General features: G+C 70.1%; 377 protein-coding genes, 2 pseudogenes and 3 riboswitches (2 of these 382 cut by a window edge). Of the genes and pseudogenes, 200 read left to right on the top strand and 179 right to left on the bottom strand.

The window, feature by feature from the left end:
- Nucleotides 1-888, top strand: the 3' portion of a protein-coding gene (locus OV208_RS02360; protein WP_267572142.1) for an IS1182 family transposase. Its footprint begins 492 nt before the window's first position; only the last 888 of its 1,380 coding nucleotides appear in the window; the start codon falls outside the window, past its left edge; it ends in the stop codon at nucleotides 886-888.
- Between the two features lie 91 nt (nucleotides 889-979).
- Here the strand turns inward: OV208_RS02360 and OV208_RS02355 are convergent, their stop codons facing one another.
- From OV208_RS02355 to OV208_RS02340, 4 genes are all read right to left on the bottom strand, one after another.
- The gene (locus OV208_RS02355; RefSeq protein ID WP_324291331.1) at nucleotides 980-1,894 is read right to left on the bottom strand and encodes a type VI immunity family protein; all 915 of its coding nucleotides are present in this window, start codon (nucleotides 1,892-1,894) and stop codon (nucleotides 980-982) included.
- Nucleotides 1,891-2,691, bottom strand: coding sequence for a hypothetical protein (locus OV208_RS02350; RefSeq protein WP_267572140.1), 801 nt, complete (start codon nucleotides 2,689-2,691; stop codon nucleotides 1,891-1,893). The genes OV208_RS02355 and OV208_RS02350 overlap by 4 nt, the downstream gene beginning before the upstream one ends.
- Nucleotides 2,692-2,905: 214 nt before the next feature.
- The gene (locus OV208_RS02345; RefSeq protein ID WP_267572139.1) at nucleotides 2,906-3,769 is read right to left on the bottom strand and encodes a type VI immunity family protein; all 864 of its coding nucleotides are present in this window, start codon (nucleotides 3,767-3,769) and stop codon (nucleotides 2,906-2,908) included.
- 47 nt (nucleotides 3,770-3,816) lie between these two features.
- On the bottom strand, nucleotides 3,817-4,614 hold the full coding sequence (locus OV208_RS02340; RefSeq protein ID WP_267572138.1) for a hypothetical protein: 798 nt from the start codon (nucleotides 4,612-4,614) through the stop codon (nucleotides 3,817-3,819).
- A gap of 124 nt (nucleotides 4,615-4,738) precedes the next feature.
- Here OV208_RS02340 and OV208_RS02335 point away from each other — a divergent pair, with 124 nt between their 5' ends.
- The gene (locus tag OV208_RS02335; RefSeq protein WP_267572137.1) at nucleotides 4,739-6,385 is read left to right on the top strand and encodes a DUF4394 domain-containing protein; all 1,647 of its coding nucleotides are present in this window, start codon (nucleotides 4,739-4,741) and stop codon (nucleotides 6,383-6,385) included.
- A gap of 43 nt (nucleotides 6,386-6,428) precedes the next feature.
- Here the strand turns inward: OV208_RS02335 and OV208_RS02330 are convergent, their stop codons facing one another.
- The 3 genes from OV208_RS02330 to yedA form a co-directional block, all read right to left on the bottom strand.
- A complete protein-coding gene (locus OV208_RS02330; RefSeq protein WP_267572136.1) occupies nucleotides 6,429-7,343 on the bottom strand; it encodes a DUF3396 domain-containing protein in 915 nt (304 codons plus the stop codon).
- A complete protein-coding gene (locus OV208_RS02325; RefSeq protein WP_267572135.1) occupies nucleotides 7,340-8,047 on the bottom strand; it encodes a hypothetical protein in 708 nt (235 codons plus the stop codon). The genes OV208_RS02330 and OV208_RS02325 overlap by 4 nt, the downstream gene beginning before the upstream one ends.
- A 143-nt stretch (nucleotides 8,048-8,190) precedes the next feature.
- Complete coding sequence (yedA, locus tag OV208_RS02320; RefSeq protein WP_324291330.1) at nucleotides 8,191-9,126, bottom strand: drug/metabolite exporter YedA; 936 nt, start codon at nucleotides 9,124-9,126, stop codon at nucleotides 8,191-8,193.
- Nucleotides 9,127-9,331: 205 nt separating this feature from the next.
- On the opposite strand from yedA, the gene hrcA reads away from it, so the two are divergent.
- The gene (gene hrcA, locus OV208_RS02315; RefSeq protein WP_120541655.1) at nucleotides 9,332-10,363 is read left to right on the top strand and encodes a heat-inducible transcriptional repressor HrcA; all 1,032 of its coding nucleotides are present in this window, start codon (nucleotides 9,332-9,334) and stop codon (nucleotides 10,361-10,363) included.
- A 10-nt stretch (nucleotides 10,364-10,373) separates the two neighbouring features.
- Here hrcA and OV208_RS02310 read toward each other — a convergent pair whose 3' ends face one another.
- Nucleotides 10,374-11,285 (bottom strand): lipid kinase, encoded by a 912-nt coding sequence (locus OV208_RS02310; RefSeq protein ID WP_267572134.1) that lies wholly within the window; start codon nucleotides 11,283-11,285, stop codon nucleotides 10,374-10,376.
- A gap of 305 nt (nucleotides 11,286-11,590) precedes the next feature.
- Between OV208_RS02310 and OV208_RS02305 the strand changes: the two genes are divergently transcribed.
- The gene (locus OV208_RS02305; protein ID WP_267572133.1) at nucleotides 11,591-12,058 is read left to right on the top strand and encodes a transcriptional regulator; all 468 of its coding nucleotides are present in this window, start codon (nucleotides 11,591-11,593) and stop codon (nucleotides 12,056-12,058) included.
- 62 nt (nucleotides 12,059-12,120) lie between these two features.
- Here OV208_RS02305 and OV208_RS02300 read toward each other — a convergent pair whose 3' ends face one another.
- The 3 genes from OV208_RS02300 to OV208_RS02290 all read right to left on the bottom strand — a co-directional run bounded on the left by OV208_RS02300 (nucleotide 12,121) and on the right by OV208_RS02290 (nucleotide 14,127).
- Nucleotides 12,121-12,834, bottom strand: coding sequence for an HAD family hydrolase (locus tag OV208_RS02300; protein WP_267572132.1), 714 nt, complete (start codon nucleotides 12,832-12,834; stop codon nucleotides 12,121-12,123).
- A gap of 46 nt (nucleotides 12,835-12,880) precedes the next feature.
- Nucleotides 12,881-13,699 carry a hypothetical protein gene (locus OV208_RS02295; RefSeq protein ID WP_267572131.1) on the bottom strand — a complete coding sequence of 273 codons (819 nt, stop codon included), beginning with the start codon at nucleotides 13,697-13,699 and terminating at the stop codon, nucleotides 12,881-12,883.
- A gap of 80 nt (nucleotides 13,700-13,779) precedes the next feature.
- A complete protein-coding gene (locus tag OV208_RS02290; RefSeq protein WP_120541651.1) occupies nucleotides 13,780-14,127 on the bottom strand; it encodes a hypothetical protein in 348 nt (115 codons plus the stop codon).
- Nucleotides 14,128-14,342: 215 nt separating this feature from the next.
- Here OV208_RS02290 and OV208_RS02285 point away from each other — a divergent pair, with 215 nt between their 5' ends.
- From OV208_RS02285 to OV208_RS02275, 3 genes are all read left to right on the top strand, one after another.
- On the top strand, nucleotides 14,343-15,347 hold the full coding sequence (locus OV208_RS02285; protein WP_267572130.1) for a site-2 protease family protein: 1,005 nt from the start codon (nucleotides 14,343-14,345) through the stop codon (nucleotides 15,345-15,347).
- Nucleotides 15,344-16,132, top strand: a complete 789-nt coding sequence (locus OV208_RS02280; RefSeq protein ID WP_267572129.1) for a hypothetical protein — start codon at nucleotides 15,344-15,346, stop codon at nucleotides 16,130-16,132. Before OV208_RS02285 ends, OV208_RS02280 begins: the two co-directional genes overlap by 4 nt.
- A 184-nt stretch (nucleotides 16,133-16,316) precedes the next feature.
- Nucleotides 16,317-18,314 (top strand): ATP-dependent DNA helicase, encoded by a 1,998-nt coding sequence (locus OV208_RS02275; protein ID WP_267572128.1) that lies wholly within the window; start codon nucleotides 16,317-16,319, stop codon nucleotides 18,312-18,314.
- On the opposite strand, the gene OV208_RS02270 is transcribed toward OV208_RS02275, so the two are convergent.
- The 5 genes from OV208_RS02270 to OV208_RS02250 form a co-directional block, all read right to left on the bottom strand.
- Entirely contained in the window at nucleotides 18,268-20,313 is a 2,046-nt protein-coding gene (locus tag OV208_RS02270) for a TonB-dependent receptor plug domain-containing protein (RefSeq protein WP_267572127.1), read from the bottom strand. The genes OV208_RS02275 and OV208_RS02270 overlap by 47 nt on opposite strands.
- A gap of 400 nt (nucleotides 20,314-20,713) precedes the next feature.
- Nucleotides 20,714-21,133, bottom strand: coding sequence for a DUF5684 domain-containing protein (locus OV208_RS02265; RefSeq protein WP_267572126.1), 420 nt, complete (start codon nucleotides 21,131-21,133; stop codon nucleotides 20,714-20,716).
- Between the two features lie 151 nt (nucleotides 21,134-21,284).
- Nucleotides 21,285-22,391: a type IV pilus twitching motility protein PilT gene (locus OV208_RS02260; protein ID WP_267572125.1), complete on the bottom strand. Its 1,107-nt coding sequence runs from the start codon at nucleotides 22,389-22,391 to the stop codon at nucleotides 21,285-21,287.
- Between the two features lies 1 nt (nucleotide 22,392).
- Entirely contained in the window at nucleotides 22,393-24,204 is a 1,812-nt protein-coding gene (locus tag OV208_RS02255) for a type IV pilus twitching motility protein PilT (protein ID WP_267572124.1), read from the bottom strand.
- Nucleotides 24,205-24,383: 179 nt separating this feature from the next.
- Nucleotides 24,384-24,920, bottom strand: coding sequence for a GNAT family N-acetyltransferase (locus tag OV208_RS02250; RefSeq protein ID WP_267572123.1), 537 nt, complete (start codon nucleotides 24,918-24,920; stop codon nucleotides 24,384-24,386).
- A gap of 272 nt (nucleotides 24,921-25,192) precedes the next feature.
- Here OV208_RS02250 and OV208_RS02245 point away from each other — a divergent pair, with 272 nt between their 5' ends.
- A complete protein-coding gene (locus OV208_RS02245) occupies nucleotides 25,193-25,912 on the top strand; it encodes a GTP-binding protein (protein WP_267572122.1) in 720 nt (239 codons plus the stop codon).
- Nucleotides 25,909-27,411: an ATP-binding protein gene (locus OV208_RS02240; protein WP_267572121.1), complete on the top strand. Its 1,503-nt coding sequence runs from the start codon at nucleotides 25,909-25,911 to the stop codon at nucleotides 27,409-27,411. Before OV208_RS02245 ends, OV208_RS02240 begins: the two co-directional genes overlap by 4 nt.
- A 15-nt stretch (nucleotides 27,412-27,426) precedes the next feature.
- On the opposite strand, the gene OV208_RS02235 is transcribed toward OV208_RS02240, so the two are convergent.
- On the bottom strand, nucleotides 27,427-28,770 hold the full coding sequence (locus OV208_RS02235) for an MgtC/SapB family protein (protein WP_267572120.1): 1,344 nt from the start codon (nucleotides 28,768-28,770) through the stop codon (nucleotides 27,427-27,429).
- Between the two features lie 85 nt (nucleotides 28,771-28,855).
- The gene (locus OV208_RS02230) at nucleotides 28,856-29,989 is read right to left on the bottom strand and encodes an aquaporin (protein WP_267572119.1); all 1,134 of its coding nucleotides are present in this window, start codon (nucleotides 29,987-29,989) and stop codon (nucleotides 28,856-28,858) included.
- 150 nt (nucleotides 29,990-30,139) lie between these two features.
- Between OV208_RS02230 and thiL the strand changes: the two genes are divergently transcribed.
- The 8 genes from thiL (at nucleotide 30,140) to larC (ending at nucleotide 38,457) form a co-directional block, all read left to right on the top strand.
- Nucleotides 30,140-31,102, top strand: coding sequence for a thiamine-phosphate kinase (gene thiL / locus OV208_RS02225; protein ID WP_267572118.1), 963 nt, complete (start codon nucleotides 30,140-30,142; stop codon nucleotides 31,100-31,102).
- 65 nt (nucleotides 31,103-31,167) lie between these two features.
- A complete protein-coding gene (locus OV208_RS02220) occupies nucleotides 31,168-32,541 on the top strand; it encodes a methyl-accepting chemotaxis protein (RefSeq protein WP_120541639.1) in 1,374 nt (457 codons plus the stop codon).
- Between the two features lie 43 nt (nucleotides 32,542-32,584).
- Nucleotides 32,585-33,007, top strand: coding sequence for a chemotaxis protein CheW (locus OV208_RS02215; protein WP_120537920.1), 423 nt, complete (start codon nucleotides 32,585-32,587; stop codon nucleotides 33,005-33,007).
- A 71-nt stretch (nucleotides 33,008-33,078) separates the two neighbouring features.
- Complete coding sequence (locus tag OV208_RS02210) at nucleotides 33,079-33,447, top strand: response regulator (protein ID WP_014400067.1); 369 nt, start codon at nucleotides 33,079-33,081, stop codon at nucleotides 33,445-33,447.
- Between the two features lie 62 nt (nucleotides 33,448-33,509).
- Nucleotides 33,510-35,864, top strand: a complete 2,355-nt coding sequence (locus tag OV208_RS02205; protein ID WP_267572117.1) for a chemotaxis protein CheA — start codon at nucleotides 33,510-33,512, stop codon at nucleotides 35,862-35,864.
- Nucleotides 35,861-36,457, top strand: a complete 597-nt coding sequence (locus OV208_RS02200; protein ID WP_267572116.1) for a chemotaxis protein CheC — start codon at nucleotides 35,861-35,863, stop codon at nucleotides 36,455-36,457. The genes OV208_RS02205 and OV208_RS02200 overlap by 4 nt, the downstream gene beginning before the upstream one ends.
- 77 nt (nucleotides 36,458-36,534) lie before the next feature.
- The gene (gene larB / locus OV208_RS02195) at nucleotides 36,535-37,287 is read left to right on the top strand and encodes a nickel pincer cofactor biosynthesis protein LarB (protein ID WP_120545222.1); all 753 of its coding nucleotides are present in this window, start codon (nucleotides 36,535-36,537) and stop codon (nucleotides 37,285-37,287) included.
- Nucleotides 37,288-37,290: 3 nt separating this feature from the next.
- Nucleotides 37,291-38,457 carry a nickel pincer cofactor biosynthesis protein LarC gene (gene larC / locus OV208_RS02190; RefSeq protein ID WP_267572115.1) on the top strand — a complete coding sequence of 389 codons (1,167 nt, stop codon included), beginning with the start codon at nucleotides 37,291-37,293 and terminating at the stop codon, nucleotides 38,455-38,457.
- Between the two features lie 25 nt (nucleotides 38,458-38,482).
- On the opposite strand, the gene OV208_RS02185 is transcribed toward larC, so the two are convergent.
- The 6 genes from OV208_RS02185 to OV208_RS02160 form a co-directional block, all read right to left on the bottom strand.
- Nucleotides 38,483-39,265 (bottom strand): VOC family protein, encoded by a 783-nt coding sequence (locus tag OV208_RS02185; RefSeq protein WP_267572114.1) that lies wholly within the window; start codon nucleotides 39,263-39,265, stop codon nucleotides 38,483-38,485.
- Between the two features lie 102 nt (nucleotides 39,266-39,367).
- Nucleotides 39,368-41,062, bottom strand: a complete 1,695-nt coding sequence (locus tag OV208_RS02180) for a DUF6311 domain-containing protein (protein ID WP_267572113.1) — start codon at nucleotides 41,060-41,062, stop codon at nucleotides 39,368-39,370.
- A gap of 92 nt (nucleotides 41,063-41,154) precedes the next feature.
- Complete coding sequence (locus OV208_RS02175) at nucleotides 41,155-41,454, bottom strand: hypothetical protein (RefSeq protein ID WP_267572112.1); 300 nt, start codon at nucleotides 41,452-41,454, stop codon at nucleotides 41,155-41,157.
- 92 nt (nucleotides 41,455-41,546) lie between these two features.
- The gene (locus tag OV208_RS02170; protein ID WP_267572111.1) at nucleotides 41,547-43,274 is read right to left on the bottom strand and encodes a caspase family protein; all 1,728 of its coding nucleotides are present in this window, start codon (nucleotides 43,272-43,274) and stop codon (nucleotides 41,547-41,549) included.
- Nucleotides 43,271-44,059 carry a hypothetical protein gene (locus OV208_RS02165; protein WP_267572110.1) on the bottom strand — a complete coding sequence of 263 codons (789 nt, stop codon included), beginning with the start codon at nucleotides 44,057-44,059 and terminating at the stop codon, nucleotides 43,271-43,273. Before OV208_RS02165 ends, OV208_RS02170 begins: the two co-directional genes overlap by 4 nt.
- On the bottom strand, nucleotides 44,056-44,724 hold the full coding sequence (locus OV208_RS02160; protein ID WP_267572109.1) for an RNA polymerase sigma factor: 669 nt from the start codon (nucleotides 44,722-44,724) through the stop codon (nucleotides 44,056-44,058). Before OV208_RS02160 ends, OV208_RS02165 begins: the two co-directional genes overlap by 4 nt.
- A 504-nt stretch (nucleotides 44,725-45,228) precedes the next feature.
- On the opposite strand from OV208_RS02160, the gene OV208_RS02155 reads away from it, so the two are divergent.
- Complete coding sequence (locus tag OV208_RS02155; RefSeq protein ID WP_267572108.1) at nucleotides 45,229-45,834, top strand: ATP-binding protein; 606 nt, start codon at nucleotides 45,229-45,231, stop codon at nucleotides 45,832-45,834.
- A gap of 74 nt (nucleotides 45,835-45,908) precedes the next feature.
- Nucleotides 45,909-47,330, top strand: coding sequence for a B12-binding domain-containing radical SAM protein (locus tag OV208_RS02150; RefSeq protein ID WP_267572107.1), 1,422 nt, complete (start codon nucleotides 45,909-45,911; stop codon nucleotides 47,328-47,330).
- 204 nt (nucleotides 47,331-47,534) lie between these two features.
- On the opposite strand, the gene OV208_RS02145 is transcribed toward OV208_RS02150, so the two are convergent.
- The 3 genes from OV208_RS02145 to OV208_RS02135 form a co-directional block, all read right to left on the bottom strand.
- Nucleotides 47,535-49,406, bottom strand: coding sequence for a serine/threonine protein kinase (locus OV208_RS02145; protein WP_267572106.1), 1,872 nt, complete (start codon nucleotides 49,404-49,406; stop codon nucleotides 47,535-47,537).
- Nucleotides 49,407-49,511: 105 nt separating this feature from the next.
- A complete protein-coding gene (locus OV208_RS02140) occupies nucleotides 49,512-50,441 on the bottom strand; it encodes a DUF2381 family protein (protein ID WP_267572105.1) in 930 nt (309 codons plus the stop codon).
- 150 nt (nucleotides 50,442-50,591) lie between these two features.
- Nucleotides 50,592-51,959, bottom strand: coding sequence for a sigma 54-interacting transcriptional regulator (locus OV208_RS02135; protein ID WP_267572104.1), 1,368 nt, complete (start codon nucleotides 51,957-51,959; stop codon nucleotides 50,592-50,594).
- A 216-nt stretch (nucleotides 51,960-52,175) separates the two neighbouring features.
- Between OV208_RS02135 and OV208_RS02130 the strand changes: the two genes are divergently transcribed.
- Nucleotides 52,176-53,282, top strand: a complete 1,107-nt coding sequence (locus tag OV208_RS02130) for an ADYC domain-containing protein (protein WP_267572103.1) — start codon at nucleotides 52,176-52,178, stop codon at nucleotides 53,280-53,282.
- Here the strand turns inward: OV208_RS02130 and OV208_RS02125 are convergent.
- A complete protein-coding gene (locus OV208_RS02125) occupies nucleotides 53,271-56,489 on the bottom strand; it encodes a serine/threonine-protein kinase (RefSeq protein ID WP_267572102.1) in 3,219 nt (1,072 codons plus the stop codon). The genes OV208_RS02130 and OV208_RS02125 overlap by 12 nt on opposite strands.
- 271 nt (nucleotides 56,490-56,760) lie before the next feature.
- Between OV208_RS02125 and OV208_RS02120 the strand changes: the two genes are divergently transcribed.
- The gene (locus OV208_RS02120) at nucleotides 56,761-57,555 is read left to right on the top strand and encodes a hypothetical protein (RefSeq protein ID WP_267572101.1); all 795 of its coding nucleotides are present in this window, start codon (nucleotides 56,761-56,763) and stop codon (nucleotides 57,553-57,555) included.
- 75 nt (nucleotides 57,556-57,630) lie between these two features.
- On the opposite strand, the gene OV208_RS02115 is transcribed toward OV208_RS02120, so the two are convergent.
- Both OV208_RS02115 and OV208_RS02110 read right to left on the bottom strand, forming a co-directional pair.
- Nucleotides 57,631-58,317 (bottom strand): hypothetical protein, encoded by a 687-nt coding sequence (locus OV208_RS02115; RefSeq protein WP_267572100.1) that lies wholly within the window; start codon nucleotides 58,315-58,317, stop codon nucleotides 57,631-57,633.
- 13 nt (nucleotides 58,318-58,330) lie between these two features.
- Entirely contained in the window at nucleotides 58,331-58,777 is a 447-nt protein-coding gene (locus OV208_RS02110; RefSeq protein ID WP_267572099.1) for a hypothetical protein, read from the bottom strand.
- A gap of 377 nt (nucleotides 58,778-59,154) precedes the next feature.
- Here OV208_RS02110 and OV208_RS02105 point away from each other — a divergent pair, with 377 nt between their 5' ends.
- Nucleotides 59,155-59,805: an outer membrane beta-barrel protein gene (locus tag OV208_RS02105; RefSeq protein ID WP_267572098.1), complete on the top strand. Its 651-nt coding sequence runs from the start codon at nucleotides 59,155-59,157 to the stop codon at nucleotides 59,803-59,805.
- Nucleotides 59,806-59,822: 17 nt separating this feature from the next.
- On the opposite strand, the gene OV208_RS02100 is transcribed toward OV208_RS02105, so the two are convergent.
- The 5 genes from OV208_RS02100 to OV208_RS02080 are packed head-to-tail and all read right to left on the bottom strand — an operon-like array spanning nucleotide 59,823 to nucleotide 64,631.
- A complete protein-coding gene (locus OV208_RS02100; RefSeq protein ID WP_267572097.1) occupies nucleotides 59,823-60,392 on the bottom strand; it encodes a head protein in 570 nt (189 codons plus the stop codon).
- Entirely contained in the window at nucleotides 60,389-61,009 is a 621-nt protein-coding gene (locus OV208_RS02095) for a hypothetical protein (protein WP_267572096.1), read from the bottom strand. Before OV208_RS02095 ends, OV208_RS02100 begins: the two co-directional genes overlap by 4 nt.
- Nucleotides 60,999-61,607 (bottom strand): head protein, encoded by a 609-nt coding sequence (locus OV208_RS02090; RefSeq protein WP_267572095.1) that lies wholly within the window; start codon nucleotides 61,605-61,607, stop codon nucleotides 60,999-61,001. Before OV208_RS02090 ends, OV208_RS02095 begins: the two co-directional genes overlap by 11 nt.
- Entirely contained in the window at nucleotides 61,604-62,227 is a 624-nt protein-coding gene (locus OV208_RS02085; protein WP_267572094.1) for a hypothetical protein, read from the bottom strand. The genes OV208_RS02090 and OV208_RS02085 overlap by 4 nt, the downstream gene beginning before the upstream one ends.
- Nucleotides 62,228-62,276: 49 nt before the next feature.
- Entirely contained in the window at nucleotides 62,277-64,631 is a 2,355-nt protein-coding gene (locus OV208_RS02080; RefSeq protein ID WP_267572093.1) for a lamin tail domain-containing protein, read from the bottom strand.
- 247 nt (nucleotides 64,632-64,878) lie between these two features.
- Here OV208_RS02080 and OV208_RS02075 point away from each other — a divergent pair, with 247 nt between their 5' ends.
- The 5 genes from OV208_RS02075 to OV208_RS02055 all read left to right on the top strand — a co-directional run bounded on the left by OV208_RS02075 (nucleotide 64,879) and on the right by OV208_RS02055 (nucleotide 70,152).
- Nucleotides 64,879-65,394 (top strand): transcriptional regulator, encoded by a 516-nt coding sequence (locus OV208_RS02075; RefSeq protein WP_267572092.1) that lies wholly within the window; start codon nucleotides 64,879-64,881, stop codon nucleotides 65,392-65,394.
- 94 nt (nucleotides 65,395-65,488) lie between these two features.
- Nucleotides 65,489-66,346 carry a nucleotide exchange factor GrpE gene (gene grpE, locus OV208_RS02070; protein WP_420714970.1) on the top strand — a complete coding sequence of 286 codons (858 nt, stop codon included), beginning with the start codon at nucleotides 65,489-65,491 and terminating at the stop codon, nucleotides 66,344-66,346.
- Between the two features lie 2 nt (nucleotides 66,347-66,348).
- Nucleotides 66,349-68,178, top strand: a complete 1,830-nt coding sequence (gene dnaK / locus OV208_RS02065; protein WP_267572090.1) for a molecular chaperone DnaK — start codon at nucleotides 66,349-66,351, stop codon at nucleotides 68,176-68,178.
- A 114-nt stretch (nucleotides 68,179-68,292) separates the two neighbouring features.
- On the top strand, nucleotides 68,293-68,595 hold the full coding sequence (locus OV208_RS02060) for a hypothetical protein (protein ID WP_267572089.1): 303 nt from the start codon (nucleotides 68,293-68,295) through the stop codon (nucleotides 68,593-68,595).
- Between the two features lie 54 nt (nucleotides 68,596-68,649).
- On the top strand, nucleotides 68,650-70,152 hold the full coding sequence (locus OV208_RS02055) for a serine/threonine-protein kinase (RefSeq protein WP_267572088.1): 1,503 nt from the start codon (nucleotides 68,650-68,652) through the stop codon (nucleotides 70,150-70,152).
- A gap of 75 nt (nucleotides 70,153-70,227) precedes the next feature.
- On the opposite strand, the gene OV208_RS02050 is transcribed toward OV208_RS02055, so the two are convergent.
- On the bottom strand, nucleotides 70,228-71,049 hold the full coding sequence (locus OV208_RS02050; protein ID WP_267572087.1) for a YsnF/AvaK domain-containing protein: 822 nt from the start codon (nucleotides 71,047-71,049) through the stop codon (nucleotides 70,228-70,230).
- Nucleotides 71,050-71,405: 356 nt separating this feature from the next.
- On the opposite strand from OV208_RS02050, the gene OV208_RS02045 reads away from it, so the two are divergent.
- From OV208_RS02045 to OV208_RS02010, 8 genes are all read left to right on the top strand, one after another.
- A complete protein-coding gene (locus OV208_RS02045; RefSeq protein WP_267572086.1) occupies nucleotides 71,406-71,861 on the top strand; it encodes a hypothetical protein in 456 nt (151 codons plus the stop codon).
- A 156-nt stretch (nucleotides 71,862-72,017) separates the two neighbouring features.
- Nucleotides 72,018-73,226 carry an ABC transporter substrate-binding protein gene (locus tag OV208_RS02040; RefSeq protein WP_267572085.1) on the top strand — a complete coding sequence of 403 codons (1,209 nt, stop codon included), beginning with the start codon at nucleotides 72,018-72,020 and terminating at the stop codon, nucleotides 73,224-73,226.
- Nucleotides 73,227-73,244: 18 nt separating this feature from the next.
- Nucleotides 73,245-74,165, top strand: coding sequence for a branched-chain amino acid ABC transporter permease (locus OV208_RS02035; protein WP_267572084.1), 921 nt, complete (start codon nucleotides 73,245-73,247; stop codon nucleotides 74,163-74,165).
- Nucleotides 74,165-75,235, top strand: coding sequence for a branched-chain amino acid ABC transporter permease (locus OV208_RS02030; RefSeq protein WP_267572083.1), 1,071 nt, complete (start codon nucleotides 74,165-74,167; stop codon nucleotides 75,233-75,235). Before OV208_RS02035 ends, OV208_RS02030 begins: the two co-directional genes overlap by 1 nt.
- The gene (locus tag OV208_RS02025; protein WP_267572082.1) at nucleotides 75,232-76,101 is read left to right on the top strand and encodes an ABC transporter ATP-binding protein; all 870 of its coding nucleotides are present in this window, start codon (nucleotides 75,232-75,234) and stop codon (nucleotides 76,099-76,101) included. Before OV208_RS02030 ends, OV208_RS02025 begins: the two co-directional genes overlap by 4 nt.
- Nucleotides 76,098-76,850 (top strand): ABC transporter ATP-binding protein, encoded by a 753-nt coding sequence (locus OV208_RS02020; protein ID WP_267572081.1) that lies wholly within the window; start codon nucleotides 76,098-76,100, stop codon nucleotides 76,848-76,850. The genes OV208_RS02025 and OV208_RS02020 overlap by 4 nt, the downstream gene beginning before the upstream one ends.
- 180 nt (nucleotides 76,851-77,030) lie before the next feature.
- A complete protein-coding gene (locus OV208_RS02015; RefSeq protein WP_267572080.1) occupies nucleotides 77,031-77,780 on the top strand; it encodes a hypothetical protein in 750 nt (249 codons plus the stop codon).
- Nucleotides 77,781-77,950: 170 nt separating this feature from the next.
- Nucleotides 77,951-80,347 carry a WD40/YVTN/BNR-like repeat-containing protein gene (locus OV208_RS02010; protein ID WP_267572079.1) on the top strand — a complete coding sequence of 799 codons (2,397 nt, stop codon included), beginning with the start codon at nucleotides 77,951-77,953 and terminating at the stop codon, nucleotides 80,345-80,347.
- A gap of 48 nt (nucleotides 80,348-80,395) precedes the next feature.
- Here OV208_RS02010 and OV208_RS02005 read toward each other — a convergent pair whose 3' ends face one another.
- Both OV208_RS02005 and OV208_RS02000 read right to left on the bottom strand, forming a co-directional pair.
- The gene (locus OV208_RS02005; protein ID WP_267572078.1) at nucleotides 80,396-82,519 is read right to left on the bottom strand and encodes a MopE-related protein; all 2,124 of its coding nucleotides are present in this window, start codon (nucleotides 82,517-82,519) and stop codon (nucleotides 80,396-80,398) included.
- Between the two features lie 101 nt (nucleotides 82,520-82,620).
- The gene (locus OV208_RS02000) at nucleotides 82,621-83,280 is read right to left on the bottom strand and encodes a YiiX/YebB-like N1pC/P60 family cysteine hydrolase (protein WP_267572077.1); all 660 of its coding nucleotides are present in this window, start codon (nucleotides 83,278-83,280) and stop codon (nucleotides 82,621-82,623) included.
- 269 nt (nucleotides 83,281-83,549) lie between these two features.
- On the opposite strand from OV208_RS02000, the gene OV208_RS01995 reads away from it, so the two are divergent.
- The gene (locus OV208_RS01995; RefSeq protein ID WP_267572076.1) at nucleotides 83,550-85,751 is read left to right on the top strand and encodes a PhnD/SsuA/transferrin family substrate-binding protein; all 2,202 of its coding nucleotides are present in this window, start codon (nucleotides 83,550-83,552) and stop codon (nucleotides 85,749-85,751) included.
- A 13-nt stretch (nucleotides 85,752-85,764) separates the two neighbouring features.
- Here the strand turns inward: OV208_RS01995 and thpR are convergent, their stop codons facing one another.
- A complete protein-coding gene (gene thpR / locus OV208_RS01990; protein WP_267572075.1) occupies nucleotides 85,765-86,319 on the bottom strand; it encodes an RNA 2',3'-cyclic phosphodiesterase in 555 nt (184 codons plus the stop codon).
- Between the two features lie 31 nt (nucleotides 86,320-86,350).
- The gene (locus tag OV208_RS01985; protein ID WP_267572074.1) at nucleotides 86,351-86,875 is read right to left on the bottom strand and encodes a metal-dependent hydrolase; all 525 of its coding nucleotides are present in this window, start codon (nucleotides 86,873-86,875) and stop codon (nucleotides 86,351-86,353) included.
- A gap of 67 nt (nucleotides 86,876-86,942) precedes the next feature.
- On the opposite strand from OV208_RS01985, the gene OV208_RS01980 reads away from it, so the two are divergent.
- Nucleotides 86,943-88,184 carry an adenylate/guanylate cyclase domain-containing protein gene (locus OV208_RS01980; protein WP_267572073.1) on the top strand — a complete coding sequence of 414 codons (1,242 nt, stop codon included), beginning with the start codon at nucleotides 86,943-86,945 and terminating at the stop codon, nucleotides 88,182-88,184.
- Nucleotides 88,185-88,247: 63 nt separating this feature from the next.
- Here OV208_RS01980 and proS read toward each other — a convergent pair whose 3' ends face one another.
- Nucleotides 88,248-89,681 carry a proline--tRNA ligase gene (gene proS / locus OV208_RS01975; protein ID WP_267572072.1) on the bottom strand — a complete coding sequence of 478 codons (1,434 nt, stop codon included), beginning with the start codon at nucleotides 89,679-89,681 and terminating at the stop codon, nucleotides 88,248-88,250.
- A 105-nt stretch (nucleotides 89,682-89,786) separates the two neighbouring features.
- On the opposite strand from proS, the gene OV208_RS01970 reads away from it, so the two are divergent.
- The 3 genes from OV208_RS01970 (at nucleotide 89,787) to OV208_RS01960 (ending at nucleotide 92,294) form a co-directional block, all read left to right on the top strand.
- Complete coding sequence (locus OV208_RS01970; protein WP_267572071.1) at nucleotides 89,787-90,503, top strand: DUF4336 domain-containing protein; 717 nt, start codon at nucleotides 89,787-89,789, stop codon at nucleotides 90,501-90,503.
- A gap of 120 nt (nucleotides 90,504-90,623) precedes the next feature.
- A complete protein-coding gene (locus OV208_RS01965) occupies nucleotides 90,624-91,256 on the top strand; it encodes an MXAN_6652 family MXYO-CTERM-anchored protein (protein ID WP_267572070.1) in 633 nt (210 codons plus the stop codon).
- Between the two features lie 117 nt (nucleotides 91,257-91,373).
- A complete protein-coding gene (locus tag OV208_RS01960) occupies nucleotides 91,374-92,294 on the top strand; it encodes an endonuclease/exonuclease/phosphatase family protein (RefSeq protein WP_267572069.1) in 921 nt (306 codons plus the stop codon).
- 13 nt (nucleotides 92,295-92,307) lie between these two features.
- Here the strand turns inward: OV208_RS01960 and OV208_RS01955 are convergent, their stop codons facing one another.
- A complete protein-coding gene (locus tag OV208_RS01955; protein ID WP_267572068.1) occupies nucleotides 92,308-92,865 on the bottom strand; it encodes a hypothetical protein in 558 nt (185 codons plus the stop codon).
- Between the two features lie 247 nt (nucleotides 92,866-93,112).
- Here OV208_RS01955 and OV208_RS01950 point away from each other — a divergent pair, with 247 nt between their 5' ends.
- On the top strand, nucleotides 93,113-93,751 hold the full coding sequence (locus tag OV208_RS01950; RefSeq protein WP_267572067.1) for a YdcF family protein: 639 nt from the start codon (nucleotides 93,113-93,115) through the stop codon (nucleotides 93,749-93,751).
- A 1-nt stretch (nucleotide 93,752) separates the two neighbouring features.
- Here OV208_RS01950 and OV208_RS01945 read toward each other — a convergent pair whose 3' ends face one another.
- Complete coding sequence (locus tag OV208_RS01945; RefSeq protein ID WP_267572066.1) at nucleotides 93,753-94,247, bottom strand: MarR family winged helix-turn-helix transcriptional regulator; 495 nt, start codon at nucleotides 94,245-94,247, stop codon at nucleotides 93,753-93,755.
- Between the two features lie 108 nt (nucleotides 94,248-94,355).
- Here OV208_RS01945 and modA point away from each other — a divergent pair, with 108 nt between their 5' ends.
- From modA to modC, 3 genes are read left to right on the top strand one after another with little or no spacing between them, the layout of a single operon-like run.
- Nucleotides 94,356-95,222, top strand: a complete 867-nt coding sequence (modA, locus tag OV208_RS01940; RefSeq protein WP_267572065.1) for a molybdate ABC transporter substrate-binding protein — start codon at nucleotides 94,356-94,358, stop codon at nucleotides 95,220-95,222.
- Nucleotides 95,222-95,899, top strand: coding sequence for a molybdate ABC transporter permease subunit (gene modB / locus OV208_RS01935; protein ID WP_267572064.1), 678 nt, complete (start codon nucleotides 95,222-95,224; stop codon nucleotides 95,897-95,899). The genes modA and modB overlap by 1 nt, the downstream gene beginning before the upstream one ends.
- 22 nt (nucleotides 95,900-95,921) lie before the next feature.
- Nucleotides 95,922-96,992 (top strand): molybdenum ABC transporter ATP-binding protein, encoded by a 1,071-nt coding sequence (modC, locus tag OV208_RS01930; protein ID WP_267572063.1) that lies wholly within the window; start codon nucleotides 95,922-95,924, stop codon nucleotides 96,990-96,992.
- A gap of 582 nt (nucleotides 96,993-97,574) precedes the next feature.
- Here the strand turns inward: modC and OV208_RS01925 are convergent.
- The 3 genes from OV208_RS01925 to OV208_RS01915 all read right to left on the bottom strand — a co-directional run bounded on the left by OV208_RS01925 (nucleotide 97,575) and on the right by OV208_RS01915 (nucleotide 102,129).
- A complete protein-coding gene (locus tag OV208_RS01925) occupies nucleotides 97,575-98,249 on the bottom strand; it encodes a pentapeptide repeat-containing protein (protein ID WP_267572062.1) in 675 nt (224 codons plus the stop codon).
- Between the two features lie 95 nt (nucleotides 98,250-98,344).
- A complete protein-coding gene (locus OV208_RS01920) occupies nucleotides 98,345-99,553 on the bottom strand; it encodes an alpha/beta hydrolase family protein (protein WP_267572061.1) in 1,209 nt (402 codons plus the stop codon).
- 140 nt (nucleotides 99,554-99,693) lie between these two features.
- Nucleotides 99,694-102,129, bottom strand: coding sequence for an isoamylase (locus tag OV208_RS01915; RefSeq protein ID WP_267572060.1), 2,436 nt, complete (start codon nucleotides 102,127-102,129; stop codon nucleotides 99,694-99,696).
- 635 nt (nucleotides 102,130-102,764) lie between these two features.
- Here OV208_RS01915 and OV208_RS01910 point away from each other — a divergent pair.
- Nucleotides 102,765-106,418 (top strand): MopE-related protein, encoded by a 3,654-nt coding sequence (locus OV208_RS01910; protein WP_267572059.1) that lies wholly within the window; start codon nucleotides 102,765-102,767, stop codon nucleotides 106,416-106,418.
- A 107-nt stretch (nucleotides 106,419-106,525) separates the two neighbouring features.
- Here the strand turns inward: OV208_RS01910 and OV208_RS01905 are convergent, their stop codons facing one another.
- The 3 genes from OV208_RS01905 to OV208_RS01895 all read right to left on the bottom strand — a co-directional run bounded on the left by OV208_RS01905 (nucleotide 106,526) and on the right by OV208_RS01895 (nucleotide 109,467).
- On the bottom strand, nucleotides 106,526-107,734 hold the full coding sequence (locus OV208_RS01905; protein WP_267572058.1) for an FAD-dependent monooxygenase: 1,209 nt from the start codon (nucleotides 107,732-107,734) through the stop codon (nucleotides 106,526-106,528).
- 352 nt (nucleotides 107,735-108,086) lie between these two features.
- Complete coding sequence (locus OV208_RS01900) at nucleotides 108,087-109,118, bottom strand: hypothetical protein (RefSeq protein WP_267572057.1); 1,032 nt, start codon at nucleotides 109,116-109,118, stop codon at nucleotides 108,087-108,089.
- A gap of 202 nt (nucleotides 109,119-109,320) precedes the next feature.
- On the bottom strand, nucleotides 109,321-109,467 hold the full coding sequence (locus tag OV208_RS01895) for a hypothetical protein (protein ID WP_267572056.1): 147 nt from the start codon (nucleotides 109,465-109,467) through the stop codon (nucleotides 109,321-109,323).
- Between the two features lie 110 nt (nucleotides 109,468-109,577).
- On the opposite strand from OV208_RS01895, the gene OV208_RS01890 reads away from it, so the two are divergent.
- The gene (locus tag OV208_RS01890; protein ID WP_267572055.1) at nucleotides 109,578-110,573 is read left to right on the top strand and encodes a hypothetical protein; all 996 of its coding nucleotides are present in this window, start codon (nucleotides 109,578-109,580) and stop codon (nucleotides 110,571-110,573) included.
- Between the two features lie 78 nt (nucleotides 110,574-110,651).
- Here OV208_RS01890 and OV208_RS01885 read toward each other — a convergent pair whose 3' ends face one another.
- Nucleotides 110,652-112,406: an RCC1 domain-containing protein gene (locus OV208_RS01885; RefSeq protein WP_267572054.1), complete on the bottom strand. Its 1,755-nt coding sequence runs from the start codon at nucleotides 112,404-112,406 to the stop codon at nucleotides 110,652-110,654.
- 204 nt (nucleotides 112,407-112,610) lie between these two features.
- Here OV208_RS01885 and OV208_RS01880 point away from each other — a divergent pair, with 204 nt between their 5' ends.
- Nucleotides 112,611-113,132, top strand: a complete 522-nt coding sequence (locus OV208_RS01880) for a hypothetical protein (protein WP_267572053.1) — start codon at nucleotides 112,611-112,613, stop codon at nucleotides 113,130-113,132.
- Nucleotides 113,133-113,174: 42 nt separating this feature from the next.
- Here the strand turns inward: OV208_RS01880 and OV208_RS01875 are convergent, their stop codons facing one another.
- The 5 genes from OV208_RS01875 to OV208_RS01855 form a co-directional block, all read right to left on the bottom strand.
- Nucleotides 113,175-114,317 carry a hypothetical protein gene (locus tag OV208_RS01875; protein ID WP_267572052.1) on the bottom strand — a complete coding sequence of 381 codons (1,143 nt, stop codon included), beginning with the start codon at nucleotides 114,315-114,317 and terminating at the stop codon, nucleotides 113,175-113,177.
- A 287-nt stretch (nucleotides 114,318-114,604) separates the two neighbouring features.
- A complete protein-coding gene (locus OV208_RS01870; protein ID WP_267572051.1) occupies nucleotides 114,605-115,510 on the bottom strand; it encodes a sugar phosphate isomerase/epimerase family protein in 906 nt (301 codons plus the stop codon).
- Nucleotides 115,511-115,774: 264 nt separating this feature from the next.
- Entirely contained in the window at nucleotides 115,775-116,023 is a 249-nt protein-coding gene (locus OV208_RS01865) for a hypothetical protein (protein WP_267572050.1), read from the bottom strand.
- Between the two features lie 305 nt (nucleotides 116,024-116,328).
- Complete coding sequence (locus OV208_RS01860; protein ID WP_267572049.1) at nucleotides 116,329-117,600, bottom strand: SBBP repeat-containing protein; 1,272 nt, start codon at nucleotides 117,598-117,600, stop codon at nucleotides 116,329-116,331.
- A gap of 157 nt (nucleotides 117,601-117,757) precedes the next feature.
- A complete protein-coding gene (locus OV208_RS01855) occupies nucleotides 117,758-118,663 on the bottom strand; it encodes a LysR family transcriptional regulator (protein WP_267572048.1) in 906 nt (301 codons plus the stop codon).
- Between the two features lie 111 nt (nucleotides 118,664-118,774).
- On the opposite strand from OV208_RS01855, the gene OV208_RS01850 reads away from it, so the two are divergent.
- Nucleotides 118,775-119,233 (top strand): VOC family protein, encoded by a 459-nt coding sequence (locus OV208_RS01850; RefSeq protein WP_267572047.1) that lies wholly within the window; start codon nucleotides 118,775-118,777, stop codon nucleotides 119,231-119,233.
- A gap of 113 nt (nucleotides 119,234-119,346) precedes the next feature.
- On the opposite strand, the gene OV208_RS01845 is transcribed toward OV208_RS01850, so the two are convergent.
- Nucleotides 119,347-119,871 carry a hypothetical protein gene (locus tag OV208_RS01845; RefSeq protein ID WP_267572046.1) on the bottom strand — a complete coding sequence of 175 codons (525 nt, stop codon included), beginning with the start codon at nucleotides 119,869-119,871 and terminating at the stop codon, nucleotides 119,347-119,349.
- Between the two features lie 381 nt (nucleotides 119,872-120,252).
- On the opposite strand from OV208_RS01845, the gene OV208_RS01840 reads away from it, so the two are divergent.
- Both OV208_RS01840 and OV208_RS01835 read left to right on the top strand, forming a co-directional pair.
- A complete protein-coding gene (locus OV208_RS01840; protein WP_267572045.1) occupies nucleotides 120,253-121,104 on the top strand; it encodes an AraC family transcriptional regulator in 852 nt (283 codons plus the stop codon).
- Nucleotides 121,105-121,692: 588 nt separating this feature from the next.
- Entirely contained in the window at nucleotides 121,693-122,466 is a 774-nt protein-coding gene (locus tag OV208_RS01835; RefSeq protein WP_267572044.1) for a DNA/RNA non-specific endonuclease, read from the top strand.
- Between the two features lie 133 nt (nucleotides 122,467-122,599).
- On the opposite strand, the gene OV208_RS01830 is transcribed toward OV208_RS01835, so the two are convergent.
- Nucleotides 122,600-124,513 carry an AAA family ATPase gene (locus OV208_RS01830; RefSeq protein WP_267572043.1) on the bottom strand — a complete coding sequence of 638 codons (1,914 nt, stop codon included), beginning with the start codon at nucleotides 124,511-124,513 and terminating at the stop codon, nucleotides 122,600-122,602.
- A 398-nt stretch (nucleotides 124,514-124,911) separates the two neighbouring features.
- On the opposite strand from OV208_RS01830, the gene OV208_RS01825 reads away from it, so the two are divergent.
- The 8 genes from OV208_RS01825 (at nucleotide 124,912) to OV208_RS01790 (ending at nucleotide 132,844) form a co-directional block, all read left to right on the top strand.
- Entirely contained in the window at nucleotides 124,912-126,000 is a 1,089-nt protein-coding gene (locus OV208_RS01825) for a type III polyketide synthase (RefSeq protein WP_267572042.1), read from the top strand.
- Nucleotides 125,994-126,569, top strand: a complete 576-nt coding sequence (locus OV208_RS01820) for an isoprenylcysteine carboxyl methyltransferase family protein (protein ID WP_267572797.1) — start codon at nucleotides 125,994-125,996, stop codon at nucleotides 126,567-126,569. The genes OV208_RS01825 and OV208_RS01820 overlap by 7 nt, the downstream gene beginning before the upstream one ends.
- A complete protein-coding gene (locus OV208_RS01815; protein ID WP_267572041.1) occupies nucleotides 126,562-126,837 on the top strand; it encodes an acyl carrier protein in 276 nt (91 codons plus the stop codon). Before OV208_RS01820 ends, OV208_RS01815 begins: the two co-directional genes overlap by 8 nt.
- Nucleotides 126,834-128,588 carry a fatty acyl-AMP ligase gene (locus tag OV208_RS01810; RefSeq protein WP_267572040.1) on the top strand — a complete coding sequence of 585 codons (1,755 nt, stop codon included), beginning with the start codon at nucleotides 126,834-126,836 and terminating at the stop codon, nucleotides 128,586-128,588. Before OV208_RS01815 ends, OV208_RS01810 begins: the two co-directional genes overlap by 4 nt.
- A 13-nt stretch (nucleotides 128,589-128,601) precedes the next feature.
- Complete coding sequence (locus OV208_RS01805) at nucleotides 128,602-129,699, top strand: NAD(P)/FAD-dependent oxidoreductase (RefSeq protein ID WP_267572039.1); 1,098 nt, start codon at nucleotides 128,602-128,604, stop codon at nucleotides 129,697-129,699.
- A 64-nt stretch (nucleotides 129,700-129,763) separates the two neighbouring features.
- Nucleotides 129,764-130,531, top strand: a complete 768-nt coding sequence (locus OV208_RS01800; protein ID WP_267572038.1) for an ATP-grasp domain-containing protein — start codon at nucleotides 129,764-129,766, stop codon at nucleotides 130,529-130,531.
- Nucleotides 130,532-130,664: 133 nt separating this feature from the next.
- Nucleotides 130,665-131,225: a gamma-glutamylcyclotransferase family protein gene (locus tag OV208_RS01795; RefSeq protein ID WP_267572037.1), complete on the top strand. Its 561-nt coding sequence runs from the start codon at nucleotides 130,665-130,667 to the stop codon at nucleotides 131,223-131,225.
- Between the two features lie 146 nt (nucleotides 131,226-131,371).
- Nucleotides 131,372-132,844, top strand: coding sequence for a DNA/RNA non-specific endonuclease (locus OV208_RS01790; protein ID WP_267572036.1), 1,473 nt, complete (start codon nucleotides 131,372-131,374; stop codon nucleotides 132,842-132,844).
- A 705-nt stretch (nucleotides 132,845-133,549) separates the two neighbouring features.
- Here OV208_RS01790 and OV208_RS01785 read toward each other — a convergent pair.
- Together OV208_RS01785 and OV208_RS01780 are read right to left on the bottom strand one after the other, a co-directional pair.
- Entirely contained in the window at nucleotides 133,550-134,050 is a 501-nt protein-coding gene (locus OV208_RS01785; RefSeq protein ID WP_267572035.1) for a hypothetical protein, read from the bottom strand.
- 25 nt (nucleotides 134,051-134,075) lie between these two features.
- On the bottom strand, nucleotides 134,076-134,819 hold the full coding sequence (locus OV208_RS01780; RefSeq protein WP_267572034.1) for an NIPSNAP family protein: 744 nt from the start codon (nucleotides 134,817-134,819) through the stop codon (nucleotides 134,076-134,078).
- A gap of 90 nt (nucleotides 134,820-134,909) precedes the next feature.
- Here OV208_RS01780 and OV208_RS01775 point away from each other — a divergent pair, with 90 nt between their 5' ends.
- The 6 genes from OV208_RS01775 (at nucleotide 134,910) to OV208_RS01750 (ending at nucleotide 139,904) form a co-directional block, all read left to right on the top strand.
- Nucleotides 134,910-136,400 (top strand): PLP-dependent aminotransferase family protein, encoded by a 1,491-nt coding sequence (locus tag OV208_RS01775; RefSeq protein ID WP_267572033.1) that lies wholly within the window; start codon nucleotides 134,910-134,912, stop codon nucleotides 136,398-136,400.
- Between the two features lie 71 nt (nucleotides 136,401-136,471).
- A complete protein-coding gene (locus OV208_RS01770) occupies nucleotides 136,472-136,852 on the top strand; it encodes a metalloregulator ArsR/SmtB family transcription factor (RefSeq protein ID WP_324291329.1) in 381 nt (126 codons plus the stop codon).
- Nucleotides 136,849-137,316 (top strand): SRPBCC family protein, encoded by a 468-nt coding sequence (locus tag OV208_RS01765; protein WP_267572032.1) that lies wholly within the window; start codon nucleotides 136,849-136,851, stop codon nucleotides 137,314-137,316. The genes OV208_RS01770 and OV208_RS01765 overlap by 4 nt, the downstream gene beginning before the upstream one ends.
- Nucleotides 137,317-137,354: 38 nt before the next feature.
- A complete protein-coding gene (locus OV208_RS01760; RefSeq protein ID WP_267572031.1) occupies nucleotides 137,355-137,939 on the top strand; it encodes a hypothetical protein in 585 nt (194 codons plus the stop codon).
- Nucleotides 137,912-138,997 carry an MBL fold metallo-hydrolase gene (locus OV208_RS01755; protein ID WP_267572030.1) on the top strand — a complete coding sequence of 362 codons (1,086 nt, stop codon included), beginning with the start codon at nucleotides 137,912-137,914 and terminating at the stop codon, nucleotides 138,995-138,997. The genes OV208_RS01760 and OV208_RS01755 overlap by 28 nt, the downstream gene beginning before the upstream one ends.
- Nucleotides 138,984-139,904, top strand: a complete 921-nt coding sequence (locus tag OV208_RS01750) for a hypothetical protein (protein WP_267572029.1) — start codon at nucleotides 138,984-138,986, stop codon at nucleotides 139,902-139,904. Before OV208_RS01755 ends, OV208_RS01750 begins: the two co-directional genes overlap by 14 nt.
- 3 nt (nucleotides 139,905-139,907) lie before the next feature.
- Here the strand turns inward: OV208_RS01750 and OV208_RS01745 are convergent, their stop codons facing one another.
- The 3 genes from OV208_RS01745 to OV208_RS01735 are packed head-to-tail and all read right to left on the bottom strand — an operon-like array spanning nucleotide 139,908 to nucleotide 141,942.
- Nucleotides 139,908-140,486: a Uma2 family endonuclease gene (locus OV208_RS01745; RefSeq protein WP_267572028.1), complete on the bottom strand. Its 579-nt coding sequence runs from the start codon at nucleotides 140,484-140,486 to the stop codon at nucleotides 139,908-139,910.
- A gap of 51 nt (nucleotides 140,487-140,537) precedes the next feature.
- Nucleotides 140,538-141,578: a class I SAM-dependent methyltransferase gene (locus tag OV208_RS01740; protein WP_267572027.1), complete on the bottom strand. Its 1,041-nt coding sequence runs from the start codon at nucleotides 141,576-141,578 to the stop codon at nucleotides 140,538-140,540.
- A gap of 34 nt (nucleotides 141,579-141,612) precedes the next feature.
- Complete coding sequence (locus OV208_RS01735) at nucleotides 141,613-141,942, bottom strand: MXAN_6627.5 family MYXO-CTERM protein (RefSeq protein ID WP_267572026.1); 330 nt, start codon at nucleotides 141,940-141,942, stop codon at nucleotides 141,613-141,615.
- Between the two features lie 126 nt (nucleotides 141,943-142,068).
- Here OV208_RS01735 and OV208_RS01730 point away from each other — a divergent pair, with 126 nt between their 5' ends.
- The gene (locus OV208_RS01730) at nucleotides 142,069-143,388 is read left to right on the top strand and encodes a response regulator (RefSeq protein WP_120541131.1); all 1,320 of its coding nucleotides are present in this window, start codon (nucleotides 142,069-142,071) and stop codon (nucleotides 143,386-143,388) included.
- A 21-nt stretch (nucleotides 143,389-143,409) separates the two neighbouring features.
- Here OV208_RS01730 and OV208_RS01725 read toward each other — a convergent pair whose 3' ends face one another.
- Nucleotides 143,410-144,051 carry a hypothetical protein gene (locus OV208_RS01725; protein WP_267572025.1) on the bottom strand — a complete coding sequence of 214 codons (642 nt, stop codon included), beginning with the start codon at nucleotides 144,049-144,051 and terminating at the stop codon, nucleotides 143,410-143,412.
- A 57-nt stretch (nucleotides 144,052-144,108) separates the two neighbouring features.
- Between OV208_RS01725 and OV208_RS01720 the strand changes: the two genes are divergently transcribed.
- The 4 genes from OV208_RS01720 (at nucleotide 144,109) to OV208_RS01705 (ending at nucleotide 146,554) form a co-directional block, all read left to right on the top strand.
- Complete coding sequence (locus OV208_RS01720) at nucleotides 144,109-144,597, top strand: hypothetical protein (protein WP_267572024.1); 489 nt, start codon at nucleotides 144,109-144,111, stop codon at nucleotides 144,595-144,597.
- 50 nt (nucleotides 144,598-144,647) lie between these two features.
- Nucleotides 144,648-145,301 (top strand): thioredoxin-dependent thiol peroxidase, encoded by a 654-nt coding sequence (gene bcp / locus OV208_RS01715; RefSeq protein WP_267572023.1) that lies wholly within the window; start codon nucleotides 144,648-144,650, stop codon nucleotides 145,299-145,301.
- 237 nt (nucleotides 145,302-145,538) lie between these two features.
- The gene (locus OV208_RS01710; protein WP_267572022.1) at nucleotides 145,539-146,060 is read left to right on the top strand and encodes a hypothetical protein; all 522 of its coding nucleotides are present in this window, start codon (nucleotides 145,539-145,541) and stop codon (nucleotides 146,058-146,060) included.
- 140 nt (nucleotides 146,061-146,200) lie between these two features.
- Nucleotides 146,201-146,554, top strand: coding sequence for a hypothetical protein (locus tag OV208_RS01705; RefSeq protein WP_267572021.1), 354 nt, complete (start codon nucleotides 146,201-146,203; stop codon nucleotides 146,552-146,554).
- A gap of 60 nt (nucleotides 146,555-146,614) precedes the next feature.
- Here the strand turns inward: OV208_RS01705 and nagZ are convergent, their stop codons facing one another.
- From nagZ to OV208_RS01685, 4 genes are all read right to left on the bottom strand, one after another.
- A complete protein-coding gene (nagZ, locus tag OV208_RS01700) occupies nucleotides 146,615-147,679 on the bottom strand; it encodes a beta-N-acetylhexosaminidase (protein WP_370450800.1) in 1,065 nt (354 codons plus the stop codon).
- Between the two features lie 236 nt (nucleotides 147,680-147,915).
- A complete protein-coding gene (locus OV208_RS01695) occupies nucleotides 147,916-150,015 on the bottom strand; it encodes a BatA domain-containing protein (protein ID WP_267572020.1) in 2,100 nt (699 codons plus the stop codon).
- Nucleotides 150,012-150,893, bottom strand: a complete 882-nt coding sequence (locus OV208_RS01690; protein WP_120535286.1) for a DUF58 domain-containing protein — start codon at nucleotides 150,891-150,893, stop codon at nucleotides 150,012-150,014. Before OV208_RS01690 ends, OV208_RS01695 begins: the two co-directional genes overlap by 4 nt.
- Nucleotides 150,894-150,906: 13 nt before the next feature.
- A complete protein-coding gene (locus OV208_RS01685) occupies nucleotides 150,907-151,935 on the bottom strand; it encodes an AAA family ATPase (RefSeq protein ID WP_267572019.1) in 1,029 nt (342 codons plus the stop codon).
- A gap of 262 nt (nucleotides 151,936-152,197) precedes the next feature.
- Here OV208_RS01685 and OV208_RS01680 point away from each other — a divergent pair, with 262 nt between their 5' ends.
- On the top strand, nucleotides 152,198-153,592 hold the full coding sequence (locus OV208_RS01680; RefSeq protein WP_267572018.1) for a hypothetical protein: 1,395 nt from the start codon (nucleotides 152,198-152,200) through the stop codon (nucleotides 153,590-153,592).
- Between the two features lie 75 nt (nucleotides 153,593-153,667).
- Here OV208_RS01680 and OV208_RS01675 read toward each other — a convergent pair whose 3' ends face one another.
- The 3 genes from OV208_RS01675 to OV208_RS01665 all read right to left on the bottom strand — a co-directional run bounded on the left by OV208_RS01675 (nucleotide 153,668) and on the right by OV208_RS01665 (nucleotide 155,690).
- Nucleotides 153,668-154,084 carry a type II toxin-antitoxin system VapC family toxin gene (locus OV208_RS01675; protein ID WP_267572017.1) on the bottom strand — a complete coding sequence of 139 codons (417 nt, stop codon included), beginning with the start codon at nucleotides 154,082-154,084 and terminating at the stop codon, nucleotides 153,668-153,670.
- The gene (locus tag OV208_RS01670) at nucleotides 154,077-154,424 is read right to left on the bottom strand and encodes a hypothetical protein (protein ID WP_267572016.1); all 348 of its coding nucleotides are present in this window, start codon (nucleotides 154,422-154,424) and stop codon (nucleotides 154,077-154,079) included. The genes OV208_RS01675 and OV208_RS01670 overlap by 8 nt, the downstream gene beginning before the upstream one ends.
- A gap of 123 nt (nucleotides 154,425-154,547) precedes the next feature.
- Entirely contained in the window at nucleotides 154,548-155,690 is a 1,143-nt protein-coding gene (locus tag OV208_RS01665) for a hypothetical protein (protein ID WP_267572015.1), read from the bottom strand.
- A gap of 178 nt (nucleotides 155,691-155,868) precedes the next feature.
- On the opposite strand from OV208_RS01665, the gene OV208_RS01660 reads away from it, so the two are divergent.
- Nucleotides 155,869-159,765 carry a TIGR02266 family protein gene (locus OV208_RS01660; protein ID WP_267572014.1) on the top strand — a complete coding sequence of 1,299 codons (3,897 nt, stop codon included), beginning with the start codon at nucleotides 155,869-155,871 and terminating at the stop codon, nucleotides 159,763-159,765.
- A 10-nt stretch (nucleotides 159,766-159,775) separates the two neighbouring features.
- The gene (gene fliB, locus OV208_RS01655; RefSeq protein WP_267572013.1) at nucleotides 159,776-161,068 is read left to right on the top strand and encodes a flagellin lysine-N-methylase; all 1,293 of its coding nucleotides are present in this window, start codon (nucleotides 159,776-159,778) and stop codon (nucleotides 161,066-161,068) included.
- Nucleotides 161,069-161,075: 7 nt separating this feature from the next.
- Here fliB and OV208_RS01650 read toward each other — a convergent pair whose 3' ends face one another.
- Nucleotides 161,076-161,690 (bottom strand): DsbA family oxidoreductase, encoded by a 615-nt coding sequence (locus OV208_RS01650; RefSeq protein ID WP_267572012.1) that lies wholly within the window; start codon nucleotides 161,688-161,690, stop codon nucleotides 161,076-161,078.
- Nucleotides 161,691-161,813: 123 nt separating this feature from the next.
- On the opposite strand from OV208_RS01650, the gene OV208_RS01645 reads away from it, so the two are divergent.
- On the top strand, nucleotides 161,814-163,844 hold the full coding sequence (locus OV208_RS01645) for an alpha/beta hydrolase family protein (RefSeq protein ID WP_267572011.1): 2,031 nt from the start codon (nucleotides 161,814-161,816) through the stop codon (nucleotides 163,842-163,844).
- Nucleotides 163,845-163,894: 50 nt separating this feature from the next.
- On the opposite strand, the gene OV208_RS01640 is transcribed toward OV208_RS01645, so the two are convergent.
- The 10 genes from OV208_RS01640 to OV208_RS01595 all read right to left on the bottom strand — a co-directional run bounded on the left by OV208_RS01640 (nucleotide 163,895) and on the right by OV208_RS01595 (nucleotide 175,513).
- On the bottom strand, nucleotides 163,895-164,170 hold the full coding sequence (locus OV208_RS01640; protein ID WP_267572010.1) for a hypothetical protein: 276 nt from the start codon (nucleotides 164,168-164,170) through the stop codon (nucleotides 163,895-163,897).
- Nucleotides 164,171-164,280: 110 nt separating this feature from the next.
- Complete coding sequence (locus OV208_RS01635; protein ID WP_267572009.1) at nucleotides 164,281-164,988, bottom strand: DUF4142 domain-containing protein; 708 nt, start codon at nucleotides 164,986-164,988, stop codon at nucleotides 164,281-164,283.
- Nucleotides 164,989-165,367: 379 nt separating this feature from the next.
- A complete protein-coding gene (locus OV208_RS01630) occupies nucleotides 165,368-167,161 on the bottom strand; it encodes a peptidase MA family metallohydrolase (protein ID WP_420714946.1) in 1,794 nt (597 codons plus the stop codon).
- Nucleotides 167,158-170,301: a DUF4175 family protein gene (locus OV208_RS01625; protein ID WP_267572008.1), complete on the bottom strand. Its 3,144-nt coding sequence runs from the start codon at nucleotides 170,299-170,301 to the stop codon at nucleotides 167,158-167,160. The genes OV208_RS01630 and OV208_RS01625 overlap by 4 nt, the downstream gene beginning before the upstream one ends.
- A gap of 228 nt (nucleotides 170,302-170,529) precedes the next feature.
- Nucleotides 170,530-171,075 carry a MarR family winged helix-turn-helix transcriptional regulator gene (locus OV208_RS01620; protein WP_267572007.1) on the bottom strand — a complete coding sequence of 182 codons (546 nt, stop codon included), beginning with the start codon at nucleotides 171,073-171,075 and terminating at the stop codon, nucleotides 170,530-170,532.
- A 491-nt stretch (nucleotides 171,076-171,566) separates the two neighbouring features.
- Nucleotides 171,567-171,935, bottom strand: a complete 369-nt coding sequence (locus tag OV208_RS01615; protein WP_267572006.1) for a hypothetical protein — start codon at nucleotides 171,933-171,935, stop codon at nucleotides 171,567-171,569.
- Nucleotides 171,936-172,502: 567 nt separating this feature from the next.
- Nucleotides 172,503-172,817: a ComEA family DNA-binding protein gene (locus OV208_RS01610; RefSeq protein WP_244238659.1), complete on the bottom strand. Its 315-nt coding sequence runs from the start codon at nucleotides 172,815-172,817 to the stop codon at nucleotides 172,503-172,505.
- Between the two features lie 35 nt (nucleotides 172,818-172,852).
- The gene (locus OV208_RS01605) at nucleotides 172,853-173,095 is read right to left on the bottom strand and encodes a hypothetical protein (RefSeq protein WP_267572794.1); all 243 of its coding nucleotides are present in this window, start codon (nucleotides 173,093-173,095) and stop codon (nucleotides 172,853-172,855) included.
- Nucleotides 173,096-173,400: 305 nt separating this feature from the next.
- Nucleotides 173,401-174,111, bottom strand: coding sequence for a hypothetical protein (locus tag OV208_RS01600; protein ID WP_267572005.1), 711 nt, complete (start codon nucleotides 174,109-174,111; stop codon nucleotides 173,401-173,403).
- Nucleotides 174,112-174,325: 214 nt separating this feature from the next.
- Nucleotides 174,326-175,513 carry a hypothetical protein gene (locus OV208_RS01595; protein WP_267572004.1) on the bottom strand — a complete coding sequence of 396 codons (1,188 nt, stop codon included), beginning with the start codon at nucleotides 175,511-175,513 and terminating at the stop codon, nucleotides 174,326-174,328.
- 129 nt (nucleotides 175,514-175,642) lie between these two features.
- A riboswitch (cobalamin riboswitch) is annotated at nucleotides 175,643-175,884 on the top strand.
- Nucleotides 175,885-175,941: 57 nt separating this feature from the next.
- Here OV208_RS01595 and OV208_RS01590 point away from each other — a divergent pair.
- The 10 genes from OV208_RS01590 to OV208_RS01545 all read left to right on the top strand — a co-directional run bounded on the left by OV208_RS01590 (nucleotide 175,942) and on the right by OV208_RS01545 (nucleotide 191,076).
- A complete protein-coding gene (locus tag OV208_RS01590) occupies nucleotides 175,942-177,954 on the top strand; it encodes a TonB-dependent receptor plug domain-containing protein (RefSeq protein ID WP_267572003.1) in 2,013 nt (670 codons plus the stop codon).
- On the top strand, nucleotides 177,935-179,551 hold the full coding sequence (locus OV208_RS01585; protein WP_267572002.1) for an MXAN_6577-like cysteine-rich protein: 1,617 nt from the start codon (nucleotides 177,935-177,937) through the stop codon (nucleotides 179,549-179,551). The genes OV208_RS01590 and OV208_RS01585 overlap by 20 nt, the downstream gene beginning before the upstream one ends.
- Before the next feature lie 43 nt (nucleotides 179,552-179,594).
- Nucleotides 179,595-179,821: riboswitch (cobalamin riboswitch) on the top strand.
- A 157-nt stretch (nucleotides 179,822-179,978) separates the two neighbouring features.
- Nucleotides 179,979-181,400 (top strand): hypothetical protein, encoded by a 1,422-nt coding sequence (locus tag OV208_RS01580; RefSeq protein WP_267572001.1) that lies wholly within the window; start codon nucleotides 179,979-179,981, stop codon nucleotides 181,398-181,400.
- Complete coding sequence (locus OV208_RS01575) at nucleotides 181,400-182,077, top strand: cell surface protein (RefSeq protein WP_267572000.1); 678 nt, start codon at nucleotides 181,400-181,402, stop codon at nucleotides 182,075-182,077. Before OV208_RS01580 ends, OV208_RS01575 begins: the two co-directional genes overlap by 1 nt.
- 149 nt (nucleotides 182,078-182,226) lie before the next feature.
- Nucleotides 182,227-182,556, top strand: coding sequence for a hypothetical protein (locus OV208_RS01570; RefSeq protein WP_267571999.1), 330 nt, complete (start codon nucleotides 182,227-182,229; stop codon nucleotides 182,554-182,556).
- Nucleotides 182,557-182,575: 19 nt separating this feature from the next.
- Nucleotides 182,576-182,743: riboswitch (cobalamin riboswitch) on the top strand.
- A gap of 162 nt (nucleotides 182,744-182,905) precedes the next feature.
- On the top strand, nucleotides 182,906-184,231 hold the full coding sequence (locus OV208_RS01565) for a hypothetical protein (protein ID WP_267571998.1): 1,326 nt from the start codon (nucleotides 182,906-182,908) through the stop codon (nucleotides 184,229-184,231).
- Between the two features lie 2 nt (nucleotides 184,232-184,233).
- Complete coding sequence (locus OV208_RS01560; RefSeq protein ID WP_267571997.1) at nucleotides 184,234-184,995, top strand: cell surface protein; 762 nt, start codon at nucleotides 184,234-184,236, stop codon at nucleotides 184,993-184,995.
- Between the two features lie 74 nt (nucleotides 184,996-185,069).
- Nucleotides 185,070-185,582: a ubiquinol-cytochrome c reductase iron-sulfur subunit gene (locus OV208_RS01555; protein ID WP_267572793.1), complete on the top strand. Its 513-nt coding sequence runs from the start codon at nucleotides 185,070-185,072 to the stop codon at nucleotides 185,580-185,582.
- A gap of 156 nt (nucleotides 185,583-185,738) precedes the next feature.
- Nucleotides 185,739-187,433: an FHA domain-containing protein gene (locus OV208_RS01550; RefSeq protein ID WP_267572792.1), complete on the top strand. Its 1,695-nt coding sequence runs from the start codon at nucleotides 185,739-185,741 to the stop codon at nucleotides 187,431-187,433.
- Between the two features lie 85 nt (nucleotides 187,434-187,518).
- Nucleotides 187,519-191,076, top strand: a complete 3,558-nt coding sequence (locus OV208_RS01545) for a serine/threonine-protein kinase (protein WP_267571996.1) — start codon at nucleotides 187,519-187,521, stop codon at nucleotides 191,074-191,076.
- An 18-nt stretch (nucleotides 191,077-191,094) separates the two neighbouring features.
- Here OV208_RS01545 and OV208_RS01540 read toward each other — a convergent pair whose 3' ends face one another.
- Nucleotides 191,095-191,511, bottom strand: a complete 417-nt coding sequence (locus tag OV208_RS01540) for a hypothetical protein (RefSeq protein WP_267571995.1) — start codon at nucleotides 191,509-191,511, stop codon at nucleotides 191,095-191,097.
- A gap of 220 nt (nucleotides 191,512-191,731) precedes the next feature.
- On the opposite strand from OV208_RS01540, the gene OV208_RS01535 reads away from it, so the two are divergent.
- Nucleotides 191,732-193,969, top strand: a complete 2,238-nt coding sequence (locus tag OV208_RS01535; protein WP_267571994.1) for a ferrichrome ABC transporter permease — start codon at nucleotides 191,732-191,734, stop codon at nucleotides 193,967-193,969.
- An 18-nt stretch (nucleotides 193,970-193,987) separates the two neighbouring features.
- Here the strand turns inward: OV208_RS01535 and OV208_RS01530 are convergent, their stop codons facing one another.
- The 3 genes from OV208_RS01530 to OV208_RS01520 form a co-directional block, all read right to left on the bottom strand.
- Complete coding sequence (locus OV208_RS01530; RefSeq protein ID WP_267571993.1) at nucleotides 193,988-194,761, bottom strand: YoaK family protein; 774 nt, start codon at nucleotides 194,759-194,761, stop codon at nucleotides 193,988-193,990.
- A gap of 110 nt (nucleotides 194,762-194,871) precedes the next feature.
- Nucleotides 194,872-195,222 carry a histidine triad nucleotide-binding protein gene (locus OV208_RS01525; RefSeq protein WP_267571992.1) on the bottom strand — a complete coding sequence of 117 codons (351 nt, stop codon included), beginning with the start codon at nucleotides 195,220-195,222 and terminating at the stop codon, nucleotides 194,872-194,874.
- A gap of 71 nt (nucleotides 195,223-195,293) precedes the next feature.
- Nucleotides 195,294-196,817 carry a hypothetical protein gene (locus OV208_RS01520; RefSeq protein ID WP_267571991.1) on the bottom strand — a complete coding sequence of 508 codons (1,524 nt, stop codon included), beginning with the start codon at nucleotides 196,815-196,817 and terminating at the stop codon, nucleotides 195,294-195,296.
- Nucleotides 196,818-196,826: 9 nt separating this feature from the next.
- On the opposite strand from OV208_RS01520, the gene hprK reads away from it, so the two are divergent.
- Together hprK and rapZ are read left to right on the top strand one after the other, a co-directional pair.
- Entirely contained in the window at nucleotides 196,827-197,792 is a 966-nt protein-coding gene (hprK, locus tag OV208_RS01515) for an HPr(Ser) kinase/phosphatase (RefSeq protein WP_267571990.1), read from the top strand.
- Nucleotides 197,789-198,652 (top strand): RNase adapter RapZ, encoded by an 864-nt coding sequence (gene rapZ / locus OV208_RS01510; protein ID WP_267571989.1) that lies wholly within the window; start codon nucleotides 197,789-197,791, stop codon nucleotides 198,650-198,652. Before hprK ends, rapZ begins: the two co-directional genes overlap by 4 nt.
- 19 nt (nucleotides 198,653-198,671) lie before the next feature.
- Here the strand turns inward: rapZ and OV208_RS01505 are convergent, their stop codons facing one another.
- The gene (locus OV208_RS01505) at nucleotides 198,672-199,511 is read right to left on the bottom strand and encodes an imm11 family protein (RefSeq protein WP_267571988.1); all 840 of its coding nucleotides are present in this window, start codon (nucleotides 199,509-199,511) and stop codon (nucleotides 198,672-198,674) included.
- A 170-nt stretch (nucleotides 199,512-199,681) separates the two neighbouring features.
- Here OV208_RS01505 and OV208_RS01500 point away from each other — a divergent pair, with 170 nt between their 5' ends.
- Entirely contained in the window at nucleotides 199,682-200,968 is a 1,287-nt protein-coding gene (locus OV208_RS01500) for an ATPase, T2SS/T4P/T4SS family (protein WP_267571987.1), read from the top strand.
- A gap of 34 nt (nucleotides 200,969-201,002) precedes the next feature.
- Here the strand turns inward: OV208_RS01500 and OV208_RS01495 are convergent, their stop codons facing one another.
- Together OV208_RS01495 and OV208_RS01490 are read right to left on the bottom strand one after the other, a co-directional pair.
- Nucleotides 201,003-201,839, bottom strand: a complete 837-nt coding sequence (locus OV208_RS01495; protein ID WP_267571986.1) for a class I SAM-dependent methyltransferase — start codon at nucleotides 201,837-201,839, stop codon at nucleotides 201,003-201,005.
- A gap of 28 nt (nucleotides 201,840-201,867) precedes the next feature.
- Nucleotides 201,868-203,271, bottom strand: a complete 1,404-nt coding sequence (locus tag OV208_RS01490; RefSeq protein ID WP_267571985.1) for a general secretion pathway protein GspE — start codon at nucleotides 203,269-203,271, stop codon at nucleotides 201,868-201,870.
- A 152-nt stretch (nucleotides 203,272-203,423) separates the two neighbouring features.
- Between OV208_RS01490 and OV208_RS01485 the strand changes: the two genes are divergently transcribed.
- The 9 genes from OV208_RS01485 (at nucleotide 203,424) to OV208_RS01445 (ending at nucleotide 210,861) form a co-directional block, all read left to right on the top strand.
- Entirely contained in the window at nucleotides 203,424-204,491 is a 1,068-nt protein-coding gene (locus OV208_RS01485; protein WP_420714945.1) for an SPFH domain-containing protein, read from the top strand.
- Between the two features lie 26 nt (nucleotides 204,492-204,517).
- Entirely contained in the window at nucleotides 204,518-205,438 is a 921-nt protein-coding gene (locus OV208_RS01480) for an NAD+ kinase (protein ID WP_267571983.1), read from the top strand.
- A 414-nt stretch (nucleotides 205,439-205,852) separates the two neighbouring features.
- Nucleotides 205,853-206,275: a PTS sugar transporter subunit IIA gene (locus tag OV208_RS01475; protein ID WP_120534882.1), complete on the top strand. Its 423-nt coding sequence runs from the start codon at nucleotides 205,853-205,855 to the stop codon at nucleotides 206,273-206,275.
- 33 nt (nucleotides 206,276-206,308) lie between these two features.
- Nucleotides 206,309-206,794: a PTS sugar transporter subunit IIB gene (locus OV208_RS01470; protein ID WP_267571982.1), complete on the top strand. Its 486-nt coding sequence runs from the start codon at nucleotides 206,309-206,311 to the stop codon at nucleotides 206,792-206,794.
- Between the two features lie 4 nt (nucleotides 206,795-206,798).
- The gene (locus OV208_RS01465) at nucleotides 206,799-207,515 is read left to right on the top strand and encodes a PTS sugar transporter subunit IIC (protein ID WP_267571981.1); all 717 of its coding nucleotides are present in this window, start codon (nucleotides 206,799-206,801) and stop codon (nucleotides 207,513-207,515) included.
- The gene (locus OV208_RS01460) at nucleotides 207,512-208,294 is read left to right on the top strand and encodes a PTS system mannose/fructose/sorbose family transporter subunit IID (protein WP_267571980.1); all 783 of its coding nucleotides are present in this window, start codon (nucleotides 207,512-207,514) and stop codon (nucleotides 208,292-208,294) included. Before OV208_RS01465 ends, OV208_RS01460 begins: the two co-directional genes overlap by 4 nt.
- A 32-nt stretch (nucleotides 208,295-208,326) precedes the next feature.
- Nucleotides 208,327-208,605 carry an HPr family phosphocarrier protein gene (locus tag OV208_RS01455; RefSeq protein WP_120541220.1) on the top strand — a complete coding sequence of 93 codons (279 nt, stop codon included), beginning with the start codon at nucleotides 208,327-208,329 and terminating at the stop codon, nucleotides 208,603-208,605.
- Between the two features lie 40 nt (nucleotides 208,606-208,645).
- Nucleotides 208,646-210,454: a phosphoenolpyruvate--protein phosphotransferase gene (gene ptsP, locus OV208_RS01450; protein WP_267571979.1), complete on the top strand. Its 1,809-nt coding sequence runs from the start codon at nucleotides 208,646-208,648 to the stop codon at nucleotides 210,452-210,454.
- An 89-nt stretch (nucleotides 210,455-210,543) separates the two neighbouring features.
- The gene (locus tag OV208_RS01445) at nucleotides 210,544-210,861 is read left to right on the top strand and encodes a hypothetical protein (protein WP_267571978.1); all 318 of its coding nucleotides are present in this window, start codon (nucleotides 210,544-210,546) and stop codon (nucleotides 210,859-210,861) included.
- Nucleotides 210,862-210,921: 60 nt separating this feature from the next.
- Here OV208_RS01445 and OV208_RS01440 read toward each other — a convergent pair whose 3' ends face one another.
- The 6 genes from OV208_RS01440 to OV208_RS01415 form a co-directional block, all read right to left on the bottom strand.
- Nucleotides 210,922-211,320: a hypothetical protein gene (locus tag OV208_RS01440; RefSeq protein WP_267571977.1), complete on the bottom strand. Its 399-nt coding sequence runs from the start codon at nucleotides 211,318-211,320 to the stop codon at nucleotides 210,922-210,924.
- A gap of 31 nt (nucleotides 211,321-211,351) precedes the next feature.
- On the bottom strand, nucleotides 211,352-211,864 hold the full coding sequence (locus OV208_RS01435) for an MgtC/SapB family protein (protein WP_267571976.1): 513 nt from the start codon (nucleotides 211,862-211,864) through the stop codon (nucleotides 211,352-211,354).
- 12 nt (nucleotides 211,865-211,876) lie between these two features.
- Nucleotides 211,877-212,482, bottom strand: a complete 606-nt coding sequence (locus tag OV208_RS01430) for an MXAN_6521/LA_1396 family lipoprotein (RefSeq protein ID WP_267571975.1) — start codon at nucleotides 212,480-212,482, stop codon at nucleotides 211,877-211,879.
- A 97-nt stretch (nucleotides 212,483-212,579) separates the two neighbouring features.
- Entirely contained in the window at nucleotides 212,580-215,228 is a 2,649-nt protein-coding gene (locus tag OV208_RS01425) for an efflux RND transporter permease subunit (protein WP_267571974.1), read from the bottom strand.
- 133 nt (nucleotides 215,229-215,361) lie between these two features.
- Nucleotides 215,362-217,542, bottom strand: coding sequence for a site-specific recombinase (locus tag OV208_RS01420; RefSeq protein ID WP_267571973.1), 2,181 nt, complete (start codon nucleotides 217,540-217,542; stop codon nucleotides 215,362-215,364).
- A 117-nt stretch (nucleotides 217,543-217,659) separates the two neighbouring features.
- The gene (locus OV208_RS01415; protein WP_267572791.1) at nucleotides 217,660-218,253 is read right to left on the bottom strand and encodes an ABC transporter substrate-binding protein; all 594 of its coding nucleotides are present in this window, start codon (nucleotides 218,251-218,253) and stop codon (nucleotides 217,660-217,662) included.
- Nucleotides 218,254-218,491: 238 nt separating this feature from the next.
- On the opposite strand from OV208_RS01415, the gene metK reads away from it, so the two are divergent.
- Both metK and OV208_RS01405 read left to right on the top strand, forming a co-directional pair.
- Complete coding sequence (metK, locus tag OV208_RS01410; protein WP_267571972.1) at nucleotides 218,492-219,682, top strand: methionine adenosyltransferase; 1,191 nt, start codon at nucleotides 218,492-218,494, stop codon at nucleotides 219,680-219,682.
- Between the two features lie 134 nt (nucleotides 219,683-219,816).
- On the top strand, nucleotides 219,817-220,734 hold the full coding sequence (locus OV208_RS01405) for a methionyl-tRNA formyltransferase (RefSeq protein ID WP_267571971.1): 918 nt from the start codon (nucleotides 219,817-219,819) through the stop codon (nucleotides 220,732-220,734).
- A 578-nt stretch (nucleotides 220,735-221,312) separates the two neighbouring features.
- Here the strand turns inward: OV208_RS01405 and OV208_RS01400 are convergent.
- From OV208_RS01400 to OV208_RS01390, 3 genes are read right to left on the bottom strand one after another with little or no spacing between them, the layout of a single operon-like run.
- The gene (locus OV208_RS01400; protein ID WP_267571970.1) at nucleotides 221,313-222,782 is read right to left on the bottom strand and encodes a di-heme oxidoredictase family protein; all 1,470 of its coding nucleotides are present in this window, start codon (nucleotides 222,780-222,782) and stop codon (nucleotides 221,313-221,315) included.
- A gap of 8 nt (nucleotides 222,783-222,790) precedes the next feature.
- A complete protein-coding gene (locus OV208_RS01395) occupies nucleotides 222,791-224,206 on the bottom strand; it encodes a hypothetical protein (protein WP_267571969.1) in 1,416 nt (471 codons plus the stop codon).
- Complete coding sequence (locus OV208_RS01390) at nucleotides 224,203-226,098, bottom strand: Ig-like domain-containing protein (RefSeq protein ID WP_267571968.1); 1,896 nt, start codon at nucleotides 226,096-226,098, stop codon at nucleotides 224,203-224,205. The genes OV208_RS01395 and OV208_RS01390 overlap by 4 nt, the downstream gene beginning before the upstream one ends.
- 466 nt (nucleotides 226,099-226,564) lie before the next feature.
- On the opposite strand from OV208_RS01390, the gene OV208_RS01385 reads away from it, so the two are divergent.
- On the top strand, nucleotides 226,565-226,981 hold the full coding sequence (locus OV208_RS01385) for a type II secretion system protein GspG (RefSeq protein ID WP_267571967.1): 417 nt from the start codon (nucleotides 226,565-226,567) through the stop codon (nucleotides 226,979-226,981).
- The gene (locus OV208_RS01380) at nucleotides 226,978-227,454 is read left to right on the top strand and encodes a type II secretion system protein GspG (RefSeq protein WP_420714944.1); all 477 of its coding nucleotides are present in this window, start codon (nucleotides 226,978-226,980) and stop codon (nucleotides 227,452-227,454) included. The genes OV208_RS01385 and OV208_RS01380 overlap by 4 nt, the downstream gene beginning before the upstream one ends.
- Nucleotides 227,455-227,646: 192 nt before the next feature.
- On the opposite strand, the gene OV208_RS01375 is transcribed toward OV208_RS01380, so the two are convergent.
- Nucleotides 227,647-228,120 carry a YchJ family protein gene (locus OV208_RS01375; RefSeq protein ID WP_267571965.1) on the bottom strand — a complete coding sequence of 158 codons (474 nt, stop codon included), beginning with the start codon at nucleotides 228,118-228,120 and terminating at the stop codon, nucleotides 227,647-227,649.
- Between the two features lie 125 nt (nucleotides 228,121-228,245).
- Here OV208_RS01375 and OV208_RS01370 point away from each other — a divergent pair, with 125 nt between their 5' ends.
- The 6 genes from OV208_RS01370 to OV208_RS01345 all read left to right on the top strand — a co-directional run bounded on the left by OV208_RS01370 (nucleotide 228,246) and on the right by OV208_RS01345 (nucleotide 233,721).
- Nucleotides 228,246-229,139, top strand: coding sequence for an undecaprenyl-diphosphate phosphatase (locus OV208_RS01370; RefSeq protein ID WP_267571964.1), 894 nt, complete (start codon nucleotides 228,246-228,248; stop codon nucleotides 229,137-229,139).
- On the top strand, nucleotides 229,139-229,777 hold the full coding sequence (locus OV208_RS01365; RefSeq protein ID WP_420714943.1) for an NUDIX hydrolase: 639 nt from the start codon (nucleotides 229,139-229,141) through the stop codon (nucleotides 229,775-229,777). The genes OV208_RS01370 and OV208_RS01365 overlap by 1 nt, the downstream gene beginning before the upstream one ends.
- A gap of 198 nt (nucleotides 229,778-229,975) precedes the next feature.
- Nucleotides 229,976-230,563 carry a DUF488 family protein gene (locus OV208_RS01360; protein WP_267571963.1) on the top strand — a complete coding sequence of 196 codons (588 nt, stop codon included), beginning with the start codon at nucleotides 229,976-229,978 and terminating at the stop codon, nucleotides 230,561-230,563.
- Nucleotides 230,564-230,770: 207 nt separating this feature from the next.
- Entirely contained in the window at nucleotides 230,771-231,742 is a 972-nt protein-coding gene (locus OV208_RS01355) for a N5-glutamine methyltransferase family protein (protein ID WP_267571962.1), read from the top strand.
- A gap of 245 nt (nucleotides 231,743-231,987) precedes the next feature.
- Nucleotides 231,988-232,374: a hypothetical protein gene (locus tag OV208_RS01350; RefSeq protein WP_267571961.1), complete on the top strand. Its 387-nt coding sequence runs from the start codon at nucleotides 231,988-231,990 to the stop codon at nucleotides 232,372-232,374.
- A gap of 270 nt (nucleotides 232,375-232,644) precedes the next feature.
- The gene (locus OV208_RS01345; RefSeq protein WP_267571960.1) at nucleotides 232,645-233,721 is read left to right on the top strand and encodes a DUF4062 domain-containing protein; all 1,077 of its coding nucleotides are present in this window, start codon (nucleotides 232,645-232,647) and stop codon (nucleotides 233,719-233,721) included.
- A 51-nt stretch (nucleotides 233,722-233,772) separates the two neighbouring features.
- Here OV208_RS01345 and OV208_RS01340 read toward each other — a convergent pair whose 3' ends face one another.
- The 3 genes from OV208_RS01340 to OV208_RS01330 form a co-directional block, all read right to left on the bottom strand.
- Entirely contained in the window at nucleotides 233,773-234,255 is a 483-nt protein-coding gene (locus tag OV208_RS01340) for a hypothetical protein (protein ID WP_267571959.1), read from the bottom strand.
- A gap of 819 nt (nucleotides 234,256-235,074) precedes the next feature.
- Nucleotides 235,075-236,547, bottom strand: a complete 1,473-nt coding sequence (locus OV208_RS01335; protein ID WP_267571958.1) for an MBOAT family O-acyltransferase — start codon at nucleotides 236,545-236,547, stop codon at nucleotides 235,075-235,077.
- Nucleotides 236,548-236,550: 3 nt separating this feature from the next.
- Nucleotides 236,551-239,289 (bottom strand): GDSL-type esterase/lipase family protein, encoded by a 2,739-nt coding sequence (locus tag OV208_RS01330; protein WP_267571957.1) that lies wholly within the window; start codon nucleotides 239,287-239,289, stop codon nucleotides 236,551-236,553.
- A 178-nt stretch (nucleotides 239,290-239,467) separates the two neighbouring features.
- Between OV208_RS01330 and OV208_RS01325 the strand changes: the two genes are divergently transcribed.
- The 4 genes from OV208_RS01325 to OV208_RS01310 all read left to right on the top strand — a co-directional run bounded on the left by OV208_RS01325 (nucleotide 239,468) and on the right by OV208_RS01310 (nucleotide 245,629).
- Nucleotides 239,468-240,529: a mannose-1-phosphate guanylyltransferase gene (locus tag OV208_RS01325; protein WP_267571956.1), complete on the top strand. Its 1,062-nt coding sequence runs from the start codon at nucleotides 239,468-239,470 to the stop codon at nucleotides 240,527-240,529.
- A 225-nt stretch (nucleotides 240,530-240,754) separates the two neighbouring features.
- Nucleotides 240,755-243,109: a protein kinase domain-containing protein gene (locus OV208_RS01320; protein WP_267571955.1), complete on the top strand. Its 2,355-nt coding sequence runs from the start codon at nucleotides 240,755-240,757 to the stop codon at nucleotides 243,107-243,109.
- A gap of 158 nt (nucleotides 243,110-243,267) precedes the next feature.
- Nucleotides 243,268-244,638 (top strand): phosphomannomutase/phosphoglucomutase, encoded by a 1,371-nt coding sequence (locus tag OV208_RS01315; protein WP_267571954.1) that lies wholly within the window; start codon nucleotides 243,268-243,270, stop codon nucleotides 244,636-244,638.
- A gap of 55 nt (nucleotides 244,639-244,693) precedes the next feature.
- A complete protein-coding gene (locus OV208_RS01310; RefSeq protein ID WP_267571953.1) occupies nucleotides 244,694-245,629 on the top strand; it encodes an ROK family protein in 936 nt (311 codons plus the stop codon).
- A 37-nt stretch (nucleotides 245,630-245,666) separates the two neighbouring features.
- Here OV208_RS01310 and OV208_RS01305 read toward each other — a convergent pair whose 3' ends face one another.
- Nucleotides 245,667-246,746: a WD40/YVTN/BNR-like repeat-containing protein gene (locus OV208_RS01305; protein ID WP_267571952.1), complete on the bottom strand. Its 1,080-nt coding sequence runs from the start codon at nucleotides 246,744-246,746 to the stop codon at nucleotides 245,667-245,669.
- 47 nt (nucleotides 246,747-246,793) lie between these two features.
- A complete protein-coding gene (locus OV208_RS01300; RefSeq protein ID WP_267571951.1) occupies nucleotides 246,794-247,690 on the bottom strand; it encodes a DUF547 domain-containing protein in 897 nt (298 codons plus the stop codon).
- Between the two features lie 116 nt (nucleotides 247,691-247,806).
- Here OV208_RS01300 and OV208_RS01295 point away from each other — a divergent pair, with 116 nt between their 5' ends.
- On the top strand, nucleotides 247,807-248,847 hold the full coding sequence (locus tag OV208_RS01295) for a Rieske 2Fe-2S domain-containing protein (RefSeq protein WP_267571950.1): 1,041 nt from the start codon (nucleotides 247,807-247,809) through the stop codon (nucleotides 248,845-248,847).
- Between the two features lie 53 nt (nucleotides 248,848-248,900).
- On the opposite strand, the gene OV208_RS01290 is transcribed toward OV208_RS01295, so the two are convergent.
- Both OV208_RS01290 and OV208_RS01285 read right to left on the bottom strand, forming a co-directional pair.
- The gene (locus tag OV208_RS01290; RefSeq protein ID WP_267571949.1) at nucleotides 248,901-249,113 is read right to left on the bottom strand and encodes a hypothetical protein; all 213 of its coding nucleotides are present in this window, start codon (nucleotides 249,111-249,113) and stop codon (nucleotides 248,901-248,903) included.
- Between the two features lie 142 nt (nucleotides 249,114-249,255).
- A complete protein-coding gene (locus OV208_RS01285; protein ID WP_267571948.1) occupies nucleotides 249,256-250,644 on the bottom strand; it encodes a TolC family protein in 1,389 nt (462 codons plus the stop codon).
- A 203-nt stretch (nucleotides 250,645-250,847) separates the two neighbouring features.
- On the opposite strand from OV208_RS01285, the gene OV208_RS01280 reads away from it, so the two are divergent.
- Entirely contained in the window at nucleotides 250,848-251,339 is a 492-nt protein-coding gene (locus tag OV208_RS01280; protein ID WP_267571947.1) for a MarR family winged helix-turn-helix transcriptional regulator, read from the top strand.
- A 31-nt stretch (nucleotides 251,340-251,370) separates the two neighbouring features.
- On the opposite strand, the gene OV208_RS01275 is transcribed toward OV208_RS01280, so the two are convergent.
- The 4 genes from OV208_RS01275 to OV208_RS01260 all read right to left on the bottom strand — a co-directional run bounded on the left by OV208_RS01275 (nucleotide 251,371) and on the right by OV208_RS01260 (nucleotide 254,565).
- Nucleotides 251,371-252,165, bottom strand: coding sequence for an energy transducer TonB (locus tag OV208_RS01275; protein WP_267571946.1), 795 nt, complete (start codon nucleotides 252,163-252,165; stop codon nucleotides 251,371-251,373).
- A gap of 22 nt (nucleotides 252,166-252,187) precedes the next feature.
- Nucleotides 252,188-252,622, bottom strand: coding sequence for an ExbD/TolR family protein (locus OV208_RS01270; RefSeq protein ID WP_120541154.1), 435 nt, complete (start codon nucleotides 252,620-252,622; stop codon nucleotides 252,188-252,190).
- A gap of 3 nt (nucleotides 252,623-252,625) precedes the next feature.
- Nucleotides 252,626-253,318, bottom strand: coding sequence for a MotA/TolQ/ExbB proton channel family protein (locus tag OV208_RS01265; protein WP_120541155.1), 693 nt, complete (start codon nucleotides 253,316-253,318; stop codon nucleotides 252,626-252,628).
- A gap of 251 nt (nucleotides 253,319-253,569) precedes the next feature.
- A complete protein-coding gene (locus OV208_RS01260) occupies nucleotides 253,570-254,565 on the bottom strand; it encodes an aldo/keto reductase family protein (RefSeq protein ID WP_267571945.1) in 996 nt (331 codons plus the stop codon).
- Between the two features lie 154 nt (nucleotides 254,566-254,719).
- Between OV208_RS01260 and OV208_RS01255 the strand changes: the two genes are divergently transcribed.
- From OV208_RS01255 to OV208_RS01220, 8 genes are read left to right on the top strand one after another with little or no spacing between them, the layout of a single operon-like run.
- Nucleotides 254,720-256,285: a hypothetical protein gene (locus OV208_RS01255; RefSeq protein WP_267571944.1), complete on the top strand. Its 1,566-nt coding sequence runs from the start codon at nucleotides 254,720-254,722 to the stop codon at nucleotides 256,283-256,285.
- 19 nt (nucleotides 256,286-256,304) lie between these two features.
- Nucleotides 256,305-257,303 carry an AAA family ATPase gene (locus tag OV208_RS01250; RefSeq protein ID WP_267571943.1) on the top strand — a complete coding sequence of 333 codons (999 nt, stop codon included), beginning with the start codon at nucleotides 256,305-256,307 and terminating at the stop codon, nucleotides 257,301-257,303.
- Nucleotides 257,296-259,104: a hypothetical protein gene (locus OV208_RS01245; protein ID WP_267571942.1), complete on the top strand. Its 1,809-nt coding sequence runs from the start codon at nucleotides 257,296-257,298 to the stop codon at nucleotides 259,102-259,104. The genes OV208_RS01250 and OV208_RS01245 overlap by 8 nt, the downstream gene beginning before the upstream one ends.
- Nucleotides 259,101-260,084: an ABC transporter ATP-binding protein gene (locus OV208_RS01240; RefSeq protein ID WP_267571941.1), complete on the top strand. Its 984-nt coding sequence runs from the start codon at nucleotides 259,101-259,103 to the stop codon at nucleotides 260,082-260,084. Before OV208_RS01245 ends, OV208_RS01240 begins: the two co-directional genes overlap by 4 nt.
- Nucleotides 260,081-261,598 (top strand): ABC transporter permease, encoded by a 1,518-nt coding sequence (locus OV208_RS01235; RefSeq protein ID WP_267571940.1) that lies wholly within the window; start codon nucleotides 260,081-260,083, stop codon nucleotides 261,596-261,598. The genes OV208_RS01240 and OV208_RS01235 overlap by 4 nt, the downstream gene beginning before the upstream one ends.
- Nucleotides 261,595-262,455, top strand: coding sequence for a DUF58 domain-containing protein (locus OV208_RS01230; RefSeq protein WP_267571939.1), 861 nt, complete (start codon nucleotides 261,595-261,597; stop codon nucleotides 262,453-262,455). The genes OV208_RS01235 and OV208_RS01230 overlap by 4 nt, the downstream gene beginning before the upstream one ends.
- Entirely contained in the window at nucleotides 262,452-264,185 is a 1,734-nt protein-coding gene (locus tag OV208_RS01225; RefSeq protein WP_267571938.1) for a vWA domain-containing protein, read from the top strand. Before OV208_RS01230 ends, OV208_RS01225 begins: the two co-directional genes overlap by 4 nt.
- Complete coding sequence (locus OV208_RS01220) at nucleotides 264,182-266,932, top strand: VWA domain-containing protein (RefSeq protein ID WP_267571937.1); 2,751 nt, start codon at nucleotides 264,182-264,184, stop codon at nucleotides 266,930-266,932. Before OV208_RS01225 ends, OV208_RS01220 begins: the two co-directional genes overlap by 4 nt.
- A gap of 77 nt (nucleotides 266,933-267,009) precedes the next feature.
- Here the strand turns inward: OV208_RS01220 and OV208_RS01215 are convergent, their stop codons facing one another.
- The 8 genes from OV208_RS01215 to OV208_RS01180 form a co-directional block, all read right to left on the bottom strand.
- Nucleotides 267,010-268,209, bottom strand: coding sequence for a FadR/GntR family transcriptional regulator (locus OV208_RS01215; protein WP_324291328.1), 1,200 nt, complete (start codon nucleotides 268,207-268,209; stop codon nucleotides 267,010-267,012).
- 312 nt (nucleotides 268,210-268,521) lie between these two features.
- Nucleotides 268,522-269,808, bottom strand: a complete 1,287-nt coding sequence (locus OV208_RS01210; RefSeq protein ID WP_267571935.1) for a POTRA domain-containing protein — start codon at nucleotides 269,806-269,808, stop codon at nucleotides 268,522-268,524.
- A 21-nt stretch (nucleotides 269,809-269,829) separates the two neighbouring features.
- Nucleotides 269,830-271,239, bottom strand: coding sequence for a TolC family protein (locus OV208_RS01205; RefSeq protein ID WP_267571934.1), 1,410 nt, complete (start codon nucleotides 271,237-271,239; stop codon nucleotides 269,830-269,832).
- Between the two features lie 143 nt (nucleotides 271,240-271,382).
- A complete protein-coding gene (locus OV208_RS01200; protein WP_267571933.1) occupies nucleotides 271,383-274,505 on the bottom strand; it encodes an efflux RND transporter permease subunit in 3,123 nt (1,040 codons plus the stop codon).
- A 45-nt stretch (nucleotides 274,506-274,550) separates the two neighbouring features.
- Nucleotides 274,551-275,666, bottom strand: a complete 1,116-nt coding sequence (locus OV208_RS01195; protein ID WP_267571932.1) for an efflux RND transporter periplasmic adaptor subunit — start codon at nucleotides 275,664-275,666, stop codon at nucleotides 274,551-274,553.
- 131 nt (nucleotides 275,667-275,797) lie between these two features.
- A complete protein-coding gene (locus tag OV208_RS01190) occupies nucleotides 275,798-276,397 on the bottom strand; it encodes a TetR/AcrR family transcriptional regulator (RefSeq protein ID WP_267571931.1) in 600 nt (199 codons plus the stop codon).
- 106 nt (nucleotides 276,398-276,503) lie between these two features.
- Entirely contained in the window at nucleotides 276,504-277,031 is a 528-nt protein-coding gene (locus OV208_RS01185; RefSeq protein WP_267571930.1) for a DUF6232 family protein, read from the bottom strand.
- An 81-nt stretch (nucleotides 277,032-277,112) separates the two neighbouring features.
- Nucleotides 277,113-279,404, bottom strand: coding sequence for a patatin-like phospholipase family protein (locus tag OV208_RS01180; RefSeq protein ID WP_267571929.1), 2,292 nt, complete (start codon nucleotides 279,402-279,404; stop codon nucleotides 277,113-277,115).
- A 540-nt stretch (nucleotides 279,405-279,944) separates the two neighbouring features.
- Between OV208_RS01180 and OV208_RS01175 the strand changes: the two genes are divergently transcribed.
- The 3 genes from OV208_RS01175 to OV208_RS01165 all read left to right on the top strand — a co-directional run bounded on the left by OV208_RS01175 (nucleotide 279,945) and on the right by OV208_RS01165 (nucleotide 283,658).
- Nucleotides 279,945-281,636 (top strand): hypothetical protein, encoded by a 1,692-nt coding sequence (locus OV208_RS01175; protein ID WP_267571928.1) that lies wholly within the window; start codon nucleotides 279,945-279,947, stop codon nucleotides 281,634-281,636.
- 792 nt (nucleotides 281,637-282,428) lie between these two features.
- On the top strand, nucleotides 282,429-283,238 hold the full coding sequence (locus OV208_RS01170; protein WP_267571927.1) for a hypothetical protein: 810 nt from the start codon (nucleotides 282,429-282,431) through the stop codon (nucleotides 283,236-283,238).
- A gap of 18 nt (nucleotides 283,239-283,256) precedes the next feature.
- Nucleotides 283,257-283,658, top strand: coding sequence for a helix-turn-helix transcriptional regulator (locus tag OV208_RS01165; RefSeq protein ID WP_267571926.1), 402 nt, complete (start codon nucleotides 283,257-283,259; stop codon nucleotides 283,656-283,658).
- A gap of 65 nt (nucleotides 283,659-283,723) precedes the next feature.
- On the opposite strand, the gene OV208_RS01160 is transcribed toward OV208_RS01165, so the two are convergent.
- The 6 genes from OV208_RS01160 to OV208_RS01135 all read right to left on the bottom strand — a co-directional run bounded on the left by OV208_RS01160 (nucleotide 283,724) and on the right by OV208_RS01135 (nucleotide 291,595).
- The gene (locus OV208_RS01160; RefSeq protein ID WP_267571925.1) at nucleotides 283,724-284,704 is read right to left on the bottom strand and encodes a DUF4438 domain-containing protein; all 981 of its coding nucleotides are present in this window, start codon (nucleotides 284,702-284,704) and stop codon (nucleotides 283,724-283,726) included.
- A gap of 16 nt (nucleotides 284,705-284,720) precedes the next feature.
- On the bottom strand, nucleotides 284,721-285,833 hold the full coding sequence (locus tag OV208_RS01155; RefSeq protein ID WP_267571924.1) for a hypothetical protein: 1,113 nt from the start codon (nucleotides 285,831-285,833) through the stop codon (nucleotides 284,721-284,723).
- 77 nt (nucleotides 285,834-285,910) lie between these two features.
- Nucleotides 285,911-287,899, bottom strand: coding sequence for a hypothetical protein (locus tag OV208_RS01150; protein ID WP_267571923.1), 1,989 nt, complete (start codon nucleotides 287,897-287,899; stop codon nucleotides 285,911-285,913).
- 21 nt (nucleotides 287,900-287,920) lie between these two features.
- On the bottom strand, nucleotides 287,921-289,225 hold the full coding sequence (locus OV208_RS01145) for a hypothetical protein (protein ID WP_267571922.1): 1,305 nt from the start codon (nucleotides 289,223-289,225) through the stop codon (nucleotides 287,921-287,923).
- A 36-nt stretch (nucleotides 289,226-289,261) separates the two neighbouring features.
- A complete protein-coding gene (locus OV208_RS01140) occupies nucleotides 289,262-290,332 on the bottom strand; it encodes a hypothetical protein (protein ID WP_267571921.1) in 1,071 nt (356 codons plus the stop codon).
- Nucleotides 290,333-290,407: 75 nt separating this feature from the next.
- A complete protein-coding gene (locus OV208_RS01135; protein WP_267571920.1) occupies nucleotides 290,408-291,595 on the bottom strand; it encodes a hypothetical protein in 1,188 nt (395 codons plus the stop codon).
- Between the two features lie 141 nt (nucleotides 291,596-291,736).
- On the opposite strand from OV208_RS01135, the gene OV208_RS01130 reads away from it, so the two are divergent.
- Entirely contained in the window at nucleotides 291,737-292,606 is an 870-nt protein-coding gene (locus OV208_RS01130) for a DNA alkylation repair protein (protein ID WP_267571919.1), read from the top strand.
- A gap of 196 nt (nucleotides 292,607-292,802) precedes the next feature.
- Here the strand turns inward: OV208_RS01130 and OV208_RS01125 are convergent, their stop codons facing one another.
- Nucleotides 292,803-294,101 carry a hypothetical protein gene (locus tag OV208_RS01125; protein ID WP_267571918.1) on the bottom strand — a complete coding sequence of 433 codons (1,299 nt, stop codon included), beginning with the start codon at nucleotides 294,099-294,101 and terminating at the stop codon, nucleotides 292,803-292,805.
- Between the two features lie 171 nt (nucleotides 294,102-294,272).
- On the opposite strand from OV208_RS01125, the gene OV208_RS01120 reads away from it, so the two are divergent.
- Nucleotides 294,273-295,316 (top strand): hypothetical protein, encoded by a 1,044-nt coding sequence (locus OV208_RS01120; RefSeq protein ID WP_267571917.1) that lies wholly within the window; start codon nucleotides 294,273-294,275, stop codon nucleotides 295,314-295,316.
- A gap of 52 nt (nucleotides 295,317-295,368) precedes the next feature.
- Here the strand turns inward: OV208_RS01120 and OV208_RS01115 are convergent, their stop codons facing one another.
- Both OV208_RS01115 and OV208_RS01110 read right to left on the bottom strand, forming a co-directional pair.
- Nucleotides 295,369-300,102, bottom strand: a complete 4,734-nt coding sequence (locus OV208_RS01115; protein ID WP_267571916.1) for a translocation/assembly module TamB domain-containing protein — start codon at nucleotides 300,100-300,102, stop codon at nucleotides 295,369-295,371.
- On the bottom strand, nucleotides 300,099-302,249 hold the full coding sequence (locus OV208_RS01110; protein WP_267571915.1) for a BamA/TamA family outer membrane protein: 2,151 nt from the start codon (nucleotides 302,247-302,249) through the stop codon (nucleotides 300,099-300,101). Before OV208_RS01110 ends, OV208_RS01115 begins: the two co-directional genes overlap by 4 nt.
- A 202-nt stretch (nucleotides 302,250-302,451) precedes the next feature.
- On the opposite strand from OV208_RS01110, the gene OV208_RS01105 reads away from it, so the two are divergent.
- Nucleotides 302,452-302,754 (top strand): hypothetical protein, encoded by a 303-nt coding sequence (locus OV208_RS01105; protein WP_267571914.1) that lies wholly within the window; start codon nucleotides 302,452-302,454, stop codon nucleotides 302,752-302,754.
- A 90-nt stretch (nucleotides 302,755-302,844) separates the two neighbouring features.
- Here the strand turns inward: OV208_RS01105 and OV208_RS01100 are convergent, their stop codons facing one another.
- Nucleotides 302,845-304,398, bottom strand: coding sequence for a 4-alpha-glucanotransferase (locus tag OV208_RS01100; RefSeq protein ID WP_267571913.1), 1,554 nt, complete (start codon nucleotides 304,396-304,398; stop codon nucleotides 302,845-302,847).
- Nucleotides 304,399-304,572: 174 nt separating this feature from the next.
- Here OV208_RS01100 and OV208_RS01095 point away from each other — a divergent pair, with 174 nt between their 5' ends.
- The 6 genes from OV208_RS01095 (at nucleotide 304,573) to OV208_RS01070 (ending at nucleotide 310,326) form a co-directional block, all read left to right on the top strand.
- Complete coding sequence (locus tag OV208_RS01095; protein ID WP_267571912.1) at nucleotides 304,573-305,157, top strand: DNA-3-methyladenine glycosylase; 585 nt, start codon at nucleotides 304,573-304,575, stop codon at nucleotides 305,155-305,157.
- A 35-nt stretch (nucleotides 305,158-305,192) separates the two neighbouring features.
- On the top strand, nucleotides 305,193-305,822 hold the full coding sequence (locus OV208_RS01090) for an RNA polymerase sigma factor (protein WP_120539248.1): 630 nt from the start codon (nucleotides 305,193-305,195) through the stop codon (nucleotides 305,820-305,822).
- A 65-nt stretch (nucleotides 305,823-305,887) separates the two neighbouring features.
- A complete protein-coding gene (locus OV208_RS01085; RefSeq protein ID WP_120539249.1) occupies nucleotides 305,888-306,127 on the top strand; it encodes an anti-sigma factor family protein in 240 nt (79 codons plus the stop codon).
- Nucleotides 306,124-307,191 carry a radical SAM protein gene (locus tag OV208_RS01080; protein ID WP_120539250.1) on the top strand — a complete coding sequence of 356 codons (1,068 nt, stop codon included), beginning with the start codon at nucleotides 306,124-306,126 and terminating at the stop codon, nucleotides 307,189-307,191. Before OV208_RS01085 ends, OV208_RS01080 begins: the two co-directional genes overlap by 4 nt.
- 122 nt (nucleotides 307,192-307,313) lie before the next feature.
- Complete coding sequence (locus tag OV208_RS01075) at nucleotides 307,314-307,967, top strand: DedA family protein (RefSeq protein WP_267572789.1); 654 nt, start codon at nucleotides 307,314-307,316, stop codon at nucleotides 307,965-307,967.
- A 73-nt stretch (nucleotides 307,968-308,040) separates the two neighbouring features.
- On the top strand, nucleotides 308,041-310,326 hold the full coding sequence (locus tag OV208_RS01070) for a hypothetical protein (RefSeq protein ID WP_267571911.1): 2,286 nt from the start codon (nucleotides 308,041-308,043) through the stop codon (nucleotides 310,324-310,326).
- A 13-nt stretch (nucleotides 310,327-310,339) separates the two neighbouring features.
- On the opposite strand, the gene OV208_RS01065 is transcribed toward OV208_RS01070, so the two are convergent.
- Nucleotides 310,340-313,486 carry an ABC transporter substrate-binding protein gene (locus OV208_RS01065; RefSeq protein ID WP_267571910.1) on the bottom strand — a complete coding sequence of 1,049 codons (3,147 nt, stop codon included), beginning with the start codon at nucleotides 313,484-313,486 and terminating at the stop codon, nucleotides 310,340-310,342.
- A gap of 65 nt (nucleotides 313,487-313,551) precedes the next feature.
- Between OV208_RS01065 and OV208_RS01060 the strand changes: the two genes are divergently transcribed.
- Complete coding sequence (locus tag OV208_RS01060) at nucleotides 313,552-314,589, top strand: lasso peptide biosynthesis protein (protein WP_267571909.1); 1,038 nt, start codon at nucleotides 313,552-313,554, stop codon at nucleotides 314,587-314,589.
- Here OV208_RS01060 and OV208_RS01055 read toward each other — a convergent pair.
- A complete protein-coding gene (locus OV208_RS01055; protein ID WP_267571908.1) occupies nucleotides 314,573-315,598 on the bottom strand; it encodes an arginine N-succinyltransferase in 1,026 nt (341 codons plus the stop codon). The genes OV208_RS01060 and OV208_RS01055 overlap by 17 nt on opposite strands.
- 375 nt (nucleotides 315,599-315,973) lie before the next feature.
- Here OV208_RS01055 and OV208_RS01050 point away from each other — a divergent pair, with 375 nt between their 5' ends.
- The 3 genes from OV208_RS01050 (at nucleotide 315,974) to OV208_RS01040 (ending at nucleotide 318,797) form a co-directional block, all read left to right on the top strand.
- Entirely contained in the window at nucleotides 315,974-316,981 is a 1,008-nt protein-coding gene (locus OV208_RS01050) for a polysaccharide lyase (RefSeq protein WP_267572788.1), read from the top strand.
- A gap of 197 nt (nucleotides 316,982-317,178) precedes the next feature.
- The gene (locus OV208_RS01045) at nucleotides 317,179-317,883 is read left to right on the top strand and encodes a hypothetical protein (RefSeq protein WP_267571907.1); all 705 of its coding nucleotides are present in this window, start codon (nucleotides 317,179-317,181) and stop codon (nucleotides 317,881-317,883) included.
- On the top strand, nucleotides 317,880-318,797 hold the full coding sequence (locus OV208_RS01040) for a type VI immunity family protein (RefSeq protein WP_267571906.1): 918 nt from the start codon (nucleotides 317,880-317,882) through the stop codon (nucleotides 318,795-318,797). Before OV208_RS01045 ends, OV208_RS01040 begins: the two co-directional genes overlap by 4 nt.
- Before the next feature lie 3 nt (nucleotides 318,798-318,800).
- Here the strand turns inward: OV208_RS01040 and OV208_RS01035 are convergent, their stop codons facing one another.
- A complete protein-coding gene (locus tag OV208_RS01035) occupies nucleotides 318,801-319,859 on the bottom strand; it encodes an alkene reductase (RefSeq protein ID WP_267571905.1) in 1,059 nt (352 codons plus the stop codon).
- A 90-nt stretch (nucleotides 319,860-319,949) separates the two neighbouring features.
- Here OV208_RS01035 and OV208_RS01030 point away from each other — a divergent pair, with 90 nt between their 5' ends.
- The 4 genes and pseudogenes from OV208_RS01030 to OV208_RS01015 all read left to right on the top strand — a co-directional run bounded on the left by OV208_RS01030 (nucleotide 319,950) and on the right by OV208_RS01015 (nucleotide 321,969).
- Nucleotides 319,950-320,870: a LysR family transcriptional regulator gene (locus tag OV208_RS01030; RefSeq protein WP_267571904.1), complete on the top strand. Its 921-nt coding sequence runs from the start codon at nucleotides 319,950-319,952 to the stop codon at nucleotides 320,868-320,870.
- Nucleotides 320,871-321,059: 189 nt separating this feature from the next.
- Nucleotides 321,060-321,281: pseudogene (locus tag OV208_RS01025) on the top strand (TIGR04013 family B12-binding domain/radical SAM domain-containing protein); the annotation flags it as partial.
- A 24-nt stretch (nucleotides 321,282-321,305) separates the two neighbouring features.
- Complete coding sequence (locus tag OV208_RS01020) at nucleotides 321,306-321,644, top strand: hypothetical protein (RefSeq protein ID WP_267571903.1); 339 nt, start codon at nucleotides 321,306-321,308, stop codon at nucleotides 321,642-321,644.
- Between the two features lie 82 nt (nucleotides 321,645-321,726).
- Nucleotides 321,727-321,969, top strand: coding sequence for a hypothetical protein (locus OV208_RS01015; RefSeq protein ID WP_267571902.1), 243 nt, complete (start codon nucleotides 321,727-321,729; stop codon nucleotides 321,967-321,969).
- A 33-nt stretch (nucleotides 321,970-322,002) separates the two neighbouring features.
- Here OV208_RS01015 and OV208_RS01010 read toward each other — a convergent pair whose 3' ends face one another.
- The 3 genes from OV208_RS01010 to aceB form a co-directional block, all read right to left on the bottom strand.
- Entirely contained in the window at nucleotides 322,003-322,410 is a 408-nt protein-coding gene (locus tag OV208_RS01010) for a hypothetical protein (protein ID WP_267571901.1), read from the bottom strand.
- A 227-nt stretch (nucleotides 322,411-322,637) separates the two neighbouring features.
- The gene (aceA, locus tag OV208_RS01005; RefSeq protein WP_267571900.1) at nucleotides 322,638-323,924 is read right to left on the bottom strand and encodes an isocitrate lyase; all 1,287 of its coding nucleotides are present in this window, start codon (nucleotides 323,922-323,924) and stop codon (nucleotides 322,638-322,640) included.
- 63 nt (nucleotides 323,925-323,987) lie between these two features.
- The gene (gene aceB / locus OV208_RS01000) at nucleotides 323,988-325,610 is read right to left on the bottom strand and encodes a malate synthase A (protein WP_267571899.1); all 1,623 of its coding nucleotides are present in this window, start codon (nucleotides 325,608-325,610) and stop codon (nucleotides 323,988-323,990) included.
- Between the two features lie 271 nt (nucleotides 325,611-325,881).
- On the opposite strand from aceB, the gene OV208_RS00995 reads away from it, so the two are divergent.
- Nucleotides 325,882-326,241, top strand: coding sequence for a PspC domain-containing protein (locus OV208_RS00995; RefSeq protein ID WP_267571898.1), 360 nt, complete (start codon nucleotides 325,882-325,884; stop codon nucleotides 326,239-326,241).
- Nucleotides 326,242-326,272: 31 nt separating this feature from the next.
- Here the strand turns inward: OV208_RS00995 and OV208_RS00990 are convergent, their stop codons facing one another.
- Nucleotides 326,273-328,177, bottom strand: coding sequence for a methyl-accepting chemotaxis protein (locus OV208_RS00990; protein WP_267571897.1), 1,905 nt, complete (start codon nucleotides 328,175-328,177; stop codon nucleotides 326,273-326,275).
- Between the two features lie 22 nt (nucleotides 328,178-328,199).
- Complete coding sequence (locus tag OV208_RS00985) at nucleotides 328,200-328,751, bottom strand: PDC sensor domain-containing protein (RefSeq protein ID WP_267571896.1); 552 nt, start codon at nucleotides 328,749-328,751, stop codon at nucleotides 328,200-328,202.
- 254 nt (nucleotides 328,752-329,005) lie between these two features.
- Between OV208_RS00985 and OV208_RS00980 the strand changes: the two genes are divergently transcribed.
- Nucleotides 329,006-329,584 (top strand): Uma2 family endonuclease, encoded by a 579-nt coding sequence (locus OV208_RS00980; RefSeq protein ID WP_267571895.1) that lies wholly within the window; start codon nucleotides 329,006-329,008, stop codon nucleotides 329,582-329,584.
- Here OV208_RS00980 and OV208_RS00975 read toward each other — a convergent pair whose 3' ends face one another.
- On the bottom strand, nucleotides 329,585-330,064 hold the full coding sequence (locus OV208_RS00975) for an MOSC domain-containing protein (protein ID WP_267571894.1): 480 nt from the start codon (nucleotides 330,062-330,064) through the stop codon (nucleotides 329,585-329,587).
- 224 nt (nucleotides 330,065-330,288) lie between these two features.
- On the opposite strand from OV208_RS00975, the gene fumC reads away from it, so the two are divergent.
- The 3 genes from fumC to OV208_RS00960 all read left to right on the top strand — a co-directional run bounded on the left by fumC (nucleotide 330,289) and on the right by OV208_RS00960 (nucleotide 333,034).
- Nucleotides 330,289-331,686 carry a class II fumarate hydratase gene (fumC, locus tag OV208_RS00970; RefSeq protein ID WP_267571893.1) on the top strand — a complete coding sequence of 466 codons (1,398 nt, stop codon included), beginning with the start codon at nucleotides 330,289-330,291 and terminating at the stop codon, nucleotides 331,684-331,686.
- 221 nt (nucleotides 331,687-331,907) lie between these two features.
- Nucleotides 331,908-332,504, top strand: a complete 597-nt coding sequence (gene clpP / locus OV208_RS00965) for an ATP-dependent Clp endopeptidase proteolytic subunit ClpP (protein WP_120539272.1) — start codon at nucleotides 331,908-331,910, stop codon at nucleotides 332,502-332,504.
- Nucleotides 332,505-332,716: 212 nt separating this feature from the next.
- The gene (locus tag OV208_RS00960; RefSeq protein ID WP_267571892.1) at nucleotides 332,717-333,034 is read left to right on the top strand and encodes a hypothetical protein; all 318 of its coding nucleotides are present in this window, start codon (nucleotides 332,717-332,719) and stop codon (nucleotides 333,032-333,034) included.
- Between the two features lie 12 nt (nucleotides 333,035-333,046).
- Here the strand turns inward: OV208_RS00960 and OV208_RS00955 are convergent, their stop codons facing one another.
- The 5 genes from OV208_RS00955 to OV208_RS00935 all read right to left on the bottom strand — a co-directional run bounded on the left by OV208_RS00955 (nucleotide 333,047) and on the right by OV208_RS00935 (nucleotide 340,067).
- Entirely contained in the window at nucleotides 333,047-334,957 is a 1,911-nt protein-coding gene (locus OV208_RS00955) for a bifunctional metallophosphatase/5'-nucleotidase (protein ID WP_267571891.1), read from the bottom strand.
- Nucleotides 334,958-335,140: 183 nt separating this feature from the next.
- Nucleotides 335,141-335,557 (bottom strand): DUF3293 domain-containing protein, encoded by a 417-nt coding sequence (locus OV208_RS00950; RefSeq protein WP_267571890.1) that lies wholly within the window; start codon nucleotides 335,555-335,557, stop codon nucleotides 335,141-335,143.
- Nucleotides 335,558-335,581: 24 nt separating this feature from the next.
- Nucleotides 335,582-337,066: an MBL fold metallo-hydrolase gene (locus OV208_RS00945; RefSeq protein WP_267571889.1), complete on the bottom strand. Its 1,485-nt coding sequence runs from the start codon at nucleotides 337,064-337,066 to the stop codon at nucleotides 335,582-335,584.
- Nucleotides 337,067-337,149: 83 nt separating this feature from the next.
- Nucleotides 337,150-337,623: an ester cyclase gene (locus OV208_RS00940; protein ID WP_267572787.1), complete on the bottom strand. Its 474-nt coding sequence runs from the start codon at nucleotides 337,621-337,623 to the stop codon at nucleotides 337,150-337,152.
- A 38-nt stretch (nucleotides 337,624-337,661) separates the two neighbouring features.
- On the bottom strand, nucleotides 337,662-340,067 hold the full coding sequence (locus OV208_RS00935; RefSeq protein WP_267571888.1) for an acyl-CoA dehydrogenase: 2,406 nt from the start codon (nucleotides 340,065-340,067) through the stop codon (nucleotides 337,662-337,664).
- Nucleotides 340,068-340,212: 145 nt separating this feature from the next.
- Here OV208_RS00935 and OV208_RS00930 point away from each other — a divergent pair, with 145 nt between their 5' ends.
- Nucleotides 340,213-341,484, top strand: a complete 1,272-nt coding sequence (locus OV208_RS00930) for a phospholipase D-like domain-containing protein (RefSeq protein ID WP_267571887.1) — start codon at nucleotides 340,213-340,215, stop codon at nucleotides 341,482-341,484.
- A gap of 11 nt (nucleotides 341,485-341,495) precedes the next feature.
- Here OV208_RS00930 and OV208_RS00925 read toward each other — a convergent pair whose 3' ends face one another.
- On the bottom strand, nucleotides 341,496-342,242 hold the full coding sequence (locus OV208_RS00925) for an endonuclease III domain-containing protein (RefSeq protein ID WP_267571886.1): 747 nt from the start codon (nucleotides 342,240-342,242) through the stop codon (nucleotides 341,496-341,498).
- Between the two features lie 157 nt (nucleotides 342,243-342,399).
- Here OV208_RS00925 and OV208_RS00920 point away from each other — a divergent pair, with 157 nt between their 5' ends.
- Complete coding sequence (locus OV208_RS00920) at nucleotides 342,400-342,846, top strand: hypothetical protein (RefSeq protein ID WP_267571885.1); 447 nt, start codon at nucleotides 342,400-342,402, stop codon at nucleotides 342,844-342,846.
- Nucleotides 342,847-342,849: 3 nt separating this feature from the next.
- Here the strand turns inward: OV208_RS00920 and OV208_RS00915 are convergent, their stop codons facing one another.
- Entirely contained in the window at nucleotides 342,850-343,350 is a 501-nt protein-coding gene (locus OV208_RS00915; protein WP_267571884.1) for a GNAT family N-acetyltransferase, read from the bottom strand.
- Nucleotides 343,351-343,513: 163 nt separating this feature from the next.
- On the opposite strand from OV208_RS00915, the gene OV208_RS00910 reads away from it, so the two are divergent.
- The 3 genes from OV208_RS00910 to OV208_RS00900 all read left to right on the top strand — a co-directional run bounded on the left by OV208_RS00910 (nucleotide 343,514) and on the right by OV208_RS00900 (nucleotide 350,817).
- Nucleotides 343,514-349,375 (top strand): hypothetical protein, encoded by a 5,862-nt coding sequence (locus tag OV208_RS00910; protein ID WP_267571883.1) that lies wholly within the window; start codon nucleotides 343,514-343,516, stop codon nucleotides 349,373-349,375.
- A gap of 33 nt (nucleotides 349,376-349,408) precedes the next feature.
- The gene (locus tag OV208_RS00905) at nucleotides 349,409-350,332 is read left to right on the top strand and encodes a CHAP domain-containing protein (RefSeq protein ID WP_267571882.1); all 924 of its coding nucleotides are present in this window, start codon (nucleotides 349,409-349,411) and stop codon (nucleotides 350,330-350,332) included.
- Nucleotides 350,333-350,517: 185 nt separating this feature from the next.
- Complete coding sequence (locus OV208_RS00900; protein ID WP_267571881.1) at nucleotides 350,518-350,817, top strand: hypothetical protein; 300 nt, start codon at nucleotides 350,518-350,520, stop codon at nucleotides 350,815-350,817.
- A 12-nt stretch (nucleotides 350,818-350,829) separates the two neighbouring features.
- On the opposite strand, the gene bla is transcribed toward OV208_RS00900, so the two are convergent.
- Nucleotides 350,830-351,588: a subclass B1 metallo-beta-lactamase gene (bla, locus tag OV208_RS00895; protein WP_267571880.1), complete on the bottom strand. Its 759-nt coding sequence runs from the start codon at nucleotides 351,586-351,588 to the stop codon at nucleotides 350,830-350,832.
- Nucleotides 351,589-351,727: 139 nt separating this feature from the next.
- Complete coding sequence (locus OV208_RS00890; protein ID WP_267571879.1) at nucleotides 351,728-354,205, bottom strand: serine/threonine-protein kinase; 2,478 nt, start codon at nucleotides 354,203-354,205, stop codon at nucleotides 351,728-351,730.
- A gap of 169 nt (nucleotides 354,206-354,374) precedes the next feature.
- On the opposite strand from OV208_RS00890, the gene OV208_RS00885 reads away from it, so the two are divergent.
- The 14 genes from OV208_RS00885 to OV208_RS00820 all read left to right on the top strand — a co-directional run bounded on the left by OV208_RS00885 (nucleotide 354,375) and on the right by OV208_RS00820 (nucleotide 375,853).
- Nucleotides 354,375-363,917, top strand: coding sequence for a flagellar hook-length control protein FliK (locus OV208_RS00885; RefSeq protein ID WP_267571878.1), 9,543 nt, complete (start codon nucleotides 354,375-354,377; stop codon nucleotides 363,915-363,917).
- A 13-nt stretch (nucleotides 363,918-363,930) separates the two neighbouring features.
- On the top strand, nucleotides 363,931-364,539 hold the full coding sequence (locus OV208_RS00880) for a hypothetical protein (protein WP_267571877.1): 609 nt from the start codon (nucleotides 363,931-363,933) through the stop codon (nucleotides 364,537-364,539).
- A 57-nt stretch (nucleotides 364,540-364,596) separates the two neighbouring features.
- Nucleotides 364,597-365,292 carry a 7-cyano-7-deazaguanine synthase QueC gene (gene queC, locus OV208_RS00875; RefSeq protein ID WP_267571876.1) on the top strand — a complete coding sequence of 232 codons (696 nt, stop codon included), beginning with the start codon at nucleotides 364,597-364,599 and terminating at the stop codon, nucleotides 365,290-365,292.
- The gene (gene ddpX / locus OV208_RS00870) at nucleotides 365,292-365,951 is read left to right on the top strand and encodes a D-alanyl-D-alanine dipeptidase (protein ID WP_267571875.1); all 660 of its coding nucleotides are present in this window, start codon (nucleotides 365,292-365,294) and stop codon (nucleotides 365,949-365,951) included. Before queC ends, ddpX begins: the two co-directional genes overlap by 1 nt.
- 98 nt (nucleotides 365,952-366,049) lie before the next feature.
- Nucleotides 366,050-367,294 carry a serine/threonine-protein kinase gene (locus OV208_RS00865; protein ID WP_267571874.1) on the top strand — a complete coding sequence of 415 codons (1,245 nt, stop codon included), beginning with the start codon at nucleotides 366,050-366,052 and terminating at the stop codon, nucleotides 367,292-367,294.
- A 74-nt stretch (nucleotides 367,295-367,368) separates the two neighbouring features.
- Nucleotides 367,369-369,009, top strand: coding sequence for a DUF1800 domain-containing protein (locus OV208_RS00860; protein WP_267571873.1), 1,641 nt, complete (start codon nucleotides 367,369-367,371; stop codon nucleotides 369,007-369,009).
- Nucleotides 369,006-370,235: a DUF1501 domain-containing protein gene (locus tag OV208_RS00855; protein WP_267571872.1), complete on the top strand. Its 1,230-nt coding sequence runs from the start codon at nucleotides 369,006-369,008 to the stop codon at nucleotides 370,233-370,235. Before OV208_RS00860 ends, OV208_RS00855 begins: the two co-directional genes overlap by 4 nt.
- Nucleotides 370,236-370,374: 139 nt before the next feature.
- Complete coding sequence (locus OV208_RS00850) at nucleotides 370,375-371,187, top strand: alpha/beta hydrolase (RefSeq protein ID WP_324291327.1); 813 nt, start codon at nucleotides 370,375-370,377, stop codon at nucleotides 371,185-371,187.
- Nucleotides 371,188-371,305: 118 nt separating this feature from the next.
- The gene (locus tag OV208_RS00845; RefSeq protein ID WP_267571871.1) at nucleotides 371,306-371,935 is read left to right on the top strand and encodes a methylthioribulose 1-phosphate dehydratase; all 630 of its coding nucleotides are present in this window, start codon (nucleotides 371,306-371,308) and stop codon (nucleotides 371,933-371,935) included.
- Entirely contained in the window at nucleotides 371,932-372,477 is a 546-nt protein-coding gene (locus tag OV208_RS00840; protein ID WP_267571870.1) for a 1,2-dihydroxy-3-keto-5-methylthiopentene dioxygenase, read from the top strand. The genes OV208_RS00845 and OV208_RS00840 overlap by 4 nt, the downstream gene beginning before the upstream one ends.
- Nucleotides 372,474-373,175, top strand: coding sequence for an acireductone synthase (gene mtnC, locus OV208_RS00835; RefSeq protein WP_267571869.1), 702 nt, complete (start codon nucleotides 372,474-372,476; stop codon nucleotides 373,173-373,175). Before OV208_RS00840 ends, mtnC begins: the two co-directional genes overlap by 4 nt.
- A 42-nt stretch (nucleotides 373,176-373,217) precedes the next feature.
- Complete coding sequence (locus OV208_RS00830) at nucleotides 373,218-374,102, top strand: S-methyl-5'-thioadenosine phosphorylase (RefSeq protein WP_267571868.1); 885 nt, start codon at nucleotides 373,218-373,220, stop codon at nucleotides 374,100-374,102.
- Nucleotides 374,103-374,117: 15 nt separating this feature from the next.
- The gene (gene mtnA / locus OV208_RS00825; RefSeq protein ID WP_267571867.1) at nucleotides 374,118-375,221 is read left to right on the top strand and encodes an S-methyl-5-thioribose-1-phosphate isomerase; all 1,104 of its coding nucleotides are present in this window, start codon (nucleotides 374,118-374,120) and stop codon (nucleotides 375,219-375,221) included.
- The gene (locus OV208_RS00820; protein ID WP_267571866.1) at nucleotides 375,218-375,853 is read left to right on the top strand and encodes a class II aldolase/adducin family protein; all 636 of its coding nucleotides are present in this window, start codon (nucleotides 375,218-375,220) and stop codon (nucleotides 375,851-375,853) included. The genes mtnA and OV208_RS00820 overlap by 4 nt, the downstream gene beginning before the upstream one ends.
- A gap of 111 nt (nucleotides 375,854-375,964) precedes the next feature.
- Here the strand turns inward: OV208_RS00820 and OV208_RS00815 are convergent, their stop codons facing one another.
- Entirely contained in the window at nucleotides 375,965-377,053 is a 1,089-nt protein-coding gene (locus tag OV208_RS00815; protein ID WP_267571865.1) for a hypothetical protein, read from the bottom strand.
- Nucleotides 377,054-377,200: 147 nt separating this feature from the next.
- Nucleotides 377,201-378,373 carry a metallophosphoesterase gene (locus tag OV208_RS00810; protein WP_267571864.1) on the bottom strand — a complete coding sequence of 391 codons (1,173 nt, stop codon included), beginning with the start codon at nucleotides 378,371-378,373 and terminating at the stop codon, nucleotides 377,201-377,203.
- Between the two features lie 196 nt (nucleotides 378,374-378,569).
- On the opposite strand from OV208_RS00810, the pseudogene OV208_RS41315 reads away from it, so the two are divergent.
- Nucleotides 378,570-379,260, top strand: a pseudogene (locus OV208_RS41315) (TIGR02269 family lipoprotein).
- A 3-nt stretch (nucleotides 379,261-379,263) separates the two neighbouring features.
- The gene (locus tag OV208_RS00800; RefSeq protein WP_267571862.1) at nucleotides 379,264-379,983 is read left to right on the top strand and encodes a double-CXXCG motif protein; all 720 of its coding nucleotides are present in this window, start codon (nucleotides 379,264-379,266) and stop codon (nucleotides 379,981-379,983) included.
- 4 nt (nucleotides 379,984-379,987) lie between these two features.
- Here OV208_RS00800 and OV208_RS00795 read toward each other — a convergent pair whose 3' ends face one another.
- From OV208_RS00795 to OV208_RS00785, 3 genes are all read right to left on the bottom strand, one after another.
- Nucleotides 379,988-380,524 (bottom strand): FHA domain-containing protein, encoded by a 537-nt coding sequence (locus OV208_RS00795; RefSeq protein ID WP_267572785.1) that lies wholly within the window; start codon nucleotides 380,522-380,524, stop codon nucleotides 379,988-379,990.
- A 95-nt stretch (nucleotides 380,525-380,619) separates the two neighbouring features.
- Nucleotides 380,620-382,254, bottom strand: coding sequence for a long-chain fatty acid--CoA ligase (locus tag OV208_RS00790; protein ID WP_267571861.1), 1,635 nt, complete (start codon nucleotides 382,252-382,254; stop codon nucleotides 380,620-380,622).
- Nucleotides 382,255-382,365: 111 nt separating this feature from the next.
- On the bottom strand, nucleotides 382,366-383,403 hold the full coding sequence (locus tag OV208_RS00785) for a 6-phosphofructokinase (protein ID WP_267571860.1): 1,038 nt from the start codon (nucleotides 383,401-383,403) through the stop codon (nucleotides 382,366-382,368).
- Between the two features lie 207 nt (nucleotides 383,404-383,610).
- Between OV208_RS00785 and OV208_RS00780 the strand changes: the two genes are divergently transcribed.
- Complete coding sequence (locus tag OV208_RS00780) at nucleotides 383,611-384,378, top strand: glucosamine-6-phosphate deaminase (protein WP_267571859.1); 768 nt, start codon at nucleotides 383,611-383,613, stop codon at nucleotides 384,376-384,378.
- Nucleotides 384,379-384,468: 90 nt separating this feature from the next.
- Here the strand turns inward: OV208_RS00780 and OV208_RS00775 are convergent, their stop codons facing one another.
- A complete protein-coding gene (locus OV208_RS00775; RefSeq protein ID WP_267571858.1) occupies nucleotides 384,469-385,275 on the bottom strand; it encodes a lytic transglycosylase domain-containing protein in 807 nt (268 codons plus the stop codon).
- 791 nt (nucleotides 385,276-386,066) lie between these two features.
- On the opposite strand from OV208_RS00775, the gene OV208_RS00770 reads away from it, so the two are divergent.
- On the top strand, nucleotides 386,067-386,534 hold the full coding sequence (locus OV208_RS00770) for a hypothetical protein (RefSeq protein WP_267571857.1): 468 nt from the start codon (nucleotides 386,067-386,069) through the stop codon (nucleotides 386,532-386,534).
- A 21-nt stretch (nucleotides 386,535-386,555) separates the two neighbouring features.
- Here the strand turns inward: OV208_RS00770 and OV208_RS00765 are convergent, their stop codons facing one another.
- Both OV208_RS00765 and OV208_RS00760 read right to left on the bottom strand, forming a co-directional pair.
- The gene (locus tag OV208_RS00765) at nucleotides 386,556-387,107 is read right to left on the bottom strand and encodes a hypothetical protein (RefSeq protein WP_267571856.1); all 552 of its coding nucleotides are present in this window, start codon (nucleotides 387,105-387,107) and stop codon (nucleotides 386,556-386,558) included.
- A gap of 18 nt (nucleotides 387,108-387,125) precedes the next feature.
- Entirely contained in the window at nucleotides 387,126-387,728 is a 603-nt protein-coding gene (locus OV208_RS00760) for a hypothetical protein (RefSeq protein WP_267571855.1), read from the bottom strand.
- 352 nt (nucleotides 387,729-388,080) lie between these two features.
- On the opposite strand from OV208_RS00760, the gene OV208_RS00755 reads away from it, so the two are divergent.
- The 7 genes from OV208_RS00755 (at nucleotide 388,081) to OV208_RS00725 (ending at nucleotide 397,956) form a co-directional block, all read left to right on the top strand.
- Entirely contained in the window at nucleotides 388,081-388,737 is a 657-nt protein-coding gene (locus OV208_RS00755) for a carboxypeptidase-like regulatory domain-containing protein (protein ID WP_267571854.1), read from the top strand.
- The gene (locus tag OV208_RS00750; RefSeq protein ID WP_267571853.1) at nucleotides 388,734-389,552 is read left to right on the top strand and encodes a hypothetical protein; all 819 of its coding nucleotides are present in this window, start codon (nucleotides 388,734-388,736) and stop codon (nucleotides 389,550-389,552) included. The genes OV208_RS00755 and OV208_RS00750 overlap by 4 nt, the downstream gene beginning before the upstream one ends.
- Before the next feature lie 49 nt (nucleotides 389,553-389,601).
- Nucleotides 389,602-391,026 (top strand): hypothetical protein, encoded by a 1,425-nt coding sequence (locus tag OV208_RS00745; RefSeq protein ID WP_267571852.1) that lies wholly within the window; start codon nucleotides 389,602-389,604, stop codon nucleotides 391,024-391,026.
- 15 nt (nucleotides 391,027-391,041) lie between these two features.
- Nucleotides 391,042-392,475, top strand: a complete 1,434-nt coding sequence (locus tag OV208_RS00740; protein ID WP_267571851.1) for a hypothetical protein — start codon at nucleotides 391,042-391,044, stop codon at nucleotides 392,473-392,475.
- A 162-nt stretch (nucleotides 392,476-392,637) separates the two neighbouring features.
- Nucleotides 392,638-395,424, top strand: coding sequence for a hypothetical protein (locus OV208_RS00735; protein ID WP_267571850.1), 2,787 nt, complete (start codon nucleotides 392,638-392,640; stop codon nucleotides 395,422-395,424).
- A gap of 144 nt (nucleotides 395,425-395,568) precedes the next feature.
- Complete coding sequence (locus OV208_RS00730; protein ID WP_267571849.1) at nucleotides 395,569-396,444, top strand: alpha/beta fold hydrolase; 876 nt, start codon at nucleotides 395,569-395,571, stop codon at nucleotides 396,442-396,444.
- Between the two features lie 108 nt (nucleotides 396,445-396,552).
- Nucleotides 396,553-397,956 carry an FAD-binding oxidoreductase gene (locus OV208_RS00725; RefSeq protein ID WP_267571848.1) on the top strand — a complete coding sequence of 468 codons (1,404 nt, stop codon included), beginning with the start codon at nucleotides 396,553-396,555 and terminating at the stop codon, nucleotides 397,954-397,956.
- Here OV208_RS00725 and serA read toward each other — a convergent pair.
- From serA to OV208_RS00705, 4 genes are all read right to left on the bottom strand, one after another.
- Nucleotides 397,953-399,206, bottom strand: coding sequence for a phosphoglycerate dehydrogenase (serA, locus tag OV208_RS00720; protein WP_267571847.1), 1,254 nt, complete (start codon nucleotides 399,204-399,206; stop codon nucleotides 397,953-397,955). The genes OV208_RS00725 and serA overlap by 4 nt on opposite strands.
- An 11-nt stretch (nucleotides 399,207-399,217) precedes the next feature.
- Nucleotides 399,218-400,909, bottom strand: a complete 1,692-nt coding sequence (locus OV208_RS00715) for a sensor histidine kinase (protein WP_267571846.1) — start codon at nucleotides 400,907-400,909, stop codon at nucleotides 399,218-399,220.
- 206 nt (nucleotides 400,910-401,115) lie between these two features.
- Nucleotides 401,116-402,762 carry a serine protease gene (locus OV208_RS00710; RefSeq protein WP_267571845.1) on the bottom strand — a complete coding sequence of 549 codons (1,647 nt, stop codon included), beginning with the start codon at nucleotides 402,760-402,762 and terminating at the stop codon, nucleotides 401,116-401,118.
- A gap of 119 nt (nucleotides 402,763-402,881) precedes the next feature.
- Nucleotides 402,882-403,259, bottom strand: a complete 378-nt coding sequence (locus tag OV208_RS00705) for an STAS/SEC14 domain-containing protein (RefSeq protein ID WP_120542677.1) — start codon at nucleotides 403,257-403,259, stop codon at nucleotides 402,882-402,884.
- A gap of 197 nt (nucleotides 403,260-403,456) precedes the next feature.
- On the opposite strand from OV208_RS00705, the gene OV208_RS00700 reads away from it, so the two are divergent.
- From OV208_RS00700 to OV208_RS00685, 4 genes are all read left to right on the top strand, one after another.
- Nucleotides 403,457-403,861 (top strand): hypothetical protein, encoded by a 405-nt coding sequence (locus OV208_RS00700; protein WP_267571844.1) that lies wholly within the window; start codon nucleotides 403,457-403,459, stop codon nucleotides 403,859-403,861.
- 359 nt (nucleotides 403,862-404,220) lie between these two features.
- On the top strand, nucleotides 404,221-407,145 hold the full coding sequence (locus tag OV208_RS00695) for an ATP-binding protein (RefSeq protein WP_267571843.1): 2,925 nt from the start codon (nucleotides 404,221-404,223) through the stop codon (nucleotides 407,143-407,145).
- A gap of 243 nt (nucleotides 407,146-407,388) precedes the next feature.
- Nucleotides 407,389-407,928 carry a pilus assembly protein PilB gene (locus tag OV208_RS00690; protein ID WP_267571842.1) on the top strand — a complete coding sequence of 180 codons (540 nt, stop codon included), beginning with the start codon at nucleotides 407,389-407,391 and terminating at the stop codon, nucleotides 407,926-407,928.
- Between the two features lie 138 nt (nucleotides 407,929-408,066).
- Nucleotides 408,067-409,098: a class I SAM-dependent methyltransferase gene (locus tag OV208_RS00685; RefSeq protein WP_267571841.1), complete on the top strand. Its 1,032-nt coding sequence runs from the start codon at nucleotides 408,067-408,069 to the stop codon at nucleotides 409,096-409,098.
- 22 nt (nucleotides 409,099-409,120) lie between these two features.
- Here OV208_RS00685 and OV208_RS00680 read toward each other — a convergent pair whose 3' ends face one another.
- Nucleotides 409,121-414,079, bottom strand: coding sequence for an ATP-binding protein (locus OV208_RS00680; RefSeq protein ID WP_267571840.1), 4,959 nt, complete (start codon nucleotides 414,077-414,079; stop codon nucleotides 409,121-409,123).
- A 473-nt stretch (nucleotides 414,080-414,552) separates the two neighbouring features.
- Between OV208_RS00680 and OV208_RS00675 the strand changes: the two genes are divergently transcribed.
- The 3 genes from OV208_RS00675 to hppD are packed head-to-tail and all read left to right on the top strand — an operon-like array spanning nucleotide 414,553 to nucleotide 417,388.
- Nucleotides 414,553-415,533 (top strand): fumarylacetoacetate hydrolase family protein, encoded by a 981-nt coding sequence (locus tag OV208_RS00675; protein WP_267571839.1) that lies wholly within the window; start codon nucleotides 414,553-414,555, stop codon nucleotides 415,531-415,533.
- On the top strand, nucleotides 415,530-416,189 hold the full coding sequence (gene maiA / locus OV208_RS00670; RefSeq protein ID WP_267571838.1) for a maleylacetoacetate isomerase: 660 nt from the start codon (nucleotides 415,530-415,532) through the stop codon (nucleotides 416,187-416,189). Before OV208_RS00675 ends, maiA begins: the two co-directional genes overlap by 4 nt.
- 35 nt (nucleotides 416,190-416,224) lie before the next feature.
- The gene (gene hppD / locus OV208_RS00665) at nucleotides 416,225-417,388 is read left to right on the top strand and encodes a 4-hydroxyphenylpyruvate dioxygenase (protein ID WP_267571837.1); all 1,164 of its coding nucleotides are present in this window, start codon (nucleotides 416,225-416,227) and stop codon (nucleotides 417,386-417,388) included.
- 84 nt (nucleotides 417,389-417,472) lie between these two features.
- On the opposite strand, the gene OV208_RS00660 is transcribed toward hppD, so the two are convergent.
- Together OV208_RS00660 and OV208_RS00655 are read right to left on the bottom strand one after the other, a co-directional pair.
- Entirely contained in the window at nucleotides 417,473-417,967 is a 495-nt protein-coding gene (locus OV208_RS00660) for a tenascin-X (RefSeq protein ID WP_267571836.1), read from the bottom strand.
- A 636-nt stretch (nucleotides 417,968-418,603) separates the two neighbouring features.
- Nucleotides 418,604-419,038, bottom strand: a complete 435-nt coding sequence (locus OV208_RS00655; RefSeq protein ID WP_267571835.1) for a hypothetical protein — start codon at nucleotides 419,036-419,038, stop codon at nucleotides 418,604-418,606.
- Nucleotides 419,039-419,251: 213 nt separating this feature from the next.
- Between OV208_RS00655 and OV208_RS00650 the strand changes: the two genes are divergently transcribed.
- Nucleotides 419,252-419,560, top strand: a complete 309-nt coding sequence (locus tag OV208_RS00650; protein ID WP_267571834.1) for a hypothetical protein — start codon at nucleotides 419,252-419,254, stop codon at nucleotides 419,558-419,560.
- Between the two features lies 1 nt (nucleotide 419,561).
- Entirely contained in the window at nucleotides 419,562-419,801 is a 240-nt protein-coding gene (locus OV208_RS00645) for a hypothetical protein (RefSeq protein WP_267571833.1), read from the top strand.
- A 4-nt stretch (nucleotides 419,802-419,805) separates the two neighbouring features.
- Here the strand turns inward: OV208_RS00645 and OV208_RS00640 are convergent, their stop codons facing one another.
- The 3 genes from OV208_RS00640 to OV208_RS00630 all read right to left on the bottom strand — a co-directional run bounded on the left by OV208_RS00640 (nucleotide 419,806) and on the right by OV208_RS00630 (nucleotide 422,099).
- Nucleotides 419,806-420,390: a hypothetical protein gene (locus OV208_RS00640; protein ID WP_267571832.1), complete on the bottom strand. Its 585-nt coding sequence runs from the start codon at nucleotides 420,388-420,390 to the stop codon at nucleotides 419,806-419,808.
- 118 nt (nucleotides 420,391-420,508) lie between these two features.
- Nucleotides 420,509-420,967 (bottom strand): hypothetical protein, encoded by a 459-nt coding sequence (locus tag OV208_RS00635; protein WP_267571831.1) that lies wholly within the window; start codon nucleotides 420,965-420,967, stop codon nucleotides 420,509-420,511.
- 49 nt (nucleotides 420,968-421,016) lie between these two features.
- Nucleotides 421,017-422,099, bottom strand: a complete 1,083-nt coding sequence (locus OV208_RS00630) for a YgfZ/GcvT domain-containing protein (RefSeq protein WP_267571830.1) — start codon at nucleotides 422,097-422,099, stop codon at nucleotides 421,017-421,019.
- 38 nt (nucleotides 422,100-422,137) lie between these two features.
- On the opposite strand from OV208_RS00630, the gene OV208_RS00625 reads away from it, so the two are divergent.
- The 3 genes from OV208_RS00625 to OV208_RS00615 are packed head-to-tail and all read left to right on the top strand — an operon-like array spanning nucleotide 422,138 to nucleotide 424,251.
- Nucleotides 422,138-422,464 (top strand): cupin domain-containing protein, encoded by a 327-nt coding sequence (locus tag OV208_RS00625; protein WP_120542664.1) that lies wholly within the window; start codon nucleotides 422,138-422,140, stop codon nucleotides 422,462-422,464.
- On the top strand, nucleotides 422,461-423,855 hold the full coding sequence (locus OV208_RS00620) for a thioredoxin domain-containing protein (protein WP_267571829.1): 1,395 nt from the start codon (nucleotides 422,461-422,463) through the stop codon (nucleotides 423,853-423,855). Before OV208_RS00625 ends, OV208_RS00620 begins: the two co-directional genes overlap by 4 nt.
- Before the next feature lie 15 nt (nucleotides 423,856-423,870).
- On the top strand, nucleotides 423,871-424,251 hold the full coding sequence (locus tag OV208_RS00615) for a translation initiation factor (RefSeq protein ID WP_267571828.1): 381 nt from the start codon (nucleotides 423,871-423,873) through the stop codon (nucleotides 424,249-424,251).
- Nucleotides 424,252-424,302: 51 nt separating this feature from the next.
- On the opposite strand, the gene OV208_RS00610 is transcribed toward OV208_RS00615, so the two are convergent.
- Nucleotides 424,303-425,310: an isocitrate/isopropylmalate dehydrogenase family protein gene (locus OV208_RS00610; protein WP_120545682.1), complete on the bottom strand. Its 1,008-nt coding sequence runs from the start codon at nucleotides 425,308-425,310 to the stop codon at nucleotides 424,303-424,305.
- Nucleotides 425,311-425,490: 180 nt separating this feature from the next.
- Here OV208_RS00610 and OV208_RS00605 point away from each other — a divergent pair, with 180 nt between their 5' ends.
- On the top strand, nucleotides 425,491-426,096 hold the full coding sequence (locus tag OV208_RS00605; protein WP_267571827.1) for a hypothetical protein: 606 nt from the start codon (nucleotides 425,491-425,493) through the stop codon (nucleotides 426,094-426,096).
- Between the two features lie 99 nt (nucleotides 426,097-426,195).
- The gene (locus OV208_RS00600; protein ID WP_267571826.1) at nucleotides 426,196-427,029 is read left to right on the top strand and encodes an aldo/keto reductase; all 834 of its coding nucleotides are present in this window, start codon (nucleotides 426,196-426,198) and stop codon (nucleotides 427,027-427,029) included.
- A gap of 6 nt (nucleotides 427,030-427,035) precedes the next feature.
- Here OV208_RS00600 and OV208_RS00595 read toward each other — a convergent pair whose 3' ends face one another.
- The 3 genes from OV208_RS00595 to OV208_RS00585 form a co-directional block, all read right to left on the bottom strand.
- Nucleotides 427,036-427,455 carry a hypothetical protein gene (locus tag OV208_RS00595; protein WP_267571825.1) on the bottom strand — a complete coding sequence of 140 codons (420 nt, stop codon included), beginning with the start codon at nucleotides 427,453-427,455 and terminating at the stop codon, nucleotides 427,036-427,038.
- Between the two features lie 19 nt (nucleotides 427,456-427,474).
- Nucleotides 427,475-428,080 (bottom strand): hypothetical protein, encoded by a 606-nt coding sequence (locus OV208_RS00590; protein WP_267571824.1) that lies wholly within the window; start codon nucleotides 428,078-428,080, stop codon nucleotides 427,475-427,477.
- Nucleotides 428,081-428,188: 108 nt separating this feature from the next.
- Nucleotides 428,189-428,977 (bottom strand): DUF2270 domain-containing protein, encoded by a 789-nt coding sequence (locus OV208_RS00585; RefSeq protein WP_267571823.1) that lies wholly within the window; start codon nucleotides 428,975-428,977, stop codon nucleotides 428,189-428,191.
- A 174-nt stretch (nucleotides 428,978-429,151) separates the two neighbouring features.
- On the opposite strand from OV208_RS00585, the gene OV208_RS00580 reads away from it, so the two are divergent.
- Together OV208_RS00580 and OV208_RS00575 are read left to right on the top strand one after the other, a co-directional pair.
- Nucleotides 429,152-431,194: a hybrid sensor histidine kinase/response regulator gene (locus OV208_RS00580; RefSeq protein ID WP_267572784.1), complete on the top strand. Its 2,043-nt coding sequence runs from the start codon at nucleotides 429,152-429,154 to the stop codon at nucleotides 431,192-431,194.
- A 14-nt stretch (nucleotides 431,195-431,208) separates the two neighbouring features.
- Entirely contained in the window at nucleotides 431,209-432,462 is a 1,254-nt protein-coding gene (locus OV208_RS00575; RefSeq protein ID WP_267572783.1) for a tetratricopeptide repeat protein, read from the top strand.
- Nucleotides 432,463-432,524: 62 nt separating this feature from the next.
- On the opposite strand, the gene OV208_RS00570 is transcribed toward OV208_RS00575, so the two are convergent.
- Nucleotides 432,525-433,139: a DUF4230 domain-containing protein gene (locus tag OV208_RS00570; protein ID WP_267571822.1), complete on the bottom strand. Its 615-nt coding sequence runs from the start codon at nucleotides 433,137-433,139 to the stop codon at nucleotides 432,525-432,527.
- On the opposite strand from OV208_RS00570, the gene OV208_RS00565 reads away from it, so the two are divergent.
- Nucleotides 433,138-433,842 carry a 2OG-Fe(II) oxygenase gene (locus OV208_RS00565; protein WP_267571821.1) on the top strand — a complete coding sequence of 235 codons (705 nt, stop codon included), beginning with the start codon at nucleotides 433,138-433,140 and terminating at the stop codon, nucleotides 433,840-433,842. The two genes, OV208_RS00570 and OV208_RS00565, sit on opposite strands and share 2 nt — an antisense overlap.
- Here OV208_RS00565 and OV208_RS00560 read toward each other — a convergent pair.
- Nucleotides 433,824-434,345 carry a hypothetical protein gene (locus tag OV208_RS00560; RefSeq protein WP_267571820.1) on the bottom strand — a complete coding sequence of 174 codons (522 nt, stop codon included), beginning with the start codon at nucleotides 434,343-434,345 and terminating at the stop codon, nucleotides 433,824-433,826. The two genes, OV208_RS00565 and OV208_RS00560, sit on opposite strands and share 19 nt — an antisense overlap.
- Nucleotides 434,346-434,649: 304 nt before the next feature.
- Here OV208_RS00560 and OV208_RS00555 point away from each other — a divergent pair, with 304 nt between their 5' ends.
- Nucleotides 434,650-435,354, top strand: coding sequence for a hypothetical protein (locus OV208_RS00555; protein WP_267571819.1), 705 nt, complete (start codon nucleotides 434,650-434,652; stop codon nucleotides 435,352-435,354).
- 66 nt (nucleotides 435,355-435,420) lie between these two features.
- Here the strand turns inward: OV208_RS00555 and OV208_RS00550 are convergent, their stop codons facing one another.
- Nucleotides 435,421-436,956 (bottom strand): hypothetical protein, encoded by a 1,536-nt coding sequence (locus OV208_RS00550; RefSeq protein ID WP_267571818.1) that lies wholly within the window; start codon nucleotides 436,954-436,956, stop codon nucleotides 435,421-435,423.
- Nucleotides 436,957-437,131: 175 nt separating this feature from the next.
- Here OV208_RS00550 and OV208_RS00545 point away from each other — a divergent pair, with 175 nt between their 5' ends.
- Nucleotides 437,132-437,878: a hypothetical protein gene (locus tag OV208_RS00545; protein WP_267571817.1), complete on the top strand. Its 747-nt coding sequence runs from the start codon at nucleotides 437,132-437,134 to the stop codon at nucleotides 437,876-437,878.
- A 210-nt stretch (nucleotides 437,879-438,088) separates the two neighbouring features.
- Here OV208_RS00545 and OV208_RS00540 read toward each other — a convergent pair whose 3' ends face one another.
- Complete coding sequence (locus OV208_RS00540) at nucleotides 438,089-439,570, bottom strand: transposase (protein WP_267571816.1); 1,482 nt, start codon at nucleotides 439,568-439,570, stop codon at nucleotides 438,089-438,091.
- A gap of 184 nt (nucleotides 439,571-439,754) precedes the next feature.
- Between OV208_RS00540 and OV208_RS00535 the strand changes: the two genes are divergently transcribed.
- Nucleotides 439,755-440,987, top strand: coding sequence for a GntR family transcriptional regulator (locus OV208_RS00535; protein WP_267571815.1), 1,233 nt, complete (start codon nucleotides 439,755-439,757; stop codon nucleotides 440,985-440,987).
- Nucleotides 440,988-441,053: 66 nt separating this feature from the next.
- On the opposite strand, the gene OV208_RS00530 is transcribed toward OV208_RS00535, so the two are convergent.
- A complete protein-coding gene (locus OV208_RS00530) occupies nucleotides 441,054-441,611 on the bottom strand; it encodes a helix-turn-helix domain-containing protein (RefSeq protein WP_120545387.1) in 558 nt (185 codons plus the stop codon).
- 87 nt (nucleotides 441,612-441,698) lie between these two features.
- On the opposite strand from OV208_RS00530, the gene OV208_RS00525 reads away from it, so the two are divergent.
- Both OV208_RS00525 and OV208_RS00520 read left to right on the top strand, forming a co-directional pair.
- Complete coding sequence (locus tag OV208_RS00525) at nucleotides 441,699-442,421, top strand: SDR family NAD(P)-dependent oxidoreductase (RefSeq protein WP_267571814.1); 723 nt, start codon at nucleotides 441,699-441,701, stop codon at nucleotides 442,419-442,421.
- Complete coding sequence (locus OV208_RS00520) at nucleotides 442,418-443,443, top strand: S-adenosylmethionine:tRNA ribosyltransferase-isomerase (protein ID WP_267571813.1); 1,026 nt, start codon at nucleotides 442,418-442,420, stop codon at nucleotides 443,441-443,443. The genes OV208_RS00525 and OV208_RS00520 overlap by 4 nt, the downstream gene beginning before the upstream one ends.
- Nucleotides 443,444-443,447: 4 nt before the next feature.
- Here the strand turns inward: OV208_RS00520 and OV208_RS00515 are convergent, their stop codons facing one another.
- The 3 genes from OV208_RS00515 to OV208_RS00505 all read right to left on the bottom strand — a co-directional run bounded on the left by OV208_RS00515 (nucleotide 443,448) and on the right by OV208_RS00505 (nucleotide 447,077).
- The gene (locus OV208_RS00515; RefSeq protein ID WP_267571812.1) at nucleotides 443,448-444,671 is read right to left on the bottom strand and encodes a zinc-dependent alcohol dehydrogenase; all 1,224 of its coding nucleotides are present in this window, start codon (nucleotides 444,669-444,671) and stop codon (nucleotides 443,448-443,450) included.
- 157 nt (nucleotides 444,672-444,828) lie between these two features.
- Nucleotides 444,829-446,349, bottom strand: a complete 1,521-nt coding sequence (locus tag OV208_RS00510; RefSeq protein WP_267571811.1) for a Ppx/GppA phosphatase family protein — start codon at nucleotides 446,347-446,349, stop codon at nucleotides 444,829-444,831.
- A gap of 146 nt (nucleotides 446,350-446,495) precedes the next feature.
- Nucleotides 446,496-447,077 carry a hypothetical protein gene (locus OV208_RS00505; RefSeq protein WP_267571810.1) on the bottom strand — a complete coding sequence of 194 codons (582 nt, stop codon included), beginning with the start codon at nucleotides 447,075-447,077 and terminating at the stop codon, nucleotides 446,496-446,498.
- A gap of 396 nt (nucleotides 447,078-447,473) precedes the next feature.
- On the opposite strand from OV208_RS00505, the gene OV208_RS00500 reads away from it, so the two are divergent.
- Nucleotides 447,474-448,484 (top strand): serine/threonine-protein kinase, encoded by a 1,011-nt coding sequence (locus tag OV208_RS00500; RefSeq protein WP_420714969.1) that lies wholly within the window; start codon nucleotides 447,474-447,476, stop codon nucleotides 448,482-448,484.
- A gap of 24 nt (nucleotides 448,485-448,508) precedes the next feature.
- Here the strand turns inward: OV208_RS00500 and queF are convergent, their stop codons facing one another.
- Complete coding sequence (gene queF / locus OV208_RS00495) at nucleotides 448,509-448,868, bottom strand: preQ(1) synthase (RefSeq protein ID WP_267571808.1); 360 nt, start codon at nucleotides 448,866-448,868, stop codon at nucleotides 448,509-448,511.
- Nucleotides 448,869-449,062: 194 nt separating this feature from the next.
- Here queF and OV208_RS00490 point away from each other — a divergent pair, with 194 nt between their 5' ends.
- The gene (locus tag OV208_RS00490; protein WP_267571807.1) at nucleotides 449,063-450,961 is read left to right on the top strand and encodes an ATP-binding protein; all 1,899 of its coding nucleotides are present in this window, start codon (nucleotides 449,063-449,065) and stop codon (nucleotides 450,959-450,961) included.
- A 24-nt stretch (nucleotides 450,962-450,985) separates the two neighbouring features.
- On the opposite strand, the gene OV208_RS00485 is transcribed toward OV208_RS00490, so the two are convergent.
- Genes OV208_RS00485 through OV208_RS00475 form a run of 3 tightly spaced genes read right to left on the bottom strand, consistent with a single transcriptional unit; the run spans nucleotide 450,986 to nucleotide 454,990 of the window.
- Complete coding sequence (locus tag OV208_RS00485) at nucleotides 450,986-451,777, bottom strand: carbohydrate deacetylase (protein ID WP_267571806.1); 792 nt, start codon at nucleotides 451,775-451,777, stop codon at nucleotides 450,986-450,988.
- Entirely contained in the window at nucleotides 451,744-452,760 is a 1,017-nt protein-coding gene (locus OV208_RS00480; RefSeq protein ID WP_267571805.1) for an alpha/beta hydrolase family esterase, read from the bottom strand. The genes OV208_RS00485 and OV208_RS00480 overlap by 34 nt, the downstream gene beginning before the upstream one ends.
- A 10-nt stretch (nucleotides 452,761-452,770) precedes the next feature.
- Nucleotides 452,771-454,990 (bottom strand): protein kinase domain-containing protein, encoded by a 2,220-nt coding sequence (locus tag OV208_RS00475; protein WP_420714968.1) that lies wholly within the window; start codon nucleotides 454,988-454,990, stop codon nucleotides 452,771-452,773.
- Nucleotides 454,991-455,361: 371 nt separating this feature from the next.
- Between OV208_RS00475 and OV208_RS00470 the strand changes: the two genes are divergently transcribed.
- Nucleotides 455,362-455,791, top strand: the beginning of a protein-coding gene (locus OV208_RS00470; RefSeq protein ID WP_267572782.1) for an amidohydrolase family protein. 848 nt of this gene lie beyond the right edge of the window; only the first 430 of its 1,278 coding nucleotides appear in the window; it begins with the start codon at nucleotides 455,362-455,364; its stop codon lies off the right edge, out of view.

Genomic DNA, 455,791 nt, shown 5'->3' with positions numbered 1-455,791 from the left:
GAGAAGGAGCTGGCCGAGAAGGTCGCGGCGCTGCTCAAGGCGGCCGAGGCGGCGGACGCGGCCGAGGATAAGCTCTACGGCAAGAAGAAGCGCGGAGACGAGCTCCCCGAGGAGCTCAAGCGAGCCGAGACGCGGCTGGCGCGCATCCGCGCCGCCAAGGCGGAGCTGGAGGCCGAGGCGAAGGCAGCCAGGGCGGCGCGGCAGGCCGAGAAGCAGCAGGCCGAGAAGCAGCAGGACGGAGACGACGAGCCGCCGAGTGGCCCGACACCGCTACCGGGCCACCAGGTGCAGAGCGAAGCAGACGGCACGCCCAAACCCAAGGCGCAGCGCAACTTCACCGACCCGGAGAGCCGAATCCAGAAGACGCAGCATGGCTTCATCCAGGGTTTCAACGCGCAGGCCGCCGTGGACGAGGCGCACCAAATCATCGTGGCCCAGGCACTCACCAACCAGCCGCCGGACGTTGAGCACTTCTTGCCGCTGCTGGAGCAGGTGGTGGAGAACTGCGGCCAGGTGCCCCAGGTGACGACGGCGGACGCGGGCTATTTCTCCGAGGAGAACCTCACGCGCGCGGCAAGCATGGGCATCACCGCGTACGTGGCCGTCGGGCGGCAAAAGCACGGAGTGCAGCCGCCCGCGGTGCGAGGACGAATGCCGCGCGAGCTGAGCGTCAAGGATTGGATGGCGCGTCGACTGAGGACGAAGGCAGGACGACAGGCGTACGCCCGACGCAAAGCGGTGGCGGAACCGCCCTTCGGCCAAATCAAACAGGCGCGAGGCTTCCGCCAACTGCTGCTGCGTGGGCTCAAGAAGGCGCGCGGCGAGTGGGCGCTTATCTGCCTCACCCACAACCTGCTGAAACTCCATAGGGCACAGGCCACCGTGTAGTGGCGGTGCCGCCGGCCCCAGACGGGCGAGGCGGCACCGATGCAGCAAGGAGCCTGTTACCCAGCTCCTTGCCCGTTACCCCAACACACTCCTAGCGACAGAGGCGCCGGAGCCAGGTGTATTCGTAGCGAGGGGGAAGGCCGGCGCGCTCCTGGTAGAGGAAGGGCTCCAGGCGGAGCGCCAGCGCCCGGTACTGGGGGGGGATGCCGCCCTGTTGGATGTCGATGGCTTCCGGCCACTCGCTCAAGGAGATGAGCAGGCGTTGGCTGTCCAGGGGGAGGAGGGAGACCTCCGGGAAGGGGAGGGCGCCCCGCAGGCCCTCGATGCCGCCGAGCTGTCCGAGCAGGGGTTGGCCCAGGAAGGTGAGCCAGGAGGCGCTCCGCGCGTGGGTGCCAATGGTCGCACTCGTATTGCTTACGTGGTCAAGGTCGAGGCCCAGGTAACGCTCGCGGAGCGAGTCGAGGAGGTCCCAGTCGCCCGCGCCCCAGTATCCGTGGGGTGCGACGATGGCAAAGCTGGCGTAGCCGAAGCTGAAGGGTAACTCCCACGCGAGCTTGAAGGCCAGGGCGCGCAGATGGTCCGGGCCATGCTCCAGCAGGTACTCGGTGGGGAACGTGAAGGACACCGCAGTGGCGGGGTCTCCGCCGTAAAACCCAACGGGCGCATCGAGCTTCTTGCCGTAATACTCGAACTGGTAGCCACCAGCCTCGCTCGGGCTCTCCGACAACTCCACGATCCAGGCGAGTCCCCAGATGCGTTCAAGCATCTTCTTGCGGATGTGCTCCCAGCCCTTGTTGTCGAGAGGGTCCATGTCACCCTCTTCTGAGACGTACCAGTTCAGTGTCTTGGGCGGGATGGCATGAAGAAAGGTTTCCAACGCTCGCCAGATGGCGGGAGCTACCTCCTTGTGGTCGCGGTGGATGAAGAATGACAGGACAACGCCATCACGCGCCGCGAGCGCGCCGCTCCTGGAACGAAGCTGAATGTGGGGAAATGGGTCGCTCACGGAGGATTCACTCCTGTTCCTGGTGAAACGAGCAGTGCTTTCCCGCCCAGTGCTTTTTCGTAGACGTTGCCTTGTTTCAAGCTCGCGTAGGGACTGCTCTCTCCATATTCGGCCCACTGCGGCGTATTTGTATCAGGGCAGGGGAACTTGAAGTCCAGGGTGAGCGCGGCCTTCAGCAGGTTGCGATCCGCGTGGAGGACGAGGTCCGGCTTGATGGTTCCCCGGAGCTCCTCGGTGCAGCCTCGGGCGATGATGCTCGCCTCCTTCTCCGGGCTGATGGTCTCCACGAACCCGGCATTCAGGTAGAAGCGATAGCGTTGCTCGATGCTGTACGGCGCGGGCCAGAGTTCGTCCAGGACCTCCCTGGCGCACTCCAGGGCGAGCACGTGTTTCTGCTGCCCCAACCGCATCGCACGGGTGATGGGCCTGCCGCATTCGTCCCAATCCACTCTCTCTCGACACTCTTCCCGTGTCGGGGGCCGCTTCTTGAAGAAGAGGGCATTGCCCTGCTCCTCGGCATGGGCGGCGCATGCCGCGAGGCGCTCCTCGAGTTCCCCCACGGCGTTGTGACTCTGCATCAGGGCCATGACGGCCGGGACGTATCGGAGCAGCGTGGAGGCCGCGACCCGGGTCGCGGCGGATGCGGCGAGCTGCTGGGCCAGGATGGCTGCGTGGTGGACGTGCGCGGTGGTGTGCGTATCGAGGCGATAGTCCCCAGGACTTGATCGCTGGGGACCACTGGCACATGCCGCGAGCAGTGCACTGGCCACCCAGAGGGGCGCGAACTTCCTGCTCAAGGTCCGGCATGCAGGTACGGGATCCCGGTTCATCGACGGACGGTACAGCGCCGCTTCGCGGCCATGTGAATCCAGTTTGAAGTGCTGCCCCAGGGGCTGCCCCGCGCGGAGGTGGAGGAGGCTGCGCGGGCGACGCATGCGCTGCTCGGGCGGTACGAAGAGGAGAAGCTGTCGCCCTGGCCGAAGGCGCTCTGAAGTCCTGGCGCTGGCGCCTCTAGCGACAGAGGCGCCGGAGCCAGGTGTATTCGTAGCGAGGGGGAAGGCCGGCGCGCTCCTGGTAGAGGAAGGGCTCCAGGCGGAGCGCCAGCGCCCGGTACTGGGGGGGGATGCCGCCCTGTTGGATGTCGATGGCTTCGGGCCACTCGCTCAAGGAGATGAGCAGGCGTTGGCTGTCCAGGGGGAGGAGTGAGACCTCCGGGAAGGGGAGGGTGCCCCGCAGGCCCTCGATGCCGCCGAGCTGTCCGAGCAGGGGTTGGCCCAGGAAGGTGAGCCAGGAAGCGCTCCGGGCGCGGGTGCCGATGGCCAGGCCGGTATCACTCACATTGTAGAGGTCCAGGCCCAGGTAGCGATCGCGGAGCGTGTCGAGAAGGTCCCAATCCGACGAACTCCATCGCCCTTGAGGAGCGATGATGGCGAGGCTGGCGTAGCCGAAGCTGAAGGGCAGCTCCCATGCCAGTTTGAAGGCCAGGGCGCGCAGGTGGTCCGGGCCGTGCTCCAGCAGGTACTCGGTGGGGAGCGTGAAGGACACCACGGTGGCGGGGGCACTTGGGTAGATCCCGGCGGGCTCGTCGATTCTCCGGCCGTAGTACTCGAAATGGTAGCCACCGGATTCGCTGGGACTCTCCGACAATTCGATACGCCAGGCGCCATTCCAGGGGCACTCCAGCATCAGCTTTCGATGGTGCTCATACCCTTTGTCATCGAACTCGACCATGTCGCCATCGTCCGCCACGTACCAGTTCAAGGTATTGGCGGGGATGGCCTGGAGATAGATCTGCAAGGCGCGCCAGACAGAGGCAGTCACTTCCCGATGGTTGCGGTGGATGTAGAAGGAGATCACGACTCCATCTCGAGCCACGAGCCGGCCGCTCCTGGAGCGCATTCGGATAGCGGGAACAATCTCTCTCACCGGGTCACCCCTTCCTTTGGCGAGATGAGCATGGCTTCTCCTCCCAGAGCCTCGTGGTAGAGGTTGCCCTGGTTCTTGCCGAAGTGGACGCTGTTCTTTCCATAGGTTGTCCACTGTGGCGGGTTGTCTTCAGGGCAGGGGAACTTGAAGTCCAGGGTGAGCGCGGCCTTCAGCAGGTTGCGATCCGCGTGGAGGACGAGGTCCGGCTTGATGGTTCCCCGGAGCTCCTCGGTGCAGCCTCGGGCGATGATGCTCGCCTCCTTCTCCGGGCTGATGGTCTCCACGAACCCGGCATTCAGGTAGAAGCGATAGCGCTGCTCGATGCTGTACGGCGCGGGCCAGAGTTCGTCCAGGACCTCCCTGGCGCACTCCAGGGCGAGCACGTGCTTCTGCTGCCCCAGCCGCATCGCACGGGTGATGGGCCTGCCGCATTCGTCCCAATCCACTCTCTCTCGACACTCTTCCCGTGTCGGGGACCGCTTGTTGAAGAAGAGGGAATTGCCCTGCTCGTCGGCATGGGCTGCGCATGCCGCGAGGCGCTCCTCGAGTTCCCCCACGGCGTTGTGACTCTGCATCAGGGCCATGACGGCCGGGACGTATCGGAGCAGCGTGGAGGCCGCGACCCGGGTCGCGGCGGATGCGGCGATCTGCTGGGCCAGGATGGCTGCGTGGTGGACGTGCGCGGTGGTGTGCGTATCGAGGCGATAGTCCCCAGGACTTGATCGCTGGGGACCACTGGCACATGCCGCGAGCAGTGCACTGGCCACCCAGAGGGGCGCGAACTTCCTGCTCAAGGTACGGGACCCGGGTTCATTCGCTGACGGTACCTCGTGGCTTCGCGGCGGTGTGAATCCAGTTCCGACGTGGCCCTCGTAAGGGCTCACGAACGCCCATTCGGCATACCCATCCAGGAACTTCATGCCCCTCGCCAGAAAGCATTCCAAGGTCCTCGCCGCGATCGCCGCCCTGCTCCTCTCCGCATGTGGAGGCAATGACAATCCGAAGCCTCCGCCGGACCCGGATCCGGATCCGCCGCCTCCCCAGATGGTGGGCGACGTCGTGGCGCTGACCGCGTCGGGCAAGGTCGTGTCCTTCAACCGTGCGGCACCAGCAGTCCTGGTGGGCTCCGCGACGGTGACGGGTCTTCCCGCAGGCGAATTGCTGTTGGGCATCGACTACCGTCCCGCGGACTCGCAGCTCTATGGCCTCACCAGCGGCGGCAAGATCGTCACCCTCGCTCCGGAGACCGGGGTCGCCACCCTGAAGTCCACACTGGCCGCCATGTCCGGTGACGACAACCCGTTCACCGCCCTGGGCGGCACGGACTTCGCCGTGGACTTCAACCCGGTTGCCGACCGCCTGCGTGTGGTCAGCAACACCGGGCAGAACCTGCGCATCAACGTCGATACCGGGGCCACCATCACCGATGGCACCATCAACGGTGGCAACAGCGGTACGCAGATCTCCGGCGGGGCCTATACCAACTCCTTCGCGGAGACCGTCAGCACCCGGCTCTTCGTGCTGGATGCCGCGACGGACACCGTCTACCTCCAGGACCCTCCGAACAACGGCACGCTCTCCACTCCCGCCACGCTGGGCGTGGATGCCTCGGCGGTGAATGGCTATGACATCGATGCGCGCACCAACATCGGCTATGCCGCGCTGACGGTCGGCGGCACGACGCGGCTCTACCGCATTGCTCCAGCGAACCTGACGGCTGCCGCCACGGAGGTGTCGGCCATCGGTGTGGACGAGCCCCTCAAGGGTCTGGCCCTGAAGCAGGCGGCCGGGCCCGTGGTCGTGGGCCTCACCGTGGACAATCAGCTCGTTCGGTTCGCGGCCTTGGCGCCGAACACGCTCCTGGCGACCGTGACGGTGTCGGGCGTACCGGCAGGGGAGAAGCTGTTCGGCATCGATGTGCGGCCGGCGGACCGGCTGCTGTATGCCCTTTCCTCCGCAGGCAAGCTCTACACGGTGGACGCGCAGACAGGCGTCGCCATCGCGAAGTCCACCCTGACGGCGGACGCCGCCGACACCACGGAGCCCTTCACCGGGTTGGCGGGGACGCACTTCGTCATCGACTTCAACCCGGTCGCTGACCGCCTGCGTGTGGTGAGCGACACCGGGCAGAACCTGCGCATCAATGTCGACACGGGGGCGACGACCACGGACGGTGCCATCAACCGCGCGCCCGTTGCTCCGGAAGTCTTCGGCGCGGCCTACACGAATAGTGTCGCGGGGGCCACGGCGACGACGCTGTTCGACCTGGAGCGCAACAGCAAGGTACTGGCCCGGCAGGATCCACCCAACAGCGGAACGCTGGTGGACGTGGGCCCACTGGGGGTGACGTGGTTCGGCGCGGCGGGATTCGACATCGCTGGCGGTGACAACGGATTGCCGCTGGTGGCGGGGTGCCCTACCGGCAGGGGTCCCAACTCCCTGTACCAGGTCAACCTGCTGACGGGCGCGGCCACGTTCTTCCCCCGGACCGCGACCACCGCGGAACAGGCGGCCATCGGTGGCGCCTCCGGGCCGGAGCTTCAGGACATCGCCATCATCTTCTGAGCGGGAGCCCAAGGGCGGGCCCGGTGCTCCGTGCCCGTCTGCTTCACTGGCTGAGACGCCGGATCCAGTGATAGAGGTAGCTGGCAGGCCAGTCGGGCCGCTTTTCGTAGAGGAAGGGCTCCAGCTTGAGCGCCAGCGCGCGGTACTGGGGCGGGATGCCGCCCTGCTGGATGTCGATGGCCTCGGGCCACTCGCTCAAGGTGATGAGCAGGCGTTGGCTGTCCAAGGGGAGGAGAACGACCTCGGGGAAGGGAAGGGCCTGTCTCAGGCCCTCGATGCCGCCGAGCTGGCCGAGCAGGGGTTGGCCCAGGAAGGTGAGCCAGGAGGCGCTCCGCGCGTGGGTGCCAATGACAGAACCGGTGCTCCTCACATCGTAGAGGTCCAGGCCCAGGTAGCGATCGCGGAGTGCGTGGAGGAGGTCCCAATCCGACGTGCGCCAGTAACCGTAGGATGCGACGACGGCGAGGCTCGCGTAACCGAAGCTGAAAGGCAGTTCCCACGCGAGTCTGAAGGCCAGGGCTCGCAGGTGGTCCGGGCCGTGCTCCAGCAGGTACTCAGTGGGAAATGTGAAGGACACCGCGGTGGCGGGTTTTTTCCAAAAGGGATCATCGAGTCGGCGCCCGTAGTACTCGAATTGGTAGCCACCGGCGATTTCGCCTTCGCCAGCATCCTCGGACAATTCGACGCTACAGCCGAGGTTCCAAGGCCGCTCAAGCATCCTCTTGCGGATGACCTCCCACCCGTTGTCATCAAGTGCAAGGGTGTCTCCATCGTCCGCGTCGTACCAGTTCAGCGACTTCGGTGGGACGGCACGAAGGTAGGTTTGCATGGCGCGCCATACTGTGGCGAACACCTCTTCGTGGTTTCGATGCATGAAGAAGGTGAGAACGACACCGTCACGGGCCAGGGGGAAGTCGCCGTTCGACCGCAGTCGGATGACCGGAAGGGGCTTTCTCATGGCTGCACTACGATTTCTCGTGGCGAGATCATCATCGCTTGCCCACCCAAAGCCTCTTTGTAGACCTCCCCCTGATTCTTGCCTGAATGGGGGCTGCTGGCTCCATAGGGTGCCCACCGAGGCTGATTGGACTCAGGACAGGGGAACTTGAAGTCCGGGGTGAGAGCTGCTTTCAGCAGGTTGCGATCCGCATGGAGGACGATGTCTGGTTTGATGCTTCCCCAGAGTTGCTCGGTGCATCCCTGGGCGATGATGCTCGCCTCCTTCTCGGTACTGACGGTCTCCACGAACCCGGCATTCGGGTAGAAGCGATGGCGCTGCTCGATGCTGAACGGCGCGGGCCACAGCTCCTCCAGAACCTCCCGTGCGCACTCCAGGGCGAGCACGTGCTTCTGCTGTCCCAGCCGCATGGCCCGGGTGATGGGCCTGCCGCATTCGTCCTGGTCCAGTTCCTGGAGGCACTCCGCACGCGTCGGTGCGCGGTTGTTGAAGAAGAGGGCGTTGCCCCGGGCATCTGCCTGGACGGCGCACGCCTTGAGGCGCTCCTCGAGTTCCCCCGCCGCGTTGTGGTCCTGCATCAGGGCCAGCAGGACCGGTGCGTATTGGACGAGGATGGACGCCCCGGCCCGCGTGGCCCCCTGGGCGGCAATCCCCTGGGCCAGTGCGGTCGCGTGGCGGACGTTCCCGACGGTGTGCGTGTCCATGCGATAGGCGGAGCCGCTGGCGCAGGCGGTGAGCAGCAGTGCACATGCCGCCCCCAGGCACACGCGTTTCACGGGACTCGAGTCGGAAGGCACGGCGCGGACTCTATCCGGAGGCCACGCAACGGCCGGACCGAAAAGCCCCGTCAGCGCTTGCCGCGAGCCAGCAGTATCACCGAAAAGAGGATGGCTCCCATCGCGCCCCACGTCAGCGGGCCCAGCGTCTCTCCCGCGAACACCACGCCCAGCAACACCGCCACCGCTGGATTCACATACGCATAGCTGGTGGCCAACGCCGGCCTCGCGTGGCGCAACAGATACGCATACGCGCTGAACGCCACCAGCGAACCAAACAGCACCAGATACACGACCGACACCACCGCGCGCAGCGGCGGCGTGCCCACCATCCGCTCCCCCAACACGGCGCTCACGCCCAGCATCATCACGCCCGCGGTCAGCATCTGCGTCGCGGGCGTCATCAGCCCCGAAGGCATCGGCAGCCGCCGGCTCCACACCGAACCGAACGCCCAGCTCATCGGCGCCACCAGCAGCGCCACCGCCGCCGCGCCGCCCCCGCCCATGTCCCCGCCCAGGTTGAGCAGCGCCACGCCCGCGAAGCCCAGCACCAGCCCCGCCAGCTCCGCGCGCCCGGGCCGCTGTCCGAAGGCCGCGCCGAAGATGGCCGCCCACAACGGCATGCTGCCCACCACCAGCGCCGCCACGCCGGACGGCACCCCCAGGTTCTGCGCGAACACGATTCCGCCGTTGCCCATCACCAACAACAGGAAGCCCGTCGCCGCCCCCGCGCCCCACTGCCTTACCCCCGGCACCGGCTGGCCCCGCAGCCGCAACCCGACGAAGAGCAGCCCTCCCGCCACCAGGAACCGCAGGCCCGCCATCCGGAAGGGCGGAAAGCCCGTCAGCGCGAACCGCATCGCCAGGTAGGTGGACCCCCAGATGACGTAGAGCGCGAAGAGGCTGAACAGCAGCCAGCCCCGCTGGGGGGCCTGCTCAGGGGCTTCGGGCAGCGCGGCGGACGCCGGAGACGGCAGGCGCGACAGGGGGGCGGAGGAGGTGGACACGGCGGGGGCCTTCTAATGCCCGGCCCCACCCGGGGCGATGTGCGCTTTGCCGTACCTTCCAGGGCGGCCAGGGAACCAGCGCGACGCCTGCATGCCTGCGGAATGCGCCCCCTGGATTGAATGCCCCGAGCGTCCCTCTTAGAATTCTACAGGAAGCGCGGAGGCCGGAAGGTTCGGGCCGTCGACTACCGGAGTGTGAGCGGGAATGCCCGACGAGCTGGGTGAACGCGAGAAGGAAGTCCTCCGTGCCGTGGTGCAGGAGTACATCACCACGGGCGGCCCCGTCGGCAGTCAGCAACTGACGCGCCGCGGGGAGTTCGAGGTCTCCTCCGCCACGATGCGCAACGTCCTCGCCGACCTGGAGGCCCTGGGCTTCCTGGAGAAGCCCCACACCTCCGCCGGGCGCGTGCCCACCGACCGGGGCTACCGCTTCTACGTGGACACGCTGGTGAAGCTGCGCGACCCCGCGCCGCGCGACCGCGAGCTCATCCACGCGGGACTCGTGCACGAGTCCAACCTGGACGACATCCTGTCGGAGGCGAGCCGCGTGCTGCACTCGCTCACGCGCCACGCGGGCGTCGTCCTCACGCCCCGCCCCGATGCCGCCAGGTTCCAGCGCATCGAATTCCTGCGCCTGCGCGAGGACCGCGTCCTCGCCATCCTCGTCGGCCAGAACGGCCAGGTGCACAACAAGGCCCTCACCGTGGACTTCCCGGTGACCTCCGACGAGCTGGTCAAGGCCAGCAACTACCTGTCCGAACTGCTCCACCAGGTGCCGCTCGAAGAGGCGCGCGAGCGCATCCGCGCGGAGATGGATCAGGACCAGGCCCTCTACAACGCGCTGACCGCCAAGGCCCTCAAGCTGGGCGCGGCCGCCACCGACCTCCAGACGTCGGAGCGCGTGCTCATCGAAGGCACCGGGTCGTTCCTGGAGCAGCCGGAGTTCGCGGACGTGGAGCGCATCCGCGCGCTGTTCCGCGCCCTGGATGAGAAGCACAAGCTGCTCCACCTCCTGGACCGCGTGCAGCGCACCAAGGAGATGCACGTCTTCATCGGCGCGGAGAGCGAGTTCTCCGCCGCCGGTGACGTCACCGTCATCGCCAGCCCCTATGGGACGGCGGAAGCGGTGCTGGGCACGGTGGGCGTCATCGGGCCCACGCGCATGGACTACCGGCGCGTGATTCCCCTGGTGAACTTCACCGCGCAGGTGCTCTCCAGCGTGCTGGAGAAGGTGTAGCCCCAGGCGGTTACTCGGGCGCGGGCGCGTAGACGCGCAGCGCGGCCGAGGCCACTTCGAAGCGCATGGGCGTCATGCCCACGTTCTCGCCGTCCGCGTTCACCTCCATCGGAGGGTCCGTCTCCACGGTGAGGCGGGCGGTGTCCAGGTGCACGACGGACTCGTGCTCCAGGTGGCCGCCGCTGCGCATGCCCAGCGCCACGCGCGCCAGCGTGGCCACGTCCTGCAAATGGCCCAGGCCCGTGCGCTCGCCGCTGCCATCCGCCGCGGACGGCGCGGTGATGGCGTAGACGTGCAGCCGGCGGTCGTCCAGCGTCGCGTCCGGGGCCACCATGTTGCCCGCGCCGTGGTAGCGGCCGTTGCCCACCACGAGCTGGAGCGCGTCCAGCTCCAGCGTCCTGCCTTCCGCCTGGAGGCGGACGTGGAAGGGCTGCAACGTTCGCATCTCCGCGGCGGCGGCCATCGGGTACGCCAGCTTACCGGCGCGCTGCTTCAGCTCCTGCGTCAGCCGCTTCGCGATGGCGGTGGTGAGCCCCAGGCTGGCGGCGTTAAGGAAGGGGCGGCCGTTGACGAGCCCCACGTCCACGCGCGCCGTGTAGCCCCCCACGATGACGTCGCACGCGGCCTCGATGGTGTCCGGGATGCCCAGGGAGCGCGCGAAGTCGTTGCCGGTGCCCAGAGGCACCACGCCCAGCGTGACGTCGCGATTCATCAACACCTGCGCCGCGCAGCTGATGGTGCCGTCGCCTCCTCCCACGAGGATGCGCCGGGCACCCGAAGCGATGGCCTCCTCGAGCACCGAGCGCAGGCGCTTGGGCTTGGACAGGGCATGCGCGGCGACGAGGGGAATGCCCCGCGCGGTCAGCAGCGCCCGGGCCTCCTCGAAGGCCAGGAGCCCCGAACGGGAGCGCGTGTTGACCACCAGGACCGCGGGACCCTCGTCCAGGTGCCGGAGTCGGGGGGGCGCATTGAGTGCGGGTTCCAGGTGCGACCTCTGCTTTCTGTGCCGGCCACCAACCTGCGCACGACCGGACAGCTGCACCAGTCGTGCCCCAGAGAAAAGGGCAGTGCGCTGTCCATTCCCGATCCGCGCACGGCGGAAGGTTCCTGGGGTGGACAGGGGTAGGGGGCCGCCGGGTTCCCTGCCCGAACGGACATGGCCACCCTTGCCGCGACGCGGACTTCTCATCAGGGGCCGCGCCGGAACCGTTTCCAGGAGGGTGATGCATGGCACGTGGAAGCAAGGCGAAATACTCGGACAAACAGAAGCGCATGGCCGAACACATCGAAGAGGGCTACGAGGACAAGGGCGCCGGCGAGAAGACCTCCGAGGCCCGCGCGTGGGCCACCGTCAACAAGCTCACCGGCGGTGGGATGAAGGGCGGCTCCGGCAGCAAGGCGAAGGTGGCCCGCAGCCGTCCCGCAGCCCGCAAGAACGCGCGCAAGGCGGGGCGCATCGGTGGCAAGCGCCGCGCGGCGGCCGCGAAGAAGACCTCCACCTCCAGCCGTCGCAAGGCCACGCCCACGCGGGCGAAGCGCGTCACCACGGGTCGCAAGGCCACGCGCACGGGCACCGCCGGCAAGCGCTCCACGGCGCGCAAGAGCCCCGCGCGCAAGAGCACGGCCCGCAGGAGTCCTGCTCGCAAGAGCACGGTCCGTTCGCGCACGACGAAGCGCGGCGGCTCCCGCAAGTAGCGCGTCGGGCCGGTGCTTGCCGGTGGCCAGGAACGTGGCCACCGGATGCACGGGCTACCGCTTCAGCGCGACTCCTCGTCCTTGGAGGAGTCCCGCGACGGCGCGTCCCACGGCCAGCCCTCGGGGTCCTGCTCCAGGCGGCGCAGCAGCTCCGCGGGGTCCTTCACCAGCGTGCGGCACCCGGCCGTGAGCAGGTTGTCCTTGCCGAAGCCGCCGCACAGCATGCCCACCGTGCCCAGGCGCAGCTTGCTGGCCGCGATGGCGTCGTAGGGCGTGTCGCCCACCACCGCCACCGTGGCGGGGTCCGGCTTGCCCAGCTTCGACATGGCCACCTCGAAGATGTCCGGGTGGGGCTTGCTCTTGTCGGACTCGTCCGAGGTCGTCTTCGCCTCGAAGAGGCCGTCGATGCCGCACAGCTCCACGTAGCGCTTGAGCTCGTCGTCCTTCGCGCTGGAGGCCAGCGCCACCTTGCGGTCGCGCTTGCGCAGGAGCTGGAACAGCTCCTTCACGCGCGGGAAGGGGCGCACCTTGGGCAGGAACTCGCGCTTGTAGAGCGCGGAGCGGTACTCCTCCAGGTCCTTGCCGAAGCGCTCCAGCTCCTCGTCGTTGAAGAACACGGGCAGGAGCTGATCCGCGCCCTTGCCAATCTGGCTGCGGACGTGGGCGAAGGGGATGTCCCGACCGAATTCGATGAACGACCTGCGCCAGGCCTCGGCGTGCTCGTCCACCGAGTCCATCAGCGTTCCGTCCACGTCGAAGATGACGTTAGCGACCATGCGCAGCACCCTCCGCCCTCAAAGGTGGCGATGGATGGCGGGCCGGTCAACCGCCCGTGGGTGACTTCGGTCCACTCTCCTGCGTTGCGCTGTCCACGAGTGTCCGGGTCTGCACGCTGTAACCGTCCGGCGCGGCGGGGGTGAAGGCATCGTTGGGCAGCGGCGCCTTCAGGTCCACACGCGACAGCACCGTCTCCCCCACCTGCAGGCCGCCCGCGTGGCGCGTGAGCTTGCGCGGCACGCACAGGCCCAGCTCCGCGTCGCAGTGCTCCTCCTCCATCCGCACCTCGGCTTCCGTGCCGTCGGGCGCACGCGTGCGCTTCGCGAGGAAGTCCAGCGTGGGCCAACGCAACACGTAGGTCACCACCACGCCCCCTCCCGCGTCGCCCTCCAGCGACATGGACAGCTCCACCGCCTCCTTCGCCTTCGGATGGGACACCGCTCGGCGCGCCTTCGTGCTGCGCAGGAGCAGCGGCGCGCGGAAGCCGTCCGGCACGAAGGGCGTGAAGATCTCCGTCAGGAAGGCCGACAGCTTCTCCGCGGAGACCTCCGAGGTGAACGTCGTGAACTGCTTTGTCGCCTCCACCTGTTCGTACAGGTGCTTGCCGTCCCAGGACACCGTGCGCGCCGGCTGCGTCACCGTGCCGCGCATCTTTTGCGGCGCGCGGTACGCGAACGTGAAGCCCGCGGACAGGCTGTCGCCTTCCTTCTGCGTGCCTTCCAACTGGTAGTTCAGGAGCTTCGCGTCGCGGGCGGCCAGCTTCTCGCGCACCTGCGCCATCAGCTCCGCGCTGTCCCCGCTTCCGGAGGAGGACGAACGGCACGCGAGGAGGCTCAGCAGGGGCAGCAGGAGGAGGGCGCGCATGGGCAAGGCTCCAAAATGAAAGAGGCCCCACTGTCGCCAGGGGGCCTCTTGGGTCTGCCCCGGTGAAGGGGCAGCAGGGACTACTTCACCGCCACGCCGGTCGCGGAGGAGCTGGTGATGCCGATGATGGTGCCGAACAGCGCGAAGATGCCGTGACGCGGCGTGGTGCTCGCCGACTTCAGGTCGATCTTCGAGGCGCCCATGGCCTTCGCCTCGCTGATGAGGAGCTTGTTCACGACCGTGTCCAGGTCGCTCTGCACGATGTCGATGATGTGGAAGATCGCCGTCAGGCCCAGCGCGTTACCCTGGATCACGGCCACGGCCTCGCCGTTGGCGGCGATCTCGGAACCGGAGACAACGGCGGACTCAACGCTGGTGCAGCCCACGAGGGAGGCGGCGGCAACGGCGGACAGGATGAGCTTCTTCATGGTTTTCTCCCCAACAGATGGTTGCTTGCACGGTGGCGGACCGCCCTGGACGGGCGCCCCGCCGTTTGATGGAACCCCAAGCGGCGCGGTTCGTACCAGAAGTCAACTTCAAGTCAAGGACCCGGGTCGGGGTAATCCGAGTTGTGTTCTACACTTCAACCGCAGGGCGGCCGGGGACAGGTCGCCCCTTTGGCGGACGTGAGGCATCTTCGCGCATGCACCCGGTTTCCGTTCCGCGTCCCGCAACCCCGCCCCGCGTGTGGCTGCACCTCCTGCTGTTCGTGGTGACGCTGGGGACGACGTTCCTCGCGTACCTGCTGCTCTTCGGGCGCTCATTTCCCTTCAGCGAAGCGGGGCTCCTGCCGGAGGACCGGATGCAGGCGATGGCCTTCAGCGCGTCGCTGCTCGGCATCCTGGGCTCGCACGAGATGGGGCACTACCTGCTGGCGCGGTGGCACAAGGTGGACACGTCGCTGCCGTACTTCATCCCACTGCCGGTGCCCGGGAGTCTGGGCACGCTGGGCGCGGTCATCCGGCTCAGGGGGCGCATCCCCACGCGCAACGCCCTGGTGGACATTGGCGCGGCGGGGCCGCTGGCGGGCCTGGTGGTGGCGCTGCCGCTGCTCTACTGGGGCCTCTTGCACTCCACGGTGGTGGACTCGCCGCCGGTACCTTCGACGTTCCCGGGTGACTCGTCGCTGTGGGTGCTGGGACAGAACCTGCTGCATTGGGCGATGGAGCGACTGACGAACGCGCCGCCCGTGGTGGAGGCCGTCATCACCCAGCGGCAGACGCTGTTCGGCGACAACCTCATCATGAAGGCGCTGACGTGGCTGGCGCTGGGCCCGGTGCCCGAGGGCAAGGACGTGGTGGTGCACCCGGTGGTCATCGCCGCGTGGTTCGGCCTGCTGGTGACGCTGCTCAACCTGCTGCCCGTGGGTCAGTTGGACGGCGGGCACCTGACGTTCGCGGTGTTCGGGCCGCGCGCCCGCACGCTGGGCAAGGGCGTGGCGTGGGTGCTGCTGTTCCTCACGGTGTTCGTGACCGCCTCGTGGGGCCTGTGGCTGGTGGTGGCGAGCAAGGTCGTGGGTTTCGGTCACCCGGAGGTGGTGGAGCCGCAAGAGCCCCTGAGTCCGCTGCGCAAGGTCATCTGCGCGCTGTGCTTGCTGGCGCTCATCGGTTGCGCGATGCCCGTCCCCCTGCGAGAGGTGCTGTCATGAAGTACCTGTGCGAGGGCTGCGAGCGGCTGGGCCCGGTGGAGTCCTTCCACGTCGAGGCCGGCCAGTTGTCCGTGACGTGCCGGGTGTGTGGCGCCCGGACCCTCGCGGGCCCATCCCAGGCCGCGTCCCCGCGTGCGTCACCGGGCCATGACGCGCCCCGGCCGGACGACGCGGTCCGCGGTGGGAGCGAAGGCGTCGCGGTGGCCGTGCCCGTGGAGGCGTCCTTCGCGTCCGCGCCGCCGGTGTCCACCCGGCCCAGCGTCACCGCGCTGCGCGTGGTGCGCTCCGACGCTCCGTCCGCGAGGTCCGTCCTCCCGGAAGGGGATCCGTTCCAGGCGCCGCCGGGCCACTGTCCCAAGTGCGTGGCGCCCATTCCCGAGGACGCGGGGGCCTGCGCGCAGTGCGGGCTCGTCTACGCCAACTTCCTGCCGGAGGAGCACCAGCCCTCCGAAGTGCTGGCCACGGAATGGCACGCGCTCATGCGGGAGTGGAACGACTGGGCCCCGCATGACCGCCTGCTGACGATGGCGATGGGCCGAGGGGAGCTGGCCGTGGTCGGCCGGCTGTACCGCCTGCGGCTGGCGCGGACCCCGGACGACTCCATGGCCCTGCGCGGTCGGGACGAGGTGATGCGGCGGGTGACGTCCGCGGTGCCGCTCGCGTCGGACGGCCCGTCGCCGGAGTTCGCGCGCAAGGTGAAGAACGTCGTGATGGGCGCGGTGCTGGTGGTGGCCCTGGTGCTGGTACTGATGCTCCTCCAGATGGTGCGCAGGTCCTTCGCCTAGGCAGGGCCGGGTTGGCGGGCTCGCGGGCTCGCGGGCCCGGTCACGAAGCGCTGGCCGGCCCGCTTCCCGGGCGGGCGGGGGACGCGGTGTGGAAGCGGTGGTCGGGAACGCGCGGAGGGCCGAGGGCGCTGTTATCCTGCGGGGCCGTTCGCCTCCCGTCCCTCCTGCCCCGGTAGAACGCCGTATGTCCGCGCCCGCGCCCCGTCCTCCCTCTGTCGACAGCCTGCTGGGTCCTGGCGGCGCGCTGGAGCAGGCGCTGCCCGCGTACGAGCACCGCCCGGAGCAGCTCCAGATGGCGCGCGCCGTGGAGCGGGCCTTCTCCGAGGGCAGCTACCTGCTGGCGGAGGCCGGCACGGGCACGGGCAAGACGCTGGCCTACCTGGTGCCAGCGCTCCTGTCGGGCCGCAAGGTGGTGGTGTCCACCGCGACGAAGACGCTGCAGGACCAGGTGTTCTTCAAGGACCTGCCGCTGCTCAGCGAGAAGCTGGGGCTCCAGTTCGAGGCGGCCTACCTCAAGGGGCGGGGCAACTACCTCTGCCTGCACCGCTACGAGTCCTTCGAGAAGGATCCGCAGTTCGTCTCGCGCGAGGAGGCGAAGCAGTGGCCGCTGCTCAGGCGGTGGGTGACGGAGACGGAGACGGGGGACCGGGCGGAGCTGGACCTGCCGGAGTCCTTCGCCACGTGGTCGCGGCTGTCCACCACGTCGGAGACGTGCCTGGGTTCGCGCTGCGGGCAGTACGAGACGTGCTTCGTCACGAAGATGCGCAAGCGCGCGGAGGTCGCGAACCTGCTGGTGGTGAACCACCACCTGTTCTTCGCGGACCTGGCGCTCAGGAGCTCCGGCAAGCGCACCGAAGGCGTGCTGCCCTTCTACGAGGCCGTCGTCTTCGACGAGGCGCACGCGCTGGAGGACGTGGCCAGCGGCCACTTCGGCTACAGCGTCTCCAACTACCGGCTGGAGGAGCTGTCGCGCGACGCGGTGGCGGCCCTGCCGGTGAAGGATGAGCGGCACGCGACGCTCGCGGCGCTGGCCCAGCGGGTGCGCTCACACGCGGACGCGCTGTTCCTCCAGGCCCCGCGCGCGCTGGGGTTCTCCAGCCAGGAGTCCACCGTCGCGCTGCGCCCGGAGACCATGGGCAAGCTGTCCGGCGCGCTGGAGCAGGTGCGCGAAGGTTTGTCCGCGCTGGCGTCCTTCGTAGGCGGCGAGCGCGAGGCGGAGCTGGCCGCCATCCACCGCCGCGCCGAGGAGATGGTGGAGCAGCTCACCTTCCTGGAGAAGGCGGAGTCCTCCGAACACGTGTACTGGGCGGAGGCGCGCGGCAAGGGCATCTTCCTGCGCGCCAACCCCATCGACGTGGCGAAGGAGCTGCGCGACCGGCTCTACGGCGCGCTGGACACGGTGGTGTTCACCTCCGCGACGCTCGCGGCGGATGGCCGCTTCGACTTCTTCGCCAAGCGCATGGGCATGTACGACGAGGAGGGGCAGCCGGTGACGCGCGTGCGCACGCTCGCGGTGCCCAGCCCGTTCGACTTCCCGCGCCAGTCCGCGCTGTACCTGCCCACGCACCTGCCGGACCCCAGCGCCCCGGGCTTCATCGAAGCGGCGGCGGAGGAGATCATCCAGTTGTGCGAGGTGACGGGCGGGCGCGCCTTCGTGCTCTTCACGTCGCTGCGCAACATGGTGCGCGCGTATGAACTCACCGCCACGCGGCTGCCCTATCAGGCGCTGCTCCAGGGTGAGCGGCCCAAGGCGCAGCTCCTGGAGTCCTTCCGGCAGACGCCCAGCGTGCTCTTCGCCGCGCACAGCTTCTGGGAGGGCGTGGACGTGCCCGGGGATGCGCTGAGCCTGGTCATCATCGACCGGCTCCCGTTCGCGTCGCCGGGGGACCCGCTGGTGGCCGCGCGCATCCGGCAGATTCAGGCGCGCGGCGAGGAGCCCTTCGACCAGTACCAGTTGCCGCAGGCGGCGCTGGCCCTGCGCCAGGGCTTCGGGCGGCTCATCCGCACGCAGGCGGACCGGGGCATCGTGGCGATGCTGGACCGCCGCATCGTGACCAAGGGCTACGGCCGCGTGTTCCTCTCCAGCCTTCCGCCCGCGAAGCGGATGGAGGACACGACGGAGCTGAGCCGCTGGTTCAATGGACCGGTACGCCCCGTTCCGCCTCTGAGAACCGTGCGTTGACGCCGTCGCGCAGGCGCAAGCCCACGCGCGCCTGGAAGGGTGGGGCGAGCGTGTCCACGCCCGCGCGGCCCGCGAGGTAGGACCGGTCGAACAGGTTCTCCACCGCCGCGAAGGCGGACACGTACCAGAAGAGGTGGCGGCACATGAACAGGTCCACGATGGCGGCCCCGCCCATGCCGCGCGTGTTGAGGTCGTCCTCGTACTGCGGGCCCACGACACGAAGCTGCGCGGTGGCGGTGAGGAGCGACGGCTCATCGAAGGTGACGCTGAGCGAGCCGCGATGCCTGGGGTCCTGCGGGAGCTGGCGGCCCACGAGCTCCGGCTGGCCGGGCGCTTCGGTGACGACGGGGTTCACGAAGGTATAGGCGGCAAGGAGCGTCCACTGGCGGGCGGGGCGCCAGTCCGTGCCCAGCTCCACGCCGCGCACGCGCGCCTGTCCCAGGTTCTGGCGCTGGCGGGTGGTGCCGTCGGGCAGGGGCGTGGCCAGGGTGACGTTGGTGACGGGCGCGTCGAGCACGTTCCAGAAGCCGGTGACGCGGCCGGTGATGCCGCCGGGGCCCACGGTCTCCACGCCGGCTTCGGTGCCCCAGAGGCGTTCGGCGCCCAGGTCCGGGTTGGCGGCGGTGAGGACGGTGCCCACCTGGAAGGGGCGGTAGAGCTCGTTGAGGGTGGGCGCGCGGAAGGCCCGGTAGACGGAGGCGCGCAGGGTGAGCCAGTCCAGCGGGCGCAGGCGCGCGGCGAGGCGCGGGCTGAGCTGGCTGGCGGTGCGGGGCGCGAAGTCGGTGGCGGTGGTGTCGCCATCCGCGCGGCGCTCCTGTCGAGAGCCGTCCTGGTTGCGCCACAGGTCCCAGCGCAGCGTGCCGGCGAACTCCAGCGCGGGGGACACGGTGTAGAGGTCCTGCACGAAGAGTCCGCCGGAGAGCTGGGTCCCCCGCGTGGTGCGCGCGAGGAGCGCCGTGGGCGTGGACGTGGCGGGGAAGAGCTGCTCCTCCGCGGTGCCGGCGGCGCGGCGGGCGTCCACCCCGGCTGCCAGCACGTGCGTTCCGCTGAGCGTCAGGTCGGGTCCGGTCCACACGAGCGAGCCGCCCTGGTCGTTGGCGGGCACGTCCTGGTGCGCGGAGAGGGACTCGGTGTTCCGGTCCGCGCTGACGCGGGCGCGGTCCTGGGCGAAGTCCTGGGTGCGGCCGTAGAGGCCCAGCTCGAAGGTGCCGGTGTCCTCCGTGCGCAGGCGGGCGCTGCCGGTGAACCACGCGAGGTCCACGCGGGCGACGGTGTAGCGGGTGCCTCCGTTCTGCGTCTCGCGGAACAGGCCGGCGCGGGCGCTGAGGAAGAGGTCGTCGGTGGCCCGCACCTCCACGCGTGCCTGCCCGGTGAAGTGCTGGGACGGGGTGTCGCCGTCGATGGCGCCGCGCTGGCCCTCGGGGACGATGCGGTAGCCATCGCTGGTGAGGCCCTCGGCTTCCAGCGAGATGCCCACGCGCTTCCAGCGGTCCGCGATGCGCGCGCCGAAGAAGCCGGTGCCCTGGTTGCCCACCGACAGGTCCGCGTCGATGGCGCCCCGGATGGGCTGGGAGATGAGCTGCACGACGCCGCCCAGCGCGGCGCTGCCGTAGAGCGCGGAGCCTCCGGTGGGGACGACCTCGATGCGGTCCAGGCCCAGCCGGGGCAGGGCGCGCCAGAACACCCAGCCTCCATAGGGGTCATTCACCGGCAGGCCGTCCAGCAGCACGAGTCCCCGCGCGACGCCGGAGGGCGCGAGCCCGCGCAGGTTGAGTCCCTGGGCGGTGGGATCCGCGACGAGGGACGGCGTGCGGCGGAAGGTGGCCGCGGAGGGCAGCGTGCGCACGAGCGCGTCCTGCGTGAGCGTGGGGCTGCGCTGGATTTCGTCGCGGGGAATCACCACCGTGGTGGCGGGCACGTCGCGCAGCGGGCGCGGCAGGCGCGTCGCCGTGACGACGGTCCGTGTCCCGCCGGGAGCGCTGGGTTCGCTCGGGGACACGATGCTGAAGTCCTCGGTGTCGGCGGGTGTGTCTGCTGCGTCGCCGTCCTGGACTTGTCGCGGGGTGACGGGTGCTCCATCCCTGCTGCGAGAATGCGGCGCCGGTTGCGCCGCCGCGAGACCGGGGAGTAGCAGCGCCAGCGCGCTGGCCTGGAAGCAGAGCGCGCACCGTTGGAGCGGTATGACAAACGAATGAAAAGGGGCGCGCGGGCCGTTCATTCCGCCGCTCTATCGGAGATGCCGTCCTCGCGGAACGCGTTGTCCTCCGGGCCGGGCTCCACCGAACGCGGAGCGACACTTCGCGGGCGCTCCCCTGAAAACACGAACGGCGGTGAAGGGACCCGAGAAGGCCACTCCACCGCCGTCATTCCGGGACCGGGATGCAGGCCCCGCGCGGGAACTACGCCGCGGACGCGCCACCGCCGGCGGCGGCCGGGCCCTGGTACTTCGCGTCGCCGAAGCCGAGGATGGCGTAGAAGACGGGCGCGAGCAGCCCCAGACCGATGCCGAAGCCCGTGTCCTTGCCGAACGACTTCGCCATGTCGATGCCGAGGATGATGAGCGCGATGAAGTTCACGCAGGGGATCAGCGCCAGCACGATCCACCAGGCCGGACGGCCGACGATCTTCGTCATGACGTAGATGTTGTAGATGGGCACGATGGCCGCCCAGCCGGGCTCGCCCGCCTTGGCGAACGTCTTCCACATGCCCGCGATCATCGCGGCCATGATGGCCAGGTAGATGATGGTGACCACGATGCTGGGACCCGCGCTCTGCTGCTCCTGCATCTGCTGCATCATCTCAAGCTGCTCTTCATTCATGACGGACTTCCCCCTCGGAAGTGTAAGGACCCCGGCCCGAAGGCCGGTCGATGTCCCGGTTCAGTGCCGAACAATTCGCGAAGTAGGGGGAGGAATGCAAATTCCTTCACCCCCAGGCCGGCCTTGTCTCAAAACCTGAGACACCCGTGTTTCACGCCTTCAGCGTCTCCGGGACTTCCCAGTCCGGCTTCAGCCGCTGGATGACCTTCACGAAGTTCTCCTTGTCCTGGGCCTTCTCCAGCGCGGCGTCGGGGAGGATGACGTCGTCCTTCATCAGCCGCTCCAGGTGCATGTCCAGGGTCTGCATGCCCTGGCCCTGGCCGGCCTGCATCTTGGATGCGATCTGAAACACCTTGCCCTCGCGGATCATCGCCGCGATGGCGGCACTGCCCACGAGGATTTCGAGCGCGGCGACGCGGCCCTTGCCATCCGCGGTCTTCAGCAACTGCTGGGCGACGATGCCCGCCAGCGACTCCGCGAGCATGCCGCGCACCTGGCCCTGTTCGTCCGCGGGGAAGGTGTTGATGATGCGGTCGATGGTCGCGGGCGCGCTGTTGGTGTGGACCGTGGCGAACACCAGCACGCCGAAGCTCGCGAGCTGGAGCGCCAGCTTCATCGTCTCGCTGGTGCGCAACTCACCGATGAGGATGACGTTGGGGTCCTCGCGGCCGGCGGAGCGGATGGCGGTGGCGAAGCTGGACGCGTGCGGACCCACCTCGCGGTGGGTGACCTGGGCCTTGATGGAGTCGTGCACGAACTCCACCGGATCCTCGATGGTGAGCACGTGCGAGGCGCGCGTCTTGTTGATGTGGTTGATCATCCCCGCGAGCGTCGTTGACTTGCCGCTGCCCGTGGGGCCCGTCACCAGCACCAGCCCGCTGCGGCGGTCCGCCATCTTGCGCACCACCTCCGGCGTCTTCAGCTCCTCCAGCGACAGCACCTTGCTGGGAATGGTGCGGAAGACGGCCCCGATGCCGGTCATCCGGTAGAAGTAGTTCGCGCGGAAGCGGGCCTTCGTCCCGTAGCCGTAGGCGAAGTCCAGGTCCAGCTCCTCGGTGATCTGCCGCTTCTGTTCGGGCGAGCAGAGCTCGAAGAGCAGCGATTCCAGCTCCTCGGTGGTGAGGGGCTCGTCGCGCAGCGGCACCAGTTCGCCGCGGATGCGGCCCAGGGGCGGGTAGCCCACGGCCATGTGCAGGTCGCTGCCCTTCTTGTCGAGCAGCACGTCGAACCAGGTCGCGATGCGAGGCGTGTCCGTCATGTCAGGCGCCCTTCTTGCCAAGCAGTGAGCCCACCTTGGACAGCATCCGCGCGCCCTCCTGGGGCGTGGCGGGTGCCGGCACGGTGGCGGCGGCGCCGGGACGCTTGCCGGTCACCATGGCCTCGATTTCGTCCGGGTTCTCCGCGAAGCCCTTCACCGTCTCCAGCGTCGCCCTGCCCGACTTCGCCAGGTCCGCCAGCGAGTCCTCGAAGCGGATGATGCCCAGCGACTTGCCTCGCTGCTGGAGCGACGGAATCTGGAACGTCTTGTTGTCGCGGATGAGGTTGCCCAGGGCCATGGAGCCGGGGAGCACCTCGGCGGCGGCCACCATGCGCTTGCCGTCCGCGCTGGGCATCAGCCGCTGGCTGACGATGAGGCGCAGGCCGCTGGAGAGCGACAGCCGCACCTGCCCCTGGTCCGCCGGGGGAAAGAGGTCGATGAGCCGGTCGATAGTCTTCGCCGCGCTGGGCGTGTTCATGGTGCTGATGAGCAGGTGGCCCGTCTCGCTGGCCGCGAGCGCCATGCGCACCGTCTCCGTGTCGCGCAGCTCGCCCACGACGATGACGTCCGGATCCTCGCGGAGGCTGCCCTTGAGCGCGCTGGCGAAGGTGCGGGTGTTGCTGCCCACCTCGCGCTGGCTGATGAGGGCGCGTTTGCGCGGGTGCACGTACTCCACGGGGTCTTCCACGGTGAGCACGTGGTGCGTCGTTTCGCGGTTGATGATGTCCAGCAGCGCCGCGAGCGTGGCCGTCTTGCCGTGGCCTGACGGGCCGGTGAGCACGATGAGGCCCTGGTGGTGGTGCGTCGCCTTGGCGATGTCCGCCGGCAGGCCCAGCGACTCCAGCGTGGGAATCTCCCGGGGGATGACGCGGAAGACGCCCTTGAGGCCCGTGCGCTGGCGGTTCACGTTGACGCGGAATCGCCCGGTGTCCTCGGAGTCCAGCGCGAAGTCCACGCTGCCGTCCCTCTCCAGCACCGGCCGCAGGCGCTCCGGGATGATGGGCAGCAGCAGCCGCTCCACCGTCTCCGGCGACAGCGGCGTGTCCTGCGGCTGCAGCTCCCCCGCGAGCCGGAACAGCGGCGGCCGTCCCGCCACCACGTGCAGGTCGCTGGCGAGCATGCTGCGCGCCTGCTCCAACAGCACGGCCAGGTCGCGGCCCGGCGCGGAGGTCGCACGCGAGATGGGAATGGCACGCGCGGCGACTGGCGCGGCGTGCGCATGCGCGGTGGCGGAGGGCGCGGACGCCGGGGTCTGGGGGGCCGGCGCGGCGTGGGGGGCGCGGGCGGAGACCTCCGTCGGAGCCGTGACCGAGGGAGCCCTGGCAGGGGCCGCCACCGGGGCGGAGATTCGCGCGGCGGCCGGTGCCGGGCCACCCACCTGGGCGGTGCGCGCGACGGCCTCGGCGGGGGCCGACACCGCGGGCATGCCACCGTAGGGCGTCCGCGTGGGGGCCGGGGCCGCTGGAGCCGCAGCCGGGGCCTGCGCGGCCGGGGCTGCCTGCGCCGCGCCCTCGGTGCTCTTCGTGAGGCGCACGTTCATCAGCTCGCCCCGGCGCACGGCGGCGATGCTGAGCGCGCCCAGGCCGGTGGCGTTCACCGTCCATTGCACGGGCGTCTCCGACACCGTGGAGGCTCGCGCCATGCCCACCATGGCCTGGAGGGCCTTCACGAGTTCGTCGGTGGTGAGGGCGCCCGGGTCGACGGGCTCGTAGCCGGTGGCGTTTCGCACCATGGGCGGACGGCCACTGGCCAGGGCCAGCTCGGTGATTCCGGGACGCGACAGGTGACGCAGCAGCTCTGCGAGCGGTTTCATTCGGGGGCGGTGGCCCCACCGCTGCCGTGCGTCAGGCCCGGCGGGGTGGAACCCCCGCAGGATAGTCGACCGCCGCGCTCCAGAATACCCGGGGGGGTCCCCTGAAAAAGCACGACGGGAGCGGCCGTGTGAGGGCCCCTCCCGTCGGGTACAACCTGCCGCGTCGGATGCGCGGGAGACTACAGCTCGCGCGACATCAGGAGCCGCAGCTTGCCGGACTTCTTGGAGACCACCGTGGCCACCGTGGTGAAGCCTTCCTTGCGGTAGAAGCCGACCGCGGGCGCGTTCGCGGGGTCCACGCGCAGGGCGATGGTCTTGCGGTACATGTCGCGCGCCACGTCCAGCGCCTTGTTGAGCAGCTTCTGTCCCACGCCGTGGCGCCGCAGCTCCGGCTTCACCACGATGTTGCGCAGGTACGCCGCCCCGGGCACCGGACCGTCGCGCTCCACCGTCACGTAGCCCACGATCTGATTCTGGATGCGGGCCACATGGAGGAAGGGCTTGAGCTGCGTGAGGGCCTTGAGGCTGTCCTCCTGGCTCTCGCCGCGCCCCTTCCAGGGCTCGGAGTTGGCGCGCAAGGCCGACACCGCGGTCAGGTCCTCGTCGGTGGCCAGACCGAATTTGACCCCGTTCACGAGGTCATTGGGGAGGTTCGCCACGTCCATCACCGGCGTGGGGACCACCTCGACGCCTGGATCCACCTGCTTCATCGTCATCGCCTTGCTCCTCCGTCGCGTCCGCGATCCTAACCGGTCCCCCCGTACCCGTGCACGCGATCATTCCGCGCACAGTGTCCTCTTTTCCGTGTGGGGAGACGTCCTCCTCTTGGATCGAGGAGCGGGAATCTCTCGAAACGCCACTCGCGCGGACTCCATTCCGGGAGGATGCTTACCGCTCTGTCGTACGGCATGCGACCGGCCTTCCGCGCGAGGCGCGGGGCCATTATAAAAAGCGGGTACCGAATCCCCCTCGGTCCGAGTCCTCCCCCTTGCAACTGAACCACGCCCAGCGAGAGCTGACGCTCAAGATCGTCTATTACGGCCCCGGGCTCAGCGGGAAGACGACCAATCTGCGCAAGCTGCATGCCCGGGCGAGGCCCGATGTGCGAGGTCGCCTGCTGTCGGTGGACACGCACGACGACCGGACGCTCTTCTTCGACCTGCTGCCCGTCTTCTTCTCCACCTCGGCGGGCTTCAAGGTGAAGGTGAAGCTCTTCACCGTCCCCGGCCAGGTCATCCACAACGCGACGCGGCGTGTGGTGCTGCAGGGCACGGACGCGGTGGTCTTCATCGCGGACAGCCGGCGCAACGCGTCCCAGGAGAACAACGCCTACTGGCGCAACCTCCAGGAGAACCTGCGGGAGATGGAGCTGGACCCGCAGCAGGTGCCGGTGGTCATCCAGTTCAACAAGCGCGACCTGCCCGACAGCCTCACGGACGCTGAACTGGAGGAGATCCAGCGCAAGGGCTCGCAGCCGGTGGTGGGCTCGGTGGCGGTGCGGGGCGAGGGCGTGGTGGAGACCTTCCACGCCGTGGCGCAGGCGGCCTGGCGCTCGCTGGAGCTGCGGGCCCACCTGTCGCGCAACGTGGGGCTCACCGAGGACGAGTTCCTGGGGCAGATCTTCCGGCACGTGGACCTGTCCGGCACGGCCCTGGAGGGACGCTACGCACCCCAGCCCACCAGCCGGGCGAGCGGGAGTCCGCCATGAGCGGCCCGTCATCCGGAGGAGGCCCCTGGGACACGGTGGGCGTACCCCGCCGCGAATCCGCGCTCCAGCGTCGCCTGTCGCTGGGGGACCTGTTGGACCTGCCGTCCTTCTCCGAAGTGGTGAAGGGCTTCAGCGACCTGTACCGCGTGGGCATCAAGGTGCTGGACGTGCGCGGCACCAAGCTGGCGGACGTGAAGGTGGGCCACGGCGACTTCTGCGCCTACGTCTTCTCCTTCCCGGACGGCCGCCACGCGTGCACCGCGATGGTGGGCCGGGTGAAGGACGGCCCCGTCCTCCCGGAGTCCGGTGGGCGGGTGGCGGACGGAGGAGACGCCTCCGAGGCGTCGGGCCTCATCGCGCTCACGTGCTTCACCGGCCTGCGCTACGTGGTGATGCCCGTGCGCTGGGACGGCGACCTCTTGGGCCGGGTCATCCTGGGGCCCTTCACGCCCGAGGAGCTGACGGACTTCCCGGACACGCTCACCGGCATCCAGGGCCTGGACCTGGAGCGGGCGCACGAGCTGCTCGCGCGCGTGCGCCGCGTCCCGGAGCGCACCGCCGCGCAGGTGCTGGGCCACTTCGGCCTGGTGCTGGGCGCGCTCGTCGCCAGCGGACAGAAGTCGTACCTGGCCACGCACCTCCACCTGGAGTCCACGCTGGAGGTGCACCGCGAGCTGGAGGCGCAGAACGCGCGGCTCATCCAGGCGAACGCGCGGCTCAAGGAGTTGGACCGGCTGAAGTCGTCCTTCCTGGGCACGGTGAGCCACGAGCTGCGCACGCCGCTGGCGTCCATCCTCGGCTATTCGGAGATGATGGCGGAGGGGCTGGCGGGGCCGCTCAACCCGGAGCAGTTGCAGTACGTGCGCACCATCGTGGAGAAGGGCGAAACGCTCCTCTCGATGATCTCCTCGCTCCTGGACCTGAGCCAGATTGAAGCCGGCCGCCTGCGGCTGTCCATGGCGCCGGTGGACCCCGGGTACATCATCCAGACGGCGGTCTCCAGCGTGCTGCCGCAGGCGCAGCGCAAGGGCCTGGAGCTGGAGGTGCGGCTGCCGCACACGCCGCAGCCGAGGCTCGCGGGAGACCTGGACAAGCTTCGTCAGGTGGTGGTGAACCTGCTGGCCAACGCGGTGAAGTTCACGCCGTCGGGCGGCCGGGTGAAGGTGACGCTGTCGGACGCGGCGATGCAGCAGGAGCTGGGCGTGCCCGGCTACCGCATCAGCGTGGAGGACACCGGTGTGGGCATCCGCACCGAGGAGTTCGAGCGCATCTTCCAGAGCTTCTACCAGGTGGACGGCAGCTCCACGCGCGAGTTCGGCGGCGCGGGGCTGGGGCTGGCCATCGTGAAGAGCCTGGTGGAGGGGCACGGCGGACGCGTGCGCGTGGAGAGCGAGTTCGGCCACGGCTCGCGCTTCATCGTCCAGCTACCCCTGCACCCGCCGATGCAGGACCGGGGCCTGTCCGCCGCGCCGCCGCTGCCGGAGCCGGACCGCTTCTAGGCTTGAGGCCGCTTCCTACTGCGTCGGATCCGGCGCGGGGGGCGCATGCGGCGGCAGTCCCGGCGCTTCGGGCAGGGCGGGCATGAGCGTGGGCAGGCGCGTCTGGACGAAGGCCCCCGCGAGTCCCAGCAGCATGACGACGCCCAGGGCGCGGCCCAGCCTGAGGGTGAGCGAGCGCTGTTCGGACACGCGCGCCACCAGGACGAAGTTGATGGCGGCGCTGGCGAGCGACGCGATGATGGCGCCCACCCCGGCCGTCGTGGGGGAGATGGTTCCGTTGGCGCACAGCGACGCGGCGGACGCCACCGCGGACGCGCTGGACACGAGTCCTCCCAGGGCGCTCACCGCGTAGAAGCCCCAGCGGCCCAGCAGCGTCTGGCCCACCGTGCCCACCACCTGGAGCGCCAGGAAGATGAGGCCGAACTTCAGCGCGGATGGCAGCGAGAAGGGGGACTTGAGGGGCAGGGCGGGCGGTTCGGCGCCGGGTGGGGCTTCGGTGCGCGAGCGCATCAGCGCCAGGCCCGTGCTGGACAGCAGGATGAGGACCAGCGGGATGGCGGAGTTCACCAGCGCGCGGAAGGACAAAAGGCCCAGGAGCACGGCGTTGCGCAGCGCCATCGCGGCGGTGGCCAGCATCACGCCCCGGTAGGCCACGTCCAGCAGGCGCCCGGCGGACTCGCGCACGCGGTTGGCCAGCTCCGCCACGGTGACGGTGCTGTTGACCAGCCCGCCCAGGAAGCCCGTCACCTCCACGCCGTGCGCGCCGAACACCTTCCACAACAGGTAGTTCACGAAGCCGATGGCGGCGATGAGGATGACCGTCACCCACGCGGCGCGCGGCTCGATGAGGCCCCACGGGTCCACCGGCTGCGCGGGCAGCACCGGATAGATGGCGAAGGCGAGGATGGCCAGCAGGATGGCCGAGCGCAGCTCCTCGGCGGTGATTTTATGGCTGAAGGTGGCCAGCCGCTCCTTCCACGCGAGCAGGCCCGCCGTCGTCACGGCCACCGCCGCGGGCGTCACCGTGTGGCCCAGGCCGCAGAGCACGCCGGTGAAGCCCGTGACGAGCAGCGCGGCGGACGTGGTCAGCTCCGCGCCCCCGTTCGCGCGCAGGGACTGCCAGTTGAGGAAGCACAGGAGTACGCCCAGGAGCGCGAGGCTCATCAGCGCGAAGTTCGGACCCAGCAGGCCGCCCATGCCGCCCAGCAGCGCCGCGAAGCCGAAGGTGCGCAGGCCCGCTTCCTTGCCGCGCCACTCCCGCTCCAGCCCGACGAACAGGCCCACCGCGAGCGCGAGCGTCAGGCGCATCAATGTCTGCAGCGGCGGCCAGGAGACGACGGGGGGAAGACCTTCCATCATGCGCGGTTCCTCGGTGTCGAACTGTCATGCTCGCCCCTCGCGCCGACGTCAACGCCGCATCCCGTCATGCGCGCCACCGCGCCCCTCACGTCAGCGCGCGCGGGCCCTCGGGCGCGGGGCCGCTCACGACGTGCAGCCGCTCCCAGCCCCGTCGCGCGAGCAGTTGGAGGATCCGGGGACGCAGGGCCGCCTGCAACGCCCGCGCGCCGGCCTCGTCCGTCAACGACAGCGCGGGCAGTGACCAGCGCTCGCGCACGCGGGCGTCCATGCCCGGCGCCTGTCCCGCCACCTCGATGAGCACGTAGTGCGACGCGGGCACCCCCCGGTCCCTCAAGGGCGCGGGGCGCAGGTGCGAATCGCGCATCAGGGCTTCCACCGCCGGCGGGGGCTCCGAACCGCTCGCGACCGGCGGCGTCACCACCGCGCGGGCACGGTCCGGATGGGCCAGCGTGTTGAAGAGCGCGGCGGCCAGGTGCGCGGGCCCTGCGTCCGCGCACTCGAAGACGACGGTCTCCATCGCCGCGTCGGACGCAGGGGCGGGCTTCGACGCGCCTCCCAGCAGCCAGCGGAAGAGGAACACCGCCAGCGCCGCGCCCAGGAGCTGCGCCGCGACGAAGGACTCCACCTCCAGCGGGTTCATCACGCCCACGTGCGAACTGGCCGCGCGGGCCAGCACCAGCGCGGGGTTCGCCAGCGAGCGCGAATCCGTGAACCACACCGTCGCGGCCACATACCCCGCGATGGCCAGCGGCGTGGCCGACGGACGCGTGCGCACGCAGCCGCGCACCACCACCAGCAGGCCGAACGTCGCCACCATCTCCGTGAGGAACCGGGCCCCGTCGGCCGTGGGCGGGCTCGCGGTGAGCAGCAGCGGTTCGTTGCACATGCGGTGCGCGACGAGCCGCCCCATGAGGCTGCCGAAGAGCTGCGCCAGCACGTACAGCGGCACCTCGCGCCACGGCGTGCGGTCCCCCAGCGCGTCCGCGAACGTGAGCGCCGGGTTGAGGTGCGCGCCGGACAACGGCCGCAACACCCACAGCAGGCACGCCAGCACCGCGCCACACGACAGGGACATGAACAGCCGGCCCTCGGTGGCGCTCGCGCCCAGGTGCTCCGCGACGTGGTGTGAACCCTCCAGCGCCACCACCACCAGCCCGCAGCCCAGCGCTTCCGTCGCGAGACGGCGTCGCAGGTCCAGGGGCACGGGCGAGGAAGACACTCCACTTGCTATGCCTCGCGGGGCTGACACCGTCAACGCCGCGCGCCGCCCCCGCGCCCGCCGGTTCGCTTGAGGACGCTCCACGGTGGGAAGGCGTCCCGCGCGCGTCACCATTGCGTCCCATGGAGCGGCCATGGTCTGTGGCCTTCCATGCCCGGTGAGTTCGACCTCATCCAACGCTTCCTCGCCTGCTTTCCCAAAGCCCGCGTGCCCGTCGGTCCGGGGGACGATTGCGCTGTCCTCGCCCCGTCGAAGGGCGCGCTGTGCGTCACCACCGACGCCGTGGTGGAGGACGTGCACTTCACCCGCGCCACGTTTTCTCCCGGCGACATCGGCCACAAGGCGCTCGCGGTGAACCTGTCGGACCTGGCCGCCATGGGCGCCACGCCCCGCTGGTTCGTCTGCGCGCTCGCGCTGCCGAAGGACTTCCCCGCGCGGCACCTGTCCGCGCTCGGCCGGGGCATGGCCGCGCTCGCCACGGCGCACCGCATCGCGCTCGTGGGCGGCAACTTCACCTCCGCGCGCGAGCTGTCCGTCACCCTCACCGCCACCGGGGAGCTGTCCCACCCCCCCATCACCCGCGCGGGCGCCCGGCCCGGGGACCGGCTCTATGTCTCCGGCACCCTGGGCGACGCGCGCCTGGGCCTGAAGCAGCTCCAGGCGGGCCTCCGCCGGGGAAGCGCCGTGCGCCGCCAGCGCCGCCCCGAACCCCGCGTCGCCCTGGGCCGCCTCGCCGCCCGCTTCGCCTCCGCCGGCCTGGACGTGTCCGACGGCCTCGCCCAGGACCTGGGTCATCTATGCGCCGCGTCGAAGGTGGGGGTCGCGCTGGAGCTGGAGCGGCTGCCCCTGTCACCGGCGGTGCGCGCGGCGCTGGGCCCCGAAGGCGCCCTGAAGGGCGGCGAGGACTACGAGCTGCTCCTGGCCATCCCCCCTTCGAAGGCCCCGGCGTTCGAGCGGGCGTGCGCTCGCGCGGGCGAGCGGGTGACCGCCATAGGCGTGCTCACCCGGGAGCGCGAATGGGCCCTGAAGGACGGCTCCGGGCGCCTGCTGACCCCGCCCGGCGGTTTCGATCACTTCGCCCGTTCAAGCAGGCAGACCCTGGCGGATGATTGACCCGTACCGGACAGCAAGGCTAAACCCCTGGGCTGCTTCCTGCCCCTCCCAGCTGAAAGCACTCCGTGCGCCGCCCCCTTCGCGACGACCCCTCCTCAGGTCTCACCCCCCGGCGCGACCCCGTGCAGCGAATGCTGCGCGCCGTCGAGGGTCCCAAGGTCGTCCGCGAGCAGTCGCTGCACCGGAAGATCACCACCGGCTACATCGTCCTGGGCCTGCTGCTGGGCACGTGGCTGCTGGGCAGTGAGAGCATCTTCGACGCGTCCTGGGGCCGCTGGAGCTACGTCATCCGGGTGGGCGTGGGCGTGCTCATCACCTTCGGTGGCGCGGCGTACCTGCCCTCGCTGCTGGCGCGCGTCACCCGCGTGAAGGTGCTCAGCCGCTCCGCGTTTGAAATCTCCCAGGGTGATTTGTCCAAGCCCGTGGCCGCGGAAGTCCACAGCACGCGCGACGAAATCGACGAGCTGACGGGCGCCATCTCCCGCATGCAGGAGAACCTGCGCGAACTGGTCGGCAAGATTCAGGACACCGCCAAGAGCGTGGCGGACACGGCCATCGACCTGCAGCGCTCGGCGGAGAACGTCAACGGGTCCACCGAGGAGGTGGGCTCGTCGATGGAGAAGATCGCCAACGGCGCGGAGACCCAGTCGCAGCTCGTCTCCCAGGCCTCCAAGGTCATCACGGAGATGGCCGGCAGCATCCAGCGCACGGCGGCGAGCGCCCTGGACGCGGCCCGCACGTCCGCTGAGACGAGCAGCAGCGCGGAGGACGGCTCCAAGGCGGCGAAGCTCGCGGGCGACAAGGTGAAGAAGGTCTTCAACCGCATCGAATCCGCCAGCCAGCAGGTGTTCGCCTTCGGCGAGAAGACGCAGGAGATCTCCAAGATCGTCGACGCCATCACCCAGGTGGCCCAGCAGACGAACCTCCTGGCCCTCAACGCCACCATCGAAGCGGCGCGCGCCGGCGAGTACGGCCGCGGCTTCGCGGTGGTCGCCGACGAGGTGCGCAAGCTGGCGGAGAGCGCGGGCCGCTCCGCGGAACAGATTTCCCGCCTGGCGCGCGACATCTCCGGCCAGTCCACCTCCGTCGTGAGCGCCATGAAGGAAGGCATCGCGGAGCTGGCCGAAGGCCGCGAGGACCTCACCGACATCATGCGCTCCATGGGGGCCATCACCGACACCGCGCGCAAGGGCGCGGAGAAGGTGACGCTCATCTCCGACAGCACCCGCGAGCAGATGAAGGGCAGCGAGGAGATGGTGAAGGCCATCGAGGAGATCAAGCTCGTGGCGAAGAACAACGCCAGCTCCACGGAGGCCATCCAGGCCGTCATCCAGGAGCAGACGGCCGCGGTGTCGCGGATGACGTCGCTGGCGAGCGAGCTGACCAACCTCTCCGTGGAACTGCAGAGCGTGGTGCGCAGCTTCCGCCTGGGCCCCTAGGGCTCCGGACGGCCCCGCCGCCTCTGCTAAAGGGTCCTTCACCGTGCGGCACGTCATCTTCCGGGTAGAGAAGGAGCGCTACGGGCTGCCCTTGTCGGCGGTCCGGGAGGTCGTCGTGCCTCCGGAGCGCTACACCCGCGTACCCCGGGCCCCTTCCGCCATCACTGGAGTGATGAACCTGCGCGGTCGCGTGGTGACGGTGGTGGAGCTGCGGCAGCTCTTGCATCTGCCAGAAGGCCCCACACCGCTGTGCCGCGTGGTACTGCTGGACCGGGGGCGGCGCGATTTGGGCCTCCTGGTGACGGATGTGGACGGCATCGAGGCGGTGGAGCGCGTCAGCGCGGCCCCGGGCAAGGTCATGCCCGCGGTTCGTGGCGTTGCCCGCCTGGGCGGTCTGGGAGTGACCGTGTTGGATCCGGAAGGACTTGATGCGGCGGTCGTTGCCTTGTTCACTCCCTCCAAGTGAGTAGCCCCCTGGAAACGGCCGGTGATAGGGTGCGCTCCCTCTAGGCCTGAAACGGAGGCGGAGTTCTTCACATGGCTAAGCGGGTGCTGGTCGTCGACGACGCCATCTTCATGCGCAACATGATCAAGGACATCTTTGCGTCTGGAGGGTTCGAGGTCGTCGGTGAGGCGGCCAACGGCCTGGAAGCCGTGGAGAAGTTCAAGGAGTTGAAACCGGACCTCACGACGATGGACATCGTGATGCCGTTCAAGAGCGGAATCGAAGCGACGCGGGAAATCATCAAGGCCGACAGCAGCGCGGTGGTCATCATGTGCTCCGCGCTCGGGCAGGAGAGTCTGGTGATGGAGGCCATCGAGGCGGGCGCCTCGGACTTCATCGTCAAGCCCTTCCGGGCCGAGGACGTGCTGGCGGTCGTCAAGAAGGTGCTGGGCGAGGCCTGAGCTGACGCAGGGCCGCGCCCGCCCGGGTCGCGGTTCCGTCCGCCTGTGGGAGGTACCGGGTCATGACGATGGACATGTCCCGGTACCTGGGCCTCTTCATCTCCGAGGCCACCGAGCACCTGGAGGCGCTCGGGCGGGACCTCGTGGAGTTGGAACGGGAGGCCACCGCCAGCACCGTGGACTCCATGTTCCGCCACGCCCATTCGGTGAAGGGCATGGCGTCGTCCATGGGCTTCGAGCCCATCGCCATGCTGGCGCACCGGGTGGAAGACCTGGTGGACGCCGTGCGTGGGGACCGGAAGCTGCTCGACCGGGACCTGGTGGACCTGCTCCTGAGTGCCGCGGACACGCTGACGGCCCAGGTGCGCGCCGTCGCGTCCAGCCGTGAGCCGGAGCAGGCGGAATCCCTGCTGCAACAGCTGGGGGCGCGCGTTCGGGCGCTCACCGGGCATGCTCCTGGGGTGACGCGGGTGGCCCAGGTCACCGTGCTCAAGCCCGCGGATGCGTCCGCTGGGGCTGCTGCGGCCTCCGGGGATGACACCGCGCGGGCCGTGGGAGACGGTGCGGCGGGCGAGTCCTCGGCCGGCGGTGGCTCCGGGGCTTCTGTATCGGGTTCGGGCGGTGTGGCGTCAGACGCGACGGGCTCCGGCGCTTCGGGCGGTGCGTCCGGGACTTCGGGAGTGGACTCCGGGGCGAACCGGGAGGCTCCGGGCGCTTCAGGTGCGGTGGGGTCCTCGGCCCTGGCGGTCCTTCCTCCCGCCAGCCTGATGCCGCCGCGCGAGCTGAGCAGCCCGGAGGCCCTCTACGGTGCTCCCACCAGTCATTCCCTGGCGCGCGTGCCCCCGGAGGTCGACCCCTCCTCCTCCGTGTCGGCGCTGGTTGCGGGCCTCAAGGCCGCCGCCACCGTGGGCGTGGACGGCCGTGCCAGCGGGCCCCGCTGGTCCGTGCGGCTGCGCATCTCCCCCTCCTGCCAGGTGCCGGGCGTGCGCGCGTTCCTCGTGCACAAGCGGCTGTCCACCCTGGGCACGCTCGTGGACCTGCGGCCTCCGCTGGAGGAGCTCAAGGCCGGGCGCATCCCCGACGGCTACATCCAGGTGGACCTGGAGACCGCGGTGGGCGAGGCCGGCATCCAGACGGCCCTGCGCAACGTGGCCGAGGTGGAGGTCGTCTCCGTCTCCCAGGCCGTCCCCGAACCGCCCATCATCTCCGTCGCCCCGCCGACGTCGGACAGCGCGCGCGCCAGCGCCGACGCCGGCTCCCGCACGGTGCGCGTGCGCACGGAGCTGCTCGACTACTTCCTCGACACGGTGGGCGAGCTGATGCTCGCCACCGCCCGTCTGCGTGAGGTGGGCAAGGAGCTGCCGGAGAACACGCGCCCCGCGCTGGAAGAGGGCGTCTACCGGCTGCACACGCTGGTGAAGGACCTGCACGACAAGGTGATGAGCGCGCGCATGACGCCGCTGTCGCTCATCACCGACCGGCTGCCCCGCGCCGCGCGCGACCTGGCCCGCCGCAAGGAGCGCGAAGTCGAACTGGTCATCACCGGCGCGGAAATCGAACTGGACCGCGCCATCCTGGACGAGCTGGCCGACCCGCTCCTGCACCTCTTGCGCAACTGCATCGACCACGGCCTGGAGTCCCCGGAGGAACGGCTGGCCGCGAGGAAGTCCGTGCGTGGCCGCGTCCTGGTGACGGTGCGCCGCGCGCGCGACCGGGTCATCATCGATATCGAGGACGACGGCCGGGGCATGGACCCCGCGCGCCTCAAGGCCTCGGCGCTCAAGCGCGGGCTCATCACGGAAGAGGCCGCCGCGCGCATGGCGGACCGCGACGCCTACCTGCTGTCGTGCCTCCCTGGCGTCTCCACGGCCAAGGAGCTCACCGACATCTCCGGGCGCGGCGTGGGCATGGATGCCGTCAAGCGCGTGGTGGAGAGCGTGGGCGGCACGCTCGAAATCGACAGCGAGCGCGGCCGGGGCACCGTCTTCACCCTGCGGCTGCCGCTCACCGTGGCCGTGGTGCACCTGCTCCTGGTGCAGGTGGGGGAGGAGATCTTCGGCCTGCCCATCGCCAAGGTGGTGGGCGCCACGGAGGCGGATCCGGAGCTACTGAGCCGCAGCCGGGAGACGGCGCTCCTGCCCCACGGCAATGGCCTGTTGCCGGTGCATCCGCTGGAGGTGCTCCTGGGCGTGCCCGCGACGCCCCGGCCGGGCTTCCGGCCCTTCGTGGTGATGGAGGGCGAGGCTGGCACCGGCAAGGTGGCGCTGGCGGTGGATCGCCTCCTGGGGCAGGAGGAAGTCGTCCTCAAACCCCTGTCCCGACCCCTGGACTTGCTGCCAGGCCTGTCCGGGGTAACCATCCTGGGCAATGGCCGGCCCGTGTTCATCCTGGACGTTCCGAGGTTACTGACCGCGTGAGTCCGCCCCTGCCCAGCGACGCGCAGCTCGACGCCCTGCGCGAGGTGGCCAACATCGGCTGCGGCCACGGTGCCAACGCGCTGGCCCGCATGATGGGCGGCCGTGTGGACCTGTCCATCCCCGAGGTGCGGCTGACCAGCACCCAGGAAGGGCCGGCCCTCCTGGGCGACGACGGCCCCGCCATCGCCGTGCGCCTGGGCATGACGGGCGAACTGCGCGGCGCGCTGGTGCTGCTCCTGCCGCCCCACGACGGAGAAGCGCTGGAGTCCGTGCTGGTGCGAGGCCAGCCCGCGTCCCCCGAGGAGCGCGAGAGCGCCCTGGCGGAGGCGGCCAACATCATCGCCAGCGCGTGCCTGTCCGCCATTGGACGGCTGACGGGCTGGAGGCTGCTGCCCACGGTGCCCCGGCTGGAGCGCGGCCCGGTGCGGCCGGTGCTGGCGGACGTCCTGGGCGAGGTGGACTCAGGCCCGGGCCCGGTGGTGGTCCTGGCCGTGTACTTCACGGCCACGGCCCCCACGGCGCTGGGCGGGCGGATGCTGCTGGTGCTGGAGCGCGGCAGCACCCAGGCGCTGCTGGCCCGGCTGGGCCTGTAGGGGCTTCCAGGGCTGGGGGGAGACTCCTGCCGCCTCGCGCCTGGAGCACCGGGGGCGGGTGGGGTAGAGGGTCGCCCATGGACGAGAAGGCACTGCGGCAACTGCTGGGTCAGGTGAAGACGGGCAAGGTCACCCTGGACGCCGCGGTGGGCAAGCTCAAGGACCTGCCGTACGCGGAGCTGGGCTACGCGACGCTCGACACGCACCGCAACCTTCGCTTCGGCTTCCCGGAGGTGGTGCTGGGCGAGCCCAAGACGGTGGAGCAGTTGCTGGGCATCGTGGGCGCGCTCGTGGAGCGCAAGCAGACGGTGCTGGTGACGCGGCTGCAACCGGACAAGGCGGAGGCGCTGCTCGCGCGCTTCCCCAAGGCCGAATACCACCCGGTGGCGCGCATCTTCCACATGCGCCAGCGCAAGGTGAAGGCGGGGCTCGTCGCGGTGGTGACGGCCGGCACGAGCGACATCCCCGTGGCGGAAGAAGCGGCGCTCACCGCCGAGGCGATGGGCGCGGAGGTGCGGCGCGTCTACGACGTGGGCGTGGCGGGCATCCACCGGCTGTTGCGGAGGCGCGAGGAGATCCAGGAGTGCCACGTCGCGGTGGTGGTGGCGGGCATGGAGGGGGCGCTCGCGAGCGCGCTCGGTGGCCTCGTCGGCATCCCGGTGGTGGCGGTGCCCACGTCGGTGGGCTACGGCGCGAACCTGAAGGGCATCTCCGCGCTGCTCGCGATGGTGAACTCGTGCGCGGCGAACGTCGCGACGGTGAACATCGACAACGGGTTTGGCGGCGGCTTCTACGCGGCCCTCATCTCCCGCACGAAGGGACGGCGCTGAGCCATGCGACGCATCCTCTACCTGGAGCCCGTGGGCGGCATCGCCGGAGACATGTTCCTGGCGGCGGCCATCGACCTGGGCGTGTCACCCGACGCGCTCACCCAGGCGCTGAGTGGCCTCAACGTGCCCGGCTGGAAGCTGGCCGTGTCGCGCGCGGTGCGCCACGCCATCAGCGGCACGCACCTGGACGTGGTGCTGGACGCGAAGGAAGCGCACCCGCACCGCGCCTACGCGGACATCCGCCAGCTCATCGAAGCCGCCACCACGCTGCCGGAGCGCGCGAAGGCCCGCGCCCTGGCGGTGTTCCGCGCCATTGGCGAGGCGGAGGCGAAGGTGCACGGCGTGTCCATCGACGACATCCACTTCCATGAAGTGGGCGCGGTGGACTCCATCGTGGACATCTGTGGCGCGGCGGTGGTGCTGGAGCTGCTGGGAGACCCGGAGGTGCACGCCGCGCCGCCGCCCCTGGGCAGCGGCACCATCCGCGTGGCGCACGGGCAGATGCCCATCCCCGTGCCCGCCACGCTGGAGCTGCTGCGCGACGTGCCGGTGCGCTTCGAAGGCGTGGGCGAGCTGACGACGCCCACGGGCGCGGCGCTGCTCAAGGTGCTGACGAAGATTGGCCACCCGCCGGACTTCATCGTGGAGAAGGTGGGCTACGGCGTCGGCACCAAGGACTTCCGCGACCGGCCCAACGTGCTGCGCGCGTCGCTGGGCCGCATGGAAGCGCAGGCCACCGAAGGGCTGTGGGTGGTGGAGGCGAACCTGGACGACGCCACGCCGCAGCTCCTGGGCTACCTGGTGGAGCGGTTGCTGGAGGTGGGCGCGAAGGACGCGTGGGTGGCCCCGGTGGTGATGAAGAAGGGGCGGCCGGCGCACCTCTTGGGCGCGCTGGTGGAGGGCGGCCTGCGCGAAGCGGTGGTGGACACGGTGCTGCGCGAGTCCACGTCGCTGGGCGTGCGCTACCACCGGGTGGAGCGCCACGCGCTGGAGCGCGACTGGGTGGAGGTGGAGACGCCGTGGGGCAAGGTCCGCGTGAAGCGGGGCCTGCGCGACGGCCGGGTGCTCAACGCGCACCCGGAGTTCGACGACTGCGTCCGCGTGGCCCAGGCCGCCGGTGTTCCCGTGAAGCAGGTGATGGCCGCCGCGCTGGCGGCCCTCACGCCCTGAAGTTCAGTCGGGGCTCGGGCGAGGCTCAGGCCGCGCCCATCTCCGACAGCTTGATGATGCCGAAGCTCGCGCCACCGGGGTCGGCGACGATGCTGATGCGGCCGTAGGGCGAGTCGAACGGAGCGACGAGCACGGTGCCGCCCAGCCGGGTGACGGTCGCGGCGGATTCGTCGGTGTTCGCCACGGAGAAGGTGGTCACGGTGTGGGGCGGAGCGTCGGCGGGGTCCCTCGTGGTCATCTTCATCAGGCCGCCCACCTCCTTCCCATCCTTCTTCATGACCCAGTAGTCCATCTGGTCGGTCTGCATCTTGTCCGCCGTGAAGCCGAAGAGGCCCTTGTAGAAGTCGAGGGCCTTCGCGCCATCCCGCGTCTTCACCTCGTGCCACGTCATGGAGCCGGGCTCGTTGATCAGGCCGGCTCCCTGGAACTGGTTCGGCTGCCAGAGCCCGAACGGCACCCCGGTGGAGTCCTGACAGAAGGCCATGCGCCCCGACTCCATCACGTCCATGGGGGGCAGCAGCTCCCGGCCGCCCAGCTCCTTCACACGGGCCAGCGAGCGGTCCACGCTCTCCACGCTGAAGTACTGGTTCCACACCGGAGGGAACGGCGCGTCCTTCGCGCGCGGCATCAGCGCCGCCACCTCGCGGCCCTGCGACCGGGCCATCGTGTAGTAGTTCGTCTCCTGCGAGCCCGTCTCGAACGTCCAGCCGAACAGGCCCCCATAGAAGGTCTTGGCCTTCTCCAGGTCCCAGGCCATCAGGTCCACCCAGCACACCGTCCCGGCCTCATGCTTCGTCACCGCGGGCATCGCTCGCTCCTTCCGACGTGGGCCCGAAATCCCTTCGGGCTACCTGAAAGGTAATATCCCGTGCGGAGCGGGGACTGAAAGGATTTTCAGTGCCGCTTCGCGTCAGTGAAGTGGCTGACGTGCGAGCCCCTGCGCGAACGCATCTGTGTTGCCGGCCACCACGCACACCGCATGGCCTTCCACCTGTCCGCACCGCGCGCCCGCGTCGAGGAAGGGCCGCAGGTGTTCGGGCAGCACCACGTACGCGGTGGTCGCGTCCAGGCCGTCGCGGGGCAGCCGCGCGTGGCATTCGGCCTCCAGCGCCTGCGGCGTGCGCGACGCGTAGCCGCTGTTGAAGGTGAGCTTCAACCGGTACGCCTGATACGCCAGCGCGTTCACCAACGCTTCGTCGTAGCGGCACACCCACTGCGCATGCGGCGGGAAGAGGGCCAGGTGCTGGTAGGGGCCCTGGAGCGCGGCCCACTCGGGGGATTGCAGGCGCTGGAAGTGCACGGGCTTGAAGAGCGCGCTCTTGTCCTCGCGCAGGTCATACGCCTGCACCGCCAGCCCCATCGTCAGCGCCGCCACGGCCACGCCAGGGATATGGCGCCACAGGCGCACCAGGGTCAGCACCGCGCCAATGACAAACAGGTAGCTCAACGGCCAGACGAAGCGGCCAGAGGCGCGGAAGGCGTTCGTCGCCTTCTCCAGGGGGGCATACAGCGCGCCCAGGTCCGCCACCGGCTGGCCCAGCCACGTCACGCGCGAGGACAGGGCATACACGGCCATCAGCCCCACCACGACCGCCGCCGGCAGTACGCGACGCCAGTCCACCGTGCGCGCTTCACGCAGGCGCACGAGGACGCTCACCGCCGCCAGCCCGACGAGCAGCAGCGCGCCCGCGCCCAGGTAGCCGAAGCCTTCACCCTGACGGGGAGCGGCGGGCAGGTCCGGCAGCAGGCGCGACCAACCCATCGGATTCACCAGCGTGGCCAGGTCCGAGGAGAAGTCCCCGAAGCCCTCCGCGCCCAGCCCCTGTCCGCCGAAGTAGCCGAAGACGGAGAACAGCAGCACGTCCAACCCGATGATGCCCGCGACCGCGGCCGCGACGCGCGCGAGGCCGAGTTTCCGGCTCCAGAAGATTCGCACGCCCAACGCCAGCGTCAGCGGCATCAGCATGCCCACCCAGTACGGATGGGTGCCGGAGGCGATGGCGTTGAAGAGGGCCGCGAGACCCAGGCTCCGCGTCGCGGCGCGCGCATCCGGCAGGTCGCGCAGGTTGAGCCACAACAGGGCCACCAGCAGCCAGTGCGCGCACAGCGTGGGGTGACCGAAGCGCGCCGCCATCACCGGCGACAGCGCCAGCAGCGTGCCGCCCAGGGCCACGGGCACCGCGCGCGGGGACACCGTCTCCACCAGCCTCGCGCCGAAGTAGCCCATCAGCGCGTAGCACAGGCCCAGCCACGGGCCGGTGTACTGGAAGTCCACGGGCAGCAGCGCGTTGAAGGGCTTGAGCAGGACGGCCGCCCACGGGTTGCCGTCGGTGAGCGCCACCGACGTGCCGTAGGGGAAGAAGTGGTTGGGCGTCGCGCCCAGCGGCAGTTGCCAGTCCGCGTTGCGGAAGAAGAGCCAGCCGAAGATGTGCGCGGCCCAGTCCTCGCGCATCATCCAGTCGATGCGCGTGGGCGGAAGTACCGGCCCGCCTCCCAACCACAGGAACCAGCCCAGGCCTCCGAGCACCGCCACCGTTCGCGCCACGAGGAGGGCGCGGTGGGACGAGGCAGGAACGGAGACGGGAAGGGGGACGTTCGACGACATGGGCGGGGCTGTCTCTCGGGAGGGGCGGCGACTGTAGGCACCGGCTTCCGCACCCCGCAACCGCCGGCTCCGCTGCCCCCTTGCTCAAGGGACTACGGACGCCCCGTCCCCGCGTCATCGCCAGGACCGCCGTCCTGCTCCAGGCCCGCGTCCTCGGAGTCCGCCCTTGCGCCGCCATCGCCTGGCACGCCCGCGTCGGATCCACCCAGGCCTGCGTCGTAGCCATCAGGCGCCTCCACCACGACGACACAGACGCCCGCGTCGTCCACGTACGCGTAGCCCCGGTCCGGCGGGGAGAGGCCGGTGACGCAGAGGGGATCGCAGCCCGCCAGCAGTGCCGCGGACATGGCTGCGCTCGACAGCACGATGTGCAGGAGGAACGAACGGGACACGTTGGGGACCGTCAGGGGCTCGGGGTGTGGCGCGGCGTGCGCAGGCCGGCGCACGACACACGGACACGGCCGGGCCCGGTGGCCCGTGTCCGCTAGCGCCGGAGGGTGATTTCCAGGCCGTACTGCCGATCCACGCCGGTCCGCCCGTTGGCGGTGACGCGGTCCAGGCCCACCTGGGCCGACAATCGCAACTTCATGCCCGCGAGCCGCCCGGTGACGCCCGCGGCCACGTGGGTGGTCAACATCGTCGGGTCCGCCTGCCGGAAGCCCGGCGCCGTCAGGCCCAGCAGGCCCCAGCCCGCGCCCACCTCCGCGAACAACGGCGTGCGCGCCGGGTTCTGCAGGCCCACGAGCCCCTCCAGCGTGAAGCGGTGCAGCCGGATGCCGTCCCGGGCCGCGAGCGGCGTCACGCCGTAGGCCCCGCGCACGCCGTAGTACAGCAGGTGCATCGAGGTCGGATTGCGCCACGACAGGCTGGGCCCGGTGGCGAAGCTCGCCAGCCCCAGCGGTGAGCGCCCCGCGCTCAGGCCCAGCTCCCACGCCGAACCGAAGTCCGACGACGGCTCGGCCAGCCGGGGCATCAGCCCCCCGACGACGGGCGGGTGGAACATCTCCGTGAAGTCCACCGGCACCAGGCCCGCGGCGACCACGTACTCGTCATAGAACGACCGGTCCAACGGCACGGCGAACAGCCCTCGGCGCAGGGCCTCCTCGGCGGGGCCGCGCTCCTGCAACTCGCGGGGGCGCAGCTCCGGCGTCCCGGCGGACAGCTCCGCCAGCGTGACGCGCGCCTCCGCGTTCGGGGCGCGCACCCAGTACACGTCGCGCGGTGGCAGCAGGATTTGAGTCCACTGCTGCGGCGAACGCCGCACGTCCACCAGCCGCTGGCCGTCCGCGTCCTCCACGGAGAGGCGCGCGTATTCGAAGCCCGCGGGGAAGGTGACCCGGGGCCCTTCCGGCGCGGGGCCCACCAGCGGACGCCGAGGCGCGGCGGTGGGCGCGAAGGCATTCACCGACAGCCGCGCGGGCAGGCCCTTCACGCCGTGCAGCGACGCGGCCACGAAGGCGGCCAGCTCGCTGTACTCCACCTGTCCGTCGCCGTTGATGTCCGCGCCGCCCAGCAGGCCGGAGCGGGCCACGTGGCTGAAGACGCCGGCGCGGATGCGCGACCATTCGTGCGTCTCCCCGTCGTCGCTCTCCGCGAAGAGGGCGCCCACGTTGGGCCGCGACGCCAGTTGTTCGCGCGCGAGCACCCCGCGCAGCTCCGCCAGCACCGCCGCGTCCGGTTTTCCCCCCCGGCGGCCCACCACGCCCGAAGCGCGGCACGCGTCCGCGATGACGTGCACGTAGTCCGCGCCCAGCGGATCCACGAGCTCCGAATAGAGGCTGGTCCGGTCCAGGCGCGCGTCGGCGAGCGTGAAATAGGAACGCCCCGCGTCGTCCGTGTTGCCGTGCCCCACGTAGACGATGAGCACGTCCGTCTGGCGCCCCGCCGCGCGGTCCGCGAGCGACGACGCCTGGAGCTTCTTCACGGCCTGCTCCACCGCCGCGCGCGTGGGGGCCTGGGCGGACTTCAGCACCAGGCTGCCGGACAGCCGCGTGGGCTCGTCTGGATCCACCAGCAGCGTGGTCTCCACGCCCAGGCGCTTGAGCGTCTCCGCCCACAGCACGCCGTCGTCGTCCGCGTAGCGCAGGGGCGCCAGGGCCGGGTCGTCGCTGCCGTTGTGGGCGATGACGAGCGCCCGCCGCACCGTGTCCGCCAATGCCTCCGGAGCCGCCATCAGCAGGGCCGCACCCAGGAGCATTTCCAGCTTGTTCATGGTCCTCCCTCTACCCGGACCTCCTGCCTGAGCACCACCACCCCCTCCGTCGCCCCGCCACGCAGGGCCGCCAGGGTGGCGTCCGGGTGTTCGGAGAACGAGGCGGTGACTTCGGGCATATCGGACGTCGCGGGCAGGGCGACCGTCAGCTCCAGGGGGCGTTCCTCGCCGGCCTTGCCGCTCAAGGGGAACGGCCCGTGGATTTCATCCCTTCCGCCAATGCTCACCCGCACCGCGACGTGGGTGAAGGGCGGACGGGCCCCGGCGGCGAAGGCCAGCGTGGCCCCCGGCGCGCAGGCCGTCCCAGCCTTCAGCTCGCGCAGCGACTGGCCGGGGACGGCGCAGAAGATGCGCAGCACGGGCTGCGCCAGGGGCGGGGCGGGGTCGTGGACGACGCCCCGGGGGCTCCACTCGGGTTCGGTGGGCGCGACGGCGCCGGGGCCGGTGGCGGAGGGCGTCACCACCACGGCGAGGAACAGGGCCGCGAGCGTGGCGCCCAGCACGGCCAGGGTGGGCCAGCGGGCCGGGGCGGCGTCGGTGGGGGCGGAGGCGGTGAGGGCGGCCTCCAGGCCCGCGACGGTGAGCGTCTCCAGTTCGATGGAGGTGGGCGTGTCCGTGTGGCCGGATTCGAAGGCGCGGTGGGCGCGGGCCCACTTGTTGTAGCGGGTGCCGCAGCGGGTGCAGGCGTGGGCGTGGCGCAGCAGGCGCGAGGATTCGGGGGCGGACAGCTCCCCCAGGGACCAGCGCGTCAGGCCCGCGTCCACGTGGCGTTCGTACCACTTCATGGGAGGCTCCCGAATCGCATGGCGCACAGGGCCAGTGAGGCCAGCAGGGCGCCCAGTTCCAGGCGTCCCGGGGCGACGTCACCGTCCAACCAACCCGAGCCCTTCAGGTGTTCGGTGAACTGCACCCGCAACCTCCGTTCGCGCACGCGCACCTCGCCGCGCGTGAGCTTCAGCTCGTCGGCGGCGGACTCCTGGGACAGGCCGTCCATGAAGCGCAGTTGGGCCAGGGCGCGGTCTTCAGCGGGCAGGGCGTCCAGGAAGCGGCGCACCAGGGAGCGGACCTCGGAGCTCAGGGCTTCCTCTTCCGGGCTGCGGCCGTCGTCGGGGGCGTGCACCAGCTCCGGCGCGTCATCCAGGGGGATGGCCTCCCGGGCGACCCGGCCGGAGGCGCGCATCAGGTCAATGGCGGTGGAGCGGGCCACGGTGAGCAGGAAGCCCAGGTAGGGGCGCACCCCGTCGTAGGCCTGGCGCATGTGGGGGCGGAAGGCCCGCACGAAGGTCTCCTGGTGGGCCGCGTCCAGGTCCAGCGGCGTGAGCGCCACCGACCGCATGCCCGTCTCCGAGTGCACGGAGAAGCGGCGCGACAGGTAGCGCAGCACCTCTGGCGAATAGGCGCGGTAGACCTGGGTGAGGACGGGGGTATCTCCCCGGCGGAAGGCCTCCAAGACTGACCGCTCGTTTCCTGGCAGCACGCGGAAGCTCCGTGGCGTTGCGCGGGCCCCGGCCGGGCCCCGTGCCCGGCCCTCTTGGGCCTTCTGAAAAGGAGATACGCAATGACCCCGGGATCCGGGTCGTGCGGGGTGTGTTTTCGCGTCCCGGGGTGGGCTCACCCCGGGGGCAGGGTGCTTCGTTGGGGTGAGACACGCAGGTTGGCATCCCGGCACGAGCCCTGCTGACGCGTTCCGCTGACGAGTCAGCTCGCGTCCATTGGGCCGGGAAGCAGGCCCACCTACAGCAGGCAAAGGGGAATGGAGGCTGAATCCACGAGGCGTCCTAATCCCCCATGGGATTGCTGAGGAAGAACTCGAATGAGGGCATAGCTCCGCCGCGAGCCGGTGTCGGAAGCCGATGTCAGATGTTGCTGGTGCTGATCGTCAGTCCTTGCCTCGGCATTGCGAGGGTCTGCTCGCTGGTTACGTTGGCCTGCCGGGGACGGCGGGAGCCACCACATGAAGATTGCGCTCACGGGAGCGAGCAGTACTGGGAAGACGACGCTTGCCAAATCGCTCATGAAGGAGATCGATTTTCACCGACAGGTGGACGATTTCCTCACAACAAACGCCCGTGGGCTTCTTGAGCGCATGGGGCACAAGAGCATGGACTCGATGCAGCGTGACGAATTGCTCAAGTTCCAGCGTGAGTACTTGGCTCATAAGCAGCAGATGGAGGAGGGGCGGGACCGCTACCTGACTGATCGCTCCTTTGTGGACGTGGCGGCGTACTGGCTGCGGCGGGATGCCATTGAGCTGGACCCCGAGCAGCAGGCGGAGGTGGTGGACGTCTGCCGCGTGGCCGCGCGGAGGTATGACCTGCACGTCTACTGCCCCTTCGGGGTGGTGGAGTTCACGTCGGATGGGTACCGCTCAGAGGACCTTCGGCACCATCGGGAGATTGGCGAACAGATTGCCTCGTTTCTGTCGGAGTGGGGCGTCCGGTCCATCACGCTGGACACCGCTGACCACGAGGATCGGGTCGCGCGTGTCCTGGCAGAGGTCCGGGTTCTCTCGGCCGTGCAGGGGCTGTCGGATGCCGCCGATACACTGGTGCACCAATGAGGATCCTCTTTATCAACCTCCCCCCGGCTTCGACCAAGAAGTCGGGCAATAAGCTTTACTAGCTGCAGGCCAGCATGAACCTGGGGCTGCTCGCCGTGGCGTCTTCTGCCAGCCAAGCCGGGCACGACGTGGACGTCTACGACTGGCTGGGCGACCACCAGTATCGCTTGCTGGACGAGTTGCCTGGGGTGCTCACCCGCAATCCGCCGGACCTCGTCGGGTTGTCGATGCCGAGTGGCTACGGGGAGCAGTACTGCGGCCCCATTACGGAGCAGGTCAAGCGCTTGGTGCCGAGTGCTCGCATCGTGGCTGGTGGGCAGTACCATGCCGGCATGCGCCCTCGCGAGTTGCTGGCGCGCTTTCCATCGCTGGACGCGGTCGCTACGGGAGATGGAGAGCAACTCGATTGGGAGGCACTGCGCAGGTGCGCCCTGGCCGAGCCTCCAACAGGAGTTGTCACGCGAGAGTCCGCCGTGCTCCACGGTGTTCCCCCGGGGGTAAGTAAGAAGGAGCTTGCCCCTGAGTACCGTTTTAATCTCCTGCGCCTCGATCCGCGCTCCTATGCGCCGAGCATCGAAATCGCCCGTGGCTGCCCCTTCACCTGCTCCTTTTGCTCCTTGAGCGGGGCCCCGACGTCACTGGAGAGAGCTTCCAGTAAGACCATCCAGGACCAGCTCCAGTTCTGGATGGAAACTTGGCCGGAACTGGAGCGGGTTCCCATCTACTTCGAGTGCCCGGTCTTCTTTTGCAATCCCCGCAACGTGGAGACCTACGCCGAGTGCCTAGCTCCCTTCAGCCATCGTATCGAATGGCGGACCCAGTGCCGGGTAGACTCCGTAGAGCCAGACGTGCTGCCGAAGCTCCACCAACTTGGGCTGCGGATGCTGGATTTGGGGCTGGAGTCGGCTTCTCCGAGGATGCTCAACCTCATGAACAAGACGGAAGGCCCCACCGAGAAGTACCTTCAGCGTGCGCAGAGCCTGATTGACCGGGCCGCAGCGTGCGGTGTGGGGATCAAGATGAATATCCTCCTCTATGCCGGGGAGAACGAGCAGAGCGCTGGCGAAACACAGGACTTCATCATGCGCAACCGGGACAAGCTCGCCGGCATTGCCGCTGCGGCGGCAATTGAGTTTCCGGGCTCGGACCTAAGCAAACAGTTGGGCAAGCTGCATGTGCAGTTCGGCACTCAGCGGCGCGAAGATGCCCGAGTGTCGTCGGCGGGTATCTATCCGCTGGACCTGAGCCGCGAGTTCCCCCTGGAGCGGGCGCGCGAGTGGTGCCTTGAAATGACGCGCTCTGTCACGACTGCGGAGTCCTATTACCGGCTCAAACGTATCGGGTACTTCAGGCCTGACTTCTCCCTCTCGGAATTCATGCAGGTGGTGAGCGCCGCCGACCCGGACAGCTTGCCGTTCAAGCTGACTCCAGACGAGAATACCGCCTCCAAGATTCACGGCCCCTGGGATATGGCTCAGTGGGATCAGTTGCGCTAAGCGCATATTTAGGTAGGGAAGGCGCACCCAACCCGCCAACGTAACATGTACTGTTGCATGGCGGCGAGGGGCGCGAATACGAGGCTCTTCTGTGGTCGCGGATTCAATCAGGGGGCAAGTCGTATTCCAATGGCTCTTGTGGACTGCGCGCCTGGGGAACTGGCGCGCAGCGGTGGCCTGGGGCTCAATGCCGCCCTGAAGAAGTCAGGGAAAGGCATCCACGACGGTGTAGCCCACGGTGCGAGGCACGGTGGTGGCCCCGGGCTTGGAGCCGGGGTTCTTCCACCAGCCGCCGTCTTCCGGGTTCCCGAGGACGAAACAGACGGGGTAGGTGTGGCCGTCGGGCGTTTCCGCTCGGATGTAGTGGCCGACGACCCGCTCTCCGCCCGTCCACAGCCGTCCGTAGAGCAGGGTGCCTTCGGGAAGTCTGCCCGACCGCTCCTTCTGGACGCTGACGATGTCGCCATCGTTCACGGTGACGTCCTCGGCATCCATCCGCCAGGGGTAGCGGATGTCGAGCGTGATGCCTGCCTTGGCATCCCTGCGCAACCTCAACTCCTTCATCGCGTCGAGGGCCGCCTGGGGACAGCGCTGGGGTTCGGGACGCAGGGGAGTGCCCGCGCAGGCGACCAGGGTGGAGGCCGCGCCGACGGCCAGCGTGCAGTCTCGGGCCAGCGAACGGGAGCGGGAGGCGCGGTTCTTCTTCAAGGGGACTGCCATGGCGTTCTTCTCCAGTGGGCGCGGCACATGGGAAGAAGGGGCCGCCCCGGGCGCGGCAGCTTGGTCGGGCGTTGGTGTCCGCGCCATCGGTGGTGAAGCAGGCCGCGCGGCGGAGATGCCAACGGATGCGCCGGTCGGCTCGTGCTTCCGGAGGGCTCCCAGGCTCCAGGTCAGCCAGACCAGGGGCAGCAGGAGAAGGGTTCCCAGGACACCCCATCGCCACGCCTTCCGCAGTGCCTGACGGCGCCGTACCGGACTGGCGGCGAGGATGGCTCGCGCTTCCATGTGGGCCACGTGCGCGGGGACACGTCGTCGCCGTTCCCGGTCATCGCGCATCCCTTGCAGTCGGTCCCTGCGTTGGAGTCGCGCATGTTGGAGCGCCACTTCCTGACCAGGGGCGACCGGTCCCGCCGCACCCGCTTCCTCCTGCGTGGTGCGCGATTGGGGCGAGGGCGGGAAGGCCCAGTCGAACAGCGCCACGTCCCACTCCGCATCCGCGTGGGCCAGGGCGCTCCGGACTTCGGAAGACAAGGCGGAAGCGCTCGGAGGCCGCGCTTCGGGTTCGAAGGCGAGCAACCGGTCGATGAGGGATGCGAGCGCCTTGGGCACCCGCGGATTGAGCAGCGCGACAGAGGGCGTCGTGCTGTCCCCTCCCAGTCTCAAGCCCTCAGCGCCCAACGCTGACGTTGGATAGGTCTCCGTCAGCAGTCGGTAGAAGGACACTCCCAGGGCATACAGCTCATCCGCCACCGAATAGGTGGGTGACTCCCCCGCATGCGGAAGGTGCGCGGAGGCCCGCCAGTGGTGCAGTTGGGGGCTGTAGTAGTGCGCCGTGCCAGGAGGAAGCTGTCCTGTGCCCGTGAGAGGCGGTGCCTCCGGATGCCAGCCCGCGCCCCAGTCCAGGAGCTTGAGCCGTCCCCCGGGCTGGACCCGGACATTGTCGCCCTTGAAGTCGCGGTGGAGGACGCCGCGCTGGTGCGCGAAGGCCAGCACCGCCGCTGCTTGCGCGAGCAATGCGCCCACTTCGCGCGCCGTGGGATTGCGGGCGCTGGACCACGCATAGAGTGACTCGCCCTCCACGTGTTCCATCACCAGGAATGGATAGCTCCCGGCACCCGGCCGCCACGCATCGGCGGCCATCAGGCGGGGCACGCCCGGGTGCCGCAAGCGGGACAGGATTTCCGCCTCGCGTGAGAACCAGGGACTGTCGAAGTGGCGGGCCAGCTTCAGGGCATGAAGCCGGGTACGGGATCTGTCTGCCCTGTGCACGGCGTAGACGGTGCCATAGCCTCCCGCCGCCAGACGGTGCAGGATCTCCCAGCGGCCTACCCATGTGCCCGGAGGGAGTGCATCCACGGATAACACCTGCGGAGGGAACGCAGCCATCCGCGGCCGTGTTGCTTCTCCAGAAGAAGGCTCACCGCGCATGGGCCGCCTCCGCCGAAAGCCTGTCATGGCTGTTCATGGTGTCACCTGCTCCCACCGGACGCCGCGCTCGCCCGTCGTGTCCAGCAACTCCAGGGTGAAGGTCGTGCCAGGAGGGGCTTCGGGAGGGACGTACCACTCCACGACCACCGGGGCGCGAGTGCCGGGCTCCAGCCGCTTTTCACGCATGAGGAGGGGGTACTCGCGGACTGGCAACGCACCTCCATCCGAGTCCTGTGGTGTCACGCGCGCGACTCCTGGAACCCAGGTGCGTGCTTCGTGAGAATTGATCAGGGTTGTCTCCAGCGCGAGCGTGGCCCCGGAGCGGTAGAGCACATGCGGACCCTCTGCTTTCATTCCCAGGCTCGCGGTGGGTCCAGAAAGATAGTGCACGGCAACGCCGTACCGGGTGATGGCTCCCGTCAGCACCGCGCCCCCCAATCCACTGAGCGCGCACTGCGCACGCAGCGTCGCGAAGCCCGCCTCCGTGACGGCGCACCGGGCCCGCAGGTCCGCCAGCTCCTTCCCCAACTCCTGCGCCGTGCGCCCGTGCCGGAAGACCTCCACCTGCGAATCCACCTCCGCGTCCACGGTCGTGAGCACGAACCCCACCTGGGCAGGAGCCCCCTCACCAGCGAAGCGCACGGTAAGAACGGGCCCCCGTCCCTCCGGCAGGTCCACGGAGGCCTTGAGCACCAGCGCGTCCGCGTACACCCCGACGCGCGAGAAGAACGGCGCGAGCGCGGCCCGGTCCACGGAGTCCGGAACGATGGGCGCATCGAACGTGACGGTGGTGACCTCCCCGGCGGCGACGTGCAGCGCATGCAGCACCGGAGGCTCCTGTGCGCGCAGCGTGAGCTGCCGGGCCTTGCGCTCCCGGCCCGGTGGCGTCCCGGGCTGTGCCACCGCCGCCGAAGCCACCAGCACCACCAGCACCACGGGAATGACCGAAGAGGACAGCGACATCACGGGTCACCTCCATTCTTCAAACCTAACAGATAGGGGTGACACCCATGCGCATGCGTGGGTTCAGAAGGGAAATGGAATCCCAACCTACCTCAAGGGTGGCGGAGCGAAACCTCTACCTTGGACGCGCGAGCCCTCGCGCGATGCGCTTCAGGAACTCCCACCCTTCAGCGTGAGCCCATGGCGCTCCAGCAGGCGTCGCAACTGCGTCCGGTGCATCCCCAGGGCTCGCGCCGTGGCGGCGACGTTCCCTTCGTGCTGCCGCAGCGCCTCCACCACCCGGGCCCGCTCACCGTCGTCCAGGGGAGGGGCCCTGGACGTGGGAGAGGCAGAGACCTCTGGCGCGGGCTGCATCAGCGGCGCGGAGGGGGGCCCGAACGCGGTCCCCGCGCTCGGGCCCAGGTGGCTCACCTCGATGCGCGGCGCACCCCGGAGCAGGGCCTCCTGCGCCGCGGCGCGCGCCTCCACCCGCAGCTCGCGGACGTTGCCCGGCCACGGCCTGAGCAGACAGGCCTCCAGCAGCGTGACGTGCGCCGGCAGCCCGGGCGACAGCTCCCGCGCGGACCGCTCCACCAACAGGGGGATCTCCTCGGGGCGTTGGCGCAGCGGGGGCAGGGTGACCTCCGGCCTGCCCAGGCGGAAGTACAGGTCCTCGCGCAGCTTCCCGTTCGCCACCAGCGCGCGCAGGTCCCGGTTGCCCGCCGAGCACACCTGGAGCTCCACCTTCCGGGGCCGCGAACCTCCCAGGGGCAACACCTCCCGCGTCTCCAGCGCCCGCAGCAGCTTCGCCTGGACCCCCAGGTCCAGCTCCGCCACCTCGTCCAGGAACAACGTCCCGCCGTCGGCCGCCTGCAGGTAGCCCTCCGCGTCGTCGGCCCCGGAGAAGGCGCCCTTGCGCGCCCCGAACAGCAGCCGCTCCGCCAGCCCCTGCGGAATGGCCGCGCAGTTGACCGCCACGAACGGCCCCCGGGCCCCCGGGCCCCGCGCATGGAACGTCCGGGCCACGTCCTCCTTGCCGGTGCCGCTCTCCCCGTGGATGTGCAGCGAGAACCCGTGCCCCGCCGTGCGCGCCACCTGTTCGAGCAACTGCTGGAACGCGGGGCCCCGCACGAAGCCCTCCGCCACCCGCACGCCGTAGCGCATGAGCGGCCCCACGTCCGCGCTGGGAACGAAGAGCGAGTCCCCCAGCCGGATGACCCGCCGCGCTTCGATGGGCGTGCCCGCGACGACGGGCTCGCCGTCCACCCAGGTGCCGTTCTGGCTGCCCAGGTCCGTCACCCAGAACCGGCGCCCGTCATGGTGCACGCGGGCATGGCTGCGCGACATCCTCGGGTCCTGGGCCTGCCCCAGCTCCGGGGACGTGCGCCCCAGGGACAGCTCGCCCCTGAGCGGCAGCGCCTCCGCCATCACCGCCCCCCCGCAGGACAGGCGCAGCAGCCCCGGAACCGGGGGCGGCTCTGAGCCGGCGCTGGCCCGGGCGGATCCGCTGGGTTGCTGGGTGGTGGGGGCGTGTTCCATGTCGCGCCATCATACGCGGGCGTCGGTGGCACACGGCACCGTGCCATGCGCGGTGCCACCGGCCTGGAGGGTGTGCCGCTCCCGGTGCGCGTCCATCGCCCCGGCACTCCTGGACACGTCCTTCATCCGGCCCCGGGCGCGTGCTGGCATGGGGCTCGCAATGACAGTCCGGGTCCGGTGCCCTGGCATCGGTTCCACCTTCGAGGAGACACCTTCGTGAAGCCCCTTCGTGCATGGCTCGGATGTCTGGCATGGGTGATGGTGATGGGCGGATGCATTCTGCCCGCTTCGGGGCGTCCTCCCGCCGAGGCGAGACCGGATGGCGCTCCCGGCGGCGGCGGCTGTCCCACGGGGCAGTGCGACCCGGATCCGAACGGCCTGGGCATCTACATCACCGAAGGCCACAACTACTGTTTCGTCCATGAGAAGTCGGCGCCCCTCTGTCCGGAGGGCTTCGTCAACACGCCCGAAGGGGTCGTCATGAAGGTCCGCTCCCGGGCGAAGCCCCACACGGTGCTCGACATCCCCGTGGCGCTCTCCCCCCGGAAGCAGAGCGAGGGCAGGACGCTGGCGGGCATCCACGCGGCCCCCACGGGCTTCTTCGTCGCGGTCGCCGAACAGGGCAGTGAGCGCAAGGTGCAGGGGGAGGACCTGGAAGCGCTGCGCCTCACCTTCACGCTGCCCGTGGACGTCGTGGACGGGGACACCTTGAACCGCGCCTATGAGATGGGCTGGCAGTCCCTGGGCGGCAACCGGCTCCGGGTCCTCTACCGCCAGGTCGGCACCGAGCCCTGGCTGCGCCAGTGCGCGGCCCCGGAGTCCGCGGACGTCGCGTCCCTGCTCCTCCCCGCGCGGCGGGTGGATGGGCTCAGCGCCGCCGTCCAGGGGCTGGACACCGCGACCACGCTGGCCTGCGAGACGGGCGCCATCGGGGCCTGTCTGGGCTGGGGCTATCAGCCGTGGGACCCCACCACGCTCCAGGATGATCCGGACCGGGCCGTCGCCTACGGCGCCTGTCTCCAGGCCAAGCGCGCCGCGTACTTCGTCGGCCTTGGCGACCTCCAGACCTACACGGTGAGCGGCACCGACTTCCTGCGGCGCGACGCGCACGGGTTTGGCATCCGCTCCAGCGACCGGCTCGACGAACTCGAACACGTGGAGGCGCTCTGGAGCCCCCGGGGCGCGGAGTGCCTCAACCCGATGAACCGCCGCCGCGACCTCCCGCTGCCCAAGGGGCTCCAGCTCCCGCTCTGTGGCGGCTCGCCCCAGTGGAGCGCGACGGGCACGTTCGCGACGGGCGTGCCCCGGCCCCTAAAGTTCTGAGGCGTCCCGCGTGGCGCGCAGCGGCTCCGCGTACTCGCGCGCCAGCCGGGGCTCCAGCTCGACCGCGCGCAAGAGCGCGGCGCGAGCCTGCCGGACGGCCTCCGGCGCTTCGGGGCGCGCGCCGTGGGCCCGCGCCCCGGCCAGCAGCAGGGCGCCCCGGAGCGCATGGGCCTCCGCCAGCTCCGGGGCCTGCTGGAGCGCGCGCTCCACCTGCGTGAGCCCCTCCTGGACCCGCGCCTCCACGGAGGTCGGGGGTACCTCGCGCGCCAGCCGCCAGCACGCGCGCGCGAGGGCCAGGTGCGTCTCCGGATAGGGGTACGCCGCCACCGCTTGTCGTGCCTCGGAGAGGGCCTGCTGGAGAGGCGGCAGGCTCGCCCGTCCCTGGGCTCGCGCGTGCTCCGCCGCCGTCAGCTCCAGCGTGGAGCCCAGGACGCGGCAGTCGGCGCAGGTCGGAGCCACGCGGTAGGCCCCCGCCAGCGCTTGTCGCCCCCGCGCGAGCGCCGCCGTCGGGTCGCGTGCCTCCCGCATCGCCTGACGCGCCTCCAGCAGGTGCGCGCCCGCGCGATGGAGCAACGCGCGGTCCGACGTGGCGTTGAGCTCCAGGGCGCGCTCCACCTGCTGGAGCACCCGGCTGAGCGAAGGGCCCGGGAGGCTGCCGGCGTCGAACAGGAAGTGGGCGTACGTCAGCTCCGCTGCCGCCAGGTGGTCCAGCACGGCGTGGAAGCGGCCATCCAGGGCGAGCGCAGCCGCGCCGGACTCCCGCGCCCGTCGCAGCTCCTCCTCCGGCGACTGTCCCCGCGCCTGGCGGTAGGAGGCCATCGCGGCGTACAGCTCGGTCAGGTTCGAGTGGGCGAACAGGTACTTCGGATCCGCCCGCACCGCCTCGCGCAAGGACTGCTCCGCCCGCGCGTAGGCGGGCATCGGGTCCTGGCCATGTTCGCGCTGGTAGTTGCCCCGCCAGCGGTGGACGAGTCCCAGGTCGTTGAGCGCCCACGGGTAGCGCGGCTGGAGTTCGATGGCGCGGGACAGCCACCGGGAGGCCTCCTCCCACGAGGCTTCGGGCGCTTCCTGGTCGCGGGCCTGCCGGAGGCCCTGCATGAAGAAGGCGTACCCCAGCGAGTCGTGCGCGAGCACGTCGCGTGGATCCAACTCCACGGCCCGCCGGGCGGCGTGGAGCCACTGTGCGAGCAGGGTCTTCGCGTCGCGGGCATCGGGCTCCCGCTGGAAGTTCACGCGCCGGTACTGGTTCATCAGCACCTGCGCCTTGCGCGTGTGGACGGAGGCCCGGTCCGGATCCGCGACGCGCGCCTGATCCGCGGCGGCCTCGGCCCGTCCGAGGGACGCGCTCCGGGAGCGGCCCTCGCGCCGGTCCAGCTCCGACACCTGGAGCCAGGCCTCCGCGAGCGCCTCGTAACCTCGCGCGTCGCTGCGGCCCACCTCCACCGCCTGCTCATAGCGGCCGACCGCCTCCAGGAGTCCCGTCCGCGCCAGCGGGTAGTCGCCCCGCTCCAGCAGGTCCATGGCCCGCGCGTACGCGACGTCCCCCGCGAGCTTCCGCGCCTCGGGCAGCCAGGGCGCCTGGGCCACGGCCTCCAGCGCGGCCCGCTCCGCCGCCGCGAGGTCCTGGCGATAGAACGCGATGAGCCCCTCCAGGTAGCGCGGGGACTCCAGCGTCAGCCCCCGGCTGCGTTCGAGCGATTGCAGCGCGGGCCCGAGCCACGCCTGTTCGAGCCCCCGCTGTCGCTCCGCCACCCACGCCGCGCCGCCGCTGCGCCGCGCGTCCTCCAGGGCCAGGTGGTAGCGCTCGCCCAGCACCCGCCCCAGCGCGTAGTGCAGCCCCGGCGTATCGACGCCCGCGTCCCGTGCGCGCGTCAGCGCCTGATGGGCCTGTTCGAACTCGCGCATCGCCAACAGGCCGCGCCCGAGCGCCAGCTGCACGAGCCCGTCGCCCTGGACGCCCAGGTCATGGCGCTGGGCCGCGAGCGCCGCGAGGCGTTCGCGGACGCGCTGTTGTTCAGGGCGGGTGTCGTGCAGGGGCAGGGTCTGGAACGCGCGCACGAACCATTCGAACTCCTGCACCTGCTGCCCCAACTGCTCCGCCAGCCGGACGCGCGCGGCGGTCCGCGCCTGGAGCTCCCGCTCCGCCAGCCACGACCGCGCCCCGAAGCCCGCGAGCAGCAGCATGCCCACCAGCGACATGCTGGAGACGGCCACCAGCGCGCGGTGCCTGCGCGCCACCCGCTTCAGCCGGTTCGCGAGGCCGGGGCGCCGCCCGAGGATGGGCACTCCGTCCAGGTAGCGCCCCAGGTCCTCCGCCAGCGCCCGCGCGGAGGCGTAGCGCTGCCCGGGCTCCTTCGCGAGGCACTTGAGGCACAGCGTCTCCAGCTCGGCGTCCAGGTGCGGCACCCTGGCGCGCAGGGGCGCCGGCTCCTCGTGGAGCACCCTCCTCAACGTCTCCAGCGGCGTGGCGCCGGTGAAGGGAGGGGAGCCCGTGAGCAGCTCATGGAGCGTGGCCCCCAGGCTGTAGACGTCGCTGCGCCGGTCGATGGCGCGCAGGTCGCCCCGGGCCTGCTCGGGTGACATGTACGCGGGCGTGCCCATGACCTCGCCCGTGGCGGTGAGGCCGTGGCCCAGGCCTGCCTCGTACGCCAGCCCGAAGTCCAGGAGGATGGGGGTGCGGCGGCCGTCCGCGGCCTGGGTGACCAGGATGTTGGAGGGCTTGAGGTCGCGGTGGATGACGCCCAGCCGGTGGGCCTCATGCACCGCCTCGGCGGCCTCCTTCATCACGCGGATCTTCTCGGGGAGGGACAGGGCGCGGGCGGCGCGGTCCAGGTGTTCGCCCTCCACGAGCTGCATGGCGATGTAGGCCCGCGCGCCCAGCTCCCCGACCTCGAAGACCTTGCACACGTTCGGATGGTCGATGCGCGCCTGGGCCCGGGCCTCCTGGAGGAAGCGCATGGCCCGCTCGGGATCCGCGCCCTGGATGAACTTGAGCGCCACCACGCGCCCCAGGCGCCGGTCCCGTGCCCGGTGGACCTCGCCCATGCCGCCCCGGCCCAGCGGCTCGAGCAGCTCATAGCGCTCCCACGCGACGACGGAGGCCGCCTCCCGCGAGCCCCCGGTGTCGGGCCGCGCCGGGGTCTCATCCGCCAGGGTGGGCCGGTCCACCGGCGCCAGGAGCGGCTCGTCGCTGCCGGAAGGCACCATGGGCGCAGGCTACCAAACGCCCCGCGCCCCTCGCGACGTGGCACGGTGGCACGGGTCGCGCTGTGCCACGCACGCCCCTCTGGTGTGCCATGGGCGCGCCCTTCACGGGGCCTGGGGGCTCCCTCCCGAGTGAGCGCGCCGCCGTGCCCCCGTCCGCAAGGCACGGCACGCGCCTTGCTCAAGCACTCCCACGCCACGGAAGACACACGGTGGCCCCGGCCTCCGGGCGCTTCCAGGCTTCAATCCCAGCTCAACCCCAGGAAATACAATCATGTCCAAGCTCCGTCACCTCGTGTTCGCCCTTTCGATGCCCGCCGTGCTGTGGGGCTGTGGCCCGGAGGATCTGCCGTCCGAAATGCCCGTTCCGACCGCCGCGACCGTGGCGGAGGAGGCGCCCGCGATGCTGGACAGCCAGGCGCAGGAGCTGGCGGCGACCGCCGAGTACACCTGGTCGCAGAGCAGCAGCGGCTCGACGGCGCTGGGCGCCACCGCGGGCCGGGCCTGCTTCCTGACCCGCGTGGGCGGCGACTTCGAGGGCGGTGGCGAGCGGGTGGACATCTTCGAGAGCGGAGGCTCCTGGTATCTCGGGGGGGCCTCCTCGCAGTCGGGCATCAACGGGGCTTCGCGCTGCGTCTCCGTGGCTGGCTATTCCGCCCAGTACGAGTGGACTCAGGCGTCCAGCTATCCCGTCTACATGGGGTCGGCGACCAACCGCGTGTGCTACCTGACGGGGCTCGCGGGCAAGCTCAACGGGGGCGGCGAGTGGGTGCATGCCTATGTCAGCGGCGGCGACTGGTACCTGAGCGGCAACACCAACCAGACCACCCTGAAGGCCCGGGCGCGTTGCATCACCGTGGACTCCTACACCGACGAATCCACCTGGAGCCAGGGCGCGTCCGCGACGCTGCTGGGCGCGGTGACGAACCGTTCGTGCGCGCTGACGTACGTGAAGGGCAAGTTCGAGGGCGGCGGAGAGTACGTCCGCACCTACCAGAGCAACGGCTACTGGTACCTGGGCGGCAGCTCGGGCCAGGTCAGCGTGGCGGGCCGGTCGCGCTGCTTCTAGTCGACCCGGCGCAGGCGCTCCTCCGGGCGTAACGGGGCGCCGGGCCCACCGGGCTCGGCGCACCCTCCGGGAGGGCTACGAGCGCTGTCCCGTCTTCCGGACGAAGAACGCGCGGTTGAACGTCCCGTGGCCCCAGGCGAGCGGCTCCTCGGGCCGGTCTTCCTTGGCGAAGACCTCGTCGCTGCGTTCGGCGAGCCAGCGGATGAACTCATCCCGCGACGCGAACGTCGCCAATGCCTCCGAGTCCCCCTGCGGGTACCGCAGCCCATAGGCATACGTTCCACTGTCGGGCTTCCACAGCGTCCGGAGCAAGCCCTCCCGGGGATCGATGGTGACGGACAGCTCGCCCCCGGCATCCAGGATTTCCGCCACCCGCTGCGCCAGCGCGCGTCCGTAGGGTCGGGTGTCGAAGTGGGCCTCCGCCCGAGCCTGCTCCTGTTCGGCGTGCCGACGTTGCAGCTCGTCCGTCAACCGGATGCTCGGCGCGGAGGTGGCATCGCAGATGACGGTCAGCTCGATGTTCCCGCGCGCGGTCTCTTCGGCGTGGTGCTGACGCAGCAGGGCCTGGACCTGGGTGCGCTGGGCATCCGGAAGGGTGCCGAAGCTCAGCGCTCCATCCGGCGCGGTGAAGAGCAGCGTGTCGTCGTAGATTTCGCCCTGGTACTTCAGCGCGGCGGATAACTCGATGCGCGCCAGCCCCCGGTTCGCGCGTTCTTCGCGCAGCCAGCGGACGACGTCGGAGTTCTCGGTCAACTGTTCCATGTCGGCACGTGCCTCAGAGGTCGCCACAGGCCAGGACCGCGCCGCTGTCATCGGTGAAGTCCGTCACGAACAGGTGGATGGCGAACGCGTGCGAGCCCCTGTACTCATCCAGTTGATCCGCGTGGGAGTCGCGTCCCTCGACCGCGTAGTACTGCTGCCGCGCGTAGCTGTCCGCCTCGAAGCCCTCCGTGTGTTCGGACATGCCGAGCGCCGCGCACCGGCCCTCGTGCAGGAAACCCACCGTGGGCCTCGGAGCAGCCCCAGCGGCGATGGCCGTGTTGTCGATGGCGGTGAAGTTGAAGCGCGTCTCCCCCAGCCCCGACTTGCCCGGCGTCTCCGTCGCGAACAGCGTGCCGCTGACGCCCGAGCCGTTCACCTCCGCGAGCGCCACCTCCAGGCTCTCATCCTCACCACAGGCCGCCATCATCAGCAGCGCCATGCCCAGCCATCCACGTCGCATGTGAATCCTCCCCCGGGGCCCACGCCCCTGGAATTCGCAGGGACCCTCGCATGAAGCGGGCCAATCCGGGGAGGTCCTGTCAGGTGGGGGCCTCCATCCGTGGGACGCGCGGGGCCGCCTGGAAAGACTGACATGCCTGTCAGGTTCAGGGAGGCGACGAACCGCCCTCTTCCGGGTGCTGACATGCCTGTCATGACTTGCGGAAGGCCGGGACGCGGGGACCGGGTTCCCTGCGGGGGCGCGATTCCCCTCACGAGCGATGCGGAAGTACACGCCTGGGTGTAAGGCCCTGGACGCGAGTGGCCGTGCCCTTGCAGTGCGCGGGGGCGACGCATCCACCCGCTGTCCGACGACGACTTCTTTCTCCGGTGAACGACATGACTTCCCGATCCCTCATCCCCTCGCTGGTGGTGTCCCTCTCGTTGTTGGCGGTGCCCGCGGTGGCCCAGGAAGCCTCCTCGGGTTCTGGGCTGGCGCTGGGGGTGCGCGGCGCGTACGGCATTCCCGTGGGCGACGCGCTGGAGGACACCTCGCAGTCCGACTTGTTCGGCAACACGGTGGCGCCGCAGGTGGACCTCTCCTACTTCTTCAACCGGCACCTCTCGCTGGGCGGCTATTTCCAGTACGGCATCGCGAAGCCCAACGGCTGCGAGGAAGAGACGGAGTGCAAGGCGCGGGTGCTGCGGTTCGGCGTGGACCTGGACTACCACTTCGCGCCGGAAGGCTTCGTGGGGCCCTGGGTGGGAGTGGGCGTGGGCTATGAGATCGGCTCGCTGCAGGTGGGCTCGTCCAACACGCTCGCGAAGGTGGGTGTGCGCGGGTTCGACCTGGGGCACGCGCACTTTGGCGTGGACTTCCAGTTCACCCGCTCCATCGCGGTGGGGCCGTACATCTCGGCCTCGGTGGGGCAGTACTCGAACGCGAGCACCGAGCTCTTCGGAGAGTCGCAGGACATCGACGTCCCGAGCGACCAGAAGTCGCTCCACGTCTGGATCCAGCCCGGCGTGCGCCTGCAGATCCGTCTGTAGTCACCAGCCCCGGGCGCTCACGTCTCCGATGCAGGAGGCGTGGGCGTCGGGGGGGGCAGGGGATAGAGGACGCGGTAGTCGATGCGGTGATGGTAGGCGGCAAGGTACGGGGCGCCCGCGATGTCGATGACGACTTGCTGCGGGGGCGTGGGTTGCTGGTGGAGCCAGGCTTCCGCCTCTGCCTTTGAAGCGAAGGACAGGCCGGACGGCTTGAGCCCCTGATTGACGATGTCCGCGAGGTAGTACTCGGGTAGACCGCGTCGAATCAGATGGGTCCGGCCGTCCTTCGGGTTGTATATGACGGAGTAATAGTCATCTGCGATCAACACATCGGCTTGGTCGACGGGCGGACGGCGTGAATTCAGATTCGCTTCCGCTTCTTCTCGTGTCGCGAATCGGGCGATGACGAGGGGGGGCGCGTGAGCGTCCTGGCTCCGGATGTACGTCTCGAAGTCGAGAGACTGTCCGGTGTTCATGATGAAGTAGATGGCATCCATTGCGAAGTGGAAGGCCTCTTTCTCCTTGGCGGACTGGGTTTGCGCGCCATGCAGTCCCAGGACCTGCAGCTTGTCGAAGAAATGCATCATGGCGAGTTCCCTACGAAGTGTTCCGGACGCACGAATGACTCCGTCAGCAGCAGTGCGGGAGCGAGCACGATGACGCCCGCGCCTGCGGAGACGACGACGAACACCACTCCCGCGATCACCACCACGCTTCCCACCAGGATGGAGCGCTGGTTGCTCCGGGCCCAGTCTGATGCGGCCTCCAGGGACGAGAGTTCCTGAGGGCGAAGACTTTCGAGTGCAATGCAGTCCAGATACGGCTGCATGCAACGCCTTTCGCAGTGTTCCTTCTTGCCTCCACGTCCGCCTCTGCTCATGACGTGGTTGAAGTCGCTGGACAACGGACTGCTCATGCACTGATCGATGCACTCGCGATTCTCCGCGTCGCAGTCGCGAGCAGCGCGCGCGGTCCGCACGATGCGCCGGCCCTCATCCGCCTTCACGTAGCGGGCAAGCTCGGATGCCTCCGCCCGCCGCCACTCCTGGGTGAAGCTTCCGTCCGGAGCCTCCCGCAGCAACAGCACCAGGCGCGGAAGCTCCTCTGGAGCAGGCGCCGCCGCGACACGGGTCGTCCCACAGGCCGACATCAGCACGCACAGCACAGTGGCCGTGAAGCGCATCCACACAGGGTCAGCTCGCATCAGAGCCTTCGTCGGGAGTCGTCTCAAGGATGTTCGAAGAAGGAGGCGTGGGAGGGGGCAGGGGATAGAGGACGCGGTAGTCGATGCGGTGGTGGTAGGCGGCCAGGAACGGGGCGCCTGCGATGTCGATGACGACCTGCATGGGAGGCGAGGGTTGCTGGTGGAGCCAGGCTTCCGCCTCTGCCTTCGAAGCGAAGGACAAACCCGAAGGCTTGGGTCCGTTGTTCGCCATGTCCGCGAGGTAGTGCTCCAGGATGATGGGAAGCGAGACAAAATGGGTCTTCCCAGTGGAGGGGACGTACATGGCGGAGTGGTAGGTATCCGCGATCAGTACGAACGCGACCGCAGGAGGCCGTCTCCGAGCCTTCATCCCCGCTTCTGCCTCCTCCCGGGTGGCGAACCGGCCAATGGCGAGGGGGGGAGCGTACGCTTCGAGGCTCTGGACATAGTCCTCGAAGTCGTAGGTCTGCCCGGATGTTTCGATGAAGCGGATGGCGGTCGCGGCGACTTCAAGCGCTTCCGCGCTCCCAGGCGTGGCTGGAGCATCATCGAGTGCGATCTGCCCGAGCACCCCGATCTGGTCGAAGAGTCTGGTCATGGCAGCACCCCTGCAAGAGGACGTGAGAGGTCGTCTCCAGAGTCCGTCAAGAGCAGTGCGGGGGCCAGGACGACCAGACCCGCGCCCGCGGACACGATGACGAAGACAACACCCGCGATGACGACCACGCTACCGACAAGAAGCGATTCGCGGTGGCGGCTCACCCAGTCCGATATCTCCTCGATGGAGGACAATTTCTGAGACCGGAGCTTCTCCAATTCAGCGCAGTCCAGGTAGGGCTGACGACACCGTGTGTTGCAGTAGTCTGTCTTGCTGGCATGTCCGTACCCGCGAGGGAGCGGGCGGCTCATGCATTCCCGCATGCACTCCAGGTGCTCCGCATCGCAATCCCGCACGGAGCGAGCGGTCCGCACGATGCGCCGGCCCTCATCCGCCTTCACGTAGCGGGCAAGCTCGGACGCCTCGGCGGGCCGCCACTCCTGGGTGAAGCTCCCGTCCGGTGTCTCCCGCAGCACCAGCACCAGACGCGGAAGCTCCTCCGGAACTGGAGCCACCGCCCCCCGTGCCGTCCCACAGGCCGACAGCCACAGGCACAGCGCCACGGCCGTGAAGCGCAGCCAGACAGGAGCCGCGCTCAAGGCACGGGGACGCGAAGTCATGCTTCCACCCAAGCAGATCCACAGGTGGAAGTCGTGCCTCGCGGATCCGTCAGAACGCGGAGCCGTCCGCCCTGCGTCCGGGCGTCGCCACGTAGGGCCCCAGCTCGGAGCAGAGGCCCCAGGACCCCGTGGCACTCCTGTCCGGCTTCCGGTTGAACGAATAGCCCTGGTACACATCCATGGGCGGGCTCGCATACGAGTGGCTGTCCTGCACCGTGCCGTCCGCGCGCACCAGGTACACCGTATCGCCCGCGCCTTGCTGGTTCACGCCCCGGTCGAAGCGCAGACCCTGCCCGCCGTTGGACACCGTCGCGTACGTCGCCCCCTGCGGCAGCGCCGTGGCCCCCGAATACACCACGTACCCCTTGCCCGCCGGCAGCACCGTGCCCGCCGCGAACGTGTGTCGCGCCGCATCCGTGCCCGAATACGACTTCGCGTCGTGGATCTTCCAGCCGCTCAGGTCCACCGACCCCGGCCCCGCGTTGTAGAGCTCCACGAACTGCTGGTCGTAGTCCGGCGTTCCCGCAGGCCCGTTGACCGGCTGCGCCAGGTACTCGTTGATGAACACCGTCAGCGTCGGCCGCGTCAGCGTGAACGCCCCGTCGCTCAGGTCCGCCACGTCGGCGCGCGTCGCGTCCGCCACCCGCACCCGCGCCGTGGTGGAGGCCTCGCTCGGCACCGTCCACGTGTAGCGCCCGCTCGCCGCCGACAGGTTCGTCGCCACGTCGCGCCACACCGTGCCGTCCAACGAATACTGCACGTTCACCTGCGACACGTTGCTCGACGTCCAGGTGATGTCGAACGTGCTGCCCGCCGCCAGCGTTTCGCCGCCGTTGGGCGCCGTGACCTTCACGCTGCGCGGCTGCGCCAGCGTGCCGAAGTCGAAGCGGCTGAAGATGGGGTAGTGGTCCGACGTGCTGTTCCCGTAGTTGGCGATGCTCGGCCTGAGCACCGCCGTGGAGTCCGCCACGTGGTACGGCACCAACTCGTTCGTCACCAGTTGATGGTCGATGAACTGGCTGTTGCCCACCGTGGAGCGCGCCCCCGACTCCGACAGCGCCTGGGTGAGGAACTTGTAGCGCGCCGGATCGCTCACCAGGTTCTGGTACGGCGACGGGTTCGTCACGTAGATGGACGTGTCCACGTCATCGTTCCAGTCCCCCATCACCATCACGTTCTGCGTGGGCAGGGTCGTGTCCAGGTAGTCCTTGAGGCACGCCGACGCGCCCTGACGCCGGGCATACGCGTCCGCATCCGCGAACGCCTTCATGTGCAGCACCATCACCGTCAGGTCCACCTTCACGCTCCCGCGCGTCACGCGCAGGTCCACGCGCAGCGGCGGCCGGCCGGCGAAGTCGCTGATACAGGACGACAGCACGACGTTCGCGGCCAGCACCTGCACCACGTCCGACTTGAACAGCACGCCCACCTTCTGGTCCGCGGCGCCGTAGTAGTAGTACGCGCCGCCGACCCGCGTGGAATCACCGGCCAGGAAGCCGTCGTAGCCGGGCAGCCCCGCCTTCAGCGCGTTGAACTGGGTGTCGTTGACGATCTCCGCCACGCCCAGCACGTCCGGGCCCGCGTCCGCGATGACCGCCGTCGCGTTGGCCAACTGCAACGCTTCGTCGGTGGGCCCATAGCCCGGGTCCCCGAACCACTCGATGTTCCAGTTGCCCACCTTCAGGGGCGCTGACGTCGCCGGACCCGCGTCCGTCCCGCCATCCGTCTTCGTCCCCCCGTCCGTCGCCGTCCCGGCGTCTGTCACCGGACCGCCGTCCGGCAGGTCGCCGTTCGGGGTGCGCAGGGGCAGCCGCAGCACGGCGGTGGCCTGGACGCCGTTGGCATCCGTCACCTGCAGCGTGAACTCATACAGCGCGGGATTCTGCGGCGTGCCCGTCAGCACCCCGGCCGGCGACAGCTCCAGCCCCGGCGGCAGCGCACCACCCGCCTGCGACCAGGTCAGCGGGGGCGCCCCCCCGGTGGCCGTGAAGGTGAAGGTGTGGTCGATGCCCGCCGTGGCGGGCGGCAGTGGCGACACGGTGCTGATGACCGGGGCCGCCCAGGCGCGCAGGGCGTAGCTCCGCGTCTGCTGGGCGCCCTTCGCGTCGCGCACGCCCACCGTCAGCGTCCATTCGCCCTCTTCGGTGGCGGGCCCCACCAGTCGCCCGCTGTCTCCATAGAAGGAGAAGCCCGGGGGCAGCGTGCTCACCGAATAGGTGAGGGGCGGCGTGCCGCCGGTCGCGGTCAGCACCTGTTCAAAGGGCGCGCCCACCGTCGCCGCGTGCAGCGTGACCGCCGGCAACACCGGCCCCGCCGTCTCCGGGTCCTCGGAGCTACAGGCGGACAGCGACACGACGGTGGTGAGTAGGACGAGCGACCAGACCGCCCGGATGGACCGCGACATGATGGGAAGCTCCAGCACCGGTTCCGCGCGACGGCGGCTTTCCGGCAGAGGGCACGCACCTTAACGTGTCTGGCAGTGGACTGTCGCGCGGGCACCCGCTTGCCGCCGGACAGGGTGGCTGACGCAGCGTCACAAGGCAATCGATGGCGCATCCCGCCGTCTGCGTCTGGACAGGACGGAAGGCTTTGCGCTCCTGTCAGACGTGCAGTTGGATGGGTTCAGGCAGCCAGAGCGGAGGAGACGGGTCATGGCCGAGAAGTGGGACAGGCAGTTGATGGAGTTCCTCAAGCGCACCGGCGAGGACCTCAAGCGCACCACGGACGACCTCCGGGGTGAGGCCGAGCGGCTCCTCAAGGAAGTGAAGGACCCGGAGAAGCAGGCCAAGGTGAAGGAAGGCCTGGAACAGCTGCGCACCTGGGCCGCCGCCACCACCAAGACCGCCGCGGAGAAGATTGAAACCGCCGTGCGCCGCGTCGAGACCACCGTCGAGGAGGCCTTCAAGCCCGGCGCCGGCGCCACCGGCACCCCGTCCGGGGCCGGCTCGGAGCCTCCTGCCGAGGCCTCCCCGGCCGCCGCCGCCCCCCGCGCCTCGGCCCCCAAGGCGAAGAGCGCGGACAAGGCCAAGGCCTCCAAGGCCCCCAAGTCCATTGGCCGCAAGAAGACCGCCGCCGCCCCGGCTCCGGCCCCGAAAGGTGCCAAGGCCGCGAAGAAATCGGCTTCCAAGAAAACGTTGGGACGCAAGAAACCCGCGCCAGGAGCGTGAAGTTCCGTTGCGCATGGACCGCGCCTGCCCGCATGCAGGGCACGGCGTGGACCTCCCTCGGGTCCTGTTGGATCGCTCCCCGGCGCGTGAGATAGTGCGCGCCGTGTCGGGGACCAATGACAAGGGCAGCATCCAGACGGACATCGGGCAGGACGTGATCGACGAGGCGGTTGCCAGCGTCGAGCGTCGGATGGACGAAGGCGCGGACACCGCAGGTTCTGAAACGGAGGTGGAGGTGGAAGTCGCCGCCTCCGAATCCGAAGCGGCCGCCTCCACCCCCGAAGCCACTCCTTCCACCGAGGACGCGGCCGTGCTCCGGCAGGAGGTGGAGTCGCTGCGCGCGCAGTTGGACTTCAGCCAGGCCAAGGCTCGCGAGACGCTGGAGCGCTTGAAGGAAGCGCACGAGCGCGCCAAGGACTTCCAGGAGCGCGCCCTGCGCGCCGCCGCGGACCTGGAGAACTACCGCAAGCGCGCCCAGAAGGAGAAGGAGGACGTCCAGAAGTTCGGGGCGGAGAAGCTCCTCAAGGACCTGCTCCCGGTCATGGACAACATGGACCGCGCGCTCGACGCCGCCAGCAAGTCCACCGACTTCGACAGCTTCCAGAAGGGCGTGGCCATGACGCGCAAGTCCTTCGAGGACGCGCTCTCCCGCCACGGCGTGAAGGGCTTCAGCGCCAAGGGGCAGCCCTTCGACCCGCGCCTGCACGAAGCCATCCAGCAGGTGGAGACCGCCGACGTCGCCTCCGGCCACGTCGTCTATGAGGTGGCGCGAGGCTTCCACCTCAATGACCGGCTGGTGCGTCCCGCGATGGTCGTCGTCGCGCGCGCGCCCGAAGTCGTCGCCCCGCCGCCCGCCGCCGCCGCGCCTGTCGGCACCGATTCGCAGTCCAGCAGCAGCGAGGCGCCCCAGGCGCCCGCGGATTCCGAGAGTTCCTCCGGGGGGAGTCAGTAGTCATGGCGAAGGTGATTGGTATCGACCTGGGCACCACCAACTCCTGCGTCGCCGTGATGGAAGGCGGCGAGCCGGTGGTCATCCCCAACAGCGAAGGCAGCCGCACCACCCCGTCCATGGTGGGCTTCACCGACTCCGGTGAACGCCTGGTGGGGCAGATCGCCAAGCGGCAGGCCATCACCAACCCGGAGAACACGGTCTTCGCGGCCAAGCGCCTCATCGGCCGCAAGTACGACTCGCCGGAGGCGCGCAAGGCCATTGGCGTCAGCTCCTTCAAGGTGGCCGCCAGCCCCAACGGCGACGCGTGGGTGGAGATCCGCGGCAAGGGCTACAGCCCGCCGGAAGTCAGCGCCATCGTGCTGATGAAGATGAAGCAGACGGCGGAGGACTACCTGGGCGAGCCCGTCACCGAGGCCGTCATCACCGTCCCCGCCTACTTCAACGACAGCCAGCGCCAGGCCACCAAGGACGCGGGCCGCATCGCGGGCCTGAGCGTGCTGCGCATCATCAACGAGCCCACCGCCGCGGCGCTCGCGTACGGCCTGGACAAGGTGAAGGACAGCCCCACGGAGCGCATCGCCGTCTACGACCTGGGCGGCGGCACGTTCGATATCTCCATCCTCGAGCTCACCTCCGGTGTGTTCGAGGTGAAGAGCACCAACGGCGACACGTTCCTGGGCGGCGAGGACTTCGACCAGCGCCTCATCGACTACCTGGCCAAGCGCTTCGCCGAAGGCAACAACGGCCTGGACCTGCGCAAGGACCGCATGGCGCTCCAGCGCCTGAAGGAAGCCGCCGAGCGCGCCAAGCACGAGCTGTCCAGCGCCCCGGAGACGGAGGTCAACCTCCCGTTCATCACCGCGGACGCGTCCGGCCCCAAGCACCTCACGGAGACCATCGACCGGTCCACCTTCGAGGCGCTGGTCGCGGACCTCATCGACCGCTCCATCGAGCCGTGCCGCATCGCGCTCAAGGACGCGGGTGTCACCGCGCAGGCCATCAACCAGGTGCTCCTGGTGGGCGGCATGACGCGCATGCCCCGCGTGCAGCAGAAGGTGAAGGAGTTCTTCGGCAGGGAGCCCCACAAGGGCATCAACCCGGACGAGGTCGTCGCCGTGGGCGCCGCCATCCAGGGTGGCGTGCTCAAGGGCGAGGTGAAGGACGTCCTCCTGCTGGACGTCACGCCGCTGTCCCTGGGCGTGGAGACCGCGGGCGGCGTGTTCACGAAGATCATCGACAAGAACACCACCATCCCCTGCAAGAAGGGCCAGGTGTTCTCCACCGCCGTGGACAACCAGCCGCTCGTGTCCGTGCACGTCCTGCAGGGCGAGCGCGAGATGGCGGCGGACAACAAGACGCTCGCGCGCTTCGAACTGGTGGGCATCCCGCCCGCGCCCCGTGGCGTGCCGCAGATTGAAGTGTCCTTCGACATCGACGCGAACGGCATCGTGCACGTGAGCGCGCGCGACCTGGGCACCGGCAAGCAGCAGCAGGTGCGCGTGGTGGGCAACTCCGGCCTGTCGGAGGCGGAGATCCAGACGATGATCTCCGACGCGCAGTCGCACTCCGCGGACGACAAGAAGAAGAAGGAGCTGGCGGAGCTGCGCAACAACGCGGACGGGCTCATCTACACCACGGAGAAGAGCCTGGAGGAGTACGCCAGCCTCCTGTCGGAGAAGGACCGCGAGGAGATCAAGGTGGACCTGGAGCGGCTGCGCTCCATCCTCAACACCTCCGACGTGGGCGCCCTGCGCGAAGCCTTCCAGCGCCTGGAGGGCAGCGCCTACCGCATCGCCGACGCCATCTACAGCGACCAGGCCAAGTCCGGCTGACACTCCGCCGGGCCTCCGCTGTCCGGTCGGTGGGAAAACGCCGGGGCCTGCAATCGCCCGGCGCCCGCGTTCGTAGGCCCGGGGGTCCGCCTCTTTCTTCCCCGGAGCCCCCTCATGGAACTGACAGAAGCCGTGATGATCATCCTGGTCACCGGCATGACCGTCGGTGTGCCCCTGCTCGGCCTCACGCTGCGCTTCGCCCTCAAGCCCGTGGTGGAGACGTGGCTGCGCGTGCGCGAGGTCCAGGCCCGCGGGCAGGTGTCCGCCGGGGAGCTGGAGGGGCTGCGCGCCCGCGTGGCGCACCTGGAGCACATGTTGGATCGGCACGGCATGCTGGAGCACCCCGTCACCCGGGCCTCCCCGGAGCTGCCGGAGCGCCTGCCCTCGGCGGTGCGCCTGGACCGCGAGCGCGTCTGACGCCCCACCTCCCGGGCGCTTCTCTGCGCCGGCTTTTCGGGTATTGATGGGTGCGTGGAGTTCCATTCCCCCGAAGAAGAGCTCGCCTTCCTGCGCGGCCTGACGGCCGTGAACCGGATGGCCGACGACATCCTCGAGGACTGCCTGGAGCGGGGTCTGGACCTGGACACCGGTCTGGACGTCTTCCTCACGCAGTGCGCGCGGATGGTGCATGCCCGGGCGGGCTTCGTGTCGCTCCGGGGCACGCGCGGGCCGGTGCTGACGCGGGTGCTGGGGGAGCTGGGCGCGGACGTCTTCGAAGCGGCGCACTGGACGGGGCCGAAGCCGCTGCGCGATGGCCGCACGCTCTTCTGCGTGCAGCTCACGCTGGGGCGCATCAACCTGGGCGGGATGGGGCTGGTGGTGGACGGGGCCTTCGAGGATGGCGGCGCGCGGGTGATGGGGTTGGTGGAGGCGATTGGCGAACAGCTGGACTCGGCGGTGCTGTCCTTCCTGGCGCTGACGGACGGCCGGGGGCCGCTGGAGCGGCTGGACGAACTGGACGCGGAGGGCACGCCCGTGCAGCGCGGGCGCATTGGTCGCTATGAAATCGTGAAGCCGCTGGGCACGGGCGGCATGGCGCAGGTGCTGGTGGCCCGCACGCGGGGGCCAGAGGGCCTGGGCCGGCTGGTGGCGCTCAAGCGCATCCTTCCGCACCTGACGGCGCAGCAGGAGATGGTGCAGCAGTTCCTGGACGAGGCGCGAATCGGCCTGCGGCTGTCGCACCCCAACCTCGTGCACGTCTACGACTTCGGCGAGGCGCAGGGCGCGTACTACATCGCCATGGAGCTGGTGAACGGCATCGACCTGGACCGGCTGCTGCGCGCCAACAAGGGACCGCTGGAGCCGGGGGTGGCGTCCGCCGTGGTGTCGCAGGCCCTGCAGGGGCTGCATGCGGCGCACGCGCTCAAGGGCGAGGACGGCGCGTCACTGGAATTGGTGCACCGCGACCTGTCGCCGCACAACCTGATGATCGGCTTCGACGGCCAGGTGAAGGTGCTGGACTTCGGCGTGGCGAAGGTGCGCGCGCAGCGCACGGTGACGCTGCCGGGCATCGTGAAGGGCAAGCCGCTCTACATGTCCCCGGAGCAGGCGCTGGGGCTGAAGCTGGACGCGCGAAGCGACCTGTTCGCCATGGGCCTCATCCTCTACCAGGCGCTCACCGGCACGCGCGCCTTCGACCGCGACGACGAGCTGGCCACGATGAAGGCCATCTGCCAGGACAAGCTCCTGCGTCCCAAGGAGGTGCCGGTGCCCCTGTGGAACGTGCTGTCGGTGGCGCTGTCCAAGGCGCCCGAGTCGCGCTTCGACACCGCCCACGCCATGGCGGATCGGTTGGTGGCCGCGTGTCCGCCCGCGCGCGACACGGCGCTGGCGGCGCTCACGGCCCGGCTCTTTCCGGAGCGGCTGCGCGACTCGCAGCGGATGGAGACCTCCGTCAGTCCGGCCCGCGAGGCCCCGACGCGCGCGACGCCCATCGCTCGGCCTCCGCCGCGCCCGGGTGGCCGCGAGCGCTGAAGAAGCCCCCGCACGCCGGGGGAAGGCGGCATGCGGGGGCGTACACAAGGCCAGACGGACTTCGCACGGTGAGGACTAGCGGCGCTTGAGCGGATCCAGGTCGGCGTCCGCCTTGTAGCCGATGCGGCGCGTGTCTTCGGCCAGCTCCTCCTCGGTGCGCACCACCGTCACGCCCTCCACCTCCTCGTGGCGGACGCGGGCCTCCATGCTGCGGGTCTCCTCCATGGAGCGCTTGCGGATGTCGATGTCCTCATCCGCGTAGACCCGCTTCTGCAGCTCCGCGTCCTCCGCGCTCAGCGGGATGCGGATGGTCTCCTCGCGGAAGTCCGCCGTGTCGGGCGTGTTCGGCGCCACCGCCCGGCGCACCACCTCCACCTCCTCGTGGCGCAGCGGTACCTGCACGGTGCGCATCTCCTCCACGACGACCTTCCTCACCTGGGCCTCGCCCGCACGGTGCTGGTGCTTGATGGCCTCCAGCTCCTCATGGTGGGTGCGCAGCGTGACGTCCTCGTTCGCGATGCGCTCGGCGTCCTTCAGGTTGGCACGCGCCTCCAGACGGGTGTCCTTCATGCCCGTCCTCGGTACGTCGCCAATCTTCTGCGCACCCGTCTTCACGGTGCCCACCGCGCCGGTGGCCGCCGTGCCCAGGGCGCCGGCGTTGCTGGCATCGGCCAGGCTGCTCAAGGCCTCGCGACCGTGGTTGAGGTAGATCTCATCGCCTCGGATGTCGCTCACCTCCACGTAGCGGACCAGGTAGTCCTTCGGGAAGAACATCCCCTTCTCGATGTGGAACTCGCCTTCGCTGATGGCGAACACCTTGCCCAGCTTCTCGCCGTCGCTGCTGCGGACGACCATGCCTTCCTTGATGCCGCCTTTGATGTCTTTGCGATTGAACATGGACTGGCTCCTTGTGCCGTCACGTCGGGTCGGTTGTGGCCAGGCGGAGCGCCGGAGGTCGTCCGTCGCACTGGGCTGGAGCTCCTGGGGGGAGAGGACGCGAGGTGCCCGCCACGGCCATCAGCAGGAAGGTGGGTCCAATAACTGACAAGAAAACCCCTGGGCCCGTGTGATCCGGGGGCTCGTCACCCAGCCCGCCGTTGTCATGTTCCCTGAGGGCCTTCCCGCTTCTCCCGTCAGGACAGCGGGCATGCAGGGGCGAAGCGACCCGTCCCCCCCGCTGGCCGCGCTGCGCCTGACGCCCCACCCTTGGAGCGTGGGTCCGGGTGTCCCGGCCCGCGAACGAGGAGCCTTCCATGGGCGGCACGAGCCTGGGCCGGAGCTTGAAGTGGTGGAGCGGCATGCCGTGGAGCGGGAGCCCTTCCAGTTCTCGTCGCCCCGGCGCTCGCGACGCCAGGTTCCGGGCTTCACGTCCGGGACTCGCGTGGATGGCCGGCATGGTGGGGGCGCTGGTGGCCGGCGGGCTCGTGCGCCGCCGGAGCTCCATGGCCGCGTCGAAGGCGGTCCTTCCCGGGGCGCTTCTCCTCGCGAAGGCCCCCGCCGGAACGACGACGCTTGCCGGGCAGCCGCCTGCCCGACCGGTGGACGACGGGGCGTGGCACCCCTGCGCGGACGCACTGGCGCTCGCGCTGGGGGTGTCGGGGGACGAGGCGGAAGGGGACCCGGAAGTCTGGCCGGAGCCCCTGGTTCGACGCGGGCCGTCGGGCCGGGAGCATTTCTGGATGGAGCCAGGGACGCCTTCCAGAGGCTGAGTCTTGGGGGACGCCCGGAGGGGGACAGGGCGCACGACAGCGCTGTTCCGGGGTGTTCGCGGCAGTCCGGTTCCAAGCTGTGCGCTTGACCCATGGGGAGGGCTCCCCTAGAAAACCGGGGCTTTGCCGTCATCTCCCCCCGGAGGGAACCCCCACATGCGACGACTTGCCCCGATGCTCCTCGCCGCGCTCGCCGTCCTGGCGGTCGCCTGCGAGAAGAAGACGCAGCCCACGGGAGAGGGCGGCGGCCAGCCCGCGGCGCAGGTTCCGGCCGTGGCGCAGGGCGGCGGCACCCCGGCGGGTGACGACGTCATCGTCCTGGGCGAAGTGGGCGCGCTGACGGGCGGACAGGCCACCTTCGGTATCTCCAGCCGCAACGGCATCGCGCTGGCGCTGAAGGAGGCCAACGCGGCGGGCGGGGTGAAGGGCAAGAAGCTGGTAGTGCGCGTCTACGACGACCAGAGCAAGCCCGAGGAAGCGGCCCAGGCCGTTACCCGGTTGATCACCCAGGACAAGGTGGTGCTCATCCTGGGCGAGGTGGCTTCGTCCAGCTCGCTCGCCATGGCGGAGAAGGCGCAGGCGGCCGGCGTGCCGATGATTACGCCCTCGTCCACCAACCCCACGGTGACGGAGAAGGGCGACAACATCTTCCGCGTCTGCTTCATCGACCCGTTCCAGGGCTTCGTGATGGCCAAGTTCGCGCGGGAGAACCTCAAGCTCAACAAGGTCGCGGTGCTCCAGGACAACAAGAGCGCCTACTCCATTGGCCTCACGGAGGTGTTCCGCCAGAAGTTCGCGGAGCTGGGCGGCAAGATCACGGTCACGGAGAGCTACAGCCAGGGCGACACGGACTACCGCGCGCAGCTGACGGCCATCAAGAAGACGCAGCCGGAAGGCATCTACGTGCCGGGCTACTACAGCGAGGTGGGCGTCATCGCCCGTCAGGCGCGTGAGCTTGGCCTGAAGGTGCCGCTGATGGGCGGCGACGGCTGGGACTCCGAGAAGCTCTTCGAGCTGGGCGGCAGCGCCATCGACGGCAGCTACTTCTCCAATCACTACTCGCCGGACAACCCGGACGCGCTCGTGAAGAAGTTCATCGCGGACTACAAGGCGGACTACAACGGCGCGGTGCCGGACGCGCTCGCGGCGCTGGCGTATGACGCCGCGCGGGTCGCCATCGACGCGCTGAAGCGCGCCCCGAACACCAGCGGCCCGGCGCTGCGCGAGGCCATCGCGCAGACGAAGGACTTCCCGGGCGTGGCGGGCGTCATCACGCTGGACGCGAAGCGCAACGCGGTGAAGTCCGCCGTGGTGCTGAAGGTCGCGGACGGCAAGTCCACCTACGTCACCACCATCGCTCCGTAGTCAGGGCCCCCACCCGGCATGTCGCAGCTTCTCCAGCATCTCATCAACGGACTGGCTTCCGGCACCATCTACGCCCTGGTCGCACTGGGCTACACGATGGTGTACGGCGTCCTCAAGCTCATCAACTTCGCCCACGGCGACGTGATGATGGTCGGCGTCTACATGGGCTACGCGACCGCCTTCGCCCTCGGGCGCGAGGCGCAGCGTTCCCTCTGGGGCGTGGTCGTCATCTTCGCGGTGGCCATGGGCGGCTGCGCGCTGCTCGGCTTCCTCATCGAACGCTTCGCCTACCGGCCGCTGCGCGAGAAGCCGCGCCTCACCGCGCTCATCACCGCTATCGGCATCTCGTTCGCGCTGTCGTACGGCTTCCAGTTGGACATCGGCTTCCTGCCGGGCGCGTCCCCCCGGGCCTTCCCGGAGGTCATCGTCCCCACCGAGTGGTTCATCATCGGCGACCGCGACGTGGTGGTGTGGAACTGGCAGGTCATCAGCCTGCTCATCGCGGTGACGCTGATGGGCGCGCTCCAGTTCCTCGTGTACCGGACGCGCTTCGGCAAGGCGATGCGCGCGGTGTCGTGGGACCACCGCACCGCGGCGCTGATGGGCATCCCCACCGACCGCATCATCGCGCTGACGTTCATGCTCTCCAGCGCGCTGGCGGCGGGCGCGGGCCTGCTCTACGCCATCAAGGACACGTCGGTGAGTCCGCTGATGGGCTTGTACGTGGGCCTCAAGGCCTTCGTGGCGGCGGTCATCGGCGGCATCGGCAACGTCCCGGGCGCGGTGGTGGGCGCGCTGCTGCTGGGGCTCGTGGAGGAGTTCGTCGTGGGCTACGCGGCCAGCACCTGGCGTGACGCGGTGGCCTTCGCCTTCCTCATCCTGGTGTTGCTGGTGAAGCCGGGCGGCCTCTTCGGTCGGGTCGCGGCGGAGAAGGTCTGATGGCGACCCCTGGCGCGACGACCCTGCCCGACGACATGGCGGGCCCCATTCCTCCGGCGCTGCGGGGCCTGTTGCCCGTGCTCCTCGCGCTGCCGGTGCTGGCGCTGGCCGAGTGGATGCTGGGCGCTTCCCCCTTCGCCACGTATCTGCTGTCCGTCGTGGGGGTGAACATCATCCTCGCGGTGAGCCTCAACATCGTGAACGGCATGACGGGCCAGTTCTCCATCGGCCACGCGGGCTTCATGGCGGTGGGCGCGTACATCGCCGGCGTCACGTCGCTGTCGCTCAAGGAGGTGGCGCTCTCCTTCCTGCCGGTGGCCGCCAGCGACCAGGTGCTCTTCGTGGTGGCGCTGCTCGCGGGCGGCGTCTGCGCGGCGCTCTGCGGCTTCCTGGTGGGCCTGCCGTCGCTGCGACTGCGCGGGGACTACCTGGCCATCGTCACGCTGGGCTTTGGCGAAATCATCCGTGTCTTCGTGCAGAACACGGAGGCGTTCGGCCGCGCGCTGGGGCTGTCGGGCATCCCGCAGTACTCCAGCGTGGCCATGGTGTACTTCTGGGTCTTCCTGGTGGTGCTGGTGGCCCGCCGCATCGCGGGCTCCAGTCACGGCCGCAGCCTGTGGGCCATCCGCGAGGATGAGGTCGCCGCCGAAGCCATGGGCGTGGACACCACCGGCTACAAGGTCCGCGCGTTCGTCATCTCGTCGTTCTTCGCCGGCATCGCGGGCGGCCTGTTCGCCCACTTCGTGCCCATCATCAACCCGGGCTCGTTCACCTTCGTGAAGTCGATGGAGATCGTCGTCATGGTGGTGCTGGGCGGCCTGGGTTCCACGACGGGCGCCATCGTCGCGGCCATCTTCCTCACGCTGTTGCCGGAGGGCCTGCGCTCGCTGTTCGGCGCGCTGGGCGCGGAGGGCAGCCTGGCGCAGAAGGTCGACCAGATCCGCATGCCCGTGTACGGCGTCCTGCTGGTGGTGCTGATGCTGCTCCGGCCCCAGGGCCTGTTCGGCACGAAGGAACTCTGGGACATCCTGCCGCGCTGGCTTCCCCGCAAGAAGAAGGGGCTGTCATGAGCGTGGCCGCCACGTCACAGGACGCGATGCTCCAGGCGTCCGGGGTGAGCATCCGCTTCGGGGGCCTCAAGGCCCTCACGGACTTCAACCTCACCGTGCGCCAGGGGGACCTGCTGGGCCTCATCGGGCCCAACGGCGCGGGCAAGTCCACCGCGTTCAACGTGCTCACCGGCGTGTACCAGCCCACCGAGGGCGAGGTGCGCGTGGCCGGGCAGAAGGTGAACGGCTGGGTGCCGCATCAAATCAATCACCTGGGCCTCGCGCGCACCTTCCAGAACATCCGCCTGTTCCGCGCGCTCACCGCGCTGGACAACGTGAAGGTGGCCTGCCGCGCGCAGGGCGCCCTGCACCCGGTGAAGCTGGGCCCGGCCGCCAAGGTGGGCACGGCGCTGCGCAACTACCGCGACTGGTGGCGCGCGCTCATGCTCACCCCCGGCTTCCAGCGGGAGGAGCACGAGCTCACGCGACAGGCGGAGCACCTCCTGGAGGTGATGGGCCTGTCGCACCGCCGCGACGAGGAGGCGAAGAACCTGCCTTACGGAGAGCAGCGCCGGCTGGAGATCGCCCGCGCGCTGGGGACGCGGCCCAAGGTGCTGCTGCTGGATGAGCCCGCGGCCGGCATGAACACGCGGGAGAAGGCGGACCTGATGGTGCTCATCCGCCGGTTGCGCGACGAGTTCTCGCTGGGGGTGCTGGTCATCGAGCACGACATGAAGCTGGTGATGGGCATCTGCGAGACCATCACCGTGCTGGACCACGGAGAGACCATCGCGCGCGGCGCCCCGGCGGAAGTGCGAAGCGACCGCAAGGTCATCGAGGCGTACCTGGGCGACAGCTACCTGGAATCCCATGGAGGCGCGGCGTGAGCGAGCCAGTGAAGGTGCTGGGCGAGCGCCGTGCGTTCGGGCCGCTGCTCACGGTGGAGGGGCTCCAGGTGCGCTACGGCGCCATCCAGGCGCTCCGGGGCGTGTCCCTGCAGGTGGGCAAGGGCGAGATGGTGGCCCTCATCGGCGCCAACGGCGCGGGCAAGACGAGCACCCTGCGCGCGGTGAGCGGCATGCTCAAGCCGTCCGCGGGCCGCATCACCCTGGAGGGCCAGGACATCACGGGCCTCAAGGCGCACCAGCTGGTGCCTCGCGGCATGGCGCACGCGCCGGAGGGGCGGGGCATCTTCCCCAACCTCACCGTGCAGGAGAACCTGGAGCTGGGCGCGTACCTGCGCAAGGACACCGCCCAGGTTGAGCAGGACATGGAGAAGGGCTTCACGCTCTTCCCGGTGCTCAAGGAGCGCCGCCGCCAGTTGGCGGGCACGCTGTCCGGCGGCGAGCAGCAGATGCTGGCCATCGCCCGGGCCCTCTTGAGCAAGCCGCAGCTGTTGCTCCTGGACGAGCCGTCCCTGGGCCTGGCGCCGCAGGTGACGGAGACCATCTTCCGCACGCTGCGCGAGGTGAACGCCACCGGCGTCAGCGTGCTGCTGGTGGAGCAGAACGCGCACCTGGCCCTCAACGCCGCCCACTACGGCTACGTGCTGGAGACGGGCGAGGTGGTGATGGCCGGCGCCGGCAAGGCGCTGCTGGAGAGCGCAGAAATCCGGCGCGCGTACCTGGGCGAGTAGTTCCCAAAGCCGACCTTCCGGCCTGTGTACGCTGTCCTCCCCCCGACGCTTGAGGGGGAGGAGGCGCGGCCAGTTCCTGGCGGCGCGCTGAAACTCGGGTAGTCAGCGGCGGAGCACTTCGTCTAGCGTCTGACCAGACACCCCGTTTTCTTCCCTTCTTCCACATCAGGAAGCGTGCCCATGCCTCCGTTGTCCCGCCTCCTTCTTGCTTCGCTCACCACCCTCGCGCTCATCGCTGGCGCGTGCGCCAGCCAGCAGAAGACCGACGACAGCTCCGGTTCTTCTGGCGGCGACGGCCGGCAGGCCCAATCCACCATCGAGGACGTGCCCACCGAGGGCGGTCCCGCCGTCACGGGCCCGGAGTTCAAGGCCTACGACGCCCCGGAAGGCTTCAGCATCGGCATGCCCGCGGAGCCGCAGGTGGCCCGCAAGCAGGTCCCGCTGGGCTCCGGCACGGTGTCCACCGCCGCCTACTCCGCGCGCGCCATGGAAGTCCTCTACTCCGTCAGCATCGCGGACTACCCGGAGAAGCTCGTGGCGAGCCGTCCTCCCGAGGCCCTGCTGAACGAGGGTCGGGACGGTCTGGCCAAGGAAGTCCAGGGCACGCTGAAGGACGAGCAGGACATCACGCTGGAGGGTGGCTACCCGGGCAAGGCCTACACGGTCAGCTCCCCGACGGTGGGCGAGCTCAAGGCGCGCAACATCCTGGTGGGCGCGCGGATGTACACGCTGCTGGTGCTCTTCAACCCCAACAGCGGCACGCCGCCCGCGGACGCGTTCTTCGACTCGCTGAAGCTCGTCAACCCGCCGCCGCCGCTGGTCACCGCCGTGCCGGACGCGGGCGCGCTGGACGCGGGCACGCTGGACACGGGCCTCGACGCCGGCACGGGCACGCCGGACGCGGGCGCTCGCCGCCGCAAGACGAAGTAGTCCTGGCACTGCGCGTACGTGCTTCCGTGAACCGGGAAGCGCCGCGCGGTGGATGTGTGTCCACCACTCCGCTTCTGGAGGGGTGGACCCGCCACCCACAGCCTCCGCTGGATTGCTCCCCCGCCTCCCATCCCTAGCTTCGGGGTGGGTGTGGACGGGGGAGAATCGCGATGATGGCTTGGGTGGGGGCCCTGCTGACCACGGTGGTGGCGGCGGGAGGTGTGCCCATGGTGCCGGCGGGCGGGGGCAATGCCCTGACGCTGCCAGCGCATCGGCATGCGGTACGGATTGAAACAGGAAACGGGCATGCGCCCACGTGGCTCCTGGCCATCCAACAGCAGGGGGCTGGCGGGGAGGGGTTGAGCCTGTTCCGCTCCGAGGACGGGTTCCAGGGCATCGAAAAGCTCGCCTCCGTCCAGCCGGATGCCTCGCACCATGACCGGGCGGAGCTGGTCGCCGTGGGGCGGGACGTGGCGCTCGTGTATGCGTTCGAAGCGCCTTCGCTTTCGGCGTCGTCGCGGCACGACGTCTGGTTCCAGTGGTGGCGCTACCAGGAGGACGGGCACACCTGGGCGCCGGAGCCGGCGGTGCGCGTGTTCAACGCGGACGATTCGACGGCGTACTCGCGGGCACTCCTGGCCCGGGACTCGCGCGGGCGGCTGTGGATACAGGCGTTCCGCCTGGAGTCGGACGGAGGCTCCACGGCGGTGGTGGCGGTCTCCACCGACGGGGGCTCGAGCTTCCAGCGGCAGCCGGACCTGGGGCGGGTGCGCAAGCGCGGCGGGGGACGGATGCTGAGCGTGGGCTCGAAGCTCGTCTTCTTCTACGCCATGCACGACGGGTTCGAACCCACACGCCTGCGGGTGCGCGACGCGGCCGACCCCGTGGACACGTGGGGGCCTTCGCGGGAGGCGTTCTCCGACGGCATCTACCATGGCGCGGCGTTGAGCGCGGTGGAGGACGGCAAGGGCGGCATCCACCTGGTCTACAAGGACGAGACGGAGCGTCTGTATTACCGCCGCTTCGACGGGACGTCCTTCGGGCCGCGCACGCTGGTGGAGAACACGCCGGACTGGGCGTTGCAGCCCGCGGTCACCCGGGTAGGGAGCGCGCTGTATGTCTTCTACAATCACATGCAGTCGGCCGCGGATTACGAGCTCCGGGTCCGGGTGCTGCGCGATGGGACCTTCAGCGACCCGGTGACGCTGGACTCGCGCACCAGCTTCAAGGGCTACCTCTCCGCGCTGGACGTGCTGCCGGACAGCGTCACGGAGGTGCCGTGCTTCTACGGGGACTCGCCGGATGCGAACTCCAGCGCGAAGGTGATGCGCGTGGCGGTGCAGCGTCAGCCGGGCGGAGGCGGCTCCGGACAGGACGGAGGGACGCCGGATGGCGGGGGCACGTCGGATGGCGGCGCCGGGACGCCGGATGGCGGGAGCGCTCCGGATGCCGGCGCGGGGACGCCGGACGGTGGGAGCGCGCCGGATGGCGGTGTGGACGCGGGGACGGATGGCGGCCCGGTGCCTGGAGACGGTGGGGTGCCGGGGCCGGTGACGCTGGAGCCGGTGTTCACGAACACGACGCACGAGGTGCTGGCGGTGGACGGCGCGGGCACGGTGTACGCGTTGGCACTGGCCGACGCCCGTTCGCGGTTGTGGGCGAGCACGGACGGTGGGCGAACGTTCACCGCGCGAGGCCAGGGCGTGGGCGGGGCGTCATTCTGGGTGATGGCGGCGCTGAAGAACGGGACGCTGCTGGCGCAGATGAGCCGCGGCGGCAGCTACCACCTGGAGCGCTCCACGGACGGAGGGCGGACGTGGACGGACGCGGTGGCGCTGGGCACCTACCGCGCCGCGTCCCCGGCGAGCTTCGCGGAGCTGGGGAGCACGGTGTTCTTCCTGGAGTACCAGACGGTGACGTCCGGCAGCACGCCCGTGCGGCTGTGGGCCAGCACGGACGGCGGGACGACGTGGGCGGTGCGCTTCACGTTCCAGGCGTCGCGCCACGGGCTGGCGTTGTTCGCGGACCCAGTGCGCAGCGTGCTGTGGGCCACGTTCGGAAGCAGCGCTGCCCAGGCGGCGGTGATGCGCTCCACGGATGGAGGGCGCACCTGGGCGAAGGTGATGGGAGGCTACGGCGCCAACGCGCTGACGGGCTCGGTGTTGTCCGGAGGCGAGCTGCTGCTGGGGCAGTCCACGCTGTATGAGCCGGAGCACCCGAAGCTGCTGCGGGTGTTCGCCAATGCGCGGGTGGACGCGCTGCTGACGCTGCCGGGGCCGGCGTACTCCCTTCAAGGCTTGCCAGGAGGAGTGCAGGTGCTGGGGACGGGAAGGGCGAACGCGGGGGACGTGCAGAGCGATTCGGACGTGTACGCGCGGCTCTTCACCAGCACGGACGGGACGACGTGGCGCGAGGCGCGGCGCTACGAGAGGACCACGAGCACGGCCCTGGCCCGCGCGGACGTGTGGGGCGTGCTGGCCTCTGGCGACCTGGTGGTGCGGGCGGAGAACCTGAAGGGCTTCGGCGCGGACGGGAAGGGGTTCCAGGTCCTGCGGGTGACGCGCTGAGATGCGGACGTTCACGGTGGGGCACGAAGCCCCACCGTGAATCGGGCGCTACGGAGGCGCGGGCCAGGCCGGGTAATGGAAGGCCATGCCCTGCTCTCCGGCCGCCCAGAGGTCGTCGGGACGGGTGCCATTGACCGCGTTCAGGGGGACGTTCAGGGCATGCGGGTGCCATGTGTTGTCGTAATAGCGAAACAACGTGCCCGACCTGGACGACACGTAGATGGCGTTGCTGCCAAAGGCAATCACCCCCGTGAGATTCTCGTTGTTGGAGGGGCTCGGCGCCCCGGCCCAGTTCGACCCATCCCACTTGAGGAAGGTGCCGTTGTCGCCGACAGCGTAGGCGAGTTTCGGATGGACGACCCAGACAGCGTTGAGCGCGTTGGCGCCTGGGGGTTCAACCGGGGCCCCCCAGGAAGGTGGGTTGCCGGGCTGATAGCGGAGGATGCGTCCGTCCGCCGGCGGGGCCCTCTCCGCGCCCACCGCGAACAGCAGCGCGGGTGAGAGCCCATGGATGCCCTTGAGGGTGGTGCCGTTCAGGATGGGCGCTGACACATCCTGGTCTGCACCCGTCCAGAGGAAAGCCTGACCGTCGTTTCCATTTCCATGGGTGGCGACACCGAAGATCTGGGCGGTGCCCGGATCTCCGGCTTCAGGAAATCCAATCAGGCTGTAGATGGCTGTGTTGTTGTTGTTGGATGGATCGAGACGGGGATTGGGCTCGCAATTGTTGCTGGTGGACTCCTGGATGTACAGGTAACGCGCCAACCCGCCCAGGTAGGCTTTGCCGGTCGTGGGATTGACCCATGCCGCGAAGAGGGTGTTGCCAGCACAGGTCGTGGAGAGGAACGTGAAGCCTGCCTCACCCGGTCTTTTCACCCCACGGCCGCTGGCGCTGCCCGCAAGCCAGACGCCTCCGTCCGCGTACGGTGAGATTCCGTACCAGCTCCGGCTGTTGCTCCCGCCAACCTCCCGACCCGCCCATCCTGCCCCGGTGGGCCCGCAGACCAGGTTTTCATCCGGCAGGCCATCACAGTCGTTGTCCTGCTCGTCGCAAATTTCGGGAGCTGCTGCGTAGATGAACGGATTGCCGTCGTCACAGTCCCCGCCGTCCAGGGTGTACCCGGCGTCCGTCAGGGGAGCGCACGAAGGCGTGCCCGCGTCCGTGCGTCCCCGCCCATCCAGGTCGCTGTCGGGATACCAGGTAGGAATGGATCCGGTGGCGACGCACTCCCGGGCCCCGGAGGTGCCCTGGCACTGCCACATCCCGGTGCATTGAGGGCCCGGCATCGGGCAGCTCTCGGGCGGGATGTTGTTCAGGGTGCCATCGCAGTTGTCATCCACGTCGTTGCAGATCTCCGTGACGGAAGGATGGATGTTCGCGTTCGTGTCGTCGCAGTCGTCGTGGCGCGTGTTGAAGGACACGTAGCCCGCGTCGGGCACGGTGTTTGGCGTGCAGAACGGGGTGGCCTCCACGCCAGCCTTGCCCACCTTGTCGCCATCCGCGTCGACCCAGGCCAGCTCCGGCTCGGGGGCGTTGCACGCGGTGTCGACCCTGTTGAACGCGCACTCGAGCCTCCCCGTGCAACCTCCATCGTTCTGGCAAGCGACTCCCAGCCCGAAGTGCGTCTGGTCATCGTCGCCGTCGCAGTTGTCATCCTGGAAGTTGCACCGCTCGTCGACGCCCGGATGGACGGACCTTCCCAGCTCCAGCCTGTCATCACAGTCGGTGCCGCCCGTGCCGTCCTTGTTATCGAGGACATAGCCATCCCCATCCTCATCGCTGGCGCTCAGCGCCAGCGTGAGTCCCGGAGGATTGCCCTTCGCCGCTTCGCCTCTCACGACGGAGACCTGCCCGTCCCCGGACGTGACGACCTTGCCCGTGCAGTCCTCGCCCGGTGCGAAGGGCGTCTCGAACGCCTCGGCCTTGATGGAGAGCTGCGTACCCCAGCCCTCCGGCAGCACGACCCCCACCAGCACGCTGCCGCCGACGGAGGGCGCACCCTTGCCGGCCAGCGCCGTGGTCCGGGTCTCCTGGCTGGCCTCATCCCGGGCCGTCACCCGGAGGCAGCCCGGCACGAAGCCCGTGGAGGTGATCGTGACCTTCACCCCATCCTGGGGCTCCTTACAACCCGCGAGGGCGAACAAGGGCAGCAGCAGAAGAAGGTGGCGCATGAGGCCAACCCTACCGGTCCTTCACCCCGCGTGTGAGTCCCTGCCTGTCATTCAGGTTGGCAGGAAACGAACGGGGGCTTCCGCCGCCCTCGCGGCCTGGGTCAACGCGCCTTCGGAAAGTCCGAGTGCACCACCTCCAGCCGGGCATCGGCCGCCAGGCTCGCGGGCGTCACCAGCTCCAGGTCCACGGGTATCGGGCCCGGGTAGCGCTCGGAGATCTCCCGCTTGAGGCCCGCCACATCCAGCGTCCCCAGCTTCTCCATCTTCCCGTACTCCACCCCCGCGCCCGCCGCGTACGCCTTGCGCACCAGCTCCGAGCAGTACATCGCCTCGTCACCCCACCCGAAGAGCGTGTCGTACGGCTTGCCCAGGTGCCGCTTCGCCTCCGCCACCACGCGCTCCTTCGCCGCGGCCTCCACCCCCGTGGGTCGCAGCACCAGCAGCCGCCCCTTCACCCCGCGCGCCTTCCACTTCTCGAAGGGGGTGCGCTTCACCGGCTGCACCGCCTCCACCACGAAGACACCCTGCTGGGTCACCTCCACCAACCCGACGTGAGACAGCGGGCTGCGCGTCGCCACCTGGATGGCTTTCGACTGCCGCGAGCCCGACGTCTGGAACACCATGTCCCCCGTCCGCACCTTCGCCCCGACCCCGGTCCTGTCCGCCACGTGTGGCGCTGCTTCCACACCGCGGGCGCCCCACCACACCAGCACCGCCGCTCCCACGACGCCCGGCCACAGTGCCTTGCCTTTCAATGCCATCCTCCCAGTCCTTTCAGGCGGTTGCCTTCGCCTGTACGTCTGCTCTGCAGGCGCGGTGCCATCCCTCTCAGCATTGCCCGGCGCCTTCTGGTACCCCTGGTCTCTGACGACCCTGGGTCAAGATGTGGTAAACCGTGGGAGCCTGTTTATTTCAGTGATTCAGGAATAATGTGCAATGGCGTAAGGATTCAGGCAAGGTGGCGGAAGTCGTGAGCCGGAGGCCCGGAGCAGGGGCCGCCGGGAGAGGGGGGAAACCGGAGGATTCTGCCGTGACCGCGTCGAGTGCCCCCATCCGTTGCCTGCTCTACCCATCGTTGGGAGAGATAAGGGAGCACGTCCGCGTGGAGCTGTTCGCGCGGGCCTTGTCGGAGCGGCTGGGCCGGCCGGTGGTGATGGCCATGTCTCCGACCTATGAGGCGTTGGAGGCGGAGCTGGCGGCGGGCCGCGTGGACATGGCGTGGGGGACCGCCGAGCAGTGCAATGCCTTTGAGCCTCAGGCGCGGGCGGTGCTTCGCGCGGTGCGTTCAGGCAGTTGGCATTACCACTCCGCGCTGGTGTGTCGTTCGGACGCGCCGCTGACGCTGGAGACGCTCCAGGGCAAGCGCGTGGCCTGGGTGGCGCCGCGCTCCACCGGAGGCCACCTGCTGCCCGTGCGCCACCTGGAGTCATTGGGATTGCGCCCGGACACGCTCTTCTCCGAACAGCGCTTCCTGGGCACCTACCGCAAGGCGTTGGACGCGGTGCTGCGCGGCGAGTCGGATGTGGCCGCCATCTTCTCCAACCACACCGACGCGCACGTCATGCGCGCCACGCTGACGTCATACCTGGGAGCGGACGCGCCCCAGCTCACGCCCTTTCTCTTCACCATCTCCACGCTCGCCGACGGCCTCATCCTCACGAAGCGCCTGTCGGACGAGGACTCGGAGCTGCTGCTCTCCGTCCTCACCCGGATGAACACCGACGGCGCGGGCCTGGAGATGCTCATGGGCCCCTTCCGGGTGGAGGGCTTCGTGCGCTCTCCGGGCCCCGGCGCTCCCGTTTCCAGCCCCCGCCCTGCGCAGGGCGCGGAGTACGTGACGGGCGAACTGGACGCCGAAGGGCGCTTTCTGAACCTGTGGTCCCCGTCGGGCCGCGTCTTCGGCCGCGACGTGCGCGGCGCCGGGGGCCGCAAGCTGGACGAGGTCCTGGGCGCCGGGGCGAGCGAGCCGCTCATGTCCCTGGTCCGCGCCGTCCTCCGGGGCGGCTCCGACGGACGGCTGGAGTACCGGCTCACCGTGGACGGCGAAGAGCGCGTCTACGCGGCGGAGATCACCCCCTGCGCCCCCGCCCCCGGGGACACCGGCGTCCGCCTGGGTCTGCTGGCTCGCGACGTCACCGGGCTGCGCGCGCTGGAGGATCCGCTCTACCGGCTGGCGTCCTTCCCGCTGCTGCACCCGGAGCCGTTGCTGGAGCTGGGCATGGACGGGGAGCTGCGGTACGCGAACCCCGCCACCCACGTGGCGTTCCAGGACCTGGTGGAGCGCGGCCCGACGCATCCCCTGGTGCACGCGGCGCTCACCTGGGCCTGGCGCGGGGCGCCCCCGGGCGAGCCCGCGCCCACGGTGCACCTGGATGGCCGCTACTGGGAGCTCACCGTCGCGCAGCTCTGGGACCCGCCGGGCCTGCGCGTGTTCGTGCGCGACGTGACGCTGCGCAAGCAACTGGAGGCGAAGCTGTTCCAGGCGGACCGGCTGTCCGCGCTGGGGTCACTCGCGGCGGCGGTGGGCCACGAGATGAACAACCCGCTGGCCTTCATGCTGGCGAACCTCTCCTTCATCCGGGAGGAGATGGACCGGCTGAAGCAGCCGCTGCTCACCGGGCAGGCCGTCCCGCGCGCCGACGTGGACGACATCGTGGAGGCGCTGGGGGAGACGGTGGAGGGCGCCACCCGGCTCAAGCACATCGTGCAGGACCTGCGCACGCTGTCGCGCAAGCCTCCCGAACACCGCGCCCGCGTGGCCGTGCAGCCGGTGCTGGAGAACGCGCTGAAGCTCCTGCGCGGAGAGCTCCAGCACCGCGCGCGCCTGGAGCGGGACTTCCACGACCTGCCCACGGTGGACGCGGACGAGGCGCGCCTCACCCAGTTGTTCCTCAACCTGCTGCTCAACGCCGTGCAGGCCATGGAGCCGCAGGACGCCGAACGCAACGTGCTGCGCGTCGCGGCCTACACCAGCGAGGACGGCGAGGTGGTGGTGGAGGTGCAGGACTCCGGCAAGGGACTGCCTCCGGAGCTGCTCGCACGCATCTTCGAACCGTTCGCCACCGCGCGGCCCAGCAGCACCGGCCTGGGGCTGTCGGTGAGCCACACCATCGTCACCGACCTGGGCGGCACGCTGCGCGCGGAGAGCCGCGAGGGTCGGGGCACGCTGCTCACCGTCACGCTGCCCGCCGCGGTGCCGGTGGCGGATCCGCAGTCGATGCGCGCCGGCTAGCGCGCGGACCGCCTCAGGCCCCGCGTCCCAGCGGCAGCTCCCACCGGGACGCGTAGTGGCCGCCCGCGCTTTCGAACACGCTCAGCCGGTCCACGCGGCCCTCGCCCCAGGACTCCTGGTCGAGCAGGCGCGCGCACGCCGCCAGCGCCGCGTCCCCGTGCGGCTTCTTCGAACGGGCGAGGGTCAGGTGCGCGGTGTACTCCGGGTGCTCGGAGGCGAAGCCCAGGGGCGCCAGCGCGGAGGCCACATCCGCCTGGAGCGCCTTCAGCGCAACGATGTCCCCGCGCACGTCGGCCCAGAGCACGCTCGGGTGGTGCGGCGCGCCGAACGTCCCGCCCCCTCCCACCGACAACACGAACGGCGCGTGGCGCGGCCCCACCGGATCCAACGCTTCGTGGAAGAGGGACAGGCAGGAGGGGTCCACGTCCCCCAGGAACAGCAGCGTCAGGTGCACGCCCTCCGGCTTCACCCACTTCGCCTCCGGGGCATGGGCGCGCAGGCGCTCGATGCCCTGCTCGGCACGGGCGGTGAGGGTGTCTCCCAGCGTCACGGCGGTGAACAGGCGCATCGCGGTGGTCCTCCTTTCGACTGCGTCACCCTCAGGGCGAGCGCGCCTTCCGGGCCGGCCACAGCGCGTAGGCCCAGGCAGGCAGGAAGACGAGCAACTCCACGAGGCTCACGTACAGCCCCCGCGCGGAAAGCATCCCCGCGCCAATGGGGGACACCGGCAGCGGGCGCACCGGGGCGAAGACGCGCGCGTTGGAGAAGGGCCAGAAGAGCGCCGCGCCCAGCCCACCGTCGGTGAGCGCGTCCAGGATGCCGTGGCTGCCCACGGCGATGAGTGCCAGCAGACCCCAGCGCGTGCCGGACTCCCCCTTCAAACGGGCCAGCCCCGCCACCGCGAGCGCCACCAACCCCGCGAAGACGAAGGAGTGCGACGCGCCGCGATGTCCCCATGTCGCCGCGTAGGGAATGCGCAGCGCGAACGCCACCACGTCCGCGTCCGGCAGGAGGGCAAGCAGCGACAGGAATGCCATCACCGCCAACCGCCGCCGCCAGGGGGCCGCTCCTGCTTCGAAGCGCCCCAATGCCATGCCCACCGCCACGTGCCCGATGCTCGCCATGCGCCGGAACCCTAACGCAGGCCGGTGTCTGGAGGCAGAACCATCCGTGGAGTAGGTTTCGTGAAACATGCTGTCACTGCTCTACCGCTCCCATGTCGAAGCCGCCCTGAAGAGCCGCCTGGATGAGTGGCGCGCCGACGTGGGGGCCTGGCTCAATCTGATGCGCGTCGGCGCGACGGGCGCGTGGTTGCTCCTGGCCATCCTGGATGACTGGCGCGTGTCGCGCACGATGCTGGGTTGCTACATCGGGCTGGCGGCGGTGTTGTGGGCCGTCTCTCGCCGGGTGCCGGAGCTGCTGAAGCGGCCCGCGCTGGGCGTGGCGCTCATCGACATGCCGCTCATCTACTTCCTGCAGAGCCAGTCCATCCACGGCTCCGAGAACGGGGTGACGGCGGCCCTCCTGACCATGGGCGTCTACATGGTGCTGGTGGTCGTCGTGTCCATGGTGACGCTGTCGCGCATCGTCGTCATGGCCGCCACGCTGCTGGGCATCGCGGGGGCGGCGCTCCTGGCGCTGGCCGCGGGCCTGCACGCCTCGGAGTTCCTGCCCGGCATGGTGCTGGTGATGACGCTCGCGTCCGCGGTGGCCTTCTTCATCAGCCGCACGGTGCTGGGGCTGGTGACGGACGTGGTGCGCGAGGAGATGCAGCGCGAACGGCTGGGCCGCTTCTTCTCCCCGGAGGTCGCCCGGCGCATCTCCGAGAAGGGCACCGACGGCGAGGCCGGCGAGCACCGCGAGGTGACGCTGCTGTTCTCCGACATCCGAGGCTTCACCGCGCTGTCGGACCGGATGGACAGCCCGCAAGTGGTGACGCTGCTCAACGAATACCTGTCCCGCATGGTGGAGGTGGTGTTCCGCCACGGCGGCACGTTGGACAAGTTCCTGGGCGACGGCATCCTCGCGTACTTCGGCGCGCCCCTGGAGCAGCCCGGGCACCCGGCCGCCGCGGTGTCGTGCGCGCTGGCCATGCTGGAGGCGCTGGAGAAGCTCAACCAGGAGCGCGCCGCGCGGGGTGAAGCCATCCTCCACATCGGCGTGGGCGTGCACACCGGGCGCGTGGTGGTGGGAGCCGTGGGCAGCGAGCAGCGCCGCGAATACACCGTCATTGGCGACGCGGTGAACCTGGCCAGCCGCATCGAGGGGCTCACGAAGAAGGTGGGCGCCCCGGTGCTCGTCTCCAACGCCACGCGCGAGCGCTGCGGGGACGCCTTCGACTTCGAGGCCGCCGTGCCGCTGCCCGTGCAGGGCAAGCCGGAGCCGGTGGCCACCTTCCTGCCGAAGAAGCGCGCCCTGCTCGCCGCGAGCTGAAACGAAACAGGGGCCGGGAGCAACCGCTCCCAGCCCCCGCGGAATGTTTCCAGTCCGGAGGCTTCAGTACGCCTTGGCGAACACGATGCGGCCCGGGGACGGCTCACCGGTCATCACGCACTTGCCCGGCTCCTGCGGCAGGTTGAAGGGCCGGCAGCGGGTGGTGAGGCCCGTCTCCTCCTTGATGCGCGCCTCCACCTTCGCGTCGCCGTTCCAGTGCGCCAAGAGGAAGCCGTCGTCCGCGCGCGCCTTGAGCTCCTCCAGGGAGTTCACCTCGTGGGTGTTGGCGTCGCGGAAGGCCTTCGCCTTCTGGAACAGGTCCTTCTGCATCTGATCCAACATGGCCTGGGCCTTGGCCACGGCCTCGTCCAGCGGCACGAACTCCTTCTGCTTCAGGTCGCGGCGGACCATCACGCAGGAGTTCTTCGCCAGGTCCTTGGGGCCAATCTCGATGCGCACGCACGTGCCGATGAGCTCGTGCTCGTTGTACTTGAAGCCCGGGCCCTTGCTGTCGTCGTCGTCCACCACCACGCCCAGGCCCTGCTTGCGCAGGTCCGCGCCCAGCGCGTGCGCCTTCTCCAGCACCTGCGTCTTCTCCGCGTCCGTCGCCTTGCCGGCGATGGGGATGATGACCACGTGCGTGGCCGCGAGCTTCGGCGGCACGATGAGGCCCGAATCATCCGAGTGCGTGAGGATGAGCCCGCCGATGAGGCGCGTGGACACGCCCCAGGACGTCTGCCACACGAAGTGCTCGCGGCCGTCGCGGCCCTGGAACTTGGTCTCGAAGGCCTTGGCGAAGTTCTGGCCCAGGTTGTGGCTGGTGCCCGCCTGGAGCGCCTTCTTGTCCTGCATCATCGCCTCGATGCTGTACGTGCGCAGGGCGCCGGCGAACCGCTCCGACTCCGTCTTGCGCCCGGTCAGCACGGGCATCGCCATGTAGTCCTCGGCGAACTCGCGGTAGGCCTCCAGCATCTGGAGGGTCATCTTCTCCGCGTCGTCCTCCGTCTCATGACAGGTGTGGCCTTCCTGCCAGAGGAACTCCGTGGTGCGCAGGAACAGACGGGTGCGCATCTCCCAGCGCATCACGTTGGCCCACTGGTTGATGAGCAGCGGCAGGTCGCGGTAGCTCTGCACCCACTTCGCGAAGCTGCGGTTGATGATGGTCTCCGACGTGGGTCGGATGACGTAGGGCTCCTCCAGCTTCTGGCCGCCCGCGTGCGTGACGACGGCGAGCTGGGGGTTGAAGCCCTCGACGTGCTCCGCTTCCTTCTTGAGGTAGCTCTCCGGGATGAGGAGCGGGAAGTAGGCGTTCTTGACGCCCACCTGCTTGAACTTCGCGTCCAGCGTCCGCTGGATGTTCTCCCACAGCGCATAGCCGTTGGGACGGATGACCATGCAGCCCTTCACGTCCGAGTAGTCAGCGAGCTTCGCCTTCTGGACCAGATCGACGTACCACTCGGAAAAGCCCTTCTCGCGGGGCGTGAGCTTGTCGGCCATGTGCTGGGAACCTTGCTAGGGGATGTAGAGAGGGGGTTGCCTACGCTGGGATGTTCCGGAAATCAACGCCGGAGCTTGCCCGGACCCGTCCCGGAGACGCTGACCATGCTTGAAGCCAGACCCGCCATGCCCACGCCCCCTGACACCGGCCTCCGGAAGCTCGCTGACGATGTCCATGTGATGGACGCGCCGTTCAACTTCCTGGGCATCGAGGTGGGCGGGCGCATGACGGTCCTCCGCCTGCCGGACGGAGGACTGTGGGTGCACTCGCCCGTCGCCTTCACCCCGGAGCGCAGGGCCGCCGTGGAGGCCCTGGGGCCGGTGCGCTTCCTCGTCGCGCCCAACCTCTACCACCACCTGCACCTGCCAGACTGGTCCGCCGCCTTTCCGGACGCGCGCGTGGCGGCGCCCCCGGGGCTGCGCGCGAAGAAGCCCGCGCTGCGAATCGACCTGGAGCTGGGGGACACGCCGGACGCGGGCTGGGCCTCCGCGGTGGACCAGGTGCACGTGCGGGGCATGCCCAGACTGGGGGAGTTCCTCTTCTTCCACCGGCCCTCCCGCACGCTGCTCGCCACCGACCTCGTCTTCCACTACCAGCACGCGGACTCCTGGAAGCTGCGCCTGTACGCGCGGGTCGAACGCGTCTGGAAGCGGTTCGCGGCCCCCCTCCTCATCCGCGTGCTGACGAAGGACCGGCAGGCCGCGCGGGCCTCCCTCCAGCGCGCGCTCCAGTGGGACGTGGAGCGCGTGGTGGTGTGCCACGGCGAGGTCCTGGAGCACGGCGGCCAGAAGGCCCTGCACGACGCCTTCACCTGGCTGTAGGTCCTGGTACGCCCTGCCCCGGTGGGTGATGCAATTGTCGCCTGCTGCACTCCACGCCGCACTGCGCTAGAAGGGGACCTCCTCGTCTTCCCTGATTTCCCCCCTCAGGAGGTTCGTCCCATGCGGTCCATTCTTTCGTCTGTTGGCGCGGTCGTGGTGTGCCTTGTCGCGGGCTCCGCGTCCGCCAACTCCACCGGCATGCCCGGGCGCAGTGGCAAGCAGAGCGTGTCGTGCACGGCGTCCGGCTGCCACGGCGGCGGCGCCAGCGCCCCCACGGTGACGCTGGAGGGTCCGTCCGCGCTGACCGCGGGCCAGACGGGCAACTACTCGCTGGTCATCACCGGCGGCCCCGGCGTGAAGGCGGGCATGAACGTGGCGACGGATGGCGTGGCGGGCGCGACGCTGACCGCGGGCTCCGGCACGAAGCTGATGAACGGGGAGCTGACGCACTCCCTGCCCAAGGCCTTCACCGGCACCACCGCGCGCTTCGACTTCTCGCTGGTGGCGCCCGCGACCAACGGCACGCTCAAGGTGTTCGCGGCGGGCAACTCCGTGAACGGCGACACGCAGGCGACGGGGGACGCGCACGCCAACGCCACGCTGGACGTGGTCATCACGGGCGGCACCGATCCTGTCGTCCCGGACCCGGATGATCAGAAGGACGAGGGCGGCTGCTCCGCCACCGCCGGTGCGCCGCTGCTGGGCGCGGTGTTCGCGGTGCTGGCCGCGCGCCGTCGCCGTCGCGCGAGCTGAAGACGCGGTCAGCGTCGCGAAACATCGCACCTTGAACCTGGATGCCCGGCCGCTTCCCGGCCGAGCCCGGTGGGGTGGGGCGACAGCGCGAGGACGGACGACGTACCCTCGCGCCCCTTGATTCGAACGAGCCCCCTCCTGACCCTGTTGCTCGTCGCGGGACCGCTGGCCTGTGCCACCGGTCCCGTGGTGCGTCCCACCCTCTCCTCGGGCGTCACGCCCGTCGCCGTGGCCCCGAAGGCCGCGCGTGACGCGGGCGCCCTGCGGGTGATGACCTTCAACATCCAGTCCGGCCTGCGGGGCCTCCAGCGGGTGGCGGACGTCATCCGCGCGGAGGCGCCGGACGTCGTCGCGTTGCAGGAAGTGGACGTGGGCTCCACCCGCGCGGGCGGGGAGGACCAGGTGGAGCGGCTGTCGGCGCTCACCGGCCTGAAGTACCGCGCGCACTTCGGCACCACGAAGCTGTACGGCGGCCACTACGGCATCGCGCTGCTGTCGCGCTATCCGATGGAGTCGCTGGCGCAGTACCCGTTGCCCACGCCCCGGGGCGCGGAGCCGCGCACGCTGGCGCACGCGGTGCTGGACGTGGACGGGCGGCAGGTGAGCGTCTACGCCACGCACCTCATCCGCCGGCCCTTCAACGGCTCCGCGCGCGTCCGCCAGAGTGTCTTCATCGCGAACCTGCTGGCGAAGGACCCCCGGCCCCGGCTGCTGATGGGTGACTTGAACGATGATCCGGATTCGCGGCCGGTGCGCCTGCTCCGCCGCCAGTTGCAGGACGTGGCGAAGGTCACCCACGCGGATGGCAAGGGCACCTACCCGATGCCGCTGTTCCTGCCGTCGCTGCGCATCGACTACGTGATGGCGTGCGGCGCGTTCACCCCGGTGTCCAGCCGCGTGCTGGACGTGGGCGCGTCCGACCACTTCCCGGTGGTGGCGGACCTGCGGCTTGAGCCCGCCGCCGGGCCGAAGGTCGCGGCGGAGACCCCAGCCGTCCTGGACGCGGCGACGACCACCGCCGCGGCCGCCGCGCCCTGAAAGGCCCGCGGACTCAGACCGGGAGGTTGAAGCGGTAGAGGACCTCCTGGTCCCCCTTGCTGAAGCCCTTGAGGACCTCGTGGCGGATCTCCTTGCCACCCCCGAGGTACGCGAGCCCGCCAGCGGCGAAGCCCATCACGGCGTACTCGAAGTAGATGTGCGGCCGGGGCACGCCGGTGATGCGCAGCTCGACGACGTTCTGGTGCAGCTGCGCGGTCAGCTCGCCCTCGGTGAAGTAGCCCTTCCAGATGCCGGGCGTGAACAGGGCGAAGCGGCGGAAGTCGTCCTTGCCGAACATCGTCTTGAGCTGACCCTGGCCCAGCGCGTACTCCGCCGACTTGATGCCGTATTGCCAGTAGGCCTTCGTGTCACCCGAATAGAAGCGCTGGGTGAAGGCCTCGTTGAGCCGCAGGAAGGCGTCCGCCGGGATGCGTGTCACCGGCATGATGGGCTGCCCGAAGAGGGGGTCCCGCTTCGCCTGCTCCGCGAGGAATCCCTTCCACGCCGCCTCGCCAAACGACTGCACCGCCAGGGTCTGCCGAGCCAGGAACGCGACGCCTTTGACATCCATTCGTATGTCTCCACGCCCCCCGGCCGCTCCGGGTTCGCCTCGGACCCCGGCCGGGTCATTTCCTATTGTGTCCTCGCGCCTGCCTCCGGGCGATACGCATCGTGACAATTCACCCGGTCGTCCGGGAACGCGGTCCCAGGGCGGGTGGGGAGACGTGTCATCGCGAACACACTGCCTTGCTGCCCGTGTCTCCGGGGTTTCGTCCGGTCCGTTTGGAAGGCCCGGGGTAGGGACTAGGTTGTCGCGCGTGAGACCTCTTGCCCTCCTTCCCAGACCCGGCCACCTGCGCCGGAGCGTGGTCGTGGTCGCGGGCGTGCTGACAGGCGGCGTCTTCGGGCTGGCGTGGTGGGTGGACCGCTTCGGCCGGCGCGAACAGACGGGCCCCGCGGACGCGCTGGTGGTGCTGGGCGCGCGGGTGCTGCCGGGCGGCGTGCCCTCCGGTGCGCTGGTGGCGCGCGTGGAGCAGGCGGCGGCGCTGTACCACCGGGGCGTGGCGCCCTGGCTGCTCCTGTCCGGCGGCGTGGGCGTGCATCCGCCGTCCGAGGCGCGCGTGATGTTGGACCTGATGGTGCGGGCGGGCGTGCCCGCGGAGGCGTGCGTGCTGGAGGAGCAGAGCCACTCGACGGACGACAACGCGCGCTTTAGCGGGCGGGTGCTGCGGGAGCGGGGCGCGCGGCGGGTGGTGGTGGTCTCCGACCCGTACCACCTGCTGCGCGCGCGGCAGTGCTTCCGACGCGAGGGGTGGGAGGTGGCCACGAGTCCCGCGCCCATCGCCGGGCGGATGCGCGCGTGGGACCGGTGCTACTGGACGGTGCGCGAAGCGTTCGCGCTGCTGCTGCGGCCCGGCCTGTTGCTGGCCCGGGCGCCGGACGGCAAGGCGGCCTGACTCAGGTGTCCTTGGGGGCGTCCGGCGTGGGCTGGTCCAGCTTGAGCAGGACCTTCTCCATCACGCGGAAGAGGGCCTGACGGTCCTCGGCGTCGAGCATGCCCATCACCACGCCCATGGCGCGGTGCATGGAGCGGTCGAGCTTGGTGAACGTCTGCCGGCCCTTGTCGGTGAGGCGGCAGCGCACCACGCGCCGGTCCGTCTCACCGCGCTCGCGCTGGAGGTGGCCTTCGCGCTCCAGGCGGTCCACCACGCCGGTGACGGTCTTCTCGGTGACGCCCAGGCGCTTGGCGAGCTCGCCCATGGTGAGCGACCCGTCCAGGCCCAGCCACAGGAGCGCGTGCACCTGGGGCGGCGTGAACTGAAGTTGTTCGCAGGTGCTGGCGATGGGGTCGCGAAGCGAGCGGCGACGCCCCAGCGAGAACATCAGTTCCTGCATGCGGTCGACATCCTCCGCGAGCACCTCATCCTCCTCTTTGTGGATATTCCGGGACACGGAGTATTCATTAGCGGCGAGGTGGGGGCGGGTCAACCTGTAGTCTCGGGTGTGAGCATTTGAAGGGTACGTGTGTTGTCGCTGAGAAGCCTTCTGGAGGTGCGTGGGATGCGACTTTCGTGGCTGGGACTGCTGGTGGCGGTGTGGGCAGGAGCGGTGCGGGCGGAGGACGAGGTGCTGGTGTTCGCGGCGGCGAGCACGACGGATGCGCTCCAGGCGCTCGCCCCCGCGTTCCAGAGGGAGACGGGGCTGCGCGTGCGGTTCGCCTTCGGTGCTTCCAGTGACCTGTCACGTCAGGTGGTGGCGGGTGCCCCAGCGGATGCGTTCCTGTCCGCGGACGAGGCGAAGCTGGACGCGTTGGAGCGCGCGGGGCTGGTGCAGCCGGGGTCGCGGGTGGACCTGCTGGCCAACCGGCTGGTGGTCATCGTGCCGGTGGCTTCGCGGGTGGAGGTGGAGGATGCGGCGGGATTGAAGGGGCTGCGGCGGGTGGCGCTGGCGGAGCCGGCGGCGGTGCCCGCGGGGGTGTACGCGAAGGAGTGGCTGACGCAGGCGGGGGTGTGGAAGGACGTGGCGCCGAACGTCGTGCCGGTGGTGGATGTGCGGGCCGTGCTGGCGGCGGTGGAGGCGGGGCGGGCGGACGCGGGGGTGGTGTACGTGACGGACGCGCTGCAGTCGAAGAAGGTGCGCGTGGCGTTCAATGTGCCGGGGGCGGAGTCGCCGCGCATCGTGTACCCGGCGGCGGCGCTGACGCAGGGCAAGTCGCCGAAGGGAGGGTTGGCGTTCGTGCGCTTCCTCCGGACGGACGTCGCGCGGGCCGAGTTCCGCAAGCGGGGGTTCCAGGAGGTGAGGCTCGTGACGCCGGGGAGGCTGGAGCCGAGGTCCGCGCCCGATGCGGGACCAGGCCCCCAGGCGGCTCCGGACGCCGGAGGAGCGCGCGCGGCGCCTGGTGCAGGCAAGGGGCAGCGTTCGCCGTGATGGAGGAGGGGATTGCCGGGCTGGTCCTGTTCACGGTGGCGGTGGCGGCGCTGTCCACGGCGCTCATCCTGGTGCCGGGCGTGGCGGCGGCGTACGCGCTGGCGCGCTGGAAGGGGCCGGGGCGGGGCGTGGTGGAGACGGTGCTGGCGCTGCCGCTGGTGTTGCCCCCGACGGCGGTGGGCCTGGTGCTGCTGGAGTTGCTGGCGCGGGATTCGGTGCTGGGGCGGATGCTGGACGCGATGGGCGTGGAGGTGGTGTTCACGCCAAAGGCGGTGGTGCTGGCGAGCGCGGTGATGGCGTTCCCGCTGCTGGTGCGCTCGGCGCGCGCGGGCTTCGAGGAAGTGGATCCAAGGCTGGTGGCGGTGGCGCGCACGTTGGGGGACACGCGCACGCGGGCCTTCTTCCGGGTGACGTTGCCGCTTGCGTGGCGTGGGGTGCTCACGGGCACGCTGCTCGCGTTCTCACGGGCGCTGGGGGAGTTCGGCGCGACGGTGCTGGTCGCGGGCAACATCCCGGGGCGCACGCAGACGCTGTCGCTGGCCATCTTCCAGCGCACGCAGACCGGGCAGGACGCGGAGGCGATGAAGCTCGCGGGCGTGGCGGTGGTGCTCGCGTTCGCGGCCATGTACGTGACGGAGGCCGTGACGCGGCGTCGCGGTGCGCGAGGGCTGGCGTGATGGGGTCCTGGCGGATGCGCCCATGATGGACCTGTCGCTGCGCCTGCCGCTGGCTCGCTTCACGCTGGAGGTCGAAGCGCGGTTCACCTCCGCGTCCGTGGCGGTGCTTGGGCGTTCGGGCTCCGGGAAGACCTCCCTGCTGGAAGTGCTCGCGGGCTTGCGGCGTGGAGCGACGGGGCGCGTGGTGGTGGACGGGCGCGTGCTGCTCGACAGCGGCAGGGGCGTGGATGTTCCGCCCGAGGCCCGACGCATGGGCTACGTGCCGCAGGATGCGCTGCTCTTCCCGCACCTCACCGCTGGGCAGAACGTGCGCTTCGGTGCACGCACCGGCCGCCCGTCGCGCGTGGACGAAGCCGTGCATCTGCTGGAGTTGGAGCCGCTGCTGCACCGCTACCCGGTGACTCTGTCAGGAGGTGAGAAGCAGCGGGTCGCCCTGGCCCGCGCGCTCGCCACGGATCCCGCGCTGCTGTTGCTGGATGAGCCGCTGGCCGCGCTGGATGTCGCGCTGAAGGAGCGCGTGTTGCCCTACCTGCTGCGCGTGCGCGACGAAGCCCGCGTGCCCTTGCTGTACGTGACGCACCAGTTGGGCGAAGCGCGGGTGCTGGCCCACGAGGCCCTGCTCCTGGACGGAGGCGCGGTGCGCGCCGTCGGACCGGCGGACACCGTGCTGGGCACGACCGCGCGAGGCCTGCTCAGCGGTGAGCCCGAGGAGAACATCCTGGAAGGCACGCTGGAACATCCCGATTCCGGCGGCGCGAGGCTGCGCATCAACGAAGGACTGTCGCTCTGGGTGCCAACGGTTCCGGAGCTGCCGTCTGGCACCCGGGCCGCCTACGCGGTGCCAGCGGAGGACATCCTCTTGTCCACCGGCCCACTGACCGGCGTCTCCGCGCGCAATGTCTTGCAAGGTACGGTGGCGAAGGTGGAGGACGCTGGCTCGGGCGAGTGCGCGACCCAGGTGGACGTGGCAGGCGTGCGTTGGGTGGTACGCCTCACACACGCCGCCGTGCGGGAGCTGTCCATCGCGCCGGGCCTACGCGTGTACCTCGCGGTGAAGTCCGCGGCCTGCCGCAGGCTCGTGGGACGGGCGTAGGCGCTGACGGGTACACTTCCAGCACGAGGAGGGGGAATGGAGCTGGAGGCTTACTCGTATGTCGGGCCCGAGGCGATTCGCCTTGCCGTGGCATCGCAGCCTGTCGGCGCATCCATCCGCTCGGCTGTGGATCTCGACCGCTGGCTCCAGAGTCAGCCGGATGCGGTTCACGAGGGAACGACCTACGTCGTGGACCTCTCGGGGTGCCTCCGGCTGGCGCCGCGTCGGTCCGAGCACGTGGCCTGTGCAGGAGGCGAGGAGGTGCTGGCGGCCGGAGAGCTTCACTTCCGGAAGACAGCGCGGGGTTGGGAAGTGTCGGAGGTCTCGAACCAGTCGACAGGGTATTGCCCGGACACGTCCTGTTGGACGGCGGTGACTCACGCCCTGTCCCGAGCAGGCATCGGTGGGCCCACGGGCTTCACCCACGAGATTGTCTTTCGGCGCTGTTCCCAGTGCGGTGAGCTCAATCTGGTGAAGGAGCAGTGGTTCGTCTGCGCCTTCTGCGATGCTGACCTGCCAGCACAATGGAACGTGGCCACGAGACGGCGTCTAAGCGTGCCCGACGCCCCGTAGCGGCTCTCCCTAACCGCGCTTCGTCCCCGCCTTCTTCGCGGTCCCGCGCCCCGTTGGCTTCGCGTGGTAGCCCTCCACGAGCATCCCCAGCGAATGGGCCAGGGACATGGCCGTCTCATTCGGGATGCGGGTGTCCTTCATCTTGTTGCGTGCGGGGTCCAGCAGCAGGCCCGTCGCTCCGGAGAAGTCGGTCCGGGTCAGCATGCAGCCCCGGAAGTTGCTGCCGGTGAGGTCCGCCCCGGTGAAGTCCGCGTCCGTCAGGTCCGTGTCGAAGAAGTTCGCCTCCCGGGCCACGCACCGCACGAAGGACGTCTGCCGGAGGCTGAGCCCCACGAACGAGCTGTAGGGCAGAGCGCACTCCTCGAAGTTCACCTCGGGGTTCGCGGACACGCCCGTCCAGTCGATGCCCATCAGCTTCGAGCCCTCGAAGCGCACATCCCGCAGCCGGATGGCGTTGAAGTTCGCGCGCGTGAGGTTGCAGCCCCGGAAGCCACACGCCTCCAGCAGGCTGTCCTTCCACCGGACCTCCTGCAACTGGCAGTCCTCGAAGGTGCACCGGTAGAACTCCTTGCCGCCCAGGTCGATGCCCTGGAGGTCCAGCTCTCCAAACGTCTCCCGTTCGAACGCGTCCTCGTCCTTGAGCCGCCGCAGCAACGCGGCCACCTTGTCCTCTTCCACGGTCACGAAAAAGCACGGTCCTTCCTGGCGGGAATGCCGGATGCGCGGAGGGCCTTATACCGGGCACCCGGCACCGTCGCAGCCCGCATGAAGGCCGCCCGTCACGCACTGCCAGCGTGAAGGGTGTGCTCCAGCCAGTCGAAGACGCGCTCGTCACGCAGCCCCATCGCCGCGGGCTCGCAGTGCCCGCCGGCGCCCTCGTCCTCGGTGAACCGGGAGAGCGTGGACGACCCCAACGCGGCGTGGAGTTCCTCGGACTGGCCCGGCCAGAACTGCTCGTGGTCAGGGGACGTGATGAGCACCGGGCACTCAATCCGCGCGAGGAGCTCCGCGTCGAGGCGCATGGCCTCCGCCGCCTTGAAGGCCTCGAAAGGGGATTGCGTTCCGTAGGGAGCCATGCGCCACCGCAACCCGGCCTGCTCCGAAGGCGACTCCTTCAGGCCCAGCTCCATGGACCCGTCGAACGCCTCCCGCTCATTGGCGTCGAGCAACTGCCTCATCTCCTGGGGCAGGTGCGCGGTCCACGAATCCCCCACCCTCAGCACCCCGGGGTCCACGACCGCGGCGGCGATGCGGTGCTCGAACGCCACCGCGCGAGGCACCATGTAGCCCGCCTGGCTCACGCCCTGGAGCACGATGCGCCGTGGATCCACGTCGGGCCAGGTGAGCAGCCAGTCGACCACGGGCGTGATGACCCGCTCCCAGTCAGGCAGGAACGAAAGCTTCTGCCGGTGCAGCGCGTCGCCCTGACCCGGCCCGTCGAAGGCGAGCGCATTCCAGCCCCGCTCCACGGCCGCCGCGCCGCCGTCCTTCCACATCGACGTCACCGGCCCGTCGCTGCCGTTGTTCAGGATGAGCGTCGGACGTGGCGCCCCACCACCGTGCTTCGGTCGGAAGAAATAGCCTTCCAGCCGGGTGCCCTCGTACGGGATGGCCACCCGTTCCACGGGCGGCTCGAAGCGCACGGCGGCTTCATCCCAGCACTTGCGGTGACGCTGCCACAGCGTGCTGAAGCGCTCCGGAGCCGACGTGCCGAGCGCACAGGACGAGGCCTCGTCGAAATAGGTGCTCGCGCGCAGATACGCGGAGCGGGCGCTGATGTGGTGTCGGGCGACGGCGCTGGCATGTGCCTGCTCTTCCAGTCGCTCCGCCAGCGCGGTGAACTCCCGCACCCACGCCTCCCGGTCACCATCCGGAATCCTGTCGAGCGTGACGAGCACCTCGCCCACGTCCGACAGCCCCCGGTAGGCGGCTCCGAGCAGGTTCAGGCGGGCGAACTCGAACCCCTCATCCTCGAAGTAGCGCTTCATCCCCGAAGGTTGGCAATCCGGCCCGGCGAAGAGGAGTGGCGAGTTCTGCCCCGGTGGCCGTCGCGCTCGCTCCTTTGCCTGAAGACCGCGCCGCGAGGACCCGGGCCCGCGACAGGGCACCGGGTCCCCGTGACTTCACGCTACTTCGCCACCAGCACCAGCACGCCCCGGCCGCACACGCCGTAGATCGCGTTCTCGCCGCCCACCTGGTCCGTGGTGCCCGGGTTGAGCACCACCTGGTTGGCGCCCAGGCTCTCGCTCCACGAGCAGGTGTCCGTCACGCGGTACCACTGCCGGCCCGTGCCCGGCCACGGCAGGGTGAAGTTCACGCTGCCGGACCAGCCGTTGTAGGCGACGTAGATGGCGCCCACCGACTCACCGGAGAACTCCGTGGCGTCGATGCGGTAGGCCAGCGCGTGGTTGCCCGCGTCGTCGAAGTACGCCGCGTTGGGCACGGTGCCGTCCGGCTTGAACCAGCGGTGCTGCTCCATCACGTTCCCGTTGGTGTCCGACGCGCTGTAGAAATTGGCCGGACGCAGCGCGGGGTGCGCCTTGCGGAACGCGATGAGGTTCCGGGTGAACGCGCGGAAGTTGGACTGCTCCGTGCTCCACGAATAGTTCAGCCAGTTCTGGTTCGAATCCAGGTTGTAGACGTTGTTGTTGCAGCGCTGCGAGCGCAGGAACTCATCGCCGCCCGTGAGCATGGGCACGCCCGCGCTCATCATCATGAACGCCATGCCGTTGCGCGCGGCCTGACGCTGGAGCGTCGCGTTGCCGCCCTGGTCCCAACTGTGGTTGCTGTCCTCGCCACCGTCGGACGGGCCGTAGGGCCACGACTGGTTGTTGTCCTTGTTGTTGCACGAGTACAGGTCCTTCAGGGTCATGCCGTCGTGGGCCACCATGAAGTTCACCGAGTGGAAGGGCTTGCGGCCGTCATCCCCATACAGGTCCGACGAGCCCGTGAAGCGCGTGGCCAACTGCCCCGGCGTCACGTTCTCCCCGCCCATCTGGTTCTGATCCTTGCGGAAGGTGTCGCGGAAGATGCCGTTCCACTCCTTCCACTTCGCCGGGAAGTTGCCCACCTGGTAGGAATTGCCGCCAATGGCCCAGGGCTCCGCGATGAAGTCCGTGCCCGCGCCGCCCGCGTCCGGACGGGGATCCAACAGGGTGACGATTTTGTTGAGCGCCGTGCCCGCGTTGTCGCGGTCGTAGTTGAAGCCGCCGTGCTCCACGGTGTTGCCCAGCACCGACGCCAGGTCGAAGCGGAAGCCGTCCACGCCCAGCGTGTCCTTCCAGTACGACAGCGAATGGAGGATGACGTTCTGGGCCGTGGGGTTGAACGTGTTGAAGTTGCCGCCCACGCCGGTGTTGTCCCAGTTGAACTGCTTGTCCGCCGTGAGGCTGTAGTACGTGGGGTTGTCCAGGCCCCGGTACGTCATGACGTTGTACGTGCTGGAGTTGCCGCTGATCCACGCGCCGCCTTCGCCCGTGTGGTTGTAGACCACGTCCACCAGCACCTTGATGCCCGCGTCGTGGAAGGCCTTCACCATCGCCTTGAACTCGCGCGTGGGGCCGCCCGCGGACTTGTCGCAGGCGTAGCGGCGGTCCGGCGCGAAGTAGCTGAGGTTCATGTAACCCCAGTAGTTGTCGCCCGCGGTGGTGGTGGGCGCGTAGTCGTTGTTGTCGTTGTCTGTCTCGTGCAGCGGCAGGAACTCCACCGCCGTGACGCCCAGCGCCGCGAGCGACGCGGCCTTCTGGCCCGCCGTCTTGTAGGTGCCCAGGCAGTTGGCATCCAGCCCGGAGCCGGTGTCCTGCTTCGTCAGCCCGCGCAGGTGCACCTCATAGACGACGTCGTCCTTGAAGGCGCGCGTGGGCTTGGTGCCGGTGGCGGTGGAGTCCGGGGGCAGCACGATGCCCTTGGGGGCGCGCGCGCCGCTGTCCAGGTAGCGGTAGCTGGGGCCGGAGGCGAACACCGTGGCGTCCTGGTTGGCGAGGGTGGCGTTGACCGGGTCGTGGCTCAACTCCAGCGCGTACGGGTCCCACAGGAGCTTGTTCGGGTTGAAGCGGTTGCCCTGGGCGTCCACGTCGGAGATGAAGCCCACCGTGTTGTTCGCCTTCGTCCAGGCCGCGTCGTAGGGCCAGTTGGGACCCCACGCCCGGTAGCCGTAGTAGACGGCGCCGGTGATGTTGTTGGTGGCGTTCTTCAGCGTGGCGACGGAGACGGACTTGGACCAGATGTTCGTCGCGGTGTCCTTCACCATCACGTACTTCAGGACCTCCTGCGCGCCCAGGGCCGTCTTGTAGATCCACACCTCGATGCGCGTGGCGCGCGAGGAGAACACGCGGAAGTCGATGTTGGCCTGCGTGGCGTCGTACTTCGCGCCCAGGGTCCAGGTGAGCAGCTCCTGCTCCTGCTGGGCCGTGTCCGTGATGGCGGGAGCTTCCGGAGGAGGCAGTGGGTCAGGCGTGTCCGATGCGGCGCAGGAGACCAGCGCTGAAGCGAGGCCCGCGGCGAGGAGGGGCTGCCACCGCGAGAGCCAGGGGCTCCGACGGTGACGACGAGGAGGGGTCATCATGGATGTGGCTCCAGACGCGGCAAGCGAGGGGCAAGCCCGCCGGGCCCGCGACTGCCCGGGGCCATTCGGTTCACCACTCCGGTGACGTCGAAGTCAACCGCCTGCCCCTGAAGTGATGTCCGCCGTGCGGCATCTGGACGCGCGCCCTGACCCGGTGCGTCAGTTCGCCCTCGCGCCATCCTGCCGGGCGGGAGACGGAAGCCCCCAGGGCTGTGGACGGCACTTCCTTTCAACTGCAAAGGGTCTACCGGCCGCCGTTTCATGAAAAACCTGATTTATCGTTAATCGTGATGTGTTGTCACACGCGACCTCCCAGGGCGTCTTGTGACACCCATCAGAAAGAATGTGTCAGGTATTGCTTTCCAAGAAAATCCAACGGAGAGTGAAGACAATCTTCCTGCCCTGAGGACCAACACCTCACGGGCACGAAGTCCCTCCATCCACTTCTGTGTATGGCCCGCCCTGGCGGGAGCGCGTCGTGCGGCATGGGGTCGAGCCGCCTTCGCGTCCATGCGCCGGAAGGAATCCCTCCAGACACAACACACCCAGGCACGGGGGAAGGCCGGGGTGTATCAGGAGCCGTTCCATTGAAAAGACAGGCTTTGAAGAAATACAACGCACCGCGTGGGTAGTGTGTGACGGCATTGCTCGTCCTGGGTGCTGGCTGTGGTGAGTCATTGCTCGAAGCGGAGCCAGCAGTCCCGCCGCCGCTGAAGGCCCACGAGGACCGGCTGGCTGCGGGGCTGGAGGTCCAGGGCGTGGCGGCGGGCGCGTATCACTCGCTGGCCGTCCGGACCGACGGTGTGGTCTGGACCTGGGGACAGAACACGGACGGGCAGTTGGGACGAGGTGTCGCCAGCGTGACGCCCCAGGCGACACCCCTGCCCATCACCCTGCCCAGGCGGATGACCGCCGTGGCGGCGGGAAGCGGGCACTCCCTGGCGCTCGACGAGAACGGCCATGTCTGGGCCTGGGGACGCAACAACCGGGGGCAGGCGGGAGGCCTGGACCCGAGCGCCCGGGTCCTGGCGCCGACGCAGGTTCCCCTCCTGAGCGGCATCACCGCCATCGCCGCGCGGGCGGACTCTTCGCTCGCCGTGGATGCGAATGGTTCCGTCTGGGCATGGGGACAGAACACGGACGGAGAGCTGGGCCAACCGCTGGCGGGGCCTGATGCCAATGCCCACCCCACGCCGGTCCAGGTCCTGATTCCCCCGCTCGCGCCGGGCGACCCGTATCTTCCGCTGGCCCCGGCGGACCTGACCGACCCCGCGGAGGTCACGAAGATCGTCTCGGTCGCGGCGGGCGGGCACCACGTCCTGGCGCTGGGACGCACGGGTCGGGTGTGGGGCTGGGGACGCAATGACTTCGCCCAGGTCGGAACGGGCGTGAGCTCCGCGCCGGTCCTGACGCCGACGTTGATTCGCACCTGGGTGACGGCGGCCATCGCGGCGGGTGAGTCCCATTCCGTCCTGTATGACAATGAGGTCCCCCGGCATGCGGTGAGCTGGGGATTGAATGGCTCGGGGCAGGGTGGGCGGGAGTTCATCGTCGGCGAGCCGCAGCTGCTGGAGCAGTTCCTCCCCAATCCTTCCGGGGCCGTTCCGGATACCGCCGCCGGTGGCTACATTGCGGCGGGCGACCACTTCAGCCTGTTCGTCCAGGGCTACCCCTACGGCGACCTGGTGACCTGGGGCGCGAATGAGTCCGGGCAGCTCGGTGACGGGACGGAAATCCTCAAGCCCTCGCCTGTCTATGCGCGGCGCTGGGACAGCTTTTTTCAAACCTACGTCCGGGTGGATTCCGTGGCGCTCGTGGCGGGCGGTGCACGGCACGGCCTGTCGGCCCACTTCGAGCGGTGGGAGTACCAGGGCTGTCCCATCGTCTGGTCCTGGGGTGACAACAGTCAGGGCCAGCTCGGCACCGGAAGTCTGTCGCCCTCCCTGGTCAAGTACGTCCAGCCGGGTCTGCCCCTGCGGCTCTTCTACCGGGACCAGGATGAGGACGGTCACGGCAATCCCGCTGACTTCCTGAATGCCTGCGCGCTCCCCGAGGGCTTCGTCGCCACCGCTCTGGACTGCGATGACACGAACGCGGCGTTCAAGCCCGGCGCAGAGGAAATCTGTGACGGCGTGGACAACAACTGCGACGGGCAGGTGGATGAGGGCATGTGCGCGTCCTGGTACCGCGACGCGGACGGCGACGGCTTTGGCAATGCGAACGACTCCAAGCGGTCCTTCGCCCAGCCCCAGGGCTACGTCGCGGACTCCACCGACTGCGACGACACCCGGGCCAACGTGCGCCCCGGTCAGGCCGAGACCTGCGACACCCTGGACAACGACTGCGACGCCCAGGTGGACGAGGGCGTGTGCGCGTTCTGGTACCGCGACGCGGACGGTGATGGCTACGGCAAGGCGAGCGATTCGGTCCAGGCCGGGACCCGGCCCGCGGGCTATGTGGCCAACGCCACGGACTGCGACGACACCCGGGCGAATGTCTCTCCGGGCGCGTCCGAGGTCTGCGATGGTCTGGACAACAACTGCAACGGCCAGTCCGACGAAGGCGTGGGCGGCCTCTGGTACCGGGATGCGGATGGGGATGGTTATGGCAATCCGGGCAGCACCGCCGCGGCCTGTGGCCAGCCTTCGGGCTACGTCGCCAACGCCAGCGACTGCAACGACTCCAACGGGAGCATCCGGCCCGGCGCCTCGGAGGTCTGCGACGGCGTGGACAACAACTGCAGCGGCGGGGTGGACGAGGGGGTGATGCCCACCTTCTACCGTGACAGCGATGGCGACGGTTACGGCAATGGGAGCCAGTCGGTCCAGACGTGCTCGCAGCCCGGGGGCTACGTCTCCAGCGCCGGTGACTGCAACGACTCCAATGCGAGCATCCGGCCCGGTGCGCCGGAGGCGTGCGACGGCGTGGACAACAACTGCAACGGTGCGGTGGATGATGGCGCGGGGTCGACCTGGTACTACGACGGCGACGGCGACGGCTACGGCACGTGGATGCAGTCGACCCAGCAATGCTGGCAGCCCGGCGGCTACGTCTCCAACGCGAGCGACTGCAACGACTCCAACTCGAGCGTCAGTCCCAGCGCCTATGAGTACTGCGACGGCACCGACAACAACTGCAACGGCCAGGTGGATGAAGAAGGAGCGACCTGGTACCGCGACGCTGATGGCGACGGCTACGGCAACGCCAGTTACTCGACGGAGTCGTGCTGGCAGCCTTGGGGTTTCGTCTCGAATGCTGGCGACTGCAATGACAACTCTTCGGCCGTCAATCCGGGCGCCATGGAGGTCTGCGACGGCCTGGACAATGACTGTGACGGGCAGATTGACGAAGGAGGCGTGGGAGGCACGTACTATCGCGACGCCGACGGTGACGGTTACGGTAACTCATACCAGTGGGTGCAGGGGTGCTGGCCGCCCGCGGGTTTCGTGTTGAACGCCGGCGACTGTAATGACTCCAACCCGAACGCCCGGCCCGGCGCCTCGGAGGTCTGCGACGGCGTGGACAACAACTGCAATGGCGCGGTGGATGATGGGGCGGGGTCGACCTGGTACTTCGACGGCGACGGCGACGGTTATGGCAGCTGGATCTTCTCGTGGCAGTCGTGCACGGCGCCTATGTACTACGTGAACAACGTCAACGACTGCAATGACTTCGATGCCAGCATCCGGCCCGGAGCCCCAGAACTCTGTGACGGCGCCGACAACAACTGCAACGGCGCCGTGGATGATGGGGCGGGGTCCTCCTGGTACCGCGACGCCGACGGCGACGGTTACGGCAATGGGAACCAGTCGACCTATACGTGCGGGCAGCCCGGTGGCTACGTCTCCAATGCCAGCGACTGCAACGACTCCAACGCAGCCACTCATCCCGGTGCGCCGGAGGTCTGTGACTCGCAGGACAACAACTGCAACGGCCAGTCCGACGAGGGGGCGGGCAGTACCTGGTATTACGACGTCGACGGCGATGGTTACGGCAATCCGCTCATTCCATGGTCAGGGTGCTTCCCGTCTGCAGGCTACGTCTCCAACGCCACCGACTGCGATGACTCCAACGCGTCCATGAGTCCCGGACACCCGGAGGTCTGCGACGGCGTGGACAACAACTGCAACGGCGTGGTGAATGAGGGTGGCGTCTGCGGACCCACCTCCTGCGGCCAGGGTTACCGCCGGTGCGGCGGGACGTGTGTCGATATCATGAACGACGCCCTCAACTGCGGAAGCTGCGGGTACATGTGCATGTCCCAGTGCATCGAGGGGAACTGCGAGTAAATGCCGTAAGCCCGTGTCTCCTTCAGGGGGCGGTTTCTCCTGAGACTCACGGAGGGGGGCCTCCTAGCGGACGTGTACCGTCAGGAGTTCCGCGTGGAGGGGAGCGGTCAGGTGACGCGGGCCTGGCCGTTCTCTCTTTCACGTCGCTGCGAACGGACCCACCTGCGGGAGGCATGGAGCCCACGCAGCACGCCCCGCAGGGCGGGCTGCTGACTGGCCAGGAGGAGCAGGTAGCTCCACACCGAGCTTCCGCGACGGTTCAACAGGGCATGGGCGAACGGCGTCGCTTCCTGGTCGATGTAGCTGGGGACGTTCTCGAACCACTCGGAGCTGCTGCGCGCCGCGAGCTGGATGGCGACCAGGGCGGCGCGCCGCTCTTCGTCATACGCCTGGAGCGCGGAGGGCAGGTGCGTGTGTTCCCGCAGCTGCCGGGCCAGCGAGATGGCATCCTGCATGGCCAGCTTCGTCCCCGAGCCAATCGAGAAGTGGGTGGTGTGGGCCGCGTCGCCCATGAGCACGATCTTGTCTTGGTACCATCGCTCGTTGGTGATGCGTTTGAAGTGGAGCCACGGCGCCTTGCCCAGCCCTCGCAGCTGGTTGAACAGGGAGTGGCCCACGAGCTGGCGCTTGAAGATGTCCTCCAGTTTCCGGAGGGTCTCGTCCGGCCCCATCGTGCCGAAGCCCAACGCGTCCCAGGTCGCCTGCTGGCACTCGACGATGCAGGTGCTGGTTTCGGTGTTGAAGCGGTAGGCATGGAACCAGAGCCAGCCGGCGGAGGTCTCCGCGAAGGCGAAGGTGAAGGCGTCGAAGACCTTGTTGGTCCCCAGCCAGATGTATTTGTTCTTGCCCTCCTCGACCCGGGGCTGGAAGTGGCTGGTGTGTTGTTGGCGGAACCGGCTGTTGACGCCATCGCAGGCGACGATGAGGTCTGCGTCCGCGAACGCGGAGAGGTCCTGGACGTCGCACTGGTAGCGGATCTCCACCCCGAGCCCCTTCGCCCTCCGGGTGAGGATGTCGAGCAGGCGGTCGCGTCCCAGGCTGAACCCATACGCGCCAATGCGGGTCGCCGTCTGGCCGCGGAGGTGCACCTCTTGCGTGTCCCAGCGAGCCGCTTCCGCGTCGATCTCCCGCGCGCTCACGGGGTCGTTCCGGTAGAGGTCGCGGAGCAGGTCGTCCCAGAACACGACGCCCCAGCCATACGTCACCCCGGGCGGGTTGCGCTCGAGGATGGTGACGTCGTGCTGGGGGTTGGACAGCTTCGCGAGGATTGAGAAGTACAGCCCCGCAGGGCCTCCACCCACACATGCGATCTTCATGGCATCCCCTTGCCCGCTCCCGGTACCGGGCCCGCGAGCGACGGGCCCTGACGGACATGGGGGGCATGCTACGGGTCCAGCAGGGGTTCGGATGCTGTTCGAAAGAGCGAGCCAGCATTCCTGACAGGACAGAAGGGGGTGGTGGGACTGCCTGCCAGTACGGCTCATCTGTCGACTCGCCGGTCTCGGAGTTCATCTCCGGGCAGATGTCGGGAAGGACCTCCTTCTTCACCGCTCGGCGACACTCTCCGTACCCGTGGCGGATTGTTCGAAGTTCATCGTCGCAGGCACCCCCGCCGCGACCACGGGGGGCGACGTGGACCTACGACTCCACGGGTGAGCCCTGGGCGACTCACAAGCCCGGAAGCTTGATGGGATCCACGCAGGAGATTTTGATGACGTTCTCTCCCTTCTTGTAGGTCGTGAGGACCTTGGGCTTGAACGTTTCCGCGACACTCACGTTAGTGTCATGCCCCATCAAGCTCAGGAACAGCCGTTTGACGGGATTGGGATTGGGCACGCTGACCATCTTGTTGAGGTTCTTCACCTCCGAGCCCGTGGTCTTATCGCAGATCCCCACCAGGGTACTGAGCGGCGGTGCTGCGTCGATGTACATTCCAGCCGAAGAGATGGCATGGAAGATCTTCACGTCCCCTTTCTTCGCCAGCTCATCAATGCGTTTGCGAAGCTGCTCGTAGCCGTACTGCTCTGAATAGTCCTTGCAGATATGGGTAATCAGGATCAGGGTCGACTGGTCCAGGGCGTCAAACAATTCGATGACGTTCGTGCTCCGCGACGAGGAAACCATCGGCTTCACCCACTTGAGGTGCCGGTGCTCCTCAAGGAAGAACTTCTCGTACTCGTAGGGAATGTTCTTTTCCGTGATGAAGCACCGGTTCGAGCCCGTTCCTCCGCGAATCGAGACCATCCGGTTCGCGAAGCTCGAATCCTCGTTGTACACGGCGAAAGTTCCGAACATCGAGATGACATTCTCCGGATAGGACGCGTGCCTTTCGAGCATGTCTTCCTCGAAGGCCCGCGCATAGATGGGAGGCATCGGTTTGTCAGAATAGAAAGAGTACTCGGGAGTTATCACGACATGCATCGTGGATGGCGAGCCGCGCGCCTCTTGGGCTACGACCTCTTCGATGACTTTTGAGAGTGACTCCCCGGTCTCCAGGATCGCCTTGAGATCGGTCGGGTTGTTCTTGAGGGAAGAACTCTCGACTTTGACCGTGTAGAACTTGAGATCTTGATACTGGCGAATCTGCTGCTTGAAGAGAATTCGCTGCTGCACCTGCCACTTGACCTGGCTGTCCTTGCTCGATCCAAACAAGACATAGTTGCAGATCTGTAGGCTTTTTTTGGAGATAAGCTTTTTCATTATGAGGAGGCTCGCGCTTGATGGGTTGTGGTGATGGGAGACAGTCTAATCTTCCCAGTCATGATAAGACAGGCACTGGAGGAGTGGTCCGATTGGCAGGCGCGAGAGGACGCCAAAGGTCGTATGCCCTTCGACCTTGTCTTGGACGTCAGCTCAGCTCCTCGAACAGGGGCCATGCGCGGCCCTGGCGCTTCGCGCCACGTCACCTGGGACTCACCTCGATGACGATGGCGTTGCCCTCGGCCGTCTTGCCCGTCACGGTGGCCCGGTGCCCACCGAAGTCCCCATCCTCCAGGTAGTTGCCGGCGGCCGTAGGACCCCAGGCCTTGATTGTTTGACGCCGACACAATGAATTGCTCCGCTGCCAGCGCGCGAATCACAGGAGCGGACACCGCCCTCCCCATGCGCGAATGCTCGGGTGGTTTGACCGGGCGGAGCGCGCTCCCTACGCTGCCCGACGTGGCATTCAACCCCGAGCGACTCCTCAATCGCCGCGTCTACCTTTTCCAGGGGCCCTTGCAGGAGCTGCTCCGGGACCTGGAGGGCCTGAAGAACCTGGGCCAGATTCACAGGGTCCGCTCCTACGCCCATCGCGTGCGGGGGCGGTGGCTGCTGCTCGGCTGCGTCTCGCTCGCGTTCCTCCTGTCGTACCTGTCGCCCCGGTCCGAGTTGCTGGCCGAGCACGTGAGGGACGACGTGCCCATCCTGCTGGGGGTGTTGGGGTTCACGCTGTGGATCCTCCAGAGCCTCCGCGGCTTCTTGCTGCTCCTGTACAAAGACATCCTGCAAGAGCGCCGCTCCGACCTGGCGCTCGTGCTCATCCACCGCCTCCAGGTGGACCTGGAGCCTGGCGCGCTCGTGGGCCTGAGGCTGGTCCTGGACGCCTCCGACCTGGAGGTGAAGCGCGTGCGCGAGCGGCCGCAGGGGCGATGGACCGTGAAGGACTACGTCGATCCGTGGCTGGCGTTCCAGGGCCGGCTCCGGGATGGCACGCGCCTGCGCCTGACCGCGGTGGAACGCGTGCGGACGCTGTTCCGCTGGAAGGAGAGCAAGAACGGGCTGAAGTTGAAGCCGAGGACCCGGGTGCGGTCCTGCTCCACCCGGCTGCGGGTGATGCTGCGCGTGAAACCGAAGCGCTACCTTGGACTCAAGCCGCTGGAGGACGCGGTGCGCCTGCCCCCGGACGTGACGCTGGAGCGGCTGCGCATCTCCCAGGACCGGTTGGACCTGCGCGTCGTGATGGAGGGCGAGCACTGGGTGGCTCGGGCTCCCCCCGAGGGCACCCCGGCCCCCGCGCCGCGGGGCATGTCCTGGCCGCCGCGCGAGACGACAGGCCCTCGAACCAATGCGTCCCGCGTGGTGACGATGCTGCTGCTGAGCCTCTACCAGACGCTGGGCGCCACGCGAGCGCGCGAGAAGGCGCGGCGGGCGCGCCGGGGCTCGCTGGCGGTGTGACGGACTCACTTCGGCACCCGCTGAGCCCTGTAGGGGGCGCGGGCGGCATCGCGTGTCCGGACTCCGGGAACGCTCGTGTCAGCCTGCGCAGGGCAGCTTGACGCGCCTGGGGCGCGCGCTGGAGTCCTTGCGCTTCGTGCCGAGCTGTCCTTCGGTGCCGCGGCCCCAGCACCAGACGGAGCCTTCGGTGGTGAGGGCGCAGGTGAAGGCCTCTCCGGCGGTCAGCGCGACGACCTGGCCTGTCAGCCCCGACATGCGCACGGGGGATGTTTGCGTGCGAAGTTCGGAGCTCCCGCTCTGGCCTTCTGTGTTCTCACCCCAGCAGAAGACCTTCCCCCCACCTGCTCCGCCCGGGGTGCGCGCGCAGGTGTGACGGAAGCCAAACACCACCTCCTCGACAGGGGGGAGCAGTCCCTTCATCTCCACCGGCACCCTGGTGAGCGCTGGGGAAGGCGCCTCCATCAGCAGGTCTCCGAAGCACCAGAGCGAGCCATCCTTCTTCCAGGCGCACGTCTTCTGGTAGCCCGCCGTCACGCGCACCACCTGGCTCATCCCGGGGATGGGGGCGGGCACGGAACGGGTGTGGGCCTCTCCCAGTCCCAGTGCGCCGTATTCGCTGCGCCCCCAACACCACAAAGAGCCGTCGCGCAGGGCCGCGCACGCGTGGCTCATCCCGGCGGCGACGGAGACCACCTCCCCCGGAAGCTGGGAGACCCGGGTCGGCCCCGGGTGGGGTGTGGCATCACCTGTGCCAAGCTGGCCGCTCTCGTTGGCCCCCCAGCACCACAGCGCCCCATCCCGCCGGAGCGCACAGGTGAAGCCGCCACCCCTGGCCACCTGGACGACCCCCGGAGCGGACTCCTCCCAGCGGGTCGCGGAGAGCCCTTCGGGTGGGGGAGGCCCGAGCAGGCTCCAGCACGCCAGGGAGCCATCGGTCACCCCGGCGCACTGCGCTCCATGCAACTGCGTGGCGCCCTCCAGGTGCTGGACGCGCACGGGATGTCCGCCCGGCTCCCCGTAGGCTGCTTCGGAGGCGTCCAGGTTGCCCCCCGCGCAGTACGCCGCGCCGGTGGAGGTCCTCACGCACGCGATGTCGTGTTCCATGCTCAGCTCGACGGCGCTTCCCGCCAGCAGCGGCAGCGGTGAAGGCCCCCGCGGGTCCTGGGCGTTCTCCCCGGTGCCGTGGGCTCCAGGCGGGTGGGCGCCCCAGCACCAGGGCGTGCCGTCGCGAAGGAGCGCACAGGCCGAGCTGCCTCCCGCGGCGATCTGGGACACGCAGCGCTTTTCCCGCACGGGCTCTTTCGTGGGGGGCGGACCCAGGCGGTGCTTCAGGTGGCCACTGCGCATGCGAGGACCTCCGGAGCCGCCCACGAACTCCACCCACAGCTCCACCTGTTGTGGTGTCTCCAGGAGGTTCCAAAGCTCCGCGTCCCTGGAGTCCTCCGTCGGCCTCTTGACGACGTGCTTCAGGGAGAAGCGCTCGCGGAGCGTCTCACCGGGCTCGAGGTTCACCGGCCCATGGGGGTGGATATCGGTGAAATCGCCTTGAGCGCCAAGGGGGTAGCTGAAGACGCGCCCGTTGGCGGTGCGCAGATGGAGCAGGGTGAAGGACGTCCAGCGCACGGTGTCGCAGGCTTGGGCGGAGAGCTGTTGGGGGGCGGAGGTCGCGTTGTGCGCCAAGGCCTCGAGCTCCAACTCGGTGGGCAGTGGGCCGCTGCCCGGGACGATGGCCAGTCCAAGCCGCACCCCCTTCACCGGGTTCCCCCACGCCACCTCCTCCGCCAGCGCGGGGCTGGCGATCAGCAGGAACAGGGTCCCCAGCAGGCAGCTCACGCATGCTCTCGGCACGTAAGTCCTCTCGGCGGTTGGCGCGCATGAACGGTACGCCCTGTTCGTTCCAGCACGCGTTGACAGCTCCGGCTAGATGAACGGGCGGGGAGCCTTCAAGTTCTATCTTCCGCGCCGGGTCGGTGCGCGGCGTAGACTCCCGGGCGTTCATCCCCGAGCGTGTTGCCGCTCTCTTCCTGGGACCCGGTCATGAGACGCAGGTGGACTCCCGCTGGTATCGCCACGATGGCCGTGCTCGTCCAGGGGGTGGGCTTGTCGGGCTGCTGCCCGGGCCCGCGGCAGTACGGTGCGGGGCTCCAGGCCTTCGCGAAGGCGCGCGTGGACAATCACATCCTCGCGGTCCTCCGCCTGGATCGAACATTGATTGCCTTTCCGCCCGCACAGGATGAAGGGACGCGGGTCGCCAGTGGGAGCGTGTCGGTCATCGAGACTTCGCTGGAGGTGGAGTTCCCACCCGGGCAGGAGGGGCTGCGCGTGGCCGGGCTCATGATCCGGGATGGTGAGGGGTGGGTGGTGAGCCGGCAGTCGTTCGGGCAGGAGCAGGTCGTGCGGGCACAGACCCTGCGCTCCCGGCTTGAACTCAAGGGGCGGGAGGGCAAGCCGTTGCCGCCGGGGGAATACACGGTGGAAGCCCTGCTCTTCAGCGCTTCGGAGGGAGAGCCGACCGTGGTCCAGGCGCGGTTCCGGCTCGCCTCCTGTGCGTTCTACTGAAACATGCCCTGAAGAAAGACATCCTGCCGCCCCGCGCCGTGGCTACGGAGGGGGCAGTGGCTGCCAGTTCGGATCAGGCCAGACAAAGGGATTTCCACCCGAGCCCGGAGCCGGGTTGCCGAAGTACTGCTGGCAGCCTTCGATGTTCGAGGAGGCCCCCAGTATTTCCCAGAAGCCAGGGCAGACATCCCGGGGGATTCGCGTGCGGCAGTCCGCCATCGTCTGCTCGCCCGCGCCGGGCTGCGCGTAATAGGCGCTCACGAAGTCCCACGCGATGCGCTGGAGGGCCTGGACGGTCGCCGCGTTCTGGCCAGGAGGCACCAGGGCCCCTTCGGGCGACTCCCGGAACACGGCCGCATGGTGGACCGCGGCCATGTAGTACGCCCCCAGGGACGTCAGGTGGACGTTGTCGCTGAAGAGCACGTTGAGCTTCTGCGAGGTCGAACCGCTGATGCCGGGCACCTCGTTCGCGATGACGCGCTCCACCAGATGGACCAGCGCCGTGCTCCCCGGGAGCGCCAGCACGCGGTCCGCCCGTCCATCGGCCTGCAACGTGAGGTTCACCTTGGAAGACACACACTCCCAGGCAGCCCGAGCGTTCTTCTCATAGGCAATCCACCGAGCCGGGTTGGCTTTATCGACTTCCAGCCACGTATGATAAAAATAGGTAACGGCTTGTGGATTCCCAGCAATCAAGCGGTCATGGAAGTGCCGCAAGTAGCCGATGCTGTTCTCCCACTGGATGGTGCCCAGGAGGTCATGCCGCTCGGTGATGAGGAGGGTGTCGTATCGCTCTCCCTGGCCCAGTGTCTGGGGAGACAACAACTCCTGGACCACGTTCATGCTGCCGCCCACGCGGTTCTTGCCCGAGCGGTATCCTTCCCATCCGCCATTGCCCCAGGTCCTCACCCGGAGGGGTGAGCCAATCACATTCTGCTGGTTCCAGTTGAAGTCCTTGCCTTGACTCGTCGCGATGTCATCGAAATGGTCGGGCATGGGATTGTCGAGCAGGCTGTGTCCGGAGAAGAAGACCCGGGCGCTCGTGATGGGGGGCACCCCCGCGTCCGGGCTGCCCGCATCCGGGACGCCCGCGTCATCGTCATGAGGCCCGGCGTCTGGCTTCGCGCCGCCGTCGTCTCCGGGAGGACGCACGCCTGAATCGGGAGTGCCAGGGAGTCCTTCCACGGGAACGTCCTGGCCCAGCTGTCCGGTGCATGCCAGCCAGAGGGAGACCACCAGGAGTGCGCACAGCCTCGGTCTTGATTCGTTCACGGTCCAGGTCCTCATCGCGGAAATGACGGCTTCATTCCTCCCACCCGACAGCCTCGTCTGGTGGCGGGTGCAGCCAGCTACCTGACTCCCCTATACGTCAGGGATGCGCCTCCTGGGGAGCGAGTCCGGCGCGACGAGAGCCCGGATCCACGCGGTCTGCTGGCAACGTGTCATTGATGGGGCCTGCCCGCGGCAGCCATTCATGGAACTTCCAGGAGGGTGTCCTCCACCGAGCGCGACAGCTCACGCCACTTCAGCATGGAGCGGCGGAAGTGCTCCTCCGGTGGCTCTTCGATTCCGAAGGTGTGGAGCAGCACGGGGCCCTGGTAACCGGCGCGGCGCAAGGGGAGCAGGTACCGGGTCCCCACGTCGAGGTCGCCCCGGTCGAGCGGCTGGATGACTTCGGACCAGCCGGGAGCGTGCGGGTCGAACTCGCGTGCGGCGCCGTGGATGCTCACGAGGGCGAGCTGGGGCGCGGCGGCTGCGATGAGGTCCTCCAGCCGGTCCCGGTTCCCCGCCCGGAGTTCGTGACAGAGATGGAGCGAGGTCTTCAAGAGGGGACGGTCGACCGCTGCGAGCAGGGCAAGCGACTCCTCGACATTCTCGATGGCCTCGCCGTCATGGGGGTACAGGACGACGTCCACTCCGCGCGCGGTGGCCAGGTCCACCACGTCGCGGACCGAGGCGACCATGGCCGCCTTCGCGTCCGGAGGGCCGCTCAGGATGAGCCAGAGCGCCGTCCGCTGAGGGGCGAGCACCGCCAGCATCCCGTCCAGCGCCTCACGATCCCAGGCCGTGTTGAAGGGCAGGACGAAGAGGACGGCGGGAAGGCGTACCCGTCCCGCCATCACCGCGGGCTGGGTGGCGTAGGTGTCGAAGGCTTCACGGCCCGGCCAGAACAGCGTCACCCCGGCGTAGCCGAGCGAATCGAGCAGCTCCACCTGCGCGGCGACCGGCCGCGACTCCAGCGTGAAGTTGAACGCACCGAGCGGAGCGCCGGGTGGCTCAGGACGCCGTGACTCGCTGCATCCCAAGGCGGCCATGAGCAGCACGGGCGCGAGCCATTGCGGCCACGGGCCCCCGTTGGAATCGAAGGTGCTCGCCATGCCAGCCTCGGTGTGAGCTGTGTTCTGACGATACCCTGAGGGATGACGACGCTTGTTATGAGAAAACATGGGGGCCTGGGTATTCAGACGAGCGCGCTTCCTGTTTCACGCAACACCTTGAACAGCCTGTCCCGATTCAGGTGCTCCTGGGCGAAGGCCTTCACCTCCGCCAGCGCGGCCTCCCGACAAGGCCTCGGACGCCAGCGGGCGGTCCGAGGCCTCATCCTGCGCCCCCCGGTCCTCCGGGCGCGGGCGGCCGGGGGCCTAGTTACAGGGCGCGCCGCAGAGTCCAGCACCGCGGGCCTGACATTGCGCATGGCCTGTGCAGAACAAGCCATCACCCGTGCAGCAGCCGAGCAAACGCGCCGACTCTTCCGAGGTCTCGGCCGGAACCGCGTTGCTGGGGGCAGTCGATACGAGCACTGGCTCTTCAATCACCGCGGAAGAGGGGACAGCCATTCCCACCACGAAGGCGAAACTCAGGGCGACTCCGGAAACGAGCTTGCGCAGCATCTGGGGCTCCTTGGGTTGAGAGGCATCTGGAAGCGTACTTCCATTGCAATTCCAATCCAAGACACCACGTTGGATGAAGCCCCTCAGCTCCGGTTTGCGATGGGGGTGGTTGAGTCTGGATGTATTTTGATGGGCGGAGTGGATGGCGCGCTTCGATGACGTGCAAGGACTTGTCGGCCGGGGAGCGATGCTTGTAGAGGTGGAGCGAAGCGACCGCGCCCTCCGCGTCTGGCTACCGCGAAGGGCGCTGCCGGTGCCCGTCTGGAATACGACGTCGGGACGGGCAGCACGGGATTGCTGTCGAATCAGAAGCGGGCGAGGAAGGCGTCGTAGCCGCCGGCGTTGGTGTTGCCGCCGAGGCTTCCGAAGGTCCGTCCGACGACAAAGGTGTTGCCGGAGGCGTCCACGGCCACGCCGTGGGCGATGTCCGGGCCCGGTGTTCCCAGGGTGCGGGTGCCCAGCCTGGTTCCCAGCGCGTCGTAGCGGGTGAGGAAGGCGTCGAAGGAGCCGGCGGGCGGGTTGCCGTCGAGCGCGGTGGAGGTGTAGCCGACGAGCTGCACGACGTTGTCCGCGGTGACGCAGACGCCGAACGCGTAGTCGGTCTGCGCTCCGCCGAGCATGCGGCTCCAATGGCGGTTGCCGGCGCTGTCGTAGCGGGCGAGCAGCACGTCGATGGTGCCGTTGTTGGTGTTGCCGTCAAGGCTGCCGAACGTCTCGCCGGCGAGATAGACGTTGCCGTCGGGGGCCACGGCGACGCCCTTGGCGTCATCGAGGTCGCCCGCGTCGATCTGCCGGACCCACTGCTGGGCGCCGAGGATATTGACCTTGAGCAGGAAGATGTCGGTGCTCATGGGCGTGGTGGTGCCGTCGAGGCTGCCAGAGGTGTTGCCGACGACGTAGACCTCGTGGGTGGGCGTGACGGCGATGCCGCGCGCCACGTCGCTCGTGGAGGTGCCGTACTGCTGGAGCCAGTACGGGTTGCCCGCCGTGTCGTAGAGAGCGACGACGATGTCGTAGTTGTTGGGGTTGCCTCCATTGGCGAAGCTGCCGCCGGTGTAGCCGGCGAAGTAGAGGGTGTCGTCCGCGCCGATGGCGAGACCGGTAGCGAAGTCGTCCATCTGCGTGCCGTTCTGGCGCAGCCACAGGCGGTTGCCGGCGGCGTCGTACTTGGCGATGAAGTAATCGACGCCGCCCGCGTTGGTGTAGAAGTCGAAGCCTCCGAAGGTGATGCCGGCCACGTACGCGTTGCCGTCCGCGTCGGTGGCCACGGCGGTGGCGCGGTCCACCTGCGCGGTGCCGAGCTGGTGGACCCATTGGAGGTTGCCGGCGGTGTCATACCGGGCGATGAAGGCATCCTGTCCGCCGGCTTGCGGGTCGGCGCCGAGCCGGCTGGTGGTCTGACCTGCCACGTAGACACTCGTGCCTGAGACGGCCACGGCGTTGGCCTGCTCGTCACGGTTGGCGCCGAGCTGGTGCACCCACGATGGGGGGGGGACCTGCGCCTCGGCGACGGAGGGGGCGCTCGCGGCGCAGACGACGCTGGCGAGTCCGAACATGCTCAAGAGGGGGTGTTTCATCACGTACTCCATTTCTCAGTGGGGGGACTGAGCCGTGGCGCCGGGAGGACACCTGTCATCCGCTCCGGGAACAAATCTGTTGCCACGGCACCATTGCAAAACCACGAGAAACGGACGCGCGGAAGATGGGTAGAGAAAGACACATCTGGGGTGGCCCCTACGCCGCGCGATTTCGCTCGCGGAAGAAGTCGATGAACGCTCGGAGCTTGAGCGGCATCTGCTGACGGTTGGGGTAGTAGAGATAGAACGGCTCGCGACGCAGCGCGTGACGCTCCAAGACATGCTTGAGCCTGCCGGCGGCCAGGTCGCTCGCCGCGAAGGATTCGAAGACATACGCGAGCCCGTTGCCTTCGACAGCGGCGCCCAAGACCCCTCGCATCTCGTCCATGACGAGGTGCCCACGCACCGCGGTGGTCACGGCTTTACCGCGCTCCAGGAGCGTCCACTCGAGCCAGCGGTCGTTGCCAAGTCGCTGGCGGATGCAGTCGTGGGACAGCAGATCACCGAGCGCCTTGGGCGTCCCTGCGTGAGCCAGATACGAGGGGGCACCCACCACGATCAGCCTCTGCGGCCCGCTTAGCTGAACGCCTACGACGTCGCGCTGCAACCCGCGACCCGGGCGGATGCCCACGTCGAAGCCTCGGGCAACGATGTCGCTGGCCACGTTGTCGATGGATACGTCGAGTTGTACGCGAGGGCAGGCGCGGATGAATCCGCGAAGATGGGGCTCGAGGAGCATCTTCCAGGCAACGTGGGAGGTGTTGATGCGCAGCGTGCCGGCCGCTTCTCTCGTGCCTGCCACGGCCTGCTCGACGCCGCTGCGCAGTTGCGCGAGCGCCGGGCCCACTGAGGTCGCCAGCCGCTGCCCGGCTTCCGTCAGGGCGACACTGCGCGTCGTGCGATGAAACAAGCGAACATCGAGCGTGGCCTCGAGTTGGCCAATCAGCTTGGACATCGCCGTGGGCGTGATGCCCAGCTCCGCCGCGGCCCGAGAGAACTTCAAATGCCTGGCGGCGGCCTCGAAGCCCTGAAGCGCATGGAAGGGCAACGGATTCTGAACCATGGGTTCAGAGTCTAGGTCGGATTGAGTCGATTATCGCCGCAATCATCCGAGGCTATCCCTCCCTCACGTCACGGCATGAAGCCGCGATGACAGCCGGACGGAGACCGCACCATGTCGCTCACCCAATTGCCGATGCACAAAGAGACCAGCCCCTTTGCCAGCATGCGCGGCCACCACGTCGCCCTGCGGGTTCCCGACTTCGCGGTGGAGCTGCGCTGGTTCGTCGAGGTCCTGGACTTCCGCGTGGTGCACCAGTGGCCGTACGAGGACCAGCAGCTCGCCTACGTGGCGCCCGCGGCGGATGATGGGTTCTTCGTGGAGATCCTCGGCGGCGGCTCACCGAGCCCGATTCCGCGGCCGAGCTACCGTGACCTCGGGGACAGCCTGCGGCAGGGAGGGCAGCACCATTTCTGCCTCAACGTCGTGGACATGGACGCCACCGTGGCCGAGCTGCGCCGCCGCGGAGTCACGCTCGTGACCGAACCGTTCGTTCTCCCGGTGATCAACCGCAAGCTCGCATTCATCGCCGACCCCTTCGGCAATCTCATCGAGCTCGCGCAGGTGTTGTGAAGCCAGCGCCTGGGAGAAATGGGAGCGGGCCCGCTGCTTCCTGGAGGGCGTGTCGCCGTGAAACAGCAGGGCGAGGGTAAAGGCCCCCGCCCCGCATGGCTCCAGTCCCGGCCTCAGTTGCAGGAGGTCAGGATCGGGCCGACGACGATGCACCTTCGCGAGGCCTGGTCATTGGCCGGGTTGGGGTCCGTCGGGGTGCTGGCCGTGCGGCGGGCCGTGACGGTGTAGGGCAGGCCCATGGTGAACAGGTTCAGGGGGACGGTGAAGAACCGGCTCTGCGTGGCCCCCGGAGCGATGGCGCCGAAGCCGCAGGTGACGTTTCCAGCGCCCGGCGTGCACTGGCCGGGCGAGGCGGCCAGCGGGGCTGGCAGCGACGCGGTGACGGTGGCCATGTCGAGCGGCTCGGGGCCGTTGTTCGTCACGGACACGTCGTAGCGGATGCTCGGGTTGAAGAGGCTGAGGATGGGCCGGGCCACCAGGCGCACGGCGACGTCCGCGACGACTCCGGTCGTGTTGAGGAACACGACGGCGGTGTTGGACAGCTCCTTGGTCACGACGATGTCCGGCCTGCCATCCCCGTTGAAGTCCGAGGTGCCAGCGACGGAGACGGGCAGGGTGATACTGGTGGGCAGGGCCACCGTCGGGAGAGGCCCAGCAGTCCAAGGGGCAGCAGGGCTGGAGTGATGCGACGGGAGGCGCGGGTGCGCTTCATGTTCCGGAGTGTCCTGGCACGTTGGAGTCACAGCGGAGTGGCGCGCCTCAACGTGCGTCTCGCGTCCCAACGGGGGCTTGTCCCGAAGCGCGAACCGTCACGTTCTGGGGGGCGGGGGTCCAGGACTGCTGTCGCGTGGAACTCCGGTCCAAGGGACTGGCGTCCACGGCTGGAGGTCTCCGTGTCGTGATGCAAAGGGCAAGATTCTCCAAGTGCGCGGGGCCGGGCGTGACTACGCTCTCGCCGCGTCACGACGGCCTGGGGCGGATACCCTCCTGGATGCGGCGACGGTCGGAGGGAACGAACGATGACGGCCACGACGGTCATGCGGTGCGATTCACTCTCGGTGTTCGACTACCGGTGCCACGCAGGGCCCGGCGACACGCCGTTCACGGAGCTGCACACGGGCTTCTCCATCGCCTATGTCCGCAAGGGGAGCTTCGGCTACCACACGCGAGGAAACGCGTTCGAGCTGGTGGCGGGCTCGTTGCTGATTGGCCACCCCGGTGACGAATACCAGTGCACGCACGAGCACGTGGTGGGCGGCGACGAGTGCCTGTCCTTCCGACTCTCGGAGACGTTGGTAGACGCCCTCGGCGGGCGGAGGGAGGTCTGGCGGACCGGCGCCATGCCGCCGCTGCCCGAATTGATGGTGTTCGCCGAACTCGCGCAGGCGACAGCGGAAGGCCGGCGCGACCTCGGGCTGGATGAGCTGGGAGTCCTGCTGGCGGCCCGCTTCGTGGACCTGGCTTCCGGAAGGAAGCGCAAGCCGCTGGATGCCGGGCCCCGGCATCGCCGTTGCGCGGTGGAGGCGGCGCTGTGGTTGGACGCGCACTCGCACGAGCCCGTCGTGCTCGAACGGGTGGCCCGGGAGTTCGGACTCAGCCCGTTCCATTTCCTGCGGCTCTTCTCGAAGGTGCTGGGCGTGACGCCGCACCAGTACCTGGTCCGCTCGCGGCTGCGCCACGCGGCACGGCTGCTGGCCGGGGACACCCGCTCCATCACGGACATCGCCTTCGACGTCGGCTTTGGTGACCTCTCCAACTTCGTGCGCACGTTCCACCGCGCCGCGGGCGTCCCTCCTGGTGGCTTCCGTCAGGCCGCGCGGAAGGAGCGCAAGTTCCTCCATGTCGGGCGCGCGGTGCCCTCCCTGGGATGACGGTCATCACCCAAGGAGAGCAGTGTGTACGACCCCGTCCGTCCTGGCGTGCGCGCCGACGACAGCCCGACGTACTCCGCCGCGTTCCTGCTCGACCCGGACGGCAACAACGTCGAAGCGGTCTGCATACGCTGAGGTCTTCAAGGTCGTGAGGTCCGGCCGTGAAGCCACGGGCCAGGAACCGACGCTGGACTCCCGCGCCAACGGGAGATGAAGCGGTTCTGCGCTGCACGCAGGTCACCGAGAGTTCGGAGCCTGTCCAGACGGCATGGCACGACAACTTCCTCTGCCTGCCTCCGGACTCACCGCTCGTCTCCGAGTGGTCCGAACAGGGCGGGGTGGTGTCACCAGGGGCGCTCGGGCTTCAGGCGGTGGAGGCCGGACCCGGCACCGGGTTCGAGGACCGTCAGGTCAACACAAGCCCCATGTTGGTCCTCCCGTGAGCGGAACGACGACTGCCATGCACTCACGGTGGCTGAAACATGCTGTAGCAGGACTGTTACAGAATTCTTGCAAGGCGCTTATCACCTCCTCCTCGTATTTTTCTCGACTTCTTGGTAATTGAGGTTGTGAAAAGGAGCCGGGAGAATGCGCACTTTGAACAAGCTTTCAGTCGCGGTGGTGTTGGGTCTGCTGCTTGGCGGCTGCGGCGTCACGGACCTGGGCGGAGAAGACGTCACCCGTCAGCTCGAGCAGGACTTCGGTGGCCCGAGCGCCCTCATGGACTTCTTCGAGAGCCACACGGAGGAGGAGATCCGGGAGGCGCTGACGGCCTACGGCGTCGGGTACGTCACCCACGGGAACGTCACCGCGGCCGTGATCAGTGACTGCCCGAAGTTCTTCCCGTCGAGTGACCGGAGCAAATGGCACAACTTCGACGGCGAGTACTACTTCATCGACAGCGTGGGCCGTCCGAGCCGGGCGTACAAGGACCTGCCTCGGATCGCCGCCGCGCCGCGCCTCGACTCCTGTCAGACGAGCGTGGGCCAGTGGGGGGACGCGGAAAACCCCAGCAACGACTACGACGGAGGACACCTCATCGGCTCACAGCTCGGGGGCTGGGGGGGGCGGGCGAACCTTGTGCCTCAGGATGCCAACTTCAACCGTGGCAACTGGGTGCAGCTCGAAAACAAGATGGCCAAGTGTGGGAGCCTGCCCAGCGGCCGGTTGCGCTATTCCATCGGTGCGAACTATCCGAACTCCACCGCGCTCATCCCCAACAACATGACGATGGAGTTCACCAACCAGTCCACGGGGAGCGCAGTGTCCATGTCCTTCTCGAACGTGGATGGCGGCGGGTCGAACGGCACGAACGAGCGGACCCGTGGCGTGAACTGGCTGTCGAGCCAGGGGTGCAACTAATAAGCCTCTGGATCAGGATGGGCTCGGACCTGGTCGTGTCCGGGCCCCATGCCGGGGGGCAAGGCGGTCCCGGTCTGAAGTCGGGCCGCCCCGCTTGATGTGAAGGGCTGGCATGGGCCGGAACCTGCATCGTTCAGCCCGTGGGCTGGAGCGGAGACGTGCCGGACGCGGGCCCGAAATCCTCCAGGGCGAGGCTCGCGTTGGCGAAGAGCTGGGTCCACAGGCCGTGGAGGTGTCCGTTGCGAAAGCTCGTGGCCTCCTCACGCAACTTCTGGAGTTCTCCCCGCGCCTGTTGCTGAAGACGCCGGAGTGCTTCGGTGCGCGTTGTGGAGCTGACCCGCTGTAGCAGCGATGCAGGCACCAGCCATGCCTTCAGGCGTCCCTCCCGCTCCGCCGCGAACTGGATGGAAGCATCTGTCTCGCGCCAGGCGAACAAGCCCTTCAGGGGATACGTATCGAGCAGGAGGAAGCCATGGCGGTGGGCCTTCTCCCCAACTGGAATGTGGATGTCCTCGACGATGAGCAGGAAGCCGTCAGGCCGGAGCCGCCGCGCGAGTGCTGAACCGGGCCCGAGAAGGGAGGGCCACTGGCTCGGCGCAATTTCGTGCAGGACGTTGCAAAGAATCGCCACGTCGATGCTGGCTGCGTCGAGTTGAGCCTCCAGCTCGGCGTATTGCATGAAGTGCCGCTCGGTCGATGCGCCCGCGCCGTAGACAGCGTCGATCAACGAGGTGCAGTGCTCGGGGTCGGCCGGGGACGCGTCGAGGGCGCGGTAGTCGATCGCCTCGGCGAACGGTTGATCCTCGGTGTGGGCTTCGTGCAGCGCCGCAAGCAATCGGCCCTTGCCCGCTCCGAAATCCAGGATGCGGAGAGGCCGGTCGGGGCGACGGAGCTTGAGGATGGCATCGCGGATCTGCCGCAGCTGCGGGTCGTCGCCGCCAGTCATGACGACGGTCGGAGCCAGAAGACAATCCGCCGCGAAACGATTGCTCGCGAGCTGCGCGGGCAACTGGAGGAATGCCTCCAGGCGTTCGCGGCCGTACGTGTCTCCGAGCAAACCGGCGAGCACGTGTTCTGGTTCCTTCCCGGCCCACGTCGCATGACCCTCGCGGACGAACCAGAGGGATTCGGTCGGCGCCCACGCGAGCACAGGTAACGAGTGGGTCGCGATCCAGAGCTGTCCGTTCGGTGTCGCCTTGCGGAGCGTTTCGAGAACGTCGATCACTGCCGCTGGGTGCAGATGGGTCTCGGGCTCGTCCAATAGAAGCACGGCCTCGCTCAGCTTCGTGCCTTGCGCGTGTAAGGCCACTGCGAGCTGTAGGAGGAGGCGCTGGCCATCGGAGAGCCCAGCGCTCGGGATGGCGCGGCCCCAGAGGGTAGGCGCGCTATCGTGGTTCCTGCCTAGATGCTCGCCGAGGAGCTTTTTGATGTCGTCGCGAAGGCGCTGGTACTCGCTTGTCGCCTGTGTTTTCTCAACCTCGCTGGAGGTCACCAGGGGATGGGTCGCCTGGAACCAGCGGTCCTGCACGTTGCTGATATAGGCGAGACAGCCGTCTCTCAGAGGTTCGAAGCCGATCCCCTGGCGTACTTGGTCGGCATCTGAGATGGCTTGATTCCGGGCCCGAGCGAAAGGATCCACGAACTCCACGGGCCGGGGTACGTAGTGATGGACTGGCTTGTTGTCCCGCAGGCTCTTGAGTTCAACCTGGGTGGTGAGCGCCAGACGTTTCTCGTGAACTTCAATCCAGTACTCGTTGTTTTGGATCTCGATGTGAATCGACGGACCACGCGCTTGGGATGTAGTGGAGAGGTTGACTCGCAGTTGTTGTCGAGCTCGCTGTCGGTCCTCCACCTGCACCCGAAGGAGTTTCTGCTCTGCAGGCAAGGGATAGTCCACGACGGCTCTGTGAACAGACTGAAGGAGCCGTGACTTACCGCCCCCATTTGGTCCCGCGAGCACCACCACGGAGCCCAGCCGGCCCATGGTCGTCCGTTCCAGGCCCAACTCCTGGTAGTTCTTGGGAAGGTTCACTGCCGTGATTTGCATCTGTCCTCCGGTAGAGCCAACGGGCAGGCATTCTTCCTACCCGTGATGAGCGCGGACTTCAGCATCCCCGGTGCTTCCGTTACGGGTGCGCCTCACGAGATTCACGGCCTCTTCGCTCCGAGTGCGAAGCTCGGGTCATTTCTGCTCCAGCTGACGGGCAGAACCGAAGAGGGGCGGGCGCCGTGACTGGACCGAGCCGGCCTGTTTCTCAGTCCGATGCGGGAGCATGGGCGCGGCGGTCCGGACGGACGCAAGGGGCAGAGCGCGTCGCGTGCGCAACAGTGGAAACGCCCGGGGCGTTCAGGCGTATGCAGCGCGACGGTAGACCATCGCATCCGGGCCGTCCGCCGGTTAAGCCTGGGAACTCGACTTCCAGGGTGGGACCCTCCAGGGACTACATGCTCAGCTCGACCCTTCACGACACCGCCCCCTCGCCTTCCTTGAGCGCGGTGGGCCGCGCGCTTCCGCCGCACTACGCCAGCCAGGAGCAGCTCATCGCGGCGCTGCGCGCCGTGTGGGCGACGAAGCACTTCAACCTGGAGCGCCTGGAGGACCTGCACCGCAACGTGCAGGTGGGCGGCCGGCATCTGGCGCTCCCGCTGGAGGAGTACCCGGCGCTCGCGACCTTCCAGCAGCGCAACGACGCGTGGATCCGCGTGGCCACGGAGCTGTCCGAAACCGTGGCGCGCCAGGCGCTGGAGCGCGCGGGCCTGACGCCGAAGGACGTGGACCATGTCTTCTTCGTCACGGTGACGGGCATCGCCACCCCCAGCGTGGACGCTCGGCTGGTCAACCGGATGGGCTTTCGCGAGGACGTGAAGCGCACGCCCATCTTCGGCCTGGGCTGCGTGGCGGGCGCGGCGGGACTGGCCCGTGCATCGGACTACCTGCGGGCGTTCCCCAAGCAGACGGCGCTGCTCATCGCCACGGAGCTGTGCTCGCTGACGTTGCAGCGCGAGGACCTGTCCATCCCCAACATCATCGCCTCCGGCCTCTTCGGCGACGGCGCGGCGTGCGTGGTGCTGCGGGGCGCGGAAGCTCCGGGCGCGACGGGGCCGCGCGTGGTGGGCTCGCGGTCCGTGTTCTACCCGGACACCGAACGGGTCATGGGCTGGGACGTGGTGGACACGGGCTTCAAGGTCGTGCTCTCCGCCAAGGTGCCGCAGTTGGTGAAGGAACACATCCGGGGCAACGTGGACGGCTTCCTCGCGGAGCACGGGCTGACCCGCAAGGACGTGCGGCACTGGGTGGCGCATACCGGCGGGCCCAAGGTGCTGGAGGGCTTCGAGTCCGCGCTGGAGCTGGAAGCGGGCGCGCTGGAGCGCTCGTGGAAGTCGCTGCGCCAGGTGGGCAACCTGTCCAGCGCGTCGGTGCTCTTCGTGCTGGGCGAGACGCTGGAGGAGGCGGGCGCGAAGCCGGGCGACTGGGGCGTGGTGATGGCCATGGGACCGGGCTTCTGCGCGGAGATGGTCCTGGTGCGCTGGTGACGGGCACCCAGGCGTTGTTCGCGGGCTTCATGGTGCTGCTCATCGCGGAGCGGCTGCTGGAGCTGGTGCTCTCCAAGCGCAACGCGGCGCGGGCCTTCGAGCGTGGCGGGGTGGAGACGGGGCAGGGGCATTACCGGTTCATGGTGGTGTTCCACACGCTGTTCCTGGTGGCGTGCGTGGCGGAGGTGTTCGGCCTGCACCGGCCCTTCTGGGGCACGTGGAGCGTGGTGGCGCTGGTGGGCGCGGTGGTGGCGCAGGGCTTGAGGTACTGGGCCATCGGGACGCTGGGGGACCGGTGGAACTCGCGCATCATCGTGGTGCCGGGGCTGGCGCCGGTGACGGGCGGGCCGTACCGCTTCCTGCGGCATCCGAACTACGTGGCGGTGGTGCTGGAGTTGTTGTGCGTGCCGCTCATCCACGGAGCGTGGGTGACGGCGGTGGTCTTCACGGTGGGCAACGCGGCCCTGCTCTTCGTGCGCATCCGCGCGGAGGAGGCGGCGCTCGGCGCGATGTATTCCGAGGCGTTCGCCCACCGTCCCCGTTTCATTCCGGAGGTACGCCGTGGCTGACACCGTGACAGAGGTGATGGCGGAGATCCGCCGCATCGCCCGCGAGGAGCTGGAGTTCGAGGGCGTGGTGGAGCCCTCGCACGACCTGTTGCGCGACCTGCATCTGGACAGCCTGGGGCTGACGGTGCTGGCCGTGGGCCTGGAGAATCGCTTCCGGGTGATGCTGTCGGAAGAGGACGCGCAGGGCGTGCGCACGGTGGAGGATTTGTCGCGACTGGTGGCCACGCGGGTCGCCGCGTCGCGGGTGGAAGTGGAGGCCCAGCCATGAAGGGGCCTGTCCTGCCCGCGTTGAAGCACGCCACGGTGAACGCGATGCTGAAGGCGACGTCGCACACGTCGCTGGGGCTCGTGTTCGTGGACGCCTCCGAGCGTGAGACCTCCCTGCCCTGGGCCCAGGTGTACCGGCGCGCGAAGCGGGCGGCGGCGGGACTCGCGCGGCTGGGGGTGAATCCGGGGGACCGGGTGGCGCTGCTGCTGCCCACGTCGCCCGCGTTCATGGATGCCTACTTCGGCACGTTGCTTGCGGGCGCGGTGCCGGTGCCGTTGTATCCGCCGGTGCGGCTGGGGCGCCTGGACGAGTACCACCGGACGACGTCGCGCATGCTCCAGGTGACGGGCGCGGTGGCGGTGCTGACGGACATGCGCGTGCGGCTCCTGCTGGGGCCCAGCGTGGAGACCGCGCGGCCCCGGTTGGGGTGCCACACGGTGGACGCGGTGATGCACGGCGACGAGGACCTGGAGGTGGAGGTGGCGCCCGATGCGCTGGGGCTCATCCAGTTCTCATCCGGCTCCACGGTGGCGCCGAAGCCGGTGGCGCTGACGCACGGGGCGCTCCTGGCGCAGGTGGCGGCGCTGGAGGCGGCGATGCCGGTGGCTCCGGGCGTGACGCCGGTGGGCGTGAGCTGGCTGCCGCTGTACCACGACATGGGGCTCATCGGCTGCGTGCTCGCCGCGCTGTACTATCCAGGCAGCCTAGTGCTGATCCCGCCGGAGACGTTCCTGGTGAAGCCTGCGCTGTGGTTGCGGGCGCTGTCCCGGCACCGGGGCTTCGTGTCGCCAGCGCCGAACTTCGCCTATGGGTTGTGCTTGAAGCGGGTGAAGGACGCGGAGCTTCAGGGCGTGGACCTGTCGGGCTGGCATCACGCGCTCAACGGCGCGGAGCCGGTGTCCGCGGACACGCTGCGCCGGTTCGCGGAGCGGTTCGAGAAGTGGGGCTTCTCCTCGCGGGCGCTGCGGCCGGTGTATGGCCTTTCCGAAGCCTCGCTGGCGGTGACGTTCCCTCCGGCAGGGCGCGGCCCGCGCGAGCTGGGCGTGGATCCGGACGCGCTGGCGCGCGAGGGATTGGCGCACGACGGGACGCGGACGCTGGTGAGCGTGGGCGTGCCGGTCGCGGGCTTCGAGGTGCAGGTGCGCGGCGAGGATGGCGCGGAGCTGCCGGAGCGCAAGGTGGGGCGCGTGTTCGCGAAGGGGCCGTCGGTGATGCGCGGCTACTTCGAGGACGCGGAGGCGACGGAGCGCGCGCTGGGGGACGATGGCTGGTTGGACACGGGAGACCTGGGCTTCGGCGCGGACGGGGAGCTGTACCTGACGGGCCGGGCGAAGGACCTGGTCATCATCCGGGGCGCGAACCACGCGCCGCAGGCCTTCGAGGAACCGCTGGGCGCGGTGGAGGGCGTGCGCACGGGGTGCGCGGTGGCGCTCGGCTTCACGCCCGAGGACAGCGAGGACGAAGCGTTGTTGATCCTCGCGGAGCGCGCGGCGCCGGGGAACGAGCAGTCGGTGGAGGCGGATATCCGCTCCGCGGTGGTGACGGCGACGGGCGTGCAGCCGCACACGGTGCGCATCCTGGAGCCGGGCACATTGCCGCGCACGTCCAGCGGCAAGCTGCGCCGGGGCGAAGCGCTGCGGCGCTATCTGGCCGGCGAGCTGACGGCGCCGAAGAAGATGGGCGCGGTGGGGATCGCGGTGGAGATGGCGAAGAGCGCGCTGGCGATGGTGCGCGCCGAGCATGACTCGTGATGGGGCAGGGCGGGTGAAACGTCACGACGTGGTCGTGGTCGGAGGCGGTCCGGCGGGGCTCGCGGTGGCCATCGCGGCGGCGCAGCGTGGGTTGGACACGGTGGTGTTGGAGCGGTCCTCCACGCCCGTGGACAAGGCCTGTGGCGAGGGCCTGATGCCTTCGGGGCTCGCGGCGTTGGAGCGGCTGGGAGCGCTGACGCACCTGGACCGGCGCGAGAGCTCGCCCTTCGTTGGCATCCGCTACGTGCAGGAGGATGGCACTACGGCGGAAGGCAAGCTGCCGGCCCCCGGTGGGTTGGGGGTGCGCAGGCTGGCGTTGTCCTCGGCGCTCGTCACGCGAGCGCGTGAAGTGGGCGTGGACCTGCGGGAGTACTCGCAGGTCGTGGCGCACCAGCGCACGGAGGAGGGCGTGTTGTTGGAGACGCCCACGGGGTCGGTGCAGGCGCGGTTCCTGGTGGCGGCGGACGGACTGGCTTCGCCGCTGCGCCGAGCGGAGGGACTGGACGTGGTGCAGGAAGGTCCTCGGCGCTTCGGATTGCGGCGGCACTTCCGCCGCGTGCCTTGGACCCCCTATGTGGAGGTGCACTTCTCCTCCGGTGTCGAGGCGTACGTGACGCCAGCCGGAGCGGAGCGGGTGGGCATCGCCTTCCTGTGGGAGGCCGGCACCGTGGCGGAGCGCGTGGGCTTCGAGGCGTTGCTGGCGCGCTTCCCGAGGATCGCGGAACAGCTTGAGGGCGTGGAGCCGGACTCGCAGGTGCGCGGCGCGGGGCCCCTGGCGCGCGTGGCTCGGACGCGGGTGGCGGACCGCTTCGCGCTGGTGGGGGACGCGGCGGGCTACGTGGACGCGGTGACGGGCGAGGGCCTCACCCTGGCCTTCGCCTGCGCGGAGTCCCTGGGCGCGCTGCTCCCGGACGCACTGGCGAAGGGGGCAGGCCGCGACACGCTGCTGCCCTACGAGCGCACCTTCCAGCGCGTGTTCCGCAAGTACTCGTGGACGACGCACGGCCTGCTGATGCTCGCACGGCGTCCGCGCCTGCGAAGGCCCGTGGTGCGCCTGCTGGGCCACAGCCCCTGGCTCTTCGAGCGCATCCTCGCCGCCGTGGTGACGTGACCCGGGTGTCAGCCGCGCGCGGTGTCACCCGTCCTCGCGGCGGTCCTCTTCCACGGAGTCGCACATGCACTGGGTCGTCCAGAACAACCTCTTCAACGAGCAGGGCTTCCACACGTTGATGGATGTCCTGGTGCATGGCTCCATCCCGCACACGCTGGTCAAGGTCATCCCCTTCGGGGGCGGCGTCGAGCCCTCGCTGGAGCTCTCGGGGCCGGTGGTCGTGATGGGGTCGCTCAGCCTGACGCGCCATGCGCTTGCGCAGGGCTGGACTCCGGGCGCCTTCATCAATGACCAGTTCGACTATCGCCTCTGGCGCAAGCACCTGGGCCGGCACCTGTTGAACGCGGACGCCACGGTCTGCCGCCTCGCGGACGTGTCCGTGCGCGAGGGGCGCTTCTTCATCCGGCCCTGTCTGGATGACAAGTCGTTCTCCGGGATGGTGACGTCGTGGGAGGCGTTCGCGAAGTGGCGCGAGCAGGTTCTCGCGCTCGACACGTACGCGACGGTGTCCGCGGACACGCTGGTGGCGGTCAGCGAGCCCAGGGCCATCCAGCGCGAGTACCGCATGGTCGTCGTGGACGGTCGTGTCATCACGGGCTCGCTCTACAAGCTGGGCGACCGGGTGTTGGCTTCATTGGAGGTGGAGCCGGAGGTCCACGCGTTCGCCCAGCGCATGGCGGACACCTGGGGGCCGGACCGCGCCTACGCGCTGGATGTCTTCATGCACGGGGGCGAGCTGTACGTCGGGGAGATCAACAACCTGAACTCGGCCGGCTTCTATGCCTACGACGTCGGCAAGATGGTGGCCGCCGTGGAGGCGATGCGTTTCTAGGGAGGGCCGGGAGCGGGAGCCTCATCGGGCCCCTGCTCCTGGACAGGTCCGCGTCCCCTTCGGAACCCACCCCGCGCGGATCCGCACCGCCCGCCCCTTGTCCGCCCGCCGCACGCCGGGGACACTCGGGCCCATGGCACCTGGCCCCGCGGCTTCGCGTCCCTGGTTCGCGTTCTCCCTCGACCTGGCTCCGGCCGCGGCGAGCCGGCACCTGCACGGCCTGCCCCCCGTGCCCGACTTCCCCGAAGGCGAGCTCGCCGAAGCCCTGGACGTGGACGTCGTCTACGACGTCCACGTGCCCAACTGGGGCGGCCGGGTCGCGCGCCTCGTGGAAGCCCCCGGTCACCACGTCACCGGCAGGCTGCGTGCCGTGGACGCCGAGTCCTGGCCCGTCCTGGCCCGCCTGGAGACCGCCCTCGCCCTAGCCAACGAGGAGCGTCCGGTGCGGGTGCGCACCGCGTCAGGCGACGTGGTGGAGGCCCACGCCTTCACCCCCTCCGCCCGGAACACCTCCACCCAGGGGCCTGTCAGCGAGGCCTTCCTGATCACCCTCGCCGTCGCCGCCGAACGCGCCCGCCTGCCTGCCGCCGCCGTCGAAAAGCTGCAGGCCGAAGCCCGCATCGTCCATGCCGTCCAGCACGCCCGACCCGACGGCCACCGCCCGCAGGCGCCCAACAAGTCCGGCATAAAGTGACAGCTGGGTTGATCCTGACCGAAAAAAGCCCCGCCCCCTGAGAAAAAGGGAGGCGCGACGCAACCGGGTGCCGCGTCACGCCGACGATGAGTGGAGGGGCCCCTCTCCCGGACTGTTCCCCCACCGGCCCCGAGGACGTTCACCGCATGTCGCTGCGAATCCCGACGCGAGCCACGCCCCCGCGCCCTACGTCCGCGAATGCGTCCGACACCGCCGCCGCGCCCGCGAACACCGCGGTGCCTGCCGCGCCCGTGCCGGGCAATGCCGCCCCCGCCAGCGCCCTTCCTTCCAACACGGTGGCGGCCCCTTCGGGGGGAAGCTGGAAGCGCTCCGCGACCCAGGAAGTGGCCATCTCCGACCTCCAGCAGAAGTTCGGCTGGACCGATGAGAGCTGGCAGGGCCGGCTGCTGAAGGCGGCGGACGAGGGCGGCGTGGACGGCCGGGGTGAGAACGGCCAGGTGTCCGCGGCGGAGCTGGAGTCGTACCTCTCCGCGCCCACGGACGCGCAGTTCCTCACGTCCACGGCCCTCCAGCAGCAGCGCGCGGCGCTCGACGCGAAGCTCGCGGGTGGCGCGCAGTCGGTGTCGGTGGACGCGTTCGACAGCCCCTGGCAGGCGTCGGTGGCGAAGCGCGCGGACCTGTTGGGTGGCAACGCGGACGGGCAACTCTCCGCCGAGGAGCTGACGGCCTACGTGAACGCGTCCAAGGCCAATCAGGCCAAGGGCACGGGGACGGCGGCGGACACGCAGTGGGTGCCCGACCAGCAGATGGCCACCTTCCAGAGCCGCGTGGCGGAGGTCGCGGGCGAACTGGATCCGCTCCGGCCCGCGGGCGGCGAAGGCGCGACGCCTGGACTGAACCTGGTGAAGGAGTACTCGCGCACGCTCCTGGACACGGACAAGAACGTGCCCACGTTCGTCAGCTACATGCTGTCCGCGGCGGACGTGAAGGAGACGCCCGCGGACGTCAGCCGGCTCAACAGCACCTTCGTGCGCGACCCGGAAGTGGGCGTCGGGGGCGTGACGGACTCCGACTACAACAACACCGGTTTCGACCGGGGACACATGAAGGCGGCCGAGGATTCGCCCACGCAGGCGGCGATGAACGAAAGCCACTACATGAGCAACATCGCCCCGCAGCACGGCAATCACAACCAGCAGATCTGGCGCACGCTGGAGCGCGGCGTGTCGGAGCTGGTGAAGGAGACGGGCGGCAAGGCCTACATCGTCACGGGCAACCTGTACCTGGACGACAAGGGCAAGCCGCTGCCGCCCGAGTCGATTGAAACGATGGGCGCGAAGGACCGCAAGATGGCGGTGCCCACGCACAACTTCAAGACGGTGCTGCTGGAGCTGCCCAACGGCAACCTGTCGATGTTCGCGTACATGGTGCCGAACGCGAAGGAAGGCCCGTCCAAGAAGGACGACATCATCCCCCTGCTGGAGTCCTCGCGCGTGCCGGTGGACCAGTTGGAGGGGCTGCTGGGCCAGGACCTCTACGCGCAGCTTCCCAAGGGCGTGCAGGAGAAGCTGGAGAAGGACGCGTCCGCGTCGGGCATCTTCCAACAGCAGAGCCTCTACGAGTCCGCGACGCTGCTGCGCGCCCCGCCGTCCGCCTGAGCTTTCTGTCGGCGTCCGCACACGGCGGGACGGTCCCCCGGTGCGGGCCCTCCACCGCTTCACGCTCGTGCGTGGGTCCTGGATGGGAGTGATTGGCTCCGTGTGAGCATGGCCGTGCCTCCTGGGAGAGACACGCACGCCCCGCCGACGTTGATCGTCTGGGGCCCGCAGGATGGCTACATCGCGGGGCTCCCGGTGCACGGTCCGCCTTCGTGAATCGGAGGCGGGGCAGAGGAGGGTTCCCAGATGCCCGGCGGTCTATCGAACCGATTCGGCGGGACGGGAGCGGTTCGTTCACAACCCCGCGAGCGAGGAGAGCGTTACTGCGTGGTGCCGGGCGAAGCGGAGGCTTCCACGGGGTGGGCCGCTGGCGTCACGGCCTCGGAGCCCTCCTGGGGGAAGGTGAGTCCGCACGGGACGCGGTCGCCGGAGCGGAAGCCGGATCCTCGCTGGGCGTGTCTGGCGACGCGAGGGTTCTCTCGGGAGGCGTACCGATCCGGATGGCCACGGGTAGCGGGCCCAGCATCGCACCGTTGCTTGGAGTAAGGCCCACGTAGGCGCAGCCGAAGAGCGCACACAGCGGAACGGTGGCGAGCAGATGACGCAACGGATGGACCCCCGGAAAAGAGCGTGTGCATTCAACCCGGGGGAGGATGTGGGCGTCCAGGTTCGCGGGTGCGATGCCATGGATGCTCATGGCTGGGTTCAAACGCCAGACGCCGGATGTCCCATCACGCGGGTGAACTCCATCACCCAGTTCACCTCCCACTTCTCGCCATCGAGCGAGAAGGCCTGCTCCCACCGTGCGCGGTCCACTCCCTGCCGCGTCCACCGGAACTGGACCTGGACCGGACGACCGTCGTCGGTGTCTTCGCCGTAGAAGATGCCGTGGTCTCCCGTGAAGCCTCCTCGCACCGGGGGCAGAAGCACGCCTCCGCGACTGTCGACCCAGTAGATGGACCAGCGTCGCTGCTGGAGGTCGAACAGCCGCAGCGCCATGCCGGAAAATCCACGCTCGAATTCGGCCTCCTCGACATTGGCCACGCCTCCCAGGTGTGGCCGACAGCGCGCCCGTGAAGCGAAGGCGTCCCAGTCGTCACTGCCCGACAGGCGCTTCTTGAGGCGCCGGTTGTGGCAGGTCCACTCGCCCAGGAAGAAGTCGAAGTCGTGCACGTCGCCCGTGGGAAGCGGGGGCAGGGGTTTCATGGTGGGAGTCCTTTCGTGAGGCGGATCAGCGCAACTGGGAGCGGAGGGTGGGGACCAACGTCAGGTGTTCGAGCGGTGCGCTCAGCGCCGGATGCAGTGCTCGCAGCACGTGCTCCTTCCATGGGGTGGAATGGGCCCGCGGTTCACGGTGCGCGCGGTGACGCTCGACGGAGGGGAACACCGTGAGCCAGGCCAGGACGTGCTCTCCCGCGCGCACGGGCAGGGCAGGGAAGGTGTTCTCCCCGGGCTCGGTCTGGAAGAGGCCTTGGGGGGCGGCCCCCAGCTCCGTGAGCGCCGGTCGCACGTGCTGCTCGAAGCGCCGCATGAGGGGCTCGTCGACGGGGGCCTTCAGGAAACAGAGCGTCACCTCCACGCGTGAGCCGGCAGGTGCCGCGGCTTCGACGGGCGGCCTGGGCATGCCCGGATGTTCCAGGCCCGTGTCCGGACGTACCGGGCGCAGGAGGAGAACGTTGTCGGAGTCCTGCATCGTCGTGTTCGCCGCGTCCCGGTGCGCCTTCCACACCGGACCTCCGTAGAAGGTCCCCAGCGCCGCGCTCCGGGACACCATGTCCGTGAAGCCGCGCATCCACACGAATCGGTCCGGTCGCTCCTCGTCGCGGAACTGACCGACGAGGTGCATCCCGACCGCTTCCTGGGCCTCCACGAAGTGCTGGTCGAAGAGCGTGATGAGGGCGTCGCGCTGGCCGGGATGCAGCGTGTACTGGCGCAGTTCGAGGACCGAGCAGCAGGCGGTGGGAACGGACGGCATGGGGCTTCCGGGGTTCGGGTGCGGAAGCCATCCTTGTCAGCAAACTGGTAGGGTCATGAAGACCACTTCCGAGCGAATCGACCCTACCAGTTGAAGACCCCTCCCGGCGTCGTCACCTCCCTGCTCCTCCGGCTGGACCCTCGAACCTCCACGCCGCTCCACGAGCAGCTCTTCGACGGCGTCCGCATGCGCATCCTCTCCGGCGCGCTGGCGCCCGGATGGCGACTCCCGTCATCCCGCCAGCTTGCCCTGGAGCTGGACGTGGCTCGCAGCACCGTTCTCCAGGCCCTGGATGCGCTCGCCGCCGAGGGCTACGTCGTGGCCCGCGCCGGCGCCTCCACCCGCGTCGCTCCCGAACTGCCTGTCGCCCCCGAGGACCGGACCCGAAGCGCCATGCCCCGTGTGTCTCGGGGACCCCGGCTTGCTGCCTCGGCCCGTGCCCGGAAGACATCGCCTGTCGGGGCGCCCCGGTTGGGCTCGGCGCCCCGTGCCTTCCGTCCGGGTGTCCCCGCGCTCGACCTGTTTCCGACCGCGCTGTGGGGCCGCACGGTGACGCGCGTCCATGCTCGCGCGAGCACCGGGCTGCTCGATGGAGGCGACCCCCTGGGCCATGGGCCTCTGCGCGAAGCCATCGCCACCCATGTGTCCGTGTCGCGCGGTGTGCGGTGTGTCGCCGAACAGGTCTTCGTGACCGCGGGGACCCAGCAGGCCTTCGATGAAGTCCTCCGGCTCGCGCTCGACCCGGGAGACGCCGTCTGGGTGGAAGACCCGGGCTACCCGGGCGTCCGGCGCGCGGTGGTTGCCGCCGGGGGGCGGCCCGTCCCCGTGCCCGTGGATCCGGAAGGGCTGGACGTGGGCGCTGGCATCGCTCGGGCACCCCGGGCTCGTGTCGCGGTGGTGGCGCCTTCGCACCAGTACCCGCTGGGCGTCACGCTGAGCCTGTCACGGCGGATGGCGCTGCTGCACTGGGCAGAGCGCACGCGGGGGCTGATCATCGAGGACGACTACGACAGCGAATTCCGTCACCGGGGCCGTCCCCTCACCGCGCTCCAGGGACTGGATGAGGCCGGCTGCGTCGTCTACGTGGGCACCTTCAGCAAGTCGATGTTCCCCGGCCTGCGCCTGGGCTTCTTCGTCGCGCCGCCGTCCCTGGTGGACGCCTTCGCCTCGGCCCGTGCCGCCTCTCCCGCGCCCGCCTCCGCGCTGGAGCAGGCCGCGCTGGCGGTGTTCCTCGCGGAAGGTCACTTCGCGCGCCACCTGCGCCGGATGCGGGTGGCCTACCGGGAACGCGGCGAAGCCCTGCTCGAAGCGCTGCGCACCGACTGCGCGGGAGCCCTGTCGCCCCGGCCCTGTGACACCGGCATGCAGGTGTCCGCGTCGCTCGTGACGCCAGGATCCGACCTGCGCGTCCGCGACGAAGCGGCCCGGCTGGGCGTGGAGGTGGCCGCCCTGTCCGACTACTTCCTCGGTCGCCGCCGTGAAGCCGGCCTCGTCTTCGGTTTCGGCGGCGTCCGCCCGGACGCCCTCCGCGCTGGGACGCGAACGCTGGCCAGGGCACTCGAGGCCGCTCGCGGTCGCTGAGGCTGCCCCCGGCGCCGACACGCTGCCTTGACACCCTACGCCCCCGCGTTGATATTCAACCCAGAGGTTGAATGATGCGGCTGCCCGTGGCCCCGAACCACCTGGACCAGACCCTGCTGGCGCTGGCCGACCCGACGCGACGGGCCATCCTCCAGCGCCTGTCGGCGGGGGAGGTGCGCGTGACGGAGCTGGCCCAGCCCTTCGCCATGTCCCTCAACGCGGTGTCCAAACACATCCGCGTGCTGGAGCGCGCGCACCTGGTGCACCGGCGCCGCGAGGGCCGCGAACACCTGCTGTCCTTCACCCCGAAGCCGATGGACGACGTGACGCGCTGGATGGATGCGCAGCGCGTGAACTGGAGCGCCCGGTTGCAGGCGCTCGATGAGCTCCTCCAGGAAGAGGACCGCGCCCTCGCTTCCGCTCCTCCCCCGAAGCAAGGACGCACCCGATGACCCCGCCCCTCCCCGTGAAGCTGAGCGTCACCCACCGCTTCAAGGCCTCCGCCGAACGCGTCTTCGATGCGTGGCTGGACCCCTCGAAGGTACGCCACTGGCTCTTCGTCACCCGCCCCAATACGCCCCTGGTGCGCTCGGAAATCGATGCGCGCGTGGGTGGCTCCTACTGCTTCGCGGACCTGCGCGACGGCGAGGAGGTCGAACACGTGGGCGAATACCTGGAGATCGACCGGCCTCGCCGGCTGGTGTTCACCCTGTGCGTGCCGAAGTACTCCCAGGACCGCGACCGGCTGACGGTGGACATCGTTCCCCTGGGCACGGGCTGCGAGCTCACCCTGACCCATGAGATGGGCCCCGCGGGCGAGCAGTGGCGGGAGAGCACCACGAAGGGGTGGACCCAGCTCGTGGCGGGGCTCGAAGCCTGGCTGGGCGACGCCACGTCTCCCTCCGCGCACGGCTGACATCCCTTCCCGGGCCCAGGCCGTCTACGATGGACGCCATGCCCTGGCGTCCGTCCCTCCTCCTGCTGGCCCTGCTGGGCGCCGCGTCCGCGTGCGGCCCGCGCAAGAGCGACCCGGCCCGCGTGACGGAGGACCTGATGCGCCCCGCGCCCGTCGGGGCCTTCGCGGCGGGCACGCCTCCAGCGACAACCGAGGCCTGCACGGTGCGCACGGCGAAGTCCTGCTTCGACCAGGCCCTCACCCTGCTGGCCACGGACGCGCGGGGCCCGGAGCGCCTGCGCGCGCTGTCCCTGATGGGCAGGGCCTGCGACGGGCAGATGAAGGACGCCTGCGCCTGGTTGTCCCAGCACGTGAAGGAGCCCCGGCGCGTGAGGGGCGGCCCTCCGGACGACCCGGTGTTCCAGGAGGCCTTCCTGCGCTGGCGCGAGGGGCGCAAGCACCACGTCCGCGTGACGTGCCGGCTGGTGCAGGGCGGCGTGCCCCAACAGTGTGAAGTGCGTGAAGCGACGCTGCCCCCGGAGCTGCTGGCGCAGGCGCTCGCCAGCATCCAGGCCTCGCGCTACGTGTTGCCATCCCTCGACGGAGAGCCCTTCGAATGCGACTGGACCATCGTCATCAAGTGACACGGCTGTGGCCCGTGCTGGCCCTGTCGCTGTGGACGGGCTGCTTCGCCGGCACCGTGCACCGCGGCCCGGCGACCGACCACTTCGACGGAGAGACGTTCCAGAACCTGGGCGACGCGCCGAAGCTGCCCGCCCTCAAGCTCATCGGGGCCGCGCTGAAGGAGGAGCGCGGCGCATGGCGTGAGTACGCGGAGCTGCCCTTCGGACCGAAGCCCCCCACCCGCGTGGGCCCAGGCCAACTGCGCGTGACGTTCATCAACCACGCCACGGTGCTGCTCCAGGCGGACGGGGTGAACGTGCTGACGGACCCCATCTATTCGGACCGGGCCAGTCCCGTGTCCTTCGTGGGGCCCCACCGTGTGCGGCCCCCCGGCATCCGCTTCGAGGACCTGCCGCCCATCGACTTCGTGGTGGTGAGCCACAACCACTACGACCACATGGACCTGCCCACGCTGCGCCGGCTGGAGGCCGCGCACCACCCGCTGTTCCTCGTGGGCCTGGGCAACCGGGAGCTCTTGAAGAACGAGGGCTTCCAGCACGTGGAGGAGCTGGACTGGTGGCAGTCCGCGAAGGGCGGGCCTCCGGGCGTGAAGGTCACGGCGGTGCCCGCGCAGCACCGCTCGAACCGGGGGCTGACGGACCAGGAGGAGACGCTCTGGGCGGGCTACGTGCTGGAGACGTCTGGCGGCCCGGTGCTCTTCGCGGGGGACACGGGCCTGGGCCCGCACTTCCAGCGCATCACGGAGCGCTTCGGCCCCATGCGCCTGTCGGTGCTACCCATCGGGGCGTTCCGTCCGCGCATCATCCACCCGGTGCACATGGGACCGGAGCAGGCGCTGGAGGCGCACCGCGTGCTGCGTTCTTCCACGTCGGTGGCGATGCACTACGGCACCTTCCCGATGGCGTTCGACGGGCAGGACGAAGCGAAGTACCTGCTCCTGCGGCTGCTGTTGAAGGAGGAGGTGCGGCCGCGCTTCTGGGCGCTCGGCTTCGGCGAGGGCCGGGACGTGCCGCCGCTGGCCCCGGGGGGCGCGGGACAGGCTGATGCCGGACGCTGATGGCGCCGCGCCTCCAGTTTCTCCGGAGGTGGAGGCGAAGGAGCTGATGGACCGGGCGCGCACGCTCGTCCGCACGGGCCTCGTCCTGGAGGTGATTCCGCTCTGCGATGAGGTGTACCGGCGCCACACGCTGTCGCGGGTGCCCGCGCTCCAGCTCCAGGTGGCGCGGGCGTTGGCGCACCGGGGCGCGGCGCTGTCGGAGCTGGACAAGGCGGTGGATGCGCTCATCCACTTCGACGAGGTGGAGCGCCGCTTCTGGAGTCCGCGCAAGCCCGCGCTGTGGGAAGGCGTGGCCTGGTCCATGCTCTACCGGGCCTGTCTCCTGCAGGAGCAGGAAAGCCCCCAGCAGGCCCTCCAGTGCGTGGGGGAATTGCTGCGCCGCTTCGGTTCGTCGGAGCTTCCGCCCGGGGGCCTGCGCGACGCGGTGGGCGCGGCCCGGGTGCTGCTTCCGAACGTGTACAACCAGTTGGAGCAATTCGAGGAGGCGCTGCGCCTGAGCGAAGCGCTGCTGGAAGCCTGTGACGGGGACCCGGAGCCCCTCAAGGTCGACATGGCGTCGGCGGCGCTCCTGCAGCGGGCCCATGCCCTCCAGGGGCTGGGGCACTGGGAAGAGGCGCTCGAATGTTTCGATGAGGTGGACGTGCGCTACTGCGAGGACCCGGATCCCCGGATGCGGGCCCTGGTGTCCGCGGCGCTCATGGGACGGGTGCTGGTGCTCCTGCGGGAGGGGATGCTGTACGAGGCGCTCTCCGCGATGAACGCCATCCTCGAACATGCGGGCCCCCACCCCTACCCGAGGCAGCGGCCGATGGTGGACTTCGCGCAGCTCCACCGCGAGGTGCTCGAAGGGCAGCTCGAGGAGGAGCGGAAGAAGCTGGAGCGGATGAAGAAGCGGTGGCGAAAGTGAACCCTAGCGGATGGACTTCCAGAGCCAGCCCAGACGCAGGTCCCGCTCATCGAACGGTGGCGCCCGGATGAGGTCATCCTCTTCGCCATAGACGCCCATCTCCACCCAGCGTCCCTCCCGCAGCTCGCTCACGGTGAGCGTGCGCACCTCAAGGTCCACGAACCACAGGTGCCGGATGCCGATGCGCGCGTAGAAAGGCCGTTTGATGCGCTGGTCGTAGGCGCGCGTGGAGGGGGAGAGGATTTCGCACGCCCAATCGGGAACATCGGTCCATTGTCCCTTGGGCAGCCCGGGGACCCGTTCGCGTGGCCAGCCCGCGAGGTCCGGGCTGAACTCCGGCGAGCCTCCCACCCGGATGCCGGGCTCGGTGATGATCCACCAGCCGCCCGGTTGCTCCCCGCCCAGTTGGAACGACTCGTCCAACTCGCGAAAGAGCCTCAGTTCGAAATAGCCATGCTCGGCCCGGGGCCGCGCCTGCGTGTACAACGTCCCGTCGATGATCTCGCCCACCACGCCCTCGGGCAGGGCCTCGATATCAGCGAGGGTCGCGGGACCCTCGAGCGTCTTCGCGCCATAGGCCATGCCTGGAGTGTGGAGATAGCAACGCCGTCTGACAAGCCAGCGGGCGGGCCCCTACTCCGGCTGCGCGATGATCAACGTCTGCAACGGCAGATGGCGGATGGGCCGGGTGCTCTGCACCTTGAAGCCCGCGTCGTCCAGGAAGCCCTCCACCTCCGCGGGCGTGTACGCCGCCGCGCCCGACGTGAGGAAGTAGTGCAGCCCGATGAGCGGCGCGGACGTGCCCTGCGTGTCGCGCTCCTCGCGCAGGTACTCCAGCACCGCCAACGTGCCCTTGGACGCCATCGCCCCGCGCACGCGCCGGAGCAGCGCCACGTTCTGCGCGGGCGTCAGGTGGTGCATCACCTGGAACAGCAGCACGCCGTCATACGGCCCGCCCAGCTCCGTGTTCAGCACGTCGCCTTCCTTGTGCGTCACCCGGTGCGACAGCCCCGCCTGGGCGATGATCTCCCGCCCCACGCGCACGCTGCCCTCCAGGTCCACCACCGTGGCCTTCAGGCCCCGGTGCACCCGGCACAGCTCCGCCGCGTACCAGCCATGCGCGCCGCCCAGGTCCAGCAACTGCTTGGCGCCCCGGGGCAGGGGGATGGCCGCCGCCACCTCCGGCGAGGCCAGCCGGGCCAGCTGGTACATGGCCTGGATGTAGTCGCGCCAGCGCGGGTCGTCCGGAGCGAACTGGTGGATGTCCACCGACTGCCCGCTCTTCACCGCGTTCTCCAACTGCCCCCACCAGTCCCACTGGGCGTAGTTGAACTCCAGGAACGCGGTGATGGCCTGCGGCGAGCGCGGATCCAGCCACCGCCGGGCCCGGGGGGCCAGCCGGAAGCGGCCCCGCTGCAGCTCCACCACCTCGCAGGCGATGAGCGCTTCCAGGAGCGCCCGCATGCCCTCGGTGCTCGTCTTGAGCCGGGCCGCCAGCGCCTCCGCGGTCGCCGCGCCGTCCGCCAGCGCCGCGTAGACGCCCAGGCGCGCGCCGGCCATCAGCGTGCGCGACGCCATCATCCCGAAGAAGGCGTGCGCCAGGGGCTGGGGCGCCAGGTTGAGGAAGTCCGCCACCCGCTCCAGGAGGTTGTCCGCCTTGAGGCCCAGCCGCATCGCGCGTCGCTCCTTGGGAGAGGGGGTGGGGGGCCTAGCGGCGGCGCCGGGAGCCGGCCACCGCGGCCACGCCCAGCACCATCAGCGCCGCTTCAGGACCCAGCAGGCAGCCCTGGGTCTGGGCCTGCCGTATCCCGGTGTACTTGCACTTGCCGGTGTCGCAACTGAAGCGCGGCGCGCAGTCATTGCTGCTGCGGCAGTTGATGGGCACCCGCCCGACGCTGCCTTCGCCCTCCTCGCCGCCGGGGTCTTCTTCTCCTCCGTCGGACTGCGACTGGGCCACGGCCGCCAGGGGCGACAGCAGCAGGAAGCAGGTCAGGGTCAGGAACCCCGCCGGACGGAGGCGCGAGAAGAGGGAGGACATGAGAGGCGGGCGCCACCCTAACGCCCCAGCGGCACGCTTGCATCTTTCCACTGAAGGGGGCGGGCTTCCGGGGTTCCTGGAATCGCTGGCCGACAGGGCGGCCGAATCTGCTACGGTCCCCCCGCGATGGCGCCTCGAATCCTCGTCGTGGACGACAACCAGGAGCTCCTCTCCCTCCTCACCCAGCTCTTCGAGGATGCCGGGTACGAGGTGGTCGGCGCCAGCCGTGGCAAGCAGGGCATCGAGGCCGCGCGCGCCTCACCGCCCCAGTGTGCCGTCCTGGACATCCTTCTGCCCGACATGATGGGCTACCACCTCGCGGACACGCTGCGGAAGGACAACCCCCAGCTCCCGCTGCTCTTCATCACGGGCGTCTTCAAGGGCGGCAAGCACGCCACGGAGGCGCGCCAGAAGTACCAGGCCGCCGGCTACTTCGAGAAACCCTTCGAGGCCCAGAAGCTGCTCGAAGCGGTGGCCAAGGTGCTGCCCGCGGAGAAGAAGGTCCCCTCCGCCTCGATGCAGGACGCCTTCGAGGTGGAGCTGGACATCGACGTGGAGGAGGAGGGCCCGCAGGACGCCATGGAGCTGACCGGACGCATCAAGGTCACTGGCGGCGGCAACCTCACGGCGGAGATCCGGGGCGCGAACCTCACCGCCACGCCCATGCAGAAGGTGGCCTCCACCCAGGTGCGGGCCCCCACGCCGGGCCGTCCGCCGGATCCGCTGCCGGTGGGCGCGGGCGCGCCGGGCAGCCGCCGGGGCGAGCTGCGCGACAACCTGCCGTCGCTGCTCACCGCCTTCTACCTGTCGCGCGAGACGGGCGAGCTGGGCATCCAGCGCGGCAAGGTGAAGAAGGTCGTCTACTTCGAGAACGGCACCCCGGTGTTCGCGCTCTCCAACCTCCTGGCGGACCGCTTCGGGCAGTTCCTGGTGCGCGTGGGGAAGATCAAACCCGAGCAGCTCCAGGACGCGTCCGCCGTCGCCGCGCTGAGCCACCGCCGCACCGGCGACGTGCTGGTGGAGCGCGCGCTGCTCAAGGACACGGAGCGGCTGTACTACGTGGGCCAGCAGGTGAAGGCCATCATCTACTCGCTCTTCTCCTGGGAGGAGGGCACGTACGTGATGAGCTTCAAGGAGAAGGCCTCCGCGGAGTCCATCAAGCTGGACGTGCACCCGGCCAACCTCATCGTCCGGGGCATCAAGAAGCTCTACAAGCCGGAGCGCCTGCGCCGGCTGCTCCAGCCCGAGGACCGGCTCATCCCCGCGGTCGCCCCCGCCTACGGTCTCAACGAGGTGGAGCTGGAGCGCTGGGAGGCGGAGCTGTTGCCGAAGATCGACGGCAATCGCGTGGTGGCGGAGCTGCTCGCGTTCGCCAACCGCCCGGAGCACGTCGTCCACGGGTTCCTGGTGTCGATGATGGCGCTGGGCATCCTGGACAAGCGGTAGCCGGACGCCGCTCCCGCGCTGCTACACCAGCCGGGAGCCAATCCAGAACAGGCCCAGCGCGCCGGAGCCCAGGGCGACCCCGCGCTGGATCCACAGGCTGATGCGCGCGCTGGCGCGGGACAGCCCTTCGGCGAACAGCAGGCCCACCGCGCCCATGCCGATGAGGATGCCCAGCGCGAAGCCGGGCAGGTACGTCCACGCGGACAGGCTCATGCTGCCGCCCACCAACAGCGGGGGCAGGGCGATGAGCAGCGAGCGCACGCCGCTGATGGCCATGAAGGCGCCCGCGGCGGTGCTCACGGTGTGCACGTGCTCGTGCGGCTTGCGGTCGTGGCCGGGCAGGTGCGGGTGCCCGTGGTCCAGGCTGTGCGGGAAGATGAGCGCGGTGACGGCCAGCGCCACCAGCACGGCGCCTCCGAACACCTCCGCCCAGCGCTCGAAGGTCTCCGACAGGCCCACGCCCGCGAACAGGCAGACGGCGGCGATGCCGCCCAGCATGAACGCGTGGCCCAGGGCGAACCTCAGCGCGGTCTTCAGCGCGACGCGGCGCCGGCCGCCGCCCAGGGTACCGAGCGTGGCCATGGCGGCGCAGTGGTCCGGCCCCAGGGCGTGGAGCAGACCTTGGGTCAGGCCGAGCAGGAAGGCGAGCAGGATGGGAGCCACGACGGCGCACCCTAGCCGTGGTTTAACCGGGTGGCCAGCAGGAGGAAGAACCACACCATGCGCATTGCCTACCCACGACACTCCGCCGCTCTGCTGTTGATGGGCCTGCTCGTGCTGTCGGGCTGTTCCCAGGACCCCGGTCCGGAGCAGCTCGCCAAGGCCGAGGGGCGTTATCAAGAGTTGATCAACAAGAATGCGTCCCCTCAGGACCCGGCCTGGGTGGAGGTCGTCGCCGAATTCGAGGCCGTCCCCAAGGACTCCAAGAGCCGTCCGGAGGCGGAGAAGCGTCTGGCCTCGCTGAAGTCCGCTCGCGAGCAGCTTCCTCCGCCGCGCCCCCTGGCCCGCCCTGGCGCGACCGGCCCGGGCGCCAGCGAGGTGGATTCGAAGCGCGCCGCCTGTGAGAACCTCGCCAAGAAGATGGGCGAGGCCAAGACGGACGTAACCCGCGACATGCTGCGCAAGGTGCTGCAGCGCTGCCAGACGGAGCTGGTCCAGACGGAGGCCAAGAGCCATCCGCCGGGCGAGGACGGCGCGGACCAGCACTGAGCCGCGAGCGGAGTTGAGAAGCCGGCGGGGGCTGGGTATGGAGCCGTCACATGCCCATGCCCCAAGCAGGTGACAAGGCCCCCGGCTTCTCGCTCTCCGACCAGAGCGGTGCCACCGTCTCCCTCTCGCAGCTCAAGGGGCGGCACGTCGTCCTCTACTTCTATCCGAAGGACGCGACGCCCGGCTGCACCACGGAGGCGTGCGATTTCCGCGACGAGCACTCCGCGCTGGTGAAGGCCGGCGCGGTGGTGCTGGGCGTGTCGCCGGACAGCACCGCCAGCCACCAGAAGTTCGCCACGAAACAGGGCCTGCCCTTCTCGCTCCTGGCGGACCCGGACCACGCGGTGGCGGATGCGTATGGGGTGTGGGGGGAGAAGTCCCTCTATGGCCGCAAGTTCATGGGCCTCATCCGCGCGACCTTCCTCATCGGGCCGGACGGCAAGGTCCTGCGCGTGTGGCCCAAGGTGAAGGTCGCCGGGCACGTGGCCGAGGTGCTGGCCTCGCTCCAGCAGCCTTCCGGTGCGGCCTCCCCGGCTCCGGCCTCCAAGGCCTCCGCGTCGGCGGTGAAGGCTCCGGCCGCGAAGAAGGCTCCGGCGGTGAAGGCTCCGGCCGCGAAGAAGGCTCCGGCGGCGGTAGTGAAGCCGGCGGCTGTCAAGAAACCGGCGGCGAAGAAGGCTCCGGCCCGGAAGGGTGCTCGCGCCTGACGAGGGTAGGGCGGCGGCTTCCCGGTGCACTCCTGGCGGGACAGGGAGGCCGGGACCGTGTATTCCTGCGCCCCGTGGTGGGTCTCCGCATCCTGGGGGACCGGCCGTTCATGACCCAGCCCCGCCATGGCCTTCGGGCCAGGCAGGGGGCGACCTGCAAGCCGAGCCGTCGGGTGGATGCCCGGTGGCTGGCGCGGACAGCATGACCATCCCTTGGGGATGGCGGAGACGATGAACATGCGCGAGCGAGGCATTCAGCAGTGGATGGGGGCGGCGGCGCTGGTGACGGGCGTGCTGCTGGGCACGGCCTGCGGCGGTCTCCCGGAGACGGGCGGCAAGCAGCCGGACGAGTCGCGGGGCAATGCCTTCGCCCAGCGCGGCACGCAGGGTGAGGCCCTGTACAACGTGGCCGAGCAGCAGGGGAACGAAGCCCCTGGCGACGCGCACCACGGCAACGCGGCCGCGAAGCTGCCCAGGCACATGCTGACGGTGGACCGGGGCTACAACGAGACCATCGGGAAGATCGGCTCCAGCATCGACCCGCGCACGAAGGCCAAGGACGGTCAGGCCAACAACTCCCTCTGGGACGACGCGGGCGGCATGATGGCGCACCGCTATGGCACGCTGGGTGGGGCGACGTACTCGCCCGCCGCGTGGGGCCTGGGCGGTTGGAGCACGTCCACGGCGAACGAGAGCGTGCGCGGTTTCGACGCTCCCTACAGCTACGTCACCCAGCCCATCTACCTGCAGCAGCGCTAGCGGTCCTGAAGTCCCAGGGCGTCCACCGGCCTGCGTGCCGGCGGGCGCCTGTACTCCGGCCCTGCGACTGACTCCCGGCGGGGCCCCGGGGTAACCACTCCTTACTGTCGAGGCCTTCACGCCTCCAGAAGGAGCCGTTCATGCATTCGCGAGCCCTCTACCGCTGGACGTTGCTGGGGACCTTCGCCGCCACAGTGGCGTTCATCGGACCGGGCTGCAATCGCGACAGGCCGCTGATGCCCCGGGCGGGGAGCCGCTACGAGGGCATCGCCAACACCCAGCAGCGCGGGGCTCCCATGGCGCCGCTGCGGATGACGTCCGGCGACGGCACGGGAGGCTCCGGCAGCGCGGGCACCACGGCCGCCGAGGACGGCGCGGGCGCCCAGGGCCATACCAACAAGATTGGCGCGCCGGGCTACACCGCGCCCGACGAGGACACGCGAGACCCGGGCGGGACGCAGCAGTTCATCCAGGGCCATCACGACACGGAGTGACGCGGCTCGCTCCGAAGCCTGGGAACGAAGACGCTCCCGGACTGGAACGCGGGGCCGGGCTCAGCGCGATGCGAGCATGACCTCCGTTGGGTCCTTGCCGGTGAACGCGCTGGCGAGTCCCTGCGCGAGCGCGCGGTGGTTCGCATCGCCCAGCGTGGCGAGCCGGTCCTCGGCGGGGTGCGCGAAGCGGGCGGCGAGCGCGTCCAGGCGACGGTGGGCTTCGGTGATGCGTTCGCGCGGGACGCGGCCGGACTCCACCGCCTTCACCAGCGCTTCGATGGCACCGCGCTGCACGTCCGCGTGGTGACACACGAGGAACAGGTCCACGCCCGCGAGCGTGCCCTGCACCGCGGCCTCCTCCACCGAGTAGTGCCCCGCGATGGCCTTCATCTCCAAATCATCGCTGACGAGCACGCCGTCGAAGCCCAGCTCCTGGCGCAGGATGCCGTGCAGCGCGCGGTGGCTCATGGTCGCCGGCACGCCGGGCTCCAGCGCGTCGAACAGCACGTGCGCCGTCATCAGTGATGCGAGCCCCGCCTTCGCGAACGCCTGGAAGGGCACCAGCTCCACGCGGCGCAGTCGCTCCAGGTCGTGCGGCAGCCGGGGCAGGGTGAGGTGGCTGTCCGTCGTCGTGTCGCCATGTCCCGGGAAGTGCTTCCCGCACGACGCCACGCCACCGGCCTCCATCCCCCGCGCGAGCGCCACGCCCAGCCGGCCCACCTCCGCCGGGTCTCGGCTGAAGCTGCGGTCGCCAATCACCGGGTTGGCCGGATTGGTGTCCACGTCCAGCACCGGCGCGAAGTCCCAGTCGAAGCCCACCGCGCGCAGCTCATGCGCGAGCAGCCGGCCCACGCGTTCAGCCAGGGCTTCGTCGCCGCGCTGTCCCAGCTCCCGCATGGGCGGCAGCGCCGTGAAGGGCGCGTCACGCAGCCGCGCGACCCGGCCACCCTCCTGGTCCACGGAGAGGATGAAGGGCCTGCCCGCGCGCACCTTCAGCTCGTGGCACAACGCCGCCGTCTCGGCCGCGGTGCCCACGTTGCGCTTGAAGAGGATGGCGCCGTAGATGCCGTCGTCCATCAACGCCGCGAGGTCGGCGTCGATGCGGGTGCCAGGAAAGCCCACCATGAACAGGCGGGCACAGTCGCGATAGAGGGCGGAAGCAGGGCTCACGGCCGCGCAGTGTGGCAGAGCCCGCCGTCCGTGGGGCAGCGGATGCGTCTCCTAGCGTCGGCTGCCTGTCAGGGTGCGGAGCAGCCGGCTCCTTCCGTGGCGGCAGGGGCCGAGGAATGACACCGCGTCCAGGGGCGGAGTGCGCCACGCCCCGCGAGCCTGGCCTCCTCCCCGGAGAGGCTCATGCCCCGCTACTTGCGCAGCAGCGTCCCCTCGAAGAAGAACGCCAGGCACGCGGCCAGGATGAGCCACGTCCACAGCGGAACGGCGGGCTTGTCCGCGTCCCCCGTGGACGCCTTCACCGTGTCCTCGCCGAAGTAGGCCGTCAGCGTGTCCTGCGGCACCCGCGACAGGTCGCTCTCCGCCGGGTCCAGCGTGGCGGCGAAGTCCAGCGCGGCCACGGGCTTTCCCTCCGCCCCCAGCACCGAGTGCACCCCCGGCTCCACCGTGGGGCCCGCGACGAACGAACCGTCCGGCTGTGCCTTCACCGGCACCTCGCTGCCATCCGGCGCGCGCACCGCCGTCACCTTCTGCGTGCCTTCCGGGCGCAGCGTCACCGTCTCGCCCACGCGCACGCGCACCTCTTCACGCTCCTCCAGCGAGCCCGTGAGGTACGCCGCGAAGCGCTGCATCAGCGGCAGGAAGCTCGTCCGGATGGCGAAGTCGCTCCAGTCGCGGTCCACCGTGCTGGTGAACAGCGCCACGCGCCCCTTGCCCCGGCGCGCCACCGCCACCGCCGGTGCTCCGTCCTCGTACGTGGCCAGCACCTGGCTCGTTCCCGGCGCGGACGGGCTGTCCGCCTCCAGCAACATGTACTTGTAGAAGCGCGCCCCGATGAGCCCCTCTTCCGCCCGGCCCGTGAACGGCGCGAACAGCGGGTGGTCCACCTTCACCTGCGCCAGCTTCGCCGTCTTCGTCTCCGCGTCCGGGTCCTCGCGCTCGGCGCTGGTGCGCACCAGTCGCAGGGGCCGGGGCAGCAGCGCGCCCAGCCGCTGGTTGTACGTGTCCGGGTTCACGTGGTCGCCCACGCTCACGAAGAGGCCGCCGCCGTTCTCCACGAAGGTCTTCAACTTCGCCGCCTCGTCCTCCGACGGCGCGGGCGTGTTGAGCAGCAGCACCAGGTCATACGCGGTGAAGTCCTCGCGCAGGCCCACCTCCGCGTCGCGCACCGCCACGTCCACCGGCGAGCCCGGCGACGTGAGCGCCGCGTCCACGAAGAAGGCCTCATCCCGGTAGCGCGTCGCGTGCGGTGAGCCATTCACCACCAACGCCTTCAGCCCGCGCGGCACCGGCAGCACGAAGGGCCGCCGGTCGTCCTCCGCCAGCGCGTCCGGCGCCAGCGTCACCGCGCCCACCACCGTGCCGCCCTGGGGAAAGCGCACCGTCAGCGTCTTCTGCGTGGTGCCTCCCGCCGGCACGTCCACGAAGCCCTTGGCCAGCGTGGACTCGCCCACGCGCACCGCGGCCTCCAGGTCCTTCACAGGCTTCGTGCCGAAGTTCCGCACCGTGAACGTGAACTGGTACGAGCGCGGTCCCGCCTGGAGCGCGGGCTCCACCCGCAGGTCCACCAGCGCGTGGTTGTCCAGGGACTCGCGGCCCTCCGCCACGTCGCGCAGCACCACTTCCGGCTTCACCAGCGTGCCCGTGGGGCCCTTCACCGTGGGCGGCGGCGCTTCCAGCCGGAAGCCGGAGACCGTCATGTCGGAGACGACCACCAGGCGCTTGCCCTCCATCGGGTTCTCTTCCAGCGCCCGCGCCGCCATGTCCAGGCAGCGCGACAGGTCCGCCGAACCGTACGTGGGCTTCGCCTCGTCCACGAGAGCGCGCAGCCGGGCCCGGTCGAAGCCCGGGGGCGGCGGTGCTTCGGGCGCGCCCGTGCATACCATCACCGTCGCGGGCTCCTCCGGCAGCAGGTCCTTGAGCGCGTCGCGTGCCTCGTCGCGACCCTTCTCGAACAGCGACGTGCCATCCGACCAGCGCATGGACAGCGACGCATCCAGGATGATGGCCGTGGCCGCCGGCCCGCGTGTCACCGTCGCCGCCTGCGCGTCGCGGCTGAACTCCGGCCGTGCCAGCGCGAGCGGGATGGCCAGCAGGATGAGCGTGCGCAGCGTGTAGAGCAGCAGCCGCTTCAACTTGAGGCGGCTCGCCGTGCGCTTCTGGCTTCGCAGCACGAACGCCATCGGGCCGAACGGATGCGCCCGGGGCCGACGCCGGTCGAACAGGTGCACCAGCACGGGGATGAGCGCACCCAGCGCGCCCAGCAGGAACCACGGGTTGCCGAACGTCACCGGCGCCTCCCTCGACGCCCCAGGAAGCGCAGCAGCACTTCATCCAACCGCTCGTCGGTGCGCACCAGCTCGTAGTCCACGTCCGCCTCGGCGCACTTCGCCTTCACGTCCGCGAGGAACGCGCCGAACTCCTCCAGGTAGCTCTGCTTGATTTCACGCGGGTTCACCTCGATGCGGCCCTCGCCCTCCATGTCCAGGAAGAGCGTGGGGTCATCGAACGGGAACGTCAGCTCCGCGGGGTCCACCAGGTGGAACACCGCCACGTCGTTCTTGCGCTGCCGCAGCGCCAGCACCCGCTTCAGCGCCTCCTGCCGTTCATCCAGCAGGTCCGACAGCACGATGACCGTCGAGCGCCGGGGCAGCACCTCCGCGAGATGATCCGCCGCGCTGCCCAGGTCCGTGGGGCCCTTCGCCTCTGTGTGCTCCAGCGCGTCCAGCAGCACGTTGAGGTGCCCCGCGGATGCACGCGGAGGGATATCCCGGAACGCGCCGCCCACCATCACCGCGAGGCCCGCCGCGTCCTGCTGCCGCACGAGCAGGTAGCTGAGCGCGCCCGCGAGCGTCTTGGCCACCTCCAGCTTGGACATGGCGCCGCTCTGGTAGCCCATGGACGCGGACGCATCCACGACCATCACCGAGCGCAGGTTCGTCTCGTGCTCGTAGCGTTTGACGTAGTACTTGTCGAACTTGCCGTAGGCCTTCCAGTCCAGGTGGCGCAGCTCGTCGCCAGGGGCGTACTCCTTGTGCTCCGCGAACTCCACGCTCTGGCCCTGATGCGGGCTCTTGTGGAGGCCGGACAGCACGCCCTCCATCACCGCGCGGGCGCGCAGCTTCACTCCCTGGAGGCGGGACAGCGTCTGGGCGTCGAGCAGCGCCATGGGGTGGGCGGGACTAGCCCTTCACCACCGTGAGGAGCTGATCAATCAACTTCACCGACGTGATGCCTTCGCTCTCCGCGGTGAAGTTCGGCAGCACGCGGTGGCGCAGCACGGGACGCGCCAGCGCGCGGACGTCCTCCACCGTGGCCACGAAGCGACCGTTGAGGATGGCGCGCGCCTTGGCCGCGAGCACCAGGTACTGGCTCGCACGGGGACCCGCGCCCCATGACACGTTCTTCGCCACGAACTCCGGCGCGCCCGCTTCCTTGGGACGCGTGTGGCGCACCAGCTCCACCGCGTAGCGCACCACGTGGTCCGGCACCGGCACGCGGCGCACCAGCTCCTGGAGCGCGAGGATGCGCTCGGGGGAGAGGATCTTCTCCAGCTTCGGCGGCGCGCCCGCGGTGGTGCTCTTGACGATCTGCACCTCCTCCTCGGCGGTGGGGTAGCCCACGTCCACCAGGAACATGAAGCGGTCCAGCTGCGCCTCGGGGAGCGGGTAGGTGCCTTCCTGCTCGATGGGGTTCTGCGTGGCGAAGACGAGGAAGGGCAGCTCCAGCGGGTACGTCCGGCCGCCGGCGGTGATGCGGTACTCCTGCATGGCCTGGAGGAGCGCGGCCTGCGTCTTGGGCGGCGTGCGGTTCACCTCGTCCGCGAGGATGATGTTCGCGAACAGGGGCCCCTGCATGAAGCGGAAGGAGCGGCGCCCCGTCGTCTTGTCCTCTTCCAGGATGTCCGTGCCGGTGATGTCCGAGGGCATCAGGTCCGGCGTGAACTGGATGCGGTTGAAGGACAGGTTGAGCACGTCCGCCAGCGTGGAGATGAGCAGCGTCTTCGCGAGGCCCGGGACGCCCACGAACAGGCAGTGGCCGCGGCTGAAGAGCGAAATCAGCAGGTGCTCCACCACGTCGCGCTGGCCGACGACGCGCTTTTCAATCTGTTCGACGATGGCGTTGCGGGCCTGGGCAAGCTCCTCGACGGCGCGCAGGTCCTCGCTGGTGGCGTCGGACGGGGGGAGTGGGGCGGGGGCGGCGCTTTCCATGGAAGGGTTCTCTTAATCGGCGCGCGGGGGGCGGACCAACGGTTTCCGTCGCCCAGGAGCACTGGCCGTGTGGTGGCAACCGTTCCAGGCCCTCCCTATTCCGCGTGCCTACACACGGGTCCGCCCGGCCTCACGCCCGACCCCCCGGTCGCCCCCCGGCCTGTTTCAAGTCCCCTTGGGAGGGGGGAATGCCGCTTCGTGGACACACTGCTTACGTTCCCAAGGCGCCTGCATTCGGGCAGGGCAGGCATGGGAGCACGGCATGCGTTCAGCACGACAGGTCATCTGGGGCGGGTGGGCACTTCTGGGCGCGGGGCTGCTGGGACTGGGCTCGGCCGCCTGTGGAGGCGAGGGGACGGTCGGGGAGCCTGCCGATGTGGACGCCCGGACGGAGGCCCAGGGCCCCGTTCCTGCTCCGGCCCCCGAAGCGGCTGCCCCCTCGCCTGGTACGCAGGCCCCGACGGAGGCTCCCACGGCGGAAGTCCCCACCCCGGCGGCCCCGGCGGTGAGCCCCTGGTCGGAGACCCTGGGCGGTCCGCAGGACGACACGGGCTCCGGGCTGGCGGTGGGACGGGGCGGGGACGTGCTGTGGGTGACGTCTGGCACGCCGCGCTCGGATGAGGACCGGGACTCGGTGGACGGTGAGCGGCTGGTGCTGACCCTGTCGCGCTACGCGGCGGACGGGACGCAGGCGTGGGCGAAGGAGTTCGAGCGCAACCGCCTGTCGGACCTTCGCGTGGCGGGCTCCACGGGCGCGGACGGCGCGGTGTTCCTGTCCGGCAACGCGTTCCTGTACTCGGCGGACTTCGGGCTGGGCGAGGCGCAGGATGGCTTCCTGGTGAAGTTCTCCGCGGACGGCGCGCCCGAGTGGCAGCGCCGCGTGGGCCAGAAGGTGTACGCGCTGGCGGCGGACGCGGCCGGTGGCGTGGTGGCCCTGGGCGAGGAGTGGACGACGCAGGCCCACACGCCGCGACTGGTGCGCTACGCGGCGGACGGTGCGGCGCTCTGGACGCGGACGTTCGATGGCGCGGCGGACGGCACGCTGCTGTCGGCGGTGGCGCTGTCGGCCACGGGCACGTCGGTGGTCGCCGGCAGACTGGTGGGCCCGGTGACGCTGGATGGGCGCACGTTCGACGCGGCGGGTACGGGCGGCTTCGTGGTGCTCGCGTTCGACGCGAACGGGGCGCTGGCGTGGGGCCGCGAGGTGCCGGGGGTGAACGGCCGCGTGGGTTCGGTGTCCGTGGGCGCCAATGGCACCGTGGCGGTGGCGGGCGAAGCGGTGGGCCTGCTGGTGTGGAACGGGGCGACGCTGGATGAGGGTGGGCCGTTCGTGCTCACCGCGACGGCGGACGGCCAGGAGCAGTGGGCGAAGCAGCCCACGTGTGGTTCGGCGTCGGTGGGCACGGTGGCCGCGGTGGAGTCCACGGGTCCGGTGGCGGTGGCGTGCGGCAACACGCTGACGCGCTACGCGGCGGACGGGGCGCTCTTGGGGTCGAACACGCTGGCGCCGGAGGCTTGCACCAGCGGGATGTGCTCGCTGGCGACGACGACGCTGGTCGCGCTGCCGGACGCGGGGCTGGTGGTGTCGGGCTGGCAGCGCGATGGCGCGGGTGCTGCGTGGAACCAGGATGCGTTCCTGCGGCTCGTGACGCCGTGAATTGAAGCGGTGGCGCGGGAAGGGTGTTGTGCCCGCGCTTGAGACTGCGTGAATCCGAGGGGCATCGGGACCGCGTCACCACGCGACCTCGATGCCTCCGGTGTTCTGGGCCCAGTCGGTGATGGCGCTGTCGCGCGTGAGCAGCGGTAGCGCCAGTCGGCGGGCCGTCGCCACGATGAGCCGATCGAAGTGGTCCCGGTGCTCCCAGTCGAGCCGGGCCGCCTCCCGGACATCCGCTTCGCTCATGGGCTCGTGGACCAGTTCCGGACGGGCGATGTCCGCCCACCATGCATCCAGCGTGGTGGGGAATCGCAACCTGCCGCCCTGCGCGAGCAGCCACGTCTCCAGCACGACCGGCGCGGGCACCACGAGGTAGCCACGTCCCTGCTCGAAGGCCGTGAACGCGCGCTTCGCCTTCGGCCCGAGTTTCTGGAGCTGGTCGCCCGCGTAGAAGAGCAGGGCGTTCGTGTCGAGCACGTAGCCCTCACTCAAGGTCCACCGCCTCCGCCGAGGCCAGTGCCGAGCGCTGAAGCTGTTCGCTGGGGCTCTCACCCGGCGCTTCGAGGTCGCCCACGATGCGCAGCGAGCCCCGCAGCTTCGGCTTCCGCTTTCGCGAGGGACGCGACTGGCGCTCCGCTTCCAGCAGGGCCTCCAGCCGCGCGGGCGCGATGAGGTACGCCTTCAATTCATCGTGCACGGTGATGGCGGTCAGGGCCCGCTGTGAGGCGGCTCGCTGCACGAGCGCGCTGAGCTGACTGCGCGCCTCGCTGAGCGGAATGCGCTGGATGGGCAGCGTCACATCCAACGCGCCCACCGGAACGGCCGGCGGCAAGGCCCTCTTTGAGGGGGCCGCGTGTCTTGCACTCGCGGGGCGGGGCGCGGGGCGCTTCCGGTGGTTGCTGGCCATGTTGTACAGATAATATGGACAGGTCCGACACACCACGCGGCCCGGGTGTCAGGCCGGCGCCGTCCCCAGCTTGAGGTCCTGGTTCAGCCCCGCGTCCCTGCGCACGCGCCAGATGTACTGGTCCAGGAAGTAGTGGTGCAGCGCGAAGCCCCAGATGAACCCTTCCATGAAGTCGCGCAGCGTGAGCCCTGAACCGCCCAGCGCCACCTTCGTGTCGAACGCGCCGCAGCCCGGATGCACGCCCATGCCGCAGCCCAGCGCCCGGTACGCCACCGTGAACGCGATGCCGCACAGCGCGTAGATGATGAACCGCTGGCTCACCCTCGGCGCCCAGCCGAACGCCGCGCGGTCCACTCCGTCCGAGTGGTAGCGGTTGCGGTGAAAGAACCAGACGATGCCGTGGTACTGCACGTTGTGGAACGCCGTCACCGCCACGGTGAACATCAGGAAGTCCATCCGCCGCGACACCGACGGCCAGAACACCAGCGACGTCAGCCCCAGCGCCGCGCCCAGCATCAACAGCTTCGGCCCGTTCACGCCTCGCCCCGTGCGCCAGCGCCACACCTGCCTTGCCGCGAGCACCCCCACCACCGTGAGCACCAGCGCGAAGCACGCGTGCGCTGCCGCGATCTCCCAGGTCGGCTCCGCTGGCAGGCCCAGCCGCCGCCGCGCTCCCGGGTGCGTCAGCGCGAAGGCCACGAACGGCGCGAGCAACCCGACGTACAACGTCAGGCTGTCCAACCGCCGGTCCCACGCGTCCTTCTCACCGGCCTTGCGCTGGTAGAGCACCATGATGCCGTAGTGCTGCCGCACCACGTGCCAGTACGCCCAGAGCGCCGCCAGCGTCACGAACACCGCGAACGGCCAGCGCTGCCCCAGCAGCACCGAGCCCCCGAACACCGCCGGCCCCGCCGCGAACCAACCCAGGCTGCCCCACAAGAGCCGCGCCCGCACCTTCCGCTCGCGCGAGTCCAGGTACGTGCGCGAGACCGTCGCGAACAGGTGCGGTCCGTCCAGCAGCAGTACCCACGCCCACCACAGCGGCGGCCCGCTCACGCCTCCGAACACATGCAACGCCATCAGCGCCAGGCTGGCGCCCAGGCCTCCCACCGTGGAGAGCAGGTCGTGTCGTCGGTCCACCAACCACCGCGCATGCAGGGGAACCGGAGCGAACTGGGGAACCGCTTGCATCGGGGGACTCCCGTCCGGTGGGCCCGGACTTCCTCGTTCAGGAAACGAAGTCCCAGGATAGTCGGGACATACAGGTAAGTCGTAAGCGCACCTGGGCTCCCGGAGGGATGATGGACGGCCGACCGAGAGGCCAGAACCCCCTTGAGGGAAAGGCCCCGGGCCGCGACAGTGCCGACCCATGGATCAAGGTCGGCGTACCACGGACCGCAAGTCGGTCGGTCTGTTGGTGAAGCTCAAGCATGAGTCCGTGGGGAGCTTCACCGAGGAGTTCGCCACCAACCTCAGCCCGGGCGGCATGTTCATCCGCTCGCGCACGCCGCAGCCGGTGGGCACGCCCGTGCGTTTCGAGGTGCAGATCGCCAACGGTGTGCGCGTGCTCCAGGGCAGCGCCAACGTGCGCTGGGTGCGCGAGGTGAACGACCCCGCCGGTCCTCCGGGCATGGGGTTGCAGTTCCTGGAGCTGGACACGGCGAGCCGCGCGCTCGTGGAGCTGATGCTCCAGCGCAAGCCGGGCGGTGCTGGGCCAGTGGCTCCCGTGGGGGGCCTGCCGTCCATCGCGCCCATCGTCGCGCCCGTGGCCGCCGCCCTGCCGCGTCCTGTCGCCGCGCCGCCGCAGCGCCCCGCCGCGGTCGTGCCCCCCGTCGCCGCGCCGTCGCGTCCCGCGCCTCAGGCCCCGGGCGGGGTCGCGCTCGATTCGCTCTTCGACGACATCGAGTCGCCCGCGAGCGCTCCGCCTCCGGAGGATGAGCCGTTCAACTTCGGGTCTCCGGACGAGCCGTTCTCGCTGGGGTCTCCCGAGGACGAGGACAGCCTGCCCCTGGCGGACATGTCCAACGACGTGGACATCCCGCTGGATGAGCTCATCGCGGGCACGCCTCCGCCCACCGTGCAGGGCGTGCTGGCGGACGGTGATGAGCCTTTGCCCGGACTCGATTTCGAGTTCGAGGTTCCGATGGGGGATGCGCCCATCGCGATGGGCGAGCCGCTCGATGAAGCGCCCATCGACATGGGCTTCTCGGTGGAGGATGACGGATCGTCCCCGGCCTCCGGTGATGCCGGTGGGTTCGAGCTGGACATGTCCGATGCCTTCGAGCCCGCGCCGCCCCGTGTCGCGCCGGTCCAGCCCGTCGCACCGCCGCCCGCGGTGAGGCCCGCGCCGCCGCCCGTGGCTCCGCTCCAGACGTCCGGTGGCAGCACCGAGTTCGAACTGGACATGTCCATGGACGACGGCCCGCTGGAGCTGGCGCGAGAGCCCGCGTCCTCGCCCGGACGTCACCGGCCCATGCCGCTGTCGCGTGAGCCCGCGTCCTCGCCCGGACGCGCGGCTCCAGGTCTGTCGCGTGAGCTTGGTTCTTCCGCAGGACGTGCCGGTGCGCCGGGGCTGTCACGTGAGCCCGTGTCTTCGACGGGTCGTCCTGGTGCGCCGGGACTGTCGCGTGAGCCCGTGTCCTCGACCGCTCGCACCGCCGCGCCGGGACTGGGGCGCGAGCCCGTGTCTTCGACGGGCCGTCCTGGTGCGCCGGGACTGGGGCGCGAGCCCGCGTCTTCGGCCGGCCGTCCTGGTGCGCCGGGGCTGGGGCGCGAGCCCGCGTCTTCGGCCGGCCGTCCTGGCGCTCCGGGGCTGGGGCGTGAGCCCGGCTCCGCTGCTGGACGCCCGGTGGCTCCGGAGATGTCTCTTGAGCCCGGGTCCTTCGGTGGACGTCCTGCCGCCCCGGGTCTGTCACGTGAGCCGGTGTCCTCCACGGCGCGCCCGGCTGTGCCGGGACTGGGTCGCGAGCCCGGCTCCGTCGCGGGTCGTCCCGGTGCGCCAGAGCTGTCTCGCGAACCCGGATCCATCGCGGGACGTGCGGCGCCGGGACTGGGGCGTGAGCCCGGCTCCGTCGCCGGTCGCGCCCCCGCGCCGGGACTGGGACGTGAGCCCGGCTCCGCCGCTGGTCGCGCCCCCGCGCCGGGACTGGGGCGTGAGCCTGGCTCCGCCGCCGGTCGCACCGCCGCGCCGGGACTGGGACGTGAGCCTGGCTCCGCCGCCGGTCGTCCAGGCGCACCGGAGCTGTCGCGTGAGCCCGCGTCCGCGACGGGCCGTTCCATCGCGCCGCCCATCCAGCCCCTGACTCCACCCGCGCCCACGAAGGGCTCCGGAGGCAGCACCGAGTTCGACTTCGACTTCTCCATGGACGAAGGCCCGCTGGAGCTGGCGCGCGAGCCCACGTCCTCGGTCGGTCGTTCCCCCGCGCGGCCCGTCGCCCCGCCTCCGCAGGCGCGACCCGACGTGCTTCCTCCCTCGGTGCGTCAGGCCCCTCCGGCCCCCGTCGCTCCGAGCGCCCCCGCGATGCTGGCGCCCGCTGCCGTGCCGACCGCTCCCGCGCCTCCGCCGGCCCTGGATGCCAATGGTCAGGTGCGCCCCATCTACCTCACGCCGCCGCAGACGCTGGCGGGCACAGGGCCGGTCATCGGCATCGACCTGGGCACCACCAACTCCTGCGTGGCGCTGCTGTCCAACGGTCGGCCCATCGTGCTGCGCTCGCGCGAGGGCTACAACACCATCCCTTCCGTCATCTCGCTGAGCGCGCAGAACAAGCTGCTCGTCAGCCACCGCGCGAAGAACCAGTTGGTGCTGCGGCCCGCGCACACCATCTACGGCGCCAAGCGCCTCGTGGGCCGTCCCTACGACAGCGCCGTGGTGAAGCAGGTTCGCGAACGCTTCCACTACGAAATCACCCCCGACGCCGCCGGCCGCGCCGCTGTGCGCCTGGGCAACGACGTGCTGTCGCTGGAAGAGGTGCAGGGCATCATCCTGCGCGAGTGCAAGGAGATGGCTGAAACCCACCTCAACCAGAAGGTGGAACGCGCCGTGGTAACGGTGCCGGCCTACTACTCCGAGCCCCAGCGTGAGGCGGTCCGCAAGTCCGGCACCATGGCGGGCCTCAAGGTGGAGCGCATCCTCAACGAGCCCACGTCCGCGGCGCTCGCATACGGCCTCAACCGCGAGCTCAACAAGAAGGTGCTCGTCTACGACCTGGGCGGCGGCACCTTCGACGCGACCATCCTGCGCATCGAGAAGAACGTCTTCGAGGTGCTGGGCACCGGCGGCGACATCTTCCTGGGCGGTATCGACTTCGACAACCTCATCGTCGACTTCCTCCTGGAGCGCTTCCAGGAGAAGGAAGGCATCGCGTTCAACGGGGACGGCATCGCCCTGTCGCGCGTGGGCGACGCCGCCGAGCGCGCCAAGATGGGCCTGTCCGAGCGCAGCACCTTCGAGGTCCACATCCCCATGTTGATGATGGACGACTCGGGCAAGCCCCGGGACCTGCGCGTGATGATGTCGCGGCAGGACCTGGAGAAGATCTGCGACCCGCTGCTCAATCGCACCATCGACGTGGTGCGCGACGTGCTCCTGGACTCGAAGCTGCGCGCCGCCGACGTGGACGACATCATCCTCGTGGGTGGCATGAGCCGCATGCCGCTGGTGCGCGAGAAGTTGAAGGGCCTCTTCGGCAAGAACGCCCAGGCGAGCGTCAACGCGGACGAAGCGGTGGCGCTGGGCGCGGCGCTGTACTCCGGTTCGGTGGACAAGGTGAGCAGCGTGGTGCTCATCGACGTGCTGCCCATGACCATCGGCGTGGCCATGCCCGGTGGCGGCTTCAAGCGCGTCATCGAGCGCAACAGCCCGTTGCCCTCGCAGCGCTCGTTCGCCATCAGCACGTCGCAGGACAACGAAGAGCGGATGGAGCTGTCCATCTTCCAGGGCGAGGACAACCACATCTCCGCCAACGAGTACCTGGGCACCGTGCGCGTGGAGGGACTGCCGAAGGGCCCCAAGGGCTCCGTGCGCGTGGCCGTCACGCTCAAGCTGGACTCGGAATGCGTGCTGCACGTGGAGGCGCGCGAGTACTCGTCGCGCAAGGAAGTGAAGGCGACGCTCGCCACGCGCTACTCGCCAGAGGAACTCCAGAAGCAGCTCCAGGTGAGCAAGGAAGCGGTCAGCGCCGCCGAGGAGCGCCGGGGTGCCGACCTCAAGGATCGCGCGGGCCGCTTCTGGGGGTTCGTGAAGAAGGCCCTGGGTCGCAAGTAGACTCCGGGCCATGACCGCCTCCGCTCCCCGCTACATGGCGCGCTTCCGTTGCATCGCGGAGGCGTGCGAGGACACCTGCTGCGCGGGGCTGACGGTGCCCATCAGCGAGTCCCGCTGGAGCCTGCTGCGCCAGAAGGTCGCGGGCGGTCCGGACGAGGCGCGGGTCGCGGCGCTCATCACGCCCAACCCGGACGGCGCCACCGGCCAGCAGGCGGGCATCCTGGGCAAGCGCGCGGACGGACACTGCGCCTTCCTGGATGAGACGAAGCTGTGCTCGCTCCAGAGCAGGTACGGCGAAGCGGTGCTGCCGGATGGCTGCTCCGTGTTCCCGCGCGTGCTGACGCGCTGGGGCGCGCAGGTGGAGATGGCCGGGTCGCTCGCGTGTCCGGAGACGGCGCGCCTGTGCCTGCTGGCGGATGACGCGCTGGTGCGTGAACCCGTGCCCGAAGCGCAGGCCCTGCGTCCCCAGATGGCGCGCCAGGTGGCCTCCGGTGACGACGCCTGGACGGCCCACGCGGACGTCGTGCGCGAAGCGATGCTGCGGCTGCTCGCGCGGCGCGACGTGCCCTTCGCCGTGCGCTTGTACGCGCTGGGACGCATGGCGCTGGACCTGGGCGACTTCTACTTCCCGGGCACCGCGGCGTTCACGGATGCACAGACGGAGTCAAACGCCGACGCCGAGAATGCTCCCACCACCGAAGCCCGGCTCGCGAGCATCCTGCGCACGTACGACACCCCCGAAGCGCTGCACGTCCTGCGCGATCAGCTCGAAGCGCTGGAGCTGCCCGGAGGCCCGTGGGCCGGCATCTGCGCCGCCGTGCTCCGCTCGCGCGAGGCCCACGTTGGCAGCCAGCGCTACCTGTCCCTCGTGCGCGGCGTGCGCGAGTCCTACGGTGGCGCGGACACGACCCCGGACGACGCGTGGCGACTCCACGTCACCCGCCGCGAAGCCCTGATGTCCCTGCACGGGGAGCGCGTGCACCAGTACTTCCTGAACCACGCGCTCAACCACGTCCTGCGTCACCCGTTCACGGAAGCCTCAAGCCTCCTGAACGCTGTGTTCCTCCTCGTGCTGCGCGCCTCCGTGGTGCGCTACGGCCTGCTCGGGCACCCCGCCGTGGTGGCGCTGCTGGACACCCCCGGCGCGCCGGTCGCCACCCTGGACGCCGCCGCCGTCGAGTCCTTCCAACTCGTCGCCAAGCACGTCGAACAGGCGCCCCAGTTCCTGGACTTCGCGCAGGGCCTGGCCGGCGAGGGCCCGGAGACCTTCGCGCGGCTGCTCATCCTGGTGAAGGGCCTGTAGCGCCGCGTCAGCCGCGGGGCTTCGCGCCCAGCTGTTCCATGGCCCGCTGGAACGCCGGGTACTCCTGCGCGCCCTGGATGGCCAGCTTCTCCCCCAGGATGAACGTGGGCACCGCGCGGATGCCCATCTCCTGGGCCTCGCGCACCGACGCCTCCACCACCGCCCGGTAGCGGCCCGTCTCCACGGCGTGCTGCAACGCGTCCGGATCCAACCCCGCATCCACGCCCGCGCCCCGCAGCGTGTCCCACTGCCAGAGGTCCTGCCCCTCGCTCCAGTACCGGCGCAGCACAGCCGCATGGAACGTGGCCAGCTTGCCCTCTGACTTCGCGTACTCCGTCGCCTCGTGCGCCCGGCGCGTGGACGGGATGATGTCGCGGTGCACCATCTTCAGCCCCTCCCGGGCCGCGCGCACCTTGAGCGGGTTGTTGGGGTCCTTCATGCCCTCGCGCACGTACTCCGGCAGCGGCAACCCCTCCGGCGGCGTCTCCGGTCGCAGGAAGTAGGGGTGCCACTCCACCTGGATGTCGTAGTGCTGCTTGAGCTTCTCGACCTCGGCGAGGCCGACGTAGCACCAGGGGCAGACGAAGTCGGACCAGACATGGATGACGACGGGCGTGGACATGGCCCTCCCCTAACATCGCCGCATCGCGCCAGCCATACGACCTGCACATCCCACCCTTCGTGGGTGGACAGCGCCCCCCACTGGAGGCACGGTCCGGTTTCCTTTTCCCCAGGAGGACCCTCCTTGCCCCTGTCGCTTCTCGCGGCCCTGGCTCTCGGCGCATCCCCGGCGCCCGCCCCCCGGCCGTTCAATCAGCAGGACCTGGTCACGCTGCGCCGGCTCAGCGCCCCGCGCGTGTCCCCCGACGGCCGTCAGATTGCCTTCGTCCTGCGCTCCACCGACCTGGAGGCGAACCGCGGTCGCACCGACCTGTGGCTCGTCAACCTGGACGGCACCAACCTGCGCCAGCTCACCGCCCACCCGGACAACGACGGTGAGCCGGTGTGGGCCCCCGACGGCAAGAGCCTCTTCTTCCTGTCCTCGCGCGGCGGCTCCTCCCAGGTGTGGCGCCTGCCCGTGGACGGCGGTGAGCCCCTGCCCGTGACGAATCTGTCACTCGACGTGAACAGCTTCGCGCTGTCCCGCGACGGCCAGCAGCTCGCCGTGGCGCTGGAGGTGTTCCCCGACTGCCCCACGCTCGACTGCAACACCCAGCGCGTCGCGGCCGCGCAGAAGAAGAAGAACACCGGCCGCGCGTATGATCAGCTCTTCTTCCGCCACTGGGACGCGTGGAAGGACGGCACGCGCTCGCACCTGTTCGTCCTCCCCGTGGCCGGCGGCACGCCCGTGGACGTGATGAAGGGCATGGACGCGGACGGGCCGAGCAAGCCCTTTGGCGGCGCGGAGGAGTTCACCTTCACGCCGGACGGCAAGGGCCTGGTCTTCGCCGCGCGCGACGCGGGCCGCACCGAGGCGTGGTCCACCGACCTGGACCTGTTCCTGTCGCCCATCGACGGCAAGTCGAAGCCGCGCAAGCTCACCGAGAAGAACCGCGCCACCGACACGAGCCCCGTGTTCAGCCCGGACGGCAAGACGCTCGCGTACGCGGCCATGTCACGCCCCGGCTACGAGGCGGACCGCTTCCGCGTCATCCTGCGGCAGTGGCCGAGCGGCCAGGAGCGCGTGCTCACCCAGGACTGGGACTTCTCCGTCGGCTCGCTCGCGTGGAGCGCGGACGGCGCCACGCTCTACACCACCACCGGCGACGTGGGGCAGCACCCCGCGTACGCGCTGGACGTGGCCACCGGCAAGGCGCGCCGCCTTACGCAGGCGGGCAGCGCGGACGGCGCCCAGCCCGCGGCGGACGGTCAGATTGTCTACGTGATGGATGACCTGGATTCGCCCGCGGACCTGTACGCGGCGAAGGCGGACGGCACCAGCGCGCGGCAGCTCACGCAGGTGAACAAGGAAGCGCTCGCGGGCCTCAAGTTCGGCGCCTTCGAACAGTTCGAGTTCAAGGGCTGGAACGACGAGACGGTGCGCGCCTTCGTGGTGAAGCCCATCGACTTCGACCCCAAGCGCCAGTACCCGCTCGCCTTCCTCATCCACGGCGGACCGCAGGGCAGCTTCGGCAACCACTTCCACTACCGATGGAACCCGCAGGTGTACGCGAGCCGGGGCTACGTGTCGGTGATGGTCGACTTCCATGGCTCCAGCGGCTACGGCCAGGCCTTCACGGATTCGATTCGCGGGGACTGGGGCGGCAAGCCGCTGGTGGACCTGCAGAAGGGCCTGGACGCCGCGCTCCAGAAGTACCCCTTCATCCACAAGCAGAAGCGGTGCGCGCTGGGCGGCAGCTACGGCGGGTACATGGTCAACTGGATCGCCGGCAACTGGCCGGACGGCTTCCAGTGCCTCGTGAACCACGACGGCAACCTGGACGAGCGCATGGCCTACTTCGACACGGAGGAGCTCTGGTTCCCGGAGTGGGACCACGAAGGCACGCCGTGGGAGAACCCGCAGTCCTACGCGAAGCACAACCCGGTGGACCACGTGGCGAAGTGGAAGACGCCCATGCTCGTCATCCACGGCGGCAAGGACTACCGCGTGGTGGACACGCAGGGCATGTCCACCTTCACCGTCCTCCAGCGCCGAGGCATCCCGTCCCGCTTCGTCTACTTCCCGGACGAGAACCACTGGGTGCTCAAGCCCCAGAACAGCATGCAGTGGCACGACGAGGTGCTGGGCTGGTTGGACCGCTGGACGCGCAAGTAGCGCGCGCTCAGGCGTCCCCTGCGGTCTCCGGGCCTCCGAGCTTCAGGGCCTCAGGGGATGCCGAAGCAGTCGTCGATGCAACTGGCGACGACCTCCGCGCAGGTGCGGTCCACCACGCACTGCGAGCACTCCGTGGTGCGGGCCTGCCGGTTCTCCTTCTCGCTCTCCCGCTCCTCTTCCCAGGCGCTGATCTTGTCGGCGCACTTGCCGGTGTCCAGGTCGGCGTCGATGCACTGCTTGCGCATGTCGCAGACGGCGTCGATGTCGTTGGAGCAACCGACGAGAAGAACGGCGAGGCAGGAGGTCAGGGCAATCAGTCGTGACATGGCGCGGGACTATGCATGGAAGCGGTGCCTCCCGGAATGCGCTTCGGGAGGCACTGTGCTTCACCGACAGAGTCAGTGAAGTGAGCACGGAAAAATGGCGGAACGGCCGACTACTTCGTCTTCGTGGTGTCGCCGTGGTTCATGGAGCCGTGGTCCATGGTGCCGCCCTGCATGGCGCCGCCGGATCCACCCACGCCCATGGCGCTGCTCAGCTTGCCGAGCACCTGGTAGGCCATGTCGCGGTGCTTGGGCAATTCCTGGGTGAGGTTGGTGAGCATGGTGGCCATCTCGCCCGTGGCGCCCATGCCCTGCTGCGCGGCCATCACCTTGCCGATGGCCATGTCATGCGCCGACACCTGGCCGGCCATGTAACAGGAGTCGAACGGCGCGCCCTTGAGAACTTCGAGCTTCGCCGTGTCGGCCTTGTTCGCCGCCATCACCTTGCGCTCCATCTCGTCCATGGGCTTCGGCTCCGCGAGCTTCAGCTTCTTGCCCGTGGCGTAGGTCATGAGCTTCTGGTCGGCGTCCGTGTGCATCTTGAGCATGTTGTCCGCGTAGCCCTTCACGTCCGGGTTCTGCGAATTCTTCTGGGCCAGTTGCGCCTGGAGGATCTCCGTCTGGTTTATGTGGTGGATGCGCTCCAGGAAGGCCTTCTCGTCCGAGGGCGCCATGAAGCCCTTGTATTCGAGCATGGTGCCCTTGGCGGCCATGGGCTTCGTCGCGGGCATGGTGCTGGGAGACGTGGCGCTCTGGGCCAGTGAGACGCCGCCGGTGAAGAGGACCGCGGCCAGGGTGATGCCGTGCAGGGTGCGCTTCATGGTGTTGCTCCTTGAGTGGGCCTCGCAACGCGAGGCGGGACGAATCAGTGGATCCGGGACACCCGGGTCGCGCGGCGCACGTTGGAGCAGGGCGCGACAGGGGACCCAGTGGGTGGGAGGACGGACGTGCGCCACCGCACGTTGCGTGAGCGGTCGGGTGCGGCAGTGGACACCCCACCTGTCCCGCGGGCCCGGGGGGAGGCGTTCAGTGCTGCACGGAACGCACGGAGGCCCGCGCCTTCCTCAGGGCGGGCCTTGTTCGAAGACGCTGCATGGGAACGCCATCCCGTTCTCCTCGTGCCCGGAAACGTGGGCATCCCGGAGGGACGGGGCTGGGATGGGCGCGGTGCCCCGCCAGGCTGGCTGCCCGGCGGGGTGGCTACTTCGCGGGCCTTGAAGGCTCCGGCGCGGGCTTCGGCGCGGGCGCGGGCTTCGCGGGCGTGGAGGCCGGCTTCGGCGCATCCGGCGAGCTCGCGGGGACGTTCGTCTCCGACAGCTCACCTTCGGCGCGCAAGAACGCCTGGGCGGCGCGGTCCACGTCGTCGGGCTTGAGGCCGGTGAGGCTGGATGCGGCCACCCGCGTGCGCGTGGCGAGCGCCGTCTCTCCCAGCGCCCCGTGGATGCGGGTGAGGGCCAGGTGGATCTCCGGGTCGAACGGGTCGGAGGCCAGCGCCTCCAGGTACGCCGTCTTCGCCTTCGGGTAGTCCTTGCGGAACAGCAGGATGCGGCCCAGGTGCACGTTGGTGGAGGGCGAGCCCGGGTGCATGCGCAGCGAGCCGCGCAGCACCGACTCCGCTTCGTCCAGCCGGCGCAGCTCCAAGAGCGCGAGCGCGAACTTGTTGGACACCGACTCGTACTTGTCGCCCACCAGCTTGTGCGCCCGCGCGTACTCCTCCGCGGCGGCCTTCACGCGGTTGCGCTCGCGCAAGAGCTCCCCCAGGTGCGCGAACTTGCGCGCGGGCACTTCGGTGACCTCCGCGAAGTCGCCGAAGGAGATTTCACGCCCCTTCTTCTCGCCGTCCTTCTTCTCGCCCTTGGCGTCCTCCTTGAGCACCACGCGGTCGTCGCGCGGCACCAGCTCCTGGGGGAAGGGCTGCTTCTTCACATAGGACAGCCAGGTCTTCTCGAAGAGGGGGAAGGGCATGCCCGTCGCCGCCTCCACCGCCTTCTTGTCGGACTGCCCGGCCTTCAGCTCCTGGAGCACCGTGCGCAGCCCCTGCGTGCCCTTGGTGCCGTGGATGTAGTCGATGGCGTAGAACACCTCCGCGAACGCGGTGGCCGCGTCCTCCGCCGTGGGCAGCATGGCGATGGAGGGGTGCATCTTGTCGAAGGGGATGAGCTTGTCCTCCTTCACGCGCTTGCCCAGCAGGGCCTGCGTGGAGGGCGTCATGGCCAGGCCGCCCTTGCCGCGCCAGCGCGACTCCATGAACTTGGCGATGCCTTCGTGCAGCCAGATGGGCACGGTGTTGTGGCTCATCTGGCTGACCACCAGGTGCACGTACTCGTGCGCCAGCGTGTCCTGCCAGTCGTAGCCCTGCGCCACGGCCTTGGGGCTCGTCACCATCAGCTTGTTGAACTTGCAGATGGCGATGGTGCCGGTGGTGCGGATCTGCTTCTCGGTGAGGGTGCTCACCTTGGACAGCTCGCGCGCGTTGTTCACCACCTCCACGCGCACCTTGCCCGGCGGCGTCCAGCCCAGGTCCTCCGTGAGCGCGCGGTGGATGGCCTCCAGCGTCTCCAGCGCGTAGGGGACCAGCACCTCGTCCTTCCCCTTCGGGTAGAAGAAGATGAAGTGGTCGCTCTCCGCGCGCAGGTGGTCCTTGGTGATGGCGCGCGTGTCCTTGGCCAGCCGCAGGTAGCTGCCCGGCTTGTCCTCGATGTTCGCGCCCTCCAGCAGCGTCACCGCGTCCTCGTACTGGCCTTCCTCGAAGGACACGCGGCCCTGGAAGTACTTCAGGGGCTCCAGTTCGGAGGGGACGCGCTTCTCCACTTCGGCCAGCTCGCGCCGGGCGCCTCCCACGTCCCAGTCGTCCAGCGACTGCTCCACCTTGCCCAGCCGCTGCTTCACCTCTTCCTTGAGGGAGGCGTCGGGCGGCTGCGCGAAAGTTACAGGGACGGCGAGGAGCAGGGCGCAAAGGCCCAGGACTCCCGCGTGCGTGCGGTGGCTCCTCACTTCACCAGCTCCTCGTAGTAGCGCTTCACCTGCTCGCGGTACTTCTCCGGCGCGCCCTGCTTCATCGCGTCCAGCAGGTCCTTGCGGAACTCGCGCGGCGCCTGGAACGCGTCCTCGTCCGGCAGCTCCACCTTGTCCTGCGGGTTGCGGCCGTTGCCTTCCTGGCGGCGTCCGGAGCCCATGGGCATGGGCAGGCCCCTGCCCCCCTTGCGGCCCTGCTGGCTCTGCTGCATCTGCTGCTGGAAGCGCTTGAGGCCCTCCATCGCGGCCTGCTGTTCGCCGTAGCCTCGGCCGGGGTCCTTGCCCTGCATGCGCTGCGACGCCTCGCCCATGCGCTGGCCCACTTCGTCCATCTGCTGGCCGGCCTCTTCTCCGAACAGCGGCGCCGTCTGCTCCATGTCCTCCATCTGCTGACGCAGGCCCTGCGCGCGCTGCTCCAGTTGCTGCTGGCGCTGGCCCAGTTGCTGGAGCTGCTGCTTCTCGCCCTGCGACAACTGCGAGCCCGGGGGCGGGAAGAGCGACTGGAGCTGCTGGCTCACGTCCGACACGTCGCGAGCGTCCTTCTTCAACCGCTCCGCGAGCTGCGCGGACTGCTGCCGCACCTCCGGCGGATTGCCGAACATCTCATCCAACTGGCGCTGCTGTTCGCCCATGCTGGACAGCTGGCGGGCGGCGTCCTCGGCGCGGGCGGCGGCTTCGGCGGCGAGGTCGAAGTCGTCCACCTTGAGCGCGTTCTCCAGGTTGCGCAGCTCCGACTGGGCCTCTTCCAGCGGGCGGGACGCGCGGCTGTTGAGCCGGGCGGGATCCAGCTTCTGGTAGTTCTCCTGGACCTGCTTCACCTTGCGCGCCAGCTCGTCCTTGAGGGCCTGGCCCTTCTCCTTGAGCCGGTCGCGGTTCTGGTTGCGGGCCTGATCGCGCAGGGCGCGCGTCTGTTCGGCGACCTTCTGCTGTTCGTCCATGGTGCCCTGCAGGTCGTCCATGAACTTGCCGAACTTCTCCGCGAGCTCCGGGTACTGCTCCGCGCCGAACTCCTCCTGGGACTTGTCCATGGAGTCGAGCATCTCGTCCATCTGCATGCCCAGCTCCTGGAGCTTCGCCAGGGCCTCGTCCGCCTTGCCCTCCTGCATCAGGCGCTCCACCTCATCCATGGCGCCCTGCATGTCCTCCTGCTGCATCATCTCCGACAGCGCCTCGGCGTTGAGGTGCTCGTCGCGGATGCCCTTGCGCAGCTCGGCCATGCGCTGCATCAGCTCCTGGATGCGCGACTTGAGCTGTTGGATCTGCTGCATCACCTGCTCGCGCGCGCCCTCGTCCGGGTTCGCCTTGTACTGTTCGATGAGGCGCGACAGGTCGCGGCGGTCGTTGGCCAACTGCTTCGTCAGTTCCTGCAAGGCCTCCAGCTTCTGCCGGTCCAGCAATGACTCCAGGTAGAGGATGTCGCGCTCCAGGCCCTCGATTTCGTCGTCCACCACGGCGGTGAGCCGGGTGCCGGTGCCCCAGTCCTCGCCGCGCGCGCGCTGGGTGCGCAGGTACAGGCGGCGGAAGTCGGCGGTGGTGCTCACGCTGCGCTTCAACTCCCCTCCGATGTTCGCCAGCGCGGAGACGATCTCCCTGGGCACGTCCTTCTCGCGCGACAGCTCCGCGCCCTGCATGCGGAAGTCCTCCGCGAGCGCCGTGCCGCTGGCGTCCACGGTGCGCGCGGCCTCCACCGCCTGCGCGTCCTTCTGCTTCGCGCGGTCGGGGCCTTCCAGCCGGTCCGCCAGGTGGTCCACGAGCCGGCCCCACAGCGCTTCGGCCTTCTCCAGGGCGGCGCGGCGGTGTTCGGCGGCGCTGTAGACGCGCAGGGTCTGCGTGCGGCTGACGCCCTTCTTGGGGCCCTCCACCGCGTCGTTGTCCTTCGCCTCCACGTAGTAGGTGATGCGGTCGCCGGGGGCGGGCTTGAGCGGGCCCAGGTCCCAGGTGTACGTGCCCCGACTGCGGCGGCTGTCCTCGCGCGGCAGGTTCACGCGCGTCTCCTGCTTCGCGCCGGGCATGCGGAACACCAGGGACAGGCCGGACAGGCCGTAGTCGTCCTGGGCTTCGTACTTGAGCGTCACCGTCTGGCCGGGGTCGACCTCCACCTCGGCGGCGGGCGTGAGCAGCGTCACCTGGGGCGCCTTGTCCGCCTCCACGGTGAGCGGGATGTCCGGGCCCACCGCGAGCGCCTTGGAGCGCGAGCCGTAGAAGACGAAGTGGTAGTGGCCACCCTGCTTCGCGACGAAGCTGCCGGTGAGCTCACGGCCGCCCGTCACGGTGAGCGGCAGGACCTGGTCGTTGACGACGACCTCCGCGCGCTCGATGGGGCGGTCCGAGCGCGTCTTGAGCGCGACCTCGGTGCCGGAGGGCGTGCTCACCTCGCCGTTGGTGCCCGGCACGGTGCGCGGCGCGAGGCCGGTGTACGCGGGGTAGCGGTACGTCAGCTCGATGTCGCCGGTGATGGGCTCCACCTGCGCGGCGGTCTCCGGACGCGCGGCCTGCGCGCGCAGGTGCTTCCAGCCCGCGGTCCACCGGTCGCCCACGAAGAACATCAGCACCGCGAGCGCCAGCACCGCGCCCCCGGACGCCAGGGCCACGCGGCGCAGCGGCTGGCCGTCCACCACCAGCCGGGGGTCCACCGTGCGAGCGCGGTCGTCCATCTGCTGGAGGAACGCGTCCGCGAGCTGCGGGGACCAGCCGGCCTCCTCACGACGCGCGTGGGACAGCTCCACCGCCGCGAGCACGTCCAGCGACAGCTCCGGCCGGCGCTGGCCCACGAGCCGGGCGGTGAGCAGGTCGTCGCCCACCTGCCGGCGCGCGAGCACGAGGCCGAAGAAGCACGCGACGGCCGCGCCCACCGGCACGGCGAGCCACAGCAGGGCCTGGGCGAGCCCCGGGGCCACCCGGCCGAGCAGGCCCGTGGCGGTGAGGAGCACGAGGGCGGCGACGGTGCCCAGCAGGACGCCTTGAATCCACAGGTGGCGGCGCTGACGGGTGCGAACGCTGGCGAGCAGGTCCGCGACGCCGCGCGAGCGCGCCTCGCGCCGGGCCTGGGGAGGCGGGGCCGGAGGAGGCGGCGGGGGCGGCAGCTCGGGGCCTGGGCTCTGCGGTGTCTCGAGGTTCACGCTGTCTCGTCCGCTCGTCGGTCGCGAGCCAACCCCGGGTGGGGCCGGCTATTTCCCAATTGTGACGCAGTCCCGCCGACTTCGCGCGGGCATCCGCGGAGGGGAGTCGGACGGGACCGACCTCTGTCCGCCGCAGGAAGGAGGGGCGGGGACAGGGTCCGGGAAGCAACGCGGGGCGAGACCCGTGCCCTCCCCGGCCCGCTGGGACGGTGGGAGGGCAGGGGGGCTTCAGCCTTCGGCGGTGGGGTTGCCGTTGGGAATCGGGAGGATTCCGTCCTCGCTCATCGGAATGCCGCCCAACTCCTCGGCGAGCGCGGTGAGGACTTCCTGGGTGAAGACGATGCGGTCGCGGGGCATGCGAGCAAGCACGCGCTGCACCGCGGACTCCACGGTGCCTTCGGAGGGCACGTCCAGCGCGCGACCGGAGTCGGTGAGCGCGAAGAGCGCCTTGCGACCGTCGAGCGGATCCGACTTGCGCTCCAGCAGGCCCCGCTTCTCCAGGCGCTTGAGTACGCCGGTGAGGGTGCTGGGGTGCACGTGGAGAATCTGCGCGAGCGTGCCGGCGGTGATGCCCGGGAAGCGTCCGACCAGTCGGATGACGAGCCGCTGCGGACCCGTGAGGCCCAGCGTGGACTCCATCCGCTTGGAGGTGGACTGGAGGCCGTGATCCACGGCCCAGAGCAGGCGCATGAACTCCAGCACTTCACCGAGTTGTGGCACCCGGGACCTACCGCCGTCCGGACCTTCTGACTCCGGGGCTTGCGCGTCCTTCATGGATGCATCCTCCTTCACCTACGGCCTCCCTGTCTTGGCGACATGGTCGCGTGTCCTAGCGCGTCGGCTTGCCAGTTCCACCAAAATCCGGAAGCACTGCCCGCCGCAAGACGGGGCCGCTCGCCTGGGGGGGGACTGCCGGCGGTGACGCGGGCCGTCCGTCCAGGCTGTCCGGGTGTGTCATCCCGGGCCTTCCTGGAGGGTTCCAAGGGCGCGAAGGGGGGATGGATTCAGAGGGGGAGGGCGCGAAAGGAGGGCCGCCACCGCCTGGCATGCCGGTGCCCGGGAGCGGCGGCCCTCGCGAGCCTGAATCAACCGAGGGTTGTGTTTGTCATGGGTTCGTGGCGAGTCCCTCCCTTCCCGGCGACGGGGGAACGGGGACCTTCTGCCCAGGCCCACTTCACGAGTGGCCCCCCGCGCCCGCCTCCAGCGCCGCCTCGCCCGCGAAGCGCCCACCCTCCATGGCCCGGGGTTCACTTCCCGCGCATGCGTTACTTCCGGCGTGGCATGGCCCGCGCGGGGGCTTTTTTCCTGACCGACCGTGGAGCGGGCTGGGCTGGCTTTGCTCCAGGCAGGACTCCGGAGTTCGCCTCGAAGAACCCGCGGACGAAGGTCATCGCGTTCATCAGCGAGTCCACGGGCCCCATGCCAAAGATCGGTCGGATCCGGGGGCGTGTATGCCCTTCGATCAGCACCGGGCAGTACCAGAGCTGTTGCTCGGGGAAGTGCACCGGACGGCCCACCATGAGTCTTGATGTGCGCTGCTGGCCCGAAGGTGTCGTGTACTCCCAGCAATCCTCCGCGATCGGATCCTCGATCCGTTTCAACTTCGGGCGCCAGTCCTCAGCCTTCTTGAGCATGGAGCGCGACCTCATGGGGCCCTGGGAGGACCAAAATAGGCCCGACAGAAGACGAGGCAGGAGGCCTTGCCCGCGTAGCAGGAGCCGAAGCAGAGGGCCTTGAGCTTCTGCTGTCGCTTCGTTCTTCCTGGGAGCTTCGCGCAGAACGTTTCCATGGCCTGACTTCCCGCCTGACACGCCTGGGTGCATGCGAAGGACTTCCACGGATCCGCCGTGGTCTCGGCCTCCCCGGCTTCTGGGGCTGGGAGCGGCTCCAGGCAGGCTTCCGGGTTCAGCGTGCAAAACGACGCCACATGCCCCTCGGTGGGGGGTGGCAGAACAGGGCCGGAGACCGGTGCTGCCTGGTAGAGGTCACCTCCGCGCCTGCCTGGGCCAACCGCGCACGCGACCATCGTCAGCGCCCCTAGCATCATGGGAACGGCAAGGAGCCTTGGCATGGGAGGACATCGTACTTGCTCTCGTGGACACTGTAGCTCGTGTCGCGAAAGGAGGGCCGCCACCCCCTGGCATGCCGGTGCCCGGGAGCGGCGGCCCTCGCGAGCCTGAATCAACCGAGGGTTGTGTTTGTCATGGGTTCGTGGCGAGTCCCTCCCTTCCCGGCGACGGGGGAACGGGGACCTTCTCCACCTTGAGAGTCGTGGGGCCGCTGAGCGCCAGGTGCGCGCGCAGCTTGAGGAACTTCTTCTTGCCGAAGCCCTTGACCCGCACCAGCTCCTCGACGCGCCCGAAGGGCCGCTTCTTGCGGTGCTCGAGGATGCGCTGCGCCGCCTTCTCTCCCACGCCCGGCAGCAGGTCCAACTCCGCCGCCGAGGCCTCGTTCAGGTTCACCACCCCCACGTATTGCGTGCGGGAACTGGCGGCTTCGGACAGCCCCGGTCCCATCAGCACGCAGCCCAACACCCACGCCCAGGCCCACTTCACGAGTGGCCCTCCACGCCCGCCTCCAGCGCCGACTCGCCCGCGAAGCGCCCCCCGGCCGCCGTGTCGCGCTTCTCCGCCGCCTCGCGCACGTGCAGCTTCCCGTCCAGGGGCAGCACGTCCAACAGCACGTTGAGCGAACCGTCCTTGTTCACGAACGCGCTGCCGGCGCGCACCCAGATGCTCCCGCCCTTGCCCTCGCGGATGGAGAACACCGCCAACCGCTTCCCCGCCGTCAGCATCTTCTTCAACCCTTCCCCTTCACGCCCGCGCCACCACGGCCCGGGCACCTCGCTGGCTTCGACCGCCTGAGGTCGTGTCGGGGCTTGAGCAGTCCGCGTGCCAGGGGCTTCCTCCTCGGGGGGACTCGCGAGGGACCGTGCACGCACGCCCGCGGCGTCCACGCGGAAGGATGGGCGTGGATGCTCCAGGCGCGGTCTTGGCGGGTGAGAGACCTGGTGGGTTGGGACTTCGATCCATCAGGCACGACGGATGCTTACGGGCCGCGAATGCGCTGTCGGCGCAGGGGGCGGGTGTTTTGCTCCCCTTATCCGGACACGGAGCGGTTCTGACGGATGGACGCCACGTGCAGGAACACGGCGAGTGGCGCGAGCAGCGCCGGGAGCCAGATGGCGGGCCACGTCGCGATGGCGGTGAAGGGCTCCCCGGGCCAGTCGAGGTGCAGCGGGCCCGGCGCGGAGGTCGCGACCGTGGCGATCGTGTTCGCGAGGACCGCGAGGCCCAGCACGTTCCAGCGCAGGGCGAACTTCGGCGTCACCCGATTCGTGGCGACGAGCCACGCCACCAGGGGCGCGGTCAGTCCGACGAGGATGTCGAAGTTGCGTCCCTCGAAGGTGATCTGGGTGGGGGCTCGTCCGTCCTGGTGCCACGCGAAGATGATGAACTCGACGCCGATGCGGAAGCTCTGGGCGGCAATGGGCCAATGACGCGGGGTGTTCGCGAGCAGCGTCTTGGCGAAAGGCGTTTGACCCAGGACCAGGAGCGCCAGGATGGCGCTCGGCGGAAGCAGCGGCCACCGTGGCGGGAGCGCGCTCCAGTCCGACAGCACCCCCGTGGATGCGAGCAGGGCCGTCGCTCCAAGCCAGAGCATGAGCCCGGAGATGACCGCCAACCCCAGTCGCATGGCGGACGAGGCTTCGCGCCCGCTGCGTCGCGCGCCGCGCGCGACACCCACGCCCATCAGCGTGACCATGCCCAGGGTCAGCCCGACCATCGCCGCGTCCGCTGCGAGTCTCATGGGCGAACCATCTCCAGGTCGATCCATGGCGTCAACGTGGTGGAGGTGGTGGCTGGCGAGATACGACCGGGCCTGCGCGTGTGAGGTCGGCGTCCTCACCGGTCACGATGAGGGGGGAAGGCCCGCGCGCGGAAGTCCCGAGGCTTCTCGGGTCGAGGCGCGCGGTGGGCGTGGTGGGCCGGAGGCGGACCCTTGTCGCTGACGCCGAAGCGGGTCAGTACTGTTCGGTGGGCACGGGCTTGTTCACCCGGCCGAACTTCGCGATGCGGAACGACAGCTCCAGCAGGAAGTAGTTGCGCTTGAAGCGCTCCGGTTCGATGCCCGCGTTGACGTTCTGCTCGACGACGATGTCCGCGCCCAGGATGTGGTTGTAGGACGCGGCGAGGCGGACGCCGCCGAAGTCGATGCCCGCCTGGGGCGCGACGCCGAAGAACCTGCCGCCCGACTGGCCGACCCCCGCGCCGCCATTGCCCGCGGCCACGGACTGGTTGGCCAGCGTGTACACCCCGGCGCCCAGGCCCAGAAACGGGCGGACGCCACTGTCGCGGAAGAGGTACTCACCCTTGAGGAGGCTGGCCACGGCCACGGCCGTGGAGACCGTCGCGCTGCCATTTCCGGCGCTGCCGCTGCCGGAGATTCCCACTTCGAGCCGGACACCCGCGGCGAGCTTGTCGGTGATGTTCCATTTGGGCTCGAGGATGAGGCCGCCGCCATAGGTCGTGGGACCCGTTCCCATCAGGCCCGCGAGCCCCATGTGGATGACCACGACGGGCTGCTGGCGCAGCTTGAGGGTGGGCTCTTCCGCACGCTCTTCACCAAAGGGCGCATACCCTTCCTGTGACCCCGATGCGGGCACCGCGGCTTCCGAGGCCAGGACAGGCGCCCTCGGTTCGGAGGCCGCCGCGACAGTGGGCGCGGGGCTGGGGGCCGTGGAGACGGCCGGTGCCGCAGGGGTGGCAGCGGCCCGGGCCAGGCGCTTCTCCTCGAGGGCGCTCGCCGCCTTGAAGATGTCCTGGCCCATGGACGTCGCGCCCTTGTCACTCAGTCTGGGATTGGCGAAATCGTAGGCGAGCTGGGTGTGGAGCGTGGGGTCCTGCCGCGACTGGAGCAGGTAGACGAGCCGGAACTTCGGCCCCTTGTGCGACAGCTTTCCGACGACGAGGACGTCCGCGCTGTCCTCCGTGGTCGCCACCGTGGCCTTGTCCGGAGCGAGCGGGGCGGCCTTGCCGAGCCCGAAGGTGGTGCGCGCCTGGAGCCGGTCGGGGGTCAGCTGGGGGGCGTCTGTCACACTGCTCTCGCAGAGGGACACCTGGACACTGACGGGGGCGGCGAAGACGCAGAACGGCAACAGGGCCGCGGCCAGGGCGATGCTGGCGCGCGTCCCGCGGTGCATTGGGGGCATGCGTGGGTCTCTGGGGATGTTGGGAACGGCCTCCGGACGCGCGGTGTATTGAAATATTCAATTCTGGATGCGAGCGGCGCGGCGGTAGGGCGCACGGGGCGCGCCTTGACGGCCCCCAGGTGACCTCCTAGAACGGCCGGGCCCTTGGGTGCCCATGTCGGGCTTTCAAGAGGGAAGCCGGTGCGAGTCCGGCGCGGTCCCGCCACTGTGTACGGGTCGCCCTGAGGTCCAGGGCTGGAAGCCTCGGGTGTCACCACTTTCGCGTCACCGGACGCGAAGGGAAGGTGGAGGGTTCCTTCCAGAAGGGCGCAACGTGCGCCCAGGTCTGGAGTCCGTCAGCCAGGAGACCTGCCCAGGGGTGCGGCCGTGTCCTCACCGGACACTCCGCGAGGCCTTCTCTCTTCGATGGAGGGAGCGGAAGGCGGAGCATGCTGCGCTCGCTTCTCGTCCGGACCTCATTGGGTCTGGTGCTCAGCTTCCAGGGACTTGCCCACGCCGGGCAGGAACCTCCTGCGTCCGAGCCCGCCCCCGAGGACCCGGCGCTTCCTGAGTTCGTCCTCCCCACCGTGGATGTCATCGGGAAGGTGATTCCCGATGCGCCGCCGGACTCCGTGCAGCGGCGGGACCCCACAGGCGCCATCACCGTCATCGATGCGCGCGAACGCGCGGGCGAAGCGCGTGACACCGCGGAGCTGCTGGGCGGATCCGCGAGCCTCGTCGTGCAGGACTCCGGCGGGTATGGGCAGAGCAAGAGCCTCGTGGTGCGCGGCGCGTCCGCCAACGGCGTGCTCGTGTTCCTGGATGGCATCCCGCTCAACGGCGCGGGCGGCATCGCGGACCTGTCGCTCGTCCCCGTCGCGCTGGTGGAGCGGCTGGAGATCCTTCGCGGCGCGGCGGGGGCCCGCTACGGCGCGGGCGGCCTGGGCGGCGCGGTCAACATCGTCACCCGTGCTCCGTCCTCGCGCCTGCTCTCCAGCGGCGAGGTCACCTACGGCAGCTTCGACACGGTGATGGGCCACGTCGCCGCGTCGGGCGGGTTGCTCGGCGGACAGGCGTTGGTGCTGCTGCACGGGGGGCGGTCGCAGGGCGACTTCAGCTTCCGCATCGATGAGCTGCCCGCGCTGGATGACAACCCCCTCACGGAGGAGGTGCGCACCCGCAACGATGCTCGTGGCGGTGGCGCGCTCGTGAAGTACCAGCGCGGTCTGGACAGCGGTGGGCGCGTGGACCTGCTCGCGGAGCTGTCGCTGGAGGACCGGGCGCTCGCGGGCACGGTGCAGAACCCGCAGTTGTCCCGCCGTCAGGACCAGACCCGGGTGTCGCTGGGCGGTCGCTGGGGCCGACCTTTCGGAGACACGGGCGAGGCCAGTGCTCGCGGCTTCCTCCGGCGCGATTGGATGGAGGTCCTCGGCGGTTCGACGGGCGTGGATGCTGGCGCCCAGCGCTACACCGTGGGCGGCGTGGAGGTGGAGGGCCGCGCGGTGGTGGGCAGCCGCAACGCGCTCGCCATCACGCTCGCCGCTTCATCGGAGGCCGTCACGCAGGCGACGGGCGCACAGGCCGCGTCGTGGTGGCGCGCGAGCGTCATGGCCATGGATGAGCTGTCCCTGTTCTCCGAACGCGTGAAGGTGGTGCCGTCGCTGCGCGTGGAGCGCGTGGGCCAGTACTCGCTGCTGTCACCGAAGCTGGGCGCGAGCGTGGACCTGGGCCGAGGCTTCGGCGTGCGCGCCAACGCGGGCCAGTCCCACCGCGCGCCGTCGTTCCTGGAGCTGTACATCCGTCAGGGGCTGCTGCTGCCCAACCCGGACCTCAAGCCCGAGCGTGCCCTGTCCGTCGATGCCGCGGGCCTGTGGCACGACGACGCATGGAGCGTCACCGCGGGCGGCTTCGCGGCGGTGTACGAGAACCTCATCGCCTACGAGATGTATCCGCCGATGCTCGCGAAGCCCTACAACTTCGCCGCCGCGCGGGTGTGGGGCGCGGAGGTGGAGGTCGAAGCCCGTCCGCGCGCGTGGCTCACCGCCACCACCAGCTACGCGTGGACCCGCACGCAGAACCGTTACGGCGACCCTCGCTACTTCGGCAAGGAGCTGCCCTACCGTCCGCGCCACAAGTGGGTGGGGCGCGTGCGCGCTGGGCCGGACTGGCTCAACGCTCGCACCGAGGTCCTTGTCCAATCCGCGCAGCTCATCAACCGCGTGGGTGAAATGCGCCTGTCGCTGCCGTCGCGCACGTGGGTGAGCGTGGGCGCGTCCAGCACCTTCCTGCGACGGCCGGACCTCACCGTGTCGTTCGATCTCAAGAACCTGCTGGACGCACGGACCGCCGACTACACCGGCATGCCGCTGCCCGGCCGCGCCGCCTACGTGACCTTCTCCGTGGCGCTCGAACCCCTGCGCACCGCTTCCTCCGAGGACTCCCATGTCGCGTCCCCTCCCTGATGCGCGCTCACGGTGGCTCACGCTGCTGGTGTCCGCCCTGGTCGCTTCGGTCCTCACCGGCTGTCCGGAGGAGAAGCTCCTCTGCACGTCCGGACTCGACGTCTGCGGCTCCGAGTGCGCGGACCTGCAAGGTGACCCCTTCAACTGCGGCGGCTGTGGCGTCCGGTGCGGGGAGGGGGAGACGTGTCAGTCGGGCGCGTGTGAATGCCTCACCGGCGCACCGGCCTGCGGCGAGGCGTGCGTCAACCTCGCGACCGATGCGCGCAACTGCGGCGCCTGCGGCAACGCGTGCCCTGTTGAGCAGGTGTGCAACGCCGGGACCTGCGCGGAGGCCTGCTCCCCAGGCGCTGAACGCTGCAATGGCGGTTGCTCCGTCCTCGCGAGCGACCCGCTGAACTGCGGCGCGTGCGGCGTGGCGTGTCCGGACGTGCAGTCCTGCCACGAGGGCCGGTGCATGTATGACGTGGTGGCGGCCTGCTACACCAATGGGCAGCTCGTCGGCATCCAGGCGGGCACGGACCGGATGGGGCCCCGGCGGCAGTTCGGTTCGGCCGTGCAGTCGCTGGCGGTGTGGGACGGAGTGGTGCTGGCGGCGGACGCGGCGCGCTCGGTGTTGTCGCAGGCGCTGGCGGGCGCGCTGGGGACCGTGGTGGAGGAGGACTCGCTGGGCGCGGTGGCTTCGTCGCCCAATGACATCCTCGTGGACCCTCCATATGTGTATGTCCTCGACTCCGTGAACAACACGCTCCAGGTGCTCAAGCGGGAAGGGCCCGCGCAGGGCGGTGGACTGGGCTTGCGCACGGTGGGGCAGGTGAACCTGGGCGCGAACACCAGCCCGCAGGTCATCGCGAAGCGCGGCGACACGTTCTACATCCCGCTGTTCGGCAACGCCGGCTCCGACTTCCAGCAGGGCAACGCCGTGGCGCGCGTCAACGTGAGCGACCCGGAGCGTCCCAGGCTCGTGGACTCCATTCCGCTCACCGGCCTGGACCTCAAGTCCTTCGACGGCGGGACGACGATGGCGCTTCCGTACGCGGCGGTGTCCACGGACGCGGGCGTCTATGTCGCGCTCACCAACCTGAACCCCGGGAACGACTACCTGCCCAACGGCCCCGGCATGCTCGCGCGCATCGACCCGGCGGATGGCGGTGTGCATGCCATCGACCTGGGGGGCCAGGACTGTCTCAACGCGGGCGACGTGCAGGCGGTGGGTGACTCCCTGGTGGTGAGCTGCCTGGGCGAGGCGCAGTTCGACACCTCGAACGGCTACCGCGCGAAGGCCGTGCGTGCCACGGGGCTGGTGCTGGTGAAGGACGACCGGCCGGTGGCGTCGTACGCGCTGTCTCCGGGGTGCACCGGAGGCCCGGAGCAGGGCTGCAACCTCGCGGTGGGCGGACGGCTCACGGTGGTGGGCAATGCCGTGTACGTCACGGACGTGAACGCGGGCCGCGTGTTCGTGGTGGAGGTGCGCGACGGGAAGCTCGTGGAGCGGCGTGGCAACTCCACGCCGGACGCGAAGGGCGCGGCGCTGGATGCGTGTCCGGTGGATCCCCGCCGCGTGGTGTCCAATGCCATCGACATCGTCGCGGTGCCGTGAGGCGTTGCCCGCGCTTGTGTTGACAAGCCTGTCCTTCCGCCATACGTCACCGCGCGTCGTCGGTACTCCGCCTCACGCAGAGGCGGAGTTTAAAGGGAACCCGGTGTGATTCCGGGACTGCCCCGCAGCGGTAAGCAGGAACGAACACCGTCACCGCAAGCACTGGCCCCTCAAGGGGGTTGGGAAGCGACGGTCAGTAGATGGGCGGATCCGATGAGGACCCTCCCGCGCCTGCGAGTCCGAAGACCTGCCACGACCCATGCCTCCGGGCATGGCCACACCGGAGCCTCCGAGGGGAGGTAACGGGGGTCTTCCGCTCGCGCGGCGTGTCGTGGCTGACGTGTCCTCCCGTTCGCGGTCCGCCCTCCGTTCGCCCTCCCTTGGAAATCACCTCGCCCGTGGGGGCGATGCAAGGGAGCAGTCGCGGATGAAGACAGAGCGGATGATTTCGGGACGGGGACTCGCGCTGGTGCTGACGACCTTCGCGCTGGCGTTGACTGGCACGGGGTGCGCGGTCGAGTGCGTCGATGACTTCGACTGCCGCGACGAGGGCGCGCCTCCCGAGGGACAGCGCTACGCGTGCGTCGAAGAGCGCTGTGAACTGAAGCCCATCACGGTGCCTGACGCGGGCACGGAGACGGACGCGGGCACCAGCACCGATGCGGGCACCAGCACCGATGCCGGCACGGCGGTGGATGCGGGCACCGACGCGGGCACGGCGACGGACGCGGGCACGGCGGTGGATGCGGGAACCGACGCGGGCACGGAGGCGGACGCCGGCACCAGCACCGACGCGGGCACGCAGACGGATGCGGGCACCGACGCGGGCCCCTCTGATCCGTGCTTGAGCGCCACGTATGATCCGAAGCTGGGCACGCTCCAGCTCTCGGCGGACTTCGTGGCTGGTGAGTCGGCCGCACTGCCGGCCACCGCGGGTCCGGTGGGTGTCACCCCGGGCCCCACGTATTCGCTCTTCACGGTCGTGTCGGGCGGCTCCTCTGGGCCGCACACGCTCTACTCGCTGGGTACGTGGCCCCAGGTGTCGCTGGGTGCGGCGCCGCTCTACGACGTGGCTGCTCCCGGCGACCGCGCCCCCTCCGCTGTGCTCTTCCTCAACGGCTTCGTGGAGTCGGATGGCCAGTACGTGCTCACCGGCTACACGAAGTCCGGGACGGGCTTCCCGGGGACGCTGGCGGTCTACGACAGCGTCGCGCCGTCGGTCTTCTCCTCCTACGTCTCCGCGCCGAGCAACTTCACCGCGGGCGTCGTGCCGGGCGCTTTCCTCATCAACGGCGGCGGGCTCGACACGGTGTCGGCGGGGCTGGCCATCTACGCGCTGCGCACGGACACCACCCCGTTCACGTCGTTGAAGGTCGGCACGCTTCCTTCCGTGACGGGCGGCAGTGGCTTCACCGCCGTCTCCACCAACGGCGTCGCGATGCTCGGCTACTTCTCCGACGACACCTTCACCAACGTGGGCCACGCGGTGGCTCCGGCGAAGATCGAAGCGGCCCTCCGGACGGGCACGCCGTTCGTCGTGGCGGATGAGCCCGCGCTCGACGTGGGCTCCAACTTCGTCGCCGCCGCGGGCCAGGGCGAGGGCGTGGCGGTGCTTCGCGGTGACTATGTTCCGCCCAACTACAACTTCGCCGGCACCGACGTGTCCCGCTTCGCCTTCACCGTGACGAACGAGGGTGGCGCCGTCACCGTCGGCTCGCGTCAGCCGGTCCTCACCTACGTGAACCAGTGCACGCGCGTGACGGGGATGACCGCCATCGGCGCAGACCTGCTCGTCAGCCTGGACGACAAGAACGGGCCGCGTCTGGTCCGCATCGGGCAGGTGCAGTGATGACGCGCTCCCTGCTTTCGAAGTCGTTCACCCTGGGCTTCGCCGCGCTCCTGTCCGTGGCGTGCGGTGGAGAGGACACGCACGAACTCGACCAGCAGCAGGCGCTGGTGGGCGATCCCTTCGCCGACCGCATCGTCTCCTTCGCGCCCGGCGCCGCCGCAGGGTTCGGACAGAGCCAGTTGCCGAACATCGTGCTGGGCGCCCCGCAGGGCGCGGGCGCGGGGTCGGGTTCGCTGGACGTGCTGTCGCTGGGAAACAGCGGCGTCATCGTCCTGGAGTTCACCGACATCGCGGTGATGGACGGGCCGGGCGTGGACCTGCTCGTCTTCGAGAACGCGTTCCTGCGGCCCAGTGGCAGGCCGTTCGCGGAGACGGGCGTCGTGGCCGTCAGCGACGACGGCGTCACCTGGTTCGAGTTCCCGTGCGCGTCCGGTAACGCGGCGGGCAACTTCCCCGGCTGCGCGGGCGTCACGCCCGTGTACTCCAGCCCCGGCAACGGCATCTCCCCCACCGACCCGGCCGTGGCGGGCGGGGATGGCTTCGACCTGGCCGCCGTGGGCCTCACCCGCGCGCGCTTCGTGCGCATCCGGGACTCCGGCGCCAACGGATACGCGGGCACCAGCGGCGGCTTCGACCTGGATGCCGTCGCGGTGGTGAACGGCGTGCAACTGCCGTAGCGCACGGTTCGCGCGCGCCCCGGGCCGTCCTCCAGCGGACGGTCCGGGGAGCCTCGCGGCATCGTAAGCGCTGCCGCGCTCCGCCGAGGCTACCGGCGAGGAGGACCCGGGATTACATGCCTGGGCGTCCTCCCCCGGAGTCCGCTTCCATGAACCGTCGTCCTGCTTCGCTCCTCGTGTCGGTGGGCGTCCTTGTCGGTGTGTCCGCTGTCTGCCTCCTCTCCACCGTCGCGGAGGCCCGGACGACGCGCGCACGCACGCCACCGAAGGCCGCCGCGCCCGTGCCGCCCGCCGCGCCTGCTCCGCCTCCGGCGTACGAGTACACCTTCGTTACCCGACAGGGCCCGGAGGAGGACCTCGTCGAACTCCAGCGCCTGGGCGAGGAGGGCTGGCAGGTAGTGTCCACTGTCGTCGTGGACGGCAGCACGCGGCGCTACGTGTTGATGCGTGGCAAGCAGCCCGAGCCCGCGCCGCATTGACATTGCCCGTGGGGCGCCATAGTCCCGCCCCGTCATCGATGCCTTCCCACCATGGGGTGTGAGGGCTTCCAGGGAACCCGGTGTGACTCCGGGACTGCCCCGCAGCGGTGAGCAGGAATGGCGCTCGGAAGTATCCCAAGCCTCGTTCCCGCGAGTCCGAAGACCTGGCGAAGACCCGGTGTCCCTTTCCACGGAGGGCACGGAAGACAGACCGGAACCTCCGCGGGGAGCTGACGGCGTAGGCAGGTCCTCTCGGCGCGTGCGCTGGAGGGTCGGATGCCTCGCGCCCGTGCCGCCTCCCGTCAGGATTTCTTCCGCCTCCGGGCGGAGGTCAGGGAACGAGGACGCGATGCGGACCGACACGAAGCGGATGGGAACGAAGGGCCAGCGCGCGGCGCTGATGGGCGCGCTGCTGATGGTGGCGCTGGGCGGCACGGGCTGCGGTTCGGAGTGCGCGGATGCCTTCGACTGCAGCGACAAGGGCACGCCCCCCGAAGGCCAGATCTGGGCCTGCGTGGAGGAGAAGTGCTCGCAGGTCAACATCTCCCCTATCGGTGAAGACGCGGGCACGGATGCCGGCACGGGCACCGACGCGGGCACCGGGACGGATGCCGGCACGGGCACCGACGCCGGCACGCAGACCGACGGCGGCACGGGCACGGACGGTGGCACCGGCGGGCTGTGCGACACGGTGCCTCGCGATGAGAAGCTGGGCACGCTCAAGCTCCAGCCGGGCTTCGTTGTCGCGGAGTCCGCGCCCCTGTCCACGGAGGTGGTCGCGGTGGTGTCCACGCCGGGTCCCACCTATTCGCTCTTCGCGCTGCGCACGACGACCACGGCCCGCGACTTCTTCGCGCTGGGCACCTGGCCGGAAGTGAAGCTGGGGGAGGCGGCGCTCGACACCGTGCTCGCGCCCGCGGACCGCGCCGTCGGCACCACCACCTACGCGTCGTACTTCCTGGCGTATGACGGCACGCGGCTGCTCGCGGGCTACACGAAGGCCGGTGGCGCGGGCAGCGTCGCGGTGCTCGACCCGACCGCGCGCGACGCGGTGACCTACGTCAACGCGCCGTCCAACTACACCGCCGCGGCCACCACCGACACGTTCTTCATCAACGGCGGCGGTCTGGACACGGTGTCCGAAGGCCTGGGCGTCTACGCGCTGGTGACGTCCGCGAAGCCCTTCTCCGCCGTGAAGGCCGTGAGCTTCCCGGCGCAGGTGGGCGCCAGCGGCCTCTCCGCCATCGCGGACAATGGCATCGCGGTGTTCGGCTATTCGGTGCCGGAGACCTACGTGAACGTGGCCTACGCCGTGTCGGCCTCGAAGCTGACGACGGCGGTGTCCACGCGTACGCCGCTGGTGCTCACGGGCGAGCCGCAGGTCGACGTGGGCAGCGACTTCAACAACGCCACGGGCTTCGGCGCTGGCGTGGCGGTGGCGCGCGGCGCCTACGACGCGAACTTCACCTTCGTCGTCACCGACGTGTCGCGCTTCCAGCTCACGCCGCCCCTGGTCGGTGGACAGCCCCTGAGCGTGGGCTCCCGCGAGTCGGTCCTCACCGTCGCGGACTCGTGCACCTCCGTGGACCTGCTGTCGTCGCTGGGCTCCGACCTGCTCGTCGGCGTGACGGACGCCAACGGCCGCCGCATCGTGCGCATCCGGCAGGGACAGTGAGCATGCGCCCGCTGCTCGCGCTCAGCGCGCTGCTCGCCCTGTGCGCGTGCGCGGGCGATGAACCCCTGCCGCTGCCCCAGTACGACATCGTGGATGGTGGCAGCCGCACGGATGCCGGCACCGATGCGGGAGATTCCGATGCCGGGATGCAGGTCGATGCCGGCGTCGACGCGGGCGTGCGTCCGGTGGATCCGTTCGCGGACCGGGTGACGGATTACAAGCCCGGTGACTTTGCCGGCTTCGGGCAGGACCGCTTCCCGGACGTCGTGTTCGGGCCGCCGGTGGGTGCGGGGCAGTCCGCGGGTTCTCTCGACGTGCTGTCGCTGGGGCAGGGTGGCTCCATCACATTGGAGTTCACCGACCTGCTCGCGGTGGATGGTCCGGGCGTGGACCTGCTCGTCTTCGAGAACGCGTTCCAGAAGTACGGCGGCGACATCTTCGCGGAGACGGCCCGCGTGTCCGTCAGCGACGACGGCACCGCCTGGCACGACTTCCCCTGCGACCCTTCCGACAAGGACGGGGGCTATCCGGGCTGCGCCGGCACGCATCCGGTGCTCTCCGCTCCGGACAACGGCATCTCCCCGCTCGACCCGGCCGTGGCGGGCGGGGATGGCTTCGACCTGGCGGACGTGGGCCTCACCCGCGCGCGCTTCGTGCGCCTCACCGACACCGGGCTCAACAGCTACGGAGGCACCTCCGGGGGCTTCGACCTGGATGCGCTCGCCGTGGTGAACGGGCAGCTTGTCGACGGCGGCGCTCCGTGAGCGCGGATCCGTCCCACCGGGCGCCAGAGTCCCTGGCGCCGGGTGGGGTGGACCGTCGCGAGGCCCCAGCGCTGATGGAGTCGGGTGGGGTGCACCGCCGCGAAGCCCTGTGCACGCTGCTGCGCGGCACCTGTGCCCTGGCCGCGCTGGGCTGCGGCGGGGACTGGCGCGACGCGGTGGTGTTGCCCGGCCCGCAGCCGGTCCCCGACGCGGGCCCGTCCCCGGCGCTCTGCGAGGACGCCGGACCTCCCGGCACATCCGGAGAGGGCTGGGTGGAGGTGCCCCTCTCCGAACACCCGGCCCTGCGCGAGCCGGGCGGTCATGACCGCGTCCGCGTCCCCTCCGCGCTCCTGGACGTGGTGGTGGTGCACGCGGCGGACGGCTGCTACCGGGCGGTCTGGCGCACCTGCACCCACGGTGACTGCGAGGTGGCCTGGGACGGCGCCCTGGGCGTGGTGGAGTGCCCCTGCCATGGCTCCCGCTTCGGCCTGGACGGTCAGGTCCTCCGGGGCCCTGCCTCCCGGCCGCTCGCCGCGTACCGCACCCTGCGCGTGGGTGATTCGCTCTTCCTCCTCCGGCCCCGGTGAGACAACTCCCCAGGTGAAGTCGGACCCCGGGTCTGGCCGACTCGGGGGCTCGGGAGGGGATGACGCGACGCGGGAGGCGCCCGGCCGCCCGGCCTGTCACAGGAAATCGTCTCGGACTCTCGGAAGATTGGGAGGTCGTGTAATGTCGTGCGCCCGATGTGGCAGATCATCATCAACGGGCCCGGCTACTTCGACACGTCGTACGATTTGCCTGAGGGCGTCACCAGCCTCGGTCGAGCGGACGAGAACGATATCGTGCTGGGCGGTGACCTGGTGTCGCGGCGGCACGCGCGCATCTATGTCGAAGGCGACGCGCTGCGCATCGAGGACCTGGGCAGCCGCAATGGCAGCCGGGTGAACGGTGCGCCGCTCCAGGGCAGCAAGCCCCTGAGCGCGGGCGACACGGTGGTGCTGGGGGAGAACACCCTGGCGGTGCGCCAGCCGCACACCGTGGAGAACGCCGCCACGGAGATGATGGACCTGGGCGCGGGCGGCGTCGTGCGCTTCGGACACGGCACGGACGTGGGCCCGTCCGTGTTGATGGCGAAGAACGTGAAGGACGCGGACGTGCTGCGCCTGCTGGACAACGTGGGCCCGCTGCCGTTCGACGACGCGTTCTCCGGCGCCTCGCCCGTGGGGCCCTCCACGCCCGTCGCCAGCCCGCGCGTCTCCTATGAGACGCTGGTGCTGCTGGTGCACACCGCGGAGGCGCTGGCCACCGCGCGCACGCTGACGTCGTTCCTGGAGTCCGCGATGGACCGGCTCCTGGAGCGCACGGACGCGACGACGGCGGTGGTGCTGCTCAAGCACGCCGCGGGGCCGCTGGTGCCCGCCGCCGTGCGCCACCGGGGACGGCTCGCCAAGGGCGAAGTGCCCGTGTCGGACGCCATCGTGGACGAGGCCATCCGCCAGGGCCGCGCGCTCGCGGTGGGCGACGTTCGCGACGACCGCCGCTTCGCCGGACGCGAGAGCGTCATCATGTACGGCGTGGACCGCGTGCTGTGCATCCCCATCGGCACCGAGCCGCCCTTCGCCGGCGTGCTCTACGTCAACATCCCCGGGAAGGGTGAGACCAGCCTGGAGCTGATGCTGGACACCTGCACCGCGGTGGCCCACCTGGTGGAGAGCGGCGTGCAGCGCTTCGCCGTGCGCGACGGCTCCGGCACGGACCGGCTGCGCCGCAACCTGGAGCGCTTCCACTCGCCAGAGGTGGCCGAGCGCCGCGCCGCCGAGGCCCAGCGCGTGGGCGGCAAGCTGCCCGGCCTGGAGGAGAAGAACCTCACCGTGCTGCACGCGGAGCTGGCGGACTTCGGCGCCGTCGTCAGCCGGCTGGGCGCGGCGCGGGCCACGCAGCTGCTCAACGACTTCCACGCGCGCATGAGCGGCATCGTCTTCAGCTTCGAGGCGACCGTGGAGGGCTTCATGGGCGAATCCATGCGCGCCCTCTTCGGCGTGCCCTACGCCAAGGGCGACGACGCGGTGCGCGCGGTGCGAGCCGCCCTGGCCCTGCGCGCGGACTGGGAGCGGGGCATGGCCCGCCGTCCCCAGGACGAGCGGTGCGACCTGCGCATCGCGCTGCACTCCACCAAGGCGCTGGTCGGGATGATCGGCACGGATGCCCGCCCGGAGTACACCGCCGTGGGAGAGGGCATGGGCGTGGCTGGCTGGCTGGCGTCCACGGCCGCCCCCGGTCAGGTGCTGATGACGGGCAAGCTGCTGGCGGCGACCGGCGCCCGCTTCGACGTGATGCCCCTGGGGGAACGGGTGGTGCGGCCCCCCAAGGACAAGGTGGCGGTCTTCGAGGTGATTGAAGAGGACATGGGCATGCTGACCAACCCCGGTATCCGGTGAGGCAGCCCTCGCGGCAGGTTGACGGGTTGAAGCGGGGGCCCTGCTCGGGGTTCAATGCGCTTCCCGTGGTGGACCCCCGCACCGCATGAGCTCTTCGACCCAGCCCGCCCGACTGCGGCCCTTCCGGCCCCAGCCCTTCGGCCGGTACACGCTCCTGTCGCACCTGGCCACCGGCGGCATGGGGGAGATCTACCTTGCCCGCCTGGAAGGGGCGCAGGGCTTCGAGAAGCTGTGCGTCATCAAGAAGATCCTCCCGCAGCTCGCGGCGGATCAGGAGTTCGTCGAACGCTTCGTCGGTGAGGCGCGCACGCTGGTGCGGCTGGGGCATGGCTCCATCGCGCAGGTGCTGGACATGGGCCTGCACGAGGACGAGGCCTACATGGCCCTCGAATACGTGGACGGCAAGGACCTGCGCAAGGTGGCCGCGCGCGTGCGGGATCGCCAGACGCCGCTGCCGCTCACGTTCATCCTCTACGTCATGGGCCGCGTGCTGGACGCGCTCGCGTACGCGCACCGCAAGCGGGACGAGGAAGAGAAGGAGCTGAAGCTCGTCCACCGGGACATCTCTCCGCAGAACATCCTCATCTCCTACGAAGGGGAGGTGAAGGTCATCGACTTCGGGCTCGCGAAGAGCCGGCTGTCGGCGGCGAAGACGAACCCCAGCATCATCCTGGGCAAGTTCCTCTACATGTCGCCCGAGCAGGCCCGGCACCAGCCGGTGGACCGCCGCAGCGACCTGTACGCGGTGGGCCTGTGCCTCTACGAGCTCATCTCCGGGCAGAACCCCTTCGACGCGATGCCGCCCGGCGAACTCATGTCCGCGGTGGCCAACCCGAAGGTGCCCGCGCTCAATGAAGTGGAGCCGCTGACGCCGCCGTCGGTGTCGCAACTGGTGTCCAAGGCGCTGGCGGTGGAGCCCGGGCAGCGCTTCCAGACGGCGGAGGAGTTCCGGGGACGCCTGCAGGCGTGCCTGATGGAGATCGACACCAGCGCGGGCCCGGAGAGCGTCAGCCGCTTCATGCGCGACCTCTTCTCCTCGGACTACCAGTCCGAACGGCGCCTGCTGGCCACCCTGCGTGAGGTGCCGCGCGAGACGCGCGCCAGTGGCACCTACGACGCACTGGGCGCACCGCCCCGGCCGTCGCTGCCGCCGAAGACCATCCGGCTGGACGGGCCGTTGGAGCCGTTGTCCTTCCATCCCACGCCGCGCAGCCGCGAGGACGGTGGCGGGGCGCGCGACGACGGAGAGACGCGTCCGGGCGTGATGGTGGACGAGTCCACCCGTCCCGCCTTCCCGGTGGAGGCCCTGGAGGAGGCAGCCCGGGCCCGCGCGCGGCCGAGCCCCGCGTCGTCGGAGCCCTCCCCCACGGTGGAGGTGCGCGCGGAAGCGATGGAGCGCCCCACCATCCTGGAGGGCCTGCCCGCCATCCGCCTTCCCTCGGACCGTCCCGCCCAGGAGGCGTCCTCGGGCCAGGGGAGCGCGGGGATGCCGGCGGGCGAGCCCACCGCGCCCCGTGCGGAGGCGCTGCTGTCCGCCGAGCCGGGCGCTGGGGAGCCCACCGCGCCCCGCGCCGCGTCGCTGCCGTCTTCCGAGCCGTCGTCCCAGGCCGTGTCCCCGGGGGCTTCATCGCGCCCGTTCGCGGACGCGGGCTCCGGGGCGTCGTTGCCCTTCTCGGACGCGGTGCCGCCGCGCGCCGCGCCGCCCGTGGAGGCCCGGCCGCCGCCTCCTCCGCGCACCGTCGCGCCGCCGCCGCCCCCCATGGCTGCGGTTCCCGCCTTCCGTTCATCCGAGTCCGCGGCTTCGGGCCGGCCGACGATGGATGGGCCCGTCCCCGTCGTTCCGGCGGATGCGTCGCGCCCGGTGCCGCCGCCGCCGCCCCTGCCGTCGGCGGACTTCGGCGCCGCGCAGTTCGGCTCGGATTCAGGAGGCTCGCTGCCGTTCATGGAGCCGCCTCCGCCGCCGGACGGTCCGATGCTCGACGACGAGGACCTTCCCCCCAGCGCCTACCCCTGGCCGGAACCGCGCGCCGAGGCGGGTTGGCCTTCAGGGTCCGAGCCGCGCACCACCGAACCACTGCCGCGCTCCTTTGATCCGCCGCGTGTCGCCGAGCCGCGCATCCCAGAGGCCATGCGGCCCACCGCGGTGGCCATCCCGTCCCTGTCGTCGTCGCGCCCCGGCGTGACGACGCCTTCGAACGGCAGCCGGCCGGCGCCTGCTCCGCCCGCCGCGCCCCTGTCGTCGTCGCGCCCCGGGGTGACGACGCCCTCGAATGGCAGCCGGCCGGCGCCCGCGCCCCAGTCGTCGTCGCGTCCGGGGGTGACGACGCCATCGAACGGCAGCCGGCCGATGCCCTCGCACGCCGCGCCCACCATCCAGGTGCCCTCCATCCAATCCGGAGGACCGCCGTACACGTCGTCCGCCCGGGTGGAGATGGAGGCGCTGGGCTCCGCTCCTGCTCCCCGTCCCACGATGCAGGACACGCGTCCGGAGTCCGAGCAGGTCTTGGTGGACGCCCAGTCCCTGGAGGCCGACGCCGGCCTGCCCTACATCACGGCCGAACCGGAAGAGCCCCAGGCCGCACGGGATGCGCACGCGGACACGCATCCGCGCATCACGCTGCCGCGGTCCTCTCGCCGTGAGGAGCCCCAGGCGCGCGTGGTGCTGGACGAAGCCCTCCTGGGGGAGGCCAGCGTGTCGTCTGGTGGCCGCCGGGATTCCGACACCGGTTCCAATCCCGGCAGGAGCCGCACGGGTTCGCGCAAGGCGCGCGGTTCGTCGCCGGGCTCGCCCTCGCGTCCGAACACCTCGTCGAACCTGCGCGCCGTCGCCGCCAGCCGCTCGACGCCCGCGGTGGATGTGGACGAGTCGTCCACTTCGCGCAACTCGCGCGAGGAGACCCGCCGCAAGGCCATGCCCGTGCGGCCGGAGCCCGCGGAGCCGGCCCGTCCGTCGCGTCACGAGCCGGCGCCAAAGTCCGGCGGTGGCCTCCTGCGCTCCCTGCTGGTGTTCGTCGTCCTGCTGGGGGTGGTGGCGCTCATCGTGGGCCTGGGACTGCACTTCGTCCCGGAGCTGCGTGTGGCCGCGGGCCTGGAGCAGTCCAGGACGTCCACGCCGCCGCCGCCCACGCGGGTCCAGGACCCCACGCTGCCCACGCCCGTGGTCCCCCCGTCGCGCCCCATCGCGCGTCCGGTCGAGGACGTGGCGCCCCCCGTGGCTCCCGCGAGCCCGGACCCGGTCCCGGTCGCGCCGACGAACGAGGCTCCGGAGGACCCCGGGCTCTCGGACGAGGCCGCCCTGCTGGGCCCGACCGACTCCTCCAGCAAGACCGAGACGCCTGCTCCGGCCGCGAAGAAGCCGCCGCCTTCACGTGTCTCCAGCAAGCGCGCCGCCGCCGCCCCGCGCGTTCCCGAGAAGGACCTCAAGGCGCCCACCGAACTGGAAAGGGAATGGGCCCAGACGCGGAAGCTCTTCCTCCAGCTCAAGCGAGAGGACTTCTGCGAGACCATGCAGCTGCGGTGCAGGGTCTTCGAGGATCTTTCGTTTGACGTGAACGAGAGCGATGGCACCAACGACCCCGCCCTGCTCAAGCGGGTGAAGGACATGCACGAAGTGCTGCGGAAGGCGAAGCGGGGCCAGGAGTAGGCCCCGCCCGGTGCCCGGTCAGCGCAGGGTGCCCGCGTCCACGCCGCCCGCATCCGGCGCCCCGTGGCTCATGCCGGTGTGCGGGGCCTTCTTGTGCGTGCCCGCGTCCAGTCCCGCGCCGCCCGTGCCCGGTGGTCCCCGGTAGCTGTCCGTCAGGCTCGTGCCCAGCTCCGTGGCGCTCCCCGACTGACGGCCGGAGCCGCCCGTGCCGGCGCTGTCGCTGTCATAGGGCTTGCCGCCCCGGCCCGGGTCCGCGGCGTCGCGGATGCGGTTGTTCACCGTCGTGGAGGCCCGGTCGTCCTTCTCCCGGTGCTGCAACTGCACCGGGTCCTGGAACCCGCTCTGCTCCTGGGAGGGCTGCTCGCTGTTGCAGCCCCAGAGCCCCAGTGCCCCGCCCACGAGCACCGCCACCACACCGCGCCCGAAACCCCTCATGGTCTTTTTCCCCTCTGGCGCGGGCAACCCCCGCGCCCTTCCCGTCCGGGAAAATAGGGCCGAAGGCCGGGACGGACACCCGCCCCGACGGATGCCTGCCTGGTCGCCCGCCGGGCTTTGAGGCGCCGGGCGTTGACAGGGATGCGCTCCAGGCGGGAAACACGGTGCGCGCGGGTCGCTTCCCGCCGCGCCCCCGCCCCCGCCCCTGCCCCGAGTCCGCATGGTCCGTTACGCCCTCGCCATCTTCACCAGCGCGTTCCTGCTCTTCGGCATCCAGCCGCTGGCGGGCCGCTACGCCCTGCCGTGGTACGGCGGCACGCCCTCGGTGTGGACCGCGTGCATGCTGTTCTTCCAGGCGGTGCTGCTCGCGGGATACGCGTATGCGCACGCGGTGGCCTCGCGGTTGCGCCCGCGCACGCAGGCCCTGCTGCACCTGGGCCTGCTGACGGTGGCGGTGGTGGCGCTCGCGGCGCGGGCCGTCTGGGCGGGCTCGCCGCTGACGCCCGGAGACGGGTGGCGCCCGGTGGACCAACACCTGCCCGTGCTCCGGTTGATGGGCATGCTGGCCGTCACCCTGGGCCTGCCCTTCTTCGTGCTGAGCACCACGGGGCCCCTGCTCCAGTCGTGGTTCGCCCGCGCGCGGCCGGGGCGCTCGCCCTACGTGCTGTATGCGCTCTCCAACGTCGGCTCGCTGCTGTCGCTCCTGGGCTACCCCTTCCTGGTGGAGCCCTTCGTCGGCCGCAGCGCGCAGGCGTGGGGATGGGCCGCGGGCTTCGCCCTCTTCGTCGTCTTCGCCATCGCCTGCGCCAGGGACCTGGTTCGCCGCACGGCGACGGCGTCGCCCGGAGCCACCGTGGAGCCTGGTGGGGAGCCCGTGGGGGCGCCCGCTCCGGCGGCGACGCCCGACGCGCCCCGCCCGAGCGTGGGTCGCACGCTGCTGTGGCTGGGGCTGAGCACGGTCGCGTCGGTGCTGTTGCTGGCCACGACGAACAAGCTCTCCCAGGACGTGGCGGCGGGGCCCTTCCTGTGGGTGCTGCCGCTGGCCGTGTACCTCATCACCTTCATCCTGGCCTTCTCGCGCGAGTCCTTCTACGCGCGCGGCCCGTACTCGGTGGCCCTCATCGCGTCGCTGGCCCTGGTGGCGTACGCGCAGAAGGAGGGCCCCGCGCTGCACCTGGGCTGGCAGGTGCTCTTCCACGCCTCCGCGCTCTTCTCCGGCGCCATGATGTGCCACGGCGAGTTGTTCCGTGTCCGCCCGGCCCCGCGCTACCTGAGCGCCTTCTACCTCTGGGTGTCCGTGGGCGGGGTGCTGGGCGGCGTGTTCGTCAGCCTGGTGGCGCCCGCCATCTTCAACGTCTACTGGGAGCACCCGCTGGCGCTGGGCGCCTGCTGCATCGTGGCGCTGGCGGGCATGATGCAGCGGCCTGCCGATGAGAAGGTGACGGCCCGCGTGCAGCGCGTCCTGCGCGGGGCGATGCTGGTGATGGTGGCGGTGGTGAACCTGTCGTTCCTCGTCACCGGCGCCCTGGGGCAGGTGCGCTTCTCCGCGCGCAACTTCTTCGGCGTGGTGCAGGTGGTGGAGCAGAACCCCAACAACCCGCGCGAGCACCAGTTCACCCTGCGCCACGGCGTCATCACCCACGGCTGGCAGTACATCGAACCGGAGCGCCGCCGCGTCAATACGTCCTACTATTCGCGCGACAGCGGCCTGGGGCTGGCGCTGGCGGAGCAGCGTCGCTGGCGTGGGGCGCTGGGGCTGCCCACCTCGCTGCGCGTGGGCATGCTGGGGTTGGGCGTGGGCGGCAGCGCCGCGCTGCTGGAGGCCGGGGACTCGGCGCGCTTCTACGAAATCAACCCCGTCATCATCGCGCTCGCGCGGGGGGAAGGCGGCTACTTCAGCTACCTGGGAGACTCGCCCGCGAAGATGGAGGTGGTGGAGGGCGACGCGCGCATCTCCCTGGAGCAGGAGCTGGAGCACGGGCCGAAGGGCCAGTTCGACGTGCTGGCCCTGGACGTCTTCAGCTCGGACGCCATCCCCATGCACCTGGTGACGCACGAAGCGCTGGTGCTCTACCTCCAGCACCTGGCGCCGCATGGCGTGCTGGCGCTGCACATCAGCAACCAGTACCTGGACCTGGTCCCCATCAATCTGGCGCACGCGAAGGCGCTGGGCCTGTTCGCCACGCTCGTCAAGACGGAGACGAAGGACGACACGCTGGCCAGCAGTTGGATCCTCCTGAGCCCGGACAAGGAGTTCTCCTGGGGCTCCACCTTCAGGACGACCGGGGCGCTCGTGCGCCGGCTGTCCCTGCGCGGGGAGCCGGACTACGTCTGGACGGACGAGCGCAGCAGCGTGCTCCAGGCCGTGCGCCGCACCCGGACCCTGGAGGAGCTGGGCATCCAGAAGAACGACGACGCCCCCCCGGCGCCGCCGGTGGCCCGTCCCCAATCCCCGTAGGCGAGGAGCGTCCTGTTTTCAGCGGCCGGGCGCGGCGGAGGACGCCGTGCCGGGCAGCGCGGACAGGCGCACGTCCAGCGCGGCGAGCACGCCCAGCACCGCGCACGGCAGCGCCAGCGTCACCGCCCCGTGGCGCAGGAAGAGGAAGGGGCCCAGCGTGGAGCCGGCGAGGAACGCCAGCGCCAGCCCCACGTGCAGCCGCGTGCGTTCGAACTGCACGGCGGAGGGCAGGTCGCGCAGGCGGCGCCAGAGGCCCGTCGCGCCCTCGCCCCGGAGGCCGTCGCGCACCCACGCCATCATCTGCACCAACTGGATGCCGATGTCCGTGAGCAGCCCCGTCACGTGCGTGGTGCGCACCACCGCGCCGGACAGCCGGGTGACGAGCGCGTTCTGCAACCCCATGGCGAAGGCCAGCGCCCACAGGAACACCGGCGCGCGCACGCCCACGCTGCCCGCCATCCCCACGCCGATGCCGCCCAGCACCACCGCCTCCAGGAGCAGCGCGGACACGTGCCGGCCCCTCGGGCGGTGCCGCGAGGCATCCAGCAGCACCGCCGCGCACGTGGCCCCGGCGACGAACGACGCCATCAACTGCGCGGACAGCCAGCCTGCGTCCCGGTGCCCCAGCGCCAGTGACTCGCCGAGCGTCGCCATGTGCCCGGACATGTGGGAGCTGTGCGCGCCCAGCGCGACGAACCCCACGGCGTTGACCGCACCGGCCACGGCGGCCAGCAGCAGGGCGAGGCGTGAATAGGCGCGGCGTGTCTCGGGCGACGACTGGGCACTGAACATGGAGGGCGGGCACGCCCTGGGAAGAAGGGGGCCACGCACCCGGGAACGCTAGACCCGCCGCCGGGCCCTGTCACGGTCCTCGCGGACGGCGGGTTTCCGACAGCGAACCGCTAGCCTGGAGGCCAGTGGAGGGGACGGCCCGCGAGCAGGTGCAGGTGGATGTGGAACACCGTCTGCCCCGCGTTGGGCCCGGTGTTCATCACCACCCGGTAGCCCTGGTCCGCGTAGCCCCGCTCGCGCGCCAGCTTCGCCGCGCCGATGTAGAGGCTGCCCACCAGCTCGCGGTCCTCGGGGGTGAGGTCGTTCACCGTGGCGATGTGCTTGCGCGGGATGAACAGCACGTGCATGGGGGCCTGGGGATTGATGTCCTCGAAGGCCAGACAGTGCTCGTCCTGGTAGACGACCTTCGCCGGGATGGCGCCTTCGCGAATCTTGCAGAAGAGGCAGGTGGCTTCGGACATGGCCGTGGCTTAGCAACGCGCCGGGTGGGGCGGAAAGGGCCTTGCCGCCCAATCCCGCCCAATCGTCGCGCTCAAGGCAGCCGCCACGAATAGCCGGGGTCCGGCACACAGGCCCCCACGGGCAGCTTCACCAGCGCCAGCGGGCCGTCCCGGGCCACCGTCGCGCCCGCGCCCTCGTTGCCCGCCAGGGTGATGACGTGGCTGTAGCGGCGCGAATTCCGGGGCGGACCGTTGTGGGGATACAGCGGCACGTTCCGGTGGAAGTAGCTGTAGCCCCCCGTCCACGCCTGGTGCACCGTCTCCACCTTCAGGCCGCACACGTCGTCCTGCCGGCCCGCGGCCTCCAGCAGCCGGTTGACCGGGCCCTGGTCGTCCCACGCGCTGTCCTTGGGGCGCGCGTGTTCGTACTGGCCCAGCTCGCGGAAGGTGAGCGCTCCCGCGCTCGCGCCGGAAAGGAGCGCCGCCGCCACCACCCCCACCGTGGCCGTGGCCCGCGCGGGGAAGCCGCGCAGCACGCGCAGCGCCGAATCCAGGCCCACGCCCGCCAGCGCCGCCAGCAGGGGCAGCGCCGGAACCAGGAAGCGCAGCTCCTTGTGCGGCTGCAAGGAGTGCAGGAGCAGGAAGGCCGCCGTCACGGCCGCGAGCCCCCGCGCCCGGGGCAGCCCCACCAACGCCAGCGCGCCCACGAGCAAGGACAGCCCTGGCATCGCCCGGCCCAGGATGCGGAAGTAGAACTCGAAGGGCTTCGTGCCGAACGAGGCGGCCTTGCCCTGCACCACGTTGAAGTCCAGGTAGACGATGGCCGAGTGGAACCACCGCCCCCAGGTGAGCTTGTCCAGCAGGCCAAAGGCCAGCGCCCACCCGGACAGCACCGCCAGCGCCACGCCCGCCTCGCGCCACCGCCGCCGTGCCAGCAGCACGCCCAGCAGGCCCAGGCAGAACACGCCATTCTGGAGCCGCAGCAGCACCGCCAGCCCCAGCAGGGACGCCCCCACCACCAGGGTCCGGCGTGAGGCTCCCGGGGCCAGCGCCAGGGCCAGCCCCAGCACCACCGGCAGCACGGAGGCGTTCTCGCTCATCGCCCGGGGGGCGAAGTACAGGGGCACCGACGCCAGGGCGAACAGGGCCGCCCCGGCGGAGGCCGCGAGCGACGACGCCCCGGACACCCGGCCAAGCCGCCACGTGGCCCACGCCGTCGCCGTGCCCACCAGCGCGAAGAAGCCCTTCACCAGTCCCAGGTAGCCCGCGGGGTCGGTGAGACCGAGCAGCCGGCCGAGCCCCAACAGCCCCGCCACCAGCCCCGGCAGGGCCCAGTTCCGGGCGCCGTCGATGAACTCCCAGGCGACGAGGCCATAGCCATAGACGAGCCGGTGGGCGGGCTCCAGGCTCTGGTAGACCTCGTCCGGCCAGTAGATGCCGTCGTCGTGGAGCGCCCAGTACAGCCGGAAGGCCGCGCCGGCCACGAGCGCGACAACCAGGAGCACCCCACCCAGGCGGCGCTCGGCCAGGGCTTCGGCCGGGACTCCAGGAGCAGCGGTGGGGGAATCAGGGGGCACGGTGGGGTTCACCTCCAGGGGCCGGTGGGTGATATCCACGTCCCGACGATGAAATCCATTCGCATCTCCCAGCTCCTCGAGGACGAGGGCCACGACCTGCGGCTCACCCTGATTTCGGGCACGCAGGGCCTGAAGCGCACGGTGGACTCCTCGCGCATCCAGAAGCCGGGCCTGGCGCTGGCGGGCTTCACCGAACACCTGCACCCGCACCGCGTCCAGGTGTTCGGCAACACGGAGATCTCCTACCTGGCCACCCTGCCGGAGGACGCGCAGCGCGCGTCGCTGGCCAAGCTCTTCGGCGAGGAGGACCTGGCCTGCGTGGTGGTGACCAAGGCGCTGGATGCGCCCAAGGCGCTGGTGGACGCGTGCGAGGCCGCGGGCCTGTCGCTGATGAAGACGCCGCTGCTCTCCAGCGAGTTCATCCAGCGCGTGCAGCTGTTCCTGGAGGATGCGCTCACGGAGTCCAGCAGCCTGCACGGCGTGTTGATGGACGTGTTCGGCGTGGGCATCCTGCTCCTGGGCAAGAGCGGCATCGGCAAGAGTGAAATCGCCCTGGACCTGGTGATGCGGGGGCAGCGGCTGGTGGCGGACGACATCGTGGACGTCACCCGGAGGAAGGGGGCCGTCTACGGCGCGGGCAACCCGGTCATCAAGCACCACATGGAGATTCGCGGCCTGGGCATCATCAACATCAAGGACCTGTTCGGAGTGTCCGCCGTCAGGGAGCAGAAGAAGATAGAGCTTGTCATCGAGTTGCAGGAGTGGGATCCGCACCAGGAGTACGACCGCCTGGGCGTGGAGGACAAGCACCTGCAAATCGTCGGCGTGGACATCCCTTTGTCGGTCGTCCCCGTGCGTCCCGGACGCAACATGGCCACCATCGTGGAGGTGGCGGCCCGCAATCAGTTGTTGAAGCTGCAGGGCCACCACTCGGCGAGGGAATTCGCCGAACGACTCAATCGTGCCATCGCCCAGGGGGCGATGCGCCGCAATCTGGGAGAAGAGGTCGAGTGACCGCCCCCGCGAAGCAGATCATCGTCATCACCGGCATGTCCGGATCCGGAAAATCCACCGCCATCCGTGCGCTGGAGGACGCCGGGTTCTTCTGCATCGACAACCTGCCGGTGCTCCTCCTACCCAAGCTCACGGAGCTTGCGGGAGGAGGCCACATCGAGCGCATGGCGCTGGTGATGGACGTCCGTGAGGGCATCTTCCTCAAGGACGCCCCTCGCATCCTGGCCGACGTGCGCCGCGCGGGCCACCAGGTGGACGTGCTCTTCCTGGACTCCAGCGACGACAGCCTCCTGCGCCGCTTCAGCGAGACGCGACGCCGCCACCCGCTGGCCCCGGAGGGCACGGTGGCGGAGGGCATCCACGCGGAACGCGAGGCCCTCAAGGACCTGCGCGAGCTGGCGGATCAGGTCATCGACTCGTCGGCGCTCAACGTGCACGACCTGAAGCGCATGGTGCAGGGGCGCTTCAGTCCGGAGCCGACGACGGGCCCCAGCCTGTCCATCATGTCCTTCGGCTACCGGTACGGGGTGCCGCCGCAGGCGGACCTCGTGTTCGACGTGCGCTTCCTGCCCAACCCCTACTTCGTGCCGGAGTTGAAGGGGCTCACGGGCAAGGTGCCCAAGGTGTCCGCGTACGTGCTGGAGCGCGAGGAGACGCAGCAGTTCCTCGAGAAGGTCGTGGACCTCTGCCGGTTCCTGTTCCCGCGCTACCAGAAGGAGGGCAAGGCGTACCTCACGGTGGCGCTGGGGTGCACGGGCGGCAAGCACCGTTCGGTGGCGCTGGCGGCGGAGATGGTGAAGCGGCTGTCGGAGGACTACGGCCGCGTGCAGCTCTGGGACCGGGACATCGAGAAGGAGTAGCCGCGCCCGGCACTGCTTTTCAGTGCCGGGTGTCCGTCACCGGGGTGAAGCGCGCGCCGGTGACGCCCTCCCTTTCGAGGGCTTCCTTCACGGCCTCGGACACGACGAGGGTGACGGGCCAGCCCCAGGGGCGGAACACGCGGGCGCGGTCCACCTGGGTCGGGTCGATGCGCAGGCCCCGCACGGAGCGGTACTGGCCCACGCGCTCGGGCAGGCCATCCCCGGGGCCGTAGCGGTGGGCCTCCAGGCACGCTGGTTCGTCGACGCAGCGGATGAGGCGCGTGGCGACGAGGAGGAAGTACTGCTCCCGCTGACCCTCGATGTCCACGGGGAGCAATTGCACGTCGTCAGGGGCGAGGCGCGCGAAGATGGCGGCCACGCGAGGGTGCACCACGGGCGTGAGGCCCGCGCCGGCGAGCGAGAAGTCCAGGGGGGACATCCGGGCTTCATTGGGGATGCGCATGGGGCCGTCGACGGCGACGGTGTGCCCGGCGGTGAACATCCACACATCGCCCACGACCTTGTCATCCAGGCCCCGGGGGTCGCCGGGTTCCCAGTGGCCGGGGACGCGGAAGTCGTCGTGCAGGTCGTAGAAGAGGGCGGGGAGGCTGCGGCGCGCCGTCTTGTGGACGTTCGCGCGGGACGTGCCGCCCTGCGCGACGATGCGCACGGCGGGACGACGGGGCCGGCTGGTGCCGTGCCGGGCCTGGGGGGAGGGCTCCTCCGCGACCGAGGCGCGAGAGCGCCGGGGTGGGACGGCGGGCTCGGTACCTCCAGGCAGTTCCTTCCGGTCGGGGGTGCTGCTTTCGGTGGGCCTCCGCCACAGCCGTCGCAGCGCGTTGGTGAGACGCCTGAACATCAAGCGATGTTACCCAAGCGCCTGCTGGAGGGGATCCCCCTTGTGAGGCCCACTCGCTCGGTCATGCGGCAGGCTTGCAGCCGGGACGGACCTGGGCCGGCCGGGGCGGGCGGGGGACGCACCTTCTGTCATGGCCGGGGTGGAACGGGCCGTGCCATCGTCCGCATCCCATGAAGAACCCGAACCCGAAGTCCGCCCCGCCGTCCACGCCGCAGGCTGTGTTCGCCAGCTTGCTGACTCAGTTGGAGAAGGCGGACCGGAAGCCGGCGCGGGTCCCCGCGTCCCTGACGACGCCAGAGGCTCTGGCGGCGGCCCTCTTCGAGGTGGCGGCAGGGACGGGCGCGGCGCTGTTCTCCGTGTGGGCGGCGGAGGATTACGACGAGGCCGAGGACGACTCGGGCGATGCCCCCGAGGCGGCGGAAGACTCCGACGCGGCCGAGGACGACGCGGGCGAGGCCGATGCTCCCGAGGCGGCGGAGGGCTCCGACGAGGCCGGGGACGATGCGGGGGAGGCCGAGGCGGCGGATGGCGCGGGCGAGTCTGACGAAGCTGGCGCGGTGACGGCGCGGAAGCTTCGGATCAACGCGGGCATCACGTTCTTCTTCATCGGGGAGGACTCTCCGGACCGGGTCGGGTTGCTGGGTTCGGAGCGGGTGCCGGTGCGGCAGCCCATCGATTACGCCCTGTACCGTCCGCTGGGGCAGGCCCTGGTGGCCCACGCGAAGCGCGGCGCGGATCCGAGGCTGCCCGACCGGGGCACTGTGTCCTTCCCGGCAGGCTCCGCTGATCCGGAGCTGATGTTCCGGGTGTCCTTCCGCGAGGACGCGCTGGGCACATGGACCACGGCGCTGGCGAGAAGCCGCGAGACGCGTCAGGCGTTCCCGAGCATCACGAGCCTGCCGCTGGCGAAGGACGCGGGCACGTTCCTGGAGACGTACTTCCGGGAGTTGAACAAGGCGCTCTTCAACGGTCAGGTGGTGCTGCTCACGGGGGCGTCCGGAACGGGCCGCAGCACGACCCTGCGTGCCCTGATGGATGCGCTGCCGGACAACGTGCATGCGCTGGCGGCGGTGGAGGAGCCGAAGGGTGGGACGGGGGGCGCCATCGGCATGGTGCGGGTGGGGCAGGAGCTGACGGTGGCGCGTGCGTTGCGGTCGTTCCTGCGGCAGGACCCGGACCTGCTCTTCGCGGACGAGGTGCACACGCTGGAGGACCTGCGAATCCTCTGCAACGGAGCACTCACGGGGCACGGCACGGCATGCGTGCTGGAGGCGAAGACTCCGGAGGACGGCTACGCCTGGATGACGGAAGCGATGTCGGGAGTTCCCATGGTGCCGCTCATCGTGCACCACACGCGCGACGCGGCGACGGGCACCTTCGCGATGACGCTCCACGAAGCGAAGCCCACGGAAGACGGCGCTGCGCTGCGAATCGTCCCGTGGACGCCGCCTGCGTAGTTCAGGCTGGGGCAGGAGCAGCGCTTCCCTTGCCTCAAGGAAGCCGTGATGTGGCCGTCAACTGCCGCATGCCCCAGCGGCAGGACACGGTGCCATCCGAGCGTCGCAGGGGCTCCACGGCCTGGAGGAACGAGGCTTCGAGCGAAGCCCGTGCCGCCGGAGACAACCGGTCCGCGTCATACGTCGTGCGGAGCGAGTCCCAGACCGAACGGGGCTCTCCATCCCCCTGGACGATGAGGTCCTGGACCGTGACGTCCCCGAACCCATCGCGGAAGAGCCCCTTCAGCCCTTCGACCGAACGCACCCGTGGGTCGCCCAGCGGCAGCCACGGCTGTGCCTCCGCCATGATCAAGGGGCGCAAGAGTGCCGCGAACCGCTCTACCGCATCGCCGCGCACCATGTCGCCACCGATGACCACGGACACCGTCCCACCGGGTTTCAGCACGCGTCGGAGCTCCGCGAGGACGGTCTCCACGTCATCCATCAACATGAGCGCCAGGTGGCTCAGCACGACATCCACGCTGGCATCCGCGAACGGGAGCGCCTGCGCCCGTCCCTGATGCAGTGTCGCAGCGCCCTTCAACCGGGCCTGTGCCGCCGCGAGCTCATGCTCGCTCATGTCGAGCCCAAGCAACGACAGCCCCGACTGCTCCCTCTTCGCGAGCAGCTCCAGCAGATGACCATCGCCGCAGGCGAGATCGAGCACGACCCGTGGCCCGGCATCCCGAGGCACCACCGCCTCCAGCAGCGAATATGTGGAGGGAGACGTTGCTCCTTCCCGCTGTACGGACGCGGTCGCGAACCAGTGCGCGGTCACCCCCGCGAGGCGACCATGGAAGTCGAGCAGGTAGGACTCGGAAGGGGAAGGCATGGGAGCTCGGAGCGGGAGATGAGCGGGGTCAGCGCTTGGGCTTCTTCTTGCCCGCGTTGGTGGCGTCGGCGGTGATGCACAGCACGGAGTACAGGTTCATCGTGTAGACGCTGTTCTCCGGCTCCAGGTCCGCGGCCTTCTGGAAGAACGCGGAGGCGCGGGTGTAGTCGCGGTGGTGGTTGAGGACGATCATCCCCATGCGGTTGTAGAGCGGTGCGGGCTGGGCCATCAGCGCGATGCTGCGCTCCAGCAGGTCCAGCGCCTCCGTCATCTTGCCCGCGCGCTCCAGCCGCACCACGCGCTGGAGCACCTCCTCACGCGCATCCTCCTGACGCGGAGCCGCGGGCTTCGACGCGAGCGCCCCCGACAACGTCACGGACGGCAACGGCCCCTGTGTCCGCGTCGCTGCCACGTTGGCGCCAGGTGCCGCGCTCCGAGCCACCGCTGCCGGAGCCACCGTCACCGGAGCAGCCCGTGCCGTCTGGACAGGCGCTGGCGCGGCCTCACCCCTGGATTCCGCCTCCGCGGAGGCCAGCGTGCCCACCAGCTTCGTCACCCCACGCTCCGACAGCGACTCGAACAGCGCGTGCAACTCCAGTTCGGTGACCTGCGTGATGAGCGCCATCTCGGAGAGCGCCGTGCGTCCATCCACCTGCGACAGCACATACGCCTCGAACGGACTGAGGTTCATGCGCGCGATGTCCAGGCCACCGACAATCACCGGCCGCACCGGAGGTGCCCCGGCCCGCGCCTTCGCCTGGAAGGACACCACCCGCGTCGCCTCCGCCTGAGGAGGCCGGGGCGTCCCGCGCGCGCCCGTCTGCTCCGGCTGCGTCAGCAGCGCCCGCACCAGCGACACGTTGTCCCGGGGCGGCAGGTCCTCCACGCTGCGCACGAGCAGCAACTCACAGCGCGCGCACTGGAAGTCCCCTGGCTTGCTGGGCGCGCCGCAGTGCGGACACACCAGGTCCTCCGGTGGGTGCTCGAAGGCCTGGGGATCCGCATAGTAGTGCTTGCGGATGGCCGCGCGGATGGACCGGCGCACCGCCACGAACGGAAGCACCTGCGCGGCGCCCACCGTCTTGGCGATCTCCTCCAGCGCCCGCGCCCGCTGCGGCTCGGAGATGGCCACGTACAATACGTCCTGCGCCAGCCGCAGCGGCATGAAGTCGAAGCCCTCCGCCAGCCGCACCGGCACGCGCTCCAGCAGCGCAGGGTCCACCTTCGCCTGCGCCAGCTTCTCCGTGGACACGAAGCGCGTCTTCAACTCCTGCGCGAGCAGCCGCAACACCGGCGTCTCATCCACGCCCAACCGCACCAGACACTCGCCCAGCTTCTGACCCGTCTCCTGCTGCCGCGCGAGCGCCCGGTTCAACAACTCCGAGGTCAACACCCCGTCCAGGACCAACTGCTCCCCGAGTTTGCGCGCCATGCCCCGATTCAAGGACGCCCTGACGCGCCAGTCCACCGGCATCCGTGTCACAAACCCCCGTTTCCGCATTTCCATTTGCGAACGTGTAGTGATGACACTAAGATGGTGTCGGAAATACACGAATGGAACGCAGTGAGTGAGGGGGAGCACCGATGTTCTTCGGGTACATGAAGTCGACGCCGACCACGTACGTGATGCAGTACCGGGATGGGGAGGTGGTCCGCGAGGGAGCGGGCCTGTCCTTCCTGTACTGGAAGCCGGCGACGACGCTGGTGTCGGTGCCGCTGTCGAGCGCGGACGTGCCGTTCGCTTTCAACGAGGTCACTCGTGACTTCCAGCCCGTCACCCTCCAGGGCCAGCTGACCTATCGGGTAGAGGAGCCGCGCCGGCTGGCGGGGCTGCTGGATTACTCGGTGACGCCGGGCGGGCGCTACCGCTCGGACGATCCAGAGAAGCTGGCGGACCGGCTGGTGCAGGCCGCCCAGGTGCGCGCCCGCGCGGTGGTGCAGTCACTGGGCCTGCGCGAGGTGCTGGTGCACTCGGACGCGCTGGAGTCCAAGGTGCTGGCGGGGCTCGCGGAGGCGGAGGCGGTGAAGGCGCTGGGTGTGCAGGTGATGGCCTTCTCGGTGCTCTCCATCCAGCCCACGCCGGAGATGGCGCGGGCCCTGGAGGCCGCCGCTCGCGAAGGGCTCCAGCGCGAAGCCGACGAGGCCATCTACGCCCGTCGCAACGCGGCCGTGGAGCAGGAGCGGCGCATCAAGGAGAGCGAACTGGCCACGGAGCTGGTGGTGGAGGAGCGCCAGCGCCAGATTCGCGAGGCGAAGATGGCCGCGGACATCGCGGTGGAGGAGCAGCGCTCGGCCCTGATGGAGCGCTGGGTCCAGAACGAGCGCCAGTCCGCGGACGCGCGCGCGTACTCGCTGGAGCAGACGCTCGCGCCCGTGCGCGGCATGGACTGGAGGACGCTGATGGCCACTTCGTCCAACGGCGGCGACCCGGCGCTCAACATCGCCCTGGCCTTCCGCGAGATGGGGGAGAACGCCCAGCGCATCGGCGAGCTCAACGTGTCCCCGGACCTCCTGCGCTCGCTCATGTCGAACACGCCCCCGCGCGGCAACGACCCGACCCCGGACATCGACCCCAACACGGGCCGCCTTGGCCACAAGCCCACGAAGCCCGGCCGCGCGGCCGTGCAGACCTTCGACCCGCGCGACCGCTGAACCCCTGAAGCCAAGAGAGGCACGCCATGTTCGAGAAGGTGGTGCTCGTCACGCGCAAGACGCGGTTGTCGGACCTGGTGGTGCGCTTCAACACGAAGAAGCAGGCGAAGTTCTACGTGGAGCGCGCCGGCCAGGACTTCACGGGCTTTGAAGAAGAGGACGACACGTACCGCCGCTCGGTGGACGCCCTGCGCGCGCAACTGGACGTGGGGTTGCCGGTGCAGCAGGTGGACCGCTCGCTCGTGCCCACCTTCCTCTTCACCGGCAAGGAGATCGTGGTGGCGGTGGGGCAGGACGGGCTGGTCGCCAACGTGGCCAAGTACGTGGGCAACCAGCCGCTCGTGGGCGTCAACCCGGACCCCGAGCACTTCGACGGAGTGCTCCTGCCCTTCCTCCCCGCGAAGACCCGGGCCGCCGTGCAACGGGTGCTGGAGGGCAGGGGACACTTCCGCCAGGTGCAGCTCGCGGAGGCGAAACTGGGGGATGGGCAGCGGCTGCTCGCCTTCAACGACCTGTTCATCGGCGCTCGCACGCACGTCTCCGCCCGCTACCAGTTGCGCTTCGGCGGGAAGCAGGAGGCGCAGTCGTCCAGCGGCGTGCTCGTGTCCACCGGCGCGGGCTCCAGCGGGTGGCTGTCGTCGGTGTTCGCCCTGGCGCGTGGCCTCACCCAGCAGACGGGCGGGACGCCGGGGCAGCCCTGGAAGCTCGGGTGGGAGGAGGCGCGGCTGGCCTTCATCGTGCGCGAGCCCTTCGTCAGCCGCCACTCCAGCGCGGACATCGTCGGCGGCTTCGTCACCTCGAAGGACGAACTGGTGCTCGAATCGCGGATGCCCCAGGGCGGCGTCATCTTCAGCGACGGCATGGAGGAGGACTTCCTCACCTTTGGCGCGGGCGCCACCGTGCGCATCCGTCCGGCCGAGCAGCGGGCGCGCCTGGTCGTGCCCTGAAACACACCCGACGTTACAGGTCCCCGCACCCCGGTCTGCCGAGTACCCCTGGACCCTCGTCCCATCCCATTGTTTCCAGGCGCCAGGCGCCCTGGACACAGAAGAAGCTCGGCTGCCTTCCTACCCACCGAGCGGGAACGGCGGCCTCGTCCCTCGGGGCACGCACCGTCTGGGACGGCAGGGCATCTCTTCAAGTGTGGGGGAATCGCGCCCGTTCCCCCGTCCGGCAGACGACATCCCGTCCCTTCCCCGGACCTGAAATTCCAGGCATGGTGAGCGCAGTCGCCTTACCTTCAAGTCGAAGCGGTTGGGGTGTAGCGGTCCCAGGTGCAGGCGAAAAACTCACCGGAGTTGCGTCACGTCGTTGATGGGCGTAGGAACGCAAAATCTCCGGGGGGTTGGTCAGGGGTGATCATGGTCGGCCTCGTCATCGCATCGCATGGACGTCTGGCGGATGAGCTGGTCTCAACCGCGGAGCAGATCGTGGGCAAGCTGCCCGCGGTGGCGACTTGCAGCATCGAGCCGGGGGCCCCTGTCGAGGACCTTCGCGCCAAGATGAAGCTGGCCGTCAAGACCGTGGACGAAGGGGACGGCGTCATCATCATGGCCGACCTGTTCGGAGGTACGCCCTGTAAGGAATCGCTGATGATGTGTCAGCGGATGAATCTGGAAGTCCTGGCCGGCGTCAATCTGCCCATGCTGCTGAAGGCCAATTCGCTCCGTTCGGAGCAGATGGCCCTTTCGGAGATGGCCAACCAGCTGGCGTCGTACGGCCAGCGCAACATCACCTGTGCGTCCGCCCTGCTTCGCGAGGCTCAGCAGCAGCCGCGAACTTGACGGACCCGCGCGGGTCGGCGATTCGAGACTGCCGTGATCACCCTGGTCCGCGTCGACAACCGCCTCATCCACGGCCAGGTCGTTGAGGCCTGGCTTCCCCACCTCAAGGTGTCCCGCGTGGTGGTGGCGGATGATGAGGCCGCTTCCAGTCCCCTCATTCGCGCCGCGATGGCGCTCGCCGTGCAAAGCGCCATCGAAGTGCAGATCCTCCCCCTGGCCCAGGTGGACTTCGTCGCCCTGTCGAAGGACGGCGTCCGCACCCTGGTGCTCCTGAGGGATGTCTCCTCCGTGCCGTTCGCCTTCCAGCACGGGCTGGTGATGGATCAGCTCAACCTGGGCAACGTGCACTTCGGCACCGGCCGCCGTCAGGTGTCGCCGTCCGTCTTCCTGGCGGAAGGTGAGCTCCAGGCCCTCCAGCAGCTCTCCGAACAGGGCGTGCGCGTGGAGGCGCGCGCGGTGCCCGCGGAGAAGTCGGTGGACCTGCCCGATTTGACCGAGCGCTGGTCGAAGGCCGGGTGAACCGGTGAACGTCGGCTGGACCCAGGTGGCGCTCGCGTGTCTCTGGGGCGGATTGGTGGCCGTGGAGCGCAAGGCGTTCCTGCAGGCCATGCTGTCCCGGCCCCTGGTGGCCGCCACGTTCATGGGCGCGCTCTTGGGTGACGTGGGCAGCGGCCTGTCCGTGGGCATGCTCCTGGAGCTGTTCTACCTGGGCACCGCCAACCTGGGCGCGTCGCTGCCGGAGAACGACACGCTGGCGGCCACCGGCACCGCCGCCGCCGCCGCCACGCTGACGGCCGCCACCGGCGCGGGCTCCACGCCCGCCATCTGGTCGCTGGCCGTCCTGCTCTTCATCGGCCTGGGCCGGGTGGGGCGGAGGTTGGACCGGCTGCTGGAGGGCTACTCCGCGCGCCTCGCCCGCGTGGCCCTGGCGTCCGCGGAGGCCGGCAACCTCACGCGCGCCATGCGCCAGAACCTGTGGGGCATGTGGCCGCACTTCGTGGGCTACGGCGCCATCACCGGCGCGTGCGCGCTGGCGGGCTTCTTCCTGGAGCCCGTGCTGGCGGTGCTGCCGCAGGGGCTGGTGCGGGGGCTGGCGTGGGCGTACCCGGCCATGGCCTGCGTGGCGGCGGCCATCGCGGCGCAAAGCAGCCACGCGAAGCGCGCGCCCCTGTTCGCGGGGCTCGCCGCGGTGGGCGTCACGGTGGCGGTGGTCCTCTCCAAACTCCAGGAGCGGCCATGACGGCGAGCGCGCCCGTTCATCCGCCGGCGCGGCTGTCGCGCGGCACGGTGCTGCGCGTGTTCCTGCGCTCGCTCTTCCTCCAGGCGTCGTGGAACCCCAAGGGGATGCAGAACCTGGGGCTCGCGTACGCGGTGTATCCCGCGCTGGAGCGGCTGTACCCGCCGGGGCCCCTGCGCGAGGCGGCGGTGCGCCGGCACCTGGTCTTCTTCAACACGCACCCATACGTGGCGGCGGCCATCGTGGGCGGCGTCGTCAACCACGAGCGGAAGATTGCCCGGGGCGAGGAGACGCCGGACCGCGTGGTGAGCTTCAAGGCGGCGCTGATGGGGCCGCTGGCGGCGCTGGGAGACGGGTTCTTCTGGCTGTCGCTCAAGCCCGCGGTGGGCGGGTTGTGCGCGGCGATGGTGCCGCTGCTGGGCGTGTGGGCGGTGGCGCTCTTCCTGGTGCTCTACAACCTGGTGCACCTGCTCCTGCGCATCCGGCTGTACTGGCTGGGGCTGAGCCTGGGGGACCGGTTGGTGGAGGCGGTGGCGCGGGTGAACCTTCCGGCCAAGGGCGCGCGCCTCAGGGGCGTGGCGGCCGCGAGCGCGGGTGGGCTCGCGGCGTGGCTGGCGGTGAGCTTCGGGGCGACGGCGGGCGGCACCTGGGCGGCGTTCCTGTCGGTGGGTTGTCTGGCGGTGGGGGTGCTGGCCTACGTGGCTGTCAGCCGCCGGGTCCCCACGTACGTGGTCCTCTATGTCGCGGCGGGATTGGCCTGCGCGGCGGGGGCCTTTCTTTGAGTGGACGAACCACAGCAGCAGCAGGAGTCGTGATGCCGAGCGAGGCCCAGGGAACATTCGAGATCGTCAACGCGCTAGGGCTGCATGCCCGGGCCGCGGCGCAGATGGTCAAGGTGGCCAACCGCTTCAAGAGCGAGGTCTCCATCGCCGCGGAAGGCAACCGCGCGAACGCCAAGTCCATCATGGGCGTGCTGATGCTCGCGGCGGGGCAGGGCGTGCAGGTGACCATTACCTGCAAGGGCGAGGACGCGGACGCGTGCCTGTCCGAATTGAAAAAGCTCATCGCGGATCGCTTTGGCGAAGCGCAGTGAGCGTGGAAGATAGACCCCTCCCCAGGGCAGGAACCGAACCGTGAGCAGCCAGGCCACCCCTACACTCAGGCTGATGGGCATCGGCGCCTCCCCGGGCGTAGCGGTGGGCCACGCCTTCATCCTGGACCGCAAGCGCATCCGCACGCCCAAGCTGCGTCTCGCCGACGCCGAGGTGGAGCCGGAGCGGATGCGGATGAAGACGGCGATTGATTTGTCCGACCGCCAGCTCGCGGAGCTGAAGGATCAGATTACGCGCACGGAGGGCAGCGACCATGCCCTCATCCTGGAAGCGCACCGGCTGATGCTCCACGACCCCATGCTCGTGGATGAGGTGAACCGCCTCATCGTGGAGGACCGCATCAACGCGGAGTGGGCGGTGCGCCGCACGGCCCGGAAGATAAAGCACCTGTTCGACAACATCCCGGACGAGTACTTCCGCGAGCGTCGTTCGGACGTGGACTACGTGGCCGACCGCATCATCCGCAACCTGATGGGCCAGGTGGTGGATGAAGAGGTGGAGGTCCCCGCGGAGGCCATCGTGGTGGCGCACGACCTGCCGCCCGCGGACGCGGCGATGATGGCGCGCAGCGGCCGCGTCGCGGGCTTCGTCACGGACCTGGGCGGCCAGACGAGCCACACGGCCATCGTGGCCCGCGCGCGGGAGACGCCCGCGGTGGTGGGCGCGGGGCGCGCGAGCGAGCAGATTTCGCCGGGCGACCTCATCGCGATGGACGGCACGCGCGGCGTGGTGCTGGTGAACCCGTCCGAGGACCAGCTGGCGCTCTTCCGCGAGGAGCAGCGCCGCTACCAGGAGAGCGAGCAGCTGGCGCTCAGCACGAAGGACCAGCCGGCGGTGAGCACGGACGGCTTCCGCATCCGGCTCAACGGCAACATGGAGTTCCTGGAGGAGATCCCCTCGCTGCTGGCGCACGGCGCGGAGGGCATTGGCCTGTACCGCACGGAGTTCATGTTCCTGGACCGGAAGACGGCGCCCACGGAAGAGGAGCACTACCGCGCCTACAAGCAGGTGCTGGAGGCGATGGGCGGCCGTCCCGTCACCATCCGCACGCTGGACCTGGGCGGCGACAAGGTGCCGGGCAAGACGAAGCATGAGAAGGAGCCCAATCCCGCCATGGGGTTGAGGGCCATCCGCTACTGCCTGTCCAACCGGGAGCTGTTCCGGGTGCAGCTCAGGGCGCTCTTGCGCGCGAGCGTGCACGGCAACATGCGGCTGATGTTCCCCCTCATCTGCGGGGTGAGCGAGCTGCGCGAGGCCCGGAGCGAGCTGGAGGCGTGCCGCACGGCGCTGGGGCGTGCCGGGGTGCCGGTGGGCAAGCGCTTCCCGGTGGGCATCATGGTGGAGACGCCGAGCGCGGCGACCATCGCGGACCGGCTGGCGCAGGAAGCGGACTTCTTCTCCATCGGGACGAACGACCTCATCCAGTACTCGCTGGCCATCGACCGCCAGAACCGCGAGGTGGCGTACCTCTACCGGCCGCTGCACCTGTCGGTGCTGCGCATGCTCCACGGCATCGTGGACGCGGCGAAGGGCGCCAACATCCCGGTGTCCATGTGCGGCGAGATGGCGGGAGATCCGCTCTTCACGCTGGTGCTGCTGGCGCTGGGCTTCGACGAGCTGTCGATGACGTCCGGGCAGATTCCGGTGGTGAAGCGGCTGATGCGACGGGTGAGCCGCCGCGAGGCGACGGAGATGCTCCAGGCCGCCATGGAGCTGACCACGGCGGAGGAGATCGAGCGCTACGTGCGCACGGAGATGGACCGGCGCTTCAGCGGTCCGGAGGGCTCGCTGCTGACCTCGCTGCGCGACGTGGAACCCGAGTCCATGTAGGCCCCGGTCCCCCCGTTTCAGCAGCAAATGGGGGGTCGCCGTTTCCAGGGGGAATGCGCACTTTGGACGGACACGGAGGAGGCAGCAGCGTGTTCAAATCAGCGGACATTCAGCGAGGCATGACGGTGCGGGACCGGGACGGGGAAGCCCTGGGTGGCGTCGTCGCGGTGGATCCCCGGGGTTTCACCATCGGGAAGGGACGGGTCTTCGAGAAGGAGTACCCGGTGCGTTTCTCCGACGTGGCGGACCTGGACGGGGATGACGTCTACCTGCGCCGGGACCTGGCGCACCTTCCAGGCGCCGTGCTGGCCGAAGGCGGAGCCGCCGAGGATGACAGCGCCCTCAAGCCGCACCGCCCGGTGGCCTACACGCACGACCTGACGGGCGCACTGGTTCCCATGGAGTAGGGCGGGGCACCGGCGCTTTTTCGGGACCGGGCCGTGAGGAAGCGCGAGCTTCCTCGCGACTCATTCGCGTTTGAGGATGACCCCGTCGTCGCTGATGGCGTAGCTCGCGCCGGCGTCCATGACCTCCGACCTGAGCCCGCAGCGCTCATCTTCCAGGGGCGTGAAGTGGATGAAGGTCATCTTGTCGCCGGGCTGGACCCAGGCGTCATAGGTCGTGAGCTGGAACAGGCATCGCGTCATCGGGTCCGCGTCGCCAGGGGTGTTCCTTCCCGGAGGCATGAAGTCGTCCAACGCGATTTGAAGGGCCTTGAGTTGAGGACCCTGCACCGTGGTCGACGCAGCTTTGCTCCACTCCGGAAACTGGATGCCCTGGGCGATTTCCGGAGGCGCCACCGGGGCCGGACGGTGCATGCAGGCTGTCACCGTGAACAGCAGCGCCGCCAGTCCCATGTTCTTCATGTGTCTTCGCTCCCAGAGGACGGACGTTGCTTCACTTCGGACGGGGATCCTCGCCATCGGCAGGGTCCCCTTCTTCGGCGTGCTTTCTGCCGTGGCGTCCGGGCAGCGGTGTCAGGAACCGGGCCAGGGGGCGCAGCACCACCAGGGACAGCAGCGCCAGTCCCACCGTGACACCCGCCGCCACGTACATCCCCAGTCCGCAGGCCAGTCCCACCGCCGCGGTCACCCAGAGGTTGGCCGCGGTGGTGAGCCCCTTCACCGCGCCCCCGTGGCGCAGGATGACGCCCGCGCCCAGGAAGCCGATGCCCACGACAATCTGACTGGCGATGCGGCTGATGTCCGCCTGCGACCCGCCGGGCGACACGCCCGGCTGGAGCATCCACTCCGTGTAGATGCTGGAGAGCGTGAAGCAGCACGACCCCAGCGCGACCAACGTGTGCGTGCGCAGCCCCGCATTCTGGCTGCGCGCCTCGCGCTCCACGCCCAGGATGCCGCCCAGGAACGTGGCCAGCACCAACCGGCCGATGATGACGAAGGAGTCCACTCGGGCGCTACGCTACTCGCCCAGCTCGATCTTCTCGTCCTTGTCCGCTTCGTTCAGTTCGGGATTGGGCAGCGTGTCCAGCGTCGCCACCAGCAGCTTGTACGAAGGCACCACGTAGGGCGCCACGTCGGGCCCCAGCTCCTTCACGTACTGCTCCGCGCGCTCGTTGTACTTCTCGTCCTTCGAATCCCAGCTCCCCGCCGACTCCGCCGCCCACACCTCTTCGCCGTCGCGGCAGCGGATGAGCTGCGCCTTGAGCGCCACCTCCGCTCCCTCCCCCACCTGCTTCACCTGCGGATCCAACCACAGCACGCCTTCAATCCCCTCCACGCACTGGTCCTTGAAGGCCAGGTCGGTGGGCCGCTCCGGCAGCGACGTGTTCTCCTTCACCAGGAAGTCCCGGTTCTGGTTCAGCCACTGCCGCGCGATGAGGCTCCACAGGTCGCCCACGTACTGCTTGCCCGGGGGGAACGGCTGCGTCACCACCGCCAGCCGCTTCACCTGCTGCCGGTCCACCGTCGCGTAGTCCGCGCGCAGCCGCTGGCTCTTCACCGCGCTCGCACAGCCCGCCAGCATCATCAGGCCCAGCACCGGCCCCAGTCGCTTGAACGTCCCCATGGCTTGAAGCTCCTCAAGAAGAAGCCCCGCGCTTCCCCTTGGCTGAGGAAGGCGGGGCCGAAGTCCGCGCGGGATATTAAGCGCTTCTTCCGCGCTGTCAGGCCGCGCGTGTGGAAGACGCGTCGCCGCCGCCCGCCGAACCGTTCGACGGTGAGCGGCCCGCGTCACGCTGCCGCTTGTCGTGCATGAGCTGCATCACCGCCGCCAGCACCGTGAAGGACACCAGCAGCGTGGTGATGAGGCCGATGCAGGCGATGATGCCCATGGAGCGCACGCCGTTGTGGCCGGCCACCAGCAGCGCCGCGAAGCCCGCCACCGCCGTCAGGGTGGAGGACGCCACCGCCGCGCCCACGCTGCGCAGCGCCACCAGCGGGGACGTGCCTTCCAGGAAGCGGTGCAGCAGGTACAGACCGTGGCTCACGCCGAAGCCCAGCAGGATGGGCAGGATGATGACGTTCATGAAGTTCAGGCGCAGGTCGAACAGCGCCATGAAGCCCAGCATCATCGCCAGGCCCACCGTCAGCGGAATCACGGACGCCAGCGCCAGCTTCGCGTTGCGGAAGTCCGCGAAGTGCATCGCCAGGATCCACAGCGCGGTGAGGATGATGGTGAGCTTCGCGTCCTTCAGCACCATGCGCGCCAGCGACGCGTACAACTGCGTGGCGCCCGCGGCGCGGAACTCCTTCTCCACCGGCGTGCCCTGGGGCCCGTCCGTGAACTTGCCCGGCGTCACCATGCCCTTGATGGAGCGCGTCTGGTCCGCGAACTGGAGCATCTGCTTGCCGTCCCACAGGTCCACGCTCGGGTAGATGAACGTGAGGTAGCCGTGGTTCTCCGGGTGGGTGCTGGGCAGGTGGCGGAACTGCGTGGCGTAGATTTCCGGCACGTGGTGCACGTCGAAGGGGCGCGCCTCCAGCATCTTCAGGAACAGCTGCGCCTTCTCCTGCGTCTCCGGCGGCAGCGCCGACACCTCGATGTCCTTCAGCTCCGCCTGCCACTCCTCCAGAATCTTCGTGTTCGCCTGCGCGATGCCTTCCGGCGGCACGAAGGTGAAGAGGCTCATCACCTGGGAGATGGTGGGGCGCTTCTTCGGGTCGGCCGTCAACTCCTTGTAGAGGGCCTCCGTCTCCGCCAGGTCCTTGGTGTAGATGGCCAACGGGTCGCTGGCGATCTTGAAGCGGTCGTTGATTTCATCCTGCAACACCACCGACGGCTGGTTGGCCGGCATCAGCGCGCGGGTGTTGTAGTTGAAGCGCACGCCGTACGGCAGGCGCGTGAAGAAGTCCGCGCCCGCGGGGGGCTCGCCGTCCTTCCACGGGATGGCCGCGCCGCACACCACCGCCACCACCACGCAGCCCACCGCCAGCACCAGGCCCGGACGCGGGATGCGCATCTCGTTGCCGGAGGCGTTGTTCACCGCCGGCGGCTTCATCACGCCAATCAGCTTCTGCGGCAGCTCCGGGTTCCTGCGGCCCGCCAGCGCCAGCAGCGCCGGGCACCAGGAGAACAGCGTCACACCCAGCAGCAGCGTGCCCGTGCCGGCCAGGAAGCCGAACTGGGAGAAGCCCTTGAAGTCGCTCACCATCAGCACGAAGAAGGAGCCCGCCACCACCACCGCGGACACCATCGCCGGACGGCCCGCGTTGATGACCGCGTCGCGGATGGCCACGTCGTAGCGCTTGCCCGCGCCCAGCTCCAGGCGCGTGCGGAAGATGAAGTGGATGCCGTAGTCGATGCCGAACCCCATCAGGATGCCGCCCAGGATGGAGGTGATCATGTTCAGCTCACCCACCGCCACGTAGGTGAAGCCCAGCGTGTACAGCGTGCCCGCCACCGTGCCGCTCACCACGATGAGCGTGGGCGCCCACTTGCGGAAGAACGCGATGGTGATGGCGAAGATGGCGACCAGCGCCAGGATGGTCACCGGCTGGAGCGACTCCTCGATGGCGTACGAGTCGTCCACCGCCGTCTTGTAGGAACCCGTGAAGCCGTAGGCGACCGTCTTCTTGTCGCCCATCTTGTAGTAGTCCTCCACCACCTGCACGCCCGCGGCGTTGGACTTGGAGTAGTCCGCCAGGTCCTTGCGCAGCTTCTCCACGTAGTCCTTCGTCTGGCCAATCTGGTTCGTGTCCCACATCGGCTTGATGAGGAGCAGCAGCAGCTTGCGGTCCTGGGAGATGTAGTAGTCGTCCGCGATGCTCTTGTTGCCAACGCTGGAGTACTTGTCGACCAGGTCCTGCAGGTCCAGCTTCACCGGCTCCGTCTTCTTGATCTCGATGTAGAACGGGTTGCTGCGGCGGATCTGATCCTTGAGGAACGCCATGATGCGGCGCTTGCCCTCGGCCAGGTCCTCCGTCTTGATGAACAGCACCATGTTCTGCTGCACGAACTCGACGGGAATCTTGTACGTGAGCGAGCGCGCGTGCTCCTTGTCCTTGCCCACCATCACGGCCAGGTCGTCCGCGACGCGCTTGAGCGTGGCCTCGTCATCGCCGCGCAGCGCGACCATGAAGAAGCCGCTGCCGCCCACCATGTCGATGACGCGCTTGACGTCCTTCACCTCCTGGAGGTCCTGGGAGATGAGGTCCAGCTGGTTCGAATTGATGGTGAGCTTCGACGTGCCCCAGACCGCCAGGCCGAGCAGCAACAGCAGCACGGTCATCACGGTGCCGGGACGACGGACCAGCATCTCGGCGTAGGCGACGGCGAGGCGAGGCGGGGGATGCGAGGAGGGATTGCCGCTCATGGGCGCGGGACCCTATCGACAAAACACCCCGCCCGGAAGCAATGCCGGGCATGCCTGTCCGCCCGACCTCCGCCCGAGCCGGGACCTCTCAAAGCCAGGGAATAACCGCGACTTACGGGCCTGATACGCCCCGTCAGTGCCCCGGGGGGCCCACCAGGGGGATGGCCAGCACGTCGGGGTTGGCCGCTCCCTCCTCGCGAGGAGGAATCAGGAAGGGGGCGGGATGGCGTAGGAAGCGCAGGCCCATGGCGCCCACGAAGCGCAGGCCTTCCCTCACGGGAACATCCCGGGCCCGCAGGGCCAGCCCCAGGGCCAGCGCGAAGGACACGCCGAAGTTGAGGGCGCCGATGACGCCCACCCCCAGGAGCGCGGCCAGGAACCCGGGCTGCATCACCGCGGCGGGGCCCAGCGTGCAGCCGGCGAAGGCCAGCGAGCCGAACGACAGCGTGACGTGCCGCACGTCCAGCGGCAGGCCGAAGAAGTTGCCGATGCCGGGGGCCACCACCAGCAGCACGCCCAACGTCACGCTGCCGCCCACGCCCGCCGCGTGGTGCATCAGCGCGTCCGCCACTCGGCGCGCGTTGTGTTCGCCCAGCAGGCCGCGCAGCACGCGGTGGTGGGCCAGCGCCTCCGGCAGGCGCCGGTAGACGACGAAGTTCTCGAACCAACCGGCGGCCACGCTGGACATCCACAGCAGCACGCCGGTGAAGGCGGCCCACAGGAGCGTGGCGCTGTGCCAGGGGTGCAGCGACTCCACCACCTGTTCGGCCTGCGCCACCGACAGGAGCGTGTGGCCCCGGAGCCACTGGAAGCCCAGCGCCAGCGCCACCGCCGCGGGCAGCACGCAGCCCAGGTTGCCCAGGGTCGCCGCCAGCTGCGAGCGGGTGATGCGCGGCACCAGCGTCGCCAGCCGCTCCATGCGCCCGTCGGTGGCGTCGTCCGGGGCGTCGTCCTCGATGGCGTCCTCGCCGATGGCCGCCGCCAGCGTGGAGGCCGTCATGGAGGGCTGCCGGGTGGCGAGCGTGAAGCCCATCAACTGCATCACCACGAAGCTGCCGGCGTAGTTGAGCGCGGCGAAGAAGCCCGCGAAGAAGGGCGCCAGCGACAGCCCGGCGAGGAAGAACTGCAGCGCGGCGGTGAACGCGGTGAGCAGCCCACCTCCCGCCGCGGAGTGCACCATGCGGTGGAACTCGCCCGGCGTCGTGGTGATGGAGTGCTCGCCGGTGTTGCCGGTGCGCTCGATGCTCTTGCGCGCCAGCAGCCGCGCGTTGCGCCGGACCAGCGCGAGCACGGAGCGGTCCGCGTGCGCGTACCGCAGGAGGTCCGACAGGAGCTCCAGCGCCTCGCGCCAGCGCGGCTCGCCCCGGGCCGCGCCCAGCACGCGCGCGATGGCCTCCATCCGGTCCAGGCCGCGCCGGATGCGCTCCAGCCGGTACACCAGGTCCACGCTGACGCCCGAGTGCTCCAGGTGCCGCGTGACGGACGCCACCACCCCCCGGCAGTCCGCCTTGGCCTGCTCCAGGTCGCGCAGCGCGTCCGGGGCCCCGTCGCGCGCCAGCACCGCGTCACACACCATCCGCAGCCGCAGGAACGGTGAGGCGCGGAAGGCGACCTCTGGGCTGCGGTCGCGCACGTCCTCCGCCAGCCCCAGGTTCGTCACCTGCACGCCCAGGAGCAGCAGCGCGTCCATCAGGTCGCCGCGCACGCGCGCCGTGGGGGACGGATCCGGCGGCGGTGGGTCACCCACGAGCACCGTCAGCCGCGCGAGCAGCGCCGGGGCCAGCGCGGCCAGCCACTCCGCGTCCTCCGGCACCGGGAACAGGCGCAGGAGCAGTTCGGACAGCTTGCCGGGCTCCGGCGGCGCGGGCAGCACGCCGCGCACGAAGCGGTCCGTCAGTTCGGAGAAGAAGCCGTTGCCGCCGCTCAGGCCCACCTGGGCGAAGAGCTTCAGGCCCCGGCTGCCCGCGCACACCCCCGACACCAGCTTCGTGACGGCCATGCGCAGCGGCGCTTCGCCCTCCAGCACGCGCACCAGCAGCGACAGCCGGGAGTTCGCCGGGGACAGCGTGGTGTCCTCCCCGTCCATCAGGCCCTGCGCGGGGATGCGCTCGCGCATCCAGTGGATCCACCGCTCCACCCACGCAAGGCGCGCGTCCAGCCCGTCCTCGGGGACCTCCGACAGGAGCCGGAACAGGTCCCTCACGGCGGGGTGGCCAGGGGCCCGGGGCGCGTGCTGCACGCAGAAGGCATCCACCTCACGGGCGGATGGCAGGCTGCGGGCCGGAAGCTGCGGGGCGGAGGAGGGGACTGTCATTCGCCAGGCGCTCGGGGGCAGGGGGACGCGGAGCCTACCCGGCCCGCGCCTCCCCCGGAACCCGGGGGGAGGACGGAGGCCTGGTTGCCTGGCTGCTCGACGCGGCCCGGGACTGGATTACTTCAGCTTCACCGAAGCGAGCTCGTTGTTCTTCGTACGCATGGCGCCCAGCAGGCCGTCCCAGCCGCCGTCCTTGAAGAGGGGGCGAACCTGATCGTCGCGGATGCCGGTGAGCATGGAGTCACCCAGCACGGACACGTCCACGACCTTCCACGTGGCGCCCACCTTCTCCACGGAATACTTGAGCTTCATCTCCTGCTTCTTCAGCGGGTGGTTGATGAAGATGGTGGAGCCGACCAGCGCCTTGTCGCCCGTCACCTGCGGATCGTCGTAGGTGATGGAGTCCAGGTTCTTGAAGTTCTCGCGGACCTTGGGGAAGGCGAGCTTCGCGAAGAGGCTCTGGAAGAGCTGGGTGAATTCCTTCTTCTGGGCGTCGGTGGCCTTGGTCCAGTCCTCGCCCAGGAGGAAGGCGCCCTGCTGGTCGCTGCCCAGGTTCTCCAGGGCCTTGAGGTCCTTCTCGTAGCGCACGGACTGCACCACGGTCTTCACCGGCTTGGTGATGGTGTCGTTCGCCTTGTTGGGCGCGGCGAACGCGGGCACGGCGAAGGTGACGGCAACCAGCACGGAGAGGGAGCGGAAGTGGGCGTTCAGGTTCATATGGGTGGTGACCTCCTGAAGAACGGCGCGAGTCCTGTAGCCCAGGGGAACGCGCCGCGACGGACTAAATTCAACCGGCCGCTGGCCTCACCTCCCACGTTGGGGCCGGTCGCCTGTGTGGGCTCCGCGACGAATAAATGCCCCTGCCGTCAGGTTTGACTCTGTTGGGACTGGACGTTTAGTGTCCGCCCCCTGCGCTGCGTCACTGGATTTGCGCGAAGCCCGAGAAGACATGCCTACCGACTTCCTGTTCACGTCTGAATCCGTCACCGAGGGCCACCCGGACAAGATCGCCGATCAGATCTCCGACGGTGTGCTCGATGCCATCATCGCCAAGGATCCGCAGGCGCGCGTCGCCGTGGAGACGCTCGTGAAGACGGGCCTCGCCATCGTCGCGGGCGAGGTGACGACGAACTGTTACGTGGACATCCCGAAGATCGTCCGGTCGACCATCACGCGCATCGGCTACACCGATAGCTCCATGGGCTACGACGGCAACACGTGCGGCGTCATGGTGGCCATCGAAGGCCAGAGCCAGGACATCGCCCGGGGCGTGGACAACAAGAAGGACCAGGGCGCCGGCGACCAGGGCATGATGTTCGGCTTCGCGTGCGACGAGACGCCGGAGCTGATGCCCGCGCCCATCCACTACGCGCACGCGCTGACCCGCCGTCTGGCGGAGGTGCGCCGCAAGAACCACACGTGGATCCGCCCGGACGGCAAGAGCCAGGTCACGGTGGAGTACAAGGACGGCCGCCCGGTCCGCATCGACGCGGTGGTGGTGTCCACGCAGCACGCGGATGAGATCTCCAACAAGAAGATCCAGGAGGCCATCCGCGAGGACGTCATCCTGAAGGTCCTGCCGAAGAAGCTCATCGACAACAAGACCAAGTTCTTCATCAACCCCACGGGCCGCTTCGTCATCGGCGGCCCCATGGGCGACTCGGGCGTCACCGGCCGGAAGATCATCGTCGACACCTACGGCGGCATGGGCCGTCACGGTGGCGGCGCCTTCAGCGGCAAGGACCCGTCCAAGGTGGACCGCTCGGCCGCGTACATGGGCCGCTACATCGCCAAGAACGTCGTCGCCGCGGGGTTGGCCACCCGCTGCGAGGTGCAGGTCTCCTACGCCATCGGCGTGGCGGAGCCCGTCAGCGTGATGGTGGAGACCTTCGGCACGGCCACCGTGCCCGAGGAGCAGATTGCCCGCGCGGTGCGCCAGACCTTCGGTCTGCGTCCGCGGGAAATCACCGAGCACCTGGACCTGCTGCGGCCCATCTACCAGAAGACCGCCGCGTACGGTCACTTCGGCCGCGCCGACAAGGACTTCACCTGGGAGCGCACGGACAAGAAGGACGCGCTGCGCGAGGCCGCTGCCTCCGCCGCCCCCAAGACGCGCACGCCCCGGCTGAAGGCCGTCTGAGTTCCGGCGTCCAGGCAGAAGCCGCCTGAATCCACGCGCTCGCTCCCTCCCGGAGCGAGCGCGTTTTTCATTTCAGGAGAAGGTGACGCACACAGGTCGGGCGCACACGGGGTGTGAGCTGTTAGGAGACGGCCATGCCGACTCCCGGTGCCGCGTCTGGCTGGCGCATCGTGTTGCTGACCGTGGCGCCTTCGGTGGCGCACGACTTCACGTTGTCGCTGCGGGCCCAGGGGCATGACGTGGTGGCGGTGGTGGTGCCCGTCGGCGTGCGGGGCCTGCGTCCCCTGGACATGGAGGGGTGGACGGAGCTGCGGCGGCTGTTTGAATCCGCGCCGCCGTCGCTGGAGGTCCTGTTCGTGAACGAGCGGGCCCTGCTGACGGCACGGCTCGCGGCGCTGAAGCCGGACCTGCTCCTGTCCTTCTTCTTCCCGTGGAAGCTGACGCCGGATGCGCTGGCGCTGGCGCCCCGGGGAGCGGTCAACGTGCACCCGTCGCTGTTGCCGCGCTACCGGGGCCCGTGTCCGGTGGGCTGGGCGTTGCGCGACGACGCGCGGGACTTGGGGCTGACGTTCCACCGGATGGACGCGACGTTCGACACCGGGCCGGTGCTGGTGCAGGGCACGTTCCCCGTCATCGACGAGGACACGGAAGAGGTCCTCTTCGAGCGGATGATGCGCGCGTCGCGCCGGTTGTTGCCGGGGATGCTGGAGTGCGTGGCCCGGCGTGAGCCAGGGGATTCGCAGGTGGACGCGGAGGCGACGCCCGCGCCCTTCTTCGACCTGGCGTACCGGGACATCGACTGGCGGGACACCGCGCGCTCCGTGCACCTGAAGGTGCGCGCGTGCCGCTTCGCCGCGTGGCGCGAGGGCAATGGCGATGCGCGCGCGCTGTTGCAGGGCCGGTGGGTGCGGGTGCAGCGCACGCGCGCGTGGCGGGGCGAGGACCCCCAGGCTGCGCCGGGCACGCTCCTGGCGCGGCAGGGGGATGACTGCCTGGTGCAGTGCGGGGATTCGCCCTTGTGGCTGGTGGCGTACACGCCCGAGGGGCCCTGAGCGTTGGAGGCGGTTCCCGGGTGACGGTGGGGTGGCACACGCGGGAGCGCGGACGCAGACAAGGAACATGAGGAAGAGCCCGAACGATGAGCCGCATCCCCTGATCCAGGTCGAGCACTGCGAGCGCTACGTGGGCGCGGGGGTCGACGTGAGGCTCGGGCTGCTGTCAGGGGGACGCGGAGGCGCGCGTTCGTGGGAGGCCGACGTCGTTCGCGTCGGAGGGAGGCTGAGTGGGGCTGTACAACGAGTTCGTGTGGCCCATGGCGTGCCCTGCCTGTGGCGAGGGGCCGGAGTTCATGTTCCAGGCGTACATCGGGCTGCTTGACGTGGAGACTTCCGGAAAGGAGAGGATGTCTTCGGGAGGGAGCGTCTACGGCCGGTGGTAGGGCCCGAGCGCGGACTGGAGGGCCAGAGCTTCTGGGCCTACGGCCTCGGGATGTGTCCTCGGTGCGATGCGAAGGTCTGGGCGAGGATCGAAGTCCGGAAGGGGTGTTTTGACGGACTCGAGGTCGTGCCGGAACCCGCCAACATGTACGACTGGGGCTACTTATGACGGTCCTGCTCCGGACCTTGCTGCCCTAAAGCGAGTCGAGGAACGTGAGCAGTGCCGCGCGCTCCTTGAGAGACATGCGCCGCACGGCTTCGCGTGAGGCCGTCGCTTCGCCGCCGTGCCAGAGGATGGCTTCCAGGACGGAGCGTGCCCGGCCGTCGTGGAGCAGGTGCGTGTGTCCGTTCACGGTGGCGGTGAGGCCCAGGCCCCAGAGGGGCGGGGTGCGCCACTCGGTGCCGGTGGCCTGGAAGTCGTCGCGTCCGTCCGCGAGCGCTTCGCCCAGGTCGTGCAGCAGCAGGTCGGTGTACGGCCAGATGCGCTGGTGCGACAGCTCCGGGAAGCCGGGCAGCTGGCCGGTGACGGTGGTGGGGCGGTGGCAGCCGGCGCAGCCCGCGCGCAGGAAGGCGGCCTTGCCCGTGCGCACGTCCTCGCGTTCGGCGCCCCGGCGCGCGGGCACGGCGATGAGGTGCGAGTAGTCAGAGAGGGTGGCGAGGTTCGTGGCGTCCACCTCGGGCTCGCCGCCGGTGGCGCCTTCCTGGCAGCGCGTCTGTGCGGCGGTGCACGCGGACTGGGGAAACAGCGGCGAGGTGAGGCCCATGTCTCCCAGCAGCGCGCCCGCGGCCTGGTGCTCGAGGTCGGGCTGGTTCGCCTTCCAGCCGAAGCGGCCCAGCACCTCGCGGCCTTCCTTCACGCTCCAGACGCGGTTGGGTCGGCCTCGGATGCCGTCACCGTCGCGGTCGTCAGGGTCCGCCCATGCGAGCAGCGTCGCGTCCGGGATGGCGGCGAGCAGGCCCAGGCCGACCATTGGCTGCGCGATGCGCGGGGAGATGCGCACGTCGGGCGCGAGCGGTCCGTAGCCCAGGTCGACCAGCGTGTAGCTCGGGGACTGGAGGCTCACGGAGGGGGTGCCCGTCAGCGTGATTGCCGGCAGGGATTCGTACGTCACCTGCACCTGTCCCTCGGCGGGGATGCCGGCGATGGAGCGGGGCTGGAACTGGTCGCCGTAGGTGGGCTCGGGAATCGGAGCGCCGTGGGCGTCCTGGCCGGGGATGGAGAGGCGGATCAGCAGGGGCGCGGGGGCTTGCGCGCTTCCCACGACGGGGGCACCCCGGCCGTTGCCGACGTGGCAGGCGAGGCAGGAGGTCGCGTGGAAGAGCGGACCCAGACCGTCGCGGTCTCGCTGGCTGCTCGGAGCGGGAACCCAGTCCACCTCGAAGTTGGCTTCGCCCAGCAGGAAGCGCGACTTGCGCTCCACCGTGATGTTCGCGACGGGTTGCAGGAACGCTTCGGGGTCGGTGCGGAACACCGTGGTGCCTCCGCCCATCCGTGCTTCATCCGGTTCGAGTGGAGCGACTTCCAGGGGCACGTCGTCCGGTGTGTCGATGGGCGGCTCGTCCGGCGGCGGTAGGACGATGGGGGCCGCGGGCTCCCCGCACGACGCGAGCGTGAGCGTCAGGACGAGGCGCCGAGCGGACTTCATCAGGGAGATGGAACGCATGGGGACCGTCAGGGCAGATCCACCGCGCGCGGCGTGGACACGCTCTTGGGGGCGCCGTCGCCCAGACCCAGTTGTCCGCTGAGATTCCCGCCCCAGATGATCACCATGTCCTCCCGCGTGCGCGCGAGCGCATGCTGTGCCCCCGCCGCGATTTCCACCAGTGGCAGGTCCGTGGCCAGTCGCGCAGGCGTGACGCGCTGATTGGTGTCACCGACGCCAAGCTGTCCGGTGCTGTTGAGCCCCCACGCCCAGCCCGTGCCGTCGCGGCCCAGCGCCCAACTGGAGTTGTTCGCGGCCGTCACCGCCGTGGCGCCCGTGAGCGTCAGGACCGGCGTGGGTTGCGCACGTCCCGCGCCGAAGCCCGCGTCGCCGTGGCCGAGCTGTCCCGACGTCCCCGTGCCCCATGCGCGCACCGTTCCATCCGCGAGCAGCGCCAGCAGATGGCTGCGCCCCGAAGCCAGGTGTTCGACCTGCTCCAGACGGGGCACGCGTCTGGGGGCTGCCTGCACGCGCTCTTCTGTTTCGCCCGTACCCAGCACGCCGTCCCGGTTGTAGCCCCAGACGGACACGGTGCCGTCGCGGTGCAGTGCCGCGGAGTGCTCGCTGCCCGCGACCACCTGCACCACGTCCGTGAGGTCCGGCACGGAGGTGGGCTGTGTCACCGCTTCACCCTCCTCGCCCAGTCCCAACTGTCCGCGCGCGTTGGTCCCGAACGCCCAGACCTGTCCGCTCGCATCCAGCAGCAGCACATGGCCACCGCCCATCGCGAGGCCCACCACGTCCTTCACGCCTTCCACGCGACGGGCGCTGCCCACCCCGGTGCCGCCCGCGTCGAGCAGGGACGCCAGCGCGCCGCACAGCCACGCGCTTCCGTCAGGGGAGATCCAGGCGGTGGTGTCCATGGCCGACCACAGGGCGATGGGCCGCTGACCTTCGAGCGTGAGCGCGGGACTCAGCCGCTCTTCAGGCGTGGTCTCACAGAACTGCCCCCGACCATTGCTGCCCCAGGTGACGAGGCGTCCCTGGCGCACCACGCCCGTGTGGCTGAGTCCACCTCCAAGCCCCGGGCCTCCGTCGTACGGCACGTCCTGCGTCGCCGTGTTGCCCGCGGCATCCGTGGCCGACACGTGGAGCACGTGCGAGCCCGGCGGCACTGTCAGCTCCATCGTCAGCGTGGAGCCCGCGACGGACAGCGTCCGGGAGATTCCGTCATCGACCCATATCTCGACCCGGGTGGCATCCCCCACGTCGCCGCTCAGGCGGAGGCGGGGCACGTTCAGCCACTGGCCCGGGACGGGCGTATCGATGCGCAACACCGGAGCCTCCGTGTCGAGCGGAGGCGGTAGGATGGGGTCCTCCAGCGGCAGGGTCGTCTCGCCGCAAGAGCACACCGCCATCATCAGGAGCAGGGCAGCCCTCCTCACGGCAGCGTCACCTGGAGCGGCTCCGAGTACGCCCAGGACTCCTTGGCGGCGGGGCCGCCTCCCAGGCTGCCCTTGAAGTTCCACCCCCAACTGAAGAGGGCCTCGTCGTGCCGCACGCTCACGACATGCAACGCGCCCACGCCCAGCGTCTTCACGTTCGTGAGTCCCACCACGGCCGTCGAAGGCGAAGTGCGCGTCACCTTGTCGCCCGTGCCCAGCGTCCCGGTGGAGTTCTGTCCCCAGCCGATGACGGTGCCATCCGCGCGAAGGGCGAAGCTGACGGTGCCGTTGGCGGCCACCGACGTGGCGTTCGTGAGGTCGAGCACGGCGACCGGCACGGCGCTGTCGCCTTCGTTACCGCTCCGGCCCTGGCCCAGTTGCCCGCTCACACCCAGGCCCCAGGAGACGACGGTGCCGTCGGCGCGCAGCGCGAGCGTGTGGTCCTTGCCTGCCGCGATGTCCACCACGTCCGTGAGTCCCGGCACCTGCGCGGGCCGCGCATGCGGTCCACTGTCCGTGGTGCCCAGGCCCAGGTTTCCGGAGGCGTTGCGTCCCCACGTCCACACGGTGCCGTCCGCGCGCAGCGCCACGGAGTGCTCGGAGCCGGCGGCCACCTGGATGACGTCGGTCAGGCCCACCACCTTCACCGGCACGTCGGAGGCGCTCTTCGTCGTGTCATCGCCCAACTGGCCCGAGCCATTGCTTCCGAAGGCCCACACCGTGTGGTCCTCGGCGAGCACCAGCACGTGCGTGAAGCCCCGGACCGCCGTCACCGCATCCGTCAGCGACGGCACGCGCACGGGAGCCCAGCGCGTCGTCACATCCAGAGTGCCGGAGCCGGGGACGCCCAGGCCCAACTGCGCGTTCTTGTTGTCACCCCACGTCCACACCGTTCCATCCAACCCGACCGCGAGCGAGCTGTTCTGGCCGAACGCCACCGCGCCCACCGGGGGCAGCTCCGCCAACAGCAGCGGCGACGGGGAGTTGCCAGCCGAAGGCCCCGGCTGTCCCAGACCCAATTGCCCCAGGTTGTTGTTTCCCCAGACGTACACCTTGCCGTCGCGCAGGAGCCCCGAGTGTGAACCGCCTCCGGTCACCCACCGGCCGAAGCGGAAGTGGACCTGCTTTTCGGTGGCGTTGCCGAAGGCATCGCGCGCCCGGAGCACGAGCGTGTTGTCACCGCGCGAGGGCGTGAGCACGAAGCTGAAGGCGCCGTCCGCGGCCACGGCTTCGGACTGCTCCGTGCCGTCGTTGAGCTGGAAGGTGAAGCCCGTCACGCCGATGTTGTCCGTGGCCCGGCCCGTCACGCGCACCTGGTACACGGTGAGGTCCTGGCCTTCGGTGGGACTGGTGAGCGCCACCGTGGGCGCCTGGAGGTCGCCGTAGGTGAAGTGCAGGGTCGCGTCGGTGGACTGGCCGGCTTCGTCCGCCACGTGGACGATGACGGTGTTCTCGCCCAGCACCGCCTCCACGGGGACCGTCAGTTGCTGATCCGTCTGCCCTGGCAGCGGGGTGAGGTCCGTGGCCGGCCCGGCGTTGAGCTTCACCGTCAGCGCCGCGATGCCCCCTTCCGCGCGCACCACCACCCGCACGTCCACCGAGGACTGCTCCACCTGGGCGCCGTCCGTGGGCGAGGTGAAGGTCACCGTGGGCGCCGCCACCTGCGAGCCCGCGTCCGTCCCGGTGCCTGCGTCCGTCTCCACGCCAGCATCCGTGCCTGCATCGGCATCGGTGCCCGCATCGGTCCCGGTGCCGGCGTCCGTGCCCGCGTCGAGCGTCACGCCCGCGTCAGTGTTGTTCGACGGCAGGGGCACCGGGTCGTCGCCGCACGCCCCGAGCAGCAGCACCGCCGCCAACAGCCTCGCCCCCCACATCGCCTTGTGTCCCCGCATGGACCCGCCTCGCTGGCCGTTCACGGTTTCCCGCTTCAATCGGCCAATTTTGAGATTGATTCGCAAATTCGATTCAGTGCGGGGCGTGTATCGCGGCGGACGGCGTGCGCGCAAGTGGCGGGGGCACTGGCAGGGACATCGGGAGGGCGTAGGCCCTCCGTTCGGGCGATGGGTGCGCGACACGGTGGCGGTGCCGCGCGCCGTGCTCCTGTCAGAAAGACAGACAGGGTCTCCGGCCACGGTGGGCGTGCGGTCCTGTCCTGGAGGGCTCCTTCCGCCAACGTTCACTGCGGCAGACTGCGCGGACACGGCGGTGGTGGCTGGGGGCGTCCACTCACGCGAAGGGCTGGGCGACGAGAGGCGCGCTGATTGCAAACACGCTCGTTCCGGGTGGGACGCGGGGCCGGGTTGAAGGCTCCGTCTCGCCTGGGAACGGCGCGTGGGGCGTCGTGGCGGAAGGACAGACATGGACAAGAGCAGGCGACGGGTGCGGCGTCAGCGCGGCATGACGCTGATTGAGATCATGGTGGTCATCACCATCCTGGGGCTGGTTGCCGCTGCGGTGGGCGTGGCGGTGCTGGGCCAGTTGGGGGCCGCGAAGCAGAAGCGCGTGGCGCTGGACTTCGGGACGATTGGGCAGAGCCTGCAACTGTACGTCGTGAAGAGGGGCCGGTTGCCGGACACCGTGACAGGGCTGCGCGCGTTGGTGGACGAGCAGATCCTCCCGAAGCTTCCCCTGGATCCGTGGGGCAATGACTACGTGTACACGCTGGAGCGGAACACGCCGGTCATCGTGTCACTGGGGGCGGACGGCTCTCCGGGCGGTTATGACGACGACCGGGACCTGTCCTCGCGCGACCCGGGCGCGGAGTCCGCGCGATGAGGACCCGGGCCCGCTCTTCCACGCGCGCGCACGGCCTCCCGCGTGGGAGGACGGACGGGGACACGCGGCGGCGACGCGGTCAGACGCTGATTGAACTCATGGTGATCCTCGGCATCCTGTCACTGCTCACCGCCGCGGTGGTCCTGACGGTGCGGGCGTTCATGGGCCATGACTCCAGGAGGCTGCAGCGCGTGGCGCTGGACTTCAAGACGATCGACGAAGCCTTGCGACTGCACGTGGAGAAGACAGGGCGGCTGCCGGATCCGGACACGGGGCTGGGCACGCTGGTGGAGCGAGGCCTCCTCGCGAGGCTGCCCCAGGACCCGTGGGGCCATGACTACCGGTACCTGCTGCTGGGCGAGGATGAGGCGGTCATCGTGTCCCTGGGCGCGGATGGTGCGCCGGGAGGAGAGGACGAAGACCGGGACCTCTCCTCGCGCGACCTGGACCTGGACCTGGAGTCCGCGCGCTGAGGGAGGGGGAAAGGGTGCTGCCCGAGTGGCGAAGCCGCGATTGGGTGGCGTTTCAGGCCAGAGCGGATTCGAACCGCAGCCCCCCGTGAAGGGGGCTGTACCAGAGCGTGTAGGGCCTCGCCGGCCGGGCAGCACGGTGTCTGACGCAAGGGCCGCGAAAATCCTGACGGGGGATTTCCCGCGCCCTTTTCGTCAGCCCGCGGGGAAGGTGTCGAGCGTGAGGGATTCAGGTGGCACGGACAATTCGCGCGGCAGCTTGAGGATGCCCTCCAGGTAGCGCCAGCCGGTGCCGTCATGGCGGAAGTCGGAGCGCTCCACGAAGGACTGGTCCTTGCCCTTCTCGAACACCTTGGCGAAGAAGAGGACGCGGGCGAGGCCGGAGGCGTCCGGCGGCTGGTGGCCCAGCACCACGAGCCCCGGGTACTGGTGACCCTGGGCGAAGGCGCGCAACTCGCGCAGAACGTCCGCCTCTGGACGGGCGCGCATGGGGTGGTCCGGGTGGAGGGTCTTCCACAGGTAGGCGGCGTCGCGCTGGGCGAAGGCGCTGTAGCGGCTGCGCATGAGGCGTTCGGCGTCGGGCGCTTCGGCCTCGCCTCGGTGGAAGGGGGCGCAGCACTGGCGGTAGCGCTGTCCGGAGGAGCAGGGGCACGGGGGGACGGGCGGCATGGAGGATTGAAGCCTACCCGGGTTTGGCGACGGGACGGTCGGGTGGCGAACCGGGGCGGAGGGGTGGGGAACCTTCGCGCTTGCGGGCCAGGAGGGCAGGGCATATCCCTGGCGCACCGCCCCCTATGAGCCTTCTCGAAGCCATCGTCCTGGGTCTGGTCCAGGGTCTCACGGAGTTCCTGCCCATCAGCTCCACCGCGCATCTGCGCATCACGCCGGAGCTGTTCGGCTGGGCGGACCCGGGGGCCGCGTACTCGGCCATCATCCAACTGGGCACGGTGGCCGCGGTGCTCATCTACTTCCGCAAGGACATCGTCGCGCTGGTGAAGGCGTTCGTCGTGGGCCTGGTGAAGCGGGACCCGTTTGGCACGCTGGAGGCGCGGCTCGCATGGTTCGTGGGGGTGGGCACGCTGCCCATCGGCATCTGCGGGCTGGCGTTCAAGAAGCTCATCGAAACACAGTTCCGGTCGCTCTACGTCATCGCGTTCAGCCTCATCGTGCTGGCGCTGGTGCTGTTCATCGTGGAGAAGCGCGCGTCGCACACGCGCACCGTGGCGGACATGACGTGGCGGGACGGCATCCTCATCGGCCTGTGGCAGGCGCTGGCGCTGGTGCCGGGCTCGTCGCGGTCGGGCACGACGCTCACGGGTGGACTGTCGCTGGGACTCAAGCGCGAGGACGCGGCGCGCTACTCGTTCCTGTTGTCCATTCCGGCGACGACGCTGGCGGGCATCTTCGAATTGAAGCACCTGCTGGAGGCGCCGACGCGGCCTTCCACGGTGGCGCTGGTGGTGGGCACGCTGGTGGCCTTCGCGTCCGGCATGGGCGCCATCGCGTGGCTGCTGAACTTCCTGAAGCGCCGCACGACGCTGGTGTTCGTGGTGTACCGCATCGCGCTGGGCGTGCTGCTCCTGGGGCTGCTGCAGGCGAACGTGCTCAAGCCGATGTCGGGCGTGGAGAACCTGTCGACGCCGGACGCGCCGACGAAGCCGCCGGTCGAAAAGCAGATCACGGACTGATGGGGATGGAAGCCGTGCGCGTGGAGGCCCTGTTCGATGCGTTGGAGGCGCGGCTGAAGGCGCGGCCGGCGCGGACGTTCGACCTGCCGGGGAGGGTGTTGCGCGAGGCGGCCGTGCTGATGCCGCTGTTCGAGCGCGACGGCGTGCCCTACGTGGTCTTCACGCGGCGGCCCGCGCACCTGCGCACGCATGCGGGGCAGTACGCGTTCCCGGGCGGTGGCCAGGAGGCGAAGGACGTCACGCCGCTGGAGACCGCGCTGCGCGAGACGGAAGAGGAGCTGGGCATCGCGCGCGGCGGGGTGCGCGTGCTGGGCCTGCTGGATGAAACGCCGACGACGTCCTCGTACCGGATCCGCCCCTACGTGGGCGTGATTCCGGGGGACGGGAAGTACGTGCCGAACCCGGCGGAGGTGGACCTGGTGTTGGAGGTGCCACTGGTGCGGCTGATGGACCCGGCCATCCTCCGCGTGGAGCGCCACGCGTGGGAGGGGGTGGAGCACGACGTGCACTTCTACACGCACGGCGAGCACGTCATCTGGGGCGCCACGGCGCGCATCCTGCGCGACTTCCTGCTGCTCGTGGCGGATGTGCCGGGCGTGCAGGCGGTGTTGGATGCTCCCCTGCCTGCCGGGTACTGAACCGCGGCCCGGTGCTGGCGGGCAACCCGTGTCGTGAGGCTGCTTGTCGCACGCGCGGGTGCGTCCAAGATTCGATGGGCGGATCCTTCGAAGGGCGATGGGCCCGGGGGGCCGCGAGGGTGACGAGCGCCGGGTGAAGGTGAGCTTGGGGGCGGGGGGGCGCGCCCGGACTCCGGCCTTCCGTCAGGAGGCGTGGGAATGGACACGCGGATCCCGAGGCGGGCACGAGGCTGGAGTGGCGTCCAGGTCTTCGCGCTGGGCCACTCCACGCGCCCGGTGGAGGAGTTGGTGGGGATGCTGTGGTCGAACGGTGTGCGGACGCTCGTGGACATCCGCACCGTGCCGCGCTCGCGCCACAATCCGCAGTTCAACGTGGATGTGCTCGGGCCCGTGCTCGCGCAGGTTGGCGTGGAGCATCTGCACATGGCGGCGCTCGGCGGCCTGCGGCATGCGCGCAAGGACTCGCCCAACGGAGCGTGGCGCAACGCGAGCTTTCGTGGCTACGCGGACTACATGCTGACGGAGGACTTCGCGCGGGGACTCGAGGCGCTGCGCGAGGTCGCGCTGCGCGGGCCCGTGGCCGTCATGTGCGCGGAGGCGCTGCGGTGGCGCTGTCATCGCTCGCTCCTGGCCGACGCGCTCTGGGCAAGGGGCGTCCAGGTGCTGCACATCACGGGTCCCACGCGCCTGGAGCCGCATCAGCTCACCGCCTTTGCCAGACTCCACGGCCGGCAGGTGCTCTACCCGGAGGGAGCGGAAGCGGTGTCCGAGGCGAGGGCCGGGTGAGCCTCCTCGGGACCGTGCGTCCAAGCGAGGGTCGCACGTCCACGGGGACGACGAGCACGTCCTCCGGGGTGCCACGGTGCGCGGCCCGAGGCCGTCATGAAGGTGCGGAAGCTGCTTGCTTGCCCGCCGGGCGCTGAGGCTTGGCCCCGTGCTTGCGGGCAACATGTGCCGTGAGGCTGCTTGTCGCACGCGCAGGTGCGTCCAAAGTTGGATGGACGGATCCTTCGAGGGGGCGGTGTGGGCGGTGGGGATGGGGCAGGGGAGGTCAGGGAAGCGGCGCTGGTCGCGCTGGGACAGGCCCTGCGGGACGAGGGCTATGCCTTCACGACGGTGACCCCGGAGACGCACCGGCGGGTGAATGCCCGGCCTGGGGCGCGTGAGGCCCGTTCGCTCCGGGACGTGTTCGGGTGGAGCCGGCCGTTCAGGCCAGGCGTGCTGGGAGCCCCGGTGTGGGCGCTGCTGGAGCAGGCGGGCGCGCTGGCGGAGTGTGGGGACGGGACGCTGCGCAGCCGGGTGCGGTTCTCCACCCTGGGCGCGGGGCTGTACGTCCATTCGGCGTGGCCCACGTCGCAGAAGGACGCGGTGTTCTTCGGTCCGGACACCTACCGGTTCTGCGCGCTGTTGCAGCGGGTGCCGGGCACGTTCCAGCGCGTGGTGGATCTGGGGTGTGGTTCGGGAGCGGGAGGCCTGTCGGTGGCGGGGCGGAGCGCGGAGGTCGTGCTCGCGGACCTGAATCCGGAGGCGCTGGTGTTCTCGCGGGTGAATGCGCGGCTCAATGGCGCGCAGGGGGTCCACGCGGTGCGTTCGGACCTGCTCCAAGAGGTCTCCGGTGCATTCGATTTGATTGTCGCGAACCCGCCGTATCTGGCGGATGAGGGCGGGCGCACGTACCGGGACGGTGGGGGCACGCACGGCACTGAGTTGTCGGTTCGCATCGTGCGCGAAGGCGCGGAGCGCCTGTCGTCGGGCGGGACGCTGGTGCTCTACACGGGCGCGCCGGTGGTGGAGGGCGAGGACCTGCTGCGCACCGCGCTGGAGCGGGAGTGCCGGAGCTCGCAGCTCACGGACGTGTCCTACGAGGAGCTGGATCCGGACGTGTTTGGTGAGGAACTGGAGAAGGCGCCGTACGCGGGCGTGGAGCGCATCGCGCTGGTGGCGCTGACGGCCCGGCGGGTTTGATCCTCGCAGCGCGTGAACGAGAAGAGGGGCCCGTTCCGCTGGACAGTCCTGGTGAGGCAACAACTGCTTGGGAATGCGCTTCCTTGCTGAAGTGGTAGGACGTCCCTGCCTCCTCCTGTGAGGTTCCGATGCTGAAACCCCATCACCTACTCCTCGTCGTTTCGCTTCTTCACGATGGAGGCGCCGGCACGTCAGCGCCTGCCTCTCCGCCGTCGGTTGCGCGTGCCCCTGAATCCCGGGCGGACGTGGGAGGTGAGGATGCTGGGAACCCTGGCAACGCGGGTGTCGATGGCGGAAGCGCCAGCAAGCCGATCATCGTGGAAGGAATCCAATGGCCCGAGGTCCTTCAGCCGTTGGCCACCCTGGATGGACCTGCTGTTCTTGCCGCCCACGCTGTGATGCAGCGGGTCCTCTCCGGGTATCCCAAACAGTACGCCAAGAGCTGCGCGTTCTCCGCCAAGGGGCTGGAGGTCATCGTGGGTGAAGAGCGGGGGATGTATTTTGTCCGTGTCCAGCGCCGGCCCGACAAGTGTGGATGGGCTCCAGGGACCGTGCTCGGATTCGACGAGTTCGAGCTGTACGCCGTCTCGCCCGAAGGCAAGGTGCTGGCACGCTACCCCCATCACCCCTGATCCTACTCAGGGCTGCTGGTACAAGTACGGCCACGCTCCCTGCGTGGACAACAGCCGGGCACCCAGGCCTTGCGGTACTCGATGTGGGCGGATCGGGATCGGTAGACCCAATCCCCTCGGTTCCTCCCGCCAACTACTTGAGATACGCTCACTCAGCAGCGGACGGCTGATTTTAATGCAGCATTGAGTGGTATCCACATAGAGCCGTGGTGGAGTTTAGGGCGAGATCCGAGTCGGCGGAACAGGGCTTGTCGTGATTGGGGCTGGGAAATGCATCGAAAACTTCAAATCTTCATATCATCTACCTATGTTGACCTAATCGACGAGCGACAAGCTGCGGTCGATGCTGTCCTGAAGTCCGGTCACATTCCTGCGGGCATGGAGCTGTTTGCCGCCGGGAGTAAGAGTCAGATGGAGACGATCAAACGCTGGATCGACGAGTCTGACATCTACATGCTCATTCTTGGGAGTCGATACGGTTCGATTGAGGCTCGTTCCGGAAAGAGCTACACTCAAGTCGAGTATGAATATGCCGTCAGTGTCAACAAGCCGCTGTTCGCTGTTGTTCTTACTGATGATGCGATTGATAGGAAGGTCCAGGTTCTAGGACGACGAGTTGTTGAAACTGAAAATCCAAGGGACTGGAAGGATTTCCGCTCGTTGGTGCTCAATCGTGTTTGCAGGCTTGTTGAGGACTCTCGCGATATAAAGCTGGCCATTCACGAGAGCCTTGCTGAACTTGGTCGACGACACGTTTTTCGGGGATGGGTTTCTGGGGAGCAGGTGGAAGGGCTTGATGAGGCGCTGAAGAAAATAAAGGATTTGCAGAAAGAGAACGCTGAATTACGCGCAGGGTTGTCCAAGAAGGAGCTTGGTTCTTCTTCCAAGGCTCCGGTGGATTGGGTGAAGTTGGAACGAACGCTAAAGGCAATGAAGGTACCTTTTAGCTTCGAGGGTAGGGTGACGGAGCGAAGCGTTTTGTCGTGGTTTTATTATCTGAGGCAGTCGTTTGTTCGTGGCGTGGATAATCGTCCTCAGGCTGGTAGTGAGGATTTGTTTCTGTATAATAATGTGGCTCCTGCGCTCGCCATACACGGGCTTGTTCAAGATGAGAAGGTGTCGGGGGTGCAGTGGCGCCGGTTTTATACAACCAAGTTTGGAAATGAGTTTCTGGCATACTTGGTGGATGCCATGGCTGAGTCGACGAACCCGATGCTTGGGTTGCCGCCTCGCGCGCGTGTGACAGTCGAACAGGTGGCGGTGACGGAAGTAAGTATAGTCAAGGCGAGGGAAAGTAAGACACCCGCCAAGAGCAGTTCGAAGGTCAATCGAAATTCGAAGCCTTGACTCATGTGGTGGAGCGCTTCCCCGAACTTGCGTGGCGGCCGGATAGGCGGCTCAGGGATGATACGGATACCGTTCGATTATCCCGTCGGGTGAGACCGCGAACAGTTCAAACCAATCGGTCTCAAGCCCAGTGACGCCTGGACCGAAGCCTGGGCACCGGTCGACGCGGCGGTTGACGCGTACGAAGTACCAGCCTGCTTCCTGCCCAATGACGGCTTCCAGGGATTTGGCTGAAAAGGCGCACTGACCCGTGGACTCCTTGGGGAACCGCTTCAGCGCTTCTTCCAGTGCCGCATGAGCTGCCTGGATGGCAGGACCTTCCAGGGTCGCGAGTGGCGTCAGGTCCTGTTTCGGCCAGGGAATAGGCGACTCGGGTTCCGATGCCGCGAAGGGCGTACCCGCGTCAGCAAGAAGGGCTGGCGTGGGGGAATCCACCGGGCTCGCATCCGGTCGCCTGTTGCATAAAGGCATCCCCAAGATACCTAGCTCCATCAGCAACGATGCCATCAACATGAACTGGGGGGGCTTCAGCATGGGAGCACCTGGGCGGGCCGTAGCCTCTATGGGTGGAGAGCCGCAGAGCAGTCTGGGGGGACGCCCTCGGGCCTGAGCATGCTGGGGGGACTTGGCTTGCAGCGTGCCTGGAAGTTCCAGTGCTTCTTTGTTTCATCCCAGCGGAAGACGGTGCCCTCCTGGTTCCACTTGTAGAACCGTGGGGCATTCCGATGTCCGGTGGCGAGCCAGCCCCATGCGGGAATCACCTGCCCACGCTCGTCACGTGCGAGCCGTCCGCCCGGGGTCGTGCCATAGGCGACCACCACCCACGCACCTTCCGATTTGGCCAGCGGCCAGGTACTCAGGTCCTGATTGCTCACGTCCGATGCGCATGGGTGATTGTGGGCATAGCCAAAGACGGGCAGGTCATTGCCATAGTCCGCATCATCGACCCCTCCAAACGGAGGTTGGCACGAACCGCCTGACTTCACCGTGTTCCGGACTGGCCAGGACACTCGCCAGTCCGAAGGCGTGCGATAGATGGCGACGCAGTACTCGGACGCCTCCGGGCGGGGGCGCCCCGTGCTCGCGTCACAGGCGTCGATCGCACCGGGTAGCTCAAACAACGCTTGAAGCGTTGGAATCACGAGGTCGTCGGGAACGCTCGTCGCGTGCGTGAGGACTGCGGGGATCGCCGGCCAGGGGCCCGGGGCTACGGTCAGATTCGTGATGCCGTCCTGCCTGAGCAGTTCCGCAGAAACATAGAACCGCCGGGCACCCTCACTCGCGCATGCGATGCCCATGCACGCTGTGGCCCACCAGAGTTGTCGCCGGACGAACCTCATCCGGCGAGCCTACTCAGAACTGGAGGTACACGTACGGTCGCGCTTCCAGCGAAGCTAACTGCCGGATGCCCAGGCCGATGAGCACCAGCACCACCGCTCGCGCGGGCGCTGGCAGCTTGAGGAACGCGAGCGCCGTCAGGTCGTAGACCTTCATCGGCAGGGTGTGCGCGATGATGGCCACCGCCAGCATCGTCCACACCAGCGGGCCCACGTTCGCCAGCCCCGGGACGCCCGCGAGCATGCGCTGGTAGAACTCCGTCGCGTGCGTCATGTCCGGCGCCCGGAACACCACGCGCGTCAACACCACCAGCGTGAACGTGGCCAGCATCCCCAGGCCCACGCGCACCGGGCCGGGCTCCTGCTGCTTGCCCCGGAACCACCACCAGCAGCGCACCGCGCACAACGCCACGCCGTGCACCGCGCCCCAGACGGCGAAGCGCCAGTCCGCCCCGTGCCACAGGCCGCCCAGCACCATCACCATCATCAGGTTGAAGAGCACTCGCGGCTTCGAACGCCGGTTGCCGCCCAGCGGGATGTACAGGTAGTCCCGCAGCCACGACGACAGGCTCATGTGCCAGCGGTTCCAGAACTCGAACAGGTTCTTCGCCAGATACGGCCGCGCGAAGTTCTCCGGGAACCGGAACCCGAACAACGCCGCCACGCCAATCGCGATGTCCGAGTACCCCGAGAAGTCGTAGTACAGCTCCAGCGTGTACGCGACCGCCGCCACCGCGCACTCCGCCGACGAGTACGCGTGCGGACTGCCGAACACCGGATCCACGATGCCGCTGCCCAGCACGTCCGCGATGATCAGCTTCTTCACCAGCCCCACCGCGATGCGGAACATCGCCTTGCCGCCGTCATCCGGCGACAGCGTGGGCACCTCGCGGAAGTGCGCCATCAGCTCCGACTCGCGAACAATCGGCCCGCTCACCACGCGCGGGAAGAACAGCATGTAGAGCAGGTGCTCGATGAACGAGTGCCCCGAGCTCGCCTTCCCCCGGTACACGTCCACCGTGTAGCTGATGGACTGGAAGACGAAGAACGACAGCCCCACCGGCAACAGCAGGTGGAAGGGCTCCGGGCGGACGTCCACGCCCCACGGCCCCAGGAGCGCCAGCGCCGTCTTGCGCAACAGCTCCAGGTACTTGAAGCCCGCCAGCATCCCCAGGTTGGAGACGATGGACAGCACCACCAGCAGCTTGCGAACGCCCGGCTTTTCCGCGCGCCCCAGGCCCTTCACCAGCAGGTGGTCCACCGTCACGCCGCCCAGGAAGATGAGCAGCGGCATCCCCGCCAGCAGCAGGGCCTCCGGCGTCACGTTCCCCTGCGCGATGAGCTGCGGCAGCTGCGTGAAGCCCGTGTAGAGCACCAGGCTCGCCACGAGCAGCACCAGCATCCGGGGCCAGAAGTGCCGGTGCACCGCCCAGTAGAGCGCGAACACCACGATGACGAAGATGACGTAGTGGAGGCTGTGGGACAGCACGGCTCAGGGCGCTCCCGCGGCGGAGGCCGTCGGCTCGCCGCCCTTCTTCGTGGACTCGTACGCCGCCATCAGGTCCTTCACGAACGCGTTCGCGAGCACCGTGTAACCCGCCTGCGTCAGGTGCACCCCGTCCGCGTGCCCCAACGCCTCCGGCTGCCGCTGCCAGCGCTGCATCGAACGCTCGCCGCCCATCGCCGCTCGCGCGGACCAGTACGCGCACCCCGCGTCGTTCGCCACCTTCGGCAGCGTCGCGAGCACCTTGCCCAGCGCGGGCGCCTCCGCCCACCGGCCGTCCGCGTCCTGCTGGAGCCGGTCCGTGGGCCCGATGAGCAGGCACTCCGCGCCCGTCGCCTTGCGCAGACGCGTCACCAGCGCCGCGTAGTCCTGCTGCAGCGCTTCCGCGTCCAGCCCCGGCAGCTCCGCCTCGTTGGTGCCGTACCAGAACACCAGCAGGTCCGGCCGGCGCGCCTTGAACTGCTCATCCATCGCCGCCGCGTCCATGTCCCGCGCGGTGAAAGCCGTGGCGCCGGGCAACCCCAGCGCGTCGTACACCAGCCCCGGCGTGTCGTACTCCAGCGACGCACCCAGCACCGTCGCGGACCCTCCACCCTCCGGCACCGTCACCTGCACCGTGTGCGCGGCGCCCGTCACCGGGAAGGAGCGGATGCGCACCGTGGGCTTCGTCAGCGGTTCGGGCGGCGGGGCTTCCGGAGCAATCCCCTCACCGTCCACGCGGATCACCGGCGGCGCCGCATCCGGCGTGTCCAGCGCGTACAGGTCCAGCCGGCCCGGCGTGTCCTTGCGGTCCTCGCAGCCTTCGCAGAAGGAGATGCCCAGGCTCGCGCCGGGTACTCCTACCGCGCGGATGCCGGTGAGCCCCCAGAGCCCTCCGGGCGTGGCGCCCTTCGCGTCCTCCACCGTCCACGGGCCGTCCAGCGTGCGCGACACGTGCGCCGCCTCCAGCCGCGAGGATGGCTTGCCCGCCGCGATGAAGCCCCGCCCCGCGTCGCCAAAGCGCTTCGTCAGCGCGGCGCGGACGGTGTCGGAGAAGAAGTGCGCCGCCGTGTGCGAGGCGCCGACCTGCGCGATGCCCACGCGCAGCTTCGCGCCGGCCTCACGACGGCCCAGGGCCTCGAACATCCGGTTCAACGCCGGGGTCGCGTTCTGCAGGCCCGTCGGATCCGCACCCGGCAGGCGCGGCGGATGCGTGCGCGCGAAGGCCCGCTGCAACGACAGGTCGAACAGGTGGCCCAGCAGGTTGGAGCCGCGCACGCGCGGGTGCACCAGGTCCTCCAGCATCAGGCCCGACTCCAGCCACTTGAGCGCGGAGCCCTCGCCGCCCATCGCCGCCAGCGTGTCGTAGAAGGCACAGCCGCCCCGGCGCGCCTCTTCTCGGAAGACCTCCGTCACCTCCGCCGAGTGCCGGCGCGTGACCAACTCGCCGCTCATCGTGCGCACGCCCGCGTCGATGGGCGACATCACGAGGCACGCCGCGTCCGGCACCGCCGTGCGCACGCGCGACACCAGCTCCTTCATCTGCGTGCGGACCTCGTCCACCGTGGTGCGCTCGCGCGAGAGGAAGAACGCCTCGTTGCCGCCCACCATCAGCACCACCAGCGACGGCTTGCGGTGACGCAGTTGCGCGCGGAAGGCCGCGGGCTGCGCGCGCAGGTACACCTCCGCCATGCCGCCCAGCAGGCCCACCGTGTCGTAGACGACGCCCGGCGTGCCCGACTCCAGCGCGACGCCGTGCAGCTCCGTCTTGCCGCTGGTGGTGAGCGTCAGCGTCTTCGCGCCCTCGGGGAGCTTCAGCCTCGCGAACGCGGCTTCCGATTTGGGGCCGAACGCGCGCGTCTGGATGCGCTGCGTGTTCTTGCCATCCACCGACACCTGCACGGAGCCGCTGGCCGCCTGGGCCAGGAAGTACAGCTCCGCCTCGCGCGTGCCCTCCAAGGAGTAGCGAGTGCTCTGCGCCGGTCCGCTGGTGGAGAAGGCCACGCCCGTCCAGCCCACGCGGTCCTTGGGCCAGTGCGTGTCCACCAGCCGCTCCATCTTCCAGCCCTCGGTGCTCGCGGTGCCCGCGCGCGTGGCGCGTCCTGCGCTCGCCAGCCGGTGGATGTAGAGGAAGCCCGGGCCGCCCGAACCGAAGCGCTCCTGGAGCCGGTCGCGAACCACGTCGGTGATGTAGTCGGAGGCGATCAACGAATCGCCCAGGTGCACCACCCGCACCGGTGTGCGCCGCGTGTCCGAGCGCAAATCACCCAGCGCCCGCATCAGCGGTGCGAGCCCGTCCTCTTCACACGTGCCATCCGCGCGCGACTTGCGGCAGTTGAGCTCGATGTCCACGTGCTTCGCGCCCATGCGCTCGCGCAGCGCTTCCAGTTCCCGCGCGGTCGCGAGCGTGGGGGCGCTGAGCTCCTCCAGGCCGATGCCGGGCACGGCCGGGGCCTCGCCCACTTCGGGGCCGGCCTTGGGATCCGTGTCGGTGCCCACGCTGTCCGCATCCGCGAGCGCGGAGGGCGGGGCGTCGGGCGCCAGGGTGTCGGCGGGTGGACGCGGGGCCTTCACCCCGCGCAGCGAGGCCGGCAGCGCGAGCGCCACCAGCTTGGGCCCGAGCGAACCTTCCTGACGAAGGCTGGGGAGGGGGCGGAACTTCTCCGGCAGGGGCGCCAGGGACAACCCCACCGTCAACAGCACGGTGAAGGCCAGCGTCCACCCGGTGGATGTGGGCTTGAGACTCAACGGTGGGGCATGAGACTGGCTTTTCGGGGGCGGGTCAAAACTCTGCCCACATCCGCGCGCCCCACCGGCCGGGCAGCAGACAGCCGGGCCCCCTTCCTCCCACGGCGCGAAGCGCTATGGTGCGCCGCCGTCAGCGTCAGGCGTGGCCTGGCGCCCTCCAGGAGCTCAGACCCCGCGTATGGCCCTCTATCCCGTCATCATGGCCGGTGGCTCCGGCACCCGCTTCTGGCCGCTGTCCCGCCAGGCCCGTCCGAAGCAGTTCCTCCCGCTCGCCTCCAAGCACCCGCTGCTCACCGACACCGCCCTGCGCTTGAAGGGCCTGGCGCCGGTGAAGAGCACCTTCATCGTCTGCGGCCCCGTGCACGCGAAGACGGCCCTGAAGCTGGTGAAGGGCCTGCCCAAGGCCAACCTCCTGGTGGAGCCCGTGGCGCGCAACACCGCGCCCGCCATCGCGCTCGCCGCCCTCCAGGTGGCCGCGCGCGACCCGAAGGGCATCCTCGCGGTGCTGCCGTCGGATCACCACGTCGCGGACGTGAAGGGCTTCCAGCGCACGCTCGCGGAGGCCGCGCGCATCGCCGAGGGTGGCCACATCGTCACCCTGGGCATCAAGCCCGCGCGCCCGGAGACGGGCTACGGCTACATCCAGGTCGGTGACGCGCTGGAGGGCGGCGGCCGGCGCGTGAAGGCGTTCAAGGAGAAGCCCGACCTCAAGACGGCGCAGACGTACGTGGCCGGCGGCGACTACCTGTGGAACGGCGGCATCTTCGTCTTCCGCGCGGACGTGATGCTGGAGGCCTTCCGCAAGCACATGCCGGAGATGCAGAAGGGCATCGACGCGCTCCAGAAGGCCGCGGGCAAGCGCACCTTCCCCGCCGTGCTCAAGCGCGTGTTCCCCAAGCTGCCCTCCATCTCCATCGACTACGGCGTGATGGAGAAGGCGGAGAACATCGCGGTGCTGGATGGCGACTTCGGCTGGTCCGACGTCGGCTCCTTCGCCGCCATCCCCGAAGTGCGCCCCGCCGACGCCCAGGGCAACGTCGTCTCCGGCGACGTGGTGCTCGTGGACTGCACGAACTGCGTGGTGCTCGGGGACAAGCGGACCCTCTCCGTCGTCGGCATGCACGACGTGGTGGTGGTGGACTCCGGCGACGCCGTCCTCGTCGTCCCCAAGGACAAGAGCCAGGATGTCCGCAAGGTCGTCGAGGCGCTCAAGGCCAGGAAGCGCCTGAAGCTGCTGTAGGGGACTTGTAGGCTTGGGGCTCACCCCGCCTCCTGTTTCCCCTCACACATTTCTTCCCGGGGCTCCCTGTCATTTCTACAGGGGGCCCCGAGCCGTTTCGGGTGATTGCCGGCACCTCCGGGTGGTTGGAGTGTCCGGTCCCGGACGTAGGAGGCCCCCGGGCACGGGGCGCGGAGGTTGCAAGTGCACCCCGGGTCCGCCCCATTCAGGGGGTGGCAGGCGGGGATGTCGATGGGCTGCAAGCGCTGCGTCGGGGAACACCAGAACGGGGAGGCCTGCCCTGTTGAATCGCCGTCGTCGGTGGCCGGGGATTCGCTGGAGGGCCAGCGGCACGGGCCGCTGCTCCTGAAGCGCCGGCTGGAGATTGGCGCGGTGGCGTCGGTGTACCTGGCGGAGTACGTGCCCACGGGGCACCGCTTCGCGGTGAAGGTGTTGCATGCGCATCTGGCGGCCCGGCCGGCGGTGCGCGCGCGGTTCATCTCGGAGGCGCTCGCGCAGCGCAACGTCGTGCACCGTCACGTGGCGCGCGTGCTGGATGTGCGCCCCGGTCCCCAGGGCCTGCCCTGCGTGTTGATGGAGGCGCCGGAAGGCGAGTCGCTGAGCGCGATGCCGCTGCCGCTGTCTCCGGTGGAGGCGGGCGAGGTGTTGGATCAGGCACTCGCGGGGCTGGAGGTGGCGCATGCACGGGGGCTCGTGCATGGGGACCTCACGATGGACTCGCTGGTCGTCACGCGGGATTCGAAGGGGGCGCGGCGGGTGCTGGTGCGCGACTTCGGCGCGGGCCTGGTGCGGGACGCGGCGCTGTCGCGGGAAGCGCGTGCGCGGGGCGTGACGGTGGGGTCGCCCACGTTCATGGCGCCCGAGCAGGCCACCGGTATCTGCGGAGGACCTCGCTCGGATGTGCACTCGCTGGGCGTGGCGGGGTACCTGCTCGTCACCGGGCGGCTGCCGTTCGGGCTGGGCCGGTCCGCGGACGTGGTGCTGTTCCCGCCGCATGCGCTCAACGCGAGCGTGCCTCCCGCGCTGTCCACCGTGTTGCTGCGGGCGCTGGCCGCGCGTCCGGAGGACCGCTTCGACAGCGCGCGGGACTTCCGCGTCGCGCTCGCGGAGGCGCTGGGCCTGGAGATCGGTGTGCGGGATGCCTCGGCGGATGCGCGCGAGGAGGTTTCGTCGGAGGTCGTGACGGAGCGCGACGCGCTGGACGACATCGACATCGTGGAGGACGTGCCCGCGTGGGGCGATTCGGCTTCGTCCATGGAGGATGCGGCGCTGCGTGCGTCGGATGGCATTTCTTCTGACGCGCGCGCGGGCGAGGTGGCCATGCGCGCGGAGGTGGCCGCGTTCTGGGCCTCGGCCGTGGCGCTGCTGGGACCCTCTGAGCCGGAGAACACCCCGGGGGCCGCTTCTTCCAGCCCGGTGGCGTCCGGTGCCACGAACTCCGTGACTCCCATCTTCCTGACGACGCCGCTGGACATCGTCCCGGAGCCCGCGCACGCGTCGTCCACCCTGGGGTCCGCCGCCATTCCGTTCATGCACCTGGCGCCCACCGCGGAGGCCACCCCGATTCAGTTGATCCACCCGGCGTCCTCGCAGCCGGCCGTCCTGCCCATCCCGCTCGTGGACCGCGTGTCGGACGACTCCACCGCAACCGCGCCGCTGGAGAACCCGGTCGCGCCGCTGGAGGCCTCCGCGCCCCGCACCGACGCGCCGTCGGACCTGCGCGTGCGCCTGGGCCTCACGCCGGGCGAAGTCCTCCAGGCCGTGTCCGTGAGCGACGTCGCCCCCGAGGGCCTCTTCGTGGAGTGCCGGGGTTCGCTGCCGCCGCTCGCCGCGCGCCTTCCGGTGGAGGTCTCCTTCCGCGGTGAGACGGCCGTGGGCGCGTGCGACGTCGTCCGTCACGTCACCTTCGACGAGGCCCGCACCTGGAACGTGCCCGCCGGCGTCTTCGTCCACTTCTCCGACGAGTACCCGGCCCTGAGCCGGCTCCTCTTGAGCGCCCTCTCCGAGGACCTGGAGCCCGCGCCCGACGCGGAGCTGGCCCGCATGCTGGCCCGCGCGGAGGCCGTCGCCCGCGACCCGTACACCCTGCTGGGCGCGAAGCCCGACGCGGACTTCGGCGACGTGCGCCGCCGCGCCCAGGCCGCCCTGCGCCGCCTGGACGTCTTCAACGGCCGCGCCCTGCCCACGGCCCAGCGTCAGGCGCTGGAGGCCCTGCGCCTCCGGGTGCTGACCGCGCAGCGGATGCTGGGTGAGCCCCTGTCCCGCGTGGGCTACGACGCCACCCGGGGCAACGTCGCGGGCCTCGCCCGGTGTGTCGCGGCCGGCGTCCCCGAGCCGACGATGGAGGCCCTGCGCAGCGCCTTCCTCGCCGCCCGCCCGGAGGTGGAGACGAAGGCCCGCGCCCTGTTCACCCAGGGACACGCCTTGGAGGTCCAACGGTCCGTGCCGGCCGCCCTGGAGTGCTACGCGGAGGCCCTGAAGCTGGATCCGCTGAACACGTCGTGGCTGCGGCACTACCAGTCTCTGCGGGAGCAGGTGCCGGCGGGGGCCGGGGCGCGAATGACCGGGGCCATGGCCTGATGGGGTCCATTACCCGTCAATGGGGGTAGGGCGGAGCAGCCGGGCGTTCAAGAGTGGGAGCGCGGTGTTCGGGCGTGTGCAGCCCCCGGGGCCGCTCGTGTAGTGTTCGCCGCCCTCCGCCGAGCCCTCACGGCCGGGACAGGGGTGGGGACACTGCCATGAACGCGCACATCTTTCGCGAGTACGACATCCGGGGTCTGGTGGACAAGGACCTCACCATCGAGGTGGTGGAGCTGCTGGGCCTGGGCCTGGGCACCATGATCCGCCGCAAGGCCGGCACCTCCATCGCGGTGGGCCGCGACTGCCGCGAATCCTCCACGCGCTTCCGCGACGCGCTCGCGAAGGGTCTCACCGCCACGGGCCTGGACGTCTACGACGTGGGCGTGGTGCCGACGCCGCTGACGTACTTCGCGGCGAACACGCTGCCCGTGGATGGCCTGGCCATGATTACGGGCAGCCACAACCCGCCCGAGTACAACGGCTTCAAGATTGGCGCGGGCAAGACGACCTTCCACGGCCACGAAATCCAGGAGCTGCGCCGCATCATCGAGGCGAAGGACTTCGCCACCGCGTCCAAGCCCGGCAAGGTCACGCCCTACGACATCGTCACGCCCTACAACCACTTCGTCCGCCAGACGGTGAAGGTGGGCCGCCAGGGGATGAAGATCGTCATCGACGCGGGCAACGGCACGGGCGGCGAGATCGCCGTCCCGCTGTTCCGCAGCATGGGCTTCGACGTGGTGCCCCTGTTCTGCGAGATGGACGCGAACTTCCCCAACCACCACCCGGACCCCACGGTGGTGGAGAACCTCCAGGACCTCATCAAGTCGGTGAAGTCGGAGAAGGCGGAAGTGGGCATCGCGTACGACGGCGACAGCGACCGCATCGGCGTCATCGACGACCAGGGCAACGTGCTCTGGGGGGATCAGATCATGGTGCTCTTCAGCCGCTACGTGCTGAAGGAGGCCCCGGGCGCGGCCATCGTCGGCGAGGTGAAGTGCAGCTACACGATGTACGACGACATCGCGAAGCACGGCGGCAAGCCGGTGATGTGGAAGGCGGGGCACTCCCTCATCAAGGCGAAGATGAAGGAAGAGCACGCGGAGCTGGCCGGCGAGATGAGCGGCCACATCTTCTTCAAGCACCGCTACTACGGCTTCGACGACGCGGTGTACGCGTCCGCGCGCCTCTTGGAGATCCTCACCCACGAGAAGAAGACGCTGTCGCAGCTCCTGTCGGACGTGCCGAAGACCTACGCCAGCCCCGAGCTGCGCTTCGACACGAAGGAGGAGAAGAAGTTCGCGATGGTGAAGCGCGCCACGGAGATTTTGCGCGACGCGGGCCATGAGATCATCGACGTGGACGGCGTGCGCGTGACGTTCCCGGACGGCTGGGGCCTCATCCGCGCGTCGAACACGCAGCCCATCCTGGTGCTGCGCTTCGAGGCGAACACCGAGGCGCGCCTGAAGGAGATTCAAGCGCTCATCGACAGCACGGTCGCCCAGGCGCAGAAGGACGTCGGCGCCTGAAGCGCGGCGTTCCACGCGAAGCACCGCACACGCAACCGTAGGGAGGGAGTTGGCCATGCCGACGCTGGGAATCGACCTGGGCGGGACGTCCGTCCGGGCCGCGGTGGTGGACGCGAAGGGCAAGATGCTTTCGAGCGCCAAGGTGGCGGTGACGGACCGCAAGCCACAGGGCGTGGTGGAGACCATCGCCCAGGCGGCGGACGAAGCGATGAAGCGCGCCGGCGTGAAGGTGGACGGCTGCGGCGTGGGCGCGGCCGGGCAGATCCACAAGGACTCCGGCATCGTCTCCGTGGCGCCCAACCTGGGCTGGCGCAACGTGCCCCTGGGCGACCTGCTCCAGAAGCGGTTGGGCTACGGGGTGAAGGTGGTGAACGACCTGTCCGCCGCGGCGTGGGGTGAGCTGCACGCGGGCGCGGGTCGCGGGGCGCAGGACATGCTGGTGGTGTTCGTGGGCTCCGGCGTGGGCAGCGCCATCATCGCGGACGGGCGGCTGGTGCAGGGCGGTGGCGGCGTGGCCGGTGAGCTGGGCCACATCAAGGTGGTGCCCGGTGGCCGGCTGTGCGGCTGCGGCGAGCACGGCTGCCTGGAGGCGTACGTGGGCGGCCACAACCTCATCGCCCAGACGAAGGAGCTGCTGGCGTCGGGGCGCTCGCGCATCCTGGAGTCGCTCGTCGGGGACAGCGACCCGGACAGCATCACGCCGGTGACGCTGGAGAAGGCGGCGGACGCGGGCGACGCGGAGGCGAAGGAGCTCCACGAGCGCGCATCCCGCTTCCTGGCCATCGCGGTGGCCAATCAGGTGACGATGCTGAATCCGTCGCGGCTGCTGCTGGGCGGCGGCGTGCTGACGTACTGCCCGGGCATCCGGCAGCGCGTGCTGGAGGGCGTGCAGATGTGGTCGTCGCAGACGTCGCGCGAGGGCCTGCTCGTCGCCGACGCGGAGCTGGGCGACGACAGCGGCATCATCGGCGCGGCGCTGCTGGTCGCGTGAAGTCTCCCGGGCGCGGGGGGCTTCCCCGCGCCGGGCGCTACGGTTTCTTCGGAGCCTGCTTCGGCTCCACCGGGGAAGCAGGCACCAGCCGGGCGATGCGGCCCTCCTCACCCACGGCATAGGCGGTGTCCTGCTTGCGCGGCGGTGAGGACACGGCATGGAAGCCGGTCGCGTCCAGCGGCTCCCACGCCCTGCCGCCATTCACCGAAACGTCCGAACCCGTGGGGCCCACGGCCACGAGCATCGGCCGCCGGGCGTGCATGAGCGGCGCCACGCAGGAGCGGTAGCCCCTCAGCGAGGTCCCCGAAGGCACGCTCCAGGTCTTCCCTCCATCGAGCGTGACGGCCGCGGTGCCAGCGGTCTCCTCCGGCTTCTTGTAGTTGCCGCCCACCGCGATGCCCGCCTTCGGGCTCCAGAAGAGGAGCGAGAAGACGCCCGCGCCTTCCCCGGTGGCCAGCGGCGTCGTCGCGATGTTCCAGTTCTGGCCCCGGTCCGCTGAATGCAGCACGCGCGCCGCCGAACCCCCCATGCCGAACCAGACGTGGGACGCGCCCTGCACCGCGATGCTCGTGCCGCTGGCGGCGAAGCCCGCTTCACCCGGGAGCGCGGGCGGCAGCGCTTCCTTCATCACAGGCTTCCACGTCGCGCCGCCATCCTCGGTGGTGATGACGATGAAGCGCCCGTCCACCGGGTCGCTGAACGCGATGCCGTGCTGCTCATCCCAGAAGGCCATGCCGTCGAAGAACGCGCCCGGCACGGCGTTGGTGAACTGGAGCTTCCACGTCGCGCCCCCGTCCGTCGTCTTGTAGATGCGCGACTTGTCGCCCGTGCCAATGGACAGGAGGTACGCGGTGCGCTCGCTGAAGGCATCCACGTCGCGGAAGTCGAGCTCCTCCGCGCCCGGCACGGTGGCCGCCTTCCACGTCTTCCCGCCGTCCGTGGTGCGCACGAAGGTGCCCTTGTCGCCGCTGGCCCAGGCCACGCGCGCATCCACCGCGCTGACCCCGCGCAGCCGCACCGTCGTCCCGCTCACCTGGGGCTCCCACTTCACGTCCGCGCTCCCTGTCCCTGCTCCCAGGGCCAGCCACGTCGCCAGCCACACCGCTCCCGTCATCATGTCCCGTGCCTCCTCGTCCGTGCGCGCAAGGACGCTAGCAGGGCCGCTCAGCGCCGGGCGGCGGCGTCCGCGACGTCGGGCAGCGTGAGGTCCTCGGGCATGAAGGTGACGCGGCACTTGTCCAGTTGGGGCCCGCAGGCGCGGTCCAGGTCGCCGCGCGTGTCGCAGCCGGGGCGCTCCTCGCAGGTGTCCGGCAGGAAGGCCCAGACGAACTGGAGCACGTTGCCGCCCCGTCCCTCGGGCAGCGCGGCGAGGAAGTCCTGCTTGCGCGTCTCGAACAGGCGCGCCAGGTGCACGGTGTCCCCCTCCAGTCGCACGTGGCGCGGATTGCCCATGAAGCGGCGGCTGGCGTCGTTGAGCTGCGCGTCCAGGAACTCTGGCTGGTACGGCGCGCCGTCCAGCGAGGGCCCACCCCGCGTCCCCTGGAAGAGGGCGAAGTGCACGCGCGGGTCGCCGTACTCACCCAGGATGCGCTGCTCCAGCGCCCACAACGTCAGCCGCTCGCCGCCCACCGGCCACGCGTGGCCCCAGTAGAAGCGGCCGAACCCCGCGGAAGCGACGCCGTCCGGATGGCGCTCCACCAGTTGCAGCAGCACCAGCGCGTTGTACGCGTTGAGCCAGTACGCCAGTCCCTCCTGGGGCGTGGGGAACAGCTCCGGACGCAGGCGCGGGGACACCGACGCCAGCGACGCGACGAATCGCTCCAGCGCCGCCCGGTCCTGTCCAAGCCCCACGAAGTCCAGGTCCCCACTGGGGCGCACATGGTCCAGGGCGCGCGCGTAGTCGTTGGAGGTGAAGGGCCCGGTCGCGATGGGCACGGCCGCGGGGAGTGCGCCTCGCACATACAGCACCGCCCCCGCGACGAGCACCGCCAGCACGGCCACGGAGACCGCCACGGCGGGCCCGCGCGCACGGCGCTGGAGGAGGGGGGGAGGAGCGCTCACGGCACGGCAGTCTATGCCACCCTCCGGGGCCGCTCCCCAGCCCCTTCCGGACATCGCCTGGCCCCCCGGGGACCCACCCGGGGTCGGTCCCGACAGGCCGCTATACTGGCGCTTCCATGGAGCCTACCCCCGACGTCGTCCGGCACTTCCACCCGGTGCTCCCCTCCCGTCAGCTCCGCCAGCAACCCGTGCGCGTGGAGCTCGCGGGCCATGCCTATGCGCTCTTCCGGGATGCCTCTGGCCGTGCCGCGGCCCTGTCCGACGCGTGTCCCCACCGCTTCGCGCCGCTGTCGAAGGGGACGGTGACGAAGGACGGCCAGCTCCAGTGCCCGTACCACGGCTGGCGCTTCGACTCGCGCGGCCACGGCACCAACCCCAGCCAGCCGGAGCTGCGCCACTGCGAGGCGCGCAGCTTCCAGGTGGTGGAGCGCCATGGCTACCTGTGGCTCGCGCACGCGGCCACGCCCCTGTCCGCGATGCCGGAGCTGTCGGGGGACGACTACGTCTTCGGAGGCACCTTCTCCACGCTGTTCCAGGCGCCGCTGCACGTGACGCTCGACAACTTCAGCGAGGACGAACACACGCCCTATGTCCACACGCGGCTGGGGTGGAGCGGCGCGCAGACCGGGGCGGTGGAGTTCGACGCGCACAACCACCCGGACCACACGGAGGTGCACTACCGCGCCCCGCAGCGGCCCGCGCCCATCATGAAGCTGCTCCTGGTGCGCGACGGCGACTACTTCCACAACGACTGGGTGACGCGCTTCGATCCGGTGCGCAGCATCTACACCATCCACTGGAAGTCCTCGGAAGGGATGCCCCGTCCCTTCATCACGCAGGCGCACATCTTCTTCGTGCCGGAGACGGCGCGCACGACGCGCCTGCATGTCTTCTCCTTCCTGCGCACGTCGATGCCGCTCTTGAAGCCCCTGCTGCCAGTGGCGGCGAAGGCCGCGCTGGGCCTCACCTGGTGGGAGGTGCGCGATGACGCGCGCTTCATCCCCACCGTCGCGGACACGCCCTACAGCCACAAGGGCATGCGGCTGGACAAGTACGACAAGCCGCTGGTGCACCAGCGCAAGCTCATGGAGCGCATCTACTACGCGCACGAGCCGGAGGCCGTGCCCCGGGTCATCCACGAAGCCACGGGCACCTGAGCTCCGGGTCCCCCTTCGCGACGCGGTGTCGCGAGGGGGGAAGGCACACCGCCTCAGTGCATGGCGGGCGCGGGCTCCACGCCAATGGGGACCGATTCGCCGACCTGTGCCTCGTATGCGTTGCAGCCGCTGTCGGCTGACACCAGGAGCGCGAACTTCTTCAGCTCGGACTGGTTGCAGCTCTGGACATCGTTGTCGCTCGGCTCGTCGCTGTTGCCGGCGAAGAAGCGACAGCTCTTGCAGTTGCCCCAGGATGCGTCCGCCATGATTCCCTCCTCGTGAGAGCGGGTCCTGTCTGGAGGGTGGGGCTGACGCCGGACCACCACAACGCGGGACCTGCTTCTCACCCGGGAGGGCAGGGGACCCGGCGCCCCAGGATGGGCGCCGGGAATTTCCCCTCACACCCCGTTACTTCTGGGGGGTGGGCTGCTGCTCCGGCGCGGGCTGCTGCGCCGGCTGCTGCTGAGCGGGCTGAGTCGACACGCCGGGCTGGGCGCCCAGGGCCGCCGCGTCCTTGCGCACCGAACCGGACTCGAACGAGCCCATGGCGTTGAGCAGGCGCAGCGCGGCCAGGGACGCCTGGAGGCGCTCGGACACGAAGCCGACCTCGGCGTTGGTGAGCGAGGTGTTGGCGTCCGCGACCTCCAGGTACGTAGCGACGCCCGCCTGGAAGCTCACGTCGGTGAGGCGGTTGGACTCGCGCGCGAGACCCAGGGCCTCCTCGGCCTTGGAGCGGTTGGCGAGCGCGTTCTCCAGGTCCAGCTTGGAGCGACGCACCTCCTCCTTCACGCGGGCCTGGGCCAGCTGCTGGCTCACGGTGGCCTCACGCACGCGGGACGACGCCTCGGAGAGGTTCGCCTCGCGCAGGCCGCCGTCGAACAGCGTCCAGCTGGCGCCGAAGGTGATGGCCCACGTCTCGTTCTGGCCCGTGAAGCCCGCCGCGTTCGCGATGCGGTACGCGCCCGTGACACCCAGCGTGGGCAGGTAGCTCAGGATGACGCCCGTCTTGTTGATGCGCGTCAGCTTCAGGCCCACTTCGGCGGCCTGCACGTCCGAGCGCTCCTGGATCGCCTGGTTCACCAGGTCGTCCGGCGACGCCTGCGCGGGCACCTGGGGCTCCGGCGGCGGGGCCAGGTCGAAGTCCGGTTCCTTCTGGATGAGCGTGCCCAGCGCCAGCTTCAGGCCCGCGAGCGCGTTCTTCGCGCGCACCAGGTCCTGCTCCGCGCGCGAACGGTCCAACTGCGCGCGCAAGAGCGCCACGCGCGTCACCGTGCCCGCGTCGAACCGGGCCTGGGTGTCCTTCTCCCGCGCCTGGGTCAGCTCCAGCAGACGCTCCTGGGCGCGCAGTGCTTCCTGCTGCGCAGCGGCGCCGTAGTAGGCCTGCGCCACGCCGAAGAGCACCTGCCGGCGCGCCGTCTGCGTGTTGAGCTCCGCCAGCTTCACCGCCTTGTACGAGGCCGCGATGGCCGCCCACAGTTGGGGCGCGATGATGGCCTGACGCACTTCCGCCTGCGCACCCTGCTGGATGAGCGGCTGGATGACGATGTCCACCGGCGCGATGGGGCCCGCTGGGATGACGGCCGCCACGTTGTTGCGCGTGATGGACGCCCCCACGCTGATGGTCGGCAGGTAGCCGGCCCAGGCCCTGCGGGTCGCGAGGGACGCCTGCTCGAAGCGCTCCTGGGCAATCTTCAAATCGAGGTTCTGCTGACGGGCCGACTCCAACGCCTCGTCCAGCGACAGTACAGGCGCTGCGGCCAGGGCGGCCGACAGGGAAAGCGCCAGAAGGGTACTCATACCGCCTTGACCTCCTCACCGACCCGCGGGAGCGCGAGGCGGATCCGTCCAATGGACGACTGCGTTGCGTCATCTACCCGACCCTGGAGCCTCGTGAAAGTACTCCGCACTGTCGGATGATGGAATATCCGGAATGTAGTACCCGTCAAAGGTTGAGGGTGTCAATTGTTTATGCAAACCGTGTGAATTAGTGTGAAGGCATCATGAATGCTCTTGGCGAAGGTCACAGCGAGCAGGCAGGGCGTCCGCCGGAGGCCCGTACTCAAGTTGGGGAGGAAGCAGAGGCGGGGCTCGCGCAGCAGGCGTGGACGCTCCTCTTCGAGCTGCTCCACACGCACATGCGCAACTTCCCCGCGCTGGCGGCGGAGTTCGACCTGTCCCCGGTCCAGGCGCACGTCCTGCGGCAGTTGGGCGAGGGAGCGCTCGCGATGAGCACGCTCGCCACCTATCTGTCGTGTGATGCGTCCAACGTCACGGGGCTGGTGGACCGGCTGGAGGCGCGCAAGCTGGTGGAGCGGCGCAGCAGCGAGCAGGACCGGCGGGTGAAGATGCTGGTGCTGACGGAGGCTGGCGCGGAGCTGCGCGGTCGGCTGATTGCGCGGATGGCCCGGCCTCCGCCCTTCATGGCCTCCATGCCGGAAGAGGACCTGGTGGCGCTGGGCGACATCATGCGCCGCGCGCTCAAGACGCAGTAGGCGGGGCCCTTCGCGGGCCCGGCCTCCTGCGTCAGTCCAGCAGGAACGTGTACGAGTACTTCATCTCCGTGGCCACGGCCTCGCCGCCCTTGATGGCGGGCTTGAAGCGGAAGCGCCGGATGGCATCGCGCGCTGCTTCGTTGAGGCCGTAGCCGGGCCCGGAGATGACCTTCACGGTGCCCACCTTGCCGTCCGCGTCGATGGTGATGGACAGCGTCACCGTGCCCTCGATGCCCGCGCGGCGCGCTTCGTCCGGGTAGGGAATCTTCACCTCGGACGCGACGGTGGGCTCGGAGTCCACCTGGTACACGGGCACGTACCTGGGCGCGGAGTAGCCCTTCACTTCCTTGGGGTCCTTCGCGGTGCCGTTGGCCTTGCCGTAGGCCGTGTTGCCCACGGGCGCGGCGAAGGTGCCCGCGCTGGTGGTGGACGACATGGTCATGCCCACCACGAGCGGCGGCGGCTTGGCCTGCGGCTCCGGCGGCGGCGTGTCGTTGGGCGGCGGCGGTGCTTCGGTCGGGGGCGGCGGCTTGGGCGCTTCCGCGACCTTGATGGGCGGCGGCTTCACCGGCTTCACCTTGGGCGGAGGCGGCTTGGGCTCTTCCTTCTTCTCCTCCGGCGGGGGCGGAGGCGGCGGCTTCCGCACCTCCACCATCACCAGCTCCACCGGACGCTGGGAGGCAATCTGCTTGCGGCCCTCCAGGGTGGAGATGAACCAGAAGCCGCCCGCGTGCAGCGCGAGCGACACGAGGAAGAAGCCGAACACGAACCGCGTGGAGCGGTCGCGCTGGGGCTGCACGGAAGAATCGAGGACCGCCTGGCTCATGGTGGCTTCGCGTGCCTTCGGGTCAGGGAGCGGCGGGCGTGGCCGCGGGGGACACGTCCTTCTCGATGTTGAGGGCGAACTTGGCGATGCCCTGGCCCTTCACCACGTCGATGAGGCGCATCACGCGGCCGTACGCGATGGTCTGGTCCGCGCTGATGATGGCGCGCGTGTCCTTGTCCTTGGAGACGGCCTCCACCACGCGGCGGGACAGGTCGGCCTCCGTCACCTCCGCGCCGTCGAAGTAGAGCTTGCCCTCCTTGTCGAGCACGACGTTCACCAGGCCCTGCACCGTCTCACCGCCGTTGGCGGCGCGGGGCAGGTCCACCTCCACCGTCTCGCGGACGATGAAGTTCGCGGTGACCATGAAGATGATGAGCAGCACCAGCACCACGTCCACCAGCGGCGTGACGTTGATGCCGGTGATTTCGTCGTCGTTGTCGCCCGCGCTGCCGGCCATGACCTAGTTCCCCCCCGCGACGCCCGGCTTCTTGGCCTTCATGGCGCCCACGAGCGCGTGGCCCAGGGAGGTGGTGCGGCTGGTGAGCGTCTTCAACTGACGGCTGAAGATGTTGAAGGCGACGACGGCAGGGATGGCGACCGCGAGGCCCACGGCGGTGGCGACGAGCGCCTCGGAGATGCCGGCCATCACCGTCTGCTGCATGGCGCCGCCCTTGGCATTCATGGCGCCCAGGTCGTTGAAGGCCTTGATGATGCCGAGCACCGTGCCGAACAGGCCGATGAACGGGGCGTTGTTGCCCAGCGTGCCGAGCAGCGACAGGAAGCGCTCGTACTGGGGACGCTCGCGGGCGACGGTGGACGCGATGACCTGCTCCACGGTGTCGGGGCCCTGGGACGCGGAGGCGAGGGCCTCGCGGATGACGGCCGCCTCCATGCCCTTGTGGTTCTTCACCTCGGCGCTGACGGCGTCGAACTCACCGCGCGCCAGCCGCACGGCCAGCGCCTCCGAGTTGGGCAGCCGGTGGCGCGAGAAGTAGACGGCGCGCTCCAGCATCACGGCGATGGAGAGCACGGAGAGGATGACCAGCAGCCAGAGCACCCACTCGGCGCTGCCCAGCGTCACCCCGAGCAGCTTGCCGCTCAACCAGCCGAGTTCGGGTTGGGCCGCCTGGGCCAGGAGGAGGAAGGACGTCATGGGAGACAAGCCTGGGGGTTGAAGTGTGAGGACTGCCAACGCGCGGGGCAGTCTCTTGTTCCCCTCGACTCAAAAGTCAAATGGATCGGCAGGGAGGTCATGGGACCGTGACAATCCATTCGACCGGGAATGGTGGGTGGAGGGCGTGGATGTCGGATGCCCCATCATGTGAAGGGGCGACCGTGGGGACGCCTGCCGGTACAGGCCCCCCGACCCTACGTACGCCTGGGGGGCGGATTTCGTTTCTTCCTTCAGGGGCGGCGGTCGGGACTGGTGGTCTGCGCGGGGTCGCGCTCCACGACCGGCCCGATGATGGCGTCGATGCGGCGCAGGAGGTCGGCGTCGAGCTTCACGCCGGTGGCCTTCACGTTGTCGAGCACCTGCTCCGGCCGGGTGGCGCCGATGATGGCGGTGGAGACGCTCTTGTTCTGGAGCACCCACGCGACGGAGAGCTGCGCGAGCGACAGGCCGGCTTCCTTCGCCAGCGGCTTGAGCTGCTGGACGCGGGTGAGCACGTCGTCGGTCATGAAGCTGGTCATGAACATGGCGCCCTGCTTGTTGGCGGCGCGGGTATCGGCCGGAGGGGGCTGGCCGGGCTGGTACTTGCCGGTGAGCACGCCCTTGGCGAGCGGGGACCAGACAATCTGCCCCATGCCTTCCGCGTCGGAGGCGGGGACAACCTTGGATTCGATGACCCGCCAGAGCATGGAGTACTGGGGCTGGTTTGAGACGAAGGGCACGTGCAGCTCGCGGGCGAGCTTCGCGCCGGCGGTGATCTGCTCGGCGGTCCATTCGGAGACGCCGATGTAGAGGGCCTTGCCCTGGCGCACGATGTCCGCGAAGGCGAGCATCGTCTCCTCCAGGGGCGTCTCCACGTCGAAGCGGTGGGCCTGGTAGAGGTCCACGTAGTCCGTCTGGAGGCGGCGCAGCGAGCCGTGGATGGACTCGATGATGTGCTTGCGCGACAGGCCGCGGTCGTTCTGGCCGGGGCCGGTGGGCCAGTAGACCTTGGTGAAGAGCTCGTAGCCTTCACGGCGCTGGCCCTTGAGGGCGCGGCCGAGCACGGCTTCGGCCTTGGTGCCGGCGTACACGTCGGCGGTGTCGAAGGTGGTGATGCCCGTGTCGAGCGCCGCCTTCACACAGGCGAGCGCTGCGTCCTCCTCCACCTGGGAGCCGTGCGTGAGCCAGTTGCCAAAGGAAATCTCGCTGACCTTCAGACCGCTGCGACCGAGGAACCGGAAGTTCATGCGCGGCAGACTAGCCGCCGCGTCTCGGGGTTCGTACGGATTCGCATCTTCTCGACGGTTGGAGTCAGGCGGACGACCCCTCGCGCCGGGATTCGACCGTTCCCGGGCGTCGCTTGTGAACGGAGGGGCGGGTGTCCGACACTGCCCTCCTTCCATGGCCGCCAGCGAAGAACGCCGCTTCCAGTCCCTCGTGCTCGCGCCCATCCGGCGCGTGCAGCGGCGTCTCAATGCCGTGGCCTGGCTGGGCGCGGGACTCGTTCCCGCCTGGGCCACCGCCACCGCGTGCGTGCTCTGTCGCATGTTGCTGCGGGGCGCCGCTGTCTGGGCCGTGCCTCCGCTCGTCGTCGCGGGCCTTGCCTGGTGGTTCGTGCGGGCCCGCTCCCGGGGCGTGTCGCTGGAGTACGCGGCGGTGCTCGCGGACCGTTCGGCCGGGGCCGGGGGCCTGTTGCTCACGCGCCTGGAGCGCCCCGTCGGTGAGTGGGAGCTGAGCCTCAATCAGTTCGCCCAGCAGGTGAAGCTTCCAGAGGTGCCCTGGCGTCGGCCCTTGGGCGCATTGCTGGGTGCGCTCCTGTTCCTCGCCGTGGGGTTCCTGGTTCCGCTGCCCGCGCTCCGCACGTCGAACATCAACGCCGCCGCCGCGACCCAGGTCGCCGCCGTGCAGGCCCAGGCGGAGGCCCTCGCTCGTGAGGAGCCCCTGGGCCAGGATGTCGAAGAGGAACTGCGCCGGCTGTCCGACGAGGTCGCGCAGGGCCGCTTCGACTCCGCCGACTGGGAGGCCTCCGATGCCCTGGAACAGCGGCTCGCTGAACGCGCCTCCGAGGCCGCTGCTGACCTGAACCGCGCTTCCGAGGCCGCCACGGAACTCGAGGACGCTCTCGCCGCTGCTGGCGGTGCCGAGTCCGCCACCCGCGAGCGCGAGTCCCTGGAACAGGCCCTCATGGCGCTCGATGCGCGCTCCAAGGGAGGGCAGGAACAGGACGGACCATCCGAGGACGGCGAAGCCCAGGCTTCGTCCCAGCAGGGCTCGCAGGGGCAGGGCGCTGGGGATCAGGACGGCGACAAGCAGGGCGGTGACAAGCAAGGCTCGCAGCAGGCTTCGGGCGACCCGTCCCGCGAGGCCCGGGCTCGTGCTTCCGCCCGTGCGCAGGCCTCTGGCTCTCCGGATCAGGTCGCGGACCTTCGCCGCACGCTGGAGCGCCGGCAGCAGGCGCTGGCCCAGCGCTTCGGCGAGGAAAACAACGCTGCGGGGAACCGCGGGGCCCAGGCGAGGCGTCCCACCCGGCGGCAGCAGTCTGGCCAGGGACAGGGGCAGAAGGGGCAGGGCCAGCGCGGCCAGGGACAGGGCCAGCAGGGCCAGGACGGGGACGGAGAGGGTGACGGCCAGGGCCAGCAGGGCGGCCAGCACGCGAGCCGGAACATGAAGCCGGGCAACGGCGCGGGCGTGGGCCGGGGTGGCGAGAGCAGTCCGCTCGTTTTTGGTGGCGAGGCGGAGATGGATCCGGACCGGCTCGCCTTCCAGCCGCTGCCAGAAGGGCACGGCGGGGACGCGGAAGAGTTGTGGGGGCTTCGCGCCGCGGATCCGCAGGCCAGGACGGGGCAGGCGGGCGCGGCGGGAGCGAAGGGCACGGGCGCGAAGGGCGATGCGACGGCGGGACCGGGTTCCGGTCCGCTGCTGCCTCGCAACCGCGACCTCGTGAAGCGGTACTTCGGTGGTCGGTAGTCCAGCAGGGGGAATCGACGTGGCAGCGGAGCTTCTGAGTCCCGCCGAAGCACAAGGCGCGGCGGATGTAGCCTCCCGGCTCAAGGCCGGGCTCAATCAGGTGATGCTCGACCAGGAAGGGGTCGTCGAGCAGGTCGTGGTGGCGGTGCTCGCCCGGGGCCATGTGCTCCTGGAGGGCCTGCCCGGCCTGGGCAAGACGGAGCTGTGCAAGGCCCTGGCGCGACTGCTCGCGCTGCCCTTCCGCCGCATCCAGTTCACCCCCGACCTGCTGCCCGGCGACATCACCGGCACCTACGTGCTGGAGGGCGAGGCGCGCCGCGACTTCGTCTTCCGCGAGGGGCCGCTCTTCGCGAGCCTCGTCCTCGCGGATGAAATCAACCGCTCCAGCCCGAAGACGCAGTCCGCGCTGCTGGAGGCCATGCAGGAGCGCTCGGTGACGGTGCTGGGCCAGACGCGGCCCCTGCCCGACCCCTTCTTCGTGCTCGCCACGCAGAACCCCATCGAGCTGGAGGGCACGTACCCGCTGCCCGAAGCGCAACTGGACCGCTTCCTCTTCCGCATCCTGGTGCCGCCCGTCGGCGCGAAGACGCTGCGCATCCTGCTCACCACGCGCGTGCGCGGCGCACCTCCCGCGCAGGAGCCCGTGCTGGACGCGGAGGGCCTGTCGCGCCTGTTCGCCGCCGTGGACCGCGTGCACCTGCCCGGCCCAGTGGCGGACTTCATCGGACGGCTCGTGGAGGCCACCGACCCGCGTCAGGCCTCCGCCCCCGACACCGTGCGCCGCTTCGTGCGCTTTGGCGCGAGCCCCCGCGCGGCCCTCGCCCTCGCCGCCGCGGGCCGTGCGCTCGCGCTCCTGAACGGCCGGCCCAACGTGGGCTTCGACGACGTGGTGGCCGCTGCCTCCTCGGTCCTCAACCATCGGCTGGTGCTGGCCTATGAGGCGTCCCTGGAGAAGGTGACCGCGCCGGACGTGGTGCGCGAGCTGCTCAAGGCCATTCCCGAGGTGCCCCGTGGTTAGGCACCTGCCCCGGGGCCCGGTGCTCGCCGTGGCGCTGCTCTGCACGACGCTCGCGAGCGCCACCGAAGTGAGCGCGCCCGTGCCTGCGGTGGCGCCCGCGCCCGCGGTGGCGGTCGTGGCGGAAGCCGCGGAGGTGGCGGACAAGGACAAGGCCACCGGCTACCGCGAGGTGGTGGAGACGCCCGAGACCTTCCCCGAAGAGGGCGACCTGAAGGCCACCCTGCGCTCCGTCACGCTGGTGCCGCAGCGGGGCTACACCCCCATCCAGGTGACGGTGCACAACAGCAGCGGCCAGCCGCGTCCGGTGCGCCTGTCCATCCACGGCCAGGGCCGCATCACGGAGCGCTCGCTCCAACTGGGTGCGCGCGAGCGCGTCGTCACCTACCTGATGCTGCCCGCGGACATCCAATCCGGGCAGTTGCACATGGACTCCCCTGGGATGCCCACCGCCACCGAGGGCTTCTACCTGGACAGCTACCGGGGCGCGCGCGTGATGGTGCTGGGCGACGTGAAGTCCTTCGAGAACGCGACCCAACTGAGTCGCGTGGCGGAGAACCAGGAACCCCTCGTCGCCGCGCGCTTCCTCGATGCCCGCACCGCTCCTCGCGAGCTGGCTGCGTACGTAGGCTACGACGCGGTGCTGGTGACGGCGTCGTCGGAGGAGGTGCCCGACGACGTCTGGGCCGTGCTGGAGTCCTTCGCCCTGACCGGGGGCCGGCTGGTGCTCGCCCGTCCGCCGGCCAATCCGCGCCTGCACTTTCCGCTGCTCGAGGACGTCGGCTCGGAATTGTCCCCGTATGGCTTTGGTCAGGTGCGCCAGTTCCTCGGCTGCCGTGACACGCCCGATGCGTGCGGGCAGCAGCTCGCGATGGACACCCATGAGGTGACGGGCGCCGTGGTGCCCGCGGGTCCGCCACCGCGGTGGGATCGCAACAGCCTGCTGCGCGATGGGAGGACTCCGCTGCTGGAAAGCGCGCGTGCGCCCGTGGGCCGCTTCATGCTCCTCATCTTCCTCTTCACGCTCGCGGTGGGCCCTGGCGGGTTGATGCTCGCCCGGCGCAAGGGTCCGCTGGCGGTGCTCATCGCCGTGCCCGCGCTGGCGGCCATCACGTGTCTGGGACTGGTGGCCTGGTCGGTGCTGGTGGATGGCTTCCGCGTGCATGCTTCGCGCTACAGCCTCACGGTGCTGGACCGCGAACGCTCGCGCGCGGTGACGGTGGGGCTCACCGCCTGGTACGCCAACCTGGCCGAGGAGGGCGTGAGCATGCCCGCCTCCAGCGTGCTGCTGTCTCCCACGGAGCCGGAAGACCCGCCGCGCGTCCTGGACTGGACGCAGGGACTGGTGCTGCGCGACAGCTTCCTGCCCTCGCGCACCTACCGCGAGTGGGGCGAGGTGGCGGTGCTCCCGACGCGAGCACGGCTCACCGCGCGCAAGGTGGAGGAGGGGCTCGTCGTGCAGAACGCGCTCGGGGCGGCCGTGGAGGCGGGCCGCCTGCGCTTCCAGGGCCAGCTCTGGGACCTGCCTGTCATCGCGGACGGCGCCGAGGCGAAGGCCGAGCTCATCACCAGCGAGAAGAACGTGGCGCTGCTCGACCTCGAACAGAATCATCCGTTGAGTCTGACGTACCAACCGGGCATGCGCTTCCCGACGTCGGCGCGGGTGACCGACGGAGACCTGATCGATGGGGCCTTCCTGGTCCGCCTGGGCGGTCGGGGCTTCGCGCCCACGGCGGCGGTGGACGTGGACCTGGAGTCCGGGGTGCATCTGGTGCGCGGTGCGTTCGAGGAGGTGCGGCCATGAGCCTGCTGGAAGTGAAGGGCCTGCGTCGCGACTACGGGGCGCTGCGCGCGGTGGACGACGTGACGTTCTCGCTGGAGGCCGGCGGCATCCTGGGCTTCATCGGTCCCAACGGCGCGGGCAAGAGCACCACGCTGCGCATCCTGGCCACGCTGGATGTGCCCACCGCCGGCGAGGTACTGCTGGACGGCAAGTCGCTGGTGGACGCGCCAGACCAGGCCCGGCCGCTCTTGGGCTACATGCCTGACCGCTACGGCACCTACGACGATGTCACCGTGAGGGAGTTCCTGGACTTCTTCGCGCGCGCGTACGGACTGAAGGGCGCGCAGCGGCGGCAGCGGGTGGACTCGGTGATGGAGTTCACGGGGTTGATTCCCCTGGCGGAGAAGCTCACCACGGAGCTGTCCAAGGGCATGCGTCAGCGCGTGGCCCTGGGGCGCACGCTCCTGCATGACCCCCGGCTGCTGCTGCTGGACGAGCCCGCGGACGGCCTGGACCCACGGGCGCGCATCGAACTGCGGGAGCTGCTGCGCGCGCTGGCGGATCAGGGCAAGGCGGTCATCATCTCCAGCCACATCCTCACGGAGCTGGCGGAGATCTGCGACTCCTGCGTCATCATCGAACAGGGGCGCCTGCTCGCGCAGGGCCGCGTGGAGGACCTGCTTCGCTCGGGCGCGGACGCCTCCCAGAGGGTGGAGCTGGTGGTGCGCCTGGCGGCGGGAGCGGAGGGCGAGGCGATGGGCGCTCGCGCGGAGCGGTTGATGTTGGAGCAGCCGCGCGTGAAGGACGTGACGCGCGAGGCAGGCTCGCTGCGCGTGCGGTTGGAGCTGGAACAGGGCTCCGGCCCGATGCAGGCGGAGGCCGCCGCGGCGGCGCTGCTGGCCACGCTGGTGGCGCAGGGGCTGCCGGTGTGCGCCTTCAGCCCGCGTGAGCGCAACCTGGAAGATGCCTTCATGACGGTGACGAAGGGGAGGGTGGCGTGAGCACGCAAGCAAGTCCGGCGTCGGGTGCGTCCGAGGCGGTCCCCGTCTCCCCGGCCGGGGTGTCCGACCGGTGGGAGAAGTGGGGCGACCGGCTCAACCCGCTGGTGGTGAAGGAGGTGCGGCAGGGGCTGCGCACGCGCGTCTTCTGGGTGTGCTTCGGGCTGCTCCTGCTGTCGTGCCTGGTGCTGTCGCTCATCGCGTACGTGAACACGCGGGGGACGTCGTACTCGCGCGAGGGGCGCACGTACTTCTTCTCCTTCTTCGTGTGCCTGGGGCTGGTGCACTTCGGGGTCATCCCCTTCAACGCGTACCGTTCGCTGGCGCGTGAGCGCGAGGACGAGACGTGGTCGCTGCTCCTGCTCACGGGGCTGGGGCCCCGGCGCATCCTGGGCGGCAAGGTGACGTCCTTCCTGGTGCAGGCGGCGCTGTACGCGTCGGCGGTGGGGCCGTTCCTGCTGTTCAGCTACTTCCTCAACGGCATCGACCTGCCCACCATCCTGATGGTGTTGATGCTGGGCGGGGCGTGGCTGATGTTCCTCACGTTCGCGTCGGTGTGCGCGGCGACGCTGGCGGACGGGCGGATGGGGCGGGCGTTCGTGCGCTTCGCGCTGGTGGCCGCGCTGGTGGTGACGTTCTTCCAGGCGCTCACCTTCATCTTCGTGATGACGGAGGGTCGGGGGCGCGGGTTCTCCTTCGACAAGGAGTTCTTCCTGGCGCTGGGCGCGGGGCTCTGGTTGCTGCTGTCGGACGGGTGGCTGCTGTTCGAGGCGGCGGTGGCGCGGCTGTCGCTCGTGACGGAGAACTACACGCGGCATCCCCGGCGGGTGCTGGTGGTCCAGGCCGTGCTGACGTTCCTGGGGGTGGCGGCGGTGTGGTGGTTCCTGGACCGGGACAACGACGTCCCGAGCGTCGCGGGCATCCTCGGCGGGCTGCATCTCATCCTCACCGGCCTCTTCACGGTGTCGGACGTGGATGGCCAGTCCCGGCCGCTGCGCGCGGGCACGCGGCCCTGGTCGCTCTTCAGGACCGGCGCCCTGCGCGGCTTCCGACTGACGGTGTTGCTGCTGCTGGGCTGGGCGGCCGGGTGCGCGGGGCTGCTGTGGGCGTCGGAATTTTCGACCGATAGGATGCGCATGGGGATGGCGCTGGTGGCGCTGGCGCTCTACGGCGTCATCTACCTGTCGGTGGCGCTGCTGCTGGGACGGATGCCGAAGTCAGGCCGGTTCGCGTCGCCCGTGGCGGTGCGGCTGCTCTTCGTCGCGGCGGGAGCGCTGGGGGCTGGCGTTCCTCCGCTGCTGGCGGTGTTCCTGGGGCTGGAGGCGGGGGATGAATTGCTCAACCTGCTCAACCCCGTGGTGGGGACGCTGAACTTCGGTCGCTATGACTGGAATGATCCGTCCGGTCTCCGGATGCCGCCGGAGCTGCTGCTGTGCGTGGCGCTGGTTGCGCTGCTGTGCGCGTTCGCGGCGGACCGGGTGCTCGCGAGGCGCGAGCGTGAGGCCCACGCGCCGTGAGCTCCCGGCTGGACGAGGCGGAGGTGGCGCGGCTGGTGCCGGGGTTGTCCCTGGCGCTGCCGCGCGTGCCGCAGCGCGGGCGGGTGGGCGAGGTGCGCGCCACGTCCGCGGGCAGTGCGATGGAGCTGCACGACTTCCGCATGTACCAGCCGGGGGATGACCTGCGGCAGCTCGACTGGAACGCGGTGGCGCGCACCGGGGACCTGGTGTTGCGCGTGCGCCAGGACGAGGTGTCGCCGCGCGTGGAGGTGGTGCTGGACGGCTCGCGCAGCATGGGGTTGTCGCCGCGCAAGGCGGCGGGGGCTCGCGAGGTGGCGCTGCTCACGGTGGAGGTGGGCGGGCGGCAGGGGTTGTCGCCGACGCTGCTGTGGGGTGGAGCGCGGTCGGAGCGGGTGCAGGGGCCGGCGTGTCGCACGGCGCTCCGGGGCGCGGAGTTCGAGGCGCAGGACGACCTGGCCTCGGCGCTGGGTCGGTTGCCGCCCCTGCGGCCCTGTGGCCTGCGGGTGGTGGTGAGCGACTTCCTCTTCGAGACGGACCTGGAGGCGTTGTGCGCCCGGTTGTCGCGGGGGGCGTCGGCGCTGTTCCTGGTGCAGGTGCTGGACGCGGAGGACCTGGACCCCTCGGGCGGCGAGGGGGCTCGGCTGGTGGACGCGGAGAGTGGCGTGGCGCTGGAAGAGTTGCTGACGGACGGCGTGCTGGCCGCGTATGCCCGCCGCTTCGCCGAACACCAGCGCGCGTTGCGGAGTGCCGCGGCGCGAGCGCGGGGAACGCTGCTCACGGTGAGCACGGCGGACGGGCTGCGCGCCCAGGTGGCGGGGCCGCTGCGCCCGCTGTTCGTGGCGGGAGGCGGGGCGTGAGCTTCGGACTTCCGTGGGGCCTGCTGGCGTTGGGCGCGCTGGTGCCGCTGGTGGCTGCGTACTTCCTGCGCCGTCGGCAGAAGCCGGTCGTGGTGAGCGCGTTGTTCCTGTGGCGCACGCCACGTCCTCGCGCGGAGGGCGGACCCCGGTGGGAGCGCTTCACGCGCGAGGCGTCACTGCTGCTGGAGGTGCTCGCGGTGCTGGCCGCCGCGCTGTTCCTGGCGGACGTGCGCTGGGGCGAGATGGCCCGTCGCCGACATCTGGTGCTGGTGGTGGACGGCAGCCTGTCCATGTCCGCGCGAACCCCGGACGGGAAGACGGTGCTGGAGCGCGTGCGCTCGGAAGCGGCGAAGCGCGTGGAGGCGGAAGGCGCCACGCACGTGACGGTGCTGGCGAGTGGCGTGTCGCCCCACGTGGTGGCCGGGCCGGAGGTCGAAGCGTCACGCGCCCTGGGCGCACTGGAATCCTTCGAGTCGCGCGGGCCGGACCACGACGTCGCGCCCACGCTCCTGTGGGCGCAGGAGCTGTCCGGGCCCGGCAAGCACGTGCACTTCTTCACCGATGCGCCCCCGTCGGAGGACACGGTCGTTCCCCCCTCGGTGCGCTGGACGGCGCTGGGGCGCTCCCAGGGCAACGTGGCCCTGGTGTCCGCGCAGCGGCGTGACGAGTCCGGCCGGGCCACGGTGACGCTGCGGGTGGCGCGCTTCGGCGCGGGGCCCGCGGAAGTGGAGGCGCGGGTGCGCGCGGCGCCAGGACCGGGTGCGCGTGAGGGCACGGAGCGCATCGAACGCATCGCGCTGCCGGAAGAAGGCGCCGCGACGGTGCGCCTCACCTTCCGCGAGGCCGGTGACGTGGAGGTGTCCCTGCCGGACGACGCGCTGCCCGAGGACGGACACGTGCGCCTGCCGCCCTCGCCCGTGATGCCGGTGTCGGTGGGCCTGACCGAAGGACTGTCACCCGCGGCGAAGCAGGCCCTGGAGCGCTTCCTGGCGGTGTCTCCGGACGTGGCGCATGGCACGCCCGTTCCCGGTGCGCCGGTGTTGTCGGTGGGACCTTCGAGCGCCGAGGCCCGGGTGACGCTGGGCGCGGAAGGAACGCTGCGCACCTTCGTGGGCCCGTTCTTCACGGAGAAGGGCAGCACGTTGATGGATGACGTGCAGCTCGCCGGGGTGCGGTGGACGGCGGGAACGAATCCCCCCGGTCGTCCGCTGGTGACGGCGGGCGAGGCGGTGCTGGTGTCGCAAGAGGAGGGCGGACGGCTGCACCTCAACGTGGACCTGGCGCGCTCCAATCTTCAGCGCACCACCGCATGGCCGGTGCTGCTGGGAAACGTGGTGCGCGAGGCACGGCGACTGCGCGAGGGCTTTCCCCGGCACCAGCTCAACCTGGGCGAAGCCCTGCCCGTGGTCACGGAGGCGGGTGCGCGCTACGCGTTGGTCGGACCGTCCGGACGCAAGCCGGTGTTCGGCGCGGGGGCACTGAGCTTGTCCGCGCCCACGAGTCCCGGCCGCTACGTGCTGGAGCGAGACGGCACCGAAGTGGATTCGCTGGAGGTGCTGGCGCTGGATGCGCGTGAGTCGGACCTGCGCGGCAGGGGCAGCGCCGATGTGCCGGCGAAGGAAGCAGGGGAGGGCACCGCGGGGGGCGGTGCACAGGAGCGCGCCCGCTGGCCGCTGGTGGTGCTGCTGGCCGCGCTGCTGGCTGACTTCTACGTCACGAGGAAGGCATGACCTTCACCCTTCCGCAGGCGTGGTTGCTGCTGTTGCCCCTGGGGCTCTTCCTGTGGCGCTACGGCCGGAGGCCCGGTCTACCCATGGTGTTGCGCTGGGTGCTGCTGGTGCTCGGCGTGGGGGCGCTCGCGGGGCCCGAGCTGCGACTGGCCAACGCGGGCAGCGATGTGGCGGTGGTGGTGGACCGTTCGCGGTCCATGCCGCTGGATGTGGACCGGGTGGCGCAGGAGCTGGTGTCCCTGGTGGAGTCTCAGCGCCGGCCCGGTGACCGCGTGGGTGTCGTCACCTTCGGCCGCGAGGCCCGGGTGGAGTCCCCGCTGTCGGACGTGGGGCGCTTCGGCGGCTTCACGCGGCCCGTGGACGCGGAGGCGTCGGACCTGTCCACCGCGCTGGATGCCGCGGGCGCGCTGATTCCCCCCGAGCGTACGGGCCGGGTGCTGGTCGTCTCCGACGGTCGGTCCACGGGCGCGGATGCTCGGGGCGCGACGCGGCGTCTGGCGGCGCGAGGCATCGCGGTGGACTACCGGCAGGTGGCCCGTCCAGAGCCCGCGCTGGACGTGGCCGTCGTGTCGCTGGACGTGCCCGCCACCGTCTCCGTGCGTGAGCCATTCCAGTTCTCCGCCGTGGTGCAGGCCACCTCCGCCGTCACCGGCACCGTGCGACTGGAGCGTGACGGGCGCGTGCTGGTGAAGGGGCCCTTCGACTTCAAGGCCGGGGCGAACCTGCTACCCCTGCGCGACCTGCTGGAGGAGCCGGGGCTCGTGCACTACCGGCTCACGGTGGAGGTCGCGGGGGATGGTGTCCCGGAGAACGACGTGGGCGTGGGCGTGCTGCGCGTGGAAGGGCCGCCGCGCGTGCTGCTGATCACCCAACAGCCCACGGGCACGCTGGCGAAGGCGCTGGGTACGACGGGCATGCAGGTGGACGTGCGGGCGCCATTCCACGTGTCGCTGGATGCGCTCGATGGCGTCGGCGTGGTGGTGCTGGAGAACGTGGACGCCAATGCGCTCGGCGAGACGGGGCTGAACGCGCTGGCGGACTACGTGGATCAGGCTGGCGGTGGGCTCGTGATGACGGGCGGGCGGACGAGCTTCGGCGAGGGCGGCTATCGGCGCTCGCCCGTGGAGCCGCTGCTGCCCGTGTCGCTGGAGATGCGCGAGGAGCAGCGGCGCGCGTCGGTGGCGATGAGCGTGCTGATGGATTCGAGCTGCTCCATGGGCATGCAGGTGCCGGATGGACGCACGAAGATGGAGCTGGCCGCGGAGGGCGTCACGGCGGCGCTCACGCTCCTCAACGGGAACGATGAAGCCTCCATCCACATGGTGGACACGGAGTCTCACGAAGTCTTCCCGTTGAGTCCGGTGAGCGAAGGCCTGCCCCTGAACAAGGTGGCGAGCGGCTTCAGCGGCGGTGGTGGCATCTACGTGGGCGTGGCGCTGCGCACGGCGCGCAAGGAGATCCTCCGCAGCGACAAGCCCACGCGGCACGTGGTGCTGTTCTCCGACGCGGCGGACTCCGAGGAACCGGGCGACTACCAGGCGACCCTGGCCGCGCTGCGAGAGGCGAACGTGACGGTGTCCGTCATCGGTCTGGGCACGCCGGCGGATCCGGACGCGGAGCTGCTGCGCGAGGTGGCCCGGAGGGGCAACGGGCGCGTCTACTTCGCCGAGGACGCGATGAGCCTGCCGCGCATCTTCAGCCAGGAGACGCTCGCGGTGGCGAGGGCCACCTTCGTGGACGAGCCCGCGTCGCTGGAGGCCGCGCCGGACCTGCCGCTGCTGGGGCCGCTGCCCACGCAGGGCCTGCCGCAGGTGGGCGGCTACAACCTCACGTACCTGAAGCCTCGCGCGAACGTGGCGCTGCGCACGCTGGACACCAACGCCGCGCCGGTGCTGGCGCTGTGGCCGCATGGCGCGGGACGCGTGGTGGCCCTCACGGCGGAAGTGGACGGGAAGTACACGGGCGAACTGCGCGAGTGGGGCGCGCTGAGAGCGACGTTGGAATCGATGGTGCGCTGGTCGATGGGGAGCGCCACGCCGAAGGAAGAGGCGGTGGTGCGCTCGGAGCGCCAGGGCAACCTGCTGCGCGTGACGTTGGACCTGCCGCCGGGCGAGCCGATGCCGGGCGCCCTGCCCACGGCGGTGCTGCTGTCGGGTGACGGGCGCGCCGGGGTGGAGAAGCCGCTGCACTGGGAGGACGAGGATCGGCTGGTAGCTGAGTACCCGCTGTCCGGCAGTGGCACGTGGCACCCGGTGGTGAAGTGGGGCGGTCGCGTGTTGAGGGCGCCGCCCGTGGCGCTGCCGTACGCGCCGGAGTTCGAACCGGGCAGCGCGAAGGAGGGCTTGAAGCTCCTGCGCGCGCTGGCGGCGGTGGGCGGTGGGCAGGAGCGCTTGTCGATGACGGGCCTGTTCGCGGAAGCGCCGGAGTCTGAAGGACGCGTACCGCTGGCGCCGTGGCTGGTGGCGCTCGCGCTGGCGGTGCTGCTGTCGGAGGTGGCCGTGCGCCGCTTCCTCTCCGCGCCCCGGGTGCGAGCAGCCCGAACGCGACCCGCGAAGGAGTCCATCGCGCGCGGCCCTGCGTCCGCGCCGCGCACGGAGCCTTCCGCGACGACGGCGTCCGGGAAGAAGCCTCAAGCCTCGGAGGAATCAGCTCCGCCTCCAGCACCCGAGCCTCCGAAGCCGCCTGCCGGCGTGGACTCCGCGTTGGAGGCCGCGCGTGCACGCATCCGGCGCCGGACGGGACGCTGAGCAGGAGCAACGCCCCTGAGCAGGTAGAAGTTCGTTGACGAATCCGGTGCGGAAGCTGGGTCGAGAGGCATCCGAGGTCAATCGACGCAGGCGCTCCTCCCAATGGGAAGGCAGGGCCGAGCGTCATGGACGCGAGAAGAGACGAAGGGCCGTGGCCGCTCACGAAGCACGGGAGCCTGGGGCGTAGGTCCTGGAGGCTCCAGCGGCGCACCGCCCACCGGTCCGGTGGTGGGTGGGGAGTGGCCCTGGGCGTCGTGGTTTGTTCGCGAAAGCCGGTGGGGGGGAGGCTCTGGATGGAAGCCTCCCTCCGCGGACGAAGCGTCCCAACTTGTCCGACAGTCGGACAGGTTGCCCGAGACGGAGCCCGGCACCTCCCCTCCGGCGCTCTTCTCGCCAGGCTCGCCGGGGTTGAAACCCAGGGCGGCTGGAGCCCGGAGCGCCCCGCTGTCCGGCTCCACGCGAAGGGCCAGCGCCTGGGGGCCGGGTGCCTCCGCGAGCACCACGGTGTCCTCGCCAGCGGGCGCGAGGCGTCCGGGGCAACGCGCTCGCACGCAGGGGTGGGCCTCCCGTGCCTTGTCCTGGAGGGCGGGCGCGAATCGCTCCAGCACCCGCTCATCACACGCCTTCAGCAGCGCTGGCAGCGTGTGCTGGAGCGTCCGCGCGTCACGCTCCCGCAGGGCTCCCATCGCTTGGCAGGTCCACTCGCGCAGCGACTCGCCGCCCATGAGGAGCAGCAGCCGGGCCGCGTTGCCCCGCAGGGCTCGTTGCAGCGACTGGATGAGGAGCAGGTGCCCGGGACGGGCCGCCACTCGGGCCGCCAACCGCAACAATTCGAATTCCAACTGCGCGCAGCGTGTGCCGGACTCCCAGCGGGCCGCGTCCCAAAGCCTGAAGCACGCGTCCGCCAGCAGCCCCAGGTTCGGCGCGGAAGCACTCGCGCAGCAGTCGGCCAGCAGCTCCACCAGCACCTGCCGCTTGAGGCAGAAGAAGCCCTCCAGCAACTCCCGGCCCTCCGGGGAGCGCTCGTCATGCAGCGCCAGGCCCAGGTTCTCCAGCGTCAGCGACGCGTCCAGCGCCACCGCGCGTGTCTTGCGCCCGGGGCGCTGCACCACCAGGCCCCGCGCCGCCAGCCGCCGCAGCGCCTCGCGCACGGTGCCCCGGCTCACCCCGTAACCGCACGCCAGCTTCTGCTCCGAGCCCAACTGGCCGCTTTCCGGAAGCCGCCCCAGCATGATTTCTCGCTCGAGCTGCTCCTCCACCTGCGCAACGAGCCCCATCCGCTCCATCCCCATCGCCCTCCTCGCCAAAGCTTCTGCTACCCAATCAGAGACGTCTGACATGGACTTGAGGGCCCACCGTCCTCGTCGCCCTGGCGGTCCGGCGCGGCCCGCGGCTTCAGGTGGCGCGAACCTGTCCGACAGTCGGACAGGTTCGGCGTGAAGTGTGCCCGGCGGACGCCTCTGTCCATGGACGCGCCTTGGCGTCCGCTCCAGCGCGGCGTCGCGGCTCACGGCTGCGCTCCGCAAGGCGCACGTCGTCGCGGAGCACTTCGGGTCGCCGGATTGGGTAACGAACCTCTGGCGACCTGCTTAGAAACCGAATCCCACCGTGGCGACGGGAAGGAAGTCTCCCGACTCCGGATCGCGCACCACTTCAAGGCCGACGGCAGGAATGGCCACGTCCCGGAGGTAGACGCGGAACCCCGCTCCCGGTGCGGCATACCGGGTCACCGTGTCCTTCCACTTCACCCGGCCGAAATCCACGAAGACATGCGCGGTGAACGTCGCCAGGCGGTGGCTCCAGAACGGCGCCTGATACTCCAACGTCGCGGTGCTCGCCGTCTCCGCCCAGAGGGTCGCGGCGGTGAAGCCCCGGCTCCCCATGCTGCCTCCCAGCAACTGCGCATCCAGGGAGGGGTCGCCTCGGGACCGTCCATGCATGGCGGTGAGGGTCAGCGCATGGGTGCCCATCACGGGCAGCGTATAGCTGGCGGAGAGGGAGAGCTGTTGCAGGTCCCGGGATGATCCGAAGCCCCTGACTCCCTCTCGATAGGTGGCCCGGGCCACCAGGCCCTCGTTGAAATAGAAGTGGAAGTCCTGGCCCAGGTACTCCGCCATGGCGGTGACGCCATGCACCGCCCCCTGCTGGGGAACCTGTCCTCCCACCTGCGATGTCAGGGGCTTGTTGGTGAGGGAGAACATGCCCACGCCGACGTTCAGCTCCGGCGTCAGCTGGAAGCCGAGCGTGCCCGCGATGTCGAAGCGACGGTCGGTGTACCCATCGACGATGATGTCCTCGACGCGCCGCTCGCGGTCCGTCCTGGAAGCCTGGAGCGTGACGAGCCCCGTCCAGCGGCTGCCCAGGATGCTCGCGTCCTTGTACATCGTGAACAGCGTGGCTCCGCGGTTGCCTCCCAGACCGCCGAACACCACGGTCTTGTTGAGGCCCAGCAGGTTGGTCTCGACGGCGAAGACGCCTGCCTGCCATTGCCCGTCGCTGGAGGTGAAGACGGGAATGGGCAGCAGCGTCCAGCGCTCCTCCACCGCGACTTGGAGCGCGACGCCCGTGCCCTCCGCGCGCGTGGACACCTCGACGTTCGTGAAGAGCTTCAGGTTGAGCAGCCTTCGCTCCAACTCGTCGAAGTCCCCGGCGGTGAGGCTGTCGCCCGGGACCCTGCGCAGTGCCCGGACGATGACGAAGTCCTGCGTGCGGGTGTTGCCCTGGATTTCGATGCGCTCGATGCGCCCCGTCAGCGGCTCGGGTTCCGGCGCGGTGGCCTCGACCCTCAAGGCCTCCGGTGGAGACAGCTCGGGCTTTGGTTCCTGGGCCAGGGTTGGAAGCCCCACGACGAGCAGGAGGACGGACGTGGTTCTCATGGGCTCGGTCCCGCGTGGCGACTACCGCGGCGCCAGCGAGTGGCCCGTGGGGTCGAAGAGTCCCATCGCTCGCATCAGCGCCAGGCGGGAGAGGCGCACGTTGAGCGACTCGGCCACGGCGGACAGTTGAGCGCTCGCGAGCGTCGCGTTGATGTCCGTCACCTGGAGGTAGGTCGTGGCCCCGGCGTCGAAGTTCTGCTTCGCCAGTCGCGCGCTCTCCAAGGCGAGTTTCGCGCGCTCCTCGGCCGTCCCGAGGTTGGCCTCCGCGCTCTCCAGCTCGCTGCGCGACTTGCGCACCTCGTCGCGAATCTGCTCCTCGAGCCCGCGCAGGTTGGCGTTCGCCTCGGCGATCTTCCCGGAGGACTCCCGCAGTTTGGCCTCGCGCAGCCCGCCGTCGAACAGGTTCCATGACAGGGCCAATCCCACCGTCCAGGTGGAGGCCTGGCCGGTGAGCCCGGCGGTGTTCGTCGTGGAGGCATTGCCGTTGGCGTAGAGGTTGGGCAGGTACTCGAAGAGGACCTGACGACGGCCGCCGCGTGCGACGTCCACGTTGAGCCGCGCGGCCGCCGCGTCCGGGCGCTGGTCGAGCGCGGTCTTCTCCGCGACCGCCGCGTCATCCGCCTCGGGAGGGACCGCGACCGCGTTGCCCTGGGGAGGCGCCACGTCGAAGTCCACCGGCCGCGCGAGCAGGGCGGCCAGGGAGCTCCTCGCGGTGGCGTAGGCGTTGCGGCTGCGCACCACCTCCTGCTCCGCCTGCTTGCGGTCCAGCGTCGCCCGGAGGACGGCCAGCTTCTCCGCGTCGCCGGCCTCGAAGCGCGCCTGGGCGTCGCGCTCGAAGCCCCGGCGGACCTCCAGCAACTGCTCCTGCACCGCCATGGCTTCCCGCAGGCTCGCGGCGCCGAGGTAGGCCTGCGCCACCGCGAAGAGGATCTCCCGGCGGGTGTTCTCCGCGGTCAGCGCCGCCGTCTTCTCGCCCAGGTAGGCGTTCTTGATGGCGGGCCACAGCGTGGGCACGATCAGCGCCTGCCGCGCGGAGAGCTGGCCGGAGAGCTGATCCTGATTCTGCAAGATGATGGGCTCCGGCACCCCGGGGAGCGCGAACGACAGCTCCTGCGGATTCCGGGTGTACGCGCCGCTCGCGGTGACGGTGGGGAGGTATCCCGACCAGGCCTTGTTGCCCAGCTCCCGGGACTGCTGGAGCCGGGCGCGGGCGGCGTCGAGGTTGGGGTTCTGCTTCTCCGCGAGGGCGATGGCCTCCTCCAGGGTGAGCAGCGGGAACGCAGCCACCGTCCCGGTGCTGGAGGCCTGCCCCGGCAGGTCGGAGACACTGGATGCCGTGGGCTTCACGGGTGCGTCGGTGGCGAAGGGGGCCGCCTGCGAAGTGGGGGCCTGCGTCAGCAGGACGCTGGAGAGAAGAGCACGGATGAACATGGTGGAGGCCGGGGTGGAGACGGTGGGGAGGAAGTGGACACACGGAGGTCATCGCGGGCCCCGAAGGGACCACGGCGATGACCTCCGGAATGGGTTGGGAGCGGGTTGCCGTCAGCGCGGCGTGGGCGCCTGCTTCGTCGTCATCAAGACCCCTCTTCCACGAGGCGGGGGTTCACCACGCTGGAGGCCACCGGGACCTCCACCTCATGCGCGTCGCCCTTGCGGCGGCTGAAGCGCGCGGAGAGCCCGTCCAGCAGCGAGTAGACGACGGGCACCACCACCAGCGTCAGCACCGTGGAGGTGATGAGGCCGCCGATGATGACGAGCGCCATGGGCACGCGCGTCTCCGCGCCGTCTCCCTTGGCGAGCGCCACCGGAACCATGCCGGCCACCATGGCGATGGTCGTCATGAGGATGGGGCGCAGGCGCACCGGCGCGGCCTCCAGCAGTGCGTCCCGTGCGCTCCTGCCCGCATCCCGCAGTTGCTGGGTGAAGTCGACGAGCAGGATGCCGTTCTTCACCACCAGGCCCATCAGCATGATGACGCCGATGAGGGCAATCATCGACAGGGCGTTGCCCGACAGCAGCAGCGCACCGATGGCACCGATGAGCGCGAAGGGCAGCGACAGCATGATGGTGAAGGGGTGGATGTAGCTGCCGAACTGCGCCGCGAGAATCATGTACAGCAGGAGGATGCCCAGCCCCAGCGCGGTGCCGAAGGCGACGGCCGTCTTGCCCATCTCCTTCGCGTTGCCGGCGAAGCTGCCCACCACGCCCTTGGGCAGGTCCTGCTGGGCCTGCGCCGTGAGGTAGCCCATCCCTTCGCCCAGCGTGTAGCCGGGGGCCAGGTTGGCGAGCAGGGTGATCTGCCGCTTCTGGTTCTGACGGTCGATCTGCACCGGACCCTCGGAAGGGGTGATGTTCGCCACGTTGCGCAGCTCCACCAACTGGCCGCCCGTGGTGCGCACGGTGAGCTGCCCCAGCGCCTGCTCGGAGGCGAGCGTGGCGTCGGGCAGGCGCAGCTTCACGTCGTACGTCTCGCCGCCCTCGCGGTAGGTCATGAACTCGTCGCGGCCCAGGTAGGAGCGCAGGGCTAGGCCCACCTGCGCGGCCGGCACCCCCAGCTTCGCGGCACGCTCGCGGTCGATGCGCACGTCGTACTGCGGCTTGCCGCTGCGGAACGTCGTGTCGATGTCGGTGAAGCCCGGGTTGGACTTCATCACGGCGAGCATCTTCTCGTTGGCGGCGACGACCTGGGGCCAGTCCGTGCCGCGCAGCACGTACTGCACCTGCTGGGTGCGGCCGCCGCCGCCGACACCGGAGGCGTCCTGCACGGAGAGCATCACGTTGGGAATCCGCGGCAGTGCACCGCGCAGGCGCACCTTGAAGGCCTCCTGGTCGAAGGCGCGCTCCTTGCGCGGTACCAGGTTCACCAGCAACTCGCCCTTGTGCACTTCCTCCAGGGTGCCACCGCCCGCCGTGATGAAGGTCTCCTTCACGCCTTCCAGGGTGCGCACCTGCGTGGCCACGCTGGCCAGCTCCCGCTCGGTGTCATCGAGGGTGGAGCCTACGGGCAGCTCCAGCGTCACGCGCACCGCGCCGTTGTCGGAAGGGGGGATGAAGGTGAACTTGAGGAAGCGGGCCATGCCCAGCGTCAGCACCAGCACGCCCACCGCCACGGCCACCGCCACGGCCCGCCGGTTGAGCACGTGGCCGAGGATGCGGCGGTAGCCGTTCTCCATGCCCACGAGCACGCGCTCGATGGCGGCGCTCACGCGGTTCTTGGAGCCGCCGTGGCTGTGGGCCTTCAGCAGGCGGCTGGAGAGCATGGGCGTGAGCGTCATCGACACCGCGTAGGAGATGAGCACCGCCACGGCCACCGTGACGCCGAACTGGAAGAAGAACTGGCCAATCGTCCCTTCCATGAAGGCCACGGGGATGAACACGGCCACGATGGCGAGCGTCACCGCGAGCACCGCGATGACGATCTGCCGGGTGCCCTCCAGCGCCGCCTGCATGGGCGTCTTCCCCTCCTCCAGGTGGCGGACGATGTTCTCGATGACCACGATGGCGTCGTCGATGAGCAGGCCGATGGAGAGCGTCAGCGCCAGCATGGTGATGATGTTGAAGGTGAAGCCCAGCAGCGCCATCACCGCGAAGGTGCCGATGACGCTCACCGGCAGCGCGACGGCGGCGACGAGCGTGGAGCGCAGGTCGCGCAGGAAGAGCAGCACGATGATGACGGAGAGCACACCGCCAATCAGCATGTCCTCCTGCACCGCGTGGATGGAGGCGCGGATGGTCGTGGAGTTGTCGCTGATGGTGCTGACCGTCACGCCCTCGGGCAGCTCGGTGTTGAGCTCCGCGAGGGACTCCTTGACGCTCTCCGCGACCTGCACCGTGTTGGCGCCCGACTGCTTGCGCACGACGAGCGCGATGGCGGCGCCCGTGTCCGAGCGGGCCACACCACGCGCCTCCTGCGCGCCGTCCACCACCGCCGCCACGTCCCGCACGCGCACCGTCGTGCCGTTGGGGCTGGCCACGATGATGTCGCCAATCTCCCCCACGCTGCGCGCCTCGGCTGTCAGGCGCACGATGCGCTCGCGGCCTCCCTGAGTGGCGCGCCCGCCGGGCAGGTCCACGCTCTGCGACTGGAGCGCCTGGCTGACATCGCCAATGGCCAGGCCGTAGCCGCGCAGCCGCTGCGGATCCACCACCAGTTGGATCTCCCGCTTGCGGCCACCCACCACGCTGATGCTGCCCACGCCCGGCTGGCTCTGGAGGGACGGCTTCACCACGTCCTCGGCCACGCGCGTCAGCTCGTCCACGGGCAGGGCGCCCGACAGGGACAGCGTGAGGATGGGCGCCGCGCCGATGTCGAACTTCTCCACGACGGGCGTCTCGATGTCGTCCGGCAGCGAGCGCAGCGTGGCCTGCACGCGGTCGCGCACGTCCTGGGCCGCCACGTTCACGTCGGTGCCCAGCTTGAAGCTGATGGTCACCTGACTGACGTTCTCCAGGTTGATGGAGTTGAGCTCATCCACGCCGCTGACCGTGTTGAGCGCCTCCTCCAGCGGGTCGGTGACGTTCTTCTCGATGGACTCGGGGTCCGCGCCCGGCAGCAGCGTGGTGACGGTGACGACCGGGATGTCGACGTTGGGGTACTGGTCCACGCCGATTCGCGGATAGGCGAAGAGTCCGAAGACGACGACCGCCGCCATCAGCATGACGGTGAAGACAGAGTGTTTGATGAAGGTCTGGAGCATGGCTGGCGTGCGGCGGAAAAGGGGAGGGAAGGAAGCGGTGCCGGGCTACTGGACGACCTGGAGCGACGTGCCGTCCTGGAGCGGCAGGCTGGCGTCCGCGACGACGCGCTCCGCGGGGCCCAGGCCGTGCACCACGCGCACGAAGCCGGGCAGCACGCGCTCCACCTTGACGTCACGGCGCTGCGCCTTGCCGTCCTGCACCACCCAGACGAAGCCCTGCTGGCCACGCGCGTTGACGGCCTGCGTGGGCAGGAAGAGGCCCGCCTGTTCCTGCGCTCCGTCGGAGGCGCCCGCGTTGGAGAAGTCGAGCTCCACGAGCGCGCCCGCGCGCAAGAGCGCCCCGTCCTCCTTCGCCGGCAGCACATCCGCGAGCACTTCGACGGTGCGCGTCTGCTCGTCGATGGTGGCGCCCAGGCTCCTCACCCGCGCCTCGAAGGGGGCGCCGGAAGGGTTGAGCGTGCCCTTCACGACGGTGCCCACCTTCACGCGGTCCACGAAGGACTCGGGCACGGGAGCGCGCACCTCCAGCGCCTGCGTGTTGACGAGCACGAAGACCGCCGTGCCCGGTGACACGTAGTCGCCCTCGTTGAGTTTGCGGGTGGTGATGACCCCGTCGAAGGGGGCCGTGAGGGTGGCATCGCGCAGCGCTTCCTGCGCGCTGTCCAGGACTGCGGCCGCCTGCTGGGCCTGGGCCTGGGCCTGGCGGTGGCCCACCTCCGCCTTGTCGAGCGAGGCGCGCGGGAGGCTGCCCGACTGCGCGAGGACCCGGGCCCGCTCCACCTCCGACGTCGCGCCATCCAGCGCCGCGTCCGCCGCCGCCTTGGAGGCGCGCGCCTGGTTTGCGGCGATGCGCGCGTTGGAGGTGTCCAACCGCGCCAGCGCCTGGCCGCGCTTCACCGTGTCGCCCACGTTCACGCTGACGCTCGTGAGGGTGCCGGACGCCTGCGCGCTCAGCGTCGCCACCTGCTTGGCGCGCACGCTGCCGGTGGCCTGCAGGACGCTCGACTCCAACTGCGTGGCCGGTGTGACGGCCCGCACACCCACCGGCTTCTGGACGACCTGTGCGGCGGAAGCCTGCGGGACGACGGCCTTGTCGCCACCGCCGCATCCCGTCGCCACCACCGCCACCGCGACCGCTGCTGCCTTCAAGAACACCTTCATGGCTTCGTTCCTTGCTGTGGAGGTCGGTGCTTCATGGGAATATGGAACTTAATGACTGGATTGGTATTCTGGTCAGTCTTGGGCATGCGAATACGTCGCCGCCCCTTCGTGGGGTGGGACCCGACGGTGGTTCAGCCTTTGGGTCGCGACAGGAGGGGTGGGGCCGCGAGGCCGCGGATGAAGACCTCGAAGGATGCGTCCAGCGCCTCCGTCACCCGGGCATCCGGCTCCTGCGTCATCATCTTGGGCGCGAGCAGCATGAGGAGCTCCACGAAGCCCCGGGCCACCTGCTGGGACGAGGCCACGGAGAACACCCCCTGGGCCACCCCTTCATCGAGGATGTGCGCGAGGACCGCCGCGTCCACCTCCACCATCTGGGGCACCAGGTGCATGACCTGCGTGCCCAGCTCGAAGAGGGTGCTCATCTCGATGCGCTGCCCCACGGGCGCCCGGGTGTGCTGCTCCATCTTGCAACGGATGAAGGCGCGGACCTGGGCCTCGGGCGTCGTGGCACGGCGGACGCTCGCCTTGAGCTCGGAGAGGCTCCGCTCATGCGACAGTCGGACGACGGCCTCGAACAGCGCTTCCTTGTTCTCGAAGTGCAGGTAGATGCTGCCCTTGCCGACCCCCGCGCGACGGGCGATGTCTTCGACCGAGGCCTTCTTGAAGCCGAACCGGGCGAAGACTTCGCCGGCGGCGTTGAGGATGGCGGTGCGTGGGTCCGGACTCATTGACTGGATTTATAATCTGGTCACGGGGTCAGCGCAAGTCGGCACCCACTTTGGCCCCGGAGGATGCCCCCGGGTGCAGGGCGGGCGGGCAGGCGCGACGGAGCGCTCACGCCGCCCCTGATGCCGCGTCTTCCCGGGCATCGTTCGTCGCCTGCTGTCGCAGGACCTCGCGAAGCGCCTGGGCGAGCGCGCGGGCCCTCGTCGAAGAACGCCCCCGGTACACCACCTGCGAGCTGAACCGGGTGTGCAGCCAGATGTAGGTGCGCTCGAAGTGCACCACGCGCCAGGACAGGGCCGCATAGCCCATGAGCGCCGCCATGCGGATCGCTCCGCCTCCGGGGCCGCCTTCGCGGACGAACGTCGCGAGCGGACCCTGCATGAGCACCTGGACCAGGAGCAGCGCCCCGGTGAGCAGGGCCTGCGCGCGCAGGAAGAGGTTGGTGGACGGCTGGAGCAACACCGTGACGCCGCGCACGTGTTCCAGGCTCCACGTGCGGCCGTGCACCCTCACGTTCCGCGTCGTCACCCGCACGCCCCTGGAGTCGAAGAGCACCTCGTCCACTGTTGTCGTCTCGTCCCTGGGGGGCGCGGTCGTTCCCACGGAAGCGTCGTTGGAATGCGGAGCGTCTGGCACGTCGTCACCTCGTGTCCGCACCGGCCTGGCGCTGGACCGTCACGCCGGGGCCCGGCCTGCCCCGCTTCGTCTCTTGAATCGTCATGGGCTGAGCTCGACGCCGATGCCCGGCGAGATGGACCACAGCCCCCGGTGCCCACCCGAGGGCGGGTACCATTCCCCCACCACCTGCACGCGGAAGCGTTCGAGGAACGTCGCGCCGAGCAGGGCCTGCACCAGGGGGCGCGAGCACGCGCTCACCCCCACGGAGTCGCAGTCCTCGCCGTCCGAAGGGGTCCGCGTGCTGAACTGCCAGCCGGCGCGCAGCGCGAGGCGCCCCTGGGCGAGCGACGCCTGTAGCGCGGCCGGCCGGAACTCCGGGCCCGCGACCGCGGTCAGCGCGAAGGGTTCGCCTCCGCCCGAGGAGAACACCTGCTGGAGTCCCCGCAGGCCGACGGCGCCCGAGAGCCGCAGCCCACGAGGCACCGAGGGCGCGTAGGTGCCGAGGCTCAAGCCCAGCTCGGTGAGGGTGGGGCCCATGACGAAATGGACCGAGGTGCGCGGGGGCTCATACGCCAGGCTGTCGGCGACGAGTTTTCCCGCGAACTCGACGGCCGCGGATCCGTCTTCCGGTTGCACGTCGGCGAGCCGCTTCACGGCGTGCCCGAGCACCTGCCGGATGCGCATGAGCGCGAGGTCGTCACGTCCTGGAGGCGCACCGAGGTCGCGGAAGTGGAAGCCGTAGGCACCCAGCAGCCGCAGGACGTACGCGAGCTCCGTCTCCTGCGCGCCCTGGTGCCAGTCCGGCCATTGCGCGGGTGAGAGGCCCGGCACATGCGGCGGCGCCCCACCGGCCGCGGCGCGCTCGCAGTGGGCGTTGCGCCAGTCGCGCGGGCCTGATGCGGCCTTCGCGTCGTGGCAGACGGAGTAGAGCCGGTCGAGCGACACCTGCAACAGCGCGCGGAAGTCCGCCAGCCCCTCGCCTGCGCAGGCGGTGTCGGCCCCGGGCAGCCCGTCGTACATCGCGCGCATGCAGGACAGGGGCGTCCAGTCCGCACCTTCCTGCTCGGGCGGGTCGAAGTGCTCGAGTCCCGCCTCGGCGGCCTGCTGGTTCAGGACCCGCGCGTCGTACATGCCCAGGTAGAAGTCGAAGCTGCGAAAGGCTGTCTCGAAGAAGCCGAGGAACGCGGCCAGGGGAGCGCTCGCGGCCGGGAAGTGCCGACGCGGCAGGGCGAGGCGCTCGGCGATCTCCGGCTCCTCTTCGAGCAGCAGCGCGAGTTCCTTGGAGCGTGCCGTGTCGATGAAGGCCGCCAGCACGCCGCCGAGCATCCGTGGCAGTTGCGGCTCCGTGCGGGGACCCTGCGGGCCGGGCGCCGCCGGGTACTCGGTGGCGTCTGGATCCACGAAGACGAAGAAGACATCGGTGGGCGAGCGCCGGCCCCCAGGCTCGTTCGCATCGCGCCAGCGCATGGGTCCGCCCTCCGGCGAGGGCGCGAGCCCGTCGCGCGCCAGGCCCACGGCCAGCCGCAGCGGTGTGTTGTCGAAGATGCCCCCATCGATGTAGTCGGCCTCGTGCGCCTCGCCGGGCAGACACACGCCAGGGCGGGCCGTCGCGCCCGCCGCGCAGGTGGCGAGCGCCTTGGGAGGAAAGGCCACCGGGAAGGCCATCGACGCGAGGACGAGGTCGGACACCCGGGAGAACGCCACTTCGCCTTGCGCGTCGGTGACGAGCAGCGGTTCGCGCCGGGTGCTGCCGGGGGCGATGTAGTTCGTCACGCGCGGCGGCTGGCCAGGGCCACGTCCCTGGATGCGCAGGGCGAACTTCTCCTCCATTCGCGGCAGCGGCAGGCGTCCACCCGCCACGTGCACGAGGCGCGGCTCCACGCGCGTGACGGACACGCCCAGCACCACGTCGCAGGCGGGCGAGAGGCCTCGGTTCCACTCCGTCTCGATGCGACGCGCCTGGGACTCCAGCCACGTCCGGGAGAAGGCGCCCAGGGGCGTCACGTCCTCGGGAACGAAGAGGCGGTCGTAGCCCACGGGGATCCACGTCTCCCAGAAGAGGGACCGGGTGGGGCCGGGCGACTTCTCGCCGCACGCCGCGAGTACGGCCAGCAGTCCGTTGAGGCTGCCGGCCGACGCGCCCGTCATCAGTCGCAGGCGCTCCACGCCGTCCTCCCGGGACGCGGCGACGGAGTACGCGAGGAAGCCCGCCTCGTACGCGCCCAGCGCCACCCCACCGCTGACGGTGAGGGAGTACGCGGACGCACTGGAGCCGCGCTGGAACGGGGAGGCTTCGGGAGCTTCAGCTCTCGCCATGGTCGCGACGAGCAGGAGTGATGCGAAGGCGGCGCCGTGCCCCAGGCCCGTGTGCAACGACCGTCGTTCCTGCATGTGTCGTCTCACCCGTGGGCTCCCGTCGCGGCGCCGAGCGTCACTTCGGGCGTGCTGGCCGCCACGCCTACAGGCTTCTGGGCCACTCGGGGCGCCGAGTCGGGCTTGCTGTCTCCGCCTCCACACCCCGCCACTGCCAGCACCCTCCGCCTCATGACTTCGTTCCTGGAGGGTGGGCCGGGCTCCTCACGGGACATCCTAGCTGCATGACCGAATTGGTTTTTGGGTCATATCCGGACATGCGAACACCTCACCTGGGCCAACGACTGCTTCAATCGAAGAGCGTCGAGAGGGGCGGCGTGAACCCAGTGACCAGAATGGTAAATGGGTCATGACAGGTACGCAAGCCCACGCACCTGTCTACCTGGGCACGGGAGGGGCTCGCCCGGTGGGACATGCCGGAGGAAGGAGGACCGTTTGAAGGGCGGACGCGTCTCGCTGAGGTGATGCACCGCGCCTGCCTTGAGGGGACAGGTGTCCGGGCGCTGAAGTCCGACGGCCTTTCGCGATATGTCGGCGCCGATGAAGGAGTCCCGGTACGTGCGGTGGGGGCTCGGCGTCCTCCTGGTCGCGCTTGCGCTCCAGGCCTCGCGCCTCGCGCTGCACAAGGCATTCAGCATCGACGAGTTCCAGTACGCGCATGCCGCGTGGCTCATGGCCCACGGTCAGGTGCCGTACCGCGACTTCTTCGAGGTGCACTTTCCGCTCGTGTACCAACTGCTGGCGCCGCTGTTCGTGCTGCTCGGGGATGATCCGCGCAACGTGCTCGCCCTGCGCGCCGCGATGCTCGTACCGCTCGCGGGGGCCTGCGCGTCGGTGTTCCTCCTCAACCGCCGCGAGGGACGCACCGCCGCGCTCCTGGCCCCGGTGCTGCTCCTGCTCACGCCCGCGTTCCTGCACTTCGCCACGGAGGTGCGGCCGGATGCGCTCACCGCCGCGCTCTTCCTGGGCGCCCTCGCCGCGCTGGCCGTGCAGCCTGCGTCTGCTTCCTCGTCCTTCCTGGCGGGCGCGCTGCTCGTCGCCTCCGGATGGGGTTCCCAGAAAGCGCTCTTCTTCGGGGGGCTGGTGGGCGCGGTCCTCCTCGCGGAGCTCCTCCTGCGTCGGGGACGCACGCCCTCGCTCATCGCCGTGCCTCGCGCCTTCTTCCTCGGTGTCCTCGCGGCGGTGGCCGCCGTGGCCGCGTACCTCACGGTGACGGACTCCTGGCGCGCCTGGTGGCAGTGGTGCTTCGTCTGGGCGTCCGAACACCAGCGCCACTACCCCGGCTTCTCCTGGCGCGATTACCTGCTGCCTGCGCTGGGGAAACAGCCCGCGTTCTTCCTCCTCGCCGCCGTCGGGTTGGGCATCACCCTCCAGCGTCTGCTCCAGCGAGACCCGGACCGTCCGCTGCGCGAACGCCTGCGGACGCCCGACCTGCTGCTCGTCGTGGCCGTGCCCGCGACGTTCGGCGCCTATGCACTCCAGCGCGCCCCGTTCCCCTACAGCCTGCTGCCCTTCCTCGGCGTGCTCGCACCCTTCGCGGCGCGGGGTGTCCTCGCGGTCCTCGCACGGCTGCGCACTCGCGCCGGATGGGCCGTGGGCGTTCTTGGACTGGGGGGATTGTTCGCCGTGCAGGCCGCGCACGTGGAGGCCCTGCTGGATGGCGGCGGCAATGCTCGACAGCGCGACGTGCTCGCGCGCATCGCCACGCTCACGGAGCCGGAGGATGTCGTCTACGACAACTCGGGCGGCTTCGTGAGCCGGCCCCACGCGCACTTCTACTTCTACACGGACGCGTATCTGCGGGGCTCGCTCGTGGAGCTGCTGTCCCACGACATGCCCCGTGCGCTCGTGGAGCAGGGCTGCGTGCTGCGCGTGGACGACCTGCGCACCTCCGGCCTGCCTTCCGCGCTGCGCCGCTTTCTCGATACGCACTACCAGCCGTTCGACGGAGACCTCTTCCTCTGGGGCCAGCGCTACCGCGTGCCCGTGGACTCCGGAGCGCTGGACGACCAGTTCCTCGCGGTGCGCGCCGACCGTTACTTCCTGCATCCTGCGAGCGCGCTCGACACGGGTGCGCTGTTCATCGACGGCGCGCGCATCACCACCCCTGAGTTCGCGCTGTCCCGGGGCCCGCACGCCGTGCGGTACGAAGGACGCGCGGAAGCCTTCCAGTTGCTGTGGTTGCCCCGCGACGCGAAGCGCTGGACCCCGCGTCCCGGTGCGCCGTCGACGTACTCGCGCTTGTTCTGATCCGGCATCAGCCAGTTCGAGACACGTGGGTCGCCCAGCGGGCTTGCCTGCTCACGGCCCTCCAGGATGACGCCAGTGTCCGCTCAACCCTCTCCCGCGCGCGCTCCATTCTGAAGTCAACCGTGCGTGCCTTTCCCGGCCCCCCGTTGAACTTCCCTGCGCAGGGGCGAGTCCTACTGTGCCTGGGCAGGAAACCTGGAGGTCGCCGTGGCGGAACATGACTCGGGACGGAAGCGGACGCGTGCTCCCATTCCCTCACAGGGGGTGATGAGCCTCCTGGATCGCTGGGTCTCCGACCTCGAAAAGGAGTCGCCCTTCTCGACCCCGGAGCCCATGGCGCCCCGCCCGCGCAACCCGGCTGCGCCTTCGCGCTCCGAAGAGGATCCCTTCTCCGAGCCGGAACTTCGGACTCCGCATGCGAGGTCCGAAGCGGATCCCTTCACCGAGCCGAAACCGCGCACTCCCCACGCAAGGTCCGAAGCGGATCCCTTCACCGAGCCGAAACCCCGGACTCCGCGCGCGAGGCCCGAGGCGGATCCCTTCACCGAGCCAAAGCCCCGGGCTTCGTCTTCGCGGTCCGAAGCGGATCCCTTCATCGAGCCGAAGCCCCGGACCCAGCACGCAAGGTCAGAGGCCGACCCCTTCGCCGAGCCGAAGCGGTCCCGAACTCCCCCCTCGCGGCAGGAGGATGACCTCGTCAACGAGCCGAAGCCGCGAGCCCCAGCCGCGTCGCCGCAAGAGCCCCACCTCGCTGCTCTGCGCGCGGCCCGCGAGGAGATCCAACTCCAGGGGATGGTGGCCACGCTGCCCCCCGCGAATGCCCGGGTCGTCCTGGGCCACGAGAACGGCAGACTCATCCACCGGGGCACCGTCGCAGTGCGCGGACCGTGCGCGCCTTCCCACTCAGAAATCCTGGGACTCGGGCTGACGGAACCCCAGGCCCGCGCGCTGGACTGCGTCCTCGCCTGGTTCGGAAACCCGTTCGACGCGGTGACGTGGGACTCACCCTCCGGAGTCGACCTGCGTTGGGGCGCCTGGCCTCTGTCGGGGGCCCCGCTCATCGCCGCGCTGGCCCACTGGAAGCAGCACGAGCCCGAAGCGTTCGAAGCGCGGCTGGGCCGGCTGGGAGTCGACGTCACCGAGGAGCCCATCTCCCTGCGCCTCCAGGGCTCGCGAGGCGCCCCTTCCTGCGAGGGCCGCGAGGCGCTGGCCTTGCTGGGCGAGGATCCGAAGCTAATGGCGTCGCTGGCCCAGGCCGGACGGGAGCGCGGCGCGCAGCTGGCGCAGCTCGAAGTCCTCATCGCGCAGGTGCTGCGCCCCCTGTTGGCCGCCTGTTCGCCGGACACGGCCGAGGCGGATGCTCCAGCAGGGCCCTTCACGACGGCGCGCGCGCTGGCCGTGCTCTTCCTCACCGAGCTGCGGTTCAGCCGCCGGGGCATCACGAAGCTGATGGCCCACGCGCGCGAAAGGGCAGGGCAGCCCGCTTCGGGTGAGCTCGCGGGCGAACGCCTCGCGGAGGACCTGCGCACCGCCGGACGTGTGCGTGAGGCCGCCGAACTCTGGCGCCTCCTGTCGTCCCCCGAACTCGCGGATCCTCCCTAGCGCACCCCGAGGAACGCCATGGAGACGCCACTACGACCTGGGAGCCATGTCCTGCTCGTCATCCCCGAGCACGGCGCCGCGTCCACTCCTGGCGCGCGAGGTCCCGCCATGACCGGGGAGCTCATCATCGGAGGCCAGCGTTATCACCTGGTACCCGCGACGGAGCCAGAGCCCGCGTCCGACCCTCGACCCGCCGCCATGCCCGCCTCCGCCGTGCAGTTGCTCACCGCGCGCGAGCTGCAGGTCGTCTCGTGCATCTGCGAGGGCCTGGGCAACAAACAGATCGCCGCGAAGCTGGGCATCAGCACGTGGACCGTGGCGGCCCACCTGAGGCGCATCTTCACCAAGCTCGGCGCGGACACGCGGGCGGCCGTGGTGTCGCGCTGCTTCGGCGCTCCCTCCGTGCCGCCGCTTCCCTAGCAGCGCTACGCCCTGGCAAGCCGCGCCGGGGCAGCCATGCTCCGGCGCAATCGCAGCACCACCGCCTAGAAGCGGTACGCCCTCGCGCCACGCGCCCGAGCCGCCACGCTCCGGCGCAACCCCAGCACCAGCGCCAGGTTCGCCCGCGGCTGACACACCAGCCGGACGCACGACGCGGGAGCAATCAGCAGCGGCGTCATCCCGGGGCCATGACCCGCGACCTTGCTGTCCGAATGCACCACCACGCCCACGGTGACGGTGCCCGGCCGCCGGCTGGGGCCGTAGCGATAGTCCAACGGACACACCGCCACCAGGTCCCCCAACCGCAGCGAACCCAACCGGAAGCGGCGCACCAGCCCCGCATCCGACAGCTGGATGTCCAGGTCCCCGAGCACGCCCTCCGAGCGCCCCATGCCCGAACCCATCACCTCCGCGGGCACCGTGTGCGTGACGGGGATGAGCAGCCGCCCCCGCACCGTCCGCACGCCCCAGCGCCGCAGCAGCCGGGGCGACAGGTTCTGCACGCGCACGTCCGGGAAGTCCGGCAGCTCCAGCCCCTGGCCATACGCATCCAGTTGCACCCGGTCGCCAATGACCAGCCGCCGCTTCACATGGGGCGGGAAGTCCACGATGACGTGGTTGATGCCGCCGTGCTTGCCCACCACCGTGCCCTCGGCGCCCTCGGCGGGTCCGCTCGTCACGCGCGCCCGGTTGCCCACGCACGCGTAGAACATCAGGGCCTGGTTGGGGCCGTTGCGAGGGCCCACCACCTCGCGCCCGTTGTTGTGCAGCGAGACCCCCGCCTCCATGTGGTCCGCCGCGAGCCCCACCGCGGGGTCTCCCACGCGCCGGTTGAGCACGATGCCCCCGGTGCCGGGCAGCAGGCGCAGCACCCCGTCCCGCCCCACGCGGTACGGCGAGGCGTACACGATGGGATGGGACACCTGTCCCGCCACCGCCGACTCCACCAGCCGCGACTCGTTGGTTCGCGGCGAGGTGGCGGCCCGCGTGGCCGGCTCCATCACGAAAGGCAGGGGGACGTCCATGGCGGGCTCCGGGGCTTCAGCGCATCGACATCGACATCGACATCGGCGCGGGGCTGGTGATGCCCAACGTCTTGCGCAGGGTGGGCGTCACACCGCGGAAGGCGCGGCCATCCGGCGTCATCCGGTACGCGGCGATCCACTCTTCGGCCACCGGGCCTAGCGGCATGACCTCCGTCTGGAAGTCTCGGAAGTCGCGCGTCTTGAACGGATTGTCCGCCACGAAGTTGAGCAGCAGCCGTCCGGCGTCCGCCATCTTCGAGCGCTGGGAGATCTCCGCCGCGCCACCCAGGTAGCGCTGCGACACCACCTCGATGACGTCCCACTTGGTGTTCGCGTCGAAGGCCTTCTTGATGTCGGGCGTCTCCAGCGCGTCCAGGATGGTCTTGAGGTACTCGCCCACTTCCACCGTGAGGGCCAGGATGTTGCCGTAGGTGGCGCGGTCGATCTGCCAGCGCATGTCCGTGCCCAGACGCTGGATGGTGGCCTGGCTGGCGAAGGGCCGCTCATTCAGGTGCTGCGAGCCTCGGATGACCTCGCCAATCAGCAGGTCGCGGAAGTACTGGGCGATGGCCGACACGAACGCGACGAACTCGCGGTGGAAGTTGCGGAACATCACCGCGCCCGGCGGTGGCGCCAGCGTCCCGTAGTTGAACGCGCGTCGGTACGCGAGCTGCCGGTCGCGCGGCTTGTAGCGCAGCGGCTGGTGCTTCTCCAACAGGTACAGCGCCCGCGCGCCAGGGCCGCGCTGGATGCGCATGCGCCCGTCGTGGAAGAGCCGCAGCAGCGCGCCGGCCACCTGGAACACCTTCATCCGGTCGTGCTGGTAGATGTAATAGAGCTCCGCGGTCGCGTGGAGCTGCGTCTCGATGACCGACTCGTCGAAGTCCTGGACGAGCACCGGCCGGCTGATGGCGTCGAAGGACGGCGCGCCGTCCTTGCCCATGCCCATCAGGTCCGAGAAGAGGGACGCGGTGTGGCCATTGGAGGCGCTGGCGAGCAGCTCCTCCTCCCGCGCCGAGAGCTGCTTCTGCAGCTCCGTGCGCTCCGCATCCGAGGAGACGTTGGCGAGGACCTCGCGCTTCCACTGCGCGAAGAGACGTTGCAGGGCTTCTGCCGTACCGATGCTCATGGCATGCCACCTGGTTCAAGCATGGAGAGAGGATGGATGTGTTCCGGCTTCGCGGGCACGTTCAGGGCGTTCCGCATTCAGGGCTTCCGGGGGTGACGGACGTGGCGGCGGGTGTGGCCCGTCTTGGTGTAGCCGTTGACCGCCGCGGGCTTGCCGTCCGAGCCCTGCGGTTGCTTCCCGGCCAGCAGTCGCTCCACGGCCTTGAGCTGGTCGGAGAACGCCTGCTCCAACTGTCGCGCCAGCTCCGGCCCCTGGGCCTCCAGCCGCTTGTCCAGCTCCGTGAGGATCTGCGCCCGGTTCTTTTGGATGAGCGTGGCGACCTCCTCCATGCTCGCCCCTCCGGAAGACATCGCGCTCGCCTCGCCCGTCGCCTCCCTGGCCCTGGGAGGCGGAGGCGTGTCGGGGTTGGGCGCCGGCTGGGGGCCGTCCACGCCGTACTGCGGGAAGTGGCGCTCCAGCCGGTCCAACGAGACGCGCATCGGCGGAGGCACCTGGAACTGCTCACCCACGTTGCAGTGCGAGCCGGAGGGGACGCTGAACTTGTGGTTCCGGTCTTCCTCGATGTCCTCCACCCGGTCCTCGGCGCCCTGGGTCAGCGTGTTCGCGAGCGCCAGCGTGTCCTCTTCCAGGCCGCATTGCTCCTTGAGGAACGCCGCGTCCAGGACGAAGACATCCACGTTGTCATCCAGTTGCTCCAGCATCTCCGTGTGGAAGACGATGCGGTTGCCGCCGCCAGGGATGGTGGCCTCGTCGTAGTCCAGCAGGTACAGGTCGATGATCCGGTCGATGTGGTACAGCTTGCGATCCAACCGGGCCATCTCCTTCCAGAACTCGTCCGTGGTCGTCGGGTCCATCTGCAGCTCGTCCAACTGCTCCTGGACGACCGCCCGTTCGCGGAACTTGTCGTGCAGTTCCTGCTCCTTGTCGGCCCGCTCCTGGAAGGCCAGGGGGGCGGGGAGGACCATGTTGAGCAGCCGCGCCCCCGCGTTGGGCTGGTCGAAGGCGTTGATGAAGAGCGTGAGCGCTTCGGTGAAGGCCGCCAGCGGCGCGGACGCGCCCTGTCCCCGGGTAGGGTCCAGATAGGAGGCGTTGATGGCGTCCGACGTGTCCAGCAGGCTGCCCGCCACGTCACGCAGCCGCCGCAGTTGGAGCAGCTCCATGGGCACCGCGGACGCGATGCCCCGCATGTCCTCCGTCTGCGCCCGGGGGGCGTGGTTCAAGAGGACATCCAACAGCCGCGACATCGCGTCCGGCCGGACGATGGAGCGCAGGTCGGACTGGCCCTGCGTGCGCAGCCGCTCCAGCAGCTTGCCGTAGGAGGCCTGGCCGTCACCCCAGTCGTCGCCGCCCTCCTGGATGCTGGTGGCGGTGAGCTGCTCCAGCGTGTTGATGAGCGCTTCGCGGCGCTGGCGCAGGTCCTGGAGCGCGACCTGGAACACGCTGCCGCCCTTGTCGAAGCCCGCGCGGAAGAGGGACTCGCCCGCGAGCACGCGCAAGAGCATGGAGCCCTCGTCCAGCGTGGACGCCAGCCGGCCGAACTCCGGACACACCGTGGGGTTGATCATCCCCACCATGCGCGCCACGCGGGCGCAGTCACCCATCTTGCGCACGGTGTAGAAGGTCCGGTCGCGCGCCACCGGATCCACCGCCCGGTACGACGCGGCTTCGCCCTCATCCATCTCCGCGAGGATGGAGTCGCGCCAGCCGTCCACCGGGGCCTTGAAGTCGCGGTTGGACGCGAGCTCCACCGCGAATCTCAGGTCGTCCTCCAGCGCCGCGCGCTGCTGCCGGAATCTCCGCATGCCGGGCGAGTCCCCGGTGCTGACCATCACCCCAGCGGAAGGTTCGGGCGTGGCCTGGACGCGGATGGGCTGACCCTTGCTTTCGTCATCCAGCCGCGCGGCCGTCGTCGGGTAGAGCTTGCGCAGCGCGTTCACCACCGACGTGGGGTCTCGCGCGTCCGTGACCCCAAGCTGACGGCGCAGGAACTCGTCGAACTTCGTCTTCGCGGTGGACGTCATCTCCATGGTCGCAGCGGTGCTCCGCCCCTTCGTGTTCTCGTACATCGTCCCTCCCTTGAGGTCCTGTCATGCGGCCAGGGTGACGCTCACGCCTGGCATCCGCGCATCCCGCGAGCCAAGCCTCACCAGATGATTGAGCACCGTCCTTGAGATCTGCTCGGGCGGGGCCAGCCTTCGTTCGAGCGCCTCGCGGCTGGCGCTCACCACGTAGCGGGGCGGCAGTCCCGGGGGCAGCTGTCCCCGCGCCAGGGATTCAGCGGCCCGGAGGATGCGCTCCTGATCCGACGGCCAGAACGGCACCACGTCCACCAGCGCGCGCTGCGCCAGGCCCCGGCGCGGCTGGAACGCGATTTCATCCACCACGTGGGGGATGACGCGGGCCGCGGTGCGCAGGAGCACTTGAGGAATGCGCGCGCCGGGAAGCCGCGCGCGGTACAGCCGGTACCAGTTGTCGCGCACGTCCCGCGCCTGGCGGAGGAAGTCCATCCGCCGGAGCATCTCCGCCTGGATGAGCACCCGCAGGTACGGCGTGGGGTGCGCGCTGAGCGGATGGAACGTCAGCACGCGCGAAGGCGGGTACGCGAGGAAGTCCTTCATGGAATGGACCGACGCGGGCCCGCCCAGGAGGCACGCCATCAGGTCCGCGAAGATCTCCTTGTGCCAGCGGCCCCACAGGCGCGTGAGCCACGGGTTGCCCGTCACGCCCAGCACCCGGCGCTGGAGGGCCACCTCCGTCTCCTGCCAGATGCCCAGGTCCGCCTGCAGGTTGTGACCGATTTCATGGAGGATGACGCCCATGCCCCAGGGCGCCTCCACGCGCTCGTACGGCACGCGGATGAGCGGGAAGGGGTTGCGCTCCCCCAGCAGCCTCCTGAGCAGCACGCCCCGCCGGAAGGTGGCCGGAGAGAAGCTGTGCTCCAGGTAGGTGACGGGCTTGAGCATCGGGCCGGACAGCAGTCCGGGCGAGGCGCGCCGGACGGCCTGGAAGCAGTCCACCGCGATGGCATCGCAAGCCGCCAGCGCCGGCGCGAACCGCGTGCCCCGCTGGCTGAAGACGTCAAAGAAGAGGCCGTAGGCGCGGCGGGCGCGGTCGATCTCCCGCTCCACCAGGGCGTTGCGCTCCAGCACCTCATGCGGCTGGAGCGGGGCGCCATGGAGCCGGCCATTCAGGCCCGCGAGCGCCTTGCGCACGTCGCGGTCGATCTCCCCCAACCGCGCGTTGGCCGCCGCGAAGTGCGCGGCGGAGGGAGCGAACGGGACGTCCCGTGGCCGGATCCCCACGTCCTGCGGGGTGAGACGTGAGAGCCTCCCCGCGCGGAACGTGATGTTCTGGACCTTGGCCCGCAGGAACTGCTGAAGCGCGTCCGCCATGTGCCTGTCTCCCCCCGCCCCCTGCTGTGGCTGCACTCACCGCACGACGACGCGCACCGGCCCCCTGAGCACGACGGTGCGCAGGCGGCGCGTGCCGGGCCTGCTGCCCATCATGGAATCCATCCGGTTGCGCTGGGCGGGCCGGCGGATCCCCGCGCTCACACGAAGCTGCCGCGCGGCGGTATTGGGCCGCGCGAGCCGGCGCACCGCCTGGGGACTGGCGACCACCCGGGTGCCGATGCGGCGGATCATCCGCGGCACCGCCTGGGGGCTCGCGCCCTGCTGGCGCACCAGGCGCGTCACTTGGCGCACGATGCGCGTCACCGCCGGCAGCGCCCGCGCGCCGTAGCGCTGGACGATCCGCTGGGCGATGCGCGCCGTCATCTGGCCCACGGCCCGGCCCAGGGCCCGCGCCTGTTGGGGCTGCTGACGGCGGCGCGCGGGAGGAATCGTCGAGCGCACCACGTGGCGCGCCGCGAGCCCCCCCAGCACCCGCGTGAAGGCCTCCATGTCCTCTTCGCCAGCGTAGTCCGCCGCGGCATCCGCGAAGGCATCCATGGCGTCCGCGCGGAGCAGCCCCCCCACGGAGCGGCCAATCTCCTGGCCCACGATGCCGCCCACGCGCGGCGCCGCCTGCCGCAACAGCCGCATGGCGATGGGCAGGGTGCGCTGTCCGATGCGCCGGACCGTCGGCCCGGCGACCTGCATCAGCCGGCGGGCACCGGCCCTGAGGCGCCGCAGGAACTCCTCCTCGTCCTGGGCGTCCATGGCCTCGGCGAAGGTGTCCTCGAGCGCGTCGGCCCCTTCGGACTCGAAGCCCTCGCCCTCGAAGCCCTCGGCCTCCATGCCCTCGCCCTCGAAGCCGTCGGCCTCCATGCCTTCGGACTCGAAGCCTTCGGCCTCCATGCTCTCGCCCTCGAAGCCGTCGGCCTCCATGCCTTCGGACTCGAAGCCTTCGCCCTCCATGCCTTCGGACTCGAAGCCTTCGCCCTCCATGCCCTCGGCTTCGAAGCCTTCGCCCTCGAAGCCCTCTTCGCCCTCGGCCATCAGGTCGGACATCTCATCCTGGCCGGAAAACTCCTCCTCGAAAGGCTGCGGCTGTTGCATGGCTACTCCTCCTTGCCTGTCCTGGCTTGTGCTGGCTGGTCCTGAAAGTGTGTTGAAGGGATGGAACGGCGGCGCCTAGGCGCGCGCCTGACGGACGCTCGCGGCGCTGACGGCGGAGACGGGGATGCGGCGCATCACCTGCTGCCGTGCCTGGACCCGGCGCGCCGCCACGCGTGGCGGGACGGCCCCGAGCCTGGGCGTCTGGAGCGCGCGGTTGACGACCCGCTGGCTCGCGCGCTGCACCACCTGGGGCATCGCGGCGATGGCGCCGCCCGGCCCCCGCTGGCGCAGGTTCCCCGCGCACACCTGGGCGATGGCGCGCAGGATCCGCAGCCGGCGTCCCGGGCCGCCCGGCACCTGCCGCGCCACGCGCATCAGGTACTGCTCCAGGCTGCGCGTGCGGGAGCGCACGGCGCCCTGGGCGGCGGCTCCGAGCGCGGCGACCGTGGGCACCGCCTGCCGGCTCACCATGCGCGCCGCGAGGCCCGCGCCCAGCGGAAGGGCCACGGCGGCGGGCACCTGCCGCGCGTCCGCCATGTCCGCGAGCGCGTCCAACGACGCGTCATCGTCCGCGCCGTCCCCGCGCAGGATGGAGGAGGCGATCCTCCCGCCCACGCCCGGAATGAGTCCGCCCACGGCCCCCGCGAGCGCGCCTCTCAGCCCCTGGCCGCGCATCAGCCCCTGGGCCGCGCCAATCCCCGCGGCGACGACGCGGCCCCACGGACCGGCGACGCCCGCCACGCGTTGGAGCAACGGCAGCGCGCGGCTGAGCAGGGGGGCGGCGCGGCGCAGCGCGGCCCCACCGATGCGGCCCACCGTCCGCACGCCCCGGGCAACACTGCGCGCGGCGGCCCGGGCGCGCCGGGCGATGCGGCGGAGGAAGGCCTCCGAGTCGTCGGCGTCCATGGACTCCAGGACGAACGGGTTGAGGCTCCGGGCGAGCACGACGGCGGCGGGACCGGAGACGAGGCGTTGCGCGGTGGAAGGCGTGTACAGGCCGGTGGCCAGGTCCTGTTCGAAGCCTTCGAAGCCGTCGTCCTCCAGGAAGGCGTCCTCTTCCTCGGCGGCGGCGAACAGCTCCTCGAAGCCGTCGTCCTCGAAGCCCTCCATCTCGAAGCTGTCACCCTCGAAGCCGTCCGCCTCGAAGCCGTCGAACTCGCCGAACGCATCCGCGAGTTCCTCCAACTCCTGGAGGGCATCCGCTCCCTCCCAGGCGTCCGGGGCATCAAGGGACTCCTCGGACATGAAGCCGGTGCTGGTCATCGGTTTCTCCCCTCGCATGGCGCGACATCAGCCCTTCAAGAGCGCCAAGTTAGAGAGCGAAGGACGCGTGCATCAGTCACTCATTTGAGCTACCGCGAGGGACCTGCCCTGGCGGCGACTCCGTGCCAGACTGCGCCCGCCATGACCCTCGACGAGACGATGCAGGAGCTGGAGCGGTTGGGTTCGCCGCAGACACGCAAGACGTACCTCCGACACGGAGCACCGGAGCCCCTGTCCGGCGTGAACTTCGGGCCGCTGGGCGTGCTGAAGAAGCGCATCGGCACGGCTCCAACGCTCGCCCGCTCGCTGTGGGCGTCGGGGCATACCGAGGCGCGCCTGCTGGCGACGATGGTCGTGGACGCTCCCGCGCTGTCCTGGACGGAGCTGGGCGCCTGGGCGAAGTCGCTCGACTGGCACACGCTGACGGACGTCTTCGTGACGAACGTGGCGCTGCGCTCACCCCATGCGCTGAAGGCGCTGGAGTGGACACGCTCCTCCTCGGAATGGGTGGGGCGCGCGGGCTGGCAGCTGCTCGCCTCGCTGCTCGTGAAGACGACGGTGCTCGCGGGGGAGGACCTGGCGCCGTGGGTGAAGCGCATCGAACAGGAGCTGCCGACGGCGAAGAACCGGGTCCGCGAGGCGATGAACAGCGCGCTCATCGCGCTGGGAGCGCAGGGCGGCGCGCTCCAGACGGCGGCGCTCGCGACGGCGAAGCGGCTGGGCAAGGTGGAGGTGGACCAAGGCGATACGGCCTGTGAGACGCCGGACGCCGCGCAGTACATCCAGAAGATCCAGGCGCGGAAGGGTGACACGGCCGCGGCGAAGTCGAAGCGTGGGGCCAGCGACAAGGCTGCTCCGGATGCCCCGCGCACGGCGGTGGCGAAGAAGCAGGCGCGGAAATCTCCAGGCGCCGTCACCCGGGAGTCGAAGCCGAAAACGGCTGCCACGAAGCCCGCGAAGAAGTCCGCGAAGAAGCGCACGGCCTCCGCGCGCACGCGCCCTCGCGCGTAGTTCCGGGGAGCCTGTGATGCTCCCACCGTGCGGAGCGAGCGGGCACCATCCCCGCTCCAGCTCACGCGCGGCGATGCCTTCCGCCGTGCAGCACACCCTCCGTGCCCGGTGCCTTCAACGACGCACCGGACGCGGAAGGAGAAACCCACCCCGGTGCCTCCGAAGAAGCACCGGGACACGGAATCACCTCACCGGCTCAGGGCACGCACGCGCCCTGGCCGCCCGCTGCCTTGTACGCCTTCACGCGCTTGACGAAGTTGCCGCCGTCCGTCTCCGGCGTGGTCTGCTCGTAGTTGCCGGCGCCGAAGAGGAGGCCCACGCCGCCCGCCTTGGCCACCTCCGCGGGGTGCGTGAGGAAGTAGTCCACGCGGTTGTCGCGCCACTGCTGCTTGGTGTTGGGCAGGCTCATGTTGCCCAGCGGGAGCTGCCACCACAGGTGCGGCTTGTTCAGGCGCAGGGTGATGGCGTTCGCCCAGGTGAGCGCCTGGTGGAAGTGCGGCAGCGTGTGGTTCTCCGGATCCCACCATCCGGCCTTGCCCTGCGTCTTCTCGTACCAGCCCGAGTCGCGGTCGGACGCTTCCACCGTGACGAAGTCGGTGTCCGCCGCGCCCACCTGCAACAGGAAGTCGGCGACCTTGTTCGCCTCCGCCGTCACGTTGAACGACGGATCCGTGTTCCCGGACACGTCCGTCTTCGTCGCCCACGCGCTCGCGTGCAGGCCCACCTTCGCGTTGGGCGCGTACTTGCGGGCCATGGCGATCATGCACTTGCCCAGGCCCACGGCGTTGTTCTCCTGCCCGCCACAGTCCGTGGGGTTCGCGGCCTTCAGCGCCACCGGCGTGGACTGCGGCTTGCCGTCCGCCGGGAAGAACTGGAGGTAGGCCCACATGTCCGGTTCAATCTGGAGCATCACCTTCTCCTGGCCCACCTGCTTCAGCAGGAAGCGCCAGTCCGCGAGGTAGCGCTCCAGGAACTTCGCGTCGTTCAGCGCCGCCAGCTGCTGCTTGCCTTCGGTGTAGCCGCTCGCCTGGAACTCCTCGTAGTAGGTGATGAACGGAATCTGTCCCTGGTCCTTGGACACCTTGATGAAGTCGCGCACGTAGGCGCCGGGCGGATCCTGGTCGTACTGCCAGCAGCCCCACCACCCGCAGCCTTCACCGCTGTTGGAGCACGACGCCCCGTTCGACGTGCACCCGGACGCGCACGAGTTGCACGCGTCCTTCGAATCGAACAGGCCCGCCGCGATGTACAGGTAGCGCACGTCGAAGGGCGCGCTCTTCGCCGTCTCATCCTCCATCTGCGCGCCCACCAGCAGCTTGTCCTTGCCGAGGGAGGTCAGGAACTTCGCGCCCAGACACTCGGAGCCGTCACCGGGAATCACCCCGGGGCCATCCGTGCCCGGTCCGGGCTCTTCGCCCGGCTCGCTCGAATCCGAGCAACCCGCCAACGCGAGCAGGCTCACGGCAAGCAACGACCAACACTTCCGACGCATCATGGGGACGGTCCGCATGTCCGGAACTTTACCCTGCGCCCCCGCCGTCCCGCCCCTCCCACCCGGGCCGACAGCAACACCCACATCGGGGCTTATTCCATAAATCCAGGAATCTCTTGAGTCAGCGTCGCCCCACCGGCTACAGCCCGCGCTCCCCCCGTTCCGAGGTGCGAGATGAAGCTCCGAGTGTGCGTGTTGTTGGTGCCCGCGCTGCTGGCGGCCGGCTGTGGTCCCCTGGAGGGTGATGTGGAGCCGGTCGTCGACGAACTGACCGGGCAGGTGCTCCAGGAGGCGACGACGAAGTACGACATGCACCGGCTGCTGGAGGACTCGGACGTCACCGGCGGGACGGCCATCACGCCAGCGCAGGTGCAGCAGTTCCTGCAACAGCAGGGCTCGTACCTGGCGGGCTACACCGACCCCGCGTACGGCAAGTCAGCGGCGACGCTCATCGTGGAGCGCTCGCGCGCGTCCAACATCAGCCCGCTGTACATGCTGGCGCGCATCCAGGGCGAGTCCAGCCTCATCCAGAGCGGCACGTCCACCAACCTGAGCAAGGCGACGGGCTGTGGCTGTCCGGACACCAGCGGCTGTGATGCGCAATACGTGGGCTTCGGCAAGCAGGTGGAGTGCGCCGCGAAGAAGATGCGCGGCTACCTCACCGACCTGGAGGCGGGCCGTCCCACCATCTCCGGCTGGAAGGTGGGGTTGCAGAAGTCCACGTTGGATCCGTGTTCGGTGAAGCCCGTCAACATGGCCACCGCGGCGCTCTACACGTACACGCCCTGGGTGGGCGCGTACGCCACCCAGTGTGGCAAGACGACCGTGGGCGGCTCGTCGCTGATGGCCTCCATCTACAACCGCTACCTGACGGCCTACCCGTGGCCGACGAGCGCCGCCGGCTGCTACTCCGGCACGGTGGACGCCACGGTGCCGGAGGCGTCGTGCGTGCAGAGCTCGTCGGACGCGCTGTGGCGCCAGTGCCTGTCGGGCACCTTCACCGCGGGCGACACGGTGAAGCCGTCCAACTGCAACGTGTCCTTCCCCTACTGCCAGTCCACGCGGCTGGGCCGGGGTGTCCCCACGCGCACCTGCGTGCAGACCTCCAGCACTGTCTGGCAGCAGTGCGGTGCGGAGGGCGTGTGGCGCAGCTCGCCCGGCGCGGGCACCACTGGCGTGGGGCCCATGGGCGCCTGCTACGCCGTCTATGCGCTGTAGCCGTCAGGCCTGAAGCCGCCGCCCGGGCGTGAAGTGTCGCCCGGGCGCGCGGTCAGTATTCCTTGGTCCAGATGAGGTCCAGGCCGCCGGAGCGCGCGTCGCCATACTGGCCTTCCAGGCTCCAGCGCGGGCTGAACAGGTACTGGAAGCGCACGGCGTTGGCGTTCTCCCCCTTCTGGAGGTTCGCGCCCACCCGGCCGGTGTAGCCCACGTAGATTTTATCCGTCACGTAGGTGCCCACCTCCAGCTTGGTGCCGGCGATGCCGCTGTCGCCCGCTTCGATGGAGAGCACGTCCAGGGGCAGCTTCGCGGCGATGGCCTTGCGCGCCTCGTTGGCGACGAACGAGCCCACCACCGACGCCGCCTGCGCGCCCGCGTTCATCGACGCGCCCGAGCCGCGCTCCAGCGTGCGCCGGCCGGTGGCGAGCAGCGTGTAGATTTCCGACTCCGGCAGGGACGGTTCGCTGCTCGTCTTGAGGGTGATCTCCTTGCCCTGGCCGCGCACGGTGACGAAGACGGTGACGGCCGCGTTGTCGTTGCGGTGCTCGGCGGTGACGTTGATGTACGGCGAGAGGACCGGGCCGGTGAAGCGCACCTGGCTGTCGCGCTGCACGTCGAAGCGGCGGCCCAGCACGTCCACGCGGCCCAGCAGCACCATCACCTCGCCGAACATGCGCGGCTCGTTGGCGTACTCGACGCGGAAGCCCTCGGACAGGCCCAGTTGGACGTTGAGGTCCGTGCCGCGCACCCACAGGTTGCGGGGCGCGTTGATGTTCACCCAGAACTGGCGCTGCGGCGGTCCCTTCTCCTCCTCTTCGCCCTCCGCCAGCTCGGCCTCGGTCGGCTCGGTGGACAGCCCACCCGCGCCGCCCACGGCGGTGCCCGGCTCCGGGGGATTGCCCTTCGTGCCTGGGGCCGCGTCCGGTGCCTTGCGCGGGTCGGTTCCCGCGGCCACCTGCGTGGGCGCCCGCTGCTTCTTGCGCTTGTCCACCGGCACGCCGTTGCGCACCATCACCACGTCGACGGGGCGCTCCAGCGGTTGTAGGTCCTTGCGCTTGGCCTCCGGCAACTCGACGTGGGCCTCCGGGATGCTCAGGTCGTTGATGTTCACGAGCCGGTCCGTGAGGCTGCCCTTCATGGACAGGTTCATGGAGAGCAGGGCCATGAGCTGGTCTTCCACCACGATGGGCAGGTTCTTGGTGTTGCCCTTGCCCTCCAGCATGAACTCGCCGCTCTTGCCCTGGCGGACCGCGGTGGCTGTCAATTCCAGCGACCCGCCGCCCGACTTCGCGGTGAGCTGCTTCAAGTCGATGCGCTCCTGCGACGCGTTCAGCGCGAGCTGGATGTCGTGGTACTCACCAAAGCCCATCAGCCCCAGCTTGCCGTTCTTCCACGCCAGGTCGCCCTTGAAGGTGGGCGCGCCCACGGTGCCGCCCAGGTTCGCGTCCGCCTGCATGATGCCGCCCAGCGAGCGCACGTACGGCGAGATGCCGGAGAGGAACGACGGGTCGAAGGCGCGAGCGCGCAACGCCAGCTTCACCGGCGCTCGTTCCACCTTCTTCGCCGGCCCCTGCTCGGACTGGAATGCGGGCAGGGACAGGTCCAGGTCCAGCGTGCCACCCAGCGTCAGCGAGCCGCCTCCGGGCGCGGTGAGCATCGCGTCGAACAGGGACTTCGCCCCGGAATAGGCATACGTCAGCCGCGCTTGGCCCAGCGCCGTCTGCGCCATGCCCAGGCCCTGCATGCCCGCGCTCAGCTCGATTTCGGGCGTCTCCGGCGTCCCTCGCGCGGCGATCTCCATGGACAGCACGCCCTGCGGTCCTTTGTTGCCCATGTTCGGCTGCGCCATGCCGGGAATCTCATTGAGGGGCACCGGTCCCACGCGGCCCTTCATGCGGAAGGGGACGCGGCTGATGACCTCGCGGTCCTGGAGCGCGGCCAGGGGCGCCAGCACGCGCGCCTCCAGCATCGCCAGCGGCCCGTTGGGGCGCTGCACGTCCAGGGTCAGCTTCACGTCCTTCTCACCCGCCAGCGCCAGCGCGGAGCCGTTGAGCTTCGGCAGGCCGTTGGCGGTGACCGCGCGGGCCTGCACCTCCACCCGGCCCAGCGGCGCCAGCGCGGTGCCGCTCACGTCCGCCTTCAGCGTCACCGTGCCGTCCGGCTTCTCCACGCCCTCCATGCCCTGGAGCAGCGTCAGCGGCAGCTCCGCCACCAGCGCCTCCAGGCGCACCGGCGCCTCCATCGCCTGCGCGGGCGTGGGCGGCTTCGCGATGACGCCGCCCAGCGTGAAGGGCGTCTTCAGCGCGACGTACGCCTGCGGGGCCAGCCCCTTCACGTCCAGGCGCGCGCCCAGGGTGGCGTCGTTCGCGTCGGAGCTGGCGCGCAGGTCGAAGCCGAACGCCTGCGCGAAGAGGGCCTCCGGACGGCCCGGGTAGCGCAGCTCGCTGCCGCTCAGGAGCAGGTCCAGGCGCGGATCCTTCGCGGAGCCGTTCACCACCAGCTTGCCGGTCATCTGGCCGGTGGGGCCGGGCGCCTGTCCGGCGAGCTTCAACACCTCCGCGATGTCGAACTTCTCCAGGTTCACCGTCACGGACAGGGGCTCGTTGCGGCGGCGCAGCACGCCCTGCACCGGCACGTCGAACTGGGAGGACACCTGGGCCGCGCTCAGGCCCGCGGACAGCGTGCCGGTGGCGCGGTCCTTCACGTACTGGGCCTTCAGCGCGAGCCCCAGGCCCTGGTACCCGCGCGCCCGGCCGTCCGCCCAGGTGAGGTCCACGTCCGCGTCTGGCCGCGCCATGCGCCCCTTCGCCGCGACGTGGCCGGACAGCGTGCCGCCCAGGCCCAGCGACTCCGGCACCGCGATGCGCGGCAGCTTCGACAAATCAAAGGCGCCCAGGTCGATGCGCGCGTCGATGCGCTCGCCGTCCTTCACCGCCGCCACCTTCAGCGTCTGCGACTCCGACGCCAACTGGAGCGGCGGCGACAGCGCGATGCGGCCCCCGCCGAACGCCAGGTGCGTGGGCTGCTGGAGCGTCCAGGTGGCCTCCGGCCACGACAGCGAGAAGGCGCGCATCGCGAGCCCCTCGTTGTCCTCGTCCACCGTGCCCTCCACGCCCAGGGCGAGCTGCGCGTCGCCTTCCACGCGCACGCTGGCCTTCAACTCCCGCTGCTCATCCGTGGTGAGCGCGACGGACAGGTCGCGGAAGTTGCGGCCGCCCGTCTTCAGCTCGCTGATGAGCACGGTGGCGTCAGTGGTGAGCGGCCGGGTGACGTCCGGGACGCTGGCCTTGAGCGACAGGTCCTTGATGGCGATGTCGCCGTAGCCCAGCGTGACGAAGTTGCCGTCCACCTTCACGGCCGGCGTGGTCGGCGGACCCCGTACCTGGAGTTCCAGCGAACCGCTGCCGGACAACGGCGGCACGGTGCCGCCGGGCAGCAGCTTGTCCAGCGCCTGCGACAGCAGCTTCAGGTTGCCCGCGGACAGGCTGCCGCGCGCCTCCAACGACTTCGCGGTGCCCTCACCCGACGCGATGAGCGCCGCGCCCGGCATCATCACGCGCAGGTTGCCCACCTGATAGCGGCCGTCCTTCGCGCTGGCCTTCATCTCGATGGGGCCCACCGACTGGCCCCGGTATTCGGAAGGGGACACGGTGAGGGCCACGTCGCCATCCAGCGCCTCCACGCTGTCGCCACCGCCGTGCGCGATGAGGTCCGCGGCGATGTTCGTGGGGATGCCGTTCTCCATCAACTCCGCCAGGTTCACCCCGCGCGCCTTCACGGTGGTCTCCTTTGTGCGGAAGGTCTTGAGGTTCGCGTCGCCCGCCACGTCCAGCGTGGCCTTGCCCGCGGTCGCGCCCAGCTTCGCCGTCGCGAGGTCGCCGTCCATGGACGCGGTGCCCTTCGCCTCGATGGGCACGATGAGCGGGTACGCCGGCACGAACGCCTTCACCGGCTCTGGCGGCACATACAGCCTCCGCAGCTCCACCGACGCGGCCGTGGCCCCGGACTGCTTCGCGCCCAGGTCCGCCTCCACGCCCGCCAGGCCCAACTGCGCATCCACGTTGCGCACCAGCTCCTTGCCGGAGCCCTTGAGCACCAGCCGCACCGGCCCGGTGAGCGGACGGGTGAGGCCGCCCGTGGCCTGGAGGTCCGCGGAGAAGTCCTGCGACGCCAGCGCGTAGCTGCCCTCGCCCTTCGCGCCGAACTCCTCCAGGCGCACCTGACGCTCGCCGCCGTCGGGCAGCTCCTGCTGGAAGTCCACGTAGCCGTGGCTGAGCTCGAAGTCCTTCAGGTGGATGACCAGCTTGCTGGTGCTCTGGGTGGGAGGCTCCTCCGGCTTGGGCTCCCGGGGCTCCAGCGCGCGCATCAGGTTGAGGCCGCGCTCGTCCTGCACCAGGTACAGGCGCGGCGTCTCGATGCGCACCTTCGTCAGGTCCACGGACTGGCCCAGCAGCGGCGACAGGCTCAGCCGCGCCTCCACGCGGGCCACTTCCGCCGCGAGGTCTCCTTCGGGCGTGTAGATCTTGATGCCGGTGAGGACCGCGCCGTTGAGGTCCAGGTCGAAGCCGCCCAGCTCCAGGCGGCCCGCCAACTGCTTGTTCGCCAGGTCGACACCGAAGCGCGCGATGCGGGCCGAACCGCCCGCGCTGGTGGCGTAGACGAGCGCGCCCACCACCAAGAGGACGATGAGGCCAAGGAAACCGAGCAGGCCCCACAGCAACCTCCGACCCCAGCGCTTGCGCCGGTGGGGCGAGGCGGGGGCGGGGGGCGTGGACGACTGGCTCAAAACGCCTCTCCGATGGAGATGTGGACCGCGCACAGCCCTTCAGGGGCACCGGCGAACGCGGCATCCGGGGAGGTCGAGGTCTTGTCGAACTTGCGTCCGAAGCCCAGGCATCCACCAGAGGACGGATAGATGTATGCGGGGTCGCTGACGGGCAATCCCCGCCCGATGTTCAGACGCCTTGCGATGTCCAGTCGGATGGGTCCCACGACCGTGAGGTAGCGCAGGCCGCCGCCCACGGCGTGGTAGTGCTCGGGACCGAACAACTGGGGCGCGTTCTTGCCGACCAGGTTCTCCGTGCCTACGAGGCCGGTGTCGTAGAAGACGGCCAGCATCAGGCTGCCCGTCAGCATGTAGCGCAGCTCCACGGAGGTCTCGACGAGGCTGTTGCCGCCCACGGGCACCGTGTTCCACTCGTCCAGGATGGGATTGCCGTTGGCGTCCAGCAACGTGTTGCCGTCGTCGTCCGTCTTGTAGCTGGGCGTGAGCGGCGTCATGGGCGACAGGCGCTGGCCGTTGAATCCGCGCATGGAGGTGGCGCCGCCGGAGAAGAAGCGGGTGACGATGGAGCTGGGCTTGCCGTCCAGCGAGTTCAGCGTGCCCATGCGCAGCTTCACCGCCATCGTCAGGTCCTTCTTCTCCCCGATGGAGTAGTAGAAGCGCAGGTCCGGCAGCAGCCGGACGTAGTCGTAGTTGCCGAAGAACGGCTTGCCGCCCTTCTGGATGGAGAAGCCCACGTAGTAGCCGTCGCGAGGCTCGGTGCGGTCATCGCGCCGGTCCCAGGCGAACGCCACCTCCAGGAAGCTCAGCGCGACGTCGCACTTCCCGTCCGGGTTGTCGCAGCCCAGGATGATGGGCGGCACGGTCTCATCCGCGGACACCTTGCCCTCCAGCCGGTAGAGCTGGAGGTTGTACGAGGGGAAGACGGAGAAGGAGTCGTGGGGCTGCCAGATGACGCCCGTCTTCAGGTAGCCGCCGTAGAACTGGTACGCCTGCTGAAGGCCCTTCTCCGCGGTGACGGAGGCTTGCAGGCGCAGGTCGCGGAAGAGGAAGCGCGGCTGTTCGAACTCCGTGGTGGCTTCGAACACGATGCCGCTCTTGCCGTCCTGGGTGCCGTCGGGATCGCTGCGCAGGGCCGTCAGGATGTTGGGGATGAACGCGTAGCCCAGCCGGCCGCGCAGCGTCAGACGCCGCAGGCCTCCCCGGAAGTTGCGGTTGCTCCACTCACCCAGGACACGGCCTTCCTGTCGGGCCGCGTCCACGCCGATACCTCCGCCCAGCCGGAGCGAATGGAAGGGCGACTCGCGCACGTCCACCACCACCGGCACCGTGGCGTTCTGCCGGTCCGGCGCGCCCCGGTTCACCTTCACCGCGCCGAAGACGCCCATGCGGAAGACGCGCGCCTGGGCCTCCGCCAGCGCCTTCTCGCTGAAGTACTCGCCCTTGATGACCGCGCCCTGCGTCTGTTCGATGATGCGGCGGGGCGGCACCTGCGGGTTCGCGTCCGTGGCGATGAAGATGTTGCCGAAGCGGTAGCGCAGGCCCGGGACGATTTGCAGGTCCACGATGGCCTTCTGCGTGGCCACGTCCACCCGCACCTCGCCCGTGACCTCCGCCTCCGCGTAGCCCAGGTCCTTGAGCCGCTCGGTGATGAGCTCCTTGGTGGCGCCCCACGTGTCCTCGCGGAACACGTCGCCCGCGCGCACCGGCAGCTCCTCCAGGATGAGCTCGCGCTGGCGCTTCGTGGGCGCGTCCTCCCCCTTCTCCAGCGCCTCCAGCCCGTGCGGTTCAATGCGGTCGATGAGGGTGGGCGCGCCCTCGTTGACGACCACCTTGAGGCGCACGGCCTTGTCGCCCTCGGGGATGATCTCGTTGGATTCCACCTGGGCCTGGTAGAAGCCCTCGGCCTGGTAGAACCGTTCGATGCGGCGCAGGTCCGCCTGCCACGCGTTGGTGTCGAAGTAGTGCGCCTTGCCGAACGGCCAGAACGCGTACCAGGGCGTGGCGGAGGTGAGGATGCGGTCTTTGATGTCCCCGTCATCCACCTGCTTCGCTCCCTCGATGTCGAGGGACTTCACCTTGGGCCCGGAGGGCTGGGTGGAGGATGTGGTGGCACAGGCCGTCAACAGCACGACCAGCGCGAGGGGCACGGCGGAGCGGGATCGAAGGAGTCGGACGTCGGCCACGCCACGGTTCTTACCGGATGGCCAGCGCCTGACGCGTTTCGCAATGTTTCTTTGTGCCGGGAATGTCGCATTCCACGACCTCGGGTCCCGGGTCAGTGTCCTTTAGGCTCCGCCCGTCGCCGTGGCGCGTGCAACCGGGCCCGGGGTGCGCCAGATTCGGGCCCCTATGGTCCGGCGAATCGCGATGCTGCTGTCGGTCACGCTGGTGCTCGCCACCGGCTGCGGCGTGAACGAGGACGAGGTGGTGATGCTCAAGGAGGGAGAGAACCTCTCCGACACCCCCTACTGCGGCTCGCTCGGGTGCGCGGATCCGTTCCGCTACTGCGCGGAGCTGTTCCTGGACTTCGGTCGCTCGCCTCCGCTGTGCGTCGTGGAGAACATCTGCGACCGGCTGGACTGCGCGAAGGAGGGCCGCCGGTGCGCCGTGTTCGACGGCTTCCCCGGCCAGGTGAAGTGCATCGAGAACTGAAGCGGGGCTGAAGCTCCCACGCGCCCGGGGCGGCTGTCGTCCAGCGGCCCCGGGGCGGTGTGTTTCAGTGCTTCAAGCTCGCCTTCAAGCTCAGCGTCGCGAGGACGCGGTGAGCCACGCCAGCCGCTCCGCGGCGTCCTTCGTCTGGGGTTCGGTGAGCAGCGCGTCCGTGTTCTGCGCGATGCGGTAGGCCCAGTTGGCGTCGCCCATGGTGCCGGGCAGGTTGATGCGGTCGCGGGTGCCCAGCACGTCCTGCCACGGCAGCACGCACAGGTCCGAGCTCGAGTTGAGCGTGGCGGCCAGCGTGGCGCGGTGGATGTCCGGGGTGAATTCGCGCGTCAGGGCCACGCCCTGGAACTCCGGCCACGCGCGGGCGGCGCTCTGGCGCTCGTCCTCGCGCGCCTGCTCCCACCACTCGGCCTGCGGCTCTGTGTCGTGCGTGCCGGTGGTGACCAGCGACACGGTGGGGAAGGCGTGCGGGTCGCGGTACGTGTTGTCGTCGCGCTCCCAGCGCAGCACGCGGTAGCCGGGCAGCTTCAGCTCCGCCAGGATTTGACGGACGAAGGGCGGAATCACGCCCAGGTCCTCGGCGACGATGCCCGCGCCCTCCGACAGCAGGCGGAAGTGCTTCTCACCCTGGCGGCGCCACGTGGCCTCGTCCGACGGGACGAAGTAGCCGGTGGGGTTCTTGTCGTCGCGGATCCACTGGCGGAAGTAGCCCACCGCGTGGTCCACGCGGCGCAGGTCGTAGTAGCTGGCCGCCTTGGCCGCGCGCTTCTTGAGCCACGCGTAGTCGTCCTTCTCCATCGCCGCGAAGTCGAAGTAGGGCAGGCCCCAGTCCTGACCCGTGGCGGAGAAGTCGTCCGGCGGCACGCCCAGGCGCGCGTCGCGGCGCAGGATGTCCGGGTGGGCCCAGCAGTCGGAGCTGTCCTGTCCGATGATGAAGGGCTCGTCGCCGCAGAGCAGGACGTCCTTCGCCTTCGCCTGGGCGCGCACGGCGTTCCACTGCGCCTCCGCCAGCCACTGGAGCCAGGCGTGGTAGCGCACGCGGCGCTCCAGGCCCTGGTTCTTCACGGCGAGCAGGGCTTCGGGCTGGCGCGTGCGCAGCCCTTCCGGCCACTGCCACCACGCGCGGCGGTCTTCCTTCTCGCTGATGGCGGTGAAGAGCGCGTAGCTCTCCAGCCACTCACCCTGCGCCTCGCGCCACTTCTGGAACTCCTGGGCGCGCGGCGTGCGCGGCGTCCACTCGTGCTTCTCGAAGTGGTCGAAAGCGCGCGCGAACGCGGCGTCCTTCAGCGGGAACACCAGGTCGTAGCGGACGCGCGGCGCGGCGCGGGCCTCGCCGAGCTTCTGGCGCTGCTCGTCGCTGAGCGCGGCCTCACCGCCGGTGGCCTGGAACTCCGGCACCTGGCTCAGGTCGATGAAGAGCGGGTTCAGGCCGAACGCGGACCGCGTGGCGTAGGGGCTGGGGTCGCCCGGGGCGGTGGGCAGGAGGGGCAGCACCATCAGCAGGCGCTGACGCGCGGCCTTCATCCAGGCGAACAGGCCATCCATCGCGCCGAAGTCGCCAATGCCGAAGTCCGTCCGGGAACGCAGGGAGAAGAGGGGAAGCAGGAGACCGGAGAGCCGGCCAGGAGTGGACATGCGGCGCAATCTGCCCCACCCACGGGCCGCTGTGAACTGCTGTCACCCAGGTGTTCGAAGGTGCCTGCTTGTTGAGCGCGCGGAGGTTGTCTGTTGGAAGTTTTGGAAGTTGGGGCCGCGAGAATCGCCCGGCGGTGGACGGACACCCCCCAGAGGTGAAAAGGACCGCACCCCATGAGTCCTCTCCCCCTGGCCTTCTACGCCCGCCCCGCGCTGGAGGTGGCGCGCGACCTGTTGGGCACGCTGCTGGTGGTGGACGGAGTGAAGGGCCGGCGCGTGGGCCGCATCGTGGAGGTGGAGGCCTACCTGGGCGAGCATGACCTGGCATGTCATGCCTCCAAGGGGCTCACCCCGCGCACGGAGGTGATGTTCGGGCCGGCGGGGCGCGCGTACATGTACCTCATCTATGGAATGCACCACTGCTTCAACGTGGTGACGGACACCGAGGGGGTAGGGGCGGCGGTGCTGGTGCGGGCGGTGGAGCCGGTGGAGGGCTTGCCCCCGGGCGAGCGCACGGACGGCCCGGGCCGGCTGTGCCGGGTGCTGGGGTTGAACCTGAACCACAACAAGCAGCGGCTGGATTCGGACGGGCTGCACCTGCTGCGGGGGGAGCCAGTCCTGGATGACCGCGTGGAGCGGGGGCCGCGCATCGGGGTGGAGTACGCCGGGGCGTGGGCCGCTGAACCCTTCCGCTTGTGGATCCGGGACAGTGGACACGTCAGTCGCTTCGTGTCCCGGGCGCCTCGCCGTCGGCCTTGACGCGGAACCTTTCGGCTGGTTGGGTGGGAAGCGTCATGTCCCACGACGCCCCCCAGGAAGATGACCGGCAGGAAGAAGACCGGCGGCTCCTGGCGCGGGCCCAGGATGGGGACGTGTCCGCCTTCGAGGCCCTGGTGGGCCTGCACCAGGACCGGGTGTACGGCCTGGCGCTGCGGATGACGCGCTCGGAGGCGGACGCGGCGGAAATCACCCAGGAGACCTTCCTGTCCGCCTACCAGCACCTCAAGGACTTCCGGGGCGAGGCGGCCTTCGGGTCCTGGGTCCACCGCATCGCGGCGAACCACGCGCTCATGCGCCTGAGGCACCGCCGGGTGGCCCAGGCGGCGGAGGCGGAGCTCCAGACCCCCGAATTCACGGAGCGGGGCACCCTGGCGGACCAGCCCGTCACCGACTGGAGCCGGGACGCCGAGGAGAAGGCGCTGGACGCGGAGCTGGGGCAGGCGATCCAGCAGGCGGCCGACCGGCTGCCGGAGGGGTACCGGGAAGTCTTCCTCTTGAAAGACGTGGACGGCCTCAGCTACGAACAGATCGCAGAAGTGACGGGGGATTCCATCCCCGCCATCAAGAGCCGCCTGCATCGGGCACGGCTCGCGCTGCGAGAGGCCATCGACCTGTTCTACAACCGGGACAATCGCGGGGTGTGAAACCCCCAGGGCGCCTCGGCATCTTCGAACAGTAGCGAGGGGAGCCGCAGCCAGCCGAGGTTCGGATGTACACGTGCAAAGATTCCATCAACCTCCTGCTGGAATTCCTCGAGGGTGAGATGCCCGAGGAAGAGGCGCGGCACCTCCAGGAGCACCTGTCGGGCTGCAAGCCCTGCGAGGAGTTCATGAGCACCTACCGGGCGACGCCGGGGCTGTGCAAACGCGCCATGGCGCTGCGCATGCCCAAGGAGGTCTCTGCGAAGCTGACCGAGTTCCTGCGCTCGAAGATCAAGTCCTGCTCGTGAACCTGAAATCCCTTTCGTTGCCGGAACTGGAAGCGGCGCTCGCGCCGGCCCAGCCTTCACCCACCGCGGTGCGCAAGGTGTTCGCGGGCGTCTTCGCCCATGCGCGCCCCACCGTGGAAGCCGTCGCGCTGGCGCCCCAGGTGCCGCGCCGCGTGGGAGACCTGCTCCGCGCCCAGGCCGAAATGCCCTCCCTGAAGGTGGTGGAGCGGCGGCAGGCGGACGACGGGTTCGTGAAGTACCTCTTCGAGTCGCCGCTGGGCGGTCGCATCGAAGCGGTGCGCATCCCCATCTTCGACGAGAAGTACGTCGTCTGCGTGTCCAGCCAGGTGGGCTGCGCGCTGGCGTGCGACTTCTGCATGACGGGCAAGCTGGGCTTCCAGCGCAACCTCCAGACCTGGGAGATTCTCGACCAGGTGATGCAGGTGCGCGCGGAGGCGGACCGGCGCGTGGGCGGCGTGGTGTTCATGGGGATGGGCGAGCCGCTGCTCAACTACAAGGAGACGCTGCGCGCGGCGCAGATCCTCTCGCACCCCGCGGGCTTCTCCATCTCCGGCACGGCCATCACCTTCTCCACCGCGGGGCACGTGCCGGCCATCCGGCGCTACACGCGCGAGGGGCATCCGTTCCGGCTGGCGTTCAGCGTGACGAGCGCCATCCCGGAGAAGCGCGCGAAGGTGCTCCCCATCGAGAAGACGCACCCGTTGCCGGAGCTCATCGAGGCGATTCGCGAGTACAGCGAGGCGCGGCGGGAGCGGGCGATGATCGCCTACGTGGCCATCCAGGGCTTCAACCTGGGGCGTGAGGACGCGGAGGCGCTGAAGGTCGCGTTCGAGGGCATCCCCATCAAGGTGGACCTCATCGACGTGACGGACCCCACGGGCAAGTACCTGCCGCCCACCGCGGAGGAGTTGAGCGCGTTTCGCGACCACCTCCAGATTCTGAAGGCGCCCATCGCGCGGCGCTATTCGGGCGGCAAGGAGATTGGCGCGGCGTGCGGCACGCTGGCGGCCAGCCAGTACGGCGGCACGGTGCTGCCGACGCCGGTGGTGACGCCTCCCCGCTAGTTTCCGGGCGCCCCGTCGTGTTCACCGCCCGGCGGGCAGGTGGGGCGACGGGTTCCGCCGGGCGGGCAGGAGGCTTAAGTCTCGCGCGGGACGTTTCCTTCGCAGGGGTGGCCGCGCGGATGATGTGGATCGAGCACGTCGACAAGCTGATTGGAGCGCTAGGGCCCTTCGGGTTCCTGGTGCTCGGCGTGGCGGCGATGCTGGAGTACGTGGTGCCGCCGTTTCCCGGGGACACCATCGTGCTCATGGGCGGCATCTACGCCGTGCGCGGTGAGAAGCCCTGGTGGCTGGTGCTGGTGGTGGTGACGGCGGGCAGCGTGCTGGGTGCCTTCATCAACTATTCGGTGGGCCAGTGGCTGGCGAAGCGCTTCGAGGCGAACCCGGGGCATTCGTTCTTCGGACTCACCCACGCGCGGCTGGAGTCGGTGCAGGCGCGGATGCGGCGCGCGGGCCCGTGGCTCTTGCTGGTGAACCGGTTCCTGCCCGGCATCCGGGGCGTCATCTTCATCGCGGCGGGGGCGGCGCGCATGCCCCGGTTCAACGCGCTGGTGCTGGGCACGGTGTCCGCGCTGGCGCACAGCGGAACCATCATCGCGCTGGGCATGGCGGTGGGCGGCAACCTGGAGCGGTTGACGGTGCTCGTGACGCGCTACCAGTACGCGGCCATCGGGCTGGTGGTGGTGGCGGGGCTGGGTTTCGGCGTGCGGGCGCTGGCGCGTCGGCGTGCGTCGCCCGTGGAGCAGTCGTCGTCCTCGCGGGGCCCCTTCCTTCCGTGAAAGTGGACGGGGCCGGCCGGGGAGGGCGGCGTCCACGTTGCGCGGGCCCGGGGTGGCGCGGTTGAGTCGGGGCATGTTCCGTGCCCGTGCTCCCTGGTGGCTCCTGCTCGGCGTCTTGCTGCTCCTTGGTGGGTGTCGCTGTGGCGACGACTCCAACGTGGGCGGCGCGAGCGCCAGCTTCCGGCCGCAGGAGACGGTGGTGGACTTCGGCCGGGTGCTGGAAGGCACGCAGGTGCGCCGCTCGCTGACGCTGGTGGCCACGGGCCGCGCGGGTGTCGAGGTGGCGGCGGAGACGGAGAGTCCCTTCTTCGTCGTCGTGTCCCAGATTGTCGTGCCGGGCAGCGGCACGGGCACGGTGGACATCCTGTTCTCCGCGGGCAACACGCCGGTGGAGGGCGAGCTGGTGCTCACCGCGGGCCGCACCACGGCGACCGTGAAGCTGACCGGAGTGGGCGTGCGTCCCCTGGCGTGCCTGCCAGAGGGTGAGTGCCGCGAGTCGCGCTTCGACCTGGACTCGGGGCAGTGCATCGAGTCCCCGCTGGCTGACGGCGCCTCATGCATTCCTGGCAGTCGCTGCCAGGAGAACGGCCGCTGTCAGTCGGGAGCCTGCGTGGGGCAGCCGCGCACGTGCAACGACGACAACCCGTGCACCGTCGACACCTGTTCGCCGACGCAGGGCTGTGTGACGGCGAGCGTCGCGTGCCCCGTGCCGCGCGACCCGTGCAAGGTGGGCGTGTGCGACCGCAACGCGGGGTGCACGGTGGTGGACGTGGACAACTTCACCCCGTGCGGCGCGGTGAGCTGCAAGGAGGCCCGGGTCTGCGTCAGTGGCACGTGCCGCGCCGTGACGCCGCCGGACGGCTTCGTCTGCGCGCCCGCCACGCCGTGCCAGGGAGAGGGCATGTGCAGCGCGGGCGAGTGCATGCGCCCGGACGCGGGGGACCTGGTCGCGCTCTTCAGCGCGGAGCTGGGAGGCGAGCCCATCGCGGAGGACGGCGGGCCGGTGCTGCTGGTGGATGACGGGACGGTCTACGCCTCGGTGTGCGGAGGGGACGCGGGCTGCCGGCTCGCCGCGTACACGGAGAGCGGACTGCTGCGCTACGAATCGCCGTACGAGGATGGAGGCGCGCGGACGTTGCTCGCGGCCTCGGACGCGGGCGTGGTGGTGCTCGCACCGGAGGCGCTGGAGGCGTATGCGCCCCGAGGCGCGGGGGCGTTGCGCTGGCGCACGTCGCTGGCCCTCTCCGACGCGACCCCGGATGGAGGCGTGCAGGACGGAGTGCCCGGCACGGGCACAGGCCGCGTGGCGCTCACGGTGGAGGGAAACGTGCTCACCCACGTCACGTGGAGCGAGGCGGCTCCGGACGCGGGCGATGACGCGGGCACGGTGCGGGAGCCCCTGCGCTCCAGGCTCGCGTTGCTGAGCGCGGAGGCGGGCACGCCGCTGGCGCTGGGGCCCGAGGAGGACGGCGGTGGCGCTGCGAGGCTCGCCGTGGACGACACGCGTGGTGCGTACCTCTACACGCCCTGGGATGGACGGCTGGCCTTCACCTCCTGGGAGACAGCCCCCGAGGACGCGGGCCCCGCACTGGATGGAGGCGCGGTGCGCGGGGGCGAGTTCGCGCTGTATGCCCCGGCACCGAACGACAGCCTCACGGCATGGCCCGCCTTCGGTCCCACCGCGCTCGCGGATGGAGGCATCGGGGCCCTGGGCCTTGAAGTGCTCGACGCCGGTGTGCCGGGAGGCGCGCCGTCCCTGGCCCTGGCTTCAGGGCAACTGCTCGTGGGGGCGCGGGCCTTCCTGGACACGGATGGCGGCGTGCCTGTCGCGCTGGACTGGGATGGGGGCCTCCGCACGCTGGTGCCTCTCGACGAGCCCGTGCTGGTGACGCCCGGAGGCTCCGTGGGCCATGCCTTCGCGCGCTCGTGTGAGCGCACGGATGGCATCCCATGCGCCGCGGAGGAGCTGCGCACCGTGCTCCGCACCTTCAGCTTCGATGACGGCCACGCCCTCTTCGAAGTGGACGCGCTGCCTTCGCCCCTGCTGCCCGGCACCCTGCATGAAGCCGCGTTGATGGAGTTCGGCACCGTGAGCGTGCTCGCGGACGCGGAGCTGCCCAACGGACAGCGACAGGCCTGGCTGGAGTGGATCAGCGCCGGCTCCAAGGTCGGCATGTGCGCGCTGCCGGGCCGCGTGCAGGTGGCGGGCGCGGCGTTCGCGGGCGAGGTGCTGCATGTGGCGCTCCAGCGCGACGGGGTCTGGCTCCTGGAGTCCTACCCCGTGGGCCATCGCGCGGAGACGCGGGGCTGGCCCCAGCGGAACGCCAGCCCGTCTGGGACACGCCGGGCGGTGCCGTAGCGCGGCGGTGGGGTCAGCCGCCCGCGCTCGGATCCACCCACAGGTCCTCGAAGCGCACCTGGGGCGGCGTCTGGTGCAGCCGCAGGTTCTGCACGGACGCCACCGCGGCCACGTGCGTGCGGTCGTGGTACAGCGGGATGAGCGGGCAGTCCTCGCGCGCCAGCATCTCCGCGCGCCGGTAGAGCTGCGAGCGCAGCTCTGGATCGATGGACACGCGCGCCTCGGCGGTGAGCCGATCAAACTCCGGGTTGCGGTAGCCCAGCGGGTACACCGTCTGCGCGTTGGAGTTGAGCAGGAAGTGCAGGAACACGTCGGGGTCCGGGAAGTCCGCCAGCCACATCGTGCGGAAGGCCGGGACCCTTCCTTCACGCAGGCGCGGCAGGTACTCCTCCGGGCTCATCTGCACGTGCCGCAGCTCCAGCAGCCCCGCGTGGATCAACGGGCGGAAGAGCACCGCGTCCTCGGCGGATGTGTCGCGGCCCACGGGGTGGTGCAGCGTGAGCTGCAACCGGCGCACCCCCGCCTCGCGCAGCAGGCGCTCCGCGAGCCCCAGGTCCGTCGTGGGCGCGAGGCCCAGCTCCGCGCCATCCAGCAGCTCCGGCGGCGTGAAGGTGCGGGCCACCCGGGCCCCCGGATGGAACTGCTCCACCAGCCCCTGGATGTCCATGCCCGCGCGCAGGGCCCGCCGCACGCGCACGTCGTTGTAGGGCGCCTCGTTCAGGTTGAAGCCCACGAACGCGGTGGAGGGCGTGGTGCTGGCCACCAACTGGTGCAGCTCCAGGCCCTTGGCCTCCGTGTGCTCGGTGGGCAGGAAGGACACGAGGTCCAACTGTCCCTCCAGCATCCGGCGCACCGCCAGGGGGCGCGACTCCATCAGGTGGAACTCCAGCCGGTCGAGCAGCGGAATGCCGCCGCGCCAGTAGCCCGGGTTGCGCTCCAGCACCACGCGGTCCGGCTCCAGGCCCACGACGCGGAACGGGCCCGTGCCCACCAGCTTCCCGGAGGCGTCCACCTTCGCCACCGCGGTGGCCGTGAGCGCCATCAACTGGAGGAAGAACGCCTTGGGCTCGCGCAGGCGGATCTCCAGCGTGCCCTCGTCCAGCACCTCGATGCCCGCCACCTCGCGCGCCAGACCTTGGGAATACTCCGGCGCGCCCTCCACGTCCTCCAGCAGGCTGCGGTCCGGCGAGCGCACCGCCGGGTCCATCAACCGCTCCAGGTGGTGCTTCACGTCCAGCGCGGTGAGCATCGTCCCGTCGTGGAAGGTGACGCTCCGGCGCAGGTAGAAGCGGTAGCGGCGCGCGGAGGGGTCGGCATCCCAGCGCTCGGCCAGGTCGGGCACCAGCACGCCGTCCTCCAGCCGCACGAGGCTGGAGAAGACGCAGGCGGACAGCTCCGCCATCTGGTTCTCCACGCTGAACAGCGGATCCACCGCCTGCCGGTTGCGCAGGGACGCCGCCTGATGCAGCCCCACGCGCAGCATGCCGCCCGGGCGCGCCTGCGGAAGCTGGAAGCGGAACACCTCCGCCTCCAGGCTCGCCGTCTCGTGGCTCAGTTGATCCACCGTGCGGTCCAGGCCGTCGCCAATGCGGATGACCCGGCGCGCGTCCTCGCGCACCTGCGCCACCTCCTCGCGGATGGACGCATCGCCCCGGGTGAGCACCAGATGGGCCTGCCGCAGCTCTTCGATGGCCGCGCTCAGCCGCATCACGGCCTCGGACAGGTCGCGCCCGGTGCGCGCCTGGGCCTCCGCCTTCTGCGCGGCGCTCTGTCCCACGCGCCCCATCTCCTGCATCTGGCGCACGAGGTCGCGCGCGTTGCCGGACTGCTCGATGGCCATGCGCGTGATGTCTTCCACGCGGCGCGCCACGCGCTGGCTTGCCTCCACGACGGTGGCGCCCTGGGCCTCCAACCGCTGCGTCTCCGCGACGGTGGCCTCCACGGCGGCGAAGGTGCGCTGGGTGATGGTGCGGATCTCCCCCAGGGCCTCGGCGGCGCGGTCGCCCAGCGCCACGCCCGCGGTGGCCTGCTCGCGGCCCTCCTGCACCAGCGCCACGGCGGTCTCCACCGCGTCGCGGATGCCGGTGACCATGGTGCCAATCTCGCGCGTGGAGCGCGTGGTGCGCTCGGCGAGGCTGCGGATTTCATTGGCCACCACGCCGAAGGGGCGGCCGTGTTCGCCCGCCTGCGCGGCGATGATGGCGGCGTTGAGGGCCAGCAGGTTCGTCTGGTCGGCGATCTCCTGGATGACGTCCACGATGCGGCCAATCTCCATCGACCGCGTGCCGAGCATCTCCATCAGCTCGGCCGCCTTGCGCACCGTCTCCTCCACCCGGTACATGCCCTGCACGCTGTCGCCCACCAGCGCTTCGCCGCGCTGGGCGGTGGCCGTCACCGCGAGCGCCATGCTGTTGGTGTCCGTGGCGCGACGTCGCACGGCGTTGATGCCGCCCTCCACCAGCCCGACGAACTCCGTCGCCTCGCTGGCGAAGCGACCCAGCTCGTCACCCGACGCGGCGATGTGGCCCAGCCGCTCCGTCATGTCCTGGATGAGGGCGCTGGTGCGCTGGCTGAAGTCGTTGACGGTGGTGAGCCCGTCCACCACCTGGTGCAGCCGCTCGGTCATCTCCAGGAGCGCGCCCGTCGTCTCGTGCGCGAAGGTCTCGATGTGCTGCACGCGCTTGACGGCCGTCTGGAGGCTGGTGCCGTTGCCGGCCACGGCGGTGAGCGTGCGCTCCACCGCGCCGCCCTGTCGCCGCGCGGCCTCCAGCAGCACGCGGGCCTGGTCGCTCACGCCGTTGCCGGTGCGGTGCAGGTTGCTCGTCACGCGCTGCACCTGGGACATGGCGCGGCGCAGGGAGAGGATGAGGCGGCGCAGGTCCTCCTGGCCCTCGAAGCCCTGGTGGATGGGCGTGGTGAGGTCGCCCTCCGCGAGCCGGGCCATCAGCCCGCGGCGCTCGCGCCTTCGCATCGCGGCCCAGCGGAACCACGCGAGGTAGCTGCCCGACAGCCACAGGAAGGGCACGCCGAAGAACAGCACCGCCCAGCCGGCGACATCATCGGGCGAGCCCGTCACCCAGCGCAGCATCAGTCCCAGCAGCAGCGCGGAGACCAGGGCCGCCGCCAGCCCGAACGAGAAGAGGTACCGTTTGGCGCCCATGGAGGGGGTGCACGCTAACCCGCCTTCTCGCGCCGGTCCTCAATTCGACGCATGCTCGCCCTCGCATGAAGGCCCTTCTCGCCGTCGCCATGCTGGCGCTCCAGGTAAACCCCGCCAGCACAGGGGCCGCGAGCGGAGAATCCGTCCGTTTCGTCTTCGCGTGGCGCGGCGTGCCGGTGGGGACCGTCTCGCTGGCCCTGGACGCGGGTCGCTTCACGTACACCAGCCGGCACCTGCACGTGCGCGAGGGCCGCGCGGGAGAGCGGGTCCGCGAGGTGACCCTGGACGTGGATGCCGCGGGGCGCGTCATGGGCGCGGACGCGGTGCCGCAGGCGCTGTGGCTGTGGCGGGGCCCACCGCCCGAGGGCTGCGTGAAGGGCCGCGAGGAGCTGTCCGGCCAGGAAGGTCCCCACTGCGTCACGTCGCGAAGTCCCACGAGCGCCGACGGCACGATGCTGGGTGCGCGCTTCCGTGCGGACTACGACGCGCGAGGAAGGTTGCGAGCGCTGGACGTGGGGGAGTCCCGCTTCACGGTGGCCGCACCGGGAGAACGGCTCAGGACACCGCCGGAGCTCTTCGCGGACGGCGTGCCGGTGGGGGGCGGTGTGGAAGGGGCGCTGAAGCTGGTCCCGAGCGGGCCAGCACGTCCCACGGCGCCCGTCCCCGACCGCCTGCCGGACATGACGGCATGGACGCCAGACGCGGCCCGGGCGCTCTCCCGGAAGGTGCACGCGGCCTTCCCGGACAAGGGCCCGACGGCGGCGGACTGGCGCTCGGGAGGGGAGGGCGAGGCGGGAGGGTGTCTGGCCCACGCGCTGCGCTTCGCCGCCCTGGCGCGCGCCAACGGCCAGCGGGTGGGTCTGGTGCACGGCCTGCTGGTGGTGGACGGTGGCCCCGCGCGTCCCCATGCCTGGGTGCGCGTGGCGCTGCGGGGAGGCGGCGTGCTGGACCTGGATCCGACGTCGTTGGATCCGGTGCGCTCGGACACGCACCTGCCGCTCGCGCTCGTCCCTCCGGAGGGCCCCGGCCTGGAGGCCGGGGAGCGCTGGCTGTCGCTCCTGCGCGGGGAGTGGCGCGTGGTGCGGGCTACTCGAAGGGAATGATGGACAGCTTCGCGCCGGTCTTCACTTCGAGGATCTCCTTGGCGCGGGCCGGCAGGGAGATGGTGGTGTTGTCCAGCCGGGCATGGCAGCGCACGGAGCGGAAGCGGTTGCGGCCGGACTCGCGCTCGGCGGCGACGAGCACGTCGTCCCCCTCCAGCTCGAAGTCCTCGTCCGTCAGCTTCAGCGTGCGGTAGCGGCGCACCAGGGAGATGTCGGCCGTGTCCGCCTCGAAGTGCGGGCCACCGTCGAACGGGTCGATGCGCTCCACGTACCGGAAGCCCACCCGCTCCAGCATCCGCTGCACGCCGCGCGTGGCCGGGCCCACTTCACCGAGCACCTTCTGCACGCGGTCCGGGAACAGCGACGCGTAGATGTCCGACGAGGGGAACAGCTCCTTGATGAACTCCTTGTTCTGGCGGCTCAGCCGGTCGGCCTCCAGGTAGGTGAGGCCGGTGAACTTCTTGCCGCAGGCCTCCCACAGGAGGCTGCGCCCGTCCGGGAGCAGCGGCGGCAGCAGCTCCGCCAGGATGCGCGGACGGAAGATGCGCCGGTGCATGGAGATGAAGAGGAAGCGCACGAAGGACAGCTGCTTGCCGGGCTTGTCCGGCGTCGCGCGGTAGGGCGGGTCCACCACCAGGCCGCCAATCTCCGTGGGGCCCTCGTAGTTGTACGCGATGGACAGCACCTTGTGCCGCAGGTGGCGCTCCAGCGAGGCGGAGTAGTGCTCCCGCTCGCTCACCTCGTAATAGATGTGCGGCGCTTCGTAGGTGCCGTGCTGGGCGATGATCATCGACGTGCCGATGATGAGGTTGTTGCGCACGTCCTCCAGCACGAACAGGTACTCGCGATCAAACGGGTCCTTCACCCGGCCCGCGAAGCTCTTCACCGACTTGTCGATGATGGCCTCGAGCGTCTCCTCGTTGTTCGGCAGGTTGACGGTGTTCAGCACCGCGGCAAGACGCTTCAGGCCGGGCAAGTCGGTTTTCTGGACGTCTCGCAGCACGAGCATGGGGCACGCAGGGGGCACCCCGGGAGGGGAGCGCCGGAAGGGTCCGCGACCATACACCACCCCCCCGAGCCGTCAGCCTCCTGCATGCTCCCCTGTCAATGACGCGTTGCGTTCAGGACACCGCTCCCCCGTCCGCTCGGTGGGTGCGGGCGGGGTGCTCCAGACGTGAAACATGTCTCAAACGGGCCAGGGCTCGGCTGCCCGCATGCCCTATTGTCAGGCATGTGGGAATGGACTTGAGAGGGAATGAAGTGGGGGAATGACTTGAGGTAGGGTTTGTCGAAACTTTGACAGCAAAGTTTCTGGCTCCCCTGGCTGGTCCCCCCAACCTCCCTCAAGGATTCATCATTGAAAGCACTGCACCTCTGGCTTGCGATGTGTTTGCTCCCGAGCCTCGCTGCGGCGGGTATCGTCTGGCGGGGAGACTTCGAGACGGGGGATCGTTCGCAATTCAGTACGACCCAGATGGTGAGCGCTGACCGGCTGCAGCTGGTGACGAGCCCGGTGGCGGAGGGCAAGTACGCGCTGAAGGCGACGGTGAAGCAGGGCGATGATCCCATCAACTCCAGCGGCAACCGCAACGAGCTGGTGTACCTGAGCCGGGAGAAGGTGGGTTCGGAGTACTGGTACCGCTGGAAGGTGATGTTCGCGAACGACTTCCCCAGCGTGGATGCGTGGCAGCTCTTCACGCAGTGGCACCACGACGGGTGCTGCGGGTCGCCGCCGGTGGAGTTCTTCGTCAAGGGCGAGGTCATCCGGCTGACGGTGAACGACAGCGGGACGGTGTGGAGCACGCCGCTCAAGCGCGGGGTGTGGCACGAGTTCATCTTCCACGCGAAGTGGTCCCCGGACGCGTCGGTGGGCTTCGTGGAGCTGTGGCACAACGGCAAGCAGGTGCTGAACAAGACGAAGGCCAAGACGATGTACGCCGGCCAGAACAGCTACCTTAAGCTGGGCCTGTACCGGGACGACAGCATCAAGCCGGTGGGCGTCGTCTACCACGACGGTTTCATCCAGGCGACGAGCCGCGAGGACGTGTTCCCGGTGGTGCAGCCGGAGCCGGAGCCGGTGGACGCGGGCAGCCCGGTGGAGCCGGATCCGGTGGTGGATGCGGGCTCTCCGGTGGAGCCTGATCCGGTGGTGGACGCAGGCTCTCCGGTGGAGCCTGATCCGGTGGTGGACGCGGGCACGTCGCCAGGAGGCACGGTGGACGCGGGCACGGGCGGCGCGCTGCCGGACACCGCGGTGAAGCCGTCGCCGTTGGATGAGGGGGGGGATGACCTCTACCGGGGCGGATGTTCAGCGAGCGGTGGTTCGCTGGCGGCGTTCTCGCTGCTGGGTCTGCTGGGGCTGATGGGTTCGCGTCGCCGCCGTCGGAACTGAGACGCCTTGGAAGTGCCTCCCGCTCTGGTGCGCCAGGGCGGGAGGTGATTCACGGCATGGGTTGAAGGGGCCGGCGCTTCCATGCGAGGAGGCGCGACGTGAGAACCCCTCCCCGACCGATGTGGCTGCTGTGCTGCCTCTTGCTGACCGCCTGTGCGACTCCGGGGGGCTCGGCGCCCTCAAGCTATGAGCAGACCATGGACTCCGCGACCAGCGGCTGTCTGCACCACCCGGGCTGTGCGAGCCAGGTGGGCCAGGAGGCGATCCTCCCGTGGCTGGCGAGGGCGGCGGCAAGGGCGGGCCAGGCCGCCGCGATGCTGCGCCTGTGGGAGGCCGCGGAGGTGACCCACGTGCAACGGGTGCTACTGGAGTGCGCGAAGGAGGCGAACTTCGAGGTGAATGAGCGACTCCTGGGGACGGGAGGGCGGACCTCGCCGGAGTTATGCAAGAAGCCGCTGGATTTGAAGGTGCCGGAGGTGACGTGGGGGATGAAGCTGGGGGAGGAGAAGCATGCGGCGGCGCTGGAGTGCGTGCAGCGGATGCTGGGAGCCACCGACGCGGGGCGCTTCAGCCTGGAGCCGCGCTACCTCAAGGATTCGAGGACAGGGCAGACGCGGTGGCTGGATCCACAAGTTGTGGCCCAGTGGCTGGCGGACGGACAGTTCCACCTGCTGGTGGGGAGCATCGTTCCTGACGTGGTGCTGCACGCGCTCGGGAACCCGCTCAAGGTCCAGGCGGTTTATGACTTCAAGTTCCCGTGTCCGGTGACGAACCAGCCTCAATGGGACATCTACCCACTGGGCCACGCCTTCGCCGAGCGTACGCAAGGCTCCATCTACCAGGAGATCCTGGGCAGTGCTCAGGTTCCCCGAATGGTGTCTCCCAACTTCGGAGTCCGATGATGACCGCGCGAGTACCAAGGGTTCGTGAAGCGATTGATATCGAGGGCGAGTCCGTAGCCCTCGTGCGCGAGGGGGTGAGCATCATGTTCTACATGCCGCTCCCCCATGAGGTGATTGCTCCTTTCGTATGGCAAGCGCTGGAGCGCTACCGTCATGCGCTCGGCGCACGACGGCTGGGCTGGTACGTGAGTTATTCTGGAGATTGGCCAGAGCTGGATGCGAAAGGAGAGGCCTTCATCAAGGCCCGGTTGTTGGGCTCCTCCGCCCTTGTCGAACTGGCCGAACGACCCGACTCCGTCACAGGCGTGTCCTTCCGGTACCACGGCCGCGGCAGTGAATTGCCCAACTTCCTCAAGGACTATCCCCAGTGCTCCTGTGCTGTGGAGTTCTGGTTGCCCATCGAGTTTCTGGATGATCCGGGTCCAGAGTGGGTGCGTGCCCTGGCCCTCGAGTTGGGGCGCGAGTTGCCGTGGGCGTCGGGGCACGCGGGGCTGGCGCTCGAAGTCGGCGCCTGGATTCAAACACTCAACCCAAGACTGCTCGAAACGTGCCTCCGCCATCCTGGTTTCGACCTGCCGAGGATTGGGGACTTGTCACTGTTCCTCGGTAAACGGGTGCGGCCACCCTCGTGGCTCACCTTCCTGGGGCCCCCCGTGCTGGAGGCACTGGGCGGAGCGGAAGGACTTCGCGCGCGGTTGCACTCCCCCGCGATAGAAGTCCAGTCGCTCTCGCCCGAGCGCGCGGTGGTGTCCCTGGGAGCCGTGCCCGAAGCAGGCGATATGGAAACCGGAGACACACTTCCGCACTACCGCGAGCTGGCCCGTGTGCTGGAGCCCTGGCTGTATGCGCACCCGCACGGATGGGACTGGTTCACGCCAGAAGAAGTCCGCCGCTGGGAGCGCCGCTTCCTCTGACGCTCACCCCGCGAGCGCTGGGTAGTCCACGTAGCCCTCGGGCCCCGGCGTGTAGAAGGTCGCGGGGTTGGACGCCGCGAGCGTGGCGCCCTGCTGGAGCCGCTGCACGAGGTCCGGGTTGGAGATGAAGGGCCGGGCGAAGGAGATGAGGTCGGCCTGCCCCGCATCGAGCGCTGCCTGGGCGCGCCCGCGGTCCATGCCTCCGTTGAGGATGACCGGCCCCTCGTAGGTGGCGCGCAGGGCCTTCAGCGTCGTCCCGAAGCCCGCGTGCGGATTCGCGACGACGTGCACGTAGAGCAGCCCGCGCAGTCCGCGCGCGAGCGTCGTGTACTGCGCCTCCACCTCGTCGTGCGCCGGCAGGTCGTTGAAGGTGTTGTACGGAGAGAGTCGGATGCCCACGCGCTCGGGACCGATGGCCTCCGCCGTCGCCTGCGCGACCTCGATGACGAAGCGGGCGCGGTTCTCCACGCTGCCGCCGTACGCGTCCTGGCGCCGGTTGGAGTGCGGGTGCAGGAACTGCTCGAGCAGGTAGCCGTTGGCGCCGTGCAATTCGATGCCATCGAACCCCGCCGCGACGGCGTTGCGAGCCGCCTGCACGAACTCCTCCCGGGCCTGGGTGATGTCGGCCGCGCTCATGGCTTCCGGTACGGGCATCGGCTGGAGGCCCTCCTGGTCGGTCCACATCTTGGAGTCGGCGGCCACGGCGCTCGGGGCCACCACGCGGGCGCCGGCCGGCAGGTTGTGGGCGTGCGCGATGCGGCCCACGTGCATGAACTGCATGAAGATGTGTCCCCCGGCCGCATGGACGCTGTCGGTGACGGCGCGCCAGGCCTGGGTCTGCTCCTCGGAGAAGATGCCGGGGATGCGCGCGTAGCCGAGCCCGTTCGCGGACGGCGCGACGCCCTCGGTGATGATGAGGCCCGCGGAGGCGCGCTGCGTGTAGTACGCGCGCATCAACTCGTTGGGCAGGCCGCCAATCGCGCGGCTGCGGGTCATGGGCGCCATGACGACGCGGTTGGGAAGGGCGAGCGTGCCCAAGCGATAGGAAGAGAAGAGGTCCATGGACGGGCTCCTGTGGCCGGTGGATATCTCCAATCTGCGGGTCCGCGAGGGTTTGGACAATGCGGGAACTCACAGACAGACTGTCCGTCCATGCGGACAATGCCTCAGGCGGATCCCGGCGCCGTCCTCGCCTTCGTCGCGGTGGTGGAGCACAAGAGCTTTCGCGGCGCGGCGCGGGTGCTCGGCATCCCCAAGTCGACCTTGAGTCAGCGCGTGGCGTTCCTGGAAGAGCACCTGGGCGCCCGCCTGCTGTCGCGCACCACGCGGTCAGTGACGCTGACGGACATCGGCGCGAGCTATCACCGCGAGGTCGCGCCCGCGATGGCCGCGCTGAACGCCGCCGAGGCGCTGGTCGGCGAACTCCAGGCACATCCCACGGGTCGCCTGCGCATGACCACGCCCCTGGAACTGGGACAGGCCGCGCTCGGGGACGTCCTCTCCGTCTATGCCGCGCGCTTCCCCGAGGTGAAGGTGGAGGTGGACCTGACGGATCGCCAGGTGAACCTGGTGGACGAGGGCTATGACCTGGCGGTGCGCGTGGGGCCGCTCACGGACTCGCGGTTGATGGCCCGCAGGCTGGGCTCGCCGCAGTACCTGGGCGTCTACGCGAGCGCGGCCTACCTGCGACGGGCGGGGACGCCGAAGCGACCGCGCGACCTCGCGGACCATCGCTGTCTGGTGATGACGGGTTCGCGGACGCCCACGACGTGGAGCTTCAGCTCCGGGCGGAAGACGGAGCTGGTGACCCTCGAACCGCACATGGCGGTCAACAGCTTCGAGGTGCTGAGCGAGCTCGCCGTGGCCGGCGTCGGAATCGCGAGGCTGCCGACGATGCACGCGTCGCGCTCGCCCGCGCGCAGGGAGCTGAAGGAGTTGCTGCGCCCGTTCGTCGCGGCCCGTCAGGCCTTCGTGCTCTATCCGAGCGCGCGCAATGCCTCCCCCGCGATGCGCGCGATGATCGACGTGCTGGTGGAGCGCTTCGAACTGGCGCCCTGGCACGTTTCCGGGTGAGCAAGCTTCCGGACGACCCCGAACCCATCCCGATGTTGGAGCCGTCGTCCCGGTCGGTTCAGTCCCCGGAGCGCGGAATCAACGTCACCGTGCCCGCGAGCTCCCCCACGAGCAACCGCGTCGCATCCCAGCTCCACACGTCCTGCGTGCGGCGGGGCGCAGTGACTCCGAGTGGAGACCGTGGTGCGCGCGATGCAGAAGCTGTCGGAGCTGGGCGCGCGCGTGCACGGTCACACCTTCATGCCGCTGCCCGGCACGCCCTACAGGGATGCGCCGCCCGGACGCATGGACGCGCGTACCCAGCAGCGCCTGGGCTGGCTCGCGTCCCAGGGGCGGCTGTACGGCCACTGGAAACAGCAGGGCGCGCTCGCGGAAGCCATCGTCGCCCGCAGACAGCCGCGCGCCCGGTAGCCGCAACCGTTAGGATGGCGCACGATGGCTGAACAGACGCCGCCCTACTGGCTCCTCATCTCCGTGCTCTTCAGCTCCCAGCCCCTCACGCCCGCGCTGGCGATGACGCTGCACGAAGCCGCCTATGAGCTGTACTCGCGCGGCGAGGGCTCCCGCGAGGTCGCGGGCGATCTGCTCTCCGGCCGCGTCACCAACCTGCGCAAGGAGATGGCCCTGGGCGGCATCGCCGGGCCGGCCTTCGAAGCCGAAATCGAGACGGAGCGCGGCTCCGGCACCGTGCGCTTCATGCTCACGCGCCAGGGCCTGGAGATGATGAAGGACCAGATGCCCGCGACGCCCGCTCGGCCCAAGTACCTCAACTGAGGGGAGGGGAGCCCGGCTGCCCGGCCGCTCCCAGCGCGAGGGGACCGTCACCACCTTTGGAATTCAAGGGAGGAGCGACGGCATGGACCCCAAGGACTATCTGAACAAGAGCGCCGGCATCCCACTGGATCCGAAGAAGCAGAAGGACCCTGACGAGGACGGCGACACGGTGCCCGCGGAGGGACGCGCGGAGGAACTCAACGACGTCACCGGGCAGAACGGCGGTCAGCGGACCGACGTGGACCAGCCCTGGAAGGACACGCGGAACCGACATGACGGCATCCGCGACCAGTACAGCGACGACAGCGACAAGCAGAAGCCCTGAGGAGCCCCGGGAGCGGTCCCGGGGCTGCCGGGACTACTCCTTCTCCAGGTCGATCTTCATGCCGCCCATGTGGAGGATGGACTGGGACATGGTCACCGCCGACATGGTGGCCAGGTCCTCCAGCGCCTGCTGCTCCTCGCTCTTGGGCTGGCCCGCGCCGCCGGACGTGTTCGACGCCGGCTGCTGGATGCCGGGCATGTTCTGGGAGGGCGTGGCGCCCGACGCGGTGTAGGTGCCTACCAGCGAGCCGTGCGACGTGGCGCCCATCTGGGCCAGCGCCGACGACACCACGGAGCCGCCCGAGAGCTGGGCGCCCGCCTTCGGCGCCTGCGAGGACACGCCCTGCATCAGCGAGCCGAAGCGGCTGCCCGAAACCGGCGCGGAGGTATTCGTCGTGGCCGGCTGCACCCGCGGACCGGAGAGGGACGTGATGCGGTTCATGGCGGCTCCCGTCAAAGGCCCCAGTCGTTGGCGCTCCTGGAGGGGCGCGCCTGTGGGGCTTCAAGTTCTCCTTATTATCGCCCCAGCCCCCGGGAAGTTGCTTCTTCCAGGTTGAAGCCCGCCCCGGAAGCAGCCCTGGGAACGGCGAAGGCCGCGGATCCACGGGGGAATTTCCCCCAGGGACACGCGGCCTCCTCACTTCAAAGACGGGATTCCGTCCGCCCGGACTAGAACTGGTGGGCTTCGGTGGACTCGTGCAGGGCCAGGGTGCTGGCGCTGCCGCCGGAAATCACCTCGGCGACCTGGTCGAAGTAGCCGGTACCCACTTCGCGCTGGTGGCGCGTGGCGGTGTAGCCGTCCTTCTCCGCGCCGAACTCCGACTGCTGCATCTCGCTGTAGGCCGCCATGCCGCGGTCCTTGTACTTCCGCGCCAGCTCGTACATCGAGAAGTTCAGCGCGTGGAAGCCGGCCAGCGTGACGAACTGGAACTTGTAGCCCATGGCGCCCAGCTCACGCTGGAACTTCGCGATGGTGGCGTCGTCCAGGTTCTTCTTCCAGTTGAAGGACGGCGAGCAGTTGTACGCGAGCATCTTGTTCGGGAACTTCTTGTGGATGCCTTCCGCGAAGTCCTTCGCCTGCTTCAGGTCCGGGGTGCTGGTCTCGCACCACACCAGGTCCGCGTACGGCGCGTACGCCAGGCCGCGCGCGATGGCGCACTCCAGGCCGCCCTTGATGCGGTAGAAACCTTCCCCCGTGCGGCCGGCCGCCTTGTCGATGAAGGCGTGGTCGTACTCGTCCGCGTCGCTCATCAGCAGCTTGGCGCTGTCCGCGTCCGTGCGGGCCACCAGCAGCGTGGACACGCCCATCACGTCGGAGGCCAGGCGCGCCGCGGTCAGCGTGCGCACGAAGTGGCTGGTGGGCACCAGCACCTTGCCGCCCATGTGGCCGCACTTCTTCTCGCTGGCGAGCTGGTCCTCGAAGTGCACGCCCGCGGCGCCCGCTTCGATCATCCCCTTCATCAGCTCGTAGGCGTTGAGCGGACCGCCGAAGCCTGCCTCCGCGTCCGCGATGATGGGCGCGAACCAGTTGCGGTCATGGCGGCCCTCCGCGTGGTCGATCTGATCCGCGCGGCGCAGGGCGTTGTTGATCTTCTTCACCACGCTGGGGACGCTGTCCACCGGGTACAGGCTCTGGTCCGGGTACATCTGGCCAGCGGAGTTCGCGTCCGCGGCGACCTGCCAGCCGGACAGGTAGATGGCCTTCAGTCCCGCGCGCACCATCTGCACGGCCTGGTTGCCGGTGAGGGCGCCCAGCGCGTTGATGTACTCGTCCGTGTGGAGCAGCTCCCACAGGCGACGGGCCCCCATCTCCGCGAGGGTGTGGCTGACGCGGATGGAGCCGCGCAGCTTCTCCACGTCCTTCTCGGTGTAGGTGCGCGTGATTCCCTCGAAGCGCTTGGCGTGGAGCTTCGCGTGAGGGGAGGCATCGGAAGTGGTCGGCGTCGCGTCGTACATGCCAGGACTCCTCAAGGGTGCTGCGGTGAAGGGGTGTGAAAAGGCTTCAGGAAGAAAGTGACGTCAGGACTTCGCATCCAGGGCCGCGTAGGCGGGCAGGGTGAGGAAGTCCTCGAAGGCAGGCGCGGTGGACAGTTGCTCGAAGAGGGAGCGGGACTTCTCCACGTGGGCCTGGCCGTAGCGCTCCGTCACGCCCTCGCGGTTCAACTGGGCCATCTCCTCGGTGAGGAGCTTGCGGAACAACTCCAGGGTGACCTTCTGGCCGTCGTCCAGCGTGGCGCCGTGGTGGATCCACTGCCACACCTGGGCGCGGGAGATCTCCGCCGTGGCCGCGTCCTCCATCAGGTTGTAGAGGGGCACGCAGCCCAGGCCGCCCAGCCACGCGGCGGTGTACTGGATGCCCACGCGGATGTTGTGGCGCAGGCCCTCCTCCGTGCGGGTGCCGGAGGGAATCTGGAGCAGGTCCGCTTCGGTGACGCGCACGTCCTCGCGCTTGTTGGCCACCTGGTTCGGGCCCTTCATCTGCGCGTCGAAGATCTCCTTCGCCACCGGGACGAGGCCGGGGTGCGCGACCCACGTGCCGTCATGGCCGTTCTTCGCCTCGCGCTGCTTGTCGGCGCGGACCTTGGCCATCACCGCGTCGTTGGCGGCGGCGTCACCCTTGATGGGGATGAAGGCGGCCATGCCCCCCATCGCGTGCGCGCCCCGGCGGTGGCAGGTCTGGATGAGCAGCTGCGAGTAGGCGTTGAGGAAGCCCTTGTCCATGGTCACCTGCCCCCGGTCGGGCAGCACCACGGACGCGTCCGACTGGAGCGTCTTGATGAAGCTGAAGATGTAGTCCCAGCGGCCGCAGTTGAGGCCGGCCGAGTGTTCGCGCAGCTCGTAGAGGATTTCGTCCATCTCGAACGCGGCGGGCAGCGTCTCGATGAGGACGGTGGCCTTGATGGTGCCGCGCGGGACGTCCAGCTCACTCTGGGCCAGATGGAACACGTCGTTCCACAGCCGCGCCTCCAGGTGGCTCTGCATCTTCGGCAGGTAGAAGTACGGGCCGGTGCCGCGCTTCAACTGCTCCCGGGCGTTGTGGAAGAAGAACAGGCCGAAGTCGAAGAGCGAGCCGGAGATGGGCTTGCCGTCGATGCGCACGTGGCGCTCCGGCAGGTGCCAGCCGCGCGGGCGCACGAAGAGGACGGCGTGCTTCTCATTCAGCGCGTACTGCTTCCCGTTCTCCGCAGTGAAGGAGATGGACTTGCGGACCGCGTCGCGCAGGTTCACCTGGCCGCGCACCACGTTGTCCCAGGTGGGGCTGTTGGCGTCCTCGAAGTCCGCCATGAAGACGCTCGCCCCAGAGTTGAGCGCGTTGATGATCATCTTGCGGTCCACCGGACCGGTGATCTCCACGCGCCGGTCCTGGAGGTCCGCCGGCACCGGCGACACCGACCAGTCGCCCTTGCGGATGTCCGCCGTCTCCGGGAGGAAATGCGGCCGCTCGCCCTTGCGCCAGCCCTCCGCGACCTTCTTGCGTCGCTCCAGCAGCGCTTCACGGCGTTCACCGAAGGTGCGCACCAGCTTCGCCACGAACGCCATGGCGTCTTGCGTCAGCACCTCCGCGTAATCCGGGTGCCAGCCCCCCTCGATGCTCACGCCGGGACCGAAAGTCGGCGGGGTCTGGGAGGTATTGGCGTCCATGTCGGCTCCTGACGAGATGCGTTGTAAAGGCGGTCTGATGGGCTGAAAGATGCCCCTGCCGTCTGTGGAAGGGAAGTCTTGGTGAATTAGAAGCTGCTTGCCTGTAAGGCTGTCAACACCCAGCGGATTAAATCTGTAAATCCACTGACGCACCGGGACACAAACCCCCGGAATCCCAGGTCCTGGGGGCGGCAATCACCTGACGCGGCCCCCGTAGGTAGGGATGAGGCCCCCATGTCGCCAAGCGGGGGCGGGACGGAGAGGTCAGGTCATGGACGTCACGACACGCTGTGGTGCTTGTTCGACGGAGCTGTCCCGGGACGCGGCGGGTTGTCCGCACTGCCGCCCGGGCGCGTCGCCGCTGCACCGGGGGGAGGGGCGCTCGGTGTTGGGGGTGTGCTCGCTGCTGGCCCGGGGGATGGGGGTGTCCGTCACCTGGGTGCGGATTGCGTTCGTGGTGTTGCTGTTCGCATCGTCCGGGATGGGCTTCCTGCTCTACCTGCTGGTGTGGGCCTTCACGCCGGCCCGAGCGGGGGCGAAGGCGCCGCTGCAGGGGCTCTTGGACTGGGTCTCCCGGGTGGCGAACACGCCCGTGGACGACGACGCCCCCCGCTGGGAGCGCCGCGTCTGAGCCCTGGCTTCGTCCGGCGTCGCGCGGTCCGCTAGACGCGCCAGACGCCGGCCACGGACTCCATCCGTTCGGCCACGCCGCGCAGGGTGTGCGCCATCCGCTGGGTGCCCTGCGTGGCCAGGAGGGTGTCGTCCATCATCCCGGACAGGTCGGTGACGGCGATGAAGATCTGCGCGATGCCCGCGTTCTGTTGGATGACGGCGGCGGCGATCTGCTGGGCCGCCGACGCGTTGTCGTGGATGATCTCCGTCAGCGCGCGCAGGCTCTGGCCGCTGGCGTGCACCTGGGCGAGTCCCTCCTCGGAGCGGCGCTGGCCTTCTTCTGACAGCGCCACGGTGTCGTGGATGCCGCCTCGGATGTCGTCCAGGATTTCGCGCACCCGGTTGGTGGCCTGGATGGACTGGTCCGCGAGGCTGCGGATTTCGCGCGCCACCACGCTGAAGCCCTTGCCGTGTTCGCCGGAGCGCACCGCTTCGATGGCCGCGTTGAGCGCGAGCATGTTGGACTGGTCCGCCAGGTCCTTCACCGTCTGGGTGATGCCGCCAATCTGACGCGTGCGCTCGTTGAGCGAGGAGACGCCTTCGGCGAAGCGCACCCCGTGGTCGCGCAGTTGTTCGAAGCCGCCCAGGCTGGCCTGGAGCGTCGCCTCTCCGGCGCTGCCCACCTCGCGCGCCCGGGCCACCAGCCCGAGCACCGCCTGGGAACGTTCGGCGGCGAGCTGGGAGGTCTGCTGGATCTCCTGCGCGGTGGCCTGCGTCTCCTGGAGCGCGGCGCTCTGCCGGGTGAGGTTCTTCTCCTGCTGCTCCGTGGCGCGGGTCAGCTCCGCCACGGTCTGTCCCAGCACCCGGGTGCCCTGCTGGAGGCTGGCGGTGGAGTCGCGCAGGTGGTCCATCATCCGCGAGAAGGCGGAGGCCAGCTCCCCCACCTCGTCCTGACGGCCGTGCAGTGCCACCTTCTGGGTGAGGTCGCCTTCGCGCACGACGCGGGACACGAGGCCGCTCAACGTGGTGATGGGCCGCGTCACACCGCGCGCCAGGGCCCAGGCGGCCAGGATGGCCAGCAGGAGGAGCGCGACCACCGCGAGGATGCTGAGCTGGAGGAAGCTCCTCAAGGGCTGGAAGGCCTCCTCCGCGTCCATGGCCGCGACGAAGCGCCAGTGGCGGCCCGCCTCGGCGAGCTGGGGGGCGTCGAAGGCCTGTGCCCGCACCGTCCGCGACGGTTCAGTGACGCCCTTCGCCCTGGAGCTGTAGAGCCGGCCGCCGTCCCGGTCGAGGATCTCCAGGGTGAAGCTGCGCTGGCCCCGTTCCTTCGATCGGTGGAGCGCGCCCGCGACCACGTGCTCCAACTGGTTCCAGTCATACGCCGCCAGGAGGACGCCCACGCGCGCGCCGGAGATGGGGCTGAGCACGGGCAGCGCCAGGGGCATCACCGGGCGGCCGAAGAAGGGGTCCGTCCGGGTCAGCGCGGCGGTGAGGATGGCCGGGTCCAGCCGGTCCTTCAGCGCGGCCTGGAACCACGGGGAGGCGAGCACCTGCGCCTCATGGCCCTCGAAGGCTTCGCGCAGGCCAGGGCGGCTGACGGAGACCGCGCGGCCGTCCTCGGTGAACAGCACCAGCCCCGCGAAGCTCGCGTGCCGGCGGTTCAGGGTGGCGAGCACCGCGTCGCTCTTCGCGTAGGTGCCGAACAGGAGCGCGCCGCGCACGATGGCGTCCTCCGTCCACGCGCGGGCGTTCGCCTCCCGCTCTTGAAGCGACGACTCCACCAGGTCGCGCAGCCCTTCGGCCTCCACCTGGAGGACGCCCTGGACCTGCTGCTCCACGGTCCGCCGGATGACGTGGATGCCCGCCGCGAGGACGGGCGTGAGCGCGGCGATGAGCAGCAGGCAGATCCACAGCGTGAGGCGACCCCTCAGTTTCAAGCCGGACAGCAATCGCATGGGGAGCATCCCGGGAAGCGGATCAGAGATCGAGCAGGGACAGGCCCACGGTGAGCGCGCCGATGACCTGGGCTCCGTCGCGGACCGGCAGGGAGACCTGGACGACGTAGGCCTGCGAGGACTCGTCGAAGAAGGGGGCCTCCCGCAGCTCCGGTCCGCCCCTGCCCCCGGCATAGGTGAGGCGCCACTTGTCCTCGTCCCCCTGCCAGTAGTCCGACGTGCGCCGGCTGGCGCAGACCAGCGCGCCCTGGCCGTCCATGGTGAAGGCCTCCGCCATCGCCTGGCCCAGCCGCTTCTGCGCCCGCTGGAGCGCGTCCGCGCACGGGGCCTCCAGGATGGTCTGCTTGAAGGGCGTGAGCGCCGGGGTGGCCATCCACTCCGCGTCGTGACGCTGGAGGGTGGCGAAGGGCATGCGGCGCGCGTTCTGTGCGCGGATGGCGCGTACCACCTCAGGGTCGCCGGCCAGCCGTCGCAATTCCGGCATCACCGCGTCCACCTTCCGAAGTTGCGCGGCACCGTCCGGAGGCAGCGTCCCCCAAGACGCTACCGCCAATCCCATCCAGAACATGGACATCCACACGCCCCCAAGACCGTGAAAAACAGTCGAAAAAAGTGTGTCACGAATGTGCTTCCACCGTCACGCAGGCAGGCGTTGATTTATTTTATTCGCGATAAGCGTGTTTTGGCTGCATGGGTTGGCCGTCTGGGTTCGCGGGCTGCGCGCGAGGGCGGACGGGGCTGCATGGACCCGCCTTCCTGGCTGCGTCCACAGGGGCAGGGTTGTCGCCGGCTTGAGGATGTCAGGGGTAGGAGGCATCCTCTTTCCTCATGGGCGATGGCAACGGGCAGGGGAAGGGGAGGCCGGCGACGTATGCCGACCTGGTGGATGTGCCTCCGACGAAGGTGGGGGAGATCATCGAGGGGGAGCTGGTCGTCAGTCCGAGGCCGGCGTCACGCCACACCCGGGCGGCTTCGAAGCTGGGCGGGTGGCTGGACGGCCCGTTCGACGAGGGCAGCGGTGGTCCCGGTGGTTGGTTCATCCTGGATGAGCCGGAGCTGCGCTTCGCGGGTTCCCGTGATGCGCTGGTTCCGGACCTCGCCGGCTGGCGCCGGGAACGGATGCCGAGCATGCCCGATACGCCGGTTTTCTCCCTGGCGCCCGACTGGGTCTGCGAGGTGCTGTCACCGTCCACCTATCGGTGGGACCGGGGCCCGAAGATGCGTGTCTACGCGCGCGAGGGCGTGGAGTGGTTGTGGTTCATCGACCCGTTGGCCGAAGGGCTGGAGATCCACCACCTGCGGGACGGCGAGTGGCACTTGTTCGGCACACACATGGGCTCCGGAGCCGTGCACGCCGTGCCCTTCGACGCGGTGCCACTGAACCTGGGCAGGCTCTGGAGCCGGTGATCAGGGCAGCTTCGGCCGGATGATGCGGGGCGCGTCCGGGTTCACGTCCAACAGGCGCACGGAATCACCCTCGCGCACGGTGCCCGCCTTCAGCACGCGGGCGAGCTGACCCCTTCGGCCCCAGCTCTCCTTGAGCAGTCCGGGGCGCAGCGCATCCAGCTTCCAGCACGGCACGCACGGTTCGGTCAGCTCCACCACCACCTCCGCGCCCAGCGCCAGCCGCTGGCCCGGCGGTAGCGCGTCCAGGGCCAGGCCCTCCACCAGCACGTTCTCCTTGAGCGCGCCCACGGGCACGTCCAGCGCGGTCCGCTGCGCTTCGTCCACGAGCAGCAACTGGCGCTTGTGGCCCACGGCGCGCCGCTGGTGGCGGTCCCCTTCGAAGCCGTGCTGCTCCACGGCCCGGGCCTCGGGGACCTGTCGCATGGGGGTGTTGCGCTCCTGGGCCAGGAAGAGGGCGCGGATGGTGCCGGAGGGGCTCACGGCGCGACACTAACGCCCGCGCGCTTCCTGCGTGAGGAGCAGGCGGGGCTGCACGGGCCTGCCTTCCCAGGCCCCGAGCGTTGGAGATGCGGCATCCGCCCTCCACTCAGGCCTGCCGCGCCGGGGCGGGGGTGTTAATCGCGGCAGCGACGCCGTGCGACTCCCCTCCTCGCGAGGGGGCCCGGCGCCTGGACATCGTTGTTCCCTGATGGGGAGGCCGCACCGTGAGCACGAAGAATGTTCGCATCGAGAAGGACACCTTTGGTCCCATCGAAGTCCCCGCCGACCGGCTCTGGGGCGCGCAGACGCAGCGCAGCCGCCAGAACTTCGCCATCTCCAGCGAGCGCATGCCCGCGGAGCTCGTCCACGCGCTGGTGCTGGTGAAGAAGGCCGCCGCGCTCGTGAACCAGGCGAACGGTTCGCTTACCCAGGAGAAGGCCCAGGCCATCGTGAAGGCCGCGGACGAGGTGCTCGCCGGCAAGCATGAAGAGGAGTTCCCCCTGCTGGTGTGGCAGACCGGCAGCGGCACCCAGACGAACATGAACTGCAACGAGGTGCTGGCCAACCGCGCCTCGGAGCTGCTGGGCGGCGAGCGCGGGGAAGCCCGCAAGGTCCACGCCAACGACGACGTCAACAAGGGGCAGAGCTCCAACGACGTGTTCCCCACCGCGATGAGCGTGGCCGCCGTGGAGGCCGTGGTGAAGCACGTGCTGCCGGAGCTTGTGGCCCTGCGCGACGTGCTGGCGCGGAAGTCCCAGGCGTTCCAGTCCATCGTGAAGATTGGCCGCACGCACCTCCAGGACGCGACGCCGCTCACGTTGGGCCAGGAGTTCAGCGGCTACGTGGCGCAGTTGGAGCGCGCGAAGGGCCACATCGAAGCCGCGCTGCCGCACCTGCTGGAGCTGGCGCTGGGCGGCACCGCCGTGGGCACCGGCCTCAACGCGCCCCCGGGCTACGCCGAGGGCGTGGCGGCGGAGATTTCAAAGCTCACCGGCCACGGCTTCGTCACCGCGCCCAACAAGTTCGAGGCGCTTGCCGCCAACGACGCGCTGGTGCAGGCGCACGGCGCGCTCAAGGGGCTGGCGGCGGTGCTGTTCAAGGTGGCCAATGACATCCGGTGGTTGTCGTCTGGTCCGCGCTCGGGCATCGGGGAGATCAACATCCCGGAGAACGAGCCGGGCAGCTCCATCATGCCGGGCAAGGTGAACCCCACGCAGAGCGAGGCGCTCACCATGCTGTCGGCCCAGGTGATGGGCAACGACGTGGCCATCTCCCTGGGCGGCGCGTCCGGCAACTTCGAGCTCAACGTCTTCAAGCCGCTCATCATCCAGAACTTCCTGCAGAGCTGCCGGCTCCTGGCGGACGGCATGCGCAGCTTCCGGCTGAACTGCGCGGTGGGCATCGAGCCGAACCTCCCCCGCCTCCAGGAGAACCTCCAGCGCAGCCTGATGCTGGTGACGGCCCTCAACCCGCACATCGGCTACGACAACGCGGCGAAGATCGCCAAGACGGCGCACAAGCAGGGCAAGACGCTCAAGGAGGTCGCCGTGGAGCTGGGGCTCGTCACCCCCGAGCAGTTCGACCAGTGGGTCCGCCCGGAGAAGATGACCGGGAACCTGTAGGCGCGGTGCTTCAGGGCCCGGAAAAGCGCTGCGCATCGCCTTCCAGGTCCAACTGGGGCTCCTTGGCCTCGAACTCCTCCGCTGGACACGCCGTGAAGGGGGCAGGCGCACAGTCCACCACGTGGGGCTGCCCCTCCCATTCCTCCCAAGCGTGGGACAGCGCACGCTCCGGCAAGAAGGAGGGAGCGCGCGGGCGCGGGGACGATTAGGGTACGGGGGCCATGAACGTCCCCTTCGTCATTGAGACCACGCACCGCGGCGAGCGGGCGTACGACCTCTACAGCCGCCTGCTCAAGGACCGCATCATCCTCCTGGGCACGCCCATCAACGACGATGTGGCCAACCTCATCGTCGCCCAGCTCCTGTTCCTGGAGTCCGAAGACCCGGACAAGGGCATCAACCTCTACATCAACTCCCCCGGTGGCTCCGTCACCGCGGCGCTCGCGATGTACGACACGATGCAGTACGTCAAATGCCCCGTGTCCACCATTTGCGTGGGTCAGGCGGCCTCCGCGGGCGCGCTGCTCCTGCTGGCGGGCTCCAAGGGCAAGCGCTACGCCCTGCCCAACGCCCGCATCATGATCCACCAGCCGCTGGGCGGCGCGCAGGGTCAGGCCACGGACATCGACATCCAGGCCAAGGAGATCCTCCGCCTGCGCGCGTACCTCAACGGCCTGTTCGTGAAGCACACGGGCCACACCATCGAGCGCATCGAGAAGGACACCGAGCGCGACTACTTCATGAGCGCCGAGGAGGCCCGGCAGTACGGCCTCATCGACGAGGTCGTGGAGCGCGCGGGCATCCCGACGCCCAAGTAGTCCCCGCTGTCCCGGCGGCCGGGGGAGCACTCCCCGCGCCGTCGCTCCGGCCAGCCATGCGCCGGCCGGACGATTCGCAACTGTCCCACAGTGCCGCTTGACGTTGGCGTGCCCACTGTCTGGTGATGGCGCCCCGCTCTGTGATTGCCGCTCTCCTGCCTGCCCTCCTGGCGGGTGTTGGTTGTGCCGTCGGACCCACGGGGCGTCAGCCCGTGCCTCCCTCATCCGCGTCGGTGCAGGCGGAGCTGGGCGAGCGCAACGTCGTCGACGCCGGAGCGGAGTACGCCCGTCAGAACGGCATCCTGCTGGCGGAGGGCGGTGAGGCGGTGCGCATCAGTCCCAACTACTGGCGGATCCGCTTCGCGCTCCCTGACCAGGGCTCCGGCAAGCTGCTGGAGCTGGACTTCGACGAGCTGGCGCAGCGCGTGACGGGCTCACGCCGCCTGGACATCACGCCCACGTTCGAACCCACCTCCAGCACCTGGCTGCCCAGCGACGCGAGCCCCGCGACGGGCGGCTCGGGTCGCTGAGCACCGTGGGCGCTACGGCAGCTGGGTGATGCGGTCGAGCGCGGGCGCCGGCAGGGGATTCGCCTCCGTGCTCTTCGCCGTCAGGTACGCCTCCAGCGCGTCGGCATCCACCGCGCCGCCCAGCGGGTTCGTGCCCTCCGAGAGGACGGTGAAGCCATCGCCGCCCGGCGCGAGGAAGCTGTTCACCGTGACGCGGTAGCTGGCGGCGGGATCCACGGTGGTGCCGTTGAGCTGGATGCTGGCCGGGTCCACCTTGGAGCCCAGGGGCGCCGACGCGCTGAACGCGTAGGAGAAGCCCGCGGACGGCAGGAGGATGCGGGTGGCCGTGCCGGGGCGGAACTGCTGCTCCAGCAACCGTTCAAGCTGCGCACCCGTGAGCGTGAGGGTGACCAGGCTGTTGCCGAAGGGCTGCACGGTGAAGGCCTCGCCGTAGGTGATGGAGCCGGTGTCGCTGGGGTTGGCCGGGTCGCGCACGAGGTCGGCCCGCACGCCGCCCGGGTTCATGAAGGCAATCTGGGCGCCGCCCAGGTTCGCGGGCTTCGTGGCTTCCAACTGGGCGTCCGCGATGACGAAGCCCATGGTGGCCTGGCCGGTGGGGTCCTTCAGGATGTCGCCGCGCGTGAGTGTCCGGTCGATCCAGCCGATGACGCGGGCTTCCAGCGGCGCCGTCAGGCCCTTGTAGCGGGCCACCTGTTCGGTGACGGTGGGATCCGGCGTCACGGTGCGGGTGACGATGACGTTCTGGGCCTGGACCTGCGTCAGGGCGCCCGTCTTCGCGTCCAGGGTCAGGTCGATGTCCGTGAGCAGCCGGCCCACGGAGGAGGCGCTGGTGACGAGCTTGCCGCTCAGCGAGCAGTTGTAGGCCTGATGGGTGTGGCCGCTGACGATGACGTTCACGGCGGGGTCCAGCTTCTGGGCGATGTCCAGGATGGGGCCGGAGATGCCCTTGCACTCGTTGTAGAGCGAGTCGAGCGCGGGCATTCCGCCCTCGTGCACCACGACGACGATGGCGCCCACGCCCTGCGACTTCAGCTCCGGCACCAGCGCGTTGACGGTCTCCACCTCGTCCTTGAAGGTGAGGCCAGCGATGCCCGACGGGGTGACGATCTGCGGCGTGCCTTCCAGCGTCATGCCGATGAAGGCCACCTTCACGCCCTCGAAGGTGCGCACGTCGTAGCGCGGGAAGAAGGTGCGGTCCGGGCCGGTGGCCACGTTGGCTGCGAGGTACTTGAACCGCGCGCCCTCGAAGCCGGTGCCGTCCTGGCAGCCGTCCACCGGGTGGCAGCCGCCGGCCTGCATGCGCAGGAGCTCCGGGCCGCCTTCGTCGAACTCGTGGTTGCCCACCGCGGCCAGGTCCAGGCCCACCTGGTTCATGACCTCGATGGTGGGCTCGTCGTGGAAGAGCGCGGAGAGCAGCGGCGTGGCGCCGATGAGGTCACCAGCGGAGACCACCACCGTGTTCGGGTTCTTCGCGCGCAGGTCCGCGACGTGGCGGGCGAAGTACACGGCGCCGCCCGCGTTCACGCGGTCCGCCGCGCCGCCATCCGGTAGCAGGGACGTGATGATCTGTCCTCCGGTGCCGCCCGCGGGCTCCAGCTGTCCGTGGAAGTCGTTGAACGCGATGACCTTCACGGACACCGTCGCGGCGGTGCCACCGTCATCGTGAGGACCGGCATCGGTGCTGGTGCCCGCGTCGGTCTCCGGAGGCGTCTGGGGGATGACGGCCTTGCAGACGTGCTCGACGCAGGTCCAGCCCTGACCTTCCGGCGCGGGGTTCGCCTCCTCGCAGTCGAAGGCGTTCACGCATTCTTGATTGCCGCAGCCGCCGTGCAGGACGAGCAGCAGGCCCGTGACGAAGGCACCGGCGAGGAGGAAGCGGCTGGGACGCGCGACATCCTGCGCGGGGGGAACGGAAGGCTGCATCGAGGCGGCTCCTGGATTCGGGCAGCGGAGGAACGACCGTGACGCGGTTTCCCTCCGGACGGCGGGGACCCTGGCACCGTCGCATGGCGCCCGCGTGAGGGCTGGGTCGCGAATGGGTGCCGTCCCCCGGATGTGACGTGAACGACACGCGGGGGCGACTCAGGGGAGGGGAGGCCTCGGGCTCTACAGCAGCTCCGCGACGCCGTCCACGTGGCCCCAGAGCACGGCCTTCTGGCGGAACAGCCCGCCCATGCGCAGGGCCTCTTCGCGCGACATGCCGGGGACGAAGAGGCTCTCCTCGAACCAGCTCCGGTCGTCCGCCACACCCACGGCGGACACGGGATGATGGCCGCTGGCTTCGAGCAGGTCGCGCAAGCCGCGCTGGAGCCGCGCGTTGGTCCGGGCGGAGCGCGCACGTGCGTGCGGATTCCACGCGGTGAGGAAGGCCCACGACGTGTGTCCGTGCGCGGTGAGCGCGGCGTCGAGTCGCGGGTGCGGGGCGTCCACGCGCAGCACGTGCTTCATGTCTCCGACACCGGGGTGCGCGCGCACGATGTAGCCGGTGGCCCGGAAGGCTTCGCGCAGTGGTTCGTCACCCATCGCGGCCCCCTGCTTCCTCGCGGACTAGGGGACCGTGCCCTGGGCGCTCGCGCCCTGCGGCGTCGTGGGCGCGGCAGGGGGGCCCTGCGGCGCGGTGGTCGGAGTCGTCGCGGCGGTGGGGTTCACGGGCGCGGCGGTGGTTCCCTGCGGATCCGTGGGCGGCGGCGTCGCGGCGGGCGGCGTGGCGGCCTGGGTGGGCGCGGTTGCCGGAGCCGGGGCCGAGGGCGCCGCGATGGGCGGCAGGGCCGGATGTCCCACGAGGAGCTCGGGCGGAATCTGGCTGGCCGTGATGGGGTCCTGCTGCGCGGTCCGCCACGGCACTTCGGGCCACCAGCGCTCCGTGGGCGGCGCCTGCGGGAGGAAGTCCTGCCCGAGCCGGGGCGAGGTGATGCTCACCCCGTCATGCTTCGCGGCCACCAGCGAGCGCTCCAGGGGCTCCGTCCAGCCGTGGGCCGCCAGGGTGACGAGCCCCCAGTGCACGGGCAGCAACACCCGGCCGCGCACCAGCCGGTGCGCGAGCACGGCCTGCTCCGGCCCCAGGTGCCAGTCCGGCCAGCCCGCGCCGTACTGGCCCGCTTCAATCATCGCCAGGTCGAAGGGCCCCAGCTTCGCGCCAATCTCCTCCATCGCGGGGAACAAGCCGGTGTCGCCGGAGTAGTAGACGCGGTGTTGGGAGCCGACCAGCGCCCAGCCCGCCCACAGCGTCTTGTTCTGCTGGAGGAACCGGCCCGACGCATGCCGCGACGGCGTGCACACGATGTCCAACCCCTTCACGCGCGTGCGCTCCCACCAGTCCAGCTCCACGATGCGCGACGCGGGCACGCCCCAGTATTCCAGGTGCGCGCCAATGCCCAACGGCACGACGAAGGTGGTGTTCCAGTCCTTCATCGCGGTGATGGTCGCGAAGTCCAGGTGGTCGTAGTGGTCGTGGGAGATGACCACCGCGTCGATGGGCGGCAGGTCGCTGAGCGCGATGGGCGCGGGGAACCAGCGCTTCGGGCCAATCCACCCCAGCGGCGAGGTGCGCTCGCCCCACATCGGATCCGTGAGCACGCGGTGCCCGTCCACCTCCACCAGCGTGGACGAGTGCCCCAGCCAGGTGACGCGCAGCCCGCCCGGCGGCGGCGTGGCGAAGCGCTTCGGGTCGATGGGCGGCACCGTCAGCGGCGTCTGGGGCGCGCTGTCGGGGCTCGAATGGAACATGTCCGACAGGGACTCTTCCCAGTGGTTGATGATGGGCTGCGGATTGACGAAGCCGCCGTCCTTCCACTGCGGGGACTTCTCCATCCGCTCTCGCCGTGCGCCATGCGCGCCCTGGCCAAAGGACTCCCACCCGTCGAAGACGACGACGAGCAGGAAGGCGCTCAACAGCACGAGCCCCCAGCCCAGCACCCGCAGCAGCTTGCTTCCCCAGGAGGAACCCTGGGGGCCGTGGGGCGGAAAGGCCGTGCGGAAGGCGCTCTGGCGGGCCTTGTCGGCGGCCCGGATGGGCCCGGCATTCATCTTCATGCCCGGACCCTGATGGGTCCGGTGCGCGGGTGTCAATGGGAAGCCGCGAGTTCCTGGGGGGTCGGCGCGACCACGGGGCGGCGTCAGGGCGTCGGAGGCACGACCTTGTAGCCCCGCTGGAGCAGCGGGGAGAGCCGGTCCGTGAGGTCCCACGACTCCACGAAGCGGCCGTCGCGCAGCCGGTACAGCGAATCGCCCTGGAGCGTCACCGCGCGCGGCCTGCCGTCGTCGTCCATGGGGCCCTGGGCGTCGGTGCCCACCGCGCGCCAGCGCACCAGCACCCAGTCGTCCTCCGCGAGGACGTGGAGCAGCTCGAACCGCAGGTCCGGGAAGAGCGCGAAGCCGGCCTGGGCCTGGGTGCGCACCACCTCCGGGCCCCGGAGCCGCGCCGGTGCATCCTCCGAGCGGTCCACGTAGTCGGCCGCGACGTACTCGGCGATGCGGTCCAGGCGCTTCTGGTTGTAGACCTCCTCGGTGAACAGGCGCGCGCGCTCCTTGTTGTCCGCGCTCACCCGTTGGGCCCGCTCCGCCGGGGATACCGCCGCGCAACCGGTCATCCCCACGAGCCCCAACACTCCCCACCACGCACGTGTCCTCATGTCGCGCGCGAGCCCGCCGAGCCGCCGTCAGCCGCCACGTCATCGAAGCGTTCACCGCCGGGCGCCAGCCGCCCCAATCCGATGGGCGCCGAAAGGCACGAGTCGGGGATCCCGAATGCGTCCACCAGCCCCACCGCGTCCGGCCGCAGCTCCGCGCACAGCTTCACGCGCTCCTTGCGGATGGCCTTCGCCTTGGGCGCCTCCAGCCAGCCGTGCTCCAGGAACCAGCCGCTGGCGGACTCCAGGCAGGAGAGGCCGAACAGGTCCGCCAGCCGTCCCAGCACCGGCTTGAGCGCTTCATCCTTCACCGCCGCCACGCCCAGCAGGAACTGCTCCAGCACGATGCGCTCCACGCTCGCGTGGGCCAGGGCCAGCAGGTGGGTTTGCACCTGGTTGAAGGCCTCGAACGCCTCCACGCCCGCGGTGAGCCGCTTGCGGATGCGCTTGGACACCGAGGAGAGGATCTCCTCCTCGCGGAACCGCAGCGCGCGCAGGTGGAAGTCGCTGTCGCGCAGGTGGTCGCTGTCGGTGCGCCGGCCCGCGATGGGGTTCCTGTCCGTCACCACCGTGGCCGCGCGGTCGACGATGAGCTTGAGCACCGCGAAGACGCGGTCGTCCTCGAAGCGCTGGCGGTAGCCGGTGAGCAGGCCCTTGGCGACCAGTTGCATGAGGACGGTGTTGTCACCCTCGAAGGTGGTGAACACGTCGGTGTCGGCCTTGAGGGACGGCAGCCGGTTCGCGGTGAGGTAGCCCTGGCCGCCGCACGCCTCGCGAGACTCCTGCACGGTGGCGGTGGCGTTCCACGACGCGTAGGCCTTGAGGCCCGCCGCCAGCGCCTCCACTTCACGCGCGTCGTCCTCCGTGCGGTGGACGTAGCGGTCCACCAGGTACTCCAGCGCGAAATCCAGCGCGTACGCCTTGGCGACGAGCGGCAGCAGGCGCAGTTGGTGCGACTGGTGGTCCAGGAGGCGCACCTCGCGCGAACCGGTGGGGCCGAACTGGCGGCGCAGGTCGCCGTAGCGCACGGCGATGGTCAGCGCGCTCTTGGCCGCGCTCAAGGAAGCGCACGCCACGCTCACGCGGCCCGCCACCAGCGCTCCCAGCATGGTGAAGAATCGCTTGGAGTCGCCGGTGATGGCGCTGGTGTACTCGCCGGCCTCCGTCACCTGCCCGTAGCGGTCCAACAGGTTCTCGCGCGGCACGCGGACGTTGGTGAACCACAGCCGGCCGTTGTCCACGCCGTTGAGGCCCATCTTCTCGCCGCAATCCTCGATGCGGATGCCCTTGAGCACCTTGCCGTGCATGTCGCGCAGCGGCACCAGCAGCGCGTGCACGCCCAGCCGCTCACCGTCCACTTCCAGTTGGGCGAACACGGTGGCCATGCGCGCGTGCCGGGCGGCGTTGCCAATCCACTCCTTGCGCGCGGTCTCCGACGGCGTGTCGATGACGAACTCGCGCGTGTCCGCGTCGTAGCGGGCCACCGTCTCGCAGTCGCGCACGTTGGAACCGTGGCCCAGTTCGCTCATCGCGAAGCAGCCGGGCAGCTCCAGGGACGCGACCTGCGGCAGGTACTGCTGGTGGTGCCGCTTCGTGCCCAGGAACAGGATGCTGGAGCCGAACAGGCCGAAGTGGACGCCCGCCTTGATGACGAGGCTCAAATCGAAGAAGGCCATCGTCTCGAAGGCGGCGATGAACGCGCCCAGGTCCGCGCCGCCCTCGCGCCCCTTGGGGAAGGCGAGCTGGCCCAGCCCGTCGTTGGCCAGGTGCTTGAGCCAGTCGAATACCTGGTCGCGGTACGCGTCGGTGTCCAGCCCTTCCTTGTAACGGAAGTCCGCGTCCTCCAGCCAACCGCGCACCTGCTTGCGCACGCCGCGGTAGGTGCGCTCCAGCACGTCGGTCATCGCGGCAGGGTCGAAGGACGCCGTGTGCGAGCGCGCCTCGGCGTGGGGGGCGCGCGACGCGTGGGGCATCAGGGAGCGCACCGCCTCCTTGCCGTCCACACCCAGCGTGGCCTCCAGCGCGTGCAGGGCCTGGGCGAGCTCCGCCACGGGCACCTCCAGCGGCGCCTCACCGGCGAGCACCTGGGCCAACTGCACGCCCAGCTCCGCGAGGTTCTGCTGGTTGCTGGTGGCCAGCCGTTCGGCGGTGGCGCGGATGTGGTCGCGCACCAGGGACAGCTCGCGAGGGGAGGGCGGACGCAGCGGATCCACCCAGAGGGCCAGGACGCTGCTGGCCTTGAGGTTCAGCCAGGGCTGGGCGCGGGCGGCGGTGCCCAGGGCGCGCAGCTCCTCGGACGTCAGCTCGCCGTCCGTCCAGGCGACGTAGAGCATGGGGATGAGCGGGGCCAATCCGGACTGCGACAGCAGCTCCCGGGCGGAGGGACGCGAAGTGGCATCGAGCATGAAATCTCTCCAGGCGAGGGAACGGGCGCAGTCTCGCCATGGTGGAAGGTGGCGGCAACGACGGAATGGAGTCCTGTTCACCTTGCGGCCAAGGAAACAGGCGATGGACTGCCCCGGGGGCTTGTCCGTTCCTACGTTGCAGCCCATGAGCGAGCTCCAGGACGTGGAACTGCTGCCCCAGCCGGGGGCCCATGGGTTCGATGGGGACAGTACGAACCGGAAGCACGAGATGCAGGGACCGTTCGAACTACCGCCCGGTCCGGAGGGCTTCTCCTTCGCGCTCTACCAGTCCACGGGCGTGGCTCTGTCGCCCGGGCACCGGATGCACCTGTTGGAGAACAGCCAGGTCTTCGACCGGATGTTGGAGGACATCCGCGCGGCGAAGCACAGCGTCCACATGCTCGTCTACATCTGGCGACCGTGTGAGCTGTCGGACCGCTTCGTGGAGGCGCTCATCGAGCGTTCCCGCGCGGGCGTGCAGTGCCGCGTCGTCGTGGATCCGGTGGGCAGCGAGGAGACCACCGGGGACAAGGACTTCGACCAGAAGGTGGAGAAGCGGCTCACCGACGCGGGCGTGGAGGTGCACTACTACCGGCTGCTCGCGGGCAAGGTGCTGGGCCGGCTCCTGGGGCGTTCGCACCAGAAGATCGTCGTGGTGGACGGCCGCATCGCGTACACGGGCGGCTTCGGCATCTGGAAGGTGTGGGAGGGCGACGGGCTGAAGGAGGACAACTGGCGCGACACGCACATCCGCGTGGAGGGCCCGGAGGTCCGGCGCTTCCAGGTCACCTTCGCGAAGCACTGGCAGGAGTCGGGCGGCGGGTTGTTGCCGCGCGAGGCGTTCCCGGAGCTGGAGGCGGACGGTGGGGGGTGTGCGGCGTTCATCGACAGCTCTGGCCGGTTGGGCATCACGGAGGCGGAGCGGATGGTGCGGCTGGTGGTGGCCGCGGCGACGAAGCGGTTGTGGATCGCCAATGCGTACTTCACGCCGCCCAACGACATCCTGGAGCAGTTGGAGGTGAAGGTCCGGCAGGGCGTGGACGTGCGCGTGCTGGGGCCGGGGCCGCACCACGACGTGCCGGTGGTGCGCGCGTCGCAGCGCTCCACCTATGAGCGGCTGTTGGCGGCGGGCGTGCGCATCTGGGAGTACCAGCCGGCGATGTTGCATTCGAAGACGATGCTCGTGGATGACTGGCTGTGCGTGGTGGGCTCCACGAACCTGGATGCGCTGTCGCTCAACAAGTTGAGCGAGGGGTCGCTGGTGTTCGAGGACAAGGAGATCGCCGCGAAGATGGAGGGGTGCTGGGAGAAGGACATCCGGCACTCGAAGGAGATCACCCTGGAGAACGGCGGCCGGACGAACCCGTGGCGGAGGTTCGCGCGGCGGGCCACGCAGTTCGCGGGGCATGACCGGTAGGCGCTGTCTGTCTATCGGTGGGAGGTGACACCCTCCTGTCGGCAATAGGGGAGCACGGGACACGTGGAGCACTTCGGGCGGGAGCCGGTGCACACGTGTTTGCCAAAGGGGACGAGGAGCCGGTTGAGCTCCACCCAGTAGGGGCGGGGGAGCACGGCTTCGAGCGCGGCGAGCGTGCGCTCCGGCGTAGAGGCCTTCACGTAGCCCCAGCGGTTGGTGACGCGGTGGACGTGGATGTCCACGCTGATGACCTCGTGGCCGCATGCGATGCCCAGGGCCAGGTGCGCGCACTTGGGACCCACGCCCTTGAAGGACTGGAGCACGGCGGAGTCGGCGGGGAGCTGGCCGTGGAACTCGTCGCGGGTGCGCACGGCGATGGCGTGGACTTGATACGCCTTGGCTTCGTGGAAGGTGACGGGCTGGATGAGCGCGTCGATGTCTTGGGGCTTGAGGCGGGCCAGGGCGTCCGGGGTGGGCGCGCGGCTCAGGAGGCGCAGGGACGCGGGCAGGCTGACTTCATCGAGTGTGCGGATGGAGAGGATGCACGCGATGAGCTGCTCGAAGAGGGAGCTGTGGCCCTTGGCGGCGAGTTCGAACATCGCGGCGTCGGCGAAGGAGCGCACCTCGTGGCGGATGCGGTGCAGGACCTCCTCGATGTTGAACGGGAGTTTGTCTGTCCGGACCGTGGCCGCGTGCGCGGTGCGTGCACTCTGGGCACGGGGTGCGCGGCGTGGGGCTGTCGTGGGTTTGTCCGCCATGCGGGGCCTCCTGACCTGACAAGTTGGGTCTGGAGTACCAAACTCGCCGCGTTGCACTCGCTGCTTCCTTCATGGGAGAGAGAGCAGGCAGCTTCACTTCTTGGTGCGTGCTACCCCCGATGATGCTGATTCATCGTCCCTGCGAGAGAGGTGCTGTTTGCTGAAGCCCCATCACGTCCTTGTCCTGGTGTCGCTCGCGGCGGACGGCGGAGGCACCTCCATGCGTCCCGATGCCGGGGTCGCGGTGAAGGAGGATGCTGGGAGCGCCGCGACACCCACGGGGTCGGCGGACGCGGGCATCCGGTGGCCCACCGACCTGCAACCGCTCGCGACCCTGGAGGGCCCAGCGGTCCTTGCGGCCCATGCCGTGCTTCAACGCGTGCTGGCCAGCTTCCCCAAACAGGATGCGGGCGCGTGCGAGTCGTCTGCTCGCTCGCTGGATGTGGTGGTGGGGCAGGAGGGCGGGGTCTATTTCGTTCGCGTTGACCGACGCATCGACCGATGTGGCTGGCCCGTGGGCAGCAGCCTGGAGTTCGACTGGTTCGAACTGTACGCGGTGTCCCCCGAGGGCAAGATCCTCGCGCGCCGTGCCTTCATGCCGTAGCGCTCAGGCACCCTTGGTGAGGTCCAGCGCGTACCAGCAGTCGCAGCCGAAGTGCCCGGTGCGGCCCATGGGGGCACAGAGGGTTTCAAAGCCGAGCCGCTGATAGAGCTTCTGTGCCTGCGCCATGCCGGCCAGCGTTTCCAGGTAGCATTGGCGATAGTCGGCACCGCGCGCGAACTCCAGACAGTGTCTCAACAAGCGCTCGCCCACGCCGTGGCCCCGGGCCTGCGGCAGGAAGTACATCTTGCGCAGCTCGCAGACGTCCGGCGCGCCTCCGTCCAGCGGCGCGATGCCTCCGCCTCCCACCACCCGACCCTCATGTTCGACGACGAAATAGGCGTGCCGGGGCCGGGTATAGGCCTCGCTCATCGCGTCCACTTCGGGGTCGTGGATGGCGAAGCCCGGGCCGTCCGCTCCGAACTCCGGCATCACCGCTCGGATGACCGCCGCCACCGCCGCGTCATCCCGGGCCTCGATGGGCCGCAACGTCAGGTCCGTGCTCATGACCTCCACGGTCCCATGAGTCGTTCCCGGCGGCCAGCGTCGGGTGTGCACGTGTGCAGCGATCTGCACAGGTGCCACCCGCCCACCGCACCCCGGTGGATTTCAATCCCGCGCCCTTCCAGGGCATTCTGCGTGGCACGTCCGTTGTAGAGGGGGAAGTTCCATGTACTGCCCTGCCTGCCGACAAGAACGCCTGGGAAGTGCCCGCCAGTGCGTTCTGTGCGGCACCCATCTGTCCGCCCGAGCCCGGTCCGCCATCGAGGCCGAACTCGCGCACGTCCACTTCCTCCTGGACGAGGTGCCGCGCTGGGATGCCTCCGACGTGCCGCCCCACGTGCGCCGCCTGCTCACCGAGCGCTACGAGCGACAGGCCCGCGTCCTCCTCTCCGTCCTCACCGAGACCCCCGCCGAGTCGCTGACGCCCACGCCGGACGCGGTCCAGGACGAGGCCGTCACCCCGAGGATGGGGGAGGGGGCCTTCGCTGTCGGTCCCGTGTCGTTCGTTGCGTCCAGGGGCCCGGAGGCTGATGCCGCTACGGCGTTCGCTGCTTCCGATGCCTCGGTCGTGCACGTCGCCGGAGAGGACGCCTCCGCCGTTGCTTCCGAGGCGTACGTCGCGCACGGCATGGCCGTGGAGGCCAACGTCGTGGAGGTCGCCTCCGCCGCTCACGCCTTCCCCTCCGACGCCCACGCCTTCCCCTCCGACGCCCACGCCTCTGTCGATGCATCGGGTGTCGCCGCTCACGCCCTCACCGACGCAACCGCTGCTCACGCCCTTGCCGACGCAGCCGCCTCTGCTTCTTCCGACGCGTCCGCCTCCGTCGCTCACACGCTCACGGACGCCTCCGACGCTGCGACCTCCGCCGCTCACGCCCTCCCGAACACGGAGGCAACGCCCGACGCCGCGGGTGCCTCCGCCGTCCACTTCTCCCAGCTCGATGTCTCCGCGTCCCTGGGCATCGCCACCCCGGTTTCCGGCCTCCCGCACGTCGCGAAGCCCGGTCCGAACGTCGCCCACCCGCCCGTGGGGGCCAGCGCCCGGCCGATGAGCGCGGCCCGCCCGCTGCCTCCGAACCCGGGCGAGCCGTTCATGGATCCGCCCGCGCCGAGCAGCCGCACCGCGCGCATCGTCGAGGAGACGTCGGCGTGGAGCCGCGTGTGGCGGCCGTTCCTCTACGAGAGCATCGCGTGGTTCATCGGCGCGTTCCTCATCCTCTCCGGCACGCTCTACTTCGTCTTCGAGTCTTGGGCCGGGATGACGTCCGTCACCCGCTCGCTCACCGTCTTCGTGATGACCGTGGGCTACTCCGTCGGCTTCTCCGTGTGGGGCGGCTACCTCTCGCGCCGCGAATCGCTGCGCAAGCCGGGCCACATCCTCGGCCTCATCGGTTCCGCCGTGGCTCCGCTGGGCGGCGTCGCGCTGGGGCCCATGGGGTTCGGCGAATCCCTCCAACTCGACGGCGTGCACCCCGCGCTGCTCGTGCCGCTGCTCTTTGTCTGGGCCGGCGTCGCCGCCTTCCTCGCCCGCAAACCCGCCGAGGCCTTCGACGCCCCTTCGCGCCCGTTCATCCAGGTGGGCCTCGTCGGCGCCACGCTCATCATGGGCCTTGCGCCCCTGGCCGCGCGCATCGGGGCTCCGGCGGTGTGGCTCAACGCGCTGCCCTGCCTCCTCTTCTTCCTGCTGTCGCGCAAGGCCGTCACCCCGCAGCGCAGCGGGGATGCGCTTGCGTTCGCGCTCACCGCGCCCCTGTACCTCACGGCGCTGTTCGCCATCCGGTTGCATCTGTCCCTGGCCTCCGCGGGCGCGCCCGTTCCCGCCGGCACCTACGCTCCCTTCGTCGCCTTTCTGCTCGCCACCTGCCTGCGCTTCCGCACGCTCGAAGCCGAGCGGTCCGCCGACTCGCTGTCGGTCGGCACCGTGGGGCTCCAGGTGGCTTGCCTCGCGGCGGCCATCAAGGGCACGCAGCCGGCCCTCTTCCTCACCGCCGCCATCTTCACCGGCACGCTGGTGTCCCTGTCCAAGGGCACGCTGGCCCGGCTGAAGTGGCTCTACCCGGCGTACTTCGGCGCCTACCTCTCCTATGCGTCCAGCGTGCAACTGGTCCCGAACGCGGCCAGGCTCCTGCTCAACGCCCTCAAGGCGCGCCTGGGCTACCCGCCCGCGGAGGTGCTGCCCTTCCAGTACGGCGCGCTGACCGCGATTCCCTTCGTGCTCGCGGGGCTGGTGCTCGCGTTCCTCGTCCAGCGTCGCGGCGAGCGCACCGGTGACACGCGCGACCTGGGCCTTTCGGACGTGCTGCTGCGCGCCACCACCTGGGCCGCGCCCGCGTTCGCGCTCTACGGACACCTGGGCACCGACGCGCGCCCGGCCTTCTTCGCCACGCTCGCCCTGGGCGCGCTGTCGCTGGGCGCGGGCCTGCTGTTCAAGCGCTTCCCGCTGTCCGCCGTGGGCTCGGTGCTCTTCGCGCTCTTGCCGTTCTCCGGCGTCATCGCCTTTGGGGCAGGGCCCGCGACCCTCGTGGCCGGCGCGCTGGCGCTGGGGCTCGCGCTGCTCGTGTGGCGCCTGGAGGATGCGCGCACGCAGCGCTTCCTGGGCACGGTGGTCGGTGTCCTCGCGACGTGCGGCTTCGCCATCGGGGTGGTGTCGTCTCCCATCACCGCTCCCGTCGTGGGCATGGCGCTGGGCAGCGCGGGCGTGCTGCTGGCCGCGTTCCGGCTGCGCCACGAAGGCTACCTGGCCTTCGGTGCCTTCCTCGCGGTAGCCATCCTGCCGAAGCTCGGCTCCGTCCATTCCACGCAGGCGGCGCTCGCGGCGATGGTGGGCGGTGCGCTGGTGCTCGCGCTGCTGGGTGAGCGTGGCGGCCTGCTCAAGCGCCTGGGCGTGCCGGCCCTCCTGTATGCCGGGAGCGCCGTGCTGTGGGGGCTCATGAGCCAGCAGCCCTTCCTGGGGCCCGTGCTCCTCACCGCCGCCGCGACGATGGCGGTGGCTTCGCGCAGCTTCCCGGACGCGCGGCCGTTCGCGGTCGTGCTCGTGGGCATCTCGCTCCTGCCGGACCTGTCCTTCTATTCGGCGTGGGGCCTGCCTCCGGCCGTGTCGCTGGTCCTGCTCATCGCGGCGTCGTTCCTGGGCTCCGTGGTGGCCGCGCACAAGGGCCGCAGCGCGAGCACCGTCACCGCGGGCATCCTCGCGCTCCTCCTGCCGCTGGTGCCGGCGGAGATGGCGGGTCCGGGCCATCAGACCCTGTTCCTGCTGGGCGCGGCGCTGGCGGCGCTCCTCACCACGCGCGCGCTGCCCCCCACGCTGGGCCTGCTGATGGCCACCATCGAGGCGGGCGTCGCGCTGTACACGGCCGGTCCGCTGGCGCTGCTGGGGCTGGCCACGTTCCTCAGTGTCCTGGCCCTGCTGGACGACGTGCCCGCCGTGCGGCGCATCGCCACGGGCGGCGAGTCCTTCTCCCTCGTCTCCACGCTGGCCGCGATGGTGGTGCTGGGCGCCTCCACGGTGTGCTGGAACGGCCATGCGCTGGCCCGGCTTCCCCACGCCACGCTCCTCGCGCTCATGGGGCCGGCGCTGCTTCCCCTCTTGTGGACGCGCACGCTGCGCCAGCCCTTCGCCGCGGCGCTCATGGTGCCCTACGGGATGCTGTCCATCGCGGCCGTGATGCATCCCCCCGCGTGGGTCGCGCTGCTGCCTCTCTATCCGCTGCTGCTGGTGCGCGCCGTGGAGCACGTGCCGTCCGCGGCCTCGTGGCTGCTGCGTTCGCGGGAAGAGGCTCCGCGTCAGGCGATGTCGAAGTGGATGCAGCTGGCGGTTTCGGGCCTGGGCGCGCTGTCGCTGCTGGTGTCGGACGTGGGGCAGCGCACGGCGCTCGTCTCCGCGCTCGCGCTGGTGCTGCTGCCGGGTCCCCGGCCTTCCATCCGCGTGGGCGTCGCCTCCGTGCTGCTGATGTTCATCCCTGAGGCGCGGCCCTTCGCCACCGTCCTCCTGCTGGCCCTGGCCCTGGCGTCGCATCACGTGCCGGACGCGCTGGCGGCCTTCTTCCGGGGCCCGCGCGATGAATCGCTGCGGCCCACGGCCGTGAGCGGTGCCCTGTGCGTGATGCTGATCTCCGTCCTCACCGGGCCGACGCCCGGCGCGCTGGCGGCGTCCGGCGGGGTGCTGCTGGCGGCGGCCTTCCTGTTGTCCCAGCGGTGGTTGCTCACCGCGGCGGTGGGCGCGTTCGCGCTCGCGCCGCTCGGTCAGACGTCTCAGTTCGCGGTGGGCGAGTGGCGTCCGGAGGCGGGCCTGCTCGTGGTGGGCGTGGCGCTGGTCGCCAGCGTGCTGTCCGCCCTGTGCCAGTCCGGCGCCGTGCAGCGCGCGCTGACGAACGCCGCGGCGCGCCTGACGCCGGGCATCGAGGGCACGTGGAGCGAGCCCCTGTGGGTGGGCGGCGCTGGCGTCGCGGCCCTGCTGGTGGGCTTGCGGCTGGCGGACGCGGGTCCGGGGGCGTTGCCCCTGCCGGTGGCGCTGGTGGCGGGGCTTACGTCGCTGGTGCTGATGGTGACGCGCGAGCGCCTGATGATGAACGGGGCCACGGCGCTGCTGGGCGCGGTGCTGCTCGCCGCGGTGCCGCCGCTGTGGACGCCCGCGGTGCTGGCCGGCGTGGGGCTGGTGCTGGCGCTGGTGGGCTTCGGGCTGGAGGTACGCGGCGTGGCGGTGGGCTCGGCGCTGCATCACGGCGGCGCGGTGCTGGCGCTCCTGTCGCTGGGCAGCCTGCGGAGCGCGGAGAGCGTGGAGCACGTGAGCATGCCGCTGAGCGTGCTCTTCGGGCTGGCCACCGCGTGGACGGTGGTGGCGCGCCGCCGTGAGCGCGAGTGGCTGGGCTGGTCCGCGTCCCTCTTCGCCGTGCACGCCTTCATCGTGCACTTCGGCGCGGTGTACTCCACCGGCCGGGGTGCGGAGTTCATCTTCCCGTACTTCGGCGCGGCGACCGCGCTGCTCGCCACGCTGGTGCTGTCGGTGGCGGGCCCGAAGGTGCGCGGTCGCATGGGTCGTGCCTTCGCGGGCCTCGCGCTCGTGGAGGTGCTGCTGGGCGTGCTGACGGTGCGCGGCCCGGACGGTGCGTCGCGCGAGGCGTGGGTGGCGTGCGGCGGGCTGGTCATCCTGCTCTTCGCCCTGGTGCGCCGCGCGGCGAAGGACGAGGACGAAGCCGCCGCGTGGATGGCGCAGGCGCTGGTGGCGACGGGCTACCTCTGCGTGCGGGTGCTGGGCCTGAACGCGAGCCTCGGCACGGCGGACAGCCTGGCGTCGCTCATCGGGGGCGCGGTCTTCATCGGCCTGTACCTGTTCGTGCGGCGCGAGGGCGCGGGCCTCAAGGCCTTCCGCCGTCCGGCCATCGCGGGCGCGTGGTGGTTCCCGCTGGCGGGTCTGCTGTCGCTGCCGTGGGGCCAGCCCTTCGTGGCGGTGGCGCTGCTCGTGGGCTACGCGGCGCACTTCGCGGCGCTCGCCTCGGCCTCGAAGGAAAAGGGGCCCGCGTCGGTGATGTCCGTCGCGGCCTTCAACCTGGCGCTGTTCTTCGTGTGGCTGGGCACCGGCACCGGCGAGCCGCAGTACTACGCCATCCCCGCGGGCCTGTCCGTGCTGGCGCTGTTGCGCACGTTCCGGAGCGGGCTGTCGCAGGATGCCTACGCGCAACTGCGCGCCATCGCGGTGACGTGCATCTACGTGGCGGGCGCCTGGAAGCCGCTCCTGTTCAACGACGGCGAGGCGATGCTCCTGTGCGTCTTCCTCTGCCTCGTGGGCGTGGGCGCGGGCGTCGCGCTGCGGATCCGCTCCTACGTGTACCTGGGCTCGGGGTTCCTGGTGACGGCGGTGGCCGCCAACCTGGTGCGCTTCGGCATGCGCGACCACCGCGTGGGCGCCGCGTTCCTGTCGCTGCTGGGCCTGCTGGTGGTGGGTTTCATGGTGGTGCTCAGCGCCCACCGCGCTGCCCTGCTCCAGAGGTACGCCCGGGTGCGAGAGCTGCTCGGGACCTGGGAGGGATGATCGCAGTTTGACGTACAACGATTCCGGGGTTGAATGCGGCCGCATTCACCCCCGGAGGACTTGTTGCTGCTGCGCCGTTCGTCGCTCGCCATCCTGATGTCGCTGGGCTGCCTGGTGGGTTGCGCGCACGTCCCGGACGTCGCGTCCCACAGCGTGTTGGAGCTGCATCCCGCCGAGTTCCCCAAGGCTCACGCCGCGCCGCCGAGGGTCGCCGCGGTGGGCGCCGAGGGCGCACTGGGGGTGAAGGCCGAGGCCCCTCCTCCGCTGGAGTTCGTGACGCCGGAGGGCCGTGGCGCGCTGGCGTCGCTGATGGCGGTGGACCCCGGGGAGTTGCCGGAGGAGGCAGGCGTCATCTCCGCGGCGCTGGAGGCCGCGGCGCTCTTCACGGGGCCCACGCGGGGCCCGGGCGGCTTCTGGGACGAACTGTTGCCGCCGCCGTCGAAGCAGGCGCGGGGCATCGTGGCGAGAGCGGCGCAGTTGGTGGGCGCGCGGCGGTTGGATCGCTCCGTGCCCAATGACTGTTCGGGGCTGGTGCGGCTGGCGTACCTGCAGGCGGGCATCGACCTGGTCGCGCACGGCTTCCTCGCGGGGGAGAACGCCGTCACGGGCATCTTCCGGCGCGCGCAGGCGGCGGGCGCGGTGCACCGGTTGAACCCGAGGCCGGGTGACCTGGCGTTCTTCAAGGAGACGTACGACCGCAACCGCGACGGCAAGCGCAACGACGGGATGACGCACATCGCGGTCGTCGAACGCGTGGACGTGGATGGCACCGTGACGTTCATCCACCGGGGCGGCAAGGGCGTGTCGCGCAGCCGCATGAACCTGGCGTTCCCGACGGTGCACCGGCAGACGAAGGGTGCGTTGCTCAACGATTTCATCCGACCCGCGAGCAAGGGGCTTCGTGCCTACCTCGCGGGGGAGTTGTTCGTCGCGTTCGCCTCGCCTGGAGGTTTGTAGTCTCACCGCAGTCGCAAGGGCATACGGCGGGCCTGTTTGAATCCGGGCGTGGGTGTGGCGTCATCTCGCGCATGAGATTGCCCCTGCTGCTGGGAACCTTGCTGCTCACGTCGGGATGTATCGTCGCGAGCTCCCGTCCTTCGCGTCCGCCGCCTCGGCCCGGCCCGCCGCCGCGCCCGGTGGCGATGAACTACGACGAGGCGGTGCGGCGGGGGTTCGAGCAGTGCCGCTCGCGCGGGTATCGGTGCGAGTTGCAGGAGGCTCACCTCACCGGGAACAACGTGTGGAAGGTGAAGCTGCGCGCGTACGCGCAGGGGGCGAAGGGGCACCTGCACCTGGACTACGACGCGTACACGCGCAACCTGCTCAAGGTGAACGAGAAGGTGAAGGGCAAGGGCGGCGGTCGCGACGACGACTGGGATGACGACGACGACCACGGGCATGGCCGGGGCAAGAAGAAGGGCCACGCGCACCGGGACGACTGAGGTTCCAGTGTTTCAGCGCGAGGCCGCGGGTGGGGCTTCGCGCAGCAGGGCTTCGGTGTGGTCGAGCAGCTCCGGCCCACCGGGGGCGTGGTGGCCGGGCACGATGACGCGCGCGTCGGGGTAGTGCGCGCGTGCTCGCTGGAGGCTCGAGGGCCAGGTGGTGGTGTCCGCGTCCTCCAGGTTGCCCAGGTCCTTGGCCGCCGCGTCCTTGATGAAGCAGCCTCCGTAGAGGATGCCCGAGGCCGGGTGGAACACGAGGAGGTTGTCGGGGGTGTGGCCGGCGCCGGGGAAGAACACCGACAGCGGCCCGAAGTCCTGCGCATCCGAGAGGCGTTGGTGGGGGACGGGGTTGCCCTGCGCGGTGGCACGGCGGGCGGTGTCCTCACGAGCGTGGACGGCGATGCCCTGGGCTTCCAGCGTGGGGATGCCTCCGGTCCGGTCGATGTGGAAGTGCGTCACCAGCGCGGCTCGCACGGGGTGGTGCAGTGAGTCCCGGGCCCAGGTGATCAGGGCTTCGGCGTGGCGCGGGTTCCAGCCTGTGTCGACGAGGATGGATGTGTCTCCGTCCTCCACGATGAGGCCATTGGCGGGCGTGCCGCCCCATTCCTTGCCGGCGTTCGTCACGTGCACCCACACGCCGGGCGCGATGCGACGGATGCGCACGTCCTCCGCGAGCACGACTTCGTCCTGGGGTGTGGAGGGCGCGGAGGGCGTGGTGGCGCAGGCGGTGAGGAGGAGGAGGAGGAGGGCGCAGGTTCGCAGTGAGGTCATGGGGTTCCAGGAGGAAGCGGGTGGCGTGACGCGCGGATGCAAGGCGTGTGCACGCGGATCAGCCGCGACGTGACCTGAAAACCTGGGTGAAGGCGAGGGCGCCGTGACACGAAGCGCGGCCCATGGGCCACGCTGCGGACTACGGCGCCGCCTGGGTCTTCTTCTTCAGCTCTTCGAGCGCCCTGGTGAACGCCTGCGGATTGCACGCACGCGTCCCGGCGGCAGGCTTCTCACGGGCGGCTTCCGCCACGCGCGTGAGCGTGGGCAGCGCGGCCGGATTGCCCAAGGCCGCCAGCCTGGTGGCCGCCTTCGTGCGCACGCCGCAATCCGTGGAGTCGAGCGACGACGTGTAGAGCCCCACGAGGTCCAGGCCCTCCGTGTCCTGCACCGACTCCAGATATCGCAACCCGCCCCACTGCTTCATCGACGGCTCGCCGCGCGCCAGGGCCTCGAAGTGCGAACGCACCGTGGCCTTCGGCAGGGTCTCCAGCACCCTGCGCACGGAGCGATCCTGCTCGCTGTTTCCAAAGTCCTCCGCCAGCCCGTCCAGCAGCCCCATCTCCAGGCCCGCCCGGCCTTCCTTGTCCAGGCCCAGCAACAGGGTGTGCTCCTTGTCGTGCGTCCCCTGCGCATGGTTCGCCACCGCGCGCAGCCGCGTCGTGGCCGCGCCCTTCGGCACGTCCGGGCCCTCCAGGACCTGGAGCGCATCCACCGGCTGGCCGTCCTTCAGCAACCCGCGCGCTCGCACCAGGGGATCATTCGCGTGCACCGACCACGCGACGCCTGCTCCCATCAGCACCAGGGCCACCACCGCCGCGCCCAGCACGCGCGGGCGCTGGCGCAGCATCACCACCCCGTCGCGCACCTTCGTGCCCAGGCCGCTCAGCACTTCCAGCGGTGAGCGCTTCGAGCCAGCGTCCTTGACGCCCAGCGCCTCTGCGAACGGTGAACCCTCCGCCGCGCGAGTGAGTCGGTAGAGCTGGATCTTCTCCTGTCGGCCGGGCAGGGGAATGGTGCCGCAGGGTTCGGCGGCCGCTTCGGCGCGGTTGCGCACCATGTTCACGGCTTCGGTGAAGGTCACCTCTCCGGCGGCGGCCACATGCTCCACCGCCTTCACGACCTCCATCGGCTCGCCGAGCACCGCGTCGTTCGTCACCAGCACTTCGCCCACGTGCAGGCACACACGCACGTGGAGCTGCTCTTCGGGTTGCACCGTCTGGTTGTGACGCCAGAGCGCCTGCTGCATCGCCATGCCGCAACGGATGGACGATGAGGGCGCCCGGAACACCGCCAGCAACGCGTCGCCGCGCTTCTGCACCAGCTTCCCGTCGTGCTCGCGCACGATGGGCAACAGCAGCCGATCATGCGTGTCCAGCATCCGCGCGTTCTCCTCGTGCGTCTGCCGGCTCATGCGTTCGGTGAAGCCCTGGATGTCGGTGAGCAGCACCGTCACGTTCTGGGCTTTCACCACCGCCGCGCCGCCCGTCGTCGCTCCCAGTCCGCCCGTCACCCGGGGCGCCGTCCCGAACGCCGCCGTTCCCGTGCGAGGCACCGCCGGGGGCGCCGTCACCGCCGGGGAAGCCGCCGCCTCCGTCACCCCGAACGCCGAAGTGCCCGCCCCGGCACCCGCCGGCTCCGCGCTCACGCCGAAGGCAGACGTGCCAGAGGGCTCGTTGCGCACCCCGGCCACGCCAAAGGCCGACGTGCCGTTGGCGGGCGTCATGCCCGCGTGGACGATGGGTGTGCCCTGGCTCGGCGTGAACGCGACCAACGCCGCATGGGCCACGCCCAGCGCGTCCGCCAGCTCGTTCGCCGTCTGGAGCCGCTTCGCCGGGTCCTTGTCCAACAGCCGCATCACCAGCGCCAACAACCCCACGTAGCGCGACAACTGCGGCGCCGCGCGGTCCAGGGGCAGCGGCGCGCCCGAGGCGTGCTGCGACAGGAAGTGGCGCGGCGACGGCCCGTCGAATGGCAGGCGCCCGGACAGCACGCGGTAGGCCAGCACCCCGAAGGAGTACAGGTCGCTGCGCGTGTCCACCTTCGCGCCCACGGCCTGCTCCGGCGACAGGTACTCCGGCGTGCCCAGCACCACGCCCACCTGGCTGAGCGCGCTGTTGGCATCCGGCTCCACCAGCCGCGCGATGCCGAAGTCCAGCAGGCGCGCCTGTTCGCCGCGCACGCTGGGGGAGATGAGAACGTTCTCCGGCTTCAGGTCGCGGTGGATGATCCCCTTGTCGTGGATCGCCGCGAGCCCTTCCGCCAACTGGTGGAGCAGCCCCAGCGCCCGGGGCGCCAGCAGCGGCCCCTGCTGGAGCGCGTCGTGCAGGCTCTGGCCCTCCACGAACTCCATCACCAGGCAGGCGGCGTCCCCGGACTGACCGAAGTCCACGATGCGCACCACGGAGGGGTGCTCCACGGCGGAGAGCAGGCGGGCTTCGCGCTTGAAGCGCTCGGCCATGCCGGGCTGGGCGTGCAGATCGTGATGCAGGACCTTGATGGCGACCTTGCGGCCCAGGGACACCTGCTCGCCCAGGTACACCTCACCCATGCCCCCGGAACCCAGGGGTCCGAGGACCCGGAAACGACCATCGAGGACCAGGGCGTCGGAGACCAGCACGGCGCGGCATCTTGCACGGCTTCCCCCTGGAGCGCATGACGTTCCTCGCCAGCAGAATCTCCAGGGGAAGCGCCTGGGTATCCGTTGCCCCTCCGCCTGCCGAACGAGCGGGGGTTTGTCCAAAATTTCGAGGGCTTAGGGGTCATGGTAGCCTCTCCCCCCTCCGAAGATGGCCACCGATAGCGAGTCCCCCAAGTCCGCCGCCCCCCAGTCGGGCGCCGCCCCCGAGCTTCGCCTGTTGGATCGGCGCGCGTTCGTGGGCTTTCCGGCATTGGAGGTGCAGCCCGGCCTGCGCATCTCCGACTTCGCGCTCCAGATTCCGGACGTCAGCTTCCCGTTCAACGTCAGCGCGGGCGCCACGCGCTACCAGCGCAAGAAGCTGCTCTTCGGTTTCCTGGAGCTGTCCGTCGACGCGGACCTCATCACGCGCAAGGTGGCGGAGCTGGCCGGCCGGCTGGCCGGCGTCGAGGATCTGCGCCTGCACTTCCGCCCCGGCTATCTGGAGGGCCAGGGCCGTCTGCCCGCGCCGGAGCGCACGCCGTTCACGTTCAAGGTCGCCTTCGATGCGGACGGGGACCGGCTCGCCGTCTACATCTACGACGTGCGGCTGTATGGCTTCTCCGCCACGCCGTCGGTGCAACTGCCGGGGCTGTTGTCCACGGCCGTAGGCGCGCTGGCGCTCCTGCCGGAGGTGGAGGTGCGCGGCGCCACCGGCTTCTCCACCCGCGTGCTGCCCGCCCTGTGCGAGCGCGCCGCGATGAGCCGGGGCTACAAGGTCCCCACGCTCGACACCGCGCGCCTGTCCGCCGCGGAGGTCTCCAGCACCGGCCTGCGCCTGCGCTTCGCCGCCGGTGGATTGCCCCCGCCCGCCGCGCCGGATGAAGAGCTGATGCTGGCGCTCGAAGGGGCTCGGGCCTTCGCGGACGCGGAAGGACTCGTCGCGCAGGGGCGGCTCGCGGAGGCACGGCAGGCGTACCTCCAGGCCGGGGACGCGCAGGACGCGCACCCCTTCGCGGCGGAGCGATTGCTGGCGTTGCTGGTCGCGGATCCGCAGGCGCACGACCTGGCGCTGGACGTGGCGGCCACGCTGTCGCGCCGTCGCGACCGCAGCCCCGCGGCGCTGTGGGGCGAGGCCGTGGTGCGCGAGCGTCGGGGCGAGGGTGCCCGCGCGGCGGAGCGCTATCTGGCGCTGTGCGCGCTGGCCCGTCGCACGTCGGAAGAGGCCGCCGCGTTCTTCGCCGCCGAGGCCGCGGCCCGTTCGTCTCGCGACACCGCGCCCCAGGTGGCGGTGAAGGCGCTGCACGAACTGCTGGGCCTCAAGCCCGATCACCTGCCGTCGCTGAAGGCCCTGGCGCGCGCGTCGGATCAGGCGCGGGACCGGGCGGGCGCGGTGCGGGCGTACCGGCGGCTCGCGGCCCTGGCTCGCGACCCGTTGGAGGCGGCGGATGCGCACGTGCATCTGGCGCGGCTGTGCGCGCAGACGGAGGACGACATCGCGGGGGCCCGGCTGCACTGCGAGGCCGCGCTGCGCCTGTCGCCCGACCAGCCGGATGCGCTGCTGCTCCTGGGTGAGCTGTGCCATCGCGGCGGTGAACACCTGCGCGCGTTGAAGGCGCTGGACCGGCTGCGTGAAGTGTCGATGGCGCGCCATGAGCTGGACCGCGTGGGACAGGCGGACCTGCTCGCGGGCCGGGTGTGGGAAGAGGGACTCAAGCAGCCGGAGAACGCGCTCCTGCGATACCGCGAGGCGGTGTCGCTGCTGCCCGGCGAGCCCGAGCCGCTGTTCGCCTCCGCTCGCGTGGCCGAAGGACTGGGGCGGCTCCAGGAGGCACTGAGCGGCTACCAGCAGGCGCTGGAGCTCGCGGGCCCGGCGCCGCGTTCCGAGGGCATCCGTCACGCCGCGCATGCGAGCCACCACGCGCTGGCGCGGCTGTCGCGCACGAAGCTGGGCGACCCGGCGCGGGCACGTGAACACCTGGAATCCGCGCTCGCGTTGGATCCGCGCGACGCGGTGGCGCTGGACGAACTGATTCCGTACTTCCGCGTCACCGGCCGCTCGCAGGAACTGGCCGAAGCGCTGGAGAAGGCCGCCGCCCTCAAGGAAGAGCCGAAGGCGCGCGCGGCGCTGTGGGCCGAGGCGGGCGAGCTGTACCGGGGCAAGCTCCAGCAGGCGGACAAGGCCGACCGGCTGCTCACGCTCGCGCTGGAGGCGGATGGCGACCACCGTCCCGCGCTGGAGTCGCTGCTCGCGCTGGCCGAGGCCCGTCGCGATGGCGCCCAGCTCACGCGCTGCCTCGCGGCGCTGGCGCGGCTGACGCCGGAGCCCAAGGAGCGCGCGCAGAAGTACCGCCGCCTCGCGGTGGCCGCGCGCGACCTCGCCTTCGACCTGGACCTCGCCGTGCACGCGTTGCAGGAAGTGCTGCGCGCGGAGCCGGACGACCTGCCGGCGCTGGGCGAACTGTGCGCCCTGCAGCGCAAGCGCTCCGACATGGCGGGGCTCGCGACCGCGCTGGAAGACCGCGCGCGCGTGGCCGAAGCGCAGGGCGACAAGCGGCTGGCGGCGGCGGCCCTGCGTGAACTGGCGGGCGTGCTGGAGGCGCGGCTGGGCCGGGTGGGCGACGCGCTGGTGGCGTTGGAGAAGGCGGCGCGGTTGGCCCCGGATGCCGCCGTGCTGTTGGACCTCGCGGACCTGAGCCTGCGCTGCGAACGTCCCGAACATGCGCGCCGTGCGCTGGAGTCGCTGCTGGCGATGCTGCCGCGCACCGCCGCGCCGGAGAAGCTGGCGGACGTGCGCGCGCGGCTGGGCCGGGCGTGTGAGTTGCTGGGGGACCGCGAGGGCGCCATCGCCGCCTATGCGCAGGCGTTCCCGCTGCGCCGGCTGGATGACGTGCTCGCCACGCGGCTGGAGGCTCTCTACACGGAGGCCGGCGAGACGCAGGCGCTGGCGGAGATGTGGGCCACGCGCGCGCAGGCGCTCGCGGGTGCGGACCGTGCGGAAGAGGCCGCGCCGCTGTTCCTCCAGAGCGCTCGTGCCCTGCTGGAGCGCGGGGAGAAGGCCGCGGCGCTGATGCGTCTGGCCTCCGCGCTGGAGGCGAGCCCCGAGGGCCCGCTGGCCGCCGAGGTGCTGGAGGCGCTGGCCGAGCTGGAACTGGAGCGCGGCGAGAAGCTGGAAGCGGCGCGGCTGTACGCGCGGCGCGCCTCGCTGGTGCCGGACGCGCGAGCGGGCGCGAAGCTGCTCTTCCGCGCGTCGCTGTTGGCCGCGGGTACGAGTCGCGAAGAGGCCTTCCTCGCGGAGGCCCTGGAGCGCGATGCCACCTTCGCCCCCGCGCGCATCCGCCGGGGCGAGCTGCGGCTGACCACCGATGCCCGCGCCGCGCTGGAGGACTTCGAAGCGGTGCTGGCCCTGCCGCCCGCGGACGTGGATGCCCCGCGCGAAGCGGAGCGCGTCGCCCTCACGCGCAAGGCCGCCACCGCCGCCGTGCGCGGCAACCGCACGGACGCGGCCCGCCGCCTGCTCGCGGAGTTCTGCGCGCGCACGCCGGAGGACCTGGATGCGCGGCTGGAGCTGGCCGCGCTGCACCGCAAGGCCGGCGCGCGCGAGGCCCTGGCGGACCTGCTGGTGGAGCTGTGGCCGCGCCTCGCCGGAGACGCCCGCCGTCAGGCCCGCCGCGAGCTGGCCGAGCTGTGTCTGTCCTTGGGTCGTGCGAGCGCGGCGGCGGATTCGCTGCGCAGCCTGCTGGTGGAGGAGCCGCAGGACGCGTGGGCGGCGCAGGCACTTTTGGAGCTGTTGCCCCCGCCGGGCACGGGCAACGCCGAGGAAGAGTCCGAGCGGCTGGAGCTGCTGGGCACGCTGGTGTCGGCCGCGTCGGGTGAGGCTCGCGCCGAGCTGCTCGCGCGCCGAGCCGTGCTGCACCGGAGCGCCGGTCGTGTCGGAGCCGCGCGGGATGACTGCGCCCAGGCCGCGAAGCTGTCGCGCAAGCCCGCGCCGCTGCTCCTGATGCTGGCGGAGCTGGCGCGCGAGGCGGCGGATGCGCCCGCGGAGCTGGATGCCTGGCGCCGCGCCGTGGCCGCCGATGCCAGCCTGGGGGCGCGTGCCCGTGAGCGGCTGCTGGCGCTGGCCAGCGTGCTCCTGGAGAAGGACGAGCGCGCCTCCGCCGGAGACGCACTGCGCGCGGCCATCGCGCTGGAGCCGCCCGCCGACGCGCGGTGTGATGCGTTCTTCGCGCTCTCGGAACTGGCCCGCCGTGACGGCAAGAGCGCAGACGAGGCCGCCGCGCTGGCGGAGGCCGCACGCCAGGGACCCATCGCCCGCCGCGTGGAAGCACTCCAGTTGCGCGCGACGTTGCTGGAAGGGCAGGGGCAGCGCGAGGCCGCCGCGACCGACCTGGAAGCCGCGCTCCTGCTGGCCCCTCGCCACGAGGAAGCGACGCTCGCGTTGCAGCGCGTGCTGCGCGACCTGGAGGACTGGGCGCGGCTCGCGGAGCTGCTGGCCGCCGAAGCCCCGCATGCCTCGCCCGCCGTCGCGGCGGCGCTGTACGCGGAGCTCGCGAGCCTCTACCTCGACCGGCTGGGCCAGTCCGCGCCCGCCGAGGCCGCGCTGCGACAGGCGCTGCGGCTGACCCCGACCGATGCGTCCGTGCGCCGCCGACTGGTGTCGCTGGTGGCCGGTCGAGGCGAGCTGCTGGAAGCCGCCGGACTGCTGGAGGCCGCGGCCGAGGACGCGGAGCCCACCGAGGCCGCATCGCTGCTGCGTGAAGGCGTCACGTATGCACGGCAGGCGCAGGAGCTGGACCGCGCGCTGGCCCTGGCGCGCAGGGCGCATGCACGGGTGCCCGCGCGGGGCGACGACCTGGCCACGCTGGCGGACCTGCTCTACCTGCGCGGCGCGGTGCGCGAGGCCCTGCCGTTGCAGGAGGCCCTGGCCACGGCGGCGGATTTCCGCGCGGCCCCGGAAGTGGCGGAGGCGGCGTACCTGCGCCTGGGTGATCTGGCCGAACAGGCGGGTGACGTGAAGCGCGCGGTGGCCGCGTACCGCCACCTGCTCACGGATCGTCCGCTGAGCGAGCGCGCCGTTGAGCGCCTCTCCGCGTTGCTGGAGAAGGATGATCCGCGCGGTGCCTTCGAGGTTCGCGTCGCCCACGCGCGCGTGCTGGCGCCGTCCGAGGCCACTGTCACGCGGCTGGTGACGCTCGCGGAGCGGGCTCGCGAGTCGCTGGCGGACGCGGGCATCGCGGCGTCGCTCCTGTCGCACGCGGCGCAGATGGCGAAGGAGCCCCTGCCGCTGCGCCGTCGGCTGGCCGCGCTCTACCGGGAGACGGGCCGCTCGACGGAGCTGCTGGCGGAGTTGCAGCCGGTGGCCGCGCTCAGCCTCCAGGCCGGGGACGTGGACGCGGCGCTCGCGGCCTACGACGAGGAGGCCCGGCTCGCGGAGGTGCTGGGCCGCGCGGACGAAGCGCTGCGCTCGCTCGCCAATGCGCGCGACCTGCTCGCCTCCGAGGACCGCCGTCCCGAAGCCGCCGCGTGCGAGCGTCGCCGCGCGGAGCTGCTGCGCGACGTGAAGCTGGACCTGGGCGCCGCGGAGGCCGCGCTGGAGAGCGCCTTTGGTTTCGCCGCGGAGCTGGACACGGCCCGCCTGGGCGCGGCCCTGGCCGAGCGCCGCGACGATGCGGCCGCCGAAGCGCGGTGGTGGGAGCGCGCGCTGCCCCGGCTGACGGGCACGAAGCAGGGCGCGGCGGTGTTGCTGCGGCTCGCGCGACTGAACCTGGGCGAACTCGCGGATGCGCCGAAGGCCGAGGGCTTCCTACGCCAGGCGCTGCGTCAGGACCGAGCGCTCGCGGAAGCCGAAGCCCTGCTGGCGGAGCTGCTGGAGCGCGACGGACGGCTCGCGGAGCTGGCCGCCTGGTACGAAGAGTGCGCGGAAGCCGAGACGGACAAGGACCGTCACGCGGCGCTGCTCTACCGGGCCGCGGTCATCTACCGGGACCGTGCGGGCAAGCCGGAGTCCGCCGCCGCCGCGCTCATCGCCGCGCGCGCCGCGAAGCCGGACGACCTGGAGCTCACCGCGCAGGCGGCGGAGCTGCTGCACCAGGTGCGTCGCCCCGCGGACGCCGCCGAATTCGACGCCATCCTCCTGGAGGCCGACCCCTTCCGGGAGCCCGTCTTCACGCGCCACCGCGCCTTCCTGGAGGAGACCGAGGAGCGCCAGTCGCTGGCCGAGCTGATGCTCCGCCGCGCCGAACGCCAGAAGCCCGCCGAGGCCGCGATCAGCTACCTCGCCGCCGCGAGCGCCTTCCGTGAGGGCGGGGCCCGCGAGCGCGCCATCCTGTGCGAGGACCGCGCGTTCGAACTGGACGCCAGCAACGCCGAAGCCTTCCACCACGTCCGCGAGCGCGCGGCCGGAGACGTGCGCCGACTGGCGGACCTCCTGGGCCAGCGCGCCGAGGCCGTGTCGCCCTCGGAGGCCCTGCCCCTGTTGCGCGAGCGGGCCCAGCGCCTGTTGGACGCGGGCGAAGCCCTCAAGGCCGCCGAGGCCTTCGACGACTACCTGGGCCGCGCGGGGGGCGACGTGGAGGCCCTCTGCGCTCGCGCCGAACTGGCCGCGCAGGGGGGGGGCCCCGCCGCCGCGCAGCCTTACGACCGCCGGGTCCTCGCGCTGGGCGGGGACACGCTGCCGGTGCCGGTGCTCGTGCGCACGTGGCTGCGATTGGGGCATGCCTCGCTCGCGTCGGGTGCCTTCCACGACGCGGCGGATGCCTTCGAGGCCGTGGTCTCGCTGGAGCCGGAGGGCGCACGCGGCGGTGAGGCGCTGTCGCTGCTCGCCGAGGTGCATTCGCGCACGGGCAACGGACCGGGCCTGTACCGGGCGTCGTTGCAACTGGCGCGTCGGGCTCAAGACACCGCGACGGAGGAAGTGCTGCTGCGCCGCGCGGCGGACCTCTTCGATGATCCGCGCGACGCCATCGACGCGCTGGTGCCCCTGGCCCGGCTGCGTCCCGCCGACGCGAGCGTCATCGACCGCGCGGTGGAGGGCCTGCGCGCCCTGGGCCGCCACGGCGACCTGCTGGGCATCTACGAAGTCGGCGCGGAGGCCGCGGGAGGTGCACGCGCCGCGGAGCTGCTGCTCGCCGCCGCGTCCGTGGCGAACGACTCGCTGTCGGACGCGGACACCGCCTGGGCCCTCACGCAGCGCGCGGCGGAAGCGGATCCGGAGAACCCGGCCGCCCTGCGTGCGCTGGTGGAAGGACTGCGCTCCCGCAAGTCGGCGGAGGCGCTGCTCGCCGCGCTGGAGCGACTGGTCCCCCGCACGGACGACGCGGACGAGGCCGCCGTGCTCCGGCTGGAAATCGCGATGCTCGCACGCGACGCCGGTCGTGAGGACACCGCCCGCGACGCGCTCGAAGCGGTGGTGTCGCGCGGTGCCTCCGGTGCCGGCTACGCCGACGCGCTGGAAGCGCTGGAGCCGCTGCTGGGTGAGGCCCACGCGCGCCGTGCCGAAGTGCGCGTCGCCCGCGCCGAGCTCGTGTCGGGCGAACTCCGGGTGTCGCTGCTGGTGGCCGCCGCCCGGGCCTTCGAGAAGGCAGGCCTGCTGGAAGAGGCGCTGAAGGCCGCCAAGGCCGCCGTCGCCACCGAACCGGACCTGCGCGCCGCGCTGCTGGTCGCGCACCTGTACCGTGCTTCGGGAGACGCGCCCCGCGCGGCCCGTGCGCTGTTGCAGGCCGCGCGCCTCGCCGCGCCCGAGGAGCGACCGCCGCTGCTGCTGGAGGCCGCGGGCCTCTGGGAGAAGGCCGGCGACATGGGCGAGGCGCTGGAGGTCATCGAGCGCATCGCCACCGACGCGCCGGACATGCTGTCCCCGGCGGAGCTGGCCGAACGCTTCGCCCGCCTGGGTGCCTTCGCGCGCGCCCTGGACGTGGGCTTCGAGCCCGCCATGGTCGCGGGCGAATACACCGACGCGCTGGCCATGGCCGCGCAGGCGGGCGATGTGCCCCGCACGCGTGTGGCCCTCTGGGCCCTGGTCGCCATGCCGGACGCGGATCCGTCCCACGCGGCGGCCCTCGCGGACGGGCTGCGCGAGGACTCCGAATGGGAGGGCCTGCTGGAGCTGGCCGCCCTGTCCTTCGACCGTGACGCGGCCTTCGCCGTGGCCCTGCGGGACGAGGTGCTGCGCGCCCGCCCGGCCCCGGTGGTCGCGCGCCTCCGGGCCCTGGAGGAGTTGGGCGCGGATCCAGGCCTCGCCACGCGGCTGCTGCTGCTCCTGCCCGAACTGGGACTGGAGCCCGAGCCCCTGGCCGAAGCGGTGCTCGCCCGCGTGCGCGCGCTGCCGGAGCCCGCGCGGCTGGAGTCGCTGGCCTTCGCCGCGGACGGCTGGCCCGCGCGCCGTGATGAGCTGCTGCGCGAGCGGTACGCGCTGGAGCTGAAGCTCGAACACCTGGAGTCCGCGGAGCGCACGCTGGCGCTCATCGCGCAGGGCACCGCCGACGTGAAGGCGCGCGCGCTGCTGCACCTGGAGCGCGGTGAGCTGTTGCAGGGCCCCCTGGCGCAGCCCGCCGAGGCCCGCGAGGCCTTCGAGGAAGCCCTCGCCGACGACGCGGAGAGCCTCGCCGCCGTGCAGGCGCTGCTCGCGCTGGTGGACGAGGCGCGCGAGTCCACGGTGTTCCTGGTCCTGGCGGACACGCTCGCGAAGCTCTCCGGCCCCGACGCGTGGACGCCGTACCGCGAACGGCTGGCGGATGCCTACGAAGCGCAGCAGCGCTACGCCGAAGCCGCCACGCAGCTCGAACAGCTCCCGGACACGGACGAACGGCTCGCCCGCCGCGTGCGCTTCGCTGAAGCCCGGGGCCTCGTGGGCGAAGCGCTGCGGCTGCGCGAGCGCCTCACGCACGAACCCGCGGCGCTGGAAGTCATCCTGCGCGGCTACCTGGACGCCCAGCTCGTGGGCCCCGCCGTGCGCCTCACCGAACGGCTCGCGGACGGAAACCACCTCACGCCCGGCCTCACGCGGTGGGTGACCGAACGCCTGTCCCCGTCCCCGGACGGCGCCGCGCTCGCGGTGCGCTTCTGGCCGGCGCTGCTGCGTGAGAAGTGGCCGGACGTGGACGGCTGGACGCTGTACGCGGAAGCGCTGCGCGCCCTGGGCCGCGCGGAGGCCGCCGAGCGCACGGATGGCATTGGCGCCGCGCTCGTCTCCAGCGACGCCCCCGCGCCGCGCGCTCCCGTGTCCGTGCTGGCCCGGCCCGCGCAGGACTTCCAGCACCCGGAGCCGGAAGGCCGCGTGCCGGTGACGGGTGAGAGCCTGCCGCGCCTGTACGTCGCGCTGAAGCCGGTGCTCGCCTCGCTGGGCGCGGAGCACGTGCGCCTGTCCGTCGACCCCAAGGGCGGCGTGGAGGCGCACCTCACGTCGCCGGACGCGCTGGTGCTGGGCGCGGGCGCGCTGGGGTGCTTCGGCGCGGTGGAGCTGGGCTGGCTGTGCGCGCTGGCGCTGGCGCTGGGCGACGCGGGCGTGCAACTCACCCGTCCCGGCACGGTGCTGGCGTGGGAAGCGGCGGCGGTGGCGGCCTGGCGCGCGATGCCGGCGTCGCTGGCGGCGGGCCGCGTGCTGGCCCAACTGGACGCGGCCTCGCGCGGCGGCGACCCGATGGGGGTGGAGGTGGGCGAGGTGCTTGCCCGCAGTGAAGCCTTCCACCAATTGGCCCTGGCATCGCTGGACGTCTAACCTCGGGGACGACATGCACCTGAAGCGACTCGCGCTGGCGCTCTTCCCCGCAGCGGCCCTGGCCGTCGCGGTGGGCTGTTTCACCGACCCCGTGTACCCGGGCAACCAGGTGCTGGGCTCGTTCCGCTTCCAGGCGAAGCTGGACGCGGCGCGCACCACCTGTGACGCGGGCTCGCGCGAGTACGCGCAGTTGGACGACGCGGGCTCCTTCTATTTCGAGGGCACCTTCTCGCGAGACACCGACGCGGGCACGGGCTTCCTCACGGTGCTGGGCTTCACGCGCGACGCCGGCTACTCGGGCCAGAGCGTCAATTCCACCCACCGTGCCACAGCGCCCCGCGCGTCGTGCGGCACCGGCTGCGAGGACTCCGAAATCGAGGAGAACCTCAACGTGATGCTCCTGAGCGACAGCCAGGCGCGCAACGTGGCGCGCGACTGCGCACGCCTGGACGGCGGCGTCCCCGAGGGCACCATCCCCGCCCCCACGGAGAACGGCTACGACGTGTCGCTGGCGTGCGGCACGCTCACGGACATCTTCCTGCCGGGCAAGGGGGCGAGCTGCAATTGCAAGCCGGCCACCTGCACCACCGTGTACACGGTGCGAGGCGACCGGCAGGACTGAAACACCCGGGGCCCGGCCCCGTCGTGTAACGTGCGCCGCCCCGAAGTGGAGGATGGAATGGCGAAGCGTGCGGTGGTGCTCCTGTCCGGCGGACTGGATTCGACGACCTGTCTGGCGATGGCGAAGGCGGCCGGCTTCGAGCCGGTGTGCCTGTCCATCGCCTACGGCCAGCGCCACTCGGTGGAGCTGGAGCGCGCGCGCAAGGTCGCCCAGATCATGGGCGTGCGCGACGTGCGCGTGGTGACGGTGGACCTGCGGCAGGTGGGCGGCTCGGCCCTCACGGACGACATCCCGGTGCCCAAGGACCGCTCGGACGAGGACATGTCCCACGATGTCCCCGTCACCTACGTGCCCGCCCGCAACGCGCTGTTCCTCTCCCTGGCGCTGGGGCTCGCGGAAGTGGTGGGCGCGACGGACCTCTACATCGGCGTCAACGCGGTGGACTACAGCGGCTACCCCGACTGCCGCCCGGAGTTCATCCGCTCCTTCGAAACGATGGCCCAACTGGCCACCAAGGCGGGCGTGGAGGGCGCGCGCTTCCAGGTGCACGCGCCGCTCTCCGGCCTCACCAAGGCGCAGATCATCCAGGCCGGCGTGAAGCTGGGCGTGGACTACGGGATGACCCACTCCTGCTACGACCCGGATGCCCAGGGCCGCGCGTGTGGCCGTTGCGACAGTTGCCTGCTGCGCTCCAAGGGCTTCCAGGAAGCCGGCGTGCCGGATCCCACCACCTACGTGGACGGGGTGCGCTGATGCGTACGACGACGCGGCTTGCGCTGACCCTGGCGCTGTTCGGATGCGCACCGGCCCTGGCGGAGGACGCGAAGCCGAAGCCCGCGCCCAAGGCCACGCCGACGCCGAAGGTGGAGCTGGTGGACGCCGCCACCGTCATCCCGGACCTCCTCCTGGACCTGCGCTACGCGACGAAGGACAACTTCCTCAAGCGGCAGGTGTACCCGGACGGGGCGCGGTGTCTGTTGCTGCCGGACTCGGTGAATCGCCTGAAGAAGGCCGCGGACGTGCTGCGCCCCCAGGGCTACCGGCTGAAGGTGTACGACTGCTACCGGCCGCGCGCTGTGCAGTACGAGATGTGGAAGATATTGCCCAAGCCGGGCTACGTGGCGAACCCCGCCAAGGGCTCCAATCACAACCGGGGCGGCGCGGTGGACCTGACGCTGGCCACGGCGGACGGGGGCGAGGTGGAGATGCCCACCCCCTTCGACGACTTCACCCCCAAGGCGCACCACGGCTACATGGGCGGCACGCCCGCCTCGCGTGAGCACCGGGAGGTGCTCCGGGGGGCCATGGAGGGCATGGGTTTCCAGCGCAACAAGATGGAGTGGTGGCATTACGACCTGCCCGGCGCTACGAAATTGCCGGTGCTGGACGTGCCCTTTACGCCGGCGAACTGACGCTCGGCCGGCGGCCAGTCCAGTGGTTTCGCGCGGTTGCGTCAGGGACTGCGCGTAGGTGGGCGCGCGCACGGCGTGCCTGCTATTCCTGGCGTCCCATGAGGCAAACGCTCTCGGCTGGCCTGGAAAACACGCTCATCACTCCGCCCTCGCAGTCAGAGCTGGCACCCACGCTCATGCCGGGGTCCTCGACGACCAGCCGGCGGAACACGGTGCTGCCCCGGGTGGAGTGGACGGGCCAGCAGCCCAGCGTGGTGCCCCTGCAACGTGAGCGCTTCGAGGAAGTGCGTCCGCTGGGGCAGGGCGGCATGGGCGAAGTGGTGCTGATGCGCGACCACGACATCGAACGGGAGGTGGCGCTCAAGCGGCTGCCCCAGGGCGCGGAGTTGGATCGCGTGCTGCGCTTCGTGGAGGAGATCCGCACCGTCGGCACGCTGGACCATCCGAACATCGTGCCGGTGCACGACGTGGGCGTGGATGAGCAGGGCCGCTACTTCTTCATGATGAAGCACCTACAGGGCGAGACGCTGGAGTCCATCATCGCCCGCCTGCGCAGCTCGGACCTGCACGCGCTCGTGCGCTATCCGTTCCCGGTGCGGGTGCAGATCTTCCGGGGTGTGCTGCACGCGCTGTCGTACGCGCACGGCAAGGGCTTCATCCACCGCGACCTGAAGCCCGCGAACATCATGGTGGGGCCCTTCGGTGAGGTGACGGTCCTGGACTGGGGCCTCGCGCGCAAGGTGGGCGCGCCCACGCCGCCGCGTCTCCCGGAAGGCGCCACGAGCGCGTCGACGGAAATCGCCCCTGCGCGACCGCTACACACGGAGCTGGGCTCCGTGGTGGGCACGCCCCTGTACATGTCCCCGGAGCAGGCGCGCGGCGAGCACGACACGATGGACGCGCGCAGCGACATCTACAGCCTGTCGGTGCTCTTCCACGAGCTGCTCGGGCTGACGCACTACCTGGACGGACTCCAGTCCGTGCCGGACATCATGAAGGGCGTGCAGACGCGCTCGCTGTCACTGCTCAACGCGCACGCCAACAGCGCCCAGGGGCCAGTGCCCGCGGAGCTGCTGTGGTTCGTGGTGAAGGGCATGAAGAAGGACCCCCAGGAGCGCTACGCCTCCGTGGACGAGATGGTGCTGGCGCTGGATGCCGCGATGGACGGCCGGTGCGCGGTGCAATGCCAGCGCACGTTCCTGAAGAAGACCTTCCACCAGGGCCTGCGCGCGGCGGACCGCAACCCCATGGCCATCACGATGGCCGCCGTGGTGGGCGCGGGGCTGGTGATCGCCTCCGCGGTCCACCTGGGCATGTCGTTCTTCGCGACGATGCCGCACTGACGTCCGGCGGTTTCCACGGGCGCCCCCGAAACGCGCGGTAACTTTTCGCCGCGCCCCGGGTTCCCATCAGCACCATGCGCGCCCTCCCTGTCTGGCCCCTGGTGGCCCTGTGCCTGTCGTGTGCGTCCCGGTCGCAGGTCGCGGCACGTGAGGCGCCACCCGCCGCCCCCTTTGACGAAGCCCGCGCGGTGCACGTGCTGCAACGGCTGGCCTACGGCCCGTCAGCCCGGGACCTCGCGGAGGTGAAGCGGTTGGGCGTGGACGGGTGGGTGGAAGCCCAGCTCCAGCCCGCGTCGAACGCCGCGTTGCCAGCGGGCCTCGAAGCGAAGCTCCAGGCCTTCCCCACGCTGGGCATGTCCATGCAGCAACTGGTGGAGGACTACCCACGGCCGCCGCAGGAGATGCCTCGCGAGGAGAAGCGTGAGCGGGGACCGGCGCGCGTCGTCTTCGAGCGCTCTTCGGCGCGGGTGCTGCGCGCGGTGGAGAGTCCCCGCCAGTTGGAGGAGGTGCTGGTGGACTTCTGGTTCAACCACTTCAACGTCTCCGAGGACAAGGGCGTGGTGAAGTGGATGGCCACGGCCTACGAGCGCGACGCCATCCGTCCGCACGTCTTCGGCACCTTCCGCGAACTGCTGGGCGCGACGGCGCACCACCCGGCGATGCTCTTCTACCTCGACAACTGGCGCAGCACGCGCGAGGGCCTGAGCCAGGAGGAGCTGCGCCACCCGAAGCGCTTCCGCCGCCAGCAGGCCGCCGCGCTCGCGCCGATGATGGACGACGGCGCGGAGGACGAGGAGGCGAAGCCGAAGCTGGGCCTCAACGAGAACTACGCGCGCGAGCTGCTGGAGCTGCACACGCTGGGCGTGGACGGCGGCTACACGCAGGACGACGTGCGCGAGGTGGCGCGCTGCTTCACCGGCTGGACCGTCCGCAAGCCGCGCAAGGAGCCAGACTTCCTCTTCCGCCCGGTGGCGCACGACGCGGACGCGAAGGTGGTGCTGGGACAGGCCATCCCCTCGGGCGGGGGGGAGAAGGACGGCGAGAGGGTGTTGGACCTGCTGGCGAACCACCCATCCACCGCGCGCCACGTGGCGCTCAAGCTGGCGCGGCGCTTCGTCGCGGACGCGCCGCCGCCGGAGCTGGTGGACCGCGTGGCGAAGGTGTTCCTCGAATCGAAGGGAGACCTGCGCAAGGTGTACCGCGCGCTGTTCCTGTCGCCGGAGTTCCAGTCGCCCCAGACCTACGCCGCGAAGGTGAAGACCCCGTTCGAATACGTGGTGTCCGCGCTGCGGGCGACGGACGCGCAGGTGGAGGTGACGCCCAAGCTCCTGCGCCACCTGGCGTTGATGGGCGAGCCGCTCTACCGCGCGCCCGCGCCCACGGGCTTCCCGGAGGTGGCCGGGCCGTGGGTGAACAGCGGCGCGTTGGTGGCGCGGCTCAACTTCGGTCTGGACCTGGTGGGCGGCCGGCTGCCCGGAGCGCGGGTGTCATGGGACGCGTTCGCGCCGAAGCAGGCGCCCTCCTCGGTGGAGTGGGTGGACGGGCTGGGCCGGGCGCTGCTGGGAGCGAAGCCGTCGGAGGAGACGCGCGCGACCATCCTCGCCGCGTTGTCGGAGAAGCGGGAGGCCGCGAGCGCCGTGGACGAAGCGCCTCCCGTGGATGTGGCCCTCATCGCCGGGCTGCTGCTCGGCTCGCCGGAGTTCCAGAAACAATGACCGCGAACCTCGACCGTCGGCGGTTCCTCCAGGCCCTGGGCCTCACGGGCGCGGGCCTCGTGCTGGCTCCGTCCTTCCTCGCCCGGGCCCTGGCCGCCAGTCCCACCGAGCCCGCCCGCCGCGCGCTCGTGACCGTCTTTCTGCGAGGCGGCGCGGATGGTCTGTCATTGGTGCCCCCCGTGGAGGATGACGCCTATCAACGCGCGAGGCCCACGCTGGCGCTCAAGTTCCAGGGCGACCATGCCGCGCTCAAGCTCCAGGGTGTGTTCGGCCTGCACCCGGCGCTGGGCGCGCTGATGCCGTTGTGGGAGCAGGGGAGGCTGGCGGTGCTCCCCGGCGTGGGGCTGCCTGTCGCGCCGCGCTCGCACTTCGACGCGCAGGACTTCCTGGAGTCCGGCACCCCGGGCCGCAAGTCGACGGCGGATGGCTGGCTCAACCGGGCGCTGGAGGACGCGAGCTCGGACGCACCGCTGCGCGCGGTGGCGCTGCAACCCACGTTGCCGCGAGCGCTGTATGGGAATGCCGGCGCGCTGGCGATGGGGCGACTGGGAGACTTCCGGCTGCGCCAGGGCGGGGACGCGCGCCAGGGCTTCTCCGCGCTCTACGCCGGAGCGGTGGACCGGGCGCTCAAGGGCGCGGGCGCGGACGCGTTCGAGGCCATGTCGCGGCTGGACGGCGCGCGGCTGGCGAAGCTGCCCGTGTCGCCCGGGGTGACGTACCCGGGGACGCCGCTGGCGCGCAGGCTCCAGGACATCGCGCGGCTGCTCAAGGGCGACGTGGGGCTGGAGGTGGCGGCGACGGAGATGGGCGGATGGGACACGCACGTCGCGCAGGGCGTGGCGCAGGGGGCCTTCGCGAAGCGCTGTGACGAGCTGGGCGGCGCGCTGGCGGCGTTCGCGGCGGACCTGGGCCCGAGGCTGGACGCGGTGACAGTGGTGGTGATGACGGAGTTCGGCCGCACGGTGAAGGAGAATGGCAACCAGGGCACGGACCATGGCGTGGGCGGGGTGATGCTCGCGCTGGGGGGCGGCGTGAAGGGAGGCCGCGTCCACGGGCGCTTCGAATCACTCACCCCGGACCACCTGCAGGACGGCCGGGATGTCCCGTCATGGACGGACGTGCGCGCACCGCTGGCCGAGGCCCTGCGCGCATGTCGCCCCGGCGTGGACCTGTCGAAGGTGTTCCCGGGCTACTCGGCAGGCACCCCGCTGGGGATGTTCACGTGAGTGGGGGACCGTCGCGCCTTCCCGTGGGCTCCACTGTCTGCCCTCGGACTCCGTGCAGGGGACATGCTCGCGGGCCCGACGGTGGAGGAAGCGCGCGGTAGGTTCACTCAACATCCCACCGATGTGATGGACTGGCGGCGTGCAACGCTTCCGCCGCCTGCTCATGGCCTTCATCTTCATCTCCGGCATGCTGTACTTCGCGCTGTGCGCGCTGACCTTCGCCGCGCAGCGTTCGCTCATCTACCCCGCGCCGCGCTCCGAACCGGAGGCGCTCCAGGGCCGTCCGGGCTTCGGCCAGGTGCCGCTGGCGGCGGGGCTGAACGTGGACACCTTCTACCTGCCCGCGCCGCCGGGAGCGCCCACGGTGCTGCACTTCCACGGCAACGGTGAACAGCTGCTGGGCCAGCGGGAACTGGGCCAGTTGCTCGGGGATGCGGGCGTGGGGTTCCTCGCGGTGGAGTACCCGGGCTACGGCGCGTCGGGGGGCAATCCCTCGGAGGCCGGCCTGTACGCGGCGGCGGAGGCCGCGCTCCAGTTCCTGCGCGAGCAGGGCGTGAAGCCGGAGCAGGTGGTGCTGAGTGGCCGCAGCCTGGGGACCGGCGTCGCGGTGGAGATGGCGCGGCGCGGATACGGCGCCCGCATGGTGCTGGTGGCGCCGTACACGTCCATGGTGGCCATGGGCCAGCGCATGCTGCCCTTCCTGCCCGCGACGCTGCTGGTGCGCGACCGCTTCGAGTCCCTGACCAAGGCCCCTGGCATCACCATCCCGGTGCTGGTCATCCACGGTGAACAGGACGAGGTCGTCCCGGTGGAGATGGGCCGCACGCTGGGTCAACGCTTCCCGCACGCCACGGTGGTGACGGTGCCGCGCGCGGGCCACAACGACGTGCTGGAGCAGGATGGCCTGAAGGAATTCGCGAGGCTGGCCACGTTCGCGCTCGACGGCACCTGAGTCTGTTCGCTGCCCCTCGGAGTCTTGAGGTCCCTCGTCGCGTTCCTTCGCGCCCGCCGGTTATGCTCCGTGTCAGCAGCGCGATGAGGCATCGCGTCCTGGTTCCCCCGAGGGATGGATGAGCGTCAGCCCGGCCCCCGCCACCTCCCTGTCCGAAGCCGCCCGTGAAATCGTGGAGGTGGGTCGCTTCCTGAGCGTGCGCAACTTCGTGCCCGCGACCAGCGGCAACTTCTCCCGCCGGCTGGACGCCCGCTCGGCCGCCGTCACCCGCTCCGGCGTGGACAAGGGCGAACTGGTGGAGGCGGACGTGCTGGTGGCGGACCTCCACGCGCCGCCGCCGGAGGGCGCGTCAGCGGAAACGCCGCTGCATCTGCAACTGTATCGCGACAGGCCGGACGCCCAGGCGGTGCTGCACACGCACTCCGTGGTGTCCGCGCTGCTGTCGAACCTGCGGCAGTCCGAAGGCGAGCTGGTGCTCCAGGACTTCGAGCTGCTCAAGGCGCTGGGGGACACCCGCACGCACGAGGCGGCGGTGTCGATTCCCATCCTCCCCAACGACCAGGACATCCCCCGGCTCGCCAGTCAGGTGACGGCGATGCTGGAGCAGCGGAGGGAACTGGTCGCGTATCTCATCGCCGGCCACGGGTTGTACACCTGGGGTCGGAGCATGGCCGAGGCGCGCCGCCACGTGGTGGCGCTGGAACACCTGCTGACGTACGAACTCGAGAAGATGAAGGTGCGGCGATGAGCCACCTGACGGTCTACAAGGAACACGCCCCGGAGGAGCCGCTGGGCCGCTTCACCGAACCGGCGGACATCGGCCGGGAGCTGGCCCCCCTTGGCGTGCGCTTCGAGCGCGTGGACGCCTCCATCGCGCTGCCAGACGGCGCGGGCCAGGACGAGGTGCTCGCGGCCTACCAACACGTGGTGGACGCGGAGCGGAAGGCCCACGGGTACAACACCGTGGACGTGGTGCGCATCCAGCCGGACGCGGCCAACGTGGAGCAGGCGCGCCAGAAGTTCCTCTCCGAACACACCCACGCGGAGGACGAGTCGCGCATCATGGTGGAGGGCAGCGGCTGCTTCTATCTGCACGCACAGGACAAGGTCTTCCAGGTGGTGTGCACCCGGGGCGACCTCATCCGGGTGCCGGAAGGCCTGAGGCACTGGTTCGACATGGGGCCCGCGCCGCGGTTCGCCGCCATCCGGTTCTTCATCCGGCCGGACGGCTGGGTGGGCCACTTCACCGGCGAGACCATCGCCGAGCGCTTCCCGAAGTACGCGCCATGAGCGGCCCCATCGCCATCGTCACCGACGTCGAGGGCACCACCAGCTCCGTCGCCTTCGTGAGGGACGTGCTCTTCCCCTTCGCCCGGAAGCACCTGGCGGAATACGTCGCGCTGCACGGCCAGCAGTCCACCGTGCGCCAGTGTCTGTCCGACGCCCGCACGCTCGCGGGTGAGCCCGGGCTGGACGACGTGGGCACGGTGGCGCTGCTCCATCGCTGGCTGCACGAGGACCGCAAGGCCACGCCCCTGAAGACGCTCCAGGGGCTCATCTGGGCGGAGGGCTACGCCCGCGGCGAGCTGAAGGGCCACGTGTACGCGGACGCGGCCCGGGAGCTGCGCGCGTGGCACGGGCGGGGCCTGCGCCTGTATGTCTATTCCTCCGGCAGCGTGGCAGCGCAGAAGCTCCTCTTTGGTTACAGCATCGAGGGGGACCTGACGCCGCTGCTCTCCGGCCACTTCGACACCACCACCGGGCCCAAGCAGGAGGCCGCGTCGTACACGAAGATTGCCCAGGCGCTGGCGCTGTCGCCGGGGGACATCCTGTTCCTGTCGGACAGCGTGGCGGAGCTGGACGCGGCCAGGCAGGCGGGGCTGCGCACGGCGTGCCTGGACCGGGGCGAGGTGGCCGTTCCCCAGGGGCACGGGCACCCGACGTTTCCTGACTTCACGTCGCTCGGTTCGTTCGTGCGCGTGTCCTGAGCAGGTTTGAGCCGTCCCTTCCTGGAGCCGGAGTCCGCACCCATGTCGAGTTCCAACAAGCCCGTGCTGGGCATCATCGGCGGCAGCGGCCTGTATCAGATTGACGGCCTGACGGACGTGTCGTGGCGCCGGGTGGCGTCGCCTTTCGGGGAGACGTCGGACGAATTCTGCTTCGGGCGCATTGGCGACCAGCCCGTGGTGTTCCTGCCGCGCCACGGCAGGGGGCACCGGATTCCGCCGTCGGAGCTGAACTTCCGCGCGAACATCGACGCGCTCAAGCGCAGCGGCGTGACGGACATCCTGTCCATCTCCGCGGTGGGCAGCCTGCGCGAGGACCTGAAGCCGGGCACCTTCGTGGTGGTGGACCAGTTCGTGGACCGCACCTTCGCGCGGGTGAAGAGCTTCTTCTCCACGGGGCTGGTGGCGCACGTGTCCATGGCGAAGCCCACGTGCGCGCGCCTGGGCGATGCAGTGATGACGGCGTGCGAGGGATTGGACATCCAGGCCGTGCGCGGCGGCACGTACCTGGTGATGGAAGGGCCGCAGTTCTCCACGCTGGCGGAGAGCCAGTTGTACCGGCAGTGGGGCTGCGACGTGATTGGCATGACGAACATGCCGGAGGCCAAGCTCGCCCGGGAGGCGGAGATTTGTTACGCGAGCGTGTCCATGGTCACGGACTTCGACTGCTGGCATCCGGACCACGACGCGGTGACGGTGGACCAGGTGGTGGCGGTGCTGCTGGGCAACGCGGGCAAGGCGCGCGCGCTGGTGAAGAACGTCGCGGCGCTCGTGGGGCGCCATGAAGGTCCCTGCGCCAGGGGCTGCCAGACGGCGTTGGACCACGCCATCATGACCTCGCCGGACGTGCGCGACCCTGCCCTCGTGGAGAAGCTCTCCGCGGTGGCGGGCCGTGTCCTGAAGCGCTGAAAGGAAGACACGGCGATGAAAGTCCAAGGCGAGCCAACGCGCTCCATCTGGGTCGAAGCCGACGGCTGGACCGTGGGCATCATCGACCAGACGCGCCTGCCGCACGCGTTCGTGAAGGTGAAGCTCTCCACGGCGCAGGAGGCGGCCCACGCCATCCGAGGCATGGTGGTGCGGGGCGCGCCGCTGATTGGCGCCACGGCGGCGTACGGCGTGTGTCTGGCGATGCGGGAGGACGCATCGGACGCGGGGCTGGAGCATGCGCTGTCGCTGCTGCGGGAGACGCGGCCCACGGCGGTGAACCTGCACTGGGCGCTGGAGGGGATGCGCCGGGTGCTGACGCCGCTCAAGCCGTCGGAGCGGGGGGCCGAGGCGTACCGGCACGCGGCGGCGCTGTGCGACGAGGACGTGGCCATCAACCGGGCCATTGGCGGGCACGCGCTGAAGCTGTTCCAGGACGCGTGGGACCGCAAGGGCCGCAAGGGTCGGCTGAACGTGCTCACGCATTGCAACGCGGGGTGGCTCGCGACGGTGGACTGGGGCACGGCGCTGTCGCCGATGTACCTGGCGCACGACGCGGGCATGCCGCTGCACGTCTGGGTGGATGAGACGCGGCCGCGCAACCAGGGCGCGCTCTTGACGGCGTGGGAGCTGGGGCAGCACGGCGTTCCGCACACGGTCATCGCGGACAACGTGGGCGGCCACCTGATGCAGCACGGGCAGGTGGACCTGTGCATCGTGGGCACGGACCGCACGACGGCGCACGGTGACGTGGCGAACAAGATTGGCACATACCTGAAGGCGCTGGCGGCGAAGGACAACGGCGTGCCGTTCTACGTGGCGCTGCCTTCGCCCACGGTGGACTGGACGATTCACGATGGCGTGAGGCAGATCCCCATCGAGCAGCGCGAAGGCACGGAGCTCAGCGACGTGACGGGACGGCTGCCGTCCGGTGAGGTCGCCACGGTGCGCATCACGCCGCCGGGGAGTCCCGCCGCGAACTACGCGTTCGACGTGACGCCCGCGCGGCTCGTCACGGCGCTCATCACCGAACGGGGCGTGTGCGCGGCGTCAGAGGAAGGGCTGCTGTCGCTCTTCCCGGAGCGGAGGCCGGCGAAGTGAGCGGGCACGGTGCACTGCGCGAAGCGATGGTGGCCACCTGCCGGCGGATGAACACGTCGGGCCTGAACCAGGGCACGTCGGGCAACCTGAGCCAGCGGGTGGAGGGCGGCTTCCTGCTCACACCGTCAGGGATGAACTACGAGACGATGACGCCGGAGGACCTGGTGCTCATGCGCTTTGACGGCACGCACGTGGGTGCGCGCAAGCCGTCTTCGGAGTGGCAGTTACACCGGGACCTCCTGGCGGCGCGTCCGGAGGTGGGCGCGGTGCTGCACACGCACAGCATGTTCAGCACGACGCTGGCGTGCCTGCGTCGTGGCATCCCGGCGTTCCACTACATGGTCTCCGCGGCGGGAGGCACGGACGTGCGGTGCGCGGAGTACGCGACCTTCGGCACGCCGGAGCTGGCGGGGAACATGATGAAGGCGCTGGAGGGCCGCAAGGCGTGCCTGCTCGCGAACCACGGCCTGGTGGCGGCGGGCGTGGACCTGCCCGCGGCCTACAAGCTGGCGGTGGAGGTGGAGACGCTGGCGGCCATGTACCTGCGCGCGCTCCAGGTGGGGGGGCCCGTCATCCTGGACGACGCGGAGATGGCGCGCGTGTTCGAACAGTTCCGGGGCTACGGACAGTAGAGCTCGGCGGCTGCCGGTTCGCGAGCCGGAGTCCGCGCCCGGGCGGTCGCGCGTGAAAAAGCCCCATAACACCTGGACGGTGCCATGGAGCCTGGACCGCAAGACGGTGCGTTAGAGGAGGATGACGCCCGCGTCGTGGACGACGACGCCCGCGTCGAAACCCGTGCCGCCGCCCGCATCGCCCACGCCCGCGTCCGGACGGATGCCGCCGTCGGTGCCCGCATCGCTCACGCCCGCGTCCGCCACGCCTGCGTCCGGGCGGATGCCGCCGTCGGTGCCCGCATCGCTCACGCCTGCGTCCGCCACGCCCGCGTCTGTATGAATGCCGCCATCGGTGCCCGCATCGCTCACGCCTGCGTCCGCCACGCCCGCGTCTGTATGGCTGCCGCCGTCGGTGCCCGCATCGCCTGCGCCTGCGTCCGGACGGGTGCCGCCATCTGTCCCCGCGTCAGAACCCGCGTCCGTGCCTGCATCCACGCCCGCGTCCGGCGTGCAGACCGGGCACGGCTGCGCGGGATCGCATCGGACCAGATCCCCAGGGCCCGGCTCGCCGCGGGTCTGCACGAAGTCCAGGCCGCCAATCTTCTGGTCGCCAATGGGCTTGCCGTTGCCATCCACGATGGTGCCGTAGCACTTCATCGGGACGCCGGGGCTCACCGAGCCCGTGCACGCGACGACCTGCTCAGGGGGAACGTTGTAGTTCCCGGCGATGACCGAGGAGATTGGCTGGTAGCCACCCGTGCCCGTCGCGCCGGAAAAGCAGACGCTCAGGATCAGCGGCTTGCCGAGGCACTCCGGGTGGTACTCGGGGTGGAAGATGGTCTGGCTGGTGTCGTTGGGCAGGCCCTGCACGGATGTCTGGCCTCCGCATGTCGCGGGATTCCCTCCGTGCGCGCCGTAGATACAGCCGCCGCCATCGAGCGCCGCCGCCGCGTTCTTCTCCGCGTTGATGACCCCCTGATCATTGGGCTTGTTGGAGTCGATGCCGGTGTAGCCCGTCTGGTCCTGCGCCCCCACCGTGTTCCAGTCGTTGTCGACGACGTACTTGCCGCCGTCCGGCAACGTGTTCTGCCCCTTGCAGCTGTCCAGCTCCATGAGCGCGCTCGCTGGAGCTTCTTCCGGCCCGTCCTCCGGGCCACATCCCACGGACAAAAAGGTGAGCGCACCCGCGACGCAGGTCCACAACTTGGAATTTCGCATTAAACGGCCCCCTCATTGAAAACACGTTTTAAATACTATGGATTATGTTCCATGTAAACGTGTCTGAGACAGAGGGGTGCCATCCCGCCATTGGCGGGTCGCGTTGTCGGGCTGCGTTGAAAGTCGGGGCCGTGCGCTTCCGGTAGGTCAGGCGCTGCGCAGGGTGAGCAGCGTGACCTCGGGGGGCACTCCGATGCGGAAGGGCATCCAGTGCCCCGTGCCGCCGGAGACGTAGAGGTGGCTGTCGCGGAAGCGGTAGCGCCCGAGCATGTGTTTGAAGGCGAAGCCGAAGAGCGGGATGCCCAGGAAGGCCACTTGTCCGCCGTGGGTGTGTCCGGCGAGCGTCAGGCGGGCGCCCTTCTCGGCGGCGTAGGTGAAGAAGTCCGGGTGGTGGGACAGGCAGATGACGACGTCATCCGGCTGTCCGCCCTGGAACGCGGTGTCCGCCGAGTGCTTCCAGCGGGCCTCGCGCACGGTGTGGCTGCGGCCGGACATGGGATAGTCCACGCCCACCACGCGCACGCGGTGTCCGCCGTGCTCCAGCACGTGGGATTCGTCCACGAGCAGGCGGACGGGGGCGCCGCGCTGGGCCAGGGCCTCGTAGCCACCCAGCACCTCTTCCAGGCCGCGCCAGTGCTCGTGGTTGCCGAGGATGGCGAGCATGCCGTGGCGGGCCGTGTTCGCGGCCAGGGCGGCCATCGTCGCGTCCACCTGGTTCACGTCGTCGATGAGGTCGCCCGTCATCACCTGGAGGTCCACGCCGGCCGCGTTCATCGCGTCCACGGCGCCGCGCAGGTAGTCGGTGCTGATGAAGGGGCCCACGTGGACGTCGGTGATCTGCCCGATGCGGAAGCCGTCGAGCGCGGCGGGGAGGCCCTTCAGCTTCACCTCCACCTCGCGCACGGTGAAGCCCAGGCTGCCGCTCACGACGCCCAGGGTGCTCCCCGTCACCGCGAGCACGGGCATGGCCTGTCCGGCCTTCACGAGCAGGCCCCGGCGCTCCAGGTCCACGCCGGGAGGCGCGGCCTTGCGACGGCGCTCGCCCCAGAGTTTCAGCACGAGGAACGGCAGGCCCAGCAGCATCACCATCAGCGCGGCGATGCTCCAGATGACGGCGAACAGCTTCACCGGCACGAGGGGCGCGGGCGTGTCGTGGAGGCCGTAGCCGGTGAGCGCGGGGACCGTCCAGGCCACGAACGCGAGCCCCATCAGGCCCAGCAGCACGCCATGGCGCCACCCGCGCGTGACGGCGGGCCACAGCCTGCGCAGCACGAGGTACGAGCCCAGGTAGACGAACAGCAGGACCAGGAGCCTTCCCATCGTTTCCGCGCTCTCCGTCACGTCCCGAGCTCAAGAGGTCCGGGGCCGCCCTCGAAGTGAGGGAGCCCGAGGATAACGGAGCCCCTGACAGCGCGCTGTCCCTCCGACACCGTGGCCGCTCGCCTGAGTCACGGCGCACCTGATGGTCTGAACGGGGAATCCCTGGAAGATAGAAGGCTCAGCTTCTGGAGGCGGGATGCGCGCGTGGTGGCTGTTGCCCTGGGTGGTCGTGTTGGGAAGTTGTGCCTCGGTGCCCTCCCCGACGCAGGAGTGGGCGAGGATGGACGAGGCGGCGTGGGAGTGCGAGGCCAGCGGCGAGGACCAGTGCCTCACGCACGTGTGCGAGGAGGGTGTCTGCGCCCTGTTCCGGTGCGAGGACCTGGACCCGAATCGGGTGGTGCGCACGCGGAGTGCCGCACCGGTCGCGCCGGTGTTCGTGGCCCCGGGGAGTGGACCTCAACGGACGTGGGGCAGTGCGCAGGGCGTGCCGGGCGACGCGGTGCCCGTCATTCCGCTGGCACCCGCGCGAAAAGCTGCCGAGCGAGCTGCGACGGGAGAAGGCTCGGGAGGAGTGGGCGAAGCGGCCCAAGGAGCGGCACCACATCTTCCCTCAAGCGTTCAAGGCGCACTTTGACGGCAAGAAGATCAACATCCACAAGTACGTCCTGGCGGTGGATGCGGAGGTGCATGCGCGCATCCACGGAGGGGAGCGCGGTGGACCCTGGAACCAGGATTGGAATGACTTCATCGAAGCGCGGGGGAGTAGAGCCGACATCCCACTCCATTTCGAGCATGCCTCGTGGATGATTCAGAAGTACGGACTCTTCGGGTTGTCGATGACGTACTGGCAGCAGGTCGACCTCATGCCCGTGCCCTTCGAGGACTGATACGTGCGTTATTTCGAAATCAGAAGCCCGCAGTGGGATGAGCCGGGACATTGGAGTGGTGAGTATCGAGCCAGTCACCGATGGCACCTGCCAGGAGTGGATTGTCCCAAGTGCGGAAGCTGGGCGGGAATGGGGGCCTATCCTTCAGTGGACCTCTCGGGTTTGGAGGAGCCCACGCTCGCGAAAGTGACAGGGCCTACGAACTTCGCCGAGTACATACGACTGGTATCCCTGATCCGTCCTTTCGTTGCTCCCGAAATTCCCATCAAGGGAGGGAGTTCGTTCGGGCCCATGGTCGGATCAATGCGAGGCAGGTTTGGCCCCGTTACCTGCTGGCCCTCCTGGGTGGTGATCCTCCGTGAGGACGCGGTCGATCTCCTAAATGCAGAAGGTCTGACCGGCGTCATCGCTGTCCGGATGGAACTCAGGTCTCGCCGAAGCACGAGTCCCGCGCTCTACCAACTGGAGGCCCGGCCTCTCTCAAGGTTGCACCCGGACTGCATCGGAGAATGGAAGACGCCTCCGTGCGATATCTGCGGCCGCCCGGAGTCGTTCGACCTGCCGCCGAAGCGCTGGCTGCTGCGCTCGTCCATCCCGGAAGGGCTCGACGTCTTCGGCGTCGCAGGCGCGAACCTGTACGTGGTCAGCGAGCGCTTCGTCGAAGTCATCCAGCGTCTGGGCCCCGCGGACGTCACCTACCGCGAACTGCCCGCCGCCGACTGACCCCTCACATCCCGCCGCCCGGGCTCGCGAGCCGCAGGTGCGAGTGCAGCGTCTCCGCCCGCAGGTACAGGAACTGCGCGTCGCCGAACGACAGCGCGTCCCCGTCCGTGAGCAGCCGCACCTCGCCCTCGCCCAGCGCCGCCGCGTTCAGCCAGGTCCCGTTCATCGAACCCAGGTCGTGCACCGAGCACGTCCCCTGCTGCTCGTGCCAGCGCAGCACCGCGTGCTGCTTCGACACCGACGGGTCGTGCACAATCAGCGCACACCCCTCCATGCGCCCCACCCGCAGTTCCTGTCCGTCCGACTCCGGCGCAAGGAAGTGCACCTCCAGCGAATCGAATCCCTGGAGCATCACCAGCAACCGGTCCACCAGCCGCGACCGGTGCGCCATGCCCACCGTGCGCGCTTCCGCCAGTCGCAACGCGACCTGCTGGAACACCGGCTCCGGGGGCTGTTGGATGAGCACCACCGGTCCGGAGGCTTCCAGGAACGCCTGGACGGGGGCGTAGGCGAACGGGCGGAGCTGTTGGACGGAGGGCATCACCTGCCTACCGTACCTCCAGCCCCGCCCCAGCGCGAGCCGCCGGCCCCGAGGGGCCCCCGGGTGTCAGGTGCCCGGCGGTTGCTTCAACCCCTTCAGGACGCGACCGACGCCTTGAGCAGGTGGTCCCCGAAGTCCTCCCGGAGCTTCATCTTCAGGAACTTCCCCGTCGACGTGCGCGGAATCTGCGGCACGAAGAGGAAGTCATCCGGCAGCCACCACTTCGCGAACTGCTTCTCCAAGTGCGCCGTCAGCTCCGCCTTCGTCGCCTCCTGCCCGGTCTTGAACACCACCGCCGCCAGCGGACGCTCGTCCCACTTGGAGTGCCGGCCCGCGAACACCGCCGCCTCCAACACGGACGGGTGCGCCATCAGCGCGTTCTCCAACGCCACCGAGCTGATCCACTCGCCACCCGACTTGATGACGTCCTTGCTGCGGTCGGTGATGTGCAGGTAGCCCGCCGGGTCGATGGTCACCACGTCGCCCGTCTTGAACCAGCCGTCCGCCGTGAAGCGGTCCTTGCCCTCGTCCCCGAAGTACGAGGCCGCCACCATGGGCCCGCGCACCTCCAACTCGCCCATCGCCTTGCTGTCCCAGGGCAACACCTCGCCCGTGTCGCTCACGTGGCGCGTCTCCACGAAGGGCACCGAATAGCCCTGCGACGCATACGCATCCAGCTGCGCCTCCGGAGACGCCGTGTGCAGGTCCCCCTTCAGGCGCGCCAGCGTGCCCACCGGGTTCATCTCCGTCATGCCCCAGGCGTGCAGCACCTCCAGCTTGTGGCGCTTGCGGAACCCGTCGATGAGCGACGGCGGCGCCGCCGAACCGCCAATCACCATGTGGCGCATCGCGCTCAGGTCCCACTTGCCCGGCTCGCGGTCCAACTGCGCCAGGATGCCCAGCCAGATGGTGGGCACACCGCCCGCCACCGTGACCTTCTCGTCCCGCATCAGCTCCAGCAGCGACTGGGGGTCGAGGTGCGGCCCGGGCAGCACCTGCTTCGCCCCCGTGAGCAACGCATCGAAGGGCAGCCCCCACGCGGCCGCGTGGAACATGGGCACCACCGCCAGCACCGTGTCCGTGTCCCGGAGGCCCAGCACCTCCGGCAGGCAGCACACCAGCGTGTGCAACACGATGGAGCGGTGGCTGAAGAGCACGCCCTTCGGGTTGCCCGTCGTGCCGGACGTGTAGCAGAGCATCGCCGCGCTGTTCTCATCCAGGCGCGGGAACGCGAACGTGTCCGACTCCGCCGCGAGCAGCTTCTCGTAGTCCAGCCGGCCCTCCGGCACCGGGCCGTCGTCCGGGATGACGATGACGTGCTTGATGCAGGCCGCCGACTTCTCGAACTTCTCCAAGAGCGGCAGCAGCGACCGGTCCACCACCACCACCGTGTCCTCCGCGTGGCTCGCGATGTAGGCCAGGTCCTTGGGGTGCAGCCGCAGGTTGAGCGTGTGCATCACCGCGCCCATCGACGGCACCCCGAAGTACACCTCCAGGTGCTGGTGATGGTTCCAGCTCAGCGACGCCACCCGGTCCCCCGGCTTCACCCCCAGCCGCGTCAGGGCGTTGGCGAGCTGGCTCGTGCGCTTGTGGAAGTCCGCGTACGTGTAGCGGTGAAGGGACTTGTCCGGGTTGCGGCTGACGATCTCCTGCGCGCCGTAATAGGAGCGCGCACGCTCCAGGAAGTGCGTCAGGGTGAGCGGGAAGTCCATCATGCGACCGGTGAGCATCGGCACCATCCCTTCGCGAACGGGTGAAGGGAGGGATGCTACCGGATGCGCGGCGCCATGCCCTCTACTCCAGGTGGAGGAGGGCATGGCGCGGTACGTCAAAGTCGACTGTCAGCCGAAGAAGACCTGGGCGACCTCGAAGAACTCCTTGGGGACGCGCTTGAGCTCGCGGGTGGCCTCGGCCAGGTGCTCGCTGACGATTTCGTTGCCGCGCAGGGCGGCCATCTTGCCGAACTCGCCGCGGGCCACCATGTCGCACGCATGCACGCCGAACCGGGTGGCGAGCACCCGGTCGTGCGCCGTGGGGGCGCCGCCGCGCTGGATGTGGCCCAGCACGGACACGCGCGTTTCGAAGCCGGTGCGGCGCTCGATTTCGGAGGCGACGATGTTGCCCACGCCGCCCAGGCGGGGACGGCCGGCTTCATCCAGGGAGCCCATGGTGACCAGCTGTTCGTTCTGGTTCGCGGACATCTTGATGCGCGTGCCTTCCGCGACGACGACGATGGAGAAGGTGCGCCCTCCCGCGTGCCGGCGCTGCAGGTGCTGGGCGACGGCCTCCAGGTCGGCGGGGATCTCCGGGACGAGGATAACGTCCGCGCCGCCCGCGATGCCCGCGTAGGTGGCGATCCACCCGACGTGCCGGCCCATCACCTCGCAGACGATGACGCGCTTGTGGGATTCAGCGGTGGAGTGCAGCCGGTCCACGGCCTCCGTGGCGATCATCACGGCGGTGTCGAAGCCGAACGTGAAGTCGGTGCCGTTGAGGTCGTTGTCGATGGTCTTCGGCACGCCGACGATTCTCACGCCCTCCTGGGACATGCGCGTGGCGGCGGAGAGGGTGCCCTCGCCGCCGATGGCGATGACCGCGTGGATGCCATTGCGTTCAATGGCGCGCTTCACGCGCTCCAGACCGTTCTCCACCTTGAACGGGTTGACGCGCGAGGTGCCGAGGATGGTGCCACCCCGGTGCAGGATGCCGGAGGTGGTCTCCCGCGTGAGGCGGAAGTGGTTGTCGTCCAGCAGGCCCTTCCACCCATCCCGCAGGCCCATCATTTCGAAGCCGTGCTCGCTGGCACGGCGGACGATGGCTCGGATGACCGCATTGAGGCCGGGGCAATCACCCCCGCCGGTGAGCACGGCGACTTTCATGAGCCGGGTTCTAGCCCGACCCGGGCCCCGCGTGTGAGGACCGTTTGTGCCGAGCGCTCAACGGGGGACGCTCCCGCCCCCAGGGCGTGCGGGGAGCCGGCCGCGTGCCGTGGGGCTGTTAATCGGTCATTGCCGCGCGGCGCAACGCACACAGCGGCTGGGGGGCGCGCGACCTGGGCGGGCGGGACGGCGTATGCTGGAAGGCTCATGAACCTACGCGTGTTCGAGACGGAGCAGGACGCGGCCAGCACTTGCGCGGCGCGCATCGCCGAGGCCGTACGACACACGCCAGAGCTGGTGCTGGGGCTGACCACGGGGCGCTCGCCGCTCAACGTGTACCGGGGCCTGGCGGAGCTGGCCGCGAAGGGGTCGCTGGACCTGTCGCGGGCGACGACGTTCAACGTGGACGAGTTCCTGGGTCTGCCCCCGGAGGATGCAGGCAGCTTCCGGGCGTACATGGACCGGCACCTGTTCCGGCATGTGAATCTGTCAACGCAGCGGATCCACTTCCTCGACGGGTGCGCGCCGGACGCGGAGGCCGAGTGCGCGCGCTACGACGCGGCGCTGGCGGCGGCCGGGGGCATGGATTTGCTGCTGTTGGGCGTGGGGCCCAACGGCCACATCGCGTTCAACGAGCCGGGCGAGGTGTTGACGGCGACGAGCCACCGCGCGCGCCTGAGCCGGGAGACGCGGCTGTCGCACGTGCTGGCGTTCGGCGACGACCCGTCGCGCGTGCCCATGGCGGCGTTGACGCTGGGCATGGCGGCGGTGCTCCAGGCGCGCAGGGTGGTGGTGCTGGCGTTCGGGGTGAACAAGGCGGCGGCGGTGACGGCGATGGTGCACGGGCCGGTGACGCCCCGGTGCCCGGCGTCGTTCCTCCAGCTCCACCGCGACGTGGAGCTGTGGCTGGACACGGGCGCGGCCAGTGGCCTGCAGGCCTCGCGGGTCGAGGCGGCCCGCGTGCGCGGAGGCTGAACGTCGTCCTGCGGATCCGGTGGTCCGTGAAGGGCGCGCGGGACAACTCCTGCTTGCCCTCCAGGACGCATGGACCTCGCGCCTTGGTTCCTACGGCTTCCGTGCGGAGGCGAGCCGGGGCGGAGCCTTCCCGGAGGACGCTGGCCGGGGCGCGGGCTTCTTCACGGGCGTCGTCACTTTCGGGGACACCGGAGGCTTCGCGTGCGCACCGGACGGCGGGGCCTTCCTCGCGGCGGCCTGCGCCACGGGGGCCCGCGCCGGTGCCTTCGTCGGGGACGTCGTGACCGTCCGCTTCACCACCACGGGGACAGGCGGCCGGGTGTGCGCGTAGGCCGCGAGCACCTTGACCACGTAGAACTCCGTCTCCCCGTTGCGCGGTACGTGCCCGTTCACCGAACCCGGACCCGCGTTGTACGCGGCCACCGCCAGCCGCACGTCCCGGAACCGGCGCAGTTGCTCCGCCAGATAGCGCCCGCTCGCGTCGATGGAGGGCGCCGGGTCGAAGGGGTCTTCCACCCGCATCAGCGCCGCGGTGTCCGGCATCAGCTGTCCCGGGCCCATCGCCCCCGCGGGCGAGATGCGGTGCACCCGCGTCTCGGACTCCACCTGGATGAGCGCCCGCAGGAGCCCCGGCGGAATCCCATGCCGGCGCTCCGACTCCGCGATGAGCGGCTCCAGCGGTGGGTGCGTGTCCAGCACGCACGCGGGCCGGTGCGCCGCGTAGGCCCCCAGCGCCCGCGCCTTCGTCTTCAGGAAGGAGAAGGACAGCGGCGACACCTGCGTCCCGCCGAGCCACGCCACGCCCACGTTGAGCAGCACCACCGGCACCAGCACGCACGGCGCCAGCCACGCCCATCTCGGAATGTCGAAGCCGCCCACGGTCCGCTTGCGTCCCACCCTCCCCACTTACGGGCCCCGCAGCGTTCCGTCCAACTTCCGACCCCGCGCGGTGAACACCCTCTCGGAGGAGCGCGGTGTTCCACCCCACTTCCGGCCCGAACAGGTCGCCCGAAATTCGTTACCCATCGCACCGGCTGCTGCGGACACCGTGGCGCGCGGGGGCGCTCCATCCCCGTGCGCAAGCCCTTCCCGTGGAGCCGGACAGCGGGTCGCTCCGGGTTCCCTCCGCCTTGGGTTTCAACTCCGGCGAGCCTGACGAGAAGAGCGCGGAGGGACGTGCCGGGCCGCGCCTTGGGAAACCTGTCCGACTGTAGGACAGGTTCGGACGCCTTGTCCGCGGAGGGGGCTTCCAGCCCGATCCGCCCCCACCCAAGCCCCCCGCTTCGTGAGCGGCCACAGCCCTTCGCCTCTTCTCTCGTCCAGGGTGCTCGGCCCTCCTTCCCCTGAGGAGGAGCGCCTGCGTCCATTGCCTTGCGATGCATCCACTCACGCCGGGCTTCGCACCGGATTCGTCAACGCACTTCTGGCGACCTGCCTGGCGTCGTGCCCCTCGCCGTCTCGTGCCCCTATCGGCATCCAGGCGTGCTCTCTCGTGCTCCGGGCCTCGCGCGGTCCCGTCCGGCTTCCGACGCCTCGCCGTGAACGTCCGCTTGCGTCCCATCCCCGGGGGCCGGTGCCTGTCTCGCGGCCCACGGGGCCCTCCGGGGCTTGTGCACTGACGTTCGCTCCGCATTGCCAGCGCGCCTTCGCGTGTCCATCCCCAGGGGGGGCGGATGGGGGAGGGGACGATGATTGGCATCCCGCTGGGTTGGGCGTATTCGAACTTCGCGGAGTGGGCGCTGCGCCGGTACGTGGCCCCGGGCCGCCGCAATCCTTCCGCGCCACCGCATGCGTCCTTCGCGGCGTCACCCTGCGCGGACGCGTACCTGCGCTCGCTGTGGACGCGCGCCACGGAATGGCGGGAGCGGATGGGCCTGGCCGTGCTCGCGCTCGCGCACGCGCCCCTGTTCCCCATGGCCCCCTTCTTCGTGGGCACCGTGTGGGCCTGCGCGTTCAACTTCCACCGCGTGCACCGCCGCGCGCACCTGGACCCCGCGTGGGCCCGCGCCAACGTGCCCTGGCTCTGCGACCATCACCTGGGGCGCGTGACGGACGCGAACTGGTGCGTCACGCATCCGTTCTTCGACAACGTGTTCGGCACGCGCCACGAACACCTGGGCATCCAGCCCCCCGCGCCCGCCCCGGCGCTGTCCTGACGCCGGGACGGAAGGGGTCCGTCAGAACAACAGGCCGAAGTAGTTGGCGCTCGCCTTGGCGCCCACGCACACCCGGACGTCCGCGCTCCACGGCTGCGTGGGCAGCGAACCCTCGGCCTTGAAGAGGAACTCCAGCTCCTCCTGCTTCGCCAGGTCCAGCACGTCCACCGCGCCGCTGCCGGTGAGCTGGAGCGTGTTCGTGGCGCCGCCATTGCCCGAAGCGCGGAACTCGCCCAGCAGCACGTACTCCACGGAGCCCGGCTTGCGCACGGAGAGGCTCGCGCGCTGGATGCCGCTGATGTCGGTGGTGGCGGTGGCGTTGAAGACCTTCAGCCGCAGCTGGGTCTCCACGTCGGTGTCGTCGGGCAGCGCGCTGGCGAAGTCGCCCAGCGGCACCTGGATGGCCTGCTCCACGGAGGCGCTGCCCGGGAAGGCGGCGGGGAAGGACAGGTCGTCCTCGGTCTTGCAGATCTCCTCTGCCTCCACCTCGATGGTGAAGAGGGACTCACAGCCCGTGGTGAAGAGGGGCAGGGCGCAGCAGAGCAGGAGGGTGCGGAAGTTTTTCGTACGCATGGTGGGGAGTCTCCTGGCTCAGAAGAAGTAGAGGATGAAGCCCAGCTTCACCGACGGGATGGTGGCGCGCACGTGCAGCGGCCCCGACGTCACGGTGTCGTCGTTGGCTGCGTCCTGGATGAGCGGCGTGGGGTTGGGCACCGTGAGCGCCACGTAGCTCAGGCCCACGTTCAGGAAGAAGTTGAAGCGGCTCTGCGCGCCCACCTCCAGGCCCACGCTGCCCGTCACGTAGTTGTACGTGACGTCCCGGATGGCCTGTGACGTCGTGCTCGGGTCGCGGCCCAACCAGTCCAGCACGTCGCTGTACTCGGAGCCGAAGTAGTGCCCGACCTCCGCGTTGAGCGACGGCGCGATGAACGTGTCCAGCGGCAGGATGCTCACCCCGCCGCGCAAGCCGAAGCTCAGCGTGTTGGTGGTGGGCCCCGCCTGCAGCCGCACCCACTTCGCGGGCTTGAGCACCGCGGACACGCCAATGCCGTGCGGGGCTCCCGCGTCCACCAGCAGGCCCAGGGTGTGCTTGTTGCCGTCCTCGTCATCCGCCAGCGCGGGGGTGGCGAAGCCGAGTGCGGCCAGACACCCCAGCGCGAAGCCGGAGGAAAGAAGGGGGGTGCGTTGTCTCATCGAAAGGGTGTCCATCGTCATGACGAAAGTTCCACGGTGGTTGCCGGCCCGGAGGTCATCTTTCGCGGAAGGCGGCCCGGAAGAGAAGCCATGTCGTGTGAAACCCGTACGGGCTTTCCGGGATGCCGCGATGTGCGGAGGAAGGACTGCCCGGTTCCCGACATGGGGGACGTCCGCGTGCGTCGTGACCCGGGGTCTTCAATCCCTGTCGGGTCAAAGACGTCCCACTCCATCCCGTGGGTGATGGGCGGACGCGTGAGGTCATGCGAGCGTACACTGGACAGGCACGGCGTAGCGTTGGACAGGCCGGGAACCGGGGGGCCAAGAGATGATCGACGAAGTCGATCAACGCATGAAAGCGTGGGTAGGCCGTATCGCCACGGAGGCCCCCGTGTACCTGGGCGTGCCCGACCGGGACTCCCTGGAGCGGGGTGTCTGTCTTTACCTGCTGGAGCTGGGACCGGCGCCCCTGTCTCGCCCCGGCAAGCGGAACATCCTGCAATTCTCCGTCTGCTATCTGGTGACGGTGGGCGCGGACACGCCGGAGCGCGCGCACCGGCTGCTGGGCGACCTGGTCTTCGCGGCCATGGGCGACAAGGACATCGAAGTGGACCTGAGCCCGGTGCCGGCCGCGCTCTGGGCGGGACTGCGTTCGGTGCCGCGCCCCGCCTTCCGCCTGCGGGTGCAGGTGCGCAAGGAGCAACCCCTGGCGGAGGTGCGGTGTCTGTCATTGGTGGACAGCGCTCCCTCTCCGGGTGGGCTGCTGGGCCAGGTGGTGGGGCCCGGGGACGTGCCCATCCGGGGCGCGTGGGTGGCGCTGCCCTCCCTGCAACTGAGCACGCGCACGGATGCGCAGGGCCACTTCCAGTTCCCGCGCGTGCCGTCCGCGAAGTCACTGGGCCGGCTGGAGGTGCGGGCCGAGGGCGAGCTGCTGGCGGTGGATTCGGAGGTGCTCGGCACGGGGACGACGCCGTTGATCATCCGGATGCCCGTGAAGGAGGACGGATGACGCGCGGTGCTCCTCAAGCCGAAGCCGTGGGGGACTGGGTGCCTCCACTCCGAGCGCGTCGCCACCTGGCCTGGGTGCTGGCCCTGGCGCGCTGGGTGAAGGGCTGGGCGGAGCGGGTGCTGGCCGAACATGCCGCGGCGCTCGCGAAGGCCACGGTGGTCCTGGGCGGGGCGCGGGTGCGTTCGATGCCCGTGCACGAGCCGGACGTGACGCTGCTGCCGGTGGCGGCGCCGGCGCCGTTGTGGCCTCCGCGCCTGGAGGTTTCCAGCGCCGCGCCACCGGCACCTCCCGTGGCGCCCGAGGCCCTCCGGCGTCTGTCGGAGCCGTTGGATCCCGACGCGCCCACGCCGCGCCTGAATACGCTGCGGTGCGTGCCCATGGCGGACGGCGCTTCCCCCTTCGACCTGGATCCGGAGGGCGGCACGCCTCCCAGGGCACCGCCCGGCGTGCCCTTCGGCTTCGATCCGGATGACCTCCTGCCCGCGGAGCCCGGGGCGGTGGTGGCGCTCGCGCTCGACCCCGCGGCCCTGCTCCAGGCCGCCGCGCTTCCCCTCCCCGACATGACGGTGCGTCCCGCTCCGTCGCTTCACGAGGCGCCCGCCGCCGCGCCGCGCCCGTTGCAGGCCGTGCCCGCGCTTCCCAGGGGGGGCCCGGCGCGGGAACTGCTCGCGCTCCTCCGAGAGTCCGAGGGCACACCCACCCAGCCCCCCGTGCCCTGGCTCGAAGGCCCTCCGCCGCCTCCCGCCGGGTCCACCGACGCGCAGGAGGTGCTGCGTCAGTGCGAACGTCTGGAATTGGAGAAGCCAGGGCAATAGGCCGGGTGTCCAGACGCCCGCGTCGCGCGAGGCTATGCTTCGCGGCGCGATGTCCCAGCGCTCCCGACCCAGCCCCGACGCTTCAGGCCTCATCAAGGCGTCCGACGCCGAGCGCCAGTTGGAAGGGCGCGCGGAGCTCATCACCGCGGCCGTGAGCCCCCACGAGGAATTGGAGGCGCTGCTGTCCGGTCGTCGCTGGCGGCGGGCCTTGCTGAAGCGGCCAGCACTGGTGCCCGCGCTCGTGGCCCAGGCGGAGGCGCTGAAGGAAGCGCTGGAGCGGGTCCACCGTCGCGCGGTGACGGCGGCATGGGAGGAGTCCACGCCCGTGTGGCGGGAGGCCCGGGAGCTGTCGGCGCGGCGTGAACGGCTCACCGTCCTCGCGCGGCGCAGGCTGGAGTCCCTGGCCGAGGCGCCTCCGGACCTCCACCTCGAAGAGGTCCTGACGCGGCTGGATGCAGGGGTGCGTCAGTCCGCGAGCTGGGAGTTGACCCCGGGCGAGGTGCTCGCCTTCGAGACCGACGCCCGCTGGCATCCCGGCCGGCGTCTGATGCGGGGACTCATCCCCCATCCGGAACGCCGCCCCTCCGCGGTTCCCTATTTCGTGCTGGTGGGGTTGGGCGTGTTGGGCGCGTTGTTGATGGCCGACGCTCCCCTCTCGCTCCGGGATGCCGCACCCGCGCTCTTCATGATCGTCACCTTCGGGTTGATGGCGACCATCGTGGGGTCCGTGCTGTGGCCGCTCGTGCGTTCGCTGCTGTGGCCCCTGCTGGGCTCCGGTCAGGTGCGGATCACCAGCGAGCGGTTGCTCTGGAAGCCGGCCTTCGGTGCGCCCCAGGCGGTGCGATTGGGCACGATTCCCGACGGTGGCATCACCGTGGATGGCTTCACGCTCGACCTGCGCGTGAAGGGCGACCGGCAGCTGCATGCGCGGACGGTGTTGGATGCCGTGGAAGTGGCCGCGCTCCTGGAGTTGCACCGACAGCCGCCCCTGCGCGGCGCGGCGCGGCGCGGGGTGCGCCTGGAGAGGGTGGCCATCCTCGCCGCGACGCTCGAGGAGGGGGGGCAGGAAGAGCAGAAGGGGCACTGCGTGCTGCACCCCGGGGGCGTGTCCTTCATCCCCGAACAGCAGGGGCCGAAGGCCCTTCAAGCCATCACCGGCAAGTCCACGTCGCTGGAGGCGTTCCACGCGGATGGGGTGTTGGAAGCGCTGCGCTGGTTGCCCCGGGCGGAGTTCGACGCGTGCGTGGCGCGCGTGGTGAAGGCCACGGGCGGCACGTCCTGGGACGCGCGGTCCGCGAGACATGTTCCGGAGACGTCGGCGTCGAAGGAGGTCCGCATCGAGTCTGGCAGGAGCGTGTTGAAGGGCGAGCGGGTGTGGGCCCAGGAGGCGGCCGTCGAAGCCGTCCTTCGGGACTGGTCCTCGGGGGCCCGGTTTCCACGGCTCCGGGGCCCCTTCCGCCAACGCCAGAAGTAGCGCCCGCGCGGGACCATGCTTCGCGGCCCGAAATCCCATCGCCCCCGGTCGGGCACCGATGCCACGGATCTCACGGCGTCCGACACCGAGCGCCAGCTCGAAGGACGCGCGGAGCGCATCGCCGTGGTGCTGCGTCCCCATGCGGAGCTGGAGAAGCTGCTGTCCGGACGGCGTTGGCGGAAGGGATTGCTGAAGCGGCCGGAGCTGGTGCCCGCGCTCGTGGCCCACGCGGAGGCGCTGGAAGAGGCGCTGGAGCGCGTCCACCGTCGCGCGGCGTCGGAGGCCTGGACCGGGGAGGTCCCCATCCTACGGGCCGCCCGGGAGCTGTCGGCGCGGCGTGAGCGGCTCGCGGTGCTCGCGCGGCGCAGGCTGGAGTCCTGGGTCGAGGTGGCTGTGGACCTTCCACTCGAAAAGGCGCTGACGCGACTCAACGCACTCGTGCGCCAGCCGGTGAACCGGACGCTGGTCGCCAGCGAAGTGCTCGCCTTCGAGTCCGCCGCCTGGTGGCGCCCGCGCTGGCGGCGGTTCGAGACGGCGTTTCCCCGGGGACTCCCACGGCTTCCCGTCTGGGCACCCTACGCGGTGGGCGCGCTGGGCTTCCTCATCGCGCTCACCCGGTTGCCCGGCATCCGGTGGGTGGGGCTGGGACTCTTCGCGCTGGGCCTCGGGGCGGCCGGGTTGAGCGTCCTCGTGCGCGTGCTGCGAGGGCCGCTCGGGCGTTGGATGCTCTGGCCGCTCCTGCGTCCCTTGCTGTGGCCCGTGCTGGGCCTGGGACGGGTGCGGCTCACGAACGAGCGGTTGCTCTGGCTTCCCGTCTTCGGTGAGGCCCAGGAGGTGCGATGGGCCACCATCGCCGATGATGGCCTCCGCGTGGATCCCGACACGCTCGACGTCCGCGTGAAGGGGACCCGGCGGCTGCACGCTCGCGGCCTGTCGAAGGACGCGGAGGTGGTCGCGCTCCTGGAGCTGCACCGCCTGCCGCGCCTGCGTGAGGCGGCCCTCGCCGGCCTCCGACTGTGGGGACAGGTGGCCGTCCTTCCCGCGACGCTCGGAGGCCATCCCGGCCATTGCGTGCTGCGCCCCCAGGGCCTGTCCTTCATTCCCCAGCGCACGGGGCCCGAAGCCCTGGGCGCGCTCACCGGGAGGCCCACATCGCTGCGAGGCTTCGACGCGAACCGGCTGGTGGAGGCGCTGCGCTGGTTGCCGGAGGCGGAGTTCGACGCGTGCGTGGCGCGCGTGGTGGAGGCAACGGGCGGCACGTCCTGGGCCGCGAAGGATGCGCGCTACGTCGAGGGGACGCCCGAGTGGGGGGAGATCCGCATCGAACGCAGCACCCAGGAGGTGCTGGTCGGCCGGGTGACGGGAGTCCAGGATGAGGTGTTGCGGGGACTCCTGGACGCATGGCCCCGGCGCAAGTGGCGGAGGTTCTTCTGGCCGTCCCACTGGTGACCGCCCCCTACGCGACCCGCCGGCCATCCTGGTTGCGTTGAGAGGAAGTCATTGCGCCGTGCAACGACTTCCACCGGGTCCAGGCCCACCCGTTCCCCAACTCCAGACGCCCCAACCACAGTCGAAGCGGGGGTCACCCGCCCCCCTTCCCAGAGAGACATCATGAACCCCAGACACCCGGCCGTGCGCCGTGGCGTGGCGCGAGCCCTGTCCGCCGCGCTGCTGCTGTTGAGCGTCACCGCGTCCGCGCAGCACTTCACCGTCTTCGAGAGCGGTCAGGTCCGCCCGCTGTCCCTGTCTCCCAACGGCCAGTGGCTCTTCGCGGTCAACACGCCCGACAACCGGCTGGAGATCTTCCAGGTGGGCACCAGCGGCCTGACGCACACGGGCTCGGTGCCGGTGGGCCTGGAGCCGGTCGCCGTCGCCGCCCGCACCCATGACGAGGTCTGGGTCGTCAACCACCTGTCCGACAGCGTGAGCATCGTGCGCGTGGACTCAGGGGGGCACGGGGGCGCCGTGACGCGGACGCTGCTCGTGGGGGATGAGCCCCGCGACATCGTCTTCGCCGGCACCGGGAAGAAGCGCGCCTTCATCACCGCCGCGCACCGGGGACAGAACACGGGGTTCGACCCGCGGCTCACCACGCCGGGCATCGGCCGGGCGGACGTCTGGGTGTTCGATTCGGAGAGCCTGGGCGCGACGCTGGGCGGCACGCCGCTCACCCGCATCACCCTGTTTGGAGACACGCCGCGCGCGCTCGCGGCCACGCCCGACGGCTCGCGCGTGTACGCGGCGGCGTTCCACTCCGGCAACCGCACCACCGTCATCCACGAGAGCCTGGTGCCCAACGGCGGCGAGTCCGTGGGCGGCGTCCCCGGGCCCAACGTCAACCACCAGGGCCTTGCCGCTCCGGAGGTCTCCGTCATCGTGAAGTACAACGGCGCGGACTGGGTGGACGTGCTCAACCGCCCGTGGACGTCCTACGTGCGCCTGTCCCTGCCCGACAAGGACGTGTTCGCCATCTCCGCCACGGCCAACCCGCCCGTGCAGGTCGCGGGCGCCGCGGGCTCGTACGCGGGCGTGGGCACCATCCTGTTCAACATGGCCGTCAACCCGGTGAGCGGGAAGGTCTACGTCAGCAACACCGAGGCCCGGAACGACCTGCGCTTCGAAGGCCCCGGCACCCTCCTGGGCAGCACCCTGCGCGGCCACCTGCACGAAAGCCGCATCACCGTGCTGGGCAGCGCGGGGAGCGTCGTGCCCCGTCACCTCAATTCCCATATCAACTACGCCGCGTGCTGCGCGGCCACGCCCAACACGGAGAGCGAGAAGAGCCTCGCGCAGCCCACGGGCATGTCGGTGACGTCCGACGGCGCTACGCTCTATGTCGCCGCGTTCGGTTCGTCGAAGCTCGGCGTGTACGCCACCTCCGCGCTGGAGGCCGGCACCTTCGTGCCGAGCACCGCGAACCAGATTGAATTGAGCGGCGGCGGCCCCACCGGCCTCGTGCTGGATGAGGCTCGCAACCGCCTCTATGTGCTCACGCGCTTCGACAACGCCATCTCCGTCGTCAACACCACGACGAAGACGGAGGTGGCCCACCTGTCCCTGTTCAACCCGGAGCCTCCGAGCGTGGTGCAGGGCCGCCCGTTCCTCTACGACGCGCGCTCCAGCTCCAGCCACGGTGATTCGTCCTGCGGCAGCTGCCACATCTTCGGCGACTTCGACAGCATCACCTGGGACCTGGGCAACCCGGATGGCAACGTGACGGCCAATGGCAACCCCATCGTCCCGGTGCTGGCGGAGTTCGGCACCGACCCGACGTTCGGCCAGGACACGGCCTTCCACCCGATGAAGGGGCCCCTGTCCACCCAGAGCCTTCGCGGCATGGCGAACCAGGGCCCCATGCACTGGCGCGGGGACCGCACCGGCGGCAGTGCGGCGCCGAGCCTCCAGCCCAACGGCGGCGCCTTCGACGAGGTCGCGGCCTTCAAGCAGTTCAACCCGGCGTTCATGGACCTGCTCGGGCGCAGCGCCCAGTTGACGACGGCGGAGATGCAGAAGTTCTCCGACTTCATCCTCCAGGTGGCCTATCCGCCCAATCCCATCCGCAACCTGGACAACTCGCTCACGTCGTCACAGCAGGCGGGCCGGGACTTCTTCGTCAACACCACCAGCTTCTTCCAGGGCTCGTGCGAGGCCTGCCACCGCGTGGACATCAACGCCAACCCGGGAGAGGGCCCCTTCAAGGGCTTCTTCGGCACGGACGGGAAGAGCTCCTTCGACGCGGAGCCGCTGTTCCCCAAGGTGCCGCACCTGCGCAACATGTACCAGAAGGTCGGCATGTTCGGCGCGGGCTTCCCCTTCGGGAACACGCCGACCGACCCGTTCCTCGGGGACCAGGTGCGAGGCATTGGCTTCAACAGCGACGGGGCCATCCCCACGCTGTTCCTCTTCAACAGCGGCTTCGACTTCCACCCCATCTTCAACGCGGTGGGCATCCCGGACACGCCCGCGGGCTTCCAGGCCAAGAAGGACCTGGAGCAGTACATGTTCGCCTTCGAGACAAACCTGGCGCCCATCGTCGGACAGCAGGTGACGCTCACCTCCACCAACGCCACGGTGGCCGGGCCGCGCATCGACCTGCTGGTGGCGCGCGCGAACGCGGGCGAGTGTGACCTCGTCGCGAAGGGCCGCGCGGGCACCTACGAGATGGGCTTTGTCTACGTGGGCAGCGGGCTGTTCAAGACGGACCGCGCGGCGCTGCCGCTGGTGCCCGCGGCGTCGCTCCGCTCGGCCGTCGCCGCGAACCACGGGCTGCTGACGTACACCTGCACGCCTCCGGGCTCCGGGGTGCGCGTCGGCATCGACCGGGACCTGGACGGGTTCTTCGACGGGGATGAACGGACGGCGGGGACGAACCCGGCGAACCCGGCCAGCCACCCCTGAAGTGAGGTGACGTGAGGGGCCTGCGGCGGGGAGGGGGTGTGCCGTCTTTCGGACGGACGGCCTTCCGGTACGATGGTGCGTGGGTGCGGTGATGCGCACCTTCGCGCCGCTTGGACACCTCCCCGCTTCGCGAAGGAATGCCCCATGGACACCGAAGTCGAGTCCAGCAGCGCGCACGATGGCAAGATTTCCGGCAGCTACCTGACCACGAAGGACGGCACCCAGCTCTACTTCAAGGACTGGGGCCCCAAGCACGGTCAGCCCATCGTCTTCTCCCACGGCTGGCCCCTTTCGGCGGATGCCTTCGAGGACCAGATGATGTTCCTGTCCGAACTGGGCTACCGCACCATCGCGCACGACCGCCGGGGCCACGGGCGTTCCTCCCAGCCCTGGGGCGGCCACGAGATGAACACCTACGCGGATGATCTGGCCTCGTTGACCCGTGCGCTCGACCTGCGCAAGGCCATCCATGTCGGCCACTCCACGGGCGGTGGCGAGGTGGCGCGGTACATCGGACGGCATGGGACTTCGCGCGTGGCGAAGGCCGTGCTCATCAGCGCCGTGCCGCCCATCATGATCAAGACGGACTGGCACCCGAACGGGCTGCCCATGGAGGTCTTCGACGGCATCCGCGCCGGTATGAAGAAGGACCGCTCCAGCTTCTTCAAGGAGCTGAGCCTGGCGTTCTACGGCTTCAACCGGCCCGGCGCGGAGGTCTCCGAAGGCTTGCGCGAGAGCTTCCGGCTCCAGGGCCTGATGGGCGGGCTGAAGGCCGAGTACGACTGCATCAAGGCCTTCTCCGAAACCGACTTCCGCGAGGACCTGAAGCGCTTCGACGTGCCCACCCTGGTGCTGCATGGGGACGATGATCAGATCGTCCCCATTGACGGTGGGGGGCGGCTGACGGCGAAGCTGGTCAAGGGCGTGGTGGCGAAGGTCTACCCGGGCTTCAGCCACGGCATGTGTTCGGTCAACAAGGACGTCATCAACAACGACCTGCTGGCCTTCATCAAGGGGTAGGCGCCGCAGGGCCTGCCCGGACGCAGCGGGTACGATTTCGGGCCCCCGGGCCCGGGGATGCCTCCTCCGGACTTGTCACGCCGGGGTGCGTGCAATACGCCTGCACCCATGTCCACGCCCGCGCTGCCCGCTGACTTCCTCCGCGCCATCGCCGAGTCCTTCCCCGGCGACTTCCTCACCCGCGAGCCCGCGGAGCTCCAGGAGTACGGCCGCGACTGGACGCGCGTGTACACCCCCGCTCCGGGGGCGGTGGCCTTCCCCCGCTCCACGGACGAGGTCGCCCGCTTCATGGCCCTGTGCCACCAGCACCGCGTCGCCGTGGTGCCCTCCGGCGGGCGCACGGGCCTGGCGGGCGGGGCGGTGGCGATGAAGGGCGAGGTGGTCCTGTCGTTGAAGCGGATGACCCGCATGGACCCGTTGGACCTGCTCGGCAACACGGTGCGCGTACAGGCGGGCGCGGTGACGGAGGCGGTGCACCAGCACTGCGCCCCGCATGGCCTCACGTGGCCGGTGGACTTCGCCTCCAAGGGCAGCAGCACGGTGGGCGGCAACATCGCCACCAACGCGGGCGGCGTGAAGGTCATCCGCTATGGCCTCACCCGGCAGTGGGTGCTGGGGCTCCAGGTGGTGACGGCGCAGGGGCAGGTGTTGGAACTCAACGGCGCGCTGGAGAAGAACAACACCGGCGTGGACCTGCGCCAGCTCTTCATTGGCAGCGAGGGCACGCTGGGCATCATCACGGAGGCCACGCTCAAGCTGACGCGGCTGCCGGGCAAGCAGGACGTCTTCCTCTTCGCGGTGCCGGACGTGGCCGCCGTGCTGCGCCTGTTCCGCGACGCGCGTCAGGCGCCGCTCGCGCTGTCCGCCTACGAGTTCTTCACCGACAAGTGCCTGGCCCGCGTGCAGCGCCACCGCAAGCTGCGCTCGCCCTTCGAAGCGCCCAGCGGCTGCTACGTGCTGCTGGAGTCCGAGGGCGGGGACCCGGCGGCGGTGGAGGCGTGGCTGGGCTCTCTCTTCGAGCGCGGGCTCGTCACCGACGGAACGCAGGCGCAGGGCGTGGGGCAGGCCGCGGAGCTGTGGTCGCTGCGCGAATCCATCAGCGAAAGCCTCTCCGCCACGGGCGTGCTGCACAAGAACGACATCTCCCTGCCGGTGGCGAACCTGGAGGCGTTCTGCTCGGAGCTGGACGCAGTGTTCGCCAGCCGCTACCCGGGCTGGGAGATCTGCCTCTTCGGCCACATTGGCGACGGCAACCTGCACGTCAATGTGATGAAGCCGGACGCGGTGGAGAAGGCGGACTTCTTCGCCCACGCGAAGAAGTCCGACCACGCGATGTTCGACCTCGTGCGCAAGCACGGCGGCAGCATCTCCGCCGAGCACGGCATCGGTCTCTTGAAGAAGGACTACCTGGACTACACGCGCGCGCCCGGAGAGCTGGAGCTGCTGCGCACCCTCAAGCGCGCGTTGGATCCGGAAGGCATCCTGAACCCCGGGAAGATATTGGACGCCTAGGAGACGATGCGCGTCTTGATGTCCGTCTCCAGGCCGGCGATGGCTTCGCACACCTGCTGGGACACGTCCTGGTCCAGGTCCATCACCAGGTAGCCCACGTTGGCGTCGGTGCTCAGCACCTGTGCGTGGATGTTGGCGTTGAAGTCGGACACGATGCGGTTGATGTCACGCAGCACGCCCGGCGTGTTGCGGTGCACGTTGATGATGCGGTGGGTGCCCGGGTTGATGGGCGCCTCCACGTTGGGGAAGTTCACCGCGCCCGTCGTCGCGCCGCCCTTGACGAACTTGAGCAGCGACGTGGCCACCTCCTTGCCAATGGACGCCTGCGCCTCCTCCGTGGAGCCGCCGATGTGCGGCGTCAGCAGCACGTTGGGAATCCCCTGCAGCTCCGTGACGAAGCCATCCGAGTTGCCCTCCGGCTCCTCCGGGTACACGTCCACCGCCGCGCCGCCCAGGTGCTTGGAGCGCAGCGCTTGCGCCAGCGCCGGGATGTCCACCACCGTGCCCCGGCTGGCGTTGATGAGGCACGCGCCCGGCTTCATCGCCTGGAACTGCTCTGGCCCCATCATCATTCGCGTGGAGGACAGCGCCGGCACGTGCAGCGTCACGAAGTCCGACTCCGCCAGCAGCCCGTTCAGCGTGGGCACCGACCGCGAGTTGCCCAGGGGCAGCTTCGTCATCACGTCGTAGTAGAGGACGCGCATGCCCAGCGACTCGGCCAGCACGCCCAGCTGCGAGCCGATGTGCCCGTAGCCGATGATGCCCAGCGTCTTGCCGCGCACCTCGTGGCTGCCCGTGGCCACCTTGCGCCACTGTCCGGTGTGCACCTCCCGGCTGCGGTCGAAGAGCTGGCGCGTCAGCACCACCACCTCCGCCAGCACCATCTCCGCCACGCTGCGCGTGTTGCTGAACGGCGCGTTGAACACCGGCACGCCGTGCACGCTGGAGGAGAGCAGGTCCACCTGGTTGGTGCCGATGCAGAAGGCGCCAATCGCCAGCAGGTCCTCCGCGTACTTGAGCGACTCCTCCGGCACCGTCGTCTTGCTGCGGATGCCCAGCAGGTGCACGCCCCTCAGGCGCTCCGCCAGCTCCTCCGGCTTGAGCGCGGAGGACGTGCGCTCCACCTGGAAGCCTTCCGCCGCCAGCATCTCCTGGGCGGAGGCGTGGATGTTCTCCAGCAACAGGACGCGCAGCGGACCCTGGTTGTTGACGGGGCGGCGGGGCGACGGCGGGAAGCGGGGTGTGCTCATGGCGCCTTGCGTTAGATCTGGCTTCCCAGGCTGTCAAGTCCTGGGTGGGCAGGGAAGTCCCCGGGGGGTAGGGGCAGCGTGAAGGTGAACGTCGTGCCTGCCCCTTCGTCGCTGGCCACGGCGAGTTGACCGCCGTGGGCGGTGACAATGCCACAAGCGATGTAGAGGCCCAGGCCGCTTCCCTGCTCCGCGGTGTCCCGTGCCTGCCAGTGACGTTTGAAGAGGTGCGCCTGATCCGCCTGGGGGATGCCGGGGCCGGTGTCGCGCACGGACACGCGCACCGCTTCCCCGTCGCGCGTGGCGGACACCATCACGGTGCCGCCCCGGGGCGTGAACTTCACCGCGTTGCCCAGCAGGTTCGCCAGCACCTGGAGGACGCGCGGCCGGTCGCAGAAGACCCGCAGCTCCCCGGGGACGGTGTGCTCCAGGCGGAGGTTCCTTTCCGTGGCCTGGGACGCCACCAGCTCCAGCGCCTCCCGGGTGAGCGCCTCCAGGGGTTCGGGCATCCGGTCCATGACCAGCTCCCGGCCCGCGTCCAACCTCGCCGCGTCCAGGAGTTGGTGGATGAGGTCCTGCATGCACCGGGCGGCCCGGTCGATGGAGTCCACCTGCTGCTGGAAACCTTGCGTGCCGGGCGTGGCCTGAAGCCGCCGGGCCAGCAACCGGGTGCCCAGCCGTATGGTGGTCAGCGGGTTCTTCAGGTCATGGGACACGACGGCGAGCGCGTCCTCGCGCGCCTGGGAGGCCTCTTCCGCGCGCGCGTGCAGGCGGGCGTTCTCCTGGGCCAGCCGCCGCTGGGTCCGGGCGTCGTCCTCGCTGCGCGCCTCGGAGCGCTGCTGTTCGACTTGCAGCGCGTTGAGCCGCGCGGCCGCGCGCCAGACGACGAAGGCCAGCACCACCGTCTGCGCCACCTCCAGGATGGACCACGCCAGCCTCGGGTCCAGGGCTTCCTGCCGGATGGCCCGGTCCACCAGCAGCACGCCCAGCACGGGCAGCAGCAGCGCCGGCAACAGCCGCCGGGCCATCATCCCGCCGGCCCCCGCGCGCAGCACCACCGACACGAAGCCGCGCTCCGGGCGCAGCAGCACGGCGCCCACCGCGAGCAGCATCAGCCCCACGGCCGAGTGCACCGCGGTGCCCGTGCCGTACGCGTCGAACTGGTAGAACCGCCGCTCCTGGAACGTGTAGGCCAGCAGCAGGGTGAACGACACCCCCAGCGCCGAAAGCGCCAGCGCCTGGAACACCCGGGCCCCCCTGCCGGGCGCGTCCCGGAGCGCCAGGGCCAGCCCGAGCAGCAGCAGGCCCGTGGCCGTCTGGGGAGAGGTCCTCCCGCCCAGCTCCCGCAGCAGCCCGTGCGCCGCGACCGTGCTCCACGCATAGGTCGTCAGGACGAGCCCGGCCTGGAGCGCCACGGCGAGCCCGAGCAGGCTTCCGGCTCGACGCCACCCGGGCCGCTTCGTCCCCAGGGCCAGCTCCGCGAGGGCCGTGAACATCAGCCCCAGCGCCGTCATGGGCACCATCGCGGGGAAACCGGGCCGCACCTGGGTCAGCACCCGGCTGTCCGCGGCCCAGCCCACCAGCACAGCCAGCCCCAGGACGAGCGTCAGTGCCGCCGCGCTGGTCGCCAGCACGCGCGCACGTCGCCAGAGCTGTTGTTGTCGCTCGTCTTGTCCTTCCACTTCCACCTGTCCTTCCACTGCCACGCGGGGGCTTCGGAGAAGTTGGAACCCTTCAACCCAGGTCGGTCCCTCCGCGCCCGCTGCCCGGCGGCTCCCAGCCGCCCGGCCCGTGTGCCCTCCAGGCATGCCCGCCTCACGGCTGTCCCCCTGAAAACCCCGGGCCCGCCGCTCCCCACGGTGCGTGGAGAGGGACGGGCCCGGGAAGCAGACAGGAGCAGCGGGGGTGCGGACTACTGGGCGGTCCAGGCCAGCGTGCCGCTGCACGCGGAGGCGCCGAAGCAGCCGATGCGGATCTGATACGTGCCGCCCGCGCCCGCGGGCACGGTGTAGGCCGCGTGGGACAGCGAACCGCACGCGTCGTCGTTGAACGTCACCTGCTGGCCGGCGGCGTTGAACAGGCGCACCACCGTGTCACCCGTGCCGGAGGCGCCCGTCACGCCGCAGCTGCCGAAGGACAGCGACTGCCCGGCGGTGAGCGTCACGTCCGAGTTCGCCGTGTTCTGCGTGGCGTTGGCGGTGTTGCTGACGTCGAAGGGCGCGGAGCCGTTCGCGGGGGTCGTGGTGCCACCGGACGTCACTTCCCAGGAGACGGTGCCGCCGCAGGCGTCGTTCTGGTAGCAGCCGGCGCGGACTTCATAGGTGCCCGCGACGGTGGCCGTGTAGGTGATCTTCGAACCCGTGCCGCCGCACGCGTCGTCGTTGGAGGCGACCTCCGCGCCGGACGGGCCGCGCAGGCGCAGGTACGAGTCGCCGGTGACGGCCGCGTTCTCGACGCCGCAGGTGCCCACGGTGAGCTTCTGTCCGGCCGCGAGCGTCACCGTGCCGTTGACGGTGTTGCGCGTGGCGCTGGCGGTGCTGGTCGCGGTGAAGGTGTACTTCGTGGGCACGGGGGGTGTGCCGTTGCACAGCCGCACGTTGTTGGGGTTGCGCGCGCAGAACTCCGTGATGGCGTTGTGCACGTAGATGATGCCTTCGCCCTCGCAGGCCGTCTCCGCGCACGTGTTGACCACGTTGCAGCTGCCGCGCGACACGTAGTCCACGTCGCCGAACACCAGGATGCCGGCCACGGTGTTGTTGACCGTCTCGTACACGCCGGAGCCGGAGTTGCCGGAGAAGGTGTCCGTGGTGGCGATGAAGTAGTCCATGTACTCCGCGTTGTTCTCACGCACGGAGCCGCCCGAGTCGATCTTGAACGGGATGCCGCTGCCGCTGCCGATGACGGCCACGTTGGCGCCCGCCGCCAGGGGCGCGTTGCCCGGGCGCACCGGCGCCGGGGTGAAGCGCGGCGCGGCCGAACGGTCCAACTGCAGGATGGTGAAGTCCACGTAGGTGTCCTCCGTCTCATCGCTCAGGTGCCGCGCCAGGATGGCCTTGCAGGTGAAGATGTCCTGGGTGGTGACGGTCTCCAGGGTCCCCGCGGCGGTGCGGTAGTACTTGAAGACGAAGCGCGCGCTCTTGCAGTCCGCCAGGTCCTCCACGCAGTGGCCCGCCGTCAGCACCAAGTCGTCGTCGATGAGCGTGCCCGAGCAGTAGGCCGCCGCCGGATCACTGCGGAAGCGCTGGTCGGTGCACAGGTTCTCGTACTGGCCCAGCGTCTGACCGTTGAACGTGACGTTGTTCGGGTTGGTCGTGTTGAGCGCCGAGGGCGACATGATGGCCACCGTCGACTGCCGGGCACGGTCCTGCAGCACGGTGCTGGGGTGGTCGTAGACGTCCTTGCGATCATCCGCGCCGTAGACGACCGGCGAGCTCGACTCGGACAGGGGCGTCTGTTCCGGGGCGCCAGATTCGGCGGCCGGTCCGCAGGCCAGGGCGGTGAGGGTACACAAGAGGGTGCCGAGCAGCTTCACTCGGAAGGCGGGGACGGACTGGGACATGCGGGGCGACTCCTGACGGTGCGGCGACAGACACAGCAAAGGAATGGGGTGTTACTGTAATACGAGAACCGACCTGTGCGGTCGCATGGCTTCCGCACGGCGAGGGAGGTTCGGTGCCGCTAGTCGGCGTCGGGCGCTTCGAGCCAGGCCAGCGCTTCGGCGCGGGTCTCGAAGGTCTTCGCGGGGATGGTGAGGCCGGCGTTCTTGGTCATGCGCCAGGCCTGCAGGCCGCTGCCGGGGTCCACGACCACGCGCGCGGAGCGCATCATGCCGCGCTGCTGGGCGTACGCGTTCAGCCGCGCCATCTCCCCCACCACCGTGGAGGGCATCACCCGCAGCTTGGATTGGTCCACCAGGGCGGACCACTCCTTGCCGGCGCGCGCGGTGATGTCCTTCTTCAGTTGCTCGACGTAGTCGGCCACGTCCTTCGGCGTCACTTCCGAAGGGTAGATGACCTCAATGATGTCGTGGGGCAGGTGGGCGATTTCAATCTTCATGCGCGGTACGGCTCTCCAGGCGGGGCGCGCCATCCTAACCGCAGTGCCTGTCGTCGGATACCGGACGCCCGCAATCCCTTGGCCGGGCGGGCACGGGATGTCAGACCTTGCTGGTAGATCCGTCTGTGCCAGCTCGACCGGACCCGGTGCGTCACGACGCGCGCCGACGAAAGGAAGCAGCCGGCAAGGGGGAGGTCATGCGAACGAAGCTGTATGTCCTGGGCGCGGTGCTGGGCGCCGCGCCGGGCGTGCCGTCCGCGCTGAACGCGTTGGGGGGCACGCCGTCACTGGAAACCCATCCCGGGACGCGGGGTGTGGGGGCGGACCGGGCGGGGGTGTCCGGCAACCACGCGGTGGTGGCGCCGCTGCCCATGGAGAAGGCCCGCGTCGACGGGGGCGCCAGCGTGGATGCGGGCACTGGCGGGTCCGGGGAAGCACGGCCGGACGCGCCGGACACGGGCCACCGCACCCGCGCCTTGGAGGCGCCGGTCCACCCGTGTGAGCTCATCACCATCGTGCAGGTGCCGTGCGATGAGACGCGGGCCACCTGCGAGTACACGTACTGGGAGTGCCCGGAGCAGTCCCACCCGTTGAGGGTGTGAAACGGGCGGCGGCCTGCCTGGCCGCCCTCCGCTTCCCGGCCCGGCCTGTCCTCTTCGACAGGCCGGGCCCGGGCGGCGGGTCCCGCCTGCCATCACGTTTCCCCTTCGAGCGCCTCGCGAAGGTGCCGTGGGGGCCCCGGGACTGACACGCGGTGGGGGAATGCCTGCTCCCGCGCCCGCGTTGTCCGCGAACGTTGCGTGCCATGGAGCGACTGCCCGGGCGCTGACTCCGCCCCGTCCATGTCGGATGGCGGCCACGGAACTTGAATCCTCCGGAGCTGCCGCCCGCCCTCATGCTCGACGCCATGGAAGACAGGCTGGAGAAGCTTTTCCCGGGATCCAGCCAGATGGCCGGGCGGATGCGCGAGAAAGACTGGTCCCAGACACTGCTCGGGCCGGTCAAGCAATGGCCGCAGTCGCTGCGCACGGCCGTGAGCGTGATGCTCGCCGCGCCGGAGCCCGCGCTCATCTACTGGGGCCGCGAGCTCGTGGTGCTCTACAACGACAGCGCGCGGTTCATGCTTGGCAACAAGCACCCGGAGGGGCTCGGGGTGAGCTTCAAGGTGGTGTTCCAGGAGAGCTGGACCCTCCTGGGGCCGCTGCTGGAGCAGGTGCTGGACACCGGCGAGGCCGTCCACCACGAGAACCTGCTCGTCCCCCTGGTGCGGTTCGGGTTCCTGGAGGACTGCTACTTCAAGTTCGCCTACATCCCCACGCGCGACGATGACGCCGGGGTGGGCGGCATCTTCATCATCGTGACGGACACGACGGCGCAGGTGCTGGGCGCGCGCCGCCTGGCGCTCGTGCGCGAGCTGTCGCTGCGCACCGCGCTCAGCGAGACCGTGGAGGGCGTCTTCCGCGCGGCCGAGGACGTGCTCGGCCAGTCCACCGCCGATGTCCCCTTCTGCCTCCTGTACGAGCTTCGCGCGGAGCGCGCGCGGCTCGTGGTCCACACGGGGCTCGCGCAGGCCCCCGAGGAGGGGGATGACCTGGTGGAGGGCCGGGCCTGGCCGCTCACGGAGGTGGCGAACTCCCGCCACGAGCAGCTCATCGAACAGCTCCCGGAGCGCTTCGCGACCCTCCTGGACGGGGCCGCCGGTGGCCAGCCCCCGACGCGCGCGCTCGCGCTGTCGCTCTCCGACGCGGCGGAGCAGGAGTCCCGCCTCGTGCTCGTCGTGGGCCTCAACCCCCGCATCGCGCTGGGGGACGACACCCGCAGCTTCCTGCGGCTGCTCGCGCGGCAGCTCGCCACGAGCATCGAGAGCACCCGCGCCCTGGAGGAGAAGACCCGGCGCGCCGCCCAGCTCGCGGAGCTGGACCGTCAGAAGACCCAGTTCTTCGCCAACGTGAGCCACGAGCTGCGCACGCCGCTGACGCTGATGCTCGGGCCGCTGGAGGATGCCCTCACGGACCTCCGCGAACCCCTGGCGGGCTCCCAGCACCAGCGGGTGGCGCTGGTGCAGCGGGGCGCCGTGCGGCTGCTCAAGCTCGTCAATCAACTGCTGGAGTTCACCCGGCTGGAGACGGGCCGTGCGGGGGCGCGTTTCCAGCCGGTGGACCTGGCGCGGCTCACCCAGGAGCTCGCGGGGCACTTCGAATCCGCCGCGCACCGGGCGGGGCTCACGCTGTCGGTGGACTGCCCTTCCCTGGGCGAACCGTTCTGGGTGGACCCCGAGGCGTGGGAGCGCATCGTCTTCAACCTGCTGTCCAACGCCTTCAAGTTCACGCTGGAGGGCGGCCTCACGGTGCGCCTGCGGCTGGAGGGGGACGCCGGCGTGCTCTCTGTGCGGGACACCGGCGCGGGCATCCCCCTGGAGGCGCAGCCGCGCCTGTTCCAGCGCTTCTACCGGGTGGAGGGCGCGCAGGGCCGCAGCTTCGAGGGCAGCGGCATCGGACTGTCGCTGGTCCAGGAGCTGACGAAGCTGCACGGCGGAGAGGTGGGGGTGTGGAGCCGCCCCGGTGAGGGCAGCGAGTTCACGGTGCGCATCCCGCGAGGCCACCACCACCTACCCGCCGACAGGCTCGCGAGCGGGAGTTCCTCCGTGGCGCGCGATGCCTTCCAGCGCGACAGCTTCGTGCAGGAGGTGGAGGGCTGGATTCCGGCGCTGCCCGGGCCCCGCCCGTTGTCCCCCTCCCCGGCGCCGCCCGTGACAGCGCCCGAGGCGCGGCCTTCCGCGACGCGGGATGGCCGGGTGCTCGTCGTGGACGACAACGCGGACCTGCGCGCCTACCTGAAGAGCGTCCTGGAACCCCACTTCGAGGTGGAGACGGCCGAGGACGGGCAGGCGGCGCTGGAGTCGATGCGTCGCCGCGCGCCGGACGTGGTGGTGAGTGACGTGATGATGCCCAGGCTCGGTGGCTTCGGGCTGCTGCGGGCCCTCCGCGACGCCCCCGCGCTGCGCGCCACGCCGCTCATCCTGCTGTCCGCGCGCGCGGGCGAGGAGGCCTCGGTGGAGGGGCTGGAGGCGGGCGCGGATGACTACCTCGTCAAGCCCTTCAGCGGCCGCGAGCTGCTCGCGCGCGTGCAAACGCAGCTCACCATGTACCGGCTGCGGGGCGAGTCCGCGCTCCAACTGGGGCGCGAGCTGGCGCTGAAGGAGGCCGTGCAGGAGCGGGATGACTTCCTCTCCGTCGCGAGCCACGAGCTGAAGACGCCGCTCACGGGCTTGAAGCTGCACCTGGAGATGCTCGAACGGATGCTGCCGGCCCCCGTGCGCGCCCAGGTCTCCGAGCGCCTGTCGAACACCCGCAAGCAGGCCCAGCGCATCGGCGCGCTGGTGGAGTCGCTGCTGGACGTGTCCCAGGTCGCGTCCGGACGGCTCCAACTGCACCACGAGTCCACGGATGTGATGGCGCTGGTGGCGGACTGCCTCGCGCAGGGCCGCGAGGAGCTGGAGCGCGCGGGCTGCACGCTCACGTTCGAAGCCCGGGGCCCGCTGCACGCGGAGGTGGATCCGGTGCGGCTGGAGCAGCTGGTGCGCAACCTGCTGTCCAACGCGGCCCGCTACGGCGCGTCGCGGCCGGTGGAACTCCAACTGGGCGAAGCCGGCAAGCACCTGCGGCTCGCGGTGGTGGACCACGGCATGGGCGTGAGGCCGGAGGACCGCGAGCGCATCTTCGGGCGCTTCGAGCGGGCCGTCTCTGCTCGCCGCTTCGGGGGACTCGGTCTGGGGCTGTGGGTGGCCCGGCAGGTCGTGGAGGCCCACGGCGGCGGCATCTCGGTCACGGACACGCCCGGCGGCGGGGCCACCTTCACGGTCCTGCTGCCACGGCGCGCGGACTGAGCCGTCCGGCAGCGCACTTCTTCCGCTCCCGCGTGTGAAGCGGGACGGCGGTCGCGGTGCAATGCCCGCAATCGTTCGTTGATGTTCCAGCCTGTCATTCCGACCGGACGCACACGGAAAAGCTTTCACCCGGTGAGGGAAGTCCAGGTGCAAGCGTGCGGAAGGATTGCACCCTGGTTGTGGCATGGAGGGCGCATGTCCTGACCTCGCGCGGCGCGGATGCCGCGCGGGGGGAGTCCTCGCATGCGGAAGCTGCGGCTGGGCGAATGGCTGGTGCGTTGGGGCCAGGTAACCACCGACCAAGTGCAAGCAGCCCTGGAGTACCAGAAGGGCTGGGGCTGCCCGTTGGGTGAAGCGCTGGTGGCGCTGGACCTGCTGGACGCGGACACGGTGCAGCGGGGCCTGTCGCGGCTGTTGGGGGTGCCCTTCGTGCGCGGCGAGGAGGTGCGCAAGGTGCCCCCGGCGGTGGTGGGGATGGTGCCGCCCGCGGTGCTGCGCCGGCTGGGGGTGTTCCCGCTGCGCCTGTCCTTCCGGGGCGCTCGGGGAGAGCTGCACGTGGCCACGCACCGGCCGCAGGACCTGGCGCTGATGGACGCGGTGGCGTTCGCCACGGGCCTCAAGGTGCACCCGGTGCTCGCGGTGCGGCAGGACATCGAGGACGCGCTCGACCGGCACGGCGTGACGGGCGGGGGCGGCATCCCCACCGGGGCCGAGCGGGACATGAGCCTGCCCTGGCAGGAGGACCCGGGCGCCTTCCAGATCCTCCGGGGCATCGAGAGCTAGCCCGACTGTCCGTGCGGCAGTGGAGCGGACGCGGTAGGAGGATACAGGGCCTGTCCGGCTGGCAGGAGCCGGACCCGACGACCGTGGCGCGAAGAGGAAGTAGATGCCCTTCGCTCCCAGGTTGTCAGGATGATGCCTATGCGCCAGAACCTCTTGTCGGTCCACGGCGCGGCTCTGCCGGTCGCGCCTGAACCCAACCATCTCGTCCTGGTGACCCCCCCTTCGCTGGAGGAGCTCACTTCGGAGCAGGCCTTCGTCGAGGCGCGGGAGTGGCTGGACGCGCTGCACGCCCGGATGATGCAGGGGCCGGATGAAACCCTGCACCACGGCATGGCGTCCCTGCATTGGGGCCTCATCGAACGGCGGCGGCAGTGGAGCCCGGAGGTGTGGAAGCGCTTCTGCCAGGAGCTGGCGCGCAAGCACCCGATGCGCCCCTTCCTGCACCAGTGCCCCTTCACCCGGCACGCCTTCGAACGTCCGCGCGGCTACGCGGGGGACGCGGCGCTCATCGACTACCTGTACATGGACCACGCGGCGGACGAGCTGCACGCGGGCCGTGAAATCTACCGCTACATGCACGGGCAGCCCTCCGCGGTCAGCGTGCGCGAGCGCCGGGAGCTGCTCGCGCGGATGATGGATGAGACGGCCGAGCGCCGGCCCGACGGACGCATCCTGTCGGTGGCGTGCGGCCACCTGCGGGAGGCCGAGCAGTCGCGCGCGGTGGCGGAGCGCCGGCTCCAGGAGCTCATCGCGTTCGACCAGGACCCGGTGAGCCTGGCGGAGATTTCGCGCCTGCACCCGGACGGCATCGTGCGGCCGGTGTGCGGCTCCGTGCGCGCGCTGCTGGGCGGCAAGGTGACGTTCTCGGAGCTGGACTTCGTGTACTCGGCCGGGCTGTACGACTACCTGTCGGACTCCGTGGCCAGCCGCCTCACGTCGGTGTTCTTCCACATGCTGCGTCCGGGAGGCCGGCTGCTGGTGGCCAACTTCGCGGTGCACCCTCCGGAGACGGGCTACATGGAGGCCTTCATGGACTGGTGGCTCACCTACCGGGACGAGGACGGCATGCGCGGCCTGCTGGCGGAGACGCCGCTGGAGCAGGTGGCCAACGTGCGGCTGTTCCGCGACTCGCAGGACAACGTCATCTACCTGGAAGTGACGCGCCGGTAGCCTGAAAGCCCCGCGCGCCCTTTCAGTGCATGGGCGCGCCGGAGCGGGGCAGGGTGACGGTGAAGGTGGAGCCCTTCTCCGGGGTGCTCGCGACGTCGATGCCGCCGCCCAGCGCCTGGACGATTTCGCGGACGATCCACAGCCCCAGCCCGAAGCCGCCGTAGTGGCGCACGGACACCGCGCGCTCGAAGCGCTCGAAGATGCGCGCCCGGTCCTCCTCCGCGATGCCGATGCCATGGTCGCGCACCTGCAAGCGCACGCGGGTCGCGTCCCCGTCCAGCGTCACCTCCACGGGCTTGCCCGCGCCGTACTTCATCGCGTTGGTCAGGAGGTTGCCCACCACCTGCTCCAGCCGCAGCGCGTCCCAGTGGCCCACGAAGCGCGGCTCGGTGGCGTTGAAGCGCACCTCGCACTCCGCTCTCGCCAATGATTCGCGGCTGCGCTCCAGTTGTCCGCGCACCAGCGCCACCAGGTCCACGTTCTCGCGCTTGATGTGCAGCTGGCCCTGTCCGATGCGGGAGATGTCCAGCAGGTCGTTGACCAGCTTTCCCAGCCGCTGCGTCTGGGAGTAGGCGGACTCCAGCTTCGCGGACAGCTTCTCCGGGGGCATGGGCGCGCCCTTCGCCTTCGCCTGGAGCCCCTGGATGTGCAACTGCAACGACGTGAGCGGCGTCTTCAGCTCGTGCGCGGCGATGGACAGGAAGTCGTCGCGCCGGCGCACCGCCTCCTGCTCCTCCCTGTAGAGCCGGCCCTGCTCCTCGGAGAGCGCGGCGATGCGTTCGAAGTTCTCCGCGTTCTCCAGCGCGGCGCCCGCGAGCACCGCCACGAAGGACGCCAGCCGCTCCTCGTCCTCGCCGAACAGCGCGCCCACCTTGCGGTGGCTGGCCACCACGCATGCGACCGTCTTGCCGCGCACCTGCAACGGCGCGCACAGCAGGGAGCGCACGCCGAGCAGCTCCATGCTCTCGCTGATGCCGCCGGGCAGGCCCTGGCCCAGCACGGTGATGCGCCCCGTCTCCAGCGCTCGCGCGAGCGCGGTGCGGCTCAAGCCCTGCGTCCTCGCGTCCTCCTCCGACACCAGCGCGCGCGGGTCCACCACCGCGCACCGCTCCGCGCGCAACAGCTCCAGCATGGACGTGCGCGCCGTTTCGAAGACGGACTCGCGCGACAGGGCGGAGGCCAGCCGCCGCCCTGCCTCCAGCACGCGCGGGAAGCGGTCCACCAGCGACAGCGTGCCCACGCCGGACGTACTGTCCGGCTCCGGGTGCAGGCCATCATCCATGGCCTCCAGTTCGCGCGTGGCCACCTCCAGGTCGCGTGCCGCGCCGGGCCAGCCCTGGGCCTCGCCCACCTCGCCCCGGGCCCTGAGCGTCAACGCGCGCTCCTGGCGCATCTGAAGCTCGTCGGCCACGCGCAGCGCTTCGTTGAGGAGCTTCCGGGCCTGCTTGGGATGGCCCCGCAGCGCGGACAGCAGCCCGCGCTCGCGCAGCGCGTGGGGCAGGTTGTTGCGGTAGGTGCGCGCCACGGCGTGGGCCCGCTTCGCCACGGCCTCGGCTTCCGCGAGCAGGGCCTCCCGCCGCTTCGGATGCAGGGGGGTGGCCTCCTGCGCGAGCTGCCGGCGCGCGGTGGCGAGCCACGGGGTGATGGGCGCCACGTATTCCTGGCGCAGGTGCGCGTCCTCCACCACGCGTTCGGCGCGCTCCAGCACCTCCGCGGCGCGCGCCGGTGCTCCTTCCCTCAGCAGGCGCAAGGCCTCCGCCTGGAGCACGCCCGCGAAGGACTGCGGGTCGGTGGCGGTGGGCGCCGCCAGCTCCGTCTCCAACAGCGCGGCGGGGATGCGGCCCCCGGTGGACTTGGCCCACGCCTCCAGGCCCAGGCGCAGCGAGTACCTGTCTCCCAGCGTGAGCGCCGCCGCGTGAAGCTTCTGGCTCACCCCCGCGGCCTCCTTCAGGCGGCCCAGGCGGTAGAGCGACATGGCGATCTGGAAGGTGGCGTTGTTCACCTCCCACGGGTCGCCGGTGCGCTCCAGGAGGCGCACGGCTTCGCGGCACCGTTCAATGCACTCGCGGAAGCGCGACGAGGCGTAGAGGGCCAGGCCGTAGAAGTGCAGCGACTGGCCCTGCCCCCACACGTCGCCCAACTGCTGACGCAGGGCCAGCGACTTCTCCGCGTACGCATACGCGCGCTGGAACCAGGGCAGGGTGGTGAGCGCGGGCGAGTGCGCGGAGTACGCCTGCGCCAGCTCCGGCGTGGGCGGGTAGCGCTCCGCCAGGTTCATGTCGCGCAGGTGGGCCCACAGTACGGCGGCCCGGCCGCGCTGGTACCAGTAGCCATACGCCAGCCGGCTGTAGAGGTTGACCGCGAGCAGGTCCTCCTCGCCGTCCTTCAGCGCCTTGCGGCCCAACCACAGGCGCGGCGCCAGGGTGTGCGCGGCCTGGGTGAGGATCTCCCACGCGGCGCTCGCGCCGGTGGTGAGCGCGTCGGGCGGCACCCAGCGGCCCAGGAGCTTCAGACCCTGTTCCAGATAGGCATTGGCCTGCACCGTCTGGCCGCGCTTGAAGGCGAGCTCTCCCAGGTGGCCCAGGGTGCGGCCCTGCTCCAGCCGGTCGCGCGCCAGCCGCTGCGCGGCCTCCAGCTGGTGTTGGGACTCGTCGTAGCGGCCGCGCATCATCAGCGCGGTGCCCAGGCCGGAAGCGATGAGGTAGCGGGTGTGGGCGTCCGCGCCCGCCGCGCCCCGTTCCGCGATGCGGTAGTTGAGCTCCGCGGTGTCCAGGGCGAAGCGCTGGCGCGCCTGCTCCGCGGCCACCAGCGCGTAGGGCAGGGCCTGGGACGGCTCTCCCGCCGCGTCGAAGTGGTAGGCCAGTTCGAAGGGGTCGGTGGGCACGGCCTGCGCGGCGGCGCGCGCGGCCAGCCGGTGCAGCTCCCGCCGCTCCTCCGGGGACAGCAAATCCAACAGCACCTCGCGCAGCTTGTCGTGCACGAAGGTGGAGCGCGTGCCCTCCATCCACAGCATGTGCCGGCGGCGCGGGGGCTCCAGCGCGGTGTTGACGGCCTCCACCGGCGTGCCGGACAGGGCCGCCACCGACCGCGCGTCGAACGCCTTGCCCAACACAGCGCCCACGCTGAGCACGTGCAGGGACTCCGGGGGCAACAGCCGCAGGCGGCGCACGAGGAACGTGGCAGCCTGCCGCGACGAGCGGGCGTGCGCCATGGCCTCCGGTTGGACCTCCCAGCCGTCCGGGCCGGGCATGAGGACGCCGTCCTCCACCAGCCCGTGCAGCACCGCCGAGGCCATGAAGGGATTGCCCTCCGACAGCCGCGTCACCAGCTCCACCGCCTCCGGGGGCAGCACGCCGGCCATGGACTCCGCGAGCAGCGCCACCTCCGCCGCGCCAAAGGCGGACAGCTTGAGGTGCGCGCCCGGTGACAGCCGCCGCAGCGCGTGCCCGGGCTGGATGTCCTCGCTGCGGAAGGACACCAGCAACAGCAGGCGTCCGTCCGCCGCGCGCCGTCCCTGGCTCCAGGCCTCCAGCGCGCGCAGCGTGAGCGTGTCCGCCCACTGGCAGTCCTCCAGCACCACCACCGCGGGCGCGTCGGGGGTGCCCAGCGCGTTGAGCAGCGCGGTGAGGCACCAGACGCTGCGGCTCTCACTCAGCGACTCCGGCCCCAGGCCCTGTGTCTGGGGTTGCGCCATGCCGGGCGTCAGCACCTCCGTGAGGCGCGGCAGCACCGTGCACAGGCCCGCCTCCTGCCCGGAGAGCCGCTCGCGCAGGAGCGCCCCCAGCGAGGGCTGGTCGCGAACGGCCTGGGCGATGCCTTCCGCCACGCCGGCGAAGAGCTGGAAGGGACGCTGCGCGGCCTGGTCCTGCGCCTGTCCATGCAGCACCCACGCGCGCTGGCCGGTGGCGCGCGCGGAGAACTCCTCCAACAGCCGGCTCTTGCCGCCGCCGGACTCACCTTCCACCACGACGGCGCGGGCGCCCTCTGTGCGCGTGAGCGCCAGTTCGCGCTCCAGCGTGGCCAGCTCCTCGCGCCGGCCCACGAAGGACGGCTCGGTGAGGCTCTGGCGGTGGTCATGCGCGCCGGTGACGAGCGCGGGCTCCGCTTCACCGCGGGACAGCGCGGCCTCCAGCGCGTTCAGGTCCGCGAGCGCGGCCTCCGCGGACTGGTAGCGGTCCAACGGGTCGGTCTGGTTGAGCCGGGCGATGAGCTCCTCCATCGCGAGCGGCACCTCCACGCCCACCGGCCGCAACCGGGGGTGCGCGGTGAGGTGCAGGCGCAGCACCTCACCCACCGAATTGCCCTCCAGGGCGGGACGGCCCGCGAGCGCCTCGAAGAGCACCAGGCCCACCGCGTACAGGTCCGACGAGGCCTCCACCGGCCGGTTGAGCAGCCCCGCCTGCTCCGGTGACAGGTAGCGCGCGGTGCCCACGGGCAGGTCGCGCAGCGAAGGGTCCAACCGCTCGCTGCGCGACAGGCCGAAGTCGGTGAGCCACGCGGCCGACAGCGGCTCGCCGCGCACCAGCACGTTGGACGGCTTCACGTCGCGGTGGAGGACGCCCTCGTGGTGCGCCTCCGCGAGCGCCTCCAGCAGGCGCTGGCCCAGGATGATGGCCTCGGACACGGACAGGGGGCCGCGCGACAGGCGCGCCTCCAGCGTCTCCCCCTCAATCCAGGGCGTGACGAGGTAGAGCAGGTCGTCGAAGGTGCCCAGGTGGCGCACGGGCACGAGCGCCTGTCCGTGCAGCCGCGACAGCACCTCCGCCTCGTGCTCCAGGCGGTGACGCGCGGTGGGCACGAAGGTGGCCAGGGAGGTGACCTTCACCAGCACCCGCTCGCGGGTGAGCAGATCCAACCCCTGCCAGGTGGAGATGCCCCAGCCCGTCTTCAGCCGCTGGCGCAATTCGTAGCGATTGCCCAGCCGCTGGCCCGGGTGTGGCTCCCCAGGGGTGTCGCCGGCCTGTTGGAAGCCTCCCGCCATTCAGTGCCCTCGCGCGCGCCCCAACCTCGTCGCCCCAGTGTCGTGGTTGGTCGGACGTCCCTTCTCACAACCTGGGTTGCCGCCCGGATCCCCGCCAGGGGGCAGCGCCACACGGGGTGGGTGAGACGCTCGGGTCTTGAACAGTCGCCACGTCCGCGCTTCCCGGCCTCACCCCCGGCGGCCCCCCGTCCGGCCGTGGGGCGACCAGCCGGCCAGCGCCTCGCTTCCGGCCGCGACGTCAAGCACGGAGGTTGCTCCTCGTGGGTTTCCACGAGGCCCGGCGTGGGGAAGTCCTCACTCCACCGGCCTCCCAGCAGCGAGCGTGCTACCGGCCAGCAGCGTTGCTGGAGGGGAAACGGAATGCCGCGCCGCGTTCAACGGGCGTGCTTGACTCCCCTGGGGCCCCGACGGAAAAGCCCGACAGTTCGGGCGGTCCGCCTTCCTCCCCCCCAGGCCGCCCAGGGAGCCCGGAATTGAAGCTCGCGACGCTCAAGGACGGAACCCGCGATGGTCGGCTCATCGTCGTCAAGCGGGACAACTCCGCCTACGCCCTGGCCACCAACGTGGCCCTGACGCTGCAAGCGGCACTGGATGACTGGGATGCGCGGGAGCCGCGGTTGCGCGCCCTGGCGCAGCAGTTGGAATCGGATGCGGTGCAGAGCCGCCCGCTGGACGTGAAGGCGCTGCACGCGCCGCTGCCGCGCGCCTACGAATGGGTGGACGGCAGCGCGTACATCAACCACGTCCTGCTGGTGCGCAAGGCGCGCAACGCGGAGCCGCCCGCCACGCTGCGCACGGATCCGCTGGTGTACCAGGGCGGCTCCGGCGACTTCCTGGCGCCCACCCAGGACATCCCCCTGCGGGATGAGGCCTGGGGCCTGGATTTCGAGAGCGAGGTCTGCGTCGTGCTGGGTGACACGCCCATGGGCACGCAGGCGCAGGACGCGGGCAAGCACATCAAGCTGGTGATGATCGCCAACGACGTGTCGCTGCGAAACCTCATCCCGGAGGAGCTGGCCAAGGGCTTCGGCTTCTTCCAGAGCAAGCCCGCCACCGCGTTCGGTCCCTTCGCGCTGACGCCGGACGAGCTGGGTGGGGCGTGGCGGGAGGGCCGGGTGCACCTGCGCATGCGCAGCACGCTCAACGGCCAGTTGGTGGGCGACACCGACGCGGGCCCGGAGATGCACTTCTCCTTCCTGGAGCTCATCCAGCACCTGACGCGCACGCGCGCCTTCACGGCGGGCACGGTGCTGGGCAGCGGCACGGTGTCCAACGAGGACCGCGCGCGGGGCATCTCCTGCCTCGCCGAGCGCCGGATGATTGAAACCATCGACGAGGGCAAGCCGAAGACGGCCTTCATGAAGCCCGGGGACACCATCGAGATCGAGATGCTGGATGGCGAAGGCCACAGCCCCTTCGGGCGCATCTCCCAGACGGTGGTGAAGGTCCCATGAAGCACGTGCGCCTGCATGCCTACTGGCGCTCGTCCGCGTCCTGGCGCGTGCGCATCGCGTTGAACCTCAAGGGCATCCCCTTCGAATACCTGCCCGTGCACCTGGTGAAGGACGGCGGCGAGCAGCACCAGCCCGCCTACCGCGCCATCAACCCCATGGGGCGCGTGCCCACGCTGGAGTGGACGGACGACGACGGCCAGGAGCGCCGGCTGTCGGAGTCCATGGCCATCCTGGAGTACCTGGAGGAGCGCGGGGGCTCACCTGCCCTCCTGCCGAAGGATGCGTACCTCCGGGCCCGGACGCGGATGCTGGCGGAGCTGGTGAACTCTGGCATCCAGCCGCTGCAGAACACGTCGGTGGCGCTGCGCGTCAAGGACGTGTTGAAGGGCGACGAGAAGGCCTGGGTCGCGCACTGGAACGTGCACGGGCTCACGTCCCTGGAGGCAGCGGTGCAGGCGACGGCGGGGCGTTATTGTGTGGGGGATGCCGTGTCGTTCGCGGACATCCTGCTCGTGCCCCAGCTCTACGGCGCCCGTCGGTTCGGGGTGGACCTGAAGCCCTTTCCCACGCTGCTGCGCATTGAATCAGCGTGCAACGAACTTCCCGCCTTCCAGGCGGCGCAGCCCGACCGGCAGCCCGACGCGCAGCCGGCGTAGTCCCCACATCTTTCTCATCACGAGGAGTCAGCGACATGGCCAAGCAGGAATCGCTGGGCATCAAGGCTTTGGAGAGCATCCACTGGTACGTGCATGACCTGGAGCGAAGCCGCCAGTTCTACACGAAGGGGTTGGACTTCGCGGAGGTGGCGGTGTCCGGGCCGGAGCTGGACGCGCACGGCAAGCAGAAGTCGGCGCTGTTCCAGGCGGGTGAAATCGCGCTGGTGGTGAGCCAGCCGGTGGGCGAGGGCGGCCGGGCGTGGCGCTACCTGCGCAAGCACCCGGACGGCGTGGGCACGCTGAACTTCGAAGTGGAGGACGTGGAGAAGACGTTCAAGCTGCTGGAGTCGCGCGGCGCCACGTTCATCACGGAGATCCAGCGCTTCACGGACGCCGCGGGCGGCAAGCTGGCGTTCTTCTCCATCACCACGCCGTTCGGTGACACGACGTTCCGCTTCCTTCAGCGGGACAGCTACAAGTCCATCTACCCGGGCTTCCAGGTGCATGCGCAGCCCAAGGGCGGCCAGAACAAGTATGGCTTTGGCCGGGTGGACCACGTCACGTCGAACTTCCAGACGATGAAGCCGATGCTCCTGTGGATGGAGCACGTGATGGGCTTCGAGCCCTTCTGGCACATCGAGTTCCACACCGAGGACGTGGTGTCGCAGCAGAAGCGGGACCACGGCAGCGGCCTGAAGTCGGATGTCATCTGGGATCCGAAGAGCGGCGTGAAGTTCGCGAACAACGAGCCCAAGTTCCCGTTCTTCAAGTCCAGCCAGATCAACGTCTTCAACGAGGACCACCGCGGTGACGGCGTGCAGCACCTGGCCATCACGGTGAAGGACATCCTGTCGTCGGTGAAGGACATGCGGCACAACGCGGGCATCCAGTTCATGCCCACGCCGGGTTCGTACTACGACGCGCTGCCGGAGCGCATCGAGCACCTGGGCATCAAGAAGATCGACGAGGACATCAACGTCCTGCGCGACCTGGAGATCCTCATCGACGGGGACAAGGAGCGCAGCTACATGCTCCAGATCTTCATGAAGGACGCGGCGAGCCTCTACAAGCAGTCGGACGCGGGCCCGTTCTTCTACGAAATCATCCAGCGCAAGGGCGACCAGGGCTTCGGCGGCGGCAACTTCCGCGCCCTGTTCGAGAGCATCGAGCGTCAGCAGAAGGCTGAAGGGCGCATCTAGTCGTTCGCCTTCCGCTGTTGAAAGGGCCTGGAACCGCGAGGTTCCAGGCCCTTCGTTCTTCCTGCATCCGCCTTCAGCGCGGCATCACCCCTGACAGGGCTGTTCGATGCAGCTCACGTAGCAATCCGGGGCGCAGTTCCGCCAGGTTTCGTTGCTGTCGCAGACGCCGTCGCCGCAGTAGGGCGCTGGCGCACCGCAATCGCCCGGGCAGGTGGCGCTGGACTCGCCGTTATTGCAGACACCGTCGCCGCAGTAGGGCGCTGGCGCGCCGCAATCGCCCGGGCAGGTGGCGCTGGACTCGCCGTTATTGCAGACACCGTCGCCGCAGTAGCCCGGAGGCTCAGGGCAGTCCATCGGGCAGATTTCGGGATCCCCCACGTCGCAGATGAAGTCGCCGCAGCAGGGGCGATTGGGGGGAGGACAAGGCTCGCCATCACAGAGGGCACAGCGAATTCCCTGCTCCGCGGTCGCCAGGGAGGCGCTCGTGTCCTGAGCGTCCGTCTCGTCAGCAGTCACCACACCGCCACAGGCCGCCAGCAGTCCCACCGAGAGCATCCCCACGAGGAGGGTCATCCGCATTTGAAGTGTCCTTGGAGTGATTTACATGCTTGAGAAGCCTTCCAAGGATAGAACTGTCCATGCCCTGAGGGGCATATGGGGAATGGCGAAAGTGCGAAGATTTGAACGCCGCGCGGCGTCAGCGCTTTTTGCTTCCCAGTTGCCGCATTGGGTGTTTGTCGTAGCGCTCCCAGACGACGGCGTCATCTTCTGAAGAAGGGCGGTTTGCCTCCTACCCATTGCTGACACGCCATCCCTCGAAGGCTTCCCATCCTTCTGGAGGCACTGGGACCCCCATCGCGTCCAAGCACTCGCGGGCCTGGGCGGTCCAGGCTGGTTCCATGAGGATCCCGGGGGGAGCGCCTGCCAGGGACTCCGCAAGTTCCCGCACCTTGGGGGCTGCTGACCGGAAGCGCTCCGCATCCGGGCTCCCCCACGCCTTCGCGCAGAACGCCGAGAGCGCCGCCATGCGGGGCTGGAGCACGGTCCGCAGTTGCTCCGCCGGGGCTTGCGTGCACCACCGCTCGTAGAGACGAGGTGCCGCCAGTACGGTCAGGAGGTTGAGCGCCTCGACCACCCAGGTTGCCTCCTGCTCCCATGCATCTTCAGCCACAGAGAGGCCCCACGCTATCGCTGCTCATGCACGTTCGAGCGCCGTCACTTCTGGATCAGGGGACGATTCTCGAAGTCGCCCCCGGCTTCGATGAAGGCGACGCCGTGGCATGGGGGACCGCAGTCGGGTCCATTGGGTTGGAAGGCCTGGTATTTCGCCGTCCTCTCGATGTTCGTGATGATCCGACCGTCCCCTCCCTCCAGGGTCACCCGGTAGACATCGCCATCCCTCGAGGCCTCGTCATCATTCAGGTTGTAGAAGATGTTCAGGCCCTCGTCTCCTCCCTCCAGGCTCTTGGCGATCAGCTCCATCGTGGGCTTGCCCTTCATCCCGACGGGCATGGGCCATTGCATGAAGGTGGATGGGCGTGACGAGAGTCCTTCGAGGCGGGTCGGGTAGCACTCGTCGTTGCGACAGACGGTGAGTTTGCTGGACTGGAGCTGCGGCCGGGAAATCTTGAGGGCCAGCAGCATCGTCATCCCCGAGCTGCAACCGATCAGCGTGCAGACGATGGGCGCCTTCTGCGAAGGCGGGGGTGGCGTCGATGCGCAGCCGGCAAGGAGGAGGACCAGCGGAAGGGGGGAGCGCATCGGGGGAGCGTACTGCCTCGCACCCAATCCAGGTTCCTGCCCCTGGCGAACCGCTGCACGCACGGTGCGGAGGACGCGCCCTGAATCGTCTATCCTTCCCGGATGCCCCTGCGCTTCCTGCTGCTGCTGTGCTCGGTGGGCCTGGGCTGCCAGGCCGCTGATGAAGGGCGTCCAAAGGTCGAGGAGCAACCGAAGGCCCTGGATTGCAACGCGACCTATGTCGCCTGCGGCTGTGGTTGCTGTGGTGGGGTGGCGCCGGAGGTGCGGTGTCTGTCCTGCGCACAGGGCGCTGACCTCCAGGCGCTCATCGACGCGGACCAGGAGGCGGCGAAGTCCTCGAATTGTCCCTACGCGGGCTGCTCCACCGGCATCCAGTACGTGTACTGCGACGCGCCTGACCTGGCCCCGTGACATGAACCTCATCGAACCCATCATCCTCACGGGCGCGGTGCTGGGGAGCGTGGCGGGCGGGGTGGTGGGCTTCATGTCGGGAATCGGGTGGGGCGTGGGCGGCCTCTTGGCAGGTGCCGTGCTGGGCGCGCTGGCCTTTCCCCTGTTGCTCCTTGCCCTGGGGCTGCTGTTCATCGTGGTGACGCAGGGGCCCCGCCAACTGCTGAGCCTGTTTCGCGGGGCCCCCGGACCGAAACGTTAGGGAACTACCCGTCGCAGGTCACGTCGTACGCCGCGGTGCCGGTGCTGCCCGGGCTCAAGGGAACGCAGGAGTCCATGCACTGGTAGTTCCAGCAGCCGCACAGCTCGAAGTCCTCCGGCGTCTTCGCGAGCAGCTTGCAGCGGTGGTAGGCCCTTGCACAGATTTCCGGGCACGTAGGAACGGCCATGGCTTCCACCGGCTGCGCCGCTGGGGCTACGCACGCGAGCTTGCAGACCTTGCGCTCGGCATCGCAGAGGGCCTGCGCTTCCGGCGTCCCAGCCTCGTTGATGCAGAGCTCATGGAGGAGGTCGCACCTGGACTGGCACGGCGGCGGACGCAGGGCCTCCACGGGCTGCACAGCGCCAGCGCCACAGCCGTCGAAACACAGGAGGCGCCGCTCCAGACACGCATCCTCGGCAGCGAGGGTCGTCGCCCGCCGCATGCAGCTGTTGTAGGAGCCGACGCAGGCCAGCTCACAGGGCGGAAGTGCCTGGCCCGTCACATCGGAGTCCTGCGCCTCCGGCTCAACGCCACCACAGGCCGCTAACAGCCCCACCGACAGCAGCCCCAGGAGAAGGGTCATCCGCATTTGAAGTGTCCTTGGAATGATTTACAAGTTTGTGAGGCGTTCCAAGGATAGCATTGCCCATGCCCACAAGGGCAGACAGAGAGAGCGGGCGGAAACGCGAGGATTAGAACGTCTGGCTTTATTGCCGGGTCAGCACGGCGGTGCATTCAGGCTGCGGCGTCTGCGGGTTCGTGTCCACGGTGTCCCGGCAGAGGAACTTCCGCCCCGACGGGTCGCGGTCCGTGAAACTGCAGGTCCGATGGATGTAGGGACGCACCTCCCCCTCGTCCGACCCGAAGCTGCTGTAGCTCAGGCTCCAGAGCTCGCGGCTCAGGTAGCTCTCGGAGGAGAAGCGGCTGCTGGGCATGCGTGGAGAGACGTCGGTGGGAAGGCCCAGGCCCTCGTCCACCTCCGCGAAGACCTCGCAGGAGTCCTCTTCGGAGAACACCCGCACGGTGCCCGTGGCGGAAGGCCCACAGGTGTTCTCCGTGACCGTGTAGGTGACGGAGTCGTCATCGTGGTTGCAGACGTTGGGGTCCGAGCACGCGACGGACAGGCCCCCGAGCGCGAAGACAAAACCCCTCACTCCATGCCGCATGATGGCCTCCCCCGGTGCCACGCCACGGTCGGCGCGACCGGGGTCCATCCTACCCAGCGGTGAAGGGCAGGGCCGCCACGGTGGCGGTGCCAGGGCCTTCCGCGAGCGTCAGCTCCGTGCCCGGCTCCAGCGAGTCGCGGTGCACGTAGCCCAGCGCCACGCGCTGTCCCTTCACCGGCGAGCGCACCACGCTCGTCACCCAGCCCACCTTCTTCTCACCCCGGCGCAGCTCCGTGCCGGGCGCCACGTCCGCGTCCCCGTTGCCCAACAGCAGCCCCGCGAGCTGGCGGTTCATGCGCCCGCGGAAGGTGGCCCGGGCGATGACCTCCTGCCCGATGTAGCAACCCTTGTTGTAGGAGATGGCGTGCGTGAGATTCGCCTCCAGCGGAATGGTGGTGTCCACCATGTCCTGCCCGTAGCGCGGCACCCCCGCCTCCACCCGCAGCAGCTCCAGCGCGTCGAACCCCAGCGGCTTCAGCCCGTGGGCCGCGCCCGCCTGTGCGAGCGCTGTCCACACCGCCTCCAACCCCGCGCGCGGCACCAGCACGTCCACGCCGGACACCCCTCCGGGCAGCGCCGTCCCCAGGAGCCACACGTCCTGCCCGGCCACCACCGCCTGGCGGCTGGCCTGCGCCGGCAGCGCTTCGAAGGGGCCGGCGAGGACGGCGGCCAGCACCTGGGCCGTCCGGGGGCCGAGCAGCCGGAGCCAGCCGGACTCCGGGGTGCCGTCGTGCAGCTCGGCGTCCTCGGAGATGAGGTACTTGTCCAGGAACTCCCGCACCTTGGCGCCCAGGCCGGGCTCCACGTCCAGGAGGAGGTCGCCCTCCCGCTTGAGGATGCGCGCGTCGCCCACCATGGCGCCCTTCACGGTGATGAAGGCGGCATAGGCGGCCGAGCCCACCGGGAGGTTCTTCACCTCCTGGGTGACCATGCCGTGGAGGAAGGAGGCGCGATCCTCCCCCGTTATCCGGAGGATTTCGCGGTAGGACGCATCGTGGAGTGCCACGGCGTCGCGGGCCGCGCCATACTCCGCGCCCACGTCTCCATACCCGGCCACCACTTCACGGCCGCCCAATGAAATGAAGCGGGCACCCACTTGCTCGTGAACAAAATGCAGCGACAGCGGTTCCATGCCCGTCGCTATATAGAGGCGAAGGAGCGATTGCCACGATGGATGTGAAGCAGCTTGCGGCCTTCCAGGGCTTCTCCCTGGAGAAGCTCCAGAAGCACACCGTCTTCCAGTCCGGTCGCTTCTTCCTCGACGTCTACTGTCTGGCCCCGGGCCAGGCACAGAAGCCCCACCGGCATGCCACGTCCGACAAGGTGTACCTCGTGCTGGACGGAAGCTGCCGCTTCCGTATCGGTGATGAGGAAGCGACGCATGGCCCCGGCTCCACCCTTTTCGCCCCCGCGGGCTCCGAACACGGCGTCGTCAATGACGGCCCGGACAATGCCCGCCTCCTCGTCCTGATGACCCCGCCTCCGGAGCACGCATGAGCAAGAAGGCCCCGACCCCGGCCGCCCCCGTCCCCACCCGTGGCGCCCTCGCGCTGCTGGTCCTGGGCATCCTCACCAGCGGGCTCGCCATCTACCAATGGATGGAGCTGCTCACGCTGCGCGCGGGCGGTTCCACCAGCTGCGGCATCAGCGAGCAGGTCAACTGCGAGACCGTCTGGAATTCGGACTTCGCCAGCGCCGTGCACGACACGCTGGGCATCCCCATCGCCGGCCTGGGCCTCGTGTGGGGGCTCGTCGCGGTGGGCCTCTGCGCGCTGTACCTCGCGTGGGCGAAGGCGAAGCGCTCCGTGCGCCCTGCCACCAACGGCCTGCGCCTGCTGGCTGTCGCGGGCATCGTCTCCGTCGTCGTCTTCGCGGGCGTCAGCGCCAAGGTGGGCGTGGTGTGCCCCACGTGTCTTGCCACCTATGCGCTGGTGATTGCCTTCGCGGGCGTCGCCTGGAAGGGCCTGCCCGGTCCCCTGACGCCCCAGGCGGGCGAGTGGGGCGACGCGCTCAAGTGGACGGTGGGCATCTCCGCCGTCGCCTTCATCGCCATGCAGATGCCCGGCCGCGCCACGCCGCACGCGCAGAAGGCGGGTGCCTTCCTTCCGACCGCGACGGCCCCCGCGAAGGTTACCTACGGGGACGAGGTGGAGCCCCCACCCGTGACGCCGCCGACGCTGGAGGTCTACCTGGCGGGCCTGCCCCAGGAGCAGAAGCAGTACCTGGCGAATGCGCTCGCCGCGTACCGCGCCGCTACTCCGGAGCCGGCCGTCTACCCCGCGCGCCGCATCTACGGCCCGGTGGACGCGCCCGTGAAAGTGGTGGAGTGGACCGACAGCAAGTGCCCCCACTGCAAGTCGCTGGTGGAGGAGCTGGCGTACATCAAGCGCGCCTCGCCCGAGGGCAAGCTGTCCGTGGAGGCCCGGCACTTCCCGCTGGATGGCGCGTGCAACCCGGCCATTCCCCGCCGGGGCCCGGACGCGCCCAGCGTGCGGTGCGAAGCCGCCAAGGCGATGGTGTGCCTGGAGGACGCGAAGGACTTCTGGAAGCTGCGCGAGCGGCTGTTCGCCGCCCAGGCCTTCCTGAGCACGGACAAGGTGATGGAGATCGCCACGTCCGGCTCCGTGGCGCGCCCGCAACTGGAGGCGTGCATGAGCAACCCCCAGACCCTGAGCAAGCTGCGCCAGGACGTCGAATACGCCATGAAGTTCAACATCCAGGGCACGCCGCTGGTGCTGTTGAACGGCCGGCAGGTGCCGCCGTCCGCGCCGCTCATCTATTCGCTGGTGCTGGCCAACGGCGACGCGAACGCCGCCGCCTTCGTCGTGCTGCCGCCCGCTCGCGCGCCGGCCGCCGGTGGTGGCCACGAGGGCCACGCCCACCCGTAGGAGTCACCGCACGCCATGGGCAAGCGCGACAAGAAGGACGAGGCTCCGGCGTCCCCGGGGCCCTTCAACAACCCCTTCGCCGCCCTGTCCGCTCAGCGGGAGGCGCTGCCCGTGGGGCCGCCTCCGCCCGTTCCGAAGGCGAAGCCCGAACCCAAGGGCCCCGCGCGCGCCGTCGTGCGCATGGAGCGCAAGGGCCGGGGTGGCAAGGAAGTGACGGTGGTGGAGCAGTTGGGGCTTCCCGCGGCCCAGCTCGACACCTGGCTCAAGGCGCTCAAGGGCGGCCTGGGCTGCGGCGGTGTGGTGGAGGAGGACTCGCTGGTGTTGCAGGGCGACCAGCGCGAACGGCTTCCCGCGCTCCTGGAAGCGCGGGGCGTCCGCAAGGTCATCATCGGGTGAAGTGCCAGACAGGGGTGGAGGGCTCGCTCCACCCCGGGACCGCCGCGCGGACTACAGCGCGGCGATGATGGCGTCGGTGAACTCGCGCGTGGTGGCGCTGCCGCCCAGGTCGCCGGTGCGCACCTTCCCGTCGCCGCCGTAGACCTTCTGGATGGCGCCCTGCATGCGGCGGGCTTCGTCCTTCAGCTCCAGCCACTCCAGCATCATCACCGCGGACATCATCAGCGCGGTGGGGTTCGCGATGCCCTTGCCCGCGATGTCCGGAGCGGTGCCGTGCACGGCCTCGAAGACGGCGGTGCGCTCACCGATGTTGGCGCCCGGCACCATGCCCAGGCCGCCGACGAGGCCCGCGCACAGGTCGCTGATGATGTCGCCGTACAGGTTCTCCGTCACCATCACGTCGAACCGGGTCGGGTCCTTCACCAGTTGCATGCAGAGGTTGTCGACGATGACCTCGTCGTACGTGATTTCGGGGAACTCGCGGCCGACCTTGCGGCAGCAGTCCAGGAAGAGGCCGTCCGACAGCTTCATGATGTTCGCCTTGTGGATGGCGGACACCCGCTTGCGGCCGTTCTTCCGGGCGTAGTCGAAGGCGAAGCGCGCGATGCGCGTGGAGGCCTTCTCCGTGATGATCTTCAGCGCCTCCACGACGCCCGGCACCACGATGTGCTCCAGGCCGGCGTAGAGGTCCTCGGTGTTCTCGCGGACCACGACGACGTCGACGTTCTCGTAGCGCGTCTTGACGTTGGGGACGCTCTTGACCGGGCGCAGGGACGAGTACAGGTCCAGCCGCTTGCGCAGGCCGACGTTCGCGGACGGCAGGCCGCCGCCGACGACGGTGCCGGTGGGGCCCTTGAGGGCGACGCCGCTCTTGAGGACCGCTTCCACCGTCTCGTGGGGGAGGTTGGTGCCGAACTTGGCCACGACCTCCGCGCCGGCGTCCTTGAACTCGAACTCCAGGGGGACCTTGAGCGCTTCGAGGACGCGAATGGTGGCCGCCGAAACCTCGGGACCGATGCCGTCGCCGTTGATGACCGTCACAGTTCGCGTATTCGCCATGGGGGCGGTTCACACCACAAATCCGGGGGGGCCGGAAGGACGAAAACGGGCCTGTTTCACCCAGGGACATGGCGCCCATCAGCAGGGGCTCCCCGCCCCCCTGCCCACCCGGGGTGCGAGAGGGTTCCTTCAGGCCACCCGTGGCAGGCTGGGCGTCCTGAATCTCGCGGTGGGGTGGAGATGAGCGGCAAGAAGCTTCCGGTCGGCCTGATGCTGGCGGGCATGTGGATTTCAGCCTTCGTGCTGGTGGGGGGCTTCCTCCTGCTGCGCCCCATCCTCAACCCGCCGGAGATGCCGGGGGACATCCCCAGTCCGACGTTGGCGGACCTGCTCAACGAGAGCGTGGACGCCGCCCTGAAGAAGATGGGCCCTGGTGATTCGCCCGGCCTGCGTCCGGAGGCGGTCGCGAATGCCCGGACGTTCCTGGGCGAGGTGCGCGAGGTGGTGGTGCGTTGCCAGAAGGGGTCGTGGTCCTCCGGGGACAAGTACAACCCCGTGAAGTACGACCTGCTGTTCATGGATGGCCGGAAGCTGGAGGGCGCCGCCACGGGCTCGCGGTGTAGCTCCGAACCGCTCATCCTTCGGGCCACCTTCCAGGACGGCCGGGTCGTCCAGGCCACCACCGATGGACGTGAGCGCGCCTGGCCCGTGGACCGGGCCCGGAACCATGTGGCGGAATTCGGGGAGCGGGTGATCCGCGTGGACTGGGACCTCCACCCTGCGCGCTACTTCCCTGCCAGGGAGCCGGAGCCGACAAAGGAAGACATCGCGAAACAATGGAAGTGAACGGGGGGACGGCCCTCGTGGCGCTCGGTTGCCGGGTCCTGGATGGAACCGGGGGCAGGGCATCCCCAGGTTGAGGGATTCTTCCTCCCAGGAGTCGCCATGACGTCCGCGCCCGCCCGCCTGCTCAACGACGGTCACCGGATTCCGCAGCTGGGGTTCGGCACGTGGCCACTGGACGATGACGAGGCCTCGGTCGCGGTGGAGTCAGCGCTGAAGGCGGGCTACCGGCTCATCGACACGGCATCGCGGTACGGCAACGAGACGGGCGTGGGCAGGGGCCTCCGGGCGGCGGGACTGCCCCGGGCGGAGGTGTTCGTGACGACGAAGCTGCGGGGCCAGGACCACGGCTTCGACGCGACGTTGCGCGCGTTCGATGCGAGCGCTCGGCGGTTGGGATTGGACGGGGTGGACCTGTATCTCATCCACTGGCCGCTGCCGGCGAAGCAGCTCTACGTGGACACGTGGCGCGCGTTCATCCGGCTGCGGGATGAGGGGCGGGTGCGCTCCATTGGCGTGTCGAACTTCCAGCCGCATCACCTCCAGAAGCTGGTGGATGAGACGGGCGTGGTGCCTTCGGTCAACCAGGTGGAGCTGCACCCCGACCTGGCGCAGCCGGTGCTAGTCGCGGATTCGGAGAAGCGCGGCATCGTGCTGGAGGCCTGGAGTCCGCTGGGGCGGGGCGGGGACGTGCTGAAGAATGACGCCATTGTCCGCATGGCGAAGAAGCACGGCCGGAGCCCGGCGCAGGTCATCCTGCGCTGGCACGTGGAGCGGGGTGTCATCGCCATCCCGAAGTCGAAGGATCCGGAGCGCATGCGCCAGAACCTGGACATCTTCGACTTCACGCTGGACGCGGAGGACCTGGCCGCGTTGCAGAAGCTCGACCGGGGCCACCGGATGGGCGGGGATCCGGATACGAACACGGAGGAGTGAGGGGCGCTATCGCTGGACCGCGAGGATGCGCCATCCGCGCACGTCGATGGCGTAGGTGGTGCCCAGGTCCAGCGTCAGGCCTTCCGAGGCGCAGGCGCCGTTGCCGGGCGTGAAGGCCACGAGGACGACATCCTCGGACAGGTTCTTGGCGAGGACGTCGTAGGAGTCACGGCGCATGAGGCAGACCTCGTCCGGTGTGGCGTTCCGAGGCGGGCTGGCATCCCGTGGAAGGAAGTCGTCCATGGCGAGCTGGATCGCCGCGGAGAGGGTGCTCGGGATGAAGGTGTGCTCTCCTGGGGGAAAACCCAGTGGAAACTGGAACGCGGCGGCCTCCGCTGGGGGCGCATGCTCGGGGCGGAACGGGCGCTGGAAGAGACCGCAACCCGTCAAGGACAGGGCCATGAGAAGGAGGGAGAGCTGGTTCATGGTGATTCCGTCGGGAACGCTACTTCGCCTCCACCGGGGTGACGATTCCCAGATCCTTGTCCAGGGATGACTGAAGGAGCCCGATCAGGACCCACGTCGCGTTTCGTCGCACATAGACCTCGCCTGGGTGGGCGACATGCTTGTACGGCAGGTACTTCATGACAGTACAGCCTCGATCGAACTGGATCCGGATGAGCCAGAGCTGGTTGTCGTTCTTGAGGTCGAAGATGGACAGCGGTGAGGGCGACCAGGGATGGCTGTGATAGTCGGCCAGGGTCGAAGTTCGTCCCCGCTCGTCCACCACACGACTGGGCGGGGTGCACTGCTTTCGTTTGGAGGCCCCCACCGGAACAGTCTTCCCCAGGGGAGAGGCGTGACTGGCGTAGTAGACGCCATCGCCCAGTGAGTAGATGGCTCCGCAGTATTCCTGGCCGTAGTCGTTGGCGGCAGCGCCCTCCAGCTTCATGATGGCAGGACAGAGCTGGTCGATGACGTCATCCACATCCGTTGAGGGTTGGCTCTCTTCCCACGGGCCGTGGACCCAGACCGTGCTTCCCGTGCGCCCGAACCACCGTCCCTCGTTGCTCACCCGATAGGTGCTTCCTGCGCAGGCGGAGATCAGCACGGGGAGAAGCCAGCGAAGGCAAAGGCGCGTCCTCATAATATCCCTCGTGTTCTATGGCAGGAACACGAGGGGCCGGAAGTCACTGCGTTCTTGGGACGGTCGTCGCGCTCATTGGTCGAACGGTGACTGCGGGCGCGGCGGGTTGGTGCGGTTGCTCACCGCGCGGCGTGGGCGCTTGCGCCGCTGGATGGCGTAGGGCCGGTAGAAGGTCTCCCACATCGCGGCCCGGCGTCCCCGCGGCCGCGTGCGCAGCTCTCCCAGCGGCGCCCGGATGAAGAAGGACGCGATGAAGAGGTAGCCCGCAACCAGGGTGATGATCAGCAATGAGCCCATCACCACCGGGCCAGGAATCCAGGCGACATGCGCCCGCTCCAGGAAGTCGTCGAAGTCGCGAGGCGGTCGCGGGTGGCTGTAGACCTTGAAGAACCACGTCACCAACAGGACGATGAGGATGGGCCCATACGCGCGGTTGAGCCGCGTGGCGATGGCCGACCCCAGCGACAGCTGGATCTGCGGCCGCGACATCTCCACCGCCAGCTCCCGCAGGGCGTCCGGATCCACCGGTTCGCGCCGCAGCATCGGTGCCCACCAGCCGTCTTCCAGCAGACGCACGCGGCGGTTCCACAGGTCGTAATACCGGTAGCGGCGCGCCTCGATGAGCAGGAAGGACACCACCATCCAGATGCCCACCAGGAACGTCACGTGCGAACTCTCCGGCGTCGCGAAGCCGAAGGAGATGACCGCCGCCGTCGTGGTGAGCGCCCAGTTCGTCGTCGTGTCCAGCCGCGTGCGCCACGTGTCCGAACGGCTCAGCTCCCCACGGAAGAGCTGCGCCATGGCCTGCTGGGAGACCAGGGGTTGCTCGAGATCATTCTGCCTGCGCTCTTTGACGCTCATCCGTGCCAGGGAAGGTGGGGACGACCGCCGCTCCTGGCCAGGGCTTGCAGACAGTCTGGCCCTCGTACTCCGTGACGAGGCCAGGGGTGTGTGGAGGCGGACATTCGCGCGCGGCGTCACCAGGGGGGCCGGGTGGCTGGGCGCCTGGAGCGTGCGCATCGTCCGCCCTTGAGCGTGCCTTCCGATACCGCCATCACCGCCCTGTCCGACCTGCTCTCCGACGAGGGCGAGCGCATCACGCGCCTGTGGGCGAAGCGTCTGCGCGCGGAGACGTACGAGGTGGAGGTCCCCGGCCGCGACCTGCGCGCCCCCCTGCACCACCTGCTGGATGAGCTTGCCCGTCTGCTCCGTGACCGGGGCGAGGACGCCATCCGCCTGTGGCCGGAGGTGGTGCGCTCGCATGGGGCCTTCCGCTACGACCAGAACTTCGAACCCGAGGACCTGACGCGCGAGTTCAAGTCGCTCCAGGAGGTGCTGCTCTACGTCTACGCGCGCCGCAACGGGGGCGTCATCGACGCGGACGTCGCGGAGCTGGTGTCGGAGCTGGTGTGGGAGGCGGATGCGTCCGCGCAGGCCTCCTACGCGCGCGTGCTCAAGACGGAGGAGGTCCGCTTCCGCGAGGCCGCGGTGATGGAGTCGGTGCTCAACCACGTGGAGGTGGGCATCCTGCTGGCGGAGACGGACGGCATGGTGTCCTTCGCCTCGCCGCCGGTCAGCCGCTTGATGGGCGTGCCCATGCGCGCGGTGGTGGGCGCGCGAGCCACCAGCTCCTTGTCGCCCGTGCTGACGCAGGTCAACGCCCGGCACCCGACGGGAGAGCCCTTCCGCGTGCAGGACATGCCCTTCCTGCGCGCGCTCCGGGAGAAGGGCCCGGTGCGCGGCGTGATGATGGTGGTGGAGCGCCCCGGGGGCAGCGACGCCACGCTGGAGATGAGCGCCACGCCGGTCTGGGAGGAGGACAAGGTCCTGGCCGGCGTCATCCAGACCTTCAGCGACCGGACCGAAGCGGCGGTGAAGACCAAGGCGCTGGAGAGCGCGCACGACGAGGTGCGCAGGCTCCAGGGGCAGTTGCTGCGACGCACGCGGCAGCAGGCGCTGGGGCAGCTGGCGAGCGGCGCCGCGCACGCGCTCAACAACTTCCTCAATGTGCTGCGATTGCGCATCACGCTGCTGCAACGCGAATACAAGCCGGAGCACGTGGAGGCGCTGGACAAGACGGTGCGCCAGATTGGCGAGCTGGTGGCGCGGCTACAAGAGTTCAGCGTGCAGCGCACCGAGGAGCTCCTGACCGACGTGCCGGTGGACCAGGCGGTGCGCGAGGCGCTGGAGCTGGCTCGAGGCGAACTGGAGCAGCGCGAGCACCCCGTGCACACGGAGCTGGACCTGGGCTTCCCGTGGGGCGTGAAGGCGGACGCGGGTTTCTTCCGCGAGCTCATCGTGAACCTGCTGCTGTCGGCGAGGGACCGCATGGAGGGGGGCGGAACGCTCCAGGTCCGTACCCGGCCGGAAGGGGAGGGATGGCTGGCGTTGCGCATCGAGGACGGGGGCCCGCCCTACGCGGTGGAGGAGCTGGCGCGACTGTTTGATCCGCTGCGCCGCGACCCGGGCGCGCCGCAGTTCTCGCTGTTCCTGGCGGTGGCGCGCACGCAGGTGCAGCGCTGGGGCGGAGAGCTGACGGTGGAGAACCGGCAGGACGGTTCGGGTGCGAGCTTCGCCGTGCGGCTGCCGCGCTTCCGTGACACCGCGCAGGATGAGGAGGCCCTGCTCCCGCCGCCACCGGCCATGGCTCCAGGAGGGGTGCCGCACCTGAAGCGGCCCGCGCGCCGCGTGCTGGTGGTGGACGATGACCTGGACAACGCGCGGATGATGGGCGAGGTGCTGGGCGAGGAGGGCTACGACGTGCAGGTGGCGCACAGCCCGGAGGTGGCCTTGCGCATCTGGGAGAAGCACCCCTTCGACGCGGCGCTCCTGGACGCGGTGATGCCGGAGATGACCGGCTGGGAGCTGGCGCGTGAGCTGCGGCAGCGCTCGCCCCAGGCGCTCCTGGCCATCGTCACCGGCGCCGACGTGCGCGGGCAGAACCGCGCGAGCCTGGCGTTGGTGGACGCGGTGTTCCGCAAGCCCATCGACGTGGGGGCCCTGGATGAATTCCTCACGCAGCGCCGGAGCGAGGACGAACCCACCGAAGGGCTGGGCGCTCCCGACCCGGGCCACTAGAGTCCCGGCGCGTGATGCCCCTGGCGGAACTGGAGCGCCTGCGCCGCAAGGTGGAGGCCGGAGACGTGCTCAGCGACGCGGAGCTGGACGCGCTGCGCTCCGAGGCCGCGCAACGCCCCGGCGCCACGCTGCGCCTCACCGTGGCGCATGCGCTGGTCAACGCGGACGCCGAACGCGAAGCCCTGCCGCTGATGCAGGCCCTGCGGCGCGACTTCCCGGAGGACCTCCAGGTGCGCCTGGGCCTCGCGCGTGCACTCCTGGGCCTGGAGCGGCACCGCGACGCGGAGGCCGAGTTGCGGGACGCGCTGGTGCTGAGCCCCGGTGATCCGGAGGCCCTGAAGGTGCTCGCCGTGCTCGCGCTGCGACAGGGCGAGGCCGCGCGCGCCCGCGCCTACGTGGCCGAGGCCGTTGCGCGCGACCCGTTCGATGCGGAAGCGAAGCTGCTGCGCGCGGAGCTGGAGTCCGCGGACCTGCCCCCGGTCCTCCAGCCCGAGATGCAGGTGCTGCGTCCGGAGTTCACCGCCGCGCTCAGTGCCGCGCTGGGGCGCGCGGGCGTGGGCTTCCGGCGCCAGGGCAGGGACCTGCTGGTGAAGCTGGCGTCGGGCGGTGTCGGCCGCGTGGACGTGGGCTCGCTGTATGCCGCGTATCATGCGGACCCGGGAGCCCAGGGGCTCACCGCGCACGTGGAGGCGCTGGTGGCGCGGCTGGGCGGTCTGTCCTCCGGCGTGGGCCCATCCGGCGTGGCGTTGGACACGCTGCGACCGGTGCTGCGGCCGGCTGGGTTCGTGGCGGGGACGCAGGGCGCGCTGTTCCGGCCGGGGCCGGAGGGGCTGGAAATCTATTACGTGCTGGAGGACGCGGAGTTCGTTCGCTACCTGCCCGCCAGCGCGCTCGGGAGTGCAGGGCTCACGCTCGATGCCGTGGACGCGGCGGCGTGGCGCAACCTGGAGGCGCATCCCGCTGACGTGCGCCCGGTCGTCATCGACCACGGCGAGGTGAGGCTGGCGGAGGCGTTCTCCGGCATGTGGGCCGTGACGGGTGGCGACGGACTCGACGGGGCGCGACTGCTCACGAAGGCCCAACGCCGGTGGCTCGATGCCGCGACGGGCGGAGGGCGCCTGCGGGTGAACCTGGGCCAGCGTGAAGTGGTGGTCCTGTGCCGGGATTCGGATGCGGATTCGGTGCGGATCCTCACCTCGCTGGGACATGTGTCCGACGGTGTCCCCGGGCTGTATCTGCTGGAAGGCGACTCGCTGCGCCTGGCGTGAGGCTTTACGGCCCCGCGTCGAGCGCCTGCCGGTACACCTTCTCGCGTCGAAGCGTCATCGTCTCAGCCCGCCGTCCCCAAAGGCAGCCGCTCCACGAAGTGCACCTCACGGAAGCCCAGGGTGAGCAGCAGCCCTCGGAGCGAACGTTCCGCGGACTGTCTCGCCTTGTCCTTCAAGCGCGCGTCCTGCCGCACCTCGCGCTCGAAGGCGAGCCGGGCCTTCTCCAGCAGCTGCGCCGTCTGCGCGCTGTCCAGGTTGGAGTCGATGATTTCCGTCTCCCCCGGCCGCAGCGCCACCGTCACCACCAGCGGTGGCAGGAGCACGTCCACCCGCGTACCCGTGGCGCGCAGGTGGCTGGCGTCGAAGCGCTGGAAGTCGAAGCCCAGGTGCGCGTCCGCGAAGACGATGGCGCGGCCATGCGGGTTCTTCAGCGTGTAGCTCGCCCAGAGCAGCACGTCCTTCCACAGCGCATCGGTGGCCTCTGGCTCGGGCGTGAAGGTGACCTTCTTGTAGAGGGCCACGTCCAGCGTCTCCAGCCGCGCCACCTCCCGCATCTGCTCCACCACCACGGCGGAGTCCGGCTGTCGGAAGGACGCAGGGCGCAGGAGCACCCATGCGACCAGCGCCCCCACGGCGGCGGCGGCGAGGACGGAGAGGACTCGCGAGAGGTTCGCCATGGCCCGGCATTCTACCCGCTTCCTTCCAGGGGGCGTCCTGGGGCAGCGTGTCGGCCGGACTCCGGGCAGCCGCCTGGAGGACTCAGACCTGGGAGGCCGGGTGGAGCTGACGGACGCGGAAGTGGAGGCGCTGGGCTCGCACGGCTACTTCGTGCGGGACGCCTTCCTCGGTGAGCCCCGGGCCCTAGCGGTGCGCGCCGCGGCCCTGGCCCGTGTGTCCGCGGGAGCGCTCCGGCCCGCGGGCATCCGGCGCGGCGCGGACCACTCGCTCGATACCTCCGTGCGCGGTGACCACATCGAATGGGTGCTGCCCGGCGCGGACACCGAACTGGAATCCCTGTGGAACCACTTCCGCGCGCTGGGCGAAGCGGTGTCCTCCAGCGCGTACTTGGGCCTGGGCCGCTTCGACGTGCAGCTTGCCTGCTACCCCGGAGGCGGCGCGCACTACGCCCGCCACCGCGACGCGTTCCCGGGCCAGTCCAACCGGCGCCTCACCGCCATCTGGTACGCCAACGCCGGCTGGACGCCGACGGACGGCGGCCTCCTGCGCCTCTACCCGGAGGACACCGGCGCCCCGCTGGACGTGGCGCCGGTGCTGGACCGGCTGGTGGTGTTCCTGAGCGAGCGGCTGGAGCACGAGGTGCTGCCTTCGTACGCCCAGCGCCTCGCCCTCACCGCTTGGTTCTACGGCCGGGGGCCATAGCCCGCGTCGAACGAAGGACCCGGACCCGCGTCATGCGAAGGCCCCGGACCCGCGTCATACGAAGGGCCCGGACCGCCGTCCGTCCGGGGGCGACCTTCCAGCACGCCAATGATGTGGATGCTCCCGGTGCCGGAGCCCGGGCAGTTCTCCGGGTTGCGTTGCAGGGTGAGCTGCACCGACGACATCGGTCCGTCGTAGACGTCCACGTACGCGGTGCCGGAGTACACAGGCTTCCCCGCTGCGTTGAAGGCCGCCACGCCCACCCTCCGCTGGAGCCCGGCGGGGACGTTGCTCACCCCGCCCTCGATGTAGCCGTTCCCGACGTACATGTTCACCGGGCCAATGGGGGAGAAGTCGTTGCCCCACACGTGCGCCTGCGCGGACACGACGCCGCACTCATCCCCAGCCAGGGAGATGCGCATCTCCACGGACTCCGTCCCCTCCAGGGGCTCGTCAACGGCGCCCTCGGGCCCGCAGGCGGCCCCCAACAGCACACAACTCATCCCCAACGCAATTCCCCAGCCGGCTCGCTTCACGTTCCCTCCCTGGTGGCGCATGGACCGCGCCTTGTTCAGACACGCCCCCTCGCCAGGTTGGGACATGACTTTCTTTCCTGACGCTTTGGCCCCCCTTCGCGACAACTGCCCGGAAGCGCCAGACGCCGTGCCCGCCTGTCCTGCGGCCGGCCTTGATTCCAGGCGTCATTCCCAGTGGGACATCCGCACCCGGAGTGCCCGCAGCGCCTGTTCCCCGGCTGGAGAGTGCCTACGTTGCCCAACAGTCATCTTCGTATGAGGGGAGCCGCTCATGTTTCAGAACAGGACGAAACGTCATTGGGTGATGGGGTTGGCCATGGGGGCGTCGATGGTGTTCCTCGCCGGCTGCGGCAGTTCGAAGGCCGCGCGCGTGGACGATGCGATGATGGCGCGCGTCCCCGAGGAGCAGCTGAGCGAGGTGCGTGACGCGCAGCTCGCCCGCACCAAGGCCACGGACAACGTGACGCGCGCCGATGTGGCCGTGCGTGACGCCGAGCGCTCCGCGGAGGTCGCCCGTCGCAACGGGGACGCCGCGAAGAGCCGCGTGGACGCGGAGAAGGCCGCCGTGAAGGCGGCGGAGGCGACGGGCCAGTCCAGCCCCATCGCCCAGTCCAGGTCCCAGCTCGAGGGCGCCATGGCCGGACGCGCCGCGGCCGAGGCCCAGGTCGCGTGGCATGACCGGCAGATTGACACGCGCAAGGCGGAGAAGAGCCTGCGCGACGCCGAGCTGAACGTGGCGGACGCGCAGTTGAACCTGGCCCAGTTCCAGGCCCTGCAGCGCACCGGCGACGTCCGCGCCAAGGACATGTCCGAGGCGGACTTCATGTCCGCCGTGGCGGAGTCCAAGCGCGAGGTGGAGACCTCGCGCCGCCGCGTGGACGAGCAGAAGCGCGTGGAGCAGGACGCCCGCGCCCAGTGGGAGCAGCTGCGCTCGAAGACCCCGCAGGGCTACGGTGGCAGCGGCCCCGTGGACTGACGTGCGACCTGAAGGAACGCGTCCCTGGCACCTTCGCGTGCCAGGGACCCGTCCCGCGGGGAAGCGCTACTCCACCCGCAGCGTGGCGTTGCCCACCACGTCGCGCTGGAGGGTAAGCCACACGCTCTTGCCCGCCGTGTCCACCGACGCGAAGTAGTCCGTGTCCGCGGTGAGGGCCTGGCCGTTCAGCGTCACCGTCTTCGGGGCGCTGGTGGCGGTGTAGCCGTGCAGCACCAGCATCGGGTGCACGAGCGTGCGACCCTGGGTGTCGAACGCCAGCGTCACGCGGTTGGAGGCGGTGTCCGCTTCCCACGTGGCGTAGACGGGGTTGTAGCCGGGCACGTCGTACGTCACCGCGTCGGTGCGTCCCACGCCGCCCGGGCCGCGCGTGCGCACGGTGCCTTCGGTGGCGGAGAGCTTCACGCCCTGCCACGCCTCCACCTGTGACGCGAGCTTGAGCACCGGGTCGGACGCGTGCGTGCCCAGCACCATGAAGACCGAATAGCTCTGGTACGGGTAGCCGGAGAGCATCCCGTCATCCCCGATGCGCGGGTACTGCGTCTTGCCCACCGCGCCGAAGTTGCTGCCCCACGCGAGCCGGTGGGAGTTGGTGACGGAGGGCAGCTCATACTGGTTGAGCTGGTAGGCCCAGTTGTAGTTCACGGGCATGGGGCCGGCCGCGTGGCGCGTGCCCCATTCCGGATACAGCCAGTAGCCGCCCGCGGGCTTCTGTTGCCACGTCTGGGTCTGCACGACGCCCATCTCCGCGTCCGGCGCCGCGGTCCACATGCGCGTGTAGGGCACCACGTTGGGCTCGCGGTAATCCCAACCGCTGTTCATCGTCACCGGCGAGTTCAGCGTGACGAAGCGATAGCGGTCGCCCCAGCCCAGGCCCGCGATGTCTGTGTTGGCGTTGTCGTCGAAGGCGAGGTCGCCGTAGGGCGAGCGGACGTCGGCCTCGATGCTGTCCGCGAGAAAGCCGGATGAATCGTGGGTGATGGCGTAGAGCGGATGGTCGCGGCCGGTGGCGAACAGGTACTGTACCGTGACCTGCACCACGTTCCCGGCCAGCGACAGCGGCCACTTCAGCTCATGCAACGCGTGGTGGGCACCCTTGAAGAGGATGCGCCCGGTGCCGCGCACGTCCTGGGTCCAGGCCCCCCACGTCGGGCCCTCCTTCAGGTGGCTGGTCACCATGCCCCAGCCGGGCACCTGCGCGCTCTGCCCGTCACAGGTGCGCTGCGCTCCGGCGGCCTCGTAGGTGTAGCGGCGGATGTAGCCGCCATTCCAGCCTGCGGGGTCCGCCGCGTCGTTGCGCACCAGCGACACCGAACGAACGCGGCAGTCGCCATCGCGCCAGACGTAGCGGTCCGTCTTGAAGCCGTTCAGGTCCTTGGCGCACTGCAGCCGCACCGGCGCGCAGGCCCCGCTGGCCGGGTCGGTGGAGGGCACGTCCGTCGCGCATGCATCCGCGACGTTGGCGTCGTCGGGGACCTCGTCACCCGGACGCACATCCTTGCCACCACAGGACGCCAGCCACAGGGCCAGCAGGGCCACGGCGCCGCGCGCGAAGGGATGCGGAGTCTTCGTTCCAGATGTCATGGGTCGGTCCCTTGGAAGAGTGCCTGGGTCTCCTGTCACCCTCACCCCTGGTGATGCAAGCCTCCACTCCGAGCCCCTGCCCGTTTCCTCGCGCGTACCAGCAAGCGAGCAGACGGGCTCTTGACGGCACGACAGGGGGGCCCCGGAGCGCCAGTCGCATGGGCAACCTGGGGGAATGGCGGATGGATGGCGGCGTGCGGCGGTGGGATTGCTGGGCCTCCTGTCCGTGCCCGCGTTCGCGGCGGACGGGGTGCAGGGGCGGGTGCAGGAGTTTTTCCTCGGCGACGGGGCCGCGCCCCAGCAGAAGCAGCAGGTCCAGTTGGGCACGGGCCTGGAGTGGACGCGGCAGGAAGGCGAGACGCAGTTCGAACTGCCCGTGTCCGCCGAGTACGGACTCAGCGACCGCGTGCAGGTGGAAGCGGCGGTGGCGCTGACGACGCCGGAGGATCCGCGCGGGCTGGACTCCGCGGGTGCCGGCGTGGGCTGGGCGCTCATCAACGACGGACGGCGCGGCTTCACGCTCAGCGTCGGAATGGACGTGCTGGCCACGCGCGACGCGGTGGATGACCGCTTCCGTCCGGGATTCGAACCGTACCTGCTGGCGTATCAAGACGTGGGCCCGCTGGGCTTCAACCTCCAACTCAAGGCCCAGCAGCTTCCCGGCGTGCGCGGCCTGGGCGGAGCGCTGCATCCGGACTTCGCGGCCGGCGCGGTGCTGGAGTTGGGTCCACTGCGGCCCATGGTAGAGGCCGCGTGGCGCGACGAGGACGGCACGTCCACGGTGCTCCTGGCGCCGGGCCTGCTCGCGCATCCGTCGAAGTCGCTGGAGCTGGGCGTGGCGGTGCCGTGGCGCCTCCACGCGGACGGCGCGCGCGACGTGGGCGTGATGGGGATGCTCATCTGGCAGGGCGGTGGGGCGTAGGGGCGTGTCTCCGCTGTCGCCAGAAAATCGTTACCCGATTCCGCGCTCGCGACCCGAAGTGCGCCGCGAGGACGCGCGCCTCGTGGAGCACAGCCGTGGGCCGCGACGTCGCGCTGGAGCAGACGCCAAGGCGGGTCCATGGGCAGAGGCGTCCGCCGGGCACACTTCACGCCGAACCTGTCCGACTGGAGGGTTGCGCGGAATAGGGGTTCAGCCTGGCTGCGATGCAGGGGGAGGAGCAGGGGCTTCGAAGAGGACGAAGACACAAAAAAGCCGGCTGCGGGTGAGCAGCCGGCTGACGTTATGGGCCAGCAGTTTGAGGAAGACTTCCGCGTCGATGGCGGGCGGGTGCCGGGACGAGAGGCGACGAAAGCCCATGTCCTGCTGCAGCGAGGCGAAGACGGGCTCCACGGTGGCCATCCGTTGCAGGTACCGGGCCTTGGCGTCTGGCTGCCTCATGCGCGCCAGCATGGCCTCCAGCGCGCCTTCGTACTCCCAGCGCACGCTGAAGGTGCGGCGCCTGGCGTGGGTGCACCGAGGACGCAAGGAGCACGTCGGACAGCCCTCGCCGAAGTAGACCTCGCACCGGTCGAAGTGATTGAGCACCGGCCCGCGCATGGTGCGCCCTGCCGGACACACCACGGCCCGCCGCGCGTGCTGGAGGATAAACGCCTCGCGCTGGAGCATGCCGGGCTTGTTGGCCAGAGGGCCGGTGGCCGGGCCCGGGTTGAGCAGCACGTCCACGCAAGGGCGCTGGTGGGCGGCGAAGCGCAGGTCCTCTTCACTCCAGTAACCGGAGTCTCCGGCCACTTGCAGCCGCGTGGGCAGGGGCACCCCGGCCGTGTGCAGCACGCGGCGCGTGCGCTGCATCGCCTCTTCCAGATGGCCCTTGTCATTGCCCGAGGCCGTTAGCAGGACACCTACCACCAGTCGCTGCGTGACGCCGCTGGCCACCACCGTGAGGCGGTGCCCCGGGTGCACGCCATTGCCAGGAAACTGCATGAGGGCCGCGCGGGGGTTGCTGAGGACCACGCTGGCCGCGGCCCGTTGCTCGCACAGGCGTACCGCCTCCTGGTGCTTGCGCACCTGCCGCGAGTGCTGCTCGCGCTGGCAAGCGTCCAGGGAGTCGAGCTCCACCGCGCCCAGGTGCTTCAAGCGCCGCAGGGACTGCGAGTGCACGCGCACCTGGCTGCGACTGGCATGGGCGCGCAAACGCACGCTGTCGATTCCCAACTCCTGCGTCCGCACCAGGCCCTCCTCCACGGCCCAGCGCACCGTCTCTTCCAGTGCCGCCAGGAAGAGGCCGGCATTCTCCGCGCGAAAGCGGTTGAGGACCGCAACGCTGATGCAATGGCCTCCGCTGAGCCACCGCAAGGCGCAATCCGTTTGCAACGCACGCGCGACCCGCGTCCCCTGGTGCAGCCCGATGAGGCTGGCGTAAAGCCAGAGCCCCAGCAGCTGACGCGGCGCGAACCCATTCTGGCCCAGGGCCGAGTAACGGGCCTCCACGGCCCTCATCTCGAAGCGCTCCACCACGCGCTGCACCCTTCTGGCCAGATGCTCCCGGGGCACCAGCCGCTGCGCGAGGGCCAGCGCTTCTCTGTCGGGCGCTTTGAAGCGAGGGGCCGGGTCCTTCGGGATGCGCCGCCTCGGCTGCTTCGCTGGCGGGCGGGGGCCGTTTTCTTCCTCCATCACCCCCTCTCTACCCTCCCCCCAGACTCCCTTATTCCGCGCAACCCTCCAGTCGGACAGGTTTGCGCCGCGTGAAGCCGCGGGCCGCGCCGGACCGCCGAGGCGACAAGGACGGTGGGCTCTCAAGTCCATGTCAGATGCCTCTGCTTGGGTAGCAGCGGTTCGGGCGAGGAGGGTGGCGAGGATGGAGCGGGTAGGGCTCGTTGCGCAGGTGGAGGAGCAGCTTGAACGAGAAATCATGCTGGGGCGGCTTCCGGAAAGCGGCCAGTTGGGCTCGGAGCAGCAACTGGCGTGCGGCTACGGAGTGAGCCGGGGCACCGTGCGCGAGGCGCTGCGGCGGCTGGCGGCGCGGGGCCTGGTGGTGCAGCACCCCGGGCGCAAGACACGCGCGGTGGCGCTGGACGCGTCGCTGACGCTGGAGAACCTGGGCCTGGCGCTGCATGACGAGCGCTCCCCGGAGGGCCGGTGGCAACTGGAGGGCTTCTTCTGCCTCAAACGGCAGGTGTTGGTGGAACTGCTGGCCGACTGCTGCACGAGTGCTTCCGCGCCGGACCTGGGGCTACTGGCGGACGCGTGCTTCAGGCTTTGGGACGCTGCGCGTTGGGAGTCCGGTGCGCGCTGCGCGCAGTTGGAATTCGACTTGCTGCGGTTGGCGGCCCGAGTGGCGGCCCGTCCCGGGCACCTGCTCCTCATCCAGTCGCTGCAACGAGCCCTGCGGGGCAACGCGGCCCGGCTGCTGCTCCTCATGGGCGGCGAGTCGCTGCGCCAATGGGCCTGCCAAGCGATGGGAGCCCTGCGGGAGCGTGACGCGCGGACGCTCCAGCACACGCTGCCAGCGCTGCTGAAGGCGTGTGATGAGCGGGTGCTGGAGCGATTCGCGCCCGCCCTCCAGGACGAGGCTCGGGAGGCCCATCCCTGCGAGGAAGCGCGTGGCCCCGGCCGCCTCGCGCCCGCTGGCGAGGACACCGTGGCGCTCGCAGAGGCACCCGGCCCCCAGGCACTGGCCCTTCGCCTGGAGCCGGACAGCGGGGAGGCGTTCCAGGTTCCAGCCGCACCGGGTTTCAACCCCGGCGAACCTGGCGAGAAGAGGGCCGGAGGGGACGTGCCGGGCTCCGCCTTGGAAAACCTGTCCGACTGTCGGACAGGTTGGGACGCTTCGTTCGCGGAGGGGGCTTCCAGCCCGAGCCACTCCCCACCGGCTATCGCGGACCCACCCGCCGGCCAGGGCGCATGGGGGGGCCGACCGCTTCACGACGCCCAAAGCCACGCTCCACCCACGGCAGGACCGGTGGGCTGTGCACCACTGGAACCTCCAGGGCCCGCGCCCAGTCCAGAGCGGACACAGCCCTTCGCATCTTCTCGCGTCCATGATGCTCAGCGCCCCCTTCCCCGAGGAGGAGGAAGCTGCGTCGATTGACCTTGGATGCCTCCACTGGAGCCGGACTTCCGCGCCGGATTCGTCGACGAACCTCTGGCGGCCTGCTTAGAGGGACGGGGTGAGCAGCACGACGGAGTAGCCCACCGCCGTGCGCGTCCCGGGGTTCTCGTACGAGTGCTTCTGGTCTCCCCGGAAGACGACGACGTCCCCGGCTTCGAGGACGAAGCGCTCGCCACTGGCCACCAGGGCGAGCGTGCCGGACTCACAGGCCAGGTATTCACGCGTGCCGGGCGTGTGGGGCACGCCGGTGATGCGGGCCTGCGATGGCAGCTCCAGCCGGTCGAACTCCATGCCGGGCAGCGGGTCGGGCAAGAGCTTGCGCAGGAAGGCCGCGCCTCGCTGACGCACCGGCAGGCTGTCGCGGCGGTAGTGACGCGCGCTCGCCTTGGGGCGGGCGAGCAGCTCCTCCAACGACACCTGGAGCGCTCCCGCCACCCGGTGCAGCACGGACAGCGTGGGGTTGGCCGCGCCGGATTCCAGATGGGCCCAGGTGGCCCGGGGCACGCCCGCCAGCTTCGCGAGCTGCACCTGCGTGGCACCCCGTGTCTCGCGCAGCGTCCGCAGGTTGCGCGCCAGTCTGCCGGGAAGGTCCTCGTCGCTCATGCGCTGACATTCTGCCAACCCGTTGGCGGTGATGCCATCACATCGGAGTCCCGGGGCTATTGCTCTTCCCCAAGGAGGAGCAGACCCATGGACGTGAAGAACCAAGCGGTGCTGGTGACGGGAGCGAGCAGGGGACTGGGGCGTGCCTTGATGGAGGTCTTCGCGCGGCGGGGCGCCCGGGTGGTGGGCGTGGCCCGGGACGCGAAGGCGTTGATGGCGGCGGTGACGCCGCTCCGGGCGCAGGGTCTGGCGGTGCACGCGCTGGCCTACGACGTGGGGGACAAGCAGTCCATCTACCCGCTGGTGGGTTCGGCCACCGCGCTGGTTGGGCCGCTGGACGTGCTGGTGAACAACGCGAGCAGCCTGGGCCCCACTCCGCTGCCCCTGTTGTTGGACACGGCGTGCGAGGACGTGTCGCGGGTGCTGGAGGTCAACGTGCTGGGCCCCTTCCGGCTCACCAAGGCGGTGGCGGGGAGCATGGTGCTGCGAGGCCGGGGACTCGTCGTCAACATCACCTCCGACGCGGCGGTGTCCGCGTATCCCCGCTGGGGCGCCTACGGAGTGTCGAAGGCGGCGCTGGACCACCTGACGCGCATCTGGGCCGCCGAACTGGAGGGCAGCGGCGTGCAGTTGCTGTCGGTGGACCCTGGGGACATGGACACGCGCATGCACAGCGATGCGATTCCGGACGCGGATCCGGCGACGCTGGCGAAGCCGGAGGACGTGGCCGCGCGCATCCTCGCGCTGGCGGAGACCCGCGACGCCCCGGCCGGTCAGCGGTTCGAGGCCGCGAAGTGGGAGGCCGCATGAACGCCGCCCGCTGGCCCCGGGAACACCCCGACGCGGCAAGGCTGCTGCACGTGGAGCCCCGCGCGGGTCGCATCACCGACGGCATCGCCTCGGGACTGCCCGAACTCCTGCGCGAGGGAGACCTGCTGGTGCTGAACGACGCGGCCACGCTGCCCGGCTCGCTCACGGGCCGCACCGGCGCGGGTGCACCCATCGAGCTGCGATTGCTGGCCCATGAGCCGGACGGCACCTGGACGGCGGTGCTCTTCGGCGCGGGAGACTGGCGCCGCCGCACCGAGGACCGCCTCCCCCCGCCCGAGCTGCCCGTGGGCGCGCACCTGGAAGTCGGAGGGCTCAAGGCACGGGTGGTGGAAGTGCTGCCGCCTTCGCCCCGGCTCCTGCGCGTGGCCTTCGACCTGAGCGGCGCGGCGCTCTGGCACGCGCTCTACCAGGCGGGGCGGCCCGTGCAGTACGCGCACACCGCCGGGCCGCTGGCGCTGTGGCATGTGCAGACGCTCTACGCCGCGCGCCCCTGGGCCGCGGAGATGCCGTCCGCGGGCCTGCCCCTCACCGCGTCCGTGTTCTCGCGGTTGAAGGCGCGGGGCGTTCGTTGGGCTTCGCTCACCCACGCGGCGGGACTCTCCTCCACGGGAGACGCGGTCCTGGATGCGGCGCTGCCCCGGCCGGAGCGTTCGGACATTCCCGTTCGCACGGTGGAGTTGGTGGAGGAGACGCGGGCGCAAGGAGGCCGCGTGGTGGCGGTGGGCACCACCGTGGTGCGGGCGCTGGAAGGGCGCGCGACGCAGCACGGAGGACGGTTGGTGGCGGGAGAGGACGTGACGGACCTGCTGCTTGGGCCGGGCTACGTGCTCCGGGTGGTGCACGGGCTGCTCACCGGCGTGCACGAACCCGGGAGCAGTCACCATGCCCTGCTCCAGGCCTTCGCGCCGCTTCCGCTGCTGCACCGGGCGGCGGCGCATGCGGAAGCGGCGGGCTACCTGGGGCACGAGTTCGGCGACACGTGCCTGGTGCTGGACGCCTGAGTCGTTACTGGACGGTGGCGCCGGGCTCCAACTCCACCTTCACCCAGCCGGGCTTGCGTAAGTCGAAGTTGCGGTACGCGTCGATGGCGGAGGCCATGGACTTCACGTGGCTGAGGATGGCGGTGGGGTCCACGGTGCCGGAGCGCACCAGCTCCAAGAGGCGCGGGATGTACTTGCGGTGGTTGCAGTTGCCCATGCGCAGGGTGAGGTTCTTGTTCATCGCCGCGCCAATGGGGAACGCGTTCATCGTCTGCGGGTACACGCCGATGATGGACAGCGTGCCGGCCTTGGCCAGCGACTCCACGGCCCACTGCGCGGCCTGGGACGGCGCATCGCCCGGCACCCAGTTGTCGCCGTCCGGCTTCGTCTTGGGTGCGACCTGGGCCACCTCGCGCTTGAACTCGGGCTTCTCCGCCTTGGCCTTCCTGGCGGCGGGGCCGTGGTGCGCGTGCACGGCGTCCACGCCCACCGCGTCGATGGCTCGGTCCACGCCGATGCCCGCGGTGAAGCGCTTGAGCGTCTCCACGGGGTCTTCCTTCTCGAAGTTGATGACCTCCGCGCCCTGGCTGCGCGCCAGCTCCAGCCGGTCCTCGTGGCAGTCGATGGCGAACACGCGGCCCGCGCCCAAGAGCTTCGCGCTCACGATGGCGAACAGGCCCACGGGGCCGCAGCCGAACACCGCCACGGTGTCACCGGGTTTGATCTCCGCCATCTCCGCGCCGAAGTAGCCGGTGGGGAAGATGTCGGAGACGAGGATGGCCTGGTCGTCGGTGACGCCAGCGGGCACCTTCACCAGGGTGACGTGCGCGAACGGGATGCGCGCCTTCTCCGCCTGGAGGCCGTCGAAGGGGCCCGTCATGCCGGGGCCGCCGAAGAAGGCGGTGCCCGCGGCGGGGCCGTTGGGGTTGGCGTCGTTGCACTGGGCGTAATAGCCGGAGCGGCAGTAGGAGCAGTTGCCGCACGCGATGGTGGAGCAGATGACCACGCGGTCGCCCACGTTGAAGTTGCGCACGTCCTCGCCCAACTCCTCGATGACGCCCACGCCTTCGTGGCCCAGTACGGTGCCGGGCTTCATGCCGGCCATGGTGCCGCGAATCATGTGCAGGTCGGTGCCGCAGATGGCGCTGGCGGTCAGCCGCACGACGGCGTCGGTAGACTCGCGGAGCTTCGGCTCCGGGACGTCGTCCAGCCGGATGTCGCCAATGCCATGGAATACGACGGCCTTCATGATGCGCTCCTTGCCCGCCCGGGGGCTCGAATGACGAAACGGCCCCCGGTGCGCGCCGCGCACGAGACCTGTTGTCACTGGAGGTGGCCACGGAGGTGCGGCCGGGCAAAACCCGCGCTGCTCTCCTCTCTGGTGAGCAGGCAGGGGGACGACGGTCCTAACGTCCGGCCGAGTGCACCTGGAAGGCGAGTCGCTTGCCGAAGACCTTGCGGAAGGGGGCGACCTCGCGCTCCGCGTTCCACAGCTCCAGGTCCAGCGGCTGCTTCGCGTGCAGGTGCAGCGTCACGATGTCGCGGCCGTGCGTGACCTTGAAGTCGCGGATGGGCTGATGGTGGCTGTGGTCCAACGCGTTCGCCAGCCGCAAGAGCGTGGCCAGCTTGCGCACGCGCCGTGCTTCGGACGGGGTGAGGCCCGCCATGCCGGAGTGGGACAGCTCCGGCTGGGAGCGCCGGTGGTAGCGCGCGACCCGCGCGATGATTTCGCGCTCGCGGTCCGCGAGGCCGGGGATGTCCGCGTTGTGGATGAGGTAGTACGTGTGCCGGTGGTGGCGCTCGTGGCTGACCGCCGTGCCAATGTCGTGCAGCAGCGCGGCGACCTCCAGGTGCGGGCGCACGGAGAGGGGCAACTGGTGCAGCGCGGCCAGCCCGTCGAAGAGGGCCAGGGACATGCGGGACACCTGGCGGGCGTGCTTCTCGTCGAAGAAGAAGCGCTGCCCGATGGCGAGCGCCGCGTCCGCGAGGCTGTGGTCGTCGCGCGATTCGTCCTGGCGGTAGAGCAGGTCCACCAGCAGGCCGTCGCGCAGGCCCCGGTTGACGACGCTGATGGAGTCCACGCCCAGGTGCTTCGCGACGCCCTCCAGGATGACGGCGCCGGAGACGATGATGTCCGCGCGGCGCGGGTCGAAGCGCTTGCGGCGGCGCTCCGGCGGCATCGAGGCCAGCGTCTCCACGGACTGGGTGAGCTGTCGCACGGTGGCGTTGCCCCCGTTGTCGTTGACCGCGAAGCCCACCACGGCCTGGATGGTGCCGGAGGAGCCCAGCGCCACGCGGGGCAGCGTGGGGAGTTCTTCCGGCAGGGTCTTGTGGAGCACCTCGTTGACGAAGCCACGCATCAGCCGCAACTGCTTGGGCGTCACCGTGCGGGAGGTGTCGAACACCTCCGTGAGGCGCACGGAGCCCAGCGCGAGGCTCCACAGGTCGTCGGGCTTCTCGCCGGTGGCGATGGCCACCTCGGTGCTGCCTCCGCCAATGTCCACGAGCAGCGAGCGGGCGTTGGCGGGCTTCCTGTGCAGCACGCCCAGGCAGATGAGGCGGGCCTCTTCCTTGCCGCTGACGACCTCCAGGTCCAGGCCCGCTTCCTCATGCACGCGGCGCACGATGTCCTGGCGGTTGCGGGCTTCGCGCAGGGCGCTGGTGGCGACGGCGCGCACCTGGGCCTTGTGGCGGCGGCAGAGCGCGGCGTAGCGGCGCAGGGTGGACAGGAGGCGCTCGGCGGTCTCCGGGGACATCTCGCCGGTGGCGAAGACGCCTTCGCCGGGGCGGATGGGGTCGCGCTCCTGGTGGAGGGTTTCCAGCGAGCCGTCCGCGTCGGGGCGCGCGAGCTCCAGGCGCACGGCGTTGGTGCCCACATCAATGGCGGCGAGGACGGGAGGCGGGGTCGGGCGGGCGGAAGGGGCCATGGGCTCGCGGGCTGAACGCCCGGAAGAGGTGCGGTCCTTCCGGGCCGCGTCTCTTCCGGGTGGGGGGCGTTCCTAGCGTAGCCGTGTGACAGCCGCATGGCGCCTGCGAAGAAGCAGGGAGGGGAGCGCTTTCTGCCCGGGAGGGGTCAGTAGGGGGAAGCGGTGTCAGCGGAGCTGTCGGCCCGGATCTGACGGGAGCGCTCGCGCAGGTCTCGCCAGGCGGCCTCGTACTCCTCGCGGGCCTGCTTCCAGGCGGCGCCGCGGGCGTGGCCCAGGTGCTGGAGGAGGCTGCGGGTGTTCAGGAGGGCGCTCTTCATGAAGTCGAACTCCTGGCGGGTGAGGAGCGAGTCCTCGGCGGCGGTGCGTTGGCGGGCGGCCTCCCACTGATCCATCTGGGCGCCCAGGTTGCGCAGTTCGGCCTCACGTTCACGGCGGTAGCCGGCGCGCAGCTGGTCCCACTGGAGGCCGGCGCGGTCCAGGTGGTCCAGGAACCGGGTGCGGGCCTTCTCCGCGGCGGTCTTCACTCGGTGCCAGTCTTGTTGATCCGCGTGGCGCAGGGCCTGGACCTCGCGATGGAAGTCGTCGCTGCGCTCCTTGGCGCCGGTGATGAGATCCAACTCGTCCTCGCTCTCCGCGAGGTCCGACTGGGCTTCGAGTTCCTGGAAGCGCGCGGTCGCTTCGCGTTGCTCCGCTTCCATCTTCTGGATGTAGGCATCACGTTCCGTCATGGCGTTCCCCCTGGGCACGTTCGATGGAAACAGCATGCGAATGCGTGCCCAGGGGTGCACGTGCAGGGGGAACAGGAGGCGGAGCGCTCCGTCGAGGAACCGGCGCTGACGTGTGCCCGTGACGACTTCATCCGGTGACGGCGGGCCGGGATGTGTCTGATACAGCCCTCCTGCCAGCCCGTGGGCCCCAGGTAGGCTTCCTGGCGTGAGACAGCGACACCGCGTCTTTCCATCACACCTGTGCGAACGTCCCGTATCGCCAGGGCCCATCGACGCATGCGACGTGAGTCGCTACCCTTCGGCCCCGTGAGCATCGCCGAGCCGAAGACCGATAAAGCTGTTCGTCACCGCAAGATTGGCGCCTGCCGCGTGCTGGGAGAGCTGGGCAGGGGCGGTATGGCGCTCGTGTATCGCGGCCTGCACGAGCTGCTTCAGCGCGAGGTGGCCATCAAGGAGCTGCTGCCCGAAGGCCAGCGCGACAAGGAGGCCCTGTCCCGCTTTCGCCGCGAGGCCCTGGCGCTCGCCGCCTTCCGCCACCAGAACATCGTCACCCTCTATGACCTGGTGGAGAAGAACGACAGCTTCTTCATGGTCATGGAGTACGTGGACGGCCCCACCCTCCACGCCCTCATCAAGGACGGCCCGCTGCCCCCGGACGTCGCCGCCGTCATCGGCGCTCGCATCGCCAGCGCGCTCGACCATGCGCACTTCCGCCGCATCATCCACCGCGACCTCAAGCCCGCGAACGTCATGCTCACCAAGTCCGGTGAGGTGAAGCTCATGGACTTCGGTATCGCCAAGGACGTGGGGCTCGAAGCCCTCACCCAGCAGGGCATGGCGGTGGGCACGCCCTCCTACATGTCCCCGGAGCAGGTGACCGGCGCCGCCATCGACGCGCGCACGGACATCTTCTCCCTGGGCGTCCTCCTCTATGAGGCCCTCACCGGCACTCGCCCCTTCGTGGGGAAGACGGCCGGCGAGGTGTTCGCCCGCATCCGCGACGGCAAGTTCACGCCCCTCCACAAGGTGGCGCCCAACGTGCCCGCGCCCCTGGCGCGCATCGTGAAACGCGCGTTGGCCGTGAAGCCGGAGGCCCGCTTCCCGGACGCCGCCGCCATGCGCCGCGAACTGGACCTGTTCCTCGCCCACGAGGTGCGCGTGTCCCACCCCGCGCTGCTCATCGCGTTCCTTCGCTACCGCGAGAAGCTCACGGAGACGGAGGCCCTGGCCCACCTCACCCAGCAGGAGTTGGGCGTGTTGGACGTCTTCTCCGCGCCGAAGCCCGCGAAGCGCAGCCAGCTCAAGTGGGTGCTGGCCGCGCTCGCCGCGGGCACGGTCGCCGTGGGCACCGGCCTCTACCTCTCCCAGCCCCAGTGGGCGCCGCTCCTGGAGCAGCTCACCCGCTGAAGGATGGGCGAAGGAGGCCCGCGCCTACTTCTGCTTTTCGTGCGTGACGGTGACGATGGTGCCGATGCCGCCGCGCACGAAGAAGTCGCCCACCACGGTGAGCTTGCGCGGATTGATGGCCTTCACGATGTCGTTCGCGATGGTGTTGGTCACCTTCTCGTGGAAGGCGCCCTCGTTGCGGTACGACCACATGTAGAGCTTCAGGCTCTTCAGCTCCACGCAGAGCTGATCCGGCACGTACTTGATGGTGAAGCGCGCGAAGTCCGGCTGGCCCGTCAGCGGGCACAGGCACGTGAACTCCGGAACGTCGAAGGCGATCTCGTAATCGCGCTCGGGGGCGGGATTGGGGAAGGTCTGGACTTCCTTGGACGGCTGAGAGGACATGGCGGTGTCGTCTAGCACACGTCCGCTGGCTGTCGCCGCCCTCCCTCGCGGTGCACCCCTGGCTGCCCGGCACCCCCTTTGTCCGGGTTCCAACGCGCCGGGGCCCCGGAGGGCAGCAGATCGCCGGGGGGTGGTTGGCGAAGATGAGAGGGGGTTCATATCTCCCCCAAGCGAGCCCTGCCGTACCCCCATCCATGCCGCCACCCAACGACCTCGAGGAAGTCCTCTCGTGCCTGCCCCAAGCGCTGTTGCGCGTGGGACCCGACCTTCGCGTCCAGTGGTGCGAGGAGGGCTTCGCGGCCAAGACGGGCGTGGCGATTCCACCCGGCGGCACGCTGCTGGACGCGCTGGAGCACAGCCGCAGCCTGGACGCCCTGGAACGCGCCATCCGCGAGGGCCGGCCCCACACGGGCCATGTCATCACCCGAGCCCTCCGACAGGTGCGCGTGCAGGTGAAGCCCACCCGCACGGGCGACTCCGCCGGGGCCTGGCTGGTGATGGAGCCCTCCGGCGTGGACGACGAGGGCGCCTTTTCACAGGCCGTGCGGGAGATTGCCCGCGCGGTGGGTGAGTCGCTGGAGGTCGACCGTGTCTGCTCGGCCGCCGTGGTGTCCCTGGTGAGGTGTGCCCAGGTGCGACGCGCGGAGGTGTTCCTCTACGAGGAGGACGACGCGACGCTGCGCCGCATGGCGGTGTCGGACCTGGAGGGGCTCGACATGCCGGGGGACGCGTTCGACCCCTCGGAGGACCCCTACCGGCAGGCCCTGGCCCTGCGCCAGCCGCAGTTGGGCATCCAGCGGGGCTACGGGGACGCGGTGGGGTCGGTGTTCGCGGCGGTGCCGTTGTGCGCGCCTCGCCGCACGGTGGGCCTGCTGCTCATCTACAAGGAACAGGGCGCTTCGTTCTCCGTGCGGGAGCTGGAGATGTGGAGCGCGGCGGCCAGTCAGCTCGCGGTGGCGGTGGAGAACGCCCGGCTGTTGCGCGAGGCCCAGGCGGCCCTGCGCGTGCGCGAGGAGTTCATGTCCATCGCGTCGCACGAGCTGAAGACGCCGCTCACGCCGCTCAAGCTGAGCCTGTACACGATGGAGCGCCGCATCGCCGCGGGGCAGCCGGTGGAGCTGGCCAGCGTGCTCAAGTCGAAGCGGCAGGTGGACCGGCTCGCGGGGCTGGTGGAGGACCTGTTGGACGCAAGCCGCCTGGAGTTGGGGCGGCTGGCGCTGGACTCCGCGCCGTTGGAGGTGGGGCAGTTGGTGGCGGAGGTGGTGGATCACTTCCGCCATGCCTTCGAACGGCCCTTCTCCGTGGAGGTGCCGCCCGACGGCGTCTGGATGCTGGGTGACCGCGACCGGCTGGAGCAGGTGTTGGTGAACCTGCTGGAGAACGCGCACAAGTACAGCCCGGCGGGAGCGCCCATCGCGGTGCGGGTGGAGCGCACGGCGGAGGCGGCGCGCATCCAGGTGCAGGACCACGGCATCGGGATTCCGGGCGCGGACCAGGGACAGGTGTTCCAGCGCTTCTACCGGGCGCGCAACGTGTCGCACCGCAACTTCGGTGGGCTGGGGCTGGGGCTGTTCATCAGCCACTCCATCGTGAAGATGCACGGTGGCTCGCTGGCGCTGAGCAGCCGCGAGGGCGACGGTTCCACCTTCACGTTGGACCTGCCACGCATGGCGGCGCATGAGGTGCGCAGGCTGCCTCGTCGCGTGCTGGTGCTGGACGAGGATCAGGGGCAGGAGGCTTCCGCGGAGCGGACGCTGCGGGCGGAGGGCTTCGAGGTGTTCACCGTGCAGAACGGCGCGGAGGCTCTGCGCAAGGCGACGCACCTGCCCGTGGACCTCATCGTGCTGTCGACGAGCGCCACGCAGTCCCAGGTGGGCTCCTTCCTGGAGACGTTCGCCACGCTGCCCCGAGCCCGGCCGGTGCCCATCCTGCTGGCGGGGGATTCGCGGCCGTGGTGGGCGCAGGAGAACGCCGCGCTGTGCTCGCGGCCCTACCGCGCGGACGAACTGCTCGAGGGCGTGCGCAACATGCTGCACCGGGCGCGGCGCCGGTTGGTGCCGCCGGTGGAGTCGGAGCCCGTGCTCGCGTCGTAGCCAGGCGTGAGGATCCGTGTCCGCTCAGGACGTGCCGAGCACGCGGAAGTCCGTGGGACGCAGTCCCGCACGCTCCAGCGCTTCACGTGAGCGCGGATGGAGGAAGGTGGCCAGCTCCACCTCGCGCTGCTCCGCATAGCGGCTGGTGACGAGTTCGGGCAGGTGGCCCGGGTGGCACATCCACTCCGTGACGCCTTCGGTGGGAAGCGCTTCCAGCGCCGCCGCGAAGCGCTCTGGCGTCCAGTACGCCGCTTCTCCGGACTCCCCCACGAAGGCATCATTCGTGGCCACGCCGAGCGCCCGGAGCGCATCGCGCATGGCCGTGTCGATGGACCGCACCGGAAGTCCCGCGCGCCGTGCGACCCGCGCCAGTCCCTCCAGCACGCGGGGATGACGGTGCAGGTGCTTGTGCACGTCCACGTGGGTGGCGGGCCGGCCTAGCAGCCGCTCCGCCCGGCCCAGCTGCGCGAACACTTCCGCCTCCACCACGTCCACCGGGAGCGCGTCCACGCGGGCTCCAATGAAGCCTCCCTCCATGGAGCGGAACTCGCGCGGAAAGTCGGGACCGACCGGCGGACCCCGGTCGAGGTTCAGATGCAACCCGATGGCGAGCCCTTGCGATTGCCTCGCGGCCTCCTCCGACCACGGCGTGTTCACCAGGAGCGTGGCGGAGGAGACGACGCCCTCTCGCAGCGCCTGGAGCAGGCCCCGCGTGATGCCAGGGTCGTAGCCCAGGTCGTCGGCGCTGAGGATGAGGGCGCGGGGGGGCGTGGCGTGCTCCTTCAGGGCCGGGGGCGGGCCTGGAAGAAGCGCCACATCTGCTGTGTCGCGTCCAGGTCCGACGTGCCTCCGTTGTAGCCGGGCTGACCGGGCCAGGCATGCTTGCCGCCGGTGATGGCGCACAGGCTCGCGGTGGCGCTCTCCGGCGTGCAGCCGGTGGCGGCGACACAGGTGGTGTTGCCCTGCTGGAACGTCTGTTGTTCCGGGCCGGTGCAGCCGTTGCGCTCCGCGAAGCGACGCACGGACTCGGCCGCGGACGGATAGGGCCTGCCCCCGAGGATGTTGCTGCCACCTTCGTAGAAGATGGTCTCGTCGGCGGTGCCGTGGAAGTGGAGCACGGGGATGGGCCGGGACGGATTGCAGTCCGCCAGTCCCTCCATGCCCGCGACGGACGCGATGGCGGCGAAGCGTTGGGCGCGCTCACAGGCCAACCGGTAGGAGAAGAAGCCGCCGTTGGAGAAGCCGTTGGCGAAGACGCGGCGCGGATCCGTGCACACGCGCGTGTCCAGGTCCGCGAGCAGCGCGTCCACGAAGCCCACGTCGTCCACGTTGGCGATCTGCGCCGGGCCACAGCACGCGACGCCGTTCCAACCCCGGCTGTCCGGTTCGCCCTGTCCGTAGACCTCCGGGAAGTTGAGGCCGCGCGGGTACACCGCGATGAAGCCTTCGGTGTCGCCCAGCGTGGAGAACTGGCTCAACTGCTCCTGCTCCACCTCGGTGGAGGAGAAGCCATGGAAGCTGAACACGACGGGCGTGGGCTTCGTGGCGTCGTAGCCGGTGGGAACGTGGACGCGGTAGGCGCGCGTGCGGCCCCCGTGCTCGACCGTCCAGTCGTAGGTGCCCGCCGCCACGGTGAGGCCCGCGCAGGAGGTGCGGTCCGCGGGTGCCACGTCCCCGGCCGTGGGGTCTGGATCCTGCGTCCCCGCGTCGGGCGTGGGCTCATCATCCGAGACGGGGTGACAGGCGGCGGCCGTCATCAGCAGGCTGGACGCGGCGAGGACGAGGAAGCGGAGGCGCATGGGAGGGGATCTAATTCCCCTGACCGCACTCGGCAGACAGTGTGGACGCCTGGGCGGGGAACCTTTCCGCCAGCGTACGTTTCACCTCGTCCACCGCGGCGGTGTCGCCCGCGTGGGCATGCAGCCGGCAGCGCGCCGTCAGGGCCCGGGGGTCGTCCGGGGCCAGTCGCTCTGCTTCGCGGTACTCGCGCTCTGCGCCCCGGAGGTCGCCCTGCCGGAAGAGGACGGCCCCCAGGTACGAATGGGCCACCGCGAGCGAAGGGGCCTTCCTCACCGAGCGCTTGAGCAGCGAGGCCGCGTCGTCCAGCTTCTCCTGGCGGAAGCGCACGAAGCCCAGCTCCGCGAGGGCCGCGGCGTCGTCGTGCTGACGCGTCCAGGTGGACAACACGCTGGCGGCCTCATCCAGCCGGCCCCCTTGTGACAGGAGCTGTCCGTAGCGGGGCGCGACCAGCGCGGAGCCCGGCGACTGCGCATACGCCTTCGCGAGCGCGGTCAACGCGCCCGGCACATCGCCCTGACGGGCGCGCAGTTCGGCCAGGGCCAGGGGCGCGCGGATGTCCTTCGGCGCGAGCAGCGTGGCTTCGTCGATGGCGCGCTCGGCGCGCTTGCCCATGCGCAGCTCGGTGGCGGCCCGCGCCGCGAGCAGGTGGGCTTCGGCCTCCTTGGGGAAGCGCGCGGTGTACGCCTCCGCCAGGGCCAGGGCCTGGGGGTGGGCGCCCGCGTCGAGCAGCAGGGTGCTCGCGCGCGCCAGCTCCTTGGCGGTGGCGCGTGCGTCCTTGCCCAGCCCCTCCAGCGCGGAGGCCTTCGCGTCCGCCGTCGCGGCGGCCTCGGCGGCGGCGAGCCGTGCGGTGGGCGGAACATCCGGACGCCGCAGGAACCACGTGGCCCCCGCGCCCAGTCCGCCCAGGGCGAGCACGCCCACGAGAAGCGCGATGCCCTTGCGCGACCGGGGGGCGGTGCTGCTCACTCCCGCCGTGGAGGCTTGCGCGTGCGGCCTGCTCGGGACTTCGCCGCGCGAAGAGGAGGGCGCGTGCGGCCTGCTCGGGATTTCGCCGTGCGAAGCGGAAGAGGGCGCGTCCGGCCCGCTCGGGGCTTCACCCCGTGAGGAGGTGGAGGGCGCGTCCGGATTGAGAGGGACCTCACCGCGCAGGGATACCGGACCCTCGGGCAGGACCTCGGTTCCCGCTGGAATCCCGGGCCACGAACCCGACCCGTACACGTTCGTGGACGCCGCCGTGCGCTCCGGCTCCGCGGGCCACCGTGCCGCGAATGGCGGCAGCGCGTCCGCCATGGGCGTGGCGTCCGTGCCCGAGTTCGACGGATCCGCGAGCCTCGCGCGCCGCAGGGCTTGTCGCTTGGGGTTGCGGTCCGGCGGAAACAACGTGTCCAGGTACGCGGCCACCTGCGCCGGCGTGGCGACCTCCGCGGGACCGCCCAGCAATTCGATGGCGTTGATGAAGGTCTGGAGGCTGTCAAAGCGGGCCTCCGGGTCCTTCGCGAGCGCCATCAGACACACCGCCTCCAGCGCCTGCGGCACCGACGGGTCGAACGCCGTGGGCGGCTTCGGCCGTCCTTCCGCGATGCGCGACAGCACCTCGTCGGACGACATGCCGGTGAAGGGCCGGCGGCCACAGAGCTGCTCGTAGAGCATCACCCCCGCGGCGAACAGGTCGGCGCGGTGGTCCACGCTGCGGCCGGCGATCATCTCCGGCGACATGTAGAAGAACTTGCCCTTCAGCGTCCCCGGCTCCGTGCCGGAGCCCAGCGCGTCCGCCTTCGCGATGCCGAAGTCGATGACCTTCACCGCGCCGTTGACGCCCACGTGGATGTTGTCCGGCGTGAAGTCGCGGTGGACTATTTTCAGCGGCCGGCCCGCTTCGTCCACGGCGCGGTGCGCGGCATCCAGCCCCCGGCACGCATCCACCAGCACGCGCAGGGTGATGCCCAGGGGTACCCGGTGCCCCAGCTCCGCCGCCTCCCGCCGCAGCTCCGCGAACGAACAGCCCTCCAGCAGCTCCATGGCGATGAAGGGCTCCGTGCCCTCCATGCCCAGCTCCAGGATGGACACCACGTTGGGGTGCCGGACCTGCGCGGTGATGCGCGCCTCGTTGAGGAACATCTGCACGATGCGCCGGTCCACGACCATGTGCGGCATCAGCTTCTTCACCGCCACCGCCGGGCCGCGCTGCCCGTCCGGAGCGATGGCGCGCGCCAGATACACCTCGGCCATGCCGCCCGTCGCGATGCGCGAACTCAAGCGGTAGCGACCTGCCCAGGAGAAGCCGGGTTCTGACACCAAGGTGGCGGCAGTCTACGGGCCCGTGCCCCTGGCACCCAAGGTCCTGCGGGAATGCCTGCCTGGCTGTCCCCACCCCTGAACCCTTGCTCCCGGGATGTTTCAGGAGGGCAAGGGCCCCTGGAAACGCCCATGCGCACCGTATTGGCCAGGCCGGGACGACGGGTGTGGGTGGAAGGAGGGGCGTACCCGGTGACCGGGGGCGGGGGTGCAGTGCTAACCTGCCGCGCTCGAAGTGGGACCCCTAAGGGGAAGGGGGCCGCTGTCACGAACCTCGCGCACCGTCGCGAATGCAGGGAGGGATGTTGGGCACCGTCCTCAAGGGTGGTTACGTCGTCGAACTGGAACCCGCCTCCGTCGAGCGGGTGGACCTGCGCATCGAAGGCGAGCGCATCGTGGCGCGGGGCGAGGACCTGACGCCCGGCCCCGACGACGAGGTGGTGGCGCTGTCCGGCAAGCTCGTCTTCCCGGGGCTCGTCAACGCGCACCAGCGGCTCGTGAGCGTGCTGTCGCGCGGACTGGTGCGGCCGACGCCGGAGACCTACCAGGCGCTGCTGGAGCAGGTGCGCTGGCCCTTCGAGAACGCGCTCGACCTGGACGCGGTGCAGGTGGGCGCCACGGCGGGCGGACTCGAAGCCATCCAGTGCGGCACCACGACCCTGTTCGACCTGCACGCCTCGCCCAAGGCGGTGACGGGTTCGCTCTTGCGCGTAGCGCGCGGGCTCCATGAGGTGG

This window comes from Corallococcus sp. bb12-1 (assembly GCF_026626765.1).
GTDB lineage: Bacteria > Myxococcota > Myxococcia > Myxococcales > Myxococcaceae > Corallococcus > Corallococcus terminator.
Note: the sequence above shows the minus strand (reverse complement) of the source record. Positions and strands in the feature narration are given on the sequence as shown.

Excerpts from the sequence above, each read along its gene's own strand:
- OV208_RS02105 (WP_267572098.1), top strand. The coding sequence starts at position 59,155 with ATGACTTCCCGATCCCTCATCCCCTCGCTGGTGGTGTCCCTCTCGTTG.
- OV208_RS01180 (WP_267571929.1), bottom strand. The coding sequence starts at position 279,404 with ATGCAGGAACGACGGTCGTTGCACACGGGCCTGGGGCACGGCGCCGCC.
- OV208_RS01605 (WP_267572794.1), bottom strand. The coding sequence starts at position 173,095 with ATGCTGACGGCGGGGAAGCGGTTGGCGGTGTTCTCCATCCGCGAGGGC.
- OV208_RS01390 (WP_267571968.1), bottom strand. The coding sequence starts at position 226,098 with ATGCGGGGACACAAGGCGATGTGGGGGGCGAGGCTGTTGGCGGCGGTG.
- larB (WP_120545222.1), top strand. The coding sequence starts at position 36,535 with ATGGACGAGAAGGCACTGCGGCAACTGCTGGGTCAGGTGAAGACGGGC.
- OV208_RS01340 (WP_267571959.1), bottom strand. The coding sequence starts at position 234,255 with ATGCTGAAGCCCCCCCAGTTCATGTTGATGGCATCGTTGCTGATGGAG.
- OV208_RS02255 (WP_267572124.1), bottom strand. The coding sequence starts at position 24,204 with ATGAAACCGCTCGCAGAGCTGCTGCGTCACCTGTCGCGTCCCGGAATC.
- OV208_RS00755 (WP_267571854.1), top strand. The coding sequence starts at position 388,081 with ATGAAAGCGTGGGTAGGCCGTATCGCCACGGAGGCCCCCGTGTACCTG.
- OV208_RS00570 (WP_267571822.1), bottom strand. The coding sequence starts at position 433,139 with ATGGCGAACCTCTCGCGAGTCCTCTCCGTCCTCGCCGCCGCCGCCGTG.
- OV208_RS01385 (WP_267571967.1), top strand. The coding sequence starts at position 226,565 with ATGGACAAGAGCAGGCGACGGGTGCGGCGTCAGCGCGGCATGACGCTG.
- bcp (WP_267572023.1), top strand. The coding sequence starts at position 144,648 with ATGCCCATGCCCCAAGCAGGTGACAAGGCCCCCGGCTTCTCGCTCTCC.
- OV208_RS01360 (WP_267571963.1), top strand. The coding sequence starts at position 229,976 with ATGGACACGCGGATCCCGAGGCGGGCACGAGGCTGGAGTGGCGTCCAG.
- OV208_RS01780 (WP_267572034.1), bottom strand. The coding sequence starts at position 134,819 with ATGCCGTCCGTTCCCACCGCCTGCTGCTCGGTCCTCGAACTGCGCCAG.
- OV208_RS00935 (WP_267571888.1), bottom strand. The coding sequence starts at position 340,067 with ATGCTCGATGCCACTTCGCGTCCCTCCGCCCGGGAGCTGCTGTCGCAG.
- OV208_RS01680 (WP_267572018.1), top strand. The coding sequence starts at position 152,198 with ATGCGTTCAGCACGACAGGTCATCTGGGGCGGGTGGGCACTTCTGGGC.
- OV208_RS01690 (WP_120535286.1), bottom strand. The coding sequence starts at position 150,893 with ATGGCGCTGCTCGACGCCCAGACGCTGTCCCGCCTCCAGGGAGTGAAG.
- OV208_RS01460 (WP_267571980.1), top strand. The coding sequence starts at position 207,512 with ATGACGGCGAGCGCGCCCGTTCATCCGCCGGCGCGGCTGTCGCGCGGC.
- OV208_RS02000 (WP_267572077.1), bottom strand. The coding sequence starts at position 83,280 with ATGGCATTGAAAGGCAAGGCACTGTGGCCGGGCGTCGTGGGAGCGGCG.
- OV208_RS01530 (WP_267571993.1), bottom strand. The coding sequence starts at position 194,761 with ATGTTCAGTGCCCAGTCGTCGCCCGAGACACGCCGCGCCTATTCACGC.
- OV208_RS01035 (WP_267571905.1), bottom strand. The coding sequence starts at position 319,859 with ATGGACCTCTTCTCTTCCTATCGCTTGGGCACGCTCGCCCTTCCCAAC.
- OV208_RS00690 (WP_267571842.1), top strand. The coding sequence starts at position 407,389 with ATGCGGAAGCTGCGGCTGGGCGAATGGCTGGTGCGTTGGGGCCAGGTA.
- OV208_RS02005 (WP_267572078.1), bottom strand. The coding sequence starts at position 82,519 with ATGCGCCACCTTCTTCTGCTGCTGCCCTTGTTCGCCCTCGCGGGTTGT.
- OV208_RS01265 (WP_120541155.1), bottom strand. The coding sequence starts at position 253,318 with ATGACGTCCTTCCTCCTCCTGGCCCAGGCGGCCCAACCCGAACTCGGC.
- OV208_RS00740 (WP_267571851.1), top strand. The coding sequence starts at position 391,042 with ATGCTTCGCGGCCCGAAATCCCATCGCCCCCGGTCGGGCACCGATGCC.
- hppD (WP_267571837.1), top strand. The coding sequence starts at position 416,225 with ATGGCCAAGCAGGAATCGCTGGGCATCAAGGCTTTGGAGAGCATCCAC.
- OV208_RS01130 (WP_267571919.1), top strand. The coding sequence starts at position 291,737 with ATGACCCTCGACGAGACGATGCAGGAGCTGGAGCGGTTGGGTTCGCCG.
- OV208_RS01015 (WP_267571902.1), top strand. The coding sequence starts at position 321,727 with ATGGACCCCAAGGACTATCTGAACAAGAGCGCCGGCATCCCACTGGAT.
- OV208_RS00865 (WP_267571874.1), top strand. The coding sequence starts at position 366,050 with ATGAGGCAAACGCTCTCGGCTGGCCTGGAAAACACGCTCATCACTCCG.
- OV208_RS01070 (WP_267571911.1), top strand. The coding sequence starts at position 308,041 with ATGTTCCGTGCCCGTGCTCCCTGGTGGCTCCTGCTCGGCGTCTTGCTG.
- OV208_RS01795 (WP_267572037.1), top strand. The coding sequence starts at position 130,665 with ATGGCACCTGGCCCCGCGGCTTCGCGTCCCTGGTTCGCGTTCTCCCTC.
- OV208_RS01040 (WP_267571906.1), top strand. The coding sequence starts at position 317,880 with ATGATGACCGCGCGAGTACCAAGGGTTCGTGAAGCGATTGATATCGAG.
- OV208_RS01870 (WP_267572051.1), bottom strand. The coding sequence starts at position 115,510 with ATGGCGAGCACCTTCGATTCCAACGGGGGCCCGTGGCCGCAATGGCTC.
- OV208_RS01525 (WP_267571992.1), bottom strand. The coding sequence starts at position 195,222 with ATGTCCGAAGCCACCTGCCTCTTCTGCAAGATTCGCGAAGGCGCCATC.
- OV208_RS01060 (WP_267571909.1), top strand. The coding sequence starts at position 313,552 with ATGAAGGCCCTTCTCGCCGTCGCCATGCTGGCGCTCCAGGTAAACCCC.
- modB (WP_267572064.1), top strand. The coding sequence starts at position 95,222 with ATGGAGGAGGGGATTGCCGGGCTGGTCCTGTTCACGGTGGCGGTGGCG.
- OV208_RS01665 (WP_267572015.1), bottom strand. The coding sequence starts at position 155,690 with ATGCAAGCGGTTCCCCAGTTCGCTCCGGTTCCCCTGCATGCGCGGTGG.
- hrcA (WP_120541655.1), top strand. The coding sequence starts at position 9,332 with ATGCCCGACGAGCTGGGTGAACGCGAGAAGGAAGTCCTCCGTGCCGTG.
- OV208_RS02100 (WP_267572097.1), bottom strand. The coding sequence starts at position 60,392 with ATGATGCATTTCTTCGACAAGCTGCAGGTCCTGGGACTGCATGGCGCG.
- OV208_RS00565 (WP_267571821.1), top strand. The coding sequence starts at position 433,138 with ATGGCCCGGCATTCTACCCGCTTCCTTCCAGGGGGCGTCCTGGGGCAG.
- OV208_RS00680 (WP_267571840.1), bottom strand. The coding sequence starts at position 414,079 with ATGGCGGGAGGCTTCCAACAGGCCGGCGACACCCCTGGGGAGCCACAC.
- OV208_RS01720 (WP_267572024.1), top strand. The coding sequence starts at position 144,109 with ATGCGCATTGCCTACCCACGACACTCCGCCGCTCTGCTGTTGATGGGC.
- OV208_RS00735 (WP_267571850.1), top strand. The coding sequence starts at position 392,638 with ATGAACCCCAGACACCCGGCCGTGCGCCGTGGCGTGGCGCGAGCCCTG.
- OV208_RS02140 (WP_267572105.1), bottom strand. The coding sequence starts at position 50,441 with ATGTCGCTGTCCTCTTCGGTCATTCCCGTGGTGCTGGTGGTGCTGGTG.
- OV208_RS01590 (WP_267572003.1), top strand. The coding sequence starts at position 175,942 with ATGCTGCGCTCGCTTCTCGTCCGGACCTCATTGGGTCTGGTGCTCAGC.
- OV208_RS00815 (WP_267571865.1), bottom strand. The coding sequence starts at position 377,053 with ATGCGAAATTCCAAGTTGTGGACCTGCGTCGCGGGTGCGCTCACCTTT.
- OV208_RS00990 (WP_267571897.1), bottom strand. The coding sequence starts at position 328,177 with ATGCGATTGCTGTCCGGCTTGAAACTGAGGGGTCGCCTCACGCTGTGG.
- OV208_RS00795 (WP_267572785.1), bottom strand. The coding sequence starts at position 380,524 with ATGCCCTCCGTCCAACAGCTCCGCCCGTTCGCCTACGCCCCCGTCCAG.
- OV208_RS01490 (WP_267571985.1), bottom strand. The coding sequence starts at position 203,271 with ATGGCGCGCAAACTCGGGGAGCAGTTGGTCCTGGACGGGGTGTTGACC.
- aceA (WP_267571900.1), bottom strand. The coding sequence starts at position 323,924 with ATGTACGACGCGACGCCGACCACTTCCGATGCCTCCCCTCACGCGAAG.
- OV208_RS00625 (WP_120542664.1), top strand. The coding sequence starts at position 422,138 with ATGGATGTGAAGCAGCTTGCGGCCTTCCAGGGCTTCTCCCTGGAGAAG.
- OV208_RS00535 (WP_267571815.1), top strand. The coding sequence starts at position 439,755 with ATGGAGCGGGTAGGGCTCGTTGCGCAGGTGGAGGAGCAGCTTGAACGA.
- OV208_RS01540 (WP_267571995.1), bottom strand. The coding sequence starts at position 191,511 with ATGAGGGGTTTCGGGCGCGGTGTGGTGGCGGTGCTCGTGGGCGGGGCA.
- OV208_RS02045 (WP_267572086.1), top strand. The coding sequence starts at position 71,406 with ATGGGCGGCACGAGCCTGGGCCGGAGCTTGAAGTGGTGGAGCGGCATG.
- OV208_RS01195 (WP_267571932.1), bottom strand. The coding sequence starts at position 275,666 with ATGAAGGTGTTCTTGAAGGCAGCAGCGGTCGCGGTGGCGGTGGTGGCG.
- OV208_RS01075 (WP_267572789.1), top strand. The coding sequence starts at position 307,314 with ATGTGGATCGAGCACGTCGACAAGCTGATTGGAGCGCTAGGGCCCTTC.
- OV208_RS01560 (WP_267571997.1), top strand. The coding sequence starts at position 184,234 with ATGCGCCCGCTGCTCGCGCTCAGCGCGCTGCTCGCCCTGTGCGCGTGC.
- OV208_RS00655 (WP_267571835.1), bottom strand. The coding sequence starts at position 419,038 with ATGACGATGCTGCTGGCCCTCAAGATTTCCCGGCCGCAGCTCCAGTCC.
- OV208_RS01095 (WP_267571912.1), top strand. The coding sequence starts at position 304,573 with ATGAGTCCTCTCCCCCTGGCCTTCTACGCCCGCCCCGCGCTGGAGGTG.
- OV208_RS00915 (WP_267571884.1), bottom strand. The coding sequence starts at position 343,350 with ATGAGCACGGACCTGACGTTGCGGCCCATCGAGGCCCGGGATGACGCG.
- bla (WP_267571880.1), bottom strand. The coding sequence starts at position 351,588 with ATGACCTCACTGCGAACCTGCGCCCTCCTCCTCCTCCTCCTCACCGCC.
- OV208_RS00685 (WP_267571841.1), top strand. The coding sequence starts at position 408,067 with ATGCGCCAGAACCTCTTGTCGGTCCACGGCGCGGCTCTGCCGGTCGCG.
- OV208_RS00520 (WP_267571813.1), top strand. The coding sequence starts at position 442,418 with ATGAACGCCGCCCGCTGGCCCCGGGAACACCCCGACGCGGCAAGGCTG.
- OV208_RS01150 (WP_267571923.1), bottom strand. The coding sequence starts at position 287,899 with ATGTACGAGAACACGAAGGGGCGGAGCACCGCTGCGACCATGGAGATG.
- OV208_RS02030 (WP_267572083.1), top strand. The coding sequence starts at position 74,165 with ATGGCGACCCCTGGCGCGACGACCCTGCCCGACGACATGGCGGGCCCC.
- OV208_RS00575 (WP_267572783.1), top strand. The coding sequence starts at position 431,209 with ATGCCCCTGGCGGAACTGGAGCGCCTGCGCCGCAAGGTGGAGGCCGGA.
- OV208_RS02025 (WP_267572082.1), top strand. The coding sequence starts at position 75,232 with ATGAGCGTGGCCGCCACGTCACAGGACGCGATGCTCCAGGCGTCCGGG.
- OV208_RS01865 (WP_267572050.1), bottom strand. The coding sequence starts at position 116,023 with ATGCTGCGCAAGCTCGTTTCCGGAGTCGCCCTGAGTTTCGCCTTCGTG.
- OV208_RS00770 (WP_267571857.1), top strand. The coding sequence starts at position 386,067 with ATGATTGGCATCCCGCTGGGTTGGGCGTATTCGAACTTCGCGGAGTGG.
- OV208_RS02050 (WP_267572087.1), bottom strand. The coding sequence starts at position 71,049 with ATGTTCAATCGCAAAGACATCAAAGGCGGCATCAAGGAAGGCATGGTC.
- OV208_RS01425 (WP_267571974.1), bottom strand. The coding sequence starts at position 215,228 with ATGAGCGGCAATCCCTCCTCGCATCCCCCGCCTCGCCTCGCCGTCGCC.
- OV208_RS01710 (WP_267572022.1), top strand. The coding sequence starts at position 145,539 with ATGCGCGAGCGAGGCATTCAGCAGTGGATGGGGGCGGCGGCGCTGGTG.
- OV208_RS01920 (WP_267572061.1), bottom strand. The coding sequence starts at position 99,553 with ATGAAGCGCTACTTCGAGGATGAGGGGTTCGAGTTCGCCCGCCTGAAC.
- OV208_RS01900 (WP_267572057.1), bottom strand. The coding sequence starts at position 109,118 with ATGAAAAAGCTTATCTCCAAAAAAAGCCTACAGATCTGCAACTATGTC.
- OV208_RS00620 (WP_267571829.1), top strand. The coding sequence starts at position 422,461 with ATGAGCAAGAAGGCCCCGACCCCGGCCGCCCCCGTCCCCACCCGTGGC.
- OV208_RS01760 (WP_267572031.1), top strand. The coding sequence starts at position 137,355 with ATGCCCTGGCGTCCGTCCCTCCTCCTGCTGGCCCTGCTGGGCGCCGCG.
- OV208_RS01055 (WP_267571908.1), bottom strand. The coding sequence starts at position 315,598 with ATGCTCGTGCTGCGAGACGTCCAGAAAACCGACTTGCCCGGCCTGAAG.
- OV208_RS01535 (WP_267571994.1), top strand. The coding sequence starts at position 191,732 with ATGGTCCGTTACGCCCTCGCCATCTTCACCAGCGCGTTCCTGCTCTTC.
- OV208_RS00630 (WP_267571830.1), bottom strand. The coding sequence starts at position 422,099 with ATGGAACCGCTGTCGCTGCATTTTGTTCACGAGCAAGTGGGTGCCCGC.
- OV208_RS00880 (WP_267571877.1), top strand. The coding sequence starts at position 363,931 with ATGCACCTGAAGCGACTCGCGCTGGCGCTCTTCCCCGCAGCGGCCCTG.
- OV208_RS00530 (WP_120545387.1), bottom strand. The coding sequence starts at position 441,611 with ATGAGCGACGAGGACCTTCCCGGCAGACTGGCGCGCAACCTGCGGACG.
- OV208_RS02330 (WP_267572136.1), bottom strand. The coding sequence starts at position 7,343 with ATGAGAAAGCCCCTTCCGGTCATCCGACTGCGGTCGAACGGCGACTTC.
- OV208_RS00830 (WP_267571868.1), top strand. The coding sequence starts at position 373,218 with ATGTCGAGTTCCAACAAGCCCGTGCTGGGCATCATCGGCGGCAGCGGC.
- OV208_RS01610 (WP_244238659.1), bottom strand. The coding sequence starts at position 172,817 with ATGGGACCGGGGCTGTCCGAAGCCGCCAGTTCCCGCACGCAATACGTG.
- OV208_RS01570 (WP_267571999.1), top strand. The coding sequence starts at position 182,227 with ATGAACCGTCGTCCTGCTTCGCTCCTCGTGTCGGTGGGCGTCCTTGTC.
- OV208_RS01030 (WP_267571904.1), top strand. The coding sequence starts at position 319,950 with ATGCGGACAATGCCTCAGGCGGATCCCGGCGCCGTCCTCGCCTTCGTC.
- OV208_RS00760 (WP_267571855.1), bottom strand. The coding sequence starts at position 387,728 with ATGAGACAACGCACCCCCCTTCTTTCCTCCGGCTTCGCGCTGGGGTGT.
- aceB (WP_267571899.1), bottom strand. The coding sequence starts at position 325,610 with ATGGACGCCAATACCTCCCAGACCCCGCCGACTTTCGGTCCCGGCGTG.
- OV208_RS00785 (WP_267571860.1), bottom strand. The coding sequence starts at position 383,403 with ATGAAAGTCGCCGTGCTCACCGGCGGGGGTGATTGCCCCGGCCTCAAT.
- OV208_RS01790 (WP_267572036.1), top strand. The coding sequence starts at position 131,372 with ATGTCGCTGCGAATCCCGACGCGAGCCACGCCCCCGCGCCCTACGTCC.
- metK (WP_267571972.1), top strand. The coding sequence starts at position 218,492 with ATGCCTACCGACTTCCTGTTCACGTCTGAATCCGTCACCGAGGGCCAC.
- OV208_RS01740 (WP_267572027.1), bottom strand. The coding sequence starts at position 141,578 with ATGCGGCTGGGCCTCAAGGCGGACAACCTCCTGGAGCGGGTGGCGGAC.
- OV208_RS01370 (WP_267571964.1), top strand. The coding sequence starts at position 228,246 with ATGAGCCTTCTCGAAGCCATCGTCCTGGGTCTGGTCCAGGGTCTCACG.
- OV208_RS01565 (WP_267571998.1), top strand. The coding sequence starts at position 182,906 with ATGCGGACCGACACGAAGCGGATGGGAACGAAGGGCCAGCGCGCGGCG.
- OV208_RS01285 (WP_267571948.1), bottom strand. The coding sequence starts at position 250,644 with ATGAGTACCCTTCTGGCGCTTTCCCTGTCGGCCGCCCTGGCCGCAGCG.
- OV208_RS00855 (WP_267571872.1), top strand. The coding sequence starts at position 369,006 with ATGACCGCGAACCTCGACCGTCGGCGGTTCCTCCAGGCCCTGGGCCTC.
- OV208_RS01810 (WP_267572040.1), top strand. The coding sequence starts at position 126,834 with ATGAAGGGGCCTGTCCTGCCCGCGTTGAAGCACGCCACGGTGAACGCG.
- larC (WP_267572115.1), top strand. The coding sequence starts at position 37,291 with ATGCGACGCATCCTCTACCTGGAGCCCGTGGGCGGCATCGCCGGAGAC.
- OV208_RS00510 (WP_267571811.1), bottom strand. The coding sequence starts at position 446,349 with ATGGCCCCTTCCGCCCGCCCGACCCCGCCTCCCGTCCTCGCCGCCATT.
- OV208_RS00885 (WP_267571878.1), top strand. The coding sequence starts at position 354,375 with ATGGCCACCGATAGCGAGTCCCCCAAGTCCGCCGCCCCCCAGTCGGGC.
- OV208_RS02335 (WP_267572137.1), top strand. The coding sequence starts at position 4,739 with ATGCCCCTCGCCAGAAAGCATTCCAAGGTCCTCGCCGCGATCGCCGCC.
- OV208_RS01420 (WP_267571973.1), bottom strand. The coding sequence starts at position 217,542 with ATGACAGTCCCCTCCTCCGCCCCGCAGCTTCCGGCCCGCAGCCTGCCA.
- OV208_RS01050 (WP_267572788.1), top strand. The coding sequence starts at position 315,974 with ATGTGTTTGCTCCCGAGCCTCGCTGCGGCGGGTATCGTCTGGCGGGGA.
- OV208_RS02090 (WP_267572095.1), bottom strand. The coding sequence starts at position 61,607 with ATGACCAGACTCTTCGACCAGATCGGGGTGCTCGGGCAGATCGCACTC.
- OV208_RS02280 (WP_267572129.1), top strand. The coding sequence starts at position 15,344 with ATGAAGTACCTGTGCGAGGGCTGCGAGCGGCTGGGCCCGGTGGAGTCC.
- OV208_RS01375 (WP_267571965.1), bottom strand. The coding sequence starts at position 228,120 with ATGCCGCCCGTCCCCCCGTGCCCCTGCTCCTCCGGACAGCGCTACCGC.
- OV208_RS02080 (WP_267572093.1), bottom strand. The coding sequence starts at position 64,631 with ATGTCGCGGTCCATCCGGGCGGTCTGGTCGCTCGTCCTACTCACCACC.
- OV208_RS01290 (WP_267571949.1), bottom strand. The coding sequence starts at position 249,113 with ATGGCGGACGCATCCTGGGGCAACTGCAAGAGCTGTCGCTTCTTCGCC.
- OV208_RS00940 (WP_267572787.1), bottom strand. The coding sequence starts at position 337,623 with ATGACCGGTTGCGCGGCGGTATCCCCGGCGGAGCGGGCCCAACGGGTG.
- OV208_RS00900 (WP_267571881.1), top strand. The coding sequence starts at position 350,518 with ATGAACTACGACGAGGCGGTGCGGCGGGGGTTCGAGCAGTGCCGCTCG.
- OV208_RS01800 (WP_267572038.1), top strand. The coding sequence starts at position 129,764 with ATGCACTGGGTCGTCCAGAACAACCTCTTCAACGAGCAGGGCTTCCAC.
- thiL (WP_267572118.1), top strand. The coding sequence starts at position 30,140 with ATGCCCGGTGAGTTCGACCTCATCCAACGCTTCCTCGCCTGCTTTCCC.
- OV208_RS01840 (WP_267572045.1), top strand. The coding sequence starts at position 120,253 with ATGACGGCCACGACGGTCATGCGGTGCGATTCACTCTCGGTGTTCGAC.
- OV208_RS00500 (WP_420714969.1), top strand. The coding sequence starts at position 447,474 with ATGGCGCTCGTGTATCGCGGCCTGCACGAGCTGCTTCAGCGCGAGGTG.
- OV208_RS00925 (WP_267571886.1), bottom strand. The coding sequence starts at position 342,242 with ATGGCGGACAAACCCACGACAGCCCCACGCCGCGCACCCCGTGCCCAG.
- OV208_RS01135 (WP_267571920.1), bottom strand. The coding sequence starts at position 291,595 with ATGACCAGCACCGGCTTCATGTCCGAGGAGTCCCTTGATGCCCCGGAC.
- OV208_RS00700 (WP_267571844.1), top strand. The coding sequence starts at position 403,457 with ATGCGAACGAAGCTGTATGTCCTGGGCGCGGTGCTGGGCGCCGCGCCG.
- OV208_RS00840 (WP_267571870.1), top strand. The coding sequence starts at position 371,932 with ATGAGCCACCTGACGGTCTACAAGGAACACGCCCCGGAGGAGCCGCTG.
- OV208_RS01685 (WP_267572019.1), bottom strand. The coding sequence starts at position 151,935 with ATGGAAAGCGCCGCCCCCGCCCCACTCCCCCCGTCCGACGCCACCAGC.
- OV208_RS01585 (WP_267572002.1), top strand. The coding sequence starts at position 177,935 with ATGTCGCGTCCCCTCCCTGATGCGCGCTCACGGTGGCTCACGCTGCTG.
- OV208_RS00610 (WP_120545682.1), bottom strand. The coding sequence starts at position 425,310 with ATGGCGAATACGCGAACTGTGACGGTCATCAACGGCGACGGCATCGGT.
- OV208_RS00660 (WP_267571836.1), bottom strand. The coding sequence starts at position 417,967 with ATGCGGATGACCCTCCTCGTGGGGATGCTCTCGGTGGGACTGCTGGCG.
- OV208_RS01165 (WP_267571926.1), top strand. The coding sequence starts at position 283,257 with ATGGAGACGCCACTACGACCTGGGAGCCATGTCCTGCTCGTCATCCCC.
- OV208_RS01365 (WP_420714943.1), top strand. The coding sequence starts at position 229,139 with ATGGGGATGGAAGCCGTGCGCGTGGAGGCCCTGTTCGATGCGTTGGAG.
- OV208_RS02085 (WP_267572094.1), bottom strand. The coding sequence starts at position 62,227 with ATGACTTCGCGTCCCCGTGCCTTGAGCGCGGCTCCTGTCTGGCTGCGC.
- modA (WP_267572065.1), top strand. The coding sequence starts at position 94,356 with ATGCGACTTTCGTGGCTGGGACTGCTGGTGGCGGTGTGGGCAGGAGCG.
- OV208_RS01145 (WP_267571922.1), bottom strand. The coding sequence starts at position 289,225 with ATGGCGGACGCGCTTCAGCAGTTCCTGCGGGCCAAGGTCCAGAACATC.
- OV208_RS01615 (WP_267572006.1), bottom strand. The coding sequence starts at position 171,935 with ATGCTCAAGAAGGCTGAGGACTGGCGCCCGAAGTTGAAACGGATCGAG.
- OV208_RS01545 (WP_267571996.1), top strand. The coding sequence starts at position 187,519 with ATGAGCTCTTCGACCCAGCCCGCCCGACTGCGGCCCTTCCGGCCCCAG.
- thpR (WP_267572075.1), bottom strand. The coding sequence starts at position 86,319 with ATGCGCCTGTTCACCGCCGTGACGCTGGGAGACACCCTCACCGCCCGT.
- OV208_RS00615 (WP_267571828.1), top strand. The coding sequence starts at position 423,871 with ATGGGCAAGCGCGACAAGAAGGACGAGGCTCCGGCGTCCCCGGGGCCC.
- OV208_RS00910 (WP_267571883.1), top strand. The coding sequence starts at position 343,514 with ATGTACTGCCCTGCCTGCCGACAAGAACGCCTGGGAAGTGCCCGCCAG.
- OV208_RS02285 (WP_267572130.1), top strand. The coding sequence starts at position 14,343 with ATGCACCCGGTTTCCGTTCCGCGTCCCGCAACCCCGCCCCGCGTGTGG.
- mtnC (WP_267571869.1), top strand. The coding sequence starts at position 372,474 with ATGAGCGGCCCCATCGCCATCGTCACCGACGTCGAGGGCACCACCAGC.
- OV208_RS02260 (WP_267572125.1), bottom strand. The coding sequence starts at position 22,391 with ATGACGGACACGCCTCGCATCGCGACCTGGTTCGACGTGCTGCTCGAC.
- OV208_RS01310 (WP_267571953.1), top strand. The coding sequence starts at position 244,694 with ATGCCGACGCTGGGAATCGACCTGGGCGGGACGTCCGTCCGGGCCGCG.
- OV208_RS02210 (WP_014400067.1), top strand. The coding sequence starts at position 33,079 with ATGGCTAAGCGGGTGCTGGTCGTCGACGACGCCATCTTCATGCGCAAC.
- OV208_RS00710 (WP_267571845.1), bottom strand. The coding sequence starts at position 402,762 with ATGTCCCAGTCCGTCCCCGCCTTCCGAGTGAAGCTGCTCGGCACCCTC.
- OV208_RS01140 (WP_267571921.1), bottom strand. The coding sequence starts at position 290,332 with ATGCAACAGCCGCAGCCTTTCGAGGAGGAGTTTTCCGGCCAGGATGAG.
- modC (WP_267572063.1), top strand. The coding sequence starts at position 95,922 with ATGATGGACCTGTCGCTGCGCCTGCCGCTGGCTCGCTTCACGCTGGAG.
- OV208_RS01550 (WP_267572792.1), top strand. The coding sequence starts at position 185,739 with ATGTGGCAGATCATCATCAACGGGCCCGGCTACTTCGACACGTCGTAC.
- OV208_RS01850 (WP_267572047.1), top strand. The coding sequence starts at position 118,775 with ATGTCGCTCACCCAATTGCCGATGCACAAAGAGACCAGCCCCTTTGCC.
- OV208_RS00790 (WP_267571861.1), bottom strand. The coding sequence starts at position 382,254 with ATGCTCACCGGTCGCATGATGGACTTCCCGCTCACCCTGACGCACTTC.
- OV208_RS01705 (WP_267572021.1), top strand. The coding sequence starts at position 146,201 with ATGCATTCGCGAGCCCTCTACCGCTGGACGTTGCTGGGGACCTTCGCC.
- OV208_RS01045 (WP_267571907.1), top strand. The coding sequence starts at position 317,179 with ATGGACTCCGCGACCAGCGGCTGTCTGCACCACCCGGGCTGTGCGAGC.
- OV208_RS01650 (WP_267572012.1), bottom strand. The coding sequence starts at position 161,690 with ATGTCCACGCCCGTCGTCATCCATGTCTGGTCCGACTTCGTCTGCCCC.
- OV208_RS01595 (WP_267572004.1), bottom strand. The coding sequence starts at position 175,513 with ATGCCCCCAATGCACCGCGGGACGCGCGCCAGCATCGCCCTGGCCGCG.
- OV208_RS01380 (WP_420714944.1), top strand. The coding sequence starts at position 226,978 with ATGAGGACCCGGGCCCGCTCTTCCACGCGCGCGCACGGCCTCCCGCGT.
- OV208_RS01505 (WP_267571988.1), bottom strand. The coding sequence starts at position 199,511 with ATGTTCAGGCGTCTCACCAACGCGCTGCGACGGCTGTGGCGGAGGCCC.
- OV208_RS00585 (WP_267571823.1), bottom strand. The coding sequence starts at position 428,977 with ATGAGCGTCAAAGAGCGCAGGCAGAATGATCTCGAGCAACCCCTGGTC.
- OV208_RS01495 (WP_267571986.1), bottom strand. The coding sequence starts at position 201,839 with ATGCCTTCCCCTTCCGAGTCCTACCTGCTCGACTTCCATGGTCGCCTC.
- OV208_RS01440 (WP_267571977.1), bottom strand. The coding sequence starts at position 211,320 with ATGAAGAACATGGGACTGGCGGCGCTGCTGTTCACGGTGACAGCCTGC.
- OV208_RS01105 (WP_267571914.1), top strand. The coding sequence starts at position 302,452 with ATGGTCCGGCGAATCGCGATGCTGCTGTCGGTCACGCTGGTGCTCGCC.
- OV208_RS01770 (WP_324291329.1), top strand. The coding sequence starts at position 136,472 with ATGATGCGGCTGCCCGTGGCCCCGAACCACCTGGACCAGACCCTGCTG.
- OV208_RS01600 (WP_267572005.1), bottom strand. The coding sequence starts at position 174,111 with ATGAGACTCGCAGCGGACGCGGCGATGGTCGGGCTGACCCTGGGCATG.
- OV208_RS01205 (WP_267571934.1), bottom strand. The coding sequence starts at position 271,239 with ATGTTCATCCGTGCTCTTCTCTCCAGCGTCCTGCTGACGCAGGCCCCC.
- queC (WP_267571876.1), top strand. The coding sequence starts at position 364,597 with ATGGCGAAGCGTGCGGTGGTGCTCCTGTCCGGCGGACTGGATTCGACG.
- OV208_RS01280 (WP_267571947.1), top strand. The coding sequence starts at position 250,848 with ATGAATGCTCTTGGCGAAGGTCACAGCGAGCAGGCAGGGCGTCCGCCG.
- OV208_RS01090 (WP_120539248.1), top strand. The coding sequence starts at position 305,193 with ATGTCCCACGACGCCCCCCAGGAAGATGACCGGCAGGAAGAAGACCGG.
- OV208_RS02295 (WP_267572131.1), bottom strand. The coding sequence starts at position 13,699 with ATGCGCGCCCTCCTCCTGCTGCCCCTGCTGAGCCTCCTCGCGTGCCGT.
- OV208_RS01120 (WP_267571917.1), top strand. The coding sequence starts at position 294,273 with ATGAAGCTCCGAGTGTGCGTGTTGTTGGTGCCCGCGCTGCTGGCGGCC.
- OV208_RS01750 (WP_267572029.1), top strand. The coding sequence starts at position 138,984 with ATGCCGGACGCTGATGGCGCCGCGCCTCCAGTTTCTCCGGAGGTGGAG.
- OV208_RS01275 (WP_267571946.1), bottom strand. The coding sequence starts at position 252,165 with ATGAGCCAGGCGGTCCTCGATTCTTCCGTGCAGCCCCAGCGCGACCGC.
- OV208_RS01255 (WP_267571944.1), top strand. The coding sequence starts at position 254,720 with ATGGCCGCCAGCGAAGAACGCCGCTTCCAGTCCCTCGTGCTCGCGCCC.
- OV208_RS01480 (WP_267571983.1), top strand. The coding sequence starts at position 204,518 with ATGTTCGAGAAGGTGGTGCTCGTCACGCGCAAGACGCGGTTGTCGGAC.
- OV208_RS00640 (WP_267571832.1), bottom strand. The coding sequence starts at position 420,390 with ATGCGGATGACCCTTCTCCTGGGGCTGCTGTCGGTGGGGCTGTTAGCG.
- OV208_RS00600 (WP_267571826.1), top strand. The coding sequence starts at position 426,196 with ATGACGTCCGCGCCCGCCCGCCTGCTCAACGACGGTCACCGGATTCCG.
- OV208_RS01010 (WP_267571901.1), bottom strand. The coding sequence starts at position 322,410 with ATGAACCGCATCACGTCCCTCTCCGGTCCGCGGGTGCAGCCGGCCACG.
- OV208_RS01405 (WP_267571971.1), top strand. The coding sequence starts at position 219,817 with ATGCCGACTCCCGGTGCCGCGTCTGGCTGGCGCATCGTGTTGCTGACC.
- OV208_RS01305 (WP_267571952.1), bottom strand. The coding sequence starts at position 246,746 with ATGATGACGGGAGCGGTGTGGCTGGCGACGTGGCTGGCCCTGGGAGCA.
- OV208_RS01325 (WP_267571956.1), top strand. The coding sequence starts at position 239,468 with ATGGCCCTCTATCCCGTCATCATGGCCGGTGGCTCCGGCACCCGCTTC.
- OV208_RS01475 (WP_120534882.1), top strand. The coding sequence starts at position 205,853 with ATGGTCGGCCTCGTCATCGCATCGCATGGACGTCTGGCGGATGAGCTG.
- serA (WP_267571847.1), bottom strand. The coding sequence starts at position 399,206 with ATGAGCACACCCCGCTTCCCGCCGTCGCCCCGCCGCCCCGTCAACAAC.
- OV208_RS00645 (WP_267571833.1), top strand. The coding sequence starts at position 419,562 with ATGAACCTCATCGAACCCATCATCCTCACGGGCGCGGTGCTGGGGAGC.
- OV208_RS00490 (WP_267571807.1), top strand. The coding sequence starts at position 449,063 with ATGCCGCCACCCAACGACCTCGAGGAAGTCCTCTCGTGCCTGCCCCAA.
- OV208_RS01855 (WP_267572048.1), bottom strand. The coding sequence starts at position 118,663 with ATGGTTCAGAATCCGTTGCCCTTCCATGCGCTTCAGGGCTTCGAGGCC.
- OV208_RS01065 (WP_267571910.1), bottom strand. The coding sequence starts at position 313,486 with ATGGGCGCCAAACGGTACCTCTTCTCGTTCGGGCTGGCGGCGGCCCTG.
- OV208_RS02120 (WP_267572101.1), top strand. The coding sequence starts at position 56,761 with ATGTCCAAGCTCCGTCACCTCGTGTTCGCCCTTTCGATGCCCGCCGTG.
- OV208_RS00860 (WP_267571873.1), top strand. The coding sequence starts at position 367,369 with ATGCGCGCCCTCCCTGTCTGGCCCCTGGTGGCCCTGTGCCTGTCGTGT.
- OV208_RS02180 (WP_267572113.1), bottom strand. The coding sequence starts at position 41,062 with ATGTCGTCGAACGTCCCCCTTCCCGTCTCCGTTCCTGCCTCGTCCCAC.
- OV208_RS00525 (WP_267571814.1), top strand. The coding sequence starts at position 441,699 with ATGGACGTGAAGAACCAAGCGGTGCTGGTGACGGGAGCGAGCAGGGGA.
- clpP (WP_120539272.1), top strand. The coding sequence starts at position 331,908 with ATGAACGTCCCCTTCGTCATTGAGACCACGCACCGCGGCGAGCGGGCG.
- OV208_RS02300 (WP_267572132.1), bottom strand. The coding sequence starts at position 12,834 with ATGGTCGCTAACGTCATCTTCGACGTGGACGGAACGCTGATGGACTCG.
- fliB (WP_267572013.1), top strand. The coding sequence starts at position 159,776 with ATGACCGCCTCCGCTCCCCGCTACATGGCGCGCTTCCGTTGCATCGCG.
- OV208_RS01620 (WP_267572007.1), bottom strand. The coding sequence starts at position 171,075 with ATGAAGGACGCGCAAGCCCCGGAGTCAGAAGGTCCGGACGGCGGTAGG.
- OV208_RS00560 (WP_267571820.1), bottom strand. The coding sequence starts at position 434,345 with ATGAGTTGTGTGCTGTTGGGGGCCGCCTGCGGGCCCGAGGGCGCCGTT.
- OV208_RS01640 (WP_267572010.1), bottom strand. The coding sequence starts at position 164,170 with ATGTCACGACTGATTGCCCTGACCTCCTGCCTCGCCGTTCTTCTCGTC.
- OV208_RS02240 (WP_267572121.1), top strand. The coding sequence starts at position 25,909 with ATGAGCGGCCCGTCATCCGGAGGAGGCCCCTGGGACACGGTGGGCGTA.
- OV208_RS02265 (WP_267572126.1), bottom strand. The coding sequence starts at position 21,133 with ATGAATGAAGAGCAGCTTGAGATGATGCAGCAGATGCAGGAGCAGCAG.
- OV208_RS01970 (WP_267572071.1), top strand. The coding sequence starts at position 89,787 with ATGCTTGAAGCCAGACCCGCCATGCCCACGCCCCCTGACACCGGCCTC.
- OV208_RS01295 (WP_267571950.1), top strand. The coding sequence starts at position 247,807 with ATGGAGCCTACCCCCGACGTCGTCCGGCACTTCCACCCGGTGCTCCCC.
- OV208_RS01190 (WP_267571931.1), bottom strand. The coding sequence starts at position 276,397 with ATGAGTCCGGACCCACGCACCGCCATCCTCAACGCCGCCGGCGAAGTC.
- OV208_RS00945 (WP_267571889.1), bottom strand. The coding sequence starts at position 337,066 with ATGAAGATGAATGCCGGGCCCATCCGGGCCGCCGACAAGGCCCGCCAG.
- OV208_RS02135 (WP_267572104.1), bottom strand. The coding sequence starts at position 51,959 with ATGGAACACGCCCCCACCACCCAGCAACCCAGCGGATCCGCCCGGGCC.
- OV208_RS00605 (WP_267571827.1), top strand. The coding sequence starts at position 425,491 with ATGAGCGGCAAGAAGCTTCCGGTCGGCCTGATGCTGGCGGGCATGTGG.
- OV208_RS00515 (WP_267571812.1), bottom strand. The coding sequence starts at position 444,671 with ATGAAGGCCGTCGTATTCCATGGCATTGGCGACATCCGGCTGGACGAC.
- OV208_RS01345 (WP_267571960.1), top strand. The coding sequence starts at position 232,645 with ATGCATCGAAAACTTCAAATCTTCATATCATCTACCTATGTTGACCTA.
- OV208_RS01160 (WP_267571925.1), bottom strand. The coding sequence starts at position 284,704 with ATGGACGTCCCCCTGCCTTTCGTGATGGAGCCGGCCACGCGGGCCGCC.
- OV208_RS02185 (WP_267572114.1), bottom strand. The coding sequence starts at position 39,265 with ATGCCCGCGGTGACGAAGCATGAGGCCGGGACGGTGTGCTGGGTGGAC.
- OV208_RS01485 (WP_420714945.1), top strand. The coding sequence starts at position 203,424 with ATGTTCTTCGGGTACATGAAGTCGACGCCGACCACGTACGTGATGCAG.
- OV208_RS00950 (WP_267571890.1), bottom strand. The coding sequence starts at position 335,557 with ATGGGTGACGAACCACTGCGCGAAGCCTTCCGGGCCACCGGCTACATC.
- dnaK (WP_267572090.1), top strand. The coding sequence starts at position 66,349 with ATGGCGAAGGTGATTGGTATCGACCTGGGCACCACCAACTCCTGCGTC.
- OV208_RS01915 (WP_267572060.1), bottom strand. The coding sequence starts at position 102,129 with ATGATGACCCCTCCTCGTCGTCACCGTCGGAGCCCCTGGCTCTCGCGG.
- OV208_RS02250 (WP_267572123.1), bottom strand. The coding sequence starts at position 24,920 with ATGACGATGAAGCAGGTGGATCCAGGCGTCGAGGTGGTCCCCACGCCG.
- OV208_RS01170 (WP_267571927.1), top strand. The coding sequence starts at position 282,429 with ATGGTGGCCACGCTGCCCCCCGCGAATGCCCGGGTCGTCCTGGGCCAC.
- queF (WP_267571808.1), bottom strand. The coding sequence starts at position 448,868 with ATGTCCTCTCAGCCGTCCAAGGAAGTCCAGACCTTCCCCAATCCCGCC.
- OV208_RS00980 (WP_267571895.1), top strand. The coding sequence starts at position 329,006 with ATGGGCGATGGCAACGGGCAGGGGAAGGGGAGGCCGGCGACGTATGCC.
- OV208_RS01980 (WP_267572073.1), top strand. The coding sequence starts at position 86,943 with ATGCTGTCACTGCTCTACCGCTCCCATGTCGAAGCCGCCCTGAAGAGC.
- OV208_RS01745 (WP_267572028.1), bottom strand. The coding sequence starts at position 140,486 with ATGGCCTATGGCGCGAAGACGCTCGAGGGTCCCGCGACCCTCGCTGAT.
- OV208_RS00550 (WP_267571818.1), bottom strand. The coding sequence starts at position 436,956 with ATGACATCTGGAACGAAGACTCCGCATCCCTTCGCGCGCGGCGCCGTG.
- OV208_RS01955 (WP_267572068.1), bottom strand. The coding sequence starts at position 92,865 with ATGGATGTCAAAGGCGTCGCGTTCCTGGCTCGGCAGACCCTGGCGGTG.
- OV208_RS02075 (WP_267572092.1), top strand. The coding sequence starts at position 64,879 with ATGGCCGAGAAGTGGGACAGGCAGTTGATGGAGTTCCTCAAGCGCACC.
- OV208_RS00750 (WP_267571853.1), top strand. The coding sequence starts at position 388,734 with ATGACGCGCGGTGCTCCTCAAGCCGAAGCCGTGGGGGACTGGGTGCCT.
- OV208_RS02095 (WP_267572096.1), bottom strand. The coding sequence starts at position 61,009 with ATGCGAGCTGACCCTGTGTGGATGCGCTTCACGGCCACTGTGCTGTGC.
- OV208_RS01200 (WP_267571933.1), bottom strand. The coding sequence starts at position 274,505 with ATGCTCCAGACCTTCATCAAACACTCTGTCTTCACCGTCATGCTGATG.
- OV208_RS02235 (WP_267572120.1), bottom strand. The coding sequence starts at position 28,770 with ATGATGGAAGGTCTTCCCCCCGTCGTCTCCTGGCCGCCGCTGCAGACA.
- OV208_RS01085 (WP_120539249.1), top strand. The coding sequence starts at position 305,888 with ATGTACACGTGCAAAGATTCCATCAACCTCCTGCTGGAATTCCTCGAG.
- OV208_RS01660 (WP_267572014.1), top strand. The coding sequence starts at position 155,869 with ATGGATCAAGGTCGGCGTACCACGGACCGCAAGTCGGTCGGTCTGTTG.
- OV208_RS00635 (WP_267571831.1), bottom strand. The coding sequence starts at position 420,967 with ATGCGGCATGGAGTGAGGGGTTTTGTCTTCGCGCTCGGGGGCCTGTCC.
- OV208_RS02275 (WP_267572128.1), top strand. The coding sequence starts at position 16,317 with ATGTCCGCGCCCGCGCCCCGTCCTCCCTCTGTCGACAGCCTGCTGGGT.
- OV208_RS01270 (WP_120541154.1), bottom strand. The coding sequence starts at position 252,622 with ATGGCCGGCAGCGCGGGCGACAACGACGACGAAATCACCGGCATCAAC.
- hprK (WP_267571990.1), top strand. The coding sequence starts at position 196,827 with ATGAAATCCATTCGCATCTCCCAGCTCCTCGAGGACGAGGGCCACGAC.
- OV208_RS00810 (WP_267571864.1), bottom strand. The coding sequence starts at position 378,373 with ATGGGAAGGCTCCTGGTCCTGCTGTTCGTCTACCTGGGCTCGTACCTC.
- OV208_RS02125 (WP_267572102.1), bottom strand. The coding sequence starts at position 56,489 with ATGGTGCCTTCCGGCAGCGACGAGCCGCTCCTGGCGCCGGTGGACCGG.
- OV208_RS01860 (WP_267572049.1), bottom strand. The coding sequence starts at position 117,600 with ATGAAACACCCCCTCTTGAGCATGTTCGGACTCGCCAGCGTCGTCTGC.
- OV208_RS00595 (WP_267571825.1), bottom strand. The coding sequence starts at position 427,455 with ATGAACCAGCTCTCCCTCCTTCTCATGGCCCTGTCCTTGACGGGTTGC.
- OV208_RS01555 (WP_267572793.1), top strand. The coding sequence starts at position 185,070 with ATGGAGTCGGGTGGGGTGCACCGCCGCGAAGCCCTGTGCACGCTGCTG.
- OV208_RS00505 (WP_267571810.1), bottom strand. The coding sequence starts at position 447,077 with ATGACGGAACGTGATGCCTACATCCAGAAGATGGAAGCGGAGCAACGC.
- OV208_RS01785 (WP_267572035.1), bottom strand. The coding sequence starts at position 134,050 with ATGAAACCCCTGCCCCCGCTTCCCACGGGCGACGTGCACGACTTCGAC.
- OV208_RS02170 (WP_267572111.1), bottom strand. The coding sequence starts at position 43,274 with ATGAACAAGCTGGAAATGCTCCTGGGTGCGGCCCTGCTGATGGCGGCT.
- OV208_RS00905 (WP_267571882.1), top strand. The coding sequence starts at position 349,409 with ATGCGGCCGCATTCACCCCCGGAGGACTTGTTGCTGCTGCGCCGTTCG.
- OV208_RS01400 (WP_267571970.1), bottom strand. The coding sequence starts at position 222,782 with ATGCGTTCCATCTCCCTGATGAAGTCCGCTCGGCGCCTCGTCCTGACG.
- OV208_RS02035 (WP_267572084.1), top strand. The coding sequence starts at position 73,245 with ATGTCGCAGCTTCTCCAGCATCTCATCAACGGACTGGCTTCCGGCACC.
- OV208_RS02060 (WP_267572089.1), top strand. The coding sequence starts at position 68,293 with ATGGAACTGACAGAAGCCGTGATGATCATCCTGGTCACCGGCATGACC.
- OV208_RS02110 (WP_267572099.1), bottom strand. The coding sequence starts at position 58,777 with ATGCGACGTGGATGGCTGGGCATGGCGCTGCTGATGATGGCGGCCTGT.
- OV208_RS01430 (WP_267571975.1), bottom strand. The coding sequence starts at position 212,482 with ATGGGGACGTTCAAGCGACTGGGGCCGGTGCTGGGCCTGATGATGCTG.
- OV208_RS00540 (WP_267571816.1), bottom strand. The coding sequence starts at position 439,570 with ATGGAGGAAGAAAACGGCCCCCGCCCGCCAGCGAAGCAGCCGAGGCGG.
- OV208_RS00650 (WP_267571834.1), top strand. The coding sequence starts at position 419,252 with ATGCCCCTGCGCTTCCTGCTGCTGCTGTGCTCGGTGGGCCTGGGCTGC.
- OV208_RS02290 (WP_120541651.1), bottom strand. The coding sequence starts at position 14,127 with ATGAAGAAGCTCATCCTGTCCGCCGTTGCCGCCGCCTCCCTCGTGGGC.
- OV208_RS01905 (WP_267572058.1), bottom strand. The coding sequence starts at position 107,734 with ATGAAGATCGCATGTGTGGGTGGAGGCCCTGCGGGGCTGTACTTCTCA.
- OV208_RS00705 (WP_120542677.1), bottom strand. The coding sequence starts at position 403,259 with ATGAAGATTGAAATCGCCCACCTGCCCCACGACATCATTGAGGTCATC.
- OV208_RS01880 (WP_267572053.1), top strand. The coding sequence starts at position 112,611 with ATGAGACGCAGGTGGACTCCCGCTGGTATCGCCACGATGGCCGTGCTC.
- OV208_RS01260 (WP_267571945.1), bottom strand. The coding sequence starts at position 254,565 with ATGAACTTCCGGTTCCTCGGTCGCAGCGGTCTGAAGGTCAGCGAGATT.
- OV208_RS01320 (WP_267571955.1), top strand. The coding sequence starts at position 240,755 with ATGTCGATGGGCTGCAAGCGCTGCGTCGGGGAACACCAGAACGGGGAG.
- OV208_RS00555 (WP_267571819.1), top strand. The coding sequence starts at position 434,650 with ATGTTTCAGAACAGGACGAAACGTCATTGGGTGATGGGGTTGGCCATG.
- OV208_RS01020 (WP_267571903.1), top strand. The coding sequence starts at position 321,306 with ATGGCTGAACAGACGCCGCCCTACTGGCTCCTCATCTCCGTGCTCTTC.
- OV208_RS01755 (WP_267572030.1), top strand. The coding sequence starts at position 137,912 with ATGCGACTGGACCATCGTCATCAAGTGACACGGCTGTGGCCCGTGCTG.
- maiA (WP_267571838.1), top strand. The coding sequence starts at position 415,530 with ATGAAGCACGTGCGCCTGCATGCCTACTGGCGCTCGTCCGCGTCCTGG.
- OV208_RS01580 (WP_267572001.1), top strand. The coding sequence starts at position 179,979 with ATGAAGACAGAGCGGATGATTTCGGGACGGGGACTCGCGCTGGTGCTG.
- OV208_RS02150 (WP_267572107.1), top strand. The coding sequence starts at position 45,909 with ATGAACCTGGGGCTGCTCGCCGTGGCGTCTTCTGCCAGCCAAGCCGGG.
- OV208_RS01835 (WP_267572044.1), top strand. The coding sequence starts at position 121,693 with ATGCGCACTTTGAACAAGCTTTCAGTCGCGGTGGTGTTGGGTCTGCTG.
- nagZ (WP_370450800.1), bottom strand. The coding sequence starts at position 147,679 with ATGGTGGGCTTTCCTGGCACCCGCATCGACGCCGACCTCGCGGCGTTG.
- OV208_RS01575 (WP_267572000.1), top strand. The coding sequence starts at position 181,400 with ATGACGCGCTCCCTGCTTTCGAAGTCGTTCACCCTGGGCTTCGCCGCG.
- OV208_RS02165 (WP_267572110.1), bottom strand. The coding sequence starts at position 44,059 with ATGAAGTGGTACGAACGCCACGTGGACGCGGGCCTGACGCGCTGGTCC.
- OV208_RS00930 (WP_267571887.1), top strand. The coding sequence starts at position 340,213 with ATGAGCGAGCTCCAGGACGTGGAACTGCTGCCCCAGCCGGGGGCCCAT.
- OV208_RS02015 (WP_267572080.1), top strand. The coding sequence starts at position 77,031 with ATGCCTCCGTTGTCCCGCCTCCTTCTTGCTTCGCTCACCACCCTCGCG.
- OV208_RS02010 (WP_267572079.1), top strand. The coding sequence starts at position 77,951 with ATGATGGCTTGGGTGGGGGCCCTGCTGACCACGGTGGTGGCGGCGGGA.
- OV208_RS00475 (WP_420714968.1), bottom strand. The coding sequence starts at position 454,990 with ATGGCCGAGGTGTATCTGGCGCGCGCCATCGCTCCGGACGGGCAGCGC.
- OV208_RS01830 (WP_267572043.1), bottom strand. The coding sequence starts at position 124,513 with ATGCAAATCACGGCAGTGAACCTTCCCAAGAACTACCAGGAGTTGGGC.
- OV208_RS02325 (WP_267572135.1), bottom strand. The coding sequence starts at position 8,047 with ATGGACACGCACACCGTCGGGAACGTCCGCCACGCGACCGCACTGGCC.
- OV208_RS01730 (WP_120541131.1), top strand. The coding sequence starts at position 142,069 with ATGGCGCCTCGAATCCTCGTCGTGGACGACAACCAGGAGCTCCTCTCC.
- OV208_RS02040 (WP_267572085.1), top strand. The coding sequence starts at position 72,018 with ATGCGACGACTTGCCCCGATGCTCCTCGCCGCGCTCGCCGTCCTGGCG.
- proS (WP_267572072.1), bottom strand. The coding sequence starts at position 89,681 with ATGGCCGACAAGCTCACGCCCCGCGAGAAGGGCTTTTCCGAGTGGTAC.
- OV208_RS01315 (WP_267571954.1), top strand. The coding sequence starts at position 243,268 with ATGAACGCGCACATCTTTCGCGAGTACGACATCCGGGGTCTGGTGGAC.
- OV208_RS00765 (WP_267571856.1), bottom strand. The coding sequence starts at position 387,107 with ATGCGTACGAAAAACTTCCGCACCCTCCTGCTCTGCTGCGCCCTGCCC.
- OV208_RS02205 (WP_267572117.1), top strand. The coding sequence starts at position 33,510 with ATGACGATGGACATGTCCCGGTACCTGGGCCTCTTCATCTCCGAGGCC.
- OV208_RS00480 (WP_267571805.1), bottom strand. The coding sequence starts at position 452,760 with ATGCGCCTCCGCTTCCTCGTCCTCGCCGCGTCCAGCCTGCTGATGACG.
- OV208_RS00695 (WP_267571843.1), top strand. The coding sequence starts at position 404,221 with ATGCGCGAGAAAGACTGGTCCCAGACACTGCTCGGGCCGGTCAAGCAA.
- OV208_RS02155 (WP_267572108.1), top strand. The coding sequence starts at position 45,229 with ATGAAGATTGCGCTCACGGGAGCGAGCAGTACTGGGAAGACGACGCTT.
- mtnA (WP_267571867.1), top strand. The coding sequence starts at position 374,118 with ATGAAAGTCCAAGGCGAGCCAACGCGCTCCATCTGGGTCGAAGCCGAC.
- OV208_RS00985 (WP_267571896.1), bottom strand. The coding sequence starts at position 328,751 with ATGTCCATGTTCTGGATGGGATTGGCGGTAGCGTCTTGGGGGACGCTG.
- OV208_RS02305 (WP_267572133.1), top strand. The coding sequence starts at position 11,591 with ATGGCACGTGGAAGCAAGGCGAAATACTCGGACAAACAGAAGCGCATG.
- OV208_RS01500 (WP_267571987.1), top strand. The coding sequence starts at position 199,682 with ATGAAGAACCCGAACCCGAAGTCCGCCCCGCCGTCCACGCCGCAGGCT.
- ddpX (WP_267571875.1), top strand. The coding sequence starts at position 365,292 with ATGCGTACGACGACGCGGCTTGCGCTGACCCTGGCGCTGTTCGGATGC.
- OV208_RS01825 (WP_267572042.1), top strand. The coding sequence starts at position 124,912 with ATGCTCAGCTCGACCCTTCACGACACCGCCCCCTCGCCTTCCTTGAGC.
- OV208_RS00995 (WP_267571898.1), top strand. The coding sequence starts at position 325,882 with ATGGACGTCACGACACGCTGTGGTGCTTGTTCGACGGAGCTGTCCCGG.
- OV208_RS00725 (WP_267571848.1), top strand. The coding sequence starts at position 396,553 with ATGTCCACGCCCGCGCTGCCCGCTGACTTCCTCCGCGCCATCGCCGAG.
- OV208_RS00545 (WP_267571817.1), top strand. The coding sequence starts at position 437,132 with ATGGCGGATGGATGGCGGCGTGCGGCGGTGGGATTGCTGGGCCTCCTG.
- OV208_RS01765 (WP_267572032.1), top strand. The coding sequence starts at position 136,849 with ATGACCCCGCCCCTCCCCGTGAAGCTGAGCGTCACCCACCGCTTCAAG.
- OV208_RS01210 (WP_267571935.1), bottom strand. The coding sequence starts at position 269,808 with ATGAGAACCACGTCCGTCCTCCTGCTCGTCGTGGGGCTTCCAACCCTG.
- OV208_RS00730 (WP_267571849.1), top strand. The coding sequence starts at position 395,569 with ATGGACACCGAAGTCGAGTCCAGCAGCGCGCACGATGGCAAGATTTCC.
- OV208_RS01965 (WP_267572070.1), top strand. The coding sequence starts at position 90,624 with ATGCGGTCCATTCTTTCGTCTGTTGGCGCGGTCGTGGTGTGCCTTGTC.
- OV208_RS01125 (WP_267571918.1), bottom strand. The coding sequence starts at position 294,101 with ATGATGCGTCGGAAGTGTTGGTCGTTGCTTGCCGTGAGCCTGCTCGCG.
- OV208_RS01100 (WP_267571913.1), bottom strand. The coding sequence starts at position 304,398 with ATGTCCACTCCTGGCCGGCTCTCCGGTCTCCTGCTTCCCCTCTTCTCC.
- OV208_RS01735 (WP_267572026.1), bottom strand. The coding sequence starts at position 141,942 with ATGTCCTCCCTCTTCTCGCGCCTCCGTCCGGCGGGGTTCCTGACCCTG.
- OV208_RS01220 (WP_267571937.1), top strand. The coding sequence starts at position 264,182 with ATGACCTTCACCCTTCCGCAGGCGTGGTTGCTGCTGTTGCCCCTGGGG.
- OV208_RS01985 (WP_267572074.1), bottom strand. The coding sequence starts at position 86,875 with ATGGCGAGCATCGGGCACGTGGCGGTGGGCATGGCATTGGGGCGCTTC.
- OV208_RS00955 (WP_267571891.1), bottom strand. The coding sequence starts at position 334,957 with ATGCAGCCTTCCGTTCCCCCCGCGCAGGATGTCGCGCGTCCCAGCCGC.
- OV208_RS00745 (WP_267571852.1), top strand. The coding sequence starts at position 389,602 with ATGTCCCAGCGCTCCCGACCCAGCCCCGACGCTTCAGGCCTCATCAAG.
- OV208_RS02115 (WP_267572100.1), bottom strand. The coding sequence starts at position 58,317 with ATGGAACAGTTGACCGAGAACTCCGACGTCGTCCGCTGGCTGCGCGAA.
- OV208_RS01215 (WP_324291328.1), bottom strand. The coding sequence starts at position 268,209 with ATGGGGCTCGTTGCGCAGGTGGAGGAGCAGCTCGAGCGAGAAATCATG.
- OV208_RS01155 (WP_267571924.1), bottom strand. The coding sequence starts at position 285,833 with ATGAGCATCGGTACGGCAGAAGCCCTGCAACGTCTCTTCGCGCAGTGG.
- OV208_RS00845 (WP_267571871.1), top strand. The coding sequence starts at position 371,306 with ATGAGCGTCAGCCCGGCCCCCGCCACCTCCCTGTCCGAAGCCGCCCGT.
- OV208_RS00780 (WP_267571859.1), top strand. The coding sequence starts at position 383,611 with ATGAACCTACGCGTGTTCGAGACGGAGCAGGACGCGGCCAGCACTTGC.
- OV208_RS01240 (WP_267571941.1), top strand. The coding sequence starts at position 259,101 with ATGAGCCTGCTGGAAGTGAAGGGCCTGCGTCGCGACTACGGGGCGCTG.
- OV208_RS01455 (WP_120541220.1), top strand. The coding sequence starts at position 208,327 with ATGCCGAGCGAGGCCCAGGGAACATTCGAGATCGTCAACGCGCTAGGG.
- OV208_RS01635 (WP_267572009.1), bottom strand. The coding sequence starts at position 164,988 with ATGAAGCGCACCCTGCACGGCATCACCCTGGCCGCGGTCCTCTTCACC.